We start from the raw sequence: 452,302 nt of genomic DNA on the forward strand, positions 1-452,302 counted from the left end.
CGAAGGCAGCGTGGTTAACACAGTGACAGGGTGAATCAGGCTTTCATAAAGAATGCCCAGCACGATGTAGATCACGACGATGGCGGCCACGATGAGTATCGTCTGCTGGGATTGCGTCTGCTGAGCCGCGCCCGCCGCGCCGCTGAAGGCGCCGCGCACGTTGTTGGGCATACCGATATCGGCCTGGTCCTCCAATATGGCCTGGCGGCCCTGCTCCAGCAATACACCATCAGCCAGATCGAATGAAATAGTGGCAGACAGCTCGCCGCCGTCATGCTGCACAGAGGTCGGCACAGCACGCTCCGAGAACTTGGCGAATGCAGACAGCGGCACCATGGTTGCCGCAGTAGACGCCAGCGGCTGGCCCGTGGAAGCATTGCGTTGTCCTGGATTGGCGGAGGTGGCGGAAGTGGAAGTCGAGCTGCTGGTACTGCTGCCGGCGGTGCCGGTACTCATGTTGGCAGTGATCGCCTGCGCCGTATTGGGAAGGGAGAACATGGTGTTCTGCGGCCCTGTCTGAAATACGCTGGGTGCGCTGCTGGCGGCAGGCGAGACTGCCAGCGTCACGGGCACCCGCACATCACGCAACACCACGGGCGAAGTGGCATATTGCGGCGCCCACTCCATGACCACCGAATATTGATTCAGATCCTGGTACATGGTAGCCACGGTGCGCTGGCCGAAGGCGTCGTAGAGCGCGGCGTTCACGCCCGTCTGCGACACGCCGAGTTGGGCGGCGTGATCCCGGTCTATGTCGACGAAGGTTTCGACGCCGTTGTCGGATTGGTCGTCGTCGATGTCCACCAGGCGCTGGTCCTGCTTCAGCCGGTCCGTGAGCTTGAGCGTCCAGGCGCGCAAATCGTTCGCGTTGTCGCCTTTCAAGGTGTATTGATAGGTGGAGTTGCTGCTGCGCCCCCCATGCGCAGCTCCTGCACAGGTGCCAGAAATATGCGCATGCCGCTCAGCTGCGTCAATTGTGGGCGCAAACGGTTGATGACCTGTCTGGTGGTCTCGCGGCCATCAGCACCACCACGCTTGCCGTTGGGTTTGAGCGCCGCCGCCATGAAACCGCCCCCCGAGCGCCCACCGCCGGCAAAAGCCACCACTGTCTCCACCGCCGGATCGCGCCGGATGATCTCCACAGCCTGGGCAAGCTTGTCGCCCATGGCGGCAGAAGAAATACTTTGATCAGCGCGCAGACCGCCCACCATCTGCCCATTGTCCTGCTCGGGGAAATAGCCTTTGGGAATGTGCAGGAACAGATAAACGTTCAACCCGACCACGGTCACCAGCACGAGCATGACCACCCAGGGCGCAGCCAGCGCCGCATCGAGCGTGCGGGCGTAGGTGCGAGTCACCCATGAATCGCTCACCGGTGCGGGTGCCCCGCCACCCAGCCAGCGCGGCAGACGTGCCCGCAGGCGCTGCGACCAACTCTGGCGCAGTGGAGCGCGCTCCCCTTTCCTGGAGCTCACGCGCAACAGCATCGCGCACATCATGGGCGTGGTGGTCAGCGAAATCAACAGCGAAATCATCACCGCCGCGGAAAGTGTGACGGCGAATTCCCTGAACAGCCTGCCGGGCTGGCCGCCCATGAACAGCAAAGGAATGAATACCGCGACCAGCGACAAGCTGATGGTCAGCACCGTGAAGCAGACTTCCCGGGCGCCTCGCAGCGCGGCCTCGCGGCGGGACATGCCTTCCTCCATGTGGCGCGAGGTGTTTTCCAGCACCACGATGGCATCGTCCACCACGAACCCCGTCGCCACCGTGAGCGCCATGAGCGTCAGGTTGTTGAGCGAGAAACCGCACAAATACATGATGCCGAAGGTTCCCAGCAGTGAAACGACAGTGGCCACGGCCGGAATCACCGCCGCACGCAGTGTGCGCAGGAAAACGCCCACTACCGCGACCACCAGCAGCACGGCGATGATGAGGGTGAACTCCACCTCCGCCACTGAAGCGCGGATGGAACCGGTACGATCGATCGCCACGTCGAGATTGATGTCCTGCGGCAGTTGCGCGCGCAGGATGGGCAGCAGGTCATCGATCGCATCGGCCGTCTTGATCAAATTGGCGCCTGGCTCCTGCGTGATATTGACCACGATCGCCGGCTCTCCGTTGAACAGACCCCGCGTGCGCGTGTTCTCCACGCTGTCCGTCACCTTGGCAATATCCGAAAGGCGGACCTGGTTGTTGCCGCGCGAAGCGATGATCAGATCGCGGTAGTCGGCCGCGCGCAAACCTGGTGGCGGAGTCAGCACCTGCAGTGCGCGGCTGTCGTCACCCTTGCCCACCTCGATCACGCCCTTGGGCCGGTTGGCATTGTTGGCCTGCAGCGCCGCCCGCACGTCTTCGGCGGAGATGCCCAGGTCCTGCATGGAAAACGGGTTCAGTTCAACCCGCACCGCGGGCAGCGAAGAACCGCCCAGTTCCACATCGCCCACGCCATCCACCTGCAGCAAGCGCTGGCTGATCACGTTCGAGACGGCATCGTAGATCTGCCCCGGCGAGCGCGTCTTGGAAGTCAGCGCCAGGATCATGAAAGGCTGCGCCGCCGGGTTGGCCTTCCGGTAGGTTGGGTTGGAGCGCAGATCGGCTGGCAGATCGATGCGGGCCGCATTGATGGCCGCTTGCACCTCACGCGCCGCGCTGTCGATATTCCGGTTCAGGTCGAACTGCAGCGTGACGCGGCTCGTTCCCGTCGAGCTCCTGGAGGTCATCTCGTTCACACCGGCGATCACCCCCAGCGTACGCTCAAGCGGTGTCGCTACCGAGCGCGCCATGTCGGCGGGTGAAGCCCCGGCCATGTTGGCGGTGACCGAAATCACGGGAAAATCCACCGAAGGCAGCCGCGCGACAGGCAGCAGGAAGAAAGCCGCGATGCCCGCCAGCGCCACCCCCAGCGTCAGCAGGACGGTGGCGATGGGCCGTTCGATGAAGGGGCGCGAAAGGTTCACGACCGTACCGCTCCCGACTCGGTCCCCGGTTGCGCGTCAGGCCCAATCTGAGCCTCGTTGTCCGGCGCACCGGCATGGCTCAGGCGCCCGCCCAATCTGTCGAACATGAGATAGATCACCGGGGTGGTGAACAGCGTCAGCAACTGGCTCAGCACCAGCCCGCCAAAGATGGCAATACCCAGAGGCCGGCGCAACTCCGCGCCGTCGCCGAAGCTGAACATGAGCGGCAGTGCCGCCGCCAGCGCGGCCAGGGTGGTCATCAGAATGGGCCTGAAGCGCAGAAGCGCGGCCTGGTGAATGGCTTCGCGCGGTGTCTTGCCCTCGCCACGCTCGGCCTCTATGGCGAAGTCGATCATCATGATCGCGTTCTTCTTCACGATGCCGATCAGCAGAATGAGGCCGATGATGCCCACCACGTCCAGCTCATGCCCGGTGATCCATAGTGCCAGCAAGGCGCCGACGCCGGCTGAAGGCAAGGTGGACAAAATGGTGAGCGGGTGGACATAGCTCTCATACAGCACGCCCAGCACGATGTACACGCATACCACCGCAGCCAAAATCAGCCAGAGCTGATTCGACAGCGAGCTTTGGTAGGCCCCCGAAGCGCCGGTGAAGCGCAGCTTGATGCCATCAGGAAGCCCCGCCTTGGCCGCGGTGTCCCGCACAGCCGCCACCGCTGTCCCCAACGATACCCCAGGCGCTGTATCAAAACCCACGGTGGCTGCAGGATACTGCGCCACCCGCACCACCTGCGAAGGCGCGCTCTGCTCGCGCACCGTGGCAAACGACGAGAGCGGCGTAGTCGCCCCGCTGCTGGTGCGCACGGGCAGGTTGGCCAGCGTGTGCAGCGAGGCCGCTTCGTCACGCTGCGCCTCCAGGATCACGCGATACTGGTTGGTATCGGTGAAGATGGTGGACACGATGCGCTGGCCGAAAGCGTTGTAGAGCGTGTTGTCAAGCGAGCTGGCGGTCACGCCCAGGCGCGCGGCGGTGTCGCGGTTGATCTCGACATAGGCCGAGAGGTTTTTCGCGCCCGCATCGGTGATCGGATGGCGCACCTCGGGCACCGATTGCAGCGCCTGCACCAGCCGTTGCGCCCATTCATTGACCTGCGCGGTATTCACGCCCTCCAGCGCGAAACGGTACTGGGTGGGACCCGATTCGCTGTCAACGGTCAAATCCTGCGTGGGCTGCAGATACAGAGTGATGCCTGGCGTGGCCTGCGCCACGCGCTGGCGCAGCCGCTGCATGATGGTGTCTTGACCGTCGCCCAGCACGCCTTGCGGGCGCAAGTTGACAATCATGCGGCCGGCACTCAGCATGGTGTTGTTGACCGCATCCACCCCCACTACCGAGCTGAGCGAGCTCACAGCGGGGTCTGCCAGAACGGCCTCGGCCGCAGCTTGCTGAAGGGCCGACATACGCTCGAAGGAAACCTCCGGCGCGGCCTGTACGCGCACCTGCAACTGGCCGGTGCTCTGCGTGGGAAACAAACCCTTGGGCATGCCCCAATACAAAAGCGCGGTGAGCGCCAGAGTGCCCAGCGCTACGAGCAGCGTAAGCAGCTGGTGCCCCAGCACCCAGACCAGACCCCGGTCGTAGCGGGACACTACCCAATCGAGCCCTTGCTGCACCGTGCGCGCCATGCGCCCATGCACCTCGTGCAGCGGACGCAGCCAGCGGGCGGACATCATCGGCACCAGCGTCAGCGACACGATGGCGGAGATCAAAATAGTGATAGCCAGCGTGACCGCGAACTCGCGGAACAGCCGGCCGATCACCTCTTGCATGAACAACAGAGGAATCAGCACCGCGATCAGCGACACCGTGAGCGAAATGATGGTGAAGCCGATTTCGCCCGCTCCTTCCATCGCGGCCTGGAATGGCTTCTTGCCCATTTCCATGTGGCGCGAGATGTTCTCGATCATCACGATGGCGTCGTCCACCACGAAGCCGGTGGCGATCGTGAGCGCCATCAGGCTCAGGTTGTTCAGACTGTAGCCCAGCAGGTACATCGCCCCCATGCTGCCCAGGAGCGAAATCGGCACCGCGATGGACGCGATCACCGTGGCGCGCAGGCTGTGCAGGAAGAAGAAGATCACCAGCACCACCATCACGACGGCCAGTATCAGCTCCATCTTCACGTGATCGACCGAGGCGCGAATGCCAGTCGTACGGTCGGTGAGCACCTGCACGCTCACCGTGCGCGGCATGCTCTCGCGCAAGGCCGGCAATGCTTTCTGAATGGCATCCACCGTGTTGATGACATTGGCCCCCGGCTGGCGCTGCACGTTCAAGATAATCGCGGGCACCAGCGGCGCGCCATCCTTTGCAGAGCCGCCGGCCATGGGCAGGGGATCGTCCTTGATGGCTGCCCAGGCGCCCAGACGGCTGTTTTCGGAGCCGTCGACCACCCGCGCGACATCCTTCAGGCGCACCGGGGCGCCATTGCGGTAGGCCAGGATCAGTTCGCGGTAATCCGCCGCCGTCATCAACTGGGAGTTGGCGTTGATGGTGTACGAACGCTGCGGCCCGTCGAAGCCCCCTTGGCGCTGTTGCTGTTGGCCACGCTGATCGCTGAGCTCACGCTGTCGAGCCCCATTCCCAGCGCTGCCAGCGCGTCCACATTGCCCTGCACCCGCACGGCCGGCCGCTGGCCACCCGCCAGCGTCACCAGACCGACACCGCTGATCTGGCTGATCTTCTGCGCCAGGCGGGTGTTGACCATGTTCTGCACTTCGGTCAGCGGCAGTTCGCTGGAGGAGATGGCCAAGGTCAGAATCGGCGCGTCAGCCGGATTCACTTTGGCATAGATGGGCGGCGCCGGTAAATCGGCGGGCAGCATGGAGGCACCGGCGTTGATGGCCGCCTGCACTTGCTGCTCAGCTGAATCCATGGATTGCGACAGCGCAAACTGCAGGGTGATGATCGAGACCCCGGCTGCGCTGGTACTGGCCATGCGGTCGAGCCCCGACATCTGACCGAACTGCCGCTCGAGCGGCGCGGTCACGGTCCGGCTCATCACATCGGGACTCCCCCGGGTAGAGCGTCTGCACCTGGATGGTGGGGTAATCCACCTGGGGCAACGCCGCCAGAGGCAGAAAACGCAACCCGACCAGCCCCGTCAACACGATGGCCAACATGAACAAGCCCGTGGCCACTGGGCGCAGGATGAAGAGACGGGACGCGTTCATGGGCCAGATCTTCCTGTTCCTTCTCCGTCATTCCCGCGCAGGCGGGAATCCAGCACAGCCTCTCCAACGCCCCCTGGATTCCCGCCTGCGCGGGAATGACGGGAGAAGCGATATACAGCTACCCAAACCTCCTGAGACAAGGAGAGGTTCAAAGCGCTAAGAGCCATGCACAGCATACGCATGCATCACCCCGCCTATTCCCGGCCCTGGGCCTGGGCACGCCGCCGCTCGCGCATTTTCTCCACATAGGCCCGCCTCTCTTCAGGCGGCATGGCCATCAGTTTCTTTTGCACATCGGGCGGCAGGCGGTCAAACCACGCCGGCCTGCTGGCGGCCGACGCAGGTACCGCCGCGCCCTCGGCCGCCGATGGTTGGCTGCCTGCCGGTTTCGGCGCGCTGGCGCTTGAAGCGGCCCCGGCCGCTGATTTTTCACTGGCCAGTTGCACCTTGCCGCCGTCCTTGACGGCATCGCCACCTTCGGTCACCACCAGTTCCCCGCCCTGTAGGCCGGAAGTGATCTGGATCTGGTCAGTCGTTGCCAGGCCGCGCTTCACGCTCTTCATATGCGCTACGCGATCACTGTCGACCACATACACATAATCACCCTTCGGCCCTGTGCGGACAGCGGTCACCGGTACAAGGATGCCGGACGCCGCTCCCAGCTGGAGCTGGATATTGACGAACTGCGCGGGATACAAGGTGCTGCCAGCATTGGCAAAGCGCGCCTTGGCCTTGACGGTGCCGGTGGTGGTGTCCACCACGTTGTCGAGCGTTGAAAAACTCCCCTGCTCCAGCCGCTTCGTGCGGCCACGGTCGAACGCGGCCACAGGCAAAGTGCCTTTTTGCTGCGCCGCGAGCACGTCGGGCACGCGGTCCTGCGGCACGGCGAACTGCACATCTATGGGCGCCATCTGCGTCAACGTGGCGATCGTGGTGCTGCCGGCCTGCATCATGTTGCCGGGATCTACCGCTCTCAACCCCACTCTTCCGGTAATGGGCGAGGTGACGCGGGCATAGGACACATTCAGCTTGGCCGCATCTTCGGAAGCCCGGTCACTCTGCACCGTACCCTCCAGTTGCTTGACCAGCGCAGCCTGGGTGTCAAGATCCTGGCGGGCAATGGAGTCTTGCTTCCACAAGGTCTGGTAGCGCTGCAAGGTCACGCGGGCGGCGGCCAGTTGGGCCTCGTCGCGGGCGCGCTGGCCTTGCGCCTGGGCAAGCGTTTGCTCGAACGGGCGCGGGTCGATGACCGCCAGGACTTCGCCCTTCTTGACTGTCTGCCCTTCGGTGAAGCGCACTTCGGTCAGTACGCCCGATACCTGTGGCTTCAAGGCCACCGTAACCACCGGCGTGACGGTGCCGAGCGCCTCGATATAAATGGGCAAATCGCCCTGCCTGGCCACGGCCGACCCCACGGTCACGGAAAACCCGCCACCGCCGGGCCCGCCCGCGAATCCGACCCGCCCGCCCGCCGGCATCTTGGAGCGCTGAACCAGCCACCATGCACCGCCAACCAGCAACGCGATCAACAGCAGGCCCACCACCCAGCTCAGCCAGCGGCGTTGCGGCCGGGACGGCACCTCAGGTGCGGCGGTGGGGGCATCGAACGGAGGTGTTGCGTGCATGATCTAAGGCTGAAATAACCATTTTTGGCATCCTGACCGCACGGCGAATCTCAAGGAATCATCCGCGCGGTAACAGAATTTCACTTAAATCGTAGCCGCAACCTGCAAACGCCCCAATATGGGGACTTGAAGATTTGTAAAGCCAGGTGAGCTTATGGCGCGTTACGGTCTCATTCCTGCCACACCACGGTGCCAGTCAGCCAAGTGGCGAGAACGATCAGCCCGAACACCAGCCGGTACCACGCGAACGGCACGAAACTATGGCTGGAGATATACCGCAGGAGCCAGCGCACACAGAACCAGGCGCTGACAAACGAAAACAGCAAGCCCACGGCAAACATCGGCAAATCAGCCGCCGACAGCAGCGCGCGCTCCTTGTAGAGCGAATACACGCCGGCGCCGATCAACGTGGGGATCGCCAGGAAGAATGAAAAATCGGTCGCGGCCTTGCGCGAAAGTCCCAGGAGCATGCCCCCGATGATGGTCGCCCCCGAGCGGCTGGTACCTGGAATCATGGCCAGGCATTGCACCAGGCCGACCTTGAGCGCATCCCACGCGGTCATCTCATCCACGCTGTGTATGCGGGCAGCGCTTTGCGGACGGCGCTCGGCCCAGAAAATGACGAGTGCCCCCAGAATGAAGGTGGTGGCCACCACCTGCGGGGTGAACAGGTGCGCCTTGATCATCTTGCCGAACAACAGGCCCAGCAGCACAGCGGGCAGGAACGCAATCAGCACATTGAGTGAAAAGCGCTGCGCATTCCGGCTGCTGGGCAGCGCCACCAGCGTTTCACGGATCTTCTGCCAATAGACGATGATGACCGCCAGAATGGCACCGGTCTGAATCGCAATTTCGAATACCTGGGCCTTGGTGCCCGTGAAATTGAGCAAACTGCCGGCCAGGATGAGATGGCCTGTGGATGAAATTGGCAGGAACTCGGTCAAGCCCTCCACGATGCCCATGATGGCGGACTTGAGCAGTAAAACGGTATCCACGTAAATCCTTTTCGTTGCGGCGGACTCAAATTCTACGGTGGGGGTCCGGGGTTAGGCGACGCTGAACAAGTCCCCGCGATGTGGCGCGCCCTGGATCGGGATGGGCTGCAAGGCGAAAAGCGTAGCGATATCAGGCGATATCGGGAGCATTTTCAACGCGGCAGACCGCCCGAGGCAGGGATGCGACGCGCGCGGGGACTTGTTCAGCGTTGCCTTACCCCGTATCCGACCTGTCCGGCCGCGTTGAATTTCACGCCTTCCAACTGCATTTCGCGCCGCCAGGCTGCATTTCGTCGCACCGCGCTGGCACTCGCGGGGCTCCATCGGCACAGTCACGCCATCGATCAACCCGAATCACGGAGAACATCATGCTGCTGACCACCCTGCTGATCCAACACCCTGAAGCCATTACCGACATCGTTCGCCAGACACCCGCATGGGTAGGCGGCCTGCTGGCCGGGCTGACCTGGCTGGGCCTTTCTTCCACCCGCTCCCGCGATGTCCACATCGGGCGTCTTGCGCTGATGCCCGTTGCCATGGGTGGGCTGGCCTTGTGGGGCGTGCAGTCGGCTTTTGCTTCCATGGGCCAGCTCATCGAACTGCTGGCCTTGTGGGCAATCTGCTACGCCGCGGTAGTGGCCGCCGGCTGGAACGCTCGCGCACCTGGCGGCACACATTACGAGCCTGCCACGCGCAGCTTCCATATGCCCGGCAGCTGGGTGCCGCTGCTGCTGATCGTGCTGGTGTTCCTGATGAAATACGGCGTGGGCGTGCAATTGGCCATGGAGCCCGCCCTGGCCCACCACACCGGCTTTGCCTTCGCCACCACCGCCGTGTATGGCGCGCTCTCAGGCCTGTTTGCCGTTCGCTCGCTGCGCGTGCTGCGCCTTGCCCGCCACCCTGGGGCCGCCCTGGCCACCTCCATCTGAACACCCAGAAACCTCAAGGAGATTGTCATGGCCCTGACCGATGCCTCAACCCACGCAGGCGAACTCAAGCTGCAGCGCCTGGCCCGCAAACGCGCCGGTGCAAAAATGGGCTGGTTCATTCACGCTACGGTATACGTCCTGGTCAACACCTGGCTCGCATTGATCGCAGCCTCGGGTGGGCGGCCATGGCATCTGTATCCCTTGGCCGGCTGGGGCGTGGGATTGGCCTTGCACGCCATTGCCGTCTGGTGGCTAGGGTCCGGTGCCACTCTGCGCGAAAACCTGGTGGAGCGCGAATTGCGCCGCCTGCGCGCAAAAAAATGACCCCCACGCTCCCCTGCTTCGCATGGTCCGCCGCCCCCCGAGGGGGCGCTTTTTGTCTCAGAACGTGTTTACGATCTCATCGCGAGGGCTGTTGTGTCCGAAAAGCTGTGGCTGCAAGGCGAAAACCGCAGGGGTACCTCGTGGTATCGCGTGGATTTTTGCGGCCGGCTTAGGCAACGCCGCAGACGCAGTTTTTTGGGCGCAACGGACCCGCGAGGAGATCGTAAACACGTTCTCAGGAGCGGCCCAGCGGCAAAAATCAACACCATCAAGGTAGGCCCAAAGTGGGAATATCTACGAGCACAATGCACCTCATGAGCACACCAGCCACTCCCATCGTCGTTCATCACCTGGAGCAGTCGCGCTCACAGCGCATTCTGTGGCTGCTGGAAGAACTTGGTCTGCCTTATGAAATCGTGCACTACCGCCGCGATCCGCAGACCATGCTGGCGCCCCCTGAACTCAGGAAGATCCACCCGCTCGGCAAATCACCCGTGGTGTGCGTCGATGGCCTGACGCTCGCCGAGTCCGGAGCCATCATCGAGACACTGGCCGAACGTTACGGCGCCGGCCGGTTGACCCCGCCCCCAGGCACTCCTGAAGCGCTGCGCTACCGCTACTGGCTCCATTACGCCGAAGGCTCCGCCATGCCACCGCTGCTGCTCAAGCTCGTGTTCGACCGCATCGCGCGGGCACCCATGCCTTTCTTTGCGCGGCCGATTGCCAAGGGCATCGTTGGTAAGGCCATGAGCAGCTTCATCCAGCCTCAGCTCACACTGCATCTGAAATTCATGGAAGGCGAACTGGCACAACGCGAGTGGTTTGCCGGGGCGGAATTCACCGCCGCCGATATCCAGCTCAGCTTCCCGCTCGAAGCCGCGCAAGCGCGCGCCGGCCTGGATGCCCGCTACCCTCGCCTGACAGACTGGCTGAAGCGCATCCACGCCAGGCCGGCCTACCAGAAAGCCGTACAGCAAGGCGGTCCGAGCGAACCTCTGAATTAGTTGGTACTCAGTTCATGAGATTGCGTATCGACTGGCTCAGCACCCTGCGCCACGGCGTGCAAGTCGTGGCCTTCTGCTGCATCGTCGCGGTACTCACCACGACCATCTGGCCCAACAGGCCGTATTGGATCCAGGTCGGCAGCTCTCTCTGTATTGGCTTGACTACCTGGGCGGTGATCGAGTTTGGCCGCTACTTTGTCGATGAACGCCACTGCCACCACTCCGCGAGCGGGGGGCATGGCTGGCCAGCAGGGTGGCGCGGGGTTGTCTTGTCGGCCATCGGCATTGCCTGCGGCTTTTTCTTCGGCAATGCGCTGGGGCACTATCTGTTCGGCGAGGGCGACAGCATGCGCAGCACGCAGGACGAGCAGATCGGACTGGTCCTGACCATTGTCGCGGGCGCCGCGGCCACTTTCTATTTTCACTTGCGCGGCAAGGCAGCCCATCTGATGGCTGAAAAGAACGCGGCTGAGCGCGATGCCAGCGAAGCGCAACTGAAGCTCCTTCAAAGCCAGCTGGAGCCGCACATGCTGTTCAATACCCTGGCCAACCTGCGCGCGCTGATCGGCATCGACCCTGCCGCAGCCCAGCAAATGGTGGACCGGATCAACGACTATCTGCGCGCCACGCTCAGCGCCTCGCGCGCCACGGCCCACCCGCTGGCAGCGGAATTTGACCGGCTGCGTGACTACCTGGAGCTGATGGCGATCCGCATGGGTTCACGGTTGAAATACTCACTCGAACTGCCTGACGAACTGCGCGCAGAGCCGATTCCCACCTTGCTGCTGCAACCGTTGGTCGAAAATGCCATCAAGCACGGGCTTGAGCCCAAAGTAGCTAGAGGTACCGTGACGGTGCGGGCGCTAGAGGGTGAGGAAAATCGGCTGGTGCTGGAAGTGATCGATACCGGAGTGGGGTATGCGCCGAGCGCCTCCAACCCCACCCAGCCAGGCGGCAATGGCTTCGGCCTTGCCCAGGTACGTGAACGCGTGGCCACTGCTTATGGCGGGCGCGGCACGGTCAGTGTTCAATCCGAGCCCGGTACCGGCACCACCGTGCGCATCAGTCTGCCCATCCACGAATGACCAGCCCTCCGACCGCCCTGATCGCCGAAGACGAACCCCTGCTGGCCGCCGCCCTTGCGGCCGAACTGGCAAAAGCATGGCCCGAACTGCGCATTGCCGCCACCGTCGGCGATGGCGAGAGCGCGGTCGAGCAGGCACTCCGGCTTCAACCTGACGTGCTGTTCTTCGATATCCGCATGCCCGGCCAGAGCGGGCTCGATGCCGCCGCGGAACTGGCCGATACCTGGGATACCGGTGCGCGGCCATTTCCCGCACTGGCCTTCGTCACGGCCTACGACCAGTATGCGGTGCAGGCCTTCGAAACACAGGCCGTGGACTATGTGCTCAAACCCGTGCAACCCGAGCGGCTGGCAAAGACGGTACAGAAACTGCGTGAGGCTTTGCACAGACGCCCTTCCGCTTCCTCTACGGCGGGCCCCATTGGAACTGGTGACGCGCTCGAAGCCACCGCGCATCAGCTGCGGCAGCTGCTGGCAGCGCTGCAACCCTCGCCCCAAGCAGCAGCCGCCCCTACCCGCTTGCGCCAACTGCAGGTCAGCAGCGCCGCGGGCAGCAGCGTCATCCGCATGGTGCCTCTGGCGGAGGTTTTATATCTGCAGGCTGCGGACAAGTACGTACGGGTGGTGACGGCAAACGGCGAGCACCTGCTGCGCACACCGCTGAAGGAATTGTTGCCGCTACTCGATGCCGAGGAGTTCTGGCAGATCCACCGAGGCACAGTAGTACGCGCCAGCGCCATCGAGGCCGTTCAACGGGACGAAAGCGGCAAATACATCATCTCCCTGCGCGGGCACGCCGACCACCTGCTGGTAAGCCGGCTATACAGTCACCTGTTCAAGGCAATGTAGATTCATTTCAGCGCCAACCATGGCGATGGTGGCGATGCCGGCCATGCCTGTAATACCTCGGCGGCTCGTAATACACCGGCGCTGGACGGTACACCACACCCGGTTGGTAATAGACCGGCGGGGCCACGTAGACCGGGCGCGGTGCCACATAAACTGGCGCGGGCTGCACGTACACCGGTTGCGGCGCGTAGTACGGACGGGCATTGCTGACCCCGACGGACACACCCGGCCCGCCAACCCCGACCGACCAGTAGACATCGCTGCGTGCCTGTGCCACTGAACTGGCACCCAAGGCTGCCGCACCGAGCAGCCCCAAAGCCAGAAAGCGCCTGAAAGACCGCCAAACACGTGATTGAATCTGATTCATAAGGGACTCCTCAATAAGCCGTGCGCCAGAAAATGCGGCCGATATGACCAGGACACCAGATGAGCGCAGGACGCGACTGCCCCTATTAAACGGGCCAAACCCGGATACAGACCACCGCTGCTCAGTGAAACCCGTGTCAAAAAGTAAACAGTCTTCCTAAGGAGCCGGATCAAGGGAGCTTAGAACGGCGAGTGACATGGCCAACACGCCGAGGCTGATGGTCGGCCGCGGTTCCGGTGCGAATGCGGGGGAATGATTGGGCGGCAACGGAGGGGTGCTGCCGTTGCGGGCCGCAGCCTCGCGCTCGGGCGCATAGGCGCCGAGACCGAAGAACATCGACGGCACGCCGGCGTCGACGAACTCCGAGAAGTCCTCCCCGGCCGTGGTCGGCGGCGAAATACGCACTTTGTCGCCCAGGGCGGCGCGCAACATTTTCGCGGCACGGGCTGTCACACCAACATCGTTAACCACGCCCTTCACGCCCTCGACAATCCGGATGTCCGGGACGGGTGCATCCGACATGGCCGCCGAGGCCTTTGCTACCCGTTCAACAGAGGCTAGCAGCTTCGCGCGCTCGCCTAGGTCACGGGTGTACAGGCTGCCCCGCACCAGCACGTTGTCGGGCACGATGTTGGGTGCGCTGCCGCCTTGGATGGAGCCGATGGTGAGCACGCCAAATTCCGCCGGATTCTTCTGCCGCGCGAGGACGCTCTGCAGGTCGGTCACGAAGCGCGCAGCGATGACCACGGGATCGATAGTCTTGTCAGGCATCGAGCCGTGGCCTCCACGACCGTGGAAGTCGATCTCCAATTGATCGGAGTTCGAGGTCCGGATACCAGGCGCGAAGGAGATCGCGTCATTGGAGAACGGCGCCACGTGCAACGCGAATGCGACGTCGGGCTTGGGGTACCGCGTGAACAGGCCGTCCTTCAGCATCGCCTTGGCGCCGCTCACGGTCTCCTCGGCCGGCTGTGCAACGAACATCAGGGTGCCGTGCCAACGATCCTTCATATCCACCAGCCGACGTGCCGTGCCGACCCATGCGGCCATATGGATGTCATGGCCGCAGCTATGCGCCACGAAGGTCTCGCGGCCATTCCACACGGCCTTGGTGCGGCTGGCGTAGTCGAGCCCGGTCTTCTCCTCCATCGGCAGTGCGTCCAGCTCGGTGCGCACCATCGCAACTGGTCCATGGCCGTTACGAAAGATAGCGACAACGCCAGTGCCCCCGACCTTCTCCATCACTTCAAAACCGATTCCGCGCATTGCTTCAGCGAGCTTCGCGGCGGTGCGCGTTTCCTGGAACGAGAGTTCGGGGTGAGCGTGGATATCCTTGTAGAGTGCGTCGAGCACCGGATAGTCGCGTTCGACGGCTGCGCGAATCGCGGCAGCGGTCCCGACAGCATCCGGGGCAGCGGCCGCCGACGACGACAGCAGGGCGGCTGCGATCGCTGCCAAGGCGGTAGGTTTGAGCATCATGGTCATATCAAATGAGAGTTGGGTAATAAAACTCATCGAGGGTTCTTAGCTACGGGGCAATTAGCACCTCTTCTGGGAAATGCGTAATTCGAAACTATTTACCCAACTAACAGGGTGCGCCAAATTATCTTCCTAGAAAGACAAATTACAACTCAGGCTTTCCCTAGTTCCATTGCTACCATGCTTCGCTGAGGCATCGCAGGAGATCGTCGAGGGGGTGCGGCTCGGTGCACTCGTGCTCTTCGGCCTCATGTGAAATACCTATCTGGAGCTATCGAGAAACAAAAAATTCATACGCATCCTGTTTCGCAGAATCTGCCTCGCCTCGCGTCCTAAAATCGGGTTATGTCTTCTCCCAAAGAACCGGCGAAATCGGCCAAAACGGCTGAAACCCCAAAGCCCAGCAACTTTCTTCGGCACGTGATCGAGGCCGATCTCGAAAACGGCGCCTACGCCAGCCGCCGCTGGGGCGGCAGCCCGGGTGATGGTCCCCACCATACGGGCGGCATTCCGGACCCCGCCAAGATCCGCACCCGCTTCCCCCCTGAGCCCAACGGCTACCTGCATATCGGCCATGCCAAGAGCATCTGGCTGAATTTCAGCCTGGCCGACCAATACGGTGGCGTATGCCACTTGCGCTTCGACGATACCAACCCTGAGAAGGAAGAACAGGAATATGTCGACAGCATCCGCGAAACCGTGGCCTGGCTCGGCTACAGCACCTTGCTGGCTGATCAGCCCCAGGCGCCCGGTACAGAGCAGCCGCACGAATACTTCGCGAGCAACTATTTCGATTTCATGTATCGGGCTGCCGAATACCTGGTCGAATCCGGGCATGCCTATGTAGATGAGCAAACCCCCGAGCAGATGCGCGCCGCGCGCGGCGACTTCGGCACGCCGGGGACCAACAGCCCCTTCCGGGACCGCACGCCGGCCGAAAACCTGAGCCTGCTGCGCGAGATGCGGGACGGCAAGCACGCCGATGGCGCCATGGTGCTGCGCGCCAAGATCGACATGGCTTCGCCCAACATCAACATGCGCGATCCCACGATTTACCGCATCCGCCGGGCCACGCACCACAACACCGGGGACAAGTGGTGCATCTATCCCATGTACACCTACGCGCACCCCATCGAGGATGCGCTGGAGCAGATCACCCACAGCGTCTGCACCCTGGAGTTCGAGGATCAGCGCCCCTTCTATGACTGGCTGCTGGAACGCTTGTGCGAAGGCGGCTTGCTCACGGCCCCCTCCCCTCACCAGTACGAATTCGGCCGGCTCAATGTGGAGCATGTCATCACCAGCAAGCGCAAGCTGCGCCAGCTAGTGGAAGAAAAACACGTTTCCGGCTGGGACGATCCGCGCATGCCTACGCTGGTTGGCATGCGCCGGCGCGGCTACACCGCGGAATCGATCAAGTTGTTCGCAGAGCGCAGCGGCGTCACCAAGACCGGCAACGCCTGGACCGACTATGCGGCCCTGGATGCAGCCCTGCGGGAAACGCTCGACCCTCACGCCACGCGTGCCATGGCCGTGCTGGAGCCCGTGAAGCTCGTCCTCGAAAACTGGGCCGAGGTGTTCGGCAGCGACACCCATCTGGAAGCCTGCGAAGCGCCTGCCCACCCCCATCACCCTGAAATGGGCCAGCGCCGCTTCACGCTCGGCAAGGAAGTGTGGATCGAACGCACGGATTACGAAGAAACGCCACCCAAGGGCTTCTTCAGGCTGTTCCCGGGCAACAAGGTGCGGCTGAAGTATGGCTATGTCATCGAGTGCACGGGGGCCACGAAAGACGCCGCCGGCAACCTCCAGGCCGTGCTCGCCAAGCTGGTCCCCGACACCAAGTCAGGCACACCCGGCGCCGACAGCGTCAAAGTCAAGGGCGTCATCACCTGGGTCGGCGTGGCGGATGGCAAGCCGGCTGAGGTTCGTTTGTACGACCGCCTGTTCTCCGAGGCGCAACCCGACGCAGGCGGTCGGGACTTCCTTTCCGTGCTGAACCCGAACAGCTTGAGCATCGCTCAGGCCATCGTGGAGCCTGGCCTGGCCAGCGCCGCCCCCGAAAGCCGCTTTCAATTCGAGCGCCATGGCTTCTTCGTGGCGGACCGGCATGATCATGCGCCCGGTCAGGACGGGAATGGCCGCCTCGTGTTCAACCGGATCACGGGGTTGAAGGATTCGTGGAGTAAGTAAGCGAGTAAGCACGACGGCGGCATGGAACCCCTCCTGGCCGCCTGTTACTCATCAGGACCGGGCTGCTTAAGCGTCCGTGTCCGCCTCGCGCTGTGTGCCTTACGTGCGATGCGGTTCCGTATTCCGTTGAAACCGTTAAAGACACGCACATGCCAACCCCACCCTCCAGCCGCAGCGCCAGCCCCGCCCGAGCCGCGGAACGGCCTACCGCCGAGCATACGATGCCCATGCCCAATGTCCCGCATGGCCAGGGGCGGCAAATACGGCATGGCAATGGCCAAACCGCAAGCACCTTGCGTGACGGCATGCATGACACCCAGCAAGAGATCGGCGGCGCTCATCAGGCCCCACGGCGGCCGGCCGCGCCCCCATTCTCGCGAGCCTGATACCGCTGGAAGCCGGCGAGCAGATGAACCATGAGGAAATCCCAGCCCGCAGGGTACCCTTGCCCCGGACCAGGGGGAGATCGAGAACGACTTCATCATCATGCGCGCCATGCAGAACCTGTTCCAGGCAACCCAGGCTCGCCTCGCCAATCTTGAGGGTCCCGAAGCATTTCCTGGCTTGCGCGAGCCGCAAGCGCGAGCGCTCACGGAATTGAAGGAACGCGTTTTCGGGTCAAACGATGGACGAGCTGCGTTTTCCATTCTCGAACGCGCCAGCAGGCGCTACAGCATCAATACCTCGCATGAATTGAATCGCCAGGGGATCATCCTATCCATTTCAGATCAGATCGATCTGTACCGGCATCAAACAAACCTGATGCATCTATTCCGCGCTGATTTCATGGCGGCGCAAGGGTCTCTCCCGCCGCAGACGCCAGCCTTTACCTGGAATGAGAACACCCTCATGGCGGATGATGATTGGCCATTCGCGGAAGCCGAGGAGTACTTGACCCTCCAGTTCACGCCGAATGAAACACACCTGGGACTGCGCAGCAGCGCGATTCAATTCTGGGGTGAGCTGTGGTCCGGCACCACCCAGGTGTTCGACGTCAAGATCGAATTGGATGCCTCCGCGAGCACACTGGATACGATCGCCGCCACTCTTGATGCAGTGGAAATTCCCGCCGATTTCGGGCTCATGCGATCGGTATTGGCCATGTTCACCGAAAGCGCTGATTTCGCAGGATTCGCCCAGGAAACGCTCGATTCCGAAGCAGCCACAAGGTCGTTCGAGATATTTGAACACGCCCATGCCCGCGCCCTCCAGAATGGCAATATCCACCCCTATGGATTGGATTTCCTCGATTTCGAGGTGTGTGCACTGGAGAAGTATCGCGATCAACTGGTACGATGGCTGCAGCAAAAGCTGGTAGCCAATGCCCAGTTGAAAGCGGCGCAGAAGGAACAGACCCGATCCATCGTACCAATGGATGGCGTGCCACAGGAAAAAGTCCACTCCAACCGCTCCGCGCCCACATACAACTGGGCTTTGCGGTTCGACGGCCAGGAAACCTCAACTACCGTGCCTCGGAACGCCATCCAATTCTGGGGCGAATTGCTCGTCTGGTACGGCAGCCCCGGCGAGGCTGTTCCCGCACGCGTATTGGACATCACGTCAGCTGAAGGCCCTGTCCGGCACTGACTCGCTTACAGTTTGCCGGCCGCCGCTGCTTCGGCCCCGGGGCTGGCATCTATCAGTTCATCGATCACCAGCGTCCGATAGTAATAAGCCAGCAACGCACCGGCGTCTTTCAACGCTTGCGTGAGGGCATCAATGTCAGCCCCCGCAACCTCGATCAGAACGCCGGCTTCGTTTTCACGTGCCAGCTCGACATAGCGCAGCATGAATTGATCCTCGCGCCCCACAGACGGCATACCGCCAACCTCTTCCGCACGCTGGCCGAAAGTTTGCCTGATATCTTCCGACCGCACCACGTCCACGGCTCCCACGTGCGCGATAGCGGCCACCTTGTGCGCGGCGTGATGCGCCGCCGACTCATCGGGGAACATCGAGAAAACATGCCCCTTGGGATAGTAGGCGCCACCTATGGTGAAATGGTTGCGCTCGACAACAAAGCTGTTCATGGCGGGTTGCCCCCTTTCCATTCATCTTGCAGATGGAAAGTCCATTCTTGTCCTTTCCACGAAGCCCTGTTGTAGGACAGCAGCGCGGCCTGCCCAAGAGATCATTCATGGGAACTTTTTTCTAGCCCCCACAGCCATGCTTTGACACAATTGTGAAATGTCAATACATGAAATAGGGTTGTGGTCAGGATTGGCCGGCGGGTTGCTCACTCTGGCCGCCCTGACCTTGAGCGACCTCATCTCCGATCATTGGAGCCTGGGGTCGCTGCGCAACGCGGTTTTCGTGTTGGCGGCTGGCGCGGCCGTAATGGTGGTTCTGGGCTTGCCGGAAGTTCTGTTCCCCGAATGGAATGGCCTCGGCCTGCGCATCATCAAGGCAAGCATTGGCCCGCTGGTAGCCGCCTTGACCTTGTTCTACCTGGCGCAATGGATAGGCGGCAGGCGCGAAGATATCGTCGTCTATCGCATCACGGCCTGGGGCGCACGCTTTCTGGTGCTGTCCGCCATCGTGCTGGCTTCGGCCACGATCATGGTATCGGCCACGGAATTCAGGGGCGTGCTGGCGGCCACGGCCATCGTGAACCTTCTGGCCGTACTGCTGGGTGCCAGCCTGGCCCTGCGGGCCTCCGCCTTGGGCGATCCGCTGGCGCGGTGGATGGCGCTCTCCTGCGGAGTACTGTTCTTCATGACCTTGGGCGTCTATCTGCGAGGCCTGCAGTTTCCACTGGGTATGGGCGCATGGATCCTGACCGCCATGCTGACCCTGGCCTATTTCGTTCTGACCTCGGTCCTGGTGCGGATACGCAACCGCGAAAACCGCCGCCTGACTCAACTGACGCGGCTCGATCCCACGATCGAACCCACCACCGGCCTGCCCAGCGGCGCCAGCCTGGTTTCCAAGGTAGAGCATGCCTTCTGGGTAGCTGGGCGCAAGCAGGGCCGCTGCACGGTGGTCTGCATCTACCTGCGCAACCTCTACGAGCTGGCCGATACCGTAGGGCATGGCGCGGACTACCAGATCCTTCAGGTCATGGCAGCCCGCATCCGGCGGACAGTCGGCTTCCGATGCGTAGTGGGTATCTACCACCCGCGCTGCTTCGTGGTGGTGTTCGACACAGACCACTACAGCCAGCGGTTGACCCCCATTCTTTCCCGGCTACGCGCCTTCCTTCCCCAAGCCATCCAGATCATGGGAAACGATGCCAAGGAGCACACCTTCAGGCCCGTCGTGGGCCTGGGGTTGATGGAGTCCGCAGCCAGCCATGCAAACGTTCTGGACATATTGCATGAGGCAGAGCGCCAATCACAGTATTCGAATCCAGCCCAATCCGAAGACAGTATCGACACCATTCAATAAGAGCGGGGATGGGAATGGGCCACCTCCCAACCCTTTCGCACCTAAGCCGGAGTACTGCATACTGCACCTATCGTCTCGTATGGCTTTGACAAAGGTGTGGCATGGATTACCTCCCCCAGCTCCTGACCCTTTCCGGCATCATCCTGCTGGCGTGCGCCAGCCCGGGGCCCGATTTCGTGGCCATCACCTCACAAGCGCTGAGCGACCGCCGCTCTGGCGTTTTCACGGGGTTGGGCATTACCTGCGCCGTGGCTATCTGGGCCTGTCTGGCGGTATTCGGCTTCGGGCTGCTTGTCCAGCAATTCGTATGGCTCTATGAAAGCATCCGCCTGGCGGGGGCGGCTTACCTGGTTTACCTTGGAGTTCGCATGCTGATCGGTGCCTTGCGGCACCAGGCCGATGCCCAAGACATCACCGAGGCGCCGCGCATGAGCATCGGCCAGTCCTGGCGCAGAGGATTCCTGGTAGGCATCACCAATCCCAAGACCGCGACCTTCTTCGCCACCCTCTTCGTCACACTGCTCCCCGTGGGCGCGCCTCTTTGGGTCTACGCGGCAGTGGTCGCGGTCGTGGTCTGTATCACGGCCCTGTGGATGTGCCTGCTGGCCTCGTGTTTTTCAATCAGCGCGGTACGCCGAGCCTATGCACGCATACGCCGCCCCATTGACGCCTTGATGGGTGCCGCCCTGGTCGGCCTGGGCGTCAGGATGGCTGCCAGCCGGTAATTTTCAGGCTGGCTCAGGCATATCGGCCGGCACCTGCAGATGCGAACGTGCCTGTTCCCAGACCTGCCGGGGCGGCAGGGGTTTCAGCTTGTGGTCGCTCCACACCTGGCGCCAAAGCCGCGCGCCGCGACGGCCATGATGCAACCCAAGCATGTGGCGGGCAATCGCTGACCACGGCGTGCCATCTTCGACCGCTTCCCGCTCCATGTAAGCCACCATTTCGGCCTCCACCTCGTCTGGCGAGAGCCCAGGGGTGTCATTTCTTCCCAGAAACCGGGTGTCCCAGTCGCTCATGATCCATGGATGATGGTAAGCCTCGCGCCCCAGCATCACGCCGTCGACGTGCCGCAGATGCTCTGCAATCTGTTCGTTGGTAGTCACACCGCCGTTGAGCACAATGGTGAAATCGGGAAAGTCGCGCTTGAGCCGGTACACCAGCTCATAGCGCAAAGGCGGAATCTCCCGGTTTTCCTTCGGGCTCAGCCCCTTCAGCCAGGCATTTCGCGCATGCACGATGAAAACCCGGCAGCCCGCTATGCCCACGGTACCCACGAAATCGCGCACAAAATCGTAGCTTTCCTCTCGGTCGATGCCAATGCGGTGTTTCACCGTGACAGGCACATCCACCGCGTCGACCATCGCCTTTACCCCATCGGCCACCAGTTGAGGCTCGGCCATCAGGCACGCACCGAACGCGCCGCGCTGCACCCGTTCGCTGGGGCAGCCACAATTGAGGTTGATCTCGTCGTACCCCCACCGCGCGCCAATCTTCGCGCACTCAGCCAATTCAGCCGCCTCGCTACCGCCTAACTGCAAGGCCACCGGGTGTTCGCATTCGTCCATGCGCAGGTGCCGCCGCTCGGCACCATGCAGCAGGCCCCCCGTGGTGACCATTTCGGTGTAAAGCAGGGTTTGACGGGTCAGCAGGCGGTGAAAGAAGCGGCAATGCTTATCAGTCCAGTCGAGCATCGGCGCGACAGACAAGCGCCAAGGACTAACCGGCGACGCGGTTGATTCGGCCAAATTCGGAAAAGTCGACATGGCTCGATTATCGTTCCAGGGGGAAAACAGCCCTGAACCGGTTCTTCGCCCTCGGTTAAAAAAGAAAAATTTCGCACCGATGTCACATACGGCTCGGCTCGCTCGTCATGTCACCGCAACCCATTTTGCAATCCATTCCCAAGGAGATTGAACCATGCCCCCCAAGCTCGACCCTTTTACAGCCGCCCCCGCCCAGATGAAAGCATGGAGGAGTGCTTCCATGGCCATTGCGGCCAGCATCGAGCCCAGTCTCGTGTCGCTGGTCGAAATCCGCTCATCGCAGATCAACAGTTGCGCGAACTGCCTTAACATGCATACCGTCTTCGCGAGAGAGCGCGGGGAAACCGAACAGCGGATCTATCTGCTCTCCGCCTGGCGCGAAGCCCCTTGCTACTCCGATCGCGAGCGCGCGGCGTTGGGATGGACAGAGGCGCTCACGCGGTTGTCGGAAAGCGCGGAGCTGGAGGTGGAGCGGAAAGCGCTGGCGGCCCACTTCACCGAAGAGGAACAAGTGAAGCTCACGCTCATGATCAACGTCATCAATGGCTGGAACCGCCTGGCGGTAGGTTTTGGTCTGTGGATCGACCCTGCAGCAGTAAGGGCCATGGCACAAACGCCGGCCCAATGACGCACTCAGTCCCCCCGTCAGAGCAGGCCGCCGCGAGCTTCCATCCGCTGCGGCCCATGCTGCTCCGTGTGGCCTATCGCATGTTGGGGTCGGTCGCGCACGCCGAAGATATCGTTCAAGATGCCTTCATCCGCTGGATGGAGGTCGACCCCAACGAAGTACGCGTACCTGAAGCCTTTTTGCGCCGCATGGTCATGCGGATGTGTCTGGATGAGCTCAAATCGGCGCGGCACCAGCGTGAAACCTACATCGGCCCCTGGCTCCCCGAACCCATGGTCGAAGAAGACGAGGAAGAAGACGTGGCGCTGCCACTGATGCTCGCGCTCGAGCGCCTGTCCCCGCTCGAACGCGCGGCATTTCTGCTGCACGACGTATTCGGACTGGAGTTCGAGGAAGTGGCGGCAACGATTCATCGCGAGCCAGCCGCGTGCCGGCAACTTGCAGCCCGGGCACGGGTCCACGTCCGGGAATCCCGGCCGCGCTTTCGCGTTGAAAAGCAGCGTGGATTGGAAATCGCACAGGCTTTTTTCGCGGCATCGCGCAGCGGTGATGCGAGTACGCTCGGCGCCATGCTGGCGAATGATGTCAGCCTGCACGCCGATGGTGGAGGCAAGCGCCCGGCGATCATGCAGCCGGTCTTCGGCTTCGAGCAGGTGATGAAAATCCATGCCGGCCTGGCTACTCTGTTCCGCAAGAGCAGTTCCACCTTCGTACGCGCATGCTACATCAACGGCCTGCCCGGATTCGTCACGCTCGAAGGCGACGGGCAGTTGCAGACCACGGCGCTCGAAATCGAGAATGACAAAATCGTGGCCATCTACGTGGTGCGCAACCCCGACAAGCTGCGGCACCTGCACTAAGGCATGCCGCTGCAGACATAAGCTTGGCAGCTCACCTGCCCAGGAGCTTCAGAAACGCCCTGGTATGAGGCACATCGCGAAGAAACGGGGGCACCGAAAGCACCAGCAGCAGAGCAGCCAGTGGTACGACGCAGATGAAGCCGATGAACTTGAAGCCGAGTGCGCCGGTAATGCCTCCGAGCACGAACATCCCCACGAGCCCTGCGGAAACCCGCATGCGCCGCCAGTTGTGCACGACGACCTGGTGTGGTGCCTGCCGGTGCCGGGCCCGGAAAATGATTTTGCCCAGTTCCATTCCCAGATCAGTGATGTTTCCGGTCATGTGCGTGGTTCGGATGCTGCCGCCCGACGTCTTCGAGCCAACGGCATTTTGCAGTCCCATGATGAACGAGAGCAGCAGAACCGTCAGCGGCACGGCAAAAGGCGTGCTCCAGGTCAACATGACCGTGCCCATCAGTCCGAAGGGAAACATGAGCAATGCTTCGAGCATCAGTGGCAGCGCGTAGACACAATAAAGCCGGTGCTGGCGGCTCCAATTCACCAGCATGGCGCATACAGCCGCCCCTGTGATGAAAGCCAAAATGGCTCCCAGCGCATTCAGCAGAAGCTTTCCGTTCTCGAGAACCAGCCCATCAGCCAACTGCGAAGCAAAGCCCGTCATATGCGAGGTATACATGTGCAGCATCAGGAATCCGCCCGCATTCACCGCCCCGGCGTTGAATGCCAGCAACAGCCCGAGAGCAATATTGGTTGAGTAGGTTCGATGCCGGCTGGTGAGATGGCGAATTCTGCGCATGGGGTTCTCCAGCCCTTATTGTGCTCCCGAGGATTCCTTCATCCTGAATGCGCAAATGGATATGCGCTTACAGCAAAAAACCCGCCGAAGCGGGTTCTTTACCGGATCTTCCGTGGTACGTCGTATACCGTACGCCGGTTATTCCATGTGCAGGCCGCCGTTGCACGAGAAATTGGCGCCGGTGGTGAAACCGGAGTCCTCGCTGGACAGCCACGCGACGATGGAACCGATTTCCTCGGGCATACCCAGGCGCTTGACCGGAATGGTGGCCACGATCTTTTCCAGCACGTCGGGCCGGATGGCTTTCACCATGTCGGTACCGATATAGCCCGGGCTCACGGTGTTCACAGTGACACCCTTGCTGGCCATTTCCTGTGCCAGAGCCATGGTGAAGCCGTGCATGCCGGCCTTGGCCGCCGAATAGTTGGTCTGGCCAGCCTGTCCCTTTTCACCGTTGACCGAGCTGATCTGGACGATACGGCCCCAGCCTCGCTCCACCATGTCAGGCACGACCTGCTTGGTCACGTTGAACATGGAGTTGAGGTTGGTGTCGATCACCGCGTCCCAGTCGTCACGGGTCATCTTCAGGAACATGCGGTCACGCGTAATACCCGCGTTGTTGACCAGCACGTCGATCGGGCCGTGCTCGGCCTTGGCCTTGGCAAAGGCCTCCGTGGTGGATTGCCAGTCACTCACGTTACCCACGCTGGCATAGAAGGTGAAGCCCTGAGCCTTCTGCTCATCAAGCCACTTCTGGAAATCGCGTGTTGGGCCGCAACCAGCGATGACCTTGAACCCTTCCTTGTGCAAGCGACGGCAAATCGAAGTACCGATACCACCCATGCCACCCGTCACATATGCAACTTTCTGACTCATCGTCTGTCCCCTTGGTTAATTCAATTCAGTTATAAAAAATCTTTCAGGAAATACGCCGATGGATAGATGGATATCGTCATTCCCAGATGGCCGTGCATCCTGCAGGCGAAGTGGTGGGAATGACGAACGGCGTAACTCCTGTTCAAATCATCTTTCGAGGGCGAGCGCAACGCCCATGCCGCCGCCGATGCACAAACCGGCCACGCCCTTCTTCGCCCCGCTGCGCTGCATCTCGTGCAACAGCGTGACCAGAATCCGGCAACCGCTGGCGCCGATCGGGTGGCCGATGGCGATGGCGCCGCCGTTCACGTTGACTTTTGCCGGATCAACCCCGAGCAGCTTGTTCACTGCGCAGGCCTGGGCCGCGAAGGCTTCATTGAGTTCAAACAGGTCGACATCGCTCACATTCCACCCTGCCCGCTTGAGCGCTTTCTGCGTCGCGCCGACAGGGCCCAGACCCATGGTGGCCGGATCAAGGCCGACAGTCGCGTAGCTGGCAATGCGCGCCAGAGGCGTCAAGCCCATGGCGGCGGCCTTCTTGGCTGTCATGACGACCACGGCGGCGGCGCCATCGTTGATGCCGCTGGCGTTGCCGGCTGTCACGGTGCCGGCCTTGTCGAAGGCGGGGCGCAAGCCTGCGAGGGCTTCCGCATTGGTCTTCGTATTGATGTACTCATCGGCAGCGAACACCACCGGATCACCCTTGCGCTGGGGGATGCTCACAGGCGTGATTTCATCCTTGAACTTGCCTGCGGCCTGCGCAGCGGCGGCCTTCTTCTGGCTGTTCAAGGCCAGTTCATCCTGCTGCTCGCGGGAGATGCCCTCCTGCTTGGCAACGTTCTCGGCCGTGATACCCATGTGATACTGGTTGTAGACGTCCCACAGGCCGTCAACGATCATGGAATCGATCATTTTCCAGTCGCCCATGCGCATGCCGTCGCGGCTGCCGAGCAGCACGTGCGGGCTGGCGCTCATGTTTTCCTGGCCGCCTGCCACCACGATCTCGCTGTCGCCCGTCGCAACGGCCTGATGCGCGAGCATCACGGCCTTCAAGCCCGAGCCGCATACCGCGTTGATGGTGAGCGCCGGCACCGCCTTCGAGATGCCCGCCTTGATCAGCGCCTGGCGAGCCGGGTTCTGGCCCGCACCGGCAGCCAGCACCTGCCCCATGATGACTTCGCCGACCTCGTCGAGACCGACCTTGGCGCGCTCCAGCGCGGCCTTGAGAACGATGCTGCCCAGCTCTGTCGCCGGCACTTTGGCCAGCGAGCCACCGAACTTGCCCACGCCCGTGCGTGTTGCTGAAACGATGACAATATCTTCCACTTTATCTCTCCTTTTCTTGAAATCAGTTGCGTTGAATTCTGGCGGGGTCAAGCTTTGACCTTCACGTAGCTGCCTGGTGCGGGTTCACTGGCCTTGTACTTGCCGGCTTTCCCGTAGCTCTTGGGCGCGGCGATCTGCTTGCCAGCATGGCCCTTGAGCCAGGCGGCCCAATCAGTCCACCAACTGCCCGGCACCTCCTGTGCGCCCGCGATCCATTCGTCGACGCTCCTGGGAAACTTGCCGTCGGCCCGAACCCAATGGCTGCGCTTCTTGGCCGCCGGGGGATTGATCACACCCGCGATGTGGCCCGAAGCCCCCATCATGAAACGCTTCTTGCCCGGCAGAACTTGCGTGGAGGCATAAGCCGCCCCAATGGGCACGATGTGGTCTTCGCGCGAGCCGTAGATGTAGACCGGAATATCGATCTTGCCCAGATCGATCTTTTCGCCCGCCACGGTGCATTTACCGGGCTTGATAAGGTTGTTCTCCAGATAGGTATTGCGCAGGTACCACGCGTAAAACGGCCCCGGCAGATTGGTCGAGTCGCTATTCCAATACAGCAAATCGAACGGCGGTGGGGTTTCACCTTTGAGGTAGTTGCCCACTACGTAGTTCCATACGAGATCGTTCGGGCGCAGGAAGCTGAAAGTGGACGCCAGGTCCTGCCCTTTCAGCAGGCCGCCGCTGCCCATCTGCATCTCGCGGAACCTGACCATCGCCTCATCGATGAAGACATCGAGGATGCCGGTGTCCGAGAAATCGACGAGCGTGGTCAGCAAGGTCGCCGAAGCCACAGGTTGTTCACCGCGCGCGGCCAGCACCGCCAGTGCAGTGGTCAGGATGGTACCGCCCACGCAGAAGCCCAGTGCGTTGATCTGCGGCGAGCCCGTGATGTCCTGCACCGTATGGATGGCCTTGATGGCCGCATCTTCGATGTAGTCGTCCCAGGTTTTCCCCGACAGCGTCTGATCGGGATTGCGCCAGCTCACCACGAAGGTGCGATGTCCTTGGCTGACGGCATAGCGGATGAGAGAGTTCTCCGGCTGCAGATCAAGGATGTAGAACTTGTTGATGCAAGGCGGCACCAGCAGGAAGGGACGCTCATGGATCTTGGCCGTCAGCGGTTTGTATTCGAGGAGTTGGAACAACTCATTCTCGAACACCACCGCGCCTTCGGTGGTGGCCACGTTGCGGCCAACCTCGAACAGGCTTTCGTCGGTCATCGAGACATGGCCTTGCTGCAGGTCGTGCAGCATGTTCTTCACGCCCTGCGCCAGGCTTTCGCCCTTGGTCTCGATGGCCTTCTGTTGCGCCTCGGCGTTGAAGGCCAGATAGTTGCTGGGAGCGGATGCGGCCATCCACTGTTCCACGGCGAAGCGAATACGGTTTTTGGTCTTGGCATCGCCCTCGGCGGCTTCTGCCATGGCCATGAGCGTGCGCGCATTGAGCAGGTACACCGCCGCATTGAACGATGCCAGCGGATTGTTGCTCCAGGCCTCCGCCTTGAAGCGCCGGTCTTTCAGCGGCAGGTTGGAGTGCAGCGCCTGGTTCCACAGCTGCGCGGCTTCTTCCAGGTAGCCAGCCTGCAGCTGCTGCAGCTTCTCGGGGGAGAATTTCAGCATCTGCGCCTCACTTTGGGGCGCCAGCGAGGCGAGGTTGCCGATGTCGATGTTCTGGAATGCCTGAAAGGCCTTGAGCCACCCGTCTGCAAAACCTTGCCCGAGAGACTCGGCCATGTTGGGAGGAAAGGCTCCGGACATCCCCGGCCACAGTGTGGCGGCGGGCTTCTGATTCATGGGGTCTTTCTCCTTGCTACGTTCCACTGGTTGCCGTCAAGAGTATGCGCATCACACGTGACGCGTGCCTGACAACAATGCCAATATACGCCCAGTTCGCGGCTCTACAAGGCGCCAGCCCCTCAGGGCATACCACTAGTGCACTAAATCAACAATTCACTAAAACTAGCTTGTTGATGGCTCTGGCTCTGGCTCTGGCTGTGGCTTGCTCACTCCTCGTCCGCCACGGTTGATTCGGTGTTTTGCGAATCGCCCGCATGGGCAGGGATGACTCGGCCATGCTCATCAGCCAGCCCCACCAGCAGCGCGCGCCCATCCGGCATTGCACGGAACTCGCCGAACCTGGCTTTTTCAAAGCGCGCGCCCTCGCCTTCGGCGAAGAAATAGGCGTCAGTCACCAACACCCATTGCCCCTTGAGCTGTTTCAGCGGCAGCAGGATTTCACCTGCTTCCACGGCTTCGCCGGGCTGCGCCAAACGCAGAAGCTCGGCTTCGTTGCGCTCATTCAAGCGCGCGACGGCCACGGCGCGCTTGGATAGTTGATACGCGCCTGATTTTTCCAGTTGGTCCTGCATGGGTTGCGGAATGGAAAAGCGCAACTGCATGTAATCGCCTTGCATCAACGAGCGCGGATCCACCGGCGCGAGCGGCACCAGGATGCGCTCACCCTTGGCAATCACGGTTTCCTTGCGCCAGATGTCCGCGTTCGCCGCACCCAGGGCGATCACGCCCCCCAGCAGCACCCAGGCTGCGCCATAACGCGCGCGGGTCAGCGCGGGCGCGGCAGCGGATGAACGGCGGGCGCGCAATACCAGCAAAACCAGAGCCATGGCCGCGCCCAGCAACGCCAAGCCCAGGCCCTTGGCCGCGAGCGGCCAAGCCACGTTGTAGTAGAAGCTGGACAGCAAGGCCAACACCACCAACGCGCATGCCGCCAGCAAGCGCCAGCGCGCGCTGGCCGCGGCCATGGCCGCCACCAAGGCCACCGTGCCCACCGCAGGGCTGAACCAGGCCGCCAACGCGAGCACCGCACAAGTCAGGTACAGCAGTGGCTGCCAACCCTCGCGAGCCGGCTCTGCGACTGACCAGCGCCGCATCAATACCCAGCCACTGCCCAGCACCAATGGCACGGCCACCCAGCGCGGCAAGGCCAATAACCAACCCGAGCCCCACCCCCGCACGCTTTCGGCGTCATGGAGGACTGCACCGAACAGGTGCATGGGCAAATACCACCAAGTGCCCACTGACAACGCGCACAGCAGCAGTCCTACCGCGAAGCCGTCGGCCAGCGCGGCGCAGCGCGCAGCGCCCGGTTGACCAAGCCAGCGAACCTCATGCCCGCACCACCATGCCCATGCCAGCGCCAACAGCGGCAGGGCCAAGGCAGAGAACGCCAACACCAACGCGTCGGGCATACCCGCCACATTCAAGCTCGTCATCAGCGTGGCAAGCAGCGCAAATGCCAGCACCACGCCCATCAGACGCACGACCCACAGCGCCGCCGTCATCCACGCGCTGACGATCAGGGCGGCGGAAACGAAAATGCAAGCAGCCCACATGGCCCGCTCGCTGCCGCCAGAGTCATCCATCCACCGCAGCAGCACCAAGGCCAAGCCCAGCCCCCATAGTTCCAATGCCATGCAGGTGGCAAAGATATGGCGTGTACCGCGCAGCCACCACACGGCCGCTGCCAGACCCAATGCCCCCGCGACATAGCCGGCAGGGGAGCGCAGCAATGCATCCCCCAATCCAAACCCCAGAAAAACCAGCAGCGGCACACTGCAGAGCAGCGCCCCCAGCAGTACCAACGCGGCCAGCAGCGGCGAGGGTTCGGTATCGCCCTCCGGGGTCCAGCCTTCAGGCCACCAGGCCTGGGCCTGCGCGCGATTCAACCAATGAGCATTCATGCCTGCGCCCCTTGATTCCAGGCATGCTGCTGACGCAGCAGCCATGTGGCGCTGCCTCCCAGGCAAGCCATTCCCAGCAGGCCGAGCAGCAGGAGCGCACCCACTTCATAGTCATCTTGAAACAGCACGCGTGTGGCCAGCGCCATGAACAGCACATTGGCCGCGAGCATCGCCAGCGCCAGGCTGGGCAAATCGCGCCATCGGCTGCGCAGGCTCATCCAGAGCACGCCCGCCACCAACACAGCCGCCACGGGCCACGCCACGGACAAGCTGTCCATCATGAATATGCCTGCCGAGCCCAGCCCGGCCCAAGCCGCCAGCGCCAGCCCTACCGCCAACCGGTGCGACCAACGGCCCAACCCACTGGCCAGGCGCAGCCACGGCAAACTGGCCACCAGCATAGGAACCAGCCCCAATGCGAGCCAAGCCAGCATCGTCAGCACCGCAACGCCGCCATGGTGTTCCTCGTAGCTGAACCATCCCAGCAGCCCGATCGGCCCGGTCCAAAGCGCCAACGCCAGCGCGGCAACGGCCACCCACGTGGTCCACAGCAGATCGCTGCGCGCCGTCAGTACCCACAGGAGGGACAGCCCGGCCCACGCAGCAAACAATTGCCATGCGTCCGCCCCCGTCTGGTAAGTCTGGCCGATGAAGGCCAGCAACCCGCCCAGCACCAGCGTGGCTCCGAGAAGCGCGGCGTTCCTGACCCGCGGAAGCAGGCAGGCGGCAGCCAGCAAAGCGATCAGTGCGCCCTCGATCAGCCCCAGCTTGGCGCTCCGCGACCAATCCTGCCAATTGGCGGCCATCCAGAAAATCAGCCCCGAGCCAAACAGCAGCGCGGCCACCGCCAGAAGCCCGCGCCGCAGCATGCGAGCCAACAAGTCTCCCTCCGGCGGTTCGGTCGCCCAGGTGTAAAGCGGTTGGCGCCAATGGGCGTCTGCCGGATCTTCAGCCGCGAGGCGTTCTGCCGCGCGATAGAGCTGTACGTCCATATCGTTCTTTCATGATGGCGGGTTATCCCGCGATGCACTGGACAATTACGTGGATAACTTTGGGCTAACGCTGTATGGCGTTTGCAAGTCTTTGATTTACAAGCCCGTCTATTGGATTGATTAAAATTTAGGCACCCATGGAGAACTCAGGAACTCTTCAATACATCCATCGTGCCGGGTTATCCCGCGATGCACTGGACAATCGTGTGGATAACTTTGGGCCAACACTGTATGGCGGTTGCAAGTCCTTGATTTACAAGCTCATCTATTACGTTGATTAAAATTTAGGCGTCGAGCATCTCGGTCATCACGGTGCCGGTGGATGGGCCAATTCATGTCCGAGCGGAAGCTACGCCGCGCCGGCCCTGCCCTTTTATATCCGCCAGATACATGCCGCCATACGGCCGGTCGTGCCCAGCGCAGGTTGATCGCGGCGATGTGAAAAGAATCGGTTTGGCTGCGCCACGGTACACCACCCGCTGGTGCCATCATTGCCGTACACCCGGTTCACGCCAACGGCTGCCAGCCGCCTGCGGGCCAATGCGGGCAGATCAGCCAGGTACTTACCGCCACCCAGCGCATCGAAGGAAGAAGCAGCGCCCGCATCGTTTTCCACGAAGGCTGCGCGCACTTCGGCGCCGACCTCGAAGGCGCGAGGGCCAATGCAAGGGCCCAGCCAGGCCATGACCTCCCCGGCCCCCTGTAGATAGGCGGAGGACGCCTGCGCGGGCGCGGCTGATGCCAAGGCTTGCAAGAAATGCACGGTGCGCTCCAGAACGCCCCCCGCCAAGCCGCGCCAGCCTGCATGCGCGGCACCGACCACCGTGCCTGCCGCGTTGGTGAACAGCACCGGCAGGCAATCCGCCACCATCATGGTGCAGGCCAAGCCGCGCTGCGCGCTGATGGCGCCGTCGGCCTCGGTACCATCCGGGGTCTTCGCATCGAGTTCGGCCACATCCGTGCCATGCACCTGCTTCAGGAACACCGGACGTGCCGCCAAAGCCTCCTGCAGCATGCCCCGGTTGGCCGCGACCGCAGCGGCGGAGTCGCCCACATGATCGCCCAGATTGAAACGATCCCAGGGTGCGGCTGATGCGCCCTGCCCGGCTACCGGGCCGTCGCGCGTAGTAAACATGGCGCGCACCCCCGAGGGGGTAGGCCAATCAGGGACGATCCAGCCTTGATCCGGGCGCATCAATGTGGAATGAGTGATTTCAGAGCGTGTTGCGAATTCAAGCCTCGGCATCAGGGCAGGCCGAGGGCTGTGCTTTCTGGAATGCTTCCAGCTTCATACAGGCTTCGAAAACTGCCATGGTGCGAGGCAATCCGCTGAGATCGCAATCGAAGCGCTGGGCATTGAAGATCTGCGGCACCAGGCAGCAATCGGCCATGGTGGGTGCTTCGCCATGGCAATAGGTCGAGTTGGGCGCGGCGGCCAGATGGCCCTCGAACGCTTCCAGGCCCACATGCACCCAGTGCTTGTACCAGCCATTCTTCGCGTCGTCGCTTACCTGCAGATCGCGTACCAGGTATTTGAGTACACGCAGATTGTTGAGCGGATGGATCTCGCACGCCACCACCTGCGACAACGCCCTCACTCGGGCGCGGCCCAGCGAATCGGCCGGCAGCAAGGGAGGTTCAGGGTGTGTTTCATCGAGGTATTCGATGATGGCCATGGACTGAGTGAGCCGCTGGCCTTGGTCTGTTTCCAGCAGCGGCACCAGTTGTTCCACGGTCAGTGCGGCAAACTCAGGCTTCTTCTGCTCACCCTTGGTCAGGTGAACGGGCATGTACTCGTAAGCCAAGCCTTTCAGATTGAGTGCGATACGCACACGAAACGAAGCTGATGAGCGGAAGTAGCTGTAGAGTTTCATAGCCCGAAGGATACAGTACCTATATGCCCTCACGCGTGTTCGCGGGAGCGGCACAGGCTCCTCATCGGGAACCTTGAGAAACCACTCAAACCAACCAGGAAAAAGCTGAAGCCATGATTCTTGAAATCGCCGACATCCGCATCACCGCCGGCAAGCAAGCCGAGTTCGACGCCGCTATTCAGACTGCCATTGCCACGGTCATCTCCCGCGCCAAGGGGTTTCAAGGCGCCACCGTCCGGCGCAGCATGGAGTCACCCGAGCGCTATGTGCTGCAGGTGCAATGGGCCACGCTGGAAGACCACACCAAGGGCTTTCGCGAATCGCCCTTGTTCGGCGAATGGCGCGGCATCATCGGGCCGTTCTTCGCCGCACCTCCTCATGTGGAGCACTTTGAGGCGATCTAAGCCCAAGCCGGATAGCTCTTAGAGCTTGAAGGCCTTGCGCGCCTTCGCGACTTCGGGCCTCACCACGCAATCCGCGGCGTGGTCGTTGACCATGCCCATGGCCTGCATGAAGGCATACATGGTCGTGGGGCCCACAAATTTCCAGCCGAGCTTCTTGAGGTCCTTGGAAAGCTGAATGGATTCCGCCGACGTGGACACCTGCTGCGGCTGGTCTGCAAGCTTCTTGGGTTCGTAGCGCCAGAAGAATCCCGCCAGCGAACCCTCCCGCTCCACCATTTCCTGCGCGCAGCGTGCATTGTTGATGACGGCTTCGATCTTGCCGCGATGGCGGATGATGCCGGCGTTCGCCAGCAGCTTCTGCACATCGCCTTCCTCGAATTGAGCGACCCTGTTGAAATCGAATCCATGGAAAGCCGCGCGGAAATTTTCCCTCTTGGCCAAAATGGTGCGCCAGCTCAAGCCTGATTGAAATCCTTCCAGGCACAGTTTTTCGAACAGGCGCTGATCGTTCTTGACCGGAAAGCCCCACTCGTTGTCATGGTAGGGGAAAAACTCGGCGACGGCCGCGCACCAACCGCAGCGTGGCCGGCCGTCAGGCCCGGGGACTGTTGTGCTCATGGATTGGACTTAGCTCCGGCTGGAATGGCGCGAGACTCTTCAGCGTTGAACCGGAGTGCCGATGGGTTGCTGCATCGGGGCGGCCGCCACGGCGCGCTCGGCCAGGAAGATTTCCACGCGGCGGTTCTGCGCGCGGCCGGCTTCAGTCGCGTTGCTGGCGATCGGCTCATGCGAGCCGCGGCCATCGGTACGTACCCGGCGCGTATCCACGCCGCGTGAGGACAGGTAATCCCGGACGCTGTTGGCACGCTGAACCGATAGTGGGTTGTTGATGGCATCGGAGCCAGTCGAATCGGTGTGACCGATGATCGTGACTTCCGTATTCGGCTGGCTGCTCAGGCCCTGGGCAAACTGATCCAGGATAGGGCGCAAGGCCGGCTGGATGTCCGCACGGCCCACGGCAAAGGAAATATCGTTGGGAATATTGAGCTTGAGCTGGTTGTCAGGCGTTTGAGAAACCTGAACGCCGGTGCCCGCGGTGGCACGTTCCATCTCGGCCTTTTTGTTCTCCATGTACCTGGACCAGGCATAGCCGCCCAGCGCACCCACACCGGCGCCGATGGCAGCGCCCTTGCCGTCGCCAAGCAGCCCCCCGGCCACGGCGCCGATACCTGCGCCAATGCCAGTGTTGCGCTGGGTTTCGCTCATGTTGGCACAGCCGGTCATCAGGATCGCGGCGGCGCTGACGGAAAGAATCAATGTGCGATGGGAAGAAATGGTGCGCTTCATGTCATGTTCCTTCTTTTGAAAATCTACAGAAATCTACGGGAGAGACCTGTTTGATTTGAAGTCAGTCAACCACCCCGGCTTTGTAGGACAGGAACTCAATCCCCGTCAAGACGCCGCCTCTCCGTCGTGATTGGAGACCAATTTGGCAAGCAAGCCCATCAATTGTTGCCGCTCGGCCACATCCAGCGGCGCCAGAATGCGCTCCTGGACCCGGACCACATCGGTTTTCATGATGACGGCGGCCTGCTCGCCCGCCGGCGTCAGCCACAGCTGCTTGCGCCGCCGGTCGGAATCAGCCTCCTGGCGGCGCAACCAGCCCTTTTTTCGAGCCGTGCGATCACCGAGCCGATAGTGGCCGCATCGAAAGCCACTCTCCCCGCCAGAGTGATCTGATCCACCCCGGGAGCGTCCATGAGCGTGTGGAGAATGGCAAACTGCACAGGCGTCACGCCGAACGCAGCCATCTCTTCCGAGAACGCCGCCACGGAAATCTGGTGTGCCCGCCGGATCAAATGGCCTGGCGCTTGCTCGAATGCGAAACTACCCTGCTCCATGAGGCTGAGTGTAAGGGGCGGTGGCGGCTACACTGCTGCCCACATGCAGCGAAACCTGATCAAGCATTGCCGCGAATGCGGTACCGCCGTGGCCTACCGCGTCCCCGACGACGGAGATACGCGCGAGCGCGCCATCTGCCCGACCTGCGGCACCATCCACTACACCAATCCGCTCCTGGTTGTGGGCACGGTTCCCTATCTGGGTGACCGGGTGCTGCTGTGCAAGCGGAACATCGAGCCCCGCCTGGGCAAATGGACCTTGCCGGCGGGCTTCATGGAAATGGGTGAAACCGTGGCTCAGGGTGCCGCCCGCGAAACGGCGGAGGAAGCCGGCGCCCAGATCGAAATGGGGCCGTTTTTCAGCACCATGAGCATCCCGCGCGTAGGACAGGTGCATGTCTTCTATCTGGCACGGCTGCTGAGCGAACATTTCGATCCGGGTTTCGAGACCATGGAAGCCCGGCTCTTCACCGAAGCGGAAGTGCCGTGGGACGAAATCTCCTTCACGACCGTGCGGGAAACCCTCAAGTGCTTTTTCGAAGACCTGCGGCGCGGCACCTGGGGCGTGCACGACATCGACATCCACTGGCCGCCGCAATAACCCGAATACGAGCACGCGTGCCTCCCCGCGCACATCCACCGCTGGCCCTCCTGCGCCCGGGCGAAACCTTTCCACCGCTTGAGCAGGCGTGGCCTGAACACTCGGCCGCGCCGGGCCTGCTCGCCGTGGGCGGTGCGCTCGACGTGCCCACCTTGCGCGCGGCCTATTCGTCCACCATCTTTCCGTGGTTCAGCGAAGGTGAACCCATCATGTGGTGGAGCCCGGATCCCCGCATGGTGCTCGCCACCCAGCGTTTCCGCCTGCACCGCTCGCTGCGCAAGACATTGCAGCGGTTCCGCATCAGCGGGCATTGCGAAATCCGCTTCGACACCACCTTCTCCCGCGTGATCGCAGCCTGTGCCGGTGCGCCGCGCGCCGGTCAATCGGGCACCTGGATCGGGCCTGAGATGGTGGCCGCCTATGAAGACCTGCACGCCGCTGGCCACGCCCACAGCGTGGAAACCTGGGTCGACGGGCGCCTGGTAGCCGGGCTTTATTGCGTGGCGATCGGGCAGTCGGTGTTCGGAGAGTCGATGTTCACCGAGGTCAGCGACGGCTCCAAGATCGCGCTGGCGGCGCTGGTGGCATTCTGCAGGCAGCACGGCATCCCCTTCATCGACTGCCAGCAGGTCACGCGCCACCTGGCCTCGCTGGGCGCCACGCCCCTGCCCCGCGCCGAATTTGCGGCACAGGTGCGGCAGCGGGTTCAGGAGCCCGCCCCGCACTGGCGCTTCGACCCCGTATACTGGGATACGTTATTGCCCCCCTTCCCAGCCGACCGGTGACGCACCTCAAGGATCTTCCGCTTCAAACGCTGCAGTTCTATGCCACGGCACCTTACCCGTGCAGCTACCTGCCCGGCCGCCAGGCACGCTCGCAGGTCGCCACTCCCAGCCATCTGATCAACAGCGACATCTATTCCGGGCTCGTCTTGAGCGGCTTCCGCCGCAGCGGGATGTTCACCTACCGCCCCTATTGCGACGGCTGCAGCGCCTGCACCCCCGTACGTATCAAGGTGGCCGATTTCATGCCCGACCGCAGCCAGCGCCGGGCCCGCGCGCGGCATACCGGCCTTCAGGTGCGGACACTCAAGCTCTGCTTCATGCCGGAGCACTACCAGCTCTACCTGCGTTACCAGACCGGCCGCCACACGGGCGGAGGCATGGATCATGACAGTGTCGACCAGTACACCCAATTCCTGCTTCAAAGCCAGGTCAATTCCAGGCTGGTGGAATTCCGCGAACCTTCCGAAGACGGCCTGACCCCGGGCGCCTTGCGGATGGTCTCGATCATCGACCTGCTGAACGACGGCATCTCGGCGGTCTACACTTTCTACGATCCGCAGCCGGCCAAGACCAGCTACGGCACCTACAGCATCCTCTGGCAGATCGATCAAGCGGCCATGCTGGGCTTACCCTATGTCTACCTTGGCTACTGGATCAAAGGCAGCCCCAAGATGGAATACAAGGCGCGCTTTCGTCCCTACGAGCAGCTGGAAGGCGACCACTGGATACTCCAGACCGGCGCCAATGCTGAAACAGCGACCCCCAACAACTAGTCACCATGCGCAAGTCCAACCCAGACGCCCACGTCACACCCACCATCCAGGTGATTGAGCGCATGTTTGCGCTGATCGACGTGCTGGCGTCCCGTGAGGAGGCCATGTCGCTCAAGCAGATCAGCGAACAGACCGGGCTTCACCCTTCCACCACGCATCGCATCCTCAACGATCTGGCTTCCGGCCGCTTCGTGGACCGCCCTGAAGCGGGCAGCTATCGCCTGGGCATGCGGTTGCTGGAGCTGGGCAACCTCGTGAAAGGCCGGCTCAACGTGCGTGACGCCGCTCTGGAGCCCATGCGCGAGTTGCACAAGCTGATTCAGCAACCGGTAAACCTGAGCGTCCGCCAGGGCGACGAAATCGTCTATATCGAGCGCACCTACAGCGAGCGATCAGGGATGCAGGTGGTGCGCGCCATCGGCGGGCGCGCGCCACTGCACCTCACCTCGGTCGGCAAGCTCTTCCTGGCAGCGGACGACCTTGCACGGGTGCGCGCCTACGCCACGCGTACAGGCCTGGCCGGGCACACGCGCAACAGCATCACCCAACTGCAGGTGCTGGAGCGTGAACTCATCAAGGCACGGCAACTGGGTGTGGCGTTCGACAACGAAGAACTGGAGACCGGTGTGCGCTGCATGGCCGCCGGCATCTATGACGATCAAGGCAAGCTGGTAGCGGGGTTATCCATCTCAGCCCCTGCCGACCGGCTCGATGACAATTGGCTGCCCAAGCTTCAGCTCACAGCCAATCACATTTCCTCGTCCCTGGGGAATCAGAACTCTGAGCAAAACCCATAAAAAAAGCCTCCCGTGGAAGGAGGCTGGAGGGTTCTGCGCAAAAGGGCAAGCGCAGAAAATGCTTTTTTGTTTGGATCTCGCCTTACTCGCCAGCGAGTTCTGACCCTGCCAGGGTGCTGGACGGATGCTGATGCTCCACCCAACGGCGCACGCGCTCGGCATCAGCCAGGCGGCTGAGTTTGCCTGAAGAATCCAGGAACACCATGATGAGTTTGCGGCCCGCCACGCGTGCCTGCATCACTAGGCACTGGCCAGCTTCGGAGATATAGCCTGTCTTTTGCAAGCCGATCTGCCAATCGGGGTTATGCACCAACCGGTTGGTATTGTTGTATTGAAGAACCCGGCTGCCGACCGCCACTTCATAGCCAGGAGAAGTGGAAAGCTGGCGCAGCAGAGGATCCTGGGAGGCCGTGGCCACGAGAATGGCCAGATCAGTGGCGCTGGAGCGGTTGGAACTGGAAAGCCCGGTAGGCTCGACATAGCGCGTATCTTTCATGCCGAGCATGACCGCACGTGCATTCATGAGCGAGACAAAACGCGTCAAACCGCCCGGGTAGCTGCGCCCGAGCGCATGGGCGGCCCGGTTCTCGCTCGACATGAGGGCCAGGTGCATCAATTCCCCGCGTGTGAGTGTGCTGCCCACGGCCAGGCGTGAACGGCTGCCCTTTTCCGTATCCACATCTTCCGCGGTGATGGTGATCATCTCGTCCAGCGGCAGATGGGCATCGGAAATGATGAGGCCAGTCATCAGCTTGGTGAGCGACGCGATGGGAAGAACGGCATGGTCATTCTTGCTCAGCAGCACTTCGCGCGTTTCCTGGTCGACCACCAGCGCCACGCTGGATTTCAGATCGAGCGGATCCGCGACATCATGCAAGCCGGCCATCTGGCCAAATGACAAACGTGCGGGCGCCGCGGGTTCAGCACGTGCATGCATGCTCAGACGCGACTGGCGGGACGCCACCGCACGGCTTGCCTTCTTGCTGCCCTTGCCTGCGGCAATGCGGGTCGTCGTCCGGCCGCCTTTCTTGTTGGCAGCTTGCTTGGTGGAGGTGGAAGACTTCCCGCTCTTCTTCTGCGCTGTATGAGTGGCCTTGGCGGGCGCCTTAGCGGACGTTTTGGCAGCACGCTTGGAAGCCGCCTGGCGCTCGGCGGCTTTTTTGGATGCGGCAACAGCTGGTGCGGACGGAGCGAGCCCAATCAGCCCACTCACCGCCGCGACCACCAGGACTCTAGAGAAGATTGACCCCAGATTGCGCAGCGCACCAGTCCGCATGATTATTTACTCGCCCAAAAAAACAACAGTGGGCTGAAGTGTATTCAAACGAGAAAAATCATGCAATATCAGGCAGTTATTTTATTTTGTTAACGCTTTTCCGATTAACTGTATAAAAACCTAGCCTTGTGCCGCCACTCGATCAGCTTTGCTGTGTAACTTGTTGAGTGCACTCAGATAAGCCTTGGCCGAAGCCACGACGATATCCGGATCAGCCCCCACGCCGTTGACCACCCGGCCAGAGTTCTGCAGGCGCACCGTGACCTCGCCTTGGCTCTCCGTAGAGCCGCTGATGGCGTTGACCGAATACAGAACCATTTCCGCGCCGCTTTGCACGTGGCGCTCGATGGCTTTCATGGAGGCATCGACCGGGCCGTTACCCTCCGAAGCGCTCTTGACCTCTTTCCCATCGACGGAGAAAACGATCTCGGCATGGGGCATTTCGCCGGTTTCGCTGTGCTGGGACAGAGAAATGAAACCGTATTGCTCCTTTTCAGCGGTCACGCTTTCGTCGCTCACCAGCGCGAGAATGTCCTCGTCGAAAATCTCGCTCTTGCGGTCGGCCAGCTCCTTGAACTTGGCAAATGCCGCCAGCACCTCTCCCTCGGACTCCAGCATGACGCCAAGCTCCTGCAGGCGCTGCTTGAAGGCATTGCGGCCGCTCAGCTTGCCCAGCACGATCTTGTTGGCGCTCCAGCCCACGTCTTCGGCGCGCATGATCTCGTAGGTGTCGCGCGCTTTCAGCACGCCATCCTGGTGGATGCCGCTGGCATGCGCGAAGGCATTGGCGCCCACAACGGCCTTGTTGGGCTGCACGACGAAACCGGTGGTCTGGCTCACCATGCGGCTGGCCGCGACGATGTGCGAGGGGTCGATGCCCAGATCCAGCCCGAAATAGTCCTTGCGCGTCTTGACGGCCATGACCACTTCTTCCAGCGAACAATTACCCGCCCGCTCGCCCAGACCGTTGATGGTGCATTCCACCTGGCGCGCGCCGCCGGCCTTCACGCCCGCCAGGGAGTTGGCCACGGCCATGCCCAGGTCGTTGTGGCAGTGCACGCTCCAGATGGCCTTGTCGCTGTTGGGCACGCGCTCGCGCAGGGTCTTGATGAAGTTTCCGTACAACTCGGGAATGGCGTAGCCCACGGTGTCGGGAATATTGATGGTGGTCGCGCCCTCCTTGATAACCGCCTCGACGATGCGGCAGAGGAAGTCCATGTCGCTGCGGTAGCCGTCTTCAGCGCTGAACTCGATATCGTCCAGGTGATTGCGCGCAAAACGCACCGACAGCTTGGCCTGCTCGAACACTTCGTCCGGCGTCATGCGGAGTTTTTTCTCCATGTGCAGCGGACTCGTGGCGATGAAGGTGTGGATGCGGCCCCTGGCCGCGCCCTTCAGCGCATCGGCCGCGCGGGAGATGTCGCGGTCGTTGGTGCGCGCCAGCGAGCACACGGTCGAATCCTTGATGGCCTGGGCAATGGCCTGCACGCACTCAAAATCGCCGTTGCTGCTGGCGGCGAAGCCGGCTTCGATCACATCCACCTTCAGGCGCTCCAGCTGGCGCGCGATGCGCAGCTTTTCATCTTTGGTCATGCTGGCGCCGGGAGATTGCTCGCCATCGCGCAAAGTGGTGTCGAAAATAATGAGTTTGTCGGTCATGTGGGTTTTCTCCTGCATGGAGTGTAGTGCCGCCGCATGGCGCGGCGGCACTACACCTGAACGGTCTTCAAGCCGTGGCAGCTTCGTATTGTGCCGCCGGCGCCAACGCGGCCCGCGTGACACCGTTGGCCAGGGCGGCCAAGGCGGCGGAAGTGATGTCATGGTGCATGGCCACGCCAAACAGGGTGCGGTCATCGTCCACGCGCAGCTCCACATAGGCCACGGCCTGGGCGTTGGCACCGCTGCTGATGGCGTGCTCGCGGTAGTCGAGCACGCGCACCCGGTGCCCCGTCGCCTGGCAGAAAGCCTGCGCGAGCGCGTCCACGGGGCCATTGCCCGCACCCGAGATGGCCTGCCCCTGCCAGGTGGCGGTGACCTGCACATCGTCCCCTTTGGTCTGGATGACCATGTCCTGCACGGGGTTCTCGCTCGGGCGGTAGGTACGCTCGAAAATCGAGTGGATGTCCTGCGCGGTCAGCTCCTTGCCCTCCACGTCCATCTCGCGCTGCACGATCTGGCTGAATTCGATCTGCAGGCGGCGGGGCAATTCGAGGCCATACTCATGCTCGAGCAGGTACGAGATACCGCCCTTGCCCGACTGGCTGTTGACGCGAATCACGGCCTCGTAGCTGCGGCCCAGATCTTTCGGATCGATGGGCAGGTAGGGAATGTTCCACACGTCATCCTCGCGGCGGGCGGCAAAGGCCTTCTTGATGGCGTCCTGGTGCGACCCGGAGAAAGAGGTGTAGACCAGATCGCCCGCATAGGGATGGCGCGGCGGCACCGGCAACTGATTGCAGTATTCGACTTCGGCGCGCACGGCGTCGATATCGGAAAAGTCGAGCCCGGGTGAAACGCCCTGGGTATAGAGGTTGAGCGCGACATTGACAACATCGAGGTTGCCCGTGCGCTCGCCATTGCCGAACAGGCAGCCTTCCACCCTCTGGGCGCCCGCCATGAGTGCCAATTCGGCCGACGCGGTGCCCGTGCCACGGTCATTGTGAGGGTGCACCGAAAGCACCACGCCCGGACGGCCGACGAAGCGGCGCGCCATCCATTCGATCTGATCGGCGAATATGTTGGGCGTGGCATTCTCCACCGTGGTGGGCAGGTTGAGAATGATGGAGCGGCCTTCACCCCAGGCGGCAATGGCGGTCTCGCAGGCCTGGGCCGAAACCTCGAGCTCCGCCAGACTGAAGGTCTCGGGGGAGTACTGCAGTGTCCACTCGGTCTCGGGGTGCGCATCGGCAAGGCGGCGCACCTGGCTGATGCTGCGCTCCACCAGTTCCATCACTTGCGGAACCGTCATGCCGAACACCACTTCGCGCCATGCAGGCGCCACGGCGTTGTACACGTGCACGATGGCGCGGGGCGCGCCGCGCAGCGATTCGATGGTGCGCTCGATCAACTCCTCACGCGCGGGGGTCATCACCTGGATAGTGACATCATCCGGAATGCGCTTTTCGTCGATCAGCTTGCGCAGAAAGTCGTATTCGATCTGCGAGGCAGCTGGAAAGCCCACCTCGATTTCCTTGAAACCAATGCGCAGGAGCATTTCATACATGCGCAGCTTGCGCTCGGCATCCATGGGTTCCACCAGCGCCTGATTGCCATCGCGCAGATCGGTCGACAGCCAGGTCGGCGCGCGCGTCAGCACGGCGTCGGGCCAGGTACGGTCTGTGAGCCGAATCGGAGCGAAAGGGCGATATTTGGAGGCGGGTTGCGACAACATGGGGAAAGTCCTTCTCGAAAAAACCAACCAACCAGCAACCCCAAAAGAAAACGGCCCGTTGCTGGTGCGAACGGGCCGTGAGATCTGGGAAAACGCTTTATCTGCGCGCGCTACCGCCTCCACCCGTTGGGTGTTAGTAGTAGTGCTAGGGATTTAGCGTTCATAAGGAAAATATAGCACACAAATACGGCAATGGTTTACTAGCAGGGATTACCCTTCCCTGCCCCAGCGCTTGCGGCACGTCTTATTGATGCAAGCCCCGCTCGTCGGGTTCGTCGGTCGAGGTGCTGACAATGCTCACCTGATGGCCGTTGATGCGGCGCCAAGCGTAGATGACGTAGCCCGACAGCGCATAGCCCACGAACAGCACGAAGAGCAGCGTGGCCGGTTCAATGCTGATGACGGCGATGACCAGCGCGATCACCACCAACACCACGAACGGCACGCTGCGCCTGCCGCCAAAATCCTTGAAGCTGTAGTACGGAATGTTCGTGACCATGGTGAGGCCCGCAAACAAGGCGATCCCGAACATGATCCACGCGAAGTCGGAGCGCTCTACCCTGACCCCGCCCAGCAAGGACATCAGCTCCCGGAAAATGGGTATTTCATGCTGCGCCGAGAGCATCGCGCTGGTCAGCCAGATGAAGCCGGCGACCAACGCGGCAGCGGCCGGCGAAGGCAAGCCCTGGAAGAAGCGCTTGTCGACCACCGATGTATTGACGTTGAAGCGCGCCAGCCGCAGCGCGGCGCAAGCGCAGTAGACGAAGGCCGCAATCCAGCCCCACCTGCCGAGGGGGCGAAGCGCCCATTCATAGGCGATCAGCGCGGGCGCGGCACCAAAGCTCACCATATCGGAGAGCGAATCCATCTGTTCGCCAAAAGCGCTCTGCGTGCCCGTCATGCGGGCCACGCGGCCATCCAGGCTATCGAGCACCATGGCCGCAAAAATACCCGTGGTGGCCAGGTCGAAGCGCCCGTTCATGGCCATCACGACGGCATAGAACCCGCCAAACAGCGCTGCCAGCGTGAACAGGTTGGGTAGCACATAAATACCCTTGCGCGGCTTGCGAGGCAGCCCCTCGCTGCGTGGCGCGGCACTGCCTGGGGGGAAATCGTCTTTTTCGGTCATTGAATCGGGTCTTGCGCCTCATGGGCATTGCAGCCAGTGTAATTCGGCTTGGACTACAGGCGAAAAATAGTCCCCACTGCAAACACCATCTACTGCCCTGCCGATCATGGCTCACCCGTGTATCAAAAGCGGTGCCTCAAATTGACGACGAGCTTTCGCGGCTCACCGAAGGTCGAGTAATCCCGCGACTCCAGAAACGCCCGATAGGTGCGGTCGAAGAGGTTGCTGACGGCTACGGTCAACTCTGTTTTGGGGTTGATCTGGTATTTGGCGTTCAAGCCGACAACCGCAAAGCCTCCCTGGCGAGCCGAATAGGAAAGCCCGGACACCCAGCTTTCCCCACTCAAGGAAGCCTTGCTGTACGCCGCGATATTGCCGCCAAGTGTCCACGATGTCCCTGGCAGCTTGTAGCTGGTAGCGATGCGCAAGCTGTGCTCTGGCAGGTAGCTCGCATATCTCTTGCCATTGTCGGCTCCCGAAGCGTACTTGGCGTTTACATAGGTGTAGCTCGCGGCCAGGTTCCAGCCCGTCTGGATCTCCCCGTAGGCGCTCAATTCCAGCCCCTGGCTGATCACCTTGTCCTGGGCCACATAGCAGGCGCCGCCAGCACAGGCCGTGGGGCCGGCGGATTCATCGAGCTTCGGCAGATTGCTCTGCACCAGGCGAAACACCGCCGCGGCCACGTTCAGGCGCTTGTCCAGCAACTCGCCCTTAACGCCCACTTCGTAGTTGGCGCCCAGCACAGGCTTCAGCGTGCTGCCATCGGAACTCTGGTTGCTTTGGGGCTTGAAGATATCGGAATAGCTGGCATAAACCGAGTAGTTCTTGTTGATGTCGTAGATCAGGCCCGCATAGGGGGAGATCACACTGCTTTCCTTTTGGGTGGTGGCACCTGAGACGGGATCCTTGTTTTCATAGTTGCTGACCCGTGCGCCAGCGATCAGCTTCAGGTCATCCGTCAGTTTGAAGCGGCCCACGCCATAGACACCCAATTGCCTGATTTTCGAGCCGCCCGAGTAGCCCGAACCTATCTCAGGATCAGGGAGACTTGCGGGATCAAAGCTGTAGGCGTTGAAGGGCGTAGAGGCGGTATAGCCAGATCCCTGGTATTCCAGGTCTTGGGTAAAGCCATTGAACCCGAATGCCAACTCATGCGTGCGCCCGCCAAAATGGACCGGGCCCGACACATACAGATCAAGCGCATGCGACAGCGTCTTTTTCTTGAACAGCTTCATCTGTTCAATGGTCATTCCTTCGCCGGTCGCGGGATCCAGATCCCCCCAGATGTAGCTGCCGTTGGGCTCGTCACCGTTGGTCCGGCCATAGCTATAAGCCGCCCTGAGCCGCCAGTCCGCCGCCAGCTTCTGCTCCAGCCCAAGGGTATAGAGCGTGTAGTCTTTCTTCACGCGGCTGTTCGCGTCATTGAAAAATGAGGAGCGGCTCAGCCCGGCATCGCTGCCGTCGGCAGCGAATGGAACGCCATAGTGGTTCCGCTCCTTGTCCTTCTGGTGTTGGATGCTGGCGCTCAGCGTGGTCGTTTCAGTCAAGTCCGCCTCCACGATGCCATAGGCGCCGCGCCGGTTCCTGTAGGCGTAGTCGACGAATGAACCGCTGTTCTCAGCCACGGCGACCAGTCTTCCCCGCAGGCGTCCGGATTGAATCAAAGGCCCCGACACATCCCCGACGACGCGGCGCTCACTCCAGGAGCCCGCCTGCACTTCAACCTGGGCTTGGAAAGACTCGGTGGGGCGTTTGCGCACCAAATTGACTGTTCCGCCCGGGCTGCCCGCGCCGCTCAACAGGCCAGACGCCCCCTGAAGCACCTCGATCCGGTCAAGAAAGGCATTGTCGATCTGCGGATTCTGGTCAGATTCGCTCAAGCCCGTCGGGTTGGGGATACCGTCATATTGCGACTGCAAATCGAACCCCCGGCTGTAGTAGCCGCCGCCATTCGCACCCCGATCCGCAACGAACACACCACTGATGGCCTGCAATGCGTCGTCCACCGATGTCATCGCAAAATCGTCCATCTGCTGGCGAGTCACGACGCTGACGGTCTGGGGCGTCTCTCTCGGCGAAAGATCCAGCTTGGTGGCCGTGTTCGTATAGCGGGCCCTGTAGGACCCGGTCCCCTCGGTGGTGGCGTCCTTCACGCTCGGCGCAAAGACATTCACGGTGGGCAACGTCCCTTCGGCCGAGGCTTTGCTTTCGGGCACGACCGGAATTTCCCGCAGAACGTAAGTGCCATTTTGCTGGCGGACCGCATTCAGCCCAGTCCCGGAAAGCAAGGCATTGATGGCCGCCTCGGCTGTATAGGTACCGTTCAAGCCGGGACTATGCCTGCGCTGCACCAATTCGGACGAGCCTGCCAGCAATACGCCAGAAGCGCCCGCGAACCGGGAGATCACCGTGCCCAGCGGCCCTGAGGGAATGTCGTAACGCTTGGGAGTCTCCGCCACGGATGGCGTGGCGCCAGTGGCTTGAGCATGGGCGGAGGCACTCCAGCCCGCCAAGGCCAGCACGCCTCCCGCCAGAGTCAGGTGAACCGCCAGCACCAGGGGAGCAGATCTCAGGCGGAATGTATCGTCCTCACAGTGGCGCCCACGCGGATGGCGGGGGACAGGATGGACACGGTGCGTCATGCTTGGTTTTCCTCGGCAAATGAGTTGGATGGCGAATACGAGCGCCCCTTCGCACTAGTCAAACTCGCTGCCTGGGAAGACGGCCGGTGGGCGTTGCACGTCCGGCGCCATGCCGGCCCACACGAAACTCCATCTGCCACGGCAAAAGCCGCTGAAGAATATGAGCCTGCGCGTGAAACCAGCCGTAGGTGGCTGATGAATCGACGATTGGGATACCTCTCTCCCTGGTTAATCGAACGAGACACCCAAAAGCGGAACTACGGCCCGCTGGAAACACTTTGACGCGGGCGGTCATCGCGCTCGATGGTGCTCCACCAAGGTAGAGGGCTCCTCACCTGAATGGGCAAAACCGCGACCAGCATGGCAAGCGCTCGGTCGGTATCGTCCAGAGGAAAACTTCCGTAAACCCCGAGGGCGGCCACGTCCGGCGCAACAGCCAGATGGCCGTACCGGTAACGCTCGAGTTCGGCCATGACCCGGCTAAGGGGCATGTCCTGCGCGATCAGAGTGCCCCGTGTCCAGGCTTCATTCGCCAGGTCGGCCCCGGCAGTCTCCTCGATGCTCTGCCGGTCGAATCGGGTTTGCTCACCGGCAACCACCACTTTGGTCAACTCTCGTCCGCAACGAACTTCGACAGCCCCCTCGTAGACGGAGACCGTGGTCCACCGGTCTTCCACGCGCACATTGAAGCGAGTCCCGAGCGCCCGCAAACGGCCGTGCCGGGTATCCACGACGAACGGCCGCGAGCCATCAGTGGCCGTGCTGATGAAAATCTCTCCTCTTACCAGATGCAGGCGCCTCAGGTCGGGGCGGAACTCCTGATTGAAGGCGCTGGCTGGCCCAAGCCAGACATGAGTGCCGTCATCCAGCGTGACTTCTCGTCTTTGTCCGATACCCGTGTGGTGATCGGCGCTCCAGGCCTCGGCGAGAATGGACAGATGGGGGTGGCGCCATGCCGCCCAGCCCAGCAGCCCGGTGCCCCCGAAGGCGGCCAAGCCAAATAGCACCTGTCGCCGCCGCGCCAACCGCCCCCGAGCAGTTTTCAGCACGTCGGCGGTTGTCTGCGGATCGGGGCTCGTCTGAATAGGGGCGAATCGCTGGCTGACACGCTCGACGTAAGACCACGCCCTGCGGTGATCTTCACTGCCGGCAAGCCAAGCCTCCCAACGGACCCGGTCGGCATCGGTGGCCTCGCCCGAGCGCAGCAAAGCGAACCATTCGGCGGCCTGCTTCTTGGCATGGAAGGAGACACTCCCCGGGTCCGGCAAGGGGGAGATCTCAACCTCAACCGCATCCATGGCCGGGCTTCGCCTCCCCTTGCTCTTCCGCGGCCATGCAAAGCAGCATGGCCTGAGCGACGTATTTGCGCACCATGCGCGTGGAGACGCCCAATTCAGCGGCGACTTCCTTATCCGTCATTTCGCAACCCACCGCCAGCACAAAAGCCCTGGCCGCCTTGTCGGACAAGCTGCCCAGCAGTTCATCGATCTCCCTCAACGCCTGCAGGACAACGGCCTGATGCTCCGACGACGGGGCAAAGGCTTCGGGGTGAGCGGCAAGCGCTTCCAGCCACGCCGCTTCGACCTGGCGGCGGCGCCATAAATCCACACACAGGCCGTTGGCCATGGTGCGCAGATAGGAGCGCGCCTCGGGCGGGCTGCCGAAGCGGCGCGGCGCAACCAGAAGGCGCACGAAGGCATCTTGGGCCAGATCAGCCGCATCCGCTGCATTGCCCAAGCGGCGGCGCAACCAACCCTGCAACCAATCGTGATGGTCGAAATAGAGAACCTCTACCGAGGCAGGGCACGAATAGTCAGAGGCGCTCACAATGGTGACCGGGCTACGCGATGATCTGCCCGCGCGCCCTTTGTTCGGGTTAGCAGTTTCTCAAATGAGAATCACTATCAATTATGAATCAAACCAACTCCGGACTTGGCACCGGTAAGGAATTTCCTGCCAAAGCGGGCAAACAGCCCATGCTCACCAACGTGGCCTCTACCGCGGCATCGAGCGGCGTATGTGGCTCACGGCCCAATACCTTGGCAAGCCGGCGGTTATCCAAGCGCACCGGTTGTTCCCACAGGTAACGCATCTCCAGTATTTCGCGCAGCGTGGGCACGAAGGGCGACACGAGGCGCGCGAGCCACCAGGGAAAGCGTTTGAGCGCGGGCTGCGGGCTCTGGCGGCGCATTACCACACGCTGAACCGCTCGGCCCAGCTCCATCCCATCCGGGTCCCAATGGCCCGCCATGTGAAACCGCGCGAAGGCCGGGAGGGCATGGCGACGTGCCAGCAACTGCACCACGGTTTGAGCGACGTCGGGCAGGTAGGCGAATTGATGAGCCACCCCCTTGCCTGGCAGTTGCATCGAAACGACCGGCCGCCCCGGCTTGATCATCCCCTGGGAAAACCAATTGCTGCTCGAGCGCGGGCCGAAAAAGTCACCCGCCCGCACGATGAGCACTCGCGCAGTGCCCTCCTCGGCAGCCGCCTCAAGACGGCGCTCCATTTCCACGCGGATCGCCCCCTTGCGCGTACGAGGGTGCTGCGGCGCGTCTTCCGCGATCAACGGAAAGGTTTCCGGCCCGTAGTTGTAGACATTGCCCGGCAGCACGATGGTGGCCCGCTGGGTTCGCGCGGCGGCGATGGTGTGATCCAGCATGGGAAGCACCAACTCGGACCAGCGCCGGTATCCCGGAGGATTGACCGCGTGCACGATGACGCCGCAGCCTGCGGCCGCAGCAGCGACATCCTGTGCCCGGAGAGCGTCGCCCCTCACCCAATGAATACCGCCCTCGTGCTGCTCGGGCACGCCCAATCCGCGCTTGAGCGCACGCACCCGCCACCCTGCCTGGCACATCTGGCGCGCCACCTCGCCGCCAATGCCGCCCGATGCGCCCAGCACCAAAGCCGTCTTTTCCGGTTCCATGATCTTTCTCCAGATGCCCATACAAAAATCCTGATGAGCTCGATTCTTGAGTGATTCCAGTCAAAAGAAAATTGCCTCACACCGAACATTTGATATACATTTTTGTATGACCAATACCATTGGATGGGAGCTCTACCGGTCCTTTCTGAGCGTGCTGCAGGAAGGGTCGCTGTCCGGAGCCGCGCGCGCGCTCGGTCTGACGCAGCCGACGGTCGGGCGTCATGTGTCAGCCTTGGAAACGGCGCTAGGCCAGCCGCTGTTCACGCGCTCGCAGACAGGCTTGCTGCCTACCGAAGCGGCTTTGGCCCTGCGCAGCCACGCGGAAGCCATGCACAACACAGCGGCTTCCATGGAACGGGTGGCGCGCGGATTTGGTACCGAGGTGCGTGGCTCGATCCGCATCTCGGCCAGCGAAGTCGTGGGCGCGGAGATTCTTCCGCCTCTCCTGGCCGCCCTGCGGCAAAGCCATCCACAGTTGGAGATAGAGCTGGTCCTGAGTGACCGCCTCGCCGATGTCGTGCAAAGGGAAGTGGATATTGCCGTGCGCATGACGGCACCTCAGCAGGACGTCTTGCTGGCCACCCGGGTACGCGACGTGGAGCTGGGCATGCACGCGCATCGGGACTATCTCGCACGGCATGGAACGCCCCCTCCATGGCGGCATTGGCACGGCATTCAATCATCGGCTTTGACATTGAAACGCCATTCCTGCGTACCTGGCGCAAGCTTTTGCCACTGTCGGCCCGGGAAAACTTTGCGTTCCGGTGCGACAGCAACCTGGGCCAATTGGCGCTGATCCGGTCAGGAGCGGGTATCGGCATCTGCCAGGTCGGGTGGGCTCAGGCTGATCCGCATCTGGTGCGCATACTGCACAAGGCCGTGGCCATCCAACTGCCCATGTGGGTCGTCATGCATGCCGATTTGCGCCACAACCACCGTTGCAAGGTGGTTTATGAAGCGCTGATCAAGGGATTGCGGCAGGCTTGATCAGCGGGTCTGCTTCCAGAGGGCGTACTCCAGCGGCATGCAGACAGCGCAGGGCCGATAGCCGGCCGCAATAGCCGTTGCTTCGTCGAGAAAGAAAACACGGTGCTTCACGTAACCGCCCCGGGCAATGGCCCGCAGCGCCGCGCGGCAATCGAGACGGCCATACAGCTTGCCGCCGCGATGGCCTCCCAAGGTACCGCGCACGGCACTGGAATAGGGTTGGCCATCCGTCCCGGTCAGCGTGAACACGTTCTCAACTCGCCTGATGGAAGGACAACTCCAAGCCGATGCGCTCCCCCGCTCGCACCCGGCTGACCGCGTGCTTCATGTTGACTCGGTAATAGCCTTTGGCGCCTTTGAATGGACGCTCCGCCGTCGCGATGACAGCGGCATCACCCAGCTGGAGCGGCAATACCGAGGGACGGGACTGCATGCGCGGGCGTTGCTCGGTCATCACGAACTCACCACCCTGGAAATCACTGCCCGGCTCGGACAGCAGCACGACGATCTGCATGGGGAAGACCTGCTCGCCAGCATTCCTCTGGTGCAACACCATATAGTCCTCCGCGCCCAATCGGCTCATATAGGACTGTGGCCGCGCCTGGCCCGCCTGCCGGTTGTGAAGAAGAAACTCCCCCAGTTCCGCGGGATAGCGGCCAGCAGTACCCGAAGTGGCATTCCAGCGATTGGCGATAACGGCCAGGTGGCGATACAACACAGAGCGCCAGTGGCCCAGCGGCTCCGGCAAATCAGCGCCCAAATACAGCAGTTGGCCGCACCCCAGGTCACATGCTGCCAGTGGAATACGGGCAGCGCCCGAGCCCGTAACCTGCCGGGCCAGGCTACGCGCCACTTCGGCGCTCAACAGACCGGGCAGCATGGCATAGCCCTCCGCATCCAACTGCCTGCCGATCTCCGCCCAATCCCAGTCGTTCGTGTTCACAGCAAGAGCCTCCATGCGGGGCATGCGCTACTCAGCGGATTCCCGGCGCAGCAACTCGCGCTTGCGATCCACCCCCCAACGATAGCCCGCCAGATCGCCATCGCGCCGCACCACACGGTGACAGGGAATCGCCACGGCAATGTGATTGAACGCACAGGCCCGGGCCACAGCCCTCACGGCCTTGGGCGAACCGATGCGCTCGGCGATGTCTGTATAGCTCACGGTCGTGCCGGGTGGAATCTCTCGCAGGGCCCGCCAGACACGCTCCTGGAACGCGGTGCCTCGCACGTCCAGCGGCAAATGAAAGCCGATCGAAGGCGCTTCAATGAACCCCACCACCTGAGCCACCAGACTTTCGAACTCACCGTCCCCGCCCAGGATCTCGGCCTTGGGAAACCGATCCTGAAGCTCTCGCACCAAGGCGTCGGGGTCATCGCCCAGCAAAATCGCGCAAATACCGCGCTGGCTTTGGGCCACCAGAATGGCCCCGAGAGAACACTGCCCGACCGCGAAGCGGATGACCGCGCCGCTCCCGCCTGCCCGGTAATCCCGCGCACGCATTCCCAGCAGTTGCTCGGAAGCCTCATAGAACCGGCTGTTCGAATTGAAGCCCGCGCCGTAGATCGCTTCCGTGATGGAGGCATTGGGCGCCCCCAGTTCCTCGCGCAGTTTTCGGGCACGGTAGGCAGAGCTGTAAGCCTTCGGAGTCAGGCCCGTTTCGGCCTTGAACAGCCGATGAAAGTGAAACGGACTCATGCCGACTTCGGCGGCCAGGTCGTTCAACGACGGAGGCGTTTCCGATGCCTCTATGAGCCGGCAAGCGCGTGCCACCAGGGCCGCGCGCTCGGCATCTTTCGCCTGCGCAGCCGCCCGATGGGTATTCCCGGTTTCTCGAGCAATGGTCGTGTTCATGTCAACAATCCTGTTTTCGTCAATCACAGGGCAAGAATAGGTTCGGCAGCTTGTGCCGAAACTCCGATTCTTGCGGAGAATCAAAATTCAGAACCCTGGCAGCATGGCGGTCCGCCCTTCTTCCTTTGCGGGTTTCATCGCTTTCTCATGCTCCAACAGCCAGCGCTTGCGATGCAAGCCCCAGGCATAGCCTTTGAGATCGCCGTTGCTGCCAATGACCCGGTGGCACGGCACGATGATGGCGACAGGATTGGCTCCGTTGGCCGCCCCGATATCAATGGCCGCGCGAGGATCGTCAAAACCCAGCTCCTTGGCCAGCTTGCCATAGGTGGTGGTGCTTCCCGCCGGAATACGGCGCAGCGCGCCCCAGACGCGGCGCTGCAGATCCGAGCCCGCCGTTTGCGTGGGCAACTCATTCAAAGCCTCGAGTTCCCCTGCGAAATAGCGCACCAGGGCGCCTACGATCCCGACCGGTGGCAGGATCTCGGCCAATACCACCTCGCCATAGTGCTCGCGCAAACCGCGATGCAGGTGCGCCTTGTGGTCCGCGAAATCGAGCGCGCGCACCACCTGCCGATCGTCCGTGACAAGCAGCATGGTGCCCAGCGGGGAATCCAGATGGCTCAGGAACATTTTCATGTGGCACTCCTTGTGGCCACGGCTGACAGCGTGTTTCTGTGTCATTTCAACCGTGTGATGCCCTGCTCACCCAGCAGGTAGGCTTCGCCGCTCTCCATGTGCAGCTCGATCTCTCCGCTTTCGCTCATCCGCCATTGCGCCGCACCCGCTTCCACTAGGCCTTGGCAAAACGCTTCGACCTCGCGGCGCGCGTCGGAAACCTCATCGGCCATGCGAGGGGAGAACATATTCATGCCGCATCGTGGAAGATCAAACCCACGGTATGACGCTGGCCGCTGCGAACACGGCTGACGCCATGCCGCAGGGCCACCTTGCGGATACCCCGCCACCCCATGGCCGGACGCTGATGGACCGCAAAAACCACCGCATCGCCTTGGCTCAACGCCACTACGTTGGCCTGCTGCCCATCACCTGAGCGTTCCGTCATGACAAACTCGCCACCGGTGAAATCCCGGCCGGGTGCCGACAACAGAATGGCGACCTGCAGCGGAAAGACCAGTTCACCATAGAGGTCCTGATGGAGGCAGTTGTAATCGCCCTCACCGTATTGGAGGATCAGGGGTGTTGGCCGTGTCTGTCCGGCCTGATGGCATTGGCGCAGGAAGATGCCCAGTGCACCGGGATATCGGGCGGCCACCCCCATTTGCTGATTCCAGCGATTGGCTATCGGCGCAAGCTGCGCATATAACTCGTAGCGCAACGCATCGAGCAATGATGGCAAGGGGTATGAAAAGTATTTGTATTCGCCCCGCCCGAATCCGTGCCGCTCCATGACGATTTTCGAGCGGTAACCCGTCTCCCCAGGATAGAGCGCCGCGAGCGCCCCGCATTGTGACCCGGTCAGAAGGCCAGGAAGCACCGCATGGCCATGCGCATCAAGCGAATGCCCCATGCTTTCCCAATCGTACGCTGAAGGCTTCATTCAGAGGATCTCCGTGGACTTGGATCAGGAGAGTAAACCTCTGGCTGCGCTTGGAAACTCCGATTCTTGCGGTGCCCCCAAGAAAAGCCTCCTGGCATTGCTGGAGTTCCATACACGCCGCGTGCCGAGCTGGAGCTCGGCGGTCCCGGGAGACACCCAGCAAAAAGGCCACGCATTGCGTGGCCTTTGGCATGAAGGCGGAGCGCCTCGAAGATCAGTTCTTCGACTTGTCCACCAGCTTGTTGGCCTTGATCCAGGGCATCATGGCGCGCAGTTTTTCGCCCACCACTTCGATCTGGTGCTCGCCGTTCAGGCGGCGGCGGCTTTGCAGCGTAGGAGCGCCAGCCAGGTTTTCAGCGATGAAGCTCTTCGCATATTCGCCGGTCTGGATGTCGCTCAGCACTTTCTTCATGGTGGCCTTGGTTTCTTCGGTCACGACACGGGGGCCGGTCACGTATTCACCATACTCGGCGTTGTTGCTGATCGAGTAGTTCATGTTGGCGATGCCGCCTTCATAGATCAGATCGACGATCAGCTTGAGCTCGTGCAGGCATTCGAAATAAGCCATTTCGGGCGCGTAGCCGGCTTCGACCAGCGTCTCGAAACCTGCCTTGATCAGCTCGACGGTACCGCCGCACAGCACGGCTTGTTCGCCGAACAGGTCGGTCTCGGTTTCTTCGCGGAAGTTGGTCTCGATGATGCCGGCCTTGCCACCGCCGTTGGCCATGGCGTAGCTCAGGGCCAGATCACGCGCCTTGCCGGTCTTGTCTTGGTGCACGGCCACCAAGTGGGGCACGCCGCCACCTTGGGTGTAGGTGTTGCGCACGGTGTGGCCGGGAGCCTTGGGAGCCACCATCCAGACGTCGAGGTCAGCGCGCGGCACCACTTGGCCGTAGTGCACGTTGAAGCCGTGAGCGAAGGCCAGGGAAGCGCCCTGCTTGATGTTCGGCTCCACGTCTTCGCGGTAGACCTTGGCGATCTGCTCATCGGGCAGCAGAATCATCACCACGTCAGCAGACTTGACCGCATCGGCCACTTCAGCGACCTTCAGGCCGGCTTTCTCGACCTTCGGCCAGCTGGCGCCGTTCTTGCGCAGGCCCACGACGACTTTCACGCCGCTGTCGTTCAGGTTTTGCGCGTGCGCATGGCCTTGCGAACCGTAGCCGATGATGGCAACCGTCTTGCCTTTGATCAGGCTCAGGTCACAGTCTTTGTCGTAAAACACTTTCATGGTTTTCTCCTAGGGAAACAGTCAAAAATCAACACCACCGCCTTGGCACCTTCTCATAGGGAACAAGAGCGGTGGCTTGACACGTATCTTGGCCGCCGAACACTGCGCGGCGCAGTTACTCTCACACTCTCAGCAAGCGCTCGCCCCGCCCGATACCGCTGGCACCGGTGCGCACGGTTTCCAGGATGGCGGACTTGTCGATGGCATTCAGGAAAGCATCGTTCTTGCCTTGGTCGCCGGTCAGCTCGATGGTGTAGCTCTTGTCGGTGACGTCAATGATGCGGCCGCGGAAAATATCGGCCATGCGCTTGATTTCCTCGCGCTCCTTGCCGACGGCACGTACCTTCACCATCATGTGCTCGCGCTCGATATAGGCGCCTTCAGTCAGATCAACCACCTTGACGACTTCGATCAGCCGGTTCAAGTGCTTGGTGATCTGCTCAATGATCTCCTCGGAGCCCCGCGTCTGGATGGTCATGCGCGAGAGGCTTTCATCTTCCGTCGGTGCGACGATCAATGATTCGATGTTGTAACCACGGGCCGAGAACAGCCCCACCACGCGGGACAGAGCGCCCGCTTCGTTCTCGAGCAATACGGAAATGATATGTTTCATGATGAAGATTCCTCTTCTCGCCGCCCTCCCCCGCGCACGGTAATGCGCGGGCTTGGCGGGCAATAGATTCGTCTGATGATTGTTCGGCGCCTGGCGGCGCTGAACGCTGGACTTTTACAGGTCTTCGGCTCCCAGCAGCATCTCGGTGATGCCCTTGCCTGCCTGCACCATCGGGAAGACGTTCTCGGTGGGGTCGGTACGGAAATCGATGAAAACCGTGCGGTCTTTCAGCTTGCGTGCTTCACGCAGCGCAGGCTCGACGTCTTTCGGGTCTTCCACCAGGATGCCGACGTGACCATAGGCCTCAGCCAGCTTCACGAAATTGGGCAATGCATCCATGTAGCTGTGGCTGTAGCGGCCGGAGTATTCGATCTCCTGCCACTGGCGCACCATGCCCAGATAACGGTTGTTCAGCGAAAGGACCTTGATCGGCGTGTTGTACTGCAGGCAGGTGGAAAGCTCCTGGATGCACATCTGCACCGAACCTTCGCCCGTCACGCAGAACACTTCGCTTTCGGGTTTCGCCAGCTTGATACCCATGGCGTAAGGAATGCCCACGCCCATGGTGCCCAAGCCGCCAGAATTGATCCAGCGGCGCGGCTCATTGAACTTGTAGTACTGGGCCGCCCACATCTGGTGCTGGCCCACATCGGAAGTGATGTAGGCGTCTGCATCCTTGGTCATTTCCCAGAGCGTTTCGATGACTTTCTGGGGTTTGATGACATCCAGGTTGCCTCGGTCGTACTTCATGCAGTCGCGCGCACGCCAGCCTTCGATCTGCTGCCACCAGGCGTCAAGCGCCGTCTGGTCGAGCTTGCCGTTGGTTTCCTTGATCATGCCGATGAGCTCGGTCAGGACGTCTTTCACGTCGCCGACGATCGGTACATCGACCTTCACGCGCTTGGAAATGCTCGAGGGATCGATGTCGATGTGGATGATCTTGCGCTCATTTTGGGCGAAGTGCTTGGGGTTACCGATCACGCGGTCGTCGAAACGGGCGCCCACGGCCAGCAAAACGTCGCAGTTCTGCATGGCATTGTTGGCTTCCCAGGTACCGTGCATACCCAGCATGCCGAGGAAACGGCGATCGGTGGCAGGAAACGCGCCCAGGCCCATCAGGGTGTTGGTGACCGGAACGTTCAACAGATCGATCAGGTGACGGAGTTCGCCGCAGGCATTGGACAGCAGCACGCCGCCACCGGTGTAGATGTACGGGCGCTTGGCCGACATCAATAGCTGCAGCGCCTTGCGGATCTGGCCTCCATGCCCCTTCTTGACGGGGTTGTAGGAGCGCATTTCCACCTTGTCGGGGTAACCCGTCCAGGCAGCCTTGTTGAAGGCGACGTCTTTCGGGACATCCACGACCACGGGGCCGGGGCGGCCTGAACGGGCGATGTGGAAGGCCTTTTTCATCACCTCGGCCATCTGCCGGGCATCCTTCACGAGGAAGTTGTGCTTGACGATGGGGCGCGTGATGCCCACGGTGTCGCATTCCTGGAAGGCATCCTGGCCGATGGCCGTGCTGGGAACCTGCCCGGTAATGACGACCAGGGGGATCGAATCCATGTAAGCGGTGGCGATGCCGGTGATGGCGTTCGTCACGCCCGGGCCGGAAGTGACCAGCGCCACGCCGACCTCGCCGGTGGCACGGGCAAAGCCGTCAGCCGCGTGCACAGCCGCCTGCTCATGGCGTACCAGCACGTGCTGGATGGTGTCTTGCTTGTAGAGTGCGTCGTAAATATGCAACGCCGCGCCGCCGGGGTAGCCCCAGATCTGCTTCACGCCTTCAAGCTGCAAAGCCTTGACGAGGATTTCAGCGCCACGGAGTTCGGGGGATTCGCTGCTGGACGAAGAAGAGAATGAAGCAGCAGCGGCCGATTTGAGTTCGGCTTTGGAGATTTCCATTTTGATGAACCTTTCGAGAATTTCTCTGACGAAAAACCTTGGGTGCCCCTTGCCAACCCTTGTGAGGCCGCGTCAGGACTTGAGGCCAGCGACCATGGGCGAAAGAACCATTCGCCGTGCCGAGACCCGTTTGCCTTTTTGATTGCAGCGCACATTATCGCACTGCAACATAAGCTTGGTGAACCCTTTTGAAAAAAATCTCCAAGCCTGGTGCCATAATCGCCCGCAACCAGCACGTAGAGAGACGAGCAAAAACGCGAGTGACGCTGACCAGGCGCTTCCTTGCGGCTCCAGCCCCACGCACTTTTTTCGACCGCCCCAACGCCTGTCGCGAACCGCCCCTTGGCCACCGAACAAGAACTCTCCGACTTTCTAAAGAGCGTCGAAAAACGGTCGTTCAAGCGAGCGCTCTACCATGTCCGCGACGAGGAGGCGGCGCTGGATATCGTGCAAGACAGCATGATGAAGCTGGCCGAGCACTACGGCGACAAGCCCGCCGCCGAGTTGCCCATGCTCTACCAGCGCATCCTCTCGAACAGCACGCTCGACTGGTTCAGGCGCCAGAAAACGCGCAACGCGGTGTTTTCCAACATCAGCGACTTCGAAGCACCGGGCGGCGACGACGATTTTGACCTCCTGGAAACCTTCGCGGGGGTGGCGGACTCCCAGCAAACGGAGAGTGCTGAAGACTCCACCCGGCGCGCCCAGGTTCTTCATGCGATAGAGTTACAAATTCAGGAACTGCCTGGCCGTCAACGTGAGGCTTTTCTGATGCGTTATTGGGAGGAAATGGATGTTGCCGAAACGGCGGCTGCCATGGGGTGCTCTGAAGGCAGTGTAAAAACACACTGTTCGCGTGCGGTCCAGGCGCTGGCGAAGGCACTCCGTGCCAAGGGAATCATGCCATGAACAGCCGCGATCTACAGCAAGCCGACATACTGCAGAACCGCTACGGTCTGCGCGTGGCTGCCCGCCTGTCGGCAGGCAGCGAACAACTGCCCCACGACATCAGCGAGCGCCTGCGCGCCACGCGCGAGCAAGCTGTTGCAAGACGTAAGCAACCCGTTGCGGTGGCACGCCTGCGCACGGCTCCGGCCGTCAACTACAACGGCAACACCGCCACACTAGGCTTCGGCGATGACGTGCTCGGTCTCTGGGGCCGCTTGGCGTCGGCGGCGTTGGTCGTTGCCATGGTGGCCGGGCTGATCACCATCGATCTCGTTCAGGAAGACGACCGGGCAACCGAAGTGGCAGAGGTGGATGCCGCCTTGCTCACAGATGATCTGCCACCGGCGGCCTATGCCGATCCCGGATTTCTCCAGTTCCTGAAAACGGCCGCGACCCAACGCGCGCCGAGTTCCGCAACCCAATAGAGCACATTGACGCTCTAGCACCCTAGCCCCGTTATTCAGTTGATGCGCCCCCAGTTGCTGCTCACCCTTCTGTCGGTCCTGCTGGTCTCTCTTGCCGTCGCGGGTGCCGTAGCGTATGCGCAACTACTGCCCGCCCCTCAGCAGCCACAGCCTGCGGCCGCTCAACCGGCGGCCCACATGGCGGGCGCGGTCAGTTGGAGCAGCCTGAATCAGGAGCAAAAGACAGCCTTGCGGCCTCTGGCGAACCTGTGGCCTACCCTTGGTGGCGAGCACCAACGCAAATGGATTGCACTGGCGCACAACTTCAATCGGATGTCTCCTGCAGAGCAGACCACCTTGCAGGGCCGCATGACCGAATGGGTCAAGCTGACACCTGCCCAGCGCACGCAGGCCCGGCTGAATTTCGGCGAAACGCGCAAACTGCCGATCGACGACAAGAAAGCCCGGTGGGAAGAGTACCAATCGCTCACACCCGAGCAGCGCCAGCGGCTGGCCGCTGACCGCCCCAAGCCGCCCAAAAGCACCGCTCCGGCGTTGCGCCCTGTACCGCCGGAAAAGATCCTTCGCCCTCAGCAGGCTTCCCAGCCCGGCACAGCCAAAGTTCCTTTGCCCGCGAACCGCAATACACTGCTGCCTCGCCCACCGGCTTCGGCACCTGCGTCCGCAGGGCGCTGACACCCCGCTGGTCTTGTAAAGCTGGCCTCGCGGCCGGACAGTGTCTGGTTTTGCTTCGATGACTTCTCCCGCTTCCGGCGCGCCATCCGCGCCGCTGATCGCGCCGTCGGTTCGGCGCCGCATGGCCTGCTGGCTCTATGAAGGCACCCTGATGTTCGGTGTTGTCTTTATTGCAGGCTATCTGTTCAGCGCCCTCACGCAAACCCGCCATGCGCTGCACAACCGGCATGAACTGCAGGCATTCATCTTCGTGGTCTCGGGCATTTACTTCGCGTGGTTTTGGTCCAAGGGGCAGACGCTGGCAATGAAAACCTGGCATATCCGGGTGGTGGACCGCATGGGCCGGCCAGTGCCCCAATGGCGGGCGCTGCTGCGCTATATCTTGAGCTGGGTGTGGTTTATCCCCCCGCTGTTGCTGATGGCTCCTTTCGGCCTCACGGGCGGCGAAATCTCCGTGCTGCTGATCGGATGGGTCCTGGTATGGGCCCTCTTGAGCCGTTTTCAGCGCGAAGGCCAGTTCTGGCACGATATCTGGGCAGGAACCCGGCTGATCGATGCGCGCCCCGCACCTTCTGCCTGAGCCTGGGCAAGCGAGCGCGAGCGGCCTTATCGCCAAGTTGCCATATGCCTGCGTGACAATCGCTGCATGAGCTTGCCGCCCACCTCCAACGACGCCATGCCCCCCGGGATCCGAGTCACCCCGTCAACCCTCAGAAGACGCGTACGGGCCTGTCCCGCATCTGGCACGCCACCGGTTACTCGATCGAAGGACTGCGCGCCGGCTGGCACGAAACGGCATTCAGGCAGGAAGCCGTGGCAGCCATGGTTCTGGTACCTGCGTCGTTCTGGCTTGGACGCAACTGGGCTGAAACGGCCCTTCTCGCCGGCTCCGTGCTGCTCGTCATGATCGTGGAGCTACTCAACACCGGCATCGAAACCGCTATCGACCGCATAGGGCCGGAATGGCATGACCTGTCCAAGCGAGCCAAGGATATGGGTAGCGCCGCCGTACTGCTGAGCCTGCTGCTGGCAGCCGGCATCTGGCTCGCAGCCTTGTACGTTAAAGTCTTTGCTTCATGAGAAATCCAATCCCTGTTTCCACGACCTCACTCAACGAACCCGCCTTCTCCCTTTGCGTCTATTGCGGCTCCCGCAACGGAGCCACCCCCGCTTACGCTGAACTGGCCCGGGAGGTTGGCCACTGGATTGGCGAACACCAAGGCCAACTGGTATACGGCGGCGGCCGGAGCGGCCTGATGGGCGTTGTCGCCGACGCTGCGCTGGAGGCTGGCGCGCGCGTGATTGGCGTGATCCCGCAGGCTCTGGTCGACCGGGAACATGCCCATCGCGGCTGCACCGAACTGCTGATCGTCGACACGATGCACGAGCGCAAGCGCCTCATGGCCGAGCACTCCAACGCTTTTCTGGCTTTGCCCGGGGGAATCGGCACGTTCGAGGAATTTTTCGAAACCTGGACCTGGCGCCAGCTCGGCTACCACAACAAGCCCCTGGGGCTGCTCAACCACGGCGGCTACTATGACAGCATGCTGGAATTCCTGCGCCACGGCGTCAACCAGGGCTTCATGGACGACAGCCAGATGCGCCTCATCGAAGTGAACGATCGCCCTGCCCCTTTGCTCGAAAAGTTGATCGAATCCGCCGGCCTGCCGACCGCCGTACGCCTAGATCAAATCTAAGAGCGTGTTCAAAGCCACAGAATCGACCACCGTCTCATTTCAAGGTTTGCATCTGAGACTGCATGGCCGCACAAGCCGCCAGCAGTTCCAAATCGCCATTCCGGCGTCCCACTAGCATCAGGCCGACGGGAAGCTGATCCGCACCAACCTTGATCGGTAGCGACATCGCGGGCAGATCGTAAAAATTGAATACGGAGGTATTGCGCAGCACAAGCATGTTGGCCTTGTTGAACGCCTCGGCGGCAGCAAGGCTGTCGATGCGAGGCGCCACCATGGCCACGGTGGGCAACAGCAGCATGTCGTAGTCAGCCATCCGCGTGTCGAGCGATTGCTGCAACCGCGCACGCGCGCGCTGAACACTGACATAGTGCGCCGCGGTGATGGTTTCGCCACGCTGAATGCGAGCCAGCACGAACGGATCAATGGCCTCCGGGTGTTTGGCCAACCTCTCCGCGTGTATGTAAGCGGCCTCAGCTGCGGCCAGCGTCCCTTCTTCCTGCAGCTTGAAAGGGGCGGCGCACCAATCGTCGAGTTGCAGATCGTCTACGCGATTGCCGGAACGCGAGAGCTCGGAGATCACTTGCTCGAAAGCGTCCTGAACGGCAGCTTCGGTCTGTGTGAACAACAATCCGCGCGGAATGCCGACGCGCAGCCCACGAGCCTCCCGTTTCGGCAGATCGACGAATGCCTTGCCGCTGAGAACAGCATCGGCTTGCGCGCAATCGATCACGCTGCGAGCCAGCGGGCCCACCGTATCGAGGCTGAACGACAGCGGGAACGCCCCTTCGCGTGGAACGCGGCTTTGCGTAGGCTTGAAACCCGTTATCCCATTCAACGCGGATGGAATGCGCACCGAGCCACCGGTATCTGAGCCAATCGAAATCTCCGACAGGCCACGGGCCACCGCCACCCCCGCCCCGGATGACGAACCGCCCGGAATTCGGGTGAGATCGCACGCATTGCCCGGAGTGCCATAGTGCGGATTGATGCCAATGCCCGAAAACGCGAACTCAGTCATGTTGGTCTTGCCGACGATGACTGCGCCGGCTTGCCGCAAACGCTGCACGATCACCGCATCCCGCTCGGCGGGAGCAGCGCTTCTGAGCACCGCGGAGCCCGCCGTGGTCGTTTCGCCAGCGACGTCGTAGAGATCCTTGACGGAGACAATGCGGCCATCCAATGGCCCCAAGGTAATGCCGCTTTTGGCACGCTCATCCGCTGCACGCGCAGCGGCCAAGGCACTCTGCTCGTACACCTGCGTAAAGATGCGGCGGCCTTCTTCGCCTGCCTCCTGGATGGAAGTGAGCGTCTGTTCGGCTCGCTGTACGGAGCTGGTCTGCATGGGTGGTAGTGCCTTGGTTGATCCAGTGCGGATCGTACACACAGCGCCGAAAAAATGTCTCTCCGCTCCTCAACGAAAAAACCGCGCCCTGAAAAATCAAGGCGCGGTTTTTTGTTGAACTGCCTGGGATCTCAATCCCAATAGAAGTCCTTGTGACGGGTTTCCCATTCACTCAGCTGCTTTTCGGCAACGTCCTTGGCAATGCCTTGCCTCTCCTGAATCTTGCCGACCAGTTGATCGCGCTTGCCGGCAATCACATCAAGATCGTCATCGGTCAACTTGCCCCATTGCTCCTTAATCTTGCCTTTGAATTGCAGCCAGTTGCCTTTGATGCGGTCTTCATTCATGAAAAGCTCCTTGTGTTGACGACGCTCTCGCCGCTCACGGATATCGCGAATCGAGGCGGAAGCGATGGGTTTACTGTAGAAAACCTCGCCAAAGAAGTCAGTCAGCCCATAGGAACACGAAGCGTCAGCCCAGGCCTACGCTGGCGTGACATATTTCACATTCAATGCTCCTCCGGCAGGAAAAGCTCTTGCAAATCACTCAGAAAATCAAACCCGCGCGCACTGGGACGCAACCAGACTCCATCGCGCTCCAGCCAGCCGGCTTGCTCGGCTTTCTGCACCGCCGCGGAAATACTGCTCGGAGGCAGGCCTGTCCGGTCGACGAAATCCTGCAGCGCGAAGCCATCCTTCAAGCGCAGCGCATTCAGCATGAACTCGAACGGCAGATCCTTGCGCGGCACTTCGTGCTCTTGCGCGATCGCATCCCCCGCCAATGCCTTGTTCATGTATAGCTCGGGCTCGCGGTGGCGAACCTGACGGATGATCCTGTGGGCAAAGCTCAGCTTGCCGTGCGCGCCCGCACCTATTCCCAGATAGTCGCCGAATTGCCAATAATTGAGGTTGTGCACGCAACGATGGCCAGCGCGCGCATAGGCCGAGACCTCATAGCGCTCCAGGCCCGTGGCTTCGGTCAATTCCGTGATGCGGTCAAGCATGGCCCAGGCGCTGTCTTCGTCCGGCACTTTGGGCGGAAACTTGGCGAACACGGTGTTCGGCTCGATCGTGAGGTGGTAGATGGACAGATGCGGCGGCGAGAACGCCAGCGCGGCGCGCACATCTTCTTCCAGCGCCTGAAGCGTTTGCCCAGGCAAGGCATACATCAGATCGAGGTTGAAGGTATCAAAGGCGCGTGCAGCCTCTTCTACCGCCGCGCGCGCTTGTTGGCCGTCATGCACGCGGCCCAGGGCCTTCAGATGGGCGTCCTCGAAGCTCTGCACCCCAATTGAAAGCCGCGTGATCCCCGCGCCGCGAAAGGCGCTGAAGCGCTCACGCTCAAATGTGCCTGGATTGGCTTCCAGCGTGATTTCACATAGCGGCGCCAACTGCAGACGGGCGCGTATGGCGGCGATCAGCCGGTCAATCGCCTCGGGTTCGAACAAGCTGGGTGTGCCGCCACCGATGAAGATGCTATGCACCTGACGCCCCCAGATCATCGGCAGACTGGCTTCGAGATCGCTGATCAGGGCATCCACATAGCGCGTTTGCTGGGCTTGCGCGTCTACGCCAGGGCGCCGCTCATGGGAGTTGAAGTCGCAGTATGGACATTTCTTCAGGCACCAGGGAAGATGCACGTAGAGCGAAAGCGGCGGCAATGCCGGCAGCTGCAGCGTGCCGGAGCGCATGTAATGAGTGATGTCTTTCACAGCCAGCGTTCACGCATCAAGGCCACCATGGCGCGGACCGCCTGGCCGCGGTGGCTGTGGGCATTCTTGACCTCGACCGGTAGCTCCGCGAAGGTCTTGCCAAAAGCGGGTATGAACATGACAGGATCGAAGCCGAAGCCATTGCTGCCCTTCGGCTCGCGGGCGATTTCGCCCACTGCTCTGCCAACGGCAATCAGGGGCTCCGGATCGTCTGCGCTGCGCAGCGCTACCAAGGTGCTAACCAGGGCCGCGCGGCGCTGGTCAATGTCCTTCATCTGCTCCAACAACGCGCGCACGTTGTTGGCATCGCCCTTCTCGTAGCCGAACTGGGTGGCATAGAACGCGGTGTCAACTCCCGGCAGGCCGCCGAAGGCATCGACACACAGCCCCGCATCATCAGCTAGCGCCGGCAGGCCGCTGGCTGCCGCGGCATGGCGCGCCTTGGTCAATGCGTTCTCGATGAAGGTGCGGTACGGCTCCTCAGCCTCGCCAATACCCAGCTCGGATTGGCGCACCAGCGTCATCTGCAAGGGCTCCAGCATGACCTGCAACTCGGCGAGCTTTCCCGGGTTGTTCGAAGCCAGCACGATTTTCATGACTGGGCGCTCGACAAGGCGCTTTTTGCATGCCAATGAGCTCGCCGATGCCCTTGTCGGCCAGGGAAAGCAGCGCGTCCATCTCGGCACGCGAAAAAGCGGCGCCTTCTGCCGTACCCTGCACTTCGACGAAGTGGTTGGAGCCGGTCATCACTACGTTCATGTCGGTGTCGCAGGCGGAGTCTTCGTTGTAATCCAGATCGAGCATGGGAACACCGCCCACAATACCGACGGATATCGCCGCCACGTGTTGCAGTATGGGCGACTCAGCCAGGGTGCCGCGCGCCAGCAGCAGGTTCACCGCATCTTGCGCGGCCACGAACGCACCGGTAATGCTGGCCGTGCGCGTGCCGCCATCGGCCTGAATGACATCGCAATCCAGGTGCAGGGTGCGTTCGCCCAATTTCTTCAGATCGAACACGGCCCGCAGGCTTCGGCCGACGAGACGCTGGATCTCCTGAGTGCGGCCGCTCTGCTTGCCGCGCGCGGCCTCCCGGTCGCCGCGCGTATGCGTGGCGCGCGGGAGCATGCCGTATTCGGCCGTCACCCAGCCTTCACCGCTGCCGCGCTTGTGCGGCGGCACTCTCTCCTCCACCGAGGCATTGCAGAGTACGCGGGTTTGGCCGAATTCGATCAACACCGAGCCTTCAGCATGCACGGTGTAGCCGCGAGTGATGCGCACGGCGCGCAATTGATCTGCCGCGCGGCCGGTGCGCTGCACCGGGTTGAAAGTGGAAGTGTTACTCATAAAAAATCAATGATGATCGTCATGCTGCCGCGCGAGAATGCGCGAGCTTTCAGGCCATTTTCTCAAAAGTAACCGCCTGCCCTCTCGCAGGCAGAAAAAGGGGCAAGGGACGCCAGGGACTTCTAACGCCTTCGCGTCGCCATGCGCTGAATGGCTTCATTGATCTCGGCAATGGAGCGCTCGATGGCATGATCGTCCATCTCGTCATCGAGCGGTAAATCCAGGGCTCCAGCCTGCACCGTGGAAGTGAACTCCTGCTCGCTCAGGGCTTCCGTCTGGGTAAATCCGCTGGGGCTCGCAGCCGCCTGAGGCATCGAACCTTCCCATTCGAGAGCCAGCGCGGTGACATTGTCCGAGCGCTCGCCCCCTTTCGGAGCGCCTTCTCGATCAGATCGGGGACGGCCTGCGCCACCTTTTGCTCGGAAAGTTGGGCAACGATGTTCTCATCATCCACGCTGCCCCACAGACCATCGGAGCAAAGCAAAACCTTGTCGCCATTTTTCAGCGGAAGCGGTCCGGCGATATCCACGATCGGGCGAGTCGTGGAACCCAGGCAGGTAAACAGCACATTGCGGTTGATGCCCTTCAGCGGCATACCCGCGCCGCTTTGCGCTTCCAGGTAGGAGTGATCGCGCGTACGTACAAGCAGTTTGCCTTGCCTGGCGACATACAGGCGGGAGTCGCCGCAATGCGCCCAGTGGATCTGTCCGTCCTGAATGAGGGCTGCCACCAGTGTGGTGCGAGGTGTATCAAGCATGCCGCGCGCACTGGCATGGCGAACGATCTGTTGGTGCGCCGCCATGACACCGTTGGAGAGAAACGCCGGCACATCGGGCAGATGCGGTTGGGCCTCCCGCTGGAAAAGCGCCGCCATGGTCTGCAGGGCGAGCTGGGCGGCCGTTTCCCCCTCCGGGTGGCCGCCCATGCCGTCTGCCAGCATGAACAGGCCGGCATCGCGGGTATAGCAATACCCCATGCGGTCTTCATTCTTTTCGCGGCCGCCGAGGCGGCTGAGCTGAAATACCGAGAATTTCATGGGAATATCTTTATTTTCATGGGCCCCGTATCCAGCATGGGGCCGATATCATTTCGCGCTAAACCGCGTAGCGCGCAGGATGTTCTTCTTGGCATCAGACACGACATTGTCGAACTGCAACCGTACTTTTTCACCTACCGAGAGCTTGGTGTAATGGCGCTCGCCCTCCCGGCTAAGCTCCTTCTGCAACGCGAACACCGATTGCGGACGCGACAGTGGATCGAGCGACATGCACCACTCCACCATTTCGATCAGATTGTCGGAATACACGCCCCGCATACGGGTGAGCGACAACCCCAGCCTATCCTTCTCCAGCCGCTGCGGCGCATCGTTGGGCGGATAGCCCTGCATGCACGAGTACATGCACGCGCCGATGGCATAGATATCCGTCCACGGGCCCATGGTCGAATCGCGCCGGTACATCTCTGGCGCAGCAAAGCCGGGGGTATACATCGGACGGGTAAAGTTGCCTTCCTTGTTCAGCACCTCTCGCGCGGCACCGAAATCAAGCATCACGGCCCGGTTGTCATCGGTAATGAAGATGTTCGCGGGCTTCAGATCCAGGTGCAGCATCTTGTGCTGATGCACGATGCGCAAGCCACGAAGGATCTCGTCGAACAAGGAGCGGATGGTGGACTCGCGAAACACCTTCTGCTTTTTCAGGTCTCGCGCGGTGACGATGAAATCCTGCAGGGTCGCGCCCTCCAGGTAGTTCATCACCATGTACACCGTTTCATTTTCGCGAAAGAAATTCAGTACGCTCACCACCGAGGCGTGTGAAATCTGCGCCAATGAGCGGCCTTCCTCGAAAAAACTCTTGAGGCCCAACCGGTACAAAGACAGCTTTTCCGGTGCCACCTGTGGCACCAATTCACCTGGAGCGCGGGTGGTCAGCGCCGCGGGAAGGTATTCCTTGATCGCGACCTGCTGCCCTTCCTTGTCGACGGCCAGGTAAACGACCCCGAAACCGCCCGCCGAGAGCTTGCGCACCACGCGATACCCGCCAATCACCGTATGGGGAGGCAGAGGGCTTGGCTTCGGCTTTGACATAATTTGCGGCTATTTCCCCAGAAAGTCTGGCCGGGGCACTCAGGAACATGTTCACGCGCTAACATGGTCACGATCCAAGATGGCCGCCGTGCCCTATACGCACGAGAAAGAATCGAATGTCAGTTTACAGTATGACCAGCTACGCCAGCGGTCAGCAGGCGGCACCCAAGGCAGCCGAAGACGGCTCCACCTCATCCAGAAGCGCCCAACCGCGGCTGGCGCTTGAACTGCGCTCGGTCAACAGCCGGTTCCTGGACCTTCAGTTCCGCCTGCCGGACGAGCTCCGGCAGCACGAACCGGCCCTGCGCGAGTTGCTGGGCAAGCGCCTCAAGCGCGGCAAAGTGGAATTACGCGCCTATATAGAAGGCCGCGACTCCTCCGGCCTCCAGGAGCCCTCCCCCCGCGCCTTGCAGCGCCTGTCCTCGCTGCAGGACCAGGTACAGAGCTGGCTGCCCGGCGCCCCAGCGCTTTCCGTGGCCGATGTTCTGCGTTGGGCCGGCGGATCCGAGGAATCAGCGGCCGCCAGCATTGCCGAAGCCGTCTTGCCGCTGGCCCAGAAGGTGCTGGACGATTTTGTAACAGCACGGGCGCGCGAAGGTGCCCGTCTGGCGCAGCTGCTGGATGTGCGGCTGGTGGAGCTGCGCCGCCTCGCCAAAGACGCCGAACCTCTGATTCCGAAAGCCATCGAAGCCCAGACACAGCGTTTTCTGACCCGCTGGAACGAAGCCCTCGCCGGTGTCGAGAATGCGCCGCCCGCGGCCGCCGCCCAGGAGCGCGCGCTGAGCGAAGCCACCGCCTTTGCCATCCGCATCGACGTATCGGAGGAATTGGGCCGGCTGGTTTCCCATCTCGATGAAATTACTGCCATCCTGAAAAAAGGCGGCGAAATCGGCAAACGCCTGGATTTTCTGATTCAGGAGCTCCACCGCGAGGCCAATACGCTGGGTTCGAAGTCGACGATGCTTGATTTGACGCGGATCTCGGTGGATATGAAGGTGTTGATCGAGCAGATGCGGGAGCAAGTGCAGAACATAGAGTGAGGTTTCAGGTCGGCACATGCCACCCGAAAACCCCTTGAAAATCAGTTGGTTAGCGTGGCGATTGATGTCATGAGGTAGCAAGCGGTTTCAGCGAAGCGCACGATTTCTGTGTGGTAAATCGTGTGGGAAATCCAGTCCTCCGCGATCTCGGGAGCAGCGCCCGAACATTTACCACACAGGTTCCTCGTGAATCGCTGTGGAGATCGCGCCATGACTGAGACTGAACGCGTCACCGACAAGACGCTGCGAGCCTGGCTCAACGCCGGAGCCGTCCACCGTGGTATCGGCGGTGGCCTCAACTTTGTTGCCACCGCCGCCGGTGCGCTGAAAGGCCAAGCTTCCTGGATCCTGCGCTACCGCTTTGGTGGCGTTGCCCGAGAGAAGGTGCTCGGTCGCTATCCGGACCTGTCGCTCAAGGACGCCCGCGAAGCGGCACGTCAGAACCGGGCTCGCATCCAGCAAGGCGTGGACGTTGCCGCCGAGAAGCGCGCCGAACGGCTCAAGGCGCAGGAGCAGACCACCGTGGCCGCCCTCGCGCAAGCCTGGTACGACCGCCACATCGCCAAGACCTACAAGCACCCCGAGGTCGTACTGCGCGTCCTCCGCCGTCACATCGAGCCGGTGATCGGCAAGCTGGGCGTGACGGAGGTCCGGCCACTGCACATCGACAAGGTGCTCACCCGCATCCTCGATGCAGGCGCGCCGACCGTGGCCAACGATGCGCTGCGCCACCTCTTCCGCATGTTCCACTTCGCCGTGAAGCGCCGGTGGATTGATGCCAACCCGGTCTCCGGCTTCGAGATCTCCGACGCGGGAGGCTTCGAGGTCTCAAGACAGCGCTGGCTGAACCGCGAGGAACTCGCTGCGTTCGCCAAGGCCATGCAGGACACGCCCAACTTCGGACGCCAGAACGAGTTGGCCGTGTGGCTGCTGCTCGCCCTGTGCGTGCGCAAGATGGAGTTGCTGTCGGCCCGGTGGACCGAGTTCGACCTGGAGCGTGGTGTCTGGGCGCTGCACCCGTCGCGCACGAAGATGAACCAGTCCATCGACATCTCGCTCGCGGCGCCGGTCCTGCGGTGGCTGCAGGAGGTCCAGGTGTTCTCCTGCAACAGCGAATACCTGTTCCCTGCGCGCCGGCTGATTCACATGAAAAGCGGCGTCCCGAGGCGGAACCGTTTCGGCCACATCAGCCCGGACACGCTCAACGTCGCTCTTCGCCGCCTGCCGCTCGACGACATCGAGCACTTCACCGTGCATGACATGCGTCGCACGGCCCGCACCCACATGGCCGCGCTGGGCGTGGACCGCTTCGTCGCCGAGCGGGCGCTGAACCACAAGGTGCGCGATGTCGAGGGCGTCTACAACCAGTACGACTACTTCGAGGAGCGCAAGGTGGCGTTGGAAAGATGGGCGAAGTGGCTGGCTGCGATAGAAGAAGCGCGCAACGGCGGTGCGCCGAGCACGCAAGCCAGCGAAGACGCCATGGCGGCACTGGCGAAGCAAGCCCAGGAACTGGACATGGGCTACGAGCGAAGCGGTCGCCGCTCGTGCGCAGATGACACGCACTCCCCATGAGGTGCCGCTGCTTCAGCCCGCTGCCCTGTAGGCTATGGCCACCGCTTGAATACTCCCCAGTTTGGCCGTTTGAAATTTCCCCAGTTTGATCGACGTTGAAGCGCTGGCGGGCCGAGGCCCGCCAGCGCTTCGCGCTCCACCCGAGGACCATGCGCGGATTGACGCGCGGAGGTCTGGGTGGTCAATCTGAAGGAATTGATGATGATTCTGGAGTTGCACAGGCAGGGCCTGTCGGTGTCGGCCATTGCCGAGCGCACTGGGCACGACCGCAAGACGGTGCGCAAGTACATCCGCCAGGGGCTGGTTGCGCCGAAATACAAGCCGCGCCAGCCACGGGCCACGGTGATCGAGCCCTTCGAGGCGTTCCTGCGCGAGCGGGTGGCGGCCTGGCCGGAACTCACCGGCGCACGGCTGCTGCGCGAGATCCGGGAGTTGGGCTATCGCGGCGGCAAGACCGTGCTCAACGATTTCCTGCGCGAGGTGCGCCCGCCGCCGGCGCCGACCTTCGAGCTTCGCTTCGAGACGCCGCCTGGCAGGCAAGCGCAGGTGGACTTCGCCGAGTTCAAGGTCCAGTTCACGGGCGAGCAAGATGTGCAGCGCAAGGTGTGGCTGTTCGCGATGGTGCTGGGCCACAGCCGCTACCTGTGGGCGCAATTCGTCCTGCACCAGGACCTGCCCACGGTGCTGCGCTGCCACATTGAGGCCTTCGAGCACTTCGGCGGCGTGCCTCGGGAGATCCTGTACGACCGCATGAAGACGGCCGTGCTGGGCGAACCCGACGAGGACAAGCCGATCGTGTACAACGCCAAGCTGTTGGCCTGCGGCGCGCACTACGGCTTCGTGCCGCGAGCTTGCCAGCCCTATCGGGCGCAGACCAAGGGCAAGATCGAGCGCCCATACCGTTACATCCGCGCCGACTTCTTCATGGCGCGCAGCTTCACCGACATCCAGGACATGAACCGCCAGCTGCGGCACTGGCTGGACACGGTGGCCAACGTGCGGTTGCATGGCACGACCGATCGGATCGTGGCCGAACACTTCGCTCAGGAGCGCTCCAGCCTGCAAACCTTGCCGGCTGGCCGGTTCGATGCCGTGCTGCGGGTACAGCGGCGCCTGAGCCATGAGGGCTGCGTGAGCGTCGGGGGCAACTACTACTCGGTGCCCGACGGCACGCGCGCCCGCGTTCTGGAGGTGGAGAGCACACCGCACCAGGTGCGCATCCACGAGAACGGCAAGCTCATCGCCGTGCATGCGCTGCTGCACGGGCGCAAGCAGCGCTCCGTGCTGCCCGGGCATCGACAGGTGGCCCGTGGCGTCCAGCATCGCGACAAGCCGGCCGTGCGGCTGCTGCCAGGCCACGCCGTGGCCACACGCTCGCTGGGCGTGTACGAGCAGATCGCCCGCCAGCTGGGAGGCCTGCGATGAACGCCAGCACCACCGATCGCATCCGTCGTCATCTGGTGGGCCTGAAAATGCCGCGCGCGCTGGAAGCCCTGCAGACTACGCTCTCGCGCATCGAGCAGGGTGAGGTCACGGCCCTGGAGGCCATCGAGGCCCTCCTGGGCGAGGAGTACAGCACCCGGGAGAGCCGGCGCATCAAGATGGCGCTGCAGACGGCCCGGCTGACCACCGTCAAGAGCCTGTCGGGCTACGACTTCAGCTTCCAGCCGAGCCTGGACCGCAACCGGGTGCTGGCCTTGGCCGAACTCGAGTTCGTCGAGCGGCGCCAGTGCGTGCACTTCCTGGGACCGCCTGGCACGGGCAAAAGCCACCTGGCGATCGCTCTGGGCTTCGAGGCCGTGAAGGCGGGCAAGAGCGTGTTCTTCGCCACGCTGGCCGAACTGGTGGACTCCATGCGCAAGGCCGAGCGCGAAGGCAAGCTGCGCGAGCGGGTGAAGTTCCTCAGCCGCTACAGCCTCCTGATCGTCGACGAGATCGGCTACCTGCCGGTGGGTTCGGGCGGCGGCAACCTGTTCTTCCAGTTGGTCAATGCCTGCTACGAGCGCTGCGCCATGATCATGACGGGCAACCGCGGCTTCGGGGAATGGGCCGAGATCTTCGGCGATGCGGTGGTCGCCACGGCGCTGCTGGATCGGCTGCTGCACCACGCGGTGGTCATCCCGATCGAAGGCAACTCGTACCGGCTGCGCGAGCACGCCGCGTTGATCCCCGAGCACATGCGCGGGCGCACGTTGCTGGGCGAGCCAGCGCCGATGCCACCCATCAAGCGGCGCCCAGGGCGCCCGCGAAAGGAGGAAACCGCCTCAACGACGGGCTGAGCACCCGAAACAGGGTGGGGAAATTTACTCCGGCCGAACTGGGGAAAACAAAGGCGGCGTTGACAGTAGGCAATCACTGTGCAACATGCCGCCTGGTGGAACAACCATATAAAGACCATAAAAATGACTCTTATGAAGGATTTTTTGATATAAGAGACAGAATAATGTCATTAAATCTAGCCCCGTCCAGCGAAATCCTCCAGGTACTGGGCCAACGCGTGCGTGCGCAGCGGTTGGCACAGGGGTTGCCCCAGCGCGAGCTGGCGCAGATGGCTGGCCTCTCGTTGGGCGCACTGCGCAAGCTGGAAAGCAGCGGCCAGTCTTCGCTGGAAACCCTGGTTCGCGCAGTGCAGGCGCTCGGGCTGGTCAATGAGCTGGAGGATCTGTTCGTGCTCAAGCGCCAGTCCATCGCTCAGATGGAAAAAGCCGAAGCGGCTACCCAAAGGCAGCGAGCCCGCCGCCGGAGCAGCACATGAAGAATGAGCCCCCACGCTCCGCCGCTACGCGGGTCGCTGCCCCCCAGGGGGCGCTTTTCATCTTGGGGCGGCCCGGCGATGAAAAGGCTTGCCGTCCACTACTGCGGCTGGGGCGAGGACTGGCCACTGGGCTTGCTCGCCGACGACGGCACCACGCTGCTGTTCGAATATGCGCCCGAGGCGCTGACGCAAGGGCTCGAACTGTCGCCGCTGCACCTCAAGCTGCGTGCCACCGCCTATGGCGGCTTTCCACCGCACCTGCTCCGCCTGCCAGGCCTGATCGCCGACAACCTGCCCGATGGCTGGGGCCTGCTGCTCATGGACCGGTTGTTCCGTCAGCAGGGTTTGCGCCATCCCGGGCCACTGGATCGCCTGGCCTTCATCGGGGATCGCGCCATGGGCGCCCTGCGCTTCGTGCCGGCTGCAGAGCCTGATGCCGAGGAGCCGGACTGGAACCTGTTGGCCTTGGCCAAAGAAAGCGAGCGCGTCCTGGCCGGTGAGGCAGGAACCGCCTTGCGCGAACTGGCGTTGACGGGAGGCTCCCCGCAAGGCGCACGGCCCAAGGCGCTGGTGCAGTACGACGCAGGGTCGGGCCACGTCAGCACGCGCGGCGACGCACCGGCCCCCTGGCTGGTGAAGTTCCCCGCCCAGGGCGAACACAAAGAGGTCTGCGCCATCGAGCAGATGTATGCCGAGCTGGCCCGCGATTGCGGACTGGAGGTGCCAGCCAGCGCATGGTTCGATCTGTCGTCCAAGCTGGCCGCCTTCGGCGTGGCGCGCTTCGATCGCGAACAGGGCTCGCGCGTGCCGGTGCACAGCCTGGCGGGCCTGCTGCAGGTGGACTTCCGCCTGCCCGGCAGCGCGGACTACACCGCCCTCCTGCGCGCCACACGCCTATTGACCTGCGACGAGCGCGAAGTGGAGAAGGCCTACGCCCGGGCCGTCTTCAACGTGCTGTTCCACAACCGCGACGACCATCCGAAGAACTTCGCCTGGCGCCTCGGACAGGATCGGCGCTGGCGGCTGGCCCCAGCCTTCGATCTGACCTTCAGCGAAGGCCCCATGGGCCATCACCACATGGACGTCTGCGGCGAAGGCCGTGCCGTGGAACGCAGCCATCTGCTGCGCCTGGCTTCGGAAGGTGGCGTGGCGACGAAGGCGGCTGAAGCCAGCATCGATCGGATGCTGGAGCAGGCGACGACCTTCTCTCAACGTGCGGCGGCGTATCCGATCCGCCGAGCGACGGTGCAACGGATGAAAGCATCGATCCATAACTGCCAAGAGAAACTCATGCGCGGTTGATGAAGGTCGACAGCAGCCCCGGACACAGAGTCGTCAATCACCTGCAGGTAACGCATCCTCGTCCGGCAACTCTGCTTGCTCGTCATGCTGGCGGCGATACAGGACGGCCCCGAGGTACGCCCCGGAGGCGCGAGTGCGATGGTGCCCTGCCAGGCGCGCTGTCGATTGCCTCGCCACGGCGTCCAGTTCCAACCCTGCCTCACCACCGCGCACGGGTGGCGCCACCCCGCCGGTCTGTTCGATGTAGTGCTCGATCAAAGCCTGGTGGCGTAGGCCATGTGCCGTCACCCCCAGTTTTTTGCTCGTAATGCCGAAGCGCGCCATCACGTAGTCGAAGCGCCGCAGGTTTTCCACGAGACCACGGCCTGGGTTACCCATGTGAGCGTCCGGCCCCTGCGCGACGCTTTGCGCGAACTGCAGCGCTTCGATGCGCTGCAGCGAATCCAGCGGCACGAAGCGCGGCCGGCCGCCCTTGGCACCCTGCTGGACCCAGACGTATTCGTCGGCCTGCCGCTGCTCGATGGGCAGGCCTGTTGCGGCGAACGCCACGACGCAGCAATGGGGCCTCAGCATCACCGCTTCCTTGCGCCGCAAACCCATCGTTCGAATGAGCCGCAGCGATGCGCCGACATAGGGGTCATAGCCACACACGCGCCCTATCACCGCGTCTATGTCGACCCCTGCGGCACTCCAGCTCTTGTCGTGCAGGGCGTGCTCATGGCGTTGGTACTCTGCGAGCGACAGACCGTAACGATCCGGTTTTAGGATGAACCCGGGCTTGCCCAGCCATAGCGCCAGTCCGCGCAGGAAGCTCAGGTAGGTCTGGATGGTGGCGGGCGCGAGTCGTTCACGCTGCCAGACAGTCACCATGGCCTGGATGTGCTTCTGCCCCAGGTTACGCGGATCTGGCAGCGTCTTGAACCCGGCCTTGAGGCGCAGGTTGCGAAAGAAGCGCCGCAGGAAGTCTGCGCGCTCCTGGCGCGTCTTGTGCGAGACGGTCTTGTTCAGTGCGGTGTGCTGGGCGTTGAACAGCTCGATCAACACCTCGAGCACACGCATCGGGTCGGCTTTGCCGGGGCGGTAGCGATCGAGCACCTGCTGGGGTGGCTCATATCGGGTGTGGCGCGCTGTGTCGATGCTGCCCTGGCGGCGACGATTGGAGTTCGGAGCAGAAAGGTTGGCCATGGCCATCTCCTGTGAAGAAGCCGCGCGCCGTCCCGGCGGCGTGCGGCGATTGAAAGAGGTGGAATCCATCAAGTCCATGGGCAGCGCGGATTCTGTCGCGCCATCCATGCGTGGTCAGGTCATTTCGGCGGGGCACCCGACCACGGCGGTGCCTTGCCTACCCAGGTACTCGCCGGCATCACGCCACTTGCGCGGCAGCCGGCTCGGTCGGTCTTAAAAATGAAACGGAGTGATCCAACCCGGCGGCGCATTTCTGCGTCTGCCGGGCGTTGTGATGCCGCCCTGCCTCGCAGGGCATGGACGACATCAGCGCGAAGGTCTGGCCTTCAGCGCGGTTGAATGGATCGGTTCTCGGAACGCAGCGTCATCCACCTGCAGGGGTCCGCCCCTCGACCGAAAGTCCAGGGCGGTGCCAGGTTCACGAGCGGGTGCACACGGGGAGCCCATGAGGGCAAGCACAACCGTGTGCTGCGCGAATGCGCGTGCTCGAAAGGATGACGGGCTCGGTGGCACGGCATCGGGTGCCGGTCAGCGAACAGTCAGGCGCATGGCACGTCCTCTGGGAACGTCCGGCGGCGAAGCGCCGGCCAGTCATGTGCAGCTCTACGTTGGAAACAACGCCGGGCATGGCCTCGGAGGACCATGCCGCGCCAGGCTCAGTGGCCAGGCGATAGGAAGGCGGGTAACGACCGCAACGCCTTTCGCTCCACGATGGAGCAGGCCAGGAGGCCTCGGGAAACTGCAGTTGACACCGGCGGCGAACGAACGTCAACGGTTGTTCGCCGCGTACCCGTGCAATGCCCGCGAAATGGCGGTCGTTTCGGGTGGCGCTTGCAACCGAAACGACGGGGGCAAATATCTTTCGAACGCGCATGCCACCGAGACGACATCAAGGCTTGACTCCCATTGATACGGCCTCTGGTTTCGACCGGTAGGAAACCATGTCATGCCAGCCATGTTCCGCCCAGCCCGCGAATCATCTGCAGTGCAACTGGAGTGTCACTGCAGATTCGCGCACGTCCCAGGAGCGGCAACACCCGTTCAATCCTGGGTCACGGGACATACGACGCAGTGTCACTGGAGTGACGGCACAAGGCTCTGGGGATGCCGGTTGACGATGTGCTCATCCATGGGAACTTGCGTTCATCACCACGAAAGGAGTTCGAGATGAGCAAGTTCTGGTACGTCACCGGCGAACTGACCGAGGTGCAGCGCTACATCAATGTCCCCATGCGCTCGTGCGAACAATACCCTGCCCGCGAACGGCGGGAGTTCTGGCTGACCCGGACGGATGGCGTCGACCAGAAGGTGAAGCTCGTGGTCCACAGTCGCTCGATGCCCGCGCGGCGCGGTCATGAGGTCTGCGTGCTACTGCTCGGCGAACTGGTCGTCGGTCTGGTGAACCTGAGCACTGGCCGGCGGATCAATTTCATCACCGCCGACCCGCCCCTGCTGCTGCGCCGCTGCGATGTGCTGGCAGCGGCCGGCATCTTCGTCTCAGGCGCCATCGTGGCTGCAAGCTGGGATGTGCGGAGCCTGCTGCTGACTGTTCCGCTCAGCTTGCTGTATGCGCCCTGTAGGGCGCTTGGCCGGTTGCTGTGGCGAGCCCGGCTGCGCGGGCACGTGGACCGCAGCCTGGACAAGGCGCTAGCTGCCGTATCCGCCGAGCCCCCGCGATTGTGGCGGGTGAAGTAACCAAAGTGGAGGGAATCCTACCGCCCCACCCTTGCAGCGATTTAACCGCTCTTTCGCCGCATAAATTGCGGCAATAGCATGATCACGTGACGAATCGGCACCCAATCTCCGCATACCGTCAACGCGGTCACGGCCCGTGAAATCGAGGGCAAATGCTCAATGTAGCCTCGGTTCAGTTGTCCACTGCTCGCCGGTTGGCTTGGACGTTGATGCCCTGACGCCAGCGCCCCACATCGCGAGAGGCAGTCGGAATGGTGCTCGGCGCGACCTCACGCAGTGGGGAGCACTTTGAACCAAATGGTGCGACAACGCGGCCGGCCCGATGCAGGTCGCCTCCAACCTGGCGAGCCGCCGCGACTTCCACGTCCAGACCGCCCGCAGCATCGCGACCCGCCGACAGCACGGGACGGCGCTTCTGTAGCCCAAGAAGCAGCTACTCTGGCCAGCAATATCATTATCATTTTGATGATGATATGGAATACGTATCGAATCCATATTCGATGTGTTACGATCCTAACGCACAAGCGAAGAAAACCATGACCGATAGCCAACTCATCAATCTCACGCAGGCGCAGCGCGACCGGCTCGCGTTTGTAGAACTACGCCTACGGTTTATGGGTGAGATCCGGCGACAAGACTTGGTAACGCGCTTTGGCATCCAGGCTGCGGCGGCCACACGAGATATCGCACAGTACAAGGAGCTGGCCCCAGGCAACATGGAGTACGACCCCAAAGCCAAGGTGTATGTCTGCGCCTCCTGGTTCAGGCCCTTGTTCGACTTTCCGATCAAGCGTGTGCTCAGGTGGCTATCTCAAGGGTACGGCGACGCCGAGCCTTCACACCTTCGGGGTGTCATTGCCTCCGAAGACACGGGGCTGCCGAGCCGTATTGATCTGGCATTGCTTTCCATCCTGACTCGCGCCATCCACCGGGGCGCAGCCGTCAAGATTTCCTACCGCGCCCTGTCCAGCGGCCTCACCACCCGCGAGATCGTGCCCTTCGCCTTGGCTGACAGCGGCTTGCGCTGGCACCTGCGGGCCTTCGACCGCCGCAGCGGCGAGTTCCGCGACTTCGTGCTGGGCCGCTTCGACGACGCCAGCATCTTGCCGGGCGAGGTCGCCGACCACGAAACCTCCGCTCAGGACATCCAGTGGAACCGCATTACCGAGCTGGAGCTTGTGCCGCATCCGGCCAATGTGCAGCACCCCGACACCATCGAAGCCGAGTACGGCATGGAAGGCGGCGTGCTCAAGGTGCGCACCCGTGCGGCAATGGCGGGCTACCTGCTGCGCCGCTGGAACGTGGACTGCACCGACGACCACAACCTAAAAGGTGGCGAACACCACCTGTGGCTGCGCAACCGGCAGGCGCTCTATGGCGTCACCAACCTCGTTCTCGCGCCGGGCTACGACGCAACCGGCAAGGAATGGTGATGAACATGGCGCTCTGCTTCAACCCCGCCTCCAAGCACTTTCACGACCGAAAGGAGTTCCATCATGGCTAAGACCCCGTCCAATCACGGCAAACAGTGGTCGCCTGCCGATGTTTCGCAGCTTAAGCAACTCGCTAAGCAGAACACGCCCACGCGCGTCATCGGCCTCAAGATAGGCCGCACGGAAGATGCCGTGCGCGCCAAGGCCAGCGAAGCCGACGTTTCGCTCAAGCCCACCAACCAGTCGCCCTACAACCGGCGTAAGCCCTGAGCGACAGCCGGAAGAAGACGAAGGGGCGCGCCGTGTTGAAGCTCGAACAGATCCAGAAGAACGCAGCCATCTCGGGCTTGGAGCCCGGGCAGGTGGTGCGCATCGTCACGACCGAGCCTGTCGGCGACAACGCCCTGACCGTTTACTACAAGACTGCCGACGGCACGCTGCGCGAGCGGATGCTGTTCCGCACCGACGAAGCGAACCTGTCGCTGGCCGAGTCGGGCCGCCCGTGGGCCTTCGATGCGCCGGGCGACGCCTTCAAGCTCGCCGCCGAGGCCTACCGCATCAATCTGGCCCACCTGTTCGATCCGATGATGGCCGTCCACACCTCGAACGTGGAGCCGTTGCCGCACCAGATCACGGCGGTCTATGAGTCCATGCTGCCGCGTCAGCCGCTGCGCTACGTGCTGGCCGACGACCCCGGCGCGGGCAAGACCATCATGGCCGGGCTGTTCATCCGCGAACTGTTGATGCGCGCCGACGCCAAGCGCGTGCTCATCGTCGCGCCCGGCTCGCTGGTCGAGCAGTGGCAGGACGAAATGTTCGAGAAGTTCGGCCTCTCGTTCACGCTGTTCTCGCGCGAGCAGGTCGAGCAGTCCCGCAGCGGCAATCCCTTCGACGACTTCGACCTGCTGGTCGCCCGCGTCGATCAACTGGCGCGATCCGAAGACCTGCAAGAAAAGCTCAGGCTCACCCAGTGGGATCTGGTCGTCGTCGATGAAGCCCACAAGCTTTCGGCCAACTACTTCGGCAACAAAGTCAACAAGACCAAGCGCTTCCTGCTTGGCGAAACGCTGGGAGCCATCACCCGCCACTTTCTGCTGATGACGGCCACGCCCCACAATGGCAAGGAGGAGGACTTCCAGCTCTTCATGTCGCTGCTGGATGCAGACCGCTTCTACGGCAAGTTCCGCGATGGCGCGCACAAGGTCGATGTGGCAGACCTGATGCGCCGCATGGTCAAGGAAGACATGCTGCGTTTCGACGGCACGCGCCTGTTTCCCGAACGGCGCGCCTACACCGTCAACTACAAGCTCTCCGATCCGGAAGCTGCCTTGTACGCAGCGGTCACGGACTACGTGAAGACCGAGTTCGCCCGCGCTGACCAACTGGCCGATGGCGGCCGCAAAGGCACCGTCGGTTTTGCCTTGACCGCGTTGCAACGGCGGCTCGCCTCCAGCCCCGAGGCCATCTACCAGTCGATCAAGCGGCGCCGTAACAAGCTCAAGCGCCGCGTCGAGGACGAAAAATTGCGCCAGCGTGGCCAGGCGCTGGCAGAGACATTGAATGGCAGCAACGGCCTGCCCGAGGACATCTGGGACTCCGCCGATGACCTTCCATCCGAGGACTATGAAGCGCTGGAAGAACGGTTGGTGGATCAGGCCACGGCCTCCCAAACCATCCCCGAACTCGAAGCCGAAATCATCATCCTCGAAGGGCTGGAAGAACAGGCTAGACAGGTCGTCCATTCCGGCCAAGACCGCAAGTGGGACGAACTCTCCCGCCTGCTGCAAGACACACCCGAAATGCACGACGACGCTGGGCGTCAGCGCAAGCTCATCATCTTCACCGAGCACCGTGACACGCTGAACTACCTTGCGGTCAAGATTCGCGGCCTCATCGGCAGCGAGGAAGCCGTGGTGATGATCCACGGCGGCGTCAAGCGCGAGGAACGGCGCAAGGTACAGGAGCTGTTCCGCAACGACCCGACGGCGCGCGTGCTCATCGCCACCGACGCGGCGGGCGAAGGCGTGAACCTGCAAAACGCCAACCTGATGGTCAACTACGACCTGCCGTGGAACCCCAACCGGCTGGAGCAACGCTTCGGCCGCATCCACCGCATCGGCCAGACCGAGGTCTGCCATCTCTGGAACATGGTTGCCGCCGAAACTCGCGAGGGCGACGTCTTCCAACGCCTGTTCGAGAAGCTCGAAGTGGAACGCGCGGCGCTGGGCGGGCGCGTGTTCGACATCCTCGGCGAGGTGTTCGAGGAAAAGAGCCTCAAGGACTTGCTGATCGAGGCCATCCGCTATGGGGCCGACCCCGAGGTGCGCGCCCGTCTGCTCAAGAAGATCGAAGGCGCGCTCGATACCGATCACCTCGAAAACATCATCAAGCGCAACGCCCTGTGCGAAGAGGTGATGGACGAGAAACGCCTGTTCGCCGTCAAGGAGGAAATGGAGAAGGCCGAAGCCCGCAAGCTCCAACCCTTCTTCATCCGCGCCTTCTTCAACCAAGCCTTCGCGGCCTTGGGCGGCGAATTGCGCCCCGAGAGCAAGGCCGCTTCGAGATCACCAACGTCCCCGCCATCATCCGCGAGCGCGACCGCCAGATCACGGGCCGGGATCGCCGCAATGCCGATCCGGTGCTGCGCCGCTACGAGCGCGTCTGCTTCGAGAAGCAGTACGTGCGCTTGACCGACCGTGTGGGCGCGCCGATGGCCAGCCTGTTGCATCCGGGCCATCCCTTGATGCAGTCGGTCACCGACATCGTGCTGGAGCAGCACCGCAACAAGTTGAAGCAAGGCGCGGTGCTGGTCGATGCTAGCGATTTAGGCGTCACGCCCAAGGTGATGTTCATCATCGACCACCGGGTCTTGGAAGGCCAAGACCCCAGCCGCGTCGCCTCGCGGCGCATGCAGTTCGTGGAGATCGATGCCGCAGGCACCACCATCAACGCGGGCTGGGCACCGCATCTGGACTTGGAGCCGCTCGCAGCTTCCGACATGCCGCTGATCCAAGACGTGCTGGCCTCGCCGTGGATCGCCAAGGATCTGGAGCACGCCGCGCTCGCCCACGCGGGCAGCCACCTCGTGCCCGAACACTTCGACGAAGTACGCTCGCGGCGCGAGAAGTCCGTGGACAAGACCTTGGCCGCCGTCCACGAACGGCTGGTCAAGGAGATCAACTTCTGGTCAGACCGCTACATCAAACTGCAAGACGACCTGGCCGCAGGCAAGGATGTTCGCCTGACGCTGGAGAACGTCCGCCGCACCATCGACGACCTCACGGCGCGCCGCGAGTCGCGCGAAAAGGAATTGCTGGCCATGCGCCATGTAGTCTCGGCCACGCCGGTCGTGCTCGGCGGCGCGCTCGTCATCCCGGCGGGGCTGCTGATGCAGCGCAAGGGCGTCCCCGCCGAACAAGGCGGCTGGTCGGCGGACGCTGCTGCCCGCGCCCGTGTCGAAAAGATGGCCACGCGCGCGGTCATGGAGGCCGAACGCGCCCTTGGTTACGACGTCATCGACGTGTCGGCGCAGAAGTGCGGCTGGGACGTGACCAGCCAGCCCAAGCCCGTGGATGGCCGCCTGACGACCTCACGCCACATCGAGGTGAAGGGCCGCGCCAAGGGCCAGTCCACGATCACCGTCACCCGCAACGAAATCCTCTACGGCCTGAACCAGGCGGACAAGTTCATCCTCGCCATCGTGTTGGTGGACGGGGACAAGCACGAAGGCCCGTTCTACGTGCGCCAGCCCTTCACGCAGGAGCCGGACTGGGCCACAACCAGCATCAACCTCGATCTGGGCCAGTTGCTGGCCAAGGCCGTCGTGCCGGAAGCATCACTGTGATGGCCGCCAACGCCCACAACGGAAAACGCCTCCACGAGGGAGGCGTTGGGCCGCAGATGCGATCTGCGGTGGGCCTGGAACCAACCCCACAAAGAGAAACGCCCCTTGCGGGGCGTCGGGCCGGAGATGCTATCTCCGGGGGGGTTAGTGCTGCGCATTGTATCAGCTTGGCGCCGCATGGCAAGCGGTTGGAGACACGCCCGTGACCCGCGTCGTTGCCTACATCGACGGCTTCAACCTCTACTTCGGGTTGAAGCAGGCCCGCTTCAAACGCTACTACTGGCTGGACGTGGCTGCGCTGGCGCGCACGCTGCTGAGGCCAGGCCAACAACTGGCGGCAACGCACTACTTCTCTGCCCGCATCCGCGACAACGGCCGCAACGCGGCAGACCAGAAGCGGCAGAACGCCTACTTGGAAGCACTGGCATTGCGAGGCGTGCAATGCCAGTTCGGCCACTACCTCGAAAAGATCCGCGAATGCCGGGCGTGCCATGCCATCTGGCCGGACTACGAGGAAAAGATGACCGACGTGAACATCGCCATCCAGTTGATGACGGACGCCTTCGACGAAGCTTTCGATGTGGCCCTAGTCATCTCAGGCGACAGCGACCTGACCACACCTATCCGCCGGGTGCGTGAACGCTTCCCCGCCAAGCGCGTCATCGTCGCATTCCCGCCGCACCGCCACTCCAAGTCGCTCAAGCAACACGCCAACGGCCACCTCGCCATCAGCGAGAACAAGCTGCGTGCCAGCCAGTTGCCTGATCAGATCGTCAAGCCCGACGGCTTTGTGCTCCAACGTCCGGCACACTGGAAATAGCCATGAAGCTCGAAAGCATCCACATCCGGGACTTCAAACGGTTTGCCGATCTGTCGATCACCGGACTGCCCGCCACGACCAAGCTGGTTTTACTAACCGGTCCGAATGGGAGTGGCAAGACATCGTTGTTTGAGGCGTTCAATTTTTGGATGAGCCATGCGAAGCAATCCGTAAGCTATGAGCCTGAATACCACGAACGCAGTCTGCCAGCGAAGCCAGGTAGCGACTGGAATGCCGTTCTGCAACGAATTCAACTCAAATTTCACGGAGATTCCGTTCGACTCCCACGAGCGCACAACAGAAAAGACTTCTACATCCGCTCGGCGTATCGCCACGAGGCCGAGTTCACGACCAATGGGCTTGGAAACGCGGACGACATCCTGAACGACTCTCGCCGTCCCCAGCGGCTGATTCAGCAGGAGCAGCGGGTATCCGAAAACTACCAGCGCATGGTTGCGGAAGCAGTTAGAGCGCTCTACTCCGATGATGTCGCGACACAACAGAAGAAGGTTGCTGAACTTGCCGATGAATTAATCGGCGAAGTGCGCGTCGCCATGACCAAGATTTTCGGTGACTTGGTCCTGGAAGGCCCTGGCAACCCGCTTACCAACGGCACTTTCCGGTTCAAGAAGGGAACCGTTTCCGGCTTTCATTACAAAAACCTGTCCGGTGGAGAAAAGGCGGCATTCGACCTTCTGCTGGATTTCATCGTCAAGCGCAAAGCGTTCGATGACACGGTGTATTGCATCGACGAGCCCGAACTCCACATGCACACGCGCTTGCAAGCCAAGCTGCTGGAAGTCATGTTCAGCCTGATCCCGGACAACTGTCAGCTCTGGCTTTCCACCCACTCTATCGGCATGGCGCGCAAGGCGGCGGAGCTTTACGCCGCGAATCTTGGACAGGTCGTGTTCATTGATTTCCACGATCACGACTTCGACCACACGGCGACGCTGACACCCATCCAGCCAGGTCGCCAGTTCTGGCGGCAGATATTCCACACGGCGCTCGACGATCTGGCGGAACTCGTCGTGCCGAAATATGTCGCCTTTTGTGAAGGCAAGCGTCTGGGTCAAGGCGGGCGCAAGCCTAGTTTTGATGTGGCGGTTTATCAGACCATTTTCGGCAACCAGTTTCCGTCCATCGAGTTCGTCCCACTCGGAGGGACGAATGAAGTGCAGAGCGATGGCGATACATTCAGTCTGCTGCTGAGCAAGCTCGCGCCCGGCATCAAGTGCTGGAAAGTCTTTGACCGGGACGACCGACATGGCGATGAAATCCAGCAACTTCAAACAGGCGGCATACAGGTGCTCCAGCGCCGAGACCTCGAAAGCTACTTGTGGGATAACGAAATTCTGAAAGCCTTATGCGATTTGCATGGGCAGCCAGAGAAGTTGTCGGAACTGCTTGCCGAAAAGCAGCAGGCGCTGACCGACGGCGCTCAACAAGGCAAACCTGCTGACGACATCAAGGCCGCATCTGGTCGCCTCTACAACAAATGTAAGCAAGCCCTGGGACTGACCCAATGCGGCAATGATGCGGAAGCCTTTGCTCGGCTCACGCTCGCGCCGCTGGTCAAGCCGGGAACCAGCGTCTATCAAGAATTGGCCGCCATCGTTGTGGAGCCAGTGGGGCAAAACACATGACAACCATCAAAACCCCGAAAAAACTCATCGAAGTCGCCCTACCTCTGGACGCGATTAACAAGGCCGCCGCGCGCGAAAAATCCATCCGCCACGGTCACCCCAGCACGCTGCATCTGTGGTGGGCGCGGCGTCCGCTGGCGGCGGCGCGGGCGGTCATCTTCGCGCAGATGGTCAACGACCCCGGCTACCAGCAGGGCGGCGGCTTCCGCTACGGCGTCAACAAGGAAAAGGCGCAGGCCGAACGCGAGCGGCTGTTCAAGATCATCGAAGACCTGGTGCAGTGGGAAAACACCAACAACGAGGAAGTGCTGGAGCGCGCCCGCGCCGAGATCCGGCGCTCGTGGCGCGAGGTCTGCGAACTGAACAAGGCGCACCCGCAGGCCGCCGAACTGTTCAACCCCGACAAGCTGCCCGCCTTCCACGACCCCTTCGCGGGCGGTGGCGCCTTGCCGCTGGAAGCGCAGCGTCTGGGTTTGGAAAGCTACGCCAGCGACCTCAACCCCGTGGCCGTCACCATCAACAAGGCCATGATCGAAATCCCGCCGCGCTTCGCGGGCCGCGCGCCGGTGGGGCCGCGCGTGCCGGGCGACAAGCAGGGTAAGTTGAGCGAGGACTGGTCGGGCGCGAAAGGGCTGGCCGAAGACGTGCGCCGCTACGGCGCATGGATGCGCGCCGAGGCCGAGAAGCGCATCGGCCATCTGTATCCGCAGGTGGAGATCACTGCCGAGATCGTGAAGGAGCGGCCCGAGCTGAAGCCCTTGCTGGGCCAGAAGCTCACCGTCATCGCCTGGCTGTGGGCTCGTACCGTGAAAAGCCCCAACCCGGCGTTCAGCCATGTGGACGTGCCGCTGGTTTCCACCTTCATCCTCAGTAGCAAGGCGGGCAAGGAAAGCTATGTGCAGTCCGTGGTCGAGGGCGACAAGTATCGCTTTACGGTGAAGGTGGGTGCGCCGCCGGAAGCGGCGAAGAACGGAACGAAGCTGACCCGCGGCGCGAACTTTCAATGTCTAGTATCAGATACACCGATTGAGTCTAAGCACATCTACGCCGAGGCCAACGCCGGGCGCATGAGTGCGAAGCTCATGGCCATCGTCGCCGAAGGTGCGCGTGGCCGCGTCTACCTTGCGCCGACCGCCGAACACGAAATCATTGCGCGTCAGGCACAGCCAAAATGGAAGCCGGAAGTGGCAATGCCGGAGAACCCGCGCTGGTTCTCACCACCGCTCTACGGCTTGACGAGATACGGCGACCTCTTCACCCCACGTCAACTGGTAGCGTTGACCACCTTCTCCGATCTGGTGGGCGAGGCGATCGTCAAGGTGGCGACCGACGCACTGGCTGTTGGCATGTCCGACGACGGCCGTGCCCTGGATGAAGGTGGTTCTGGTGTTACCGCCTATGCCGAGGCGGTGGGGGTGTATTTGGCGCTTGGGTTGAGTCGATTGGCCGATGCACAGAATGCTCTTTGTCAATGGGGCCCAAGTGCTGACCAGACCCAGCATCTGTTCCGGCGACAGGCAGTTCCAATGGTTTGGGACTACGCTGAATCGAGTGTTTTCTCAGGGGCAGCGGGCGACTTGGTCACAAGCCTCGGAAGCATGAGCCGAGTATTGGACAAGTTCAGCACCACGGTTCAAGGACATTCGCTGCACTCTGATGCGCAGAAGCAAGTCGTCTCGCTGAATAAGGTTTTATCCACAGACCCTCCTTACTACGACAACATCGGCTATGCCGACCTGTCCGACTTCTTTTATGTCTGGCTGCGCCGTTCGCTGCGGCATATTTATCCCCATCTGTTCGCCACAGTCGCAGTACCCAAGGCCGAAGAGCTGGTCGCCACGCCCTATCGCCACGGCGGCAAGGAAAAGGCCGAAGCCTTTTTTCTCTGTGGCATGACCGAAGCGCTGCACAACTTGGCGCAGCAGGCACATCCGGGCTTCCCCGTCACCATCTACTACGCCTTCAAGCAGTCCGAGACTAAAGACAATTCGGGCACATCCAACACCGGTTGGGAAACCTTTCTCGAAGCTGTGTTGAAGGCCGGTTTCGCACTGACCGGCACTTGGCCGATGCGGACAGAACGCGATGCCCGCTCCATCGGTCTAGGAACTAACGCGCTCGCTTCCAGCATCATCCTCGTCTGCCGTCAACGCCCCGCCGACGCGCCCACCGTCTCGCGCCGCGAATTCATCCGCGAACTCAACGCCGTACTGCCCGAAGCGCTGGATGAAATGACACGCGGCGGCGTCAATTCGCCCGTCGCGCCGGTGGACTTGTCGCAAGCCATCATCGGCCCCGGCATGGCCATCTTCAGCCAGTACGCCGCCGTGCTGGAAGCCGACGGCACGCCCATGAATGTGCGCACCGCGCTGCAACTCATCAACCGCTTCCTCGCCGAGGACGACTTCGACCACGACACACAGTTCTGCTTGCACTGGTTTGAACAGCAAGGCTGGGCCACCGGCAAATACGGCGACGCCGACGTGCTAGCACGCGCCAAGGGCACCAGCGTCGGCGGCCTGCAAGCCAGCGGCGTGGTGGCGTCGAGCAAGGGTGAATTGCGCCTGCTCAAGTGGGCCGAAATGTCACGCGACTGGTCGCCGGAATCCGATACCCGCCTACCCGTATGGGAGGCGCTGCACCAACTCATCCGCGCACTGAACCAGGACGGCGAGTCCGCCGCCGGTGCGCTGCTCGCCCGCATGCCCGCCCGCGCCGAACCCATCCGCGCACTGGCCTACCGCCTCTACACCCTGTGCGAACGCAAGGGCTGGGCCGAGGAGGCGCGCGCCTACAACGAACTCGTTACCGCGTGGAGCGCCATCGAACAGGCAGCCGGAGAAGTGGGCATGCTGGGCTCGCAAGGCAGCTTCGATCTGTGAATGGAGGGCTTGTCATGACCGCTGATACACCAAGCACCACCGAATCTCTATCAGCTTTTGCCAATGCGGCCACGCCTTCGGCAGAGCGCCGGGCCGCGTTGACCGCATTGATCACAGCAAAGGTGCTGCCCAAGCAGGCGGACGACCCCGCCGTGGCGGATGGTCGCGCGCATCTGCTGGCACAGGTCTTTGCATTGGATGCTGCGCCAGAGCATCGGCTGCTGTCTATCGCAGAGTGCATACGCCTTGGGCAAGTTGTCAAACGGTGGGCTCCAGAAATTGCCGAGCAGTTGCGCCCCGCGTTTGCGGAGGAACTGCCTTCAATGCAACTACTAAATGAAGCCGATGACCGTCTGAATCTGGCCCGAGCCTGCGCACTTATGTCTTCTGCCTGGTTGCCAGCCTATCTGGCAAGAGCGATTGCAGAGGAGGAGACGGGCGAGAAAGCGCGCGGAGAGGTGGTGGCCGCTCTGCTGGCGCGCTCCCCTGATCTCGCAACAGCGTTGCGGCAGCTCGCAAGCGCATTCCAAGCCTTACGGCCCAATACTGAAGAGCCGGGTGAAACGGTCGCGAAGCGGCTGGCTCGCACCTTGGTCGCTCTGCGCAGCGCCCTTCTCGAAGTAGAACTGGAAGCTGGCGACGAGCCGGGAAAGGCTTTGTACGAGATGCTGGCTTTGCCTTTGTCTGCTCTAGGCAAGCCGCAGAATGAAAAGGTGCAACTCGACTTGGTGCGCGAAGCGTTGCTGACGGTGCACGACATCGTTCGCACACGCATCTCGGTGGTCGCTGACCCCCAGATGTACAGCGTGGTTGCCTACTGCCGCAGATTGCTTGGCAGTACGTCATGGCCCAAAGACTTGGCCAGCCCGCTGGAGCGGTTGATTACGGATGTCTCAGAGGCGCTGATTTTGTTGGGTCGCCAAGGTCAATGCGACCAGACATTGCTGGGCCAGTTGAATGTTCTGTGCAGTCACCCAGAACGCGCCCGCGCATTGGCACGCGATCTAGCCAAGAAGCACCCCGAGCTGCCCGAAGACGTGCGGGACTGGTTGGAGCGAGGGCGCGTACGCGCCGCTCGCCAAGCCAGTGAGTCTGCTATTGAGGCCGCAGCCAGCAATGCCGATGAAAGTATTGGCCTGGCCTTGCAGGCTGCCCGGCGAGCTAGAGCCATGCGTGACAACTTGCACGATCCGCTGTTGGCCAATCTGGAAATTTACGAACCCACTATGGCACCCGCAGCACGGGATCTTTTGGACCGCGTGCAAACCTTGGCTGTACAGGTCGAACAGGCCGCAAGCCTGCGCGCACTGGATTTGTACGGGATTCCGGGTGAGGAAATCGAGATGTCGCCAAAGTTCTTCACCGCCGTGGGTGGTGCGCCCAAGCAGCGCATGCTGGTCAAACAACCCGCCATCGTGCGCAAGCGGCACGATGGCAGTGTGGGTGATGTGGTTGCCAAGGGAATTGTCGAGTAACTGAGAGGACGAAATGGACAAGAAAACCGCAGCCATTTTGCTGGCAAGCTTGCTGGAGCGCATTGAGCGCGATCACGCCATTGGCGCAGCTTCGTCACACGAGCGGCAGGCGCTACGGCTTGCCGTACAAGCGCTGGGTGGGGAGGATGTCCCCCCTGTATTACCACCACCTGCGCCCCACATCGTTGTCGTTCCGCCCGTAGAGCCGCCTCGCATTGACCTGGTGCTTTCGTCCATCCAGAGGAAGAGAAAACCGAACCGGATGCACTGATGTGCTTGGACTTCGGGACTGCCATGTCCAAAGCCTTTGCCTCGATCTTCCCTGACCAGCATTTGGATTTGGCGTTAGGAGTGGCAGTTGGTAGAGAGGGCTACGCTCTGCCATCTTCAATATTCATTGCTGATGACTGCAAAGTCTATTTCGGCTTCGAGGCCATTGAAATGAGCCAGGGGCTGGAGAGTTCTGGGAGGGAACGACTGGACTCCATCAAGGGTTGGATCAGTCTTCAACACGAAGGCTCTCTTGACGGAGATGCGAATATCTTGTCGAAAGCCATGAACCCTTCTGGCGTCAAGTTGACCCAGGGAGATCTGCTGCGCATCTATTTGGCTTACTTCACTGATGTCGCGGAGCATGCTTTAAAGGAGCACGTTACTGAGCCAAGGTATGTGAAGCGCCGGTACGCCCGTCCATGTTGGCCAGACAGCAAGGCGCAGTGGGGCAATAACTTGATGCGCCGGATGTTGGCAGAAGCCCAAGTGCTTGCCGACACGTTCAGTGGCTGTTGGTCAGGCGGGATCAATGTCGCAGAACTCAAAGCAGCCGTTGAACAAGTCAAGAAGCTCGAAAAACGACCGGACTACCTGATTGATGAAGGCGTCCCTGAGCCTGTGGCTGTTGCCGCAGGCGAAATTGCCGACAGCGAGAACTTGCGCGACGCATTCATGGTTGTGGATGTAGGTGCTGGTACAACAGATTTTGGCCTTTTCATCTCGACCAAGAGGTCGGAAGAGGATGAGCCTCGCGTCTTCCAGAACTCAAAATCCATTCAAGGCTTGATGCAGGCCGGTGACAAGGTTGATGGTTTGCTTCGTGGATTTATCGCACAGAAGGAATCTATCGATCCGAGTGACAACTCAGGCAAGCTCATCCTTGCCGACCTATCGAGAAGAATTCGGAGTCTTAAAGAGGTACTTTTCAAAACCGGAACCTTGGAATACACGCTGTCTGATGACACGGTCGGCAAGATCATGCTGGACGATTTTCTCGCTGATCCCAAAGTCATTCGGTTTGGTCAAGCCGTGGAGGATGGCTTCAAGAAAGCACTCGGCGCGGTCGATGAATCCTGGCTGCGCTGGCTGGCGATGGACGGTGTGCGCTTGCATGTGGTGTTGACAGGCGGTAGTTCTCCACTGCCGATGATGCAAGCCCTGGGCAAGGGCCTCATCGAAGTGAATGGGCATCGAATCGTGCGGCAATCCGTTGACCCTAGTCCTAGCTGGATGGATGACATGCCCGATGAATTGTTGACCGTCTACCCTCAGCTGGCCGTGGCCATTGGAGGTGCAGCCGAAACCATGCCCGAGACCAATGATGCACCGCTTGTATTTGGCGGTGGCGTGCGGGCCCCCAGCTATGTTGCTGGAAATATCCATGTTGGAGGGAAATAGCAGCATGACCATCAAACCTTGGCGCGAAATCGCGGAACCGCACTCCGATGTGCGGGAAGGTAAGTTCCAGCAGGCCGAATTCGCCGCTGACCTGTCGCGCGTGCATGCGGGCACGGCCAACGCGGAATACCAGAACCCGGCGCTGTTCTTCCAGCGCACCTTCATCACCGAAGGTATGCGGCTGTTGCTGGACTCTGTGGTCAAGCGCCTTGCGGGCCAGGGCGGCGACCCGGTGATCCAGCTTCAAACCGCGTTCGGTGGCGGCAAGACACACACCATGCTGGCGGTCTATCACCTCGCCAAGGGCGAAGCGCCCGCCAGCGACTTGCAGGGCGTGCCCGCCATCCTCGACGCGGCGGGCGTGACGGAACTGCCCAAGGCGCGCATCGCCGTGCTGGACGGCATCAAGTCCTCACCCAACCAGCCGGTGGTGAAGGATGGGCAGAGCATCCGCACGCTGTGGGGTGATTTGGCATGGCAACTAGGCAAGGCTGAGGGCTACGCGCTGGTGGCAGAGGCCGACGCCTCGGGCACGTCGCCAGGCAAGGACGTGCTGGCCGATCTGCTGGCCCGCTACGCGCCCTGCGTCATCCTGATCGACGAGCTGGTGGCCTATGTGCGCCAGTTCGAGGAAGGCAAGGCACTGACAGGCGGCACTTTCGATTCCAACCTCAGCTTCGTGCAGGCGCTGACGGAAGCCTTGAAGGCCGTGCCGACCGCCGTGCTGCTGGCCTCGCTGCCGGAATCGGCCAAGGAGGCGGGCAGCCAGCGCGGCGAGAAGGCGTTGGCTTCGCTTTCGCACTACTTCGGGCGCATTCAGGCGCTGTGGAAGCCAGTGGCCACCGAGGAGGCGTTCGAGATCGTGCGTCGGCGGCTCTTTTCTAACATCAACGACAAACTGGCGATGGAGTCGGTCTGCCGGTCGTTCGCGGACTACTACATCGAGAACCGCGACGACTTCCCGCAGGAGACGCAGGACAGCAAGTACCTGGAGCGGCTGACGCACGCCTACCCGATCCACCCCGAGGTGTTCGACCGCCTGTACGAGGACTGGTCAACGCTGGACAATTTCCAGCGCACGCGCGGCGTGCTGAAGTTGATGGCGAAGGTGATCCACCGCCTGCGGAAGGACGGCAACAACGACCCGCTGATCATGCCCGGCAGCTTTCCGCTGATGGATGCCGACACACTGAACGAGGTGCTCTACTACCTGCCGCAGGGCTGGACGCCGGTGATTGAGCGCGACGTGGATGGCGAGCGCTCGGAGACCTGGGAGATCGAGAACAAGGACACCCGCTTCGGCAGTGTGCAAGCCTGCCGACGCGCCGCGCGCGCCATCTTTCTAGGCAGCGCGCCCAGCACATCCAACCAGGGCGTGCGCGGTCTGGAACTGGAGCGCGTGATCTTGGGCGTGGCCCAGCCCGGCCAGCAGCCCAACCTGTTCAAGGACGCGCTGCGGCGCTTGGGCGACCGGCTGCACTACCTGAACGCCGCCAACAACCGCTTCTGGCTGGACACGCGCCCCAACCTGCGGCGCGAGATGGAAGAGCGCAAGCGCCGCTTTCAGGACAAGGAGGACGTGTTCCCCGCCATCCGTGAGCGCGTGCAGCGCAGCTTTGCCAGCGGGGTGTTCGGCGGCATCCACATCTTCACCGGCAGCGGCGACGTGCCCGACGACTGGGCGCTGCGGCTGGTGGTGCTGCCGCCGGATGCGGCCTTCAGCAAGAGCGGCCAGAGCCTTGCCATTGACCGCGCCACTGAGATTCTCAAGAAGCGCGGCGATCAGCCCCGCTTCAAGCAGAACCGCCTGATCTTCGTGGCGGCGGACTACGACAGCGTAAGCCGCCTGAAGGATCATGTCCGCTCGCACCTCGCGTGGCGCAGCATCGTCGGCGACTACAAGGACAACCGCATCGTCCTCGACAACCTGATGGCCAAGCAGGCGCAAGCCAGCCTGGATCAGGCCGAGGAAACGGCGCGGCGCATGATCCGCGAAACCTACAAATGGCTGGTCGCGCCGGTGCAGGAAGCCCGCCCCGGCAAGGGGCTGTCCGAAGTGAAGTGGGAGCACTTCGCGCTCAACCCCGGCGCGCAGAATTGGTCGCAGGAAATCGAACGCGTGCTCAAGGAGAACGAACTGCTCATCAGCGAATGGGCACCGATCCATCTGGCCAAGGTGCTGAAGGACTGGTTCTGGAAGGACGATGCCAAGGACACCAGCGCCCTCAATGTGTGGCAGCAGAGTTGCCAGCAGCTCTACCTGCCGCGCCTGAAGGACGACGCGGTGTTCCAGACCACGATGGGCGCGGGCGCGGACAGCCGCGAGTTCTTCGGCTTCGCGCAGGGCAAGGAGCCGGACGGCGACAAGGTGCGCTATGTGGGCTTCAGCTACGGTAAGCGCACGTCGCTCATCATGGACTCGTCGCTGTTGCTGATCGAACCGCTCGCCGCAGCCGCCTACATGGAGAGCCTGCGCGCGGCCGAGGAAGCATCCCGTGCCAGCGCCGCCAATGCAGGAGGCTCTGCGACGACGGTCTTGGTGACGGGTGACGGAAACATTCCGCCGCGCGTCGAGGACTTCGGCCAGAGCGGCACTTCGACCGGCAGCGGTGCACCGAGCGCCAAGAAGCAGTTCTACGCCAGCATCGACCTCGATCCGATTCAGGCCAAGCGGCAGTTTGCCGACGTGGTGGACGAGGTGGTGCAGCAGTTCACCCTGCGGCCCGGCGTGAAGGTGCGGATCGCCATTGAGATTCAGGCGGAATCGCCGACCGGCTTCGATGATGGCCTTCAGCGCACGGTGAAGGAGAACTGCAACGTGCTGAAGTTCAAGAGCGCGGAATTCGAGGCGGGCGAATGAGCGCGCCCAAGGTCTTCGTCAGCCACGCCAGCGAGGACAAGGATCGCTTCGTCGTAGAGTTCGCGCGGCGCTTGCGCGAGAACGGCGTCGATGCGTGGCTCGACCAGTGGGAGATGAAACCGGGCGACAGTCTGGTGGACAAGATCTTCGAGGAAGGGCTGAAAGAGGCGCGGGCTGTCATCGTCGTCCTGTCCAAGGTCAGCGTCCAGAAGCCTTGGGTTCGGGAGGAACTGAACACCTCGGTGGTCAACAGGATCAGTCGTGGAACGCGGCTGATCCCCGTCGTCATCGACGATTGCGAAGTGCCAGAAAGCCTGCGATCCACCCTCTGGCAGAAGATCGATGATCTCGCCGACTACGACCAGAGTTTGCAGCGCGTCCTGTCGGCGATCTTCGACGTGGACGACAAGCCGACCATCGGCCAGCCGCCAGCCCGGTTCTCTGGGCCTGCGCCCTTGATCTCTGGCCTGACGCGGGTTGATGACTTGGCCTTGCGCGTCATTGCGAGAGTGCAGATCGACGAGGACGCAGGTCTTGTGGATTGGGATCGGCTGCGCGCGGAAACGGCGCTCAAAGATGTGCCGCAGCAGGAACTGCTCGACTCGCTGGACATTCTCGAACAGCACTACTGCATCAAGATCGGGCGCGTTCTCGGCGCGCCGCTGTCGCATGTCGTTCTGACGGACTACGGCTTTCAGGAGTTCGCGCAGGCGTATGTCGATGGCTATCAGGATGTGGTTGGCCGGATTGCCGCGCTGCTGGTCAACGAGGATGTCCGCCAGAATGAAGAACTGGCAACGCGGGTCGGCAAGCCCCGCGCCTTCGTCGACTTCGTACTGAACCTGCTGGAAAGCAATAATCACATCAAGGTTTCCAAGTACATAGGCGGCCAGTCCCATGTGTGGGATGTCTCTGCATCGCTGCGTCGGGCGATTCAGCAGGCGCAATAAACCAATGCTTGAGAAGCGCAACGTGCTCAAGTTCAGGCGTGCGGAGCCATCAACCATGGGGACATCTGGTGTGGCCGCTTCAGTTTGCCCAGTTCCGTTGATGATCGCGGCTGATAGACTTTCTTCGATCAAGCGCACGTCGCACGCCTGCTCCAGTGGCATGCCGTCTCACCGCAGCCCAAGCATCTTGTGGGGTAAATCGTGGGGGAAACGCAGGCCTACAACCCCAATAGGCCATGAAAATCAACGACTTGGAGCGCATCTCACGCTTCAGGTGCAGAATATTGAGTAGGAATTCAGGCCGTTTCGCACCACCCCGAATTCACTTCCTAATTACTGCTTTTCAGCAATCCTACGCATATTCAAGCAGCCATATTCCAAAGTTGGCCGTCCGGGTCATGCGAGCCCATCTGGCCGATATCAGAAAAACGCTTCTGTCGCGCAGACTCCTAGCCAGCATCGCCCGATCGCTCAGCCAGGCCAACCGTCCTTGGGATCAGCCTTCTCGGTACCAAGCAACTCGTGATGCAAGTTCTTCGCCAAGGCTGACAGCGCGATGCTTCTCGCGGCCTGCTTGAGCGCCGGCAGATTGCGCTTGACCATCTCTCGCTCGGTCATGGCCGCGCGATTCCAGTTGATGTTGAGCGCGCCCAGTACCTGCCCATGGGCCAGCAACGGGACGGCGATCGCTTGCAACGAGTCGTCGCGCGCCTGCGCGTTGAAGCTGCCACCTCGATACGCTGGGTGCCTCACAGAATAGCCTTTGCGGCGGGCCTCCGCCACGCGCTGCTCCAAGTCGCCCAGCGCCGCCACCTTGGCGTTGTGGATGTCGCGGCCTCGGCGGGCCGCTTCGACGAGTTCTGCCCGGCGCGCCACCGGCAGTGCCGAGAGAAATGCGACGCCTGCGGCCGAACCCAGCAGCGTTACCTTCACTCGCCCGCGCGTGCGGCGCACGTAGAAGCGTGACTGGCGCAGGCTGGATTCGAGCACCGACATGAAGTCGTCGTCGCCCCGATGAACGATCAGGTCGGACGGCCACTCAACTTTCTGGCAGAGCTCGTCCAACGTGGCAGCAGCGACATCGGCCAGCCGCTCGACTGGCTGCATCGCGCTGGCCAGCTCGCGCAATTGCACGGTGTTGCGATAGCGCTGGTCCGTGGTGCTGCGGCGCACCGCTTTGGCGGCGATCAGCGTCTTCAGAATGCGTAGCAGCGTGGGCCCGGAGAGGTCTGTGTCGTGCTGCAGCTCGACCAGCGTAGCGCCGTCAGCATGGGCCTGCAGCGCGCGCAGCACTGCAAAGGCGCGTTCGATGGCTCGGATAGTCTTGACGCTCTCCATATTTCACCCAGTGTAATTCCCCTTGTTTTTTCTGGCCTCCTGTTTCCGTGCGGCCGACACTACGGGCCGACAAGGAGACAGCATGAAATTGATGCGAATGGCCGGATTGAACAGACGCGTTGCGCTGCGCGCGGGCATGATGGGTGCGGTGGCCCTTACGAGCTGGGGAGCGGCGGCCGTGGCCCGGGCTCAGACCGAAATTCAATCCGCGGTGCGCTTGAAACTCGCCACCATTACCACCGGCTTCGCAGTTGGCGGCTCGTCGGACGTCACGGCCCGCCTGCTGGCGGACTACCTGCGCGGCAAATACGCTGCAGCAGTAATCGTAGAGAGCAAAGTCGGTGCAGGCGGCCGCCTGGCCGTCGAGCACGTCAAGGGCGGCGCCACCGATGGCAGCAACCTCCTGGTGAGCCCAAGCGGCATGATGGTGCTCTTCCCGCACATCTACAAGAGCCTGCGCTACGACCCGCTGATGGATTTCGTGCCGATCACGTCGCTGGCGTCGTTCCCCTTCGTGCTGGCCATCAGCACCTTGGTACCGGCCAGCGTGCACACGCTGGCCGACTTCATCGCCTGGTGCAAAGCCAACCCGAAGCAGGCCTCGTTTGGCTCACCGGGTGCGGGCACCAGCGCCCACTTCTCGGGAATCATGCTCGGCCGGCGCGCTGGCATGGAGTACGCGCACGTCGCCTACCGCGGCATGGCGCCGTTGGTACAGGACCTGATGGGCGGCCAAATCGCCTCGGGGGTACTGACACCGGCTGATGCGCTCCCGCTTATGGCCTCAGGCAAACTGCGCTTGATCGCGACCAGCGGAACGTCCCGCTCCCGCTTCATGCCGGACGTGCCGACTTATACCGAACTCGGGTTCCCCGACATCGTGATCGAGGAGTCGTATTCGCTGTACGCGCCCGCGGGCATCCCACCCAACACGGTCGCCCAGCTCGCATCGCTGTCACACCAGATGCTGGCGCGACCAGAAACCCAGGAACGTTTCAGCCAGATGGGCCTGGAGGTCAAGCCGCTCGCACCCGCGCAGTTCCGCGCGACCCTGACGTCGTTGTACGAGCGCTGGGGCGGCATCGCGCGCGCCTCGGGCTTCACCCCGCAAGATTGACCCAAGGAGTTGAGATGGTGGTAGAGAAACAGGCGCTGGGATGGACTTCCCAGCGAGTTCGTGTCGTGGCCGAAGCAGACGTGGTGGTGATCGGTGCCGGGCCAGGTGGGTTCGCCGCAGCGCTCAAGGCACGTCGCGAAGGCTGTACGGTCATCCTGGTCGAGAAATTCGACATGCCGGGCGGCGTGCACACCTCAGGCCTGCAAGGCGCCGCAAACACTGGCGTGGGCGGTATTCACACTGAGTTGATGGAAAGGTTCGACCGCGAAGGCCACATCTATACAGCCGACGAGAAGGAATTGCCCGACTGGGCCGGCAACGCACTGTCGCACTACGACTACTACCTGACGCCGGGCACGCCGTTCAAGCGTGCGTCGTTCAATCCCGACGGTGCGGGCAACGTGATGGTGCGAATGCTCGAAGAGGCTGGCGTGCACGCGATCTATGGTGCGTCCTTCGTCGACGTGGAGATGGAGCAGCATGGGAGCGAGCGCCGCATCACGCATGCGATCATCGAGACGGTCGACGGCCGCAAAGCGATCCGCGGCAAGGTCTTCGTCGAGGGCACAGGCACGTCCGAGGTGGTTGCACGCGCTGGCGCCCCGTTCGTGCGCGGTGGCGGCCGCCAGCCCGAGACAGTGACCACGGACCCTGCGCAGCACCCCATTCCCGGAGGCTTGCTGTGGATCATGAGCGGCATCGACTTTGCCCAAACCGCGGCTTATCAAAAACGAGAGGATGATCCGACTCTCAGCAAGCTGATCAATCAGGCCCGCGCAGTTGGCGACATCCCGCCGATGCTGTACCGGCCGCGCCTTGCCACGCAAGGCGTTTACGGCGACCACTACATTGGCCATCCGACGGTCGACATGAGCCCCATCCAAGGCCCTGGCACCTTCATCATGTGGCAGAACGTGCCCTATGAATGGGCCCTCCACATGGACGACGACGCCGAGCACGCGTCGCGCGCCAAGAAGGAGCTGCGCGCATTGATCGACGCGGAGGCGCGCTTCCTCATCAAGTACGTGCCCGGCTTCCAGAAGGCTTTCATCTCGCACGTCGGCCGCTACGTCGGCGTGCGCGACGGCCGGCATCCGATTGGCGAGTACGTGTTCTCCATCGAAGATGCACGCGAACAGCGGCGATTCCCGGACGCGGTGACCCGGCCGATGACCAAGACCTTCTTCTGGGACGCGTATGCGAAGCACACCTTCGAGGTGCCCTACCGCTGCTTCTTGCCAAAGGAAGTCGACAACCTGCTTCTCACGGGTGCCTCTCTCTCGTTCACGTTCGAGACCATCTTCATGGTGATGCGCAACTTCCCGTGGTGCACCCAGACCGGTGAGATCGCGGGATTGGCCGCGGCGCGGGCTGTCCACCAAGGAATTCCACCGAAGCAGCTCGAGTGGAATGAGCCGCTGTTCTGAGAATCCGAGACGCAATTCTGAAGGAGACAAGATGCTGAAACGACGCCAGTTCTGCCGGGGCGCGGTCAAGGGCGCGATCGCCGCCGCAACGCTTGCCGGCCCCGCCTTCGTGCGAGCCCAGCAACTGCCACAGACTATCAAGATCATCGTGGTGGTGCCGCCCGGTGCCAGCATGGACAACGTCGCACGGCTGGTCGCCGAGCGGCTCAAGGATAGCCTGAAGCGCACGGTCATCGTGGACTACAAGCCCGGCGGCACAGGCCTCGTGGCATCCCAGTTCCTGAAAACCACCGAACCCGATGGCTCGTACGTGATGTTCGCGCCGATCGCGGTGACGGCGTTCTTCCCGTTCCTCTACAGCAAGCTGCCTTACGACGCGGACCGCGACTTGGTGCCGGTCTGCGATGGCGTGCGCATTCCCCATGCGCTGGCCGTCAGTGCGACATCGGGCGTGCAGAACCTACAGCAGTTCCTGGCGGCGGCCAAGGCCGATCCGCTGAAAGCCAGCATCGGCACGTCCAGCATGGGCAGCGTTGGCGCGCTGCTTATGCTGCGGCTGCGCCAGCTCACCGGCATCGACCTGCAGTTGGTCGCTTACAAGGGTGGCCAGCCCCTGCTGTCTGATCTGCTGGGCAACCAGGTGCCGGCGGGCGTTTCGGTCATCTCCGATTACCTCACCCAGCATCGCGCTGGGCGCGTACGTATCATCGCTGCGGGCAGCCCGCAGCGCACGGCGCTTGCCCCCGAGATCCCGACGTTGGTCGAGTCTGGCTTTCCGGACTTGCACGGTGCATCGTCGATCGGCTTCTTCGTGCGCAGCGGCACGCCAGGCGCCTTGGTATCGCGGCTGTCAACAGAGATCAACGCGCTGCTGCAACAGCCGGACACCCGAGCCAGACTCCTACAGATCGGCGCGGAGCCAACGGGCGGCACAGCCGAGGAGTTCCGAAAGCTGGCCCTCACCGAGCGCGCGCGCTGGGAACCTGTCGCGCGTGCCGGAAACATTCATATTGATTGAACACAAAAGTCACCACCGCGCCGTCGCCAGCCTGATCGCTCGTTGTCCGGCGAAACTTGGCTTGGACGGCATCGCAAGCGGAACAGCCTCGCCCTCCAATAGCCCCTCATTCGCGAACGCTCAAGATCAAGGCCTATCCATCAACGCAAACGCTGACCAAGCCGCCATGCCCAGCGCGAGCAGGGTCTTCCAGACTTCCCCATGCGTTCCCCTGTTCAACTGGGCTTCGACTTCGACTCACCCGTCCGTCCTTTCAGCGACGAGTCATGGACGCACTCAACGACTGAGCCCGATGAGGTTTATCGACCACATCGCGACAGAGCTCAAGGTTTGCCGCTTCGACATAATCATGTAAACATGCTCTAAGGGCGAACCAAAGCAGAACGCCCAAGGATCGCCAAGATGGCTACAACTGCACAGGAGAGCAGCAGTTGCCAAGGCATCGCTTTCTGTGGCGCTACCTGATCAATCTGCGCAGCCTCCCGTTGTTCGAACACAGGCAGATCGGCCAGGTCAATCGCGGTGGCACCTCGGTACGCCATGATCCTGGGCATGAAGAACCCCCGCCAGCGATCTTCGAACTGATCCACTGCCTCCATGTAACGTGCATGGCGCTGCGCGTCGATGCCGGCAAGACGGTCTGCGAGCAGCATGAGGGCGAGCGGCGGCGACAGCCAGGCGTCTTTTTCAGCATGCACCGATTGAGCCACCCTCGCCCTTTCGAATTCACGCATCAACGGACGCATGCGCCGCTCCAGCTCATCAAAGCGCGGCATGAAAGTCACGGGCCAAGTCGGCTGAGATGGCGCCATGCCCATGCCGGGCTGATCCCCAGGATGGCGGGCATACCATGCTCGCAAGAGTTCTGCTTCACGCTCTTCCGCGTCTTGCTGCACGGCGCGCAACTCCACAATGGCGGCCAAACGCGAAGGCATTGGTGTCTCGCGTTCTGCCTTCCACGCCAGCGCCGCCGGGACAGCGAAGGTCAGCGTTAACCACAGGCCGAGCGCCCCGATCAGCGCAGCCCCCGAGGAAATGGGCAACAAGGAAAGCGCTCCACCAGCAAGCACCCAGAAGGCGGTGAAAACACCCAGCGCAAACAACCACTGTGCGAACAGGACCCACGCCGCGCCGGCATCCAGAGCAAACGCACATGCCGAACACAGCGCCGCAACTCCGAAGACAACCGCCCAGCGCAATGCCAACGCCATCGCGAACACTCTGCCCAGGCCGACGTTGCACTGCGCGCATACAAGACGCCAGATTCCCTGCTCTCGATCTTCCTGCACCACGCCGGCGGTCAGGGCCAGAGCAGCCAGCGGCACGAGCAGAACGATGATGGCCGGAAAACCTGGCAACCCCGTCCGGGAAAGCCAGGGGTTGGTCAAAGGCCCCGTGACGCGGCCATCGGTGTAGCGGCTCTCCACAGTCCCGCGCACGGCCGTCGGCAATATCTGGTATTGCTGCAAGCCCAACACCAGCGCGCCCGTCGCGGGCAGGCGCGTGGGCGCCAGTTCACCCCGTCCCAATGCGTGCGCCACCAATGCAGCCTTGGCACCTTCGGCGCGGTTGGCGGCCGGGTGCTTGGCTGCGGCCGTCACGGCCTTTTCATACGAAACGCTCCATTGCGCCTGCAACGCAGTCACTTCCGCGCGGTAGCCGCGCACGCCGTGACCGGTCCAGATGGCGCTGGCAAGCAACAGCAGTCCCAATGCGAGCACAATCCAGCGGTAAACCGGGTGAGCAGCAAATCGCCGCCATTCGGCCCCCATGATTCGAGCGGCATTCATGGCTCCACCTTTCTGGCGGCCCAACCCACCGCCGCCGCAGCGGCCACAAGCCAGGCCAGCAGTATCAGCACATCGGGCGCCGCCTGGACCAGGGCGAACGAGGCCTTGGGGATCTGGTAGCGGAACGGGGCCACGGCCTGCCACTGGGCATCATCAGCGTACTTATCTTCCGCCGAGACAAGTCCGCTCCGGGCGCTCTTGTCCCATTCGTCGATCTGTACCGTGAAGTACTCCCGGTACGCTTCGGCCGCCTCCTCGTAGTGGCGCTGGTGCGCCAGATCCGTACCCGCCATGGCCGCTGACAAGCCGCGCATGGGCACCAGCGGGCTGAACAGCCCGGCGGCGCGCACGACATTCTGCTGGACGGCATACTCATCCCACAGTTTGCTGAAGTGCATGGCGTACACGCGAGTGGCATAAGCGTCGCGGAAAATACGGCGTGCCGCGTTGGCGCCAAGCGGCAGATCTTCCAGGCGTGCGACACCGTGTTCCTTGAGCAGTTGGTTCTCGAACGCAGAAAGCCGGCCGGCCGCATCCCCGTCACCTGGCAAACCTTGCTGAATGTCGCGCGCCACCGCCGCTGAAAACGCCTCGCCGCTGGGAACAGGCCGCCACGTCTGCGCAGCCGCTGCGCCGAGCCGCGGGGCGAGCCATGCGAAGACAATCCATGCACCGAGCAATACCAGCAGAGCGCCCCGGCTGGTGCGGGCCCTCGCGGACACGGCAATGGCCAGCGCCGCAAGGATCGCAAAATACGTGAACAGCCCCGCGCCATAAAGCGCGATCCGCACGACACCGTCGGCGCCCTCGTTCCAACCTCCCGCAGGCACCAGCAGCCAGGCCCCTGCCACCCCTGCCGGCAGTAGCAGGAACCCGATGACAAGCATCAGCGCCAGCCACTTCCCAAGCAGCAACGCGCCGGTTCGTACCCCCGCCGCATGCAGCATGCGCAAGGTGCCGGACTCGCGCTCCTGGGTCACTGCGTTGTGACCGAGTCCGATGATGAGCAGCGGCATGAGCACCAGCAGAACGAAAGCAGGCGCCGCTTCGCCCAAGCGGGCGGATGGCGGGTCATCCACGGCAGGCGCATTGCGCGCCAGATTGCGCTTATGCGGCTCCAGCCAGAGCGATTGGCCCACCTGTGCGTTGATACCGGGATCCACGGCGGCCAGCGCCAGCATGGGCTTGAACACATAGATCCCGAAGTGCGCTGCGCGGTGTGGATGCTTCACGCCCTGCTGATCCCATTGCGCTCGCGCCGTGGCCCCGACGGCATCTCGCTCAGCCTGGGCTTTCGCGGCGGCTGATGCCGAAGCGGCCATTACGCCCATGAAGACGCACAACAGCGAAAGGCCGAGCAACAGCAGGCGGCCATCGCGCCAGAATGCGTTCAGCTCCTTTTTCAGCACGAGTCCGATCATGTGGAGAACACCCCGGTATCCGTGAAGCGGTCTGCCGTGACACCGCGCGTATGCGCCAGGTAGATGCGCTCCAGCGCATCGTGGGCTACGCCGTGCGCGGCAAATTCTTCCACCAGACGGCCCTCGCGCAAAATGCCGATGCGGTCGGCGACCTGCTTGGCATTGAACAGATCGTGCGTGGCCATAAGCACGGCCATGCCCCTTTCCCTGGCCGCGCGCACCCGGGCCGCGAAGTCGTTCGCGGCCGAAGGGTCCAGCCCGGAGGTGGGCTCATCGAGCAGCATGGCCTTGGCATGCTTGGCGTGGGCGACCGCCAGCCCCACTTTCTGCCGCATGCCCTTGGAATAGCCCGACGCGCGGCGCGTATGCGCCGCTTGCTGCAGGCCCGCCTGAGACAGCAGTGCGCCAGCCTGGGCCGCATCGATTGAGATGCCCCCCAGGGTGCAGAAGTACCGCAGATTTTCAATGCCGCTGAGATAGGGATACAGCGCGACGTTCTCAGGCAAGTAAGCGAGTTTGCCGCGCGCGCCTTGGGGATCTTGTGACACCGCGATACCGTCAACCCGAAGTTCGCCTGAGGCTGGTTTCACGAAACCCAGAAAGGCGTTGAGCGTGGTGGTCTTGCCCGCGCCGTTGCCTCCGAGAAGCGCGTAAACCGTTCCGGCTGGCACTCTCAGATCAAGCGCATCAATGGTGCGCCGGCCAGCGCGCTCCACAACCAATTGGTGTGCATGCAGGATGGACATCGCCGTGCTCAGAAGAAATAACGGACCGTGGCACCGAAGGCGTAGCGCGGCACTGGCGAGAGCAGAAGGCCGCTGCTCGATCCATAGGCGATCTCGGTTCCAAAGCGGTGCGGCTGCAGCGTCGCGTAGAGCGAGAACTGCATCCTTTTCCAGTCATAAGTCGCCCGCACGTCATACCTCGTATAGACGAGCATGGTGCGCTCCTGTGTCTGCGGCGTGCCCACGTAGTAGGGAATGCCATTGATCAGATAGGCATCCGCATTGAGCGTCAGCTGCCCCTGGCCCAGACGGGCACGGTACTGCACGCCCGCCTTGAACTGGTTCTTGGGAACGGAAAGCTTCGCGCCGGCATTGGGTGCAGGGTTGTTCGCCTTGGCTTCCATGATGCGGCCGTAGCTGGCATAGACGCTGAGAGCTGCGCTGAACTGGTAGCGGGTTTCCAGCTCGAATCCCTTGCGCGTGGTTTCCCCGACGGATTTGTAGGAGCCGTCAGGCTGCACCACGATTTCATCCTCGTTGAGCGTGTAATACACCGCGCCCGAAGTGGTCCATCCCTCAACTGGTACGGCGGTAAAGCCCAGGTCGTAGGAACGTACCTTGGTGGGCGAGACCCGGCTGATCAGCCCGCCCACAGCCCCCAAGGGGCCAGTCGAGCCGCTGCCGCTGATCTGCTCTGCCGCCGGGGATCGAAAGCCCTGGGCCACATTGGCAAATAGATCCAGCTTGGGGGCCACTGACCATACCGCGCCGATCTTGGGTGTGAAAACACCCCCCTCGTAGCGAGTGGACGCCGCGGGCAACTTGCGGTTGCCGATGTCGTAGTCAAACCGGTCATAGCGCAAACCACCCAACAGCTTGAGCGAAGACACCGGGCGGTACTGCGCCTGCGCGAACAAGCCATACGCCAGCAGATCCAGTTCCTGGTTGTTGACATAGTTGTCCGTGGGTTCCCGGTTCAGGTAGATCTGCCGCAGCGCATCGCCCTTGTCACGCCGCAGTTCGGCGCCCACGATGAGCGACGCCTGCTCACCGAACACAAAATTCTGGGCCAGGCGGCCACCGAAGATTTTCCTGTCGTCATAACCCACGGTGTGCTGTGTCGCGCTGGCATTAATGCCCCGGGTGCGTTCGAGCTGCTCCGCATAGGCGGTCAAGTACCACCCTTCTTCTCCATTCGCCGGTGCCCGGTTGAACACCAGGGTATTGCGTTTGCCGCTGCCGAATCCGGGGTTGTTGAACTGCGTCGAGCGCGGATCCAAGCCGCGTTCCAGGTCCGCCAGGGCCAAATAGCCCGCCGCCGCGAAATCGGCCTCGTAATGCGACAGGCGCAGGCTGTACAGGCCGCCTCCGCGCTCGGCGGAGAGTTTCCAGAAAAGGTTGTTCCTTTCGGTACTCGATGCATACCGGTAGCCATCGTTACGGAAAACATCTCCGATCAGCAGGGATTCAAACCCTTCGAACTGATTCGACAGCACCAACGAAGCGCGGCGCAGTCCGTAGCGCTCCACCGAGAATCCGACGCTCGAGGGCGTGGACGCGCCTCCGCGTTTCGTGGTGATGCCGACCGCTCCCGCACGGTTCTGATCGCCGTACAGCGCAGAAATCGGCCCCTTGATCACGTCGATGTGGCCGATCATGTCGGGCGCAAGCCACTCCAGAAAGACAGGCCCGTGTCCAGCGCCGCTCTGGCTGGAAGGAATGTTCTGCGGCACGCCATCAACATAGACCGCCGTGTCGGCGCCATGGGTGCCCTGCGTGGCGAAACCCCGCATCCGAAAGCCGTTGCCTGTCTCGCCTTGATCGATGTTGTTGGCCAACACGCCTGGTACGCGCCGGAAAACATTGGAGATGTCGCGGCCGACATTGGTGCTATCCACGTCATCGCTGGTAATGGCCGTCACCGCCGAAGGCAGCGCCGCGGGTGCGTTGCTGATGCGATGGCGTGCCCCCACCTCTGGAGCCCCACCGCTCTCCCGGGATTCAGCCTTGATGGTCACAGTGGGCAAAGTCGCCTCTTCCGGCTCGGCCGCCTGGGCAACGGTAGCGCCTAGCGCAAGAGGCAGCAAGGTGATTTTTGCGAGGATTCGCGAGCTGCCTTGAGCAATCGGTTGATGGGGTTTCCTGAACATGAAGTCTTATTTATTGATAATGATTTTCCATTATCATATAAAACAAAAGAGGGCTGCGACAATAGACACCATGGAACGCTCCACCCGCCAACGCCACTCGATCCGCTCGGTCTTGGAAGCAGCCGGGCGGCCCTTGCTCCCCTCGGAAATCCTGGCCGAGGCGCAGCGCGATGTGCCTGCCTTGGGGTTGGCCACGGTTTACCGCAACATCAAACAACTGATCGACGCCGGCGAAATTCAGGCCGTTGAACTGCCGGGCGAACACCCGCGTTACGAGTTGGCGGGGCACCAACACCACCATCACTTTCAATGCAGGACATGCGACCGGGTCTTCGACGTCCACGCATGCCCAGGCGATATGCGCAAGTTGGCTCCGCACGGTTTCATCGTGGAAGACCATGAACTCACGCTATACGGCGTATGTGTGGACTGCCAGTCCCGCTCTCGCCAACAAGCGCCCTCTCCCAGCCCTAAGGCCCCCCAGTCATAAGCACGCCGGGCGCGTGCAGGTTTTTTACTTCGGGTTACCAAGGCCATCGATAGCCTGGAAATAATAGGGTTCAGTCGTGCCGCAACAGGCCTTCGAACCATGAGCCAACTTCCCACTCCTCTTGCCGTCTCCAGCATACCCGCCGCCTCAAATGCGGCTGCAGGTGCCACCTCCTCCCGTCTCACGCGTGAAAACCTCCTGTGGTGCACCATCGGCGCTCTGGTGGTCGCGCTGCTGGGCCTGGGCGCTCTGCTCGTGTGGGGCCACACGGCGCCCGCTAGCAGTGGCGCACCGCAAGGCTTGGCCAGTCCTACCATGGCTCCCGCCGTCAACCCGCCCGCCGGTGGCAGTCCGGCCACACGCGAAGGCTGGGCGGATGATGGCCCGATGACACGTCAGCGCCTGGCCGTGGTCAGCGCGCCAGCCGATGCAACAGCGCGTACCGCCGCCATACCTCGCAGCCCGGCGCCGACCCCAGTGCAAAACCATGCGCCAGCCGAAGCCAGTCCAGCTCCGGTGGTACGCGCCCCCGCCGCACCGGTATGCAGTCACTGCGGCACAGTGGAGTCAGTCACTCCGGTAAAGCACGCGGCGCCGTCTACTGGCGTGGGCATGGTAGCTGGTGGAGTGCTCGGCGGCGTACTTGGCAACCAGATCGGCGGCGGGAATGGCCGCACGCTGGCTACCGTGGCAGGTGCGGTAGGCGGTGGCTACGTGGGTAACCAGGTGGAAAAGAACGCGCGCGCCACCACGAGCTACCGCGTAGGCGTGCGCATGGAAGACGGCCGCCTGCGCACCGTGGACCGCGCCAGCCCTGTTGCCGTGGGCACGCCAGTCACACTGAACGGCAACTCATTGCGCGTCGCCGGTAACCATGCGCCCGAGCTGAACCGCCCTGTGCCGCGCGCTCCTTCCTATCCTGCGCCGCAAACCACCTACACTGGGGGCTAAGGTCTCCTTCACTCATCAAGCTTGGGGAGGTTCTCCCAGACGCTGCGCAGCCTATCGTTCTTCAGCAAGTGCCGCGAAGGCGGCATTCCGGCACGATATTGCCGTTGGCGTCGCGCCACTGCAACTCTCCGGCTTGGGGCGTTGCGGGCGAGGCTCCTGCCGGATACGTCTGCTGAGGCGTGCTGCCTGACGCCGCAGGATCGTGCAGAACAGTGGAAGTACCGACACCTGCCCCCACCCGCGCACCGCCCACCGGCACCGAGGCGCCAACACCGGCACTGCCCGTCACCTGGCCGCTCTGATTCACACCGACGCCCACGCCCACCGGGCCTACGCCAGCACCCACGCCCGCGCTCACACCGCCGCTGCCCACACCCACACCGACCGAAAACGGCCCCACCGGAATGCCGATCCCTACACCCGCCGAGGTAGCGCAACCCGCCAGCGCGACGCTGGCAGCCAAAACCAGAAAAAGTCGATACATGGAAGCCATTGTGCCTAGCTTGCAAATAAAAGGGAAAAGGGGTGCGGCCGATGAGGCCACCCCCTTTCACTGCTCAAGTTTCACGCTTAAGCTGCCGCCAGCTCGGCCACGGTTTGCGGCGCTACCTGGTAGCCGTCGAACTGCATCGTGTACTGCGCGCGGCCCGACGAGAGCGCGCGCAGCGTACCGATGTAGCCGAACATCTCCTTCAGCGGAACCAGCGCATCGACCACCGTGGCGGTTCCGCGCACTTCATGCCCGCGTACCTGGCCACGGCGGCGGTGCAGATCGCCGATCACGTCGCCGAGGTATTCGGTGGGCGTGATCACCTCCACAGCCATCACGGGCTCCAGCAGTTGCGGCCGGGCCTTCAGGAAGGCTTCGCGCAACGCATGCCCCGCAGCCAGCTCGAAGACCATGGCCGAGGAGTCGCGCTCATGGAAAGCGCCATCCTGCAGCACCGCACGGAAATCCACGGCAGGATATCCCGCCGCCGGACCCGCATCCGCCGCACGCCGAATGCCCGCTTCCACCGCGGGAATGAACTCGCGGGGGATCGCGCCACCGACGATGCGGCTTTCGAACTGCACGCCTGCACCGCGTTCCAAGGGCTCCAGACGCAGTGTGAGCTGCGCGAACTGCCCCGGGCCGCCGGTCTGCTTTTTGTGCAGATGCGTCAACTCCGCCACCGCGGCTATGGTTTCACGGTAGGCCACCTGGGGGCGGCCCACCACGACGTCCACGCCGTAGCGGTCATGCAGCTTGTGCACGGCAACCTCCAGTTGGAGCTCGCCCATACCGGACAGAATCGTCTGGCCTGATTCCTCGTCCTGGCGCAAGCGCAGGCTTGGATCTTCGCGCAGCATGCTCTGCAAGGCCTTGGACAGGCCCTGCTGATCAGCCTTGGTGCGCGGCTCCAGCGCCAGGTGAATCACAGGCTCAGGCACGGCAATGGCTTCCAGTTGCACTGGATGCTTGGGATCGCTCAGGGTATGGCCCGTGAGCGTATCCTTGAAGCCGACCACTGCCGCGATCTCGCCCGCCACCAATTCCTCACGCTCGATGCGCTTGTCGGCATGCATCTCGTAGAGGCGCGCCGCGCGCTCCATGCGCCCGGTACTGGTGTTGAGCACGCTGTCGCCACGGCGCAGCCGGCCCGCATACAGGCGCACGAAAACCATGCTGCCATGTTCATCAGCCACCACCTTGAACGCCAGGGCGGCAAGGGGCGCACGCGCAGTGGATTCATCCACACCCGCGGTGCCCTCTCGCTCGCCCGGCGCCGGCAGCCAGTCAACCACGGCGTCGAGCAGCGGCTCCACACCTCTGTTGCGGAAGGCAGACCCTGCAAGCACGGGTACGAAGGCACGCTTGCGCACGCCGGCACGAATGCAGCGCAGCAGCATGTCCACGGGCAGCTCTTCGCCGCGCAGCCAGGCTTCCAGGGCTGCGTCATCCTGTTCTACAACTGCTTCCAGCAAGCGCGCGTGGGCCGCCTGCGCTTCAGCCAATAGCTCGGCAGGAATGTCGGCTTCCCGCACCGGTTGGGAGGCATCGTCGCGATCCCATATGAGCGCGCGCATGCGGACCAGATCCACCACGCCGCGGAATTCGGCCTCGGCGCCAATAGGCAGATGCACGGGCAAGGCTTGCACACCCAGGCGCTCACGCATGCTGGCGATCACGCTCTCGAAGCGCGCACCCACGCGGTCGAGTTTGTTGACAAACGCGATGCGCGGCACTTCATGCCGGTCGGCAAGGCGCCAATTGGTCTCGGTCTGCGGCTCGACACCGGCCACGCCATCCAGCACCACCACGGCGCCATCAAGCACGCGCAGCGCACGGCCAACTTCGATGTTGAAGTCGATATGGCCGGGAGTGTCGATCAGGTTGATCTGCACATCACGCCAGTGCACGGTGGTCGCGGCGCTGTTGATGGTGATGCCGCGCCGGCGCTCTTCGGGGTCGAAATCCATATGGGCAGCGCCATCGTGCACTTCACCCATGCGATGGCTCTCACCTGTGTAGTAGAGGATTCGTTCGCTGGTCGTGGTCTTGCCAGCGTCTACGTGGGCAATGATGCCAATATTGCGGATACCGGGACGGCCCATGCCGGAGTGGCGGATACCGTTGGTGTTGGGGCGGTTCATGGTGACTCTTTCCGGACCTTTCAAAGGTCCACATATCGGGGAGGATGGAGCCGCCCCGGCATGGAATCACCAGGGCTGGCTCAGGGCGGGGCGAGTCGGCCGGAACACGGGCGCACGCGCACGTATCCCACGTTCCGGCGGTCGGAAATAGTGGCGATCAACTTGTCGTAAGTACGTGTGAACATGATTGGAACCCGGAAAAACAAAAACCCCGGAAGCCGCAGCCTGCCGGGGTTTCAGGGCCGGGAGGCAGTGCCTCCCGATTGCCATCGAAAGGACGCAGCTATACAGCGAACGTGATTTGGAGGGCGTTGAATTTGTACATGCTCCAATTGTCTTGCAATTGAGTACCCTCATCAGTAGAAGGGTCTGCCCTTTTGCGAGCCCGGTGGGAGGGCCTTTATTAACTCGCATCCAGCATGCTTCCCTGGGTTGTCTGACGCACAAGGTTGCGCAACCACCTGTGGGCCGTATCAGCATGCAGCCTCTCGTGCCAATACTGCTTGATCTGGATATTGGGTAAAGCGACGGGAACTGGCAGAAGCTTGATGGGTACCAGTCTGCGAAACAGCAAGCCCAAATCCTCGGGAACGGTGGCGACCAAGTCTGTTGCCGCGATCAGGAAGGGAAGCGCCGATAGGCGCGGAAGCCTCACCGCGATCTCCCGAGCCAATCCGCGCTTGGCCAAGACCTCATCCAGTCTTCCATACGTGGCCCCCCGGGTCCAGTACAACGCGTGACGCGCGTCCAGAAATTGCGTGAGGCTGAGTGTGTCGCCAATGTCCGGATGGTCTTGCCGCATCACGCAGACATACGGTCCCCCGCGCAGGTTCTGTTGTCGCGCCCAACCAGGTACGCCCACGAAATAGCCGATGGCCAGGTCGATGTACCCCGCGTCCAGCGCTTCCAGGACCTCGTCCTGCCGCAGATCGACGACGGTAAGCTGGGTCCCGGGCGCATCGTTCTGAAGATGCCGCGTCAACAGCGGAATCATCATCATCAGACCCACGTCATTCACATAGATGCGGAAGTGATTGCGTGCGGTCTGCGGCTTGAAGGGCATCGGCTCGTCCAACGCATTCACTGACTCAAGGACACGTGCCACTTTCGGAGCCATGTGCATGGCCCACGGAGTGGGGTGCATGCCCCGGGAAGTCCTTACGAAAAGCGGATTGCCGAAATGTTCACGCAGTTTGTTCAACGCGGCGCTCACCGCGGGCTGCGTCAGATCTAGCGCTTGCGCGGCTGCGGAAACGCTGCGGTGGCGATAGATCGCATCAAAGGTTTTCAGAAGATTCAGATTGAAGTCACCAATTGCCATGGGTTTCTTCCAGGTATTTATATAAATTTTATTGATTTTCTAAATATACATATTTGATATCTATTCAGGCAAAACATTCCTATACTTTTTCGAGGCTGAGTCATCGGTCCCACGAAAGCCTGTTTCACCATGCGGCGCGCGTGGTGGATCAGGCATCAAAAAAACGAGCAGGAGACAGGAAATGAGCTTCAAGCATGCCTCGCTCAAGGTCAGCATCGTCATGCTTCTGAGTTGTGCGATGCCCGCGCATTCCGAGGTCACAATCTTCGGACTGATCGACACTGCAGCAAGCACCGTCACCTCCAGCGGGCCCGGGAGCTCGCAGCGGCGAAACCAGTTCGACTCCGGAGTTGGATTAGGCTCCCGCCTGGGTATTCGTGCGACTGAAGACCTGGGGGGTGGCTTACGGGCCAATGTCTGGCTTGAACAAGGGCTCACAGCACAAACCGGTGCGCTTCAACAAGGCGGTCTGGCCTTCGGCCGCCAGTCCTACGTGGGGCTCGCGTCCAAGAACTGGAGCCTGAATATGGGCCGCCAGTATTCTCCTCTCAACCTCACCGTGGCTGCGGCAGATGCCTTTGGCCAGGGCTACTGGGGCAATTCCCAGGGAACAGGGGTAGGGCAGCACAGCGCCAGGTCAACTCCCGCCGACGGCGGTTTCCAGGCACCTGCGCGAGTCAACAACTCTGTACTCCTGACGGTCACGGAAGGCGGACTGTCAGCCCGCTTGATGCTGTCTTCAGGTGATGCGAAAGGCAATGCCGGCCGTTCGATCGGCGCAAGCCTGACCTACTCAGAGGGTCCGATATACGCAAGTGTGGCCTACCACAAGGAGCGTCAGTTCGCGGCAGATTTGCCGGAGGGCGCCTCCCCCGCCTGGCAGGACACCTGGGCAGTGGGTGGGATGTATGACTTTGGGCGGGCCAAGATCTATGCCGGCTACTACCGGTATACGCCTTCGACCGACAACGTGACCGCCACGCCCGCCACCACCCTGCGCTCCACGTCCGCCTGGGTGGGTACGCGCCTCCAGATCACCGACACCGGAACCTTGATCGGCCAAATCATGCAGAGCCGCTATAGCCACCCCGAAGGAGTACAGACCGGCCAGGCGCTGACCCTGGGCTTGGCCTACGAGCACCTGCTTAGCAAACGCACCGGACTCTATGCCGCGTGGGGGCGCGTGAACAACAACGCGACGAGCGCCAACTGGCTTTGGGCGAGTACGGTCACCGCCGTACCTGCGGCCCCAGGCACGAACGTCACGGCCTTGTCGTTTGGCATGTGGCACCGCTTTTGACATCACCACGGAAACCACTGAATGAAACCGAATCGCCCACTGAACCTTCTCGCGCTCAACGGAAGCCTGCGCAATGGATCGTTCAATGGCATGGTGTTTGCGTGCGTGAAAGCGCTGGCACCACCAGCGCTCACAATAAAAATCACCTCGTGCGCGGGAATCCCGCTCTACTGCGAAGATCTGGAGAAGACGTGCTGGCCCGATGCCGTTCTGACGTTGGCTCAACGCATCCGCGAGGCAGACGGCATCCTGATCGCCAGCCCGGAATACAACTTTTCCATCAGCGGCGTGCTGAAGAATACCCTCGATTGGTTGTCCAGACTTCCTCGGCAACCCTTCGCGAACAAGCCCGTGGCCGTGCTGTCGGCCACTCAAGGCGCATTTGGCGGTGCACGCCACCAGTATGAACTGCGCAAGATTCTGGGTGCCCTGGATGCCCGGACACTACCTCGCCCCGAGGTATTGATTGGCCACTGCCATACCAAGTTCGACGCAGACGGGCAACTGAGTGACGATCAGACCCGCTCAACACTCGAGGCCTGGCTAGCCGCCGTCTCGGATTGGGTCGCGTTGCTGTCGATCAACCAAGAGCAAAGATGCAAAGGAGACATCCCATGAAGTTCAGATCGCTTTGGCGCACAGCGCCTCTGTTCGCCAGCGCCTTGCTGCTTGGCGCCACAGCGTTGGCACAGCCGATCCGCATCGGCGTGATCACGGACCGCGTTGGAGCCGCCAAAGCCTATGCGGAGCCCGTATTGCAAGGCGTGCAGTTTGCGATTCAGGAGCTCAATGCCGGCGGAGGGGTGCTCAATCGGCCAATCGAGCTGCAGGTGGAGGACGATCAAGGCCGCCCCGATCTCTCGGCCAGCGCGGCACGCAAACTGGTGGACGCGGGGGCGGCCTTCATTCTTTCCATTTCCCTGACTTCGGCGACGCAGCAAGCCCAATCCGTGACCGTGCAAACCGGCACGCCTCATCTGACACCCAGCAACAGTGGCGACACGCTGACGACACAAATCGACAATCCCAATTTCTGGCAAACCGGGCCGTTGGCCTCCTCGCAAGTCGCCACCTTGCTGGCCTATGCGAAAAGCAAGGCCTTCAAGCGGGTGGCCCTGGTGGGCGACAACACGGGACTGGGCCAGTTGACCACGCAGTCCTTCAAGGCAGGCATACAGGCCCAGAAAATCGAAGTGGTCGCCGAGGAGGTCGTGCCCCGAGGCGCGAACAGCGCGGACGCCCAGATGCAGCGCATACGCGCCGCTCGTCCCGATGCGGTTTTTCTCACCGGCATTCTGGTGCCTGAAAACACGCTGCTCCTGCGGGCCTACCGGCTCCAGGGATTGAAGGCACCACTGCTTGGGAACTTCAACTTCTCCACGCCCCAGTACGCGAGCGTGGCGAAGGGGCTGCTCGACGGCGTGGCGTTCGTGGATGCCGTGGATCCCGGCAAACCTCAGGCAAAGCGCTTCTTCGAAGCCTATGCCAAGGCAACCGGATCCGCCCCACAGAACGTGAACGGCTATGGATATGACGGAATCATGCTCATCGCAGACGCCATTCGCCGGGCCGGCAGCACGGATAAGCAAAAGGTACGCGAGGCGATGCAGGCCGTGCGCGCGTTCGATGGCGTTCTCGGTGCGCAGGGATCGCACTACGGGTTCCAAGACGGCAAGCGCACGGGCTTCGACGTCAATGGCCTGGTGGTGCGCGCCTACGAAGGTGACCGGCCTGGGCGTGTGCTCCACGTGGGCACACGCTGAACAAGGCGGCGAACCATGCAGGATTTTCTGGAACTGATGGTCAGTGCGACCGCGAGCGGATGCATCTACGCCCTCGTCGCATTGGCCTACCTGCTTGTCGCCCGGCCGACAGGCATCATCAATTTCGCGGTAGGCGAATGGGCGGCGCTTGGCGCCTTCGCGGGGTATGTGGCGTTCTCGGTGCTGTCCCTGCCCTACGCGGTTGGCATGGCTCTCGTGCTTGCCGTCATGTTCTGCGCCGGTTGGCTGACCGAGAGGCTGCTGGTTCACCCGCTGATCCTGCGCCAGGCACCGCCTCTGGCTGCCGTGCTGGTGCTGCTGGGCCTGCTGGTTGTCATGCGGGAGCTGCTTTCGCTGGCCTTCGGCCCGGATCCCTACAGCGTCCCGCCTGGACTGGGCTTCGGCCGCTTTGAGCTGGGTCCTGTGGGTGGCTCGACGCAAAGCCTGTTCATCATCTGCACCACCCTGGCCGTCTTCGGCGCGGCATGGGTGTTCTTCGAGCGAAGCCTCACGGGGAAAAGCTTCTCCGCAGTCGCGCTCAATCGCCGGGCGGCGGCGCTGATGGGCATTCATCTGGCCCGGGTGACCTCCTTGTCCTTTGCGGGCGCCGCGATGGTGGCGGGGCTGGCCGGCCTGCTGGTGGCCCCGATGACTTCGGCCCATTACCTCATGGGCCTGCCGCTGGCCATCCAGGGCTTCACCGCGCTAGTGATCGGAGGTGCTCAGCGCGTGTCAGGCGCACTGTTCGGAGGCCTGGTGCTGGCGTTTGCCGAGCAGCTTACCGTGCGCTACGTTCCGGTTGCCGCCGGTCTGAGCCTGGGAGTGCCGCTCGTCGTGTTGATCATCTTCCTGCTGTTCAAGCCAGAAGGACTCACCGGCAAGCGCCAGGGGCATGCATGAAAGCACCGCAAATCCAGACGCCGGCGCTCGCCCATTCCACGCAGGCCAGGCCATTCCGCCCATCGAAGGCGTTGGCCTATCTGCTGGCCATCGTGCTCCTGGTGGCAGTCACGCTGCCACTGGGCACCTACCAGACCGACGTCTACCGAAAATTGCTTCTGTGGATCGCCATGGCACTGGGATTCAACTTCCTGTTCGGCATTGCGGGGCAATTGGCTTTCTCGCACTTCAGCTTCTATGGGCTTGGCGCTTATGCCGTGGTGATTCTCTGGACGCAAGCAGGCTGGCCGTTTCCCGTCGCGGTCGCGGGTGCGCTGATACTCTGCTGCACGGTGGCTCTGGCGGTGGCCATTCCAGCCACCCGCCTGCACGGCTTCTACCTGGCGCTGGCCACGCTGGCGCTGGCGCAGCTCGTGACCATGCTGCTCAACGAAGGAGGCACCCTCACCGGTGGTGCCAACGGCCTGGCCAACTACCCTGCCCCCAGCGTGTTGGGACTGAGGCTAGAAGGCCCCCTGTTGACCACGCTCCTGGTGACCGTGCTGGTGACCACCTTCGCCGTGCTGCGCCGCCTGGACCGCGGAGATTTCGGCCGCTCATGCCGGGCCGTACGCGATGACCCGGCGGCGGCCGCCGCCATGGGCATCGACGTCGTTCGCACCAAGGTCGCGGCTTTCGTGCTGACAGGCGTATTCGCTGCCCTGGCAGGAATGTGCTATGCCTTCGTGGACCGCAATGTGAATCCCGCAGCCTTCGACATCGAGTATGCATTCCAGTTGCTGTTCGCAGTGGTCATCGGTGGCGTGGGCCGGCAATGGGGAGCGATCGCAGGGGCCGTGCTGGTGTACCTGCTGCCGTTGATCCTGTCGCCCCTGATCGGTCACTACCACGCACTGGTCTTCGGTATGGCCGTGGTCCTGATCATGCTCCTGGAACCACGCGGGCTGGCAGGCATCTGGCAGCGCCTGCGTGCCGGGAGGACACGGTGATGAGTGCAATCAATAAGGGAGCAGAGTTGCTGCAGGTACGCGGTCTCGGACGGCGCTTCGGCGGCCTGCAGGCGGTCGATGATCTGGACCTCACGGTGCATGCTGGTGAAATCGTGGGTGTGATCGGGCCCAACGGGGCTGGCAAGTCCACCACGTTCAATCTGATCGCGGGCGCCCTCGGCCCCTCGTCCGGCACCCTGGCCTTCGCCGGAACGCGCATGAATGGCCTGCCGCCGCATCGCGTCGCGCGCCTGGGCATTGCGCGTACGTTTCAGCATAACCGGCCTTTTGCCGGCATGACCATGGCTGAAAACGTGATGGTGGGCATGCACCTTCGCATGAAGAACGCGTTGTGGCGGCAAGTCTTCCTGGTAGACGAAAGCGCCCGGGCAGAGGCAGAGGCCGCCTCGCATGCCGGCGAGTTGCTGGAATTCGTGGGACTCGGCGACGCGAAGAATGCCGATGTCTCCACGCTCTCCTTCGGACAGGGGCGCCTGCTGGAGATAGCGCGCTGCCTCGCCGCCCGCCCCCGCCTGGTGCTGCTCGACGAACCAGCCGCGGGCCTGACGCCGGCGGAATGCGACCGGCTGTGCGAAATCATTCGCGGCATTGCGGCCAAGGGCATTGCCGTGCTGCTGATCGAACACGACATGCGCCTGGTGATGTCGACGGTGGAACGCATCGTGGTGTTGAACTTCGGCAGAAAGATTGCTGAAGGCACCCCTGAGCAGATCCGCAGCGACGCGGCGGTGGCGGCTGCCTACCTTGGCGATCTGGGAGGGCTGACTCGTGCTTGAAGTTGACGATTTGCGTGGCGGCCATGGTGCGGTGCCCGTTCTGCACGGCGTGGGACTCCGCGTGGCGCGTGGTGAGACCGTCGCCTTGCTCGGCCCCAACGGGGCGGGCAAGTCCACGCTGATGGCGGCCTTGACCGGCACGCTTTCGTGGTGCGAAGGCCGTGCCGTATTCGACGGCAGGGAGCTGACGCGCATGCGCAGCCACCATATCGTGTCTCATGGGTTAGCGCTGGTGCCCGAAGGCAGGCACGTGTTCGCGCCCATGTCCGTACATGACAACCTGCTGCTCGGCAGCCTGCGGCTCAAGGGACGAAGCCAGGGTGCGCTGCAGGAGCGGCTAGAGTTCGTCTACGAACTGTTTCCAAGGTTGGCGGAGCGACGCATCCAGGCCGCGGGAACACTGTCCGGCGGCGAGCAGCAGATGGTCGCCATCGGGCGCGCGTTGATGTCCTCGCCACGCCTGCTCCTGCTCGATGAGCCGTTTCTGGGCCTGGCGCCCAAGGTGGTGGAACAGATCCTCACGGTGCTTCACACCTTGCGCCGGTCCGGGCTCACGATGCTGCTGGTGGAGCAAAAGCTCGACATCGCGCTAAGGCACAGCGAGCGCGCCTACGTGCTGGTGAAAGGCCGCATTGTCTGCGCCGCCGAATCGGCACGCCTGGCTGAAAGGCCCGACCTCTCTCAACTCTATCTGGCACCGGGCTAAGACAGAGACACTCCCCGACCCTCCAACTCGATTTCATCCACGAAAGGACATCATGCCAGTCTCTACCCCTCTCCGGGGTCTACATCACTTCGCGTACCGCTGCCGGGACGCGGAGGAGACCCGCCATTTCTACGAGGACATTCTGGGCCTGCCGCTGGTGCATATGGTGCGCGCGGAGCGTATACCGAGCACCGGCGAATACAGCCCTTACGTTCATATCTTCTTCGAAATGAGCGATGGCAGCTGCATCGCGTTTTTCGATCTCGGTGACGATACCACCCCCATCCCCTCGCCCAATACGCCACGCTGGGCGCAGCACCTGGCGCTGAAGGTCGACTCCGTGGCCGCAGTGGAACAGGCCAAGCGAGAGCTTGAGAAGGCCGGTATCGAGGTGCTCGGCCCGGTGGACCATGACGGATTCGTGAGTTCCATCTATTTCTTCGATCCGAACGGCGTGCGCCTGGAACTAACCACGGACACCGCAAGCGACGAAGACCAGCGGCGCTATCGCCTCGAAGCCCGGCCGGCCTGCGATGCCTGGACGCAGGAGAAGATCGCCCGCCGTGCAGGCCAGCCCGGGAGAGCCGCATGAGCGCCGCAGGCCAGACCAAAGCCTGGGAAGTACAGGCGGAGTGGGTGCATCTGAGCCTGGCCGAGACCAGTTCCTTCAAGGAAGTCTACGGCTTTGTGGGTACTCAGGGCACGGTCAACCTGGAAGGTATTCGCTTCCGTCCTGCGGGCCGTGACTCGGATACTTTGCTGGTCTTCATGCACCCTGCCTCCACGCTTCAGTTGCTGCCCGTGCCACGCGAGCTGGCTCGCCAGGGAGCGCATGTGCTGTGCTGCGGCAGCCGCTACCAGCGCAATGACAGCGCGCTGATCATGGAGAACGTGGCGGTGGATCTGGGTGCCTATATCCGCCATGCCAAGGAAGCCTGGAAATACCGGCATGTCGTGTTGATGGGCTGGTCGGGCGGAGGGTCGTTGGCCCTGTTCTACCAGTCCCAGGCGGAGCGCCCCACTCTGGAAAAGACGGCCGCCGGAGATCCGTGCAATATCAAGGCAGCCGGCTTGCTGCCCGCGGATGCCGTGGTTTTCCAGGCCGCCCACACCGGCCGGGCTCAGATGCTGGCCGAGTGGATCGACCCCTCCGTGCTCGACGAAAACGATCCGGACCGGAAAGACCCCTCACTGGACCTTTACGGGCCCGAGTGCAAGCCGCCTTATACCGCGGAGTTCATCACGCGGTACAGAGCAGCGCAGTGGGCGCGGCTGCGCCGGCGTACGGCCTGGGTGAAGGAGACCCTGGAGCGCTTCCGGCGCCAAGGCGGCAGGGAAGTGGAGCGGGGCTTCGTGACGCACCGGACCATGGCCGATCCACGCTTTCTCGACCCGGCCATCGACCCGAACGACCGCCCGATCGGGACTTGCTTCATGGGTGTGCCGGAAACCGTGAACAACGGGCCGGTCGGTATCGCGCGGTTTTCAACCTTGCGTTCCTGGTTGTCGCAATGGTCACCTGACGATACGCAAGCCAACGGCGAAGTGTCCGCCCAGTCACTGACGGTGCCATTCCTGGCCCTTGAACACAGCGCGGACGACGCGGTGCCCCAACCCCACGTTCGCCGGGTGTTCGACAACGTTCCCGCGAAAGACAAGACCATGGCAGTACTCCAGGGCGCGACGCACTACTTCGTCGGACAACCGGATCACCTGCGCCAGGCAGCGGGGATCACGCTGGACTGGCTGGGCGCGCGCGGCTTCGCGGATTGAGTGCTCCGCGCCGCATGGCGGCGCGCTCCTTGCATGAGGATTTTGGAATGATTCGATACAAGTTCCCCGATACGCTCCTGGCCGCCGCGCGGCACGGCTTATTGCTGGCGGCAGGCACGGCGCTTTGCTTGTCCGCGACGGCGCAGGAATACCCCTCGCGCCCCATCAAGATGCTTGTTCCCTATTCGGCGGGAGGCACCCTGGATATCGTAGCCCGGAATCTCGCGAAGCTGATGGAGCCGTCGCTGGGCCAACCGGTCGTGGTGGAGAACATACCCGGCGCCTCAGGTGTGATCGCGCACGCGCAATTGGCCCGCGCGTCCGCGGACGGCTACACGGTAGCGATATCCGGTCTCTCTCCTCTTGCGCTGGTGCCGCATCAGCACAAGAACCTGTCGTACAAACCGCTGAAAGACTTCAGCTACCTGGCCTGCTTCGGCGACACGCCCCTGGTGCTCGATGTCGGCAGCAGCTCACCTGCGCGGAGCTTGCAGCAACTGGTAGCCGACGCCAAGGCCAACCCGGGCAAGCTGAACTATGGATCGAGCGGCATCGGCAACTCGGCTTACCTTGCTGCGGCGATGTTCGCGCGCGAAGCCGGTATCGAACTGACACACGTCCCCTACAAGGGCAACGCGCCTGCCATGGCCGATCTGGTCAGCGGCCAGATCCAGATACTGTTCGACCCCCCGCAGACCACACTGCCGCAAGTGCAGGCAGGCAAGGTGCGCGCCTTGGCGGTGACAAGCCCCAGAAGATTCGCAGGTCTACCTGACGTACCCACCATCGCGGAATCGGGATGGCCATCGTTTCAGCTGTCGCTCTGGTATGCGCTGATTGCACCGGCCGGTATTCCGGCACCCGTCATCGAGAAGCTCAATCGCGCGATGAACCAGGCGGTAGCCGAGCCGGGGGTCAAACAACGCTTTGCCGCCCAAGGGTCCACTCTCCAGGAATCCACGCCGCAGGGCTGCGATGCGGAGATCCGAAAGGAATATGCGCATTGGGCCCGTACGTTCGAGCAGTTGGGCATCAAGCCGGAGTAAACCGGAGCTGGCATATCCATGACCGCAGGCATCAGCCCCGCACCAGGGCAGGACTTGGATGCAGCGCCACATACGCTGTTCGACAAGGTATGGAACGAACACGTCGTCCACGCCTATGCGGATGGCTCGTCGCTGCTCTACATCGACAGGCATCTGCTGCACGAGGCGACAAGCCCGCAGGCTTTTGCCGGCCTGCGAGCCGCGCGACGCAAGCCCTGGCGCACCGGGTCCAATCTGGCCGTGCCCGACCACAGCGTGCCTACCCAGGCCCGGGAAGCGCCGATCCGCGATCCGGTCGCGAGACTGCAGATAGAGACGCTGAGCAGCAACTGCCGCTCCTTCGCCATTCCGCTGTACGAGCTGCAGGACGCCCGGCAAGGCATCGTCCACGTGATCGGGCCCGAGCAAGGAGCCTCCCTGCCCGGCATGACCATCGTCTGCGGCGACAGCCATACCAGCACGCACGGAGCGCTGGCCGCGGTCGCCTTTGGCATAGGAACCTCCGAAGTGGAGCACGTGCTGGCAACCCAGACCCTGTGCGCCTACAAGCCGCGCAACATGCGCGTGCGCTTCGACGGTGCGCTGCCGAAGGGAGTGACGGCCAAGGACATGGCCTTGGCGCTCATCGAACACGTCGGCACGGCCGGCGCGACGGGCTATGCGATCGAGTACGCAGGATCGGCGGTCCAGGCGCTTTCGGTGGAAGGACGCATGACACTGTGCAACCTGGCCATCGAAGCGGGTGCGCGGTGCGGACTGGTCGAATTCGACGACATCACGCTCGCCTATCTGCGCGATCGGCCATGGGCACCCCACGGGGAACGGTGGGATGAAGCTGTTCGGCATTGGCGCCTGCTCCAATCGGACTCAGGTGCCCGGTTTGACGCTGAGCTGGTGATGGATGCCTGCAGCCTTGCGCCCATGGTGACCTGGGGGACCAGCCCTGACATGGCGCAGCCGGTTGATGGCCATGTACCCGACCCGGCACTTGTGCCGGACCTTGCCAAGCGTACGGCGATGACACGAGCTCTGCAGTACATGGCACTCGTGCCAGGTACGCCCATGCAGGAGATTCACCCGCAGGTGATCTTCATTGGATCCTGTACCAACAGCCGCATCGAGGATCTGCGTGCGGCTGCCCGTATGCTCGATGGCCGCCACATCGCTCCCTCCGTCCGCCGAGCCTTGGTCGTCCCCGGCTCCGGACTGGTCAAACAGCAGGCAGAGCATGAAGGCCTGGATCGGATTTTCCGAGCAGCGGGCTTCGAGTGGCGCGATGCAGGTTGCTCCATGTGCGTCGGAATGAACGACGACGTCCTTGCTCCAGGCGAGCGGTGTGCATCGACGTCCAACCGCAATTTCGAGGACAGGCAAGGCGTCGGCGGACGCACCCATCTCGTCAGCCCTGCGATGGCGGCAGCCGCGGCCGTGGCTGGCCATTTCGTCGACATCCGCGAACAGGCCTGACCGGGATATCTCCCCTCGCCTGGCGACTCCTCAACCATCAAGAAAGCTCTCATGCGCATTGTCGACATCCGTGACATCTCCGTCCCTCTGAAGGGCGACATCGCGAACGCCCTGGTGAACTTCTCGGAGCACAACGTTTCCCTGGTCGCAGTCACAACGGACGTGGTGCGCCATGGCCGCCCGGTCACCGGCCTCGCTTTCAACTCGATCGGCCGTTTCGCGCAGGCTGGCCTGCTCAGGGAGCGCTTCGTACCGCGCATCCTGCAGGCCGATCCGCAAAGCCTGCTTGACGCAAGCGGCCGTGCCTTCGATCCTGCCGCCGTCCATGCAACGGCCATGCGCAATGAAAAACCCGGAGGCCATGGTGACCGCGCCTCGGCGGTGGCAGCCCTCGAGCTGGCGATCTGGGACATCAATGCCAAGCTGCGCGAAGAGCCGGCCTACGCGACGATCGCTCGCCACATCGGCCACCCTCTTCCAACGGCACCCGTGCCAATCTATGCGGCAGGAGGCTATTACTACCCAGGCGACTCGCTCCAGCGTCTGCGCGACGAGATGAGGGGCTACCGTGATGCCGGCTTCAGGGATTTCAAGATCAAGATCGGTGGCGCCTCGCTCGAAGAAGACTTGAGGCGCATCGAAGCCGCGCTGGACATCGCGGATGAAGGAACACACCTGGCGGTCGACGTCAACGGACGCTTCGATCTCGCCACCGCGCTTCTCTATGGCCAAGCCATCGCTCCATTGGGGCTGCGTTGGTACGAGGAGGTAGGCGACCCTCTCGATTACGGTGCCAATGCGGAGTTGGCCAAGCACTATGCAGGCGCGATCGCGACGGGAGAGAACCTGTTTTCCAGTATCGATGTCCAGAATCTGCTTCGCTTTGCAGGCATGCGTCCTGGCAAGGACGTGTTTCAGATGGAAGCCGGCCTGAGCTATGGATTGACCGAATACCTGAAGACCATCGCGTTGATGGAATCGAACGGCTTCGGGAGATCGCAGATCCACCCCCATGGCGGCCACCTGATCAATCTCCACATCGTGACGGGACTGGGATTGGGCGGCTGCGAGGTCTACCCAGGCGTATTCCAGCCCTTCGGCGGCTACCCAGTGGCCTGCATGGCAGATGAAGCGCGTGCCTTTCCAACACAGGCGCCGGGCTTTGGCTTGGAAGAAAAGCCCGAGCTTGCGCCGTGGATCAACCAACTTCTAGCCCTCTGAGCGCAGGAGCCAGCCATGAAAATCGCGGTAGTGGGTGGTGGTGCGATGGGCTCCATTTACGCAGCTCTGTTGGCGCTGTCGAGCAATGACGTGGTGTTGGTCGATCGCGGCGAGGAACGGGTGCAGATGATCAACACTCGCGGTCTGCGGCTGGAAGGCCCTCTTGGTGACCGGCGCGCATCCGTACGAGCCTTCTTGTCGGCCCCCTGCGAAACCATGGATCTGGTCGTCCTTGCCGTCAAGGCCAATGATGTAGAAACTGCGGCACACGCCGCTTTGCCCATGTTGAGCGCTCAAACCATAGTGCTGGCCATCCAGAACGGGCTTGGCTCGGCCGATGCAGTCGCGTCCGCCGTGGGCGCGAATCATCTCGCGGTAGGTATCGCCAGTGGATTTGGTGCCTCCGTCCTGGCGCCGGGCCACGTACACCACAACGCCATGCAAGCCGTGCGTATGGGTGCGTATGGTTCATTGGCACCGCAGGCAATCGAGAAAGTGGCGAGAGTCTGGCGGGAGGCTGGGTTCGACGCGGAGGCAGTGTCCGATATTCAGACCATGCAATGGGAGAAACTGATCTGCAATGTGGCTTACAGCGCTCCGTGCGCGCTCACGGGTATGACTGTAGGACAGATCATGAAAGACCCCGACATGGCGCGGATCAGCCGTGCGGCAGCGACCGAGGCCTGGCGTGTTGCTCGCGCCCTGGGTGTGGGCATCAGTGTCCAGGATCCCGTCGCACATGCCTGGGCCTTTGGCGACAGAATGCCAACCGCGAAGCCTTCGGCCCTTCAGGATATGGAAGCTGGTCGGCGATCGGAGATTGACGTCATCAATGGGGCAGTTCCACGCTATGGCGCCCTCGCCGGCATCGACGCACCTGTGAACGAAACGCTGGCAAGACTCGTGAAGGCTCGGGAGAAATTGTTACAAAAAAAGGCCTTGGTATGAGGGCGTTTATGACCCATCGAGGGCTTGTGGCCCCTATGGAAGGCGAGAACGTCAACACGGATGCCATCTTGCCCAAGCAATTCATGAAGTCGATCGAGCGAACAGGCTTCGGAGAGCATTTATTCGATAGCCAGCGTTACCTCGACTATGGGAAGCCAGGCGTCGATTGCACCTTGCGACCGCTCAATCCTCGCTTCGTACTGAATCTGCCGCGCTACCATGGCGCCTCGGTCTTGCTGGCTCAGCGGAATTTCGGTTGCGGTTCCAGCCGCGAGCACGCTCCCTGGGCACTCGATCAGTTCGGCTTCCGTGTTCTGTTGGCACCGAGCTTCGGGGAAATTTTTGCGAACAACTGTTTCAGGAATGGTCTACTGCCCTTGGCGCTGGAGGAGAACATCGTCCACGATCTGTTCCAGGAAGTTCATGGCACTCCAGGCTATTGGATCGAAGTCGATCTGCTCGAACGACGACTGACGACATGTTCGGGACGAATCCTGCCTCTATCAGTTGACGCTGAGCGGCGTCAACGCCTGCTGCGAGGCTCTGATGAGATCGACGCGACGCTGGAACTTCGCGAAACCATCAAGCGGCACGAAGCTTGGCGTCGCCAGTACCGCCCCTGGTTATTTGAGAAGCACGCCGGATGATCTAAGCTGGAAGACCATCACCTCCTGATTGCCATCATCTGGGCCAGGGCGTTGCCCCCGATGCATTCCGTGTACGATCATCAAATCGTGCTGGTCCCGTCCAGTCTCGGTGATTCTGGCCGATACGCAGGCCGGTCATGGCGGTTTCAAGGAATATGTGTGCAATCTGCAAGTGATCAGTGGTTTGATGAAGCGTACTACCAGCGCTACTACTTCAACAAAAAAACCAGCGTAGTGGATCCGATGCATGTCGAACGGCTGGGCGCATTCGTTTGCTCGTACCTGCGCTATCTGCGAGTACCGGTCAAGCGCGTGCTGGATGTCGGCTGCGGGATCGGTCTATGGCAATCAACGGTAGCGCAACACTTTCCAGAGGCCAGCTACCACGGCGTGGAATACAGTGAGTACCTGTGCGAGCGCTACGGCTGGGAGCGCGGCTCGGTGGTGGACTACCGGGCCGATGAGCCGTTCGATCTGGTCATTTGCCAGGGTGTGTTGCCCTACCTGAATCCCGCCGACCTGAAGCAGGCCTTGCACAACCTGGGACGCCTTTGCCGCGGCGGCTTGTATGTCGAAGCCGTGGCACGCGAGGACTATGAACGCGACATCATCGACGACGAGTTGACGGATCCTCGCCTCCTGCGCCACCGCGCCGACCTCTACCGGCGCGGACTCCGCGCTTCCATGCGCGAGATGGGCGGCGGCGTATGGCTGAGCCGCTCGGCTGAAGTGCCGCTGTTTGCGCTGGAAAGCGTGGATGCGGAGTAAGGTATCAGAACTCCAGCGTGGCAGATAAGCCCGCCAGCCAGGTGCGGCCGGGAGCGGGCTCGAAGTAACGGCCGTTGCCTTCGTTCACGATCACGGAACCGGCATACTTGCGCGCGAACAGGTTGTCAACGCGTACAAAGCCATTGAGAGTCCATGGACCCAGGCGCGTGAAATAGCCGACCGTGGCCGCCATGACCGTGTAGCCCGATGCCGCATCGGTATTGGCATCGTTCACGAACACACGGCCTATGTAACGCATTTCAGCGCCGGCTCGCCAGCCTCTGGCGGGAGCCCAGTTCACCGCGGCCACGAGCGTGTTCCGCGCCAGCCCGGGAATATGGTTGCCTGCCGGAATCACCGCTGTGGGCACGGTGCACGGCGTGGCGGCGCAGGTAGCGAAAGCATCGCGGTAGCGCGCATTCAGCATCGTGTAGGCGAGTTGCACTTGCCAGTCATGCGGGAAACGCTTGTTCCAACCAAGCTCGAAACCCGTGCGCCTGGTAGCGCCCGCGTTCTGGTAGGTGGTGCGCCCGCCGCTATTGGTCTGCGTGACGATTTCGTTCTGCGTGTTGGTCTGGAATACAGCGATGGTCGCCTCACCCCAGATCGGGGAACGCGACTTCAACCCCACTTCCACGCTGGTGCTGCTAGAAGCGCCCAGCGCGAAGTTCAGGCCGGTGCCGCCTGCGGGCCGGTAAGCGAGCTCGTTGAGTGTGGGTGTTTCGAACCCGCGCCCGGCCGACGCGTACACGTGAAGGTCTGGCGTCAGCGCGTAAAGTGCCCCAAACACCGGCAGATAAGCGCTGTAGTCCACCTTGCCGCTGTCGTCCGGGTTGGTGCCGACAACATAGTTGTCGCGCGAGTCGAAGCGCACCTTGCTGTGGCGCAAGCCTGCATTGAGGCTCAACTTCGGCGTGAGCTGCCATGTCCCTTGCAGGTATTGGTCGGCGTTGGACACATCATTGCGCTCATTGCGCCGCTGCGCGCCCAGCTCGCCCAACACGGGATCGGCAGCGGAGCCGGTGTAGTTGAGAAAGCCCTGCCGATGTTCCTTCAAGCCATCGTAGGCCAACCCGGCCACGATCGTGAGCGGCGCATCCAGCAACTGCGTTTGATGCGTCAAGCGGAAATCGGCGCCCAGATAGTCGCGGTCCAGTGCGATGACACCCCCGGGGTGCAATGAGCTCCCTTGCGTCGCCACGGGAATGGACTGGAACTGTGTGGTGCTGCGGGTGCCCGCGTAGGTGGTCAGTGCGAAGGCATTGGCGCTGTCGATGCGCCGCTCGTAGGTCACGCCGGCTTGCGTTTGCTCGACGGTCTTGCGGGTATCGAAGTTGATGGCCGCGGGGTCTACGCCGCGTGGATTGGCCTCAAACTGCGCCCGGCTCAGGCCCAGCGGATCCTGCGCACGCGGCAATGACATGTGGCTGGCCACCAGTGTCAGTTTGCTGTCGTCATCAGGCCGCACGGTGAGCTTGGCGTTGGCCAGGCCCCGCTCCGTCGCGCTGTGCTCACGGTAACCATCGGTACGGAAGCGGCTGGCCTCCACCACATAGCCGATACCGTTGCGCTCCCCACTGGCGACTGCGCCAATACGGGACATGCCATCGCTACCCGCCGCCGCGTCGAAGCGCAGCCGCGGAGGCCCGGAGCCCTCTTCCGTGAAAATCTGGATCACACCGCCAGAGGAATTGCCGTAGAGCGCTGAAAATGGCCCCCGCAGCACCTCCATGTGCCCCACCGATCCGAGGCTGACATGGGATATCTGTCCCTGGCCGTCGGGCAGCGTAGCAGGAATGCCATCGACATACACGCGCACGCCACGTATACCGAAGGTGGAACGCGCGCCAAAGCCTCGCAACGAGAGCTGCACGTCCTGGGCATAGTTTTGCCGGTCACGCGCCTGCAACCCTGGCACGCCGGCCAAGCTCTCGGAGATATTGACCTGCGCACGGTTAGCGCGGATCTCGTCTCCCTCCAGTCGGTCGATGGAGGCAGGCACATCGAAGCCCGGCGCATCGATCCTGGTCGCGGTCACCACGACGGCATTGAGGGAATCCGGTGACGCGGCCCGCTCGGAATCCTCCTGGGCCACAGCGGCCGTGGACCACAGCAGGCCACATACAGCCGGTCCCCAACACCAGGCTCGAGGCAACAAAAAAAGCCCCCACGCTTCCCCGCTTCGCGTGGTCCGCTGCCCCAAAGGGGGTGTTTTTGTTTTGGGGCGGCCCGGCAACAAAAAATTTTGCATGATTCTTTCAACATGGCCCGCGCGCTGCGGGACGGTGCGGGTTCTCAGAACTTCAGGACGCACGGCCGAGCCCTTGCCGCTCGACGCTGCGCCGCTCGGCGGCATAGGCTTCGCGCAGCGCGGCCGCATAGGCTTCGGGCGGCAGGTAAGCGGGCTCCTGGTCGAACTTGGCCAGCTCCTGCAGATGCACTGGATCGAACAGCGCGGCCTTGAATGCGCTGTGCAGCGCTGCCAGGACTTGAGGGTTCATGCCGGCCGGCCCAACCAACCCATAGGGTGAGGTGGCCACGATGCCAAAGCCTAGTTCCTTGAGCGTCGGCACATCGGGCCAGCGCCGGGTGCGGGTGTCGCTGAAGGTCACCAGCAGGCGCAACTGGCCCGCATCCACATAGGGGGCGAAGCCGTTCGAGTTGACACCAACCATCAACTGGCCCGAAGCCAGTGCAACCATCTGCTCCGACGTACCCTTGTAAGGAACATGGATGTAGCGCAGGTTCCGGCGCCCGAACACCTCATCCATCACCACATGAGGCGTGGTGCCCAGCCCGTTGGTCGAGATGGTGAGCTCGCCCGGGTGCGCCGCCGCGAACTTGAGCAGATCATCGAAGGATTTGAAGGGACTGGCCGCCGGCACCAGCACGCCGAACGTGACCCCGGAAATCTGAATGATGGGCGTGGTATCGCGAATCGGATCCCAGTCCACCTTCTGCAGGTAGGGCACACGCAACACGGGGAAAGGCAGTTGCGCCAGCGTATAGCCGTCGGGCAAGGCATGCTGCAGCATCGGCATGGCCATGGTGCCGCCGGCGCCGGGCCGGTTGTAGATCACGATACGCTGCCCCAGGCGCTGGCCGGCCAGCTCAGCCAGCAGGCGCAGCGTGACATCGGTGGCACCGCCCGCTGGCCACGGCACGATCAGGGTAATGGGCTTCGAAGGAAAGTGCTCTTGAGCGTACCCCGCGCCCGGCGTGGATGCGGCGGCCAAAGTGGCCGCCAGCATCGTCCGGCGCGTCAGAAAACCACGACGCTCGTTCATGCGCCACCCCGTTTGGCCAGCGCGCCAAAGCCTCGCTGCGGATCGTACCCCCAGCAGGCCAAGCCGAAGCAGACGGCCAGCGTGCCCAGCACGATCCATGGCGAGATGCCCGGGTCTTTGCCGTAAAGAGCAAAACGAATCCACTCCACGGCATGCGTGAAAGGATTGAAGCGCGCCACCTGATAGACCCATTGCGCGCCGGACTCCTCCAGCTTCCACAAGGGATAAAGCGCGGTGGACATGAAGTACATCGGGAAGATCACGAAGTTCATGGTGCCCGCGAAGTTTTCGAGTTGCTTGATATGCACGCTGAGCAGCAAGCCAAGCGCACCCAGCATCAACGCCGCGGACACGGTCGCCACCAGCACGTGCAGGGTCTGGGGGCCAATCCAGGGCAAGCTGGTGCCGATCAATGCGGCGACGATCACGAATGCGAGAGCCTGCAGCAGCGACAGCACCGCAGTGGACATCAATTTACATGCGAGCACCCACCAGCGCGGCAGCGGCGCCGTCAGGAGCAGGCGCATCAGGCCCATCTCCCTGTCGTAGACCATGGCGAGCGACGACTGCATGCCGTTGAACAGCAGCACCATGCCCACGAGGCCGGGCACGATATAGACGTCGTAGGACACATAGGTGTCATAGGGCTCGACGATGGACACACCAAACACGCTGTGAAAGCCAGCCGCGAAAACGGCCAGCCACAACAGCGGGCGCACCAGCGCGGAAGCCAACCTGCCGTGCTGGCGCAGGAACTTGAACAGCTCGCGGGAAACGATAGCCCGGAGCGCTTGCAGCATGTGCCCGGCGCGGGACGAATGCAGTTGATCGGAACTCATGTTGATGTCAGCTCTTCGGCTTGCAGAGTTTCTCGCCCTCGTCGGCACCCAGGGTGTCGAGGACATTGCGCGGATGCAGCATGCCGTCCATGGGCATGGTGGCGATCACGCCTTGACCATCGGTCAGCAGCATGGGTTGCCTCAGTTGACGATCCCAGGGCCGGAACTGCATGCTCACGCCCTTGGAGCCATCGAGATCGAGGGCTGCAAAGGCCTTGGCCAGCGCGGCGGGGTCCACCTTCGGTTGCGCAATGGACGCCGCTGCCACGGCGGCTCCGCCCATCCAGGCGGCCCAGTCGCGATCCGTCATGGGCCTTTTGGCTTCCTGAAAGAAGCGGCGCGAAAGCTGAGGCGCGCCAAAACGCTCGAACTGGGATTGCCATGCCAGGGCAAACATGCCGCCGTCGCCGACGACCGGGCGGGCGCTGGCCGTGTTGTAGGGAAGCGAGCGCGCGAATTCACCGTCGCTATCGACCACCCATACGGCATCGTAGGACATGTTGCCGGTGAGCAAGGCCGTGTTGGCCAGCGCGCGCTCACGTGGGTCCGCGGAGAGTTTGAAGGGTTTGTTGGCCACCAGCTTCAAGCCGTACCGCTTGATCGCGGCTTGCGCCACCTGGCTGCGAAGGGCGTCGTCCGCGCTGGGCCCGGTCAGGAGCAGGATTTGGCTCCATTTCCGGCCCACAAGCGCCTGCGCCAGGGCGTCGGCCCGCATGCGTTCGCTTGGAATCACGTGATAGAGATTGGAGCGGCAATCACGCTCCCGCAGCGCATCCGCACTCGCGCCGATATTCAGCACGGGTACTTTGACGGCCTCGGCAACGCCTGGAACCCAAGCCGCGGGCAGATTGACCAACAGCACGGGCGCCCCCGCTTGAACGGCTTTCTGTGCGGCTTGCCGAGCCGCTTCCGGGCTGGATGCGCTCTCGGTTTTGAGACTGAGCGACATCTGCGCCGCGTCGAGTTCGAACTTGGCATCCTCGAAACCAAGCGCAACGCCGTCCGAAGCCGATCCGCCCGGATGCCCCAGGTAAGCGCGCTCGCGGCGTGTCCGCTCCAGATCCGGCTGGCCGGCCTGCTCGATCAGAGTGACTTTCCAGCTTGCCGAAAGGGCCGGCAACCCCAGCGACAGCAAGGCGCCCGCCAGGAAGGCAGCTCGAAGATTCGGGCTTTTCAGGCGCATGGCTCAGTCCAGTATCACCACGCTGTGCGGGACGCGGCCCACCGGAATGGTCTTGACGGCTTTGGCGCCAGCGACGTCCACCACCGTCACGTCGTCCGACAAACCATTGACCACCCACAGGCGGGACTCGTCCTTGGTAAGGGCAAGGTTCCAGGCACGCTTGCCCGCCAGCACGAGATTCGTCACCTCGCGCTTGGCCGTATCCACGAAGGCAACGTGGCTCGCCCGGCCCAAGGCCACGAAAGCACGCTTTCCGTCGCGCGACATGACCAACCCGACCGGCGTGATGTCGGTCGCGCGCGCACCCTTGATGCTGAAGTTGATCGTAGCGATGACTTTCTGGTCCTTGGTCGAGATCACGCTGATGCTGGCACCCAGCTCGTTGGTCACCCACAGCTCACTGCCATCGGGCGTCAGCACCAGGCGGCGGGGACGCTTGCCGACGGGAATGTTCTTGATGATCTTGCCGCTCGCCACGTCCACGACGTGAACCATGCTGGCGATCTCCGAGGTGACATAAACAGTCTTCCCGTCGGGCGAAGCACGGACACCTTCGGGCTCCTTGCCGACCTTGATCTCCGCACGGCGTTTGCCGCTGGCGACGTCGATCACCGACAACGCGGCGTCATCCTCATTGGAGACGTAGAGAGTCTTTCCGTCCGGCGACAGATCGAACATCTCTGGATCTTCGCCAAGAGGAATGCGGCCGACGGACTTGCGGCTCGCCACATCGATCACATCCGCGGCGTGCTCATCGCTGCAGGCGACCAGAACCTGCTTGCCGTCGGGCGTCAATTGCATGTGGCGTGGTCTCTTGCACGTGGGGATCACGCCCTGGACGGCGAGGCCTTTCAGATCAGCGATGGTGATCGCGTTGTCTTTTTCGCTCGAGATCCATGCAACCCCTTGTGCATTCACCGCGTTGGCGTGAGCCAGCGATGCGCACAGGAGCGCGGCGCAGAGATAGGAAAACTTGGTACGGCGCGCGGATTCTATTTTCATGATGTAGATGCCTTCTTGTCAGGAATTGGCCCAGCGGCCGTACTGGCGATAAAGCCTTGTTCCAGTGTGGAGTGCCCCAAGGCCAGCGTCACCTCTGCCGGGGTGCCGTCTGCGACCATCCGCCCGCCATGCAGCATGATGACCCGATCGGCGGTATCGGCCTCTTCGACCCAATGCGTGGCCCAGAGCACGCAAGTGCCGCGCTGCTGAACATCGCGGCGCACAGCGCCGAGGAGATCTTTGCGTGACTTGGGGTCCAGCCCGACGGTGGCCTCATCCATCAGCAGCAGGTTCGGCCGGTGCAGCAGAGCGCGCACCAACTCCACCTTGCGCCGGGTGCCGCCGGACAGCTCGCGTGTCGGACGGTCCAGATCAGCGGTCAGGCCGAGAGCTTCGCTGTCTGACGCGATGCGCTCCTTCGCGGTGGCGCGATTCAAGCCATGCAGATCGGCATGGAACTGCAGATTGCGCCGCACCGTCAAATCCAGATCAAGTGCTTGCTGCTGAAACACCACGCCGATGCTTGCCAGGGCCTTGGCTGGCGATGCCTGAAGGCTCACGGCATTGACCGTGATCGTGCCTTCATCGGGAACGAACAACCCCGTAAGCAATTGAAAGAGCGTGGACTTGCCGGCGCCGTTCGGCCCCAACAGGGCGCAAAACTGGCCCGCCCGCAAATCGAACGAAACACCGTTCAGCGCTTTCCGCGCTCCATATTGCTTGGAGATGCCATTAATCGAAAGTGTGACCACACCGATCCTTAACTGGTGTCCGCAGAGATGCGCGGCACCAGCGAATTACAGCAGATGAGAACATGGCTCTCATCAGCAAGTTTCGTACCAGTGCGACGCCTCTGAACCAGGAAACGCCAGCAATCGGAACGGCTATTGGGCGGCCTCAAACCCGCGAGCGGCAAAAGCTGCCTTGGCCCCTGCTCCGCTGAGATAGCCCAGCAGGCGTTTGGCTTCGATCTCGTTGGGAGCCCCCGAAATCAGCGCACCATCGTAACGCGTCCACTTCTGCAGATCCGCTGGCAGCGGGGCTGCCACCTGGGCATCCTTGGCACTCAAGATCAAAGGCGTTGGATAGAGGCCGACTTCAACGTCGCCAAACCCCACGGCGGACACCGGATTGCTGCCAGATCCCAACTGGAGCTTGGGCTTCACAACGGCCGTCAGCCCGAGTTTTTCAACCACTTCGCCAGCTTGCACACCTGCCGGATTCTCCTCGGGGTCGGCATACGAGAGCGACTTGGCACTCGTCAACACCTTCTTCAACGCGTCCGCGCTGGAGAGATCCGGGGCTTTCACGCCCTGGCGCATGGCCACGGCCAGCCCTGCACGGCCCAAGGGAGCGCGCGTGGCGGTTTGAGTCTGACCGCCCTTTTCCAGCCCGTCCATCTCTTCCTGGGAAGCAATGACCAGATCGGGGTGCTCCGCGCCGTGCACCTTGGCCTTCAATTGAGAACGGCCGGCATCGATGACCGCCACGGTTTCGCCTGTTTCGGATTTGTATTTGGCGATGGCATCCGCGAGGGCGTCCTTGACCGGACCCACGGTCACGACGGTCAACTCACCAGGACCCGCGTAGGCGCTGGGCGCCACCCATGCACACGCTGCAATGCACAGCGCAAGCGGGATCCGCTTGAGGCGCGAAGAAGTACGGAAATCACTCCACTCCATCCTTACTTTCCTTTCTCACCGGCCACGACATAGGCAAAGAGATTACCAATCTGCTCTTGCGACAGCACGCTCTTCCAGGGTGGCATGCTGTTCTTGCCGTTGCTGACGGAATTCATGAACCGCGAACGCTGGGCTGGGGGAAAGGTGCGCAGGTCGAAGAAGCCACCCCCAGGATCCACCATACGCTCGCCATGGCAAACCGCGCAGTTGTCCTTGAACAACTTCGCACCTGCGGCAATTTGCTCAGGCGTAAACGTGGGAGGCGCATCGTCATCGTCCGCCATGGCGCTCGCCGAGGCTACACAGATAGCCAGGGCGACGGCGCCGCGCAGATAACGCGATTGAAATCTGGAAGAGAACACTGCTGGAATCCTTTCGGAAAATCAAATGCGGCCGGCGCGCCAGGAACAGGCCGCGCCAGCCATGTCAAAAAAACTTACTCTTGCGGCAGAGCGAAAGTCCAGACGGAACCGCCGTTAGGCACATTCGCTGCAGCGGCCCCGACAAAACGGCGTCCGAGACCACCGAAACCCGACAGCACCGTCACATACTGACGGCCGTTGTGGCTCCAGGTAATCGGGCTGGCGTTGATACCGGAGCTGGTCTGGAACTGCCAGAGCTGCTTGCCATTGGATGAATCCAATGCAATGAGCTCACCCGTGTGGCGCCCCGTGAACAGCAAGCCGCTCTTGGTCACCAGCATGGAGCTCCAGTTGGCGTGATCGTTCAGCGGCACTTGCCACTTGGGCTTGCCAGTCATGGGATCGATGGCCGACATATAGCCATGAGGCTCGCCTGGCTCGAACTCGTGCTTGGTGTCCTGCACGCCCATCCACCGGTCACCAGGCTTGAACGGCTGAGTCAGCGGTTGCAGCTTGTAGGTGGTCTTCATGTGGATCGTGTTGGCATACAGCAATCCCGTGTTCGGGTCGAACGCGGCGTGTTGCCAGTTCTTGGCGCCAAGGATGTTCGGCCAGATCGTGTCGGTCTCGCCGGAGCGCAGTTTGGCGGCTACCGCGGACTCCACCGGGCGCCCTGTGGCGAGGTCCACTTTGCTGGCCCAGTTGACGCGGTCATAGGGATTGGCCGCCAGCAGCTTGCCGTCCGCGCGGTCCAGCACATAGGCGAAACCGTTGCGGTTCAGCTGCATCACAGTCTTGCGCGGCTTCCCGTCCACATTGATGTCACCCAGGATGAGCTCGGACACCGCGTCAAAGTCGAACATATCGTTCGGCGTGAACTGGTAGTGCCACACCAGCTCGCCTGTCTTCGGACGCACCGCGATCACCGAAGCTGTATACAAGCTGTCGCCGCCGCGATAGTTCGGGTTCCAGGGGCCTGCGTTGCCGGTGCCCCAGTAAACCAGATCCAGGTCGGGATCGTAGGAGCCAGTCACCCACGTGCTACCGCCACCGTTCTTGTAGGCATCGTTGACCTTCCAGGTGTCGCCACCTGCTTCGCCAGGAGCAGCCGTGGTGTAGCGGCGCCACAAAGCCTTGCCCGTGGCAGGATCGTAGCCGGCAATGAAGCCGCGAATGCCGAACTCAGCACCCGAAACACCCGTGATCACGACACCGTTGGCCACCACGGGCGCACCCGTGATCGAGTAGCCATCCTTCCAGTTGATGACCTTGGTCTTCCAGACTTCCTTACCCGTTTTCTGGTCGAGCGCCACGATATAGGCATCGAGCGTACCGCGGATCACGAGCCCGTTGTAAAGGGCAACGCCTTTGCTGGACACACCGCAGCACACCACGCGGGGCGTATCAGGGTCGAAGTCCACGGGAGTGCGCCAGATCTGCTTGCCCGTGACCGCATTGATCGCGACGGTCCATTTCGCGTCGGAAACATACATGACGCCGTTATAGACCAGCGGCTGCGCCTGTTCGCCATAGTCATTCTCAAGCGACAGGGCCCATGCGGGCGCCAGCTTCTTGACGTTGTCCTTGTTGATCGTGTCCAGTTTGGAGTAGCGCTGCTGGCCATACCCCATACCGTAGGTCAACACATTGTCAGGATTGGCGCCATCGCTCTTGAGATCCTCCGCGGTTTGCGCCTGCGCGCTCAGAACAGCGCCCAGGGCGAGTCCTGCAACCAATGTGCTCAAAACACTTCGCTTCATTAACGTCTCCGGTGGTGGATGTGCGAAGCGGCGAATGCCGCTCGCGAGGGAATACTGCTTGGTCTCTTTGTTTAAGAGCTTATGGGCGTTCTCAGGCCGCTGAATCGAGTTGATCTCGAATGGGCAGGCGTCGGATGCGCTTGCCCGTGGCGGCAAAAATCGCGTTGCAGAGCGCTGGTGCCACAGCGGGGAGGCCTGGCTCGCCTACACCGCCCTGCGCGACCGAGTAGTCGGACGGCGCCAGGTGCACACGGATTTCGCGCGGAGATTCGTTCTGTCTCAGAACTGCGTAGTCGTGGAAGTTGCTCTGCTGCGCAATGCCATTCTTGAAGGTGATCTCGCCATACTTGGCCAGTCCCAAGCCCATGATGACAGCGCCCTCCACCTGCGAGCGAATGCGTTCGGTATTGACCTGCGGGCCGCAGTCAATCGCGATGTCCACGCCCACGATGCGCAAGCCATCCTTTGGATCCACCTCCACCTCAATGGCTGTGGCCGAGTAGGTCACGAATGAATAGGCCACTGCAATCCCAAGGCCTCTGCCCTTCGGCAACTTGCGCCCCCACTTCGCGCCAGCCGCAGCCATTTCGACCACGCGGCGCATGCGACCGGTATCGATCGGATAACGGGTGGGATCCTCCCCGTAGTTCGATTGATCGGAGAAGGTCCGGGGATCGATGCGGCGAGCGGGCCCAATGAGCTCCAGCAGATAGTCCTTCGGATCACGCCCTGCCGCGGACGCAAGCTCTGCCACGAAGGATTGCACCGCGAACGCATGCGGGATGTTGTAGACGGAGCGGAACCAGCCAATGCGGGTATGCGCGATGGCCTCCGGCGTCTCGATGCTGATGTTGGGGATCTGGAACGGCACGTTGATCGCCGTCATGCCCATTTCATTGGCGCCCAGTGTTTTGGCCGCGGCATTGAATGTCGAGGCAATCGATGGCGCCGCCGAACGGTGCAGCCACGCAGTAGGCTTGCCGTTGGCATCCAAAGCAGCTTCCATGTGCTCCAGAGCCACTGCGTGGTAGTAGTCGTGCTGGATATCGTCGTCGCGGGTCCACTGCAACTTGACGGGTTTGCCATCCATGGCCTTGGACACCAGCGCGGCCTCTGCCACGAAATCGGGCTTCGATTTGCGGCCGAAACCACCACCCAGTAAGGTGACGTGGACCGTGACCTGATCGGACTTCAGCCCCAGCTTCGCAGCCACGAGATCGCGGGTACCTTGCGGTGCCTGAACAGGTGCCCAGACTTCGCACTTGCCGTCGACAATACGTGCCGTCGCGACCAGCGGCTCCATGGTCGCGTGCGCAAGGTGGGGCAGGTAATACTCGGCCTCGACCTTCCGCGCGGCCCCTTTCAAGGCCGCAGCGGCATCGCCTTCGCTTCTCACCGGCTTGGCAGGCTTGCGGGCAGATGCTTCCAGAGTGGCCTTGTAGGCTTCGGAATCGTAGCTACCGTTTGCCGTGCCTGCATTCCACTCGACCACCAGCGCCTCGCGCCCCTTGATGGCTGACCACGTATTCTTGGCGACCACCGCAATACCACCGAGGGGGTGGAAATTGGCAGGCAGCGCGGTAGTGGGAATTTCCACCACGCGAATCACGCCAGGAACCCGCAGCGTCTTGGATGCGTCGTAGGTCTTCAAGCTGCCGCCCACCACGGGAGGCCGGGCGACTACCGCATAGACCATGCCATCCAGGCGCGTGTCAATCCCGAACTTCGCACGGCCCCGGACGATATCCGCGCCGTCGATCAACGGCGCGTTGACCTTGCCGATGTAGCGGAAGTCCGAAGTGTTCTTCAGCTTGAGGCTCTCGCGTGGCGGAACAGGCAATGCAGCCGCCGCGACGGCCACTTCACCAAAGCCCAGCTTGCGGCCGCTCGGTGCGTGCACCAGCTCATGATTGCGCGCGTGAACCTCGCTCGCAGGCACATTCCAGCGCGCTGCCGCAGCGGCCTCCAGCATGGCTCTTGCGGCGGCGCCTACACGGCGAAGAGGCTCGGTGGAATGCCGGAGGCTGCGCGAGCCGTCGGTATTCTGGTTCCCGTAGCGGGCTTCGTCGCCAGGGGCCTGAACCACTTTCACGCGCTTGAGATCGGCCTCAAGCTCTTCGGCCACCACGATGGGGAAGCTGGTCCGGACGCCCTGCCCCATCTCGGAGCGGTGGCAGATCACGGAGACCACGCCATCGGCCGCGATGGACACAAATATGAGGGGGTTGTCCACCACGCCGCCAGGCATGCGGTCTCCACCGTACTTGGGTGGCGGCGGTGGCGCCGCAGCAGCCGTTTGAGCGAAAACTTCGCCGGACTGGCCTATCGCAAGCACCAGCCCAGTGGCGCCTGCGCTCTTGAGCCACTGGCGGCGGGAAAGCCCGGAATCCTGGGCGGAAGAGTCAGAAGACGATGGCAGTGGCGTGTCGAGGACGGAGCTCATGCTTTGCCTCCCCGTTGTGCCGCTACTTGTTTGATAGCCGCTCGTATGCGCGTATATGTTCCGCATCGGCAAATGTTCCCGCTCATCGCGCTGTCGATGTCGTCATCGGTCGGGTTGGGAACGCTTTTGAGCAAGGCCACGGCAGACATCACCTGTCCGCCCTGGCAGTAGCCGCATTGCGGTACGTTGGCACTCTCCCAGGCGGCTTGTACCGCGGCACCCAAGGCCTGGGTCTCGATGTGCTCGATGGTCGTCACGGCTTTGCCGGCAGCCTCGGAAACCGGCGTGACGCAAGAGCGTACGGCGCTGTCCCCCAGATGCACGGTACATGAGCCACATAGCCCGGCACCGCAGCCGAACTTGGTTCCCACCATGCCGAGTTCGTCGCGCAATGCCCATAACAAGGGCATTTCGGGCGGAACATCGACTTCGACTTTGCGGCCATTAACTTCCAGGCTCACCATGTCATCCTCGCTTTTCCATCGTTGGCTAAATTTTTTTGGCTAACTCATTTTATGCATGATTAGTAAATCTTGCTGAGCTGCCCGCGACATCATTGATCCCATTCGTAACGAAGTCCAACCATGATGGATCGCCCCGCTCCCGGCGCCAGAAAGCGCGCCGAACCCACGTCTTCTCCAGGCCTCACCGCTTGCCCCCCGGGAACAGATCCTCCGCCCCCGTGCCATAGCTCGCATACGCCTTGTTCATCACGTTGTTCACCCGCACATACGCCTTCCAGCGCTCGCTGAACTGCCACTGCGCCCTCAGGTTCACAACCCCGAAGCCCGCCACCTTGCCCAACTGCGGCCTCGTGCCGCTCTCATTGCCCGCCACCACCTGCGAGCCGAATGCCAGCCAGTCGCCTCCTATCCTCACCCCAGGCGCCGCTCTCCAGTCCACGCCCAGCTTGAATACGTGCCGGGGCAGGCCCGCCATGCGTGTGCCGGGACTGAAGGTGTTGGGTTTCTTCTCCGTGCTCAGCGGTCCGGGCAGCACGCCCTCGCTCTGGTAGGTAGCGTCCAGGAAGGTGTAGCCCGCCTGCCAGTTCCAATCTCCCCGCTTGAGCCTGGCGCTCAGCTCCAGCCCCTGCCGGCGTGTCTCGGGCACGTTGGTGAAGTACCCCGCCTGCGAGGTGCCTGCACGCACGAACACGATGTCGTCCCGGCTGACGGTGCGAAACAGCGCACCTGCGATCTGCAGGCCTTCGGCCGGTTGTACCCTCGCACCGATCTCCAGCGTGCGTGCCACCACTTGCTTCAGATAGGGGTCTGATTGCAAGCCCGCCGGCAGCGTGCAGGGCTCGCTCGGGTCGGCACAGCCCAGCTCCAGGGCGCTGGGCATGCGGGAGCCTTGCGAGAAGCTGGCGAAGATGGTGGCCTTGCGGCTCAGATCGTGCGAGATGCCGATGGCCGGGTTGAGTTTGCGGTAGCTGAAGCTCTCGCGCTCCAAGGGCGCAGGGTGGCCCAGTTCGTTGCTGACCCGGCTGGCGTTCCAGCGTGCGGACAGGCTCAGCCGGGTTTGCTCATTGATCCGGATGGTGTCGGCCAGGAAGAGCGCGAAGCGGCTGTTGCGTCCGCGTAGGGCTACTTCATGTTCGGCTTCGCTTCCTGGAATGGGCACGGCCACCCGCTCGGCGTTGAAGATCGCCTCTTGTGTGTATTGGTCGTAGCGCGTGCGGCTGTGGGCCATCTCCGCGCCCAGCGCCCATTGGTGGATACCGCTGCGGTGGCTCCATTGCACACTGGTGCCCACTTCCCATTGCCGCGCATCGCTGCGGTTGAAGACGGCGTTGTTCTTGACGTAGCCCGGGCCCGAGGGGTTCGAGCAGGCGCTGGCTTGAGGGTCGTCCTCGCACTCTTCGAGCCATTCGGACCAGTCTTCATTGACGTCGCCGTTGCTGCCTTGCCGGCGGCCGTCCCGGTGCCAGGCCACCACAGAGAGGTCGTCGTTGGGGGTGAGCGCGTGTGTGAGCTGGAAGTTCAGCAGGCCCGAGCGGTTGCGGGTGATGTCGCTGAAGGTGTAGCCGGCGCGCCGGTCGATGTCGTACAGGCTCTGGTTGAGCAGGCCGTTGCCTGTGAGGCGGCTGCGGCCGTAGGCGTAGCTTAAGGACCAGGAGGTGTCGCCCTGGTCCCGGCCCAGCTTGAGAAAGAGGTTACCCAGTCTTCCAGAAGACTTGTCTCGCCAGCCGTCTTCGTCAAAGACGGTGCCGGCGGCGTAGGCGTGCCAGCCGCCTTCCCAGCGCATGCCGTGGCCGAACTCCAGGCGTTTGCGGCCGGAGCTGCCGACAGACAGATCCAGTTCGGTACCGGGGTGGGTGCGGCCTGATTTGGTGGTCAGCACAAGGGCGCCGCCCAGGGTGTTGAGGCCGTACAGGGGGTTGGAGCCGGGCATGAGGGTCACACCGGCCAAGGCGGCCTCCGGCACCATGTCCCAGTCCATGACGTCGCCAAAGGGCTGGTTGATGCGCACACCGTCCAGGTACACCGACAGCCCCTGGGGGGAGCCCAGCATGGGTGACAGGCGCTGGCCCCGGTAGCTCAGATCGATCTGGTAGGGGCTGCCCTGGATGTCGGCGGCGGTCACGCCGGTGAACTGGCGGTTCAGAAAGTCCGCGAGGTTGGTGCTGCCTGAGCGTTCGATGGCCGCGTCGTCGGCTTGCTGTACGTGGCCGGGGTATTCCGACAAAGGCATCTCAAGACCAGGCAGCGGCGCTTGCTGCACCACGTCTACCTGCGGCAGACTGTGCACCCGGTCGTCGTCCGTCTGGCTTATCGCGCTCAGTGGAAAAAGCGGCACCAGTACAACCCCGGCTTGACCACAAACACGAAGAGCAACACGCCATCCCCGGCTCGTGGTGCGCACCGGGATCTCCTTTTTGTTTTTTCTCTGCATTCTTTTTTTAACTTCAAAAAATCAACAGAATCACCTCTTGAGAGGAAATCCCTGCACCTACCCCGGCAGCCTCCTCGCCGTGGAATAGGGTCATCCTTGAACCTGCGTTCGGTCAGGGCTCTGGATAATGCCACCAAAACAATACCCAACTACGCTCATCGCATTAAGCGTAATCGAACACACTTTTCCATGGCTCTTGACTATCTGGATTTTGATTACAGCGAAGACGAGCAAGGCACTGGCACATGGGATGCGATGGCCAGTGTGTATGCCGAACGCGTGCCCGCGCTGGCAGCCGACATAGAGCAAGTGCTCCTTTGGGCTACTCGGGAATTCACAGGCCGCCAAGGCGCGCTCGACGATGGCGGCGACTGGGACTATGAGCTGCAATCCCAGGACGATGAGGGGCGGCCACTGCCAGCGAATTTCGACGCGGGTACGGGCAAGCTGCTACTTGCCGCATCCGCGCGAGGACGCACGACGGTCAGTCTGACTTTGGCTGGCTCGGCGCAGTTTGGCGCTGCACTGGCGGCGTGGCTTTCGTGACCAGCCGCTCAGGGAAACTGTAGGCCACCATGCCACCCTGCCGGGCAAAGCCAATCAGCAGCATGTTGCTCTCCACGGCCAGGTCCACGGCCATGCCTGTTGGCGCTGATACGGCAGCCAATACCGGCACTCCGGCACGAGCGGTCTTCTGAACCATTTCGAAACTGGCGCGGCTGGTAATGGCGATGAAGTGGTCCTTGGAAAAAGCCCCCTGCCGCAAAGCCGCCCCAATGAGTTTGTCCAGCGCGTTGTGGCGGCCCACATCTTCGCGCACGAGTTCAATCGCGCCATTGGGCCCGCACAAGGCAGCAGCGTGTGTAGCACCAGTCAGTTGTTGCCTGGGCTGGAGTTCGCGCAGCGCGCTCATGGCACAGGAGATGGCCTCAGGATGAATGCTCGCTGCAGGCAAACTGCGGGGCGGCTGGCGCACCATGGACAAGGAATCCGTACCGCACAACCCGCAGCCTGTTCGCCCCGCCAGGGTACGCCGGCGTTCTTTCAGCCGCCATTCGCACGCGCTGGATACTTCCAGGTGGACTTCGATGCCCTCTTGCGTCTCCGTGATCTCGGTACCATGAAGCTCCGCCTGACTCAGCAGCAAACCTTCGGTCAAGGCAAAGCCAAGCGCAAAGTCCTCCAGGTCGGCAGGGGTAGCCATCATGACGGCATGGGAAATGCCATTGAAGACCAGCGCGACGGGAACCTCCTCGGCCAACCAATCCAGCGCGGTAGCCGATTGGCCGTTCCGGCGCGCAAAGACTTCGCCAGTGCGGACACCGGCCGGCAAGAAATGAGCGCTGTGAGACAAATTCATGCGGCGCCCTAGGCCATGTCAGCGGTTTCAACGGCCTCGGCCGGCCTCGCCTCTTCCGATTCTGCCGCCCTCACCTCCACATGAGGCGTCAGCAGAACCGGAATGGATTTGGACGTGGGCGTGCCAGCGGCGATGGCCGTGGCCGACAGCGGGACCAGCGGATTGGTCTCCGGGTAGTACGCAGCCAGGCAGCCGCGCGGAATGTCATACGCCACCAGCCGGAAACGGTCTGCGCGGCGCGGTTGCTCGTCGTCCCACACCGTGTGCAGATCAACCCAATCGCCATCTTTCAGACCAAGGGCCCGCACATCTTCGGCGTTGATGAAGACCACACGGCGCTGCCCGGTCACGCCGCGGTAGCGGTCGTTCATGCCGTAGATAGTCGTGTTGTATTGATCGTGCGAGCGTGTGCTTTGCAACGAGAAAACAATGGTGTCGCGGCGCTTGTCCTGCATGGCGCGCCGCGCGCGGTGCACGGGCGTGTTGCGTGGCACGGGATGGGAAAAGAACACGGCCTTGCCCGTGGGGGTACTCCATATGCGTTCACTGGCCTTGTTGCGCAACCGGAAGCCACCGGGCACGGCCACACGCGCGTTGAAATCCTTGAAATCATCAAAGACCGCTTCGATCTTGTCGCGAATGCGTGCGTAGTCTTCGATCATCCAGAGCCACGGGGTACGGCTGCGCGCCCCCAACGTGGCGGCGGCCAGGCGGGCGATGATGGCGGGCTCGGAAAGCAGATGCGCCGATGCGGGAGGATTGATGCCCATGGAAATGTGCACCATGCTCATGGAATCCTCCACCGTGACACCCTGCCGGCCAGTGGCCTGGATGTCGATTTCCGTGCGACCCAGGCAAGGCAGTATCAGCGCCTCGCGCCCGTGTATGACGTGGCTGCGGTTGAGCTTGGTGGCCACGTGCACGCTCAGCTCGCACTTGCGTAGCGCTTTCCAGGTTTCATAGGTATCTGGCGTCGCGGCCGCGAAATTGCCGCCGAGCGCGAAGAAGACCTTGCCCCGGCCCTCGCGCATGGCGTGAATGGCCTCCACGGTATCCACGCCATTTTCCCGGGGCGGCTCGAAGCCGAACACCTGCTGAAGCCTGTCCAGCAAAGCGGCGGGCGGCTTCTCCCAGATGCCCATGGTGCGGTCGCCTTGCACGTTGCTGTGGCCACGAACGGGGCACGCGCCTGCGCCGGGCCGGCCGATGTTCCCACGCATCAGGAGCAGGTTCAGCAGCATTTGTATGGTGGCCACCGAATGCTGATGCTGGGTGATACCCATGCCCCAGCAGATGATCGTGCTCTTGGCGTTGGCATAGACATCTGCGGCGGTATCGATCTGCTCGCGCGCCAGGCCTGATTCCTCGACGATGCCATCCCAGGATTCAGCGCGCAGATCGCCGGCCAGGGCTTCGAAGCCCTCGGTATGCTCGCCGATGAAGGCGAGATCGAGCAGGTTCTCTCCCGCATCGTAGCGCTCCAGCAGGCGCTTCATGATGCCTTTCACGGCCGCGAGATCACCGCCCCCGCGCAACTGGAAATAGTGGGAGCTGATGGGCGTGGAGCCCATGGTGGCCATTTCCAGCTTGCTCTGCGGATCCTGGAAGCGCTCCAGCCCGCGTTCCCGCAAGGGATTGAAGCTGACGATGCGGGCGCCCTGCCTGGATGCGGCACGCAACTCGCCCAGCATGCGCGGGTGGTTGGTGCCGGGGTTCTGCCCGAAGACGAAGATCGCGTCAGCGTGCTCGAAATCCTCCAGCGTGACCGTGCCCTTGCCTACGCCGATCTGCGACAGCATGCCACTGCCGCTGGGCTCGTGGCACATGTTGGAACAATCGGGAAAATTGTTGGTGCCGTATTCGCGCACGAACAACTGGTACAAGAACGCGGCTTCGTTGCTGGCGCGGCCCGAGGTGTAGAAGATAGCCTGGTTGGGATCCGGCAGCCGATTGAGATGGCTCGCCACGAGCGCGAACGCCTCATTCCACTCGATGGGGCGGTACTTGTCTGTTTTGTTGTCGTAGACAACGGGGTGTGTCAGGCGGCCCTGGTCTTCCAGCCAGAAATCGCTCTGCGAGGACAACTCGGACACCGTGTACTGCTCGAACAACTCCGGGCCTGCGCGCCGTGCGGTAGCCTCCGCTGCCACGGCCTTGACGCCGTTCTCGCAGAACTCGAATGTGGACGCGTGGTTGCGGTCAGGCCAGGCGCAGCCGGGGCAATCAAACCCGTCGGGCTGGTTGGCCGACAACAGGGTTCTGGCGCCCTTGATGGGAATATGGTGCTTGAGCAGCACGTTCTTCACGCTGTTCAGGGCGCCCCAGCCGCCAGCGGGGCCTGTGTAGAACTGGATTTTCTGTTCGCTCATCGGTGTTGCATCCTGCGGAAGACCTGCGCCTTTTCCGGGAGAAAATGGGCCTCCGCTTAAGCTTCTGCTCTCGTCTGCTTTCGAATCGATCGTCCCGGTATTCCGCGTTTTGCGCAATATGAAGAATGCGGTCCGATGCATAGGCAGCCCGCTTCATATACTTCCGCTTCACCTTTGCATGAAACAGGTTTCCATCCGCCCCGTCTGGACGATCCAGGATCTGGATGGAACAGCGCTGCCCGCACGGCTCATCGAGTTGCTGGTGCAGGTCTCCGAAACAGGCAGCCTGCTGCGCGCGGCGCGCGCCCTGGAAATCTCTTACCGGCGCGCCTGGGATCTGGTGCGCTTGGGCGAACAGCTGTTTCAGAAAGAGTTGCTGGTCATGGAACGCGGCAAGGGCTCCAAACTGACGGAGCTGGGTGCGCGCATCGTATGGGCCGACCGGCGCATTCATGCCCGGCTCCGGCCAGCTCTGGAAACGCTGTCCTCCGAGTTGGCGGAAGAATTGCGCGGCGCTTTGAGCGAAGCGCCCACCGCGCTGCGCATACAAGTCAGCCATGGCTTCGCGATCGAGCGGCTGATCGAGCGCCTGATTGAAAGTCTGGCGCAAGACGGGCTGAAGCTGGCTTTTTCCTATGCGAACAGTTCTACCGCCGCAGCCGCGCTGCGCGACGGCGATTGCGATATCGCGGGGCTGCATATTCCCCTGGGGCCGATGGAAGGCGCCGTGCTGGAACACTACAGGCCCTGGCTTCAAGGGCAAGGTTTCATGCTGGCCGATATCGCCACGCGGCGGCAGGGGCTGATGGTCCACCCCGGGAATCCGAGAGAGGTCTATGCGCTGGCCGATCTCGTCCGGCCAAATATCCGCTTCATCAATCGCCAGCCGGGTTCGGGCACGCGCCTGCTGCTGGAGGCCTTGCTGAAAGCCCAAGGCATTTCCTCCACGGACATCGTAGGTTTCGAGCAGGGGGAGTACACGCATGCCGCAGTCGCCGCGTACGTGGCCAGCGGCATGGCGGACGTGGGCTTCGGCCTGGAGCCGCCGGCGCGGCGCTTCAAGCTTGATTTTGTGCCCATTGCCACGGAGCGGTATTTCCTGCTGTACCGCCATGAGGTAAAGGACACCCCCGCATTGCAGATGGTGCTGGCCGCCCTGCGCGAGCCGGCTTTCCGTACAGAACTGGCGAGCTTGCCGGGGTATGACCCTTCGGCGTCGGGTACGGTCTCTCCACTGCAAGAGGTGTTTCCGGAGTTGTAAGACCGACCTTCACTGGGCACTGCTCCACGGGCTGCCGATCTGGAACAGGGGCTGCGCCAGACTGGCACAGTGGAACAAAAAACATGGACTCCGCTTAGCGCTCTGCCACGGCGCCTGGCTGGCATGGAGTTTGTATGTACGAGGGTAGCCGGCCGTTTTGGCATACCGGCTTCCGCCAATCAGGAGACCCTCATGGACATGTTTGAACTCAAGCGATTCAACCTCGACGTCAACTACCCGTACAAGCAGCGGTATGACAACTTCATCAACGGCAAGTGGGTAGCCCCTGTTGCCGGCCGCTATTTCGAGAACGTGTCCCCCATCACGGGCAAGCCATTTTGCAGCGTGGCCCGGTCCGATGCAGCCGATGTCAACCTGGCGCTCGACGCGGCCCATGCCGCACAGGACAAATGGGCAGCCACCTCCGCCACCGAGCGCGCCAACATCCTGCTCAAGATCGCCGATCGCATGGAGCAGAACCTGGAGCTGCTGGCCATTGCCGAAACCATCGACAACGGCAAGCCGGTGCGCGAAACCATGGCGGCCGATCTGCCGCTGGCCATCGACCATTTCCGCTACTTCGCCGGTTGCATCCGTGCGCAGGAAGGCGGCATTTCAGAGATCGACGCCAACACCGTGGCCTACCATTTCCATGAACCCATCGGTGTGGTCGGGCAGATCATTCCTTGGAATTTCCCGCTCCTGATGGCTTCGTGGAAGCTGCCCCCTGCACTGGCCGCTGGCTGCTGCGTGGTGCTGAAGCCAGCCGAACAGACCCCCGCCTCCATTATGGTGCTGATGGAGTTGATCGCTGATCTGCTGCCGCCTGGCGTGGTGAACGTGGTGAATGGTTTTGGCAAGGAAGCCGGCGAGGCGCTGGCGACCAGCAAGCGCATCACCAAGATCGCCTTCACCGGATCTTCCGCCGTGGGTCAGCGCATCCTACATGCCGCGGCCGACAGCATGATCCCCTCTACCGTGGAACTGGGTGGCAAGAGCCCCAACATCTTCTTCGCCGACGTGATGGACGCCGATGACGATTACCTCGACAAAGTCATGGAAGGCTTTTCGATGTTCGCGCTGAACCAGGGAGAGGTCTGCACCTGCCCGTCGCGCATTCTGATCCAGGAGTCGATCTACGACCGCTTCATCGAGCGTGCCGTCAAACGCGTGCAGTCCATGAAACAAGGGCACCCGCTGGACAAGAGCACCATGGTCGGCGCGCAGGTTTCGCAAGCGCAGCTGGAGCGCATTCTGGGCTACATTGATGTGGGCCGCCAGGAAGGCGCCGAGTGCCTGACCGGTGGCGAACGCCATCGCCCTGGCAGCGAAATCGACGATGGCTTCTTCATCAAGCCCACGCTGCTGTTCGGCCAGAACAACATGCGTGTGTTCCAGGAAGAGATCTTCGGCCCCGTGGCGTCGGTCACCACCTTCAAGACCACGGAGGACGCGATCCGCATCGCCAACGATACCGAGTATGGCCTTGGCGCTGGCGTATGGAGCCGCAACGGCACCACCGCCTATCAGATGGGGCGTGCCATCAAGGCCGGCCGCGTGTGGACCAACTGCTATCACCTCTACCCTGCGCATGCGGCCTTCGGTGGCTACAAGAAATCGGGCATCGGCCGTGAGAACCACAAATCGGCGCTGTCCAACTATCAGCAGACCAAGAACCTGCTGGTGAGCTACAGCCCCAAGGCGCTGGGCTTCTTCTGATCCTGGAAACAGAGACGGTGGCTGGTACCGACAGCATGAAGGCCTTCGGGGCCTGGCTGGAGGCCCAGCCATTTTTCTTTTGGGTTGGGCCAGCGCGGCAGATGATGGCGATGATTCCCGGATGGCCAGCCCATCCGGGAATGAAGGAACTCAGGGCGCCGTCAAGGTCAGTCCCTGCTGCTGAAATATCGCCAGCAGCTCGCCCTTGCTGCGCAGCGACTGCAGCGCAGTCTCCAGCGCCTCGCCCAGCTTGCGGTTCTCGGCCTTGATGGCCAAGCCTATAGGCCAGCCATCGGGAACGCCTCGCAGTTGCAGCGGCGTGAGCCGGATATCGCCGGGCTTGGGCTCTGCCTTCGACAGCACCGATTCAGCCTGGGCACGCGTGACATAGGCGGCCGCGGCCTTGCCTTCCAACACGGCCTTCACGGCCTCCGGGCCACTTGGATACAGGTGCACATCCGCGCGCAGCAAACCGCCGCCGTGGCCCATGAGCGCGCTGGCGGCCCCCGTGCCTCGTTCCACGGCCAGCGGCAAGCCCTTCAGGTCTTCAGCGGCCCGCACCTCGGGCACGCGGCGTACATCGTGAGCCAGCACCACCTGCTCACGCATGTAGGGCGCGAAGATCAGCGCCTGCCGGTTTTCCTGCATCAGGTATTTGTCCACCGGCACGTGCAGCATGACATCGGCAGGCCCGTAGCCCAGGTAGTGGCCGCGCCAGACCATGTTGCGCAGATCGTCGTTCATGTTCTCGTCGGCATCGAACGGCAGCAGCGCCAACTGCAGACCCATTTCACGCGCCAGCGCGGCAGCAATGGCCACATCCAGGCCCTGCATGCCGCCACCAGGCACGTTGCCGGAGAACGGCGCGTTGTCCTTATAGAGCGCCACCTTGAGCGTGCCGCGCGCGCGGACACGGTCAAGGTCGGCCAGTTCGGCCTGGGCATGCGCGGCCGGCCACAGCGGCAGCAGGCCGAACAGCACCTGCCGGCGTTTCAGTTGGAGCGTATGCCGGCTCATGGTTCGCGCCTGGTTTCAAGATAGGTCTTGATCGACCAAATGGCCTCCTGCGTGAGGGTGCCTTCGAAGGGAGGCATGTACACGCGCCCATCGCGGGTACGCCCCCGGCGGACTGTAGATATAAAGTATTCATCCATTTCCTTGTAGCAAGCCTCCTTGCGGGCCGTGTCGGCGTAGCCGGCGCATTCCCCGTCGAACTTGCGCAGATCAGGTGAGATGCCGCCCGAGATGGCTTCCAGGCCGTGGCAGCGCGCGCAGTTCTGGTTGTAGGCCGAAGTACCGATGCGCAGCGCCTCCTTGTTCGCGTCCCCTGTGCTGTAGGGGTTCGAATCCCGCCACTTGTCGCCGAGCTGCGGCAAGGTATGGGTATCTACAGCTTGCGGAACCACATCGCCGTGCGCCATCGCGGCCGATGCGCCCAAAGCCAGGGTAAGCGTGAGCAAGCCTCGCGCGGACCACGTGGACCAAAGCGAGAGGGGCTTTTTCTTCATGGGAAGGGGAGCTTGTTTCATTCAGATGTCTCCGGGTTGGCAGAAAAACGTGCCCTCAGCGCCAAGCAATATGCAGGCCACGGCCGGAGTTCTTCACCATTTCGCGCCCTTTTTGTCTCAAATTGAGGCAACTTGAGCCCGCTCAGCGCCTAACTGTCACGATATGGAGCACATGGGCGTCACCTAGTTACGACAGGACACTAATCCCGGGAAGCCCATCTTGCCGTTTAGCGCCGTCATGAGCAGAATCCGCAAGGAAAGGCCCAGGCCTCCTTGCGTCGTACAGGAGCCCTCCAACCTTGGAGTAAGTGGCAGCCCGCTGGAACACTTTTGTTTCAGCCCTAGGAGACAAGCGTTATGAGCACTGATTCTTTCGGCCGCCCTCCCGTGCGACAGGGAGAGGACGCGTCAGCGAACCAGATCGCGCTCGACCGCCATTACACCGAGGTTCTGGGAAAAGCACACCGGCGCTCCCAAACCTATGGCGTCGCCGTCCACGACCAGCCGGACTATTCCAGCCCGGCCCGGGGCCATCTGAGCGGCATGTTGGAAGAAAACCGCTTCCTCTACCAGCACGCCGCACCGATCATGGAAACGCTCTACGGCCAAATCGCCAACACCCACAGCATGGTGCTGCTGACCTCTGCCCAAGGCATGGTGCTGCATTCCCTGGGAGACAATGACTTTCTCGAAAAGGCCTCGCGCGTGGCACTCGTGCCGGGTATGGACTGGTCGGAAAAAACCAAGGGCACCAATGCCATCGGCACCGCGCTGAGCGAAGAAGAAGCGATCACGGTCCATGGCGACCAGCACTACATGAGCGCCAACCAGGCCCTGACCTGCTCGTGCGCACCTATCTTTGACCCCCATGGCCAGGTCATCGGCGCCCTGGATGTCACGGGCGACCACCGCAGCTACCACCAGCATACGATGGCGCTGGTGCGCATGTCCGCCCAGATGATCGAGAACCACATGTTCGCGGGCAGTTTTCCGAAGGCGGTCCGCCTGCATTTCCATGCGCGCTCGGAGTTCCTCGGCACCTTGGTGGAAGGCATCGCCGTCTTCACGCCCGAGGGGCGTTTCATCTCCGCCAACCGCAGCGCGCAATTCCAGTTGGGGCTCTCGTTCCATGCGCTGCAGGCGCATACCTTCACGTCCTTGTTCAACCTGCCCATCTCGGCCCTCTTCGAGTTGTTTGGCGGCCCCGCACCTACCCCACGGCAGTTGTGCATGCACAACGGCGTCACGGTGTGGTCCCGCGCGGAAATCAAGCCCGCCGGGCCTTGGTCAGCCCCCACGCTCGCGCCGGTACACGAGCCCCCTGCCCTGCAGGCCACGCCACGGACCGAGCCTGCAGCCATGCCGCGCAAGCCTCAGCTGTCGTCGCTGCAGTATCTGGACACCGGGGATCCTCAGGTGTCCATCATCATTCACAAGGTGCGCCGGGTCGTGGGCCGCGACATTCCAGTGATGATCCTGGGTGAAACCGGCACGGGCAAGGATCTGCTGGCCCAGGCCATGCACAACGATTCTCCTCGCGCGCGCCAGCCATTCGTTCCGGTCAACTGCGCTTCGATTCCGGAATCGCTGATCGAGGCCGAGTTGTTCGGCTATGAGGAAGGCGCTTTCACCGGGGCGCGCAAGAAAGGTGCTGTCGGCAAGATCGCACAGGCCGACGGCGGGACGCTGTTCCTCGATGAAATCGGCGATATGCCCAAACACCTTCAGGCGCGGCTGCTGCGCGTGCTGCAGGAGCGCAAGGTCAGCCCCTTGGGTGCAGGCAAAGAGGTGGATGTGGATGTGACCGTGATCAGCGCCACCCACAAGAACCTCAAGGACCTGATCGCGCGCGGCGAGTTCCGCGAAGATCTTTACTACCGGCTCAATGGCCTGGTCGTGCGCCTGCCTGCCCTGCGGGAACGCACGGATTTCGAACCGGTCGTGCAGAAAGTGCTGAAGTCGCTTGGAGACGATGGCCATCAGGCCCATGTTTCAGCCGAGGTGATGGACCTGCTCTCGAGCTACCACTGGCCCGGCAATCTCCGCCAGTTGCACAACCTGCTGCGTACGGCCGTGGTCATGGCGGGCGTCGAAGGCACCATCGACGTCCATGATCTGCCCGACGATTTTCTTGAAGAGTTGCGAGCCAATGCGAGCCAGCCAGCCTCGTCGCCCACCCCCTCCTTGGTTCCTGTGCAACCGCCATGCCCTCTACTGCGGTGACCGGCGAGATTCTGCTGGACAGCCCGCGCCTGCAAGACGTGGCACTCAGCACCATGGCCCAGATGCTGCGCCTTCACAACGGCAACATATCGGCAGCCGCAAAAGCCTTGGGCGTGTCCCGCAACACCATCTATCGCAAGAAGCATCTGCTTCCGCCCGGCCTCGTTAACTAGGGCGGCCGCCCACACGCTGGCGCAGGGCTTTTCGCATGGCGGACTCACCCGCCAGATGGCCGCAAGGCGGAAGATGCACAGACACCGTGCCACCGGCGGCACTCGCCATCTTGGCCCAGCCCAGGCTGTTGGCTGGCGGGCAAATCGCATCGAACCGGCCATGCACCCAATCCATCGGCACACCATGCTGCGCGATCCCGTGTACGGCCTTGTCGAGCCCGGCGGGCCGCACGAAGCCGTGGTGCAGCAGGTAGTGAGCCTGTATCCGGTACTTGACCCATGCCAGGCGATCAGCCTTTGATACACGAGGCTGAAGGATGTGGGCCTTCGCACGGCGCTGCTGCTTGCGCAAGCCGGACCATTCACGGCGCACGGCGGCGGCGTCCGCGCCTTGAGCATGCAACAGGCTGCGGCGCAACCCGGCGGAAGCATCACGCATCTCGCGTAAGGCCCATTCGCGCACGGCGTGCAGTGATGCAACACCCAGTGTTGCGCTTTGGAGCAACTGTGCCAAGTGTGCCAGCGCGGCGGGCAACGGCGTGCCCGCATGCACAGGCCACGTGGAGCCAGAGCTCCAGGCCTTGCCTTTGCGTGGCTGGGGCAGCAACAGCCCGCCAATCTCCCGCCGCGTGATGCGGAACGCGCCGCGCAGCACCATGCGTTGCACCCGCTCCGGATAGCGTTCGGCATACCGGAGCGCCACCACAGTGCCCCAGGAACCGGCCAGCAGCGACCAGCGCTGGACGCCCAAGTGCACCCGCAGCGCCTCCAGATCAGCCACCAGCGCCGCTGTGCAACTGCCCTGAAGAGCTCCCCTGGGGCGCGACGCGCCGGCTCCACGCTGGTCTGGGGCAATGACCCGCTGCCGCGCCAGATCGAAAGGTTGCAGCATGCCCGGCCGGCAACTGCCGCCCGGCCCGCCATGCAACAAAAGCCAGCATTCGCCTGAGCACTCACCCACTTCTCGCCAGGCCACGCGATGCAGGGTTCCGCGCGCCAGATAGCCCGGCGCGGGCCAGCCGGGTGCCGGTGAGATGGCATCAATATTGCTCTTCATGGTGGCGGCTGCAGTGAACTCGTGTCACCGTACCTGCAAACATGTTTCATGCCAATCCAACCTCCAAGGAGACCACCATGCAATGGACCACACCGGCTTTCACTGACCTGCGCTTCGGCTTCGAAATCACCATGTACATCGCCAACCGCTGATGACAGGACATTGACCGCCGCAAAGCGCCTGCGGCGCAGGCGCTTTGCCTTTCAGCTTTCATGACCATGCACCTGCGTATTCTCGGCTCTGCTGCTGGCGGGGGCTTTCCCCAGTGGAACTGCAATTGCCCGAACTGCGACGGCCTACGCCGCGGTAGCCTGCGCGCCCGAGCCCGCACGCAATCATCCATTGCAGTCAGTGCCAATGGCAATGACTGGCTGCTCATCAACGCTTCGCCAGACATTCTTCAGCAAATCAAGGCCACCCCGCCGCTGCAGCCCGCGCGCGCGATACGCGACACCGGCATTGCGGCCGTGCTGCTCATGGATGCCCAGATCGACCATGTGACCGGCCTGCTCATGCTGCGGGAAAACCGCGGCCCGTTGCCACTACTGGCCACGCGAGAGGTGCTCTCCGATATTGGCGAGGGTTTTCCGATCACGCGGATTCTTTCGCACTACTGCGGCGTACAGCCGCACCCCATTCCCCATGACGGCACCGCCTTCACCGCGCCGGGGCTGCCCGGCGTCGTGATCCAGGTGGTGTCGCTGTCATCCAAGCCACCGCCCTATTCGCCGTTTCGCGGCGCCCCTCGGCCCGGCGACAACATCGGCATTCTGCTGCGTAGCGAAACCTCAGGCGCGCGCGCTTTCTATGCGCCCGGCCTTGGCGAAGTCACTCCTGAGCTGCTGACGCTGATGGCCAGTTGCCAGGTAATTCTGGTGGATGGCACTTTCTGGCGCGCCGACGAGATGCAGCGCATGGGCCTTTCCAGCAAAAGCGCGGCCGACATGGGACACCTGCCGCAAAGCGGTCCCGGCGGCATGCTCGAGCACCTGATGCAACTGCCCGCCAGCACGCGCAAGCTGCTGATCCACATCAACAACACCAACCCCATTCTGGTGGAGGATTCGGCCGAGCGCGCACTGCTCAACGAATTGGGCATTGAGGTAGCGCACGACGGCCTGGACATCCGATTCTAGAAAGCCGCGCATGGACATCGCCACCACCCCGCCCCCTCATGCCAGCCTGCCCGCCTGGACACCCGCCGAGTTCGAAGCGCAGCTGCGCGAAAAAGGCCGCGCCTACCATATCCACCATCCTTTCAACGTCCGTATGAACGCCGGCGGCTGCACGCCCGACGAGCTTCGCTGCTGGGTGGCCAACCGCTTTTATTACCAGATCTGCATCCCGCGGAAAGATGCCGCCATCCTGGCCAACATGCCCGACCGTGCGCATCGGCGTCTGTGGGTGGAGCGCATTCTCGATCATGACGGCCTGGGCGATCATCAGGGCGCCAATGCCGGCGGCATCGAGGCGTGGACGCGCCTGGGCGAAGCCGTGGGCATCGCGCGGGATGACCTCTGGTCGCTGCGCCGGGTAGCGCCCGCCGTGCGCTTCGCCTGTGATGCCTACGTGAACTTTGCCACGCGCGCGCCTTGGCAGGAGGCCGTCTGCTCTTCGCTCACCGAGATGTTCGCGCCGCAGATCCACAAAGACCGGCTGGCCTCATGGCCCACGCACTACCCCTGGATCGATGCGGATGGCCTGGCCTACTTCCGCACCCGCATTCCGCTGGCCGGGCGCGATGTCGATCATGGACTTCGCGTCACGCTGGAGCACTTCACCACGCGCGCGGCCCAGCAGCGCGCGCTTGACATTCTGCAGTTCAAGCTGGACATCCTCTGGAGCATGCTTGACGCCATTGAGAAAGCAGCACACTCATGACCACAGCCGCTCATACCGACGATCTGCCCCGGCTCTCGCGCCGCCTGCGCATACAGTACGAGCCCGCTCAATCCCGCTGGGTCTTGTTGTACCCCGAGGGCATGGTGCAGCTCAACGACAGCGCCGCCGAGATTCTGCGCCGCTGCGACGGCCGCCACACCGTGCCTGATATCGTGGGTGAGTTGGAGGCCCTGTTCAGCACGCAGGGCATCAGGCCGGAGGTGCAGTCGCTGATCGACGAGGGCACCCGCCGTGGCTGGCTCGACTGAAGCGGCCTCCCCTGCCGCCACGGCCTCGCCCCCCTGTGGCTGCTGGCGGAGCTGACCTACCGCTGCCCGCTGCATTGCGTCTTCTGCTACAACCCCACGCGCTATGCGCAAACCGGCCAGGAGCTGAGCACGGCGGAGTGGGTAGACGTAATGCGGCAGGCACGCGTGCTGGGCGCGGCGCAGATCGGATTCTCAGGGGGCGAGCCGCTGCTGCGGGACGATCTGGAAGAACTCGTGCATGAAGCCCGCACCCTGGGCTTTTACACCAACCTGATCACTTCAGGTGTAGGCTTGACCGCGGACCGTGCCCGGCGGCTGAAGGATGCAGGTCTGGACCATGTTCAGCTCTCGTTCCAGGACAGCACACGCGAGCTCAATGATTTTCTGAGCCACACGCGCACCTTCGACCTCAAGAAGAAAGTCGCCCGCATCATCAAGGAGCACGACTGGCCCATGGTGATGAACTGCGTGCTGCACCGGCACAACCTGCCGCACGTGGACAAAATCATAGACATGGCGCTGGACCTGGGTGCCGAGTACCTGGAGTTGGCCAACACCCAGTATTACGGCTGGGCCTGGATCAACCGCGACCACCTCATGCCTACGCGTGAGCAGCTTGAACAGGCCGAGGCGGTGGTCAACCGCTACCGCCAGAAAATAGGCAACCGCTGCCGCATCTTGTTCGTGGTGCCCGACTACTTTGAAGAGCGCCCCAAGGCTTGCATGAATGGTTGGGGAGCGGTTTTCCTCAGCATCGCGCCGGACGGCCTGGCCATGCCCTGCCACAACGCGCGTGACCTGCCGGGGTTGCAACTGCCCGATGTCAGGCAACAGCCACTGGCCGACATCTGGCGCGCCAGCACAGCCTTCAACGCCCACCGGGGCGATGACTGGATGCAGGAGCCCTGCCGCAACTGCGATGAACGCCACAAGGATTTCGGCGGTTGCCGTTGCCAGGCCTTTCTGATCACGGGCCAGGCGACAGCGGCGGACCCCGTTTGCGGGAAATCGCCTCATCATGACAAAGTGGTGCAACTGGTGCGCAGCGCCCCCGAGCGGCGGCAGATCCCCATCGTTTTTCGCAGCGATGCGGCATCGAGGGCCATGCCGTGAAGCGCTTCCGGGCCGCCCTGCTCGGCTTGATGCTCCTGGGGCCTGCCTGGTGCCAGGCGCAGGAGAACGCCGCGCCACACCTGAGCCCGCAAGACATCGCCGTGCTGGCCGCCACTTGCTTTACCTGCCATGGCCCCAACGGGCAGCCGCCTGACGACACACCGGGCGGCATCCCTGGGCTGCGAGGGCGAAGCGCTGATTCGCTCTTGCAGCGCCTGCGCGCCTTCAAGGCCATCGGGCATGAAAAATCAAACGCCAATGCCACCATCATGCCGCTGCTGATGCAGGGCTATGACGACGCGCAGATCGAGGCATTGGCCCAGTGGTTTGCACGCCAGGAGAATCGTTGATGAGGCCGGACAGACGCGCGGTCCTGGGTACGGCTTTGTACGGCACGGCGGCCCTGGCCGCCCCCTCCATCGTGCGCGCCCAGGCCGCCTCGGCCCGCGTGGTGGTGGTAGGAGGCGGCTTTGGCGGAGGTACCGCGGCACGCTACCTGCGCCAGTTGGCACCGCAGCTGCAAGTCACCCTGGTCGAACCTGCCAAGCGCTTCTACACCTGTCCCTTCTCCAATCTGTATCTGGCCGGGTTGCGCTCCTGGGAGAGCATCGGCCACAACTACGATGGCCTGCGCGCCGCGGGCGTGGAAATTGTTCACGAACGTGCCGACGATGTAGACGCCGCCGCGCGCACCGTGCGCCTCGCCAACGGAAAAATGTTGCGCTGGGACCGCCTCGTACTTTCCCCCGGTATCGATCTGCGCTGGAACGCGCTGGAAGGCTATGGCGAAGCGGCCGCCGAACTCGCGCCCCATGCCTGGAAGGCCGGCCCTCAGACCCTGCTGCTGCGCCGGCAGATGGAGGCCATGCCCGATGGCGGCACCTTCCTCATGGCGGTCCCCGACAACCCGTTCCGCTGCCCGCCCGGCCCCTACGAACGCGCGGCCATGGTGGCCCACTACTTCAAACAGCACAAGCCGCGCAGCAAGATCATCCTGCTCGACGCCAAAGCCAACTTCTCCAAGAAAGCGCTGTTCCTGCAAGGCTGGAAAGCCTTGTACGGCGACATGATCGAGTGGGTAGGCGTGGCGCAAGACGGCCAGGTGGTGCGCGTGGATGCGCGCGCGCTGGAGGTTGAATCAGTCTTCGGCACGCGGCACAAGGCGGACGTGCTGAATGTCATCCCCCCGCAAAAGGCAGGCAGTATCGCCGAGCGCGCAGGCGTGACCGACAACAGTGGCTGGGCGCCCGTCAAAGGCGAGAATTTTGAATCGGAGCGCGTGGCCGGCATTCACGTACTGGGCGATGCGGCCTTCGCCGGCCCCATGCCCAAATCGGGCTTCGCGGCCAACAACCAGGGCAAGCTGGCGGCGGCCGCCATCGCGGCGGAGTTGTCCGGCCGTATGCGACCGATCGCGTCCTATGCCAACACCTGCTACAGCCTGATCGGCCCGGGTTATGGCATCTCCGTGGCCGGGGTGTACCACGCGCACGAAGGACGTCTGATCGATGTGCCGCACTCGGTGGGCATCAGCCCGCTGGATGCCGACGCAGCCTTCCGCGCCGCCGAAGCCCGCTACGGCGCGGCCTGGTATGCGGCGATCAGCGCCGATATCTGGGATCACTGAGATTTGGGACTCTCGTTTCGGGATGGCTCCATTGATGCATTACCCTGACTCGCTACCCGGCCGGACGTCCAACCCAAGCGCTTCAGCTATGGCCAGCGCCTGTACCGTCGTGATGATGGCACCAGTGAGCTGAACATGCTCGGGCTCAAGTGCGCTCAGATCACTGCCTCGCAGATCACAGCGCGAAAAATTAGCGCTATGCAGCCAGGCTCCTGATAAATCGACGTCTCGTAAAACGCCGCCCTCGCATCTTGCGCCCGTCAGGTCGACTTCACGCATCCGCGTTCCATGGAATTTGGCTTTGCGCAAATCAGCCCCGGTAAACCCGCGAAAGACCAATCGCCACCGTCAACCCTCATCACTTCGAACATACAGCCATCGAACATGGCGCCAACGAACTTGCAGTCAGTGAAGCTGGCATCGAAGAATTTGCATGCTACAAAAGTGCAGTTGAGGAAGGCGGCGTCGACGTGGACTGAGGAGTTGAAGCGGGCGCGCCTGAAGGTGCAATCAGTAAAAATTGACCCTTTGTTGGTGACCTCCGTCATGTCCAACTCGCTGAACAGAACAGCGGTATGGGTTTGATGGTTCAGATCCTCTCCGTACCAACTCTCCCCAACACGGGTGGAATGGGTTTCAGGTGCCGGAGCTCCATAAGCACGTTTAGCCATTGATTGATACTCCGTAACCGGTGGGAGAAGGCTCATAGCGTGGTGAGCATTGCACAATCTTAACGATCAAGAGGTGCGCCACTTCGAGGCAGCTACCGGTACCGGGCAAGCCCAGATGACAAGGTGGCATCATTACCCCACGCACATTGCTCTGATGGAGTCAAAAATGACCAGCGCTTCAGTGACCGTCCTCACCGCCCTTATCGTTTGGGCGCTCGCTCTTCTTGTGCTGATGGAGGTATTGCGAGTTCGCCTGGTGGTGACGAAGAGCATCGCATCCAACGAGTTCCAGCCAGACAACGCGAACCTCTCACCCTTCATGCAGCGCTTGGCTCGGGCCCAAGCCAACTGTGTCGAAGGTCTTCCCATCTTCGGCGGACTGCTCGTTGTGGCGCTTCTGACCCATCGAACGGGCGTTACCGATCCGCTCGCTCCTTGGTTGCTTGCCGCGCGGCTCGTTCAGTCGGTTGTCCATCTGTCGTCCTTATCGGTGGTCGCGGTCAACATACGGTTTTCCGCGTTCGTGGTGCAACTTGGCATCGCCGCGTATTGGTCTTGGGTACTGCTGGTGGGGTAGTCATCGCGCCAGAAACCGACATTGGCGGGTGCTCTGGTATTAGCTCAAATTGGCAACTCGCCTCGCCACGCGTCCTCGCGACTTCAGGCAGCTTTGTAGCGCTTACGCGCCGTATGCCACCATGAAGACCCGAACGGCCTCTCGCAGAAGAGCATTGTTTTCCCGGGCATCCGGCATCTCAAGCTTCAGCATTCCGCGGATGTGCCCGGAACCCAGGAACATCGACAGGAACAAGTCCGCTGCCTGAAGCGGGTTCCGCACCTTCAACGTGCCCGCAGAGTTGGCAAGACGCAGGTATGCAGCCAACTCGTCGGTCACACGCTCTGGGCCCTCCTTGTATAACGCACGGCAGACTTCCGGTTGCGCCCCCGCGACGCCATAGACAGCGCGCAATGCTCCCAGTGCGTCCCCGCGCGCCAGTGCGAGAAACCGGGCGCCGATCATCAGCAGCACCTTCTCCGGCTGATTTGGGTCCAGCGTCCCGGCGCCCGGGAAGCCAGCCACCACAGCTGCCGTCCTGTCACGCACGACCGCCTGGAACAGCCCTTCCTTGGAGCGGAAGTTGCTGTACACGGTCATCTTGGAGACGCCTGCGTCCGCGGCAATGTCATCCACGCTGGCACGCTCCAGACCATGCTCATTGAAGTGCTTTTGCGCCGCTTCCAGGATGCGCCGGCCCCGCTCGGGATCGCGTGGCCGCCCGCGCTGGGGCTTCGGAGCAGCAACCGGGAGACGGGTCATGGGCATATTTAGTGGACTTGACAGTTCATTATATCTGCAGCACATTACTGTACTTATTAGTCCATTAATTTATCAACTCACATGAAGCCCATCACCATGAATGACGTCATCATCATCGGCGGCAGCTTTGCCGGCCTCGCCGCTGCCCTGCAACTCGGCCGTGCCCGCCGCAAGGTCACTGTTCTCGATACCGGCCTGCCGCGCAATCGCTTCGCCGGACATTCGCATGGCCTGCTCGGCCATGACCACAAGCCGCCGCTGGACATCCTGGCCGAGGCGCGGCAGCAACTGGCGCGTTATCCCTCGATCAGGCTGGTAAATATCCGGGCCGACAGCGTCTCCGGCGTCATCGACGATTTCTCAGTCCTCACTGGCGATGGCGAAAGCCTTCGGGCGCGCCGCCTGATCCTGAGCTATGGCATCGCCGACCAGATGCCTCATGTTCCGGGCTTTGCCGAAAGCTGGGGCACGTCTATCGTGCCTTGCCCCTATTGCGACGGCTTTGAGGTCGCCGGCCAGCATTGGGGCCTCGTCTGGTCCGGTCCGCAGTCGCACAATCAGGTCAGACTGTTCCTTGATTGGACCGACAGGTTGACTGTCTTCGCCGATGGCCACGACATTGCGCCCGATATCCAGGCCGATCTGGCGCGCCGCAACATACCTGTCGCCCTTGGCCGGATCGTCGAGATCACCCATCAAAACGGCCGAATCGCTACCGTCAATCTCGGTACCCACCGCAATATCGCGGTCGACATCCTGTTCGCCCATCCGCGCAACAAGCCGTCCGCAAGCCTGCATGCATCACTGGGGCTCTCCACGGTCGATACTCCCAGCGGCATCGTCCTCAAAGTCGACGAGCGCCGCCAAACCAGCATGCCCGGCATCTACGCCGCCGGCGACCTCACGACGCCCTTCTTGCCCTCGGTCACCCAGGCATCATCGCAGGGGGCGATGGCGGGCATCTTCGCCCAGCAGTCGATGCTGGCTTGAGAGCATCGACTCCTTTATCAAATTGCCGCGGGCTATCGCGAGAAGGCAATCCGGCCGGGCGCTCGGCCTCACCATGGAGTGTTATGAGCATGCTTGAACTGAAGATTCCTCCCCCGGTAGTGACGCTGGTCCTGGCACTTCTTATGTGGCTGACGCCAGCCGTCGCGGGCCTCGTGCAGGTTCCCTACTCCGTCCGTTTGCTCTGCTCCATCGCTTTGGTGTGCATCGGTCAAAGCATTGGCACCGCAGGAATGGTTGCGTTTCGGCGCGCGAAGACTACCGTGAATCCGGTTAAGGCAAACATGGCGTCCTCGTTGGTTATTGGAGGCCTGTATCGTTATACGCGCAACCCCATGTATGTTGGACTCTTGCTTACTCTATCAACGTGGGCGTGCAGATTGCGTTGCTCGTCTTCGACGCGCGCTTCGTCCGTAGCGAGCCTGCAGATAGCGCTCAGCGGCACTCGTCTCGCAGACTGCTCTTGCCTTCAAAGGCAAAGGGGACAGCGCCGTAGGTTGGGTTGATGGGTGAGAGGGCTCAGGGAAGCTGGAGTTGTCGAAACTTCAGTATCGACCGGTAAGAAGTCTGGGCCAGCAACCAAAAATGGCGTCCCGCCCTGCTTCTGGCAGAAAAGACGCCATCGGATTGGCTTTCAGACCGCCTTCCAGAAAATATAGTCGGCTTGATACTGCACAACTTGTTTGCTACCCATATTGCTGGCTCCACAGGCTATATTTGGCGCGACACCCCCTTTGGTTGCTACGCGCTGGATGTAGGTCACCCCTTGCATGACCCCCGTGCCATTGGCCGGATTTGCTTTGACCAGTTGCAGCGGGATGTTGCCCGTCCCAGCGGGGGCAACAGCAACCTGTGTCGCTGTGAGTTTGGATCCGTCATTGTTCTCCCAAGTAGCCGGTGGGCCCCAGTATTTGCCAATGACCGCACCGCTTCGCGCCTGCAGCTTGGCATCAGGGCCTACAAATACCCATTCGTGCTCGGCAGCCGTGTCCTTCTTGGCTCGGCACTCATAGGTAATTTGACCGACACCAACGGCTTCCATGTCCACTTTGTGTCCAGCAGGCACCTGCACGGCAGCCGGAAGTTCAGCCTGCGAGTAGGTGGAGGGAATAGACATGGACGAGCAGGCAGTCAGGCCCAGCGCTGATAAGCAAATGGCGGCCAGAGGGTGAGTTGGTAGATGCTTCATGAGAATGTCCTCGAGCAAATTGGAGAAGAAGCGTACCGAGCAGATTTGCTCGGCACTCGGGTGCGAGTACGCGTTAGGCCCCAAAGGACAAGGCATTGCTAGGCAAAGTACGTCCCAAAGCCGATATCAGTGCGGTGTAGTGCATGGTTTCGTCGGCGGCCAAACGTCCCGCGACCTTGGCTAGATCACGACTCTCAAATGCGGGAATGACACCCAGGTAGGCATTCGCTGCCCCAAGTTCCAGCTTTGCAGCCAGGGCTAGTACATCGGCTTGGCTTTTGAGGGTTGCCGCCTTCAGCGACTCGGCATAGGTTTGCATCGTAGCTTCGGCCACTGGTTTGCCCCCCATTTTCTGAATGGTTGCGATCAAAGCGTCACGGTGGGCTTTGTGGTGACTTTGGAACAGCAAGGCCACCTCCATTACGGGCTTCTGCAAGAGGCCGCTACCCGCCCCCAATTGGTAGGCGTTGATGGCCTCATGTTCCAAACCCAGCGCCACATTGAGGATGGATACGTCCTTTGCCGGGTCGTTGCCCATACCCTGCGCCAAGGCCTCGTTACCGGCGAGCATGGCAACTGCCACGGCTGACAAAGTGCCGGTAGCGCCCAGAAATCCGCGACGCGAGGCCATGAGGGAAGAACGGCCTTCAAACAGATTGATACTCATGATGACTCCTAGTTGACTATGAGGCTGTGTCGACTATTTGCTGTGTTCGACCTTGGTAATACGCAGTTGTTGGGCCGATGGATTCAAGTTTTTGAAAATATTTCTTCGATAACCAGTCGTTTGGCCACATCCAGTTGCCGAAATGCTGCGTATACGTGAACAGGCAAGATCGGCATTACGCTTTGGCATTTATCCAACAGCACCGGATGGAGGAGATGCTTTTGGTCACAATGGCGGCATGAGCGCCACGACACCGGACGATGAACTGATGGAACTACTTGACCGCGTAGCAGCCCAAGAGCAGGCAGCTCTCAAGCTCTTGTACGACCAGACTGCTTCGCGGCTGTATGGGCTTGCTTTGCGCATCGTTGGCAACAAGGAGTGGGCCGAGGACGTACTACAGGACAGTTTTCTGGGTATCTGGCGCAATGCGAAAACTTACCGAGACTCGCTCAGCCCACCGCTGGCTTGGATGGGCATGCTGGTGCGCGGTCGAGCCTTAGACTTTCTGCGCCGGCGCAGAGCCGAGCGCCTGCATGTCAATGTCCCGATCGAGGACGTTGAAGAACTGCTGCAGGACAACGAAGCGCAAAGTCCAGTGCAATGGGTGGAGACCAGTGAACAAGCTGCCGCGCTACATCAGTGCTTACAGCAACTGGAGCAGCCCCAACGTCAGGTGGTGAGTTTGGCCTATCTGAAGGATCTAAGTCATAGTGAATTGGCCAGCAATCTGAAGTTGCCGCTGGGTACGGTCAAAACCTGGATGCGCCGCAGCCTAGAGCAACTGCGCAAATGCATGGCACGCCATGTTTGAGTGCCAGGAGCTCCCACCATGAATCTGACCCGAAACCCTGAACTACTTGACCGCCTGGCTGCGGCGTACTCGCTGGGTACCCTGCGCGGAGGAGCACGTCGGCGCTTTGAGCAATTGGCTCGTGAGTTCCCCCAGGTGCGGGCTGCTGCACTATTGTGGCAAGGCCGCTGGTCTGCCTTCTCCGAGGTGCAGAAGCCTGTGCCGCCCGATGAGGCAGTGTGGATTCGCATCGACAACCTGCTACAAGCTGAAAAAGACAACGCCAAATCAGCTCAGCAACGCCGTGCTCCGTCCAAGGCGCCAGCGCGTGCATTGGCATGGTGGCGTAGACTGGCCTTGGCAGGTAGCGTGGCCTCTGCGGCTGCCATCTCGGTGGGTCTGTGGTCCCATCAAAGCCTCAAGGAGGCCTCGCAGCAGCAACTGGCTTCGCTACAAACACAACTCCAGATAGCGCAGACCGGATTGCAGGAAGCGCCCCAAATTCAATATGTGGCGGTATTAGCCGATGGTAAGGCCGATGCGTCCATGCTGGTGACGTTTGACCCCCGGCATAGCCAGTTGGTTTTGCAGCGCGTGAGCGGCTTTAAGGAAGCAGACAACAAATCTCTGCAACTGTGGGCATTGCCTCAACAAGGCTCACCACGTTCCTTAGGCGTCATGGGAGATGGCAAGCTGGAGCAACTCACGGCGCAGGAAACCGATGTACAAGCGATTCCTCTTCTGGCTATCAGCCTTGAGCCCAAGGGTGGCGTTCCCAGCTCAACGGGTCCGACTGGTCCAGTGCTGTTTAAGGGGGCACTGATTCGCCGGGATCTTTGAATCAGGACTCCGCCAACTCTGCGGCGCTTCGGGCGATCCGCAACTGTGGCGCCGCGAGTACACCTACAGATGGAAATCGCCCGCGGCTTCGGGTTGGTAAAGCACTTTTTCAATCCCGATGCGGCAGGTCCGGCCCGGTATCCGCCAATCGATGGAATCGCCCTCTTTGCAGCCGAGGATCGCGGTGCCTACATCGGAGCAGATCGACAGCTTCCCGGCGCTGCCGTCCGCATCTTCCGGGTAGACCAGGGCTACTTCCATTTCTTGGTCGTCCAGATGCAGCACGGCTCTGGAGTTCATGGTGACGACGTTCCGTGCCACCTGGCGCGGATCGACTACGATGGCGCGCTCGATTTCATGCTCCAGATCGACAACCACCGGACCCTGCTCGAGCGCGATCAGGTTTCTGAGTCGTGCCTGGTCGATTTCAGTGATGTAGATATCAGGCGGGCCGTCGCCCATTGCACTTTCTCGCAAGAGCCGGAGGTAGCGCGCGGATGTCATGGAAAATGATTTCAGCGTGGGGGTTTCGGTTTCAAGCACGAAGCCGCAGCGCAGGAAGGCCTTGAGCGAGCGGGCGTTGTCTGCGTGGATCTTGGCGATGAGCTTTTCGGCCCGCATGTCGAAGAAGGCGAGCTTCATGCCTTCGCGGATGGCGCTGGCGCCGAGCTTTCGGCCCCAGTTGTCCCGGTCTCCGATGACCAGGACGATCTCGCAGTCGGCACCGTTCTTGACAAGGCGGACAAAGCCTACGGGCACGTCATGCCGGTCGTAGGCCATGAAGAAGCGGCCGCCTTGGTTGAAGAGATGGGTCAGGATCGGCAGTTGGACCCGGCCGATGACTTGCTCGATGAACCGGGAGACGTTGCGTGAATCGCTCAAATAGCGGACGACGTTCTCGTCTTCCAGCCAGTCCATCAAAGTCAGCGCGTTTGCCCGGGTGATCTCTGGGCATAGAGAAATGAAAGGCTTGCTCATCTTCACCACTTTTGGTTGCAAGAATGAAAGCCTTTCATGGCCGAGGCCATGACGGTTCTTTCGACAGGGCTTCTATTTTAGGACAACGTGTACGTTGGATGCTCCGATGCTTGGCGGTAACCCCACGGGGTGGTTCGGCTTTCTCTCAGTGGTCCCATTCGTAACGAAGTCCAACCATGATGGACCGCCCCGCTCCCGGCGCCAGAAAGCGTGCCGAACCCACGTCTTCTCCAGGCCTCACCGCTTGCCCCCCGGGAACAGATCCTCCGCCCCCGTGCCATAGCTCGCATACGCCTTGTTCATCACGTTGTTCACCCGCACATACGCCTTCCAGCGCTCGCTGAACTGCCACTGCGCCCTCAGGTTCACAACCCCGAAGCCCGCCACCTTGCCCAACTGCGGCCTCGTGCCGCTCTCATTGCCCGCCACCACCTGCGAGCCGAATGCCAGCCAGTCGCCTCCTATCCTCACCCCAGGCGCCGCTCTCCAGTCCACGCCCAGCTTGAATACGTGCCGGGGCAGGCCCGCCATGCGTGTGCCGGGACTGAAGGTGTTGGGTTTCTTCTCCGTGCTCAGCGGTCCGGGCAGCACGCCCTCGCTCTGGTAGGTAGCGTCCAGGAAGGTGTAGCCCGCCTGCCAGTTCCAATCTCCCCGCTTGAGCCTGGCGCTCAGCTCCAGCCCCTGCCGGCGTGTCTCGGGCACGTTGGTGAAGTACCCCGCCTGCGAGGTGCCTGCACGCACGAACACGATGTCGTCCCGGCTGACGGTGCGAAACAGCGCACCTGCGATCTGCAGGCCTTCGGCCGGTTGTACCCTCGCACCGATCTCCAGCGTGCGTGCCACCACTTGCTTCAGATAGGGGTCTGATTGCAAGCCCGCCGGCAGCGTGCAGGGCTCGCTCGGGTCGGCACAGCCCAGCTCCAGGGCGCTGGGCATGCGGGAGCCTTGCGAGAAGCTGGCGAAGATGGTGGCCTTGCGGCTCAGATCGTGCGAGATGCCGATGGCCGGGTTGAGTTTGCGGTAGCTGAAGCTCTCGCGCTCCAAGGGCGCAGGGTGGCCCAGTTCGTTGCTGACCCGGCTGGCGTTCCAGCGTGCGGACAGGCTCAGCCGGGTTTGCTCATTGATCCGGATGGTGTCGGCCAGGAAGAGCGCGAAGCGGCTGTTGCGTCCGCGTAGGGCTACTTCATGTTCGGCTTCGCTTCCTGGAATGGGCACGGCCACCCGCTCGGCGTTGAAGATCGCCTCTTGTGTGTATTGGTCGTAGCGCGTGCGGCTGTGGGCCATCTCCGCGCCCAGCGCCCATTGGTGGATACCGCTGCGGTGGCTCCATTGCACACTGGTGCCCACTTCCCATTGCCGCGCATCGCTGCGGTTGAAGACGGCGTTGTTCTTGACGTAGCCCGGGCCCGAGGGGTTCGAGCAGGCGCTGGCTTGAGGGTCGTCCTCGCACTCTTCGAGCCATTCGGACCAGTCTTCATTGACGTCGCCGTTGCTGCCTTGCCGGCGGCCGTCCCGGTGCCAGGCCACCACAGAGAGGTCGTCGTTGGGGGTGAGCGCGTGTGTGAGCTGGAAGTTCAGCAGGCCCGAGCGGTTGCGGGTGATGTCGCTGAAGGTGTAGCCGGCGCGCCGGTCGATGTCGTACAGGCTCTGGTTGAGCAGGCCGTTGCCTGTGAGGCGGCTGCGGCCGTAGGCGTAGCTTAAGGACCAGGAGGTGTCGCCCTGGTCCCGGCCCAGCTTGAGAAAGAGGTTACCCAGTCTTCCAGAAGACTTGTCTCGCCAGCCGTCTTCGTCAAAGACGGTGCCGGCGGCGTAGGCGTGCCAGCCGCCTTCCCAGCGCATGCCGTGGCCGAACTCCAGGCGTTTGCGGCCGGAGCTGCCGACGAGACAGATCCAGTTCGGTACCGGGGTGGGTGCGGCCTGATTTGGTGGTCAGCACGAGGGCGCCGCCCAGGGTGTTGAGGCCGTACAGGGGGTTGGAGCCGGGCATGAGGGTCACACCGGCCAAGGCGGCCTCCGGCACCATGTCCCAGTCCATGACGTCGCCAAAGGGTTGGTTGATGCGCACACCGTCCAGGTACACCGACAGCCCCTGGGGGGAGCCCAGCATGGGTGACAGGCGCTGGCCCCGGTAGCTCAGATCGATCTGGTAGGGGCTGCCCTGGATGTCGGCTGCGGTCACGCCAGTGAACTGGCGGTTCAGAAAGTCCGCGAGGTTGGTGCTGCCTGAGCGTTCGATGGCCGCGTCGTCGGCTTGCTGTACGTGGCCGGGGTATTCCGACAAAGGCATCTCAAGACCAGGCAACGGCGCTTGCTGCACCACGTCTACCTGCGGCAGACTGCGCACCCGGTCGTCGTCCGTCTGCGCGGCTACGGCCAGCGGCAGAATAGGCGCCAGCATGAGCCAGCTTCGGGGCCTGCGGTGCATGACCTGGGTCATGGCTTGGTGCTCAGTACCCAGGTGGCCAGCGTCTTGAGCTCATCGGCGCTCAAGCTGGAATGCGGCGGCATGGGAACGCGGCCCCATTTGCCCTTCGATCCATTCTGGATGGATTGGGCCAGAGAGGCTGCGGCGTCCTTGTCGCCAGCGTATTTTTCAGCGATGGAACTGAACGCGGGGCCGACTACTTTTTCCTTGGCGGAGTGGCAGCTGTAGCAGCCGCTGGCCTTGGCCAGTTCTGTGGCTGCGGCGAGATCGTTCGCCATGGCGGGGGACGCCGCGCAGGCCAGCAGAATGCTGAGAGCAAGAGTGAAACGCATGGCAATGGAGACCACGAGGGGTGGCCATGAATGAGAGTGGGAAACAAGGGAGAGAGCGCGTTCTCTCTCCCTTCGCGGCGCTACTGCAGCAGCACTACTTCAAGAGCTTGAAGGTCCAGACCGAACCGCCCTGCTCAAGGAAGTTGACCTTCTTGGCCACTTCCCCGCCCCACAGCGGCACGGCTCCGCCCCAACCGGACACGACGCTGACATACTGCTCGCCACCGTCTGTCCAGGTGACGGGTGGAGCCACCACGCCAGAGCCGGTCTGGAACTGCCACACGACCTTGCCGGTCTTGGCGTCGGCCGCTTTCAGGTAGCCCTCGGGCGTGCCCCAGAACACGAGATCGCCCACGCTGAGCACACCACCCCACAGCGGCGCGGTGTTCTTCACTTCCCAGGCTACGTTGCCGGTCTTGGGATCAATGGCGCGCAGCGAGCCGATATGGTCTTCAAACAGCGGCTTGATGGTGAAACCCGCGCCCAGGAACGCAGCGCCCTTCTTGTAGGTGATGGGTTCGTTCCAGATCTCCATGCCCCATTCGTTGGTTGGCACGTAGAACAGGCCCGTCTTGGGGCTGTAGGCCATGGGCATCTGGTTCTTGCCGCCCAGGAAGCCCGGCGCCGCGAACACCGCCTTGCCCTTGCCGCCCTCGCCTCCCGCGGCGGTGGGATCACCAGGGCGGTTTTCTGCGTTGTAGTTCGGGCGGCCGGTCTTCAGATCGATGCTGGAAGCCCAGTTCACCTTCTTCACGAAGGGGAAAGCGTTGAGCAGCTTGCCTGTGGCGGCGTCGTTCACGTAGAAGAAGCCGTTGCGGTCGGCTTTGGCCCCGACGCGCTTGCCGTCCATGTCGAAGGTGACGAACTCGTTGACACCGTCATAGTCCCAGCCGTCGTTGGGCGTGCTTTGATAGTGCCATTTGATCTGGCCGGTCTTGACATCGATCGCCACCGTGGAGGCCGAGTAGAGGTTGTCGCCTTTGCGGACGTGGCTGTTCCAGGGGCCGGGGTTGCCGGTACCGAAGTAAGCCAGGCCCGTCTTGGCGTCGTAGCTGCCGCCCAGCCAGGTGGCCGCGCCCCCGGTCTTCCAGGTTTCACCAGGCCAGGAGGCATTGGTAGTGCCGGTAATGCCGTTTTCCTTGCCGTCCTTGTAGCCCATGTGGCCTTCCACCACCGGGCGTGTCCAGATCAGCTTGCCGGTCTTGGGATCACGTGCATCCACACGCCCGACCACGCCGAACTCGCCGCCCGACACGCCGGTCAGCAGCAGGCCCTCGGCGATCAGCGGAGCGGCGGTATAGCTGTAGCCGGCGGAGTAGTCGTCGATCTTCTCGCGCCACACGACTTTGCCTGTTTCCTGATCGAGCGCCACCAGTTGCGCATCGAGCGTACCGAAGATCACGAGGTTGTCGTACAGCGCGGCGCCGCGGTTGACCACGTCGCAGCAAGGCATGATGCCTTCAGGCAGGCGGTGCTCATATTTCCAGAGCTTCTGGCCGGTCTTGCTGTCCAGCGCGAAGATACGGGAGTAGGAGGCCGTCACGAACATCTTGCCGTTGTGGATCAGGGGCTGGCTTTCCTGGCCGCGCTGCTTTTCCCCGCCAAACGACATGGACCATACGGGCACGAGGCGGCTGATGTTGTCCGCGGTGATCCCCGTCAGATCGGAGTGCCGCTGGCCTTCCGTGCCCATACCCCAGCTGAGCACGTCGCCAGGGGTCGAGGCGTCCTTGGCGATCATGTCGCTGGTAACGCCTTGAGCGCCCGCGTGGGCGGCGGCCAGAACGATCAGGCTCGCCAGAAAACGCGGGGCTACCCCGGGTTTGCCTGTCCTCCTTGGGGAGCGGGTTGGGAGCAGCCCAGCCCAGGGAGCACTCAGTCGCGTGCGTTTCATCATGTGTCTCCTGCTGACGTGTAGATATCAAGTGGATGCGCCGCACACCATGCGCGGCGGCCTGTGCCCCGCCCTCCGGGCTCGTGGGATACACGTCAGGGATAAGGCAACATCTATGCCAGCCTTGATCCTGCTCAAAGAACCGTTCCACGTGCACGAAGAGCCACGCATGTGCCGCTCTTGCCTGCTATCGCGCCTGTGACAGTGTTCAGAAATGAATCACCCCTTTGGCACAGTGGAGCAACGCGCGGGGCCTAGCGGTGCCCTAGCGCCTGCTGCTCATAGCGCGGGTACCACTGCGTCAGGCTGCGATGGAATTCGGCGGGCTGGGCGGCCCAGCCCTTGAAGCGCTCGGGCAGCGGCGTATTCAGCAGCTCACTCAAATCAACGCCCTTCTCCGCGCTCTCGCGCATGAGCGAAGTCAGCCACCGCAGCCAATCGCGCGTCTGGGCGATACCCGAGGTGCCTGTGTGCACCGGCCCGTGGCTGGGCACCACTTGCCGGAACAGGCCTTGCGCCTGCCACTGCTGCAGCTTGTCAAGGCTGGCCAGCCACGCCTCCGGATCGGCGTGCGGCGTGGTGGGCACGCGCTCCGCAAACACCAGCCCGCCCGCGAAGAGCACGCCCGTGCGCGTATCCATCAGCACCAAGTCATCCTGCGTATGGCCATTCAGGCGGCGCAACTCCAGCATGTGAGAACCCAGGCGAAGGGTTTGCGGTGACAGTGTTTCGCGCGCGGGCGTCGGCTCGGTGCCTTTCATCCAGTCGCCGCAGAGCCGGTAAAGATTGTCGGCGTAGGCGGCGCCTTCGGCACGCATGCCGTCGATGCTGCCCGCCAGGGCCTGTACGGGACGATCGGCCCAGGCCTGGTTGCCGAAAAAATAGTCGGGATGCAGATTCAGGTTGAGCACCTGCCGCACCGGCTCGGAAGTCACACGCTCGATAGCCCGGCGCTGCTGCTCTCCGTACAGGCGGGAAGGCCCGGTGTTGATCACCACCACCCCGTCGCCGGTCGCGATGAAGGCCGTGTTGATGATGTTGCAGCCATTGGCTCGCGAAAAATCCGCCACGGCGCCTTCAATGACCCAGGTGTGCTCCGCGATCTGGCGTGGATGCAAGTCATAGTTCAGCGAGGCCGGATCGGGCTGAGCCGCTGCGGCGGAGCCCATGGCGCAGGCCCCCATCAGTATCGAGAGGATGGCAGCCTTCATGCCCGCACTTCCGCTTCTATGCGATTGCCATTGTTGTCATGGCCCCTGAGGCGAAACTCGCGCGGCCCTTCGGCGGGCAGCTCCAGCGTGAGGAGCGGATTCTCCGACACGGGCTCATGCAAGGCCAGGCGCCACCATGCTTCACCTTTGGAATCGAGCAGCTCCAGTTGTTCGATGTAGAAGGCGGGAATGCCCGCCACCAGACCCGTGTCCATGGGGTGCATCACGCGCAGGCGCAACCGGCGGCTGCCCTCGATCACGTTGCCGAAAATGCGCGCCTGCACCTGGTTGAGCGTTTTGCTCCAGGAACCATCGGCGCGCGTGGCGCCAGGCACCGTGCAGCCGCCACCCGCCGCCTGCGCCCAGGTGCCTCCCACGTGCCAGCGGCCGTCCTGCGTTTGCACCATGGCCCGCACCGGAGATGCCTGCTCCAGCCGGATGCGGAAAGACAGCATGGGCAGCGCCTTCAGCGGCTCGAACGACAGCACCTCCCGAACCGGGTTGCGGTCTACTACGACCCAGATCCGCTTGACGCCGCCGGCGGTACCCGACAGGCGCCGCGCATCTATCTGCAAGGGCACGTTCATGGCATCGTCGGCAAAAGCGGGCGTGCGCACGATTACCGCCTCGGTAAATTCCATGGGCGCGTCAGCCAGATACTCCTTGCGCAGCGTCGGCCATTGCATGGAACCGAGCGGATCACCCCCCGTGTGATCGTCGGCCGCGCGCAGGGCGGCGGGCCCCATGCTTCCCAATAACCCCGTCAGCAGGACTTTCCGGCGTTGCACCATGCTCGCGCCTTTTCTTCCTGGTCGTTCCGGCAGCCCCATTGATGGTGTCTCCTGTCTTTTGCCTCCTTCGTTGCAAAAGCGATGCCAGGGCGGCCCAGGAACAGCATTTGCGGGCTTTCAGCTCAGTTCCTCAAAAGATCAGTCACTGTCCGGAGTGCGCCAAACTGTTCCAACACGGAACACCAAGCATGTGACATGCAGGGTTGGCCGCACGGGAGGGCCGCCTGCCCCGGGCGGCCCCTCTCCCAGGAAAATCAACGGTACTTGGCAAGCTCCAGCTTGCCCGATAGATGTGCTCGTCCATGATGGACGAAAACGGCCTTGGAGTTGATCAGCGCCCGGTCAGCGCGTTGATCACCACGGCCGAGATCACGCCCGTGGCGATGGCAACGAGTACGTAGTCAGACCCGTTCTGCACCCAGTGGTAGCCACGCGGCGGTTGGCGCAAGCCATGGCCGCGCCAATCGTTGACCACATACTGGGGCTGGCGATACTGCGGTGGCAGACGATCGCCACGGTTGAAGCGGCGATATTCCGGATAGACCACGACCTGCGGGCCACGCGGAGCCGGACGAACTTGCGGCCTGGGAGGATTGTGATGCCCCGGTCCTTGCATATGCTGGTCATGGCGTTCATGACCGCGCTGCGGGCCGTTCCGGTCGTGCCCGGGCCCTGGTTGTGCGAAGGCCGGCGCACTGACCATCAGCATGGACAGAAGACCAGCCATCAGGCTCTGAGTTTTGCGTTTCATGTTATTCCTTTCACTGTCAGGAAAATCATGATATCTGCGCAAAACGCAAGTAATTTGTAGGTGAACCGCGCCAGATCACAAAGAAAAGTAAATCTGAGGCAGCGGGTAACTAGTCGACTATGGAACGCTCTGCAACTTTGTCAGGCCAGGCAATGCGGCCAAGGCGTTTTGCGTGGTTGCTGCCATCAGCTCGCTCTCTGGAATGCCTCGGAGCTCCCCTATCACCGCCGCGATGCGTGGCAGCTCGCCCGGCTCATTCCGGCCTTGCGGTTTTCCGGCGGCGCGCTCTTCTGCCGTGGCGTAGAGCCAGTGCGGGGGAATGTCAGGGGCATCCGTTTCGAGCACCAGTGCTTCGATAGGCAAAGTCGCCGCCAGCTCGCGCAGGCGGGTGGCCCGCTCGTAGGTCACGGCGCCGCCAAAGCCGAGCTTGAAGCCCATGTCCACGAGAATCTGCGCTTGCTGGCGGCTGCCGTTGAAAGCGTGTGCGATGCCGCCCGGCACAGTGATGTCGCGCAGCCCCTTCAGGATGGCGTCCACCGAACGGCGCACATGCAGGATGACCGGCAATTGATGCCGGCGTGCCAGCTTGAGCTGCTCCCGGTAAAAAAGCTCTTGGCGCCCACGCAAGGGCTGCTCATTGAGCGCAGGTACGAAATAATCCAAACCAATCTCGCCCACGGCCACCAGGTGCGGGTCTTGCGCATGGGCTTCCAGCGCGGCGCCAAGTTGCGCCAGCGCATCTTCGGCGGCCCGTTCCACATAGAGCGGATGAATGCCCAGCGCGTAGGCATCGCCAAACTGGTGCGCCAAGCCGCGGGCCGCCCTGAAGGCCGGTACTTCCACTGCGGGAATGACGCATTTTCCGACCCGGTTCGCGGCCGCGCGAGCGCGCACGGCGGCAATGTCAGCCGTGAATTCTGGTGCGTCCAGATGACAATGTGTATCGATCCAACCGTGCATGCTCTTGTGAACCATGATACTGTGTTGGCTCAGCTCATAGTCATGGGACAGCCACGGTACAGCAGCATGCGAAAGACTGCGCTTTACAGCCGCTCAGCTCCGGGCAAGGCCACCCCGGCGGTCGCTCCTGAGCCTGCCGAGGCTCTGGCGGGCGTTGATGCCCTGCCGGAAGCCCCAACCGCATCCCGCCGCCAACGCCTGGCGAAAAGCCTCAGCCACCCGCGGAGCCTGTGGTTGGCCATCGGGGTGCTGTGCATCCTGCTGGCCCTGTCGTTCAGCCTGGGGCGCGGGCCCGCCACCCGAAAACTCACACAGGAAGACATCAACGCCGCGGTGATGCATACCCTGACCAACAAGGTGCTCCCCTCGCCTGCGGCCAGGGCGGCGGCGGCCGTGGCGCCTTCGGTGGTACGGGTGGAGGGCTTCGTCAGCGGTAAGAAAGGCAAGCCCGACATCGAACAAGGCGTTGGCACCGGGGTGGTGATCATCGAAGACGGCACTATCCTGACCAATCTGCACGTCGTGCAAGCGGCCGAAACCCTGAAAGTCACTTTCGCCGATGGCCTGGAAAGCCCTGCCACGGTCATCAACCTGCAGCCGGAGAATGATCTGGCCGTGCTGCGCGCGCAAAAGATTCCTGACGATCTGCAGCCCGCCACCATGCGCTCCACGGCTGATCTGCAGCCCGGCGATGAGGTTGCGGCGATAGGGTTTCCTTTCGCGATCGGGCCTTCGGTTTCGGCTGGCGTGGTGTCCGGCCTGGGCCGCGGCTTCCGCTCCCCGAAAAGCGGACAACAGTTGCGCAACCTGATCCAGTTCGATGCCGCCGCCAACCCCGGTAATTCCGGCGGTCCGCTGGTCACGATGGATGGCCAAGTGGTGGGGATTGTCACCGCCATTCTCAACCCGACCCCAGCGCGCACGTTCATCGGCATCGGCTTCGCGGTGCCGATCGAGAACGCCGCCGCCGCGGCGGGCCAACCGCCGTTTTAACGAAAGACATCCTTCATGCAAAGCGTGCCCAACCCTGCCTCCGTTCCGAATGCCGATACTGCTGAGCTGATGGAGCAGATCCTGTATGAGGTCAAGCGCGTCGTGGTCGGGCAGGATCGCTTTCTTGAGCGTGTGATGGTGGCGATGCTGGCCGGAGGGCATCTGCTGGTGGAGGGTGTGCCGGGGCTGGCCAAGACACTCACGGTGAAAACGCTGGCGCAAACCATGCGCGGGCAATTCAAGCGCATCCAGTTCACGCCTGATCTGGTGCCCGCTGATCTGATGGGCACCCGCATCTACAACCAGAAGACCGGCGATTTTTCTACCGCGCTCGGGCCGGTGTTCACCAACCTCCTGCTGGCTGACGAGATCAACCGGGCGCCCGCCAAGGTGCAGAGCGCCCTCCTGGAAGTGATGCAGGAAAGGCAGGTCACCATTGCCGGCGAGACCCATCTGGTGCCGGAGCCCTTTCTGGTCATGGCCACGCAGAACCCGATCGAAACCGAGGGCACCTATCCGCTTCCCGAGGCGCAGGTGGACCGCTTCATGATGAAGGTGCTGGTGGACTACCCGACGGATGAGGAAGAGTTCGTCATCGTGCAACGGGTGACCGGCCCGCGGGTGGAGCCGGCCTCCGTGGCCAGCACCGAGCAGTTGGCGGCCCTGCAGCGGGAATGCCGGCAGGTGTATGTCGATCCGTCTCTGGTGCAATATGCCGTGAAGCTGGTGGCGGCCACGCGCCGGCCAGCCAGCGTGGGGTTGAACGATCTGGCCCCCATGCTCACCTATGGCGCCAGCCCGCGTGCCACCATCAACCTGACTGAAGGTGCGAGAGCCTTGGCCATGCTGCGCGGACGCACCTACGCCCTGCCCGAGGACATGAGCGATCTGGTGCCCGATGTGCTCCGCCACCGGCTGGTGCTTTCCTACGAAGCGCTCTCGGAGGGCTTGGCGGCTGACGACATCATCATCCGCGTCATGGCGAAGGTGCCTCCACCGCCCAAGCCTCTGCAACATGAAAAACTGGTGGCGTAGAACCGAAAAACGGCCACCGCCGCACGCGGTGCCCAATCCGCCTCGCCCTCATACGGCGCAGGCGGCGAATGCGCCTTCGGCCAGCCCCAGTGCCGAGCACGTGCTGCGCCGCCTCGAATGGTCGGTAATCCGCCGGCTCGACGGCTTGCTGCAAGGCGACTATCGCACCCTGATGAGGGGCAGCGGCCTCGATCTGGCCGACCTGCGCGAATACCAGCACCATGACGATGTGCGTCATATCGATTGGAACGTGACGGCCCGCATGCCGACGCCGCACGTACGCGTGTTCACGGAAGACCGGGAAATGGCTGCCTGGTTTCTGCTGGATCTGAGCCCTTCGGTGGATTTCGGCTCCGGCTCGCAGCGCAAGCGCGATATTTCAGCTGAGTTCGTCGCCGTGCTGGCACGCTTGCTCACACGGCACGGCAACCGGGTGGGCGCGCTGCTGTACGGCACAGGGGTCGATGCCGTGATTCCGGCCCGCGCGGGGCGCAGCCATGTGCTGCACCTGCTCCATCGGCTCCTGGCCCGGGAAGAAGCAGCCGCTTTGCACAGCAAAAACCCGGCATCTGGCGCCACCCGGCTGGCCGATCTGCTGCGGGCGGGCGCCCACATGATCAAGCGGCGTTCCACCGTTTTTGTAGTGTCGGATTTCATTAGCGAGCCGGGGTGGGAAAAGCCCCTGGCGCAACTGGCCATGCGGCACGAGGTGGTGGCAGTCCGCCTGGTCGATCCGTTGGAGCTCGACCTGCCTGATCTGGGCCTGTTGACCATGCGCGACGCCGAAACCGGCGAACAGGTGCTGGTGGATACACACAACCCGGGCTTTCGCAAGCGCTTTGCGGCCATTGCCGCGCAGCGCGAGGCGGATTTGCGCGCCATGCTCGCGCGCGCCGGGGTCGATACCCTGGAGCTTTCCACGGACGGCCAGGTGGTGGATGCCGTGGTCCGCTTCGCCGAGATGCGCAAGCAACGTACGCGGCTCTCGTCCGGCGGGGGTTTTCCAAAGCATATTAGCCGTGCGGCCTGATCTGGCGCACAATGGGTCAGGCACCTACTTAGTTGGTTTATGAGTCTGTCTTGGTCCTCCCTCTGGCAATGGCCTGCGGGTATTCCGCAGCCCAACTTCCTGTGGCCGCAGTTTCTGTGGCTGCTGCTGGTGCTGCTCCTGCTGGCGCTGCTTTATGTGTGGCTGATGCGGCGCAAGAAAAAGCTCGCGGTGCGCTATGCGAGCCTCTCGATCGTCAAGGAAGCCATGGGCAAGGGCCTGGGCTGGCGGCGCCATGTGCCGCCTCTGTTGTTGCTGATTGCCCTCGCGCTCATGCTGTTGGCCAGCGCCCGGCCTGTGGCCGTGGTGTCATTGCCCTCCAATCAGCAGACCATCATCCTGGCGATGGATGTATCAGGCAGCATGCGCGCCACCGATGTCGAGCCCAACCGCTTGGTGGCCGCCCAAAACGCAGCCAAGACTTTCATCAGCCAATTGCCCCGCCATGTGAAGGTAGGCGTGGTGGCGTTCGCCGGTTCGGCGCAGGTCGCGCAGTTACCCACGGTGAACCGCGAAGACCTCGTGACGGCCATTGACCGCTTTCAGCTGCAGCGCGCCACCGCCACCGGCAATGCGATTGTCATCTCCCTGGCCACGCTGTTTCCTGATGCCGGCATAGAGTTGCAGCAGCTCAGCGTCGACCGCATGCGCGACATGGGCAGCCGCTCGCTCGACCAATCGCCGCCCAAGCACGACAACTTCGTGCCCGTCGCGCCTGGCTCCTACACTTCGGCCGCCATCATCATGTTGACGGACGGGCAGCGCACCACCGGGGTCGATCCGCTCGAAGCCGCCAAGATGGCTGCCGATCGGGGGGTGCGCGTGTACACGGTGGGCATTGGCACGGTGGATGGCGAAACCATCGGGTTCGAAGGGTGGTCAATGCGGGTGCGGCTGGATGAAGCCACCCTGAAAACCATCGCCCACCAGACCGCCGCCGAGTACTTTTATGCGGGTACGGCGGCGGACCTGCACAAAGTCTATGAAACGCTCAGCAGCCGCCTGACCATCGAGAAGAAGGAAACCGAGATTTCCGCTCTTTTCGCCCTGGCTGCGGCTGTGTTGGCGCTGCTGGCGGCGGGGCTGTCTGTGCTCTGGTTCAACAGGATTTTGTAAGGCGGGCGGTAAGCCTGTGCCTGTTCCGTAATGCCCGGATGGCTGTCGGGCATTATGATCAGGAGATTGGGGAAGGAACAGCCGGGTGGAAGTGGCTCTGTGAAAGCCCCCATCCCAACCTTCCCCCAGTGGGGGAAGGAGTAAGACAGCGGAGCGCAGCGAAGCCTGTTGATGCCAGGGCCGAGCGAAGCGATGGCTCGAGCCGCGGGTCCCCTCTGGCCGTGCCGAGGAGCGCAGAGCGAGGGGTGGGCAGGAGCACTGCAAGATGCTCCTGCTTCGTGCTCTGACTTGCTGCAGCTGTTTGAGCGTAGTGAACGAAGTGAACGCAGCGAGTTCTGCAGCACCACCCCCGGATGGCCGGCCCCTCGATCGAGCACCGCAGGTTGCCCGTAGCGTAGCGAAGGGACACGGCAAGTGGGGTCGCCTTTTCTTGGGTTACCTTCTTTTGGCGACGCAAAAGAAGGTGACTGCACTGCCGGGGGCAATCCCGGCCTCCGACCTTAAATCAAACAACAGAGGGACATTAGGAAGCAGAAGGCCGCTCAGATCAACCGACCGTGAAAGCCCTCACCGGATGGCCGGCCCCCCAGCCCTCTCCCAGAGGGAGAGGGAGCAAAACCCAGCGTAGGCATAAACGCCCCCCACGAGCGAACGAGCCCCTGTATGGCGAAGGCCTTGAAAGGCATGTGCCTTAAGCCAACTTGCCCCGCTCCAACCGGAGAGTTCTGCCGCATCTGGCCGCCAGCGCATCGTCGTGCGTCACCAGCACGAAGGCCGTGCCGTGTTCCCGGGCCAGCCTCAGCATCAACTCGAACACGCCATCGGCCGTTCCCCGGTCCAGGTTGCCCGTGGGCTCATCGGCCAGCACGCAGGCCGGCTGCGTGACCAGCGCCCGCGCGATTGCCACCCGCTGGCGCTCGCCGCCGGACAACTCCGACGGGCGATGATGGACGCGCTCGGTGAGCCCCACCTGAGCCAGTATGCGCCCAGCCACTTGCGCGGCTTGGGGGCGGGGCATGCGCCGGATCCATAGCGGCATGGCCACGTTTTCCAGCGCACTGAACTCGGGCAGCAAATGGTGAAACTGATAGACGAAGCCTAGATGCTGATTGCGCAGCGCGCCTTGCTCGGCCGGTGAAAGGCTGCTGAAATCCTTGCCCGCCAAACGCACGCTGCCGCTTGTGGGGGCGTCCAGGCCCCCCAGCAGGTGAAGCAATGTGCTTTTGCCAGAGCCTGATTGGCCGACAATGGCCATCGTCTCCCCGGCGTGCACGGTCAGGTCCAGGCCTTGCAGAACGGTCACATCGAGCGGGCCCTCGTGAAAGCGCTTGGAAACTCCGTTCGCCTCCAGCACGGCCTGGGCCTGCCGGACGGATGCATGTACAGCCATCTCACTCATAGCGCAAGGCCTCGGCAGGGTTGACCCGGCTGGCTCGCCAGCTCGGGTACAGGGTGGCAACGAAGGAAAGAATCAGGGAAATGACGGCGATGGGAACGATGTCGCCGCGTTGGGGATCACTGGGGACCTCGCTGATCAGGTAGACATCCTTCGGCAGGAAGCTGGCATGCAGAAGGTGCTCCAGCGCCGGCACGATGACATCGATATTGAAGGCAATCAGAAGCCCCAGAATCAGGCCTCCCAGAGTGCCGACGACCCCCACCATGGCGCCCTGCACCACGAATATGCCCATGATGCTCCTGGGGCTCGCGCCCAGAGTGCGCAAGATGGCGATATCGGCGCGCTTGTCCTGCACCGTCATGACCAGCGTGCTGACCAGGTTGAATGCGGCCACGGCCACGATCAGCGTGAGGATGATGAACATCATCCGCTTTTCAAGCTGCACGGCGGAAAACCAGGTGCGGTTCTGGCGTGTCCAGTCAAGCAGCAGCAGATCGCCGCTCACGGTACGGGCCAGTTGGTTGGTGACTTCAGGCGCCTCGTTCAGATCGCGCAGCTTCAGGCGGATGCCGGTCGGCCCTTCGAGGCGGAAGATGCGCTCGGCGTCGTCGATGTGCAGCATGGCCAGCGTCGAATCGTATTCATAATGGCCGGAATTGAAGGTGCCCACCACTTTCATTTGCTTCAGGCGGGGCACCACGCCTGCGGGCGTGACTTGGCCGCTGGGCGCGATCAGGGTCACCTGATCGCCCTCGCTCACGCCCAGGCTGCGCGCCAGGTCGCTCCCCAGCAGAATGCCGAATTCCCCTGGCACGAGCTTCTTGAGGGTGGTGTCCTTCAGTTGCGCCGCGATGTCGGTCACCTGCGGTTCCATGGCGGGATCGATGCCTCGGATCAGGGCGCCTCGCATGGTCTCGCCGCGGGCCAGCAGGCTTTGCGCCCCCACGAAGGGGGCCGCCCCGATCACCTCGGGGTTGGAGCGCACCTCCGAGAGCGTGCGCTGGGGGTCAGGCAAAGCCCCGCCATCAGGTGAAAACACCTCGACATGCGAGATCACGCTCAGCATACGGTTGGTCACTTCCATTCGAAAACCGTTCATCACGGACAGAACGATGATCAAGGCAGCGACACCGAGGGCAATGCCCAGCATGGAAGCCGCCGAGATGAAGGAAATGAAACCGTTGCGCCGGGAGGCCCGGCCGGCACGCGTGTAGCGCCAGCCAAGCAGCATTTCATAGGGCGCGCGTTGAAACATCAGCAGATTCTTTGAAAAACGCCTTCTTCCCTTGCGGGGAAAGGAGAAAGTTGACGAAATACCCCGGCGATCCCCGAACAGGAATGAGGTGGTCTTTTGTGTGACCCCTGTTGAAATGAGTCCACCGGAAGAAAGAGCCATTGTGGCATCCCGGACAATAGGGCCCTATGTCTTCTCCCGAGCCGTTGCGACACCTGATCATTCCTGGCGCCCTGCTGCCCCTGCCGGACGATCAGCCGCGCCCTGCGCTGCCGCCCCTGCCTCACCTGGATGCGCTGCTGCGCCGCATGAAGCCCGTCGGCGCCATCGTGTGCGACGACGAAACCCCGAGCGATCCGGCCGAGCTGGCCACGGCCCGCGCGCTGGGGCTGCCTTCGGAGCCTGGGCGCATTCCCTGGGCGGCGCTGGAAACCGGCACCATCGGCACGCCCTGCGCCTGGCTCATGCCGTGCCACTGGCAATTGGGCATGGACCATGTGCTGCTGACCGACCCTGTGCATCTTCAGTTGGGCGAAGACCAATCGCGCGCCCTCCTCTCCACCGCCGAGCCGCTGTTGCGGGAAGACGGCATCGCGACGCGCTATCTCATGCCCAATGCCTGGCTGGCGCAAGGCGAGGTGTTTCGCGCGCTTTCCACGTGGTCCATGACGCGCGCCACCGGCAGACGCCTGACGCCAGCCCTGCTGGCCAGCACGCCCGTGGAAAAAGATGCCGCCCTGCTGCGCCGGCTGCAAAGCGAATTGCAGATGCTGTTCTACACCCATCCGGTCAACGAGGCACGGGAAAGCGCCGGCCAGTTGCCGATCAATGCCCTCTGGATCAAAGGCGCGGGCGTATTGGACGAGCCGCATCCGCCCCGTGCCGATGTGCTGGTCGAGAGCCGCCTGGTGCTCGCCGAACAGGCGCAAACCGGCGCCACCCTCGAACAGGCCACAGCCGCCCACCATGAAGCGTGGAAGGCCCTGGATGCCGACACAGGAGCCCGGCTGCTGGCCGCGCTGCAGGCCGGCCAGGATGTGCGCCTGACCTTGTGCGGGCCACGCCAGGCGCTTGAGCTGGCACCAGCGCCGCAGAGCTGGGCAAGCCGGATCTCCTCTTTTTCAGCCCGCCGCCGCCGCTGGGCGAACTTTTGAAGCCGCTATGACGCCATGAAAATCGAAGTACGCGATATCCCCCCCGTGCCGCCTGGACACTGGAACAAGCTGGCGTGCACCCTCTGCTGGCACGCCTTTTCGCCGCCCGAGGCATTGCGAGCGCAGATGATCTGGATGCCAGTCTGGCGCGCCTGCTGCCGCCATCTGACCTGCGAGGCGCGCAGGAGGCCGCTGCGCTGCTGGCCGATGCCATCGCCGCGCAGCAAAGGCTTTGCATCGTGGCCGACTATGACTGCGATGGCGCCACCGCCTGCGCCGTGGGCATGCGCGGCCTGAAGCTGTTGGGTGCGGCGAACGTCGAGTATCTGGTGCCCGACAGGGTGATCGACGGCTACGGGCTTACCGCGCCCATCGCCGAACGCGTGGCCGCGCGCAAGGCCGACATGCTGATCACCGTGGATAACGGGATCGCCAGCATCGAAGGTGTAGCGGCCGCGCGCGCCGCGGGGTTGAAGGTGCTGGTGACCGACCACCACCTGCCGGGCGCGGAGCTTCCCGTCGCGGACGTGATCGTCAACCCCAATCAGCCGGGTTGTGCCTTCGAGAGCAAATCCATTGCTGGTGTGGGCGTGATGTTCTATGTGCTGCTGGCCCTGCGGGCGGAGTTGCGCGCGCGGGGGCGTTCGATGCGGCCAACCAGCCCAAGCTGGATACGCTTTTGCCCCTGGTGGCGCTGGGCACCGTGGCTGACGTGGTCCGGCTTGATGCCAACAACCGCCGCCTGGTGGCGCAGGGGCTGCGGCGCATCCGTGCGGGGCAGATGCCCGCCGGGCTGAACGCGCTGTTCTCCGTGGCTGGCCGCCAGGCCCTGAAGGCCACCACGTTCGATTTCGGTTTTGCCCTGGGGCCCCGCATCAACGCCGCCGGCAGGCTGGCCGACATGACGCTGGGAATCGAGCTGCTGCTGACCGACGATGCCGCGCGTGCCGCCGAGCTGGCCGCCACGCTGGACGGGATCAATCGCGAGCGCCGCGAGATCGAGGGCGGCATGCGCGAGCATGCCATGCAGGTGGCCGAGTCGCTGTTCGATTCCGAAGAGCAGGAACCACCCACGGCACTATGTGTGTTCGATCCGGATTTTCATGAAGGCGTGGTCGGTATCGTCGCCTCGCGGTTGAAGGACAAGCTGCACCGGCCTACTTTCGTTTTTGCGTCCAGCGGGGCGCCGGGGCGCGAGCATGAATTGAAGGGCTCGGGCAGATCGATTCCGGGCTTTCATTTGCGCGACGCGCTGGATCTGATCGCCAAGCGCCACCCTGGCGTGCTGCTCAAGTTCGGCGGCCACGCGATGGCTGCGGGCTGCACCATCACGGAGGAGTATTTCGATACCTTCGAACAGGCTTTGCAGCAGGTCGCCGCCGAATGGCTGGATGCGGCCACGCTCACCCGCCGGCTGGCCACCGATGGCCCGCTGGCGCCTGAATACCGGCGGCCGGATCTGATCGACACCTTGCACCATGAGGTGTGGGGCCAAGGCTTCGCGCCGCCCATTTTCAGCGAGGAAGTCGAGGTGCTGAGCCAGCGGCTGGTGGGCGAAAAGCATCTGGCACTGAAGCTGCGCCACCAGGGGCAGCCGGTGGATGGCATCTGGTTTGGCCACAGCGCCCCCCTGCCTTCGCGGGTGCTATTGGCCTTTCGGCTGGAAACCGACGAATGGCAAGGCGTGCGGCGCGTGCGCTTCCTGGTGGAAGGGGCGCAGGTCTGAGGGGCTCTGCTATTTATGGGGGGTTGCAGGGCACTGAGGGGGGAGAGTGGGAAATGGACAGCCGTTGAGAAAGTGGCGCGGTGAAAGCCCCCATCCCTGCCTTCCCCCAATGGGGGAAGGAGTAAAACAGCGGAGCGCAGCGAAGGGACACGTCCAGTGGGGTCGCCTTTCTTCTGCCTACTCTTCTTTGGCGACGCAAAGAAGAGTAGGTGCACTGCCGGGGGCAATCCCGGCCTCCGACTTCAATTCAAACAGCAGAAGGTAATTAGAAAGCACGGAGAACGAACAACCGCCGCTGACCCTCACCCCTGCCCTCTCCCGCAAGCGGGAGAGGGAGCCAAACCCCGCGTGGCAAAGACCTTGAAAGGCACGGCCCCACGCGCTAACTTTTTCCTGCTTTCTTCTCTTTCAGCTGCTGCAACACCAGCGGTGACACATAAGGCGCCACGTCGCCGCCCAGTTGGGAAATCTCGCGGATCAAGGTGCTGCTGACGGATTGCAGGGTCGCCTCGGGCGTCAGGAAAATGGTTTCGACATCGGGCGCCAGGTTGCGGTTCATGCCGGCAAGCTGGTATTCGTAGTCGAAATCGGTCACGCCGCGCACGCCGCGCACCATGACCTTGCCGCCACGCGCTACCACGAAATCACGCACCAGCCCCTCGAAAGGCTCCACGGTGACGTTGCCGATGCGGTCGGCGGCATCTTGGGCCAGGGCCAGCCGCTCGTCAAGGCTGAACAAGGTCTTCTTGTGGTGAGCTCTGGCCACCGCGATGATGACTTGGTCGAACAGCCCCGCCGCGCGGCGCACGATGTCTTCGTGGCCGAGCGTCATGGGATCGAAAGTACCGGGGTAAACGGCGATCACGCCACGGCTCATCGGGAATCTCCTCAGTTTCGCGGGCATTATGCCGGTGCGCGCTGCAGAAGGTGCGCGTGCACGGCGCCGGCCTTCAGATGGCGGTATGGAATCAGGCCGAGCGCGCGCACTTCGGCCTCGTCAGCCAGCGCGGGCGCCTCCAGATAAACCCACCCGCCAGACCGCACGGCGGGTGCGGCAGCGGCGAGCGCCTCGCTGAACAAGTTGGCGCCGAAGGGAGGATCGAGCAGCGCCAGATCGATGCTGCCCGCGGCCTGTGCCCGCAGCGCGGCAATCCCGTCGCCGCGCTGTACGCGCACCGCATCGGCCTTCAGACGATCTTTCAGGGCGCGAAGATTGGCCGCCAGGGCGGCATCCTGCTCGACCAGCAGCACATCAGCCGCCTCACGCGAAGCGGCTTCAAGGCCCAGCGCGCCCGTGCCGGAAAAGGCGTCCACACAGCGCCACCCCCTCAGATCCTGCCCGAGCCAGTTGAACAGGGTTTCGCGCACGCGATCAGGGGTTGGACGCAGGCCGGGCTTGTCGGCCACCGGCAGCCGGGTGCGACGCCATTGGCCGCCGATGATGCGCACGACATGCGGAGCGGCATCGGTGCGCCGGGTGGAGGGCTTGGTGGTTGTCATGGCGCCATTGTCGCCCGCCGCCCTTTCTGCGGGAAAACGCCAGGATCAGGCGGTCATGCATCCACGCGCCATCGCTTGGCCTGCTCGGACAAGCTGAACCCGAGCCCGGGCCTCTCGGGCAGCATCATCTGCCCGTCCTTGATTTCCAGGCGCTCGTTGAACGCCGGCTCCAGCCATTCGATGTGCTCGACCCAGGCCTCGTGCGGGTAAGCACACCCCATGTGGATATGGATCTCCATCACGAAATGAGGCGCCAGTTTCAGGCGGTTCAGGTCGGCACTGTTGGCGATCTTCAGAAACGGCGTGATGCCCCCCACGCGCGGCACGTCGGGCTGCAGGAAGGTGACGGAACGATGGTTGATCAGTTCGCAGCATTCGGCCACGCTGCTGAGCATCTCGCCCGTGGCGATCGGCGTATCAAGCCGTGCGCTCAATTCCGCGTGCCCGCGATAGTCGTAGGCATTGGTGGGTTCCTCCAGCCACACCAGTTGGTAAGGCTCCAGCATTCTTCCGGCCCGCAAGGCCGTGGTGAAATCCCATTGCTGATTGGCGTCCACCATCATCGGCACGCCATCGCCCACATGCTTGCGGACGGCCGCGACCCGCTCGATGTCCTTCTTCAGATCAGGCTGCCCCACTTTCAGCTTGATGCCGCCGAGGCCGCGCTCCAGGGAGCGCTCCACATTCGACAGCACCTCCGAGAGTGGCGCGGAAAGATATCCTCCCGAGGTGTTGTAGCAGGGAACGCTGTTTCTGTAGGCGCCCAACAGCTTTCCGATGGACACGTTGGCTGACTTGGCCTTCATGTCCCACAGGGCCACATCGAAAGCCGCGATGCTCTGCACGGATACGCCGGTCCTCGAGACGGAAGCCCCCAGCCAGGCCAGCTTTTCCCACAGGCGGCCGATGTCGTTCGGGTCCTCCCCGATGAGCGCTTCCGCCAGGTCTTTCGCGTGCGCCAGCAGGGCCGAGCCCCCGGCCCTGAGCGAATAGCTGAACCCGAAGCCTCTGGCGCCGTTCACCGTCTCGATGGTGGCCGTGAGCAGATCGACCGCGGCCAGCGGTTTCTGGCGGCCCGTAAGCACTTTGGCATCGCTCAGCGGCTTCGCAAGAGGTATGCGATAGAGTTCGACTTGAACGTTCTTGATGGGATCCATGGTGGCAAGCGCTTTTCTTGTCGATCTTGTTGTCTATCTTGTCTTCTTGTCTATTGGGGGCCGAGCTTCTCGATCAACGCTGCCAGGTCTTTCACCTCGGCATCGGTCAGATCCGACAAGGGCGGGCGCACCGGGCCGGCGCCATGGCCGACGATCCGCGCGCCGGCCTTGACGATGCTCACGGCATAGCCCGCGCCACGGTTGCGGATGTCCAAATAAGGCATGAAGAAGTCCTTGAGCAATTGGTGCTGCGTCTGGTGGTCATCGTCGCGCACCGCTTCATAGAACTTCATCGCGGTCTTGGGAATGAAATTGAAGACTGCGGAGGAATAGACCGGCGTGCCCAACGCCTTGTAGGCAGCGGCATAAACCTCGGCCGTGGGCAGCCCCCCCAGGTAACTGAAGCGGTCCCCCATTTTCTGGTAGACCGCCACCATCGCCTCGATGTCGCCCACGCCATCCTTGAAGCCCACGAGGTTGGGGCAGCGCTCGGCCAGCACCGCCAGCGTCTCGGGCTTGTACTTCGCCTGCGCGCGGTTGTAGACGATGACGCCGAACTTCACGCTCTTGCATATCGCCTCCACATGGGCGATCAGGCCCTCCTGGCCGGCTTCGGTCAGGTAGTGCGGCATCAGCAGAACGCCGTGCGCACCGGCTTTTTCAGCCGCCTGGGCATAGGCGATGGCTTGGCGGGTGGGACCACCGGCCCCCGCGATGATGGGCACGGTGCCTCGGCAGGTGTCCACGGCTGTGCGGATGATGTCCGGGTACTCATCCGGTGAGAGCGAAAAGAATTCGCCCGTTCCTCCGGCCGCAAACAAGGCAGAAGCCCCATAGGGCGCCAGCCACTCCAGGCGCCTGATATAGCCGGCACGATCGAAATCGCCGTTGGCGTCGAAATCCGTGACGGGAAAGGACAGCAAGCCAGAACTCATGAGGTGCTTGAGTTCCTGAGGCGAGAAGCTCATGGTGTGATCCTGTGAAAGAACGAGGGTGGGAATCCGGGTGATCGTGGATGACCGGCTTAACTTATCAGTCATCGTACAACTAAAGACAAGTATCTGGCAAGCCTTTCCTCACGGTTATCCTCAGATTACGCCGACTGCCCTGCTTGGCCGCCCTCGCGCTGGGCCTCTTCCCTGGCGACGCGCAAGCGCTCGCGGCTGTTGGTGAGGTGGATGCGCATGGCCGCGCGTGCGGAGTCGGGATCACGCCTGGCGATGGCAGACAGGATTTCCTCGTGCTCGCGGTTCACCCGGCTGAGGTACTCCCCCCGGTCCTGGCTGCGGATCGAGTGCAGGCGCGTGCGGGGGATGATGGTGGCGCCCAGGTGGGTCATGATGTCCGCGAAATACGGGTTGCCGGTGGCTTGGGCGATCAGCAGATGAAAACGGAAGTCCGGGGACACCGTATCTCCCGCTGTGCGCACGTTGCGCTCGAACTCATCCAGCGCCCCGCGCATGCCCAGCAACTGCTCTTCGGTACGGCGCAAGGCCGCCAGGCCGGCGGATTCCGTTTCCAGGCTGATGCGCAACTCCAACACCGCCAGCACGTCCGCCGTGGTCGCGATATCGGCGGCCTCCAGCCGGAACATGCCCGCCATGCCGCTGCCGCGCGGTTGCAGCACGAAGGTCCCAATACCGTGATGCGTCTCTACCAGGCCCGCGGCTTGCAGCCTCGAGAGCGCCTCCCGCACCACGGTACGGCTGACGCCATACGCCTGCATGATGGCCGACTCGGTGGGCAGCTTGTCGCCGGGCTGCAACTGCCCTTCCCGGATCTTTCCGCCAAGGTCTTCCGTCAGGCCCTCGGCCAGGTTGCGGCCGCGCCGCCGCGGCAGCGCCCCCCGTGTGGCGTCCGGTTCATGATGCAGAGACATCCCCGTTGACAGATTTGGCATGCGCTCATCATAATTGCTCGTCATGTTGTACGACAACAGATAACATACATCAAAAATCACGGCCCTTACCTTCCAGCAGACTCTCCACCGGCTCGCCCTACCCGTTCAACGATGATCACCTCCCACTCGATCCGCCATGTTCGCATCACGCCCATCGCCTTCCGCGATCCGCCATTGCTCAACGCCGCGGGTATTCATGAGCCCTGGGCGCTGCGCTCGATCATCGAGATCGAGACGGCCTCGGGCTGGATCGGGATCAATGAGAGCTATGGCGACCAGCCCATGCTGGAAGCGCTGGCCAAGGCGGCGCCGGCCTTGACGGGGCTTTCCCCGTGGGCGCTCAACGAAATGGAACGCCGCGTGGCGGCGCTGGTCGCGCCGCTGACGCAAACGGCCTCAGGGTTCCTGGGCCAGCATATTTCTCTCGCGCCGGGCACCCACGTGGCCAAGACAGTGGCCAAGGTCATCAGCGCCTTCGAGGTCGCCATGCTCGACCTGCAAGGCCAGCTCAATGGCGCGCCTATTGTCGATCTGCTGGGGGAGCGGTCCGTGAAAGCGTGCCTTTTTCCGCCTATCTTTTCTACAAATACGCCGAACATATCGACAAGCCCTACCCACCCGATCCCTGGGGCGAAACGCTGACGCCGGAACAGCTCGTCGCTCAGGCGCAGCGCATGATCGGGCAGTACGGCTTCCAGAGCATCAAGCTCAAGGCCGGAACCCTGCCCCCGGAAGAGGAAGCCGCGGGCGTTCGGGCGCTGGCACAAGCCTTTCCCGGCAAACCCCTGCGCATCGACCCCAATGGCAACTGGACGGTCGAAACCAGCCTGAAGATCGTGCAGCAACTGCGAGGCCTGCTCGAATACTACGAAGATCCGGCGCCCGGCCTGGAAGGCATGGCGGCCGTGGCACGCGAATGCGAAGTGCCGCTGGCCACCAACATGGTGGTCACGGATTTCGCCGAGTTCCGCCGCAATGCCGACATGGGCTGCCCTGTGAAAATCGTGCTGAGCGACCACCATTACTGGGGTGGCCTGCGCGCCACGCAGCGGCTTTCCACGCTCTGCCAGACATTCGATCTGGGTTTGTCGATGCACAGCAACTCCCACCTGGGTATCAGCCTGGTGGCCATGACGCACCTCTGCGCCAGCGTGCCGCAACTGACCTATGCCTGCGACACGCACTACCCCTGGCAAGACGATGAGGTCATCGAAGGCGGCCGGCTGCAATTCGACCAAGGCAGCCTGAAGGTACCCACGGCGCCCGGCCTGGGCGTGACACTGGACCATGAAGCGCTCGCCCGCCTGCACGACAACTATCAGCGCTGCGGCATCCGCTTTCGTGATGACCTGGCCCAGATGCGCAAGTACGACCCCAGCTTCACGGGGGCTCAGCCTCGTTTTTAAGTTTTTGAACAAGCCGCGACATCCATCCAAGAAGACGGCCCCAGCCATTCCACCGCAACACAGGAGACATTCATGCAACGCCGCACCCTGATTCACCGCTCCCTTGCCACCGGCACCCTGCTGCTGACCGGCACCCTGGCCTCTTTACCCGCCATGGCACAAGGCCAATGGCCGACGGGCAAGCCCATCACTTACCTGGTGCCTTTCGCGCCCGGCGGGAATACGGATACCCTGGCCCGGGTGATCGCGCAGCCCTTGGGCGCGGCCTTGGGCACGCCGGTCGTGATCGACAACAAGGGCGGCGCCGGCGGCAGCGTGGGCTCTGCCATCGCCGCGCGCGCACCGGCTGATGGCTACCTGATCCTGGGCGGCACGATCAGTTCGCATGCGATCAACGTGAGCCTGTATCCCAAGCTGGACTACGACCCGATCAAGTCCTTTGCACCGGTGGCCATGCTGGGCTCCGGCCCCTTGGTGCTGGTGGTGCCGTCCTCCAGCCCCTACAAGACGCTCAATGATGTGCTGGCCGCGAGCAAGGCCAAGCCGGGCGGTTTGTCGTCGGCCTCGGCCGGTACCGGGACCTCGCCGCACATGGCACTCGAATTCCTGGCCTATCAGTCTGGAGTGAAGTTCACGCACGTGCCCTACAAGGGCAGCGGCCCGGCCGTGCAGGACGTGGTCAGCGGACAAGTGGACATGATGTTCGACACCACGCTGATCGTGGGACCCCACATCCAGTCGGGCAAGCTGCGCCCGATCGCCGTGACGAGCGCCAAACGGCTGGAATCGCTGCCCGACGTGCCCACCGTGGCTGAATCAGGCCAGAAGGGTTTCGAGGTCGGCTCCTGGCAGGCCGTGTTCGCGCCCGCCCATACGCCCAAGCCTGTCGTGGACCGCCTGCACAGCGAGATCATGAAGATCATCGCCACGCCGGAAGTTCAGGCGCGCCTGAAAAGCTTCGGCATGCTGCCCTCCAGCATGAGCCCAGCGGAACTCGGCGAATTCCAGAAAGCGGAAGTCGCCAAATGGGCCCAGGTGGTCAAGTCGGCGGGCATCAAGGTGGATTGATCTTTCATGGAGACCCCCGCACCGCTGTATATCCGGATGCACGAGGCCGACAACGTGGCCATCGTGGCCAATGACGGGGGCTTGCCAGCCGGCACCGTGTTTCCCTGCGGGCTCACGCTGGCGGACAAGATACCGCAGGCGCACAAGGTGGCGCTTGCGGACATCTCCGCAGGGGCGCCGGTGATTCGCTACAACGTGGTCATCGGCTACGCGCTGAAGGATCTGCCTCGCGGCGGCTGGGTGCATGAGCGCCTGCTGCGCATGCCGGAGGCGCGCGCGCTGGAGGGCCTGCCCATCGCCACCGTGAAGCCGCCCGCGCTCCCGCCCTTGGAGGGCTATACCTTCGAAGGCTACCGCAACCCGGATGGCTCTGTCGGCACGCGCAACATCCTGGCGATCACGCAGACCGTTCAATGCGTGGCGGGCGTGACCGAATTCGCCGTGCGGCGCATCAAGGCTGAACTCCTGCCCCGCTACCCTCATGTGGACGACGTGGTGGCACTGGAACACAGCTATGGCTGCGGCGTGGCGATTGATGCCCCCGACGCCGTAGTGCCGATCCGCACGCTGCGCCATATCAGCTTGAACCCCAACTTCGGCGGCGAGGTGATGGTCGTCAGCCTGGGCTGCGAGAAGCTGCAGCCCGAGCGGCTGCTGCCGCCGGATGCCATCCCGCTGGTAGACGAGCGCGACGCCGTGCCTGCCCCTCTTGATGTGGTTTGCCTGCAGGACGACGCGCATGTCGGCTTCATGTCGATGGTCGAGTCGATCATGCGCCAGGCGAAGGGGCATTTGGCGCGCTTGGATGCCCGCCGCCGCGAGACCGTGCCTGCCAGCGAACTGGTGGTCGGCGTGCAGTGCGGCGGCAGCGACGCCTTCAGCGGCGTGACGGCCAACCCGGCCGTAGGCTTCTGCACCGATCTGCTCGTACGCGCCGGTGCCACAGTGATGTTCAGCGAAGTCACGGAAGTGCGCGACGGCATCGACCAACTCACCGCCCGCGCCGCCACGCCCGAGGTGGCGCAGGCCATGATCGATCAGATGGCCTGGTATGACGCGTACCTGAGCAAGGGGCGCGTGGACCGCAGCGCCAATACGACCCCGGGCAACAAGAAGGGCGGCCTCTCCAATATCGTCGAGAAAGCGATGGGCTCCATCGTCAAGAGCGGCTCATCGGCCATCACGGGCGTGCTGGCGCCAGGCGACAAGGTACGGAGCAAGGGCTTGATCTATGCAGCCACGCCGGCCAGTGACTTCATCTGCGGCACGCTGCAATTGGCCGCGGGAATGAATCTGCACGTGTTCACGACCGGCCGGGGCACGCCCTATGGGCTGGCCCAGGTGCCAGTCATCAAGGTCGCCACCCGCTCGGAGCTGGCGCGCCGCTGGCACGATCTGATGGACGTGGATGCCGGCACCATTGCCACGGGCCGGAAAACCATTGAGGAAGTGGGCTGGGAGCTGTTCCGGCTGATGCTCGATGTGGCCAGCGGCCGCCGGAAAACCTGGGCCGAGCAATGGAAACTGGCCAATGCGCTGGTGCTGTTCAACCCGGCGCCAGTGACTTGAGCACCTACTTGCATTCAGCGCTGCTGGTGGATTCTGGCTTTCGTCCTAACCTATCTCCCGCCCATCCGCCGTCAACATGCTCTGGGTGACATAGCTGCCGCGCGCGTCATAGGCCACCCGGAACCCGCCCAAATCCATCGCCTGGCGTTGCTGGAAGGCCGCCAGCACGCTGGCGCGGTCGATGGAGCCCTGAATGCCCGCCAGTACCTGCTGCGTGTAGCGCGCCGCCAGATAGCCCGCCAGGCTGAGAGAAGATGTGGGCTCGTCGAACAGGCGCGCCAGCGTGGCCCGGTAAGACATCACCACGGGCAACGATGACCGCGCCAACGGCACCACTTGCGCGGCGATGACCGGGATCCGCAACGAGGCGCCCATTTGCCGCAGGATCTGCAGGTTCACGTCGGCCAGCGCGATCACATAGCGCTGGCGAGCCTGATCGGCGAGGCCCTGGGTGAAACGGGCCAATTCGGGCGTACCGCCAAGAAACAGCATCACGGCCGGGGCCTGCGCGCTTACGCGCCGGCCGAGTTCACGGGGATCGCCAGTGCCTGTCAGCTCCACCAGCTTCAATTGCAATGTGGCAGCCACCCGGGAGACCCCCTCCTGGTACAGATCGCGATCGCGCGCCGAAGCGTACACCGCGCCGATCTCGCGCACGCCCACCAGTGACTGCGACTTCAGCGCATACACCAGTTGCGCCTGGCGGTTGGCAAAAATGGGAAAGGTGTGGTCGTCCCCTTGCTCGATATCCTGCAGCCAGGGCGCGGCGTGCGCCAGCGCGAGCTTCTCGGAAACCATGTACTGCCTCAGTTGGCGGGCCGCCGCCTCCGACACGGTGCCGCTCACGGCCACGATCGATGGGTTGTCGCGCAGCTCGGCGAGCGCGGTACGCCCATCGGCGGTGGTGGTGTTCACCTCCAGCTTGCGGTGCGCCACAGTGCGGCCACGCGCGCCGCCGCGGGCGCTCCAATCCTGCCAGGCGGCCAACGAGCCGATGAAAAAATCCTTGGCGACATCCTGCTGGCTAGGCGCTGTATCGACGATTTGCAGCACCGTGGGGGGATCGTTCCGTGCCTTCGAGGATTGGGCGAGCACGGCGGGAGCGGCCAAGAGGCTGGCGGCGCTGGCGGCCCCGCCACGCAGCAAGGAGCGGCGTGTGAAGGCCGGAGAAACGAACGTCATGGTAACAAAGCGTATCTCAAGACCATGACAAATTCATGAAACTTGGGACCGCCAAGCTCCAGCTTGACATTCGTACGCCTCAGACACGCTGCACTGCCAAGCTGGAGCTTGGCGGTCCCAGGAGGACGTTGGGCTCAGGAGCCGCCTACCACCACTGTCACCATTTTTTCTGGCTGGAGCTTGCGCGCGAAGGCGGCCTTGATATCGGCAGCGGTGACTTGACCCACGTTATGTACCCAAGTATCCAGGTAGTCGAGTGGCAGGCCGTTCCATGCGATGCTGGCCACGTTGGCGAGCAGCTTCGCGTTGGAATCGATGCGCAGCGCGAAGCCGCCTTGCAGGTAATCCTTGGCAGCCTTGAGTTCGGCTTCTGTCGGGCCGCGTGCGATGAAATCCGCCAGGACCTGGCGCGATACCTGCACGGCTTCGGCCGCCTGGTCCGGACGCGTCTGCAGGGTGATGGTGAAGGCACCTGCCTGCAAGCCCGGAGAAAAATAGCTGCCCACGGAATAGGACAGGCCGCGCTTTTCACGCACTTCCTCGGTCAGGCGCGACACAAAGCCGCCGCCGCCCAGGATGTAGTTGCCCACCAGCAGCGGAAAGTAGTCGGGATCATTGCGCTTGAAGCCCGGTTGGCCGATCAGCACGTGTGCCTGCGCGGATTGAAAGGGAATGAGCTCCTCTTTCGGCGCCGCGAGAGGGGCCACCTCGGGCAAGGCCGGCAATGGCTGGCAGGCCCCGCTCTCAGATTTGGGCAGGCGCGCCAGCAGTTGAGTCACCAGCGCGTCGGCCTGCTCGCGTGTCACGGCGCCGACGATACTCACCTTGGCCCGGCAGGGCTGCACCCCCTCGTCGTAGCGCGCGCGCATGTCGGCCAGCGAAATGGCGGCCAGCGACTCCGGCGTGGCCTGATAGCCATACGGGTGCGAGCCGAATACAGCTTTGCGATAGGCGTCGCCGGCAATGGTGCCGGGGCGTGTGCGAGACTCCTTGATGGAGGCCGTGATGCGTTCACGTTCCCGCTGCCAGACGGCCTCGGGCCAAGCCGGTTCCCCCAGCTCGCGAGCGGCCAGACGAACGGCTTTTTGAAGCAGATCGGGTTCTGTCAACGTCCGCAAGCGGAAGCTCATCTCGTCGCGCCCGGCGCTGCCGCCGAAGCTGGCGCCGAGATCAGCCCAGGCTTCGCCCAGTTGGTTTTCATCCAGCGCGGGCTCTCCGCCGGCCGCGCGTACGCCCTTGCCGGCCATCAGCGCGGTGACATCGGCCAGACCTGCCTGGGCAGCGGTATCGCGCCGGCTGCCGGCATCAAAATCGACTTCCACATCCAGCATGGGAATGGACGGGCTTTCCACCAGGAACACCTGCGCACCGCTGGCCTGCGTCCAATGCTGGATGGGAATGGCCGCGAACGCCGAAGCCGGGAAGCCGAGAGCCATGGCCAGCATGGCGCCGGCTGCTGTTTTCTTCATGATGTTCATAACTCAGTGCCTCGTGCCGGGGGCAGGCGTGCGCGGTTTCCAGTTCGGATCCCGGGGTTGAGGCAGCAAGGTGCCTACGGTCAATTGATCGTCGCCAAAGTAGCGCTGGGCAACTGATTTCACCTGGGCGGCTGTAATCCCGCGCAAACGCGTGATCAGACGCTCGTCGGCGTCCGGCGGAAACCCTTGGGCCCAGAGGCTGCCCAGCTCCTGTGCCTGGGCCATCACGGAATCGAGCTTGTAGACCTCGCTGGCAACCCATTGCGTCTTGACGCGCGCCAGCTCGGCCTCGCTGATGCCCTCGCGCGCGATGAGCGCCACCTGCTCGCGCAGCGCTTTTTCCACTTCGGCGGCGGTTTTTCCGGCCGCGGGCACGCCCGAGAGCGAGAACAGTTGCGGGCCGCGTCCCATCAGGCCGTTGCCGGCGCCAGCGCCATCGGCGACGCGGTCAGGTCCTTGGGTCAGCGCGCGCTCCAGCCGGGCGCCGCTGTAGCCATCCAGAACCGCCGACAGCACGGTCAGGGCTAGCGCATCGTCGTTGCCGGGCGTAGGCTCCAGGCCCTTCAGGCTCGGGACCTTGAACGAAAGCGACACCACGGCTTGCTCTGCCGGCGCCTTGACCTGAATGCGGCGCTCGCCCATCTGCGCCGGCTCCTCGCGCGGCTTGCGCACAGGCACGGCGCGGGCAGGAATACTCCCGTAATATTTACGCGCCAAGGCCAGCACCTTCTGCGGATCGACGTCGCCAGCCACCACCACGGCGGCATTGGCGGGCACATACCAGCGCTGGTAGAACGCGCGCGCATCGTCAGCCGTGAGCGAATCCAGATCACCCATCCAGCCGACCACCGGCCTGCGATAGGGCGACGCGATGAAGGTCACGGCCGTCTGCTGCTCCCGGAGCATCGAGCGCGGGTTGTCGTCGGTACGCATGCGGCGCTCTTCCTTGACGACCTCCAGTTCCTTGGCGAACTCCTCGTCGCTCCAGCGGTTGTGGGCGAAACGGTCGGCCTCCAGCGCCATCACGTCGGCCAGCCGGGCGGCGGGTACTTGCTGGTAATAGCCGGTGTAGTCGCTGGTGGTGAAAGCGTTCTCCCGCCCTCCCAGCGCCGCGACCTTGCGCGAAAACTCTCCCGGCTTGAGCTTTTTCGTGCCCTTGAACATCATGTGCTCAAGCACGTGGGCCACACCGGTGGTGCCGTCGACCTCATCCATCGAGCCTACCCGCACCCAGAGCATGTTCACCACGGTAGGCGCCCGGTGATCGGGCTTGACGATGACCGTGAGGCCATTGTCGAGTTTGAACTGGCTGACTTGGGTGGAAGGCGATGTGGACGCACGCGAAGGCTGAGACTGCGCAAAGCCGCTCGAGGACGCCCCGAGCAAGCCCCACAGCAATACGCCGCCCACGACACGGAAAGCGGTTGGTTTCATGATCGAGAAATGGGAAATAGGCAAATCAGACACAAGCTGTCTTTAGTGTGCAGCATTTCCTTGGGGTTCCCTTAAAAGTAGCTTAAGGGCCACCATGGGAGACAATCGGCCCTATGAGTGGAAAAACCGCCCCCCTGATACAGAACCCCGCCTGACTTCGCTCTCGCATGGCGGAGGCTGCGGCTGCAAGATCGCGCCCGGCGTGCTCTCCAGTATCTTGCGCGGCACGGGTGCCATGCCGATCCCGCCAGAATTGCTGGTGGGCATCGAGACCTCTGACGATGCCGCCGTCTACCGGCTGAACGACAAGCAGGCCCTGGTAGCCACGACCGACTTTTTCATGCCCATCGTGGATGATCCGTTCGATTTCGGGCGCATTGCCGCCGCGAACGCCTTGTCCGACGTTTATGCCATGGGCGGCACCCCGATCATGGCGCTGGCACTGGTAGGCATGCCGATCAACGTCCTTTCCACCCAGACCATCGGCCGCATCCTGGAAGGCGGCGCATCGGTGTGCCGCGAAGCCGGCATCCCAATCGCTGGCGGCCACACCATCGATTCGGTGGAACCGATCTATGGTCTGGTCGCGCTCGGGCTGGTGCACCCTGACCGGGTCAAGCGCAATGCCAGCGCGCAGGCGGGCGATGTCCTGGTGCTGGGCAAGCCGCTCGGCGTGGGCATCCTGTCGGCGGCATTGAAGAAAAATCAGCTCCCTCCCTCGGGTTACGAGCAGATGATCGCCAATACCACCCGGCTGAATCTGGCGGGCCCGGCTCTTGCCGAGGTGCCCGGTGTGCACGCGATGACCGACGTCACCGGCTTTGCCTTGGCCGGCCACGCGCTGGAGTTGGCCCGGGGCGCGGGCCTGACCGCCCAGATCGACTGGTCTGCCGTCCCCCTGCTCCCTGGCGTGCAGGATCTGGCCTCCCAGGGCATCGTGACCGGCGCGTCAGGCCGCAACTGGGCCTCTTACGGGCAAGAAATCACCTTGCCCGAGGGCTTTTCCGAAGCCAGCAAGGCCCTCCTGACCGATCCGCAGACCAGCGGCGGCCTGTTGGTGTCGTGCGCCGCTTCCAGCGCCGATGAGGTGCTGTCTCTATTCAAGCAACAAGGTTTCGCCCACGCGGCGGTCATCGGCAAGGTACTGCCAGCCGGTGAGCGCCCCCTGCTGGTGAAATAAGCCACTCTTTCTACCGTTCCCCAGGCGCCTGCCCCGAAAATCGAATGTTCAGCTTCTTCCGCAAGAAAAAACCAGCGCCCGAGCCCACTCCCATCGAGACGCCAGCGCAGGCCAGCCCGGCAGCCCCGGCCGAGCCCCCCGCGCCCGCGACTCCGCCCGCCGTAGCCGCACCCGCCCCGGTGCCGCCTGTGCCGTCTCCTGCCCCCGTGCCTCCCCCTGCGCCGGTGGCCGCAGCGTTGACGCCGCCCCCCGTACCCGTACCCGTACCCGTACCCGTACCTGCGCCTGTGCCCGTCCCGGCACCAGTGATCGCCGCGCCCACTCCGATAGCCCCTGCTGCCGCAGAACCGCCTGCGCCAACCCCTGAGCCCGTGGCCCGCGCCGGCTGGCTCGACCGCCTCAAAACGGGCCTGCGCAAGACCGGCAGCAGCATTACCACCGTCTTCACCGGCACCCGCATCGATGACGCCCTGTATGAAGACCTGGAAACCGCGCTGCTGCTTGCGGACACCGGCGTCGCCGCGACCGAATTCCTGCTGACCGACCTCAAGCGCCGGGTCAAGGACAGCCGCGCGACCGAGCCGGCACAGGTCAAGGCACTGCTGCAGGACGCGATCGCGGAAATGCTGGCGCCGCTTGAAAAAACGCTGGTCGTGGGCGAATACCGCCCCACGGTGATCATGGTGGCAGGCGTCAATGGCGCGGGCAAGACGACCTCGATCGGCAAGCTCACCAAGCATCTGGCCGACGCTGGCGCGTCCGTGCTGCTGGCGGCAGCCGACACTTTCCGCGCGGCAGCCCGTGAGCAGCTTTCGGTCTGGGCCGATCGCAACCGCGTGGAAATCATCAGCCAGCAGGGCGCCGACCCTTCGGCGGTCAGCTTCGATTCCGTGGCCGCCGGGCGGGCGCGCGGCATGGACGTGGTGCTGGTCGATACCGCCGGACGCCTGCCCACCCAGAAGCACCTGATGGAAGAACTCAGCAAGATCCGCCGCGTGGTCACCAAGGCCGACGTGACGGCGCCGCATGAAGTCTTGCTGGTTATCGACGGCAATACAGGGCAGAACGCCCTGGCTCAGGTCAAGGCCTTCGATGCCGCGGCGCAACTCACAGGCCTGATCGTGACCAAGCTCGACGGCACCGCCAAGGGCGGCGTACTGTGCGCCATCGCGCGGGAGTACCCGGCGCAGGGGCGCCCCATGCCTGTGTACTTCATTGGCGTGGGCGAAAAACTGGAGGATCTGCAGACTTTCAATGCGCGTGAATTCGCGCAAGCCCTACTGGCATGAAACGTCCCCCTCTGCTACGGATTGCAACGTCTGAACGGCAAACCGTTCACCTGGAGCCGATACACTGCACCCCATGACCGTGAACCCCTCCCGGAAACACTTGGTGCTGCTCGGCGCCGGGCGTGCCAATCTGCAGGTGCTCAAAGGCCTGGCCAGACAAACGACAGGCGACATCAGCATCACGCTGGTAGCGCCTCATCCGTATTACATCGAAAGCACCATGCTGCCCGGCTATATAGCCGGTGATTACACGCTCGAAGACGTCCGCATTCCGCTTGACTCCCTCGTGGAAGCCAGCGGCGCCACTTTCGTGCCCGCGCACGTCCATGCGCTCGACCCGGCGACGCGCCGCGTGCAACTCTCCAGCGGCGATGCCCTGCCCTACGATGTGCTCTCGATAGACGTCGAGCCAGCCATCGAGCGCGAGCATGCCGAGACCCTCATGCCTGGCTCGCGCCGCAATGCCTTGTTCGTGCGGCCGCTGGAGAATTTCGTCCAGCTGTGGCCTCAGCTGCAGGCGCTGTCGCATGAGCGCGCCCTTCAGGTGGCCGTGATCGGCAGCGGCGTGGCAGGAGCCGAGATGGCCATGGCGGTCGCGCATGCGCTCGCCAGCCCGCACGGCACCCGTGTGACCTTGATCGCCGGCCATGAGCCTCTGCTGGAAGACCACCCTCCCGGCATGCGGCGGCGGGTACTCAACCGTCTGAAACACCTCAATATCACCCTCCTGCAGGACCGGTGCGCCGGCATGGACGGCCGCGCCTTGCAACTGGAAAGCGGCGCCAGCCTGGTGTGCGATGCGCCGCTGCTCGCGGAGGGCAACGGTGCGCCTGCCTGGCTGCAACAAGCCGGCCTGCTGGACGATGAATCAGGCCATCTCTTGATCAACGAACGGCTGCAGAGCGAGCATCACCGCCAGGTGTTCGTCGTGCCCGAAGACGCGCCAGCCGAAATCGGCCCGGTGCTCGAAGCCAACTTGCGCACCGCCATGCAGGGCGGCTCTTTCAAGAAGGTACCGCTGGATGCCTCCCGCCTGCGCGCCATCAGCGGCGGAGACGGCCATGCCATCGTGGCCTGGGGCCCGTTGAGCCTGGAAGGCCGCGAGGTCTGGAACTGGAAAGACCGGCGCGACCGCCGGCAGCTCCTGTCGCTGTTCAAAATCTAGCCTCAGGACCAGGCGCGTTTTACGCCTCCAAAGCCGGGAAAACCCGCATTTCTCAGCGGTTTAGGTGAAATATACTGCCTACTAATACGCACTTTATTTCATGTTAACGCGTGAAGCGCACGGTGCGTAGAGGAGCTTGTTCGCGGGTTGGACCAGGTGGATCGCGTGACAGCGGGTCCTTGTCATGATTGCGGGCAAGTTCTTAGGGATAACTCATATGGTTACATCCCGATAGATCAACAACAATGCGAGCACCTTGCGCAAAAAACTTGACACCTAAAGGAGTTTCCGTGATGAACCCATCGTCTTCCCGCTCTCTCAGCCGCCGGCTCGTGCTTTCCCGTAGCGCCGCGGTGATCGGGGCCAGTTCCGCTGGCTTGTTGCTGCCGCAGATCGTGCGCGCGCAAAGCAACAAGGTCAGGGTCGGCTTCATGCTGCCCTATACCGGCACCTTTGCCCAGCTCGGCGTGGCGATCGAAAACGGCGTCCGCATGGCGATTGCCGAAAAAGGCGGCAAGCTGGGGGGCCGTGAGATCGAGTGGTTCAAGGTTGATGACGAATCCGAACCTTCCAAGGGCGTGGAAAACGCATCCAAGCTGGTTCAGCGCGACAAGGTGGACGTGCTGATCGGCACGGTGCACTCGGGCGTGCAGATGGGTATCCACAAGGTGGCGCGCGACAGCGGCGTGCTGAACATCATTCCGAACGCCGGCGTTCTCCCGGTCACCCGGGCCCTGTGCGCGCCCAACGTGTTCCGCACCAGCTTCACCAACAGCCAGCCCACCCTGGCGCTGGGCAAGCCCATGATGGACAAGGGCCTGAAGCGCGCGGTCTGGATCACCTGGAAATACGCCGCCGGCGACGATGCCTTCGAGGGCTTCAAGGAAAGCTACACCAAGGCGGGTGGCACCATCGTCAAGGAACTGGGCCTGCCGTTCCCGAACGTGGAGTTCCAGGCATTGCTGACCGAGATCGCCTCGCTCAAGCCCGATGCGGTAGCCTGTTTCTTCGCCGGTGCCGGTGCCGCGAAGTTCATGAAAGATTACGCTGCCGCCGGCCTGCAAGGCAAGATCCCTCTCTATGGCTCGGGCTTCCTGACCGAAGGCGTCCTGGAAGCTGCCGGCCCCGCGGCGGAAGGTGTCTACAGCACACTGCACTACGCAGACTCGCTCGACACACCGCGCAACAAGCAGTTCCGCACGGCCTACGCCAGTCAGTTCAAGATGCAGCCGGACGTCTATGCCGTGCAAGGTTATGACTCTGGCCAACTGCTGCTGCAAGGCATGGCCGCGGTCAAGGGCGACATGTCCAACAAGGCCGCCCTGTACAAGGCCATGGAAACCACCCCCATCGACAGCCCCCGCGGCAAGTGGACCATGAGCAAGGCGCACAACCCGGTGCAGGATATCTATCTGCGCGTGGTCGAAAAAGGTGACAACAAGGTGCTAGGTGTCGCGGCAAAAGCACTTGCCGACTCCGGCGCTGGCTGCAAACTAGCTTAACCCCCTGAGGCGCTTGCGCGCCTTCCCCCTTGAAAAGGGGGACGCAGCCAGCGGCCTGGCAAAGCCAGCTCCGCGGCTGCTCTGGCATGGCCTGCTCCGCGGCCGCTGGTTTTGAGGGCATTTGGCTCCGCTTCGCGCTCGCCTACCTTTTGCCGCCTCTCATTGAACGAACCCTCACTGTTCCGTGGACTTCGCCAACTTTCTCATTCAGTTGCTCAATAGCGTGCAGTACGGCTTGCTGCTGTTCATGCTCGCAGCGGGCCTCACGCTGATCTTCGGCATCATGGGGGTGGTCAACCTCGCCCATGGCAGTTTCTACATGCTGGGCGCCTACCTGGCCTACTCGCTTTCCGGCCTGTTCGGCAGCTTCACACTGGCCATCATCGGGGGGGCGATTCTCTCGGTGATCTTCGGGCTGCTGCTGGAGCGCATCCTCTTTCGCCATTTCTACCATCGCGACCACCTGGATCAGGTGCTGCTGACGTTCGGCCTGATCTATATCTTCGAGGAGGTACGCTCGCTGCTCTGGGGTGATGACGTGCACGGCGTCGTGATTCCGCAGCTCCTGAACGGCTCTCTCACACTCACCGAGAACCAGTCATACCCCGTCTACCGCCTGTTCATGATGGGCGTGTGCGTGCTGCTGGCCATCGGCCTGTATCTGCTCATCAACAAGACACGCCTGGGCATGAAGATCCGGGCGGGCGCCTTCAACCGCGACATGACCGAATCGCTTGGCATCAACATCAAGCTCATCCACGCGGTGGTGTTCGCCATCGGCGTCGCGCTGGCCACCGTGGCGGGCATGATCGCAGCGCCCATTTCAAGCGTCTACCCCAACATGGGCTCGCAAGTGCTCATCATGTGCTTCGTGGTGGTCGTGATCGGCGGCATCGGCTCCGTGAGAGGCGCGCTCATCGCGGCGCTGCTCGTGGGCCTGGTCGATACATTTGGCAAAGTCCTGCTGCCGCACGTGGCAGGCATGCTGGTTTACATGCTGATGGCAGCGGTGCTGCTGTGGAAGCCTGAAGGGCTGTTCAAGCAATGAGCACACCGCAATCCCACCTCGAAAAACTGCCGCGCGGCATTCAAGTCCTGCTGGCAGTGGGCTTCATCGCCCTCGCCGCCTTCCCTTTCGTGGGCAGCGACTTCTACCAGCAGATGGTCACGCGCATGATGATCCTGGCCATCTTCGCCATGAGCCTGGATCTGCTGCAGGGCGTGACGGGCCTGGTCTCGCTCGGCCACGCAGCCTACTTCGGCATTGCCGGCTACGCGCTTGCCTTCCTCACCCCCCAGGGCGAACCGGTGAGCCTGTGGTGGACTATGCCCGTGGCCATGCTGGCCTCGGGTGCCGCGGCGCTGGTGATCGGCTTCTTCGTGGTCCGCACCAAGGGCATCTACTTCATCATGGTCACCATGGCCTTTGCGCAGATGGTGTTCTATCTGTTCTTCGACAACAAGATCCTGGGCGGCTCCGACGGCATCTACATTAACTTCAAGCCTGATGCCGGCATCTTCGATCTCGAGAACAAGCAGGTCTTCTACTATTTCACGCTGTTCTGCCTGCTGGCGGTGTATTTTTTCCTGCGCCGTCTGCTGTGGAGCCCCTTCGGCCGCGCGCTGGCAGGCATCCGCGTGAATGAACACCGCATGCGCGCAGTGGGCTTCGGCAGCTTCAGCTACAAGCTCATGGCTTTCACGTTGGCTGGTGCCCTGGCGGGTCTGGCCGGGTATCTGTGGGGCGCGCAAACGGGCTTCGTCAACCCCGAACTGATGGGGTTTCACCAAAGTGCCCACGTGATCATGATGATCATCCTGGGTGGGATGGGTAACTTCGCAGGAGCCATTGTCGGCGCCTTCGCGTTCGAGTTCATGCTGGAATTGTTCAAGGATCTGCCCACCGTGGCCGGCGTCAATCTAGGCAAGCATTGGCAACTGTGGATGGGCCTGTTCATCGTGCTGGTCATCTGCTTCGCACCTCGCGGCCTGCTGGGCTTGCTGCAGAAGTTCATGCAACGCAAGGAGGCCGGCCATGAGTGAAGCGCTGCTCTCCGCGAAAAACCTGACGAAGAAATTCGGTGGCCTGGCTGCCGTGAACGACGTGTCCGTGGATCTGTGGCGCGACCGCATCCATGTGGTCATCGGCCCCAACGGTGCCGGCAAGTCGACGCTCACCAACCTGCTCTCCGGCGATCTGCCCCCTACTTCGGGCACCATCACGCTCGGCGGCCACGATGTGACACGCGCGGCGCCGGAGCGCATCTCCCGCCGCGGCTTGGGCCGCAGCTACCAGAAGACCAACATCTTCCAGCCCTTCACCGTGTGGGACAACGTGCGCCTGGCCGCTCAGTCCCGCGCCGCGCAGCAACCCTGGAACCCCATCCGCTGGCTGCAGAGCGCGGCCAGCGATGCCAAGGTCAATGAACGCGCCGAAGCCGCCCTGGAACTGGCCGGCCTTACCGAGCGGCGGTCAGCGATCGCCGGAGCCGCCAGCCACGGTGAGCAGCGCCAGTTGGAAATCGCCATGACGCTGGCGACCGACCCGCAGGTGCTGCTGCTCGATGAGCCCCTGGCGGGCATGGGGGTGGCCGAGGCGGAACGCATGGTCGAGTTGCTGCTGCGCATCAAACCCCGGCACGCCATGATGCTGGTGGAACACGATATTGACGCCATCTTCGCGTTGGCCGATCACCTGACGGTGATGGTCAACGGCACCGTGATCGCCAGCGGCTTGCCTGCCGACATCCGTGCCGACCGCGGAGTGCAAGCCGCTTACCTTGGGGAAGAGTAGTGCCCCCCTCAGTCGCTGGCGCGCCTTCCCCCCAGGGGGACGCCTCCGGCGGCCGGGCCAAGCCCGCTCCGCGGTGGTCTTGGTATGGCCTGCTCCGCGGCCTTCTGACAAGCGAGCCGCAAGAATATAAGGACTGAAATGGCAACCAACGCGAACGCCAATACGCCCGATGATCCCAATGATCCGCTGACGCCCCGCAAGACGTGGGAGCAGGCGGTTGCGCAGCCTGATGACGATGAGCTGATCCGTGCCATCGGCCTGCATAGCTACTATGGCGCCAGCCATATCCTGCGCGGGATTGATTTTCACGTGCGGCGCGGCGAAACCATCGGTTTGATGGGCCGCAACGGCATGGGCAAGAGCACGCTGCTCAAATCCATCATGGGCCTGGTCAAGCCTCGCGCCGGCGGCGTGCTGGTGATGGGCAAACCCATGACCGGGCGGCCGCCTTACGAAATCGCCAAGCTCGGGGTAGCCTATGTGCCCGAAGGCCGCGGCATCTTCGGTAACCTGAGCGTGGTGGAAAACCTGAAAATGGCCGCCCGCCCCGGCACCCGGGGTCAGCGCGACTGGACATACGACCGCGTGCTCGAAACTTTCCCTCGCCTGAAAGAGCGCCTGGGACATGGCGGCCAGCAACTCAGCGGCGGCGAACAGCAGATGCTCACCATCGGCCGGGCGCTCATGACCAACCCCGATGTGCTGATCCTGGATGAGGCGACCGAAGGCCTCGCCCCTCTGATCGCCCGGGAAATCTGGCGTATCTGCGATGTGATCCGCCAGAGCGGCATCAGCAGTGTGATCGTCGACAAGAATTGGAAGCACGTGACGCAAGTCACGGACCGCAACGTCATCCTGGTCAAGGGCCAGGTGGTGTTCGAAGGCACCTCCGCGCAACTCGTGGCCCAACCCGAACTGCTGACGCAGCACCTCGGCGTCTAGGTGCTCAGGCGGCGCTCGCGTTGCGCTGAACCGTTTTTAGATTGAAAATCGAATGCACCGCGCGTCCCCAGGATTCCCTGGGAGCTATTGCAGTGTTTGTATTCGCCATGGCCCTCGACAACCTCGACCGGCAACTTATCGCATTGCTGCGGCGCGATGCGCGCACGGCTATTGCGACGCTTGCCGCCAAGTTGGGCACTTCCCGGGGCACCATCACCAACCGCCTGCGCAAGCTGGAAGACGAAGGCATCGTCACCGGCTACACCATCACGCTCCGGCCAGATGCTGAACCTCAGCGCATCCGCGCCTGGATGGGCATCCGCGTTGAAGGCAACCAGGCGCGAAGCGTGATCGCCACGCTGATGGGCGAGCCCGGCGTCAGCGCTTTGCACGATACCAATGGCCGTTGGGACATGCTGGCAGAACTCAGTGCGGGATCGATGGCCGAGCTGTCTGACCTGCTCGAACGCATCCGCCTCGCCAAGGGCATTGCCCACTCAGAAACCAATATCTTGCTGGCCACCTACCGCTAGGGCCACGCTGAAACGACGCTAAAACCACGCTGGATAGCCGGAATGCCAATCCGCGCTGGCACTCTGGCAGCTCCACCATGCGGAATGCAGCATTGTGCGGTCTTGGAAATGACGTGCTCCATTGAGAAACTTCCTCTCACCAGACAGGAATTTTTCAACTCTCTGGAGTCTCTCATGCAAAACACCAACGCCCACTATCCGGCCATCACTTACCTCAGTGCACCCGAGATGATCCGCCTCGTGCGGCGCCTTGGTTTGCCCGCGTGCATCGCCGGTATCGCCGAACGGATCGAGCATGAGTTTCTCCGTTGGAACGAGTTCGACAAAAGCGCCCGCATCGCCTGCCATTCGCCCGTGGGCGTCATCGAGCTCATGCCCATCGCCGATGCGGAGCAGTACGCGTTCAAGTATGTCAACGGCCACCCCTCGAACTGGCAGTTCAAGCTTCCTACCGTCATGGCCTTCGGCGTGCTGGCCGATGTTCAAACCGGAGTGCCCCGCTTGTTGAGCGAGTTGACGCTGACCACAGCCATCCGCACGGCGGCGACGTCTGCAGTGGCTGCGCGTGCTCTGGCACGCAGGAACAGCCGCCGCATGGCCCTGATCGGCAACGGCGCGCAAAGCGAGTTCCAGGCGCTGGCCTTTCGCGACCTCGTAGGCATCCGTGAAGTCCAGCTCTACGACATCGACCGAGCCGCAAGCGAGAAGCTGGCCGCGAATCTGCGGGATCAAGGCTTGCTGGTGCGCCTGTCCGACAGCGTTGCCGACGCCGTCCGTGGAGCGGACATCGTCACGACCGTCACGGCGGACAAAACCAATGCCATCATCCTTACCCCCGAGATGGTGGAGCCAGGCATGCACATCAACGCCGTCGGCGGCGACTGCCCCGGCAAGACGGAACTGGCGCGTGGCGTAATCGAAGCCGCCAGTGTCTTCGTCGAATTCGAGCCGCAATCCCGTATAGAGGGCGAAATCCAGCAAATGCCCGCCGACTTCGAAGTGACCGAACTGTGGCGCGTGCTCGCAGGCGCCACACCCGGACGCAGAAGCGATGAGGAAGTCACCCTCTTCGACTCCGTCGGTTTTGCGCTGGAAGACTTCGCGGCGCTCGGCTTCATGCACGAACAGGCCCTTGCGCTGGGTATGGGAGAGCGTCTTGAGCTGCTGCCAGAGACCACGGATCCGAAGAATCTCTTCGGGTTGCTGAACGCCCCACAGGAAGTAAGCACAGCCTCTTCCTGAGCTCCTGGCCTCCAGAGCCTCTACACCGGCTCGCGGCCAAAACTCTGCAAGCCGGCCATGTCCAGCACGACCAATCCGCCCCACTCGACGCGGATCAGGTTCAGCTCTTCCAGGCGCTTCAGGGCCAGATTGGCCCGTTGACGAGACACGTTGGCCAGCAGCCCCACCTCTTCCTGGTTGATCTCCAGAAAATACGGTTGCTGCTGCTGATACAAGCGCGGATCAAAGAGGCCCGCCAGGCAATGGGCTACGCGCGCATCCGTGCCTTGCAGCCGCTCGCTCTTGAGCAAACCGACAAACTGCGCCAGGCGGCTGTTGAGCAAGTTCTGCAGATAGTGGTTGAAAGGGATGCTCGTTTCGCGCAACCATTCGAAAGTGCGCGCCGGCATCAGGGCGATGCTCGTCGGGCGCAAAGCGACCACGTCGTACCGGCGCACTTCGTTCTTGATCAACGAGCCTTCGCCGAACCAGGTGCCGGGGGGCGCGCCGACCAACGTGGAGATCCGGCCGTCGGCTGTGGTGACCGACATCTTGCCCAACCCGCCGATCACGCCGATCCAGTCCTGAACGGTCTGGCCGGACTGCACCACGAAACCGCCCGCCGGCACGTACCGTTCGTACATGCTGGCGATGACGCGGTCCAGGACCTGAGGCTCGAGCCCTTGCGCCCAGTCTGATCTCGCAACCAGATCTTCCAGGCCACGAAACGCGGCGGGAGGCGCCGGCCTCTCAGGGATAACCCCGTCAAAGTTCTGTCCCATTTGTCTTCGCGATGACTAATTCTCTATAAGACTGTTGATAACCTGCGCCAAGCATACAGGCTTAGGAGGCTGCGCAACGTGATTTCCCGTGTCCCTCTGCTCCAGGTTCAGGGCGTCACCCTCACCTTTGGAGGCGTCAAGGCGCTTTCGGATGTCAGCTTCGATGTCCAGCCGGGCTCCATCACGGCGGTGATCGGCCCCAATGGTGCCGGCAAAACATCCCTGTTCAATACCGTCTCCGGCTTCTACCGGCCCACGACCGGCCACATCCGTTTCAAAGGACAGGACATCACCAGTGTGCCGACACACCAGCGCGCCAGACTGGGCCTTGGCCGCAGCTTTCAGAACATCGCGCTGTTCCGGGGCATGACGGTCCTGGACAACATCAAGCTCGGGCGCCACTCCCACCTGAAGACCAACGTGCTCGAAGCCCTTTTCTATATGGGGCGGGCCCGCAGCGAAGAAGCGGAACTGCGGCGCGATATCGAAGAGCGGATCATCGATTTTCTGGAGATCGACCACATCCGCCATGCCTCCGTGGCATCTCTCCCGTATGGGCTTCAAAAGCGCGTGGAAATGGCCCGGGCATTGGCCATGCAGCCCGAGATCCTGCTGCTCGATGAACCCGTGGCGGGCATGAACCGCGAAGAAACCGAAGACATGGCCCGCTTCATTCTGGATGTCCGAGAGGAATGGGGCGTGACGGTGCTCATGGTCGAGCATGACATGGGCATGGTGATGGACCTCTCCGATCACGTCGTGGTGCTGAATTTCGGGCAGGTCATTGCCCAGGGCCTGCCTGCCCAGGTCCAGGCCGATCCGGAAGTCAACCGCGCCTACATGGGTTCGGGCGATGTCCATGAACTCCGGCGCAAGCTGCATACGGGCACCACCCAGGGAGTGGCGTGATGGACTGGGGGTATCTGTTCGAGGTGGCGCTCACAGGCATCGCGGGCGGCGGCTTGTATGCCCTTGCGGCGTTGGCCTTCGTGATCGTCTACAAGGCCACCAGAGTGGTGAACATCGCCATCGGCGAATTCCTGATGATGGGGGGCTACCTCTTCTTCACTTTCGCCTCGATGCTCGCACTACCGATCTGGGCTGCCATTCCGGCGGCCATGCTCGGCTGCGGCCTTCTGGGCGCCATCGTGGAAAGGACCATGATCCGCCCGCTGCTGGGGCGCCCGCCCATCTCGGCCTTCATGGTCACCGTGGGACTGGCCTCGGTGCTCGCGGGTATCGTGGAGGTGATCTGGACGGCGGATCAGCGCAGACTCCCCGACTTCATGCCCACGCAGCCGATCATGATCGGCGACGCCTTCCTGGCGCCCAAGGTGTTCTGGGGCGCGGTCACGGCGGTGGCCTTCATTGCCGTGGTGCTGCTGCTGTTCCGCTTCTGGCGGGGTGGCGTGGCGCTTCGGGCGACCGCGAGCGATCAGGCAGCGGCCTATGCGGTGGGCATCAACGTGCCGCGCGTGTTCTCTCTGGCCTGGGTGGTGGCGGCCATGATCGCGGCCGTCTCCGGGATCATCGTCGGCGCCATCGGCGGCATCTCCTCGACCATGGGTGTTTTCGGGTTGTCGGTCCTGGTGGTTGTCATCGTGGGCGGGCTGGACAGCGTTCTCGGCGCGCTCGTCGGGGGCCTGCTCATCGGGTTGGTGGAAGCGCTGGCGGGCGCCTATCTTGGCGGCGAATACAAGCTGCTCGCCACCTTCCTGGTACTTGTCGCGGTTCTGCTCGTGCAGCCTTACGGCCTGTTCGGCACGCGCGATATCGAAAGACTTTGACCGCCGGACGCGCCTCATGAGAATTGGAACCCTCAAGGAAACCTACATCGCCGATGCGGCGCTTTTCGATTCGCGCACGCAGAAGGTCTGGCTGGCGGTGGCTGCGGCCCTGCTGGTGCTCTTTCCCTTCGTGGCGAACGACTACTGGCTCTACCTGGCGTGCCTGGTCAGCATCAACGTGGCCAGCGCCACGGGCCTCAACCTGCTGACGGGCTACACCGGGCTGGTCAGCCTGGGCCAGGCGGCCTTCATGGGCCTGGGCGCCTATACGGTCGCCATCATGCAAACGCGCCTGGGAACGCCCTTTCTGCTCAACATCCTGGCCGGCGGGGTAGTGGCCATGGTCGGGGGCATCGTGGTGGGAATTCCATCGCTTCGGGTCAAGGGCCTGTACCTGGCCATCGTGACCATCGCGGCCTCGTTCATCGCCCATTTTCTGTTCGCGAACTTCAGCTTCACGGGAGGGACCGCCGGAATCAGCATTCCGCCGGCCACGTTCTTCGGCCTGCCGCTGGACACCTCTTTCCGGCTGTACTGGGTGATTGTGCCGGTCACGATTCTCATGCTGCTGGGCGGCGCCAACTTGCTGCGCACCCGCATCGGCCGCGCCTTCATCGCCATCCGGGACCGCGACATATCGGCCGAAGTCCTGGGCATCCCCCTGCTTCGCTACAAGCTGCTCTCGTTCGGCCTGTCCTCGTTCTACGCCGGGGTAGCGGGAGGCTTGTGGGCTTACTTCTTCCGCGTGGTGACGCCGGAGAGCTTTCCGCTCGTGATGTCCATTTTCTTCCTGGCGGCGGTCATCGTGGGCGGCATGGGCACCATTCTTGGCGGCATCCTGGGCGCGCTGTTCATGACCATGGTCCCCGAGCTGCTCAAGCTCGTGGTGGACTTGCTGCCGGGCGGACAGGAGATGACGGTCTACCTCTCCCCCATAAGGACGATCGTGTTCGGCCTGCTCATCGTCGGCTTTCTCGTGTTCGAGCCACATGGCCTCGCGGAAATATGGCGCCGCATCCGCCGCTTCTTTCATCTGTGGCCTTTCCGGAACTAGAGCCTGCTCATACCCACCCCGTTTTTCAACCAGAAGGAGACAATCGTGAATTCAGCTGCCCCTACCCTTCGCCGCCGAACCCTGGTGGCCGCCGCTGGCGCGAGCCTGGCCGCACCGCTGCTTGCCCACGCGCAAGCCAAGGACGACGACATCGTGATCGGCGGCTCCATCCCGATGACAGGCGTCTTCGCGTTCGCGGGCGTCGGCATCAACGCCGGCATGGCCGACTACGTGAAGATCATCAACGATGCGGGCGGCATCAAGGGCCGCAAGCTGCGCTATGTGCCGGAAGACACCGCCTACAAGGTGGATGTGTCCGTGGCGGCCTTCAAGAAGATCACGAGCCAGAACAAGGTCCATCTCTACTATGGCGATTCCACCGGGTTCGCCAAGACCATCAACCCGGAGCTCAACCGCACGGGCGACATCCTGATGGCGGGCGCCTCTTTCGCCACCGAGCTCAACGACCCGAAGAAATATCCCAACCAGTTCCTGGTGGGCCCCGACTACACGGAGATGTTCTCCATTCTCCTGAAACACATCGCCAAGGAAAAGCCCGGGGCCAAGGTCGCTTTCGTCTACTCGGATTCGGAGTTCGGCCGCGACCCCATCGAGGCCAGCGAAGCCGCCGCCAAGAAGCTCGGGCTCTCGGTGCCGATCAAGATCATGACGCCCGCCGGCAGCGTGGATGTGTCCACCGAAGTCATCAAACTGCGCCGCGCCGCGCCCGACTACACCATCTTCCATGGCTACATCCTGGCGCCCATTCCGGAATTCATCCAGCAGGGCAAGCAGCAAGGCATGACCAGCAAGTGGATGGGCACGTTCTGGACCATGGACAGCTCCACGGTCATGAAGATGGGCGAGGCTGCTGACGGCTTCATGGGCGTCATGCCCTTCCGCTACTACTACGACACGGAAAAAGCCCCCATGCTGGACAAGATCCGCGGCATGCGCCCGGAATACCAGAGCACCGCCTACATCCAGGGCTTTCTCACCACCATGCTCTTCGCGGAAGCCGCCAAGCGAACCCTGGACGCGGGCAAGGAGCTGAATGGCAAGAACCTGAAGGCCGCGCTCAACAGCATCCAGAATTTCGACACCGGCGGCCTTATCGGGGTGCCGATCACCATCAAGGGCAACTCGATTCCGGTGGGCCGCGTCTACAAGGCCGACATGAAGGCTCAGAAGATGGTGGCCGCCTCCGACTGGATCGCGCTGTAAGCATGGCTGTTGATTCGATGACCCACGGCGGCGCGGATGTCGTCCTCGAGGTGAACAACATCGAGGTCGTCTACAACAAGGTGGTGCAGGCACTTCGCGGCCTCTCGCTGGTAGTGCCCCGCGGGCGCATCGTGGCCCTTCTGGGCAGCAACGGCGCTGGCAAATCGACCACGCTGAAGGCGATTTCCGGTTTGCTGAAAATAGAGGATGCCGAACTCGAACAGGGCAGCATTCTCTTTGCCGGCAAGCCTGTCCGCCAGCAGGCGCCCCAGGAGCTCGTGCGCGCCGGCATGTCTCATGTCATGGAAGGCCGCCGGGTTTTCGAGGACCTGACCGTCCATGAGAACCTGATCGCATCGACCTACGCACTCGATGGGCGCGAAGGCGCCAAGCCGGACTTCGAGATGGTCTACAACTATTTTCCCCGGCTGTACGAGCGCCGCAAGGGACTAGCCGGGTACCTTTCGGGCGGAGAACAGCAGATGCTTGCCATTGGCAGAGCGCTGGTGGCTCAGCCCAAGCTGATCCTGTTCGACGAGCCTTCCCTCGGTTTGTCTCCCAAGCTGGTGGAAGACATCTTCACCATCATCGCCCGCATCAACGCCGAGGCGGGTACTTCCATGCTTCTGGTGGAACAGAACGCTACGGTAGCCCTGGCTGTGGCGCATCAGGGTTACATCATGGAAAACGGCAAGATCGTGATCGACGGAACCGCCGAGCATCTGGCCAGCGATCCGGACGTGCGCGAGTTCTATCTCGGCATGGAAGGCGATGGCGGCACGAAGAGCTTCAAGGAGCTCAAGCACTACAAGCGCCGCAAGCGCTGGCTTTCCTGAGGCATTCCTGATCTATGCAGCCCTCCTCCCCTCTTCCCGAACTGACGCTCCCGCAAATGCTGCGCGAGCAGGCGCGCAGCCGTGCGCACGAAGTGGCCATCCGCCAGAAGGATTTCGGTATCTGGAAGCCCTATTCATGGGCCCAGTATTACGACCGGGCCAGGCACTTCGGCCTGGGCCTCAAGCTACTCGGCCTGTCAGAGCATGGCCATGTGGGCGTGATCTCGGAAAACCGCATCGAGTGGGTCCTGGCCCAGATGGGCACCGGCGTGGTGGGTGGCGTGACGGTGGGGGTGTATCCCACCAGCCCCACCTCTGAAGTCTCCTACGTGGTCGGCCACGCCGACATCGAGATCGTGGTGTGCGAAGACCAGGAGCAGACAGACAAGATCCTGGAGGCGCTTCATGAGCTTCCGCGGCTTCGGAAGATCGTCATCATCGAAACCAAGGGCCTCAGGAACTACCCCGAAGAAACACGCGCCCTGATTTCCACCTTCGCCGAGGTCGAGGAGATGGGCGCCCGGCATGGGGACCATTCGTACGCCGAGAAGATCCTGGCCCGCCAGCAGCTCGACGACGTGGGCCTCATGATCTACACCTCGGGCTCCACAGGCAAACCCAAAGGGGCTCTGATTTCTTACCGCAACATGCGCGGCGTGGTCTTCGGCATCATCGAGCGGCTGCGGCTCTCGGGCCAGACATCACACCTGTCCTATCTCCCGCTGTGCCACGTGGCCGAGCAGATGTGCACGACCTTCGTGCCGACATACCTGGGCTCCCAAGTGAACTTTGGCGAATCCATCCGCACCGTGCAGGAGGACTTGCGCGAGGTGGCGCCTTCCATGTTCCTGGGCGTGCCGCGCATCTGGGAGAAGATGCATGCCGCCATCAGTATCAAGATCCAGGATGCAAGCCGCCTGCAGCAAGGCCTTTTCAACTGGGCCATGCGCACCTGCGAGAAGTTCACGGACAAGCCCCGAAGCGACTGGAGCGCCGCTGAAAAGCTCAAGTTCGCCATCAGCTACGCGCTGGTGCTGCGCTCACTGCAGAACTTCACCGGCCTGCGCAAGGCCCGTGTCGCGCTCACGGGCGCCGCCCCCATTCCGCCTGAAGTCGTGCGCTTTTTCCGTGTGATCGGCGTTCCTCTCCTGGAGGTGTACGGGCTGACGGAAACCACGGGCATGGTCACGGGACACCCGCCCGACAAGGTCGTGATCGGCACCGTGGGCACGCCCACGCATGGCGTCGACTGGAGAATCGCCGAATCAGGGGAGCTGCAGGTCAGAGGCGAGATGGTGTTCGTGGGGTACTACAAGAACCCCGAGGCCACCCTGCAGACCGTACAGGATGGGTGGCTGCAAACCGGTGACGTGGTGCGGGAGGAACAGGGCCAACTCAGGATCGTGGACCGCCTCAAGGACATCATGATCACGGCCGGCGGCAAGAACCTGACGCCATCGGAAATCGAGAACGCAATGAAGGCCAGCCCTTTCATCAAGGAATGCATTGTGGTGGCCGAGCGCAGAAAGTTCGTGGGCGCGCTGATTCAGATCGACTACGAGACAGTGGGCAAGTGGGCGGAGAGCCGGCGCATCCCTTATACCCACTTCCGCTCTCTCGTGGAAACGCCGGCGGTGCAGGCGCTCATCCAGCAGGAGGTGGATTCAGGCAACCGCAAGCTTGCGCAAGTGTCCCACGTACGCAAGTTTCATCTGCTCACCAAGGAGCTGGACCATGATGACGGCGAAGTCACCGCCACCATGAAGGTTCGCAGATCCAGTATCTACAAGACGTATGCCGAGGAAATTGAGGCTCTTTATGTGTGACTGGGATTATCCGGTCACCTGAGCGCGGCCATTGTTCAGCACCACCACGTCGCGCTCTTTCACGCGTACGCGGAGGGCGACCTCGCCGTCCGCGTGCCCATCGGCCACACGCCATCCTTCGAACACCAGCGTTTCGCCCGGGTAGACCGGCGAGGTCAGGCGCGCACGGATACCGCGCAGGCGCGTGGGCTCATGCCCGCAGAACAATTGCACCACCGCGCGCCCCGCGTTGCCCCAAGTGGCCAACCCGTGCAAGATGGGCTTGGGGAAACCCGCCTTGGCAGCCACTTCGGGATCGGCGTGCAGAGGATTCACATCTCCACTCAGCCTGTACACCAGCGCCGCCTCGGGCCGCGTGGGCAGCTCCAGCACGGCGTCCGGAGCCGATTCAGGCAACGACGGCAGCGCGGCAGCCGGCGCGTCGCCGCCCGTGCCGCCAGAAAAACCGCCATTGCCCCGCAGGAACAGCACTTGCTCGGCCGTGGCCAGCAAATCGCCGCTGGCGGCATCCTTGAGGAGTTTCTCGACGTGCATCACCGCGCCCTTGCCTTCGCCTTTGTCGACGATGCGGGTCACGCGGCTTTCGCCCAGCACGGTGCCGGCTACCGGCAGCGGCTGGTGGATCTTTACGCCTTGCTCGCCATGCACCAGCCGAAGAAAGTCGATTCCCAGCTCGGTCCGCTCGCGCATCCAGGCACCGGGTGAAGCCAGCACCGCCGCCATGGTAGGCAGTGCCACCAGTTCTTTTTCGTAGACATAGCGCAACTGCTGTTTATCCAGCGGGTCGCTGCCCACGCCCAAGCCCAAGGCATAGAGAATGGTGTCGCGGGCTGTGAACGTGTGGTGAACCTCGCCGGAGCGCCAGGCCTTGGTCTTGTCGTAGTCGAACATGGAGTGAGGAAAAGAAAATTAGGAGGAACGCGCCGGCCAGCGGAACTGGGCCGGCTCTCGCGCGGCGAAGCGGCGCACCGCTTCACGGGTATATGAACTGCTGCCTGCCACGGCTTGCGCCGAGGCTTCCATGTCGAGCATGGCTTCCAGATCGGTCTGCAAGGAAGCCTGCAGCGCCCGCTTGGACAGGCTCATGGCCACCGCCGAAGCACCCTCGAAGCTGTGCGCGATCTCCAGCGCGCGTGCCCGCAAGGCTTCAGGCGGATGCGCTTCAAGCGCCAGGTTCATGCTCAAAGCCTCTTGCGCGCCAAATTCACGCGCCGAATAGATGAGCTCCTTCGCGCGCTGCAAGCCCACCACGCGCGGCAGCGTATACCAGGCCCCCACGTCAGGCACCAGGCCGATACGGTGGAACACCATGGCCATGCGCACCCGTTCGCTCACCAGAACGATGTCGGCCCACAACGCCAGGCTCAAACCGGCTCCATAGGCCACGCCATCGATGGCAGCCACCACGGGCTTGTCCAACCCCGCCATGGCCCGGGCCAGATCGTGATAGCGCGACATGCCGGCCCGCCGCTGCTCGGGGCTTCTTTCACCCCCTGCCCCATGGCCTTGACATCGCCGCCCGCGCAGAAATCATCGCCCGCGCCTGTCAGCACCACGGCGCGAACGGTTTCATCATCCCGCAAGGTGCGCAGACGGGCCGTCAGCGCATCGGTGGTGACCGGGTCCAAGGCATTCTTGGCATAAAGCCGGTTCAGGGTCAAAACCGCCACACCCGCGTGGCGCTCCAGGACCACCAGTGGTTCTTCACTCATGCCGAGGTTCACAGGCTGATGTGGAAACCGCCGTTGACCCCGAGGTGCTGGCCGGTGATGTAGCTGGCCCCGTCGGACAGCAGGAAACACACGGCCTTGACGGCTTCTTCAGGTGTCGTCCAGCGCGCCATGGGGATCTGGGCCAGCATGCCGTCGCGGAATTTCTCGCCGCGCACCACTTCGGTCATGGGCGTTTCCACCACCCCAAAGCACACCGAGTTCGCGCGGATATTGTGGCGGCCCCATTCACGGGCAATGGTCATGGACATGGCCAGCAAACCGGCCTTGGCCGCCGCATAGTTGATCTGCCCGATCGACCCCTTGCGCCCCGCATCGGATGAAATATTGACGATGGCGCCGCCGCTTTTGTCGCCGCCCTTTACGCGCGCCAGCATGTGCTGGCCAACCGCGCGCGTCCAATAGAACGAGCCCGTGAGATGCACGTCGATCACATCCTGCCATTGCTGATCGGTCATCTTCTCGATCATCGCGGGGCGGATGATGCCCGCGTTGTTGACCAATCCATGCACAGCGCCGAACTTGGCCACCGCGTCAGCGACGGCGCTTTGCGCCAGGGCCGGATCCGCCACACTGCCCTGCACCGCCAGCACGCGCCCGGCAGGCAGCGCCGACGCCACTGCGCCCAGCGTTTCGCCATTGAGATCCACGGCCACGGCATTGCCGCCCAGGCCGATGACCGACTCCACCAGGGCCTTGCCAATACCTTGCCCCGCACCTGTCACGACGATGGTCCGGCCTTCGAGGGAAACGATGGGATTCATACCTAACTCCTTGCTTGATGGTTGAACCAATGATATTCTACGCCGCGTTTTCCCGTCAACTGCCGGAGCACACATGACCATCAAGGGCAAGGCCTGCATTGCAGGTGCTTATGAACATCCCACACGCAAGGCGCCAGACAAGACCGTGGCGCAATTGCACGCCGAATGCGCGCGCGGCGCGCTGCAAGACGCCGGCTTGACGCTGGCCGACGTAGACGGCTATTTCTGCGCGGGCGATGCGCCCGGCCTGGGCGCCAACAGCATGGCCGACTACCTGGGCCTGACGCAGCTGCGCCACATCGACAACACGGACACCGGTGGATCGGCCTACCTGATCCACGTGGCCCACGCCGCCCAGGCCATTGCCGCGGGCAAATGCGACGTGGCGCTCATCACCCTGGCCGGCCGGCCCCGTACGGAAGGCGGCAGCGGCGTGGGCGTGGGGCAGCGCCTCGTGACCGCCAGCACGCCCGATGTGCCCTGGGAAATGCCCTACGGCCCCGTCACGGTCAACATGTATGGCCTCGCCGCCGCGCGGCATATGCACGAATACGGCACCACGCCTGAACAGTTGGCCTGGATCAAGGTGGCCGCCGCCGCACACGCTCAGCACAACCCCCATGCCATGCTGCGCGACGCGGTCACGGTACAGGACGTGCTGGCCTCGCCCCTGATCGCCGACCCCCTGCACAAGCTCGATTGCTGCGTAGTCAGCGACGGCGGTGGCGCCCTGGTGGTGGTCCGCCCCGAGATCGCGCGAAAGCTAAAGCGCCCCGTGGTCAATGTGCTGGGAGGCGCTGAAACCATCAAGGGCCAGCTCGGCGGCCAGGTGGATCTGACCTGGTCCGGCGCGGCCATCACCGGCCCCGCGGCCTTCGCCGAGGCCGGCATCAAGCCCTCCGACATTCAATATGCCTCGATCTACGACAGCTTCACCATCACCGTGCTGATGCAGCTGGAAGACCTGGGCTTCTGCGCCAAGGGTGAAGGCGGCCGGTTCGTGGCCGACGGCAACCTGATCTCCGGCGTGGGCAAGCTGCCCTTCAACACCGATGGCGGCGGCCTGTGCAACAACCACCCGGCCAACCGGGGCGGCATCACCAAGGTGATCGAGGCCGTGCGCCAACTGCGCGGCGAAGCCCACCCCAAGGTGCAAGTTCCCAACTGCCACCTCGCCCTCGCCCAGGGCACCGGCGGCCTGCTCGGCTCGCGCCATGGCAGCGCCACTCTCATCATGGAAAGGGAATGACGCATGAGTACCCCCTACGTTGAACGCCCATTGGCCGCGCCTCTCACCGACGCCTCGACCGCCGCCTTCTGGGCAGCCGCCCGCGAGGGCCGCCTCACCACGCGGCGCTGTCAGTCGTGCGGTAAGCTGCACTGGTATCCCCGCCCTCTCTGCCCCTTCTGCCAGGGAGATACCGAATGGGAAACCCTCAGCGGCCGCGGAGAGATCTACAGCGTGAGTGTCACGCGCAAGGCCGGCCCCGTCCCGTATGCCATCGCTTACATCAAGTTGGATGAAGGCATCACGGTGCTGAGTAACATCGTCGATTGCGATCTCGATACGGTGCGCATCGGCCAGGCCGTGCAGGTGGTCTTCAAGCCCGCCGAGGACGGGCAGATGATCCCCATGTTCACTCCCGCCGGAGACTGCAAGGCATGAACACCCTGGCCTTCGAAGTGACCGACGGCGTGGGCTGGATCCGTCTGGCCCGGCCGGAGAAACACAACCCCTTCGACAACGAGTTGCGCACTGACCTCATGAGCGTGCTGGAGCAGGTCCGGCAGGATCCCGGCATCCGCGTGCTGGTGCTCGCGGGTACGCCAGGCGCCTTCTGCGCGGGCGGCAATCTGCATGTCTTGCACGAGCACCTGGATTCGGGTGCCCACTATTGGCAACGGCGCATCAAGAGCGGTCTGCGCTTCACTCAGGACATGCTGAATCTGGGACGTCCGGTCATTGCTGCAGTGGACGGCCCCGCCATGGGTGCCGGCTTCGCGCTGGCATTGTGCGCGGACATGGTGCTGGCTTCGCCCCGCGCGCGCTTCTCCATGGCCCATCTGCGCCTCGGCCTGGTACCAGACCTGGGGGCGCTATACCTGCTGCCGCGCGTGGTGGGCTTGCAGCGCGCCAAGGAACTGATGTTCTCCACCCGCGAAGTCGATGCCGAGGAAGCGCGCCAGTTGGGGTTGGTGATGGAGGTGCATGACAGCGAGCAGTTGGAAGAACGCGCGCGCCAGATCGCCCGGAGCTTGACCCAGGCCGCGCCCACCGCCCTGGCTCTGACCAAGGCCGCACTCAATGCGTCGCTCGATTCGGACCAGCAATCCATGTTCACCCTGGAAGCCAGCAGCCAGGCCGCGGCTTTCGCTTCGCCTGAGCCACGAGCCGCCATCGAGGCCTTGTTGGCCAAGCAAGCGCCGCCCTTCCGGGGATTTCCGAAAGTGAAACCATGAACGATCCGCGCACACTCCGGGGCAAGACCCTGTTCATCACCGGTGCCAGCCGGGGCATTGGCCTCGCCATCGCACTCCGGGCCGCGCGCGATGGCGCCAACGTCGTCATCGCCGCCAAATCGGCCGAACCCCATCCCAAGCTGCCGGGCACCATCCATACGGCAGCCGCCGCCATCGAGGCTGCAGGAGGGCAAGCACTGCCTCTTGCGGTGGACATCCGCCACGAAGACCAGGTGCAAGCCGCTGTCGATCAGGCAGTGGCCCGCTTCGGCGGGATCGACATCTGCGTGAACAACGCCAGCGCCATCAGCAAGACGGGCACGCTGGAAACCGATATGAAGCGGTTCGACCTGCTGCACGGCATCAACACGCGCGGCACTTACCTTGTCACCCGCGCCTGCCTGCCGCATCTGCTTCAAGCCGGCAACCCGCACGTACTGATGCTCTCACCTCCGCTGAACATGGAGGAACGCTGGTTCAAGCCCAATGTGGCCTACACCATCGCCAAGTTCGGCATGAGCATGTGCGTGCTCGGCATGGCGGGTGAATTCCACGGCCGGGTGGCCTTCAACGCCCTATGGCCTCGCACCTTCATCGGCACAGCCGCCGTACAGAACATTCTGGGCGGCGACACCACCATGAAGCGCACGCGCCGCCCCGACATCATGGGAGATGCCGCTCACGCCATTCTTACCCGCGACCGCTCTTTCAGCGGCCATTTCTGCATCGACGAGGAAGTACTGCGCACCCAAGGGATCACCGATCTCTCCGTGTACAGCGATTGCCCCGAAAGCGACCTCATCCCTGATTCCTTTATTTAATCTTCATCCATATAATGGTTGAACCACAAAACCAGAGACAAGCCATGAACCTCATTGCCCATCGCCGTACCCTTATCGCCCTGACCGCTGGCCTGCTGCTGGGCGCAACCGCCTATGCCGAAGACAAATTCCCCAGCAAACCCGTGCGCTTCGTCATTCCCACCGCGCCTGGCGGCAATCTGGATCTGCTCGCCCGCGTAGTGGCGGAAAAGCTCGGTCAGGCCTGGGGCCAGTCGGTCATCGTTGATCCACGCCCAGGCGCCAACACCATCCTGGCCACCACGACCGTGGCCCGCGCGCCCGCCGACGGATACACCGCCCTGTTCACGATCAGCGGTTTTGCTCAGAATCTGGTGCTCCAGCCCAACCCGCAATACAAAGCGGAAGACTTCGTGCCGGTTTCGATGGTGGCCTCATTTCCCATTGTGATGGCGGCCCGCGCCGACCTGCCGGCCAATGACCTGGCAGGGGTCGTCAAATTGGCCAAGGCATCGCCAGAGAAACTCTCGTTCGGCTCCTATGGCGTCGGATCGGGCGCCCACGTGATCGGCGAAGGCCTGAACAAAGCCGCCGGCATGCGGATCAAGCATGTGGCCTACAAGGGAGAGGCCGCGGCTTTCCCGGACCTGATCAACGGTAGCATCGACCTGGCCTACGGTTCAGTGGGCTTCTACGGCCGGCAACTGAGCGGAGGCAAGGTCAAGATCATCGCGATGGCCAACCCCAACCGCATCAAGTCCTATCCGAACGTTCCCACACTGGCGGAAGCCGGTTACCCCGAAGTGAATTTACCCGGCTGGGGCGGTGTTCTGCTGCCAGCGGGCACGCCAGCAGCCATCGTCGAGAAATTCTCCAAGGAAATCCAGCGCATCACCGCATTGCCCGATGTGCAGGCCAAAATCTTCGAAATGGGCTTCGAACCCGTTGGCAACAGCAGCGCAGAGTTCAGCAAGCAGATCACCACGGATATTCAGCAGTGGGGCAAGATCGTGCGCGAGAACGATATCAAGCTGCAGTAAGCCTAAGCCCAGGGGCCTCCCCCTGGGACCGCCAAGCTCCAGCTTGGCAGCAGCGCCCCCATCCAACGCCGCATGCCAAGCTGGAGCTTGGCGGTCCCAGCCGGCAGAACCGAAGCCTCAAATCTTGCGCCCGGCCTGCTGCCAGAAGACATCGCGCAAGCGCCGCTTGAAAATCTTGCCACTGTCTTCGCGCGGCAAGGTAGCGTGAAAATCAATGCGCTTGGGCACCTTGTACTTGGCCAGGCGGGTCTCCAGGAACGCCTGGATTTCCTGAACCGTCACTTGCGCGCCCGGCATCAGCTCCACCGCCGCAGCCAGCGATTCGCCGAAATCGTCGTCAGGGATGCCGAACACCGCGCAGTCCTGTACGCCAGGGCACTGCGTCAGCGCCATCTCGATTTCCGCGGGGTAGATGTTGGTACCCCCCGAGATCACCATGTCGGAGCGGCGGTCGCATAGATAGAGGCGGCCGTCCTTCAGGTACCCCACATCGCCCACGCTGATGAGCCCATCGCGTTCGACGTCGCGGCGCTTCTGCGGATTGTTCAGATAGGTGAAGTCGGCATAGGCCGGCACACGCATGTAGATCTCACCAGGCTCGCCCTCAGGGGCGGGTTCGCCGTTTTCGCCATAGAACGCAATGCGGGTACCCAGTGTCGGCACCCCCACCGAGCCCGGATGCGCCAGCCAATCCTCAGGTGTGGCCACAGTGGCCATGCCCACTTCGGTGCCACCGTAGGTTTCATACACGATAGGCCCCCACCACGCCATGAGGTCCTGCTTGATCTCCCTCGGACAGGGCGCTCCCGTGTGCGTGATCCACTTGAGCGAACTCAGGTCATAACGTTCGCGCACCTCGCGCGGCAGCTTGAGGATGCGCACGAACATGGTGGGCACCATCACGGCATTCGTGATCCGGTGCTTCTCGATCAGCGCCAGCGTTTCTTCGGCATCGAACTTGGATTGCATGACCAGCACCTCGGCCAGACCGAAGGCCTGCCGCCCGTAGGCGTTCGGCGAAGCATGATAGAGCGGACCGGTCACCAGAGCCCGCACGCCCTGGCTCAGGCCATACACCTGCTTGAGCATTTCCGCATAGGTGGCTGTCTGCTCCGGCGTGGCGGGCTCGCGCTGAACGGCCTTCGGATGGCCCGTGGTACCCGAGGTATAGATCATGGTGGCCCGGCTGCGCTTGGGCTCACCAGTCCAGGGTTCAAAACCGTCCAACCAATCGTTCCAGCAGGCATCCCCCGCCGCCACCTCGCTCTGCGCCTGCGAAATGCCATAACGTGTCTGGATTTCCGCGGGCGTCGGCACCACCAGCAGGCGCAGGTCCTTGGGCAAGCGGTCCCGCAGGGGCGCCAGCAGGTCGGCATGAGCCACGAGTATCTTGGGACGGGCATCCCCCAGGATATAGAGCACCTCTTCGATCTTGCCGTGCCAATTGAGCGGCACGGCATAGGCCCCCAGCATTGCCGTGGCCTGGAGCACCTCGAAAAAGGAGAAGTCATTGCGAAGCAGCAAGGCAACCGCATCGCCCTCGCCTATGCCCGCCTGGCTGAATCCGGTGGCCGCCCGGGCCGCCTTGCGAATGACGTCCGCGCGGTCGACACCGCGCTCGTCCAGATAGATCATGCACTCGCTCATGGAAATACTACTTTTGGCAAAGTTGAAGAAATGGGTGACAACGGATCAGGCAGCCGCCAAGAGGCCAGCCAGCCTGGCGGCATGGGCGCCGGCATCTCCCAGCAATTGATCCATGACGTGGATGCGCCGCAGATAGTGCCCCACAGCGTACTCCTCGGTCATGCCTATGCCGCCATGAATCTGGATGGCGCTCTGCGCCAACTGCCGCGCGTGCCGGGCTACCGACAGCTTGGCGCGGTGCACGTCGCGAGCCGCTTCCGCGGCATCCGGGTTGTCCATCGCCGCGGCCGCGGCCATGCTCATGCTCTTCGCCATCTCCAGGCTGACCAGCATCTCCGCGGCGCGGTGCCGCAATGCCTGGTTTTGCCCGATGGCCCGCCCGAACTGCTGGCGCGTATTGAGATAGTCCGCCGCCAGGCGATAGGCCGCCTGCATGGCGCCCACCATGTCAGCGCATAGGGCAGCTATGCCCACACCTTGGGCGCGTTCCACGGCTTGCGCTGCCCGGAGTCCATCCAGCACATCCCCCAGGGGCTCACCTGGCGCGCCCGTGAGCACGATCTCTCCCGCCATCTGATCGTCCACGAGACGGAACGGCCGCACATGCACACCCGGAGCGTCGGCTTCCACGAGAAACAGCCCGCACCCGTGGCGGTCCGCCGGCGCACCCTCGATACGCGCGGAAACCACATAAGCCCCGGCTTGCGGTGCGTTCAGAACGGGGGATTTCACACCGTCCAGCACCCAGGCCTGCCCCTCGCGGTGCGCCTTCGTCTCGACCCACCAGGCCGCATGGCGCCCCTCGGGTTCGCCGTGCGCCCAGGCCAGCACCCTGCGGCCCGCGGCGACGTCCGGCAGCAGGCGGTCGCATTGCGCAGGCGAAGCGGCTCCGGCCAGGGCCGTCGCCGCCAGCACGCCCGCCAGCACGGGCTCCAGCGACAGCGCCGCCCCCATTTCCTCCATGGCCGGCATGAGATCTTCCACCCGGCCGCCCATGCCGCCGTTCTCCTCCGCCATCAGCAGGCCCACGATACCCATTTCGGCCAAATGCGCCCAGGTTTTGGGATCATGCCCCGCCTCGCTTGCGGCATAAGCCCGGCGCTGCTCGAAGCTATAACGCGATCTGAGGCTGCGCGAAAGGCTGTCCTGCAGGGCGCGCTGTTCATCGGTCTGTTCAAAATTCACGGTCTTGCTCCATTAGGGCGTGTTCACACTAAATTCACCCCCGCGCCGGTGTCTGCCGGGGCGTAGTGCGAAGCGCGCCTTGCCGCCAAGGTAGCGATCCTTGGCAAGAGGCGCAACGCGGCAATACGGCCCGGCAGGCACCGGCCCGAAGGGTGAGGTTCTGGCGAACCGCACTCGGCGTTGCAACTCCTCGCCGGGTGTCCAACCCGGCTGTGGGTTGCGCCTTGATTGCGGCTCGCCAGAACTTCACGCGGGGGTGAATTTAGTGTGAACACGCCCTAGCCCACAATCGACTTGGCCAGAATGTCCTTCTGGACTTCGCTGGTGCCGCCATAGATGCTGGCCGCGCGCGAATAGAAGTAGCGCGGTGTCAGCGGCCCATGCGCCACGTCGTCGGCTGGCCTGCGCTCCAGTCCCGCTGGCCCGGCCAATCGCGCCAGCAGCGCGTTGACCTCCTGCTGCAGCTCCACGCCCTTGAGCTTCAGAATCGAGGCAAAGGCAGGTTGCGCCTGCTGCAACGAGGGCGTCAGCAAAAAGCGCCAGTTGGTGATTTCCAGCGCCCGGATCTCGGCGTCCAGGGACGCCAACTCCGCCTGCAGCTGAGGCGATTCGATCAAAGGAACGCCTGCCTCCCTGGTCCGCAAGGCCAGATCCCTCGCGTGTTCCAGCCTTTCGCGGCACAAACCCACGTTGGCGATACCCGTGCGCTCGTTGCCCAGGAGGAACTTGGCGCAATCCCATCCGCGATTTTCCTGCCCCACCAGATTGGCTGCTGGAACGCGCACGTCATCAAAAAACACCTCATTGAGATGATGCTCGCCGTCGATCGACACAATGGGACGGATCGTGATACCCGGCGATTTCAGGTCGATCAGCAGAAAGGAAATGCCCTCCTGTTTTCGCGCATCGGGATCGGTGCGCACAAGCGCGAACACCCAATCGGCCCAGTGGGCGGTGGTGGTCCAGATCTTCTGGCCATTGACCACATAGTGATCGCCTTCGCGGCGCGCCTTGGTCCTCAGCGAAGCCAGATCCGAGCCCGAGCCCGGTTCGGAGAACCCTTGGCAGAACCAGATGTCCAGGTTGGCCAGCTTGGGCAGAAAGTACTCGCACTGCTCGGGCGTGCCGAACTTCATGAGCACCGGCCCCAGCATGGTGATGTTGAATACCTGAGGCAACGGCGCGGGCGCCCTGTAGAGCTCATCCATGAGGATCAGGCGCTCGGCCTGACCCAGCTCGGCCCCGCCGTACCGGGCAGGCCAGTGGGGAGCGGCCCATCCGCGCTCATTGAGAATCCGCTGCCATGTGACGACGTCCTGCTTGCGGGGCGGATGCCCGGCCTTCAAGCGTTCGCGTATCTCTGCGGGCAGACGCTGCGCGATGAAAGACCGCACCTCGTCCCGGAACGCTTGCTGCGCGGGCACCAACTCCAGGTTCATGGCTTCTCCGGAAAAATCAATTTCATTAATATGGTTGAACCAATGATATATTAAAAGAATGATCCAGACAACCAACAAAGGCATCCCGAAAGAACGCCGCGGCTGCGCGCTGTATTACCATCTCCTCAGAGAGTAAAGAGGTTGATCCAATGCCCAAAAGTACCGTGGCCCGCAAGACCGTGACCACGCCCGCCCCGGCCGAAGGCCCCTCGTTCAAGCCCGTGCGCACCCGGCGGGTGTTCGAGGTGATCTGCGACCAGATACGGGACCGCATCAGCCGAGGCGAGCTTCGTCCTGGGGACAGGCTGCCCAGCGAAAAGGAACTGGCCGAGCAGTTCAACATCAGCCGCACGGCTGTCCACGAGGCCATGCGCAGCCTTGAGGTGACCGGGCTGGTGGAGGTGCGCACCGGTATCAATGGCGGTGCCTTCATTCACAGCGGCAACACCTCGGGTATCAAGCAGGTGGTGCAAGACATGGTCGCATTGGGCCAGGTCTCCATTGCCAATGTCACGGAAGCCCGTGTCGAATTGATGGCCACCGCCATCCGGCTGGCCTGCGAACGGGCCACCCCGGAAGATCTGGACGCCATCGAGGCGGACATCATCTATCACACGGAGCTCTTCGAGACCGGCGGCGGCTCCAGGAACTCCAAGTCGGTCATCCGCTTCTACGAGCTGATCGCGCTCGCCACGCACAACGCGATCATCGTGATGATGGTGGAAGCGCTCTCCGAGATCATCCGCGGCATGCTGGCGCAAGTGGGGCCCAATCCCCGCAAAGACATCATGAGCGTCCGCCGCAAGGTGCTTCTGCTCATGCGCGAACGCAATGCCCAGGCTGCGGCCGAAGCGATGACGAAACACCTGCTCCTGGTGAACGACTACCTCGAAAGCGAGAACGAGCGCGCCACGACCAAGCGCACACCCGCTCGCAAAACGGGTCCGCGTTCACCACTTTGACGATACCCCTACATGCCAACCCCCTCCAAAACCCAGATCAGCCTGGCTTCCGAGCCGCCTACCCCTCAGTTCCAGGCAGTGAGAACCGCCCGGGCGTTCGAGGAAATCGCCAACCAGATCCGTGCCGAGTTGGCAGACGGCCGCCTGAAAGTCGGCAGCCGCCTGCCCGCCGAACGCACACTGGCTCTGCAATTCGGTGTTTCGCGCAACACGCTGCGCGAAGCCCTGCGCTCACTGGAGCACGCAGGCTTGATTCGCCTGCAGAAAGGCGCCAGCGGCGGCGCCTTCATCAGCGAAGGCTCCGGAGACGCCATCTCCACCAGCCTGATGGACCTCTATCACGTCGGCACCATCACGCCCGATCAGTTGACCGAAGCGAGGATCTGGCTTGAGTCCGTGATCGTGCGTGAAGCCTGCCGCCGGGCAACCCCGGAAGATATCCAGGCACTGCAACAGAACGTCGACGATGCGGCAGAAGCGACCAAGCGAGGTGATTTCCAGCACCGGGCCAAGATCAACCTGGATTTTCACCGCAAGCTCGCGGCCATCACCCAGAACCCGATCATGGTCATCGTGATGGATGGCTTGCTGAACGTGCTGGCCAAGTTCATCCAGACGATCGGTGAATACGAGAACACCTTCGTTCCCCCCTCACGCAAGCGCTTTCTCAAGCATATGGCTGCGGGCGATGCCGATGCGGCAGTGGCCGAAATGGAAGCCAGCCTCAAACGCCTGCAGCGCAACTATTTGTCGCATGCGGGTGTTGCAGGGAATGGCAAAAGGGGACTTGATACTTCGCGGCTCCATGCGTTCCTCCTGGGACCGCCATGCTCCAGCTTGGCATGCAGCGCTTGCAGATACCCCGAATGCCAAGCTGGAGCTTGGCGGTCCCAGGGGAAATCATTCGAGAGAGGAGCCCCGCACATACCGCGCAATCCGGTAGCCCTCCACCATGGCAGGCCCCAACGTGGTCCCTGGCCCCGGGTAGTACCCCTGCATCACGGAGGCCGCGTCATTGCCGCAGGCATATAGCCCCTCCAAGCGCTCACCCGTCTCATCCAGAACGCAGCCGTGAACGTCAGTGACCAGCCCTGCACTGGAGGCCGCGTCACCAGGCCAGACGGCCATGGCGCAGAAAGGACCGTTCTCGACCGGCGCCAGGCAGGGATTGGGCGCGTGGTCAGGATCTCCATTGAAACGGTCGAATACCGACGAGCCCTTGCCAAATTCCGGATCCACGCCCGCCCGCGCGCCTTCGTTGTAGCTGGCCATGCTGGCTTCCAAAGCGCCGGTGGGCATCTGCAACTGGCGGGCCAGTTCGGTCAGCGTAGGCGCGACCGTCAAGTAGCGCCTGGCCGCCCACGGCTTCAGGTTGGTCGTCTGCGGCGCGATCGCGCCCAGGCCGTAGCGGCGGATGAACGCGGCCTCGCAGACCAGATACGCCGGCACCGCGCGCGCCGCTACCATGCCTTCCACGAAGTGATGGTAGGAAGAAGCCTCGTTGACGAAGCGCTGCCCCTGGCCATTCACGGCCACCAGCCCAGGCTTGGCCCGATCCAGGAACAGATGCGGAAACAAACCGGTGCTGCCATCGGATCTCGGCACCTGGGAAACAGGTTGCCAGAAAAAGTTACCGGTATGGCGCTCAATACCCGCTCCCACACCGCGCGCCGCCGCTACGCCTTCGCCTCGGACACTGGGCGGCGCGATGGGATACACCTTCAGGCCGCCGCCATCCAGCTCATGGCGTAGCATTTCATGGTGGCCTACCCCGCCTGTGGCCAGCACCACCCCATGGCGTGCCAGCAGCGCGTGGGTGCGGCCCTCGCATTCGAAACGCGCGCCCGTCACGCGGCCTTTTTCTCGTGTCAGCTCCTGCAAGCGCCAGTTGAAGCGGACATCGACCCCCGCCTGCAGCAGGCTGTAGAACAGCCGTGCCACCAAGGCATTGCCCATCACCAGCCGCGTGCCCCGCGAGTAGCGCAAGCGATCGGCCCCATACCGCAGCACCAGCCGGGCTGAATGGCTGAAATCGCGCCATGAGCGGTACCGGTTCAGCAAGGCCGTGATATCCGCCTTGCCGATCATCATGCCGCCGAGCACCATGAACTCGGGCAAGGGAGGCCTGACTCTCTCGAAGTCCCGCCGCAGCAGACGGCCGTCAAATGGCAGAGGCGAGACAGCTCTGCCGCTGACGGCGGCGCCCGGCAGATCAGGCAGGTAGTCAGGATGCTTGCCTGAACTCGCGAACGCCACGGCGCTACGGGCCTGCAGATAGCTCAAGGCCTCGTCGCCAGTGGCCAGGTAAGCAGCACGGCGCCCTCTGGGATCCAGTGGCCCGATCAGGGCGCCGAGGTATTCGCGTGCAGCCCCCACCGTATCGGCATGGCCGGCCGCTTGACCTTGCCGATTACCCGGAAGCCAGAGCGTTCCAGCGGAGGTGGCGGTGGTACCGCCCACCTGCCCGCTGGCTTCGCACAGCACGACGGAAAGTCCTTCGAGGGCGGCCACCAGGGCCGCCGTCATTCCACCAGCCCCTGCGCCCACGACGATGAGGTCGGGCGCCGTGGCTTCACCAACGCTCATTCCAGAATCCAATGCAGCAGAGAAAACGGCGGATCGGCCTCTGCATGGTGCTCATACACGCCCTTCACCTCCGCACCGATGTTCACGGTTTGCAGGGGATCGCCCAGCAAATTACCCACCATGCGCACCAGGCCGGCATGCGGCAACTCCACCAGCACCGCGAGATAGGGCCCATGCTCCTTCAGGCTGGCGTGCGCCGGGTGCCAAACACGCTCCCAGCTGTAGATGCGCCCCTTGGGCTCCACCTCGACCCAATCGGGATCGAACGCGTGACATTGATGGCAGATCCACTCCGGGCCGAACTGCCAGGTACCGCAATGGCGGCACCGCTGTACCCGCAAGCGCTCTTCGCGCAAACCTGCCCAGTAGGGCGCGGAAAGGCCGTCAGGCTCGGGTACTGGAATGGGAAGACCCGCGGGCAAGTAAGTTTGAGAATGCAGGGACTTAGTCACTGGTGTAACGGCGCTCACAGCACAGCCTCCGATCCAAGCATCAGGTTGCTGACAGGCGCCACCATGGGGCCGCCCACCACCAGCGCCACGTCATGGCGCGGCGCCTGGTTGACAGAGGTGCCGCGCACCTGGCGCACCGCCTCCAGTACCAGTTCAAAGCCATGCATATAGCATTCAGCCAAATTGCCTCCGCTGGTGTTCAAGGGTAGCCGCCCTCTGGGCGCGGTCAGGTTTTCCAGGGTGAGGAATTCGTTGGCCTCCTCAGGCTTGAAGAAACCATGTTCGGCCAGCGCCATGACCACACCACCGGTGAAGTTCTCATAGCTCTGCACCACCCCCACGTCCGCCGGAGTGACTTTCGCCATGTCGTACAGATCCTGCGCCACCGTCCCGAAGTTGGCCGAGGCATATTCAGGCGAGTTGTGCGGGTGGGCCGCGAACCGGTAGCCCGAGCCGGAGGCAGCCCCCAGCAGGTACACGGGCTTGTGGGGAAAATCGCGCGCACGCTCGGCATCCACCAGGATCAGCGCCGCCGCGCCATCGTTCTCCATGCAACAGTCGAACAGGTGGAAAGGCTCGGCGATCCAGCGGGAAGCGTCGTAGCGCGCCTCATCGAGCGGCCGGCCATGCATCACGGCGCGAGGGTTGGCCTGGGCATGCTGGTAGGAAGCCAGCGCGATCGCGCGCAGGGCTTCCTGGCGGACACCGTGCTCATGCATGTAACGCTGCGCGCGCATGGCAAAGCGTTGCGGTGGAGACAGCACACCGTATGGCATGAGGTATGACTTCTCTCCCGACACGGTATCGACCCCGGTCGTCCGGCCAAACCGCCCATGCTGGCCTTGCGCCAGCGAGCGGAACACCACTACGCAATCGGCTTGCCCGGTGGCGATGGCCGCCGCGCCGTTGGCGACCGCCGCGCAGCAGCCTCCTCCGCCGCCGCCCCACTGCATGGTGCTGGATCGCAATCGCGGCAGGCCTAGCGCGGCCGCCAGGCGCGTGGCTTCGCTCCGGTCGTCGCTATAGGAGGCAAATCCATCGATCTGGCGAGGATCCATGCCAGCGTCGGCGCAGGCGGACAGAATCGCCTTGAGCGCCAGCTTGAATTCGGCATCCGGCGACTGTCCGTGCCTGTAATACACGGTTTCTCCGACACCCACCACGGCCACCTGACCGCGCAATGTTCGGATATTTTTCATCGCCGGGCCGCTCCCAAGATGAAAAGCTCCCCCTGGGGGCAGCGGACCACACGAAGTGGGGAAGCGTGGGGGCCATTTTTCATATAGTGATACCCGCCTTCTTGATGACTTCACCCCAGTGCTTCATCTCTCCCGCAATGCGCTGCTCCATCTCCTGCGGTGTGCTGCTGTGCGGTTCGATACGGCGGTCGATGAAGATCTTGCGCACCTCCGGCCTCGCCACGGCCGCCACCACGGCCCCGTGCACTTTGGCAAGGATGTCGGCAGGCACCCCCTTGGGCGCCAGAAGGCCAAACCATGCCGTGGCGGCGAAACCCGGTACCTCCTCCGCGATGGCGGGCAGGCCAGGAACCACGTCAGTGGGCTTGGGTGTTGCAACGGCCAGGTAGCGCACCTTGCCCGATGCCAGCATGGAGGCGCCGTCCAGGCCTGTCACGAAAGCGGCCTGCAGTTGCCCGCCGGCGAATGCCGCCAACAAGGGAGCTCCTCCGCTGTACGGGATGTGCTTGAGCTTGAGGCCAGCCTGGTCGTTGAACTGCTCACCCGTCAGGTGCGAGAGCGATCCATTGCCAACCGAGCCGTAGTTGAGCTTGTCTCCCTCGCGTTTGGCATAAGCCAGGAACTCTTTGAGAGTGCGTGCCGGGCTGTCCGCCGGCACCGCCAGGATCATGGGCGTGAGCGCTACCGTGGAAATAGGCGCCAGATCATGCACAGGGTCATAGGGCACCTTGCGCAGCAGCGACACCACGGCGTTGGGGCCGGTATTGCCAAACGCCAGCGTGTAGCCATCGGGCGCGGCCTTGGCCACCACATCGGTTCCGATGGTTCCCCCCGCGCCCGCGCGGTTGTCGATCACCACCGGCTGGCCCAACAGCTCCTGCATCGGCTGTTGTATGGCCCGGGCCAGTTGATCAGTCGAGCCGCCAGCGGGGTACGGCACCACCACCCGGATCGGGCGTGAAGGATAGCCCTGTGCCCACGCCCGCACAGCGGGCAAAGCCAGCAAGGCAGCCGCGGCGGCCACCCGGCGGCGGTTCAAGTCAATGTTCGCCATGTTGTCTCCACTTGTATGAACTCTTGTGAACTCTTATGAACCTTTAGGGTTGATAGCCAAAACCTTCGCCGAGCTTGGCTTTCATGAACTCACCGCCATGCGCTTTCCAATCGGCTTGCGCGGGAACAGTGATGGAGATGGCCCGCCAGAGAAACTGCGCCGGGTCGGTCGCCGAAGCGGGCACACGGTCTTCTGCCGCCAGGCGCTTCAGAGCGTCCAGCAGCACGCGCCGCATGCGGACAATGCCGATATCGGTCGTTCCCAGATGCTCTTGGCTTCGGTCGTAGATCGGTGCGACACCCGACTGGCAGGCAGCGTCCTGCACCCACAGCCCAGGCAGGCCAGCGTTATGCTTCTTCGCGAGTTCCGCGCTGAACTGGTAGGCATTGCCTCGGTTGAAGACACTCCAGTAGTTGTGATAAGGCTCGCTGCAAGGACGCTGCTCGAACGAGTCCTGCGACGAGTGCCCTGTCTGCCGGCCCGCATGCCCCTCTTTGAACAGTTTGCGGGTTTTTTCATAGAACGGCTGATCCGGGTGATAGGAAAACATCAGGCACAAGGTGTGCTCGTCGTCGATCGGCACCCAGGCATGCCCGCTGAGTTCCGGGAATTGGCTTTGCGGCGGCACCAGGGTCCAGAACGGCATCAGGTACTGATTGACGCGGATGTAGTGGTTGCCTTCATCCATCCGCCTGCGGGAGGCGATGCTCACGCCTGCGTCGTGCACCGAACACTCGAAGGTAGGCGCCAGATCCTGGGCTTGCTTCCATTGGTTGATCACGCCTTTGCTGTCCGCCCGGCCGTGCAGGATGGCTGCGTGGGCGGAATCGATCTCCCCTTCCAGCGCCTGCAGCCAATTGCACTCCTGCACCCGCACCGACAGCGCCACCTGCTCTTCCGGCACCATGTTCCACTCCACGGAGGGAAGCTCAGGCGCGTTCTCGGGCTCTGGCCCCATATAGGTCCAGAGCACGCCATTGCGCTCACGCACGGGGTACGACTTGATGCGCATGTGGGCCACCATGGGTGAGTTGGCGGGCTCCGCCGGCATTTCCAGGCAGCGTCCTTCCACCGAGAACTTCCACCCATGGTAAATGCAGCGCACCCCGCCTTCTTCATTGCGGCCAAACACCAGGGGGGCGCCACGATGAGGGCATGCGTGGTCGACCAGCCCCACCTTTCCCTCGCTGTTCCGGAACGCCACCAGGTCTTCGCCCAACAGACGCACCCGGTATGGCTGCCCGTCGGCCGGCACATCGCGGGCCAGGAGAAAGGGAATCCAGTACAGCCGCATCAAGCGCCCCATCTCGGTGCCCGGCCCCACCCGCACCAAACGCTCGTTGTCTTCGCGGTTCAGCATTTCAATTATTTCCTTTTGGTTGTACCATTGACAAATCCTACCATTAGGCGAGCATCAAAGCAATGTGAATTGCCCGGCTTGCCGCATCTCCTCGCACTTCTCACCCATGACGCCCCTGTCCCTGCACATCCGCCAGATCCGCCTGGAGGCGAACGACACCCTTTCCTTCGATCTCGCGGCACCGGATGGCGCCGAGCTCCCCTCGTTCAGCGCCGGCTCCCATATCGACATCCAGATACCCGGCGGCCCGCGCCGCAGCTATTCGCTGACAGGTGCCTCCAACCGCCGGGACCGCTACCGGATCGCGGTGAAGCATGCCCAGGACAGCCGGGGCGGCTCACGCTGGCTGCACCAATCGGCGCGGGTGGGCATGGCCCTGGAGGTCCATGGGCCGCGTAACCAGTTCGAATTGGCCGAAGACGCTCCTTTCACCGTTCTGCTGGCTGGCGGCATCGGCATCACCCCGCTTCTGCCCATGGCAGCGCGATTGAACGAGCTGAAGCGCTCATGGGCGCTGCACTACACCACCCGGCGCAAACGGGATCTGGCGTTTGAGCGGGAGCTGCGGAGCCTGGAAACGCTGGGACACGGGAAAGTGCATCTCCATTGCACGGCCGAGGGCGACGCCCGCCTGGACCCGGTGGGCATTGCCAGGCAGGCTCCGCTCGACAGCCATGTGTACGTGTGCGGGCCTCAAAGCCTGATCGATGCCACGCTGGAAGCCTGCGCCTCACGGCCTTCGCAGCATGTCCACCATGAGCGCTTCAACGCCACGCAATCTCCGGCCACCAATGGCAGCTATGAGCTGGTTCTGGCGCGCAGCGGGCGGCGCCTGCCGGTGGCGGCGGGGCGCACTATGCTGTATACCCTGCTGGAAGCCGGTATCGACGTGCCTTTTTCATGCACACAGGGCATCTGCGGCAGTTGCCGCGTCGACGTGATCGGGGGATCGCCTGATCACCGCGATGAGTACTTGAGCGATGACGAGCGCGAGAGCGGGCGCTGCGTCATGGCCTGTTGCTCGGGCTCGCACAGCCCCGAGCTGACGTTGGATTTGTGAAAGCAGTTCGGCATAACTCTGGTCTCGTCATTCCCGCGCAGGCGGGAATGACGTCTAGAGAGTTCCCGAGCGAACTAGCGCAACTCCGTTACCGCCAACCCGACAGCACGTCACCCACAGTGACCGCCTGCTTGGGTGCCGCCCCCTGAATGCGTGCCGGTGTTCTCGAGAAACGGGGTGCAGGCGCGGTGTGCATCACGCCATCCAGCTCCTGGAAAGCGGCGCGTGCCTGCATATGCGGGTGGCGGGCAGCCTCGCTCAAGGTGAGCACAGGCGCAAAACAAGCGTCCGAGCCTTCGAGCAATTCACACCATTCGGCCCGGGTGCGCGTGCGGAAAATCCGCGCTAGCGTCTCCTCCATTTCCGGCCAGCGTGCGCGGTCGTTCTGGGCTTGGCGAAGCTCTTCGGGCACACCGAGCTTCTCGCACAGCAGCTCGAAGAACTTGGGCTCGATCGCCCCTACCGACACCTGACTGCCATCGGCCGTGTCGTAGGCGCGGTAGTATGGGGCCCCGCCATCAAGCATGTTGGCGCCCCGTGTCTCTTCATACGTGCCGCGCAGACGCTGCGTTTGAAACAACGTCATGAGCGACACCACGCCGTCGCAGATGGCCGCATCCACCACCTGCCCCTGCCCACTGCGCCGCGCTTCCAGCACCGCAGCCAGAATGCCCACCACCAGGTACAGGCTGCCGCCACCGTAATCTCCCACCAGGTTCAATGGAGGCACCGCGGTCCGGTCCTTCTCGCCGATGGCCGCCAACGCGCCCGAGATCGAGATGTAGTTGATATCGTGGCCCGCCGCCTGTGCCAGAGGGCCCTCCTGGCCCCATCCTGTCATGCGGCCGTAGACGAGCTTCGGATTGCGCCCCGCCACCGCATCCGGACCAAAGCCCAGACGCTCCATCACGCCAGGCCTGAAGCCCTCGACCAGGACATCGGCCTGCCCCAGAAGCTCCATTACCTGCGCCTTGTCTTCAGGATTCTTCAGATCCAGCAACACAGTCTTGCGCCCTCTCCCCACGATATCCAGTTGGTCGCCCAAGTTCGCCCCAGGCCGATCCACCCGAATGACCTCCGCGCCAAGGTCAGACAGCAGCATGCAGGCAAAGGGCCCCGGGCCGATGCCCGCGAACTCGATGACACGGACACCCGCCAGCGGGCCGGCGGCGGAAGAAGGCGAAGTACTCATGAAGACCTTTCAAAATGGATTCGGCGCATTCAATTTGCCAGCGCCTGGCATGCAACTATACAATCTTTGGATCAACCATTGATAAAAATGAACCATCAGGATCAAACCCCACCCACCTCCTGTGCACGGGAGCGCCTGCACACACGGTCGGTGGAATACAACGGCTACCGCCGCCAAGACGGCCTCTGGGACATCGAGGCCGAGCTGCGCGACTACCGCCACTACGACACTCAAACGCCGACGGGGCTGCTGCCGGCTCAAGCATCGGTGCATCACATGGCGATCACCCTGACACTGGACGATGACTTGACGGTGCAGGATGTCAGCGCCAGGATGATGAGCACGCCTTTCGGCTCGTGCCTTGAAGTCGAAACGAGCCTCAAGCCCATGGTGGGCGCCCGCATCGGATCCGGCTGGCGGCGTGCCATCACTGAGCGGATTGGCGGGATCCAAAGCTGCACGCACCTGCGTGAATTGCTGGCCAACCTGGCCACCGCTGCTCTGCAGACCATTCCGACCTGGCATGCCCAGCAAACGAAAAAGCAAGGACAGAGCCCCGGGGGCCGTCCTCACTATCTGGGCCAGTGCCATGCCTGGCGGCTGGACGGCCCGCTCGTCCAAAAGATCTACCCCAAATTCCATCAACCCTCTCAACAGGAAAACCCATGAGCCAGACCGAAGAACGCCAGCCCCGCGGCATGTACTTCGAGGATTTCGAGATCGGCAAAGCCATCATCACCTCCCGCCGTACCGTGACACTCACGGACATCGTGAACTTCGCCTGCCTTTCAGGCGACCACAACGCGCCCCACATCGACCACGAATTCTGCAAGACCCAGTCCTATGGCGAACCCATTGCGCACGGCCCGCTGGTTCTGGCGATCGTGGGAGGACTGCAGTGCCTGAGCGGCATCAATGACGGCACCATCATCGCCATGACCGGGCTGGACAACTGGCGCATGCATCTGCCGGTCAAGTCAGGGGACACGATCCATGCGGTGATCACGCCCACGGAGAAGAAGCTGACGAGCAGCGGCACCAAGGGCATCGTCACCTGCGAGCGCATCGTGAAGAACCAGCGCGGAGAAATGGTGCATTCGATGCTCATCTCCAACATGTACAAGTGCCGGAGCGCCCAGGCGTGAGCTCGGGCGAACATGGCACCGCCCCAATAGAGCGGCAAGTCTTCGGCAAGGTGCTGCTTGAGCGCGAGGGCGCGGTCTCCATCGTGACCTTGAACCGCCCGGAGCGCCGCAATGCCCTCGGCGAAGGCCTGCGCGAAGACCTGGTGGAAGCCATGGCGGCAGCGGACGCTGATAATGCCACCCGCGCCATCATCCTGACCGGTGCCGGCAATTGCTTCTGCGCGGGCGGTGATCTCAAATGGATATTGGCCGGTCTTGAGTCCGACGAAGGCCGGCCGCTGCAGGACAAGACCGATCCGCCGCGCGATGCGGCATTGCTGTCGGTCTATGAATCCCGCAAACCGGTCATCGCGGCGGTCAATGGCCCGGCCTTTGGCGCCGGCATGAACCTCGCGCTGGCTGCGGACATCCGGATTGCCTCCAGCACGGCGCGCTTTTGCCAATCGCACGTGTTGCGTGGCCTGATGCCCGACTACGCCGGCACTTATCTGTTGCCGCAGATCGTCGGCCATGCCAAGGCTTGCGAGCTGGTCTACACCGGCGCCATCGTGGACGCCCAGGAGGCGCTTCACCTGCGCATGGTCAACACCGTGGTCGATCCGGAGCAGGTCATGCCCTCGGCGCTCGCCATGGCAGCGGTCATTGCCCGCAACGCGCCCTTGCCCATCCGGCTGGCCAAGCGCGCCCTTCAGCGATACCACCAGGGCGGCATCCGTGAAGCGCTGGACCGGGAAACCGCGGCGCAGAACATCTGCTACGACACCCAGGACGGCCGAGAAGGCTTGCGAGCCTTTGTCGAGAAGCGCGACCCTGTGTTCCACGGCCGCTAGAGCGCTCTTGAGTAAAAACTGACCGTCAATAGCCGTCATTCCCGCGCAGGCGGGAATCCAGGGGGCCTTGGAAGGATGCACTGGATTCCCGCCTGCGCGGGAATGACGGTGGGGGTGGCTTCATCTCATAAATCAACAGTTCTCTAGATACAAAAAAACCGGCTGAGGCATCTACACGCCTCAGCCGGTTTTGCGTTACTTAGCCTTCAGCCTTCGCTTACAGATCCATCTGCTTGGCCAGGATGTTGCGCTGGATCTCGCTGGTGCCGCCGCCGATCGGGCCCACGCGTGAGTCGCGGAAGAACATCTGCATGTCGTACTCGTTCGAGTAGCCCGCCCCGCCCAGGATCTGCATGCCCATGTCGGCGCATTTGAAGTTGTTCTCCGTGGCCACGATCTTTGCGATGGACGCCTCGGTCACGGCGGGCTTGCCCGCGTCCAGCACGTCGGACAGGCGGTAGACCATCTGGCGGGCTGTTTCGGAGAGAATAAGCATATCGGCGAGCTTGTGCTGGATCACCTGGAAGCCGGAAATGGGCTGGCCGAACTGAATGCGTTCCTTGGCATAGTCGCGGGCGTATTCCGTGATCTTGAAGCAATGGCCGGCGGAAATGGCCGCCAGACCCAAGCGCTCCAGCGCCAGGCAGTTCATGATGTTTTTCCAGGCACGGCCTTCGCCGCCAAACAGGTTGGTGGCCGGTACGCGCACATTCTCGAAGAAAACCTCGTTGGCATGCGTGGTGCGGCGCCCGAGCATGGACAACGGGCGAACGGTCACGCCCGGCGCCTTGGCATCCACCAGCAACGTGCTGATGCCCTGGTGGCGGTTGCTGCTGTCCCTGTCAGTGCGGGTAATCACCACAAAGTAGTCAGCCACGTGGCCGCAGGTGATCCACACCTTGTTGCCGTTGAGCACATACTCGTCGCCCTGGCGCTCCGCAAAGGTCTTCACGCCCGCGACGTCTGAACCGGTACCTGGCTCGGACATGCACAGCGACAGCTTGGCCTTGCCCGCGATGATCTTGGGCATCAGCTCCTTCTTCAGTTCCGGCGTGCCGAACTTGGCGATGTGCATGCCGGCATAGATGCCCGAGGTGGTGATCGCCTGCGCGATACCGGTGTAGTAGTAGCCCAGGGTTTCCAGGAACACAGCGATGTCCCGGTAAGACCCGCCCATGCCCCCCAGCTCCTCGGGATAGAACAGGCCGATGTAGCCGGCATCGGCCAGGGCCTCATACGCCTCGTGCGGGAACTCGCGAGCTTCATCCATCTTGCGGATCTTTTCCCACGGCAGGTGCCTGCTCAGCAAATCAAGCACGCCTTCGCGCATCATGATTTGGTCTTCGGTCAGGCCAACGGTATTGAAGAGGGACATCAGGAATCTCCTTGTGTGAAATCAGTCAGTAAAGGGAAGGTTCAATCTGGAAGGCTCAATCTGGAAGGCTCGATCTGGAAAGTTCAAGCGATCGGTCTCGCCGCGAACAAAGGCCCGTCCCGATAGCTCAGCACCAGCATCTCCACGGCTTGGCCAATCGCGAACGGCGTGCCTTCGCGGTCCACCAGCCGGCATGCCAGGCGGATGCCGCTCTCGAGATCGACGATGCCGCAGGCATAGGGCGCTTCGGGAGCAAAGACGGTGGGAGCGGCATGGATGCGGGTCCACGAGTACAAGGTGCCTCGCGAGCTCAGATCAGTCCATGCCACTTCGGTAGACCAGCAATGCGGGCACACCGGTTTGGGCGGGAATGTCTGCTTGCCGCAGCTCTGGCAGCAGGTGCTCTGCCAGCGCCCTTCGCCCAGAGCAGACCAGAAGTCCTTGGTGAATCCTGAAATGCGGGGTGGATAGGCCCTCTCGGCCTCGATGGTCAGGGTGGGGAGCGTCATGCCTTGGCCTCCAGCACGTGAATGAGAGCGGCGTTGTAGTTGCCCAGTTCGCCCGTGGCCAACCCGAAACGGGCATTGCGCACTTGCCGCTCGCCAGCCCGGCCGCGCAGCTGTTCAGCCAGTTCCACGTAGTTGTAGAGCGAGGTCACGTAGGCCGGATGCCCCCGCGACGTGAGTCCGCCCGACGTGGAAACCGGTATCCGGCCGCCCAGTCGGGTTTCGCCTTCGGAGGCAGCGCGTGCACCCTGCCCCTTGGGCACCAATCCGATGGCCTCGCTCACCAGCACCTCCACGATCGTGCACGGCGCATACAGCTCGGCGACGTCGATATCGGCGGGACGGATACCGGCCTGCTCGTAGGCCGTCTGCGCGGCCTGCTGGGCGGATGTGAATGCGATCATGTCGTTGGGTATGTCGCTGATCTGATGCGTGCCGTCGTGGCAGAAGCCGCGTCCGCGGACCAGCACATAAGGGCGGCCCAATTCGCGCGCGACTTCTTCGCTCGCCAGCACAAGGCAAGCCGCGCCGTCACCGCGGGGCGGCACGTCATACAGGCCCAGCGGCTCCACGATGGGGCGCTGCCCGACCACATCCTGCAGGGTGATGGGCTTGCGGAACTGGGCGAGCGGGTTCAGGCTGGCATGGTGGCGGTTCTTGACCGCCACGGCCGCCAGTTGCTCCCGCGTGGCGCCGTGCTCATGCATGTAGCGCATGGCATCCATGGCATACCAGGCGATCGGCGTAAAACCCGCCGAGGTATGGAAATCCACATCCCCCGTGGTGCGCATGCTGCTCATCATGTGCTCGGCCGCCGAAACCGCGCTTTCCATGTTGATGCCGAGGGCCAGGGACACTTCAGCGCGGCCCAGCATGATATCGTTGCAGGCTTGGTCGAAGGCCAGCGCGGCCGTCATTCCGTTGCCCATCACCTCCATCACGTTGCCGCGGCATGACAGGCGCAACTGGCCCATGAGGAAGGTGTGAAAGTACTTCTGCCTCGTGTAGGGCCGCGGCAACGTGAACACCAAGCTCTGGATGTCCTGCTTGTCGACGCCCGCATCCCGCACGGCTTCGACCACGAGACGCGTCATGATCTCGTGTTCCAGGACCTGAAGCGCCTCCTCGTCCGCCGTCTGATGGCGGCCCACCGGAATGGCACTGGCTCCGATGATGGCAACAGCTTTCGTCATGCTTTCTCCTGCGCGCTCAAGCCTGGGTGCCGAAGGCGCCGGCCTGTCTGGCACTTGCCAGCTTTTCTTCGTTCCATCCGAGCACGTCCTTCAGGATCTCGTCGGTATCGGCCCCCACCGCTGGAGCAGCCTTGGCCGCGCGCGCTGGCGTGCGGTCGAGGCGCAGCGGCGTGGCGATGTTCGGCACCCACCCTTTGACCGGATGGGGAATGCGCTCCACCAGGTTCCGGGAACGCGCTTCGTCGGATGCCAATGCCTGAGCCAGCGTCCGGACAGGGCCGCTCGGAACCCCCGCCGACCGCAAGCGCGGCTGCCAATAGCTCCAAGGCTGTTTGCCAAAGGCGTCCTGCATCAGCTCGAACAGGAATTCCCTTTGATTCAGACGATTGGCGCGCTTGGACAGCACGGGGTCGTGGGCAATGTCCGGACGCTCCAGTACCTGCTCGAACAGGCGAACGAAAATGCCATCGTTGCCGCAGTTGATGTAGAACGGCAGATCCTGGCACTGGAAAACACCGGAAGGACAGGTATCGGGGCTGGTGTTGCCATTGCGCTGGGGTTCGTAGCCCGTGGTCAGGTGCTGCATGGCGCCGAAGCCCGTCATGAGGATCGCGGTATCGAACAGCGCCACCTCGACCCTTTGGCCCATGCCGTCCTTGGCGCGGGCCATCAAGGCCAGCAAGATGGCATTGGTCGCAGTCATGGCGGTGCTGATGTCCATGATGGCCGAGCCCGTGCGCACGCCCTGCCTGTCCGAGTATCCGTTCATGGAGATGAAGCCGCTTTCAGCCTGTGCGATGGGATCGAACCCCAGGCGGTCGGCATAGGGGCCCGTACGGCCGTAAGCCGAGACTGAGCAGTAGATCAGCTTGGGGTTGACCGCCTTGCATGTCTCGTAATCGAGGCCGAAGCGCTCCATGACCCCCGTGGAGAAGTTCTCCACCAGCACGTCGGCCTGCGCGATCAACTCCAGAGCCACCGCCAACCCCTCGGCCGATTTCATGTTCAAGCCGATGCTTCGCTTGTTGCGGTTGGTCCAGAGGTAGGGAGCACCTTGCGCCGGCAGCTCCGGATCCATCGGAGGGTAGTAGCGGAAGTCATCGCCCTTGACGGGGGCCTCCACCTTGATCACGTCGGCGCCGAAATCGGCCAGCGTCATCGTGGCCAGCGGGCCCGCGACGAAGTGCGTGAAATCGACCACGCGCACCCCCGAAAGCACACCCTCGCGAGTCTCCGACGAGGCCTTCTGCGGCGGCAGGGAATCAATTCTGTCTTGATCAAACACGGCGTCCTCGGCTCTCTCTAATAAATGTCAATGGTTCTACCATATATTACAGAAAAAACACCTCTTGGGTCAAGGCGCCTTGTGAGGCCTATCCGTTGAGATGCAGGAAAGTTGGAAAGGGGAGCTACTAGTTCAGTGGACTAGTCGTGCCAGCTCACCGCAGTTGCGGCGTCCGCGCGGCCGGTACGAAAACCGTTGGCGGGGTGCTCCAGGTCGGCATAACCCAGCGAAATGCCACACACCACCCGCCTGGTGGATGGCAGGCCGAAGAACGCCCTCACCCGCTCAGGCCGTTTCGCCAGGGCCGCCTGGGCGATACAGTTGACGCCCAGGCTTGTCGCGGCCAGCATGAAGTTGGCCACGTAGCCGCCGCAATCGATTGCCCCGTAGACGCCGAGCGCTTCATCGGTGGTGATCATCACCACGTGCGGCGCGCCAAACAGCCGCAGGTTCTCCCCCGCTTGCCGTGCGGAGGCTTCGCGGTCGCCTCTGGCGATTCCCACGCTGTCATACAAGGCCAACCCGCTCTCGCGCCGGCGCTGCTGGTAGACCCCCTCATAAGCGAGAGGCCAGGGAAAGTCCTGCGCGTCACCGCCCTCGTCGCCCGCCAAAGGAGGAGCTTGGAGAATCTGCCGGAAGCGCTCGGTGGCCTCGCCTCGTGTGATATGCACCTGCCATGGCTGGGTGTTGCACCAGGACGCAGTGCGCTGCGCCAGCGAGACAATCTGGTCCAGCGTGGCTTGCGGCACCGGATCAGGGCGGAAACGCCGGCAACTGAAGCGCTGCGAGAGCAAGCGCTCCAGCACGGGTGCATCATCGGCCATATCAGCGGGAAGGCTGGAAGAGTTCATGTCTGTTCATCTCGTATTGGCCATCGGCATGGAGGCCGCGCGGATAAGCTGCGTGTGCTGCGCGGTGATCAAATGCCCCGAGGCTTTCATGTAGGCAGGGAAATCAGGATGGGTATCACGCGCCTGGCAGCGGCGTTCGTAGTCCGCCAGATCCTGATAGGCCCACAGATGAACGAACTGGTTCTGCGGCCCCACGAAACTCGTCCAGAAGCCCAGCGGATGCCCCAGTGTGTCCATCAGCACCGGCATGGCCAGGCGATTGAACACATCCAGGAACTCCGGCATCTTCCTCAACGCGATCGTGTAGGTTCGATGGTCGATCAGCGGCCTGCCGGCAGGCGCCATGAAAGCGGGTTGCATCTCCATGGCGGTCATGCGGCTTGAGGCCCTGCCACGGTGTCAGCGATGTGATGAGCCGTCACGAAGGCAAACGTCATGTTCGGCCCGTGCGTGATGCCGGCACCCGGGTAGTTGCCACCCATGAGGCTGGCCCGGTCGTTGCCCACCGCGTACAACCCGGAGATGGGCGCACCGTCCTCACGCAACACTTCGCCCGCCACGCTGGTGCGAAGGCCGTCGAAAGTACCGAGGTCGCCCATGAGGACCTTGACCGCGTAGAACGGACCGGTTTCGACCGGCGCCACGCAGGGATTGGGCTTGTGTTCAGGATCGGCGAGATAGCGGTTGAAGCTCGTGCCGCCCCGCCCGAATGCGGGATCTTCGCCACGAACGGCATCCTTGTTGAACTCGCGCACAGTGGCTTGCAGTTGTTCAGGATCGATGCCTGCCGCGCGGGCCAGATCACCCAGCGTCTTGCCTTCGAGAAGGTAGCCGCTGCGTATGAAGCGCCCGATCGGCATGGGCGCGGGCTTGACATAGCCCAGCCCATACTTGGCCAGCGCGGCCTTGTCGCAGATCAGCCACATGGCCGTTTCTGAAAAGTCCGCGCATGCGCGGTGCAGCGCCGCCCCTACGTCATGGTAGGAATTCGACTCATTGGTGAAGCGCTTGCCGTTGGCCAGCACACCGATGATGCCCGGCTTGTAGCGATCCAGCAGATGAGGGAACACGCCGACTTCACCGTCGGGAAAATCAACCCGCGTCACCGGCATCCAGGCGGCAGGCTCGGTGAACCGTATATCCACCACGCCGCCGGCCGATTCAGCCATGTTGCAGCCGTCGCCGGTGTTGCTCTTGGGTGTGGGCGACAGGTGCGCGTGGCCCCGGCGCACATGAGGATAGGCTTTGGCGATGCGCTTGGCATCGTGCGGAAAGCCGCCGCATGCCAGGACAACCCCATGCCGCGCGGTGAACCGCTGCTCGCCATCAGGGCCGCCGGCCACCACACCCTCCACGTGGCCGCCGGCCTGCTGCAGTTGCCGCACGGCCATTCCGGTCATGATCGGAACACCCAGGTCCAATGCGGACTTCGCCAGCCGGGCCGCCAGCGCGTTGCCGCTGGTGACCTCCACCCCCTTGCGATAAAGCATCAACTCCTTCATGTGATTGAGCAGCCGCTTGGTCACGTAGGCGAACGAGGTCACCGACTTGGTCACCCGGAAGAAATGCTTCAGATCGGCATTCGAGGAGTTGAACATCATCCCCATGAAGGTGATGGTGCGCAGCGGACTCTTCAGCCGTGCCATGTCCTTGCCCAGGCCCCGGATATCGTAGGGTGCGGCGAGAATCGACCGCCCCACGTCCACACCGGCGGGTGCGGTGGGATGGTAGTCGGGGTACAACGTGGGCACGAACTTCATGGACGTCTCGCGCTCCAGGAATTCGACCATGCGGGGACCGTTTTCAATGAAGGCCGTGACGGCCGCCTCATCGTAGAAAGCGCCGCATTCAGATCGCAAGAAGGTACGCACCTTCTCAGCCGAATCGGCCGGATTCTGCGCCTTGCCGAAATGCGTCAACGGCACCCAGAGCACCCCACCCGAGAGCGCAGTGGTTCCGCCGAAGACAGGTTCTTTCTCCAGCACCAGCACATCCAGTCCGCGTTTGCGCGCGGTAATGGCACACGTCAAGCCGGCCGCGCCGGAGCCGACGACGATCAGGTCGAATTCGGATTTCATCGACATGCTGGTCTTCAGTCAGCCTTGATGTTGTATTTGGAGATCACTTCCCGCCACTGAGCTGCTTCGTTCTTCATGATCTGACCCAGTTCCGCAGGGGTGGATGTGCGCGGCAGCGCGCCCGTGGGCAGAAGGCGCGTTTTGAACGACTCGTCGCTCATGACCTTGACCATGGCCGCATTGATCTTCTGGACAACGCTGTCCGGCGTTGCGGCAGGTGCGAGCAAGCCGAACCAGACCTCGGAGACAAAACCAGGCACGACGCTGGCAATGGTGGGCACGCCCGGCACCACGGGCGACGGCGCTGCGGTGGCCACGCCCAGCATGGTGAGATTGCCCTGCTGGACTTGACCCAGCATCGAGGACGAAGGTGTGGTCATCAGCATCTGCACCTCTCCCGTGCTGGCAGCCATGGTCGTGGCGGCTTCGCCTTTGTAGGGCACGTGCTCGACCTTCAGCCCCGCCATCGAAGCGAACCGGGCAGACGCCAGGTGGCCATAGGACGCCGTCCCCGCAGAGGCATACATGATCCCTTGAGGCTCCGAGCGTACGTACTTCAGAAAATCGGTCAGATTCGCGGCCGGCACCTTCTTGCTGGTCACCAGCACCATCGGAACCGCCGTGACCTGCGTCACGGGTTTGAAATCCTTCAGGGCGTCATAGCCAGCCGTTTTATTGAGCAGCGGCGCGATCACCACCCCGTTGTTCGGATACAGCAGCGTGTGTCCGTCGGGTTTGGAACGGATCACCGCCTGCGCCGCGATGGCCCCTGAAGCGCCTGGCTTGTTGTCCACGATCACCGGCTGGCCCAATGCCTTGCCCAGCGCATCCTGGAACATGCGGACCTGCGCATCGCTGGTGCCTCCCGCGGGATAGGGAACCACGATGGTGATCGGCCGCGTAGGAAATGCGGCATCTCCCTGGGCATTCGCTGCCAGCGCCAAACCCGTGATCGCCAGGGCGGCAGCTATCTTGATCGTCTCTCTCATGTATGGGCCTCGATGATTTCAATGGTCCATCCATTATAAAGGTAGAATCGTTCATTGAAACGCAAGAGAGCGCATCATGGCCAGATGGAGCGAACAGGAAAGCGTGCGGGCACAGCACAGCCACCCCAGAGTTCAAGGGTCTGGCTGAGAGTCCTCGCCCTACAGCATGGAGCGCAATTCCGCCGCGGCTTCGCGCAGGCGCTCCACTACCCTGTCAGTCTGCTGTTGAGTGCCGCCCTGCGGAACAATCACGTTGAGTGCCGCTACGGTGCGGCCCTGTGCATTGCGCAGCGGCACGGCGATGGCATGCACGCCAAGTTCATGCTCCTCGCTGGCGATGCAATAGTCCTGCCTGGCCGTTTCCTCTATGAGCGCCTTGAAATCCGCAAGATCGGTGGTCGTATGCGGCGTCAGGCGCGGCAAGCTGCGCCCGGCCAGCCAGATATCCAGCTCATCGCTTGTCAGCGCGGCCAGCAGCACCCTGCCCGTCGAGGTGGCGTGCGCCGGCAACCGGGCGCCCAGGTGCATACCATAAGCCAGCAGACGGGTGGTCGGCGTAGGGCCGGCCCCGCGCGCGACGATGACGACTTCATCGCCGTCGAGCATCACGGCGGAATACACGTCCTGCGTTTCTGCCGCAAGCCGGTTGAGCGTGGGCTGGATCACGCGCGGAAGCCGTGCCGAAGCCAGGTAGGCGCCCGACAAGCGCAGCACACGAGGGCTCAGCCAGAAATAGCTGCCGTCCGTCTCCAGATAACCCAGGTGCGCCAATGTGAGCAAATGGCGCCGTGCCGCCGCGCGGGTCAGGCCCGCCCGTTCGGCGGTTTGCGTGGCATTGAGGCGCTGGCGCTCGGTATCGAAGCTTTCCAGCACGGCCAGCCCTTTGACGAGGCCATCAATGGTGTCTGCGCGGGTAATGCTCATGAGTTTCTTTTAGAACGTGTTCATGATCTCGTCGCGAGGGCCCTTGTGTTCGAAAAGCTGTGGCTGCAAGGCGCAACCCGCAGGGATACCTCGTGGTATCGCGAGGATTTGCAACGCGGCAGACGCAGTTTTTGCGGGCGCCGTGCAACGGGCGCAAGGGCCCCGTGAGGAGATTGTGAACACGTTCTTAGAGTTTTGCGCGATGATCGCACAAATCATTCGATCATCGCGCAATTGACGGAAGTCACGCTGGCGCAGCCCATGCATGAAATCTAAGCTCAGTGAATTGGCCCTAAGAGCGTGTTCAAAGGCCACACAAGTCGCTTAGATAAGGAGACCATCATGCGCACCCAAGTCGTCATCGTGGGCGCCGGCCCTTCCGGCCTGCTGCTTGGCCAACTGCTGCACAAGGCGGGCATCGATGCCGTGATCGTCGAGCGGGTTTCAGGCGAGTATGTGCTGGGCCGCATCCGCGCGGGTATTCTGGAGCAGGTCACCATCGATCTGATGGACGAAGCCGGCGTGGGCGCCCGCATGCACGAGGAAGGGCTGGTGCATGGCGGCATTGAAATGCTGTTCGGCGGCGAGCGCCATCGCGTGGACCTGAACAAGCTCACCGGCGGAAAGAACGTGATGGTCTATGGCCAGACGGAGATGACCCGGGATCTCATGGAAGCACGGGCGGCCGCAGGCCTGCCCACCATCTACGAGGCCAAGGACGTGCGCGTGCACGACTTCGACAGCGCCAAGCCTTACGTCACCTACGAGAAAGACGGGAAAACCGAGCGTATCGATTGCGACTTCATCGCCGGTTGCGACGGATTCCACGGGGTATGCCGCGCCAGCGCGCCACGGAATGCCATCAAGGAATACGAAAAGGTGTACCCCTTCGGCTGGCTGGGCCTTCTCTCGGACACGCCGCCCGTGAACCATGAGCTGATCTACGTGAACAGCCCCCGGGGCTTCGCCTTGTGCAGCCAGCGCAGCCACACGCGCAGCCGCTACTACCTGCAGGTCCCCCTGACCGACAAGGTCGAGGAATGGACAGACGATGCTTTCTGGCAGGAGCTGAAGCTGCGCCTGGACGACAAGGGCCGGCGTGATCTGGTGACCGGCCCCTCGATCGAGAAGAGCATTGCGCCGCTGCGCAGTTTCGTGACCGAGCCGCTGCGCTTTGGCCGCATGTTCCTGGCGGGCGATGCCGGCCACATCGTGCCGCCCACCGGCGCCAAGGGCCTGAACCTCGCCGCGACCGATGTGAAATATCTGTTCGACGCCATCACCGAGTACTACAAGGACAAGAGTGAAGCCGGTATCGACGATTACTCACGCAAATGCCTGGCCCGCATCTGGCGCGCCGAGCGCTTTTCCTGGTGGTTCACGCAATTGATGCACCGTTTCCCGCACGACGAAGCCATCACCTCCAAGTTCCAGAACGCCGAACTGGACTATCTGATGCATTCCGAAAGCGGCCAGAGGACGATTGCGGAAAACTATGTTGGCCTGCCGCTGGATTTCGGCACGGCCAAACCCTGAAATCCGCTGACCCCCGCCCCAAAGGGCGGCGATACTTGCGCGGTTGAGATAACAGGGGCGGAAGGATTCCGAAAGGCGCCAGCCACGGAGGTTGGTCCGTTCCTGGCTCCCTTTCCGCTTCCAAGTGACCGCCATGACGCCCTATTTGCAAACAGCGCGCAGCTACCTGCTCGGCCGCCAATTCGATACCTGTGAAAGCTGGCTCCTCGGCCTGCATGATGAGTACCGCCGCAACCCGGACAGCGAGGCCGAGGCGGCAGCCATGCGGGCCGGCGAAAGTGCGCTGCGCTCCATCGGTGAAGCCACCGCGCAATGGCTTCGGAAATCCCCCGACAGCTATGCCGCCTTGATGATGCGCGGCCACTACCTGTGGGCTTGCGGCAGACAAGCGCGCGGATCTACGTCGGCCAGTCAAGTCTCCCGGGGGCAATGGAGCAGGATGCATGAATGCTTCAGTGAAGCTTGCCACCTGTTCCATCGTGCGGCTCTGGGCGCGAAAAATCCCGGGCTTGCACTGTCCATGATCGGCCGGATGGTCTGGGTGGGAGGCGACTCGGTCACCGAAGGTTTAAGCTTTCCTGGGGGCGGGACTGGTATGCGTATGGCCTTTCGGCAGACCCAGCCTCCCATGCGCTGCGGGTGGCCCGGTTGCATGGGCTGCGCCCGGAATGGGGCGGCTCGGAAGAAGCCATGGCACGCTATCTGCCGGCGCCGGAACATGCGGCGTTGACACCGCTCGGACGGCAGCGGTTGGAGCGCATGTCGAAATCGGTGCTCGGGTTTTATCGCTTCATGTTCCAGGGCCAGCGGGAAGCGGGCCGGCGGCTGATCGATGAGGCGATCGCGCTGCTGCCGCAAGATGCCTTTGGCTACTACTGGCGGGTGTTGATCGACCGCTGCGAGGGCCGCTACCAGGACGCGATCGAATACAGCGGCAAAGCACTTCAGTTGGATCCGGACTATACGGACATTCTCTGGGAAGGCACGCAAGCGCGTTGGGCTCACGACAAGAAGGACCCGAAAATCCTGCCGCAACTGAAACGCCTGGTGGCGCTGGGGCATGAAGAGGCGTTCCTCTCCCTTGGCGATTATCTGGACACGGTGCTGGACGATGCCGGCGGAGCCTATGACGCCTGGAAAAAAGGCGCGGACGAGGGGCTGGCGCTTTGCGCGCTAAGGCTCGCCGAGGTAGCTTATGGTCAGGGGCGCGGCGTCAAGCAGGATGGCGACCAATCGGTCTTCTGGTATTTGCGCTCGTACCAGCTCGGCTGGCATGGGGCGGTGGCCAATGCCTACTGGCCGGTGATTCAGGGACGCGCACCAGGCTACAGCCTGCAGACACTGGCCCCGACGCTGATCGAGGCAGCGAACGTGCACGGCGAGCATTTCTCGCACGGCCGATTGGCCGACGCCATCGAAGACCAAGGCCTGCGCTACAACGAGTCGGGCCTGGTACGGCTGACGCAGACAGCGCTGGCTGATGACCCCGAGGGCATTCAGCTGTATCTGCATCACCTGACAACGGCGGCGGAACACGGACATGCCTATTCCCAAGTGAAGCTGGCACAGCTTCATCGCCAAGGGCAAATGGTGGAGCAGTCTTCCGAACAGGCTGAAGACTGGCTCCGGGCCGCCATCGACGGCGGCTCCGGTGCCGTCGCAGCCAACGGCAAGCGGCTACTGGCCGAAATGATCCAGACGGGCGAGACCGGGAACGGCGAGACGGCGCAGACGGAAGCAGTCGAGCTCTTCCAGGCCGCCTTGAACGAGGCCGGTGAGAGCGACGTGGCGGGCCAGTGGGCGCTGGTCGGGCTGGCGCGTGCCCATGACCGTGGCCTGGGCGTCAGGAAAGACCGCGAAGCCGCCCTCAAGTGGGCCGCGCGTGCCGAGAAGGCGGGTGTGAAGCTGCCCGATGACCTGAAGCATCTGTCTTTCGATAGCAACCATAGCGAATCCATGGGGCGTTCGCTGCTGCTGCACGTGATCTTTGGCCCGATCGCGCTGCTATGGGCCTTTCTGGTGGGTTTGTTCGGCAAGCGGTTCCTGGGCCGGATCATCAAGTGGGCCCTGCTGGGCGCTGTATCGCTGTTCCTGTTCTTTTTCGCGCTGGGCGCCTACCAGGCGTGGAAACATCCCGATGCGCGGGCCGCCCCGACGCCGGCCAGTACGCCGGCTGCGCCCAAGGACCCTGATGCCAAGCCGACCCTCCTGGAGAGGATCAAAAAGAACGCCGACAAGCGGAAAGCCGGAGAAACGGCACCCTGACCTCGCTGCCTGCGTGGCGTAAGCGCCGCATTCCTGGCTTTTTGTGGGCATCCCGTATGGCGTCATGCTTGATGCGGGGCCAAACTCGGGAGTTGACTGCCGGAGTTGGAATTCCATGAAGAAAAATACCCCTACCCTTGCCCTCGCTGCCCTGCTGGGCCTTGGCTTTACAACGGGCGCCTATGCCCAACCCACCGTGGAACTGACCGGGCTGGCCGATATGTACGCCGGCTCCATCCGCATGGCGGGCGATGCCAAGAGCCGGTCCGTCGTGGACAGCGGCGGCATGACCACCTCCTGGTGGGGCCTGAAAGGCAACGAAGACCTCGGTGGCGGCCTCAAGGTGGGCTTTGCCTTCACCTCTTTCATGCGCATGGGCAACGGCGCTCTGGGACGCTTCGACGGGGACACCCCGTTTTCGCGGGACGCCAACATTTGGGTAGGCGGCAACTTTGGCCGCTTGACCATCGGCCGCGCCATGGCCCCGAACTTCCTGCCCACCATTCTGTTCAACCCCTTCGGCGATTCCTTCGCTTTCTCGCCGCTGGTGCTGCACGCCAACGTGCCGCTCTTCAACGGCACCAACTGGGGAGCCACCACCCCGGCTGACACGGGATGGTCGAACCAGTTGACCTACACCACGCCGAGCGTCGGCGGGCTTCAAGCCAACCTGCACTACCAGTTCCGCGGCGATGCCGGTCCCAACAACAGGTACAACGCCGGCGCCAACGTTCTTTACTTCAATGGCCCGCTGGCGCTCACCGCGTTCTATGAGCGGGCACAGGTGAACAACCCGGTGGCCACTGTCTTCGCCGACGGCTCCACGCGCACCGACTGGATGCTTGGAGGCTCCTACGACTTCACCGCGGCCAAGGTGTTCCTGACCTACGGGCAGGCCAGGAACAACGTCACCGACGCCAGGAGCAAAACCACCTCCGTCGGCGCATCCGTGCCGCTCGGAACCGGCAAGCTGCTGGCCGCTTATGCCCATACGCAGGACAGCGGCCTCGACAAGACGCGCCGGACAGCCACGATCGGCTACGACTACCCTCTTTCCAAGCGCACCGATCTGTACGCCAACCTGATGAACGACCGCATCTCAGGCAGCAGCAGCGGCACGAGCTTTGGAGTGGGAATGCGGCACCAGTTCTAAAGTCAATAGCGCGAACAAGCTCTAGGAGCGTGGGGCAGACGCACCCTTGGCGCTTTCCATGCGCGCGATTTCCGCGCGCGCCTCATCCCCTTCAGGAATGGGCCTCCCCGAGTCGCGCCATTGCACGGCGGCCTTGAAACCTTCGGTCTGCGCATAGCGCCGGAACCACAGGCCTTCAGGGTTGTGCCGCGTGATGCCGTCGAATACCGTGGCAAGAGTCTGCCCCTGCTCCAGCCCCATATGGAGCATGACCTGGTTCACCACCAGCTTGTGCATGGCCAGATGGCTGCTCGGCACGCCCGCAATGCGTTCGGCCAGCCGCAGCGTAGCGGCTTCCAACTCGGCCTCGTCGACCGCGAAATTGGCCAGGCCCCATTCCGCCGCCTGGGCCCCTGAAATCACGTCGCCTGTGAACATCATCTGCTTGGCGCGCAGCGGCCCCAGCCGGTGCGTCCACATGGCCGTGGTGGGGCAACCCCACACACGGGTCGGCATGTAGCCGATGCGAGCGTTGCTGGCCATGACCAGCAGGTCGCAGCACAGAGCGATATCGCTGCCACCCGCGACGGCGGCACCATGCACCTTGGCGATCGTGGGCTTGCTGCAGCGCCAAAGGCTCATGAAATCCTCGGTGTTGCGCTTCATGAATGCGTAGTCCACCATCGGATCCCAGGGGTATTTCTCCTGTTGGCAGGGGTGCTCGATCTCCTGTTCAGCGGTCTCGGCCAGATCGTAGCCGCCGCAAAAACCTTTGCCAGCCCCTTCGACCACGATGACGTGGATCTCCGGGTTGTCCTGTGCCCATTCCACCGCCTGGCGTATTTCGCGCGGAGTCTGGTTGTTGATGGCATTGAGCCGTTCTGGCCGATTGAGCAAAAGACGAGCAATGCGGGGATTGCTGACGTCGGCCTCAATCTTGAGCGTGGTGTATTGCGGCACCTGTCCTCTCCTTCAATTAATGGCAAGTCACATGAAATTCACAGTCAGCGTTGACTATATTTTTAAATCAATTTACAGTCAACACTGACTGTCACTCAATTCAACAAAGACCGGCCAATGAACAAGGATGAGACTCCCGCCGAAGGAAGCCGTGTTCGCGAGCAGCAAAAGGCCGCCACGCGGGCGCGCATCATGTCCGCCGCCGTGGGATGCCTGATCGATCTCGGCGTCGCGCGCACCACCACCCTGGAAGTACAGCGCCGCGCGGAGATCAGCCGTGGCGCCCTGCTGCACCACTTTCCCACGCATACCGACTTGATGTGTGCCGCGATCGACACCATCGTGGCGCGCAACGAGCAAGCGGTAACTACCCGCCTCAAGCGCAAGAGCCCATCGGCAGATCCGGTGGAGCGGGTCATCCATGTCCTTGTGGACAGTTTGAAAGAGCCCACGTTTCTCGCCGAAATCGAGTTGTGGGTCGTCTCGCGTACGGACAGCGAACTGCGCACGGCCCTGGTGGCCGCCGAACGCAAGGCGTTGCGCGACAGAAAGCGCGTGCTGGACGAAATCTTCTCGCCACTGAAGGCAGCGCCCGCCTATGACGTGGTGGTCAACCTCAGTCTGGAATTCGTCCGGGGCCTGGCCATCTCCGGCATCTTGCGCAGCAACCCCGAGTCAACCACCGTCCTCGTGCAGCAATGGATCTGGGCTGTAAAGCAGTTGCTGCATCTGGACCCCTCCGTTCATGCTACCCGGAAAAAATGACCTCTACCGCAAAGACATTGACACAGTCGTATTGGCCTGCGGACGATTCGCGGCCTTTGCTCGAAAAGACCGAAGGCGATGCCTTGCGCGAAGCTGCGGCACTGGCCCCGGATCGGCTCGCCCTTGTGGAAAAGGCGCCTGCGGGCTGGGCCTCTCTGACGGGCGCGGACCGCACGGACAGACGCTGGACCTACGCCGGATTGCTCGATGACGCGCGCTCGTGCGCCCATTGGCTGCTGCAGCGCTTCAGCCCCGGTCAGCGCGTCTGTGTCTGGGCGCCCAACGTTCCCGAATGGGTGATCTTGCAGTACGGCGCCTCGCTGGCCGGTTTGGTGCTGGTCACGGCCAATCCAGCCCTGCGCACGGAGGAGCTCCGGTACGTGCTGCAGAAGTCCCGTGCCAGCGCCCTTTTCCACACGGACCAGTTCCGGGGCTCCGGCATGGCCGCCATGGCCGCGGACGCCGTATTGGACACCTCGGTGGCTCTGGTCTCCTTCACCGGCTGGCTGGAAAAGGTGCGTGGCGCTCCGGCCTATGGCGTGCTGCCTCAAGTCAACCCGCGCGGCCCGGCGCAGATTCAGTACACCTCCGGCACGACGGGCCACCCCAAGGGCGCACTGCTGCATCGCATGGGCCTGGTCACCAATGCAAGCTACGTCGCCGCGCGCGCCGGGCAGCACCAGGATGTCTACGTCTGCCCCATGCCGCTCTTTCACACGGCAGGCTCCGTCATGAGCGTACTGGGCTGCGTGACCACGCTCTCCACCCTCGTCCTGATCACCGCCTTCGATCCAGGCCTCGTGCTTCAAGCCATTGAGGACGAGCGCGGAACCCGGCTGGGTGCCGTGCCCACCATGCTGCTGGCCATGCTGGAGCAGTTGAAGACCAGAAAATACGGCGTATCGAGCCTCAAACTGGCCATGTCCGGTGGCGCGCCCGTGCCTGTGGCGTTGACCGAACGCCTGCATAAGGAGCTCGGCTGCGATCTGGTGACGGTCTTTGGACAGACGGAACTGAGCCCCATCGTGTGCCAGACATCGCCCAGCGATTCGGCCACGGACAAGGCCCACACTGCCGGCAAGCCGCTCTGGAACGTTGAGGTACGCATCGCCGGCCCCGACGGCACAGTACTGCCCATCGGTCAGGAAGGAGAGATTCAAGCGCGCGGCTACCAGAATATGCTTGAATATTTCGATGAACCCGACGCGACCCGCCAGGCCTTGCTCGAGGACGGCTGGCTGCGTACCGGCGATCTGGGCACCATGGATGAGCGCGGCTACTGCAAGATCACAGGCCGTCTCAAGGACATGATCATTCGCGGCGGCGAAAACATCTATCCGGCCCAGGTGGAAACCGTGCTCATGAAGCATGAAGCCGTGGCAGACGCAGCCGTCTTCGGCATACCCGACGACCGCTGGGGTGAGCAGGTGGCCGCAGCTGTTCGTTGGCGCACCGGCGCGGAACCTTGCTCGGCGGAAGAACTCCGGCAGCACTGCCGCCAGCATATCGCCCCGCACAAGGCCCCGGAACATTGGTTCATGTGTGATGCCTTCCCCCTGACCGGCTCAGGCAAGGTACAGAAATTCCGCCTCAAGGACTTGGCGCGCGACGGCGCCCTGCACAAGCTCTGAGAACGTGTTCTAAGAACGCCTGAGCAGACCGCGCAAATTTTGCACACATCTCAAGGGCGGCCGCTCCGCTAAGATCACTTTCCAAGCGTGGCCGCCGGCCGCGCGCTGATCTCACGGAGCCCTGCCCCATGCACCTGCGCCCCCATCAGAGAGAAGAGCTGGCCGACCTGGCCGTCGCCGCCATGCGTGAGCGCGGGCTGGAGCCGGAATTCTCGAACGCCGCACTGAGCCAGCTTGAATCCATCACCGGCTCGGGCAATGGAAGCACATCAGGCGTCGCCGATATGACCGGCTTGCTATGGTGCTCGATCGATAACGATGATTCGCGCGATCTCGATCAGCTTTCGGTCAGCGAGGTGTTGGCAGGCGGCGACGTCAAAATCCTCGTGGCCATTGCGGACGTGGACGCCCTGGTAGCCAAGAACACGCCGATAGACCAGCACGCCCACGCCAATACCACCTCGGTCTACACCTCAGCGCGTATTTTTCCGATGCTGCCGGAAAAACTCTCCACCAATCTCACCTCGCTCAATCCTGGCGAAGTGCGCAACGCTACAGTGACCGAAATGGTGTTCAAGCCCAACGGTACGATGGTGCGATCCAGCATTCAGCGGGCGCGTGTGCACAACAAGGCGAAACTGGCCTATGACGCTGTTTCCGCCTGGCTCGACGGCAAAGGCCCCTTGCCGGATGCGGCAGCCCGGGTTTCAGGCATGGAGCAACAGTTGCGTACACAGCACTCGGTGGCACAGCAGTTGCGGGCCATGCGGCGCGAGAAAGGTTCGCTGGAGTTCCAGACCTATCAACCCAAGGCTGTCTTCGAGGGTGAGCAAGTGGTGGACATCCGCCAGCAGGAGCAAAACCACGCCCGCCAATTGATTGAAGAGTTCATGGTGTCCACCAACGGCGTGGCGGCCCGCTACCTGGGCAGCAAGCACCGCTCATCTCTCCATCGCATAGTGCGCTCGCCCGAGCGCTGGGCGCGCATCGCCGAAGTCGCGGCCGAGTACGGCGAAACGCTGCCGCCTGAGCCTGATTCGTTGGCGCTGGAGAACTTTCTGGCCAAGCAGCGCCGGCGCGACCCCTTGCGATTCCCCGATTTGTCGCTGGTCATCGTCAAGCTGATGGGACGCGGGGAGTATGTGGTGGAAAGACCGGGTGGACCGAAGATCGGCCATTTTGGCCTGGCGGTGCGCGACTACTCTCACTCCACAGCCCCCAACCGGCGCTTCCCCGATCTCATCACCTTGCGTCTGATCAAGGCTGCGTTGTCCAGCGAGCCCGCGCCCTATTCCAACAATGAACTGGATCTCCTGGCGGCTCATTGCACCCAGCAGGAAGATGCAGCCAACAAGGTAGAGCGGCAACTGCGCAAGTCCGAAGCGGCCATGCTGCTCGAATCACGCATCGGCGGCCTATTCGATGGCGTCGTGACGGGTGCGTCCAAGGGCAATATCTGGGTGCGCATCTTCACGCCACCAGCGGAAGGTAAGCTGATCGTGGCGCGCGGTAAAGCCGTGAAGGTGGGCGACAAGGTGCGCGCCAAGTTGGTCTCCACCAACGTGGAGCGCGGGTTCATCGATTTCGAGATGCTGAACTAGGACCGCTGGTGGAGCAAGGGCAAAGTCCTTGTATGACGTGCGCGCTATGACTGTCTTTGAGTGTATTCCTTGCTCCGCAATGCCAGTGCCTGTATGCCGGAAAAATCGAACTGCTCCAACATTCTGTTGAGCAGCGCAACGAATGGCGCATGGGCGGCCTCTTGGCAATGGCATTCGATCCAGTTTTCAATGTCTGTGAGACGGCCATGCTGCGCCAGGTTGGCAAGTTCATTCAAGGCCAGCTCCTCCGGCAGGGCCTGGCCGGTCAAGACCGGATCCTGCGGCAGTTCGCCATAGCGTGCCTCGCGTTGAGGGACAACAGACCAATTCGAATCAGAGTCCCTGATCGCGGGAATGGACAGCGCGAAAGAGAAGGTCGAGCCCTCACCTAGGGTGCTGGATACGCGCAAGGTGCTGCCCATGGCCGAAAGAATCCGCTGGGCAATGAGCAAACCCAGTCCCGTGCTTCCGCTTGTGGCCTGTATCTGCTGCAAAGCGCCGAATATATCGACATCGAGAGGCAAATCAATCCCTATTCCCGTATCGCTGACGGCAAAGTGTAGAGCGCTCCCCTCTTCTTCAGACTCCAAAGAGACAGACAGGGTTACAACTCCATCGTGTGTAAATTTTGCAGCATTGGAGAGCAAATTCAGGAGCACCTGCTTCAGGCGATTACCGTCCAAGCTAATCAACTTGGGAACTCTTTCCGGAAGTTGGCGGCGGAAGCAATTTTTCTGCCCTGAACACAAGGTGATCGCATACTCTGAAACATCGTCCAGCAAGAAGAGAAAATCTGTTTCAGTGGGATTTATGGCAAGTGGCGTTAATTCCAATTTTGAATAAACTTGCAACTCATCGATCAGACCCAATTGATATTTAATGTTACGCTGAATTGATAGCAACGACTTTCGCTGTGCCTCGGTGGCATCATTAAGAAGCAGCTCCGCATATCCAGAGATAGTCATCAGAGGGGCACGCAGGTCATGACTGATATAGCCCAAGGTTTCTGTTTTCTGTTGATTTTTCTCCCTAGCGTCAAAAATCGATCTTTGCTGCAACAGATGAGTTCCATTAATCATCAAGCAGATAGCCGTCAATGGCATTACTGCAGAAAAAACAAAAATGTAGGCAATCTGAATAAAGGAAGAAGATTCTGCCGGACCTGTAGGTACCAGGCTTGGTATGAACAAGGTGACGCAGCGGATTAGGTAGACCAGGCACTCGATCGCTAGCGATGTCGAAAGTAGACGATTAATGAATGACTTATCACCATGTCGAATCACGGTGAAGAATTGAATGAAGATAAAGATGAATAGAAAAAAGTAAAGCACGTCAGCCTACGCTGATAATTTGGATCTCCCCACATGAACCAAAATACCAAAACCTCAGAAATTGCAAGGCACGATATTATCAAATACAACATCAAGGGCTGGCGATAAAATTTCCTGATGCCAAGCGTTTGTATAGCCACACCCAATATCAACAAATGATTCCCAATGGACGAATAAGAATAAATGGTTGGATAATTGTTAAACCATCCGGCATACAAACAAACTGCCACAATCGCGATAAAAAACCCCAACGTGTAAAGGCCAATTCTTTTTACACCAATCTGACGAATATGATTGGACAGAAGTAGAGGAATCAGCACAAGCGCTGAAACAAAGGCAGACGTCGCAAAGAACATGTTGTAGTTGATGGTCATTTTTTGCTCGTCGTCAAACCATTTTAGAATTCACACTCTTCTTTGGGCTCAAACAATGGGAGTTTCGATTAAACCCCTCGACTTGCCGGGACGAATGGAGCCCGCATCGAGAAGCTTATGCAAACCCACGCGACGCGCCAAAACCTGAGGTTTGGCTTCCGAAAATAGGAACTGGCGCTGGAATCAGAATCCCGCGCCGGGCTGCGCCAGATACTCCGACTCGGCCTGGGTACTGCTGCGGCCCAGAATGGCATTGCGGTGAGGGAAGCGGCCGAAGCGGCGGATCACATCGCGGTGCCGCTCGGCGTAATCGAGATACGAACGCAGGGTGTCCTGCATGCTGCCCTGAGCGCCGACTGACTCGGCATCTGCCAGCAGCGCCTGAAAGGCCTCGACACTCCGGTCCTGCCGCGCCAGATCTTCAGAATGCTCCAGGGGCAGGTAAGTGAAGGCCCGGGCCATGAGCGGCACGTGATGGTCCCAGCCTTGGGCCCTGCCATGTTCTGCCCAGCGCAGCGCCGCGGCATCGCCTGAAAAGCTCTCGGGCCGGCCCCGATAGACGTTGCGCGTGAACTGATCGAGCACGATCAGCAAGGCCAGCCAACCGAGCGGTTCTTTGGCCCAGCCGTCCAGGTCGCCCTTGCGCGCAGCCTCGATGGTGGCCCCGAAGCGTTCGCGCACCTCGGCATCGAATGCGTCCGATTTGGTGAACCATTGGCTCTGCACCTGCTGCGCCGCAATATCGGTGGGCGGGCAGGCGCCGAACCAGAAATTCAGCACCTCTTCAAACTTCACGGGCGAAGGAGTCATGGCCCTATTGTGGCACTGCAGCCAATCGGGACACTTGCCGGGGGCACTTGTGCTGTACCCGTGACACCGTTACTCTCCGATCCAAGGAGACTTTGACCATGCCCGTCACAGCGTCAGAATCCGTACAGGCCATTCGCAACCTCGCGTTGGTCGGTCCCGCCGCAACCGGCAAGACCACACTGGCCGAGGCGCTGCTGCACCAGACCGGCGCTATCGGAACCTGCGGCTGTGTCGAACGCGGCACGACAGTCAGTGATCACGATGCCCTGGAGATCAAGGCGCAACACTCGCTTCAGTCGTCCTTGATGCACATGGCGCTTGCGGATGTCCGCATCCACCTCATCGACACGCCGGGCGCTGTTGACTTCCTTGGGCAAAGCCTGGCAGCCCTGGAAGCCGTGGAAACCGCCGCCATCGTGATCAACGCGGCGACGGGCATCGAGCCCATGGCCCAGCACATGATGGAATATGCCGCCGAATGTCAGTTGGACCGCCTGATCATCGTCAACAAGATCGACACTCAGGATGCCGATCTGCCTGCGCTGCTGGCAGAGATCCAGCAGACCTTCGGCAAGGAATGCCTGCCCGTCAACCTGCCCGATGCGGGCGCCACGAAAGTCGTCGACTGCTTCTACAACCGCGAGGGGCACAGTGATTTCGGTACCGTGGCGGATGCGCACCGCACTCTGGTCGAGCAGGTCGTGGAAGTCGACAGCGATTTCGTGGACCGCTATCTGAACGATGGCGATGTGGATGCTTCCGAGCTGCACGCCCCCCTGGAACAGGCATTGCGCGAAGGGCATCTGATTCCCGTGTGCTTCGTGTCGGCGCGCAGCGGCGCAGGGATCGCCGAGCTGCTGGATGTCATCGTGAAGCTGCTGCCTGACCCGTCCGAAGGCAATCTCCCCGACTTCCTGAAGGGAGAGGGCCCGCAAGCGCGCCTGATGCACGCCCAGCCCGATCCGGCCGCCCATGTGCTGGCCCACGTGTTCAAGATCAGTATCGACCCCTATGTGGGCAAGCTGGCCTTTGTGCGCGTGCACCAAGGAACGATCGTGCCCAGCATGCAGCTCTACATTGGCGATGGACGCAAGCCATTCAAGGTGGGACATCTGTTCCTGCAGCAAGGCAAGAAGCACGTCGAGATCAACAGCGCGGGCCCAGGCACCATCTGTGCCATCGGCAAGATCGACGATCTTCACTTCGACGCTGTGCTGCATGACGCCGCAGAGGACGACCATATCCACCTCAAACCCCTGCCTTTCCCCGTGGCGGTGCATGGCATGGCCATCAGCCCCAAGCGCCGGGGCGACGAGCAAAGGATGTGGGAAATCATGGGCAAGCTGGTGTCGGAAGACCCTTGCCTGCGCATCGAGCACGCGCCCAGCACCAACGAGACCATCGTTTACGGCTTGGGAGAGCTTCATCTGCGCGCTCTGCTGGAACGGCTGCGCGAGTTGTACAAGTTCGACGTGGATACGCATCCCCCGCGCATTGCCTACCGGGAATCCATTACCGCTCCGGCGGCGGCCCAGTACCGCCACAAGAAGCAATCAGGCGGGGCCGGGCAATTCGGCGAAGTACATCTGCGGGTCGAGCCTCTGCCGCGAGGAGAAGGTTTCGAGTTCGTCGACCAGGTCAAGGGCGGCACCATCCCGGGCCAGTTCATTCCCGCGGTGGAAAAAGGTGTCCGCGAAGCCCTGGCCGATGGCGTCATCGCAGGTTTTCCCGTGCAGGACGTCCGTGTGATCGTGCACGATGGCAAGCACCATCCCGTCGACAGCAAGGAGATTGCTTTCATCACGGCCGGCAAGCGCGCCTTCCAGGCGGCCATCCGTGAAGCTCAGCCGGTGGTCCTGGAGCCCATCGCACGGGTTCACATTACCGCACCGGAAAGCGCCATGGGCGCCATCACGGGGGATCTATCGGCGAGGCGCGGCATGGTGAGCGGTACCGGCAGCAACAGGCTGGGCCAAATGACGGTCACTGGCCAAGCACCCATGGCGGAACTCGCTGATTATCAGAGCAGGCTGAATGCCATGACCTCGGGCCAGGGCCGCTACACGCTGGCTTTGGCGCACTACGAAATCGTTCCTCCCGCCATTCAGCAGCAACTGACCCGCGAGCACAAAGCGCCTGCCGAGGAATGAATCGCCTCCAGCCGTGTATTAAGGCAGCAACAACAAGCCGGATTCAAGTGGTGGGTTGAATATTAACCTCATTACAAGAGGTTAATATCAACTTAGAATGGTATCGATATATTAGCCTTCTTTAGCGCCAGCCTTCTGGTGTAAAGCTTTTGGCTCCAGTATATGCCGGCCATCAAAACCCATTCCACCACTGAAACCGAGGGAGCGACATCCGTGAAGGTAAAACCATCTTTCAAAACTGCTGGCGCCAGCGCCGCCCTGCTGGCACTGCTGGCTTTTGGCGCATCGGCACAGGCGCAAACTGGATTCACCGAAACGTTCGGTACATTGGCTCCTCCTACAGATCGGACGGACAACGACTACGTGGACTTTACCTATGCGAACACCGGCGCAGTGGTGGACGATCACTACGCCATCATGCGGCCGGAAGCCGTCGTCAGCTCCACCGGAAGCGCCTATTGGGTGGATTTGAGCAGCGACCACACGGGTGATCTCAACGGTGCCTTGATGGTGCTCAATGCAGGCACTTCTACCGGTGTCTTCTACGCGCGCGACTTCAATGTACAAGCGGGCCGGATGTACCGAGTGGAAGGTTGGCGCTATGTGGTTAACTCCAACCTTGCCGCCAACAACGGGCCGCTGGCCTGGAAGATGGCGATCAGCGGCGCTTCAGGCGTACCCACTGTGGACTCTGGGAACCTCAACAGCGTGAACAACAACCCGGCGAATCGTGCATGGGAAAGCAGCACTTTCGAGTTCACGGTGCCGCAGGATTGCGCAGCCAGGGGCCGCACCATCAACGCGCATCTGGATATTTCCAACCAGACGGCACAGACCAGCGGCAACGACCTGTACGTGGACGACATCTCGGTGACCGACATTGGCGCCGCGCCCAATACCTGCCCCCTCCACCTGCCTCGGTGCCCACCCTGGACGTTGCAGGCCTGGGCCTGCTGGGCTTGCTGAGCGCCGGACTGGGTGGCTTGGCCCTGCGCCGCCGCAAAAAAGCGGAATCGGCTGATCGCAGCTAAATTCATCGTATCTATCTTGCCTGGGCCAGCCTTGCGCTGGCCTTTTTCATTGCCAAGCCGAAATACTCAACTTTTTATTTGCAAAATATCTTATTTATTTGTTTTTATACAAATGTTGAGAATTTGGACCAGCAGCCCTGCGCCTGTTCTTGCACTCAAATGATTCGGCATTTTCGGCAGCGACTGTCTCGAAACTATCTATAAGGGTCTTTTAATTTGCAAAAAATCTTATTTATTTGCTTTTATGCATTTATTCAGGGTTTCGGGCAGCGACCCCGCGCCTATTCTTGCGCTCAAGTCATAGAGCAAAGACGAGGGCCGTTTTACCTCGGCTTGCGGGCAGGAGCCTTGCGCGAACCACCCTGCCCCGCTGGGCCTGCCGAGCGCGGAGGCAGGCCCGTATGCTGTGTTAGCACACGGCCAGGCACTGGCCGGCTGGTACGGAACCGCACGTCTTCGCGAGGTTCCTTGGCAGCGATATCCGCATCCCGGCGCCCCACCGGGCCGGCCGAGGATGAGCGGGAAGGCTGCTTGGCAGAGTCCGACGGCGTGCTGTTCTTGCGCCGGGCACTCTGGTAGCTGCCATCCGAGAGGGGTTGCCAGGATGGAATGAGGTGGTGCTTCCCGTTGCCGATGAGCTCGGCACGGCCCATGTCTTTCAATGCCTCGCGCAGCAGCGGCCAGTTGTTGGGATCGTGGTAGCGCAGGAAAGCCTTGTGCAGCCTGCGACGGCGCTCGCCCTTGGGCGTGTCCACCTTCTCGGCGCGCTCGTCGCGGTGCACGCCCTTCAGGGTATTCAGGCCCGTGTGGTACATGGCCGTGGCGGTGGCCATGGGCGACGGATAGAAGGCCTGCACCTGATCGGCCCGGAAACCATTTTTCTTCAGCCACAGCGCCAGGTTGAGCATGTCCTCGTCGGTGGTCCCGGGGTGCGCGGCGATGAAGTAAGGGATCAGGAACTGCTTCTTGCCTGCCTCTTCGCTGAACTGCTCGAAGAGTTGCTTGAACCGGTCATAGCTGCCGATGCCCGGCTTCATCATCTTCGAGAGCGGCCCCTCTTCAGTATGCTCAGGCGCGATCTTGAGGTAGCCGCCCACATGATGCTGCACCAGCTCTTTCACGTAGGCCGGCGACTTGACGGCCAGATCGTAACGAAGGCCGGAGCCGATCAGCACCTTCTTGATACCCGGCAGCGTGCGCACGTGCTTGTAGATGGATATCAGCGGATTATGGTTGGTCGTGAGGTTCTGGCAGATGCCGGGGTACACGCAGCTGGGTTTGCGGCAAGCCGCCTCGATCGCGGGTGAACTGCAGCCCAGGCGGTACATGTTGGCCGTGGGGCCGCCCAGATCACTCACCACGCCGGTGAAGCCCTGGACCTTGTCGCGCATCTCTTCCACTTCGCGCACGATCGAGTCCTCCGAGCGGGACTGGATGATGCGGCCTTCGTGCTCAGTGATGCTGCAGAAAGTGCACCCACCGAAGCAGCCGCGCATGATGTTCACGGAAAAGCGGATCATCTCCCAGGCCGGGATCTTGGTCTCGCCATCGTGGCGCCCTTGCGCGTCAGCATAGCGCGGGTGGGGGCTGCGCGCGTAGGGCAGATCGAACACGAGATCCATCTCCGCCGTGGTCAACGGGATGGGCGGGGGTTGATCCAGACATCGCGTGCCGTGGCGCCCTCCCCGTGCGCCTGGACCAGCGCGCGCGCGTTTCCGGGGTTGGTTTCCAGGTGCAGCACGCGGTTGGCGTGGGCGTAGAGCACGGGATCAGACTTGACCTGCTCGTAGCTGGGCAAGCGGATGACGGTGCGCTCGCGGGGCGGGCGGGCCACGGGGGCCGACACACGCCCGGCTTCCCGGATGAAGCGGATCGGCTGCACACCGCCTTTGATCGGGCCGTCTGTGGTGAGGCCGTCAGGGACGGGGCCGCCAGTGGCGCCTTTTTCGCTGGCTTCTGCCTCACACACCCCGCCGCGGGACGCAGCCTGCTCGCTGGTAGTCTGATAGGGGTTGAGGTGGGCTTCCACACGCCCCGGGCGGTCGACCTCGGTGGAATCGAGTTCGAACCAATCCTCGGGCGCCGAACGCGCCACGAAGGCGGTGCCGCGCACATCGGTGATCTCTTCCACCGGTTCGCGGCGTGCCAGCCGGTGCGCGACTTCGACCAGCGCGCGCTCGGCGTTGCCGTACAGCAGCAGATCGCATTTGCTGTCGACCACAATGGAGCGGCGGACTTTGTCGCTCCAGTAATCGTAATGGGCGATACGGCGCAGGCTGCCCTCGATGCCGCCGAGGACGATGGGGACGTCCTTGTAGGCCTCGCGGCAGCGCTGGCTGTAGACGATGGCGGCACGGTCAGGCCGCTTGCCGCCCACATCGCCGGGGGTGTAGGCGTCGTCACTGCGGATCTTGCGGTCAGCCGTGTAGCGGTTGATCATGGAATCCATATTCCCCGCCGTGACGCCCCAGAACAGATTGGGCTTGCCCAGCGCCTTGAAGGGCTCGCTGCTCTGCCAATCGGGCTGCGCGATGATGCCCACGCGAAAGCCCTGGGATTCCAGCACCCGGCCGATCACGGCCATGCCGAAGCTGGGATGATCGACGTACGCGTCGCCCGTGACCAGCACCACATCGCATGAATCCCAGCCGAGCGCATCCATTTCCGCCCGGCTTGTGGGCAGAAAAGGGGCGGCTCCAAAGCGCTTGGCCCAGTACGGTTTGTAGCTGGAAAGCGGCTTGGCGGCGCGCGGGAAGAAAGAAACGTCGACAGGGGCGTTCACGGCGGGCGGCAGCTTGGGAGAACCTTATAGTGTAAGGTTTTGGAGCCTTGGCTGCTTGCAATCATTCCAAAGCCCCTTATCTCGCCCTGCAGGAGCGGCTTCAGGCGCGAAAAAGGCGTTTCCTTTCAGATGCGCCCCTTTCGTGGCTGAAGCCGCTCCTGCGAATGCAAAGAAAACTCAGCGCTGCTCGATCAACTGGCCCCGGATTTCCCCGTCCGGGTAGCGGGCCGTGCTGAGATTGACATACCACTGGCCCATCAAGACATCAGCCTTCTGTGAGGGGGTCAGCATGGCGCTGCCCTCGTTAGGGCTGGTGACAGCACCCTTGCCCAGCGCCACACGGGGATTGGCGACTTCGCCGTCCATGGCCGGACCATAGAAATTCGCGGTGCGGACCGGACCGCTCATGCCGTCGAAGGTCAGTTTCCAACGGAACAGGCCGGTCGTGCGGTTGAGCACTGCCACCAACTGCCCCTGGGCAGCGCTATCGCTGCGCGGCACCACATTACGGCCATTCAATTGAGCTCTGAACGCGGCCAGTTCTGGTTCACGCTGCGGAGCTGGGGGAGGCGCCGTGGGCGCAGGCGGCGCGGGACGCCCGGTCGGTTGCGTGCCGCAAGCCGCCAGCAGGGCGGCCAGCATCAATCCAGAGGCCAGCCTGGACGCTTGGCGAGTCTTGCGCACGAAAGCAGAGGTGCGGGTAGAACAGGAAGGCTGAAGAGACATGACAGGCTGCGGGGACATACCCTGAACCATATCACCCCCACGATGCCTTCTACCATTGCAAATTGAAACAACCAATGAAGGCACTGCTGGCGTGGCCTTTGAAAGTTTTTACTTAAGTAGCAGCAGCGACAAATTTTTCACCGTCATTCCCGCGCAGGCGAATACGAGGGGACTTCCCACTTACCAGGAACGGCGTCGAAGCGCCAAGATTGAGGTGCGAACGTCAATCTAAAGAGTAAGGAGAAGTCCCATGAGTGAGATTACACGAGTTGGAGTGGATCTGGCCAAGAACTTGATTCAAGTGCATGCGGTGGATGCTCAGGCAGGTGTGTTGGTGCGCCGAGCGCTAGCGCGGCGAGGTTTCCTGCCCTGGTGCGCGAAGTTGCCTGCCGGTTGTTTGGTGGTGATGGAGGCGTGTACTGGAGCGCATCACTGGGCACGCCGGCTCAGCCAGCTTGGTTTGCAGGTGCGCCTGATCGCGCCTCATCTAGTGGCGCCATACCGTTTGCAGGGCAAGAAAGGCAAGAATGACGCCAATGATGCTGCGGCGGTGTGCGAGGCTGCCAGCCGCCCGCAAATGCACTTTGTGCCGATCAAGACGACCGAGCAGCAAGCGATCCTGGGTGTACACACCCTGCGTCAAGGCTGGGAGAAAGACAGAACTGCGTGCATCAACCGTATTCGTGCACTGCTGGCCGAGTTTGGTCTGGTGTGTCCTGAAGGGGTGGGCAAGCTCAAGGAGCAGCTGACCCAGCTCAACGAGGATGCCAGCAACGAGATGCCCGCGCTGGTGAGATTAAGCATTGAGCGACTGCAAATGCAGTGGCGCCAGCTTGATCAGGACATTGGCTGGTGCGAGCAGCGCATTGCACAACACATCAAGCAAGACAGTCGAGCTCAGCAGGCTCAGCAGCTACTGGGTATTGGGCCTATAGGCGCTTCGGCGCTCGTGGCCAGCGTGGCCGACTTCAGTCAGTTCAAAACGGCTGCGCAGTTTGCTGCCTGGCTGGGGTTGACACCCTCGCAGCACTCCAGCGGTGGCAAGAGCCGCCTTGGCGGCATTACCAAGCAGGGAGATACGTATTTGCGGATGCTGCTGGTGCAGGGCGCCAAATCGGCCATTCACTGCAGCAAGCCACGCCAGGAGCGAGTGTGGCTGTGGGCGCAGCAGTTGCGTGAGCGCATGGGCTGGCAAAAGGCGGCTGTCGCGCTGGCAGCCAAGAACGCCCGCATTCTATGGGCGATGTTCACGCGAGGCCAGCCATTTGTGGCCAATCATGTGAGCGTCAAACCGACGTAGAAGTAGATCGACACATGTTTCGTTTATCAAAAAAATGATGTTTCAACAGGACGGCACTTCGCAGATCAATTGAACAGGTTAGACCGGCAGCGGATAAGCTCGATGGATTCCAGGTGGCCTGTTCAGGCCACGAAAGGCGAATGGGAGCCTCCGCTGAGCGGCTCGTATCTGGGTCCGACACCAAGCTCTTCGTAGCTCGTCAACAAGACCGTCAGTAGGTAGGCCGTCTTTCTTCGTTCAGTTCAGTGTCCTTGCAGTCAGCTCCGTAATAAACAACTAAACCATCAGAACCATCAGAAATAACAACCATATTCGCTTGACAACGTGGGATGCCCCAGTAGGGAATCCAGCAACAGCGCCAACTGGAAGCACTGGATTCCCGCCTGCGCGGGAATGACGAATCCTCACTGGAATCAGTCATCAGTTGTCGCCGCGAAACCCTGAAGCATCGACCACGGCCTTCCACCGTGGCGTATCGGCGGCAATCATCCTGGCGACTTCGTCCCGGCTGGTGCCGGTGACGGAAAAACCGGCTTCGACCAGGGTTTTCTGGATCTCCGGATCCCGCACGGATGCGGCCACTTTCTCGCTGAGCAGCTTCATGACCGGCTCCGGGGTGCCCGTGGGGGCGAACACTGCGAACCAGGCCGAGAAATCCGCCTTGGGATAGCCTTGCTCCGCAAACGTGGCCACCTCAGGCAATAGAGGCGAGCGCTTGGGGGCCGTGGTGGCCAGGCCTTTGACTTTTCCGCCCTTGATCTGCGCCATGGCCAAGGGCGTGGACATCAGGATGCCGTCGATTTGACCGGCGATCGTGGCCGTAACGGCATCGCCTGTCTGCCGGTAGTGCACCGCCTCAAGCGGGAAGCTCCCCAATTGGCCGAGAATCACCGCTCCGAAATGGCCCGGGCTGCCGGCGCCAAACGTGCCGAAATCCACCTTGCCGCCCTTGCCCGCGGCCATTTTCATGAAGCCCGGCGCATCCTTGGCAGGCGAGCTGTTGGGTACGACCAGGACAAAATCGGTTTTGGCCACCTCCGACAGCGGCACCAGCTCTTTCGCGGGCTCATAGCCGATCTTCGAAAAAGCAAAGGGCGCTATCGAGATCGCGCTGACGTCTGCGAGCAGCAGGTTGTATCCGTCCTTGGGCCCCTTGGCGACATAGGCCGCCGCGATCTGCCCGCCCGCGCCGGAGCGGTTTTCAACCACCACCTGCTGCCCCAACTGGGCGGCCATGCCTTTGGCGAGGGTGCGCGCCAGGATGTCCGGCCCGGTGCCGGGCGCAAAACCCACTTGAAGCCGCACCGGATGGTCTGGGTACTTGGCCTGCGCATACGCACCGGCTGCGGCTGTCCCCAAGGCCACGGCGATGCCGGCATAAATCGCCAGGCGGCGAGGCTTGAAACTGAAAAACATGGTTTGCTCCTTGATGTGATGGTTTTTCGTCGATTAGTTTCAAAACGCGTTCACGTTCTCAGCGCCCGAGGAATCTCGGCGCGCGCTTTTCCATGAATGCAAGAGGCCCTTCCCTGGCGTCCTGACTGCTCATGACTTCTCTCTTGGCTGTATCCTCCAGCGCAAAGGCGCTGTGGAGCGGCAAGCCGCTGCCCTGAATGGCAGCCCGGCGCACGGCTTGCACCGCGACAGGACCGTTCCCGGCGATCTGCCCGGCCAGCTCAAGCGCTCTTGCGAGCACGCGGTCCTTGGGCAGCAGCTCAGTCACCAGCCCCCATTGAAGTGCTTGCTGCGCGCTGAAAGGACGGCCCGTGAGAAGCACCTGCATCGCGACTGCCGTCGGCACCTGGCGCGGAAGCCTGGCCATCGAACCGGCGAAAGGCAGCAACGCGCGCTGAACTTCCGGCAGGCCGAACTGAGCGTGATCGGCCGCGATCCGGATGTCGGTACCCAGCATCATTTCGAACCCGCCGGCCAGGCAGGTGCCATTGACAGCGCAAATGGTGGGTTTGACGATGTCGAAATCCCGGAGCGACGAGATCTCCATGGTCTCCACGTCTTCGAGCAGACGCCGGTCAAACTCGTCTTCTGGCGCGCGCGCGCCCGTCATCAACGGCAGCGTCAGCCCAAGATCGCCACCAGAACAGAAGGCGGCATCGCCCGTACCCGTGAGCACCACCGCCCTCACCTGCTGATCGGCTCTGACCGCGAGGAACGCATCCGCCAAGGCGCAAAGCATTCGTGGCGACAAGGCGTTTCTGGCTTCGGGCCGGTCGATGCGGATCAGCGCGACATGCTCGCCGTGGCGCTCCTGATGAATCGTGCCGCTCATACGGCAGCCTCCTGCCGGTCGCCGCGGCCGGCCAAGCGCCACCGCAGGGCGAACGGCGCCATCATCTCCTTCACACTGGCGGCCGCCACAGGATCGCCGCCACAATCAAAAACCACCTGAACGCCCTTCCCGTCAGCCTGGACACAGGCCGCCACTTTCTCGTGCAGCGCGCGTTGCGCGAGCCGGGCCTCGATGACTTGCCCGGCGGCCATTTCCCTCAGCCTCGGCTTGAAAAACTTGCCGATGGCCGTCATGGGCAGCGAATCCAGAATGAAGATCTGCTTGGGCACCGCCGGGCGCTCCGGCATGTGGGCCTCCGCGAACGCCAGCAGGCTCTGCGTATCCGCCTTCGCTCCAGGTTTCAGGGTGACGTAGGCGACGGGGAGCTCCCCCGCATACTCGTCCGGCGCCCCCACCGCCGCCGCCATGGCCACCTCGGGATGCTTGTGCAGGGTGTCCTCGATCATCAGCGGGTCGATGTTGTGGCTGCTGCGGATGATCATGTCCTTGGCACGGCCCGTGACGTACAGGCGCCCTTGCGCATCCAGATGGCCGACGTCCCCGCTGCTCAGCCATCCGCCTTTCAGGAACACGCCTTCATTCTTCGCCGGATCGGTATAGCCGGGGCTGACGTTGGGCCCCAGGATCTGCAGCTCACCGTCTTCTCCGTCAGGCAGCGGCTCTCCATTCGCATCCACCGCCCGGACTTTGACGAACGGTATCGGCAAGCCAACCGAGCCGGCCGTGCGCGGCATGGCGCAAGGCTCGATGGCAATGACTCCGCCGCACTCCGTCATCCCTAGAATATTCCGCACGGGAACAGCGAAACGCTGCTCGAACGCGTCAGCAAGGTCTGGCGGCAAAGGCGATCCGCCAGTCAGCAGGCTTCTGACGCGAGAGATATCGGCGCCACCCACAGACACCGCGAGCAGCGATGACATCACCGTGGGAACAGCCGCCAGCAGAGTCGCCCCCTCGCGCTCCGCAAAATCCCAGTAGCGCTGCACAAACCCGGTGTTCCGCATGCCGAGCAGCGTGGGCAGCACCACGGTGGCGCCCACCAGGAACATGGACAGGCCGTAAACGAACGAACCCGCCACGTGAAACAGCGGAAAGCCGTTGATGATCACGTCCCGCTCGGAAGCGCCATACATGCATGCGGCTCCTCCGGCCGCGCAAAGCTGGTTGCGGTGCTGGTGCTGGGCCAGCTTCGGGCTCCCGGTGGTGCCTCCGGTATGGAACAGAGCCGCCACATCGTCGATGGAAGGCGAGACGGCCAGCGGGGCATCGCTCTGCGCGGCAACTGCCGCATCGAAATCCGTGGCATCACCTGTTTCCGCCGTCGCCCCGATGACCAGCACATTCTTCAGCTGGGGGTAGCGCTGCCGGATGCCCGCCACGCGCGACCATACATCCAGCTCGGGGTGCGGCCCCAGGGCCACAAGGACGTTGACCTTCGCCGCCTGCAAGAGCTCCGCGATATGTTCTTCGCCGAGCAAATAGTTGATGGGGCAAGCGATGCCCACGGCCTCCGCGCCCCAGAGCGTGAAGTGCGCTTGCGGAATGGCCGGCAACAAGAAAGCCACCCGAGGCTGTTCATTACCGCACAGCGTTTGGAACAGCCGGGCGGCGCGGCGCACTTGAGCCGCGAATTGAGGATAGGTCCATTGCTCGGCCGGCTCGGCAAGATCGGCGCTTCTGATGTATTTCAGCGCGACACGCTGAGGGTGCCTTTCTGCCTGCGCTTGCAGCGCATGGGCCACGCTCCTGTAAGGCAGATACTCCTCGAATGGGCGGGACTCGATGTCTGTCACATCGCTCACGGACTGAATGGGGCGAATACTCAAGGGCGCTCCTGGAACCTGTCTGTCTAGGTCCAAAATTCTGGTCATCACCCCGGTACTCGTCTGTCCTCCCCGATGGGGACAAAGCCACCGATATCTAGGGAAAACCCTTTAATTGCCATCGCTTAGCATCGGTAAATTCAAACCGAATCACGCAGGGCACTTAACCAAGCCAGTGGCATGCAGTTCATTTCCGCCAGCCGACCCACACGCATCCGTTCATGGACCAACGCCCGCGCGCTGGAGTCCATGGCTGGGCTGATCGGTTGTATCGGCCACCCCAATTTCGCCGGCGATGCCCTCGCCCAGGTGAACCGCCTCCTGCCCGTGGCCTGGTGGTCGGTGTTCCAGCTGTACCCAGACGCACCGCCCTGCATGCCACTGACGGCCAGCTTCGAGTTTCCCGATGGAACCATGGACTCCTGGCAGGCCTACCGGAAATCCCTGTACCTGCGCGACCAGACCTTCCTGGAAGCCCGCGAACGGGCCAGCGGCGCCGAGCAGGTGCTCGTGCACTGGAATGCGCGCGAAATCCCCCGCGCCCACCGCGAGCGCATCTACAGCAAACATGCGCTGCGCGAGAGGCTGTCCCTGGTGTGTGAGGATGAAGGAGCCTGGCTGGCCGTCAATCTGTACCGGCGGGAAGAGCAGCCTTTTTTCTCGGATACGGATATCGACACCCTCAGCGGCGCCTGCGCGCTGATTCTGTCGAGCGTGCAGCGGCATCTGGCCTTGAACCCCGGCTCAGCGCCCACGGCAGCGGCGCTGAGCATGCTGACGCCGCGCGAACGCCAGGTGTGCGAACGCATGCTGAAGGGCTGGACGCACGAAGGCATCTCTTCAGATCTTCAGCTCTCTCCCGCCACGGTCAAAACGTACCGGGACAGGGCATTCGAGAAGCTGGGTATCCATCATCGCAACGAGTTGTTCGCTCTGCTGAGCGGGCATTTCGAGAAACGGTGAAAGCCGCGCCTACAACCGAGTGGGTTATCCCGGCAGCCTCAAGCTGCTTCAGCCCTGCTTACCAACCGTTCCAGGTAGGTATCGAACAGATCCTGTGAAGCCTGCTTGAACATGCGGATACGCCCTGTGTGGCTGAGCACCAGCAGCCCCACGGTATGCGCGAACAGGCCGGTAGTCTCCTCAAGCGCCTGCTGCTCGGACATGCCCAGATGGAGCAGGGTATCTTGCGTGGGCTGCAGCACACTGCGAAGGCGCGCGTTGAGTGCCTCGTTCAGCTCGGGGGTGAGGCCTCTGGGCTGCATGCCCTGGAACAGGTAGAAGCCCAGGTCCAGATCGCGAGGGTTCTCGCGGTAGAAGTCAAAGAAAGCCGTGGCGGAGGCCCGCACCCGATCAGGCCCCGGGCTATGCCCTCCCACTGCATCCAGAACACGGGTATTGAGGCGCTCCAGCGACTCCCCCAGCAGCGCTCCATAGAGCTCCTCCTTGCTGGCGAAATAGCTGTAGATAGCGCCCGGCGTATAGCCCGCGCGGTGCGCGATCTCACGGATGCTGGCCTTTTCCATCCCCAGCTCGAAAAAGGCCGACCGGGCAGCATCGAGGATCAGTTCCCGGCGCACGTCCGCCAAGGCCTGATGCCTGAGCTGGCGCGGGTCGCCCGTTGATTTGGCCGCCTTGCGGGCCGGGCGTTGGAGGGTGGCCGAAGTGGCTTTCATGGGGAAATTATAAACATTGACAAATTCATTGAACACTGTTCAAAATAAAACCTTACCGTTCAAGCAAAATGAGAAAGACGAGAAACCGCGATGAATGCATCTCATGAAGCCGTGCCGGCCAGCAGAGTCAATCTCATGTCGGGAGACGACTACCGGGAATCCCTTCGCCGCTACAAGCCCAAGGTGTTCGTCGACGGGCGCGAAGTGGCCAGCGTGGCTGACGAGCCTGCGTTTCGCCCAGGGGTCAATGCCCTGGCCTTCACCTATGACTATGCGCTTCGTCCCGAACTGGCGCCCATTGCCCTGGCCACGCAATCCAGCCGCCACCGCGTGATGAACCGCATGCTCCATGTGAATGAATCGGCCGGAGACCTTTTGAACAAGCTGGAGGCCGTGCGCGTGCTGTGCCAGGAGACCGGTTGCGCCCAGCGCTACCTCGCGCATGATGCGCTCAATGGCCTCCATCAGGCCGTGGCGCACATCGACGATGCGCGCGGCACCACCGAACACCGGGCGCGCTTCGCAGCCTATCTGGCGGATGTACAAGAGCGCGACCTGTCGCTCGGGGTGGCCATGACAGATGCCAAAGGCGACCGCAGCAGGAAGCCGCATCAGCAGGCCAACCCCGACACCTACGTGCACGTGGTCGAAAAAAACGGAAAAGGCATCGTGATCAGCGGCACCAAGGCCATCGTGACTGGTGCTCCCTACATGCACGAATTGCTCGTGATGCCCAGCCGGAACATGGGCCGCGAAGACGAAGCCTTCGCCGTATGCTGCGCGGTGCCGGTCGATGCACCGGGTATCACCATCGTCTCCAGACCGGCGGGCCGGCCCGGCGAAAAGCTGGAGCATGGCGACGCGCTGTTTTCACGCAAATACGGCCAATCCACTGCCGTGGTCATGTTCGACCGCGTCTTCGTGCCCTGGGAGCGGGTGTTCTACGCAGGCGAATGGGAACACAGCCATGTGCTGACCTACAGCTATGCCACCCATCACCGCCATAGCTGCATTGCTGCCCGGGCAGGCTTTGGCGATCTTCTCATTGGCGCGGGTGCGCTGATGTGCGAGGCGAACGGCCTGGATCCCGAGAAAAAAAGCAATCTCCGCGATCCGATGGTGGAACTGATCAAAATCACCGAGGGCTTCTACGCCTGCGGGGTGGCGGCCAGCGTTTATGCCACCAACGACGAGCACAGCGGCTCCTTCATGCCTGATCCGGTCTTCAGCAACATCGGCAAGCTGTTGCTGGCCACGCAGATCTATGACATGCATCGTCTGGCGCACGAAGTGTCCGGCGGTTTGATCGTGGCCCTCCCCGGCCCTGATGAAGACCACAACCCTGAGACGTCGGCGAAGCTTTCCGAGGTGTTGCAGGCCAACGCCAGCATTCCATACGACAAGCGGATCCAGACCGCCCGTTTCATTGAAGACCTGACGGCGTCCTACCAAGGCGGCTGGTATTCGTTGATCAGCATGCACGGCGGCGGTTCGCCAGCAGCCATGAAGCAGGAGATCTGGCGCAACTACCCTGTGGGATCGAAGGTCGAACTGGTGGAGCGCCTGCTGGAGCGCGGGCTCGTGGAAGACGAGAAGCGCTCGATCACCAAAAACCGGCAGCCAGGCCGCTGTTGCGACACCGGCTGTACCACGCCGGGACAGCCGGTCATGGTTCCGCTGCCTGTCAGGGTTGAGCGGGGCGTGCAGTAACCGTGGAAAGCGGGCGGGTTTGAAACCTGCCCCTACGCGATTTTCCGCGCCATCAGCGCACTACGCGCAGTTGCCCTCTCACTTCACCGGCGGGGAAGCTGCTGGTCATCACATTCACATACCAGCGGCCATCGACCAGATCCACGGCTTGCTGGGGCGAGAGCGTGGCACGGCCCTCATAACGGGGCCCGAATGGGCTCGGCCAAATCATGGTGGGAGGTGCGGCTTGGCCAGCATCGGCGGGGCCATGGAACTGCACGCCCGTGATGGTGCCCGACAAGCCCGTCCAGGAGGCCTTCCAGCGCAGCACCCGGGTGTTGGAGTCATACAGCGCATCGAGCCTGCCTGTGCCGGCACTGCGCGTGGCCGGGACTGCACTGGCTCCATCCAGCTGAGTGGAGAAGGTAACCAGGTGCGCATCGGGACGCTCGGCGGCACTGGCCGGAGGCGCCGGCTGGGAAGCGCTGTCGAGCGGCGGTAAGGTCTGCGATTGCGGCTGCGCGGGCACCACGGGTTGCGGCAGCACGCCGTCTGGCTGCGCGGCTGCTTGCGGCTGAGGGGCCGGCAACGGCTGCGGCACGCGGATGGGTGGCGGATCGTAGCGCCGGCTAAGATCGACCGAGGCGCAGGCGCTGACCAGACACGCGACGGCGAGCACCGCCAAGGCATGACGCGAAGGAGTCAACCTGGAAGCAGCAGTTGTCATAGGCATGGCGGGCTCCTTTGAATCAATGAATAACTTTAACTGCGAATCAAGACCGAAATTGTAGGCAAACACGGAAGCCGCTCCGAAGAAGGCATTCCAAAGCTCTCCTCCGTCATTCCCGCGCAGGCGGGAATCCAGTGCCACCTTTTCACCGCCCCCTGGATTCCCGCCTGCGCGGGAATGACGAGAGCAACCGCAAAGTCTTATGACACTCTTTGAAGACTTCCTCAGGGTTGAATGCCTGCTATCCTGCCTCCTCAATCCAAGGAGACCATGATGCCCGGTTTGCAAGACGTCCAGCATATTCTCGATCCGCTGTTTCCCGGCCTCATGGGCGTGCGTCTGCTCGAAGTCACGCCCGAGCGCGTGGTGGCCGAACTGACGGTACGGCCGGATCTATGCACGGCAGGCGGCATTCTCCACGGCGGTGCCCACATGGCCTTCGCCGATACGCTGGGCGCCGTAGGTACCGTGATGAACCTGGGCGCAGGGCAGACCACCACCACCACCGATTCGAGCACCAAGTTCATCGGGGGAGCCAAGGTGAATACCGTGGTCACCGGCGAAGCCGTGGCCCTGCACCGCGGCCGGACCACGCAGGTCTGGCAGACAAGTATCCGCAACGCCGACGGCAAACTGTGCTCGGTGGTCACGCAAACCCAGCTGGTAATGGGCGCCAAGGCCGGTTGACCCCAAGCGTAGGGTACGCACACCCTGCACTGCTTTTTAAAGCAATTCCGCCGTCTGGACCGTGACCACCACGGTCTGTTGCTGAGACTCGCGCTCACGATTGCGCAGCCACCAGACAGCCCCCTTCTTCACGGAGCATTCTGGCTCGGCCATGCGCAAAAGACGGGAGATGGTTTCGCCCAGCGTGGGCTGATGGCCCACGATCAGCACCGGAGCCTTGGCGCCAGGCCAACCAGCCAGTTGCAACAGCTGCTCAGGCGAAGCGCCTGGGCGCAGCTCCTCATGGACCTTGTACTTGCGCCCCAGCGCCCGCACGGTCTGCTCGGTACGGACAGCAGGGCTGCAGAGGATGCGCGCCCCCTCAGGCAGTTGGCGGTCAAGCCAGGCGGCCATGCGGGCAGCCTGTTTGTCGCCACGGCGCGTCAAGGGACGCTCAAGATCGCTCATGCCGCCATCAAGTTCAAGCGCTTCGGCGTGGCGCCACAGGATGAGGTCCATTATTTCGTGACTCCATGGCGCGCCGCATAGCGTGCCATCAATGCATCTTGCGCGCCTGGGCCCGGGGTGCCGCCTTCAGGCACTACGCGGCGGTAGCGCCCGCCCTCGCCCATTAGCCAGGCATCGCGTTCGTCGTGCAGGTAGGCGATCAGGCATTCATCGATGATGCGTTGGCGCAAGGCAGGATCGGTCACGGGCCAGGCTGTCTCGATCCGGCGCAGCATGTTCCGGTTCATCCAGTCGGCACTGGATAGCCAGAGCTCCTCCTTGTCGCCCACCAGAAAGTAGAACACCCGCGAGTGCTCCAGGAAGCGGCCGATGATGCTGCGCACGCGGATGTTCTTCGTAAGCTGTGCGGGCAGCATGCAGGCTCCGCGCACGATCAGGTCGATCTGCGCACCAGCGTCTCCCGCCAGCAGCAGCGCCTCGATCAGCGCCTGGTCGGTCAAGGCATTCATCTTGGCGACGATGCGCGCGGGCCGGCCACGCCGGGCGGCTTCAGCAGCCTCGCCAACCTTGGCGATCATGCGCCGGTGCAAGGTGAACGGCGCCAGCAGCATGCGCTGCATGCGCGGCAACCGGCTGTGGCTGGCCAGATGCACAAAAAGCTGATCCATATCGGCCGTGAGACGCGCATCAGCGGTGAGATAGCTCAGATCGGTATAGAGCGCCGCCGTGCGCGGGTTGTAGTTGCCGGTGGAAAGGTGCCCATAGCGCCGCAGGTTTCGCCCCTCGCGGCGGGTCACCAGGAGCATCTTGGCGTGGGTCTTGAGACCCACCACGCCATAGACCACCTGCGCGCCAGCGAGCTCCAGGTGCTCGGCCCAGTTGATGTTGGCCTCCTCATCGAAGCGCGCCTTCAGCTCAACCACGGCTATCACCTCCTTGCCGCGCCGCTGGGCCTCGACCAGCAAATCCAGCATGCGGCTGTCATTGCCGGTACGGTAGATGGTCTGCTTGATGGCCAGTACCGTGGGATCGTGTACGGCCTGGCGCAGAAAATCGATCACGCCATCGAAGCTCTCGAATGGCAGGTGAACCAGCTCGTCACCCTCACGCAAACGCTCGAATACCGACTGCTCATTTCCATGCAGTTGGACCGGATAGCTGGGCACATACGGAGGAAAGAGCAGCGTGGGTGAATCGACGAGCTGAATGAGCTGCTGCAGGCGCACAAGATTCACCGGCCCCTGGACCTTGAACAAGGCTTCCATGGGTAACTTGAATTGCCTGAGCAGGAACTGCGCCAGTTCATCCGAGCAAGCGGACGACACCTCAACCCGGACAGCTTCGCCGTAGTGCCGCTGGTGCAAGCCCTGGCGCAAGGCCGTGCGCAAGTTCTTCACCTCGTCTTCATCCACCCACAAGTCCGAATGCCGCGTGACTCGGAAGTGCGAGAAATCCCCGACCTCCCGGCCCGGGAACAGATCCGCCAGATGGGCGCGGATCACGCTGGAGAGCATGACAAAGAGCGTCTCGCCGCCCGATACCTTCTCGGGCATGCGCAGCACGCGCGGCAGCACCCGAGGCACTTTCACGATGGCGATATCGTTGCTGCGGCCAAAGGCATCCTTGCCCTTGAGCTGAACAATGAAGTTGAGCGACTTGTTGGCCACCTGCGGGAAGGGGTGCGCGGGATCAAGCGCCACCGGCACCAACAGCGGCTTGACCTCGCGCAGGAACAGCTCGCGCACCCAGCGCCGCTGGGCTTCGTTGCGGTCCAGGTGCGAAACGATCCGCATGCCTTCGGCAGCCAAGGCCGGCAGCAGTGAATCGTTGAAGATGCCGTACTGCCGCTCCACCAGCGCATGCGCCGCGTCGAGCACGGTGCGCATGTTGGTTTCCGCGTTCGGTGCCTCCCGCCAGGCCGTAATGTGGGACTCCGCCCTTACCTCGAAAAACTCATCGAGATTGGACGAGACGATGCACAAATAGCGCAAGCGCTCCAGCAAAGGCACATCAGCCCGCTCGGCCCAATGCATCACGCGGTGATTGAAATCCAGGATGCTCAGGTCACGATCCTGCAGCGGATATTTCTGCAGGATCGCCGGTAATTCAGGAGGAGTGGAAGGCATCGTTGCCGCAAACAGGTGCTGTGTTCTGATTTGTATCATGCAGCCGGATCAAAAGCTGCGGTTTCGGCACAGGCCAGGACGAAAAAGATCCCCGCGCTACTCCGCTTCGCATGGTCCGCTGCCCCCCAGCAGGGTGTTTTTTGTCCTGGGGCGGCTCGGCACCAGGAAACTCGCAAACAAACGCGTGGCATGGTCCCAGTCGAAACGCTGCGCATGCGCCCGCGCGGCTTCACGGGGAATCCCCAGGGCGTCCCGGATGGCCTGCCCCAGATCGGTGCTCATCACACCTCCGCAAGGATGTCCGGGAAGATCGGCCAGTACTTCACGCGGCCCATCCACTGGAAAGGCCGCCACCGGCGTGCCGGTCGCCATGGCCTCCAGCATCACCAGGCCAAACGTATCGGCGTGGCTGGGAAAGACGAATACATCGGCCGCCGCATACACGCGCGCCAGCTCCTCGCGCGGCAGCACGCCCAGCCAGCGTACCCCCGGATAGTGTTCGCGCAACCGCGCTTCGAGCGGCCCTACGCCGCAAACCACCTTGGTTCCCGGAAGATCGAGCTCCAGGAAAGCATCGATGTTCTTTTCATAGGACACCCGGCCCACGAACAGGTGCACTGGCCGCTCCACCCCGCCCAGCGGCGAATAGTCGCCAACTTGCGGGGAAAAGGCAAAGAGCTTGGTGTCGACTCCGTGCGTCCAATAGCGCAGGTTGGTGAAACCCCGCTCAGCCAGCATATCTGCCACGCCCTGGGTCGGCACCATGACGCCGGCAGAAGGCCGGTGAAAATGGCGAAACAGCGCATAGCCCCATGACAGCGGCAACTTCACCGCCGCATTCAGGATTTCAGGAAATTTGGTATGAAAGGCCGTGGTGAACGCCAGCCCGCGGCGCAGGCAATAGCGGCGCGCAGCCCACCCCAAAGGGCCCTCCGTGGCGATATGGATCGCGTCGGCCCGGGCCTGGTCCAGCATCTGCCCGAGGGCTCGTCCCGGCCGCACCGCGAGGTCGATCCCCGGGTAGCCAGGGCAAGGCCGTGTGCGGAAAAGACCCGGCTCAATCACCTGCACGGTATCGCCTCCGGCCTGCAGTTGGTTCACCAGTTCAACCAGTGTGGTCACCACGCCGTTGACCTGCGGCCGCCATGCATCGGTCACGAGAACCAGCTTCATGCATGCTCCGCTTCGGCTGGCACGGTTTCGCATGGCGCGGACACTGGCTGCCAGTAGATCAGCTCCAGGCGGCCATCGTGGTGCTCCACCAGCGCGCTGCGGCTTTCCACCCAATCGCCGTCATTGCAGTACAGCGTGCCGCCGATATCGCGTATTTCCGCATGGTGAATATGGCCGCAAACCACACCGTCCAGGCCAAGCCGGCGAGCCTCGCCGGCCACCGCCGCCTCGAAATCGCTGACGTAGTTGACCGCCTTCTTGACCTTGTGCTTGAGATAGCTGGAAAGCGACCAGTACGGCAGCCCCACCCGCGCACGAAGGCTATTGAGGTGCCGGTTCACCCGCAAGGTGAGCTCATAGGCATGATCCCCCACATAGGCGAGCCACTTGGCGCATTGGATCACGCCGTCGAAATAATCACCGTGCGTGATCCACAGTCTCTTGCCGTCGGCCGTCACGTGAACGGCATCCTCAAGCACCTCGATGCCGCCAAAATTCAGGCCGGTGAAAGCCCGCGCGAACTCATCGTGGTTGCCGGGCACGAAAACGACACGACATCCTTTGCGCGCCCTGCGCAGCAGCTTCTGCACCACATCGTTGTGCAACTGCGGCCAATACCAGCGCCGGCGCAGTTGCCAACCGTCGATGATGTCTCCGATCAGATAAAGGGACTGGCTGGTGTGCTCCTTGAGAAACTCCAGAAGCGGGCCGGCCTGGCAGCCTGGCGTACCCAGGTGCAGATCGGAAATAAAAATGGCGCGATAGCGCGCCTTTTCGGAGGAAGGGGCCCCTTGGGCCTCATCGGCCTGGCCGCCATCATCCCGTGCCCAGGCCGCCCAGCCGTCCACGGCGCCCCGCACCGGAAACGGCATGCCGCGAAACGAGGGACGCTCAAGAGGAACTCGGCCGAAAGGACTGTGAGCGGGCGCGGCCATGTTCACTCGGCCCCCAGGAAGTGTTTGCGATAGCGCGCCGGCAGGTCGGCGATGCGCATGAGCATCGGCAGATCCGCGGTATTGAAATCGGGATCCCAGGCGGGTGGCCCCAGTACCTTGGCACCCAGCCGCAGGTAGCCGCGAATCAGCGCCGGCGGCTCGATGTCCAGATCACTGTCGAGACGCTCGACTGGCAGCGGCAGGCGCGGGCGCACATGCCACTCGATGGGGGCCATATGTGTCGCGCTCACCTGCCGCCATATGCTCGCGGCGGCATCGCCACTGACCACGCCGCCATGCAGCATGGGAATGCTGGCGCAGCCGATCATGGTGTCGAGTTGGTTGCGCACCATGAACTCGGCCAGCGCCCCCCACAAAGCCATGATGACGCCGCCGTGGCGGTGATCGGCATGCACGCAGCTGCGGCCCAGCTCCACCATGCGCGGGCGAAGCGTGCGCAGGCGGGTCAGATCGAATTCGGTGTCGCTATAAGTGCTGCCCACACGCTTGGCCTGCACGGGCGTCAGCACCCGGTAGGTGCCGATCACTTCCTGCGAGGCTTCATCGCGCACGAGCAAGTGCTCGCAGAAATCGTCGAACAGATCGATATCATGGCCGGGCATCACCGTGGGCAGGCGCGCGCCCATCTCTCCGGCGAAAACTTCATAGCGAAGGCGTTGGGCCTGCCTTACTTCATCCTGGTGGCGCGCCCAGGCCACTTGAATCCCCTGGCCCGCTGCAGGCTGCCCCAAAACCGCCCCTTGGCGGCTTTGATGAAGAGACCCCCGTGGCAGTGCGGCCGGATGTGCCGTGGGCGACAACGCAAAGGTGGGCGTGGGCAGTTCTTTCATCTTTCAACTCCTTCCGGCATATTCACCATACTGAGAGCGGGTTATGTGCTATGGATAATGAATTGACTCTTTGACTTTTACATGTCTCTTTTATGAAAGATTGGTGACAAAGCACCCCTGACAGAATATGCAGCCATGACGGAAACGCTTCTTTTCATCCATCCACTGATTCACCACCCGGCCACACCCTGCGACGCGGTACGGGCACTGGTGGTGGAAGCATTTGCCGTCCCGCTGAATCAAGCCCCCGGCTTGCTTCTGCGCTACCGGTTGGCAGGCGACCTCTCCCGCCTGCGCCTTCCCGCCCCGTCAGAAGCGCCCCGCTTCACCGACGGCCTGTGGCAGCACACCTGCTTTGAGGCCTTCATCGCAGAGCCCGCCAAGGCCGCCTACCGCGAATTCAATTTTTCGCCCTCTGGCCACTGGGCCGTGTACGCTTTCAGCGGCGAACGCGTGCGCGATGCCTCGAACCCCGGTGTGCCATCACCGGCTATCACGTTGGCACAAACATCTGACAGCCTCACGCTCGAAGCACGGCTGCCAATGCCCGTCACCGCCGCGGACACTCCGCTGCCCGTAGGGTTGACCGCCGTGATCGAAACGCAAGACGGCAACCTGAGCTATTGGGCCTTGCACCATCCCGCCGAAAGGCCTGACTTCCATCGCAACGCCGGCTGGACCGCCGAACTTGCCTGACATCATCATGAAACTCGGAATCGAACGCCTGTTGAACGACCCCGCCTTGCGCGCACCGCTGGCCGGACGCCGCATTGCCTTGCTGGCGCACCCTGCTTCAGTCACGCGCGAGCTGACCCATTCGCTTGATGCGCTGGCTGCCCTACCGGACATCCGACTCACCGCCGCTTTCGGCCCGCAGCATGGCCTGCGCGGCGACAAGCAGGACAACATGGTCGAATCGCCTGATTTCGTCGACCCGCGGCACGGCATCCCCATCTTCAGCCTGTACGGCCAGGTACGCCGCCCGACCGATGCGATGATGAGCAGCTTCGACACGATCCTGGTCGATCTTCAGGATCTCGGCTGCCGTATCTACACCTTCATCACCACGCTGCGCTACGTGCTTGAGGCCGCCGCCACCCACGGCAAGGCCGTGTGGGTGCTCGATCGGCCCAACCCGGCAGGGCGCCCGGTGGAGGGGCTCAGCTTGCGCGATGGGTGGCAGAGCTTCGTGGGCGCCGGGCCGATGCCCATGCGCCACGGCATGACCATGGGCGAGCTGGGCCAGTGGTTCATCGATACGCTGGGGTTGCAGGTCGACTACCGCGTCATCGAAATGGAAGGCTGGCAACCAGAAGCCGCGCCAGGCTTCGGCTGGCCGCCTGAGCGCAGTTGGGTCAACCCCAGCCCCAACGCCGCCAATCTTTCCATGGCACGCGCCTACGCCGGCACCGTGATGCTGGAGGGCACCACGCTTTCCGAAGGCCGGGGCACCACCCGCCCGCTGGAGTTGTTCGGCGCCCCGGGTATCGATACGCGCCGCCTGCTGGCCGACATGCGCTCACTGGCCCCTGAATGGCTGCGCGGCTGCGTGCTGCGCGAATGCTGGTTCGAGCCGACGTTCCACAAGCACGTGGGGCAGCTCTGCGCGGGCGTGCAGATCCATGTGGAAGACCCCCTGCACTACGACCACGCCGCCTTCAAGCCATGGCGGCTGCAGGCCCTGGCCTTCAAGGCGCTGCGCAGGCAATCTCCAGACTATCCGCTGTGGCGTGATTTCGCCTACGAATATGAAACCGACCGCCTGGCCATAGACCTCATCAACGGCAGCGAATTGCTGCGTGAATGGGTGGACGACCCCGCGGCCACGCCTGCCGATCTCGAAGCGCTCGCCCAGGCCGACGAAGCGGCGTGGATGAAAACACGCGAGCCCTATCTCCTCTACTGAATCAGGACCACACCATGAGCAAGATCACGATCTACCACAACCCCAGGTGCAGCACTTCCCGTCATGCACTGGAGATGATCCGCGAACGAGGCGAAGAACCGCGGATCGTCGAATACCTGAAAAATCCCCCGAGCCGCGATGAACTCAAGGCGATCGCAAAGGCCACGGGCGAGCCCCTGCGTGCCCTGGTGCGCACCAAGCAGCCCGAGTACCTCGAACAGGGACTGGACAACCCGGCACTGACCGACGACCAGTTGATCGATGCCCTGCTCGCTACCCCGGTGCTCATCAACCGTCCCATCGTCGTCACGCCCCTGGGTGCGCGTCTCGGCCGCCCGGTCGAAAAGGTGCTGGAAGTCCTGCCGAACCGGGCATGAAATGCTTCCGGCCATGAGCGCTGCGACTCATGCCGGTGTCATGGCTTCAAGAAAATTGACGAACCTGGAAGCGGCATCGGTGATCTCGTCATGGGGCTTCAGTACCCCGATGGCCTCGAAGGGAATAGGCACCAGAACATCCAGCTCGCGGAGCTGGCCCGTACTCAGCAGCTGATAGACAGCCCTGTAAGGCAGCAGCGCCAGGATCTCCTGTGCCTGGAGCATCGACCAGAACACGGATGAAGAGCGGCTGCTCACCAGGCGGAGAGGCGGCGTGACTCCCGCGCTTGCCGTGAGCGCGTCGAAGGCTTTGCGAGGCGCGCTGGGTGCCGGACCCAGCATCCAGGTCTCTTCCCACAGATCCTGCAGGGCGATGTTTCTTCTTTTGACCAGCGGATGCCCGGGCCCGCAGGCCACGATCAGGCGGTCGCTCGCCAGCGCGGTGAACGACCACCCCGCGGGAATCACTTCAGGCTGGCGGCAAAGCGCCACATCCATGTCACCCGTACCGATGAGCGCGCCGATGTGCTCGATGTCCAGCTCCTGGATCTGGATGAGCATGTCGGGATGCGCGGCACTGAACCTGGGCAAGGCGTACGAAAGAACGCCGGATATGGCACTGGAAATCGCCGCCACCCGCACCACGGAACTCGCGGTGCTGGACATGGCCGAGGCTACGCTGGCCAACTCCTGCATGCCATCAAGCAGCTTTTGCGCGATGGGAATCAGATGCCGGCCGATCTGCGTCGGCCGGACCCCTCGCGCATGCCGCTGGAACAGCTCGCAATCAAGCAAGGATTCCAGATCGGCCAACACAGTGGTGGTCGTGGGTTGAGTCAAGCCGATGGCGGCGGCCGCCCTCTGAATACTCCCATATTCGGCCACCTTCACCAGTACCTGAAGGTGGCGCAGGCGCGCCTTGACCATGAGGCGTGAGGCGATGGTGCTGGCAGGAATTGACATATAGACAAATCAAATATCAAGGTCTTTTTTCCTATTTGAATTCTATATCTCCTCAAGCGAACAATGATGGAAAAGGAGACTGACATGAAACGTAGGAAAGCCGTTCTAGCCCTGTCCGGCGCTTTGCTCTCACCCTTGTGGGCATTCGCGCAATCGCCTTATCCCAGCAAACCTATACGCGTCGTCGTCGGCGTAACGCCAGGCGGCGCCGGCGATGTCTTGGGGCGCCTCTTTGCCCGGAGCTTGTCGGAGAACGGGCAAAACCTGTACGTCGACAACAAGCCCGGCGCGTCCGGAACATTGTCAGCCGATTTCGTCGCCAAGGCGGCCCCAGACGGCTACACCCTGCTGGTCGCCGCACCGACCACCATGGTGGTGGCCCCTCATCTCTTCAAGCAGCTCAGCTTCATTCCTTCGCGGGACCTCGAGCCCGTCGCCCTGATTGGCGGAGGCCCGCTGGTACTGGTGGCGCATTCCGGACTTCCCGTCAAATCCGTGGCGGATCTCGTCGCCTACATCAAGAAGGCGCCACCAGGCTCCGTTGCATTCGGATCAGGCGGCCGGGGAACAGCCTCGCATCTGACCGCCGAAGCCTGGGCCCGGATGATGGATGCAACCCTGCTCCACTCGCCTTATAAAGGCGACGGGCAGGCCGTCATCGACGTCATGGGCGGACAGGTGCAGCTCATGTTCACAGGGCTGAACCTCGTGGAGCCTCATGTCAAAAGCGGCCGCCTGCGCTTGCTGGCCGTGACCGGCAAGTCCCGCTTTACGACCCTGCCACAGGTGCCGACACTCGATGAATCCGGCTTCAAAGGGTTTGAATCCCTGGGATGGCTGGGCGTTTATGCGCCTGCAAAGACGCCAGCGCCCATCATCCAAAAGCTTGCGAGCGAATGGGAAATGGCGCGCAAGACCCCCACCGTCGCCAAGGTTCTCGACACCGCGGGCATGGGAGTCCTGTCGTTCAGCTCACCGGCCGAGTTCGCCAGATTCCAGCAATCGGAAGCCACCCGGTGGGCCGCCGTCATCAAGGCCGCCGGCATCGAACCCGAGTGACTTAAAGAGAAGTGTCCTACGCGATGAAAAAAACCAGAATCGAAGCGATCGAAACCTATCTGGTAGACCGCTGGTGCTTGCTGAAAATCCGCTGCGAAGACGGAACGGCTGGTATCGGTGAGGCCGGCGTGCACGCTTGGCCAGCCGCCACGGCGGCCGTCATCGGCTCGATGGCGAAATATCTGAAGGGCCAAGACCCTGCCAGGATCGAGCACCATACCCAATACTTGCATCGCAACTGGCACTTCATGAGCTCGCTGGTAGATGGCGCCCTCTCCGCCATCAACATCGCGCTTTGGGATATTCAGGGCAAGCGCCTGGACGTGCCGGTCTACGAGCTCATGGGCGGCATGACTCGGCACAGCGTCCGTTGCTACATCCATGTCAAAGGAGACACTGTGGAAGATCTCCTGGCCGACGCCGTCAAGCGGAAAAACGAAGGGTTCACCGCGATCCGCTTCTCGCCGTTTGCGCCGGATTTCCATCTGCGGCGCTCGTTCGAAGAATGGGTCGCGGAAGCCGAGCGGCGTGTGAGTGCTCTGCATGAAGTCATGCGCGGGCAAGTCGACCTCTGTATCGAACTTCACCGCCAGATGAACCCGGCGGAATCGATCGCGCTGGCACAACGCCTTCAGCGCTTTCACCCCTACTTCTATGAAGATCCGATGCTCCCCGACAGCCCCGCGCTGATGGGCGACGTGCGGGCGCGGTGCGGCATTCCCGTGGCCACCGGCGAAAGGTTCTCCACCATCTACCAATTCCAGGCTCTGCTGGCAGCCCATGGCTGTGACTATGTCCGCCCCGACGTATGCCTGACGCTGGGCCTGTCCGGCGCCAGGAAAGTGGCCGCCCTCGCGGAGGCGCACCATGTCAAAGTGATCCCCCACAACCCGCTCTCGCCGATCTCGACGGCAGCCTGTGTCCAGCTCGATGCCTGTATTCCCAACTTCGCGCTGCAAGAGTACACGGGCGAATCCGAATCACCCAAGCGTGACCTGGTCGTCCAACCGCTTACCCTGAAGGACGGCCACCTTCTTGTTCCCGAGTCGTCGGGAATCGGTATCGAACTCAATGAGCAGGCGTTGGCCGAGCTGAAAGCCAACCCGATGGTGCCGTCGGTGCCGATCGGCATCGACGGTTCGGTGCAGGATTACTAGGAATCCCTGGCGCCTGCCACGACAGATAATGGGGCCATGCCGCCCACCCCGCTCATTGCCGAGTCCTCAGAAGCGCTCAATGCGCCGCGCTCCCGCGCTGACCTTTTCTGGTCCTTCTCCTGGCTCGCATTGCAGGGCTTCGGCGGCGTGCTGGCCGTGGTCCAGCGGGAATTGGTCGAGAAAAAACGCTGGCTCTCCCGCGAACAATTCGTTGAGGACTGGGCGGTAGCCCAGATCATGCCCGGGCCGAATGTGGTCAATCTCGGGATGATGGTGGGCGACCGGCACTTCGGCCTCTCCGGCGCCTTGGCGGCGCTCACAGGCTTGCTCCTGTTTCCCACGGTGGTGGTCTTGACCCTGGCGGTGCTGTTCGCCACCGTGGCAGACCACGATTTGGGGCAGCGAGCCCTGCGCGGCATGGGCGCGGTGGCCGCGGGCCTTGTGGCGGCCACGGGCCTCAAGCTCGCGGGAGCGTTGAGCAAAAATCCCATGGGCGTGCCTGTATGCGCGTCGGTGGTAGCCGCGACATTCATTGCCTCGGCCCTGCTGCGGTGGCCGATGGGCTTGGTCCTGCTCGCCATCGGGGGAACCAGTTGCCTATGGGCCTGGCACTGCCTGCGTACGCCGGCATCCGTGTCCTTGCCAGCGCAACCGCCCGAGCCCCCCAGCCCTGCCGCGCTGACCGATGCCGACTCGGGCCAAACCCCACGACCATGACGATCACCCTCTCAGCCGCCGACTGGTGGGCGCTGTTCGTGCACTTCCTCTCGCTCTCCCTGATGGCGGTGGGCGGCGCCATCACCACCGCGCCCGACATGCACCGCTACCTGGTCAACACGCGCCATTGGCTGAACGAGGATCAGTTCACTTCCTCGATTTCGATCGCCCAGGCCGCACCGGGACCCAACGTGTTGTTCGTGGGCCTGATGGGCTGGAACGTCGGTATGAATGCCGGCGGCGGCCCGTCCACGGGTTGGCAGGCCTACGCCCTTGCCCTGCTGGGGCTGCTCGTCGCCATGGGTGGCATGTTGCTGCCCTCGGGCATCCTCACCTATGCCGCCACGCGCTGGGCGCACAAGAACCGCGAGTTGCGCGCCGTGCGCGCCTTCAAGACCGGCATGGCCCCACTCGTCATCGGGTTGCTGCTCACCACCGGATGGGTCCTGACCACCGCGCACGATCAGCCCGCGCGTGACTGGCGGCTTTGGGTACTGACCGCGGTGATTACCGTGATCGTCTGGCGCACGCGGGTGCACCTGCTTTGGCTTATTGGTATTGGCGCCGTGCTGGGAATGGCTGGCTTGATCTGAGAACGCGCTCACGTTCTAAATCCGAATCCTCTCAGGACGTTCTCAGAGCCCCAACTCAACCATGTGCAGCAGCCGCCGCCCCAACGCCTGAAGCATTTCCGGCGGCGCGACACGCAACGGGCCGTCAATAGTCAGCAAGGCCATGCCATGCACCGCTGACCACGCCAGGTATTCGGCGCCCGGCCTGCGCTCTTCTGGCAGCACGCCCGCTTCCATCATGGCGTCGAGCGCGGCACTCAGCAACTCGAAGGGATTCAGCCCCATGCTGCCGGTGCGCGCGGGGTCGCGCGGCACCTCCACATCATGTTCACCGGACGCGAAAGCCGTCCGGAAAAGGCCCGTTTCCGCCTGCGCGAAACCCAGATAGCCCCTGCCCACGGCGGCAAGCCTGGCATGAGCACGCTCGGCAGGGTCGGCGATGGCATCGGCCTTAACCCATTCGTGTTCCATGGCTTGCGCCAGTGCGCCCAGCGCCGCCGCGCGTACCGCCGCGAACAGTTCCTGACGGCTACCGAAGTGCCGGTAGGCCGCATTGGGAACCACGCCCGCGCGGCGCGTGGTCTCGCGCAGAACAATAGCCTCCGGGCCTCCCTCACGCGCCAGAGCGATGCCCGCCTCAAGCAGGGCCCGCCGGAGATCTCCATGGCGGTACGTGGTGCGCGGTGCGCTATCTGAAAAATCCTCGTTGCTCATAGGGATTTATGTGGACAGTGTCCATTTTAGGATGCAAGCTATGTGTACATTGTCCACAAATAAATCTCAGGAGCATCGCATGAGCAAAATATCCACTCGGATTCAACCGTGTTTATGGTTCGACGGCCAAGCGGAAGAAGCGGCAAAGTTCTACGTCAGTGTGTTTCCCGGATCGAAGCTCGGCGCCTTCTCGCGGTATGCCGAGGCCGGCAAGGATATCCATGGCAAGCAGCCCGGCAGCGTGATGACCGTGGCATTCGAACTCGACGGCCAGCCGTTTCTGGCGCTTAATGGCGGTCCGTATTTCAAGTTCAGTGAAGCGGTGTCGCTGATGGTGCTGTGCGACACCCAGGAAGAAATCGACCACTACTGGAACGCTCTGTCACAAGGCGGTGATCCGGCGGCGCAACAATGTGGCTGGCTGAAGGATCGGTACGGTCTTTCCTGGCAGATCACCCCCGCGATCTTCGCGGAGATGATCACCTCCAGCGACCGCCCGGCGATGGAGCGCTACATGGCCGCCTTGATGACAATGAAAAAGCTCGATATCGCCCAATTGCAAGCGGCCTTCGAGGGTCGTTGAGGGCATGCCGCGGCCATGACCACTGCCACCCCTTTCCTGATGTTCCAGGGCGACGCCCAAGCCGCCATCGATCTCTACACCGGCATCTTGCCCGGCACGCGCGTGCTGCATATGCAGCGGCACCCCGCACCTACGTCCAACGGCGGCACAGTGATGCTGGCTCGGGTGGATATCTGCGGAAGAGAGTTCCTCTTCAGCGATAGCCCCCCAGTGCATGCATTCACCTTCACCCCGTCCAACTCGATCTTCGTCGATTGCAACAGCCGAGAAGAACTGGAGCGCTTCTTCACCGCGCTGAGCCAGGATGGAAAAGTACTGATGCCTCTGGACAACTACGGCTTCAGTTCGCATTTCGGCTGGCTGAATGATCGCTTCGGCGTTTCCTGGCAGCTCAACCTCGCATAGCCATACTTTCGCGCCTCCTTATTTTTGATCTCACCAACACCAAGCTGGAGAACATCGTGCAATTCACGCCCTACCTCAATTTCGACGGCACCTGCGCCGAGGCCTTCGCCTTCTATGCCAAAGTGTTCGGCGGCACCATCGTGTACCAAGGTACCTTCGGCGAAATGCCTTCCCAACCTGACATGCCGCCATTGCCGGAATCGGCCAAGCAGCGCATCATGCACGTCCACCTGCAGGTCAAGGATCAATCGCTGATGGGCTCGGACTCCATGCCAGGTGCGGACGCCACCTGCGGGGGATATCAGCAGCCACAAGGCCTGTGGATCTCGATCCAGGCTGCCGACACGGCGGAAGGGCAGCGCTTCTTCGATGCCCTGGCGCCAGGCGGGCAGACCGTGATGCCGTTCGCCAAGACGTTCTGGTCACCCGGTTTCGGCATGGTCAAGGACCGCTTCGGCACGCCCTGGATGGTGAATGTAGCCACCCCCTGAGGCGCTGGCGCGCCTTCCCCCGGGGGCGCCGAGCCTGGAAGGGGGACGCCGCCAGCGGCCTGGCGGAGCCAGCTCCGCGGCTGCCTGTGCATGGCCTGCTCCGCGGCCTCACGACATTGATATGGAAGGAAAAAAGGTATGGAAATCACTATTGAAGCTACTGTGAAGGCGCCTATCGAGCGGGTGTGGGCGGCGTGGAATGATCCGCGTGCCATTGAGCAATGGAACGCGGCCTCGCCGGATTGGCACACGCCCCGGGCCAGCGTCGATCTGCGCGAAGGCGGCAAGTTCACGGCGCGCATGGAAGCGCGCGACGGCAGCATGGGCTTCGACTTCGAGGGCGTCTACACACGCATCGAGCCGAATCGCCTCATCGAATACACGATGGAGGATGGACGCAAGGTGCGCGTCGAGTTCGCGGCGGCCGGCAATGCCGTGACGGTGCGTGAAACTTTCGATGCCGAAACCACCTATACCCCCGAACAACAGCGAGAGGGTTGGCAATCCATTCTGGACAGCTTCACACGCCACGTCGAAGACCGCGGCTGAACTCACCGCTGGAATCACCCCCGAGAACTCTCACGGAGCTTCACATGAAACCCAATCCCGTCGTCTGGTTCGAGATCTACGTGCAGGACATGGACCGTGCGCGCAAGTTCTATGAAACCGTCTTCCAATGCAAGCTGGAGACGCTGGCTGCGCCTGAAGGGCCCGGTGCAGCCGACGGCACACGCATGCTGTCGTTCCCGATGGACATGAATGCGCCTGGCACGGGCGGCATGCTGGTCCAGATGAAGGGCGTGCCCTCCGGAGGCGGCGGCACCATGGTGTACTTCGCCTGCGACGACTGTGCCGTTGAACAGGGCCGCGCCGAGACCGCCGGCGGCAAAGTGCACCGCGCCAAGTTTTCCATTGGCCCTTATGGCTACTGCAGCCTCGTGGAAGACCCTGAAGGCAACATGATCGGCTTGCACTCGATGCAGTAACCATTCACACCCCATGAAATACCAAGCCAGCTGCCACTGCGGCCAGAATGCATTCACCTTCGAAGGCGAGGTCAGCGAAGTGCTGGCCTGCAACTGCTCCATGTGCCAACGCCGGGGCTCGCTGCTGTGGTTCACCCCGCGCGAAAACCTGGAGCTGCGCACGCCTGAAAGCAACAGCAGCACCTATACCTTCCATAAGCACGTCATCCAGCACCGCTTCTGCCCGCACTGCGGCATCCATCTCTATGGCTTGGGCACCGACCCGAAAGGCACGGCCATCGCAGCGGTCAACATGCGCTGCGTGGAGGGAATAGATCTCGACGCCATTCCGGTCAAGCGCTTTGACGGCCGCTCCACATAACGCCGGCCAGTCCGGCCAAGCCCAACTTGCATGCCGATCCGGAAACGCAAACACCCATGTCCCTGACCTTGTACTACCACCCCTTGGCGTCGTACTGCCACAAGGCGCTGGTCGCGCTCTATGAATTGGGTTCACCATTCGACAAGCGTCTGATCGACCTGAGCCAGCCCGCGGACCGAGACGAACTGCAGGCGGTCTGGCCCTTGCGTAAGTTTCCAGTTCTGCGCGATACAGGCCGCAACCAGATGGTGCCGGAAGCGAGCATCATCATCGAATACCTCGATCTGCATTACCCTGGTGCGGAAAAGCTTCTGCCTTCTTCGGCGGCTGACGCGCTGGCGGTGCGGCAATGGGACCGCGTGTTCGACCTGCATGTGCAAGGCCCCATGCAAGACATCGTGAACGACCGCCTTTTCGAGCGCCATGGCGACATGCAACCGGCCCGCGAAGCCCTGTCTGCGGCCTACGGCATCATCGATGCGCAACTGGCGAGCGGCACGGCGTGGATCTGTGGCGAGCAATTCTCTCTGGCCGATTGCGCGGCCGCCCCGGCCCTGTTCTATGCCAGCACCCTGCAGGCCTTCGGCCAGGAAGAGCACCATCTGCGCCGCTATTTCGATCGCCTGATGGACCGCCCTTCGGTCGCGCAAGTGCTGTCCGAAGCGAGGCCGTATTTCCACTTCTATCCGTTCCACGACCGCATTCCACAGCGGTTCCTTTCCGAGCGCACATGACTGTATCCAACGCCTCCGCCCAGAGTACGCGCCGCCGCTGGCTCACGCTGATCGTTCTATGCCTGGGCGTCCTGATGATCGTGCTGGACAGCACCATCGTCAACGTGGCGCTGCCCTCGATACGCGCGGACCTGGGTTTCAGTGAGACGTCGCTGGTCTGGGTGGTCAATGCTTACATGCTCACCTTCGGCGGCTGCCTGCTCCTGAGCGGGCGGCTCGGTGACCTGTACGGTCACCGCCGCATGTTCCTCGGGGGGCTGGCATTCTTCACGCTGTCCTCGCTGGCCTGCGGCCTCGCGGGCAGCCAGGTGATGCTGGTGGTGGCCCGCGCCATACAGGGCCTGGGCGGCGCCGTGGTGTCGGCGGTGTCCCTCTCCCTGATCATGAACCTGTTCACCGAACCCCGCGAGCGAGCCCGCGCCATGGGCGTCTACGGTTTCGTCTGCGCTGGCGGCGGCAGCCTCGGCGTGCTTCTGGGAGGCCTGCTGACCACAGTAGGCTGGCACTGGATCTTTCTAGTCAATCTGCCGATCGGCGTGGCGGTCTATGCGGCCAGCGCGGCCCTGCTGCCAGCCTCCTCGGAAACCAGTGGCAGCCAGCGGCTGGATGTGGCGGGCGCCATCACCGTCACGCTGTCGCTGATGCTGGCCGTCTATGGTGTGGTGGGCGGAAACGAAGCAGGCTGGAGTTCGGCGCGGACGCTCGGACTGCTGGGATCCGCGGCGCTGCTGATGGCACTGTTCCTGTTCATTGAGTCGCGCTCCGTGCACCCGCTGGTACCTTTGGGAATGTTCAGGTTGCGCAACATCAGCATCTCGAATGTCTGCGCCGTGCTGTGGTCGGCAGGCATGTTCGCCTGGTTCTTTATGTCCGCGCTGTATTTGCAGCAGATCCTGGGCTATACCCCCATGCAGGTAGGCTTGGCTTTTCTGCCGGCCAATCTGGTCATGGCACTGCTGTCGCTGGGCTTGTCGGCCAAGCTGGTGATGCGCTTCGGCATCCGGGGGCCGCTGGCCATCGGTTTGCTGCTGGCCGCGCTGGGCCTGATGCTGTTCGCTCGGGCTCCCATGGCGGCTGAATCCAGTGGCTTCTGGATCGATGTGCTGCCTGGCATGACGCTCCTGGGACTGGGCGCAGGCATCGCATTCAACCCCATGCTGATGGCCGCCATGCACGATGTCTCGCCCGGCGATGCAGGCTTGGCCTCTGGCTTGGTCAATACCTCGTTCATGCTCGGCGGTGCGCTGGGCTTGGCGGTGCTGGCCAGCTTGGCGGCAGCCCGTACCTCGGCACTGATGGTTGCGGGCGCCGGCGCCCTGGCTGCCCAGAACGGCGGCTACCAGTGGGCTTTTGCGGCGGGCGCATTGTTCGCCGTGATCGCGGCCGTGCTGGGCGCCACCCTGTTGCGCGCGGATCTGAAGGCAGGCAGCGAGGCACCGGCGGCGGTTCACCAGTGTCCTGAGTTGTAAGTTCGTTGATAAATAAATCTGCCGAAATCGACATCAGGCAAGCGGTGCGCCGATGCGACGCAAAACGCAGCGATACCGAGTGGTATCGCGAGGCTTTGCAACGCCGCATGGTGTTGATTCTCGGTAGATTTATTCAACGAATTTGCAATTCAGGACACTAGGGCGGGGTCCGGCGGAACCCCGTTGTCTTGGCGAGTTGCGCGGAGAGGATCTCCAGGAAAGCATCGATCCGGGCAGGCCGGAAACGGCCTGCCAATGTCACAGCCTCTATGGGCACGGGCTCCAGCTCCCAGCCAGGCAGAATCCTGCGCAGCTTGCCGGCGGCAATATCGGAGCCACAAAGCCACGGGGCCGCTGAACCGATACCCATGCCTAGCTGCACCGCACTGTAGCTCGCGAGCAAGCCATCAGTGGCCATGCTCGCATTCATGCGCACGCTTCGCCTTTCGCCGGTTCGCACTGACCGGAGCTCCAGTTGGCCGTAGACATGCGGAACCAAGCCAACGAGAGGCTGGCTTTCAAGGTCTTCGGGCACCCGCACCGGCGCGCCGCGATAGTCCTTGGAAGCGATCAGGATTCTGTGCATCCATCCAAGGCGGCGCACGTGGAGCGTCTGATCCCGGCAGCCACCGGCGCATATCCAGACATCCGCTCCTTCGCGAATCAGATCGACCTGGCCATCGGTGAGCTTCAGGTTCACCTGGACCTGTGGAAACCGTTGGCGGTATTCAGCGATCGCGTCCATGAGAAGCGTGTTGCCGTAACCGTGAGGACCCACGAGCGTGAGGACGCCTGTGGGCATGGACCCGGTAGCCTGCATCTCCTGCTCCCACTCCGACCAGGCATCAGCCCAGGCAATGGCCTTGCGCTGCAACTCGACGCCCTCCGGCGTGAGATGAAAACGATGGGTACTGCGCGCCGCCAGGCGAGCGCCCAACATGGCCTCCAGGTCTCGCAGACGCCTGCTCACGGTGGGTTGAGTGGTGCCAAGGGCCTTCGCCGCCGACGTCAGGTTGCCCTGCTGGGCGACCGCAAGGAACGTCAGGATCAGGTGCAGCCGATCCAATCGCTTGGTCATATGGGTTTGGTCATACGTTCTACGTATCAATGAAATCAACCTGAGCATACTACCCAATCCCCCGCATGACAGGAACATGTCGGTCAGCTGACATCAGAACGTGTTCACGTTCTCAGACCGGAGAGTTTGCCGGCCATCCACCCACGGAGGTATTCAATGAGCTTTTTCCGCAAGTCCCTTACCTTGGCGGTTTCCGCCTTGACTCTGGCCACGAGCGCGCTGGCGCAAGAGGCCAGGCCGCAGCAAGTGCGGCTGATCGTGGGTTATCCAGCTGGCGGCTCCGCGGATGCGGTTGCCCGGATGGTGGCGGAAGGGCTGAAGGACGAACTCAAGACCACCGTGATCGTCGAGAACAAGGCCGGCGCGGGTGGCCAGATCGCGGCTGACTTCGTTCGTGCCGCACCGGGAGACGGCACCACGGTGCTGGTGGCCAATTCCCACATGATGGTGATGCTCCCCCTTACCTCCAAGGCTGTCCGGTATGACCCGGTGGCCGATTTCAAACCCATCGGCCGCATGACCAGCTTCTATGAGGCCATTGCGGTGCCCTCCGCGGTTTCCGCCACCAACGTGCGCCAATGGACCGATCTCGCGCGCAGCGACGGCAGATACAGCAACTTCGGTGTCCCCGCCGCGGGCAGCGTCTCTCATTTCATTGGCTACAAGCTCGGCAGCGACGCGAAGGCCCCGCTTCAGGCGGTGCCCTACAAAGGCGCCGCACCGCTGGTGCAGGATCTGCTCGGCAACCAGATCACCGGCGGTATTCTGCCGATTCTGGACGTCGCACAGCATGCCCAGGCCGGCAAGCTCCGTGTGCTGGCCGTGAATGGCACACAGCGCGCGCAATTGCTGCCATCCGTTCCCACGCTCAAGGAACTTGGAGTGACAGGATTCGACTCCCTCGAATGGACAGCGCTTTTTGTTCCCAAGACAACGCCGGATGCGGTCACCCACCGCCTCAACGAAGCGCTCAACAAAGTGCTGGCCCAGAAAGGCGTCCAGGAGAAGTTGCTGAAGCTGGGCATGGAAGCCCATCCCAGCTCCCCTGCCGAGTTGGCAGCTCTGGTTGGCAGCGATCTGGCCACCTGGGGGCCCGTGGTCAAGGCGTCCGGTTTTTCAATCGACTGAACCAGGTTTCCACACCCACCTCATGAGAGCCATTGAGCTTGCGGGCCTCCATGCCTATAGCGACCAGATCAGTGTGGAGGCCGGAGAACGGATCGCGTTTCACGTCAGTGCCAGCATTCCTTATACGGTTTCACTGTGCCGCCTCGGCCCTGACACCACCGGGCCCTCGCAAGACGAGGTTCTGACCACCGAAACCTGCAACGAACCCGTGGTGCAACCCATTCACCCGGGCTCCTGCATTCATGTGAAAAATGGGATCCCCGCGGGAAAATACCCAGGGCTGACATTTGAGTGCTGGACCAAGATCTGGGGACTGGCTCGCTGGCAAACCATCTTTTCCCAGATGGATCAAGCGGGTACCGTGGACGACAGCATGGGCCAAGACACAGGCTGCGGCATGGGGCTGTTCGCCGATCCGGACGGTCATATCGTTCTCCGCTGGAGCGAAGGAATCCTGCGGTCACCCAAGCCGGTTCCGCTGTGCCAATGGATGCACGTGGCGGCCACATTCAATGACGGCCAGGTCGAGATCTGGCTGGACGGCATCTGCGCCGCCCGCTCGCGAGCAGGCTCCATGCTGGTTTTACCAGGCCATCCCTTGCGGCTGGGCGCATGCGGTGTCCAAGGCCGCTCGGATCTTTTTCTCGAAGGAGATCTGGCCATGCCCGCGCTGTACAGTGCGGCGCTTACCCCGGCCGCCATCATGGACCGCGTCAACAGGCGCGCCCTCGCCCCTCCCGATCATCCCGGCCTGATCTGCTACTGGCCCCTGAACGAATTACGGGGCTCGCATATCCAGGCCCATGGCGCGCCCGGGTATGACGGCGTATTGCGCAATCACGGCACCAGAGGCATCAATGGCCCGGCTTTCAATCCGGCAGAGGTTCCCCGATACCGGGACCATGCGCTCACGGGTGACGGCTTACATGCCGGTCCTGACCGAGCCGGCGTCCGGTTTGCCAGCGATGACCTGGTCGACTGCGGGTGGAGCGCCACGCATGAATTCACTGTGCCCGCCGCTGCGCGAAGCGGGCTGTATGTGGGCCGCTTCGAGTTCAACTGGAACGGTGCGCCGGTCCGGTACGACGTCACCTTCGTCGTGAAGCGCGCAAGGCAGCGCCCAGCCCCCAGGCTGCTGGTGCTGTGCGCCACCAATTCCTGGATGGCGTACTCAGCCTCCCCTTTTGCCGATACCCATGCGCAGCCAGCCACCTGGCCGAGGCGCTGCGCGGGCCTGCCCACCTCGAACCCGCTCGTGCCGACTCACTGCACCTACAACTACCACCGCGCGGGCCAACCGTCCTACTACGTGGGCGTGCGAATGCCCCGGCCCAATGCAGCTCCCTACGAGCTCTACGCCCCGGAAGACAGCGGCTTCGCGCAATGGGTCCGTCTGGAACGCCAGCTCCATGTCTGGCTGGATCGCCATGGATACGAATACGACCTGGTAGCCGACATCGATCTTCATCGAAATCCAGGGCTCCTGCAGGACTATCGCGCGGTGATCATCAATGGGCACAGCGAATACTGGTCCGGGCCCGCCTATCAAGGGATCGAGGACTATCTCGGCCGAGGCGGCCATGTCATCGTGCTTTCAGGCAACTCCATGTATTGGCGTGTCAGCTTCAATGAAGACTGCACCGTGATGGAGCAGCGAAAGACGCGCACGCCGCACGACGGCCAAAGCGATAGCGATGAAGAAGTAACCGCCCCTGCCGGCCCGCACGGCGAGCAATACCACAGCCAGGATGGCCAACGAGGGGGTTGTGGCGATATTCGGGAAAATCGTGCGCCGGCCTGATTGGCCTGGAAACAGCGGGTTGGGGTTTCGCACGGGCCGAAGATTTCGGTGTCTTCAAGGTGAGGGATGCGTCGCACCCCATCTTCCGTACGCCTTTAGACACAGGAATGAAAAACGGCGACACCTTCGGACATGGCCCGAACGGCGAGCTGCCGCGAGCGGTGGGGCACGAATGGGATGTCACCACCGCCACGCTGATGCGCATGACCCTGCATGTACCTCGTGATGCTGATCCGCCGGAGACACAGGAAGGCATTGAGATCATTGCTGAAGGCATTCGGGAGCTCCCCGGCCCGCTCGACGCCTACCTGGACTTCTTCGAACAACCCGTTGAATCGCTGAACGGGCTTTCATGCGAAATGATCGTCTGGAATCGGCCACGAGGCGGCAAAGTGTTCAATGCCGGTGCCGTGGGAACGAGCTGGGTGCTGCAGGCCGACGACAGGATGGGCAAGCTGCTCGCAAATGTGCTGGCCGCGTTCTCGATTCCCTATTCCACCTCAGGACCTTACCTCTCCACGCCATGAACCGGCAGGTTTCCGAGCCTTGTCCATCACACCGCCCAAATGGTGATTCGTCACTTCCAGAATCCTGAAGCTACGGCTTTCGTATTTTTGAGTTGTCCGGGAGTGCTGCCACCTCTACAGTAGCCTGCTGATCAAAAGAGGAAACGTGATGCAGTTGGTGAGTTATGCCGCGGATGGTGGAGTGAGCTGGGGCATCGTAGTGGATCAAGGCGGGAGCCTCCGGGTCATTGACGGCACAAGCGCCACACACGGACGTATCGGGAGCATTCGGCAGCTCCTGAAGCTTGGCGCACTCGGCTCGCTCCCCAGCCTGCTCTCACACAAAACGGCTCAGCCCCTTGAAGAGCTGCAACTCCTGCCGCCCATTCCCGATCCAGGCAAGATCCTTGCCGTGGGATTCAACTACGCAGAGCACGCGCAGGAAGCGAACTCCGCCGCTGCGGCAGCACCCGCGTTCTTTGCCCGCTTTACCGATAACCTTGTCGGCCACGGGCAGCCCATCGTGCGGCCAGTGGTGTCCGAGTGCCTCGATTTTGAAGGAGAGCTCGCCGTGATCATCGGCCGCGCCGGGCGTCATGTCAGCAAGGAAGATGCGATGGCAATGGTGGCTGGCTATGCCTGCTTCAACGACGGGAGTGTGCGGGATTTCCAGAAGGAGTCGATCACCGCCGGCAAGAACTTTCCGGCGACGGCGCCGTTCGGGCCCTGGCTGGTCACGGCGGACGCCGTGCCCCATCCGGGGCGCCTGGTATTGGAGACCCGCCTCAATGGTGTGCGGGTACAGCGCAGCGAGACCAGCCACATGGTGCACGACATCGCGAGCTTGATTGCCTACGCCTCGCGCTTCACCCCTTTGCGGCCAGGCGACGTATTGGCTACGGGTACCCCCGCTGGCGTTGGCTTACGCCGGTTCCCGCCCTTGTGGATGCGCGCCGGCGATGTAGTCGAGGTGGAGATCGAGGGCATCGGGCTCTTGCGCAACCCTGTGATAGACGAAGGCCCTGATCCTTCGTCCTCTGCGGCGCCAATCAGCTCCTGAGCACTTTGCTTTTCCTGAGGCAGTGAACGTTCCAACGCTCGCCTCGCACGCCCCACGCTGAGATCGTGGTGGACGATCCGATCCATGATGTGGCGCACGATGGCCTGTCGCTGATCGACATGCGCTACCAAGGTGAGCGGATAAGGTTCCGCAGGCAATTCCGCACTCACGTGCACCAGGGTGCCGGCTCGCAGATGGTCCGCGGCCAGGATGGTAGGCACCACGCCGATGCCTTCCGTGTGGATCATCAGTTCCATCAGCGCCGCCGTATTGGCACATGTGTTGACGTTGCGAAGCGCGGCCCCCAGGCGGCGGGCATCCTGAATGGCGCGGGGATAGAAATCTGATGGCCGCGAGACAAGCCACAAGGGAGCGCTGTCGAGCAACTCCCCGGTGGACAGGGGTTTGCCATCCCGGAACCGCGCCACGCGGCTGGACATCAGCCAGCGCTGCTCCACGGAACTCAGGGGAACGGTGTTCATCCGGCTGCGTGTCACGGCGCCGGCCACAATGGCCAGATCCAGGCGCCCTTCCTCCAGCTTGTGAAGCATGTTCATGCCCATGTCGACGTCAATGTCGTAATGGACATTGGGCATGTCGCTCTTGAGCAGCGCAAGCACTTTTGGAAACCAGATCAGCGTGGTCACGCCCACACCGATGCGCACGACCCCTTGCATGGCCGAAGCATGCGCCTGCAGCCGAACCAGATCATCGAGCTGATCGATCAATGGTGCCGCACGTTCGACGAACAGCCGCCCTTCCATGGTGAGTTCCATGCGCCGGCCCTGGCGCTGAAAGAAGCTGAAACCCATGCTCTGCTCCAGCTCCCGTACCCGGGCGGTGATCGCGGGTTGGGATGCGTTCAACCGCCGTGCAGCCGCTGCGAAAGAGCCCAGGCGGTTGATGGCGCAGACTGTTTCGAGATTGGTCAGGTTGAGTTTGCTCATCGCTCAATACTTCCATTTTTTTGAATTATATGGATCTAAAAATTAAGCTTGTTCTGATGTAAATGCTTATTTAGATTACAGACCCAGACGCGGGCAGCCGCCGCAGCGCCCCCAAGAAATCAGGAGACACGATGAAAAACCCGCTTAGACCCCATCGCCTTTTTCGCCTTGGAGGCCTCGGCAAACTCGTGGCCGCAAGCTCGTTCGCGTTGCTGATGGCGAGCCAGGCGAATGCAAAGACGATTGAACTGGTCGTACCCTACGCAGCCGGGGGCTTTACCGACGCACTCGCACGCCATGTCGCGGATGCGCTTTCCAAGCGTATCGGCGAACCCGTGGTGGTGGTCAACAAGACAGGTGCCGCTTCGGTGGTGGGCATTCGCTATGCCATCGAGCAAGGAGGCACGGACGGGCGCACGATTTTGCTGGGCAGCCTGGGCTATATCACCACGCAATTCCAGCGCCGGGGCGCGCCTTTCGACCCCAAGGCGCTCGCCCCGGTCGTGCTGTTGGGCGCGACGCCCAGCGTACTCTATGTACGCGCCAGCATCCCGGCAAAGAACTATCAGGAATTCGTGGAATGGGCCCGCAAGCAGCCCTCGGGAATCTCGTTCGGGACCTCCGGTGTCGCCTCAAGTCCGCATCTCAACGCGGAGGACCTGGCCGCGACTTCCGGCTTCCAGATACTGGCCGTGCCGTATGCGGGCAGCAGCGCCTCGATGCCCGCCATGGCCGGAGGCCATATCGACGCGGTGTTTGAATCTTCGGGCTCGCGCGCCCTGGTCGAGACGGGAAAAATCAAGGCGCTTCTGGTAGGCAGCGACAAACCGTTGGCCTCCTGGCCAGAAGTGCCCACTGCCGAAGCGGCTGGCGTGCCGGGCTTCCGCTCCGGCAGTTGGTTCGGCCTGTTCCTGCCCGCCCAGACACCTGCCAGCCTTCGGAAAAAACTCAATGCGGATATCAATGCCGTGCTGACCTCCGCTGAACTGGCAGAGCGCTTCCGTCAGATGGACTTCAATGCCGCTGGCGGAACACCAGAAGCTTTCTCGAAGTTTCTCGAAGCGGAGAAAGCCAAGTTGGGCCACCTGATCAGCACACGCCATATCCATGTCGACTGACTCCTCGCACAAAGAAATGAGCCACGTCGATCAACTCGGAGCGTACGCACAAGGGCTTTGCGCAGAAGCCTTGCCGGATGTCGTGTTGGAGCGCATGGCCTGTTGCTTGCTTTACAACCTTTGCCTCGGCCGAGCCGCGGCGGATCCAGCCCACCCAGTGCAACACGCCATCCGGGCCGTCTGTACAGCGAACGGAATGGCCACTCTCCTGGGTGGCGGCACGCGGAGCGCGCTCGACGCGGCGGCCGCGAATGCAGCGGCCATTACCCTTCGCGGACAGAACGACACGCACGCGGCCATGAACGGGCACCTCGGCTGCCTGGTCATTCCTGCCGTGCTGGCCCTCGCGCAGGAGCAAGGCGCGGACGCCAGCACTTTCGTGGCAGCGCTGGTGGCGGGCTATGAAGTGGCTCCGCGCATCGCAGAAGGCATGGCCGCGGCCGCGATGGAACGCGGGTGGCGAGGCACATCGTTGTTCGGCATCTTTGGCGTTGCAGCGGCCTGTGCCCGATTGCTGAAGTGCGATGCCGATCAAATTGCCAATGCCCTGTCGCTATCGGCCAATTTTGCGGGTGGCCTGGTGCGATGCTATGCGGAAGGCACATCGGAATGGGCCGTGCAGGTAGCGCATGCCGCGAGATCTGGACTGAATGCCGCGCTACTGGCCCACCACGGCATGAAGGCCGCATCGGAAATCCTGGAAGGCAAAGGCGGTTTCTATCGCGCCATAGGGGGTGCAACAAGACCGATCTCGCTGGAAGGCTGGCGCAGCGAAGAAGTGAGCTTCAAACCCTTCCCAGGCTGTGCCATCAACCAAGTGCCCACGGCAGTTCTTCTGGATCTTCTTCGTCAGGAAGGCTTGCGTGCCGAACAGGTGGAGGACATTGAATTGCATCTGCATCCTTCCCACGCGGCCTACCCTGGTGTGGAGCGCCATGGCCCTTTCGACTCTTCGGCGGCCGCCATCATGAGCGCGCCCTTCATGCTGCAGCTCGCCCTGGAGCATGGCGGCCTGCTTCAGACTGATTTTGCGAACCGCTACAGTGCCGACCCCGTACACGCTCGCAGCAAGCAGGTGCGCGTGCGCGCGGACGAAGCGTTGGCGCCTTTCGAGTGCCGGCTCGGGGTTCATCTTCTCGATGGAAGACGGTTCAGCGCCTCATCCACCGGTACGCAGACGCTGGTGATGGGTTGGGAGCAAACCGTGGCGCTGACCCGCGGTCTCGCTAACGAAAACCCAGAGGCCTTCAGCGAGACGGACCACGAGCGGCTGGTGCTCGCCGTGCGGCGGTGCGTGTCCCAGCGTGACGCGAAGGCACTGCCAGATCTGTTCGCAGCGCTCACCTAGCGGCCATTCCCCCTGCCGGCGCCCGATGCGGGCACCGCTTTCCTGACCCCATTCCGGAGACTTCACGCATGACGAACCCTCTTCAACGCCGCGACGTGCTGGCGCTATTGCTGGCCCTGGGCGCAGGATCGGCACACGCACAAAAATACCCGGCCACGCCCATCCGGCTGATCGTTCCGTTCGCCCCGGGTATGGTGACCGACAGCAGTTCCCGCATCATTGCGGAAGGCTTGGCACAAGAGCTCGGGCAGCCTGTCGTCGTGGACAACAAGCCGGGCGCCCAGGGTATTTTGGGTACGCGCCAGGTGGCAGCCAGCGCACCCGATGGCTACACCTTGCTCGTAGCCACCAATGGCACGCATGCTGCCAACAGCAGTCTGTTCCGCAACCTGCCCTATGACCCCATCAAAGACTTCGCGCCCATCGGTTTGATCGGTACAGCCGCGTGGGCGCTAGTGGTTCGGCAAAATGATCCCGCACGCTCGGTGACTGAATTGCTCGCTCATCTGCGCGCACCCGGAAAAAACTGGCACGCGCCCTACTTCTCCGCCGCATCACAAGTTTGCATCAGTTTGCTCAATGCCCTGGCGGGCACTTCGGTGCAAGCCATACCGTACAAGGCCAACGGGCAGGCTCTGACGGATCTGCTGGGTGGCCAGGTAGAGCTTGGCTTCATCGACATTGGCACGGCCCTGGCTCAGCAAAGCGCGGGCAAGCTCCGCATGCTGGCGCTCACGTCCAGCGCTCGCTCGCCATTGGCACCTGGAATCCCCACCTTGGCCGAAAGCCTACCGGGTTACGAGATCATCTCCTGGAGCGGAATCGTGTCGCCCCGAGGCATCCCACCTGAAGTGGCCAGCACGCTGAACGCGGCACTGCGACGGGTACTGGCACGCCCTGAAGTGCATAGGCGCTTTGCGACCCTCGCCTTCGAGCCCGCACCCGGCAGCGAGCAGGCCTTTCAGCAAAAATTACAGGCCGACCACACACGTTGGGCGCGGTTGGTCAAACAGGCAGGCATCGAGCCGGAATAAAGCGATATGAACCTGCGCAAACAGGGCGACAGCGCCCATGATTTTCTGATCGTCGGAGGAGGCACCGCGGGTGTCGTGCTGGCCCACCGGCTATCGGCCGATCCCCAACGCCGCGTGCTTCTGCTCGAAGCGGGGCATGACATCAAGCCCGGGCAAGAACCGCGCGATATTCGCAGCATCTTCCCGCTCTCTACCTTCAATGCCATCCACGCGTGGCCAGACACGCTGGTGCATTGGCGCAATGCGGCCCAGTCGCCGGCGGTCGGCATGCCACAAGGCCGAGGGCTGGGAGGTACCAGCAACATCATGGGCATGTGGGCGATGCGGGGCAGGCCAGAGGTCTACGATGCATGGGCCGCCAATGGCGCGCGAGGATGGGGATGGAGCGACGTACTGCCTTTTTTTCGCCGACTTGAAACGGATCATGACTTCATCAGTGAACTGCATGGAACCCAAGGCCCGGTCCCCATCCGGCGCCAACCGGTAGATGAGTGGTCGCCTCTCGCGCGCGAGTTTCGTAAAGCTGCCCGCCAGCAAGGGTTCGCCGACGTGGCCGACATGAATGGCGATTTTTCAGATGGCCATTGCACTCTCCCCGTGAGCCGCTATACCGACCGGCGCGGATCAGCCGGACTTTGCTACATGACCGCTGAAGTGCGTGCGCGGCCCAATCTCGACGTGATGGCCGATACACAGGTCGCAGGCCTGGTGTTCGACGACGCGCAGCCGTTACGCGCTGTGGGTGTGCGCGTGCGCGACGCGCAGGGAAACGAACGGATGCTGCGCTCGAAAGAAGTGCTCGTCTGTGCCGGTGCCTTGCGCTCGCCGGAACTGCTCATGCGAGCGGGCGTTGGCGATGGCCCCAGCTTGCAGGCTGCGGGCGTCGCCGTGCGCAAGCATCTGCCGGGTGTGGGCGCCAACCTGCAGAACCACCCCATGCTGTTCATGGTGTCCTTCCTGCGCCGCGCGGGCATCGAGCCTGATGGCATCCGCCCGGCGGGTTCCAGCTACCTGCGCTGGTCTTCCGGGCTGGGCGGGCTGCCCTCTGGCGATATGGGCATGTCGATCCGCAGTTGGCTGTCCTGGCATGCGCTCGGCCGCCGGATGGGCGCCGTGGCTCCGACTGTGTCGATGCCTTTTTCACGGGGCCGCGTCACCCTCACAAGCCACGGCAAAAGACTGGTGGAATTCAATTTTCTGCAAGACGAGCGAGACCTCACAAGGATGATGCAAGGATTCCGCCTCGCCGCGAAGTTGTATGGGTTCCTGGATGCGGTATCCGAAGCCCCGCAAGTGCTGCTGAACGTGAGCAACATCAGCCGCCTGATGCGATACAACGAGCCGACTCGCTTCAATGCCGTTCGTGCCCGCATGGGCGCCACGCTTCTCGATGTAGCCCCGGATCTAGGGAAACGATGGATCAGCCGCCTGGCCCGCATGGCTCCTGCACATGAAGTCGTCGCAGACGAGCAGCGCCTGGCGGATTTCGCGCTTGGCAGCGTGAGCGGCACCGGGCATGCGTGCGGGACGTGCCGGATGGGGTCCGAAGGAGACCCTCTCTCGGTGGTGGATGCCCAAGCGCGAGTTCTCGGCTGCCAGGGCTTGCGCGTCATCGATGCCTCCATCATGCCTTTGGTGCCGAGCGGCGGCACCCACATTCCTACCATCATGGTGGCGGAGAAAATCGCGAACGCGATCCTGCATGGGGAGTAGGTACCGGCGCGAAGCGGTGGGCACTCAGTCTGACGAAGGCTGCGTGAAAGTCAGGCGGTTCCCGAATGGATCGGCCACCGTCATATCCAGGCCCCAAGGCGCTTCCTCGATGCCCGGGCGGGCATGGGTATACTTTTTGGCAAGCAGGCCCTGCTGATAGCTTCGCAGATCGCCACAAGCCACGCGCACATGGCTGCCAGGAGTGGCGTCGCCGTGGTGGCCGGAAAGGTGCAGGATGCAATCGCCTTTGGAAACCTGCAGGTACAAAGGCAAGCCTGGCTCGAAGCGATGCTCCCAATCCACGGTGAAACCGAGGAAATCAACGTAGAACGCCCGCGCAAGCGCTTCGTCGAACATGCGCAGGATGGGAGTTGGTGGACCCATTTTCATGTTCAGACGCCTCTCTGCCGTCTGGCTTCGTACAAGCATACTCCGCTGGCCACGGACACATTCAGGCTTTCCACCGCCCCCATCATCGGAATGCTCACCAGTTGATCGCAGGTCTTGCGAGTGAGTTGGCGCATGCCAGGGCCTTCGGCTCCCAGCACCAAGGCGGTCGGGCCTGCCAAATCAATCTGGTAGAGCGTCTTGTCGGCATCGCCCGAAGTGCCGGTGACCCAGATATTGCGCTCTTTCAATTCACCCAGGGTACGGGCGAGGTTGGTCACCATGAAATAAGGCACCGTCTCCGCCGCGCCGCTGGCCACTTTCGCCACCGTGGCATTGATGCCTGCGGCATGATCCTTGGGCGCGATGACGGCATGCGCACCCGCGCCGTCAGCCACGCGCAGGCAGGCCCCCAGGTTGTGCGGATCGGTCACGCCATCAAGCACCAGCAGCAGAGGCGGATCAGACAAGGCATCGAGCAGGTCATCCAGTGAACGGGCCTGCTCCATGGGCTGCACGCGCGCGGCCACGCCTTGGTGGCCATGGCTACCTGCCAGTTTAGCCAGGCGCACGCCATCGGCCTCGATCACTCGCACGCCTGCCTCGGCGGCACGGGTAAGAAATTGCTTCATGCGCGCGTCACGCCGTGTGGGGTCGGCGTAAATTTCGATCACAGTGGCGGGAGCGGTCTTCAGGCGAACACCGACGGCATGGAAGCCGAAAAGCACTTTGGGGGTGGACATGGGGTGATTATCGACTCATGTCTCCTAGAGCCCGGCTATCGAGGATTGGTGGCTCAGGCCGCCAGCTCCACCGCGCTATCTTGCACAATCCGGCCGGCCTCCACCTTGAGCCGGCGGGAGCACAAATCTGCGATCGTCCTGTCATGTGTCACCAGCACCAGAGTGGTCCCCTGCTCCCGGTTGAGCTCAAACATCAGGTTCATGATGGTCTCGCCCGTGGCAAAGTCCAGGCTCCCTGTGGGTTCGTCCGCCAGCAGTACGGCAGGATGCATGACAAAGGCGCGCGCCAGGGCCACGCGCTGCTGCTCGCCGCCCGAAAGCACCTTGGGGTAGTGGCCAAGCCGCTCCGCCAGTCCCACGCGCGCCAGCATGTCGGTGGCAGCGCGGCGGGCGTCCTTGCGGGCAGCCAGCTCCAGGGGAAGCATGACGTTTTCAAGCGCGGTCAGGTTGCCCAGAAGCTGAAAGCTCTGGAAAACGAACCCCAGCTTGCGCGCCCGCAGCGCCGCACGGGCGTCCTCGCTGACCGCAAAGAGATCTTCGCCTTCGAGCCGCACCGTGCCCCGCGAAGGCGTATCCAAGCCGGCAATGATGGACAGCAGCGTGCTCTTACCCGAGCCCGAAGCGCCGACAATGGCCACGGTTTCGCCTTGGCGCAGGGTGAAATCAATATCACGCAAAATATCGAGCGTGCCCGTGGAGTCGGTGACCGACTTGAAAACGTGCTCCACGGCAATGATGGCGGGGCGGGAGGCGTCTGGCGTTACGCCGGGCGTTGAATCAGGCATTGAGGACTTTTGACTTTGTACCGACGACACTTTATCCGCTTCGCGCTGGCCAGCCTCCCGATCGGGGCTCTGGCGGCTGGCCAGCCGGCCAATTCTCCGGCAAAACAGCCTGCTCAACCCGTTGTGCTGGTGGTGGGCGATTCGCTCAGTGCCGAGTATGGACTGGCTCGGGGCACAGGCTGGGTGGCGCTGCTGGAGAAAAAGCTCCTGGCCGAAAAAATCCCGGCCAAGGTGGTGAACGCCAGCATCTCCGGAGACACCACCTCGGGCGGCCGCTCCCGCCTGCCCACCCTGCTGAAAACGCATCACCCCAGCGTGGTGGTGATCGAGCTGGGCAGCAACGACGCCCTGCGGGGGCTCCCCCTGGCGATGACCGAAGGCAACCTCGCCGCCATGGCGCAAGCCGCGCAGCAGGCAGGCGCCAAGGTGATGCTGGTGGGCATGCAAATGCCGCCCAACTACGGTGCCGACTACGGCAACCGCTTTTCCGCCTTGTTCGAGAAGGTGGCCAATGCCCATAAGGCGGCCTTGGCGCCCTTCATGCTGAAAGGCGTCGCCGACCAACCGGATGCGCTCAAGCTCTTCCAGGCCGATCGCATCCACCCCACGGCACAAGCCCATCCCACTATTCTGAATAACCTGTGGCCCGTTCTGAGGTCTCTGCTGAAGTGAGCGTTGTCTCTATTCCTGCCCCTGAGGCCTTGGCTCGCCTTTCCGAGTTCGACGCCGTCATCGACGCACGCAGCGAAGGGGAATTCGAGCTGGACCGCCTTCCCGGTGCCATCAACTGGCCCAGCCTGCGCAACGAAGAACGCGCGCGTGTGGGCACACTCTACAAGCAGGTCAATCCATTCGAGGCCCGCAAGCTCGGCGCCGCGCTGGTGTCGCGCAACATCGCCAACCACATCGAGCGCGAGGCCATGGACAAGCCCAAGGGATGGCGGCCCCTGGTGTATTGCTGGCGCGGTGGCCAGCGCAGCGGCGCCCTGTCGCTGGTGCTCGGCCAGATCGGCTTTCGCGTGCACCTGATCGAAGGCGGCTACAAGGCTTTTCGCGCCGCCATGCTGGCCGATCTGCCCGCGTGCGCCGAAAGGCTGCGCTACCAAGTGATCTGCGGCCCCACCGGCTCTGGCAAGACGCGCCTTCTGCACGCACTGTCCGAGGCGGGTGCGCAGGTGCTCGATCTCGAAGGACTGGCCAGCCACCGTGCCTCCGTCCTGGGCCTGATCCCGGGCAAGCCGCAACCCACGCAAAAGCGCTTCGAAATGCTCCTTTGGGAAACACTGTGCCGGTTCGATCCATCGCGGCCTGTGTATGTGGAAGCAGAAAGCAAGAAGGTAGGCAACGTCGCGCTTCCCGACGCGCTGATCCAGCCCATGCGCACAAGCCCTTGCCTGCGGGTAGATCTCCCGGAAGATGAGCGCGTAGCCCTGCTCCTGGAAGACTATCCCTTCTTCGTCAGTGACCCTGCTTTTTTCTGCCAGCGGCTGGACACGCTAATGACGCTGCGCGGCCGCGCGGTCATCGACGCCTGGAAAACCCAGGTAGCCACGGGGCAGACCGAGGCCGTGGTGCGTGAGTTACTGGAAAAGCACTACGACCCAGGTTACGCCACTTCCACGCAGCGTAATTTCCAGCAGTTTGGAGAAGCCTTGACCGTCTCTTTGCCCGACCGCTCAGCTGCCACGCTAGCGCATGCGGCAAAAACCATCATGGAACAAACTGGTGCGGCACTGCCGCCACCACGCTCGGTCGTGGCAGGTGGATCCGGTATTTGAGAATTTAAGAAACGGAGTTGCGTATGAGCATCAGAAATCTGGACGATCGTTACAGCCCCTGGGTTATCGGCTTCCACTGGCTGACGCTCGGGCTTTTGATCGTTATCTACGCCAGCATGGAACTGCGTGGACTCGCCCCCAAGGGAAGCGAGATGAGAGAAGCCTTCAAGTCATTTCATTTCCTGCTGGGCCTGTGCTTGCTTCTGGTGGTGGTGGTCCGCGTCGGCGTACGCTGGCAATCCGGCGCCGCGCCCGGCATTCAACCGCCGATGCCTGAGTGGCAAACCAGGCTGGCCAGCCTCTTCCACTATGCGCTCTATGCTTTTCTTATCGCCATGCCGATACTCGGATGGCTGGTACTAAGCGCGAAAGGCGAACCTATCATCCTCTTCGGCCTATCTGTGCCCAGCCTCATTGGTCCGGACAAGGCCCTTTCCCGGCAAATCAAGGAAGTGCACGAGACCTTGGCCACGGTGGGTTATTTCCTGATCGGACTGCACGCCGCAGCGGCTTTGCTTCATCACTATGTCGTTCATGACAACACGCTTGTACGCATGCTTCCAGGACGCCGCTCAAGTCAGAAACCCTAAGCACGCCCTGGAACTCAAATGGCTCAATTTCACCGTCACACTCACCCCGAACGCCATCGTACGGAGCACATAGGCTGGCTGCGAGCCGCGGTCCTGGGCGCCAATGACGGGATCATTTCCACCGCCAGCCTGATCGCGGGTGTAGCGGCGGCCCATGCCAGCCACGCCAACATCATGACCACGGCTGTAGCGGGTCTTGTAGCTGGAGCCATGTCCATGGCCGCCGGAGAGTACGTATCTGTCCATTCACAGGCAGATACCGAGAAGGCCGATCTGGCGCGAGAGCGTGAGGAACTGGCTACCAAGCCTGAAGCCGAACACCGGGAGTTGATGGCCATTTACATGCGCCGGGGCCTGGATCAACCGCTCGCGGACAAAGTCGCCACTCAATTGATGGCGCATGACGCGCTAAGCGCGCATGCACGCGACGAGCTGGGTATCTCGGAAACACTGAGCGCCCGCCCCTTGCAAGCCGCGATGGCTTCCGCCGCCAGCTTTGCGGTAGGCGCGGCCATGCCGTTGGGGGTGGTCCTGCTGGCCCCGAAGCAGGCCTTGCTTCCCTGGACCATCGCGACAGCCATTTTCTTCCTGGCTGTGCTGGGCGGCATTGCCGCGGCCATTGGTGGTACCCCTGTCATCAGAAGCATCGCGCGCGTGACTTTCTGGGGCACGTTTGCCATGGCGGCCACCGCAGGCATCGGCGCCTTATTTGGCGCCTCACCTTGATTTCGGGGCAATGCCCCCAGCTCTCAAGCCGCGCAGGCCTTGCTGCCCTTTGAAGGGCGGAATCCTTTCGCCTTGGCATCGGCCGCACTCATGTACGCACCTTGCTTGGTCTTGCCATAGTACTTGTCGCCCTGGCAATGGTAGACCTTGGTACTATTATTGACCCACACTTGGCCGGCCCCGCCGCCAGATGCCTGCGCCATCGGTGCAGCGGGTGCAGCAGGAGCAGCAGGAGCAGCAGGAGCAGCAGGAGCAGCAGGAGCAGCAGGAGCAGCAGGAGCAGCCGTCTTGGCAGGAGCCGCAGGCATGGCTGGAGCTGCAGGTGCGGCGGGCGCCGCTGCGGCCGCGGCTGCAACCGGGGCGGTCGTTGCGGCGGCGGCCTTTTTATTTACACCGCCGTGGCCGCTGCAAGCGCCACGCATGGTGGTGCCCTCAAATGCCGTGCCGTCTTTGCAAACCGCTTTCACAGTAGGCGCATTACCGGCAGCGGGCGCGGTGGCCGCGGCGGGAGCTTGTGCGAAAGCCGCACCGGCGAACAAGGTGCTCAAAGCCAGCAGGAGAGAAGACATCTTCATGTGATAACCCCAAGTGAAGCATGAACGTACATGCTTGATGCGAAAAACGTGGCCAAATCAAATTTGGTTGACTGGGCAACTCAATACGAAATGCATCGATTGCATCAAGTTGGCCCGTGCCGCCCTGCCGGCCGCGACTGCGCAGCGATATCTGTCAGCTGGCTGTTCTGAAGCTGTCTGATGGCTGTCTGAAGGCCGCTTGATGCCGTAGCATGTGAAGCTCTCATACCGCAAGCATCAAGCCCGCCATGCACCTCCCCTCGCCAGCAGATAGATCGGCGGACAGGCAGCCTGCCGGTCTATGGGCCGATCTGTTCGCCGGCCTTGCGGTAGCCGGGGTATTGTTGCCCGAGGCTGTAGCCTACGCAGCGATAGCGCAGGTGCCGACCACTCACGCTCTGCTGGCAGCGCTGGCGGGGTTGTGCGTATACCCGCTGCTGGGTTCAAGCCGCTTCGCCATTGTGGCCCCCACTTCATCAGCGGCGGCCGTGTTCGGCTCTACGGTTCTCAGCGGCGGGCCGCAGATGGGCCTGGCCCTGGTCGGACTGACCGGCGCGCTGTTCCTGCTGGCTGGGCTGCTGCGTGCCGAGTTCCTGGGCGCCTTCATCTCGCGGCCGGTGTTGCGCGGCTTCGCTTGGGCGCTGGCGGTCACCATCGTGCTCAAGCAGGTGCCACATGTGCTGGGCGTGCATGCACCAGCCGCGAACATCATTCCGCTTCTCGGCCAGCTCGCCGCTGAGGCCAGCCGCCTGCACCACCCAAGCCTGGTGTGGGGCACCGCTGCGTTCGCGCTCTGGCTGTTGCTGCATCACACGCCTCAACGCTGGATTTGGCTACCGCCCTCCCTGATCGTGCTGGCCTTGGGAGTCATCCTCTCCGCCGCGCTGAAGCCTGAAACACAAGGCATGCAACTGATAGGACAGATCGAATGGCAAGCACTCAGCTTGCAGCTTCCCAAGCTCTCCATTGAACACTGGCTCAACGCAGTTGAGATCGCACCGGCCCTGTTGTTGATTCTCTTTGCCGAATCCTGGGGTTCGGTACGCTCGCTCGCCCTGCAACAGGGCGATGAAGTGGACGCACGGCGCGAACTGCTGGCCCTGGGCGCGGCCAATGGCATCAGCGCTCTGCTGCAAGGCTTGCCGGTAGGAGCCGGATTCTCCGCAGCTGCGGCCAATCAGAGCGCGGGCGCGCGGAGCAAATGGGCCGGGGTCGCTGCCGCGCTGGCGCTCGCGCTGCTGCTGTGGCTGGCCCGGCCTGCACTGGCGCTCCTGCCGGTACCGGTGGTGGCTGCGGTCGTGATCGCCATCCTGCTCCACAACCTGTGGCCCCGCTCGGTGCTGGGGAGCCTGCGCCTGCGCAACGATACTTGGCTGGCCCTCGTAGCGGCGGCCGGCGTGCTCGGGTTCGGAGTATTGTTCGGCATGCTTCTGGCGGTCGGTCTTTCGATTGCCCTCGCGCTCAAGCGTTTTGCCGATCCAGTGGTAGTGGAGCTCGGCCGGCTCCCAGCTACACGCGATTTCGTCAATGTGGCCCGCCATGCCGGCGCTCAGACGCTGCCGGGCATTCTCATCATGCGGCCTGACGAGCCTCTTTTTTCGCCAACGCCGAGGCAGTGTTCAAGCGGGTGGCCGACCGCGTTCGGCAAGCGGGAGCCCATACCGCCATTCTCAGCCTGGAAATGAGTGACGACCTCGACAGCACAGCCCTGGAGGCCATTGGGGAATTGAGCAGGACGCTGAATGCGCAGAACTGCCAGTTGATGCTGGCACGGATCAAAGACCCAGCGCGCCTGGGCCTGGAACGCAGCGGGCTCAATAGCGACGGCCGCCCAGGCGCGCGCCTGTTCTGGAGCGTGGACGACGCGGTCAGCGCGGCCTAAGAACGTGTTTACGATCTTAGGCAAAAAGCCTCAATCGCCGTCGCCGCCGCTGCCCTCTCCGCCCTCGGCATCAGATGCAGCGTTGCCGGCGTCGTCGTGCGCCGGCTCATCGCCGCCGTCACCCGGCCCCGTTTTACGCTCCGCCTTGGCCTTGAGCTTCTCTTCTTTCTTGCGTTTCTTGGCCAGCTCGCGCTGGCGTTTTTCAAAACCGTAGTTGGGGGTTGCCAATGTGCACGTCCTTTTTGTGGAAGAGTCACTGTACCACCTCGGCCGCAGGTGCCTGCCACCGGACGGCGCCGCGGTAGGCATGCCAGCTGGCATGCCCCAGAAGCGGCCCGATGACCATCAGGCCCAGGCCCCAGGGAATAAAGGCCAATACGATCAATATCGTGATCAGCAGGCCCCACCACAGCATGGTGACCGGATTGGCCAACACCACGCGAATGCTCGTGATGGCCGCCGAGATGGCGTCGGTATCCCGATCGAGAATCATCGGGATCGACACCACGGCCGTGGAGTACACGAGCAGCGCGAAAAGCCCCCTACGGCCAAATACACCAGCACGAACTCAAGGTTGTCGGGATTGAAAATCGCCTGCAGCACGCCCGTCGTGGAAGGCATGCCCGTATTGAAGAAAACCGCGAACACCACTAGCGAGGCTCGGCCCCACAGAAGCTCCAGAACGATCAATACCAGCACCAGCATCGCCATGCTGCGCATATGGCTGTCCCAGCATGTGAGAGAGGCTCCCAGCTCCGGCCGGAGCCCCTGCTCCCGCCGGCGGCTGACCTCATACAGCCCCACGGCGAGAAACGGTCCCACCAGCAGGCAGCCCGAGGCCATCGACATCACGTACTCGGGCTTGCTGCGGAAAACCAGCATCAACAAGGCCGCCATGGCCCAGAAGCAGAACCCATAAAAGAAGCCGATGCCGGGCGCGGCAATGAAATCCCCCGCCCCTTTGGCCAGCCAACGCAGAGGATCCGCAAGCCCCAGCGGCACCATCAGTGCCTGGGGGACAGTGGAAGGCGGCGGCACGTAGGGGATATAGCCGTCCGCGGGCGAAACGGGCGGCGCATCAGCGTGCTGATCGGCCGGAACTGGAGCGTGGTCGGTCATGCCATGCAATCTCCTGAAACGTGTCCGCCGTCTCGGCGCGAGGTTACCAGCCCACGTTATACCGGCAGCGCGCTTGCCAGCGCTTGAGCCAGATCAGCTTGCAAGTCGGCGACCGCTTCGAGTCCTACGGAAAAACGAACCAGCGTGCCTCTTGCCAAGTGCGCCGGCCATGCGTCGCGCATCTGGTCAAGTTCATAAGGCATGACCAGGCTGATCGGCCCGCCCCAGCTGAAGCCCAATTTGAAGAGCTTCAGGCTGTCGCAGAAGGCATCAACCTGCGCCTGCGTGTAGCGCTCATGCACCATCACGCTGAACAGGCCCGCCGCAGCCCCGGCGCCCGCCTTGTCGGCTGTGCCGCACACCTGTTGCCAATGGGCATGGCCAGGTGCGCCAGCGAGCGCCGGATGCAGCACCTGCACGAGCTGAGGTTGCCTCTCGCACCAGTTCGCCAGCGCGCGGCCCGCCTGATCTTGGGCGCGATAGCGCAAAACGAGGCTGGGTAATGCACGCAGAATGGCCTCCGCATCGTTGACGCCGATACCCAGGCCAAGACGCATGTGGGTGTACTTGATCTTCAGGTGCAGCGCCTCGTCGCGCGTCGTCACGCTGCCCATCAGCACATCGCCGCCACCGCTTGGATATTTGGTCAAGGCATGGGCAGAAATATCCACTCCCAGCCCCTTCCCGTCCAGGTCAAAAGCATTGAAGGCCAGCCCCGCGCCCCAGGTGTTGTCCAGTGCACAGACGACCCCCGGGCTCTGGCCAAACGCACCTGCTCGATCAAATCGGGAAACTCCATCGTCACCGAGCCTGCGGCCTCCAGCCAGATAAGCTTGGTCTTCTCGCTGATGCGCGCCGCCAGATCAGCGGGGCTCAGCGGATCGTAGAACTGATGCGTAATGCCGAAAGCCCTCAACTCGCCTTCGGCGAGTGTCTTGTTCGGACCATAGGCGTTGTCGGGAATCAACACCTCATCGCCGGTCTTGAGCAAGGCCAGCGCCACATTGGCGATCGCCGCCAGGCCACTGGGCACCAGCACGCACTGCAGGCCGCCTTCCAGCGCGGCGATACGCTCTTGCAGCATGAACGTGGTCGGCGTGCCATGCAGGCCGTAGGTGTAGCCGCTCTTGTGCTTCCAGTCGCGCGCACGCATGGCGGCAACGTTCTGAAAAATCACGGTGGAGGCCTTGAATACGCCGGGTTGCGGCGCCACGAACCCCTCGGGAGGACGATAGGGGTGATGGATAAGATGAGTGTCAGGTGCGGTCATGATGCGCCATCGTAGCGCGAAGAGGCGCGCTACCCGCACAATCATCCAGATGCGCCCCTACGCACCCTATCGCGCGTAGGTAACCTAGGGCGCCAGCGCCCTGTCAGCATGCTTGAATGGCAGAAGATTCAGATCGAGCGCTGATGGCCCGGGAATATCCGTGTCGATGATGGCCGAGCAGCGCTCCAGGAAGGCCGCGCGGAAATGGTTCTTGGCTTTCACGCACAGCAGGCGCGAAGCGTCCAGATCAATGCCATGCAGCGCGAAAAATCCTGGATCATTGGCCGGCGCGACGGCGCTGGTCACGATCAACTGAATATTCGACCGCTCGGCCAACGATATCAGCACCGTGCGCCCACACTGGGTTTCCACACCTGTTTCCATCGGGCCGGTATTGCGAAACACACCGTCGGTGCAGCGCTCCACGCGCACGGCCACCTGCACGGGTGGCCCGAAATCAGCCGAGAGTTTCCCCCCAGGGTGACAGTGCGCACACCGCCCTGGCCGGCTTCGCTCAAGGTGTGGACCACCTCGGCATCGGCAAAACTCGCGAACAGGCAAGGCACGTTGGTCCCGGTTTGCAACAGCGCCGCCAACATGCCGGGGGTATCGCATGCACCCCCTGAAAGCGGGTTGTCGCCCGGGTCGGTCACCGCCACAAGACCGCCCTTGGCCGCCAATACCTCCAGCCCTTGGTGCAAACCTTCGGCCGCCCCAGGCAGGCGGACGGCAAAGCGTGGCGCAAGTGCACGCACCGCTTCTTCCAGTCGTTCCCCCGCCGCATTCGCGGCCTCAGCCTCGGGATCGGTATCGAGATCCGAAACGATCACCACGGAAGACCCCGTATCGGCCGTATCCGAATAAGGAAAGCCTCCAAAAACAAGCGCCTCGACCACGCCGGGACCGATCTGCGCTGCCGCCAACGCCTGCAACTCGCGCATGGGCCCCTCAGCGGTGCGCATGTTGAAGCTGGGCAGCATGGCGCCTGGCTTGGTCACCGAAACACGCGTGCGCCTGCCTTGCTCCACGATCGCCACAAGGCCATCCAGCACACGCTGCGCCGTCTGCGCCATGTCGATGTGCGGATAGGTCTTGTAACCGCTGGCCATATCGAGCAATGGCCCGATTCCCGGAGGCAGGTTGGCGTGCAAATCGAAGCTCGCGCCCAGAGGTATGCCGGGCAGCAATCGCCGCACCGCCTCCAGCAGGTCCAGTTCGGGAGTCTGGCGCGCATCGGTAATAGAGGCGCCGTGCAGGGAAAGGTACACCGCATCCCACGGGCCGCCTTGAGCCAGGCCCGCCATCACCTCGTTATAGAAGCGGCTGAATACGGCTTCTTCGATAGGACCGCCCGGCAACGCGGACGCGCAGCGCAATGCCACCACATCCCAATCAGCGCGGATGCGGGCGAAGCGCTCCACCGCCCCGAGTTCAGTCGCCGTATCCCGTGCGGCGACCAATGCATCGGCGCCAGCACGCCATTCACGCCGATCAAAGTCCTGCTGGGTACACGGCACCGGACAGAAAGCGTTGCCTTCATACCAGAAGCGCGCTACTGCCAGACGCTTTTTTTCAGGTTCATTGAAGCTCGATCTTGGCTGCGGTGGTCAAATCCCTGTACTTGCGCTGTTCCGCCTCCAGGTGACGGGCAAGGCTGTCCGGAGATCCTCCCACGGGCTGCGCGGACAACTCCGTCAAGCGCTTGCGCGTCTCGGGCTTGGCCAACCAATGCTCCACCGCCTTGTTCAATCGATCGACCACTGCGGGCGGCGTACCGGCAGGCGCCATCAGCACGAACCAGGATGTGAGTTCGAAGCCAGGCAAGGTCGCGGCCACAGGCGCCACGCCAGGAGCCGAAGGCACACCCTCCTTGGAGGTCACACCCAATGCCACCAGTTTTCCAGAGCGGATGAAGGACAAAGCTGTGGGCAGATTGTCCCCCGACAGTTGAATCTGCCCGCCCAGCAGATCATTGGTGGCCTGGCTGGCGCCCTTGTAGGGCACATGCGCAATATCCACCTGAGCGCGCTGCTTGAACATCTCCAGGATCAGGTGGCCGGAGCTGCCCACCCCAGGCGAGCCCCAGTTCAACTTGCCGGGATTCTCCTTGGCGGCCTTCACCACGTCAGCGACATTCTTGAAACCGCTTTGGGGATTGGTCAGCAAGACATTGGGCACCTGCACGACATAGGCCACAGGGGCAAAGTCCTTCTTCGGGTCATAGCCGATGTTCTTGTACACGTAGGCATTGATGGCCTGCGTGCCCGGGGTGCCCAGCAGCAGCGTGTAGCCGTCGGCCGGGGCACGGGCCACTTCGGCTGCCCCCAGGCTGCCGCCCGCACCCGCGCGGTTCACAGCCACCACCGGCTGGCCCAGCTCGGGTGCCACGCCTTCGGCCATCAACCGCCCCACCAGATCCGTCGTGCCGCCGGCAGCAAACGGAATCACCAGGCGGACCGGCTTGTCCGGCCATGTCTGGGAAACCGCGGTGCCTGGCGCTGCGGCGGCCAAGGCCATGGAATATGCGGCAAGCACAGCGCGAAATGGAAAGTGCATGGAACGGGCTTTCATCAAGTAAACGGAAGCAAAAATGGAACAAATGATTTATTTAATCATCAAATAGCACATATACTTTATTCATCGCTTTCCGAGCTGTCAAGCATTCGCCCCAAACCATACCGGCCCAGCCCTTCCGACAGGCGCCATCTCCTTCTCTCATGACCAACATCATTCATCGCAATCCCCGCGCAGCCCTGCCAGTGGCTGCCTCGGGCACAGGCTGCACCATCACCGACACCCAAGGCCGCCCCTACCTCGATGCTTCCGGCGGCGCCGCAGTTTCGTGCCTGGGGCACGGGCACCCCGAGGTACGGGCAGCCATTACCGCTCAGTTGGACAAGCTTGAATACGCCCACACCAGTTTTTTCACCACCGAGGCGGCGGAGACACTGGCCGCCATGCTGGCGTCACGCAGCCCGGCAGGCCTTGATCAGGCGTACTTTGTTTCCAGCGGATCGGAAGCCGTGGAAACCGCGCTCAAGATGGCCCGCCAATACCACGTGGACCGGGGTGAACCGCAACGCTTTCGCTTTCTTGCGCGCCGCCAGAGCTACCACGGCAACACCCTGGCAGCGCTCTCGATCGGCGGCAACATGGCGCGCCGCGCGCTCTACCAGCCGCTGCTCATGGAAAGCCACCATGTTTCACCCTGCTTCCCCTTCCGCTACCTGGAAGCAGGCGAAACCCATGAGCAGTACGGCGACCGCCTCGCTGCCGAGCTGGAGGAGGCCATCACCGGGCTGGGTGCTGGCACCGTGGCCGCCTTCGTCGCGGAAACCGTGGTGGGCGCCACTGCAGGAACCGTGGCGCCAGTGCCCGGCTACTTCCGCAAGATGCGCGAAGTCTGCGACCGGCATGGCGTGCTGCTGATCCTGGATGAAGTCATGTCAGGCGTGGGCCGCACAGGCTCTTACCATGCCTTCGAGCAGGAAGGCGTGGTACCCGACATCCTGACCCTGGCCAAAGGCCTGGGCAGCGGCTACCAACCCATCGGCGCCGTGCTGGCGCATCGCAAGGTGGTTGACGCGATGCACCAGGGCTCCGGGGCATTCCAGCATGGGCACACCTATGTCGGGCATCCGGTCGCCTGCGCGGCGGCGCTCGCCGTACAACACATCATCCAACGCGACGGCCTGGTGGAGCGCGTGGCGGCACTCGGCCCGCGATTCGAGCGCCTGCTGCATGGCGCGCTGAGCGAACACCCTCATGTCGGCGACATCCGGGGCCGCGGCCTGTTCTGGTCGGTCGAACTCGTCACGGATCGATCCGGCAACCGGCCGTTCGACCCGGCCCTGAAACTGAACACCCGCATCAAGGCCGCCGCCGAGCGCCACGGCCTGCTGTGTTACCCGGGCGGCGGCACGATCGACGGCACGCGCGGCGACCATGTACTGCTCGCCCCGCCCTACATCGCGACGGAAGCCGAACTGGAATCGATCGCGGGTTTGCTGCGGCTGGCCATAGACGACGCGGTGCACGAAGCCCGCCAAGCCTGATGCAGGACAATGCGGGCTCACAGACAGGAGCCCTCATGGACAAGCGCACGCTCGACCAGCGCATCGCGCAACAGTTCACCTCATTGACACCCAAGCTGCAGCTGGCAGCCCGCTACGTGCTGGATCATCCGCGCGACGTCGCCATGCAATCCATGCGCGCGCTGGCCGAGCAGGCGGGCGTGCAAGCGGGCGTGATGCTGCGGTTGGCCCGCGAACTGGGCTTTGACAACTATGAAGACTTCCGCACGGTCTATCGGGTTTGGGTAGGGCAAGGCGAAGACACCTTTTCCGCACGGGCCAGTGCCCTGCAGCAACGCGGAGCACAGAACGCCAATGCCCGCCTCGTCTCGGACATGCTCCAATCCGAAATGCAGAATCTGGCGCAGACGCTGGGGCCTGCGGCCGCGGAGCAACTCGCCGCCGCGCACAAGCTGCTGGCAAAGGCACGGCACATCTATGTGGTGGGCTTGCGCAGCCTGTTTCCCGCCGCCTACTACTTCAGCTACGCCTGCGGGCTGTTCCGCCACGACACGACCTTGCTGGCGGGTACGGGCGGCGTCTTTACCGATGCACTGCGCAAGGTGGGTGCCGGCGATGCCTTGGTGGTCTTCAGCGCGGCGCCTTACGCCCGGGATACGGTCGCGGCGGTGGAGTTCGCGCGCGAACGCGGCGCCAGCATAGTGGCCATCACAGACAGCACGGTGTCGCCCATCGCAAGCCCCGCGCATGCACTGGTGCTCTTCGCCAATGCTTCACCGTCGTTGTTTCCTTCCGTGGCACCGGCCCTGTCGGTCGCACAGACACTGGTGGCCATCATGGTCCAAAGCGGCGGACAGGCCAGCCTGGACGAGATCGCCAACAGCGAAGCGCAACTGCGCCGATTCGACGTCTATGCCGGAACCAACCGGAACTGAAACCTGAGCCGTCCGGTTATTCTTCGATCGAGATCTTTGCCTTGGTGGCCAGGGTGCGCCAGCGATTCTGATCGGCTTGCACGAAGTTCCTGAATTCGTCTCCGCTCATAGGGGCAGAATCAAACCCCTTAGCCTGCAGGCTTTTGATGAATTCAGGCTCCTTGATCACCTGGGCCATGGCGGCGCGCAGCGATTCAGTGGTGGCGGCGGGCATGCCGGCAGGGCCCGCAATGCCCCACCAGTTCTCGACGAGTAAATTGGGGTGCCCGATCTCCGGAGAAGCCGGGACCTGTGGCAGAACGTCGCTGCGGCGGCTGCTGAAAACCGCGAGCATCTTGACCTTCCCGTCTTGAATCATAGGCCGGATGGAACCGGGCGAGACAATGCAGGCATCGATGTGCCCGCCCTGCAGATCGTTCAGCACGGGTGACATGCCTTTGTAGGGGATGACATTGAGTTCAATGCCCAGTTCCGATTGCAGCATCATGGCGCCCATGTAATCGAGAGAACCAATGCCCGCGGTACCCAGGCGGATGCCATCTGGCCGGGCCTTGGCGGCTTTCACGAACTCTGCAAAATTGTTGGCCGGGAAACTCTTGCTCACCACCAGACCAAAGGGGCTGCTTGCAATGCGCACGAGAAAAGTGAAGTCGCGCTCTACCGAATAGCGAACCGTCTTGTTGATAGCTGGCAGGATGCCCATGCTGGCGGTGGCACACAGCAGCAGTGTCTGGCCATCCGCTGGTTTGGACTGGGCCACGAACTGGGTACCCAACATGGAACCCGCACCGGGTCTGTTCTCGACAATGAATGACCGGTTCAATTTTTTCCCGAGGGCATCCGCCATCAAGCGGCCCACAAGATCGTTCGAGGCACCGGCCGCGAAAGGCACGACGATGCGGGCAGCCTGCTGCGCCCATGCACGAAGAGGGGCCGTGGCGGCGAGCGTCAAAGCCGCTGCGCTTTTGATAGCGCCGCGCCGGGTGGAAAAAATGGTGTGCTTCATGTCTGACGGTCCTCCTCTAATGTGTGGAAAGCGGCTGCTGCAGAAAATCCAGAACGATGTGGTTGAACGCATCAGGACGTTCCCAGTTGATCGAATGGCCGGCATCGCCGATTTCCGCGAACTGGGCGTGCGGCAGGTGCCTGGCCCAGGTTTTCATGAGGGCAGGAGGTGCCAGCAAGTCACTTCCGCCCATCAACACCAAGGTTGGGCTGGCAATGGCGGAAATCTTGGCGAAAGTATTGGGTGTGCGAAGGGCTTGCTCCGGAGCACCTGCTTGGCGGGATGCGTGCTCCATGGCAACAAAGCGCTGAAAGCCCTCGGGATTTTCCGACCGGTAAGCCACGCCCACCTCAAGATACGGCCGCACTTCCGGACGGCCAGTCAAACCGGGAACAGCGATGCGGGCATAAAAATCCTGCATCTCCGGCTCGGTGAATTTCCCGTTGCTGCCGGCCACAACCAGTTTGATCAAACGTGAAGGCTGCCATGCCGCGTAGTCCAGCGCGGCAAAGCCGCCACCGGCGATGCCCAGAAGATGAAACTTCGCCAAGCCGAGCGCATGGACCAGCGACTCGAGGTCTTCGGCAATGCTTCCTGGTTGAGGACCTGTCGCTGGGTCTGCCATGCTTTTGCCCCAACCGCGGCGATCAAAGGCGATCACACGGTAACCAGCCCCGTGAAACGCCACAAACTGCGCATGCCAGGACTCGATGGTCGATGTATTGGCATGCAGCAGCACCAGCGGCGTACCGTCTCCGCCACTATCCATGACCCAAAGACGGGCTCCCGCCACGGGAACCTCTTTGACCGGAAAAATAGAAGGAGGAAGAAACAACGAGTTTGATGGAGCCATGTGTGTCATCGCCAGTGCTCCCGAAGTCTAGGGACGCGAGCCACATTGGCCTACTGCCGTCCAGTCAAAGCAGTTATGCAGGCCGTTTGAAGACGCCAAGGCAGGACCCGTGACGGAGTTCTGCCCGTTGGCGCACTGCGAACCGAAACGATTGACGGGCCTTGACTCGCAACCAACCAACTAGTAGGATGGCAATCCTGAAGCTAAAGCAAATCAAACCATCACCTCAACCTCATGTCTGTGGAACTCTCTCCCCGAGCCATCGAAATTGCCGAGCACGCCAGGCAGTTGCTCTCCACTGGCGGCTACAACGGCTTCAGCTATGCGGATCTGTCCGACCGCGTGCACATTGGCAAGGCCAGCATCCATCATCATTTCCCCAGCAAGGCTGATCTGGTGCTGACCGTCGTCATGCGCCACCGTGAGCAATCCTTGGAAGGGTTGGTTGAACTGCAGCGCCACCTCGGTGACGACCCGCTGGCGCAACTGACAGCCTATGCCGACTATTGGGCGCAGTGCATACGCGACGGCTCGTCGGCCATGTGCATCTGTGCCATGCTGGCGGCCGAATCACCCGCGATTCCGCCCGAAATAGCCTTGGAGGTGCGAAGCTATTTTCAAGACCTGACCGCGTGGATCGCCGCCGTGCTGGAAAAGGGAGCCGCCCAGGCGCAGTTCCGGTTGCAAAACAGTGCCCATGCCGAAGCCCAAGTGTTCATGTCCACCATACACGGCGGCATGCTGACGGCGCGTGCACTGGGCGATCCCGAATCCTTCAAGACCATCGCACATACCGCCCTCCATCGGCTGATCGCCTGAGGCGGATCCTTTTTTTAATCTCATAATCGACCAACTAGTCGGTTGTTTTTCAAAGAGCCCACTTATGCCACACCCCATCTCCCCCTTGGCGCTTTTCATACCGCGATCAGCTTGCTGCCATTGGCCGCAGGCCTCTACAGCTTTGCCCGCCATCGCGCCATCGACCCTGCCCGGCCGCCAGGGCGGGTGTACCTGGCCGGCTTGGTGCTGTCTGTGCTGACAGCGTTCGGCCTATCCAGCACTGGGGGCATCAATGCCGGTCACATCCTGGGCATCCTCGCGCTATTGGCGGTGGGTGGCGCGCTACTGGTTCCTCGCCTGTCTTTTTTCGGGCGGGCGCGCCCCTACCTGGCTCAGTTGGGCTTTTCGTTCAGCTTCTTTTTATTGCTGGTGCCAGGCATCAACGAGACGCTGACACGCCTGCCCGTCGCACACCCGCTGGCCGCGGGCCCGGACTCGCCTCTCGTGCGTGGCGCTCTGGCCACATGGGCAGGCATCTTTGTACTGGGAGCCTTGCTGCAGTGGTGGTGGATGCGTTCGCAACGCAACGCTTGAGCAGACAAACCGATTTGACGCCTACGCCCGATATACCCCGATATACCCCGATATGCCCGAATCGGGCGGAGTGGAACCTATTGCGCGAAAGAACCCGCCAGCCCCTCCGGCCACGTCAGGGCGATGCCATAACGCGCCTTGAGTGCCGCGCGGTCCACTTCGCTATCCACATCCAGCGTGTAGCGCGCATGATCGGCGGCCAAGGTAGCGACCTGAGCTGCATGGGCTTTTCGCCAATCCCGCAAACCTGCGGCCCCCGTCATTTTCATGATCTCGGCACGCACCCCGGAATCCAGCACCAGAGGATGCCCCGGCTGTCCATCATGGCTCGGAACCACCAGTTGAACACCAGCCCCCTGCCCTGCCAAGCCCTCAGAACGGCGTTGACATCCGCCGCCTCGATCAAGGGTTGATCAGCCAGTGCAACCAGCACCGCGCCGAGTTCCACCGGCAGCGCCCCCAACCCCACACGCAAGGAAGAGCCCGGCCCGTCATCCGGCCGTGGGTTCAACGCCCATCGCAACTCCAGCGCTTCTGCCAGTGAAGCTTGGAGCTCTCGCAGAAGCGGCTCGATGCGCGCCGCGTGATGCCCCAGCACCACCACGGCCTGGCGGATACCGGCCTGCGCCAAGGCGCGCAAATGCCGCTCGATGAGCGGAACACCATCGCGCAGAAGCAAGGCCTTGGGTTTGCCGCCCATGCGCCGCCCGGCGCCCGCGGCCATGATGACGGCACCAATATCGCCCGTTGTCATCCCGTAAAACAGGCTACCTGATCGCCGGGCAGATCGGCTTGCTCTGCCTGCGCGTTCTTCACGTGCGCCACATCCAGCTCAGGCGACAGCGGCACGCCATTTTTCACGGCCAGCACCTCGGACATGATGCTCACCGCGATCTCGGGCGGCGTCTTGCTGCCAATATAGATACCGATCGGGCCGCGCAGCCTCTGCAAACTCTCTTCGGTTTGATCGAAATGCTCGATCATGCGCTGGCGCCGCGCGGCATTGTTGCGGCGGCTGCCAATGGCTCCAATATAAAAAGCATCTGAGCTCAAAGCCTCAAGCAACGCGAGATCGTCCAGCTTGGGATCGTGCGTCAGCGCAATCACGCAGCTGCGCCGGTCGGGCTTGAAATCAACCACGGTATCGTCGGGCATGGTGCCGAGCACCCGCACCCCCGCCACACTCCAGGCGCCTCTGTATTCTTCGCGCGGATCGCACACGGTCACGGCAAAGCCGCAAAACAATGCCATCGTGGCCAGATATTCACCCAGTTGGCCCGCACCAATCAGCAACATGCGGTATTCAGGGCCGAAAGTATTCACAAGCCGCTGTTCATTCACGCTCAGTGCCGCGGGCGCCTGGGCTGGCTCGATCGAGACAGCGCCATCCGCCAGATTCACGCTCCGGTGCATCAAGCGCCCGGCTTCAAGCGCGCTCACCAATTCAGACAGCTTCGCCGCATCAGGATCGAACTCCAGCAGCAGTTCCAGCGTGCCTCCGCACGGCAAGCCAAACCGGTGGGCTTCATCGGCAGTGATACCGTATTTGACGAACTGCGGCGCTCCATTGGTGGAAGCCTTGAGCGCATCAGCAGCGGCCGCTTGCGTATAGCGAGCGATCAGATCGTCTTCGATGCAGCCGCCTGACACGGAACCAACCACGGCCCCTTTCTCGGCCAACCCCATGATCGACCCTATTGGCCGGGGAGAAGAACCCCAGGTGCGCACCACGGTCGCCATGAGCGCATGCTGTCCAGCCGCGCGCCAATCCCGCAAGGCACGCAAGACGGTAACGTCAAGATTTTCCATGACCGCCTCCTTTCAAAGCGTTTGTCGAAATTGCGGCTCAGCCAAAGTTGCGCATCACCCAGTAGCCCACGCCCAATACCACGACCCCACCGACCCAAACCCACCAAGGCACGGATTTCGAAGCGCCTTGAGTTGACGCCACTTCATTGCTGACCGGGGCGGCAGCAGCCTCCTCGGCAACTGGAGCCGGGTAACGCTTCTGCATCTCGCCGTCAAAGCGCTTGAAGAACTCTTCCGCCATCGACTTGGCAACGCCATCTATCAGCCTTTGCCCTACCTGCGCGATCTTGCCGCCCACCTGTGCGTTCACGGTATAGCCCAACTCGCAGCCAGCGTCTTGCGGCGTCAGGGTCACCTTCGCCGTTCCCTTGCCGAAGCCCGCCGCGCCCGCCTGCCCATCAAAAATGAGGGTGTAGCCCTTGGGCGCATCGATATCCGTCAATGCGATCTTGCCGTTGAACCGCGCCGCCACCGGCCCCACCTTGATGGCATTGGTGACGCCGTACTGGTTCTCGCCTGTGGATTCGATTTTTTCGCAGCCCGGAATGCAAGCTTTCAGCACCTCAGGATCATTGAGCGCATCCCAGGCTTGTTGCTGGGTCACGGCGAGTTGGCGGCTACCTTGCATGTCCATAGTGGTTTCCTGTGATGTGTTCTTGGTATTGGTGTGTCGTGTGCCTGATGACCATCAAGCGCTCCATGTATCAGTCTACCCAGTTTGGAATCCGCTGGCTGAAGCCTTCTTGCGAAGGGTCATCGGCTGTTCCAAGCTGACACATCCAAATTGACACACCTATACCGGCAGACGCGCCGGCTACGCCTGAAAAGAGGGGTGCCCCGCTCGAAAAACCCTCTTGCGGGAAAAAATTAAACAAACCAGCCGACCATGCTCATCAGCGCAAAAGTACAGGCTATAATCGATGGCTTGTCGGCGTGTAGCGCAGCCTGGTAGCGCACTTGCATGGGGTGCAAGGGGTCGCGAGTTCGAATCCCGCCACGCCGACCATTTATTCGCAAAGAAATCAACGGGTTACAGCAGAAATGCCGTAACCCGTTTTTCTTTGTCCGAAGGCGTTTTGGGCTGAGAGGCAAACCGGATTTGGCTCTTGTGCATTCTCAAGGCCTGTGGGATGCGCCTGGGGGGTGACCTCTGTAGCTTCAAAGTTTGTTGCGGCGCAGAGTGCTTACGCCCAGCGCGGCTGCAGTCATGGCAAGCAGCGCCAGCGCCCATTCACCCAGCGTGGGCACGGCGGCAATGCTGCCCAGCCCCGGTGGCGCAGCGGTGCAGTTGGCATGCCAGGGTGTCTCGCCCGTGGCCACGTCCCAGTCGTTGCTGACAGAGGGCGTGAGGTAGTTGGGGCAGAGCTGCGAGTCGTTGGTGAGCAGCGAATTGGGCGCTGCGGGCACGGGGCCGGTGAGTTGGTTGTCATTCACGTACAGGCGCTGCAACCCGGGGGCAGCGCTGGAATGGTGCCCGTGAGCTGGTTGTAGCCCAGGCCCAATTGTTCCAGCACTGGCGCGCCGGTCAACGACGGAATTGCACCCGTGAACTGGTTCTGGCGCAGCCCCACTACCCGCAGCGCGGGCACATTGTCGAACGGCGGAAGGCTGCCGCTGAATTGGTTGTTGAGTGCGTAGTACCACTGCAGGTGCTGCAGCCCGGCGGGCGTGGGCAGCACGCCCGTGAACTGGTTATCACCGAGGCTGAGGAACTCCAACTGCACCAGGCCCGCGATGGCGGGCGCAGGGCCTGCCAGTTGATTCGAGTGCAGGCTCAACGTCACCAGACCAGGCAGGGCAGACCAGTCAGGCACAGGTACGCCCACGGGGCTGACGAGGTGGTTGTTGGATAGATCCAGCCCGACGACGGTGGTGGTGCTCTGGTCGCAAGTCACGCCATACCAAGTGCACTCGGTGCCTGCCGGGCTTCCCCAATTGTCCTGATGCCACCAGTTGGCGCCGCCGGTGGCAGCGTAAAAGTCCAGCAGGTATTGCCGCTGCGATGCGGGAATGGCGGCTTGGGCGCTGCCTGCGACCAAGAGAGTAAGGATAGTGAGAAAGCGGCGAAAGAAAGAGACTGTCATGGCGGTTTTTCGATGAAATTGATAGTCTTTTGCGCTTGATGGAAGACCTTGGAGACCAAAAACTTCAAACCCGCTTGCGCCGCAAGGCCGTGAAACTCAGCGTGGCGGCCACCAGCGACAGCAGCACCAGCGCCTCTTCGCCCAGCGTGGGCACGGCGGTGTGCGATGGTGCAGGCGGTTGCGCGGCGCAGGGGCCGCTGTAGGGGGCCAGCAACCAGTTCGCCGGGTTCATCTGCACGCCGCTGGCTGCGTCGTCGAAAGCGTGAACTGCCGGGCCGTCGCGCAGCACATGGTTGCTGCCATTGGCGAACCAGTGCAGCGGCACCGGGTGCGTGAAGCCGCTACTGCTGAAATCCGCTCCCGCCGGACTACTACTAACCCCGCTGAATATGCTGGTCAGCGTGCCCGCGCCGTTGGTGGTGACGCTGCCAGTGGCCGCAGTGGGCGGCGACGCGAGCGGGCTCAGGTCTTGCGCGAATACGGCGTTGCCAGCGTCGTTCATACGCCAGATGGTGCAGCGCAGATCGGCTCCGACCCAGGTCTGATTCACCGCCGTGTTACCGCCGTTGTCGAACACGAAGGTGATGCTGAAGTGCTCGCCGTTGTTGATTTGCGCGAAACTGGAGTTGGCGATCGTGCCGGTGTAGGTGATGGCATAGGGCGAAGCGACGGCGGCGCTATAGGCGCATGCCAATGCAGTAGATGTCAGAAGTTGGCGGATGCTCATGGGAGTTCGGGGTAAGCGATGAATCTGTTATGGGCGGAGCGGCCTCCAGGGTCGCGTTTTGCTTCAATCGTGGTAGCTGCTCGCGTGTGGCTTGGAGCGCTGGAGGCCAAAAACACTTCAAACCTGCCTGCGCCGCAAGGCCGCGAAGCCCAGCGTGGCGGCGGCCAGCGACAGCAACGCCATCACCGCTTCACCCAGCGTGGGCACGGCGGTAGCGCCGCCCAGCCCCGGCGGCGCGATGGTGCAGTTGTCGTACCAGGGCGTTTCGCCCGTGGCCGCATCCCAGGCAGGGCTATTCGAGGGCGCGAGGTAGTTCGGGCAGAGGTGAGAATCGCCAGCGTCCAGCGAGTTGGGCGCAGCGGGCACGGGGCCGGTGAGTTGGTTGTTGCCAACCCTCAACCAGAGCAGCCCCGGCGGCAGGGCGGGAATGCCGCCGGTGAGCTGGTTGTTTTGTAGGGCCAGCATTTGTAGGCTGGGTACGCCGGTGAGTGTGGGAATGGAGCCGGTGAGCTGGTTATCGCGCGCCGTGAATCGGGTGAGCGCTGGCAAGCTGGAAAGCACTGGAATGCTGCCGCTGAACTGGTTCGCGTTGACGTTGTAGGCATCCAGGTGCTGCAGTCCGGCAGGAGCGGGCAGCCCACCTGTGAACTGGTTGACCGCGAGGTTGAGATCCTGCAACTGCGCCAGGCTTGCAATGGCAGGCGCGGGGCCCGTCAATTGATTGTTGCCCAGGGCGATCTGTTGCAGATCCGGGAGCGCCGCCCAGTCGGGCACGGACACACCCACGGGGTTACCCAAATGGTTGCTGCTCAAATGCAATTCGGTGATGGTGGTGGCGCCCACATCGCAAGTCACGCCGTACCAGTTGCACTCGGTGCCCGCGCCGCCGCCCCAGCCAGTGTTGTCGATCCAGTTGGGGCCGCCGGTGGCGGCGTACAAATCCAGCAGGTACTGCCGTTGTGATGCCGGAATGGCCGCCTGTGCGCTGCCTGCGGCCAGCAGGGCGAGGATGGTGAAAAGGCCCCAGATACGGCGAAGAGAGTGAAATGGGCGAAGAAATGTGCTTGTCATGGCACAGCCAATTCTGGGAAATCGGCCGTGCGGTGTCGTTGTCGGCAACGACGAATGACTGGTTCAAAACGACATCAAGAGCAAAGGCTCTGGGCGTTGCGTACGCAACGCGCAACACTCAACCTGCGCTGCGCACCTCGGTCGGCGTCATGCCGAAGCGCCGCTTGAAGGCCCGACTGAAGGCGGAGAAATCATCGAAACCGTTGTCCTGCACGATCTGCAGCACCAGGCGGTGCTGCTGAAGGGGATCGGCTAGCGCCGCGCGGACGCGATCCAACCGAGCGTCGCGCACGAAGTCGGAGAAGCAAGTGCCCTCGCGGGCGAACAACCTTTGCACTTGGCGCGGTGTGAGGTGGTGCCGGTGCGCGATCTGCGTCAGGCTCAGTTCATGCTGGTTGATTCGTGCGAGGATGTCGCGCCGAATCAGCGCCAGGCGCGGGACATGATGCGCATTACTTTCTGGCGGCTGCACACCGTGCCCGGCGGGCGTGAGCATGTGGGCCATCAGCTCCAGCAGGTGCGACTGGGCTATTTGCAGCAGCGGCGCGGACAAGGCAGGGTCATGGGGCATATCGGCGAGCAACTGCGCATAGCCCATGGCGAGAGCAGGTTCTAGCATGCTCCGGGGCAACAGGCGCAGGGGGGCTTCGTCCAGTCCGGGCACCCGCTGCGCCAGGGCAGCATGGGGCAGTTTGAGGGTAGCCGCCCGACCTCCTCTGGTATGGATGAATTGGTGCGCTCGCGCCTGTGAGTGCAGGACATAGCGACCCGCCGGTATCACCTCATCGCCGTGCTCGGTGCGCATGATGCAGCCCGCCTGGGTCGTGGTGAGGAAGAGGTCATCGGCCCCATCGCGCATCAGCGCCGGCGAGCGCCACAGGTGCGCGGGCGTATGCGTGCCGTGCGTATACACGGCCTCGCTGCCCAGAGGTATCACGGAAACTGTGAAGTCCAGCGGAAGGGCTCCCTCGCAAGCCCACAAATCCACGCGCATCAGTGTGCGGCCAAACAGCTCGCGAACCGCATCGGCCTTGTCCGGCCCGGTGTAGTCGCTTGATGACAAGCGAAAGCGCTCGGCGGTGATGGGTGCTTCGGGCATGACGGCTCCAATGGGGCGGGTCGCTTCAGTGTAGATGCCAGCCAGCGGTTGTCAGCAGGATAAAGGTTCCTATCATCGGCCAAGGGCGCCGCGACGTAAACCTCCAAGTCGCGGACCCGTTTCGAAATGGCGGACTGAGGTGGTATTCAAGCGGTGAACCGCAGGCTCGAAGCTCTTCAGCACACATCCCCAGTACGGCGTCTCCGACTGCTTAAAGGTGAGATTCATCTATTCCTTGTTGGAGTTTATTTGAATACCGATTAATCGCTTGTCAGCACGAGCAGATAACTCGAAACTCGGGCTATGAGTACATCAAGCAACAAGCCTGGCAGGCTTCGATCGCGCGCCTGGTTCGACAATCAGGACAATCCAGGAATGACAGCGCTCTATCTGGAGCGCTACATGAACTACGGGTTGACACTCGAGGAATTGCGCGACAGCGGCAAGCCCATCATCGGCATCGCGCAAACTGGCAACGATCTCTCACCCTGCAATCGGCACCACATCGAACTGGCCAGCCGCGTACGCGATGGCATCCGTGATGCTGGCGGTATTCCTTTCGAATTTCCGGTCCACCTGATCCAGGAAACCACACGCCGGCCCACAGCGGCGCTCGACCGCAATCTCACCTACCTCACCTTGGTCGAAGTGCTGCACGGCTATCCGATCGACGGCGTGGTGCTGACGACGGGATGCGACAAGACGACGCCCGCGATGCTGATGGGTGCCGTCACCATGGATCTGCCGGCTATCGTGTTGTCCGGGGGCCCCATGCTCAACGGGTATCACCAAGGGCAACTCGCGGGCTCAGGAACAGTCATCTGGCACGCGCGCAAGGAACTCGCCGCTGGAAAGATCGGCTACGAAGAATTCCTCGACATGGTGGCCAGCTCCGCCCCGTCCGCAGGACACTGCAACAGCATGGGCACCGCGCTCTCCATGAATTGCCTGGCGGAAGCCATGGGCATGTCGCTGGCCGGCAGCGCAGCGATCCCGGCCCCGTACCGGGAGCGCGCTCAGTCTGCGTACTACACGGGCAGACGTATTGTCGGCCTGGTTCATGAAGACCTTCGCCCCAGTCGCATCCTTACCCGAAAGAGCTTCGAAAACGCGATCGTCGTGACCACTGCACTCGGCGGTTCGAGCAACTGCCCCCCACATGTGACGGCGATTGCCCGGCACGCCGGACTGGACCTGAGCATCGAGGATTGGGACCGTCTGGGCTACGAGGTGCCGTTGCTCGTCAACTGCATGCCCGCCGGGGAGTTTCTTGCTGAAGAATTTCATCGCGCCGGCGGCCTGCCTGCTGTAGCAGGCGAGCTTTTGAAGGCTGGCCTGCTGCACGCTGATGCGGCCACAGTAGACGGCGGAACGATCGGAGAACGGTACGGCGCATGCGCCACCCGCGATGACAGGGTCATCCGGCCGGTCGGCCAGCCGCTGGCCAAGATCGCAGGTTTCGCGGTGATGTCCGGCAACCTGTTTGACTCCGCGCTTTTCAAGACTTCAGTGATCTCGCCTGAATTCCGGCGACGCTACCTGGAAGACCCACAGGATCCTGACGCATTCGAAGGGCGGGCAGTCGTGTTCGAAGGCCCGGAGGACTACCACGCCCGCATCAATGACCCTACGCTAGGAATCGACGCGGACTCGATTCTTTTTATTCGCGGCTGCGGGCCAGTGGGTTACCCCGGTGGTGCTGAAGTAGTAAACATGCTGCCGCCCGATTCGCTCGTGCGCGCTGGCATCGAACTCCTGCCCTGCGTGGGAGACGGCAGGCAATCAGGGACCTCTGCCAGCCCTTCGCTGCTGAACGCCTCACCGGAGGCTGCCGTCGGCGGCGGCCTGGCTTTGGTAGAAACAGGCGATGTGGTGCGCATCGACCTTGGCCGCCGCCGGGCAGACCTGCTGATCACAGATCAGGAACTCGCTCGCAGGAAAGCCGCCTGGTGTCCTCCCGCCCTGGAAAACCACACACCATGGCAAGAAATTCACCGCGCCACCGTCGGTCAGTTGCAGACGGGTGCCTGTCTCGATCTCGCGGTCAAGTACCAGCGCATCAGCACCACCTTTCCGATTCCCCGAGACAATCACTGACCTCCCGGAGACGTTTGGGGCTCAGTCCGGGATGACAGCGGTTGCGTCGATTTCAACCAGCCATTCCGGCCGGGCCAGTGCGGACACAACGATTCCAGTAGAGACCGGAAAGACACCCTTGAGCCACTTGCCGGTGACGCGATAGACGTCTTCGCGGTATCGAGGGTCGATGATGTAGACCGTTATTTTGCAGATATGCTCAAGCTTGCCCCCCGCTTCTTCGAGCAGCATTTGGATGTTCGCCATGGCTTGTTCGGCCTGACCGCGGGCGTCGCCAATGCATACGCTTTCGGATGTATCCAGGTTCTGGCCGATCTGCCCGCGAAGGAATACCGTGCGGCCTCTGGCCACCACGGCCTGGCAAAGATCGTTGTCCAGTTTCTGCTCAGGGTAAGTGACTTGGGTATTGAATTTGCGAATTCGGGTGTGCATAGGTGCTTTCTTGTTCTTGCAGGCTTAGTGCTGCAATATCTTGGATAGGAAAACCTGGGCTCTTTCAGAGGCATCGCCCTCAAAGAAACTCTTCGAGCTCGTGTTGTCCACGATGGCTCCGTTTTCCATGAAGATGACTCGGTCGGCGATGTTTCGCGCAAACCCCATTTCGTGGGTAACGACCATCATGGTCATCCCCTCGTTGGCAAGATTGCGCATCACGTCCAGCACATCGCTCACCATTTCCGGATCAAGCGCCGAGGTGGGTTCGTCAAACAGCATGAGAAAAGGATCCATGCAAAGCGAGCGCGCAATGGCCACGCGTTGCTGTTGCCCTCCGGACAGCTGCGAAGGATACTTGTGCTGATGGGCGCTCAGCCCCACTTTGCCCAGCAACTCCCTGGCCTTGGCTTCAGCGGCCGACTTGTCGCGCTTGAGGACAATTTCTTGCGCGATCGTGAGGTTCTGCATGATGGTCAGGTGAGGAAACAGCTCGAAGTGCTGAAATACCATGCCCACCGAAGCTCTCAAGCGCGAGAGATTCGCACCGCCAGCCGTGATGGACTGGCCTTTGATGCGGATGTCGCCTTGTTGAATGGCCTCCAAGCCATTGATGGTTTTGATCAGTGTGGACTTGCCTGACCCCGAAGGGCCGCACACCACCACGATCTCTTTTTCCTGCACTTGGCAGGAGCAGTTATTGAGCACCTGGTGGCTGCCATACCATTTGCTCACGCCATCAATTTCAACCATGTCTTTGCGCTTTACTTGTCAAAATAGCCAGCTCGAATGGCGCTTCCGATCAGATTGACAATCAATCTGCCGGCAGTAACGCAGGTGATCTTGTTGGCTGCATCCTTGGAAGGCTGGATCTCGACGATGTCCATGCCCACGACGCGTCCCTTTTTCACCAGGCCGTGGATAAGCTGGCGAGCTTGAACAAAGGTCACTCCACCGGGGGCAGGACCATCCACTGCAGGCATGACGGAGGGGTCCATTCCATCGGCGTCAATGGAGAGGTAATAGTTGCCGCCATCAGGGATGCGATCCAGAACGGCCTGCATGCCGATTTCATGCAGCTCGTAGGCCGTAATCATTTCCGAACCGTAGTCCTTGGCTGCCTGGAGTTCTTCGGGCCGGCCGCTGCCTTGGGCCCTCAGGCCGATCTGGAAAATGCGCCCCACGTGCTCCATTTCGGCCGCGCGGCGAATCGGGCTGGACAGGCCGTCCGTCACGCCGTTGACTTCATGGCGCCAGTCGAGATGCGCGTCAATGTGAATCAAGGTGACCGGACCGGTCTCGTCATAGGCCCTCAGAATGGGCGTCGTGATGCCGTGGTCGCCCCCCAGGACGATGGGCAACCCCTTGGTCTTCAGAATCTTGCGAACCAGTTCCTCGGCCTTGCGGTAGTGCTCGCCAGGCACGGCAAGGTTGGGCATGACATCGCCGCAATCCACGAATTTGATGTCCTTGCGGTTCTGCAACAGAGGCCCATCAATATCAAAGTCGTAGTGGTCCGGAGCGCGCACATAGCGGTCCGTCAGCTCGCGCAGCGCTTGCGGCGCCTTGCTCTGGTCGTTCCCGAATGAATGCGGGCCATAGGCAGCACCGAAGGGCATGCCCACGATGGCGATATCGGCATCCAGCGTATCGACGTCGGTGTGCAGCTTGGAGTACAACAAAGTCTGATGGTTGACTTTGGGCGGATTGGTAAGTGTTTTCATAGTGTGATTTCCTTGTATTCAGTGCCTGGATTTCCAGCGAAGGGCATAGCGATTCATCAGGTTGCCCGCAAAATCGAGGAACCAGCTGCTGATCCAGTAGATGAGCGCCGTGGTCCCAAGGATTTCCACGTAGGCAAAGCTGTTGGAGACTTCGACGTTGCTTTGATAGGTCAGCTCAGGAAGCGTGATCACCGAGAAAATGGCGGTGTCCTTGAACATCATGATGACCAGACTGGTGGTAGGCGGTATCAGGAAGCCAAGAAGCTGCGGCCAGATGATCTTCTGCTGTGTTTTCCAGTAGCCCATCCCCAGCGCCAGGGCAGCTTGCAACTGCCCCTTGGGCACACTGAGGATCGCCGCGCGCATCAACTCGCTGAAATACCCTGCCGTGTAGAAGACGGTGGTCAATATCGCGATGGAGAACGCATCGGTCGCGACTCCCAGCTTGGGGATTCCAAAATACGCCAGATAGACAATGATCAGAAAGGGTACGTTGCGTACACACTCGATGTAGGTCTTGGCAAGGCGGCTGACAAACCCATTGCCGACCAGCGTCATATAGGCCAGTGCAGTACCGACCAACAGACCCAGCGGTATGCCGATTCCGGCCACCTCCACGGTGATCTTCAGCCCACCAATCAAAGTGGGCAAGGCGGCTCGGATGACGTCGAAATCAATCATGGCGCCCCACCCTCGCCTTGACGCGGTGCTCGATGCGGCGAGAAATAGTCGACAGCGTGTAAAGCATCACAAAGTAAATGGCCGCGCTGACGGTGAAGACTTCCAGTGGGGCGTTGGTTTGCAGGTTCACGTTGCGTGCAAGGGTGGACAGCTCACTGACGGCGATGATCGAAAGCAACGACGACGCCTTGAACATGACCGTGAATTCATTGGTCAGCGGCGGCAAGGCACGCAGAAAGATCTGGGGCAAGATGATTCGCTGCCATGTCTGCCATCGGTTCATCCCAAGCGAGAAAGCAGCAGCGCGCTGCCCTACCGGGATGCTTGACAACACGCCGCGCAATACCTCGCTGATGTACGCCGAGGTGTTCATGGCCATCGCAATGATGCCGGCGGCAATCGGCGAAATAGAGATATCCAGCATGGCCGGAATCGCGTAATACACCACCAGCAGCTGTATCAGCAGGGGAATACCGCGCATCGCACTGACGTAGATGACGACCAGGTACCTGAAGGGGGCCCATGCGCTTGTTCTGGTGATGAGCAGAACGATGCCCAGCAGCACGCCCAGAACGCATGCTGCGGAGCTGATCAATACCGTCGTCAGAAGCGCTTGAGGCAATCCACTCAGAAAAGGATAGATGAACTTTTCCATTGATTGCCGAAACCGATTTACTTCAACGCACCTTCAGGCAGGTAGTTGGTGGTAGGCACATTCAAGGGGCCGCCGAACCATTTGGTTTGCAGCTTGGCCAACGTACCGTCCTTCGCGAACTCATCCAGGGACTGGTTGACGAAAGCGAGAATTTCCTTGTCCTTGGGATTGACCACCCAGGCCAGCAGCTTGGGCTCGCCGATGTTGCCAACGTCCTTGAGCTTGCCGGGGTTGGCCTTGATTTGCACGGCAGCGATATTGGAGGGAATGATGGCGGCAGTAATGGCCTTGTTTTCCAGTGCGCTCGCGACGTCGGGATAGGACGAGAAGAGCTTCATGTCGGTAAAGCCGGTTTTGCCCTGTGCCTTGAGTTTCCCGTTGAAGGCATCCGCAATGGGGATGGAAGAGGAGCCCAGCTGTGTGCCCATGATGGCTTTATCTAGGTCGTCGGGCGACTTGATGCTTTTGTCGTCGCTGCGCACCAGAATGGTGGAATTGACGATGCCGATGGGGCGGGTAAAGAGAAAGCGCTTGGCCCGCTCGGGGTTGATGCCCACGCTGGTGGCCACCATGTCGAACTTGCGCGTCATCAGGCCGGGAAGCAGCCCTTGAAAGGGCAGGTTCATCTGATTGAGCTTGACGCCCAGTTTGCCCGCCAGCAACTCCAACACGTCTCTGCCGTATCCGGTCACCTGGCCGTCTTTGACGTACTCATAGGGCTCATACGCGGCTTCGGTACCCACCGTCAACGAGCCACGTGCCTTGATGTCGGCAAGGCTGCCGCCTTCGGCATGGGCGTATGTCGCCGACAAGCTCGACACCGCGCACACCACGCCCACCAGAAAACCTTTGGCCTTGAGCATCATCGTGTATCCCTTTGGAAATATTGTTGAACTATGAAAGAGCACTCTACGCCGCATAAAAGATATTGAAAAACGATTTTTTTGATGACAAGGTTTTGAAAAATGAAACCTTTCTATACTAAAGGCCCCGGCACGATGCAAAGAGCGGCATGTATGAAAAATCAGTTCCTGGACGAGCGCAACCTGAAATCACTCAGGATTTTTTGCGCGGTGGCAGAGGCTGGCGGCTTTTCAGCCGCCGAGAAAACGCTTGCCATGTCCAAGGCATCGATTAGCAGGCACATCAACGATGTGGAGGCCGTGCTGGGAGTCAAGCTATGCGAGCGGGGGCCAAGCGGCTTCAAACTGACCCTTGCTGGCATCACCACGCTTCAGCAAGCCAGGAATGCGCTGAACTCATTGGCCAGGATCCGGGCCGAAGTGGACAACGTGCGGGGAGTGCTGTCAGGCAACATTCAAGTCGGCATCGTGGAACATATCTACAGCGAGGAGTTCGATCTCCCGAACATCCTGAGGGAGTTCGCTGAGCAGGCTCCGAACATGACGCCAAACATCCACGTCATGCCGTTTTCACAGCTGAATCTGGCACTGCGTGAGCGTCGTCTGGACGTGGCGATACGCGGCATGTATGGCGCAGACAATTACTTCAACTTCCACCCCTTTTTACGGAGCACCAAAGGTTGTATGTCCTCAAGGGCCGGGAGGAGGAGAAGGATTTGCCTTTGATTTATCGTGCCCACCCCTTCATCTACGACCTGATGAGCACCGGGAAGTACATACGCGGCCCGGTGGCCAGTGGACTCGAAGCGGTGGCCTGTCTGGTGGCGTCAGGCCAGTATGTGGGAGTGCTTCCCGAACACTACGCAAAAGAGATCAGCATGCTGCATCCGTTGGTGGAAGTGAAAAATTCACCCAATTACTCCAACAAGCTTTGCGCCATCGTCGAGAAATATCGTCCACCGTCAGCAGCGATCGACCTGTTTGTCGGGATTCTGAAAAAGTATTGTCGCTGAAGGCCGTTCACCCGTTAACTTTTGGCTAACGAGTCATCACCAGCATTTCCACGCTGCCAGTCTCGCCGTTCGCATAGGCTTGCAGTGCTTTGCCAATGACCGTTCCGGGTGCCACGGAGGCCGGCGCTCTCTTGGCATGACCTGGCAATGTCGCCGAGACGAGCAAGTCACCCGGTTTGATCGCACCTCCCTCCAAGGTCACTTTCACGGGAACTCGGCCCACGAGCGCAAGCGCGGGGATACCTGCGACATCCTCCACGCCCGCATTCATCAAAACGCCCGGCTTGGTCGTAATCACACCAGCAACAAGCGAGCTTTCCGCACCGCTGGAGAGGCGGTAATGCATGGCGTTCTCTGGGTCGATCTCCACCACATCGCCCGGTTGGGGGAGACGGCCTTTGGTATTGATCAGTTCAGCCACATCGGCACCGCCCGTTTGGGTTCCCCCATTGAAGAAACCCTTCCCGGTACTGTCAATGCGGGCCACGTTGCCCCCCTTGTAGAACACGGCAAGGTTTCCGTTGCCGTTGGATGCCACTTCCAGGGTGTTGCCGCCGTTGGCGGCATTCACGTTCTCGAAACGGCCCGCCACACCCGTGCCACCGGAGATCCCCACCTGGCCGATCACGCCAATGGCACCATTCGGGTCAGTGACAAAACCGCGGACACCGTAACCGCCTTCTCCGTCATGTCTGCCAACCACTGCGCCGATACCATGGCATTTGCCTATGTTCTGGCCGCAGACGGCCCCAGTTTGGCGCCCTACAACGGCTTCACCTGACGCACTATCTCCGATGACCGCGGCCGCGGAAATAGAAGTCACGATGCCCCAAAGCGAATTTCCACCTTGCGTTTGAACAAAAACACCTGGCCCCACACCGGCGTGGTTCACGTTGATCGCTCGGGCGCCACTTGTTCCTGGAAGCTGCACATCCACGCCCCCGCCTACTCCGCTTGTTGAAACCGTCATGACCGTATTGCTGTTTCCGGTATCGCTGATCGCGGCCCGCACAGTGCCACCAGAGCCGGATTGCGTAATATCGAAAAGGGTCGCGGCGTTGCTGACGGTAGCCGCATAGGGCACCGCAAACCCTACAGTCGGTGCGCAAGGGCCGAAGATTCCGGCCATGAAGTTAATGCACACCTGCGCGGTCTGCACAGGTAGGGTTTGCCAACCAGGAATCGAGACTTGGCCGCTTTCCTGCACGCGCCACCGCTCAGTCGAGCCAAGGCTGTCCTTGACCACCAACCCGCTTCCGGCCGAAGGTTGGACGACCACATCGGCCGCCTGCACCGCAGGGTATGCCAACAGAGCGGCGAACGCCAGGAGGGACAACTTGTGCGGCTTGGTATTGGCAGACATGAGGGGCTCCTTCTCGAACGGCTGGATGGGTTGGTAACGAGGCAATGGCAATGACCTGGATTCAGTCCCGAATATTTGCGGGCAAGTCGGAAGCAAGGGGCGCCCGTTTCGTGGAAGGGGCCGCAGCGTTTCGGGCTTGCACGGCCTTCTGCGCCCTGCTTTCAGTGGTAGGCAGATTCTGTTCAGATGCAAGCCTTGCGGGGCCGCCGGATGCCGAGCGCTCCTCCATGGAACCCGTCGCATCGAACCGCTTGCTCGCTAACAAGGGAGCAGGCGTGTCGGATGCCAATCGAAAGGCGCTTGCCTGCCCCCATGTACCTAGTGGCACGGCAATGCCGGCCACGGCAACGAGAATCCGGAATTTTTTCTGAGGATGAAGCATAGGGACCGCTCCGGTTTCGAATGCAATGCAAATGAGATACAAGCGAGATACAAGCGCGTTAGACAGCTGAATCAGTACCTACCCACGCGTGCTCTTGCACGCCTGTAGCCGCGAATGCCAAGCAGGCTCAAGAGGGCACTGACGGCGAATAGGGACCATGCAGACAATGAAGGTATGGGCTGGAACGGCAGGAGTCCATTCACGTCGTAGAAGAACCAACGGAATAGATTGCCTGAGGCCTTGGACTCATATTTAGAGGGCGAGCCTGGAGCAATCACGGACCCAACTGCCCTGTTGTCAGCCACATCCACGAACTGAATGACCTGCTGAGGTGTCGCAGACAGCATCGCCGGGGAGCCTGGCGTGGAACTTCGCACCTTCAACAGATTGCCTGCGGCGCCTTGCAAGGTCAGGGTCCCAGCGACCGTCGTGGTTTTTCCCGACTCGAACACGACCTGCTTGCCGGTGGTGCTGGTGATCGAAAGATCGTGAAACGTCGAGTCTCCGGAAATGCTGGATTGCGTTCGGGAACAGCCATCGACAATGGCAACCGTTCCGGAACCCGCGCTGAGCGTGCCGCTGTTGCTGAAATTTCCGGCAAGCGTGATCTGCGCTCCGCCTGCATTCAACGTGCCGGAGGCATCGATGGTGACATTGTCGAGGCCAGTCACTTGAGAGGCTGATGTGTTGGTGGTGCCATCGACAATGAGATCAGAGCATCCCATGTCAATAACCGCGTCTCCAAAATCGATCGTCGACCCGGCTCCGACATCCAGCCCTGCGTGAACCTCCACAGTTGCCAGAGTCAGCGAGCAAACACACACCATGGTCAATTTCGAAAAGACTCTCATGACGCCCTCTTGAACTGCAACTTGTGAAGATTGAATGAGCGCTATAGTTTTTATTCTCCAGGAGGGGAGCGTCAATTGACTGAATGGCCAATGGGGTAAACCCTAAAATGCATGCAGGCCTTCATTGGTTCAAAAAGCAGGAGAACCCTCATGCCTCATAAGGACAACACTCACCGGAACTGGTTCGATCAGGGGGCCAAGGCGTATTCACGCTTTCGCCCGGAATATCCGCCTGAGCTGGCGCGATTTCTTGCCTCCGTGTCGCCAAGCACCGCACTGGCGTTGGATGTCGGTTGCGGCAATGGCCAGTTGACCACTCAGTTGGCGGCACACTTTGACAAAGTGCTGGGGACAGACCCCAGCGCCGATCAGATCGCCAATGCCGCGGCGCATCCCCACGTGGAATATGCGAATGCCTCGGCAGAGGAGCTGTTTCCCGTGGCGGATCACAGTGCCGATCTCATCACGGCGGCGCAGGCTGCGCACTGGTTCGACCTTCCGCGCTTCTATGAAGAAGTTCGCCGCATCGGCGCACCGCACGCAGTATTGGCTTTGGTGAGCTATGGCGTGATGAAGATGGACGACGATCTTGATCCACGCTTCAGCCGCTTCTACTGGAATGAAATCGGCCCCTATTGGCCGGCAGAGCGCAAGCTCGTCGACTCCGGCTATGTGGACCTGCCGTTTCCATTTGAAGAACAGACACCGCCCTCCCTGGAGATCCGCAAGATGTGGAATCTGGAAGAGCTGCTGGGCTACATCTCCACATGGTCAGCCGTGCGGAGCGTGCGGGAAGCTGCGCGCGAGGAGATTCTTCAGGAGTTCGCGATCGACCTCGCGGCACTATGGGGAGATCCTTCCCGGAGCCGGCAGGTAAGCTGGCCAATCAATATGCGTTTGGGCACGTTATAGGCCACATTGAGTCTCTGCTAGCTGTTCGGGTGCGAGTGGCGGCGAAACATTTCGCCGGGCATTCACGGCAATGGCCTCTGCTGAGCGGATTACAGGCAGATCCACCATGCGGCCTTCGAAGCTGAACACTTCGCCGCTACGCCGGGCCGCCTCGTCGAGTACGCGGCGCGCCCACGCCACTTCGGCGTCGGAGTAGCCCAGCGCCTCATTCACACCAGCCACCTGGTCCGGATGGATGCATAGTTTGCCGCCAAAGCCAAAAGCGCGTGCACGCCGGGCATCGAGCGACAGCCGCTCGGCATTGCCGATGTCGGTCGTCACGCCGTCGATAGGTGCCGGCAAACCGGCACGGCGTGATACCGCTACCAGAGCGTTTCGCGCGAAAGCAAGTTCGGGCTCCTCGGGCGAAGCGCGCATCCCCAGATCGAGCTGAAAATCCAGATGGCCGAAGGTCAAGCGGACAACCTGTGGCACGCGCGCGATCGCGTCGAGCGCATCCAGACCAGCCAATGATTCGACCAAAGCCACGATGCCGGCCCGAGCGCCCAGGCTTTTCGCCACCGCATGCAACGCGCCCGCATCCTCAGATTTCGGCAGCATTACGGCAACCCCTTGCCCGCACCCATCACGCATCAGTGCCAGATCGTCCTCGTGCCAGGGCGTGCCTACTGCATTGACACGTACCATCGTACGCGCCAACTGTGTTGCGGTCAACTTCGGCAAGTACTGCGCCAGTTGCGCTCGCGCAGCGTTTTGCTGCTTTCGGCCACCGCGTCTTCAAGATCGACGATGATGCAGTCCGCCCCGGATTCGAGCGCCTTTGCAAAACGCTCAGGCCGAGTCGCAGGTACAAACAGCAAGCTGCGCGCATAACGCACGGCGGAAGCAGTGGTTGCCATCAGATCGTCCCCTGCGCTCGCAACGCAGCGATCTCGGTGTCCGACCGGCCCAGCTTGCGCAAAATAGATTCGCTATGCTCGCCCAGGGCGGGCACCGGATCCATGCGGGCATCGAAGGCACTCAAGGTGGCAGGCGGCAGCAACGCCTGAAGCTCTCCGGCTGGTGAGCCAATGGCGCGAAAGCGCTGGCGTGCGCGCAACTGCGGGTGCGCCCACAGGTCACCCACTTGATTGACGGCAGCATTGGCGATCTGCGCTTCGTCCAGACGGGCTATCACCTCCTGTGCCGAGAGACCGGCGAAGGTCCGCTCAATGACTGCCTTCAGTCCGGCACGGTTTTCCGTGCGGCGCACATTGGCATCGAAGCGAGGATCGGCAGCCAGTTCGGGGCAGCGCAACACGATATCGCAGAAGAGCTTCCACTCGCGCTCGTTCTGCAGGCCCAGCATGACCACCTTGCCATCGCCCGCCGTAAACGGGCCATAAGGGTAAATGGTGGCGTGCGCAGCGCCATTGCGCCCGGGCGGCTGCTGTTCCTCGTAAGCGTAGTACATGGGAAAACCCATCCATTCCGCCAGCGCTTCGAGCATGGAGATCTCGACGTGCGAGCCCTCTCCCGTGAGGCTTCTCTGCAACAGCGCGCTCAGGATACCCGTATAGGCATACATACCCGCGGCGATGTCAGCGATGGAAACACCGGCTTTGCAAGGCTCATCCTTCGTCCCCGTAATGGAGAGAAAGGCGGCTTCGCTTTGAATCAGCAGGTCGTAGGCTTTCTTGTCGCGATAAGGGCCGTCGGCACCATATCCGCTGATGTCACAGACGATGAGTTTGGGATGCAAGGCATGCAGCGCTTCGAAGGACAAGCCCATACGTGCCGCGGCACCCGGCGCCAGGTTTTGCACCAGCACATCGGCACCGGCAATGAGCTCGCTCAGCACCTGCTGCGCGGCTGGCTGCTTGAGGTCCAACCCCAGGCTTTCCTTGGAGCGGTTCGTCCAGACGAAATGCGAAGCCAGACCCCGTGTACGGTGATCGTAGGCACGCGCAAAGTCGCCCGCTCCGGGGCGTTCGATCTTGATGACGCGCGCGCCCAGGTCAGCCAATTGACGCGTGCAGAACGGCGCAGCGATCGCGTGCTCCAGCGCAATGACGGTCATTCCGTTCAAAGGACCTTTCCTGTCTTGCATGGTGTACCTTTGCTATCGATTTCTATTCGATCTCGGCATTGGCTTGCATAGCCAGTTGCCCTTGCGGTCCACTCGCCCAGAGACGGGCCTTGTTTCCGTCAAGCCGGCCATTGACGGCGAACGAAGCCGTGTCGAACAGGGGGCTGACGGCCTTGAATTCAAAGGTCTTGACGGTTTTTCCCGGGCAGGTACGGCGCAGTTCCTCCAGGAGCAGCGTGGCAATCAGCGGGCCATGCACCACAAGGCCTGGATAGCCCTCTTCCTGCATCACGTAGGACCGGTCGTAATGGATGCGGTGTCCGTTGAAAGTCAGCGCCGAGTAACGCATCAGCAACACCGGATCAGGGATGATAGTACGCGAGAACTGCCCATCAGCCGGGACGGCAGCGGGTTGAGGCGCGGGTGCGCCCGGAGCTGGCGGATCACGGTAGACGATGTCCTGCTCCTCCCGGATCGCCACACCTTGTCCATCGGAAACTTCATGCAGCACGGTCACGAACACCAGGGAGCCACTGCGGCCTGATTTCTCCTGCACGCTCTTGATACGTGAAATTCGCCGCACAGGCTCTCCCACCCTCAGAGGGCGCAGAAAGCCCAGCCGTCCTCCTGCCCACATGCGCCTGGGCAGTGTGACCGGCGGAAGAAAACCTCCACGCCGGGGGTGTCCGTCCGCGCCGATATTGGACTGGCGCTCGCCCGGCAGAAAGTACAGCCAGTGCCACAACGGCGGCAAGCATTGCGGCAGCTCAGACGGGTCGGCGGCATCCAGCATCGCCTGCATCAGACGGATTGGCGTTTGAACGATTTGATCCGTGCTCTCCTCCGTGCGGCCCACCCATGCGCCGTAAGAAGAAAGAGAAGGAGAGGTTTCAGAACTCATGTGCTTGGCACTCCGGGCTCAGAACGTGTTGGGGATTTCAATACGAACGAGGCAGCTCGAGCACGTGCTCAGCCACATGGCTCAGGATCATGTTGGTGGAGATCGGCGCAACCTGGTAGAGGCGTGTTTCGCGGAATTTGCGCTCTACGTCGTATTCGCAGGCAAAGCCAAAACCCCCGTGCGTCTGCAAGCAGGTGTTAGCGGCCTCCCAACTGGCCTTGGCGGCCAGGTACTTGGCCATGTTGGCCTCGACACCGGCATTCTGGCGCGCATCAAGCTTCTGGCAGGCGCGCCAGCGCATGAGGTTGGCGGCCTCCAGTTCGATGAACGCTTGGGCCAACGGAAACTGTATGCCTTGATTCTGGCCGATGGGCCGCCCGAAGACCTTGCGCTCATTGGCGTAGTCGCGCGCTTTTTCCAGGAACCAGTAGCCGTCACCGATGCATTCGGCAGCAATCAGCGTGCGCTCAGCATTCAGGCCTTCGAAAATGACCTTCAGGCCCTTGCCTTCGGTGCCCAGCAAAGCGTCCTCGGGCAGCTCCAGGTTGTCGAAGAAGAGCTCGTTCGTTTCGTGGTTGACCATGTTGAGAATAGGCTGCACGGTCAGGCCATTGCCGATGGCTTTGTCCAGCTCGACGATGAAGCATGAAAGGCCTTCGCTCTTCTTCTGCACCTGATCCAGTGGCGTGGTGCGCGCCAGCAGAATCAGAAGATCGCTGTGCTGCACGCGCGAGATCCACACCTTTTGTCCGTTGACAACCCAACGGCCATCTTTTTTCACGGCGGTAGTCTTGAGTTTGGTGGTATCGCTGCCGGTGGTGGGTTCGGTCACCCCCATGGACTGCACGCGCAGATCACCCGCCGCGATCCTGGGAAGGTACTTCTGCTTCTGCACCTCGGTTCCGCTGAACACGATGGTGTTCATCACATACATTTGGCCGTGGCAGGCGCCCGAATTACCGCCTGAGCGATTGATCTCTTCCATGATGACCGAAGCCTCCGCCATCGAAAGGCCGGGCCCTCCATACGCCTGGGGGATCAAGGCCGCCAGCCAACCCGCCTTGGTCAGCGCATTCACGAATTCCTCGGGGTAGCCGCGCTTTTCGTCAATCTTGCGATGGTATTCAGCAGGAAACTGGCTGCACAAGCCGCGCACCGCGTCGCGGATTTCCTGGTAGTGATCGGGGGCCGAGAGGCTGCTCATCGAATATCTCCGGGTATATGGAGTGTGGAGTAGATGTCCTTTTTCAATAATAATATTTGATTGATTACTAAAAAAATAGAATTTTTTGATTGATCGATCATCTTTCGGTATCGAAGGACAGGAAGTCTCATGGATCTGAAGCAGCTTCGTGCTTTCGTCACAGTGGCGGAAACCGGTAACGTGACTCGCGCCGCCAGTTTGCTGAATCTGGTGCAACCAGCCGTCTCGCGCCAGCTGCGCCTGCTTGAGGAAGACTTGGGCACCGAGCTGTTTGACCGCAGCCGCCATGGCATGCAGCTCACCTCTTCCGGCACGACCATGCTGGAATACGCGCGCCGCATCCTCAATGAGGTGGAGCGCGCCAAGGCCGAGATCCAGCCGACCGAAGGACCGGTGTCTGGGATCGTCAGCATCGGCCTGCTGGCGAGCACTTCAGACCTGTTAGCCACGCGGTTGGCCACTGAAGTTGCTCAGCGCTACCCGCACATCCGCCTTCGGTTGACCATTGGGTATGCAGGCCATCTGCAGCATTGGATTGAAGCCGGAGATATCGATGCTGCCCTGCTCTATGGCCGCAAGGAAACACCTTCGCTGCAGGTCAAGGCCTTGATCGAGGAAAGCCTGTGGGTGGTTGCCGCGCCGTCCGCCGGCCTTTCGCACAGACGCCCGCTCGCCCTGTCGCGCGTGGCACGCGAACCCTTTGTGTTGCCCGCCGCGCCCCAGGGGTTACGCGCCGCCATTGAACACGCCGCGGCCGAAGCCGATATCACGCTTCAGGTATTTGCCGAAACCAACGCGCTGAGCGTGCAGAAGGAGCTGGTCGTGCAAGGCCATGGTTGGACGATTCTGCCTGCCGTGGCCGTGACCAACGAGGTCGAACGGGGCCTGCTATGCGCGGCGCCGCTTGCACGCCCGGGCCTGAAACGCACCATCGTCCTGGCCGCGCCCAGCAGCCGGCAGGCTACCGCCCCCGTCCGTTGCGTAGTCGGTGTGCTGGTGGACTGCGTCAAGACCACCTTCCAGCAGGGGTGCTGGCCGGATGCCCGCTGGCTAAGTTAAGACGATGCCGGACAAGTGATTGGCATCCACAAGGGCATCCTTTTCCCGGGATCACTGGGGCTCGATGCCGAGCTTCGTGATGATCTGCCCCATCTGCTCGCCATCGCTCGCGAACCGTTTCTGAAACTCCTCTGGCGTCGTGGCACGCGGCGACATGCCCATCTGATGGAAGCGGTCCTTGATCTCGGGGGCCGTCATAGCCAGGCGCACGGCCGCACTGATCTTCTTGACGATCTCTGGAGGGGTTCCGCTCTTCATGCAGATTCCCGTCCAGGCCTCCGCCGTAAAAGGAATGCCCTGCTCCGCGAAAGTCGGCACGTTGGGAAGAGTCGGTGAGCGTTCATTGGTCGCAACACCCAACGCCTTGAGCTTCCCCGACGGCAGGTAGCTCGCGAACGACGCTTCCTGATCAAAGGTCAAGCTGATCTGCCCACCAAGCAGGTCGGTCAGCGTTTGCTGGCCGCTTTTATAGGGTACATGGCGCAATTGGATTTTTTCCTTGGCGTACCACATCTCAGCCGCCAGATGGCTCATGGTTCCGATCCCGGGAGATCCGTATGGAATCTCGCCCGGCTTCTTCCTGGCCAGCTCCACCAGTTGCTTGAGGTTGTCAGCTGGCAACTCCGGACGGGCCACTAGGAAATAGGGAACGGAGGCCAGTTGAGCGACAGGAAGAATATCCTTGGACGCATTGAACGAAAGGCCCTTGAACAACCGGTTCATGACGGTCAGGCTGCTGGTGCACGCCCACATGGTGTAGCCGTCGGCTGGAGCCGCCAGCAACTGCGCAGCAGCAACGCCACCGCTCGCGCCAGGCTTGTTGACGACAATAACCGCTTGCCCAAGCTGATCGGAGAGCTTGGTTCCGACCTGCCTGGCAATGATGTCGGTGACCCCTCCCGGACCGAACCCCACCAGGAATGTAATGGGGCCACGCTTGGGATAGTCGTCTGCCGCTCGGGCGGGCGCCGGCGCGACCCACTGCAAGGAAATGAGCGACGCGGCAACAATGCCGGAGAATTTCTTCAGGAACATGGCTTTCCTCCGCTGATATGGGCAAAGTGGGAAGTACGGCAGAGCAATGAAAACTACGCCTCAGTCGCGGCAGGCGATGCGACCACATTGCAGACGGCGACACGCTTGCTGGCGATGTAGTCCTTCTGCCAGTCGTGCGAGTGGCCGGGTTGATTGCGATGCAGTTCGATGGCGGCTTCGTCGCGCCATAGCTCGATGAGCATGATGCGCCCGTCCGGCTTTTGGGGCACGGCCAGTTCCATGCGCAGGCACCCTTCGTCATGGCGCATGCAATGCTCCGATTCTTCGCGCAATCGTTGCATCAAACCATCGAAGCGGCCCGGCAGGGCTTCGAACTCTATATAGACACCAATCGGCATGTTTTTCCTTTAAGTCAGGCGAGGAAATCGGGACAGGATCCGGGGGCCCAAGCCGGACTCCACAGCGCGCTCGATGGCCGCCGCAGCGCGAAGCAATGCCGCGTCATCGCCTCTCGATGCGACCACCGTGATGCCAAAGGGGCGTCCATCGGCATCAGCGCCAGCGGGTAGCGCCACGACAGGAGCCCCGGCCTTTCCGGTGATCTTGGCCGCGCAGGCCATCGGAACAAGCAATACATCGGCATGGTGTGCCGCCAGCGCGGCGTCGATTCCACCCGGGCCGCACAACGCGACATCCTGAGCGCGATCCCAGCGATACTGGCCCGAGTCAAGGCCGAAGGCCGATGCGGCCGCCATGAGCAGCGACTGGCCGAAGGGAATATGCTGCGGATGAGCATCGTTCCAGGCGATCAGTGCATCCAGCGAGGCGATACCGCAGGGCTCGTGGTGATCGGCAAGGAACACATTCAGTGCGGCCTTGAACTCCGTCCGGAATACACAGGAACGTACATCAAGGACCGCAGAAGCGCTCGGTATCTCGCACGGATCGACGATCTGAGCACCGCCAGACGCCAGCAGCGACAGAACCGTCTCGAAGCACGCCATGGAGCCCGCCACCTCGGGGCGATCGGCGATGGCTCGGCGTGGAACGCCGATCCGCAGCGAGGACAGTGGAATCTCGCCACCCAGCGCCCCGTAGCGAGCACCCAAGGTAGCACTGTCGCGGCAATCGGGGCCCGCCAGGCACTCCAGCGCAAGTGTGGCATCGGCCACGTTGCGCGTGATCGGTCCTGGACTGTCCTGGCTTGGTACCAAAGGCACCACGCCCGCCCGGCTGACCAAACCAACTGATGGTTTCACAGCCACCACCGACGAATGGCAGGCAGGCGATTGAAGCGAGTTCTGCGTCTCCGTGCCAATGGCCAGCGGCACAAGACTCGCAGCCACGGCGGCGACGGAACCTACGCTTGAGCCCAGGCCGCGCCCATAGGGTTCGCTTGTATGCGGATTCAGCACCATACCGCCGACACCGCTGAAGCCCGCGGGCATCGTGTCGGAGACGTAATCCGCGAGCTCAGTCATGTGGCACTTTCCGACCACAATGGCGCCGGCAGCGCGCAGTCTCGCCACCAGCGTGGCGTCGCGGCGGACCTTGAAATCCGCCAGCGCGGCGGCACCGGCACTGGCTCGCAAGCCATCGCCGGTCAGAATATTGTCCTTCAGCAGGATGGGAATGCCGCCCAGCGCGCCCAGCGGCTCGCCGCGTTCAATCCGGCGGTCGACCGCTGCCGCCTCGTCGAACGCTTGCGCCGACAATTCGCGAACGGCATTGATGCCACCGCTCGCCTGGCTGACAGCGGCAATGCGCAGCAGTGTCCATTGCATGAGTTCTCGTGCTGACAACTGCCTTGTCGACAGCAAACCCTGCAAATCCTGGATACCGCCCTGTTCCAAGACCTGATCAATGAGGTGTTCCATTGGCATCTCAGTGCTCCAGGACCCTGAATGTCATTGGTGACGCGCGTGGCCGAAAAACGGACGGCGACGAACAAGTCCTAAACGGCCGCCTGCAGCGCGATCTCGATCAGCATCGAATCCGGACCTACAAGCGGCGATCCAATGGTGGCACGTGAAGGCGCGCACCCAGGGGTCACCCAGGCTTCCCAGATCTCGTTCATGGCGTCAAAGTCGGCGCCGTTGCGCAACCAGATGTTGGCGTAAAGAATCTTCGATTTGTCCGTGCCGGCCAAAGCAAGAAGACGATCCACCTGCGCCAGCACCTGCCGCGTTTGCCCACGGATGTCTGCCGCCAGATCCTCGGCGGTCTGGCCACTCACGAAAGCTCTGCCCTCGTGCACCAAGACTTGGCTCAAACGCTTGCCGGATTCGTATCGCTTGATGGTCATGCTGTCCTCTCATTGAAAAATTTATACTTATATTAAATTTTTTCCAATGAAATACAACATAGAGCATTACCCTATTGAAATCACAAAAACCCACATGGATTCAGGCAACACCCCGCCAATAAGGCTATGACTAGCTCTTTATCTTGCCTGAAACGATTTCAAGACAGCCCAGGGCTGCCTATAAAATTATCTTGCTATTGAATATTCAATTCTTGAACACCCCCTTGACTGCCGTCCAACTGAAGATCTTGCATCGTCAGCCGTGCGGCCGCATCAAAAGCTGAGCGAGAGCTTCGAACGCAGGCAACGAGACGGGGTCATTCGCGGAGTTGCTCGCCACCGGGTGAGAGGCGTAGCGCGCGACCACCATTTCGGCCTTCGGGTCAACATAGATCCGCTGGCCATGCACGCCGCGGGCCATGAAGGCGCCATGGGCGTTGTGCGTCACCCACCACATGTCGCGGTAGCTCCAGCCTTTCAGCAATTCATAACCCGCCTTGGCAAAGGCGGCCTTGTCACCGCCGTGGCGAATGTCATCGACCACAGCCTTGGGCAAAATCTGCTGGCCGCGGAACCGGCCGTTGTTGCGCAGCAATTCGCCAAAACGGGCCAGATCGCGCAGACCCGTGTTCAGCCCGCCGCCAGCAAAGGGCGTGCCACTCGAGTCCACCGTGAGGTAAGCATCCTGCTCTGCCCCGATACGGCTCCAGATCCGCTCCGAGAGCAACTGCGCCACGCTACGGCCTGTCACGCGCGCGATGATCCAGCCAAGCGCATCGGAATTGATCGTCTTGTAGGCAAAAGCCTCCCCGTGCGCGCCCTCCGGTTGAACAGTCTGCAAATACTCGTAGTAGCTGCGCGGCCCGGTGTAGTCCTTGGGTTTAGGCAAGGGGCTGCCTGCTTGCGAGAAAGCCCAGACCTCGGCTTTGGGATCGGCATAGTCCTCGCTGTACTTCAGTCCCGTCGTCATGTCGAGCACTTGGCGCACGGTGGCGTTGCCAAAAGCCGATGCGGCCAGTTCGGGCACGTAGTCCGAAACCTTTTTACCTGCATCGATGCGGCCTTCGGCGACGAGCATGGCACCCAGCGTGCCCGTGACCGATTTGGTGACCGACATCGCCCCATGCTGGCCATCCGGCTTCAATACTCCGAAGTAGCGCTCATAGACGATGCGCCCGCGATGAAGCACCACGATGCCATCGGTATAGTTGGCAGCCAGCGAAGCCTCCCAGGTCATGGGCTCCTTGGCACCCAGGGGCACAAAACGCAACGCGTCGATATCCTGGCGCAATGATCGGGGTAGAGGTACTGGCGCGGCAAGCCCGCGCGAGACGTTGACCGTGGGCATGAGCTGCCGAAAGTTCGACACGCTCCAACGCATGGCCGGAAACTGAAAGTAGCTGCCGTCGTCAAAGCGCAGTTGGCGATCAGGCGGCGGTGGCGTGCCGACCATCCAGCCCAGCGTGGCCGGGTCGCTGTCCATGGCATCCAGTGGTGCCGTGCCAGAAGAAGCGCCGGTCTGCGCACTGGCAGCCGAGCAGGCCGCAACGATTGCCAAACCAGTGAGTAACGAAAAGCTGGGAATGGTGTGAGTGGTTCGCCTCGATAGTTTGAAAAAACTCATCATGCCGGCCCGAGCCAATCAGTATGTTTCGGGCCTATGGCGATTTACTTCTTCTCGCCGTCTCTCGCCATGGCGGCGTTCGTCTCGGGCGCGCTGCTCGGTCCGGCGAGGCGTTTCTTGCGAGCTGCCTGCCGCTCTGCCTTGGTAGCCTTGCCGCCTTTGCCCTGGGCGTCTTGTGCCATGGCGGTGTTGGTTTCGGGAGCTTTGCCAGGTCCGGCAAGGCGCTTCTTGCGGGCGGCCTGTCGTTCCGCTTTGGTTGCCTTGCCACCTTGGGCCTGATTGTCCCGAGCCATGTCCGCGTTGGTGCCGGCGGCCGCTGGGGCCTGGGCGAACGCAGCGCTACTCATGGCGGTAATTACCACAGCAGATAAAAAACCAGCAAGACGTTTCATGAGACAACACTCCTAAGTGTGTTTAAAGAACGGCTGTCAAGCAACCGCCTCCACATCGTAAGATGCCGCCAAATGGTTTGGAATCGCCCCTAGAAGGATTTTAATGCTACCAAATGCAACAAGCCATTCAAGGCCAGCCGGCGCAATGGGGCATGGACATTTCTGATGGTTCCTTGAGACCACCGACCATGGATACGCTGGTGAGAACCGCCACGCTCAACGGTTTCCTGAATGTTTGCAACCTGCATGGCATCCAATCCCATGCGCTTTTGCGGAAAGTCGGGCTGAATGCCAGCGCCCTGGTCGATCCGGAGCGCCACATTTCCGCGGAAACACTGTGCAAGCTGCTTGATCTGGCAAGCCAGGAGTCAGGTAGTCCGGCCTTCGGCATCCAGATGGCGCAGCAGCGCCAGACGCTCGACTTCGGCATCCTGGGAGTGCTCATGCGCCACCAGCCAAACTTGCGCGACATGTGGCTCTCCGCGATTCAATACCGCCAGTTGCTCAATGACGCCATGGCGATCTCGCTGGAGCAGTTGGGCGAATTGAGCCTCCTGAGGTTCGAACTACTGATCGACTCAAGGGTTCCACAAAGGCAAGCCTATGAGCTGCTCGCTGGCGTGATGATGCGCACCTGCCAGGCCATGCTGGGATCGGCCTGGTTTCCCAAGGAAGTGCGATTCATGCACGCCGCACCGCCAGAACAATACCTGCATAAAAAATTCTTTGGTTGCCCGGTGGCCTTCAGCAGCGAATTCAACGGCATGGTGATGCGCGCCGCCGATATGGCTGTGCCCAACCCTTCCGCCGACCCCGAACTGGTCAGGTACGCCGAGAGCATTGTCATGCCCATGCGCGCACGGGGCGAGAGTACACTTTTGCAGGAAGTGCGCAAGAACATCTACCTGCTGATGCCGCTGGAGCAGGCGTGTATCGGGCGCGTAGCCGAGCAAATGCACCTGAGCACGCGCACGCTGCAGCGCCAGCTGGATCACCACGGCACCAGTTTTTCTGAAGTGCTCGACACCGTGCGCAGGAATCTGGTGCTGCGCTACATGAATAACAGCCGCTACTCGATCGGGCAGGTGGCCTCGCTCACCGGCTATTCACGCCAGGCTTCATTCACCCGCTGGTTCCAGACGAATTTCGGCACCAGCCCCCGCCAGTGGCGGCAAAAGCAATCACCTGCTCTTTCCGGCGCGGCTTTGCCTCCAGCGGGAGAATGAACTCAGGCTGCTGAATCCCAGCAGGGCCGCGATGTCCGTGAGGCGACGGTCACCATATCCCATCAGGCGCTGTGCCTGCTCCGCGCGAACATCGCCGAGCAGTTCGATGAATGTGGTCCCATGCGCGGCAAGCCTGCGGTGCACGGTGCGCCGGTCAACCCCCAGGTGCATCGCCACCTGATCCGCCCGGCAGCGGCCAGTGGGAAGCAGCGCCGTCATGAGCTGCTCCACTTCTTCCCTGAACGTGAATCCTCTTGCAGGCAGCTCATCGTGCACGAGCTGCCGCACCTGCTGGCGCATGGCGGGGTCGGCAAAGCCCAGGGGAGCATCCATTTCGGATGTCGACAGCGCGATACCGTTGTAGTCCTGCGAAAAGAGCACACGGCCTCCGAGGATGCTGCGGTGCCAGGACAGATTGGCCGGCGCTGGATGCATGAAGCTCACGCTGCGCGGCTGCCAATCCTTGCCTTGCGCCAGGCATAGCGTGTGATAGAGCGCGCCCATCGCCAACTCCACCGACTGCCTGCCCGCACTGAGCGAAGGCAGGAACAGCTGCTCTATCACCGTAATACCGCCCGATTCATGAATCTTCGTGCTCAAACCTTCGTTGTGCAGATACAGGTAGCGGGTCAGGGTGTCCAGCACCTCCCGCAGCGTGGGTTCATCGCGGGCCAGCATGCCCACGATGCCGAACGAGGACAACCTGCGGGAAACCGACAGGCGCAACCCGAAGGCTTCTTCCCCCGAGGCCTCCCCCGAAAGCTCCAGCAGGCGCATCACGGAGGCCGCGGGAATCCGCAGCTCCGAACTGTCAAGGCAGGAACGCGGAAGCCCCACCGCAGCGAGCATTTCATGCGGCACCAAGCCCACGCTGATGGCGAGGTCGGCGTAATGAGTCAGGCTTGCGCTGCGCATCAGGGCGGTCATACAGGTTTTCCCTTGGTGTCCCAACAGGATAAATCAGTGTCCCAGAATGTCAAACAAGCTCACGCGGTACTGCCTACATTTTGCTGCCAGAGATACGTGGCGAACGCCATGCATCGCTCCTATCCTCTCGTTGCATAAAAGGTACCCCATGAACTTCCTCGACGGCCATCTGTTCCCCGAAAACCAGCAGCCGCTGATCATCACTGCCGCCCCCTACGCGCCCTCCTGGATGCCTGGCGACTTCCCCGGCGAGATTGCCGTGACCATGGAAGACCAGATCCAGCGCGCCGTGGACTGCTACAACGCCGGCGCTCAGGTGCTGCACCTGCACGTGCGCGAACTCGACGGCCGCGGCAGCAAGCGCCTGTCCAAGTTCAACGAACTGATCGCCGGCGTTCGCGCCCGTGTGCCCGAGATGATCATCCAGGTCGGCGGCTCCATCAGCTTCGCCCCCGAAACCGACGGCGCCGCCGCCAAATGGCTCAGCGACGACACCCGCCACATGCTCGCCGAGCTCGATCCCAAGCCCGATCAGGTCACCGTGACGATCAACACTTCGCAGATGAACGTGCTCGAGCAGTTCGATGCGCGCGACATCAAGGGCACTTCCATGGAAGATCCCGCCGTGTTCAACGCCTACAAGGAGATGACCGTGCCCGCCCAGCCAGGCTGGGCCGAAGAGCACATCCGCCGCCTGAGCGCTGCCGGCATTCAAAGCGCCTTCCAGTGCTACAACCTCAACAGCTTCGAATCGGTGGAGCGCCTGATGCGCCGCGGCATCTACAAGGGCCCCCTGGTGATGAACTGGGTGGCCATTGGCGGAGGCATGGATTCTCCCAGCGTCTACAGCCTGGCCAACTTCATGCGCGCGGTACCCGATGGCGCGGTGGTCACGGTGGAGAGCTCGGTGTTGAACGTGCTGCCGGTCAACGTGATGGGTATCGCCATGGGCCTGCATGTGCGCTGCGGCACGGAAGACAACCTGTGGAACCAGACGCGCACCGAGAAGATGGGCACGGCCAGGCAGATCGAGCAACTGGTGCGCATTTCCAGGGAAATGAGCCGCCCCGTCGCCACGCCCCAGCAAGCGCGTGAGATGTGCCAGATCGGTGTGTTCTACGACACCACCGAAGAAACCCTCGAAAAGAATGGCTTCGCTCCCAACCGCAACGGCGCCCAGCAAGGCTTTCTGCGCAAGGCCGCCTGAAAGAGCCTGCCAACACCTGCCGCCCGCCCCAAGCCGGAGAAGACAATGCCCCCCAGAATGACCCTCACACGCCGCGCATGCGTCACGGCGTTGCTCGCCGCCCTGCCCTGCACTTACGCTCTGGCGCAAGGCACCTGGCCCAACCGCGCCATTCGCATCGTCGTGCCGGCGCCGGCCGGCGGCGCCTCCGACATGATCGCGCGCACCGTCGCGGAAAGCATACGCCAGGACACCAAGCAGACCGTCATCGTGGACAACAAGCCTGGCGCAGGCGGCATCCTGGCAGTGGAAACCATGCTGGGCGCCTCGCGCGATGGTTATACCTTCGTGCTGTCGCCCAACTCGCTGGTCACTGAGAACCCCTACAGCTACAAATTCCGCTTTGATCCCTTCAAGGATCTGGCGCCCGTGGCTGAAGTGGCCAGCGTCCCCCTGGTGCTGATCGCGGATCCGCGTCTGCCGATCAAGAACATTTCCGAGCTGATTGCCTACGTGAAGGCGCATCCGGGGAAAACCTCCTATGCGTCCTACAGCCCTGGCACGATCTCTCACATCAAGGGCATGCAGTTCAACAAGGCCGCGGGCCTGGATATGGTTCATGTGGGCTACAAGGGGTCGCCGCCCGCACTTACCGATCTGATGGGCGGGCAGATACAGTTCATGTTCGACGGCATGGGCACGACGCTGCCCATGGCGCAGTCCGGCAAGGTGCGCCCGCTGGCCGTCACCTCCGCCAAACGATCGCCCTATCTGCCCGACGTTCCCACACTCGCTGAAGCTGGCTACGGCAACCTCAGCCAGATCATGGGCACTTCCGTCTGGTCGACACCCGATGTGCCACAGGGCATCCGCAACCGGATGCGTGAGGAACTGCTCAAGGCCGTCGCCTCGCCAAGCATGAAGAGCCAGCTCGCCGCGCTGGGAATGGACGTGGGCAGCACCACGCAAACCTCGGCCGAGCTGGAAACAGCGCTTCGGCAAGACAACGAACGTACAGGCAAGGCGCTGAACGCCATCAACTACAAACCTTGAGCAAGCCAGCATGAGCAACTCCAAGCACACTGAAACCCAGGATGCGGCAACGCCCATCAGCAATAGCCTGCGCGCCAGCGGCTACTGGAATCCGGAATGGGACAGCTTCACCGAACTGGACCCGGTATGGACCGAGAAATTCCTCGATATGGCCATGCATCCGATGACCAAGGGTTTGATCGAACCCAAGGTCTGGGAATTCATCTCGATCGCGGTCGATGCCTCGTGCACGCATATGTATGGCCCAGGCACGCGGCGGCATATCCGCCGCGCGCTGGAACTCGGTGCCACGAAGGAAGAGATCGCAGCCGTGTTGCAGGGCGTGAGCGTATTGGGGCTTCATGCGAACAGCATGGGAGCACCTATGCTGCTGGAAGAAGTCGCGCGCTTTGAAGCGCAGACGAAGGATTGACCCAATACAGGATCGCAAGAAGAGCTTCAGCCGCGATCAACACGCCGTCGCGACTGAAGAGCGTGTCAAAGAGCCCCGCCTCGTCATTCCCGCGCAGGCGGGAATGACGAGGGTCATGCTTGCACGCCTTGGAGCGGCGCTGCGCGCAGTTGTTTCTTGTCTACCTTGCCCACGCTGGTCTTGGGAATTTCGCCGACGAAGCGGATACGCTCCAACTCCGGCACCGCATAGGCACTCAAGCGTTTGGCCTGCACCAATGCAAGCAGATGCTTGCGCACCGCTGCAGCGCTGACACCCTCTTTCGCGACCACAAAGGCCAGGGGACGTTCCCCCCATTTGTCATCAGGCACGCCAATCACGGCGGCTTCCTGCACGCCCGCGACCTGAGTGATCAGTCCTTCCACTTCGATGGAGGACACCCACTCGCCGCCCGTCTTGATCACGTCCTTGAGGCGATCCACGATCTGTACCACGCCATCGGGGCGCATCACCGCGATGTCCTGGGTGTGCAGATATCCGCCACGCCATAGCTCTTCGGAAGCCTCGGGTTTCTTGAAATACAGAGGCGTGAGCGCAGGCGAACGCAACACGATTTCACCGCGTGTCACGCCATCGCGGGGCACATCCTGCATGTTTTCATCGACCACACGGAAATCCACCATCAGGGATGGCCGGCCCGTGGAACTGCGCAATGCCAGGTCTTCTTCCTTGGTGGCAGGCGCGCCACCCACGGGGGTGAGCGCCAACGACACGACAGGCCCGGTTTCCGACATACCGTAGCCCGCAAAAACATCCATTCCCTTGGCAAGGGCGGCTTCGCACAAGCCCGGCGGCAACGCGGATCCGCCAATGATGACTTTCCAGCCGGACAGGTCTTGCCCGGTCTTCTCGGCGCCGCTCACCAACATCTGCAAGATCGTAGGCACGCAGTGCGAGAACGTGACTTTCTCCGTCGCCCGCAGCTTCAGCAGCACTTCGGGTAAGTAGCGCCCCGGCAATACGGTGCGCAGCCCAAGCATGATCGTGATGTACGGAAAACCCCAGCCCAGGACGTGGAACATAGGCGTGATGGGCATATAGACGTCCGCTGTGGACAAGCGCTGAGATCCGCCCGGTGAGCACACGCTCAACGCCGTCGCCATGGCGTGCAGCACGATATGGCGATGGCTGTAGCACACGCCCTTGGGGTCGCCCGTGGTGCCCGTGGTGTAGAAGGTCACGGCCTTGGTGTTCTCGTCAAGCTCAGGGAACACATAGCTGCCACTGGCTTTTTCCACGAGCGATTCGTACTCGCCGGCAAACTCCAGGGCGCCCGCCGGCACCCTTCCATCGTCAGAGAGCACCACGATATGGCGCAGCAGCGGCAGTTGCGCACGGATCTGCTCAATGATGGGCAGAAAATCGGTATGCACCAACAGCACGCCGGTGTCTGCATCGGCCAGGGTGTAGAGAATCTGCGCCGGAGAGAGCCTGACGTTCACCGTGAACAGTGTGGCCCCCATCATCGGCACGCCGAAATAGGACTCCAGGTAGCGGTGGCTGTCCCAGTCCATGACGGCCACCGTGGTGCCGGGGCGCACCTCGAGATCAGTCAGCATGTTCGCCAGTTGCGCAATGCGCCGGTTGAAATCCCGGTACCGGTAGCGCATGCGGCCCTGGTAAGTGATCTCCTGATCGCCGTGCAGGCTCATCGAACTGAGCAGAAGCTGCTTGATGAGCAAGGGATAGGTGTAGGCCGATGGTGTTGGCTCCAGCAGGAGCCCCCGGAATTTGTCGTATCAGTCATTCAAGAAACTCGCGTGGATCCAGATTCGACTATACGAATCCGCCAAGTTTCAATTTCTCTTTTTACGCCAAATTTTTCTCAATTCACGACACCCCTGGAAAACACTGAGACCCTTGGGGCTCAGTGCAGCTTGACCAGCGCCGTGCTTCGCTTCACCAGAGCCCGGGCAATGGCCAGCCCCATGGTCCGGACGAAGCCCAGAATGGCCATGTGGTGCATGAGGTGAAGGCTCATATACAGCCAGCGGGCGAAGATGCCATCGATGAACAAGGAGCCCCCGGTCAACGAACCCATCAGGCTGCCGACGCTGGTTTGTGTGCCGATCGACACCAGGGAGCCATGGTCCTTGTACAGGTAGGGAGACTTCGCGGGCTCCCTCCCTTGGGTGATGCTGAGAATCGCCTTGTACACATAGTCTGCCTGCTGGTGCGCGGATTGGGCTCTTGGAGGAACAGGCTTTCCGTCCGGCTGTATGCACGAGGCGCAATCGCCAATGGCGTAGATGTGATCGTATCCCTTGACATTCAGCCTGTCCGTGACCTCCAGTTGTCCCAGCCTGTTGACCGGCAGCCCCAAGGTGGCAAGAAAGCCAGGCGCCTTGATCCCTGCGGCCCAGACGCAGACATTGAAGCTGTAGCGGTTGCCATCGGCATCCAACAGATGGTCTTTTTCTATCTGGCTGACACGGCAGCCTGTTTTCACCTCGACGTTTCTCTTGGCCAAGAGGTGTGTCGCGCCCTTGGAGACCCTCTCGGTCAAAGGAGCCAGAATGCGGTCTGAGCCTTCCAGCAAGGTGATCCTGATGTCTTCATCGGGCTTCAGATGGGTGAAGCCGTAGTTGGCGTAGATGCCGCTCGCTTCGCGCAACTCGGCCGCCAGCTCGACCCCCGTGGCGCCGCCGCCGATGATGACCACATCGATATTCCCTGGCTTTCCGCTTGCTTTCTCGTATTCCGCGCGAACCATCTGGTTCATCATGTCGACCCGGAAGCGATCCGCATCGCCGGTGGTATTGAGCGAAATGGTGTGCTCGGCCGCGCCTGGGGTGTTGTAGTAGTTGGAGGTGCTTCCCACGGCAATGCAGAGCCTGGAGAACTTGATCCTGCGTTCCGGGTAGACAATCCCGCCGCTCTCGCCATCTGGCGGCGACACGATGATTTCGTCGTTCGCGAGATCCAGTGCCGAGAACACGCCATAGACGAAAGTGAAGTTGTTCTCGTACGCGAGCATTGAATAGGACAACCCCTCCTGGTTGATATCCAATGTGCCTGCGGCCACCTCATGAAGCGTGGGCTTCCAGATGTGATTCAGGCTCCGCTCCACGAGCATCACCTTTTCACGGCCCAGTTTTCTTCCGAGCTTGCACGCCAACTCAAGACCGCCGGCACCGCCGCCGATGATGACCATATTTTCGCTGCCTGCCATTTGCTGTCCTCAAGGTGGTCAAAGCAATCCGTACTTATAGCAGCCGGGCAGGCCTCTTTTAGTTACCTTTGCGGCGAAGCAATTGGCTGATGGTCTGAGCGGTTTCAAGCAAGGGAGGCAAAAGCTGCTCCTGCATCGCACGCGCGTCTGTCCGGTTCGCCTGCCCGCTCAGGTTGAGGGCGGCGGTCACCTGCCCGCCGACGCCATACAACGGGGCCGCCACGGAAATGAGCCCTTCTTCCAGTTCCTGGTTGACCACGCACCAGCCCTGCTTGCGCACCTGCTGAATGCGCCTCAGCAGCGTGGCGGGATCAGTCACCGTGTGGCGCGTGAGTTCTGTACGCGGCGCGGCTTCCAGGCGGCGAACGATTTCACTGTCCTCCAGCCCCGACAGCAAGACTCTGCCCAGGGATGTACAAAAGGCCGGCAGGCGCGAACCGATGCCCAGGGAGATTTTCATGATCTTGTGCGTGGGCACGCGCATCACGTAGACGATCTCCGTGCCATCCAGGACTGCGATGGAACTCGATTCCTTCACGCGATCCACTAACGCCTCGACCTCCGGTTCTGCCAGGTTCCAGATCGGCATGGATGACAGATAGGCAAAGCCCAGATCGAGGATGCGCGGGGTCAGGCGGAACCACTTGCCGTCTGATTCCACATAGCCCAGCGTCTGCAATGTCAGCAAGATGCGCCGCGCGCCCGCACGCGTGAGACCTGCGCGTTGCGCCACTTCGCTCAGCGTTTGCCGCGGCGCTTCGGCGCTGAAGCTGCGCACCACCTGCAAGCCCCGTGCAAAGGATTGCACATAGGTGTCGCCCGGGCGGGGGGCTGCGGTATCGGCATGGGCATTCATGGTGAACTCTGAAAAAGAGAAAGAGGCAGGAGCACGTTGACGTGCCTTCTATAATATTCGTATTATGAACAAATGTTCTTTATACGAACATTTTTCCAATAATCTGTATTGAAACCAGGAGACCGCATGATCAACAAGATTGCCGATTCCATCGGCGCCGCCCTGGCGGGCACGCCCGACGGCGCCACGGTACTGATAGGAGGTTTCGGCACTTCGGGCATTCCCAGTGAGCTGATCGATGGGCTCATAGCCCAAGGCGCACGCGAGCTGACCGTGGTCAACAACAACGCGGGCAACGGGGACACCGGGTTGGCAGCGCTGCTCAAGGCAGGCCGCGTGCGCAAGATCATTTGCAGCTTTCCGCGCCAGGTAGACAGCCATGTGTTCGATGGCCTCTATCGCAGCGGCCAGGTGGAGCTCGAACTGGTGCCCCAAGGCAACCTGGCGGAACGCCTGCGGGCGGCCGGCGCTGGCATCGGCGGCTTCTTCACCCCTACGGGCTACGGCACGGAGCTCGCCAAAGGCAAGGAGACTCGCCTGATCAATGGCAAAGGCTATGTGCTGGAAGCCCCCATTCAAGGCGATGTGGCCTTGATCAAGGCCGAGCGCGGGGATCGCTGGGGCAACCTGACCTACCGCAAGGCCGCGCGCAACTTCGGCCCGGTGATGGCCATGGCGGCCCGCAAGACAGTGGCTACCGTGCACGAGATCGTGGAGCTGGGCGAGCTCGATCCGGAAACCGTCGTCACGCCGGGCATCTACGTCCAGCAAATCGTGCGCATCGCGCGCACCCAAACCCAAGCCGGCGGCTTCAAGGCAGCAGCATGAACTACACCCGACGCAGCAAAAACGAACTGGCCCAACGCGTAGCACGCGACATCCACGATGGCGCCTACGTGAACCTGGGTATCGGCATGCCCACGCAGGTTGCCAACCATCTCCCGCCTGGCGTGGAAGTGGTACTGCATAGCGAAAACGGTATTCTGGGCATGGGCCCTGCCCCGGCCGCGGGCGAAGAAGACTACGATCTGATCAACGCTGGCAAACAGCCGGTGACACTGCTCTCCGGCGGCAGCTACTTTCATCATGCGGACAGCTTCGGCATGATGCGTGGAGGCCATATCGACATCTGCGTGCTGGGCGCCTTCCAGGTTTCCGCCACCGGCGATCTGGCCAACTGGAGCACCGGCGAGCCCGATGCCATTCCTGCCGTGGGCGGCGCCATGGATCTGGCCGTAGGCGCGCGGCAGACCTGGGTCATGATGGATCTGCTCACCAAGCAGGGACAGAGCAAGGTGGTCGAGCGCTGCAGCTATCCGCTGACGGGCGTTGGCTGCGTCAAGCGCATCTATACCGATCTGGCCACGCTGGAATGCACACCGGATGGCCTGCGCCTGATCGATGCCGTGGAAGGTTTGAGTCCCGCCGCGCTGGAGCAGCTCATCGGCTTGCCTCTCAAGGCGTAAGGACTTGTTCCAAGAAATCAGTGCATGGAATATTTCAACTAATGAAAACTTGAGATTTAGTTGACTGCTGATGGCGCATTCACTTCTATCATTGCGCCCATCAAGCAATAGAGAAACATATCCATGCACGATAAAGCGCATAGGGAAAATGTTCAACTGGAGACACGCCACACGGCGCCCACGCTGACACGCCGCCTGGCGCTCGGATCAGCGGTTGCGGGCGCGTTGTCGGCGCTCGCAGGGGTGCCAGCCCACGCACAGTCTGCCAGCCTGGACTATCCAAACAAGCCCGTCACCGTCGTGGTCGGCTACACAGCGGGCGGAGCCCTGGATCAGTCGACCCGCTTGCTGGCACAGAACCTTTCGCAACGATGGAAGCAGCCTGTAGTCGTAGACAACCGGCCAGGAGCCAATGGCACCATCGCCGCGGCGTATGTAGCGTCCGCCAAACCCGACGGCTATACCCTGCTGGCCACCTCGACCAGCCACACGTTCAACAAGTTCGTTGTGAAGGGGCTTCGCTACGATCCGGAAACGTCGTTCGAACCCATTGCCCTTCTGGTCGATGTACCCAACGTGCTTGTGGTGAAAGCGAGCTCGCCTTACCGGAATGTGGGTGAGCTGTTGGCCGCCATGCGGTCGAGCCCCAAACCTCTGAGCTACGCATCCCAAGGCATCGGCGGAGTCCCCCATCTGGCGGGAGAGCTATTCAAGCTGCGCACCAACACCGAACTGCTGCATGTCCCCTACAAAGGCGCGGCACAGGGTATGACCGATTTGATCGGCGGCGTGGTGGATATGTCTTTCCCCTCCCCTGGCTCGGTCATGGCCCATGCCAAGCAAGGAACCCTTCGCGTTCTGGCAGTCGCGGCCACTCAGCGGCTACCCGATCTGAAAGAGGTTCCGACGTTTGCGGAAGCGGGCGTTCAGGATTTTCTTGTCAGCACATGGCACGGCACGTTTGCGCCGGCGGGCACCCCTCATGACATAGTGAACAAGATCAACGCGGACATCAACGCCACCATGGCGTCGGCAGAGTTCAAGCAGACACTCAAAAACCAGGGCAACTTTGTGGCCCAGCCGGTGACACCCAAGCAGTTTTCCGCCCGCCTGTCCAGGGAGCTCAAGGCCTTTGGAGACGTGGCCGCCAAGGTGGATCTGTCAGGCAGTTAGGGGCTGCGCGCACAGATTTTGAAGGGAGAAGCGGCTCCGCTTCTTCGTCCTGGGTGAGAAAAAAGCCTCGGTGCCCCGAGGCGCGTATGCTATCCGGAAATGCCGTGCAGCCCGATCTGCCGGCACCTTTGGATATCGTTCGCCATGCCATCATTTGCTCCCATTCGTTCGGTTGAGCGCGCCATAGACGTTCTGATGGCTCTGAACCGCTATCCGGTATGCTCGTTGGAGCTTCTCTATCAGCAGACGAGCATCCCCAAGCCGACCCTGGTGCGCCTGCTGGAGACCTTACAGCACAAGGGCCTTGTGACCCATGCGCCTCAGTATGGCGCCTACAGTCTGGCTTCGGGCGTCAAACAGCTTTCTGCCGGCTACCACGGAGAACCCCGCATCGTGGAAGCGGCTTCCGCCCTCGCCGATGCCCTTACGCGCCAGATCAAGTGGCCGCTCGCCCTGGCGGTGCTGGACTATGACGCAGTGGTCGTGCGCTACAGCACCATTCCGAATTCGCCACTGGCCCTGCTGCACTCCACCATCAATATGCGCCTTTCGCTCGTGGGCCGTGCCTTGGGCCGCGCCTATCTGGCGTTCTGTACCGGCGAGGAACGACGGGCCTTGCTCGACATTCTCAAACTATCGGCCAACGAGGAAGACACCATCGCTCATGACCGCAAGGCTGTCTTGGCTACGCTGCGCAAGATACGCCAGCAGGGTTATGCGTTGCGAGAACCTGGGATACGGCCGGTCTCGCGCACGCTGGCCGTTCCGGTGATGGAAGGAAGGCGCGTGGTTGCGAGCTTGGGGATGACCTGGATCGCTTCGGCGGTGAGTGACGAGCAGGCGGTCAAGCGGTATCTTGAGCCCCTGCAGGATCTCTCGCGTCTTATCGGGAAGCGATTGGCTGATCTGTGACCAGGCACGCGCGTGGACATTCATGCCCACGCTACAAGCCGAAGATCAATTCAGAGCGGCAGACACTCAGCCCGCAGGCTCAGGCGGCATGGGGTAATCATCGCCATTGCAGACCTGCCCCTTCCTGGAAAAATCCCAGCGTGGAGGTGCGAAGATGTCCAGCAACACGCCAGGTGCATCGATGTTGCGGCTGGTGTGAATGGCTTTGGGCGGAACCACCAGCAGCGAGGGGCTGCCCATCTGCTCGGCTTCGTCGGCGCGCCAGAGCGTCATGTCTGGGCCCCAGGGGTAGCGAAGGTGGTGCACGTAGGTGCCATTCAGTGCGAGCGAGCCCTGCTCGAAATCCGTATGGCTGTGCGGGCTGAGTTTGTGGACATCACGCGGCACCGGGCGCTTGAGCAGGGGGTTCACCATGAGCTTGCGGGTGCGGAACACGCGCAACTGGCTGCCCTCGCTGACATAGTCGGCCAACTTGTAGTGGCGCACCTTGTATCCGCCCACTGGCTCAGGCCAGGCGACCAGCGGCGCGGCTTCAGGATTGGGCGTCGCATAGGTCGCGTGGTTGTCGGCCAGTTCCAGCAGATCCGTCACATCGCTGGAGAAAATGCGCGCGACCAGACCGGTGCCTTCCACGTGCAGCGTGCTGGGCCCCGGAGGCACGATGGTCAGGCTGTCGGGACCGGCCTGCACGGTCTCCGCACCGGCTTGCACACGCAACGAGAGACCGGGCACATCAGGCGGCAGGACCAGCACATATTCGTCGATGTTGTCGCGCTGCAGGGTGTCTCCTGGCGAGACGCGGGAGACGACGACCACGAAGTTGGCGCCGCGGGTGATCCACCCGGGGCACGTGTCGCCCGGGATCGCGCGCGGCGCATATTCATGATGGCGCGCGTAAGTGGCGATTTGGGAAGGCAGTAAGGACATGGCAAGTTCCTCGTCAGGCGGCGTGCGCGATGGCCTGGGCGGCTTGGCGCAACAGGGTTTGATCAGATGAGACCACGAACCAATCGGCCCCCTGAGCAGCGAATTCGTCACGCTCGGCGTTGTTGGCCACATGCATGCCGGCGATTTTTCCGGCGCGCTGGGCGACGGCGAGCACGTGGCGCGTAGCCTCGGCCACCCGTTCGTCCCGGGAATTCTCCAGGCCCATCGAGAGCGCGAGATCAGCCCGGCCCACGAACAAGCCAGCGACACCAGGCACGGCGGCAATGGCCTCTGCCTCGTTGACGGCAGCCTCGGATTCGATCTGGCAGATGACCTGGGCTTCGTCGCCGATGCGAAGGGCTTCTTTCATGCCCAGGCTGCCGTAGCCGGCGAAACGCGGGGAGCCGGAGTAGCCACGCAGGCCACCCTTGTAGCGCGCCATGGAGACGACTTCACGCGCCTGTTGCGCGCTGTCCACGTGCGGCACCAGCAGGCCCGTGGCACCCAGATCCAGTGTCGAGAGCACCACCGCAGGGTTGATCTCGGGAATGCGGACGAAGGCTTGCAGCCGCGTGGTGCGCGCAGCCATGATCATGAGGTCGAGCGTGGCCCGGTCAAAAGGCGCGTGTTCCGCATCAATGCAGACGAAATCAAGCCTGGTGGTGCCGAGCACTTCGATGATATGGGGCGATGCGGTCTTGACGAAAGTGCCGAGTTTGAAATTGGCGGACATAGTCATTTCACTTGGGAGGTTTTTGCAGTTGGGGCCGGTGGTGCACCTCGCCCAGTTCCGCATACAGAGGGCCGCCCAGCCGGGCGATGGGGCGCATCTTCACGCTATCGACGTGGCGCCCGTCGTACACACTGGATGAGAGGTGGAACACCAGCACTTCGCCGATGTAGAGCGTGTTGAGTCCGCGCCCCAGCGTGATGGCTTGTTCGAGCCGGCATTCCATCTGGATCGGAGAAATGGCAACGCGCGGGGGAACGACGCGTTCACTGGGAATCAGATCGATGCCCAGGGCCTCGGCCTCGCTCTCTTCGGGAAGGTAGTCGGCGGCGCTGCCGTGCATGAGCTCCATGCCCTCGAACGTGGCCACGTTGACGACAAACTCGCCCGTTTCCATGATGTTGCGGGCCGTGTCCTTGAGCTGCCCCTCCCTGCTGCCGATGTTGACGGCCACCATGGGAGGGCTGTGAGCCACGTAGTTGTATGAACTGAAAGGCGCGGCATTGACCACGCCGTTCTTGCCGCGGGTCGTAATCCAAGCCACGGGCCGCGGCACCACCGCCCCCACCAGCAGCCGGTAAGCCGTGGCGGTGTCCATGGTGGTGGCGTCCAGGGTGGTGAAGCTGGAATCGGACATCAAACCGGGTCTCTGGCTTCTCAAGCGCTGCGGCCGCAGCCCCCTTGACGAACACGCGGCGGCCGGTGTCATGGAACACCGCACGCTTTTCCTCCTCGGTCAGGAGTGCCGTGGAGTCGATGGCGCGCTGCACCATGTCCTTGTAGGTACCGGAAGATGTGCCGATATCCGAGCCCCACATGATGCGGTCAGCTCCGTATAGATCGACCGCGCGGCGCAGCACCTTGTCAGCAGGGATGCCCATTTCACGGCAGATGTCGAGGTTGATAGAGGTCCACTTGAACGAGATGTTCCGGATGGGAGACAGCGTCTCGTAACGCTCGTCCAGGCCAAAGTGCTCGCCCTCGTCCATTTCGGGTTCGAGCAGGTGATCCAGCACGATGCGCACATTGGGGTACCGCTTCGACAGCTCGATGAGCGCAGGAATGGAGGGACCGCCGCCGCCAATCGCCAGCACCTCCAGGTCCATGACCAGCCCGTATTCATTGGCAACTTCCCAAGTCTTGAGCGCCATGGGCGAGTTGAGCCAGGGCATGCTGCCATCGGGCTGGCGGCCGCCGAACAGGCGCACGCCAGCCAAGCCGTGCTTTTCGATGTAGCTGCGCACCAGCGGCGCCGTACCTGGATCTTCGGCGTCGAGGATGACCACCGCGGAGAAAGTCTGCGGATGCTTGTCCGACGAATCGAGGATGTAGCTATTGTCGTAGCGGTAGATCATGCGCTTTTGCACCGCCACCGCGCCGTCGATGTTCTCCTCTTTCATCCAGACGAGCATGCGGGACACGTCAGGCACTTCGTTGATGGGATTGGGGCCATGGTGGCCGCCGGGTTTGCCGATCACGCCGGGCAGGCGCGGTGGCGCGTTGGCTGCGCGCTGCATGGGATTGCGCGGGTAGGCTGCCTGGTCGTCGGCCACCAGATGGGCGTGGGAGTCAAACATCAGCGGGCGGGAAGAAAGGCTCATGATCTGTCCTGAATTGAAAGGCCGTTAACCGAACAGCCGTAAAGAGTTAGTTGAGAGTGACGCCGGCAGTGGAGATCACTTTCTGCCATTTCTTGGAGTCTTCGTTCATCATCTTGCGAAGCAGATCCGGCGTACCGGTATTGGCGACCGCACCGTATTGCTGAAGCTGAGCGCGGCCGTGAACCGTGCCGAGAATATTGTTGACTTCCGTATTGAGCGTCTTGATGATTTCAGGCGGCAGGCCGGCGGGCCCGACGATCGCGAACCACACCGTCGCGACCATGTCGATCCCTTGCTCTTTCGCGGTGGGGATGTTGGGCAGCCCTGGGTAACGGGCAGCGGAAGTCACGGCCAGGCCGTTCAGCTTGCCTGCGCTCAGATTGGGAATGAAAGCCGTGATCGGAGCGGACAGTGCCTGGATGCTGCCGCCCAGCAGATCCGTCATGGCGGGGGTGTCGCCCCGGTAGGGCACCGTGGTGAACTTGGTTTCGCTGACCATGGAAAGCTGCTCCAGCGCCAGATGGCCAATGGTGCCGTTGCCGGGTTGCCCCATGGAGTAGTTTTGCGGGTTGGCCTTGACCAGTTTCAGGAATTCCTTGAGGTTTTTGGCCGGCACCTTGGTGTTGCCCGCGATCACCAGCGGGATTTCACACACCAGCGCAATGGGGGTAAGGTCCTTGTCGGCATCGAACGCCATGCTCTTGTAGAGGAACTTGTTGTTCACCAACGGACCCGAGGTCGACAGGCCGATCGTGTAGCCGTCAGGCGCGGCCTTGGCCACGGCGTCGGTACCGATGTTGCCGCCGGCGCCCGCCCGGTTGTCGACAATGAACTGCTGGCCGAGTTTCTGGGACAAGCCCTGGGCGATGAGGCGCGCCACGACATCGGTACTGCCTCCAGCGGGGAATGGAACAATGACTCGCACGGGCTTGTTCGGCCAGCCGCCTTGAGCCAGCGCCGACGTGCTGACGGCAAGGCCGGTGAGCAGCGCGGCAATGGCGAATTTGAAAGTTCTACGTTGCACAGGGTTCTCCTTGAATTTGCAAAAATGAGTGCTCAACTGCTCTGGCGTGCTTGCCGCAGGCGGTCGAGAATGCCCGGCAGGCGCGCCCGGGCCTGGATGCTCAAGTCGTCATAAGCACTGTTGCCGTTCGCATCGATGGACACAGTGGCGGGTCCAAGCCTTTCGACATCCAGCGTCAGCAGCCGGAATTGCGAGATGTATTCGTTCCAGTGCGAACTGCGCACGCCCCTCAATGCACGCGAGAGCAAGGGGCTTCCGCCGCCGAGGAACGACAGATACACGCAGCCGCATTCGCGCAGCGCAGCGACGCTGTTGCTGTCCAGGCCCCCCTTGCCGCCCACCAACCGCGGGCCGAGACCGCGCACGATCTCGGGCATCCATGCGTTGTATCGCGTGCTGGTGCTCGGATTAAGGTACAGAGGTACAGACACGCCCTCTTGCTCGCGCACGTAGGTGCTGAGGTGAAAGAAAGCTCCGCCATTGAGATTCACCGGCAATTCCGCACCGCTCCGCGCAGCTTCAGCCATGCGCTTATGGGTGGGAATGCCGATACTGACGGTGACAGATCCGGTGATGGTCACCATATCGCCCACACGTAACTCGCGCAGCTCGCGCGTCTGCGCTGGCGAAAGCGGAAGATGAAGTTCATGCAAACGGCTCATCGCGCGCTCACTCGTACAACATTTCCACGCGCCCGTCGCCGTGGATTCGGGCCGCTGTGCGTCGATTGATCCAGCAGTTGAAACACACAGCGACCGGCACGAACCCGTGGCTGGCGGAATAGTCGACGTTGACCGCCATCGCGCTGGTGTCGCCACCAGTACCCATGGCGCCAAACCCCATCTCATTGATGGCGTCCAGCAGGCGTTTCTCCATGCGCGCCAGTTGCGGATCTGGTTGCGGCTTGGCGTGCGGGCGCAATACAGCCTCCTTGGCAAGGCGTGTGGCTTGATCGAAGGTGCCCCCAATGCCCACGCCCACGACGATGGGCAGGCATGGTTGCGAGCCCGCGCGCAGTACCACGTCGAGCACGTACTTTTCGACGTCTTCCTCGGTGGGATAGACAAAAGCCTCCACCGCTTCCCAGCGGCCGGTTCCCATGGCCTTGGGCGCGCAGACGATGTCCATATAGTCTGCATCGTCGATCAGGTCGAAGCTGACGATGGGAATATCCTTGCCGGCGTAGCTGCGCTCATGCGTCAGGGGATGCGTGACCATCTTGAGGATGGGCGGGTTCATATTGGCGGCGAGCTCCGCGAAGCCTTCGGTAATGGCCTGGCGCACCGGTCCCGAGAACTGAACGCGTGTACCGATCTTGATACTGTAGGTGGGAATACCGACGTCGCTGCAGACGAGTTGCCCTTTGCCTGCGGCAGAGTCCGCGCTTTCCAGCATCATGGTGAACGTGCGGCGCGCGGTATCGTTGGTTTCGGTCTGCTCTGCCCGCGCCAGGACGGCGCGCGTATCGTCAGGAATTTTCTTGAGCGAACGCTCGTAAAGAGCAGCGGTGACAGCCTTGATGGTGGCGCTATCTATCGGCATGAAAGTGGTACGCGGGTGAACGGAATCGTGTTCTTGTCAGCCCGGATCATGCGTCTACAGCCCCGTCGCCACAAGGGGAGTTTTCTTACTTTTCAATGAGTGAAATTCTTGGCGGCGAGTATTTCCGTCAAATGGCCGCCTGGTGACGGCCCGCCTGAATCAGGGCTTCGCGAAAGAATTTCAGCCTGGGGTGAGCCCCGTCTGTCCGGTAGACGAGCGCGAGAGTACCTTCGGGCAGGCTTCTTCTGAGGTGCAAGCTGGCAATCGCCTCGGGCGCTTCCACCAGCCGCAGGCATTCCTGGGGTACAGCTGCGATGCCAAGGCCTGCCGCCACGAAACGCAGGTTGGTGATGGGGTTTGACGATTCAATCAGCGGCGTTGGCGTGACATAGCCGGTCTGAGCAAACGTGTCTTCCAAAAAGCGCCGGACCCGGGAGTCGCGCGGCGGAAGAATCCAGGGCTGCTCGGCAAGCGTGGCCCAGCTGATCTGGCGCTTGCCGACCAGAGGGTTCGATACGGCAGCCACGACCGCCACCCTGGTGGGATACAGGCGCTCGAACTTCAAGCCAGCCGCCCCGGACATGTCGCTCGCAAAGCTGGTGACCAGCGCGTCGAGCTTGCCGTCCAGCAAGGCACGCTGCAGGCTGGGCACGCCGGCTTCCGTCAGTTCCACCCGTATATCGCCAGACAACCCTCTCAGGGCCGCCAGAACCTGCGGCATCAAGGAGTGCGCCACGAACGGCGGAGCACCGACGCGCAACAACATCTGGGGCGGGTGCACGCTCAGCTCGCGCGAAACGCGGTCAAGTTCGCCCAGCAGCATCTCGGCGCCATGCATGGCCAGATCGCCGGAGCGCGTGGGCTTGAGGCCGCGGGCGCCGCGCTCGAAGAGTTGCTGGCCAAAGGCCTGCTCCACTTCGTGAAGCATCTTGCTGAGCGATGGCTGCGTGAGGTGCAACACCTCGGCCGCAGCGTGCAGGCTTCCGGCTTTTCGCAAGGCGGCAAGCAGTTGAAGGTGGCGGAAGCGAAGCCGCAGCACAAGACGCCGCAGGCGCTCTTCATCTTCAGCATCAGGCAGGTTGGAAACATCCATAGCAATCACCAATAGCTATCAGTAAATAGAAATTTATCAGTTCCAGGAATCGGATGAGACGGCTACAGTGAGCATAAACCTTACTTAGGAGACAACATGAACCGACGGAATTTCTGCATGGCGGCATCCGCGCTGGCATTGCCGATGGGCTTGGCACGATCTGCCTGGGCAGCGTCGCCCTACCCCAATCGCCCAGTACGCGTGATCGTTCCCTACGCCGCAGGTGGCGGCCCGGATGTGCTGATGCGCCAAATGGCGCCTGCCCTCGGCGAAGCCCTGGGTCAGCCCATCGTCGTGGAAAACAAGGTCGGTGCGGCCGGTGTCCTGGCAGCCCAGTTCGTGGCCTCCGCGCCAGCGGACGGCTATACGCTACTGATGGGCTCGAGTACCCACCTGATCCTGAAGTTGCTGCAGCCGTCGCTCAGCTTCGATCCGCTGAAGGATTTCGCGTTCGCGGGAAAGATGTCCACCTCGCCATCGATTCTTGTAGTGCCGAGCGACTCACCCTATAAAACGGCAGCGCAACTGGCCGCCGCCGCCAAGGCCGCTCCGGGCAAGTTCAACTATGGATCAGGCGGGGTCGGCACGGGCGCCCATCTGGCCGCGTCGACTTTCGGGGCACTCAATGGACTGCAGGTCGTGCACATTCCCCTCCGGGGATCAGTGGAAATCACGGCATCCTTGCTGCGCGGCGATACCCAGTTCGCATTTCCGACCGCTGGCACTGCCGTGCCTCAGGTCAAGGGCGGCAAGCTGCGCGCGCTGGCGGTGACCAGTTCCAAGAGGCTGGCCGAACTGCCGGATGTGCCGACCTGGAAAGAACTCGCCAACGACCCGTTGACCGTACAAGAGTCGTGGTCAGGCCTCTGGGCGCCGGCCAAGACTTCGCCGGAGATCATCAGCCGCATTCACGCCGCCATCAATACGGCCTTGAAGTCGCCTGACCTGCAAGCCAAGGCGCGGGAAGGCGGCAGCGAGGTGGAAACCAGCACCAGCCCGGCGGCATTTTCGACTTTTGTGCACGCGGAGAACGGCAAGTGGGCCGAAATCATCCGCAAAGGCAACGTGACTGGAGCTTGAGACACATGACAACAAAGCTGCCTCTGGACGGAATCCGCGTTCTCGATCTTTCCCACGTGATCGCGGGGCCGATGGCATCCTTTTACCTGGCGCAACTTGGCGCCGAGGTGATCAAGATCGAAACGCCCGCTGGAGGCGATGTGATGCGCGCCAGCAAGGCTGGTCCTGGAGAGGGAGATACGCCCACCGGTTTCGTCACGCTCAACGCAGGCAAGAAATCGCTGGCGATCGACATTCGGGAATCGGAAGGCCATGAAGCCGTGCGGGCACTGGCCGCCACGGCCGACGTGTTCATCGAGAACTTCCGCCCGGGTGTGGTTGCCAAGTACGGTCTCGACTACGAAGGCATCAAGGCCGTGAAGCCGGACATCATCTACTGCTCCATCTCAGGCTACGGGCAAAGCGGGGAGTGGTCAGGACGCGGGGCTTACGACCACGTGGTTCAAGCTCTCACCGGCATGATGATGATGTCGGGCGATTCTCCGGATGCGCCGCCGTTGAAGGTGGGCTTTCCGGTCATCGACGTGGCGGCGGGCCTGCTGGGAGCGCTGTCCATCGTCTCGGCCCTTCACCAGCGCTCCCGCGATGGTATCGGCGCGCGCATAGATGCCTCGATGGTCCAGGCCTCAATGACCTTGATGTACCCCAATGCGAGCGCCTTCCTGACGCAGCGCGTGGAACCCCAGCGCGTCGGCAACCGCGGCTACACCGGCAGCCCTACGGCGGATACCTACCGCTGCAACGATGGCTGGCTGTCCACCGCGGCCAACACGCCGTCCCAGTTCCGCCGCCTGGTGGCGGTGCTGGGTCTCGAGCATCTTTGCGACAATGGCGATGCCCTTGATCTGGAGGCCTTCAACGCACCAGGAGGCGGGTTCGTGGTGCCGCGCGATCTGCCCTATTTGCGCGAGCAGTTCAATACGGCTTTTGCCCAGCGCTCCGCCCGCGACATGGAGCAGCAGCTGAACGCGGTGGGAGTTCCCGCCGCACGGGTACGCAAGCTGGGAGAATTCCTCGATGAAGTGCAAGACGGCTCACAACTGCCTCTGCCCATCCGCAGCTACTCGCAGGGCGATCGCATGGTGCGCACGCCTGGTATTGGATTCAAGAATCTTGGAGAAGACCTGGCGCCGATGACTGGCGCGCCGTCGCTGGGGCAACACACGGAAGAACTGCTTCGGGAATTGCGCGAGAAAGCCTGAGATCGTAAGCACGTTCTGAGAGCGCGTTTACGATCCAGGAGCTCTACACAGACAGCAGATCCCGAATCTCTTTGAGTTCCCGCTCCACTTGGCGGATCTGCTCGGACACGCTCTCGTCTTCCGGAGCGTCGTCCTGATCCAGCGGACTCGCGGCTGACACATTGGAATCCAGCCCATCCAGGTCAGACAGCCTGGCTTCACCCGTCCTGGCTTGCTCGCGCTCGCTCTGTGCAATCTCCTGCAGCTTGTGGCGCGCGCCATTGATGGTGAACCCCTGGTCGTACAGCAGGCTGCGGATGCGCCGGATCATCAGCACCTCATGGTGCTGGTAATAGCGCCGGTTGCCACGCCGCTTCATGGGACGCAACTGCGTGAACTCCTGTTCCCAGTAACGCAGCACGTGCGGCTTGACGCCGCACAGCTCCGCCACTTCACCAATAGTGAAGTAACGCTTTGCCGGAATGGGAGGAAGCGGTTTCTCCATGTAGGAAACGAGTATGCAGGCTGCGCGGTGGAACCTGCAAGAGTAGCGCAAGTTTCGCCAGGTTGGCTATAGACCGATCCCGAAGATGTGACTTTGTGCAGGAGAGCGTGGCTCCCCGGCACACTCCGCGCTATTGCTCGGCGTCAGATTGCACTTGCTCCTTGAGCTTTTGGCTGGCATGGAAGGTAATGACGCGGCGGGCCTCGATGGGGATCAGCTCACCCGTGCGCGGATTGCGGCCAGGGCGCGGCGCCTTGACGCGAATCTGGAAATTGCCGAAGCCCGAGAGCTTGACTTCCTCTCCCGCAATCAAACGCTGGCTGATCAGATCGAAAAACGCGTCGATCATGTCCTTCGATTCGCGCTTGTTCAGGCCGATCTGCTCAAACAGCATTTCGGCAAGCTGGGCCTTCGTCAGGGCCGATATTTCCAGGCTCTCTACCGAAAGTTCCATGAGGTCCTCGCTCCTTTCTCTTATATCTTTTTCGAAACCGGTCAAGCTCTCAGCCGTGCGCCCAATTGGCTTTGCAATGCACTCATCACCGATTGCGTGACGGCTTCGATGCGTTCATCGGTCAGCGTGGCGTCGGTGCTGTTCAGAGTCAACCGCACAGCCAGGCTCTTCTCGCCCGCCTCCAGGCCAACGGCCGATCCCGCTTCGGGCTTGGGACGGTAGATATCGAACAGTACCGCATCGCGCAGCAGTCCGTCAGTAGGGGCATTCCAGATGGCCTGCATGAGCTGGGTGTGCGTCACGCTCTCGCGGACCACCACAGCCAGATCGCGCTCGGCTGGCTGCTGGCGCGACACGGCCTGGGCCTGCGGCAGCTCGCGGGCCAGCACGGCTTCCAGATCCAGCTCGAACAGAACGGGCGCCTGCTGCAGTTCCCAGCTCTGGCGCCAGCGCGGATGCAGCTCGCCCACGAAGCCGATGGGCTTGCCGTCGATCAGCACCGCAGCCGAGCGGCCTGGGTGCAGCGCCGGGTGAGAAGCAGGCTCGAAACTCGCCTGCCGGGGAGCCAGCAGCGCTTCGACATCGCCTTTCACGTCATAGAAATCGACTGGCACCTGCCGGCCTCCCCAGCCTTGGCGGCTCGCGGCGCCATAGGCCACCGCAGCCACGCGCAAGGGCTGGCGGATGCCTTGCACGGTGGTATCGGTGCTCTTGACCGAAGCATCGCGCATGAAAGCGCGGCCGATCTCGAACGCACGTACCCGGTCGGCACGGCGGTTGGTGTTGTGCTTGACCACCTGCAGCAGGGAGCCGATGAGGGATGAGCGCATGACGCTCATCTGGCTGGCGATGGGGTTGAGCAGACGGATCGGGTCCGTGTTGCCTGCCAGATCCCGTTCCCAGCTCTCTTCCACAAAGCTGAAATTGATGGTTTCAAGATAACCGAGCCCGGCCAGCGCGCGCCGCACAGCGAACGGACCGCGCCTGGATTCCGAGCGGACGCGAGGAACAATGGGTGCCAGCGGCGCGGTGGTCGGCAACTGCTGGTAGCCGATCAGGCGCGCGACTTCCTCGATCAGATCTTCTTCTATGCGCAGATCGAACCGGTAGGCCGGTGGCATGACGGTGACTGTGCCCTCGCCCTCCTTCAGCGGCAAGCCGAGGCGGCCAAGGGCTTGGGCGCACTGCGCCTGTGTGAGCGGCATGCCGATCACCTTGGCCGCGCGGGCCACGCGCAGCGTGACAGGCTCCGGCGCGGGCATGTTCGGCTGCTGATCGTCCACCGGGCCGCACACGGTGCCTGGTGTGCCGCAGATATCGATGATGAGCTGGCTGATGCGCTCGATATGGGCCGCCGTGAGCTCAGGATCGACGCCACGCTCGAAGCGGTGCCCGGCATCGGTACTGAAATTGAAGCGGCGGGAGCGGCCTGCCACGGCGTCGGGCCACCAGAATGCGGCTTCGACATAGACGTTTTGCGTATCGTCGGAAACGGCGGTGGCATCGCCGCCCATGATGCCCGCCAGCGATTCGACCTCGCGCTCGTCGGCGATGACGCCCACGGTTTCATCGAGCGTGACCGTGTTGCCGTTCAGCAGCTTGAGCTGTTCGCCGGCCTTGCCCCAGCGCACGTCGAGGCCGCCATGGATCTTGTCGAGATCGAAGATATGCGTGGGACGGCCATACTCGAACATCACGTAGTTGGAGATGTCGACCAGCGCGGTCACGCTGCGCTGGCCGCAGCGCGCGAGGCGATCGACCATCCACTGCGGCGTGGCGGCCTTGGTGTTGACGTTGCGGATGACGCGGCCCGAGAAGCGTCCGCACAGATCAGGGGCGCTGATCTTGATCGGCAGGACCTCGGCCGACCCCGCGGCCACCGGCGGATATTCGGGCGTGGTCAGCGGGGTGCCGGTGATGGCGGAGACCTCGCGGGCGATGCCATACACACTGAGGGCATGGCCCAGGTTGGGCGTGAGCTTGAGCGTGAACAGAGCCTCATCGAGGGCCAGCACCTGGCGGATGTCGGCGCCCACCGGGGTATCGGCCGGCAGTTCCAGAAGGCCGCCATGGTCTTCGGAAAGCTTCAGCTCCCGCGCCGAGCACAGCATGCCCTGGCTTTCCACCCCACGCAGCTTGCCCATCTTGATGACGAAAGGCTTGCCGTCGTCGCCCGGAGGCAGCTCGGCCCCCACCAGCGCGCAGGGCACCTTGATACCCACACGCGCATTCGGCGCGCCGCAAACGATGTTCAGCAAGGCGCCCTGCCCCGCATCGACCTGGCATACGCGCAGGCGATCGGCGTTCGGGTGCTGTTCGGCTTGTTTGATTTCGCCGACCACGATCTTGGAAAACGGCGGCGCGACGGCGCCGATTTCCTCGACTTCCAGCCCGGCCATGGTGAGGGCATCGGCCAATTGCTGGGTGGAAAGGGGCGGATTGCAGAATTCGCGCAACCAGGATTCAGGGAACTGCATAAAAACTCTCAGTAAAAGCCGATCGGATCATTTCCCGTCATTCCCGCGCAGGCGGGAATCCAGGGGTTTTCCGAGGGCGGGACTGGATCCCCGCCTGCGCGGGGATGACGGTCATTTTTGTCAGTATTGGTCTCAAAACAATCTAGCTGAACTGGCGCAGGAAGCGCACGTCGCCTTCGAAGAACAGGCGCAGATCGTTCACGCCGTACCGCAGCATGGCCAGCCGGTCGATGCCGGAGCCGAAGGCGAAGCCGATGAAGCGCTCGGGATCAAGGCCCATGTTGCGCACCACCTTGGGATGCACCTGGCCGGAGCCGGAGACTTCCAGCCATCTGCCGGCCAAGGGACCGCTCTGGAACTGGATATCGATCTCGGCGCTGGGCTCGGTGAATGGGAAATAGCTCGGCCGGAAACGCAGGATCAGATCGTCGGTTTCGAAGAACGCCTTGCAGAAATTGAGATACGTGACCTTCAGATCCTTGAAGCTCACGTTCTCGCCCAGCCACAGGCCTTCAACCTGATGAAACATGGGCGAATGGGTGGCGTCGTTGTCGACCCGGTAGGTGCGGCCCGGTGCGATGACGCGGATTTCGCTCATCTCGCCGCGCGCCAGGCGCTCCGCGTTCGCCCTGGCGTGCGCCGCCGCGTAGCGGATCTGCATGGGGCTGGTATGCGTGCGCAGGCAATAGGGCTGGCCGTCGGCATCGCTCATGTCGACGTAGAAAGTGTCCTGCATCGAACGCGCAGGGTGGTTCGGCGGGTTGTTGAGCGCGGTGAAGTTGAACCAGTCGCTCTCGATCTCGGGGCCGTCGGCGACGTCGAACCCCATGCTGCCGAAAATGGCTTCGATACGCTCCCATGCCAGCGAGATGGGATGCAGCCCCCCGGTGCCGCGCTGGCGGCCAGGCAAGGTGACATCCAACGCTTCCGCGCGCAGTTGGCGGTCGAGATCTGCATCCTGCATGGCCTGGCGCCGGGCATTCAGTGCGCCTTCCACCGCCTGTTTGGCCACGTTAATGGCGGCGCCGCGCGCTTTCTTCTCTTCCACGGGAAGCGCCCCCAGCCCCTTCATCAGTTCGGTGAGGCGGCCAGTCTTGCCCAGGTAAAGCGCCTTCGCGTTTTCCAGATCGGCGGGCGTGCCAGCCTCGCCAAAGGCCTTGCGTGCGCTTTCGACCAGCGTATCGAGTTCATTGGCGGCGGAAACGGGAGCATTCATGGCGAGCGGGATACAACGGTGAAATGAAAAAGGGATTGAAGCCGGTCTGGCCTCAACCCCTTGGGCAATCTGCGAACAGGTACAGGCTACTGGAACCTATTCGCAGAGAGGTCTTCAGGCAGCCAGCTTGGCCTTGGCCTGCTCCACGATGCCGGCAAAAGCCGCCTTGTCATGCACAGCGATGTCAGCGAGAACCTTGCGATCGATTTCGATGCCGGCCTTGCGGATACCGTTGGCAAACTGGCTGTAGGTCATGCCGCATTCACGCGCAGCGGCGTTGATACGGGCAATCCACAACTGACGGAACACGCGCTTCTTGGTACGGCGGTCACGGTAAGCGTATTGACCGGCCTTCATCACCGCCTGTTTGGCGACGCGATAGACGTTACCGCGGCGACCGCGGAAACCCTTTGCAAGGGCGAGGACTTTCTTATGGCGAGCGCGGGCTGTTACACCACGTTTGACGCGAGGCATGTATGTTCTCCTTGTTCGTCAGTTGATCAAAGGCCGGCGAACGGCAGCATCTGTGCCATGTGACCCATGTTGGTCTCATGCACATTCACCGCACCACGCAGGTGGCGTTTGTTCTTGGTGGTCTTCTTGGTCAGAATGTGACGCTTGAAGGCTTGACCGCGCTTGACGGTACCACCGGGACGAACGCGAAAACGTTTCTTCGCGCTGCTCTTGGTTTTCATTTTGGGCATTTGAATGCTCACTCTTCAATTGTGCTCGTGAGGCGTCTGCAAACTGCTTGCAGCCTTGTTGGCCCCGAGACACTTTTTATTGCCGGCCTTTCAGCCAGCTTGTCTGCCGGCGCGCTCCCCTTCAGCGAAGCGGAGCGCGCCGGCAAATTCTTTTCCGGCCTGCCCTCAACCCGGCAGACCCCGTTTTCAACTACACCTCAACAACCCATCAGTTCGCTGTGGGCGCTGCAGCGGGCTGCCCGGCCGGAGCAGCTGCTCCCGGCTTGGCCGCGGTGCCGCCGCCTGGCTTCTTGCGCGCCGGCGCCAGCATCATGATCATCTGGCGGCCTTCCAGCTTGGGGAACTGCTCCACCATGATCTGATCGGCCAGTTCATCACGGATGCGGTTGAGCAGGGCCATACCCAATTCCTGGTGGGTGATCTCGCGGCCGCGGAAGCGGAGCGTGACCTTGACCTTGTCGCCATCCGCCAGGAACCGGCGGATGTTGCGCATCTTGATGTTGTAGTCGCCGTCGTCAGTACCTGGGCGGAATTTGACTTCCTTGATTTCGATGACCGTCTGCTTGGCCTTGGCTTCAGCGGCTTTCTTCTGCTCGAGATACTTGAATTTGCCGTAATCCATCAGGCGGCAAACCGGCGGGTTGGCGTTGGCAACGACTTCGACCAGGTCGACATCGTATTCGCCAGCCAGGCGCAGGGCCTCCTGGATGGGCACTACGCCCAACGGTTCATTGTCCGGCCCATTGAGGCGAACCTCAGGGGCCATGATTTCTCGATTCAGACGATGCGCGCGCTCCTCCCGTTGGCGGCGGTCACGAAAATTGGTAGCTATGGCAAAAATCCTTAATACAAAATGCTACGTATACCGTAGCGATAGCCGCACATTACACGCGAGCCAGAGCTTGTTTCAACCAGAAAATCAGGCTTTGGAGGCGATGTCTCCGGCAATGCGCTGAGTGAACGCATCGAGGGACATCACGCCGAGGTCTACATTGCCCCGGGCGCGCACTGCGACGGCGCCGGCTTCCCGCTCCTTGTCTCCCACGACAAGGATATAGGGTAGCTTTTGCAACGAATGCTCGCGTATTTTATACGTGATCTTCTCGTTGCGCAGATCGGTCTGTACCCTAAACCCTTGATTGCGCAGCGTTTTAGCCACGGTTTCGACATAATCGGCCTGCGCGTCGGTGATATTGAGGACCGCTACCTGCACCGGCGCCAGCCATACTGGCAGTGCACCAGCGTGGTGCTCGATCAGCATGCCGATGAAGCGCTCCAGGCTGCCCACGATGGCCCGGTGCAGCATGATCGGGCGGTGGCGCGCGCCGTCTTCGCCCACATATTCGGCATCGAGGCGCTCGGGCATGTTGGGATCGACCTGCATGGTGCCGCACTGCCATTCACGGCCGAGAGCGTCCTTCAGGGTGTATTCGATCTTCGGGCCGTAGAAGGCGCCCTCGCCCGGGCTGATTTCGAACTCGCACCCGGAAGCGCGCAGGCCCGCTTTCAGCGCCTCTTCGGCCTGATCCCAGCTTTCCTCGGTACCGATGCGCTGATCGGGCCGTGTGGCGACCTTGTAGATGATTTCAGTGAAACCGAAATCCTTGTACACCTTCTGCAGCAGCGTGGTGTAGGCCGTGCATTCGGCCTGGATCTGCTCGGGCGTGCAGAAGATATGGCCGTCATCCTGCGTGAAGCCGCGCACGCGCATGATGCCGTGCAGGCCACCGCTGGGCTCGTTGCGGTGGCAGTTGCCGAACTCACCGTAGCGCAACGGAAGATCGCGGTAGCTTTTAACCCCCTGCTTGAAAATCAGGATATGGCCCGGGCAGTTCATCGGCTTGAGCGCGTAATCGCGCTTTTCCGACTCGGTGACGAACATGTTATCGCGGTATTTGTCCCAGTGGCCGGTTTTCTCCCACAGGGTCTTGTCCAGGATCTGCGGCCCTTTGACCTCCTGGTAGCCGTTGTCGTTGTAGACACGGCGCATGTACTGCTCCACCTGCTGCCAGAGTGTCCAGCCTTTGGGATGCCAGAACACAGTGCCGGGCGAATGCTCGTCGATATGGAAGAGATCGAGCTCCTTGCCGAGCTTGCGGTGATCGCGCTTTTCGGCTTCTTCCAGCATGCGCAGGTAGTTCTGCAGTTCATCCTTGGTCGCCCAGGCGGTGCCGTAGATGCGCTGCAGCATTTCATTGCGGTGATCGCCACGCCAGTAGGCGCCGGCCACTTTCATCAGCTTGAAGTGCTTGAGTTTGCCAGTGGAGGGCACGTGGGGGCCGCGGCACAGGTCTTCGAAAGCGCCTTCGCGGTACAACGATACATCCTCGTTGCTGGGGATGCTGGCAATGATCTCGGCCTTGTACTGCTCGCCGAGACCCTTGAAGTAAGCCACGGCTTCGTCGCGCGGCAGCACGCGGCGCACCACTGGCTCGTCCTTGGAAGCCAGTTCGGTCATCTTCTTCTCGATGGCCACCAGGTCCTCGGGCGTGAAGGGGCGCTTGTACGAGAAGTCGTAGAAGAATCCGTTGTCGATCACCGGGCCAATAGTGACCTGGGCCTCGGGGTAAAGCTCTTTCACCGCATAGGCCAACAGGTGGGCGGTGGAGTGGCGGATCACTTCCAGGCCGTCGGCATCCTTGGCCGTGACGATCGACAGGGGGCTGTCCTCCGTGATCTGGTAGCTCGTGTCAACCACCTTGCCGTCGATCTTGCCGGCCAGCGCCGCTTTGGCGAGGCCGGAACCGATCGAGGCGGCCACCTCAGCCACCGTCACCGGGCCGGGAAACTCGCGCTGGGAACCATCGGGAAGCGTAATGTGAATCATGTGGGTAATCCTTCAAAGAAAAAATCGCCCCCACGCTACCCCGCTTCGCGAGGTCCGCTGCCCCCAAGGGGGCGTCTTTTATCTTGGGGGCGGCCCGGCGATAAAAAAAGCGCGGAACAACGTCCGCGCTTTTTTCGAGGGGAAAGGATGAATCTCGTGCAGGCGCGAACGGCCAGCCCTAGCGGCTGGTAGAAATCTCCGTGGTAGTTCGCGGTGTCATAACCGACATGCCTTTCTCGCCCTTGTGCATTGCAGATTTCAGGATTCTACCGGGTCTGCGCCAATAGTGCGCCCCCGCGCCCGCCTTGAACGCGTGTGAAGCCGCAGTAAAGATCGAAAACCATGCGTCTTTGCCGTCAGCGCGGCGGTCTCTGAGCCGTTGTAAGAACACGCCGGAGCGAGCGCCCCGGCCTTGCCAAAGGAGTTTCGCGTGAAAAGCTTTTCCCATCACCTGAAAATTGCCGCCGTGCTGCTCTCGGCCGGCGCCGCGCTGACTGGCTGCGTGGTGGCACCCGCACCGGGCCCGGTGTACGGCGGCCCCGCCTACCCCTCGGACAATGTCTACGCCCCTGTCGCTCCGCCAGCGCCCTACACCGAAGTCATCCCCGTTGTGCCCTTCCCTGGTGCCATCTGGGTGGGGGGTACTGGAACTGGTCAGGTGGCCGCCACGTCTGGGTGCCAGGCCGCTATGAACGCCCGCGCGCCGGTTATCGGTACCAGCCGCGCCGTTGGGAGCCGTCTCGCCGTGGGGGCTGGGAGTTGCACGGGGGCGGCTGGATGCGCTGAAGTAAATCGGCGTGAGGGGGTACCCGTAAGAGGCCAGGATGGCCGGTCGCCTCCGAGGCTTCCCCCAGCAACCAATCCCTGAACTGCCGCGCGAAACGATCGTGCTCCAGCCGGGTCGGCAGAGGATTTGAAATAAAGAATGCCCCAAAACCTCCACACTTCGAACGCCAGGTCTGCCCCTCCGCCCAGGTGTCTCTGAGGGCCTGCATCATCGATTGCATGGCTATCTCTGAGAGTGCTCGTTGCGAACGCCGCTGTCAGCCGATCCGGCTTCGTCCTCGGTCGCGCTTTCAGCATCGCCGCCAAGGCATTCGAGGCAGGCGTCAAGCAGTTCATGCAGCGCGGCAACACGTTCGGTGCCCAGCCATCCGTTGAGCGCCACCTGTGCTTCTTTCCATGCGCGCTGCCCTTCGGCTCGCTTCGCTCGTCCAGCTTCGGTCGCTTCGACGAGGCGGCTGCGGGCATCGGTTCCAGCGCTGATCTTCAACCACCCATGCGCCACCATCGGCTGCATGTTGCGCGTCAATGTCGACGCATCCATATGCATGCGCTTGGCCAAGTCGCCAGGACGGACAGGCCCGAGGCCGATGACATGCGACAGCAGCGCGTACTGGGTGTTCTTCAGCCCCGTGCCACTGACGTGGCGGTCGTAATGGCGCGTCACCATGCGAGTGAGCTGGCGTAGCTTCAGGTTCGTACACCCTTGAGGCTTGGTAGCGGTCTGCATTCAATGATTGTATATACAATCATTGCAGATACAACTATATGAAAGAAAGAGGTATCCGATGGAGACCGATGAGGTTATTGCTCTTTGGGAAGCAGACGAAGCGCGTGTGAGAGCACGGTTGAGTGCACCCGACGCAGCACCCAAGGGGAAAGTTTTCGGCCGCTCGGGTATGGAGATATTCGAAGCGATCTTTGCCGGCGACCTGCCGCCTCCGCCGATTGGCGACACGCTCGACTTTGCGTTAATACATGTGGAGCCGGGGGTCGCCGTCTTCCAAGGCAGGCCACATCGCCGCCACTACAACCCCTTGGGCACCGTGCACGGCGGGTGGTTCGCCACCTTGCTCGACTCGGCCGTCGGGTGTGCCGTGCACTCGGCGTTGCCGGCCGGGAAAGGTTACACCACTTTGGAGTTGAAGGTGAACATGGTGCGTGCCCTGACCAGCCAAGTGCCCCTGGTGCGTGCCGAAGGCAAAACGATACACGTGGGTCGCCAAGTGGCGACAGCTGAAGGTCGCCTCGTCGGCCCCGATGGAAAGCTCTATGCGCATGCGACGACGACATGCCTGGTCTTCGACCATTCTGCGGGCGACTAGATGTGCTGCGCCCATGCTGAGTGCACATGAAAAAAGCCACGGCAAGCCGTGGCTTTTTTGCTGGTGCAGGTAGCGCTCGCCTACTGACAAGCGCCCCCCCAATCACCTCAGTGGAACTGCTCTTCCTCAGTGGAACCCGTCAGCGCCTTGACGCTGGAGGAGCCGCCCTGGATGACCGTGGTCACGTCGTCGAAGTAGCCTGCGCCCACTTCTTGCTGGTGGCTGACGAAGGTGTAGCCCTGCTCGCGTGCGGCGAACTCGGGTTCCTGGATCATTTCCACGTAGTGCTTCATGCCTTCGCCCTGCGCATAGGCATGGGCAAACTTGAAGGTGTTGTACCAGTTGCTGTGGATACCCGCCAGCGTGATGAACTGATACTTGTAGCCCAGCGCGGCCAGGTCTTCCTGGAAAGTCGCGATCTGGCTGTCGTTGAGGTTCTTCCTCCAGTTGAACGACGGCGAGCAGTTGTATGACAGCAGCTTGCCGGGGTTGGCAGCCAGCACGGCCTGGGCGAATTCGCGGGCAAAGCCGATGTCAGGCACGCCGGTTTCGCACCACACCAGGTCAGCGTAGGGCGCGTAGGCCACACCGCGGCTGATGGCCTGCTCCAGGCCGTTCTTGACGCGGTAGAAGCCTTCTTGCGTGCGCTCGCCGGTCAGGAAAGTCTTGTCATTGGCGTCGTGGTCGCTGGTGATCAGATTGGCGGCCTCGGCATCGGTACGTGCCAGGATGATGGTAGGAACGCCCATCACGTCGGCGGCGAAGCGCGCGGCGATCAGCTTTTCGCAGGCTTCCTGCGTGGGCACGAGCACCTTGCCACCCATGTGGCCGCATTTCTTCACAGCAGCCAGTTGGTCTTCGAAGTGCACGCCGGCCGCGCCAGCGGCAATCATGTTCTTCATCAGCTCGAACGCGTTGAGCACGCCGCCGAAACCGGCTTCAGCGTCAGCCACGATCGGCAGGAAGTAATCGATGAATTCCTTGCTGCCTGGCTCGACGCCACGGCCCCACTGGATTTCGTCGGCGCGCTTGAACGTGTTGTTGATGCGGCGCACCATGGTGGGCACCGAATCGTAGGCGTACAGCGACTGGTCGGGGTACATGGTTTCGCTGGTATTGCCGTCAGCGGCCACTTGCCAGCCCGACAGGTACACGGCCTCCAGGCCGGCCTTGGCTTGCTGCATGGCCTGGCCAGCGCTGATGGCGCCGAATGCGTTGACATAACCCTTCTTGGAGTCGCCGTTCACCAGGCGCCACAGCTTCTCGGCTCCGCGGCGGGCCAGCGTGTGCTCGATCGGCAGGCTACCGCGCAAACGCACCACGTCAGCGGCAGAATAGCCGCGCTTGACACCTTTCCAGCGTGGATTGGAGGCCCAATCTTTTTCCAGGGCGGCGATTTGCTGTTCACGGCTGAGTTGCTCGGTAACGTTTTGAGGCATGTGAAGCTCCAGTGGGTAGATCGAAAAATCCGGGCAGTCCGGCTGGCTTTGAGAATGTTGCCAGTACCGCGCCGTTGGATTAATCATAACTCTTGTATAAGACCTCAAACCATTCTTATGTCTTATACAAGAGAAATTTTTAATCTTTAAAAATCAATATCTTAGAAACATCATTTCTCAATATGAGATCATTTATCCCATATTGAGAAATATTGCGGCAGCGCAACAATTCAATTTTTCACAATACGATAACAAGAAGTCGTATCGCAAAATTGCAGCCCACCCCAGGAGCGGAAGGCGCGAAATAAGTGCGTGGCATGGAAATCCGTGCATGATCTTGACTGACAAGAACAACCCCCGGCTGACTCCGCAAGTGCCCTCCACTCCCAAACGTTCCGTGGCTTACGCCTGCCTGGCCCTCTCGATGATGCTGGTAGGCAGCTACGTGGCTCTATCCAAACCGTTGGCCGCGGTGTTCCCGGTGGTCCTTCTGGCATGGCTGCGCTTTGGCATCGGTGGCCTGGCCATGCTCCATTGGCTGAAAAAGCCTGTCGACGAGCCCCCCATGACGGCGCAGACCAAGCAGCTCTTGTTTCTTGAATCGTTTCTTGGCAACTTCCTCTTCACGCTGTGCATGATCTCGGGCGTGAAGCTGACCACGGCTGTTTCCGCCGGGGTGATCATGGCGGCGATTCCGGCAGCGGTGGCCCTGCTGTCCTGGGCTTTCCTGCGCGAGCGCGTGCCGCCGCGTGTATGGGCCGGCGTCGCCTGTGCGGTGATTGGCATTGGCCTGCTATCTTTCTCGAAGGCCGGGGATCCTGTCCGGGCGGGCGCGCAAGACAAAGCCTGGTTGGGTAACCTGCTGTTGCTGGCGGCGGTGTTCTGCGAGGCCAGCTATGCGGTGATCGGCAAGAAGCTGACCGGCAGCCTGGGGCCGCGGCGCATCACGGCCCTGATCAATCTCTGGGGCTTTGTGCTCACGCTGCCCTTTGGACTCTGGCTGGCCTTGAGCTTCGACTTCAGTGCGGTGCACGCGGGCACCTGGGTATTGCTCCTGTTCTATGCCCTCGCCGCATGCATGTGGACCGTGTGGCTATGGATGACCGGGTTGAAAAGCGTGCCAGCAGCCCAGGCTGGAGTTTTCACGGTGCTGCTGCCGATCAGCGCGGCGCTGGTTGGCGTGCTGGCATTGGGCGAGAAACTGACAGGGATGCAGATATTGGCGTTCTGTGTCGCACTGGCGGGAGTGACGCTGGCTACGCTGCCTTCCCGTGCGGCGCTGAGGCGGGTGGCGAACTAGCCCCGTGATGGGGCGTTTTCGTCTCAGTGCGGGCCAACAGCAAAAAAAACATCACCACAGAGGGAAAAAAGCAACATCCCAGAGGGAAAAAAGGCATCTTCCCCTTGGAAGGGTGCTACTTCTCCAGTAGCATGACGGTCAGCTTGCAAGGTGCGTGCACCGGGCCAGCAAAATGCCCCAAATTCCAAACAAAGAGGATCCAACCATGGCAACTGCAAAGAAAGCTCCCGCAAAGTCGGCCCCGGCCAAGAAAGCACCCGCCAAGGCGGCTGCTCCTGCAAAAAAAGCGGCTGCGCCTGCGAAGAAAGCCGCCGCTCCGGCCAAGCGCGCGCCTAACGCCGCCTTCATGAAGGCCATGACGCCCAGCGCCGCCCTGGCTGCGGTCATCGGCAGCAAGCCCGTGCCGCGCACTGAAGTGACCAAGAAAATCTGGGAATACATCAAGGCCAACAAGCTGCAAGACAGCGCGAACAAGCGCAACATCAACGCCGATGCCAAGCTGAAGCCCATCTTCGGCAAGGCTCAGGTCACGATGTTCGAAATGACCAAGCTGGTCAACGCTCACCTGTCCTGATCCCGACATGGCCTGGCCCGTCTCAGGGCCTGCAAGAAACCGGCTTTCACAGCCGGTTTTTTTCGTCATCCGATTCGCCCGGCCATGTATCGAGACAAAACCTCTAGGCTTTAATTCACCAAACAGTTAAATTAAGGCATGAGCACTACTCCTCAACCGCCCCCTGAGACGCGCGGCAGGGACGCCGATCGTTCACAAGCGACCATCCTGAAAGCCGCGCTAGACGAGTTCTCCACGCATGGCCTGGCGGGCGCGCGCATCGACCGCATTGCGGAGAGAGCCAACCTGAACAAGCGCCTCATCTACTACTACTTCAAGAACAAGGACGATCTGTTCCTGGCGGTGCTGGAGCAGGCCTATACGGATATCCGCACGGCCGAGCGCGAACTGCACCTGCTGGACATGCCGCCGATCCAGGCGATCCGCCGGTTGACCGAATTCAGTTGGCAGTATCACGTCGACCACCCTGAGTTCATGTCGCTTCTCAACAGCGAAAACCTGCAGCGCGGCCGCCACCTTACGGACTCCAGCCGGGTGAGGGAAACGAACTGGCCCCTGATCGACACGCTCGGCGACATACTTGAGCGCGGCCGGCGGGAAGGCGTCTTCCGCGGCGGCGTGGATGCCGTCCAACTCTATATCTCGATCGCCGGACTCGCCTACTTCTATCTTTCGAACAAGCACACGTTGTCGGCCATCTTCGGGCGCGACCTGATGACCCGCAAAGCCCATTCGGAACGGCTCTCGCACATCTGCGACGTGATCCTAGGGTATGTCCTGAGAGACTGAGCGCGCGATATCGTTGACGTTGCGCTCCGATTGCCGGATATTCACCTTTCGGTGAATTAAACAACGGAGACAGTCCATGCCCGCTTCCCGAAACCTGTTCCGCCGCACGCTCATCATCGCGGCCCTTTCAGCCATCGCCAGCCCTGCGTTCGCGCAGTGGAAGCCGACTCGGCCGATCAACCTGATCGTTCCATGGGCCGCAGGAGGCTCCACTGATCAGGTGACGCGCGTCACGGCAGCGGAGCTTGAGAAAGCGTTAGGACAGACCATCGTCATCGTCAACCAACCGGGCGCCTCCGGCGCCATCGGCACCAAGAGCGCGCTGGATGCCCCCAAGGATGGCTATACCTGGACGGCAGGAGCCGCGCAGGATCTGGGTGCCTACCAGGCCCTGGGTTCGGTCAATACCAGCATCAAGGACTGGCACCTGTTCCTGAATGTGGCCAATGTTCAGGTGATCGGCGTCAACCCCACCCGCCCCTGGAAGACAGCCAAAGAGCTGTTGGATGCCATGAAGGCCAAGCCCGGACAGATCAGCGTGGCGACGGCGGGCGTGACCTCGGCAGGCCATGCAGCCATGGATGAGATCGTCAAGGCCACCGGCGTGAAATACAAGGAGGTCTCCTATGACGGCGGGAACCCGGCGGTGGTCGCCGCAGTTGCGGGCGAAGCCGACCTCACGACCCAGTTGGCCGTAGAACAGGCAGACATGATCCGCGGCAAGCGCCTGCGCCCGTTGGCCACGGTGAGCGACAAGGCCATCGAGTTGGAGGGCTTTGGCACGATTCCCTCGCTGTCGAAGGACTTGCCTGGCTTCAATGCGCCAGCCAACTACTTCGGCATCTTCCTGCCCAAGGGCGTGCCTGATGAAGTAGTCAAGACTATCGAGAAAATCTGGGCAGAGCAGATGGTCAAGAGCGAGGCTCTGAAAAAGTATGCGACCTCACGCGGTGCCTTGTTCAACCCGCTGGCCGGACAAGCCGCGCAAACTGCCGTATGGCCGGCTGTTCAGGTCAACGCCTGGAACCTGCACAACAGCGGGAAAACCAAGGTGGCCCCCGACACCGTCGGGATTCCCAAGCCCTGATCTCCAAGCGTTTGGAAGAAGTATCCGATGGACAACCTGCCTCTCTCGGAAAAAAACCAGGAGACGAGCGCCGAGGAATCGCAGCGGCCGCCGCGCGCCGATCTTCGCGATGCCATCGGCTGGATTGCACTGGGGCTGGCGGTGCTCGTGGGCTCCATCACCATGGATCGCCTCGAGCATCAGAACATCAACCCCTACACAGTCCCAGGCCTGCTGCCCGGCCTTCTGGGGATCGCCATGGTGATTCTCGGCAGCGTGCTGGGCGTGCGCAGTTGGCGGCGTGGCGCGGCCATGCAACCCAGCCCCCGCTCTCCAGCCTGGACCGCGAACAACGCAAGCGCGTGGTGATCGCAACGGTCCTCTGCATTGGGTATGGCGTCGTGCTGGTGGGCCATGGACTGCCGTTCTGGCTGGCTTCCAGCATCTATGTGACCGCCTCCATTCTGGTGTTTCAGCGCATCAGCCCGAACCTGGCTGAACGCCGCCTGGACTTGAACTCGGTCACGAAAGCGCTGGTGATCGGCGTGCTCTCCTCGATCGTGACGTGGCTGATTTTCGAGGAAGTCTTTCTGGTTCGCCTGCCCTGACTCTCGGCTTGCTCCGAGCGGAACACCTTACTCCATGACGCTATGCAAGGATTGACTGACCTCGGCCAGGCTTACCTGAGCTTTCTCGACCCCATGACGCTGCTCTACGGCCTGGGCGGCGCCTTCGTGGGCATCGTCATGGGTATCTTGCCTGGGCTGTCGGCCACGCTGGCCATTGCGCTGCTGACCACGCTGACCATCAAGCTGGAAACGAACGATGCCATCCTGGTGCTGATCTGCTCCTATGTAGGGGCGTTGTACGGCGGATCGCGTACCGCGATCCTGCTGAACATTCCCGGCACAGCGGCCAACGCGGCGTCTTGCGCCGACGGGTATGCCCTGGCCAAGCAAGGCCAGGCCGGCAGAGCGATCGGCATCGCTACTTCCGGGGCGTTTGTCAGCACCCTGCTGGGGGTCATTTGCCTGGCCTTGTTCACCCCCCTGCTGGCCGAAGTGGCCTTGCAGTTCGGGGCATTCGAATTTTTCTGGCTGGCGCTGTTCGGCGTCACGATGTCGGGCAGCATTGTGGGAGGCGATCCGCTCAAGGGCTGGCTGATGGGCCTGCTCGGGTTGTTGCTGGCGCAGGTGGGGCAGGAAAGCCTTTACGCCTACGACCGCTTCACCTTCGGATGGGATGAGCTGGCCGGCGGCGTGGCGTTGATTCCCGCGCTGGTGGGCGCCTTCGGCCTGGCCGAGGTGCTCACCACGTTGAGCGACCCTGTCGAGCGCAAGCTCGTCGAGCTGAAAGACTCGGTGCTGCCCCGCTTCAGGGAAGTGCTTCAGTACCGGTGGACGGTTCTTCGCTCCGGCATCATTGGCGTCTTCACCGGCTTGCTTCCAGGCGTGGGCGAGGATGCTGGGGCGTGGATGTCGTATGCCGCAGCCAAGTCGGTCAGCAAGGAAAAAGAGAAGTTCGGCAAAGGCTCGATCGATGGCCTGATGGCGGCCGAAACCGGTGACATGTCCTCGATCCCGGGGCACATCATTCCGTGTCTGGCGTTGGGCATTCCAGGCTCGGCGCCCTCCGCCGTGCTGATGGCGGCAATGATCATCCATGGCGTGCAGCCGGGGCCAATGCTGATGATTTCGCACCCGCACTTCGTCTATCACGTGGTGGCCATGACCACGCTCGCCTCCTTCGCCATCCTGCTGTTCGGCCTGTTCGGTGTCCGGCCTTTGTTGCATGTGCTGCGGGTACGCCGCGGCATATTGATGCCGATCGTGTTCCTGCTCTGCACCGTGGGCGCGTTCGCGACGGCCTCACGGCTGTTCGACGTCTACGTGATGATCGCCATTGGCGTGGGGGCCTATTTCCTGCGCAGGCGCGGATATGAGATGGCTCCGCTGGTGCTGGGCCTTGTGCTGGGGCCTCTGCTCGACAAGAGCTTGCGGCGCGGGCTGGTGCTTTCCGATGGCAGCCTGGGGCCGTTCTTCACCCGCCCCATTGCCATGGCGTTCGCGGTGATGACCATCCTCACGATCCTGTTGTATGTGCCCCCGGTCAAGGCTGCGGTCGTGCGTGCGCTTCGGGGACTGAAGAACCTGCTGCCAGGCGCGGCGCAACGGCAGGGCCAGGACACGGGACGATGAAGATTTCCCTGTGCAACGAAGTCTTGCAACCGCTGCCGTTCGAGCAGCAATGCGCGCTGGCCGCGGCATTGGGCTACGACGGACTGGAGGTGGCGCCTTTCACGCTGGCGGAAGACCCCATGCGGATCACGGACGCCGAAGCAGCGTCCTACGCCCGGATTGCCGCCGATCATGGGCTTGAGATCACCGGCCTGCACTGGCTGCTGGTAGCGCCCGCCGGACTGTCGATCGTCAGCGATGACGCAACTCTGCGAGAGCGCACCGCGGCGGTCATGGAACGCCTGACCGAGTTGTGCGCCGCCATGGGCGGACGCTATCTGGTTCATGGCTCACCCAAGCAACGCAGCGTCCCTCCTGGTTCCACACCGGCCCAGGCCTGGGAGCGCGCAGCCAATTGCCTTGCTCGCGCTGCACGGCGCGCGCAAGCCTGCGGCGTTGTCTATTGCCTGGAGCCCCTCTCGCCCCGCGAAACGGATTTCATCAATACAGTGGAGCAGGCCGTGCAGATGATTGAAAGCGTCGGCTCGCCCGCCCTGCGCACCATGATCGATTGCAGTGCCGCCGGCCAGGCGGAGATCGAGCCGGTGGCGGCTCTCATCGGGCGCTGGATGCCCACAGGCCATATCGCGCATGTGCAGGTGAATGACCCCAACCGGCGGGGCCCTGGCCAAGGCGACATGGCTTTCACTCCCATCCTGAGCACGCTGCTGGCCATGCAGAAACAGGGCCACTATCCCGGCATCATCGCCGTGGAGCCGTTCGACTACCAGCCCGACGGGCCTGGATGCGCCGCGCGCGCCATCGGCTATCTGCGCGGCATCCTGGAGGGCCTGGGCGATGCGTGATGCACTGACGTTTTCGATCGCCGCCGTGGAGCTGTATGAACGGCCGGTGCACCTGCGGCTGCCGTTCCGCTTCGGCGTGGTCACCCTCACCCACTGCCCGCAGGCATTCGTGCGTGCTCAAGTGGTTTTACCCGACGGCCGCAGCGCCTGGGGAGGATCGGCCGAACTGATGGCGCCCAAGTGGTTCGACAAGAACCTTGCGCTGTCGAACGAAGACAACTTCGAGCAGTTGCGCCAATCCTTGCGGGCAGCTCAAGGCGCCTACACATCGGATCACGGCGCTGCCACGGCTTTCGGCCATTTCTCTGCCCATTACGGCAGCCTGATCACGCAAGGCGCTTCATCCGGCTTGAATCCGCTGGTGGCCTGCTATGGCCCCGCGATGGTCGATCGCGCGGTGCTCGATGCGCTTTGCCGCGTGGCGGGTGTCTCTTTCTATCAGGCCATGTGCGCCAACCTGGCGGGCATCGATGCCCGTCTGACGCCTGATCTGGCTGAGGTCGATATGGGCCGCGTTCTTTACAGCCTGACGCCAGCACCCCATATTGCCCTGCGGCACACCGTGGGGCTGGTGGACCCGATCACGGCCGCGGACGTTACCAAGCCTGTGAGCGACGGACTTCCGGAAACACTACAGGAGGTAGTGGCCGCCACGGGCTGCCGCTACTACAAGCTCAAGGTGTCAGGCAACACGGCTGCCGATATCGACCGCCTTTCGCGAATCGCTGCCGTCCTGCGCGATGTGCCAGATTGCCAGATCACGCTCGACGGCAACGAACAGTTCGCCGACGCTCATAGCGCCGCTGCATTCTGGAAGAGCGTGCAGGGCACGCCGGCCTTGCAGGTACTCGCCGCTCAAACGCTTTACATCGAGCAGCCTATCTCGCGCGCCACAGCCCTGCAGTCAGATGTCCGCCCCCTGGCGGCCATGCGCCCACTCTTGATCGATGAATCAGACGGCACGCTCGAAGCCTTCACGCAAGCGTTGGAGTTGGGCTACACGGGCGTTTCCAGCAAGCAGTGCAAAGGCATCTACCGCTCGATCCTGAACGCGGCCCGCTGCCGGGCACGCAACGAGAAGGCCGGCCAAGCCGTTTGCTTCATGTCTGCCGAGGATTTGACCACGCAGGCCGGCCTGGCGGTGCAGCAGGACCTGGCCCTGGTCAATCTGATCGGCCTCACCCATGTCGAGCGCAACGGGCATCACTATGTGGATGGATTCGCGGGACAAGGCGGTGCATCAGCCGAAGCAAAGGCCTTCCACGATGCCCATCCAGGCTTGTATGAGATGACGCCCGCAGGCAATGCGCGTCTGCGCATCCATGCCGGCAATCTCGATCTGCGATCGCTCGGCGCACCGGGCTTTGCCTCCGGCGCCCTGCCCGACTGGCACAACCTTCAGACCATGGCCGCTCCGGCGCCCTGATTTTCAGCCTACCAACCCCTCCTGTCGCATCATGGCAACTCAAAGACTCGGTCTCATCATGCACGGCGTCACCGGACGCATGGGCACCAACCAGCATCTGATCCGCTCGATCTGCGCGATCCGCGCCGAAGGCGGCGTGCTGCTTTCCAATGGCGACAGGGTCATGCCGGATCCGATCCTGATCGGCCGCAACGCGGAGAAAATAGAGGCACTCGCCCAACAGCATGGCATTGCGCGCTGGGGCACCGATCTGGATGCCGCGCTGGCCAACCCGGATGACACCGTGTTTTTCGACGCTGGCACGACGCAGATGCGGCCACAGTTGCTGGCCAAGGCCATCCGGGCCGGCAAGCATGTGTATTGCGAAAAGCCGATTGCCACCAACCTGAACGAGGCTGTGGAAATCGCCCGGCTGGCTGAGCAGGCCCGTAAGGAGCACGGCATCAAGAATGGCGCTGTTCAGGACAAGCTGTTCCTGCCAGGGCTGCGCAAGCTCGACATGCTGCGCCGTGCCGGCTTCTTCGGGCGCATGCTCACGCTCCGGCTGGAGTTCGGCTATTGGGTTTTCGAGGGAGATCTGCAACCTATCCAGCGCCCCTCATGGAACTACCGCGCCGAGGATGGCGGGGGCATGATTCTCGACATGATGTGCCACTGGCGCTATGTGCTGGACAACCTGATCGGCGAGGTGCAATCGGTATCTTGCCTTGGCGCCACCCACATCCCGCAGCGCTGGGACGAAAGCGACAAGCCCTACGAGTGCACCGCAGACGATGCGGCCTACGCGACGGTGCAGCTGAAAGGGCACAACGGCGAGCCGGTCATTGCACAGATCAACATGAGCTGGGTCACGCGTGTGCGGCGTGACGACCTGGTGACTTTCCATATCGATGGCACGCACGGCTCGGCGGTGGCTGGCCTGCAGGAATGCCGGGCGCAGTCGCGCGTGGCGACGCCCAGGCCGGTGTGGAACCCCGACATCAAGCAGAGCATGAGTTTCATCGATCAATGGCAGGACATTCCTGACTCAATGGTCTATGACAACGGGTTCAAGATTCAATGGGAGCACTTTATCCGCCACGTGGTGGAAGACGCGCCCTACAAGTGGACGCTGCCCGAAGGCGCCAAAGGCGTGCAGTTGGTCGAGGCCGCCTTGCAGAGCTGGAAAGAACGGCGCTGGGTGGATGTGCCCGCGCTCGAAATCCGAGCGGGTACCTGACGGGGGCTCTTGAGATGATCAGCCTGCCCCTGCCGTTCGAAGCCGGCGCTCTGCGCGACTATGCGTTACGTGGCACGCCGCCGGCTCAACCGCTGCCTGGCATCCGGTTCAACCGCATCGCCTATTCGGCTGCCCATGTGGTGGCCGACCCTCTGGCAGCCATCGACCCTTCGCTGCAATGCGCGGTCGATTGGGACGCGACGATGGCCTACCGGCGCTACCTGTGGTCATTGGGTCTGGGCGTGGCCGAAGCCATGGACACCGCGCAGCGGGGGATGGGGCTGGATTGGCCAACTTCGCTGGAGCTGATCCGCCGTTCGATCGAGGCGTCGCGCGACACACCGGGCGCCCTTCTGGCTTCGGGCTGCGGCACCGATCATCTGCCGCCCGAAAACGCCCGCAGCGTTGACGACGTGATTCGCGCCTACGAGGAGCAGATGGAGGCCATCGAGGCCTTGGGCGGCAAGCTCATCGTCATGGCCAGCCGGGCCCTCGCCCGCGTGGCCCAAAGCCCCGCCGATTATGAGCGTGTGTACGACCGCATCCTGAGCCAGGTGCGCGAACCCGTGGTGCTGCACTGGCTGGGCGACATGTTCGACCCAGCCTTGGCGGGCTATTGGGGCACCCAGGATACGAACGAAGCCATGAACACGGCACTCGGCATCATCGCCGCGCATGCCGGCAAGGTGGATGGCATCAAGATATCCCTGCTCGACAAGGACAAGGAAATCGCCATGCGCAGGCGTCTGGCGCCGGGTGTTCGCATGTACACGGGCGACGACTTCAACTACGCCCAATTGATTGCGGGAGATGGCTTCGGCACCGAGCCCACGCACGGCAAAAGCGATGCGCTGCTGGGCATTTTCGACGCCATCGCCCCCGCTGCGAGCAGCGCTCTGGGAGAACTGGCGCAGGGCCGCACTGAACGCTTTCACGCCATCCTTGGCCCCACGGTGGCGCTGTCGCGCCATATCTTCCAGGCCCCCACACGCTTTTACAAGACGGGTGTGGTTTTCATGGCTTGGCTCAACGGGCACCAGAAGCATTTCACCATGGTCGGCGGGCAGCAAAGTACGCGCTCCCTGCTGCATCTGGCGGAGCTGTTCCGCCTGGCCGATGCCGCCAATCTTCTGCAGCAACCAGAACTGGCGGCGCACCGGATGAAAACACTGATGGCCGTGCACGGGCTGGAATAGGGCTTGCCCATGCGCGATTTCTCTCACGACCATCACTGGCTTTCGATCAATACCGCCACGATCCGCAAGCAGCTTGACCGAGAAACGCCGCTGGACCGGATCATTGACCAATGCGCCCGCGCAGGCGTTCGCGCCATCAGCCCCTGGCGCGATCAGGTGGCGGCCGTAGGGATCGAAAAAATCGCCGCGCAGCTGCGTGCGCATGGCATCGGCTTATCGGGTTATTGCCGGGGCGGTTTCTATCCAGCGCCCGATGCGGCCGGCCTGCGCGAGGCGCTGGGTGACAACCGCCGCGCTATCGACGAAGCAGTGACACTCGGCGCCCCCTGCCTGGTACTGGTGGTGGGTGCCCTGCCAGGTGCGCTGGCGGGCAAAGCCGCCTACAAGGACATCGCGCGCGCGCGCGGAGAAGTGCGCGATGGCATCGCCGCCTCCCTTGAATATGCCCGATCGGTTGGCATGCCGCTGGCCATCGAGCCTTTGCACCCGATGCAGGCCGCCGACCGGGCGTGCATCAATACGTTGGAACAGGCGCTTGATCTGTGCGACGAGCTGGATCCAGCCCGCACAGGCATGCTGGGCGTCGCGCTGGATGTCTACCATGTGTGGTGGGATCCGAAGCTGCAGGGCCAGATTGCCCGGGCAGGCGAATGCCGCAACGCCGCCGAGCGCTCGCGCCTGCTGGCCTACCATGTCTGCGACTGGCTTACACCCACGCGCGATCTGCTGTCCGACCGGGGCATGATGGGTGACGGTGTGATCGAACTCAAGAAAATCCGCGGCTGGGTCGAAGCAGCCGGCTACCAAGGCTTTGCCGAAGTGGAGATTTTTTCAGAGCCGGACTGGTGGAAGCGCGAAGGCGAAGAGGTGCTGGAAACCTGTATCGCCCGTCATCGGGAAGTGGTTTGAGGAAACTCTCTCTGACGGTGCAGGGATCAAGCCGCCACCGGTGACACCGTCTTGCGGGCTCGCCGCACATTGAACGCGCTCGCAATCAGGATCCCCTGCGTCAGGGCCAGGCCCAACCACACGCCGCGGTATTGGCCGCGATCCATCAAGGCGCCGAAAATCAGCGGCATGACCGCCTGCCCGATGTCGAGGCCGGAGTACACCACGCCATAGACACGGCCTGTGGAATTGGGAGGTGTCGAGCGCTTGACCAGCATGTCGCGCGAAGGCCCCGCGCTACCGGTGGAAAAGCCCATGACACCGAAAAGCACCGGCACCAGCCACGCCGGAAAATCGCCAAATCCGATCAGCAGCGCCACACAGGCGGCCAAGCCGAACCCGATGCCTACGATGCGCTCGCAACGCGTGGGATCGGCGATCAGAAAACCCCCAAGCACCATGCCAGCGGCGGCACCCACCATGTAGATGGTCAGGCACATGGCCACCCAGGCAGCAGGCACCGCGTGCAGTTGACCAGCAGCCGTGGGCGCGAACGTCTGCACGGCGCTCAGGGCAGCCGCATAGAAAAAGAAGAAACCGAAGCACATCCAGACCGCCGGGATCGCCAGAAAATCGAAATGACCCTCGCCTTGAGAGGAGTCCTGCTGTTTGGCTGCCGGAAGCGCCGGCAGATACAAGCGGGCACGGTTGATCAGAAGCAAGGCCAGTACGGCCAGGATCAGGCACCCTGCAGCCATCAGCGCCACGCGCCATGAGTACGCGATGGCCAGCGGCACCAGCATGGCAGGCGCCAGAGCCCATCCCAGGCTGCCCGTGATGCCGTGCACGCTATAGGCGTGGCCAAGCCGTACCTGGCTGACCTTGCGATTGATCAGCGTGTAATCCACCGGGTGGAAAACGCCGTTGCCCACACCGGCCATCACCGAGAAAAACATCAGCATCCAATAGCTGGTGCTGGACGCAAAACCGAAGGCCGCGCCAGCCAACAATGCCAACCCCGCAAAGAGGATCGGGCGAGGACCGAAGCGGTCCACAAGGAAGCCCGAGGTGGTCTGCACCGCGCACGAGACGACGAAGAAGACGGTCATCAGGAACCCCAGCTCCGCATAGCTGACCCCGAACGCCGTCTTCAGCCACGGGAATAGCGGCGCCAACAGCAACTGGCTGTAGTGGCTGACCAGATGCGCCACGCCAATGAGGCCGATCACGGTGGCGTCGTCCTTCAAAGGCACTTGCGGGGATGCGGTAGCGGTGTCAACGGTGGATGTACTCATGGGCGCGATGCTACGCTTGCACAAGGATTTCTGCTATTCGATAAACTGCCATCAATTATCGAATTCAAGCCATGCCGCACGTGACTGCCAACGGAACGCCCTCCTTGCTGGAGGACTCCAGCGCGTTCGCGCCTACTGCCCAGCGCCCCGTTCGTGTACGCCCCCGCGCGCTGCCGGTAGATACCCATCTGGAGCGGCACCACCATCCCTGGGCACAACTGGCCTGCTGCGCTGAGGGCCTGATCGAGGTCGTGCTGGGCAGCGACCGGCGCACGAGCTTCATCGTGCCGCCTTCCCGTGCGGTGTTCATACCATCCAATATGCCGCATGCCGTGACGGTACTCAAGGCAGCCCAGATGCGCACGCTCTATCTGAACGCAGAAGCCCTTGCATCCGGCTGGTCCGTGCCTCGCGTGTTGGCCATGAGCAGGCTGCTTCATGAACTGACCCTGGCTCTTGACGACAGTGTTTCCGCTGTACGCGATACGCTGTTGACCCGGCTCATCCTCGACGAGCTGGATCGCGCCGACATTCAGGCCCTGGGGGTACCCTTGCCGCATGCCAACGATGGCGACAAGCGGCTGCGCGCCTTGTGCGAAGCCGTGATGCGCCACCCGGCCGAGCGCGCCACGCTGGCCGAATGGGCCCGCAGCGTGGGGGCCAGTGAACGCACGGCGGCGCGGCTCTTTCATGACGAGCTAGGCACCAGCTACCAGCAGTGGCGCCAGCAGGTAGTGCTGGCCCATGCCCTGCCCTTGCTGGCCAGCGGCACACCGGTAGGTCAAGTGGCGGCCCGGTGCGGCTACGCCAGCGAAAGCGCGTTCAGCGCCATGTTCAAGGGAACGCTCGGCCAATCACCGCGCGCCTTCTCTCGCCCGCTGACAAAGCGAAATGCTTGAAATTCAAGCGTCTGCAAAAGGTTTTCGCGTGCTGGGAACGTGCTCTTAGAGCAGTTTCCTGATCCATCCCATGACCCGCTGAAACCGTGGGCCATATGGAGGGTAAAGCATCTGCCCCCTGGCCCACTGTGATTGCAGGAGCACGCTCTTCTGGTGTGTAAAGCGCAGGAAGCCCGCTTCACCGTGATAGGCACCCAAGCCGCTGTCGCCAACGCCGCCAAACGGCAGGCGCTCGTGTGCCACGTGCAGCAAGGTATCGTTGACCGTCACGCCGCCGCTCACGGTGTTTCGCAGTACCTTGTCGCGCGCCGCGGTGTCTTTCCCGAACCAATACAGCGCCAGAGGGCGCGGGCCGGTGTTGATCCCGGCCAGTACTTGGTCAAGGCGGTCATAGAGCAGCACGGGAAGAACGGGGCCGAAGATCTCCTCCTGCATCAGCCGCATCCCCGGTTGCACATCGAAAACCAGCACCGGTGGCATCCGGCGGCCTGGTGCGGCGGTACGGTTCGGCGCTGGGCCCACCTCCTCCACTCGCGCACCTTGGGCCCGTGCATCGTCGAGCAAGGCGTGCAGGCGCGCCAGATGCCGGTCGCTTACGATGGCCGCATAGTCCGGATTGCCCTCGAATTGCGGGAACATGCGCGCCACCGCTGACCGGTAGGCTTGGGTGAACGCCGCTTCGCTGCCGCGGGGCAGCAGCAGGTAGTCGGGCGCGATGCAGGTCTGGCCCGCATTGAGCAGCTTGCCGTGGGCGATCTTCAGCACGGCCTCAGCCAGATCGGTGCAGGATGGATCAACGATACAGGGCGACTTACCGCCCAGCTCCAACGTCACAGGCGTGAGATTGCGGGCCGCCGCCTCGGCCACCTTCCGCCCCACGGCGGTAGAGCCCGTGAAGAAGAGATGATCAAATGGCAGCGCCGCGAACTCCGCGGCCACGTCGGCGCCCCCTTGCACCACGGAGAATTCGTCCCGAGTGAAGTATTTCGCCACCAACTCACCGAGCAAGGCGGAGGTATGAGGCGTGATTTCGCTGGGCTTGAGCATCACCCGGTTGCCTGCGGCAAGCGCGGCCGCAACCGGCCCGAGCGTCAGTTGCAAGGGGTAGTTCCATGGCCCGATGATGCCCACCACGCCCAGCGGTTGCCGCTCGATATGCGCCCGGGCGGGCTGCAGGTAGATGGGCGTGCGCACACGCTGCGGCTGGCTCCAGCGCACCAGGTTCCGCTTCAATTCGCCGATGGTGGCGCGCAATACGAACATATCGGCCACTTCGGTCAGCGCCGTGCCGCGGCCTCCAAAATCAGTGTTCACAGCTTCGGCCAACTGCCCGCCATGCTGGCTCACGATCTGCCCGATCAGATGCAGCCGCCGCCGGCGCTCATCAAGAGCTACAGCCGGTACGCTACGGCTGGCTCGAAACTGGCTGTCGAAGATGTCTCGCAAGGCGGCGGGTTGGGGCATGCCGTGCATGATAGCCCGTAGGTTGGCGCTGAGCGCCAACCTACCGTGCTCAGGTCGAAAACTTGAAGAGGCCCGGCTCCTTGATCGGATCGACCGAGACGTCGATATCCGATTTGGGCGGGAACTTGCCCTCCAGCAGGAGCCTGGAGAGCGGGTTCTCGATGCGCTGCTGGATCGCGCGCTTGAGCGGGCGTGCGCCAAACACCGGATCGAACCCGACCTTGGCCAGCTCCTCCACGGCCTGATCGGACACCTTCAGATGCAGATCCATCTTCGCCAGCCTTTCGGTCAGCGTACGCAACTGGATCCTGGCGATCGAGCCGATCTGCGACGCATCCAGGCCATGGAACACCACGATCTCGTCGATGCGGTTCAGGAACTCGGGGCGGAAGTGGTTCTTCAGTTCACCGAACACCGCATCCTTGACCTCATCGTAGGGCTTGCCGGCCATGCTCTGGATCATGGGTGAACCGATGTTGCTGGTCATGATGAGCACAGTGTTCTTGAAATCCACCGTGCGGCCCTGGCCGTCGGTCAGGCGGCCATCGTCCAGCACCTGCAGCAGCACGTTGAACACGTCCGGATGCGCCTTTTCGATTTCGTCGAACAGCACCACGCTGTAGGGCTTGCGGCGCACAGCTTCGGTCAGGTAGCCGCCTTCGTCGTAGCCCACATAGCCGGGAGGCGCACCAATCAAGCGCGCCACGCTGTGCTTTTCCATGAACTCGCTCATGTCGATGCGGATCATGTGCTCCTCGCTATCGAAGAGGAACCCCGCCAAAGCCTTGGTCAATTCGGTCTTGCCCACGCCCGTCGGGCCGAGGAACAGGAAGCTGCCCAGCGGCCGGTTGGGATCACCCAGGCCTGAACGTGAGCGGCGAATGGCGTTGGCCACCGCGTTGATGGCTTCGTCCTGCCCCACCACGCGTTCGTGCAAAGCGCCTTCCATGTGCAGCAGCTTCTCCCGCTCGCCTTCCATCATCTTGCTCACGGGAATCCCCGTGGCACGGCTGACCACTTCGGCGATCTCTTCGGCACCGACCTGGGTACGCAGAAGCTGCGGCGCGGTTTTTTCACGCTTGCCTTCGCTGGCCTGCGCTTCCTTGAGCTGTTTTTCCAGGGTTGGCAGCTTGCCGTATTGCAGCTCCGCCACCTGGTTGAAATCGCCCTTGCGGGTAGCTTCCTGGATCTGGAACTTGATCTGGTCGATGTCCTTGCGCAGCTGTTCGCTGCCTTGGGCGCTGGCCTTTTCGGTCTTCCAGATTTCCTCCAGATCGGCGTATTCCTTTTCCAGCTTGCCAAGGTCTTCCTCGATCAAGGCCAGGCGCTTTTGCGAGGCTTCGTCCTTTTCCTTCTTCACGGCCTCGCGCTCGATCTTGAGCTGGATCATGCGGCGATCGAGCTTGTCCATCACCTCGGGCTTGGAATCGATCTCGATCTTGATCTTGGCGGCCGCCTCATCGATCAAATCGATGGCCTTGTCGGGCAGGAAACGGTCGGTGATGTAGCGCGCGCTCAACTCCGCCGCGGCCACGATGGCGGGGTCGGTGATGTCCACGCCGTGGTGGATTTCATATTTTTCCTGCAGGCCGCGCAGAATGGCAATAGTGTCTTCCACGCTCGGCTCGCCCACCAGCACTTTCTGGAAGCGCCGCTCCAGGGCAGCGTCTTTTTCGATGTACTTGCGGTATTCGTCCAGCGTGGTGGCACCGATGCAATGCAGTTCACCACGCGCCAGCGCGGGCTTGAGCATGTTGCCGGCGTCGATGGCGCCCTCGGCCTTGCCTGCTCCCACCATGGTGTGGAGCTCGTCGATGAAAAGGATGATGCGCCCTTCTTCGGCCGCCACCTCTTTCAATACGGATTTCAGGCGCTCCTCGAATTCGCCGCGGTACTTGGCACCCGCCAGCAGCCCGGCCATGTCGAGCGAGAGCACTTTCTTTTCCTTCAGCGTGTCGGGCACCTCGCCAGCGACAATGCGCTGCGCCAGCCCTTCCACGATGGCTGTCTTGCCCACGCCCGGCTCACCGATCAGCACGGGGTTGTTCTTGCTGCGGCGTTGCAACACCTGGATCGTGCGGCGGATTTCGTCGTCGCGGCCGATCACAGGGTCCAGCTTGCCTATGCGGGCACGCTCGGTCAGATCGAGCGTGTATTTCTTCAATGCTTCGCGCTGGGACTCGCCTTCCGCCGAATCCATGGTCTGGCCGCCGCGCACGGCATCGATCGCGGATTCCAGGCTCTTGCGGCTCAGCCCGCTTTCCTTGGCAATGCGGCCCGCTTCGCCCTTGGCATCGGCCAGGGCGAGCAGGAACAGCTCCGCCGCAATAAACTGATCGCCACGCTTGATGGCTTCCTTTTCCGTGGCCTGAAGCAGCTTGTTCAGGTCCGGCCCGACGGTCACCTGGTCATGCCCCTCCACGCTGGGAAGGCGCTTGATGGCCGCCTCAGCCTCCTGCGAGAGCTTGGCGACGTTGACGCCAGCGCGCTGCAGCAGCGCCTTGGGACCTTCTTCCTGCCGCAGCATGGCTGCCAGCAGGTGCACGGGTTCAATATAGGCGTTGTCGTTACCCAGGGCCAGTGACTGTGCGTCGCCCAGGGCTTCCTGAAATTTAGTGGTGAGTTTGTCCAATCGCATGAATAGCCTCCAATTGATGGTTCAGTTGAGGGTTTATCCACAGGCTTTCAAGGGATGAAATCTCACCGAACCGCTCGACTTGCGAAATGTCAGGAATACGCCTTGGCGCCGCAGGGCCCATGGCGTTTGCGGAATTCGGCCGGAGTTTCTGGCTGGCGCCGGGAAAAAAGCCCCATGGCGCCCTTGCGTGCCTGTGCTTCCTCGCGCCAGTATTTGCCCTGCCGGCCCCGAAATGACTCGGACCAGGCCCAGCCCTGGGTGGCCAGTGCGCTGGCGATGTCGACATCATCGGCCATCCGGCGGACCGTGGCAATGCCGCGGCCATAGCGGTCATAAGCCCTCACAGTGATCCGGACGAGTTGGTCCTGCGCGAGTTCACGCATGGCCGCACGTGCCTCAGGCCCATGGGTCTGGCAAATTTCGGGGGCATCAATGCCGTCCAGACGCAATTTTCGGCGCTTACCGCCGTCCTCGGACCGCACCCAAATCGAGTCACCGTCGACCACATACGTGACTTCGGCAATCCAGGATTGGCCGGTTTTCGGCCGAGCGCCGTCCTGGGCGCCAGCAGTCAGCGCCATGGCGCTACCCAGCACCCACACAGCCCAACGCCGCGCCACGCGGCCGGTGCCGCCTTCCATCCTCATGCCCGTGTTTTCAGGAATTGGAGGCCTTGATGCCCCAGCGGGCCAGTGCAGCATCGTCGGAGGATCGCGCATCCACCCAGCGGCTTCCCTCGGGCGTTTCCTCCTTCTTCCAGAAGGGCGCCTGGGTTTTCAGATAGTCCATCAGGAATTCGCAAGCCTGAAAGCTCTCGCCCCGGTGGGCGGAAGTCACGGCCACCAGCACGATCTGGTCTTGCGGCGCCAGCGGGCCCACACGATGGATGATGCGCACACCGAACAGGTCAAACCGGGCCAGGGCCTGATCCACCATGGCCTCGATGGCCTTCTCCGTCATGCCCGGGTAGTGCTCCAGTTCCAAGGAGCCGACCGCTTGCCCGTCATTGCGGTCACGCACGGTTCCCACGAAAGCACAGACCGCGCCGACCCGGGCGTCACCCTGGCGCAGGGCAGCGACCTCCTCCGTCAGGTCGAAGTCTTCAGTCTGGATGGAAACGCGCGCGATGGACATGGCGAGATTGTGCACCGTTCGGACAGACGGGTAGGCAAGCTTGCGAACGAACGTTCATCTTCGCACCGCCGGTCAGCCAGGAAAGCGGCACCAACCCCCTCTTGCACTTGATCGCGCAGCGGTGTTGCCGCGCGTCAACCACCTGTGACTGGCGGAAAGAAGGCCAATTCTGCCCCGTCCAGCAGCTCGGCCGATTCGCTGCTCATCAGCTGATTCAGCGCCACGCGCACCGCCCTCCCGCGTGCCAAGGCTTCGGCATGGGCGCCTCCACGGGCGATGAGTTCATCACGCAACTCAGCCACTGTGGCCGCCGAGGTCTGCAACGACTCGCCGCTGCCCAAGGCCTCTCGGATGCTGGCGAAATAGCGGATCGTGATCGTCTTCATGCCAGCAGCTCCGCCAGAGGAATGAACCGTACCATGTCCCCTTCCGCAATGGTGGCTCCGGCCGGATGGTCGATCAAACCGTCAGCCCAATGAGCCGAGGTGAGCACTCCAGAGCTTTGGTTGGGGAATAGATCGAGCCCCCCATGGGCATTGCGCCGCGCGCGCAGGAATTCCCGCCGCTTGTCGGGCTTGGCAAGCGCGAAATCAGCGCGCATCGGCACCGAGGGCACCGTGAGCTGGGTGGCGCCTTGCAGTTTGAGCAGGAATGGCCGCACCAGCAGAAGGAAAGTGACAAAACTCGACACGGGATTGCCAGGCAAACCTACGAAGTGCGTTTGCCCTGAACCGCCGCGGCGGATGTGTCCGTAGGCGAACGGCTTGCCCGGTTTCATGCCGATTTGCCACAAATCGAGCGTACCGAGCTGCTCCACCGCTGGCTTGATGTGGTCTTCCTCGCCCACGGAAACGCCGCCGCTGGTCAGGATCAGATCATGCTGCTCGGCGGCGCTTTTCAGCGCATCGAGCGTGGCTTCGAGCCGGTCAGGGACGATGCCCAGGTCGCTCACCTCGCAGCCCAGCCGCCGCAGCAATGCGCACAGGAAGAAACGGTTGCTGTTGTAGATGGCGTCCGGCTTCATCTGCTCCGGCGGCACCTGGCCTGGCATCACCAGTTCGTCGCCGGTGGAAAACAGCGCCACGCGCGGGCGGGCGCTCACGGTGAGCTTGTCCATGCCGATACCAGCCGCCAGTCCGATGCTGGCCGCTTTGAGACGCTCGCCCTGCTGCAGTATGACGGCCCCTCGCCGGACATCTTCACCCGCTCTGCGCACCCACTGGCCTTGCACAGGGACTGCGTTGATGCGCACTTGCGCGCCCTCCCCCAGCACCTCGGTGTCTTCCTGCATGACCACGGCATCAGCCCCCGCCGGCATGGGGGCGCCCGTGAAGATGCGCGCCGCGCTGGCTGGTGCGAGCGACTCGCCCGCGTGCCCGGCCGCGATGCGCTGCGTGACCGGCAATACGGTACCAGGGCCCGCCACATCGGCGGCACGGACGGCATAGCCATCCATGGAAGAGTTGTCGTGGGGAGGCACCTGCAGGCCGGAGACGATGCTCTCGGCCAATACGCGATCCGCGGCGTCAAAGGTACTGACACGCTCGTGGCGGGCCAGCGGAAGTGCATGCGCAAGCAACCGCTCCATGGCCTCATCGAGCGGCATCAGTGGTGAGCGGCGGTTGGTGGAAGCAGGCATCGATCAGGCAAAAATCAGATGAAAAGACCAAGCATCGGCATCGGATAGGCCTCAGAACGTATTCACGATCTCGGAGCAGCCAATATCAGGTGCTGCCGACATCGAGAGCGGACAGGTGCCGGTTGGCGTCATATTCGAACCGGTGCCCATTGTCCAGTAGCCAGTCTGCCACGGCATCGGCATCGTTCAAATCCAGCACGGGCCGCAGGGTGGCCTCGGGTAGCGCGGCAGGCGAATCGGTAGCAATGGCGACGATGAACTGATCGTCCGCGTAACGTGCCGGCTTGCCTGCCGCCTGGCGCCAAACTTCGATTTTCAGCAGGTCGCTGCTCTTGAAGCCCTCTACGAACACCCAATCCACGCCGTCATACAGTTCAGCCAGCAGGTGGTGTACGGAGAGTTGTGCCTCCTGTTCAAACTCGCGCATGAGCGCCAGCCTCCGGTTGGAGGCCACCACCACCTCGAACGCGCCGGCCTCACGGTGGCGAAAGGTATCCTTTCCGGCGTGGTCGATATCAAACTTGTGGTGCGCATGCTTGGCCACCGACACGCGAAGGCCACGCTGCTTGAACGCCGGAATCAGGCGCTCGATCAGATCCGTCTTGCCAGAGCCGGAATAGCCGGCGAAGCAAACTACATTCATAAGCGGCCTCGCCGGATCGGCCGCATCAGCCGCAATGGGCGGCGATGAGGCTTTGAACAGCGCCAGCGTCAGCGGACATCACCTGCACGCGGCGCGGCAATGCTTCAATACCTTCGAATTTGGCGGGCCGGTCGGGCTCCCGGCCCAAGGCTTCCACGATGGTCGCGGCGAACTTGATCGGCAGCGCGGTCTCCAGCACGATCATCGGCACGCCAGGCTGCACATATTCGCTGGCCACCTTCACGCCGTCCGCGGTGTGGGTGTCGATCATCAAGCCGTGCTCTTTGAACACCCGCCGAATCGTGGCCAGGCGATCGGCGTGCGTGCTCTTGCCACTCACGAAGCCGTAACGGCTGGCAGCCTGCTTGAAGGCTTCGTCGCCGCTCAGGTCGAAACTGCCGGCCTTCGCCAGGGATTCGCCGAAAAGCGCCTTGACGCGGGCCCCATCTCGCCCAAGCAGATCGAACACGAAACGCTCGAAGTTGCTGGCCTTGCTGATGTCCATCGACGGGCTGGAGGTTTCATGCGTATCTGCCGCGGCCCGCACGCGATAGACGCCGGTGCGGAAGAATTCGTCGAGCACGTCGTTTTCGTTCGTGGCCACCACCAGTTGCCGGATGGGCAGACCCATCATGCGCGCCACGTGGCCGGCGCAGACGTTACCGAAATTGCCGCTCGGCACGGTAAAGCTGACCGTCTCCGCATTGGAGGCCGTGGCCTGGAAATAGCCCGCAAAGTAGTAGACGACCTGCGCCAGAAGCCTGGCCCAGTTGATCGAGTTCACGGTGCCGATGTTGTACTGGCGCTTGAACGCCAGATCATTACTGACGGCCTTGACGATGTCCTGGCAGTCATCGAACACACCTTCGATGGCAATATTGTGGATGTTCTCGTCCTGCAGGGAGAACATCTGCGCCTGTTGAAAAGCGCTCATGCGGCCGTGCGGGCTGAGCATGAACACGCGAATGCCTTTTTTGCCCCGCATGGCGTACTCGGCCGCGCTGCCCGTGTCGCCGCTCGTGGCGCCAAGAATGTTCAGTTGCTGGCCGCGCCGCGCCAATTCGTACTCAAACAGGTTGCCCAGCAGCTGCATGGCCATGTCCTTGAAGGCCAGTGTGGGACCATTGGACAGTGCCTCAAGATAAAAACCGTCCTGCAGCTGCTTCAGCGGCACGATGACCTTGTTCCCGAAAACCTCGGGCGTATAGGTCTTGGCACAGATGGCCTTCAGGTCATCCGCCGGAATGTCGTCGATGTACAGCGACAGGATCTCGAACGCCAGGGCGGCATAGCCTTGCTCGTCATGCACGCGGCGCCAGACCGCCAGCGTGGCGGCATCAATCTGCGGGTACCCCTCAGGCAGGTACAGGCCGCCGTCAGGCGCCAGGCCTTCCAGCAGGATGTCGCAGAACTTGCGGGGAGTGGCATCGCCACGAGTAGAAAGGTAGTTCATTCGAAAGATGGAGAACGCATCTCAATTATCTGCGCCGCGCGCCCGCAACGCATGAAGCACCAACCCTGGAAGGCCGCGGAGCAGGCCATATCAGAGCACCCGCAGAGCTGGCTTTGCCAGGCTGCTGGGTGCGTCCCCTCGGGGGAAGGCGCGAAAGCGACTCAGGGGGGCATGCAAGCCTTCAGGCCAACTCTTCCTTGCGGATGCGTACGATGGGCTGCAGCACGGGCGGCAGCGACTGCAGCTGCGCCAGCGCCACGTTCATCGTGCCTTCGCTGGTATCGTGCGTGAGGATAATGAGGTCGGTCTGGTCGGGCGTGGCCTCGCCAGCGCCGGCATCCGTACCGGCGACGTCATCGGCTTCACGCTGCAGCACGGCATTGATGCTGATGCCGGCGTCGGCCAGGATCCGCGTCACGGTGGACAGCACGCCGGCTTCGTCCTTCACGCGCAGGCGCAGGTAGTAGCTGGTGATCACCTTGTCCATCGGTAGCACGCTCACGTCGCGCAGCGCGCCCGGCTGGAACGCCAGGTGCGGCACCCGGTGCTGCGGGTCGCTGGTAGCCAGGCGGGTCACGTCCACCAGATCGGCGATCACCGCGCTGGCGGTGGGCTCACTGCCGGCGCCCTTGCCGTAGTACAGCGTGGTGCCCACGGCATCGCCATTGACCACCACGGCATTCATGGCGCCTTCCACATTGGCAAGCAGGCGGCGCGCCGGCACCAGCGTGGGATGCACGCGCAACTCCACCCCTTCACCTTCGCGCCGCTTGGTAATGCCCAGCAGCTTGATGCGGTAGCCGAGCTGCTCGGCGTAGCGGATATCCGTGGAAGAAAGCTTGGTGATGCCCTCGACATAGGCTTTGTCGAATTGCACCGGAATACCGAAGGCGATGGCGCTCATGATGGTCGCCTTGTGCGCCGCATCCACCCCCTCGATATCGAAGGTGGGGTCGGCTTCGGCGTAACCCAGCGCCTGAGCCTCCTTGAGCACGGTATCGAAATCCAGCCCTTTATCGCGCATTTCGCTCAGGATGAAGTTCGTGGTGCCGTTGATGATGCCGGCGATCCATTGGATACGGTTGGCCGTCAGGCCTTCACGCAGCGCCTTGATGATAGGGATGCCCCCTGCCACGGCGGCCTCGAAAGCCACCATGACACCCTTTTTCTGCGCCGCTTCGAAGATCTCCGTGCCATGCACCGCAAGCAGCGCCTTGTTGGCGGTCACCACGTGCTTGCCGGCGGCAATGGCTTCCATCACGAGCGTCTTGGCAATCCCATAGCCGCCGATGAGCTCGATGACGATCTCGATCTCGGGATTGGCGATCACGGCACGGGCATCAGCCACCACCTGCACCTCAGGGCCCACGATCTCCTGGGCGCGCTCGGTGTTGAGATCGGCCACCATGGCCACGGCAATGCCGCGGCCGGCGCGGCGCCGGATTTCTTCCTGATTGCGTTTCAACACATTGAACGTGCCGCTTCCAACGGTGCCAATGCCCAGCAGACCTACTTTGATGGGATTCATGAGATGAAAAAATCCAAACTTGCAAACAATCCGAACTTGCGAAACGTACGAAACATGCGGCCGCTCTGACGAATCAGGCGCGCGCAGCCCCTTTTTCGAAGCAATATCAACCACTGGCGCGGTATGCGCGCGGCGCGCGCGGTACTGCTCCAGGAACTTCGCCAGCCGCCCGATGGCCACACGCAGATCTTCCTCATGCGGAAGGAACACGATGCGGAAGTGCTGCTGATCGGTGTAATTGAAACCCGAGCCCTGCACCAGCATCACACGCGTGGCGCGGAGCACCTCCATGAAGAACTGGCGGTCATCCTCGATCGGATACATCTTGGGATCAAGGCGGGGAAACATGTACAGCGCGGCCTGCGGCTTGACGCAGGTCACGCCTGGAATGGCGGTGATGAGCTCGTACGCCAGGTCACGCTGGCGGCGAAGGCGCCCGCCCTCGCATACCAGGTCGTTGATGCTCTGGTAGCCTCCCAGCGCGGTCTGAATGGCCCACTGCCCCGGCACGTTGGAGCCGAGCTTGAGGTTGGCCAGCATGTTCAGGCCTTCGATGTAGTCGCGCGCGGCCGATTTGTCGCCCGAGACCACCATCCAGCCGGCACGGTAGCCGCACGACCGGTACGCCTTGGACAGCGAATTGAAGGTGAGCGTGAGCACATCCGTGGACAACGAAGCCATCGCGGTGTGCTTCACACCGTCATACAGCACCTTGTCATAGACCTCATCCACCAGCAGCACAAGCCCGTGCTCGCGCGCTATCTGCACGACACCTAGCAGCAACTCGTCGCTGTAGAGCGCCCCGGTGGGGTTGTTGGGATTGATGATCACGATGCCGCGCGTGCGTGGCGTGATCTTGGCGCGCATGTCGGAGAGGTCCGGCATCCAGCCGTTGTCTTCACGGCATTCATAATGCACCGGCACACCGCCAGAAAGGCTGGTAGCAGCCGTCCACAGCGGGTAATCGGGCGAAGGCACCAGCAGCTCATCGCCCTCGTTGAGCAACGCGTTGGTAGCCATCTGGATCAGCTCGCTGGCGCCGTTGCCCAGGTAGATGTCTTCCAGCGTCACGCCCGCAATGCCCTGCTGCTGCGTATAGTGCATCACGGCCTTGCGCGCCGCGAAAATACCCTTGCTGTCGGAGTAGCCTGCCGAATCAGGCAGGTTGCGCGCCATGTCCTGCACGACTTCTTCAGGCGGATCGAAGCCGAACGGCGCCATGTTGCCGATGTTCAGCTTGATGATCTTCTGACCTTCGTCCTCCATCTGGCGCGCGGCGTCCACGATGGGGCCGCGTACGTCATAGAGCACATTGGCCAGTTTGGCCGATTTCTTGATGGCCTTCATGGTGAAGTCCTCCAGTAACAGCGTTCTTGCTTGGGGAAACCTACAATTTGAACACAGTTCATCCCATCCAAGGTTTTCCAGCGCACATGAAATTCCAGCCCGACCTTACTGGCGCAGCCACCATCAGCGGTTACGGCCCTGGCTGGGTAGCCATCGGCAGCGAGCGCATCACACACAGCCTGATCCTGCACGCCAGCGGCGCACAAGCGAACTGGGACTGCGACAGCTTCGAGAACCTGAGCGCGGCGCATTTCGCCCGCCTGATTCAAACCACTCCCGTGCCGGAGCTGGTCATTTTCGGCAGCGGCGAGCGCCTGCGCTTCCCGCGCCCGCAGTGGCTGCGGCCGCTGATCGAGGCGCACATCGGAGTGGAAACCATGGATACGCCCGCCGCATGCCGCACCTACAACATCCTCGCCGGCGAGGGGCGGCGAGTGGTGGTTGCACTCCTTCAGGAGTCGGGTAAACCGGGCGCCGGGCTCACATCCGGAGCGCAAATAGAGTAAAATTCGGGGTTGCTGACTGTTGCGGCGCCCGACACGATTGATTTAACCCGATTGGTTGAATGAGCCCACAGCCAAGGCTGAGGCTTTCAGGCAAAGGCTTTCACGAGAAGCCTTACTGCTTTCACGAACGTGCGGGTTGCAACGCCGGGGTTAAAAGATTCCGGGCGTGCCGCGTCCACAAAAACCTGTCACGAGAGAGATTGAAGTTCATATGGCGATCGTTGTCAACAAACCCCTGCCCGAATTTGAAGCGATCGCCACTGGCGATATCAAGGTTACCAATACCTCCCACCTGGGAGAGGCGCTGATCCTGTACTTCTACCCCAAGGACAACACGCCTGGCTGCACCACCGAAGCGATGCAGTTTCGCGACAAGTACAAGGATTTCGTCAAGGCCGGCGCCGTGGTTTTCGGTGTTTCGCGTGACAACATGAAATCGCACGAGGATTTCAAGGCCAAGCTTGAGCTGCCTTTCGAACTGATCGCCGATACCGAAGAAAAAATGTGCCACATGTTTGGCGTGGTCAAGAACAAGATCATGTACGGCAAGAAGGTCAAGGGCATCGAGCGCAGCACGTTCCTGATCAGCCCGGAAGGCATTCTGGTGCAGGAATGGCGCGGCCTGAAAGTACCGGGCCACGTGGAAGACGTGCTGAAAGCCGTCAAAGTCATGAAAAAAGCCGCGTAAAACGGACCGGGGAGTACTTTCGAGCCGCTTTCGCCTGCTTGTGCCTGTGAATTGTCGCGAAGGCATGTGCATAATGGGCTGAATGCCATCGCACACGGAAATGCTCTCCATCACTCAAGCCGCCTTGGCTTCAAGGCGGCTTTTTCGTTTGTACTACGCCTGAAGCACCCTCATGCCCCTGCCTCCTCCGCCCGCCAAGCGCGGCGCCCAGCTGTCTTCCGAGGTGATTGACCTGTCCGCGCGGCGTACCAAAACCCGCCCAGCCACCAACGCGCCCACTTCTGCCGCCGAAGCCTCCCGCCCCGTGGCACGCCTGCTCACCGAGCAGCCTGCCGCGGCCTCTGTCGCTCCCATCGCGGCGCCTGTCGTCGTGGTGGAACAACCTGCCGCCCGCGCCCCGGCCCGCCAGAAGCCGGCGGCAGCCCCTCGCACAGCGGCATCCCCCGCCCCGGCCAAGAAAGCGGCTGCCAAGCCCGCAGCGCCCGTCTCGGCCAAACGCAAGACCATGCCTGGCCCGGCACGGCTGTTCGTGCTCGACACCAATGTGCTGCTGCACGACCCGATGGCGCTCTTCCGCTTCGAAGAGCACGACATCTTCCTGCCGATGATCGTGCTGGAAGAACTCGACAGCCATAAGAAGGGCATGACCGAGGTCGCCCGCAACGGCCGCCAGACCAGCCGGCTGCTCGATGCCCTGGCGGGCGTCAAAGGCGCCGACATGGCCGCCGGGCTCAAGCTGGACTCCACCGGCTACCGCGAAGCCGGCGGCAAACTGTATTTTGAAACCACACCGCTCGATGCCACCATGCCGGCCGCGCTGCCGCAAGGCAAGGCCGACAACCAGATCCTGGGCGTGGTGGCCGCGCTGGAGAAAAAGCACACGCCGCGAGAGGTCGTCCTGGTGTCGAAAGACATCAACATGCGGGTCAAGGCGCGTGCGCTGGGGCTTTCCGCAGAAGACTACGAGAACGACAAGACGCTGGAAGACGGCGACCTGCTCTACTCGGGCTCCCTGCAGTTGCCTCCTGACTTCTGGACACGCCAAAGCAAGACCGTGGAAAGCTGGCAATCCGGCAGCCACACGTACTACCGCATCAGCGGCCCGATCGTGCCCAGCCTGATGATCAATCAGTTCGTGTACTTCGAGGCGCCGGGCGAGCCCAGCCTCTACGCACGCGTGGCCGAGATCCGCGACAAGACGGCCGTGCTCAAGACGCTGCGGGATTTTGCCCATCTGAAGAACGCCGTGTGGGGTGTCACCAGCCGCAACCGCGAGCAGAATTTTGCCCTCAACCTGCTCATGGATCCGGAGATCGACTTCGTCACCCTGGCTGGCACAGCCGGTACCGGCAAGACGCTGCTGGCCCTGGCCTCCGGCCTGACGCAGGTGCTGGACGACCGCCGCTATACCGAGATCATCATGACCCGCGCCACGGTGAGCGTAGGCGAAGACATCGGATTCTTGCCTGGCACCGAAGAGGAAAAGATGGGCCCCTGGATGGGCGCACTGGACGACAACCTCGAATTCCTGGCCAAGGGAGATACCGGCGGTGCCGGCGAATGGGGGCGCGCCGCCACCAATGAACTGATCCGCAGCCGGATCAAGATCAAGAGCATGAACTTCATGCGCGGGCGCACCTTCATGAACAAGTGGATCATCATCGATGAGGCACAGAACCTGACGCCCAAGCAGATGAAGACCTTGATCACCCGGGCCGGGCCCGGCACCAAGATCATCTGCATGGGCAACCTGGCGCAGATCGATACCCCCTACCTCACCGAAGGCTCATCGGGGCTAACTTACGCCGTTGACCGCTTCAAGGGCTGGCCCCATGGCGGGCACATCACGCTGGCGCGTGGTGAACGTTCTCGCCTGGCGGACTTTGCCAGCGAGATCCTTTGATTTTCGCTCACTCCACAAAAAAACCGGCAGCACTGCCGGTTTTTTTATGCATCAATCAAGCCGCCACCGTTGGCGCTGAGCTCTGCCGCATGGTGCGCACAATCGCCGTCAGGGCCACGCCATAGGCCGGCACGAACAGCAGCAGGCTCACGGCCAGCTTGATCACGTAGTCGACCACCGCAATCTCCACCCAATGGGCGGCCATGAAGGGGTCAGCGCTGCGCCAGAACGCAATGGAGAAGAAGGCCGCCGTGTCCAGGGCCTGGCCGAACACCGATGCGGCCGCAGGCGCCAGCCACCATGCGCGGCTCTGCTGGCGGATACGGTCAAACACCTGAATGTCAAGCAGTTGCCCCAGCACGTAGGCCGCGAAGCTGGCCAACGCGATCCGGAAAACAAAAGCGTTGAAATCGCCCAGGGCGGCAAAGCCATTGAAGCGGCCGTCGTGAAACAGCACGCCCACGGCATACGAAGCCACCAGCGCCGGCAGCATCGCCCGGGTGATGACGCGCCGCGCTGATGACTTGCCAATGAGCCGCACCGTCAGATCCGTGGCCAGGAAGATGAACGGAAAACTGAACGCGCCCCAGGTGCTGTGAAAGCCCAGCAAGCTGATCGGCAGTTGCACCAGGTAATTGCTGGCGATGACGATGGCGATATGGAATGCCACCAGAAGGGAAAGATAAAACGGCACGCGGGAAGACGCCGCCTGAGTAGACAACATGACAGTCCTTTTTGATGAATGGGGGCGAGGGAACCCATCTCGGCACGATTGCCAGCTGCTAATTGTAGTTTGTAGCGGGCTAAGAACATGTTCAAGGGGGTCTTTGCCAGCCCGTCAAGTCCGTCAAGTCCGTCAAGTCCGTCAAGTCCGTCAAGTCAGGCTTTCACACTTCTTTATACGGAATCAGCATATATCAACAACAAAGAATTGGTTTGTTTTTGCATAAGCCGCCGGTACATTCAAGCTCAGACCCACGTTTCGCGGATTTTATCCGGGCAAATAATGTACCAATACACCGAATTCGATCGCCAGTTCGTCACCTTGCGCGCGCAGCAGTTCCGCGACCAGCTCGAGCGCTGGCAGCGCGGTGAATTGAGCGACGAGCAGTTTCTGCCGTTGCGTCTGCAGAACGGTTGGTACGTGCAGCGTTACGCCCCCATGGCCCGCATTGCCGTGCCCTACGGTGAAGTCAGCAGCAAGCAGCTTCGTACCTTGGCCCATATCGCACGCGAGTATGACCGGCCCGAGCCAGCCCTGCTCGCCCAGGCGCAGGCCACGCAGGACGAGCTGCAGGCCGCTCAGCCCGGCCTGACCCTCGCCGCCGCGCCGCTCAAGTACGGCTACGGTCACTTCACCACGCGTACCAACGTCCAGTTCAACTGGATCCCGCTCTCGAAAGCCGCCGATGTGATGGAGCTGCTGGCCAGCGTGCATATGCATGGCATCCAGACCAGCGGCAACACCATCCGCAACATTACCTGCGAAGCCCTGGAAGGCATCGCGCCCGACGAAATCGTGGACACCCGCCCCTTCGCGGAGATCATGCGCCAGTGGAGTACGTTTCACCCCGAGTTTGCTTTCCTGCCGCGCAAATTCAAGATCGCCTTCAACGGCGCCGAAGAAGACCGGGCCGCGACGGGCTGGTACGACATCGGCCTGCAGGCCCTGCGCAACGATGCCGGCGAGGTTGGATTCACGGTCAAGGTGGGCGGCGGCATGGGCCGCACGCCGGTCATTGGCAGCGTGGTACGCGAATTCCTGCCTTGGGCGCAACTGCTGAACTTCGTCGAAGCCGTGGTGCGGGTCTACAACCGCTATGGCCGCCGGGACAACAAGTGGAAAGCTCGCATCAAGATCCTGGTGAAAGCAGAAGGCCAGAAATTCATCGATGAGGTGGAAGCCGAATTCCGCGACATCGTGGAAAAAGACGGCGCGCCCCACACCATCACCCAGGCTGAGCTGGACCGCGTGGCCGCCTGCTTCGTGGTGCCCGAGCTCCGGGCGGCGAACCAGCCGAGCCAGACCGATGTGAACGCCAAGGCTTACCAGCGCTGGCTGGCGCAGAACGTGCAGGCACACCGCCTGCCGGAGTTGCGTGTGGCCACCCTCTCCTTCAAACGCCCTGGTGCTGCCCCTGGCGATGCCGATGCCGACGTACTGGATGCCGTGGCTGAACTCGCCGATGTGTTCAGCGCTGGCGAGGCGCGCATCACGCACAAGCAGAACCTGATCCTGCCCTGGGTGCATGCCAGCGACCTGCCTGCCCTGTATGAGCGTGCCAAGGCACTGGGGTTGGTTCAGCCCAATATCGGTCTCATCAGCGACATGATCGCTTGCCCTGGCGGTGATTTCTGCTCTCTCGCCAATGCCCGTTCTCTGCCTATCGCTGCCGCGCTGACAGAGCTGTACCAGGACATCGACGAAGTCACCGATCTGGGACCGATCGATCTGCACATGAGCGGCTGCATCAACAGCTGCGGCCACCACCATAGCGGGCACATCGGCATCCTGGGCGTCGACAAGGACGGCAAGGAGTGGTATCAGATCACGCTGGGCGGCTCGGATGGCTCTGCCCTCTCAGGCCCTGCGCATGCGGGCAAGGTGGTCGGTCCGTCGTTCTCGGCCGCTGAAGTGCCGGGCGTCATCGAAGCCGTTCTGGACACCTACCGCGTGCTGCGCACGAGCGCTGCCGAACATTTCATCGACACGCTGCGCCGCGTGGGGCACGACCCCTTCAAGCAAGCTGCCAACGCGGCCCGCCACACACAGCACCGCGCCGCCCGCACCAACGAAGAAGCCCTCGCGTAAACAACGCCAAGGACTCGCGAAGCCCACAGGAAAACGCCATGAAACTGATTGCCGCCACAGAATCCACTCTCACCCCCGACACCCTGGAGATCGCCAACGATGCCGATCTCGCGGCGCTGGCGGCGGAAGGCGCATTCGAGGATGTCCAGCGCATCGACCTGAATTTCCCGAAGTTCACCGACGGCCGCGCTTTCAGCCAGGCGGTTCTGCTGCGCAGGCGCTTCGGCTTTGCGGGCGATATCCGCGCCACGGGTGATGTGCTGATCGACCAGTTGGTGCAAATGGCCCGCAGCGGGTTCACCAGTGCGGTGCTGGCCCCCGGCGTTGACGCCGGCGCCGCCGACCGGCAATTCAGGCGCTACGCCGGCTTCTACCAGGGTGACGTGCAGCAGCCCCTGCCGCATTTCGCCAGGCTGGAGACAGCATGAGCGCCGTCAGCGCCTTGCCGGACGTGGCGGGATTAGCGGCGGCTGCCGCCCCGGCCATCGATCTGTACGCCCGCCCTTCCCGCGATTTCGATGCCAAGCTGCATGAAACCGTGGTCACGCTGCTCAAGGCGGCGGCCACCGGCCCCGTGGCCCAAGCGAGCAGCCTGGGCGCGGAAGACATGGTCATCACCCACCTTATCAACACGCACGCGCTGCCCATCGGCATTTTCGTGCTCGACACCGGCGCGCTGCACGCGGAAACGCTGGCGTTGATCGATCAATTGAAAACGCAGCAGACCGGGTATCCGCACGCGCCGCTCACGGTCTACCACCCGGTGCAGGAATCGGTGGTGCAGTTCGTGGCGCGCGAAGGCAAGGAAGCCATGTACAAAAGCATCGAGCTGCGCAAATCCTGCTGCCACATCCGCAAGATGGAGCCACTGGCCCGCGCACTGGCCGGCAAGAACGCCTGGGTGACAGGCCTGCGGCGCGAGCAGTCAGGCGCCCGCGCCGAAGTGGACCTTGTGGACCGCTCCGAGGAAGAAAGCAAGAACCTGCTCAAGTACAACCCCTTGGCGAACTGGACCTGGGGCGACGTATGGCACTACATCTCCAAGAATGAGGTGCCCTACAACCCGCTGCACGATCAGTTCTACCCCAGCATTGGCTGCGCCCCTTGCACACGCGCCATTACCGTGGGCGAGGACTTCCGGGCCGGCCGCTGGTGGTGGGAAGACGAGGCCGCCAAGGAATGCGGCTTGCACGTAAAAGCATCCTCCGCTCTGCCTTTGAGCGCGGAAAAGAACAACAGCCAACCCGAACAGGCCCACGCATGAACGCTCGCACCGATCCCCAGCTTCTGCAGCCCACGCATCAGCTGAGCAACGCCCATCTGGACGCGCTGGAAGAAGAGACCATCTTCATCCTGCGTGAGGTCGCTGCAGCCTTCGAGCGCCCTGCTCTGCTGTTCTCGGGCGGCAAGGATTCGCTGGTCCTGCTCAAGTGCGCGGAGAAGGCTTTCGGCGCGGGCAGGATTCCATACCCCTTGCTGATGATCGATACCGGCCACAATTTTCCGGAAGTCACCGATTTCCGGGACCAGCGCGCCGCGGAACTGCAAGCCGAGTTGATCGTGCGCAGCGTGGAAGACAGCATGGCCCGCGGCACGGTGCGCCTTGCGCACGCGGACGAGAGCCGCAACGCGCACCAGTCGGTCACCTTGCTGGAGGCGATCGATGAGTTCCGCTTCGATGCGCTCATTGGCGGCGCCCGGCGCGACGAAGAAAAAGCGCGCGCCAAGGAGCGCATTTTCAGCCACCGCGACAGCTTCGGCCAGTGGCAGCCCAAGGCGCAGCGGCCCGAACTCTGGACACTGTTCAACTCCCGCCTGGCCAGCGGTGAGCACTTCCGGGTGTTCCCGATCAGCAACTGGACTGAGCTTGATGTGTGGCAATACATCGAGCGTGAGCGCATCGGCCTGCCCAGCCTCTACTACGCTCATGAGCGCCAGGTGGTCGAGCGCCGCGGCCTGCTGGTACCGGTGACACCGCTCACGCCGACCAGGGAGGGCGAAACCCCTCAAACGCGCACCGTGCGCTTCCGTACCGTGGGCGACATCACCTGCACTTGCCCTGTCCCCAGCCAGGCCGCTACGCCGGGCGAGATCGTCATCGAGACCCTGGCGGCCGATGTGAGCGAGCGCGGAGCCACCCGGATGGACGACAAGACCTCCGATGCCTCCATGGAAAAGCGCAAAAAAGACGGGTATTTTTGATCACCCCTGAGCCGCCTTCGGCGTCTTCCCCTCAAGGGGACGCGCCAGTGGCTTGGCAAAGCCGGCGCCGTGGCGCCCTTGAACGGCGGCGGGGCTTGCGCCCCAGCCTTTATGTGTAGGTGAAGCAATGACTATTGAATCGACGATTTCCCCCAGCCTCTCCGCGGCAACCAGCTCCCAGGACACCCAGGCCGCCTTGCGCTTCATCACCTGCGGCAGCGTGGACGATGGCAAGAGCACCTTGATCGGCCGGCTGCTGGTGGACAGCAAATCGGTGCTGCAAGACCACCTGGCGGGTGTCACGCGGCAAGGCGAAGCGGATCTGGCGCTGCTCACCGACGGCCTTTCCGCCGAGCGGGAGCAAGGCATCACCATTGATGTGGCTTACCGCTATTTCAGCACCGAATCGCGCAAGTTCATCATTGGCGATGCGCCGGGGCACGAGCAATACACGCGCAACATGGTGACCGCTGCCTCGCAGGCGGATGCGGCCGTGGTGCTGGTCGACGCGACCAAGCTGGACTGGGAAAACGCGGACCTCGCCCTGCTGCCGCAAACCCGCCGCCATACGCTCTTGTTGCAGTTGCTGCGCGTGCCCTCAGTGGTGTTCGCCATCAATAAACTCGATGCGGTGGCCAATCCGCCGCTCGCCTTCGCGCACATCCGCGACGCACTGCAAGCCTTCGCACGCGATGCCGGCATCCAGGCTACCGCGGTTCTCCCGATTTCCGCGCTCAAGGGCTGGAATGTCGTGGAAGAAAACCGGCAGCAAGCAGGCTGGTGCGGCTACGAAGGCCCATCACTGCTGCAGATTCTGGAGAGCCTGCCCGTCACCCCCCGCGAAACCGGCTTGCCGCTGGCTTTCCCGGTCCAGTGGGTGGAGAAGTTCTCGTCTTCCAGCGATACCTCGCAGGGCCGCCGCGTGTTCTGGGGCCGGGTCGCCACCGGCCAAGTCGCCCCCGGCACGCGGGTGGCCTTGCTGCCCGGCGGCCAGACGGCGGTAGTGGCACAGGTGCTCGATCATGCGCGCCGTCCGGGGGCGGTGGCTGCAGGCCACAGCGCGGGTGTCATTCTCGATCGCGAGCTCGATGTCTCCCGCGGCGACTGGATCGCGGCTGCACCAGAAGCTTCGTCCGATGATTTTGAGGAAACGCCGCGTTCCGCATGGCCCACCTCGCGCGAACTGAACGCCACGGTCGCCTGGCTGGACGACGAGCCCCTGGTGGCCGGCCGTGTGTACTGGGCGCTGCATGGCCATCGCTGGATCAAGGCCAAGGTCAAACGCGTGGTGGAGCGTCTGAACATCCAGACACTGGCACGGGAAGAAGCGGTGCAGCTGGAGCCCAATGCCATTGGCCATGTGGAATTGGCACTGCAGGAATCCATTCCGGCCACACCGTTCGCGCAAAGCCGCGCGCTGGGTTCTCTGATCCTGGTCGATACGGCCAGTCACAAGACAGCGGGCGCGGTACTGGTGCGATAGATATCCGGGGAAGCCTCAGGCCGCGGACAAACCCGCGGCATTTGGCGACGCGCGCCAGCCTTTCCATTCCAGTTCCGCGAACACGAATACGGCCAGCGCCTGCACCACCAGGTAAGCCTTGCCCAGTCCCGTGATGGGCGTCACGCCCCCAAAGGCCAGAGCCAAACAAGCCAGGCCCCAGGCCGTGTTGCCGACCACGATGAACGGCAGCAGCCACGACCACACACGTGCAGCGCGCGCCATAGCAATCAACAATGCCACATAGCCCACCAGAAAGACAGCACTGCCTACCAGCAGCGGTGTACCCAGGCCGAGCCATTGGCCCAGGGCAGCAGTGCCGAGCAGTTGAAGGGCCGCTGCAGCGGTGCACGTGATGGCATCCAGCAGAAGCACGCGGCGCAGAAATGGAGTGGGATGGATCGACAGCATGGCGGTTCTCCTTGCAATGCCCCGGCCGAATGGCGCCAGAGCGGGTGGAACGGGCCGCATGAAAATTGAGCCCGCGTGCCGCCAGATTAGGCCCCGGAGCGCGCAGCGTCGATTACCTCCCAGGTCATGGACGCAGAGCCCGCAGCGCGCGCTCAGTCGGTTCGTCAGCCGGATAGAAGAGCTCCACGCACAGCTCATCCAGCGTCACATCGCGTGGCGTGCCGAAGCTGGTGAGCGTGGTGAACAAAGAAAGCCGGCCAAGGGGCAAATCCAGCACGCAGGGCACCAACAACACCGGCCGCCCGCTCTCCGGACGGCTGGCGTCCAGCGCGGCGCGTACGCCCGGATAGGCCAGGACTTCACGCTCCAGTTCGACCAGGGCCATATCCCCGCTGGCTTCGATCGACCGGCGCAGGTTGTGCAGCAGATGCGCCGCCCACTCGTCGAAGTTGACCGTAAAGCGCGCCAGGCCCTCGGGATGCAGGCTGGCACGGTAGACGTTCAGCGTGGGTGCGCTCAGTTCAGGCGCGATCAATCCCGCCAGAGAACGCGCGGCCTCATTGACCAGCACCGCATTCCAGTACCGGTCCAGCACCAGGCCCGGGTACGGTTCGTGGGCGGCCAGCAAGCGCTGCAAGTGCTCGCGCACCGGGTTCATATCGGCCGTTTCCAGCGGACGCTCGGGATAGTGCGGCGCGTACCCTGTGGTCAGCAGCAGCGTATTGCGCTCCCGCAGCGGCACGGAGAGGCGCTCGGCCAGGGCCAGCAGTACCTGCGGGCTGGGGCGCGACCGGCCGGTTTCGATGAAACTCAGGTGGCGCGGCGAGATACCGGCGTCCAGCGCCAGCTCCATCTGGCTCAGGCGGCGGCGCTGGCGCCAGTCGCGCAGCAACGGGCCAACCGCATGGGCCGCCGGATTGGAGGCAGCCGTGCCATGTAGCGGCGAGGGGTGCATGAAAATCTCCTTGCTGCGGCGGTACACCGCACATCCACGTAACCATACCCGTTTTACCAGCACGGCCTACCGGCGCGAAACGAGCCATGGGCGGCTAAAATTACACTGTTTACCGAAAGCTGCCGCCTCCGCAAAGCGCCCTCGGGCAAGACCTTACCAATTTTGATCTCTGCTATAAAAAAATGACCCACGTCGTTACCGAAGCCTGCATCCAATGCAAATACACCGATTGCGTGGACGTGTGCCCGGTCGATTGCTTCAAGGAAGGGGCCAACTTCCTCACCATCGATCCCGATGAATGCATCGACTGCGCCGTCTGCATCCCTGAGTGCCCAGTCAATGCCATCTACGCCGAGGAAGACGTGCCCAAGGATCAGCAGCATATGATCAAGATCAATGCCGAACTGGCCGTTTCGCCCAACTACAAAACCATCACCAAGCGCAAGGAGCCTCTGCCCACTGCTGAAGAGTGGAAAGACCGTACCGACAAGCTCCCAGAGCTCAAGCGCTGAAATCGCATTGGTCCGTCCGGACTGTATTTAAACGTCCCCAGCGGCTCCTGTTCCCGGCGCCCTGTTGACAATAATTTCGACAAAGAACGAGCTGGCGCAGCTTTGATCTGCGCCAGCTTTTTTGTCGCTGCCCCCAAGGACAAAAGAACACCCTCGAAGAGCGAAGGACCAAGCGCGGCAGGACCACGCACAGCGGGGAAGCGCGGGGTCCCGGGACGCCCCTACCCTTTCGGCGACCAGACCGCCGGCACCCCCATCTCCTGCAACACCTCGCGGGTGTGCTCGCCCACCAATGGTGCCGGGCGCCGTTTGGCCGGCATTTCTCCCACTGCTCGGAAGGGGGTGCGCGTTAACGTGACATCACCGGCTGCGGGGTGATAGACCTGCTCGGTAAAGTCGGCATCCGCGAAAACCGGAGATGCAACCACCTCCGAATAGTCGTTGATTGGCGCACAGATGATGTCGACCTCCTCGAAGCGCTCCAGCCAGTCGCTTCGTGTACGTCGCACCATGCGCTCCTCCAGCAGTGCGACCAATTCCTTGCGGTGCGCGATCCGTCCAGACATGTCCAGGAAGCGGGGATCGGACAGCAGTTCGCAGAGTTCGAGCACATGGCATAGCGCCTCCCAGCGGGAGGGATGGTAGGCGGCCAACATGATCCAGCCATCCGCACAGCGTACCGCCTCGTTGGGTGCGGCATAGGGCGCGGCGCTTCCGATGGGCAAGGGCACTATTCTCTCCGCAAAATAGCTGGCGAAACTTGACTCCTGCAATGCAATGGCCGACGCGAACATGCCTACATCGATCCATTGCCCAACGCCTCCTCGCGCGCGGCGCGCCAACGCCCCAAGAACCCCGATGGCAGCCGTGTAGCCAGTCACCATATCGACGACCGGAACCTGCACCTTGCTGGGTGGCGCGCCGGGCAGTCCCGTGATACTCATCAGCCCGGAGATAGCTTGCAGCGCACCGTCCACACCGGGCTTATGTTTCCACGCGCTCTGCTGCCCGTAAGCGGAAATTGAGCAATAGATCACGGCAGGATGGCGCTGCCGGACATCCTCGTAGCTCAATCCAAGGCGCTGCATGACCCCAGGACGGAAGCTTTCCACCACAACATCCGCGCTGGAAGCCAGTTGAAGGGCCGCTTCGCGCTGCGCCGAATCTTTCAGATCAAGCGCCACACTGCGCTTATTCCCGTTGAGTGCCAGGAAAGCGAGGCTCTGCCCCGCGACAAAGGGCGAAAGAGCTCGGCCCAACTCCCCCTCAGGAGCTTCGACCTTGATGACATCCGCCCCGAGATCGGCAAGTATGTGCGTGCATACCGGTCCCGCCGCAATCTGGGTGAAGTCGACAATACGCACATCCGAGAGAGAATCGCCCAGCATTCCAATGACTCCTTTGCTTATGCCACGCGGCCGATGGCAGGTTGTTACTGAGCGACCGCAGCGCGGGCTAAGGTAACGTCCTGCTCCGGCATTCCGCCTGATGCGCCCAAGCCACCGATCAAAGCACCCGCCTCGTCAAACAACGGTACTCCGCCGCCTACCAGCAGCAATCCACCATGATGGATGTGATCGAAATGTAAGGCTGGCTTTCCGATTTCCAGTGGTGCGTTCAAGGCCTCGGTGGGAGTTTGAAACATCACTGAGGTGCGTGCTTTCGCGATAGCAAGCTCATTCGATGCCAGCCAGGCGCCATCCATCCGCGCAAAAGCAATTAGGTTGGCACCTTTGTCAAGGACTGCAAAGACGGCCTTCATACCCGCAGCTTCCGCGGCCGCACAGCCTTTCGCCACCAGGCGTTGCGCGTGTTCAAGCGTGAGCTCAGACATTCTGAGTCCACTCCATTTCTTGCCACTGCTTGGCAACAGCAATCGTGCCCATAGGACGCATGGTCCGATAGAGATGCTCCTCAGCCGGAATGATCTCAACCATCGCATCTATCATGTCCTTCGGATCGGACTGATCCGCCAAAGCGCTGCCGAAGTCTGGTATGGGAACGACGGCTCGCTCGGCTTGGTACCACTGAACATGGCTTTCTGCGCCTGTATCGTTGAAGCCGGTGCCGAAGAGCCCGGGATTCACGGTGGCAACCTTGACGCCGTAGGGTTCCAATTCGGCCTTCATGGCTCCCGCAATGCCCTCAATGGCGTGCTTCGTCGCGCAATACACGCCCACGAACGGAATGACAAGAATCCCGCCCATCGACGAGGTCCACACCACCTTGCCGGACTTGCGCGCCGCCATTTTTGGCACGATACCCTGCACCAGCTGCATATGGCCGAAGACATTGATCTCGAACGATTCACGCACTCGCTCCATCGGGATGTCGACGACCGATCCACTCTCCATGATGCCTGCATTCAACACCAGCACATCGGGGTCGCAGCCCGCCGCGTGCGCAATATCGATGCTATCCAGGAGGTTGAGCTTGATGACTTCAAGCTTGATACCAGCGCTGGCGGCGTCCGCGCGCAGGCTCCTCACCTGAGGCCAGGTTTCGGCGGTCGCAACGACTTCATGGCCGCGACGGGCGAGCTCGATCGCTGCACCGCGGCCAAAGCCTGAGCTGGCACCAGTGATCAGAATTTTCTTGGACATAAGTTTCCTTTTTTTCCGTACTGCCGGTCGTGGATACGCCCCCATCCAAGGGGAATCTGCGAGGCCGGGTTCAGCACTCCGCATCCATCAGTGTAGGCACCCGGTCTCTCGCGAACAAGGCATCTTTCACGGCAATAATTTGTAGAAAAACTAAATCATCACAATCTTCGAAGGCAGGAGGACCAGATGCCTCCGTATCTCTGCCGTCTGTGAACGCCACAAGGATCCGGCTGCTACCGCGGCTCAAGCGTTTCCGCAATGGCTGCCTGTATGGCATCGCGATGCGGATCGAGCTGGCGGTCGTGATTGGCGTTGTAGTTGTGCAGCGCCAATGTGAGCAGCTTGGACGCGTCAGCCGCGCGAATGCCGCAGTCGTGTAGGTCCGTGTGCCAGCCTTGCTTCTGGAAATCGCATGCCACGCGGGCTGCGACGAACTCGGCCAGCCCGGCGCTGGAGCTGCCCTCCGGCAACGCCATCCCGAGGGCTTCCCCCAGTGCGCGCGTCACTTCTGGAACGCAGGCACCAAGCGCCCGGATCATGGCAGGTGCGAAGGCGGCGTACCCACGCGGCTGCGTGACTCCGTCGTAATGGTTGAAGACAGCCACGGCACAAGCGTAAGCAGCACGCGCCAGCAAATGGCAAGCCCATGGACGACCGCCGTCTTCCTCATCCCGGTTTTGCAATAGGCCAGCCGCGCATAGATCTATCAGCGCAGCGGCGCCACCTTCCACGCCCAATCTGGGATACGACTGCCGAGCAAGATACCAGGCATGACGCCGGCTGGCCTGAGCCATCGGATTGGCATTCTCGACAGCCCCCATGCACATGAGGCCCCACCAATAGATCTCGAAACTGGTGGAACGAGCCAGTGACAATGGCGCTGTCGCCAGCGCTCCGGAATCCCAGAAAACAGCCTGCGGCCGCGTCTTGGGGTCAAAGAATTCGAGATGATGCGCCTCGCCCCGATAACGCACCGCAGACCCGCCCCGGTTTTGCGCTGAAGAGGGCGAGGTCAGGACATTGAAGATAGGCATCTTCGGCGCTTCCAGGCGCTGGCTCACGGCTGGCCCATTCTCTCGGTGAATGGTTGCCATCTCGGCCAAGGAACGATTCTCCCCGAGCAACATGGCCACTACTCTTGTACCCTTGATGACACTGCCCGCTCCCACGGCGATCAATGCATCTGCCTTGAGCTCACGTGCCTTGACGGCGGCCTCTCCAATGGTCTCTGCCGGTGCCCCTTCCGAAATGCCGGAGAAAAGACCTGCGACCCGGCCTCCGCTCAGGCTCTCGATCCGCTGAGTCAAATCAGTGCGCTCATGGACGCTGCGCCCACACAGTATCAGCGCACGCGATGCGCCAGCCCGCCGCAACTCCTGATGCAACTCGGCCAGCGCGTTGTCTCCTGCATGAACCCTCAATGGGTAATTGCGCGTATGGAAATTGTGAGTAAGGGATTGGTCTCGGTGCATATCGAAGCAAGGAGCAGTTGAAATCAGCAGCCAAGCGTAGGCACAGGCGGGCTTGACCACAATGCAGATTTAGTTGCGCTTTCGTTGAGTACACCTATAACTTCGGCCACCACTTGCGGCGTAGCGAAAGGCAGCAGCATGGTGCTAATGAATTCCATGCTTGAAACCCTAGGGCGTGTTAATTAACACGTCCTGGTCTTGGTAAGCAGCCCAAAACCGAGCTAACCTATCGCGTTCCGTATAAGGTCTCAGGCTTGGCACAACTTCCTGCAGAGCTTGACGCCGTTTTTTGCGAGACCGCATGCCTCTCCTCCCAAACGCCACTCCACCGCTTGAAACCGATGTAGCCATCATCGGTGCAGGCCCCGTGGGGCTTTTCGCAGTATTCGAACTCGGGCTGCTCGGGCTCTCGGCTCAGGTCATCGATGCCCTGCCTCGCATAGGTGGCCAGCCGGTGGAGTTGTATGCCGACAAGCCTATCTACGACATTCCCGGCGTCCAGGTGTGTACCGGGCAGGAACTAGCTGACCGGCTGGCGCAGCAGATCACCCCCTTCCATGCGCCTCTGCATCTGGGTCATCGCGTGGACGCGCTCGTGCGGCAGGAAGACGGCCGCTTCCTGCTGACCACCCGCCAAGGAATGCGTCTGCTGGCCAAAGCCGTTTTCATCGCCGCCGGCGTGGGGGCTTTCGAGCCGAAACGGCTCAAGATCGAAGGGCTCGACGCCCTGGAAAACCACCACCTTTTCTATGCTGCGCCCAGCATGGAGCAGATGGCAAAGTGGGTTGGCCAGCACCTGGTCATCATCGGCGGCGAAGATTTGGCACTTGAGCAAGCCATCCGCATCGCCACCGCAAGCAGCCCCAAGCCCTCCAGTGTCACCCTGCTGCACCGGCGGGACGGCTTCCAGGCCGAGCCTGCCACCGTGGAGCGCTTCCGCGCGCTGTGTGCCGAGGGGCGGCTGAAGTTCGCCATTGGCCAGGCCCAGGGCTTCGATGCGCCCGCCAGCCGGCTGACCGCCCTGCACGTGCTGGGCTCGGACGGCCAGGTTGGCCCCCTGCCAGCCGATGCGCTGCTGGTGCTGCAGGGCTTCAGCCCCAAGCTCGGCCCCATTGCCGACTGGCATCTGGCCATGGAGCGCAAGCAACTGGTGGTAGACACCGAGAAGTTCCAGACCAGCGAGCCCGGCGTCTTTGCCATGGGCGATGTCAACACCTACCCAGGCAAGCGCAAGCTCATCCTCAGCGGCTTCCATGAAGCCACGCTTGCCGCCTTCGCCATTGCCGAACAGCTTGCCGGCACACCAGTGCCGCTGCAATACACCACCTCTTCCACCCTCCTGCACAAGCGCCTGGGCCTCGCTCCATGAACACCTTGACCGCACCCACGAACGAAGCCCTGGCGCCCGTCGCCCTTCAGAGCCGGGCCTTTGGCTGGCGTGACCACGCTTCGCTCTGGTTCAGCCTGGGCGTGGGCCTGCTCGTGATGCAGGTGGGGGCCTACCTCATGCCCGCGCTGGGCACCAAGGAGGCTGTCATCGCCATCGTGTTCGGCTCGGTGCTGGGCGCCGGGCTGCTAGGCTGGGTCGCCAAGCTCGGCTGCGACAGCGGGCTGTCGAGTGCGGGCCTCATGCATGCCGTCTACGGCCGCCGCTTCGCGAGCTTGCCCATCGTGCTCAACATCGTGCAGTTGCTGGGTTGGGGGGCGTTCGAGCTCGTGGTCATGCGCGACTCCACCGTGGCGCTGGCCAAGCAGTCCGGGTTGATCGATCCTGCCAGCGCATCCACGTACGCGCCAGTGATCGCCACCCTGCTCTGGGGCGCCGTCGTGATCGCGCTTATCAGCGGCAGCATGGTGAAGCTGGTGCGCCAACTCATTTCGCGCATCGCCCTGCCGCTGGTGATCCTGTCGCTGCTCTGGCTGTCCTGGCAGTTTCTTTCGCTGGCCCACACTCAAGGACTCTCGGCGCTCTGGAACCGCCAGGGAGAAGGCGGCATGGGCGTGCTGCCCGCGCTTGACCTGGTCATCGCCATGCCGATTTCCTGGTTACCGTTGGTGGCCGACTACGCCCGGCACGGCCGCGGGGGCAATGCCGCGCTGCGCGGCACTTGGCTGGGGTACGCGGTGGCCAACATGTGGTGCTATGCCCTCGGGGTCCTGGTGGCGCTGGTGCTGCCCAGCGAAAACCTGGTGGCCGCCCTGCTGCTGGCGCAAGGCGGCCTGATCGCCTTGTCGCTCATTCTCATCGACGAGGTGGACAACGCCTACGGAGACGCCTACTCCGGCTCCGTATCCGCCCACAGTCTGATCCCAGCCTGGAGCGTGCGCCGCTGGGGCCTGGTTATCGCCGCGGCCTGCACCGCTTTTGCCCTGGTGTTGCCCATGCACAGCCTGGAGCCCTTCCTGATGCTCCTCAGCTCCGTGTTCGTGCCCCTGTTCGGCGTCATTCTGGGCCGTCTGGCCTTCGGTGCCAATGCGCAGCGCCTGCTGGACCATGCCGGCAGTGTGCACTGGCCTGCCACGCTGATCTGGCTGGCAGGCATTGCCTGTTATCACCTGCTGCCCAAGGCGGCTCCGGCAGCGGGCTCAGCCTTGCCCACGCTGGCGCTTTGCTTCGCGCTCTCGATGCTGACGCGGCCCCGGTCGAACGGCTCACTGGACCGCTGATAATCACTACACGGAATCGTTCAATCCACAACAAGAGGGGTCATTTCATGCAGATCAAAGACAAAGTTTTCATCGTCACCGGCGGCGCATCCGGCCTGGGCGAAGGCACGGCACGCATGCTGGCGGCCGAAGGCGCCAAGGTGGTCATCGCCGATATGCAGGCCGAGAAAGGCGACGCCGTAGCCAAGGAGATTGGCGGCGCTTTCGTGAAGTGCGATGTGAGCAGCGAAGCCGACGGCCAGGCCGTGGTGGACAAGGCCACGTCGATGGGCAAGCTGATGGGCTTGGTGAACTGCGCGGGTATCGCGCCGGCTGAAAAAACGGTGGGCAAGAACGGCCCGCACAAGCTCGATGTCTTTGCCAAGACCGTCATGGTCAACCTGGTGGGCTCCTTCAACATGATTCGCCTGGCGGCCGACGCCATGGCCAAGAATGAACCCGAGAGCACCGGGGAACGCGGCGTGATGATCAGCACGGCAAGCGTGGCCGCCTACGACGGGCAGATCGGCCAAGCCGCCTATTCGGCCAGCAAGGGCGGCGTGGTAGGCATGACGCTGCCGATCGCACGCGATCTGGCGCGCAACGGCATCCGCAACATGACCATCGCCCCTGGTATTTTCGGCACGCCCATGCTGTTCGGCATGCCCAAGGAGGTGCAGGACGCGCTGGCGGCTGGCGTACCCTTCCCTAGCCGCCTGGGCACACCCGCGGACTACGCCAAGCTGGCCAAGCACATCATCGAGAACGACATGCTCAACGGTGAAGTGATCCGCCTGGACGGCGCCATCCGCCTGGCACCGAAATAAGCCGCCCCACGCTCCTGGCGGGCTAAGCCCGCTTGGCGAACCAGTTCCACGCGGCGCCTACCGCCATCAGTACGCAGGTGCCGAGAAATACCGCGCGCATGCCGACGTGCCCGCCAACGAAGCCCCCCAGCAGCGGCCCGGCGACCTGGCCGACATACTGGGCTGAAGTCGAGTAGCCGAGCATGTTGCCGGCGACCCGCTCGGGTACGTTATGGCGGATCACGCTCGCGATGCATGGCAACAGGCCGCCGAGCGACAGCCCCATCAGGAAGCGCAGGCCCACCAACTGCCAGCCCTCGGTCACGAAGGCCTGCGGAATCAGCAGCACCGCCGACACCGCCAGGCAGCCGACGATCACATTCCAGTGCCCCACCCGGTCGGCAAGCCGGCCCAACCATGAGGCCGAGAGGATACTGCCCAGCGCGGCTGCCGACATCACGACGCCAGCGGTCATGGTCACGCGGGCCGGATCTTCGACCAGGGTGGCGACGTAGACGGTGATGATCGGCTCGATCGACATATTGGCCAGCATCAGCAGCATGCCTGTCAGGAGCATCGCGGTCAGCGGCCCTTTGTCGGGCACCGCGGCCCAGCCGCCCGAAGCGGCGGCTGCACGGGACTGCGACGGCTGGCGATCTTCCCGAATCAACAAGGCGGTGGCAAGAAAAGCGACGAAGATGACGCCACCAGCCGCGAAAAAGGTCGCGCGAATCCCGATCAGCGGTGGCAGCGCTCCGCCCACCAGCGGGCCAACGAGGTTGCCAGCCATGATCGCCGACGACAGCGTACCCAAAGCCCAGCCCGAGCGCGCCTTGGGCGTTTGCGTGGCCACAAGCACCATCGAGCCCGAGGCGTAACCACCCAGCAACCCAGCCAGCAAACGCAAGCCCACCAGTTGCCAGACGTCGCCCACCACGCCGATCAGCGCCATGGCCACCGACATGCCGAGGCTGGCGCGGATCAGCATCAGTTTCCGCCCATAGAGGTCGGCCAGCCGCCCCCACAACGGCGCGACCAGCGCAGCCGTGAGAAAAGTCGCGCCGTAGGCCGCACCGGACCACTGCACGATGGCCGCGTGCTCCTTCACGCCGAGTTGCTCGACGTACAGCGGCAAAAAGGGCAGGAGCAGCGTCATCGCCACAATGGTGGTGAAGGAGCCGAACATGCACACGAATAGATTGCGCCGCCAGTGCTCGGAATGAGTGGCCGGCGCGGGGATTGAAGGTGGCGAGAAAGGCGGTGCGTCCGTGTTGGAAGTCCTGAATGTCATGGCATTGATTGTCCCGCCGGAACGGCCAGTCCACGCCAACCGTTCAAGGCGCCCCCCATCGCCACCGGGCAAGACAACGATCGGATAAACGTTGCCAGGCAGACTTCCAGAATACTGGTGATAATCACAGACATGTCATCCAGCCCAGATACCCTCGCCTTCCTGCTGGATCAGCTCGGAGGCCTGCCCGCCCTGCGCACGCGGCGCATGTTCGGGGAATACTGCGTGTATGTCGATGACAAGCCTGCCGCTTTCCTGTGCGACGATCTGTTGTACGTCAAACCCACTGAGGCCGGCCAGGCGCTGATGAACCCGCCTGTGTGGGGACGCTTCTACGAAAAGGCCAAACCCTATCTGCTGGTCACACCCGACCGCTGGGACGACCGCGAATGGCTGCGCTCACTGCTTTTGGCCACGGCCGATGCACTGCCCAGGCCCAAGCCCAAAGCCCCACCTAAGGCCAAACCCAAATCAAAAGCCGCCAAACCCAAGCCCAAGCCATAGGCCTGGATCCGGCGGGTTGCCTCAGCCGCGTCAGCCGGCGGCGTTGCCTGAAGTGAACACACCGCCGTACTGGCGGCGCAGCTCGTTCTTCTGCACCTTGCCCGTGCCGCCCACGGGCAAGGATTCGATGAAGACCACATCCTCGGGCACCCACCACTTGGCCACCTTGCCGGCCAGGAAATCGAGAATCTCCTGCTTCTCCAGCGATTGCCCCGGCTTGCGCACCACCAAAAGCAGCGGGCGCTCGTCCCACTTCGGGTGCTTGATACCGATGACAGCGGCCGAGGCCACGGCGGGGTGCGCAATCGCGGCGTTTTCAAGGTCAATGGAGCTGATCCACTCGCCGCCGCTCTTGATCACGTCCTTGGTACGGTCGCGGATGGTCATCAGGCCGTTGGGCTCGATAGTGGCGATATCGCCCGTGGGAAACCAGCCGTTCACCAGCGCGCTTTGGTCGGATTTGTAATAGCGCTCCACGATCCACTGGCCGCGCACCATCAGCTCACCCTGTGACACGCCATCGCGCGGGAGTGTGGCGCCGTTTTCATCCACCACCTTGATCTGGACGCCTGGCACCGTCTTGCCTTGGCGCGCCGCGAGCGCATAGCGCTCTTCGTCCGGACGGGTCCAGTCTTCAGCGGACAGGTTGGTCAGCGTGGCAATGGCGGTGGTTTCCGTCATGCCCCAGCCGTGGCGCACATCCACGCCGTAGAACTGGTTGAACTTGGTGATGAGCGCCAGCGGCATGGCCGAGCCGCCCACACAGGTACGCCGCATGGTGGAAAACTTCAGGCCGCCCTGCTCCATGTGCTGCAGCAGGCCCATCCAGATGGTGGGAACGCCGGCACTGACCGTGACCTTCTCGCTTTCCATGATGTCGTACAGGCTTGCCCCGTCGAGCTTGGGGCCCGGCAGCACCAGCCGGGCGCCGGACATCATGGCGGAATAGGGAATGCACCACGCATTGATGTGGAACATCGGTACCACCGGCAAAATGCTTTCGCGCGTAGACAGCCCCAGCACATCGGGCATGCACGACACCACGGCGTTGAGCACGATGGTCCGGTGCGAGTAAAGCACGCCCTTGGGATTGCCCGTGGTCCCCGAGGTGTAGCAGAGCACGGCGCCGGCCTTCTCATCGAACTCGGGCCACTCGAAATGCTCGGGCTGGCCAGCGATCAGTGTCTCGTAGGCGTGTAGGCCCGGCACGCCAGCCAGCTCGGGCATATGCGCCTGATCGGCCAGGCAGACCCAGGCTTTGACTTGCGGGCATTTCGGTGCAATGGCCTGCACCAGCGGCGCGAACGTGCTGTCGAAAAGCACGACGCGGTCTTCCGCGTGATTGAGGATGTAGATCAGTTGTTCCGGATGCAGCCGAGGGTTGCAGGTGTGCATCACCATACCGCTACCCGACACCGCGAAGTAGGCCTCCAAGTGGCGGTGGTTGTTCCATGCGATCGACGCCACGGCCTGGCCCTGCTCCACCCCGAGCCCGCGCAATGCATGGGCCAGCTGCGCCACACGCCCGGCAGTCTGGGCATATGTCTGCCGCACCATGGGGCCGTGGGTCTCGCGGGAAACGATTTCCTGCGTGGCGTGCTGCGCGGCACCGTGCTCCAGGATGCCCGATATCAGCAACGGGCGGTCCATCATCAAACCTGGTTGGATCATAAAGCGTGGATTCGTGTTGAGGAAGGTTCAGGGAAAGGAGATCGGCCAGTATGTACCAACTGTCCGGCACATAGTCACCATGCCCTGTTTTTTCATCTTCCGCAACACCCTGCACGATCCATCACGATCTTCCCGGGCATCTGCCCAAGAAAGTCAACCCTGGGAAATATCCCGGTCCTTCGTCTCCGGCAGCATACGCCACAGAACAAGGCCGCAGAGCGCGGAAACGGCGGACAGGTACCACGCCGGGATATTCGGATCGCCGGTGTATTGAATCAGCGCGGCCGCGATGAAGGGCCCCGGGCCGGCCAGAATCGCCAAGGCCACGTTGTGCCCGACCGCGGCGCCTGATGACCGGATGGAGGCGGGAAATACTTCCACCAGAAGCACCACATCCATGACGGCGGTAATCGCCACCAGAGCAGCCAGCACGATCAGCGCCACCAGAATGGCGATGTAATTCCCTGAATTCATGAGCAGGAAGATCGGATAGGCCAGCACCGTCAGACCGACCGCTGACCCCAGAAGCAAGGAGCGGCGGCCAATGCGGTCGCTGAGCTTGCCCACCATCTTGTGGAAAACGGCATAGAACACCAGCGAAATGCTGCACAGCCACAGAGAAGCCGCTTTGCTCAACCCGACGGTCTGTGTCAGATGGTTGTTGGCGTAGGTAATGAAGTAGTAAAGCGACACGCCGAACAGCGCGGAGAACGCAAACGTGATGACGAATGCGCGGATCTTTTCCGAGCGCGGCACGGCATCGATTTCATTGTTGGCACGCCGGCGCTCGACCTCTTCATACACAGGCGTATCACCCAGCCGGCGGCGAATGTACATGGCCACCCCGGTCATGAAGATCGACGCCACGAATGGTAGCCGCCATCCCCAGCTGGCCACATCGGCGTCCGACAAGCTCGCCGAAATGACGGCCGCCACCAGAGTGCCGCACAGGAAGGCCAGGCCGGCCGTGCCCGTGATCACCGCGGCAGCCTGGGCACGCCCGTTCTTCGGTGCGCTTTCGACGATATAGATGCCGGCGCTGGACCACTCTCCACCGACCATCATGCCCTGAATGAAGCGAAGCAGCACCAGCAGGGCTGGGGCCGCGACGCCCAGCGTGGCATAGCCGGGCAGCAAGCCGATCAGGGTGGTGGCCAGTCCCATCCCGAACACGGTGATGATCAGCACGGCACGCCGCCCCAGGCGGTCACCCAGAGGCCCCAGCACAACAGCCCCCAGGGGCCGTGACACGAACCCGACGGCAAAGACCGCCAACGAGGACAACAACGAAACCCCCGGCGCTGACGAGGGGAAGAAGGTCGCGCCGATCAGGGCCGCAAAATACCCGTAGATCGCGAAATCGAACCACTCCATGAAGTTACCGATACCGACGGCGAGCGAGCGCCTGCGCATATCGTCCTGCCCAATGCCGCGCTCCGCGTGCCCCGATGCCGCTTTGATGGCCGCCATGTTTTTCATTTACCTTCCCACTCTTCTCAATTGAATCAATCGGCCTTGAAAACGACCGGCTGCATTGGTGACGTATTGACGGTGACCTTGAACAAATCCGGGCGGGAGTAGTGCCCGCAGACATCGAAATCCAGGTTGCTGGCGCGGCCCACGCCGGTATCGATATCCGCGTAGATGATGGTTTCAGCATCGAATACGGGGCCAGCCAGGACCTTGCCCAGCGGATCCACGATCATGCTGCCGCCTCGCATGATGTAGTCCTCGTCCTTGGCATCCATTCCAAAGTCATCGCGGTAGGAAGCGGGGTATTCGCCCAGCTTGATAGCCTGGCACGCGCTCAGCACATGCACCCGCCCTTCCACTGCGATATGGATCACGGTGGACGCCCAGGTGGGGCGGTCGTCCGCCGTCGGCGTGCAATATATTTCGGTGCCTTGCGCGTACATGGCCTGCCGGAAAGCGGGCATATAGTTTTCCCAGCAAATCACGGAGCCAATGCGCCCCAGCGGGGAATCCACGGGGGCAATGGTCGATCCATCGCCAAAACCCCAGATGATCCGCTCCTGCCCCGTGGGCATCAGCTTGCGGTGGTAGCCTGCCACGCCGGATTCGGGCGACAGCGTGACACTGGTGCAATAAAGCGTGCGGCCTACTCTCTCGATCAGGCCCATCACCACGTGAACGCCCGTGTCGGCAGACACCTCCTGAAGCAGTGCCAGCTCAGGGCCGTCCAGCGTGACTGCCCCGTCCATATAGCGCTTGAAATGGGCTCGCCCGATGTCCGATCTGCGCCCCACCAGGGTGCCGAACGAAGATCCCTTGGGATATCCCCCCAGAAAAGCCTCTGGGAATACAGCGAGCGAGGCGCCTTCCGCGGCGGCGGCGCGAATCAATCCTGCTGCTTTTTCGGCGCTCTTCTGGGGCTCGAACGGAATGGATGATGCTTGAATGACAGCGGCCTTGAACACGAATTCATACTCCTGATGTAACGGCTGCGCAGAGCGCCGGGTGTCCTCCAATTTTTACGAGGTGTATCTGTCCTGTCCATGTGAACATGCAGAACATGGCGTTCCAATAAACTGCACACACCCTCTCCACCGTTCCACGCACCATGCAGATCGCCACCCACCGCTACTTCCTCGCGGTCGCCGAGACCGGATCTATCCGGCGTGCGGCCGAGCAGGCGCATATCAGTCCGTCTGCCATCAGCCGCCAGATTCAGCTTCTCGAACACGCTTTCCAAGCGCCGCTGTTCGAGCGGAACCAAACCGGCATGACGCTTACGGAAGAAGGCCGCATCGTGGCCGAGCAGATGCGCAACAGCCAGCGCGACATGGACCTTGCGCGCGCGCGCATCGATGAGTTGCATGGATTGATGCGCGGCGGCGTGAGCTTCGCCTCGATCGAGGGGGTCATGGCGGCATGGCTGCTACCCGGTATTGCCGAATTTCGCGCCATGCATCCGGGTATCACGTTCGATGCCCGCGTCACGGGGTCCGAGCAGGTGCTGCGCATGGTCCGCGAGGATATGGTCGACTTCGGCGTGGCCCTGGCACCGGAAGAACACACCTCCGATGTGCAGGTCGTGCGCAGCTTCGAAACTCGCTATGTCGTCGCGGTGGCGCCGGGCCATGCGCTGGCCAAGCATAGGCGTGTCAGCTTGAAAGCACTGCTCACACAGCCGCTGGCTTTGCTCGACTCGCGCTTCGAGACAAGGCATTGGCTGAATCAGGCGGCGATGCGTCAGCATTTGCCACTGAAGGCGGTCATCAACCTGGATCACATCGAGAGTATCAAGCGAGTGGTGCGTGACGGCGATGTCGCGACTGTGCTGCCTGACTATGCGGTGACTGGTGAAGCGGCAGTTGGTGATCTGGTGATGATCGAATTGACGGGCACTTCGGTGGCGAGGACTGCCACTGTGCTGTGCTCCCGGAAAGGCCGTGTGCAGACGCGCGCTGCGCAGGCGGTTATTGATTTGCTTGCGGGTTCTGCGCCGGCTTAAGGGCGTGTTCGGATTTTTCTGCTCCGCCCAGACGCTCCTAGTTCACCCCTCCCGCAAACTGTGACGCCAAGCCTCAGGAGATTTCCCAAAGTTCGAAGTAAACCATCGCGTAAACGTACTGTGGCTTCCATACCCCAGCAAAGCCGCAATCTGCCCAATGCTGTATCGCGTGTCGCTCACATAACGCCGCGCAAGGTTCTGCCGCGCCTCTTCAAGCAAATCGGTAAAACTCAATCCTTCCGCATCCAGCTCACGCTGCAAAGTCCGCACACTGCGTCCCAACCCCTGCGCCACACTTTTGCAGGTAGCGCCCCCCGATGGAAGCATGGCATGGATAGCCTTGCGGACCTGCTCTCCCGTAGTGGCCGAGCGCCCCTTCGGCGCTGACTCCACGACAGTTCTTGCATAGCGCACCAACGTGGGATCAGCCAGGGAGGGCGGCTCGTTCAAATCGGCTGCGCGGCAGACAATGCCGGAAAAATCGGCGCCAAAATCGACACGGCAACGAAACATCCGCTTGTGAGGGCCGGCATCGAGCGGCGCAGAATGGCTGAAGCAAACGCTCTGCGGGCGCCACCGGTCTCCAAGCACCGCCTCGCAGGTGCGGAACAACACACCGATCGCCAATTCCATGCTCTGGCGCCTGGGCACATTGGAGAGGAAATCCTCCCGAAGAATCACGTACTCGCCCGCCTCCTCCAACTGCAAAACCAGCGCCTCATTCAGCGAATGGATGTGCTCGATCAGCGTGAGCAGCACATGGCGCAAGGTGGGCTGGTGCATCAATAGAAAACTGACGGCACCAAAATTGGAGAGCTGACGGGTTTGCGCCATCCGCAACCCGAAGGATTCGCAGCCCGTGGCGCGCACCGCCTCTTCAAGCAAGGCAGCAACCAAAGAGGAATCGAGCATTTGGTCTTGCTCGCTGACCATCGAAGGACGCAATCCAACCCGGCGCATGCAGCTGTCAGGGTCCCCGCCAAGCCCCTTCATCACCTCGGAAAAGTGTGTCAGCGCCGCTGCGCGTACCAAAGTGACCATCGTGACCCCCTCTTGGCTTTGGTCAATATTCTGTCATCAAATGCACAGCGCGTGGCACGAATTGCAAAGCGCGGTTTCGAGCGCTTTTCTACATTCTCGATGGCGATAGATAGAAAAAAGCAGATGCAACTGCCCCAACCCACAGGAGACAAGACATGCGCATCGAACCCCTGACTTGCGCCATAGGCGCCGAACTCTCGGATGTGAGCCTGGCCGATGCCGCTCGCGACGAAGCGCTCTTCGCCGAGATCAGGCAAGCTCTGCTGAAATACAAGGTACTCTTCCTGCGCGATCAAAAAATCACGCGTGCCGAACACGTGGCGTTCGCGCGCCGCTTCGGCAACCTGGAAGACCACCCCGTGGTGGGCAGCGATCCCGAGCATCCGGGCCTGGTGCAGATCTACAAATCACCCGATCATCCGAATGATCGCTACGAAAACTCCTGGCACAGCGATGCCTCCTGGCGGGAGGCGCCACCGCTCGGCTGCGTGTTGCGGTGCGTGGAATGCCCCCTGTGGGCGGCGACACCATGTGGGCCAACATGGCACTGGCGTATGAAAACCTGCCCCAGCAGATCAAGGACCTGATCGCGCCGCTGCGGGCCCGCCACAGCATCGAATGCACATTCGGAGCGGCCATGCCGATCGAGCAGCGGTTGGCGCTCAAAGAGCGGTTTCCCGATGCGGAGCACCCCGTGGTGCGCACCCACCCTGAAACGGGCGAGAAGGTGCTGTATGTCAACGGCTTCACCACGCATTTCACCAACTACCACACGCCGGCCAATGTGCGTGTGGGGCAGGATTTCACACAGGGCTCCTCCAGCCTGTTGCAGTACCTGATCAGCCAGGCCGCGATCCCCGAATACCAGGTGCGCTGGCGCTGGCAGCCCAATAGCGTGGCCATCTGGGACAACCGTGCCACCCAGCACTACGCCGTCATGGATTACCCGCCCTGCCACCGCAAGATGGAGCGCGCCGGAATCATGGGCGACCGCACGTTCTAAATAGTTTCAGTTCCCCCACAGCTCTGAGAAAAGCAGAGCCCATTCCCTGAGAAGAAAGTTTCCGCAGGTAAGCGGAGCATTACTGGAGACCCTAGATGAAAAAGAAAACGGCCCTTCTGGTCACGCTTGCCATGTCCGGCGCCGCCTATGCCCAATCCTCCGTGACGCTGTACGGCGCCGTGGACGCGGGTATTGGCAGGATCAACACCGGCGCACCCAACGGCAACGACACACGCGGGACAGGGCTTGTCAGCAGCAGCCTGATGAACAACGTCGGTTCACATATCGGCTTGCGCGGCATCGAGGACATAGGCGGGGGCAACAAGATCGGTTTCACCCTGGAGACCGGCATTGACCTGAACGAAGGCAACTCCATCGGCGCAGGCGCGGGCATGTGGGGCCGCAGCGCCAGGATGTGGGCGGAAGGCGGTTGGGGTACGCTGCAACTCGGGCGCAGCCTCAATGCGTCTTTCTGGGGCCTGGCCAACTGGGAATTGACCGGCGCCGCTGTCTACTCGGTCGTGGGCTCAACGTACAACTGGGTAGGCAATGGCCCGCGTACCAGTGGCCTCATCACCTACAAGACGCCCAACCTGAATGGCTTCAGCGGCGACCTGGGCTACACCTTCGCGGCTGACAACGTCATCAACAACGAAGCCCGCTCCAAGTGGGACATGCACGTGAAGTATGTCGGCGGCCCGGTGGTCGTCGCCTTCTCGGCCAACCGCGTGCAGGATGCCAAGACCAGCTACGCGCTGGGAGGCCGCTACAGCATCGGCAACTTCACCCTGGCCGCCTCTCTGCAATACGCCGCCAAGGAACAGGCCCGCCGGCGCGGCGCCACGCTGGGCGGCAAGTACGCCGCAGGCTTGGTGTCCGTGGTGCTGGACGTGACACGTGACTTCAAGAACGAATGGGGCTCGCAGAAATACACCAACGTGCTGCTGGAAGGCAAGTACGCCCTCTCCAAACGCAGCTTCCTCTACGCCGCCTATCTCCGCATGGACGGCCTGAACAATTACAGCGTGGGCATGCGCCACAACTTCTGACCTTATTGCATTCACAAGGAAACGCATCATGAACTTCCTCGACGGCCATCTGTTCCCCGAAAACCAGCAGCCGCTGATCATCACCGCAGCCCCCTACGCGCCCTCCTGGATGCCTGGCGACTTCCCCGGCGAGATCGCCGTGACCATGGAAGACCAGATCCAGCGCGCCGTGGACTGCTACAACGCCGGCGCTCAGGTGCTGCACCTGCACGTGCGCGAACTCGACGGCCGCGGCAGCAAGCGCCTGTCCAAGTTCAACGAACTGATCGCCGGCGTTCGCGCCCGTGTGCCCGAGATGATCATCCAGGTCGGCGGCTCCATCAGCTTCGCCCCCGAAACCGACGGCGCCGCCGCCAAATGGCTCAGCGACGACACCCGTCACATGCTCGCCGAGCTCGATCCCAAACCCGATCAGGTCACCGTGACGATCAACACTTCGCAGATGAACGTGCTCGAGCAGTTCGATGCGCGCGACATCAAGGGCACTTCCATGGAAGATCCCGCCGTGTTCAACGCCTACAAGGAGATGACCGTGCCCGCCCAGCCAGGCTGGGCCGAAGAGCACATCCGCCGCCTGAGCGCCGCCGGCATTCAAAGCGCCTTCCAGTGCTACAACCTCAACAGCTTCGAATCGGTGGAGCGCCTGATGCGCCGCGGCATCTACAAGGGCCCCCTCGTGATGAACTGGGTGGCCATTGGCGGGGGCATGGATTCTCCCAGCGTCTACAGCCTGGCCAACTTCATGCGCGCGGTGCCCGATGGCGCGGTGGTCACGGTGGAGAGCTCGGTGTTGAACGTGCTGCCGGTCAACGTGATGGGCATCGCCATGGGCTTGCATGTACGCTGCGGCACGGAAGACAACCTGTGGAACCAGACGCGCACCGAGAAGATGGGCACGGCCAGGCAGATCGAGCAACTGGTGCGCATTTCCAGGGAAATGAGCCGCCCCGTCGCCACGCCCCAGCAAGCGCGTGAGATGTGCCAGATCGGTGTGTTCTACGACACCACCGAAGAAACCCTCGAAAAGAATGGCTTCGCTCCCAACCGCAACGGCGCCCAGCAAGGCTTCCTGCGCAAGGTGGCTTGAAAAGCAGAAACGAGCAGGCTCACATGACAGATCTGAACAAGAAAATCGCCGTCGTCACCGGAGCCGCCGGTGGCCTGGGGCAAGCCATTTCACGCAGGCTCGCCACCGCCGGCGCGACCGTCGTTCTGGCCGACATCTGCGAGCCTGCCCGCCTGGAAAGCCTGGCGCAGGAAATCGCCAAGAGCGGATGCAAGGCCTTCGCGCGCCGGACTGATGTGTCTTCCAGCGCCGACGTGGATGCCCTCTTCGCTGAGGTGAAAGCCCGTTTCGGAACCGTGCACATCCTCGTGAACAATGCGGCCATTGTCCCCGCCCAGCCCGAGGATGAAGCGCGCCGCGCCAAGCACTATGGGTACATCACGACGCCCGTGCCTCGCGACACACTCAAGTTCACAAGCCAGATGAGCGACGAAGATTGGCGGCGCTTCTGGGCCGTGAACGTGGACGGCGTGTTCTATGGCACCCGGGCGGCACTCCGCCTGATGGAGCCGCAGCGCTCCGGCCGGATCGTGAACGTGGCCTCGGTCGCCGGGTATTCACCGATCAGCGCGCACTCGCCCCACTACAGCGCCACGAAGGGCGCCGTAATCGCATTCTCCAAGGCCGTGGCGGCCGAAGTGGCGGGCGCGAACATCTTCGTCAACGTGCTGGCGCCAGGGGGCATCATGACACCGGATTTCAAGCGCTACCTGGATCAGGTGGGCGAGGAAAAAGCCCGGCAGCTGTGGCAGGTCGTGCCACTGGGCCGGTTGGGGACGCCGGAAGAGTACGCGGAGACCGTGCTGCATCTCGTCGGCGCCGATCACTACCTGGTAGGCCAGGTCATCAGCCCGAACGGCGGATCCATCATTTAAACGAATCCCGCTCTTCGATCGTTTCCACTCACCTCAGCCATTGCCATGAAAAATCCTATTTCCACAGCTTCGCTGGCAGTTGCCGCTGCCCTCTTCTCCTTCGCGACCACCAGCTTCGCCTTCACGGACAAGCCGGTCAAACTCGTGGTGCCTGCACCGGCCGGGGGCACGATCGATGCGTTTGCCCGGACCTTCAGCGATCAGTTGTCGCAAGAAATCAAACAGCCGGTCGTGGTGGAAAACAAGCCCGGAGCCGGTGGAGCCATTGCGGCCAAGTACGTGCTCTCGCAGCCCACGGACGGCACGACACTGCTGGTCACGGTCACCAACATCCTGACCGAAGTACCGCACGTGCTCAACGTCGGATACGACCCGCTGAAGGACATCAAACCGGTGGCGCAGATGGCCCGCTCGGTCATGGTCTTCATTGCTTCGCCGAAGTTTCCTGCCAACGATGCCAAGGAAGCCATCGCGTACGTGAAAAGCCATCCAGGAAAATTGTCGTTCGCCTCGTACAGCCAGGGCACGGCCTCCCAGTACGCGGGCGTCATTCTGAACAAGAAAGCCGGGCTGGACATGACGCATGTGCCGTTCCCTGGTTCGGCACCTGCCTTGACGCAGATCATGGGCGACCAGATTCCACTCATGTTCGATGGCTCGGTGACATCCAAGCCCCTGGTAGCAGCGAACAAAGTCAAGCTGCTCGCCATCGCGTACAAAAGCCGATTGCCTGAATACCCCAACGTGCCAACCATGGCAGAAATCGGATATCCAGACATCGACTTCAGCAATTGGTCTGGTGTCTTTGCTTCCGCCAAGACCCCTCCTGCGCTGATGGACAAGATCCATGCGGTTCTGGCCAAGGTCAACGAATCGCCTGCCGTGCATCAACGCTACACGGGCACCGGATTTGAACTCATCAAGGAAAAGCGCTCGCGTGCACAACTCGAAACCGATTTGCAAGCGGAGTTCGAGCGCAATGCCGAGATCGTGAAAACCTACGGCATCAAGTTGAACTGAAACAGATCCCATCAAAGATGGCATACGCGCATACAGCGCATGTTTAAAAGCAGGAGTGTGAACGATGGCCAAGGCAATACGCTTTTATGAAACGGGTGGCCCCGAGGTCCTGAAGTACGAAAACGTCGAGGTCGGAGATCCCGGGCCGGGACAAGCCCGCGTGCGCCATAGCTACATCGCGCTCAACTTCATCGACACCTACTTCCGCACAGGACGTTACCCGCTGGCCCTGCCCAACGGATTGGGCTCGGATGCGGTAGGCGTGGTGGAGGCCGTGGGCCCCGGTGTGGAAGACATCAAGCCGGGTGATCGCGTGGGCTATCTGATCGGCCCGCAAGGCGCCTATTCGGATGTGCGCGTGATGCCGGCGGAGGTTCTCATTCCGCTGCCGGACGGCATCTCGGATAAATCCGCGGCCACGCTGATGATGAAGGGCATGACGGCGCAATACCTGTTCCGCCAGGTGTTTCCCCTGAAAGGCGGCGAGACGATCCTCTATCACGCCGCCGCAGGCGGGGTCGGCTTGATCGCCTGCCAGTGGGCTCGAGCCCTGGGCGTGACGATGATCGGCACTGTGAGCACGGATGAGAAGGCGGCGCTGGCCAAGGCCAACGGCTGCGCGCACACCATCGTGACCTCGCGCGAAAACATCGTCCAGCGCGTGAAGGAAATCACCAATGGCAAAGGGGTCCCCGTGGTCTTTGACTCAGTGGGAAAAGACACCCTGATGGATTCCCTCGATTGCCTGCAGCCGCGCGGCAGCCTCGTCAGCAACGGAACGTCTTCCGGCTCGGTGGTGGTGGATTCCCAATTGCTCGCGGCAAAAGGGTCCCTCTGGATGACGCGGCCCGCGATGATGCACTACATCCAGCCGCGCGCCCATATGCTGGAAATGGCGAAGGAGCTGTTCGGCCACGTGGTGGCCGGACGCATTGTCAGCGAGCCTCAGCAAGTTTTTTCGCTAGCCGACGCCGGACAGGCCCAGACCGCGCTCGAATCGCGCAAAACCGTGGGGTCCACAGTTCTGGTGCCCTGATCTGCCTCTTCGGACTTGGCGGCGGGCACGGCTCCAGTTTCCGTGCCCGTCTTTTTGCGTCTGATGGCCTTTTCCCATGGCGCTCCGCACTTCTCGCCATACCGTCGCCACTAGTCGGTGCAGCAAAGAACCTGCGGCGAGATCGCCAATGCGCTCTTACACTGATTCGGCGTTAACCATCAACGCCCCCGCCCGCAGCCCCAGGCGCTTGGGGGACGTGTACTCCTGGCGATACTGCTCGAATGGCATGCTGTCCGCAGCTTCGATGCGCTTGCGCGCTTCCACGGATTCGGCCGCCAGCCGGCTGAAACGCGCTTGCAGATCAGCGTCGAACGGCAGCGTCAGCAGCTCGGCGCGCGTCTGCGTGGAACGCTCGCCCACGAAGCTCTTGAAGCTACCGCCAAACTCCTCTTGCATGCTGCGCAGCACGCGCGCCGAAGGCAGGGTTTCCGGCGCATGCAGCGCCGCCGTGGCGGCATTCAGCGCAGTGCGGTAGGCATTGCCGCCATGCGCGGTGTCGAGCGCTTCGGCGATAGGACCGAACTGCGCCAGCAATTCGGCGCCCCACTCCTGCAGCAGAACCTCGCGGCCACCGCGCTCGAGCATGAGGCCCGGCTCACGTCCGCGTGCCGCCGTGCGGTGCTGGTTGCGGCCCAGCGCAGCGATCTCCTCCGGCGTATCAGGCGGACTATCGGAAAGCAGCGAATGCAGCAGGAACATATCGAGAAAGCGCGCCGTCTCGGCCTTGATGCCGATCGGCACGAAAGGATCGAGGTCCATCAAGCGCACTTCGACATACTCCACGCCCCGTTCGCGCAGGGCATGCAAGGGCCGTTCGCCAGGGAAAATCACCCGTTTGGGGCGGATGGTGCCGTAGAACTCGTTCTCGATCTGCAGCAGCGTGGTGGCAAGCTGGTTGTAGTCGCCCCCGGGATTGCGTATGCCCACCGCCTCATAGGGCGGATAAGGCCTGGTCAGCGCGTCTTCCAATGAGGCGCCGTAACCGTCGAGATTGTTGTAGCTCACCGCCAGGGAAGCCTGCGCGTCGCTCTGATAGCCCAGCCGTCCCATGCGCAGCGACGTGGCATGCGGAAGGTACATGGTGTCCGATCCCAGCGGCTGCAATTCATGCGGCCGACCCTCGACGAAACACGAACAGACCGCCGGCGACGCGCCAAACAACACCAGCAGCAGGAAGGCATGGCGGCGGAAGTTGCGGATCAGGGCGAAATACTCATCGCTCGTCACACCCGGCAGCGACCAGTTGTAGTGAATGCCCGAAATGGTCTGCATGCGGCGCCCATAGCGGTGGCCAAGGCCCATGCGGTACACACTCTTGGCCCTCGCCACATTGGAACTGCCGTAGAACCCGAGCGGGATCATTTCATCGGGAGGGAGCGCGCAGGGCATGCTCGACACCCACAGCATCTCGTCGCCGGCGGCTGCGAGCGCGCGGTAGGTTTCCTGGTGGATCTGCGTCAACTCCGCGAGGCAGCTTTCCACGCTGCCATGCACGCCGGTGACCAGTTCCATCTGCGATTCGCTGAAATCCGTGGTGATATTCGGGTGCGTCAAGGGCGCGCCCAGGGCTTCGGGATGGGGTGTGAGCGCCAGCCGGCCATCCGGCTGCACGCGCAGGCTCTCCTTCTCAATGCCGCGGCTGATGCTCCGCAGCTGGGCCACGGGAAGGTCAGCCAGCCGGCTCTTCAGCTTGTTCATAACGTGTCTCGTTCTCTCTGACAGGGAGGCGAAGGTATCACAGGCAGCGAAATCCCGCGCGCGCAAGGACTCCCGCGGTTTTTTCGCATTCTGCTAGGCGAAAGAGAAAGACACCAGATCCGCCCCTTCTCCCCGCCTCCGGGAGAAGGGGAATTAGGGCGTGTCATCAATTAAAACCCCCACGCGCTGGCTCGCCCTGGGGATGGATACGCGAAAGCAGGCGCAGGCCGTAGTGATCTACGGTCAAGCCTGCAGACAAAGTAGACGCCGCAGGGCGAGCCAGCCCGTAGGGTTGCCAAGCCAGCGGGCGCCATGCGTTGTTGTGGCTCGCTTGTGTACACCAGTACACGGCGCTCTCCACGCCTAGCCTGGCGCCCCCTGGCTTGGCAACGCGTGGGGGTTTAAATTGATGACACGCCCTAGAGGTGATCAGCCCCGTGCGGCCATGGCCAGGGTCATCTCATTGGTACCCTGGTCGGCGCCGCTGGCGGGCACCATGTCCCCTTCACGGCGGGTCACCTCGGCCAGATGGGCCAGCAGACGCTCGGGGGTGTCGGCGGTCAGGCCCAGGTGCTTGCCATGTGTCATGGTGACATAAGCGGCCTCGTAGGTGCCCGCCCCCGCGCACAGCGTGGTGCGGGTGGGCGCATCCTGGCAAGCCAGGACCAGCATGGCCGGTACCACGGCTTCCGGGCGCAACGCCGCAAGCACTTCGGCGGGAAAAAGACCTTCCGTCATGCGGGTGGCGGCAGTCGGCGCCAGGCAGTTGACGCGGATATCGTGCTTGGCCCCTTCCAAGCTCAGCGTCTGCATGAGGCCCACCAGGGCCAGCTTGGCGGCGCCGTAGTTGCTCTGGCCGAAATTGCCGTACAGGCCGGTGGACGAGGTGGTCATCACGATGCGCCCGTACTTCTGGGCCACCATGTGCGGCCATACTGCTTTGGTGGTATGCACGGCACCCATCAGGTGCACGTCCAGTACCAGCCGGAAATCGGCCACATCCATCTTGGCGAAGGTCTTGTCACGCAGAATGCCGGCGTTGTTGATCAACACATCCACACGGCCCCAGGTATCCATGGTTTGCTGCACCATGGCCTGCACGGCGGCGAAATCCGTCACCGAGGCGCTGTTGGCCATGGCTTCACCGCCTGCGGCCTTGATTTCGTCGACCACTTTCTGTGCCGCCGTGGCGGAACCACCGCTGCCGTCCACCGCGCCGCCCAGATCGTTCACCACCACCTTGGCACCACGCGCGGCAAGCCCCAGCGCGTGCAGGCGCCCCAATCCGCCGCCAGCACCAGTGACAATGGCCACGCGGCCGGAATAGTCGAGGGGGTTGCTCATGTATTCACTCCTTGTTTTTTGAACTAACGTACAAATTACTCAAACACGCGACTTTACATCCCTCCAGAAGGAATGGCTGCCACGTCTTACTCCGGCGGGCAGGATGGCTGTCATCTCTGTGATATGGATGCATATGAAGTCACACTACACTAGTTTGCGAGGAGAACAGATGATGGAACTGAATTCAAATGTGATCGATACCCCCCGCGCGATGCGGCCAGCGTGGTCATGATCCGCGACGGCGCCGAGGGGCTGGAAGTCCTGCTGGTGCGCCGCCATACCGACTCGAGCGTCCTGGGCGGTGCGTGCGTCTTTCCGGGTGGCAAGGTGGATGCTCCAGACAGCAGCGCGGAACTGCTGGCACGGCTGGACAGACCCCCTGCCGATCTGCACGCGCGGGTCGGTGAACCAGCGCTCACACATGAGCAGGCCGCGGGTCTTTATGTGGCCGCGGCGCGCGAGGCTTTCGAGGAGGCTGGCGTGCTCTATCAGCAAGTGGGCAACGCGGAAGTGGCCACGGTGGATGCCGCCGCCCGCGCCAGCCTGCAGGCAGGCGAGACCTTCGGCGCCCTGCTCGCACGCTTGGGACTGACACTCGATACGGATGCGCTCATTCCGTGGTCGCGCTGGATCACCCCCCGCAGGCCCTCAGTCATGAACAAGCGCTTCGATACCCGCTTTTTCCTGGCAGCCGCGCCGCAAAATCAAACCGCCAGGCACGATGACTTCGAGACCACCGAAACACTTTGGCTGACGCCTCGCGCCGCGCTGGGTGACTATGAGTCCGGCCGCATCGACCTGGCGCCGCCGCAAATTGTCGGCATAGGGCATCTGGCTCGCTATGCAAGTGTGGCTGAAGCGCGATCGGATGCGCTCACACGCCGGCCCCCCTGATTGAACCTGAGTCATTCGAGGAGAACGGCACGCGCGTGCTCTGCTACCCTGGCGACGAGCGGCATTCGGTCCGTGAACGCGCCCTGCCCGGCCCTACCCGGCTGATCTGGAAAGACAAGCGCTTTCAGCCGCCAGGAGGCTTCAGCGCCTTTCATCGGTGAACGAATCTCCAACGGAGATCATCCTCGGATCCGCTTGACCATCGACACGGCGCCAACCACGATGGCGCCGGCGACCATGCCAATGGCCGCATTGACCAGCATTCCCGCGAGAGTGCCGCCGACCCCTCCGATGCCCGCCGCCCAGGTTTCTGCCCAATGCGCGATCGCCGGTACGCCATGTACCAGAATGCCGCCCCCGACAAGGAACATCGCGGCCGTGCCGGCGATCGAGAGAAATTTCATCAGCCAGGGAGCCAGCACGAGGATGCCGCGGCCGATCGATCGAGCCAGGCCGTTTGCTCTTTGGCTCAGATAGAGTCCGAGATCGTCGAGCTTGACGATACTGGCCACCAAGCCATACACGCCCACGGTCATCAGGAGCGCGATGCCTACCATGACCATGACCTGTGTCCAGAAAGGCTGCCCCGCCACGGTGCCGAGGGTGATGGCAATGATCTCTGCCGAGAGAATGAAATCGGTGCGTATGGCGCCTTTGATCTTGTCGCGCTCCAGGGCCACCAGGTCGATATTCGGATCGGCCGCGGCGGCTGCCAGTTCGGCCTCGTGCGCATCGGCTTCGTCTGCCTTGTGTAGTAACTTGTGGGCGATCTTCTCGAACCCCTCGTAGCAAAGAAATGCGCCGCCCACCATCAGCAAGGGAGTCACCGCCCAAGGCGCGAAGGCACTGATGGCCAGTGCGGCAGGCACCAGGATCGCCTTGTTCACAAGCGAGCCCTTGGCCACGGCCCAGACCACCGGCACCTCACGGCTGGCACTCAGGCCGGTGACCTGCTGCGCATTCAGGGCCAGATCATCGCCCAGCACACCCGCGGTTTTCTGCGCGGAAACCTTGGTCAATACCGCCACATCATCCGACATGGCAACGGCCTTGCGGGCCGATACCTTGGTCATGACGGCGATGTCGTCAAGCAGCGTGGCAATATCGTCGAGCAAGGCGAGCAAACTGGAGGCCATAGTGTGGAACTTTCATGAAACCCCGGAAGGGATGAAAAGGCTTTGCCGTGGGATTCTAGAATCATGGCGAAGAAAAACGAAAGTACGTCCAAGCACTGCCGCACGCGCCTATGCCCACCAACGAACAGCTCATCCGCAGCGCCAGCCTGAATGGCTATGTGACGCTGGTACGTGAGCTGGGGCACGATCCCCAGGCCCTGCTACGGGGCGTGGGGCTTTCAGCCCGCCTGCTGGACAACCCCGAGACACTCATACCCAGCCACGCAGTACGCGAACTGCTGGAACGCACCGCACGCGCCACGGGAGCGGAAGACTTCGCACTGCGGTTGGCCGCGCGGCGCACTTTCTCGAACCTCGGCCCGATCAGCCTGGTGCTGAAGGAAGAGCCCACCCCCGGCAAGCGCTGGACACGCTGTGCCGCTACCTCAAGCTGCTGAGCGCCGCCCTGGTGACCCGCGTGGAAGACGCCGGCTCGACAGTGCTGGTTCGGGAGGAGTTGCTGCCAATTCCCGGTGTGCCGACACGGCAGTCCATGGAGTTGGCGGTGGCGGTGAAATTCCGCATCCTGCGCGAGTTGATCGGGCCGCAATGGCGGCCTCTGCAGGTGTGCTTTACGCACCGCGCACCGGCCGACGCATCGGCCCATCACACTTTCTTCGGCCGCTTGCCGGCGTTCAACCAGAGTTTCAACGGTATGGTCTGCGCGCTGGCCGATATGCAACTGCCGCGCACGCCAGACAACCCGGGCGCTGCACGCTTCGCACGTGACTACCTGGACGCGGCGCTCCACCGCCACCACGAAGGCACTCACGCCACCTGCCGCGAACTCATCACCGCCCTGCTGCCTGGCGGCCGCTGCACGGCTCAGCAAATCGCCCACCATCTGGGCATGGACCGCCGCACACTGCACCGCCGCCTCGTCACCAACGGGCATACTTTCTCAGCCCTGCTGGATGAAGTGCGCGCCGAACTCGTGCTGCGCCACTTGCAGGAAAGCGATCTCCCGCTGGGTGAAGTGGCAGGGCTGCTAGGGTTTTCCGGGCCCAGCAGTTTCAGCCACTGGTTCCGCGCCAACTTCGGCACCAGCGTCTCAGGCTGGCGCCGGCAACGCGCCGGCCAACCCGTCCATCAGATCAATCCGGAATGAGCACCAGCTTGCCCATGTGCCGACTGCGCACGATGTAGTCGTACGCCTCGCCGATCGCGGGCAGAGGGAAAGTACGCTCCACCGGGAGCCGCAGCTTGCCAGCGCGAAAGAATGGCAACAGATCGCGTGCGCAGGCCTGTATGCAATCCAGGCGCTCCTGCTCGCTGCGCGTGCGGAAGGTCGCCCCCATCAGCTTCAGGCGGTTCAGCCACAGCAGGTTGATGTCAAGCCGCGCGTACTGGGCACCGCCCAGGCGGGCCAGATTGACCAGCCGGCCCTTGACGGCCAAGCTTTTCACATGGTCTTCAAAAACGGTGCCGCCAAGGGTATCGATGATGACGTCCACCCCCTGGCCACCGGTAGCTACCATGATCGCCTCGACCTGATCCTGGCTGGTGGCGTTGATGCCCACGTCCATGCCGAATTCGGCCAGGCGTTCCAGCTTCTCTGCGGCTCGCGAAGCCGCGATCACGGGCGACGCGCCAAGCGCCGAGGCGACCATGATGGCGGCCATGCCCACGCCGCCTGATGCCCCGTTGATGAAAACAGACTCACCTGCCTTCAACCCGCCATTGCTGACCAGCGCGTCGTGGGCCGTGATGAACACGTTAGGAAAAGCCGCGGCGTCGGTCCAGGACACATCGTCAGGCACGGGCATCAGCGCCAGCGGCGCGGCCACTACATATTGCGCATGGCAAGCCCGGCCGTGGCCCATCACGCGGTCACCCACGCGCCAGCCCTGCACCTGCTCGCCTACCCGCTCGACTTCGCCCGCGAACTCGACTCCGGCGGTCACGGGCTGGCCGGCGCGGTGTTCGCGCATGTGCTTGATCTCGCCGTAGTTGATGCCAGAGGCGCGCACACGTACACGCACTTCACCAGGGCCTGGCTCCGGAACGGGGATATCTTGTATCTCCAGTTGGCCACCCTCGGCTGTGGGCAACACGCGTACTGCTTGCATCTTCATGACGTGCGCCTCAGTGTGTCTTGCGCAGGAAGCCTTGCGTGCCGCCATTGCGGTTCGGTGCAAAGCCGTTCTGGGCCAGCGTTTCCTCAACGGTGTCATAGAACACGCCGATCCTGCTGATCTGACGCGCTTCTTTTGCCGTGGCGATGGGACGGCCGAACTCACGTGAAATCCGCACGAGCTGCTCGATCTGCGAGACGGTGCTAGCCTTGGCGCTGCGGTCTTGGTTCCACAGGCAATCTTCCGTGCCGCAACGCACATGCAAGCCCATGGCAATGCCCATCATGTTGACCGGCAGCACGTTGCGCACGTTGCTCTCTACCGTGACCACGGCGCCATCGGGAATGCCGCGCATGAAATTGCCCAGGCTGTAGACGTTGGGCGTGTCCATGCCGCCGCCGATCGCCACCCAGTTCATCACCAGCGGCCCCTTGTAGAAGCCGCGGCGCATCAGGCGCTCGACCGATTCGAAGCTGTTGGTGTTGTAGCACTGGAAGGCGCTCTGGATGCCCTTGGCCGTCAGGCGGCGGATGTGCTCTTCCACCCACTCCGGCTGCGCAGGCACCGTCATTTCCTTGTAGGCACGAAACAGCACCGGGTTCTCGCGTGAAGTGCCCACGAAGTCGGCATCTTCCGCATGATCGGTCACATTCATCTGCGATGTGTTGACGGTGACCGTGACCTGATCGGGCACGGGCTCCAGATCAGCCAGCATGTGGCGCGTATCGTCAGAGAGCCACTTGGCGGCCTGGCCGTCATTCTCCGGCGCGAACGAGATGGATCCTCCCACCTGGATGATCATCTCGGGCACCGCCTTGCGCACACCAGCGATCAGTTCGTTGAACTTGGACAGGCGCTTGGAGCCTTTGCCATCGAGCTCGCGCACATGCAGGTGCAGCACGGTGGCGCCCGCGTTGTAGCAATCCACAGCCTTCTGGATCTGCGCCTCCATCGTGACCGGAATGTCTTCCGGGAAATCGGAAGGCAGCCAACCCGGCGCATAGGGGGCGGCGGTGATGATGAGCGGTTGCTGGTTCTCGGGGAAGAGGTGGCCGTCTAGGAAGTTCATGCGTATCTCCGGTTTTCAGGGCGTGGTCGGGCTAGAAGGGGATGTCGCCCACGATGCCGGCACGCTCCATCTTGCGAGGCGCGGGGTAGTAATCGTTGCAGGCGTAGTGCTGGGTGCTGCGGTTGTCCCAGA

Annotated in this window: 423 protein-coding genes, 1 tRNA gene and 19 pseudogenes (2 of these 443 running past the window's edge); 216 read left to right on the top strand and 227 right to left on the bottom strand. The window is 62.4% G+C overall.

Annotation, left to right across the window (positions count from 1 at the left end):
- From WJU18_RS18350 to WJU18_RS18365, 4 genes and pseudogenes are all read right to left on the bottom strand, one after another.
- Positions 1–2,960, bottom strand: a pseudogene (locus WJU18_RS18350) (efflux RND transporter permease subunit); it reaches 426 nt to the left of the window's first position.
- Positions 2,957–6,154 (bottom strand): annotated as a pseudogene (locus tag WJU18_RS18355) (efflux RND transporter permease subunit). The pseudogenes WJU18_RS18350 and WJU18_RS18355 overlap by 4 nt, the downstream one beginning before the upstream one ends.
- 194 nt (positions 6,155–6,348) lie before the next feature.
- Positions 6,349–7,779: an efflux RND transporter periplasmic adaptor subunit gene (locus tag WJU18_RS18360; protein ID WP_423454572.1), complete on the bottom strand. Its 1,431-nt coding sequence runs from the start codon at positions 7,777–7,779 to the stop codon at positions 6,349–6,351.
- Between the two features lie 170 nt (positions 7,780–7,949).
- Entirely contained in the window at positions 7,950–8,774 is an 825-nt protein-coding gene (locus WJU18_RS18365; protein WP_423454574.1) for an undecaprenyl-diphosphate phosphatase, read from the bottom strand.
- 368 nt (positions 8,775–9,142) lie between these two features.
- On the opposite strand from WJU18_RS18365, the gene WJU18_RS18370 reads away from it, so the two are divergent.
- From WJU18_RS18370 to WJU18_RS18390, 5 genes are all read left to right on the top strand, one after another.
- The gene (locus WJU18_RS18370; RefSeq protein WP_423454575.1) at positions 9,143–9,703 is read left to right on the top strand and encodes a DUF6622 family protein; all 561 of its coding nucleotides are present in this window, start codon (positions 9,143–9,145) and stop codon (positions 9,701–9,703) included.
- A 27-nt stretch (positions 9,704–9,730) separates the two neighbouring features.
- Positions 9,731–10,027, top strand: a complete 297-nt coding sequence (locus WJU18_RS18375) for a 2TM domain-containing protein (protein ID WP_423454577.1) — start codon at positions 9,731–9,733, stop codon at positions 10,025–10,027.
- Positions 10,028–10,341: 314 nt separating this feature from the next.
- Positions 10,342–11,031 carry a glutathione S-transferase gene (locus WJU18_RS18380; RefSeq protein ID WP_423454578.1) on the top strand — a complete coding sequence of 230 codons (690 nt, stop codon included), beginning with the start codon at positions 10,342–10,344 and terminating at the stop codon, positions 11,029–11,031.
- A gap of 14 nt (positions 11,032–11,045) precedes the next feature.
- Positions 11,046–12,116, top strand: coding sequence for a sensor histidine kinase (locus WJU18_RS18385; protein ID WP_423454579.1), 1,071 nt, complete (start codon positions 11,046–11,048; stop codon positions 12,114–12,116).
- Positions 12,113–12,964 (top strand): LytR/AlgR family response regulator transcription factor, encoded by an 852-nt coding sequence (locus WJU18_RS18390; RefSeq protein WP_423454581.1) that lies wholly within the window; start codon positions 12,113–12,115, stop codon positions 12,962–12,964. Before WJU18_RS18385 ends, WJU18_RS18390 begins: the two co-directional genes overlap by 4 nt.
- A 7-nt stretch (positions 12,965–12,971) precedes the next feature.
- On the opposite strand, the gene WJU18_RS18395 is transcribed toward WJU18_RS18390, so the two are convergent.
- Together WJU18_RS18395 and WJU18_RS18400 are read right to left on the bottom strand one after the other, a co-directional pair.
- The gene (locus WJU18_RS18395) at positions 12,972–13,331 is read right to left on the bottom strand and encodes a hypothetical protein (protein ID WP_423454582.1); all 360 of its coding nucleotides are present in this window, start codon (positions 13,329–13,331) and stop codon (positions 12,972–12,974) included.
- A gap of 156 nt (positions 13,332–13,487) precedes the next feature.
- A complete protein-coding gene (locus WJU18_RS18400; RefSeq protein WP_423461035.1) occupies positions 13,488–14,810 on the bottom strand; it encodes an amidohydrolase in 1,323 nt (440 codons plus the stop codon).
- A 345-nt stretch (positions 14,811–15,155) separates the two neighbouring features.
- On the opposite strand from WJU18_RS18400, the gene WJU18_RS18405 reads away from it, so the two are divergent.
- The 3 genes from WJU18_RS18405 to WJU18_RS18415 all read left to right on the top strand — a co-directional run bounded on the left by WJU18_RS18405 (position 15,156) and on the right by WJU18_RS18415 (position 18,590).
- Positions 15,156–17,003 (top strand): glutamine--tRNA ligase/YqeY domain fusion protein, encoded by a 1,848-nt coding sequence (locus WJU18_RS18405; RefSeq protein ID WP_423454584.1) that lies wholly within the window; start codon positions 15,156–15,158, stop codon positions 17,001–17,003.
- A gap of 149 nt (positions 17,004–17,152) precedes the next feature.
- Complete coding sequence (locus WJU18_RS18410; RefSeq protein ID WP_423454586.1) at positions 17,153–17,389, top strand: hypothetical protein; 237 nt, start codon at positions 17,153–17,155, stop codon at positions 17,387–17,389.
- 100 nt (positions 17,390–17,489) lie between these two features.
- Positions 17,490–18,590, top strand: a complete 1,101-nt coding sequence (locus WJU18_RS18415) for a hypothetical protein (RefSeq protein WP_423454588.1) — start codon at positions 17,490–17,492, stop codon at positions 18,588–18,590.
- 5 nt (positions 18,591–18,595) lie between these two features.
- Here the strand turns inward: WJU18_RS18415 and WJU18_RS18420 are convergent, their stop codons facing one another.
- Positions 18,596–19,033 carry a hypothetical protein gene (locus tag WJU18_RS18420; protein ID WP_423454590.1) on the bottom strand — a complete coding sequence of 146 codons (438 nt, stop codon included), beginning with the start codon at positions 19,031–19,033 and terminating at the stop codon, positions 18,596–18,598.
- 157 nt (positions 19,034–19,190) lie between these two features.
- On the opposite strand from WJU18_RS18420, the gene WJU18_RS18425 reads away from it, so the two are divergent.
- A complete protein-coding gene (locus WJU18_RS18425; protein ID WP_423454592.1) occupies positions 19,191–20,390 on the top strand; it encodes a diguanylate cyclase domain-containing protein in 1,200 nt (399 codons plus the stop codon).
- A 101-nt stretch (positions 20,391–20,491) separates the two neighbouring features.
- Complete coding sequence (locus WJU18_RS18430) at positions 20,492–21,115, top strand: LysE family translocator (protein ID WP_423454594.1); 624 nt, start codon at positions 20,492–20,494, stop codon at positions 21,113–21,115.
- A gap of 3 nt (positions 21,116–21,118) precedes the next feature.
- On the opposite strand, the gene dusA is transcribed toward WJU18_RS18430, so the two are convergent.
- A complete protein-coding gene (gene dusA / locus WJU18_RS18435; protein ID WP_423454595.1) occupies positions 21,119–22,156 on the bottom strand; it encodes a tRNA dihydrouridine(20/20a) synthase DusA in 1,038 nt (345 codons plus the stop codon).
- A 154-nt stretch (positions 22,157–22,310) separates the two neighbouring features.
- On the opposite strand from dusA, the gene WJU18_RS18440 reads away from it, so the two are divergent.
- Positions 22,311–22,784, top strand: coding sequence for a carboxymuconolactone decarboxylase family protein (locus WJU18_RS18440; RefSeq protein WP_423454597.1), 474 nt, complete (start codon positions 22,311–22,313; stop codon positions 22,782–22,784).
- Positions 22,781–23,644 carry a sigma-70 family RNA polymerase sigma factor gene (locus tag WJU18_RS18445; RefSeq protein WP_423454598.1) on the top strand — a complete coding sequence of 288 codons (864 nt, stop codon included), beginning with the start codon at positions 22,781–22,783 and terminating at the stop codon, positions 23,642–23,644. The genes WJU18_RS18440 and WJU18_RS18445 overlap by 4 nt, the downstream gene beginning before the upstream one ends.
- Before the next feature lie 31 nt (positions 23,645–23,675).
- Here the strand turns inward: WJU18_RS18445 and WJU18_RS18450 are convergent, their stop codons facing one another.
- The 8 genes from WJU18_RS18450 to maiA all read right to left on the bottom strand — a co-directional run bounded on the left by WJU18_RS18450 (position 23,676) and on the right by maiA (position 33,211).
- Complete coding sequence (locus WJU18_RS18450) at positions 23,676–24,440, bottom strand: YoaK family protein (RefSeq protein ID WP_423454599.1); 765 nt, start codon at positions 24,438–24,440, stop codon at positions 23,676–23,678.
- Positions 24,441–24,578: 138 nt separating this feature from the next.
- Complete coding sequence (gene phbB, locus WJU18_RS18455) at positions 24,579–25,316, bottom strand: acetoacetyl-CoA reductase (protein ID WP_423454601.1); 738 nt, start codon at positions 25,314–25,316, stop codon at positions 24,579–24,581.
- 147 nt (positions 25,317–25,463) lie between these two features.
- The gene (locus WJU18_RS18460) at positions 25,464–26,642 is read right to left on the bottom strand and encodes an acetyl-CoA C-acetyltransferase (RefSeq protein ID WP_423454602.1); all 1,179 of its coding nucleotides are present in this window, start codon (positions 26,640–26,642) and stop codon (positions 25,464–25,466) included.
- 47 nt (positions 26,643–26,689) lie between these two features.
- A complete protein-coding gene (locus WJU18_RS18465; protein ID WP_423461036.1) occupies positions 26,690–28,378 on the bottom strand; it encodes a PHA/PHB synthase family protein in 1,689 nt (562 codons plus the stop codon).
- A 269-nt stretch (positions 28,379–28,647) separates the two neighbouring features.
- Positions 28,648–30,345, bottom strand: coding sequence for a GDYXXLXY domain-containing protein (locus WJU18_RS18470; RefSeq protein WP_423454603.1), 1,698 nt, complete (start codon positions 30,343–30,345; stop codon positions 28,648–28,650).
- Positions 30,342–31,337 (bottom strand): DUF2157 domain-containing protein, encoded by a 996-nt coding sequence (locus tag WJU18_RS18475; RefSeq protein WP_423454604.1) that lies wholly within the window; start codon positions 31,335–31,337, stop codon positions 30,342–30,344. The genes WJU18_RS18470 and WJU18_RS18475 overlap by 4 nt, the downstream gene beginning before the upstream one ends.
- Positions 31,338–31,710: 373 nt before the next feature.
- Positions 31,711–32,532: a peptidoglycan editing factor PgeF gene (pgeF, locus tag WJU18_RS18480; RefSeq protein ID WP_423454606.1), complete on the bottom strand. Its 822-nt coding sequence runs from the start codon at positions 32,530–32,532 to the stop codon at positions 31,711–31,713.
- Between the two features lie 37 nt (positions 32,533–32,569).
- Positions 32,570–33,211 carry a maleylacetoacetate isomerase gene (gene maiA, locus WJU18_RS18485; protein WP_423454607.1) on the bottom strand — a complete coding sequence of 214 codons (642 nt, stop codon included), beginning with the start codon at positions 33,209–33,211 and terminating at the stop codon, positions 32,570–32,572.
- Positions 33,212–33,324: 113 nt separating this feature from the next.
- Here maiA and WJU18_RS18490 point away from each other — a divergent pair, with 113 nt between their 5' ends.
- A complete protein-coding gene (locus tag WJU18_RS18490; RefSeq protein ID WP_423454608.1) occupies positions 33,325–33,615 on the top strand; it encodes an antibiotic biosynthesis monooxygenase family protein in 291 nt (96 codons plus the stop codon).
- An 18-nt stretch (positions 33,616–33,633) separates the two neighbouring features.
- On the opposite strand, the gene WJU18_RS18495 is transcribed toward WJU18_RS18490, so the two are convergent.
- The 4 genes from WJU18_RS18495 to WJU18_RS18510 all read right to left on the bottom strand — a co-directional run bounded on the left by WJU18_RS18495 (position 33,634) and on the right by WJU18_RS18510 (position 35,516).
- Positions 33,634–34,233, bottom strand: a complete 600-nt coding sequence (locus tag WJU18_RS18495; protein WP_423454609.1) for a DNA-3-methyladenine glycosylase I — start codon at positions 34,231–34,233, stop codon at positions 33,634–33,636.
- A gap of 39 nt (positions 34,234–34,272) precedes the next feature.
- Positions 34,273–34,962, bottom strand: a complete 690-nt coding sequence (locus WJU18_RS18500; RefSeq protein WP_423454611.1) for an OmpA family protein — start codon at positions 34,960–34,962, stop codon at positions 34,273–34,275.
- Positions 34,963–35,067: 105 nt separating this feature from the next.
- Entirely contained in the window at positions 35,068–35,274 is a 207-nt protein-coding gene (locus WJU18_RS18505) for a hypothetical protein (protein WP_423461142.1), read from the bottom strand.
- Positions 35,223–35,516, bottom strand: a complete 294-nt coding sequence (locus tag WJU18_RS18510; RefSeq protein ID WP_423454613.1) for a MarR family winged helix-turn-helix transcriptional regulator — start codon at positions 35,514–35,516, stop codon at positions 35,223–35,225. Before WJU18_RS18510 ends, WJU18_RS18505 begins: the two co-directional genes overlap by 52 nt.
- 43 nt (positions 35,517–35,559) lie before the next feature.
- On the opposite strand from WJU18_RS18510, the gene WJU18_RS18515 reads away from it, so the two are divergent.
- The 4 genes from WJU18_RS18515 to WJU18_RS18530 are packed head-to-tail and all read left to right on the top strand — an operon-like array spanning position 35,560 to position 38,472.
- Positions 35,560–36,117, top strand: coding sequence for an NUDIX hydrolase (locus tag WJU18_RS18515; RefSeq protein ID WP_423454615.1), 558 nt, complete (start codon positions 35,560–35,562; stop codon positions 36,115–36,117).
- A gap of 17 nt (positions 36,118–36,134) precedes the next feature.
- The gene (gene aat, locus WJU18_RS18520; RefSeq protein ID WP_423454617.1) at positions 36,135–36,902 is read left to right on the top strand and encodes a leucyl/phenylalanyl-tRNA--protein transferase; all 768 of its coding nucleotides are present in this window, start codon (positions 36,135–36,137) and stop codon (positions 36,900–36,902) included.
- A complete protein-coding gene (locus WJU18_RS18525) occupies positions 36,899–37,675 on the top strand; it encodes an arginyltransferase (protein WP_423454618.1) in 777 nt (258 codons plus the stop codon). Before aat ends, WJU18_RS18525 begins: the two co-directional genes overlap by 4 nt.
- 5 nt (positions 37,676–37,680) lie before the next feature.
- The gene (locus WJU18_RS18530; protein ID WP_423454619.1) at positions 37,681–38,472 is read left to right on the top strand and encodes an IclR family transcriptional regulator; all 792 of its coding nucleotides are present in this window, start codon (positions 37,681–37,683) and stop codon (positions 38,470–38,472) included.
- A gap of 82 nt (positions 38,473–38,554) precedes the next feature.
- Here WJU18_RS18530 and WJU18_RS18535 read toward each other — a convergent pair whose 3' ends face one another.
- The 8 genes from WJU18_RS18535 to WJU18_RS18570 all read right to left on the bottom strand — a co-directional run bounded on the left by WJU18_RS18535 (position 38,555) and on the right by WJU18_RS18570 (position 49,839).
- The gene (locus WJU18_RS18535) at positions 38,555–39,748 is read right to left on the bottom strand and encodes a serine hydrolase (RefSeq protein ID WP_423454621.1); all 1,194 of its coding nucleotides are present in this window, start codon (positions 39,746–39,748) and stop codon (positions 38,555–38,557) included.
- Positions 39,749–39,868: 120 nt separating this feature from the next.
- On the bottom strand, positions 39,869–41,407 hold the full coding sequence (locus WJU18_RS18540; protein ID WP_423454623.1) for a 2-isopropylmalate synthase: 1,539 nt from the start codon (positions 41,405–41,407) through the stop codon (positions 39,869–39,871).
- A gap of 67 nt (positions 41,408–41,474) precedes the next feature.
- A complete protein-coding gene (gene leuA / locus WJU18_RS18545; RefSeq protein WP_423454625.1) occupies positions 41,475–43,139 on the bottom strand; it encodes a 2-isopropylmalate synthase in 1,665 nt (554 codons plus the stop codon).
- 244 nt (positions 43,140–43,383) lie between these two features.
- Positions 43,384–44,268, bottom strand: a complete 885-nt coding sequence (gene pssA, locus WJU18_RS18550) for a CDP-diacylglycerol--serine O-phosphatidyltransferase (RefSeq protein WP_423454627.1) — start codon at positions 44,266–44,268, stop codon at positions 43,384–43,386.
- A 122-nt stretch (positions 44,269–44,390) separates the two neighbouring features.
- Positions 44,391–46,910 (bottom strand): TonB-dependent siderophore receptor, encoded by a 2,520-nt coding sequence (locus WJU18_RS18555; protein ID WP_423454628.1) that lies wholly within the window; start codon positions 46,908–46,910, stop codon positions 44,391–44,393.
- 257 nt (positions 46,911–47,167) lie between these two features.
- Positions 47,168–48,208 carry a FecR domain-containing protein gene (locus WJU18_RS18560; protein ID WP_423454629.1) on the bottom strand — a complete coding sequence of 347 codons (1,041 nt, stop codon included), beginning with the start codon at positions 48,206–48,208 and terminating at the stop codon, positions 47,168–47,170.
- A complete protein-coding gene (locus WJU18_RS18565; protein WP_423454631.1) occupies positions 48,195–48,737 on the bottom strand; it encodes a sigma-70 family RNA polymerase sigma factor in 543 nt (180 codons plus the stop codon). Before WJU18_RS18565 ends, WJU18_RS18560 begins: the two co-directional genes overlap by 14 nt.
- Before the next feature lie 88 nt (positions 48,738–48,825).
- A complete protein-coding gene (locus tag WJU18_RS18570; RefSeq protein WP_423454632.1) occupies positions 48,826–49,839 on the bottom strand; it encodes an NAD-dependent epimerase/dehydratase family protein in 1,014 nt (337 codons plus the stop codon).
- 106 nt (positions 49,840–49,945) lie between these two features.
- On the opposite strand from WJU18_RS18570, the pseudogene WJU18_RS18575 reads away from it, so the two are divergent.
- Positions 49,946–50,826 (top strand): annotated as a pseudogene (locus WJU18_RS18575) (LysR family transcriptional regulator).
- On the opposite strand, the gene WJU18_RS18580 reads toward WJU18_RS18575, so the two are convergent.
- From WJU18_RS18580 to WJU18_RS18620, 9 genes are all read right to left on the bottom strand, one after another.
- On the bottom strand, positions 50,827–51,075 hold the full coding sequence (locus tag WJU18_RS18580; RefSeq protein ID WP_423454634.1) for an Ada metal-binding domain-containing protein: 249 nt from the start codon (positions 51,073–51,075) through the stop codon (positions 50,827–50,829).
- A 4-nt stretch (positions 51,076–51,079) separates the two neighbouring features.
- Positions 51,080–51,784 carry a 2OG-Fe(II) oxygenase gene (locus WJU18_RS18585; protein ID WP_423461037.1) on the bottom strand — a complete coding sequence of 235 codons (705 nt, stop codon included), beginning with the start codon at positions 51,782–51,784 and terminating at the stop codon, positions 51,080–51,082.
- 12 nt (positions 51,785–51,796) lie between these two features.
- Positions 51,797–52,681 carry a bifunctional DNA-binding transcriptional regulator/O6-methylguanine-DNA methyltransferase Ada gene (gene ada / locus WJU18_RS18590; RefSeq protein ID WP_423454635.1) on the bottom strand — a complete coding sequence of 295 codons (885 nt, stop codon included), beginning with the start codon at positions 52,679–52,681 and terminating at the stop codon, positions 51,797–51,799.
- Positions 52,682–52,768: 87 nt separating this feature from the next.
- Positions 52,769–53,320 (bottom strand): methylated-DNA--[protein]-cysteine S-methyltransferase, encoded by a 552-nt coding sequence (locus tag WJU18_RS18595; RefSeq protein WP_423454637.1) that lies wholly within the window; start codon positions 53,318–53,320, stop codon positions 52,769–52,771.
- A gap of 41 nt (positions 53,321–53,361) precedes the next feature.
- A complete protein-coding gene (locus WJU18_RS18600) occupies positions 53,362–53,553 on the bottom strand; it encodes a hypothetical protein (RefSeq protein ID WP_423454638.1) in 192 nt (63 codons plus the stop codon).
- The gene (locus WJU18_RS18605; RefSeq protein ID WP_423454639.1) at positions 53,550–54,242 is read right to left on the bottom strand and encodes a 2OG-Fe(II) oxygenase; all 693 of its coding nucleotides are present in this window, start codon (positions 54,240–54,242) and stop codon (positions 53,550–53,552) included. The genes WJU18_RS18600 and WJU18_RS18605 overlap by 4 nt, the downstream gene beginning before the upstream one ends.
- 214 nt (positions 54,243–54,456) lie before the next feature.
- Positions 54,457–55,473, bottom strand: a complete 1,017-nt coding sequence (gene ilvC / locus WJU18_RS18610; RefSeq protein ID WP_423454640.1) for a ketol-acid reductoisomerase — start codon at positions 55,471–55,473, stop codon at positions 54,457–54,459.
- A 121-nt stretch (positions 55,474–55,594) separates the two neighbouring features.
- Positions 55,595–56,086 (bottom strand): acetolactate synthase small subunit, encoded by a 492-nt coding sequence (gene ilvN / locus WJU18_RS18615; protein WP_423454642.1) that lies wholly within the window; start codon positions 56,084–56,086, stop codon positions 55,595–55,597.
- Between the two features lie 114 nt (positions 56,087–56,200).
- A complete protein-coding gene (locus tag WJU18_RS18620) occupies positions 56,201–57,991 on the bottom strand; it encodes an acetolactate synthase 3 catalytic subunit (protein ID WP_423454644.1) in 1,791 nt (596 codons plus the stop codon).
- 342 nt (positions 57,992–58,333) lie between these two features.
- Here WJU18_RS18620 and WJU18_RS18625 point away from each other — a divergent pair, with 342 nt between their 5' ends.
- From WJU18_RS18625 to WJU18_RS18650, 6 genes are all read left to right on the top strand, one after another.
- Positions 58,334–58,900: an RNA polymerase sigma factor gene (locus tag WJU18_RS18625; RefSeq protein WP_423454646.1), complete on the top strand. Its 567-nt coding sequence runs from the start codon at positions 58,334–58,336 to the stop codon at positions 58,898–58,900.
- The gene (locus WJU18_RS18630; protein WP_423454648.1) at positions 58,897–59,364 is read left to right on the top strand and encodes a DUF3619 family protein; all 468 of its coding nucleotides are present in this window, start codon (positions 58,897–58,899) and stop codon (positions 59,362–59,364) included. Before WJU18_RS18625 ends, WJU18_RS18630 begins: the two co-directional genes overlap by 4 nt.
- A 54-nt stretch (positions 59,365–59,418) precedes the next feature.
- Positions 59,419–60,039, top strand: coding sequence for a DUF3106 domain-containing protein (locus tag WJU18_RS18635; protein ID WP_423454650.1), 621 nt, complete (start codon positions 59,419–59,421; stop codon positions 60,037–60,039).
- Positions 60,040–60,097: 58 nt separating this feature from the next.
- Complete coding sequence (locus tag WJU18_RS18640; RefSeq protein ID WP_423454652.1) at positions 60,098–60,619, top strand: RDD family protein; 522 nt, start codon at positions 60,098–60,100, stop codon at positions 60,617–60,619.
- A gap of 62 nt (positions 60,620–60,681) precedes the next feature.
- Positions 60,682–61,119: a diacylglycerol kinase gene (locus WJU18_RS18645; protein WP_423461038.1), complete on the top strand. Its 438-nt coding sequence runs from the start codon at positions 60,682–60,684 to the stop codon at positions 61,117–61,119.
- Positions 61,116–61,736 (top strand): TIGR00730 family Rossman fold protein, encoded by a 621-nt coding sequence (locus WJU18_RS18650; RefSeq protein ID WP_423454653.1) that lies wholly within the window; start codon positions 61,116–61,118, stop codon positions 61,734–61,736. Before WJU18_RS18645 ends, WJU18_RS18650 begins: the two co-directional genes overlap by 4 nt.
- A 34-nt stretch (positions 61,737–61,770) precedes the next feature.
- Here WJU18_RS18650 and WJU18_RS18655 read toward each other — a convergent pair whose 3' ends face one another.
- The 7 genes and pseudogenes from WJU18_RS18655 to WJU18_RS18685 form a co-directional block, all read right to left on the bottom strand.
- Positions 61,771–63,078, bottom strand: coding sequence for an amidase (locus WJU18_RS18655; RefSeq protein ID WP_423454655.1), 1,308 nt, complete (start codon positions 63,076–63,078; stop codon positions 61,771–61,773).
- Positions 63,079–63,209: 131 nt separating this feature from the next.
- Complete coding sequence (locus tag WJU18_RS18660; RefSeq protein ID WP_423454656.1) at positions 63,210–63,425, bottom strand: CsbD family protein; 216 nt, start codon at positions 63,423–63,425, stop codon at positions 63,210–63,212.
- Between the two features lie 161 nt (positions 63,426–63,586).
- Entirely contained in the window at positions 63,587–64,768 is a 1,182-nt protein-coding gene (gene hemW / locus WJU18_RS18665) for a radical SAM family heme chaperone HemW (RefSeq protein WP_423461039.1), read from the bottom strand.
- 17 nt (positions 64,769–64,785) lie between these two features.
- The gene (gene rdgB, locus WJU18_RS18670; protein ID WP_423454658.1) at positions 64,786–65,385 is read right to left on the bottom strand and encodes an RdgB/HAM1 family non-canonical purine NTP pyrophosphatase; all 600 of its coding nucleotides are present in this window, start codon (positions 65,383–65,385) and stop codon (positions 64,786–64,788) included.
- Entirely contained in the window at positions 65,270–66,133 is an 864-nt protein-coding gene (gene rph / locus WJU18_RS18675) for a ribonuclease PH (protein ID WP_423454660.1), read from the bottom strand. Before rph ends, rdgB begins: the two co-directional genes overlap by 116 nt.
- A gap of 122 nt (positions 66,134–66,255) precedes the next feature.
- Positions 66,256–67,169: pseudogene (locus WJU18_RS18680) on the bottom strand (PP2C family protein-serine/threonine phosphatase).
- A 48-nt stretch (positions 67,170–67,217) separates the two neighbouring features.
- Positions 67,218–68,219, bottom strand: a complete 1,002-nt coding sequence (locus WJU18_RS18685) for a serine/threonine protein kinase (protein WP_423454661.1) — start codon at positions 68,217–68,219, stop codon at positions 67,218–67,220.
- A 116-nt stretch (positions 68,220–68,335) separates the two neighbouring features.
- On the opposite strand from WJU18_RS18685, the gene WJU18_RS18690 reads away from it, so the two are divergent.
- From WJU18_RS18690 to WJU18_RS18715, 6 genes are all read left to right on the top strand, one after another.
- Complete coding sequence (locus tag WJU18_RS18690) at positions 68,336–69,259, top strand: YicC/YloC family endoribonuclease (RefSeq protein WP_423454662.1); 924 nt, start codon at positions 68,336–68,338, stop codon at positions 69,257–69,259.
- Between the two features lie 210 nt (positions 69,260–69,469).
- Positions 69,470–70,834, top strand: coding sequence for a tyrosine-type recombinase/integrase (locus WJU18_RS18695; protein WP_423454664.1), 1,365 nt, complete (start codon positions 69,470–69,472; stop codon positions 70,832–70,834).
- Between the two features lie 177 nt (positions 70,835–71,011).
- Positions 71,012–72,259: an IS21 family transposase gene (istA, locus tag WJU18_RS18700; RefSeq protein ID WP_423454665.1), complete on the top strand. Its 1,248-nt coding sequence runs from the start codon at positions 71,012–71,014 to the stop codon at positions 72,257–72,259.
- Positions 72,256–73,113: an IS21-like element helper ATPase IstB gene (istB, locus tag WJU18_RS18705; protein ID WP_423454666.1), complete on the top strand. Its 858-nt coding sequence runs from the start codon at positions 72,256–72,258 to the stop codon at positions 73,111–73,113. The genes istA and istB overlap by 4 nt, the downstream gene beginning before the upstream one ends.
- A 164-nt stretch (positions 73,114–73,277) precedes the next feature.
- Positions 73,278–73,589: a helix-turn-helix domain-containing protein gene (locus tag WJU18_RS18710; RefSeq protein WP_094434908.1), complete on the top strand. Its 312-nt coding sequence runs from the start codon at positions 73,278–73,280 to the stop codon at positions 73,587–73,589.
- A 78-nt stretch (positions 73,590–73,667) separates the two neighbouring features.
- Positions 73,668–74,891 (top strand): type II toxin-antitoxin system HipA family toxin, encoded by a 1,224-nt coding sequence (locus WJU18_RS18715; RefSeq protein WP_423454667.1) that lies wholly within the window; start codon positions 73,668–73,670, stop codon positions 74,889–74,891.
- 33 nt (positions 74,892–74,924) lie between these two features.
- Here the strand turns inward: WJU18_RS18715 and WJU18_RS18720 are convergent, their stop codons facing one another.
- The gene (locus WJU18_RS18720) at positions 74,925–76,076 is read right to left on the bottom strand and encodes an integrase domain-containing protein (protein ID WP_423454669.1); all 1,152 of its coding nucleotides are present in this window, start codon (positions 76,074–76,076) and stop codon (positions 74,925–74,927) included.
- 1,167 nt (positions 76,077–77,243) lie between these two features.
- On the opposite strand from WJU18_RS18720, the gene WJU18_RS18725 reads away from it, so the two are divergent.
- Positions 77,244–77,771: a hypothetical protein gene (locus tag WJU18_RS18725; protein ID WP_423454671.1), complete on the top strand. Its 528-nt coding sequence runs from the start codon at positions 77,244–77,246 to the stop codon at positions 77,769–77,771.
- Positions 77,772–77,943: 172 nt separating this feature from the next.
- On the opposite strand, the gene WJU18_RS18730 is transcribed toward WJU18_RS18725, so the two are convergent.
- Positions 77,944–78,174, bottom strand: a complete 231-nt coding sequence (locus WJU18_RS18730; protein ID WP_423454672.1) for a hypothetical protein — start codon at positions 78,172–78,174, stop codon at positions 77,944–77,946.
- A 133-nt stretch (positions 78,175–78,307) separates the two neighbouring features.
- Here WJU18_RS18730 and WJU18_RS18735 point away from each other — a divergent pair, with 133 nt between their 5' ends.
- From WJU18_RS18735 to WJU18_RS18790, 12 genes are all read left to right on the top strand, one after another.
- Positions 78,308–79,204 (top strand): WYL domain-containing protein, encoded by an 897-nt coding sequence (locus tag WJU18_RS18735; RefSeq protein ID WP_423454674.1) that lies wholly within the window; start codon positions 78,308–78,310, stop codon positions 79,202–79,204.
- A gap of 63 nt (positions 79,205–79,267) precedes the next feature.
- Positions 79,268–79,474, top strand: coding sequence for a hypothetical protein (locus WJU18_RS18740; RefSeq protein WP_423454676.1), 207 nt, complete (start codon positions 79,268–79,270; stop codon positions 79,472–79,474).
- Between the two features lie 32 nt (positions 79,475–79,506).
- Positions 79,507–81,894 (top strand): DEAD/DEAH box helicase, encoded by a 2,388-nt coding sequence (locus WJU18_RS18745; RefSeq protein WP_423454678.1) that lies wholly within the window; start codon positions 79,507–79,509, stop codon positions 81,892–81,894.
- Positions 81,843–83,048 (top strand): DUF3883 domain-containing protein, encoded by a 1,206-nt coding sequence (locus tag WJU18_RS18750; protein WP_423454680.1) that lies wholly within the window; start codon positions 81,843–81,845, stop codon positions 83,046–83,048. Before WJU18_RS18745 ends, WJU18_RS18750 begins: the two co-directional genes overlap by 52 nt.
- Before the next feature lie 202 nt (positions 83,049–83,250).
- Positions 83,251–83,868: an NYN domain-containing protein gene (locus tag WJU18_RS18755; RefSeq protein ID WP_423454681.1), complete on the top strand. Its 618-nt coding sequence runs from the start codon at positions 83,251–83,253 to the stop codon at positions 83,866–83,868.
- A gap of 2 nt (positions 83,869–83,870) precedes the next feature.
- Positions 83,871–85,514, top strand: coding sequence for an ATP-dependent nuclease (locus WJU18_RS18760; RefSeq protein WP_423454684.1), 1,644 nt, complete (start codon positions 83,871–83,873; stop codon positions 85,512–85,514).
- A complete protein-coding gene (locus tag WJU18_RS18765) occupies positions 85,511–88,396 on the top strand; it encodes a DUF1156 domain-containing protein (protein ID WP_423454686.1) in 2,886 nt (961 codons plus the stop codon). The genes WJU18_RS18760 and WJU18_RS18765 overlap by 4 nt, the downstream gene beginning before the upstream one ends.
- Before the next feature lie 14 nt (positions 88,397–88,410).
- Positions 88,411–89,871: a hypothetical protein gene (locus WJU18_RS18770; protein WP_423454687.1), complete on the top strand. Its 1,461-nt coding sequence runs from the start codon at positions 88,411–88,413 to the stop codon at positions 89,869–89,871.
- A 13-nt stretch (positions 89,872–89,884) separates the two neighbouring features.
- Entirely contained in the window at positions 89,885–90,142 is a 258-nt protein-coding gene (locus WJU18_RS18775; protein ID WP_423454689.1) for a hypothetical protein, read from the top strand.
- A 23-nt stretch (positions 90,143–90,165) separates the two neighbouring features.
- Positions 90,166–91,542, top strand: coding sequence for a hypothetical protein (locus tag WJU18_RS18780; RefSeq protein WP_423454691.1), 1,377 nt, complete (start codon positions 90,166–90,168; stop codon positions 91,540–91,542).
- Positions 91,543–91,546: 4 nt separating this feature from the next.
- A complete protein-coding gene (locus tag WJU18_RS18785; protein WP_423454693.1) occupies positions 91,547–94,402 on the top strand; it encodes an ATP-binding protein in 2,856 nt (951 codons plus the stop codon).
- On the top strand, positions 94,399–95,352 hold the full coding sequence (locus WJU18_RS18790) for a toll/interleukin-1 receptor domain-containing protein (protein ID WP_423454694.1): 954 nt from the start codon (positions 94,399–94,401) through the stop codon (positions 95,350–95,352). Before WJU18_RS18785 ends, WJU18_RS18790 begins: the two co-directional genes overlap by 4 nt.
- 471 nt (positions 95,353–95,823) lie before the next feature.
- On the opposite strand, the gene WJU18_RS18795 is transcribed toward WJU18_RS18790, so the two are convergent.
- Positions 95,824–96,690: a helix-turn-helix domain-containing protein gene (locus WJU18_RS18795; RefSeq protein ID WP_423454696.1), complete on the bottom strand. Its 867-nt coding sequence runs from the start codon at positions 96,688–96,690 to the stop codon at positions 95,824–95,826.
- A gap of 82 nt (positions 96,691–96,772) precedes the next feature.
- On the opposite strand from WJU18_RS18795, the gene WJU18_RS18800 reads away from it, so the two are divergent.
- Genes WJU18_RS18800 through WJU18_RS18810 form a run of 3 tightly spaced genes read left to right on the top strand, consistent with a single transcriptional unit; the run spans position 96,773 to position 100,252 of the window.
- Positions 96,773–97,807 (top strand): tripartite tricarboxylate transporter substrate-binding protein, encoded by a 1,035-nt coding sequence (locus WJU18_RS18800; RefSeq protein WP_423454698.1) that lies wholly within the window; start codon positions 96,773–96,775, stop codon positions 97,805–97,807.
- Positions 97,808–97,821: 14 nt separating this feature from the next.
- The gene (locus WJU18_RS18805; protein WP_423454699.1) at positions 97,822–99,234 is read left to right on the top strand and encodes an FAD-dependent oxidoreductase; all 1,413 of its coding nucleotides are present in this window, start codon (positions 97,822–97,824) and stop codon (positions 99,232–99,234) included.
- Positions 99,235–99,265: 31 nt separating this feature from the next.
- Complete coding sequence (locus WJU18_RS18810) at positions 99,266–100,252, top strand: Bug family tripartite tricarboxylate transporter substrate binding protein (protein WP_423454701.1); 987 nt, start codon at positions 99,266–99,268, stop codon at positions 100,250–100,252.
- 362 nt (positions 100,253–100,614) lie between these two features.
- On the opposite strand, the gene WJU18_RS18815 is transcribed toward WJU18_RS18810, so the two are convergent.
- The 4 genes from WJU18_RS18815 to WJU18_RS18830 are packed head-to-tail and all read right to left on the bottom strand — an operon-like array spanning position 100,615 to position 106,338.
- The gene (locus WJU18_RS18815) at positions 100,615–102,042 is read right to left on the bottom strand and encodes a DUF3526 domain-containing protein (RefSeq protein WP_423454703.1); all 1,428 of its coding nucleotides are present in this window, start codon (positions 102,040–102,042) and stop codon (positions 100,615–100,617) included.
- Positions 102,039–103,463, bottom strand: a complete 1,425-nt coding sequence (locus WJU18_RS18820; protein ID WP_423454705.1) for a DUF3526 domain-containing protein — start codon at positions 103,461–103,463, stop codon at positions 102,039–102,041. Before WJU18_RS18820 ends, WJU18_RS18815 begins: the two co-directional genes overlap by 4 nt.
- Positions 103,460–104,209 (bottom strand): ABC transporter ATP-binding protein, encoded by a 750-nt coding sequence (locus tag WJU18_RS18825; RefSeq protein ID WP_423454707.1) that lies wholly within the window; start codon positions 104,207–104,209, stop codon positions 103,460–103,462. The genes WJU18_RS18820 and WJU18_RS18825 overlap by 4 nt, the downstream gene beginning before the upstream one ends.
- An 8-nt stretch (positions 104,210–104,217) precedes the next feature.
- On the bottom strand, positions 104,218–106,338 hold the full coding sequence (locus WJU18_RS18830; RefSeq protein ID WP_423454709.1) for a TonB-dependent receptor: 2,121 nt from the start codon (positions 106,336–106,338) through the stop codon (positions 104,218–104,220).
- A 70-nt stretch (positions 106,339–106,408) separates the two neighbouring features.
- Here WJU18_RS18830 and WJU18_RS18835 point away from each other — a divergent pair, with 70 nt between their 5' ends.
- Positions 106,409–106,828: a Fur family transcriptional regulator gene (locus tag WJU18_RS18835; RefSeq protein ID WP_423454711.1), complete on the top strand. Its 420-nt coding sequence runs from the start codon at positions 106,409–106,411 to the stop codon at positions 106,826–106,828.
- A 99-nt stretch (positions 106,829–106,927) separates the two neighbouring features.
- Entirely contained in the window at positions 106,928–107,779 is an 852-nt protein-coding gene (locus WJU18_RS18840) for a glycine zipper 2TM domain-containing protein (protein ID WP_423454713.1), read from the top strand.
- Between the two features lie 61 nt (positions 107,780–107,840).
- Here WJU18_RS18840 and WJU18_RS18845 read toward each other — a convergent pair whose 3' ends face one another.
- From WJU18_RS18845 to WJU18_RS18855, 3 genes are all read right to left on the bottom strand, one after another.
- Positions 107,841–108,263, bottom strand: a complete 423-nt coding sequence (locus WJU18_RS18845) for a hypothetical protein (RefSeq protein WP_423454715.1) — start codon at positions 108,261–108,263, stop codon at positions 107,841–107,843.
- 86 nt (positions 108,264–108,349) lie between these two features.
- Entirely contained in the window at positions 108,350–110,413 is a 2,064-nt protein-coding gene (fusA, locus tag WJU18_RS18850) for an elongation factor G (protein ID WP_423454717.1), read from the bottom strand.
- A 403-nt stretch (positions 110,414–110,816) separates the two neighbouring features.
- Positions 110,817–111,734: a LysR family transcriptional regulator gene (locus WJU18_RS18855; protein ID WP_423454719.1), complete on the bottom strand. Its 918-nt coding sequence runs from the start codon at positions 111,732–111,734 to the stop codon at positions 110,817–110,819.
- 181 nt (positions 111,735–111,915) lie between these two features.
- Here WJU18_RS18855 and WJU18_RS18860 point away from each other — a divergent pair, with 181 nt between their 5' ends.
- The 15 genes from WJU18_RS18860 to WJU18_RS18930 all read left to right on the top strand — a co-directional run bounded on the left by WJU18_RS18860 (position 111,916) and on the right by WJU18_RS18930 (position 126,059).
- Positions 111,916–113,034, top strand: a complete 1,119-nt coding sequence (locus tag WJU18_RS18860) for a porin (protein ID WP_423454721.1) — start codon at positions 111,916–111,918, stop codon at positions 113,032–113,034.
- Between the two features lie 21 nt (positions 113,035–113,055).
- On the top strand, positions 113,056–113,652 hold the full coding sequence (locus tag WJU18_RS18865; RefSeq protein WP_423454723.1) for an NADPH-dependent FMN reductase: 597 nt from the start codon (positions 113,056–113,058) through the stop codon (positions 113,650–113,652).
- The gene (locus WJU18_RS18870) at positions 113,649–114,797 is read left to right on the top strand and encodes an ABC transporter substrate-binding protein (RefSeq protein ID WP_423454725.1); all 1,149 of its coding nucleotides are present in this window, start codon (positions 113,649–113,651) and stop codon (positions 114,795–114,797) included. The genes WJU18_RS18865 and WJU18_RS18870 overlap by 4 nt, the downstream gene beginning before the upstream one ends.
- 15 nt (positions 114,798–114,812) lie before the next feature.
- On the top strand, positions 114,813–115,697 hold the full coding sequence (locus WJU18_RS18875) for a branched-chain amino acid ABC transporter permease (RefSeq protein ID WP_423454726.1): 885 nt from the start codon (positions 114,813–114,815) through the stop codon (positions 115,695–115,697).
- On the top strand, positions 115,694–116,686 hold the full coding sequence (locus tag WJU18_RS18880; RefSeq protein WP_423454728.1) for a branched-chain amino acid ABC transporter permease: 993 nt from the start codon (positions 115,694–115,696) through the stop codon (positions 116,684–116,686). Before WJU18_RS18875 ends, WJU18_RS18880 begins: the two co-directional genes overlap by 4 nt.
- The gene (locus tag WJU18_RS18885; protein ID WP_423454730.1) at positions 116,686–117,483 is read left to right on the top strand and encodes an ABC transporter ATP-binding protein; all 798 of its coding nucleotides are present in this window, start codon (positions 116,686–116,688) and stop codon (positions 117,481–117,483) included. The genes WJU18_RS18880 and WJU18_RS18885 overlap by 1 nt, the downstream gene beginning before the upstream one ends.
- The gene (locus tag WJU18_RS18890) at positions 117,476–118,189 is read left to right on the top strand and encodes an ABC transporter ATP-binding protein (RefSeq protein WP_423454732.1); all 714 of its coding nucleotides are present in this window, start codon (positions 117,476–117,478) and stop codon (positions 118,187–118,189) included. The genes WJU18_RS18885 and WJU18_RS18890 overlap by 8 nt, the downstream gene beginning before the upstream one ends.
- 52 nt (positions 118,190–118,241) lie before the next feature.
- The gene (locus WJU18_RS18895; RefSeq protein WP_423454733.1) at positions 118,242–118,781 is read left to right on the top strand and encodes a VOC family protein; all 540 of its coding nucleotides are present in this window, start codon (positions 118,242–118,244) and stop codon (positions 118,779–118,781) included.
- Complete coding sequence (locus WJU18_RS18900; RefSeq protein WP_423454735.1) at positions 118,778–119,962, top strand: alpha/beta hydrolase; 1,185 nt, start codon at positions 118,778–118,780, stop codon at positions 119,960–119,962. Before WJU18_RS18895 ends, WJU18_RS18900 begins: the two co-directional genes overlap by 4 nt.
- Positions 119,963–120,009: 47 nt before the next feature.
- Entirely contained in the window at positions 120,010–121,008 is a 999-nt protein-coding gene (locus WJU18_RS18905) for a Bug family tripartite tricarboxylate transporter substrate binding protein (RefSeq protein WP_423454736.1), read from the top strand.
- An 18-nt stretch (positions 121,009–121,026) separates the two neighbouring features.
- A complete protein-coding gene (leuC, locus tag WJU18_RS18910; protein WP_423454738.1) occupies positions 121,027–122,475 on the top strand; it encodes a 3-isopropylmalate dehydratase large subunit in 1,449 nt (482 codons plus the stop codon).
- A gap of 51 nt (positions 122,476–122,526) precedes the next feature.
- On the top strand, positions 122,527–123,696 hold the full coding sequence (locus WJU18_RS18915) for a mandelate racemase/muconate lactonizing enzyme family protein (protein WP_423454739.1): 1,170 nt from the start codon (positions 122,527–122,529) through the stop codon (positions 123,694–123,696).
- A gap of 15 nt (positions 123,697–123,711) precedes the next feature.
- Positions 123,712–124,644: a ketopantoate reductase family protein gene (locus tag WJU18_RS18920; RefSeq protein WP_423454741.1), complete on the top strand. Its 933-nt coding sequence runs from the start codon at positions 123,712–123,714 to the stop codon at positions 124,642–124,644.
- A complete protein-coding gene (leuD, locus tag WJU18_RS18925) occupies positions 124,641–125,291 on the top strand; it encodes a 3-isopropylmalate dehydratase small subunit (protein WP_423454743.1) in 651 nt (216 codons plus the stop codon). Before WJU18_RS18920 ends, leuD begins: the two co-directional genes overlap by 4 nt.
- Positions 125,292–125,450: 159 nt before the next feature.
- Entirely contained in the window at positions 125,451–126,059 is a 609-nt protein-coding gene (locus WJU18_RS18930; RefSeq protein WP_423454745.1) for a class I SAM-dependent methyltransferase, read from the top strand.
- Between the two features lie 4 nt (positions 126,060–126,063).
- On the opposite strand, the gene WJU18_RS18935 is transcribed toward WJU18_RS18930, so the two are convergent.
- The 12 genes from WJU18_RS18935 to WJU18_RS18990 form a co-directional block, all read right to left on the bottom strand.
- Positions 126,064–128,214, bottom strand: a complete 2,151-nt coding sequence (locus tag WJU18_RS18935; RefSeq protein ID WP_423461040.1) for a TonB-dependent receptor family protein — start codon at positions 128,212–128,214, stop codon at positions 126,064–126,066.
- 148 nt (positions 128,215–128,362) lie between these two features.
- The gene (locus tag WJU18_RS18940; protein ID WP_423454747.1) at positions 128,363–129,346 is read right to left on the bottom strand and encodes a tripartite tricarboxylate transporter substrate binding protein; all 984 of its coding nucleotides are present in this window, start codon (positions 129,344–129,346) and stop codon (positions 128,363–128,365) included.
- A complete protein-coding gene (locus WJU18_RS18945; protein ID WP_423454749.1) occupies positions 129,343–130,185 on the bottom strand; it encodes an ABC transporter permease in 843 nt (280 codons plus the stop codon). The genes WJU18_RS18940 and WJU18_RS18945 overlap by 4 nt, the downstream gene beginning before the upstream one ends.
- Positions 130,186–130,192: 7 nt before the next feature.
- Entirely contained in the window at positions 130,193–131,368 is a 1,176-nt protein-coding gene (locus WJU18_RS18950; RefSeq protein WP_423454751.1) for an ABC transporter substrate-binding protein, read from the bottom strand.
- 3 nt (positions 131,369–131,371) lie between these two features.
- Positions 131,372–132,370 (bottom strand): PQQ-dependent catabolism-associated beta-propeller protein, encoded by a 999-nt coding sequence (locus WJU18_RS18955; RefSeq protein WP_423454753.1) that lies wholly within the window; start codon positions 132,368–132,370, stop codon positions 131,372–131,374.
- Positions 132,367–133,122 (bottom strand): ABC transporter ATP-binding protein, encoded by a 756-nt coding sequence (locus tag WJU18_RS18960; RefSeq protein ID WP_423454755.1) that lies wholly within the window; start codon positions 133,120–133,122, stop codon positions 132,367–132,369. Before WJU18_RS18960 ends, WJU18_RS18955 begins: the two co-directional genes overlap by 4 nt.
- 132 nt (positions 133,123–133,254) lie before the next feature.
- The gene (gene modA, locus WJU18_RS18965; protein ID WP_423454757.1) at positions 133,255–134,052 is read right to left on the bottom strand and encodes a molybdate ABC transporter substrate-binding protein; all 798 of its coding nucleotides are present in this window, start codon (positions 134,050–134,052) and stop codon (positions 133,255–133,257) included.
- A 2-nt stretch (positions 134,053–134,054) separates the two neighbouring features.
- Positions 134,055–134,414: a c-type cytochrome gene (locus WJU18_RS18970; protein ID WP_423454759.1), complete on the bottom strand. Its 360-nt coding sequence runs from the start codon at positions 134,412–134,414 to the stop codon at positions 134,055–134,057.
- A gap of 74 nt (positions 134,415–134,488) precedes the next feature.
- A complete protein-coding gene (locus WJU18_RS18975; protein ID WP_423454761.1) occupies positions 134,489–136,174 on the bottom strand; it encodes a PQQ-dependent dehydrogenase, methanol/ethanol family in 1,686 nt (561 codons plus the stop codon).
- A 91-nt stretch (positions 136,175–136,265) separates the two neighbouring features.
- A complete protein-coding gene (locus tag WJU18_RS18980; protein WP_423454763.1) occupies positions 136,266–138,617 on the bottom strand; it encodes a molybdopterin cofactor-binding domain-containing protein in 2,352 nt (783 codons plus the stop codon).
- A complete protein-coding gene (locus tag WJU18_RS18985) occupies positions 138,614–139,081 on the bottom strand; it encodes a (2Fe-2S)-binding protein (RefSeq protein ID WP_423454765.1) in 468 nt (155 codons plus the stop codon). Before WJU18_RS18985 ends, WJU18_RS18980 begins: the two co-directional genes overlap by 4 nt.
- Before the next feature lie 181 nt (positions 139,082–139,262).
- The gene (locus WJU18_RS18990; RefSeq protein ID WP_423454767.1) at positions 139,263–141,416 is read right to left on the bottom strand and encodes a TonB-dependent receptor; all 2,154 of its coding nucleotides are present in this window, start codon (positions 141,414–141,416) and stop codon (positions 139,263–139,265) included.
- A gap of 285 nt (positions 141,417–141,701) precedes the next feature.
- On the opposite strand from WJU18_RS18990, the gene WJU18_RS18995 reads away from it, so the two are divergent.
- Entirely contained in the window at positions 141,702–142,058 is a 357-nt protein-coding gene (locus WJU18_RS18995) for a hypothetical protein (protein WP_423454769.1), read from the top strand.
- On the opposite strand, the gene fdhD is transcribed toward WJU18_RS18995, so the two are convergent.
- Together fdhD and WJU18_RS19005 are read right to left on the bottom strand one after the other, a co-directional pair.
- Positions 141,997–142,872 carry a formate dehydrogenase accessory sulfurtransferase FdhD gene (fdhD, locus tag WJU18_RS19000; protein WP_423454771.1) on the bottom strand — a complete coding sequence of 292 codons (876 nt, stop codon included), beginning with the start codon at positions 142,870–142,872 and terminating at the stop codon, positions 141,997–141,999. The two genes, WJU18_RS18995 and fdhD, sit on opposite strands and share 62 nt — an antisense overlap.
- Before the next feature lie 8 nt (positions 142,873–142,880).
- Positions 142,881–145,241, bottom strand: coding sequence for an FdhF/YdeP family oxidoreductase (locus tag WJU18_RS19005; protein WP_423454773.1), 2,361 nt, complete (start codon positions 145,239–145,241; stop codon positions 142,881–142,883).
- 178 nt (positions 145,242–145,419) lie between these two features.
- On the opposite strand from WJU18_RS19005, the gene WJU18_RS19010 reads away from it, so the two are divergent.
- Both WJU18_RS19010 and WJU18_RS19015 read left to right on the top strand, forming a co-directional pair.
- Positions 145,420–146,502 carry a substrate-binding domain-containing protein gene (locus WJU18_RS19010; RefSeq protein WP_423454775.1) on the top strand — a complete coding sequence of 361 codons (1,083 nt, stop codon included), beginning with the start codon at positions 145,420–145,422 and terminating at the stop codon, positions 146,500–146,502.
- Positions 146,503–146,694: 192 nt separating this feature from the next.
- Positions 146,695–148,221 (top strand): aldehyde dehydrogenase family protein, encoded by a 1,527-nt coding sequence (locus WJU18_RS19015; protein WP_423454777.1) that lies wholly within the window; start codon positions 146,695–146,697, stop codon positions 148,219–148,221.
- Between the two features lie 150 nt (positions 148,222–148,371).
- On the opposite strand, the gene WJU18_RS19020 is transcribed toward WJU18_RS19015, so the two are convergent.
- Complete coding sequence (locus tag WJU18_RS19020) at positions 148,372–149,238, bottom strand: substrate-binding periplasmic protein (protein WP_423454779.1); 867 nt, start codon at positions 149,236–149,238, stop codon at positions 148,372–148,374.
- A complete protein-coding gene (gene pedF / locus WJU18_RS19025) occupies positions 149,235–149,642 on the bottom strand; it encodes a cytochrome c-550 PedF (RefSeq protein WP_423461041.1) in 408 nt (135 codons plus the stop codon). Before pedF ends, WJU18_RS19020 begins: the two co-directional genes overlap by 4 nt.
- A gap of 444 nt (positions 149,643–150,086) precedes the next feature.
- Here pedF and WJU18_RS19030 point away from each other — a divergent pair.
- A pseudogene (locus tag WJU18_RS19030) lies at positions 150,087–152,125 on the top strand (sigma-54-dependent Fis family transcriptional regulator).
- Here WJU18_RS19030 and WJU18_RS19035 read toward each other — a convergent pair.
- Positions 152,118–153,182, bottom strand: a complete 1,065-nt coding sequence (locus tag WJU18_RS19035) for an alpha/beta fold hydrolase (RefSeq protein WP_423454781.1) — start codon at positions 153,180–153,182, stop codon at positions 152,118–152,120. The pseudogene WJU18_RS19030 and the gene WJU18_RS19035 sit on opposite strands and share 8 nt — an antisense overlap.
- Before the next feature lie 77 nt (positions 153,183–153,259).
- Between WJU18_RS19035 and pqqA the strand changes: the two genes are divergently transcribed.
- The 7 genes and pseudogenes from pqqA to WJU18_RS19070 all read left to right on the top strand — a co-directional run bounded on the left by pqqA (position 153,260) and on the right by WJU18_RS19070 (position 158,072).
- Positions 153,260–153,334, top strand: a complete 75-nt coding sequence (gene pqqA, locus WJU18_RS19040) for a pyrroloquinoline quinone precursor peptide PqqA (protein ID WP_068167214.1) — start codon at positions 153,260–153,262, stop codon at positions 153,332–153,334.
- Positions 153,335–153,400: 66 nt separating this feature from the next.
- Complete coding sequence (gene pqqB / locus WJU18_RS19045) at positions 153,401–154,318, top strand: pyrroloquinoline quinone biosynthesis protein PqqB (protein WP_423461042.1); 918 nt, start codon at positions 153,401–153,403, stop codon at positions 154,316–154,318.
- A gap of 10 nt (positions 154,319–154,328) precedes the next feature.
- Positions 154,329–155,063: a pyrroloquinoline-quinone synthase PqqC gene (pqqC, locus tag WJU18_RS19050; RefSeq protein ID WP_423454782.1), complete on the top strand. Its 735-nt coding sequence runs from the start codon at positions 154,329–154,331 to the stop codon at positions 155,061–155,063.
- Positions 155,060–155,332: a pyrroloquinoline quinone biosynthesis peptide chaperone PqqD gene (gene pqqD, locus WJU18_RS19055; RefSeq protein ID WP_423454784.1), complete on the top strand. Its 273-nt coding sequence runs from the start codon at positions 155,060–155,062 to the stop codon at positions 155,330–155,332. Before pqqC ends, pqqD begins: the two co-directional genes overlap by 4 nt.
- A pseudogene (gene pqqE / locus WJU18_RS19060) lies at positions 155,316–156,445 on the top strand (pyrroloquinoline quinone biosynthesis protein PqqE). Before pqqD ends, pqqE begins: the two are co-directional and overlap by 17 nt.
- Complete coding sequence (locus WJU18_RS19065; protein WP_423454786.1) at positions 156,442–156,795, top strand: c-type cytochrome; 354 nt, start codon at positions 156,442–156,444, stop codon at positions 156,793–156,795. The pseudogene pqqE and the gene WJU18_RS19065 overlap by 4 nt, the downstream one beginning before the upstream one ends.
- A complete protein-coding gene (locus WJU18_RS19070) occupies positions 156,795–158,072 on the top strand; it encodes an FCSD flavin-binding domain-containing protein (protein WP_423454787.1) in 1,278 nt (425 codons plus the stop codon). Before WJU18_RS19065 ends, WJU18_RS19070 begins: the two co-directional genes overlap by 1 nt.
- A gap of 39 nt (positions 158,073–158,111) precedes the next feature.
- On the opposite strand, the gene WJU18_RS19075 is transcribed toward WJU18_RS19070, so the two are convergent.
- Both WJU18_RS19075 and WJU18_RS19080 read right to left on the bottom strand, forming a co-directional pair.
- Positions 158,112–158,411 (bottom strand): pentapeptide repeat-containing protein, encoded by a 300-nt coding sequence (locus tag WJU18_RS19075; protein ID WP_423454788.1) that lies wholly within the window; start codon positions 158,409–158,411, stop codon positions 158,112–158,114.
- The gene (locus WJU18_RS19080) at positions 158,333–158,743 is read right to left on the bottom strand and encodes a pentapeptide repeat-containing protein (protein WP_423454790.1); all 411 of its coding nucleotides are present in this window, start codon (positions 158,741–158,743) and stop codon (positions 158,333–158,335) included. The genes WJU18_RS19075 and WJU18_RS19080 overlap by 79 nt, the downstream gene beginning before the upstream one ends.
- A 166-nt stretch (positions 158,744–158,909) precedes the next feature.
- On the opposite strand from WJU18_RS19080, the gene WJU18_RS19085 reads away from it, so the two are divergent.
- Positions 158,910–159,320, top strand: coding sequence for an MAPEG family protein (locus WJU18_RS19085; protein ID WP_423454792.1), 411 nt, complete (start codon positions 158,910–158,912; stop codon positions 159,318–159,320).
- A 102-nt stretch (positions 159,321–159,422) separates the two neighbouring features.
- On the opposite strand, the gene WJU18_RS19090 is transcribed toward WJU18_RS19085, so the two are convergent.
- Positions 159,423–160,061: a TetR/AcrR family transcriptional regulator gene (locus tag WJU18_RS19090; RefSeq protein WP_423454794.1), complete on the bottom strand. Its 639-nt coding sequence runs from the start codon at positions 160,059–160,061 to the stop codon at positions 159,423–159,425.
- Between the two features lie 96 nt (positions 160,062–160,157).
- Between WJU18_RS19090 and WJU18_RS19095 the strand changes: the two genes are divergently transcribed.
- Both WJU18_RS19095 and WJU18_RS19100 read left to right on the top strand, forming a co-directional pair.
- Entirely contained in the window at positions 160,158–161,051 is an 894-nt protein-coding gene (locus tag WJU18_RS19095; protein ID WP_423461043.1) for an NAD(P)/FAD-dependent oxidoreductase, read from the top strand.
- A gap of 143 nt (positions 161,052–161,194) precedes the next feature.
- On the top strand, positions 161,195–161,575 hold the full coding sequence (locus WJU18_RS19100; RefSeq protein WP_423461044.1) for a methyltransferase family protein: 381 nt from the start codon (positions 161,195–161,197) through the stop codon (positions 161,573–161,575).
- Between the two features lie 128 nt (positions 161,576–161,703).
- On the opposite strand, the gene WJU18_RS19105 is transcribed toward WJU18_RS19100, so the two are convergent.
- The gene (locus tag WJU18_RS19105; protein ID WP_423454796.1) at positions 161,704–162,258 is read right to left on the bottom strand and encodes a DUF3455 domain-containing protein; all 555 of its coding nucleotides are present in this window, start codon (positions 162,256–162,258) and stop codon (positions 161,704–161,706) included.
- 73 nt (positions 162,259–162,331) lie between these two features.
- On the bottom strand, positions 162,332–162,925 hold the full coding sequence (locus WJU18_RS19110; RefSeq protein ID WP_423454798.1) for a ferritin-like domain-containing protein: 594 nt from the start codon (positions 162,923–162,925) through the stop codon (positions 162,332–162,334).
- A 238-nt stretch (positions 162,926–163,163) separates the two neighbouring features.
- Between WJU18_RS19110 and WJU18_RS19115 the strand changes: the two genes are divergently transcribed.
- Entirely contained in the window at positions 163,164–163,739 is a 576-nt protein-coding gene (locus WJU18_RS19115) for an RNA polymerase sigma factor (RefSeq protein ID WP_423461045.1), read from the top strand.
- 18 nt (positions 163,740–163,757) lie between these two features.
- Entirely contained in the window at positions 163,758–164,558 is an 801-nt protein-coding gene (locus tag WJU18_RS19120) for an anti-sigma factor (protein WP_423454800.1), read from the top strand.
- A gap of 63 nt (positions 164,559–164,621) precedes the next feature.
- Here WJU18_RS19120 and WJU18_RS19125 read toward each other — a convergent pair whose 3' ends face one another.
- The 9 genes from WJU18_RS19125 to WJU18_RS19165 all read right to left on the bottom strand — a co-directional run bounded on the left by WJU18_RS19125 (position 164,622) and on the right by WJU18_RS19165 (position 173,900).
- Complete coding sequence (locus WJU18_RS19125; RefSeq protein ID WP_423454801.1) at positions 164,622–165,536, bottom strand: GNAT family N-acetyltransferase; 915 nt, start codon at positions 165,534–165,536, stop codon at positions 164,622–164,624.
- Positions 165,537–165,773: 237 nt separating this feature from the next.
- Entirely contained in the window at positions 165,774–167,375 is a 1,602-nt protein-coding gene (locus WJU18_RS19130) for a TonB-dependent receptor (RefSeq protein WP_423454803.1), read from the bottom strand.
- Positions 167,326–167,973, bottom strand: coding sequence for a TonB-dependent receptor plug domain-containing protein (locus tag WJU18_RS19135; RefSeq protein WP_423454805.1), 648 nt, complete (start codon positions 167,971–167,973; stop codon positions 167,326–167,328). The genes WJU18_RS19130 and WJU18_RS19135 overlap by 50 nt, the downstream gene beginning before the upstream one ends.
- Entirely contained in the window at positions 167,970–168,293 is a 324-nt protein-coding gene (locus tag WJU18_RS19140; protein WP_423454807.1) for a c-type cytochrome, read from the bottom strand. Before WJU18_RS19140 ends, WJU18_RS19135 begins: the two co-directional genes overlap by 4 nt.
- Positions 168,294–168,387: 94 nt before the next feature.
- Positions 168,388–170,190 (bottom strand): PQQ-dependent methanol/ethanol family dehydrogenase, encoded by a 1,803-nt coding sequence (locus WJU18_RS19145; protein WP_423454809.1) that lies wholly within the window; start codon positions 170,188–170,190, stop codon positions 168,388–168,390.
- A gap of 251 nt (positions 170,191–170,441) precedes the next feature.
- Positions 170,442–171,398: a quinoprotein relay system zinc metallohydrolase 1 gene (locus WJU18_RS19150; RefSeq protein WP_423454811.1), complete on the bottom strand. Its 957-nt coding sequence runs from the start codon at positions 171,396–171,398 to the stop codon at positions 170,442–170,444.
- Positions 171,395–172,189, bottom strand: coding sequence for a quinoprotein dehydrogenase-associated SoxYZ-like carrier (locus tag WJU18_RS19155; protein ID WP_423454813.1), 795 nt, complete (start codon positions 172,187–172,189; stop codon positions 171,395–171,397). The genes WJU18_RS19150 and WJU18_RS19155 overlap by 4 nt, the downstream gene beginning before the upstream one ends.
- A 331-nt stretch (positions 172,190–172,520) precedes the next feature.
- A complete protein-coding gene (locus tag WJU18_RS19160; protein ID WP_423454815.1) occupies positions 172,521–172,940 on the bottom strand; it encodes an RcnB family protein in 420 nt (139 codons plus the stop codon).
- A 117-nt stretch (positions 172,941–173,057) separates the two neighbouring features.
- A complete protein-coding gene (locus WJU18_RS19165; protein WP_423461046.1) occupies positions 173,058–173,900 on the bottom strand; it encodes a TatD family hydrolase in 843 nt (280 codons plus the stop codon).
- A 66-nt stretch (positions 173,901–173,966) separates the two neighbouring features.
- Between WJU18_RS19165 and WJU18_RS19170 the strand changes: the two genes are divergently transcribed.
- Genes WJU18_RS19170 through WJU18_RS19185 form a run of 4 tightly spaced genes read left to right on the top strand, consistent with a single transcriptional unit; the run spans position 173,967 to position 178,092 of the window.
- Positions 173,967–174,893, top strand: a complete 927-nt coding sequence (locus WJU18_RS19170) for a S1C family serine protease (protein WP_423454817.1) — start codon at positions 173,967–173,969, stop codon at positions 174,891–174,893.
- 15 nt (positions 174,894–174,908) lie between these two features.
- Complete coding sequence (locus tag WJU18_RS19175; RefSeq protein ID WP_423454819.1) at positions 174,909–175,928, top strand: AAA family ATPase; 1,020 nt, start codon at positions 174,909–174,911, stop codon at positions 175,926–175,928.
- Positions 175,909–176,958, top strand: a complete 1,050-nt coding sequence (locus WJU18_RS19180) for a DUF58 domain-containing protein (RefSeq protein ID WP_423454821.1) — start codon at positions 175,909–175,911, stop codon at positions 176,956–176,958. The genes WJU18_RS19175 and WJU18_RS19180 overlap by 20 nt, the downstream gene beginning before the upstream one ends.
- A gap of 39 nt (positions 176,959–176,997) precedes the next feature.
- A complete protein-coding gene (locus WJU18_RS19185) occupies positions 176,998–178,092 on the top strand; it encodes a VWA domain-containing protein (protein ID WP_423454822.1) in 1,095 nt (364 codons plus the stop codon).
- 691 nt (positions 178,093–178,783) lie between these two features.
- Here WJU18_RS19185 and lolD read toward each other — a convergent pair.
- Together lolD and WJU18_RS19195 are read right to left on the bottom strand one after the other, a co-directional pair.
- Positions 178,784–179,491 carry a lipoprotein-releasing ABC transporter ATP-binding protein LolD gene (gene lolD / locus WJU18_RS19190; RefSeq protein ID WP_423454824.1) on the bottom strand — a complete coding sequence of 236 codons (708 nt, stop codon included), beginning with the start codon at positions 179,489–179,491 and terminating at the stop codon, positions 178,784–178,786.
- Complete coding sequence (locus WJU18_RS19195) at positions 179,484–180,746, bottom strand: lipoprotein-releasing ABC transporter permease subunit (protein WP_423454826.1); 1,263 nt, start codon at positions 180,744–180,746, stop codon at positions 179,484–179,486. The genes lolD and WJU18_RS19195 overlap by 8 nt, the downstream gene beginning before the upstream one ends.
- Before the next feature lie 167 nt (positions 180,747–180,913).
- Here WJU18_RS19195 and WJU18_RS19200 point away from each other — a divergent pair, with 167 nt between their 5' ends.
- A complete protein-coding gene (locus WJU18_RS19200) occupies positions 180,914–181,879 on the top strand; it encodes a phosphoglycerate mutase (protein ID WP_423454828.1) in 966 nt (321 codons plus the stop codon).
- Positions 181,880–181,894: 15 nt separating this feature from the next.
- A pseudogene (recJ, locus tag WJU18_RS19205) lies at positions 181,895–183,605 on the top strand (single-stranded-DNA-specific exonuclease RecJ).
- 382 nt (positions 183,606–183,987) lie between these two features.
- Here recJ and coaD read toward each other — a convergent pair.
- The 5 genes from coaD to WJU18_RS19230 form a co-directional block, all read right to left on the bottom strand.
- Complete coding sequence (gene coaD, locus WJU18_RS19210) at positions 183,988–184,482, bottom strand: pantetheine-phosphate adenylyltransferase (RefSeq protein WP_423454830.1); 495 nt, start codon at positions 184,480–184,482, stop codon at positions 183,988–183,990.
- A 26-nt stretch (positions 184,483–184,508) separates the two neighbouring features.
- The gene (gene rsmD / locus WJU18_RS19215; protein ID WP_423454832.1) at positions 184,509–185,105 is read right to left on the bottom strand and encodes a 16S rRNA (guanine(966)-N(2))-methyltransferase RsmD; all 597 of its coding nucleotides are present in this window, start codon (positions 185,103–185,105) and stop codon (positions 184,509–184,511) included.
- Between the two features lie 53 nt (positions 185,106–185,158).
- Positions 185,159–186,262 (bottom strand): L-talarate/galactarate dehydratase, encoded by a 1,104-nt coding sequence (locus tag WJU18_RS19220; protein ID WP_423454834.1) that lies wholly within the window; start codon positions 186,260–186,262, stop codon positions 185,159–185,161.
- A 50-nt stretch (positions 186,263–186,312) separates the two neighbouring features.
- Positions 186,313–187,230, bottom strand: coding sequence for a 5-dehydro-4-deoxyglucarate dehydratase (kdgD, locus tag WJU18_RS19225; RefSeq protein WP_423454836.1), 918 nt, complete (start codon positions 187,228–187,230; stop codon positions 186,313–186,315).
- 125 nt (positions 187,231–187,355) lie between these two features.
- Positions 187,356–188,141 carry a FadR/GntR family transcriptional regulator gene (locus WJU18_RS19230; RefSeq protein WP_423461047.1) on the bottom strand — a complete coding sequence of 262 codons (786 nt, stop codon included), beginning with the start codon at positions 188,139–188,141 and terminating at the stop codon, positions 187,356–187,358.
- 132 nt (positions 188,142–188,273) lie between these two features.
- Here WJU18_RS19230 and WJU18_RS19235 point away from each other — a divergent pair.
- From WJU18_RS19235 to garD, 3 genes and pseudogenes are all read left to right on the top strand, one after another.
- Positions 188,274–189,568, top strand: a pseudogene (locus tag WJU18_RS19235) (glucarate dehydratase family protein).
- A 72-nt stretch (positions 189,569–189,640) separates the two neighbouring features.
- Positions 189,641–190,636, top strand: a complete 996-nt coding sequence (locus WJU18_RS19240) for a Bug family tripartite tricarboxylate transporter substrate binding protein (protein ID WP_423454837.1) — start codon at positions 189,641–189,643, stop codon at positions 190,634–190,636.
- 6 nt (positions 190,637–190,642) lie between these two features.
- The gene (gene garD / locus WJU18_RS19245) at positions 190,643–192,205 is read left to right on the top strand and encodes a galactarate dehydratase (RefSeq protein WP_423454839.1); all 1,563 of its coding nucleotides are present in this window, start codon (positions 190,643–190,645) and stop codon (positions 192,203–192,205) included.
- Between the two features lie 45 nt (positions 192,206–192,250).
- Here the strand turns inward: garD and WJU18_RS19250 are convergent, their stop codons facing one another.
- The 3 genes from WJU18_RS19250 to WJU18_RS19260 form a co-directional block, all read right to left on the bottom strand.
- Positions 192,251–193,387 carry an ABC transporter substrate-binding protein gene (locus WJU18_RS19250; RefSeq protein ID WP_423454841.1) on the bottom strand — a complete coding sequence of 379 codons (1,137 nt, stop codon included), beginning with the start codon at positions 193,385–193,387 and terminating at the stop codon, positions 192,251–192,253.
- Between the two features lie 134 nt (positions 193,388–193,521).
- On the bottom strand, positions 193,522–194,865 hold the full coding sequence (locus WJU18_RS19255; protein WP_423454843.1) for a M16 family metallopeptidase: 1,344 nt from the start codon (positions 194,863–194,865) through the stop codon (positions 193,522–193,524).
- 3 nt (positions 194,866–194,868) lie between these two features.
- Complete coding sequence (locus WJU18_RS19260) at positions 194,869–196,299, bottom strand: M16 family metallopeptidase (protein WP_423454845.1); 1,431 nt, start codon at positions 196,297–196,299, stop codon at positions 194,869–194,871.
- 94 nt (positions 196,300–196,393) lie between these two features.
- Between WJU18_RS19260 and selD the strand changes: the two genes are divergently transcribed.
- From selD to WJU18_RS19310, 10 genes are all read left to right on the top strand, one after another.
- Positions 196,394–197,479, top strand: a complete 1,086-nt coding sequence (gene selD / locus WJU18_RS19265; protein WP_423454847.1) for a selenide, water dikinase SelD — start codon at positions 196,394–196,396, stop codon at positions 197,477–197,479.
- A 44-nt stretch (positions 197,480–197,523) separates the two neighbouring features.
- Complete coding sequence (ftsY, locus tag WJU18_RS19270; protein WP_423454849.1) at positions 197,524–198,768, top strand: signal recognition particle-docking protein FtsY; 1,245 nt, start codon at positions 197,524–197,526, stop codon at positions 198,766–198,768.
- Positions 198,769–198,841: 73 nt separating this feature from the next.
- Positions 198,842–199,933 carry an NAD(P)/FAD-dependent oxidoreductase gene (locus tag WJU18_RS19275; RefSeq protein ID WP_423454851.1) on the top strand — a complete coding sequence of 364 codons (1,092 nt, stop codon included), beginning with the start codon at positions 198,842–198,844 and terminating at the stop codon, positions 199,931–199,933.
- 293 nt (positions 199,934–200,226) lie between these two features.
- A complete protein-coding gene (locus WJU18_RS19280; protein ID WP_423454853.1) occupies positions 200,227–201,435 on the top strand; it encodes an ABC transporter substrate-binding protein in 1,209 nt (402 codons plus the stop codon).
- 184 nt (positions 201,436–201,619) lie between these two features.
- Positions 201,620–202,483 (top strand): branched-chain amino acid ABC transporter permease, encoded by an 864-nt coding sequence (locus WJU18_RS19285; RefSeq protein WP_423454855.1) that lies wholly within the window; start codon positions 201,620–201,622, stop codon positions 202,481–202,483.
- Positions 202,480–203,478 (top strand): branched-chain amino acid ABC transporter permease, encoded by a 999-nt coding sequence (locus tag WJU18_RS19290; protein ID WP_423454856.1) that lies wholly within the window; start codon positions 202,480–202,482, stop codon positions 203,476–203,478. Before WJU18_RS19285 ends, WJU18_RS19290 begins: the two co-directional genes overlap by 4 nt.
- Entirely contained in the window at positions 203,471–204,229 is a 759-nt protein-coding gene (locus WJU18_RS19295; protein WP_423454858.1) for an ABC transporter ATP-binding protein, read from the top strand. Before WJU18_RS19290 ends, WJU18_RS19295 begins: the two co-directional genes overlap by 8 nt.
- Before the next feature lie 138 nt (positions 204,230–204,367).
- Entirely contained in the window at positions 204,368–205,171 is an 804-nt protein-coding gene (locus WJU18_RS19300; protein WP_423454860.1) for an ABC transporter ATP-binding protein, read from the top strand.
- 107 nt (positions 205,172–205,278) lie between these two features.
- Positions 205,279–205,704, top strand: a complete 426-nt coding sequence (locus tag WJU18_RS19305; RefSeq protein ID WP_423454862.1) for an Lrp/AsnC family transcriptional regulator — start codon at positions 205,279–205,281, stop codon at positions 205,702–205,704.
- Between the two features lie 174 nt (positions 205,705–205,878).
- A complete protein-coding gene (locus tag WJU18_RS19310) occupies positions 205,879–206,946 on the top strand; it encodes an ornithine cyclodeaminase (protein WP_423454864.1) in 1,068 nt (355 codons plus the stop codon).
- Positions 206,947–206,966: 20 nt separating this feature from the next.
- Here the strand turns inward: WJU18_RS19310 and WJU18_RS19315 are convergent, their stop codons facing one another.
- Positions 206,967–207,707: a Crp/Fnr family transcriptional regulator gene (locus tag WJU18_RS19315; protein WP_423454866.1), complete on the bottom strand. Its 741-nt coding sequence runs from the start codon at positions 207,705–207,707 to the stop codon at positions 206,967–206,969.
- A 78-nt stretch (positions 207,708–207,785) separates the two neighbouring features.
- Between WJU18_RS19315 and WJU18_RS19320 the strand changes: the two genes are divergently transcribed.
- Genes WJU18_RS19320 through WJU18_RS19345 form a run of 6 tightly spaced genes read left to right on the top strand, consistent with a single transcriptional unit; the run spans position 207,786 to position 214,434 of the window.
- Positions 207,786–208,616, top strand: coding sequence for an ABC transporter ATP-binding protein (locus WJU18_RS19320; protein ID WP_423454868.1), 831 nt, complete (start codon positions 207,786–207,788; stop codon positions 208,614–208,616).
- The gene (locus tag WJU18_RS19325; protein ID WP_423454870.1) at positions 208,616–209,494 is read left to right on the top strand and encodes a branched-chain amino acid ABC transporter permease; all 879 of its coding nucleotides are present in this window, start codon (positions 208,616–208,618) and stop codon (positions 209,492–209,494) included. The genes WJU18_RS19320 and WJU18_RS19325 overlap by 1 nt, the downstream gene beginning before the upstream one ends.
- Before the next feature lie 16 nt (positions 209,495–209,510).
- The gene (locus WJU18_RS19330) at positions 209,511–210,548 is read left to right on the top strand and encodes a branched-chain amino acid ABC transporter permease (protein WP_423454872.1); all 1,038 of its coding nucleotides are present in this window, start codon (positions 209,511–209,513) and stop codon (positions 210,546–210,548) included.
- Positions 210,549–210,593: 45 nt separating this feature from the next.
- On the top strand, positions 210,594–211,772 hold the full coding sequence (locus WJU18_RS19335; protein ID WP_423454873.1) for an ABC transporter substrate-binding protein: 1,179 nt from the start codon (positions 210,594–210,596) through the stop codon (positions 211,770–211,772).
- A gap of 17 nt (positions 211,773–211,789) precedes the next feature.
- Positions 211,790–212,608, top strand: a complete 819-nt coding sequence (locus WJU18_RS19340; RefSeq protein ID WP_423461048.1) for an ABC transporter ATP-binding protein — start codon at positions 211,790–211,792, stop codon at positions 212,606–212,608.
- Positions 212,609–212,622: 14 nt separating this feature from the next.
- Positions 212,623–214,434 (top strand): AMP-dependent synthetase/ligase, encoded by a 1,812-nt coding sequence (locus tag WJU18_RS19345; RefSeq protein ID WP_423454875.1) that lies wholly within the window; start codon positions 212,623–212,625, stop codon positions 214,432–214,434.
- A gap of 6 nt (positions 214,435–214,440) precedes the next feature.
- Here the strand turns inward: WJU18_RS19345 and WJU18_RS19350 are convergent, their stop codons facing one another.
- Genes WJU18_RS19350 through WJU18_RS19365 form a run of 4 tightly spaced genes read right to left on the bottom strand, consistent with a single transcriptional unit; the run spans position 214,441 to position 216,928 of the window.
- Complete coding sequence (locus WJU18_RS19350) at positions 214,441–215,325, bottom strand: MaoC/PaaZ C-terminal domain-containing protein (protein ID WP_423454877.1); 885 nt, start codon at positions 215,323–215,325, stop codon at positions 214,441–214,443.
- Between the two features lie 18 nt (positions 215,326–215,343).
- Positions 215,344–215,892 carry an enoyl-CoA hydratase/isomerase family protein gene (locus tag WJU18_RS19355; RefSeq protein WP_423454879.1) on the bottom strand — a complete coding sequence of 183 codons (549 nt, stop codon included), beginning with the start codon at positions 215,890–215,892 and terminating at the stop codon, positions 215,344–215,346.
- Positions 215,799–216,146 carry an enoyl-CoA hydratase/isomerase family protein gene (locus WJU18_RS19360; RefSeq protein WP_423454881.1) on the bottom strand — a complete coding sequence of 116 codons (348 nt, stop codon included), beginning with the start codon at positions 216,144–216,146 and terminating at the stop codon, positions 215,799–215,801. The genes WJU18_RS19355 and WJU18_RS19360 overlap by 94 nt, the downstream gene beginning before the upstream one ends.
- Positions 216,147–216,154: 8 nt before the next feature.
- Positions 216,155–216,928, bottom strand: coding sequence for an SDR family NAD(P)-dependent oxidoreductase (locus WJU18_RS19365; RefSeq protein WP_423454883.1), 774 nt, complete (start codon positions 216,926–216,928; stop codon positions 216,155–216,157).
- Positions 216,929–217,001: 73 nt separating this feature from the next.
- Between WJU18_RS19365 and WJU18_RS19370 the strand changes: the two genes are divergently transcribed.
- Genes WJU18_RS19370 through WJU18_RS19390 form a run of 5 tightly spaced genes read left to right on the top strand, consistent with a single transcriptional unit; the run spans position 217,002 to position 221,228 of the window.
- The gene (locus WJU18_RS19370; RefSeq protein WP_423454884.1) at positions 217,002–218,177 is read left to right on the top strand and encodes a thiolase domain-containing protein; all 1,176 of its coding nucleotides are present in this window, start codon (positions 217,002–217,004) and stop codon (positions 218,175–218,177) included.
- A gap of 3 nt (positions 218,178–218,180) precedes the next feature.
- Positions 218,181–218,594: a Zn-ribbon domain-containing OB-fold protein gene (locus WJU18_RS19375; RefSeq protein ID WP_423454886.1), complete on the top strand. Its 414-nt coding sequence runs from the start codon at positions 218,181–218,183 to the stop codon at positions 218,592–218,594.
- Positions 218,591–219,388 carry an enoyl-CoA hydratase/isomerase family protein gene (locus tag WJU18_RS19380; RefSeq protein WP_423454888.1) on the top strand — a complete coding sequence of 266 codons (798 nt, stop codon included), beginning with the start codon at positions 218,591–218,593 and terminating at the stop codon, positions 219,386–219,388. Before WJU18_RS19375 ends, WJU18_RS19380 begins: the two co-directional genes overlap by 4 nt.
- On the top strand, positions 219,385–220,209 hold the full coding sequence (locus WJU18_RS19385; RefSeq protein ID WP_423454889.1) for an SDR family oxidoreductase: 825 nt from the start codon (positions 219,385–219,387) through the stop codon (positions 220,207–220,209). Before WJU18_RS19380 ends, WJU18_RS19385 begins: the two co-directional genes overlap by 4 nt.
- Positions 220,210–220,253: 44 nt before the next feature.
- Positions 220,254–221,228 (top strand): Bug family tripartite tricarboxylate transporter substrate binding protein, encoded by a 975-nt coding sequence (locus WJU18_RS19390; RefSeq protein WP_423454891.1) that lies wholly within the window; start codon positions 220,254–220,256, stop codon positions 221,226–221,228.
- 117 nt (positions 221,229–221,345) lie between these two features.
- Here the strand turns inward: WJU18_RS19390 and WJU18_RS19395 are convergent, their stop codons facing one another.
- From WJU18_RS19395 to WJU18_RS19405, 3 genes are all read right to left on the bottom strand, one after another.
- The gene (locus WJU18_RS19395; RefSeq protein ID WP_423454893.1) at positions 221,346–222,875 is read right to left on the bottom strand and encodes an acyl-CoA synthetase; all 1,530 of its coding nucleotides are present in this window, start codon (positions 222,873–222,875) and stop codon (positions 221,346–221,348) included.
- A gap of 45 nt (positions 222,876–222,920) precedes the next feature.
- The gene (locus WJU18_RS19400; RefSeq protein WP_423454895.1) at positions 222,921–224,060 is read right to left on the bottom strand and encodes an acyl-CoA dehydrogenase family protein; all 1,140 of its coding nucleotides are present in this window, start codon (positions 224,058–224,060) and stop codon (positions 222,921–222,923) included.
- Between the two features lie 278 nt (positions 224,061–224,338).
- Positions 224,339–225,499 carry an acyl-CoA dehydrogenase family protein gene (locus WJU18_RS19405; RefSeq protein WP_423454897.1) on the bottom strand — a complete coding sequence of 387 codons (1,161 nt, stop codon included), beginning with the start codon at positions 225,497–225,499 and terminating at the stop codon, positions 224,339–224,341.
- 149 nt (positions 225,500–225,648) lie between these two features.
- Here WJU18_RS19405 and WJU18_RS19410 point away from each other — a divergent pair, with 149 nt between their 5' ends.
- Both WJU18_RS19410 and WJU18_RS19415 read left to right on the top strand, forming a co-directional pair.
- Positions 225,649–226,461, top strand: a complete 813-nt coding sequence (locus WJU18_RS19410) for a FadR/GntR family transcriptional regulator (RefSeq protein ID WP_423454899.1) — start codon at positions 225,649–225,651, stop codon at positions 226,459–226,461.
- Positions 226,462–226,473: 12 nt separating this feature from the next.
- Positions 226,474–227,175 (top strand): annotated as a pseudogene (locus tag WJU18_RS19415) (FadR/GntR family transcriptional regulator); the annotation flags it as partial.
- 186 nt (positions 227,176–227,361) lie between these two features.
- Here the strand turns inward: WJU18_RS19415 and WJU18_RS19420 are convergent.
- The 5 genes from WJU18_RS19420 to WJU18_RS19440 form a co-directional block, all read right to left on the bottom strand.
- Positions 227,362–229,047 carry an FAD-dependent oxidoreductase gene (locus WJU18_RS19420; protein WP_423454900.1) on the bottom strand — a complete coding sequence of 562 codons (1,686 nt, stop codon included), beginning with the start codon at positions 229,045–229,047 and terminating at the stop codon, positions 227,362–227,364.
- Entirely contained in the window at positions 229,044–229,469 is a 426-nt protein-coding gene (locus WJU18_RS19425; RefSeq protein WP_423454902.1) for a Zn-ribbon domain-containing OB-fold protein, read from the bottom strand. Before WJU18_RS19425 ends, WJU18_RS19420 begins: the two co-directional genes overlap by 4 nt.
- A gap of 44 nt (positions 229,470–229,513) precedes the next feature.
- Positions 229,514–230,698: a thiolase C-terminal domain-containing protein gene (locus WJU18_RS19430; protein ID WP_423454904.1), complete on the bottom strand. Its 1,185-nt coding sequence runs from the start codon at positions 230,696–230,698 to the stop codon at positions 229,514–229,516.
- Positions 230,699–230,777: 79 nt separating this feature from the next.
- A complete protein-coding gene (locus WJU18_RS19435) occupies positions 230,778–231,752 on the bottom strand; it encodes a Bug family tripartite tricarboxylate transporter substrate binding protein (RefSeq protein ID WP_423454905.1) in 975 nt (324 codons plus the stop codon).
- Positions 231,753–231,795: 43 nt separating this feature from the next.
- Positions 231,796–233,112: a Rieske 2Fe-2S domain-containing protein gene (locus WJU18_RS19440; RefSeq protein WP_423454906.1), complete on the bottom strand. Its 1,317-nt coding sequence runs from the start codon at positions 233,110–233,112 to the stop codon at positions 231,796–231,798.
- A gap of 106 nt (positions 233,113–233,218) precedes the next feature.
- Here WJU18_RS19440 and WJU18_RS19445 point away from each other — a divergent pair, with 106 nt between their 5' ends.
- The gene (locus WJU18_RS19445) at positions 233,219–234,172 is read left to right on the top strand and encodes a PDR/VanB family oxidoreductase (protein WP_423454908.1); all 954 of its coding nucleotides are present in this window, start codon (positions 233,219–233,221) and stop codon (positions 234,170–234,172) included.
- An 88-nt stretch (positions 234,173–234,260) separates the two neighbouring features.
- Here the strand turns inward: WJU18_RS19445 and WJU18_RS19450 are convergent, their stop codons facing one another.
- Positions 234,261–235,364: a CaiB/BaiF CoA transferase family protein gene (locus tag WJU18_RS19450; RefSeq protein ID WP_423454910.1), complete on the bottom strand. Its 1,104-nt coding sequence runs from the start codon at positions 235,362–235,364 to the stop codon at positions 234,261–234,263.
- A gap of 87 nt (positions 235,365–235,451) precedes the next feature.
- On the opposite strand from WJU18_RS19450, the gene WJU18_RS19455 reads away from it, so the two are divergent.
- From WJU18_RS19455 to WJU18_RS19465, 3 genes are read left to right on the top strand one after another with little or no spacing between them, the layout of a single operon-like run.
- Positions 235,452–236,033, top strand: coding sequence for a DUF2889 domain-containing protein (locus WJU18_RS19455; RefSeq protein ID WP_423454912.1), 582 nt, complete (start codon positions 235,452–235,454; stop codon positions 236,031–236,033).
- On the top strand, positions 236,030–236,509 hold the full coding sequence (locus WJU18_RS19460; RefSeq protein ID WP_423454914.1) for a MaoC/PaaZ C-terminal domain-containing protein: 480 nt from the start codon (positions 236,030–236,032) through the stop codon (positions 236,507–236,509). The genes WJU18_RS19455 and WJU18_RS19460 overlap by 4 nt, the downstream gene beginning before the upstream one ends.
- Positions 236,506–237,339 (top strand): enoyl-CoA hydratase/isomerase family protein, encoded by an 834-nt coding sequence (locus WJU18_RS19465; RefSeq protein WP_423454916.1) that lies wholly within the window; start codon positions 236,506–236,508, stop codon positions 237,337–237,339. The genes WJU18_RS19460 and WJU18_RS19465 overlap by 4 nt, the downstream gene beginning before the upstream one ends.
- Positions 237,340–237,556: 217 nt before the next feature.
- On the opposite strand, the gene WJU18_RS19470 is transcribed toward WJU18_RS19465, so the two are convergent.
- The 9 genes from WJU18_RS19470 to WJU18_RS19510 all read right to left on the bottom strand — a co-directional run bounded on the left by WJU18_RS19470 (position 237,557) and on the right by WJU18_RS19510 (position 246,540).
- The gene (locus WJU18_RS19470; protein WP_423454918.1) at positions 237,557–238,714 is read right to left on the bottom strand and encodes an acyl-CoA dehydrogenase family protein; all 1,158 of its coding nucleotides are present in this window, start codon (positions 238,712–238,714) and stop codon (positions 237,557–237,559) included.
- An 83-nt stretch (positions 238,715–238,797) separates the two neighbouring features.
- Positions 238,798–239,223 (bottom strand): Zn-ribbon domain-containing OB-fold protein, encoded by a 426-nt coding sequence (locus WJU18_RS19475; protein ID WP_423454920.1) that lies wholly within the window; start codon positions 239,221–239,223, stop codon positions 238,798–238,800.
- Positions 239,220–240,413, bottom strand: a complete 1,194-nt coding sequence (locus WJU18_RS19480; protein WP_423454922.1) for a thiolase family protein — start codon at positions 240,411–240,413, stop codon at positions 239,220–239,222. Before WJU18_RS19480 ends, WJU18_RS19475 begins: the two co-directional genes overlap by 4 nt.
- A gap of 16 nt (positions 240,414–240,429) precedes the next feature.
- Entirely contained in the window at positions 240,430–241,698 is a 1,269-nt protein-coding gene (locus tag WJU18_RS19485; protein ID WP_423454923.1) for a CaiB/BaiF CoA transferase family protein, read from the bottom strand.
- Between the two features lie 140 nt (positions 241,699–241,838).
- Entirely contained in the window at positions 241,839–242,549 is a 711-nt protein-coding gene (locus WJU18_RS19490) for a nitroreductase (RefSeq protein WP_423454924.1), read from the bottom strand.
- A 6-nt stretch (positions 242,550–242,555) separates the two neighbouring features.
- Positions 242,556–242,915 (bottom strand): NIPSNAP family protein, encoded by a 360-nt coding sequence (locus tag WJU18_RS19495; protein ID WP_423454925.1) that lies wholly within the window; start codon positions 242,913–242,915, stop codon positions 242,556–242,558.
- A gap of 5 nt (positions 242,916–242,920) precedes the next feature.
- Complete coding sequence (locus tag WJU18_RS19500) at positions 242,921–244,633, bottom strand: FAD-dependent oxidoreductase (RefSeq protein ID WP_423454926.1); 1,713 nt, start codon at positions 244,631–244,633, stop codon at positions 242,921–242,923.
- An 8-nt stretch (positions 244,634–244,641) separates the two neighbouring features.
- Positions 244,642–245,616, bottom strand: a complete 975-nt coding sequence (locus WJU18_RS19505; RefSeq protein ID WP_423454928.1) for a Bug family tripartite tricarboxylate transporter substrate binding protein — start codon at positions 245,614–245,616, stop codon at positions 244,642–244,644.
- A 159-nt stretch (positions 245,617–245,775) separates the two neighbouring features.
- On the bottom strand, positions 245,776–246,540 hold the full coding sequence (locus WJU18_RS19510) for an IclR family transcriptional regulator domain-containing protein (protein ID WP_423454929.1): 765 nt from the start codon (positions 246,538–246,540) through the stop codon (positions 245,776–245,778).
- 342 nt (positions 246,541–246,882) lie between these two features.
- Between WJU18_RS19510 and pobA the strand changes: the two genes are divergently transcribed.
- The 4 genes from pobA (at position 246,883) to WJU18_RS19530 (ending at position 251,494) form a co-directional block, all read left to right on the top strand.
- On the top strand, positions 246,883–248,076 hold the full coding sequence (gene pobA / locus WJU18_RS19515) for a 4-hydroxybenzoate 3-monooxygenase (RefSeq protein ID WP_423454931.1): 1,194 nt from the start codon (positions 246,883–246,885) through the stop codon (positions 248,074–248,076).
- A 133-nt stretch (positions 248,077–248,209) separates the two neighbouring features.
- The gene (locus WJU18_RS19520) at positions 248,210–248,806 is read left to right on the top strand and encodes a hypothetical protein (protein ID WP_423454933.1); all 597 of its coding nucleotides are present in this window, start codon (positions 248,210–248,212) and stop codon (positions 248,804–248,806) included.
- Positions 248,767–250,341: a hypothetical protein gene (locus WJU18_RS19525; RefSeq protein ID WP_423454934.1), complete on the top strand. Its 1,575-nt coding sequence runs from the start codon at positions 248,767–248,769 to the stop codon at positions 250,339–250,341. The genes WJU18_RS19520 and WJU18_RS19525 overlap by 40 nt, the downstream gene beginning before the upstream one ends.
- 115 nt (positions 250,342–250,456) lie before the next feature.
- Positions 250,457–251,494: a porin gene (locus WJU18_RS19530; RefSeq protein ID WP_423454936.1), complete on the top strand. Its 1,038-nt coding sequence runs from the start codon at positions 250,457–250,459 to the stop codon at positions 251,492–251,494.
- Positions 251,495–251,515: 21 nt separating this feature from the next.
- Here the strand turns inward: WJU18_RS19530 and WJU18_RS19535 are convergent, their stop codons facing one another.
- Positions 251,516–252,433: a crotonase/enoyl-CoA hydratase family protein gene (locus WJU18_RS19535; RefSeq protein ID WP_423454938.1), complete on the bottom strand. Its 918-nt coding sequence runs from the start codon at positions 252,431–252,433 to the stop codon at positions 251,516–251,518.
- A gap of 117 nt (positions 252,434–252,550) precedes the next feature.
- Here WJU18_RS19535 and WJU18_RS19540 point away from each other — a divergent pair, with 117 nt between their 5' ends.
- The 3 genes from WJU18_RS19540 (at position 252,551) to WJU18_RS19550 (ending at position 256,430) form a co-directional block, all read left to right on the top strand.
- Positions 252,551–253,198 carry a TetR/AcrR family transcriptional regulator gene (locus WJU18_RS19540; protein ID WP_423454939.1) on the top strand — a complete coding sequence of 216 codons (648 nt, stop codon included), beginning with the start codon at positions 252,551–252,553 and terminating at the stop codon, positions 253,196–253,198.
- Positions 253,195–254,829: an AMP-binding protein gene (locus tag WJU18_RS19545; protein WP_423454941.1), complete on the top strand. Its 1,635-nt coding sequence runs from the start codon at positions 253,195–253,197 to the stop codon at positions 254,827–254,829. Before WJU18_RS19540 ends, WJU18_RS19545 begins: the two co-directional genes overlap by 4 nt.
- 128 nt (positions 254,830–254,957) lie before the next feature.
- Positions 254,958–256,430, top strand: coding sequence for an RNB domain-containing ribonuclease (locus WJU18_RS19550; RefSeq protein ID WP_423454942.1), 1,473 nt, complete (start codon positions 254,958–254,960; stop codon positions 256,428–256,430).
- Between the two features lie 44 nt (positions 256,431–256,474).
- On the opposite strand, the gene WJU18_RS19555 is transcribed toward WJU18_RS19550, so the two are convergent.
- From WJU18_RS19555 to WJU18_RS19565, 3 genes are all read right to left on the bottom strand, one after another.
- Positions 256,475–257,761, bottom strand: coding sequence for a sensor histidine kinase (locus tag WJU18_RS19555; RefSeq protein ID WP_423454944.1), 1,287 nt, complete (start codon positions 257,759–257,761; stop codon positions 256,475–256,477).
- Complete coding sequence (locus tag WJU18_RS19560) at positions 257,710–258,135, bottom strand: hypothetical protein (RefSeq protein WP_423454946.1); 426 nt, start codon at positions 258,133–258,135, stop codon at positions 257,710–257,712. Before WJU18_RS19560 ends, WJU18_RS19555 begins: the two co-directional genes overlap by 52 nt.
- A 183-nt stretch (positions 258,136–258,318) precedes the next feature.
- A complete protein-coding gene (locus WJU18_RS19565) occupies positions 258,319–258,945 on the bottom strand; it encodes a DUF924 family protein (protein ID WP_423454948.1) in 627 nt (208 codons plus the stop codon).
- A 98-nt stretch (positions 258,946–259,043) separates the two neighbouring features.
- Here WJU18_RS19565 and fusA (WJU18_RS19570) point away from each other — a divergent pair, with 98 nt between their 5' ends.
- From fusA (WJU18_RS19570) to WJU18_RS19580, 3 genes are all read left to right on the top strand, one after another.
- Entirely contained in the window at positions 259,044–261,095 is a 2,052-nt protein-coding gene (gene fusA / locus WJU18_RS19570; protein ID WP_423454949.1) for an elongation factor G, read from the top strand.
- Positions 261,096–261,257: 162 nt separating this feature from the next.
- Entirely contained in the window at positions 261,258–262,061 is an 804-nt protein-coding gene (locus WJU18_RS19575; RefSeq protein WP_423454951.1) for a hypothetical protein, read from the top strand.
- Positions 262,016–262,126, top strand: a complete 111-nt coding sequence (locus WJU18_RS19580; RefSeq protein WP_423454953.1) for an LPXTG cell wall anchor domain-containing protein — start codon at positions 262,016–262,018, stop codon at positions 262,124–262,126. The genes WJU18_RS19575 and WJU18_RS19580 overlap by 46 nt, the downstream gene beginning before the upstream one ends.
- A gap of 323 nt (positions 262,127–262,449) precedes the next feature.
- Here WJU18_RS19580 and WJU18_RS19585 read toward each other — a convergent pair.
- Both WJU18_RS19585 and WJU18_RS19590 read right to left on the bottom strand, forming a co-directional pair.
- Positions 262,450–264,908: pseudogene (locus WJU18_RS19585) on the bottom strand (YgiQ family radical SAM protein).
- A 177-nt stretch (positions 264,909–265,085) separates the two neighbouring features.
- A complete protein-coding gene (locus tag WJU18_RS19590; protein WP_423454955.1) occupies positions 265,086–265,634 on the bottom strand; it encodes a CHRD domain-containing protein in 549 nt (182 codons plus the stop codon).
- Positions 265,635–265,884: 250 nt separating this feature from the next.
- Between WJU18_RS19590 and WJU18_RS19595 the strand changes: the two genes are divergently transcribed.
- Entirely contained in the window at positions 265,885–266,934 is a 1,050-nt protein-coding gene (locus WJU18_RS19595; RefSeq protein WP_423454084.1) for an IS110 family transposase, read from the top strand.
- A 420-nt stretch (positions 266,935–267,354) separates the two neighbouring features.
- On the opposite strand, the gene WJU18_RS19600 is transcribed toward WJU18_RS19595, so the two are convergent.
- Genes WJU18_RS19600 through WJU18_RS19610 form a run of 3 tightly spaced genes read right to left on the bottom strand, consistent with a single transcriptional unit; the run spans position 267,355 to position 271,068 of the window.
- Complete coding sequence (locus WJU18_RS19600; protein WP_423454956.1) at positions 267,355–268,350, bottom strand: Bug family tripartite tricarboxylate transporter substrate binding protein; 996 nt, start codon at positions 268,348–268,350, stop codon at positions 267,355–267,357.
- Positions 268,351–268,408: 58 nt separating this feature from the next.
- Positions 268,409–269,221, bottom strand: coding sequence for an enoyl-CoA hydratase/isomerase family protein (locus tag WJU18_RS19605; protein ID WP_423454958.1), 813 nt, complete (start codon positions 269,219–269,221; stop codon positions 268,409–268,411).
- On the bottom strand, positions 269,218–271,068 hold the full coding sequence (locus WJU18_RS19610; RefSeq protein ID WP_423454959.1) for an AMP-binding protein: 1,851 nt from the start codon (positions 271,066–271,068) through the stop codon (positions 269,218–269,220). Before WJU18_RS19610 ends, WJU18_RS19605 begins: the two co-directional genes overlap by 4 nt.
- A gap of 177 nt (positions 271,069–271,245) precedes the next feature.
- Between WJU18_RS19610 and WJU18_RS19615 the strand changes: the two genes are divergently transcribed.
- Positions 271,246–272,028, top strand: coding sequence for a helix-turn-helix transcriptional regulator (locus tag WJU18_RS19615; protein WP_423454961.1), 783 nt, complete (start codon positions 271,246–271,248; stop codon positions 272,026–272,028).
- A gap of 38 nt (positions 272,029–272,066) precedes the next feature.
- Here the strand turns inward: WJU18_RS19615 and WJU18_RS19620 are convergent, their stop codons facing one another.
- Positions 272,067–272,741: a TetR/AcrR family transcriptional regulator gene (locus tag WJU18_RS19620; RefSeq protein WP_423454963.1), complete on the bottom strand. Its 675-nt coding sequence runs from the start codon at positions 272,739–272,741 to the stop codon at positions 272,067–272,069.
- Positions 272,742–272,831: 90 nt separating this feature from the next.
- Between WJU18_RS19620 and WJU18_RS19625 the strand changes: the two genes are divergently transcribed.
- Entirely contained in the window at positions 272,832–274,451 is a 1,620-nt protein-coding gene (locus tag WJU18_RS19625; RefSeq protein ID WP_423454965.1) for a 4-hydroxyphenylacetate 3-hydroxylase family protein, read from the top strand.
- Positions 274,452–274,503: 52 nt separating this feature from the next.
- On the opposite strand, the gene WJU18_RS19630 is transcribed toward WJU18_RS19625, so the two are convergent.
- A complete protein-coding gene (locus tag WJU18_RS19630; RefSeq protein ID WP_423454967.1) occupies positions 274,504–275,163 on the bottom strand; it encodes a CHRD domain-containing protein in 660 nt (219 codons plus the stop codon).
- A 267-nt stretch (positions 275,164–275,430) separates the two neighbouring features.
- Here WJU18_RS19630 and WJU18_RS19635 point away from each other — a divergent pair, with 267 nt between their 5' ends.
- Entirely contained in the window at positions 275,431–275,847 is a 417-nt protein-coding gene (locus WJU18_RS19635; RefSeq protein ID WP_423454969.1) for a PaaI family thioesterase, read from the top strand.
- 36 nt (positions 275,848–275,883) lie between these two features.
- Here WJU18_RS19635 and WJU18_RS19640 read toward each other — a convergent pair whose 3' ends face one another.
- The 5 genes from WJU18_RS19640 to WJU18_RS19660 form a co-directional block, all read right to left on the bottom strand.
- On the bottom strand, positions 275,884–276,345 hold the full coding sequence (locus WJU18_RS19640) for a SixA phosphatase family protein (protein WP_423454971.1): 462 nt from the start codon (positions 276,343–276,345) through the stop codon (positions 275,884–275,886).
- A complete protein-coding gene (gene ppk1 / locus WJU18_RS19645; RefSeq protein ID WP_423454972.1) occupies positions 276,345–278,420 on the bottom strand; it encodes a polyphosphate kinase 1 in 2,076 nt (691 codons plus the stop codon). The genes WJU18_RS19640 and ppk1 overlap by 1 nt, the downstream gene beginning before the upstream one ends.
- Positions 278,421–278,516: 96 nt before the next feature.
- Positions 278,517–279,593: a glycosyltransferase family 4 protein gene (locus WJU18_RS19650; protein ID WP_423454974.1), complete on the bottom strand. Its 1,077-nt coding sequence runs from the start codon at positions 279,591–279,593 to the stop codon at positions 278,517–278,519.
- Positions 279,590–280,465 carry a UDP-2,3-diacylglucosamine diphosphatase gene (locus tag WJU18_RS19655; RefSeq protein ID WP_423461049.1) on the bottom strand — a complete coding sequence of 292 codons (876 nt, stop codon included), beginning with the start codon at positions 280,463–280,465 and terminating at the stop codon, positions 279,590–279,592. Before WJU18_RS19655 ends, WJU18_RS19650 begins: the two co-directional genes overlap by 4 nt.
- Positions 280,466–280,530: 65 nt before the next feature.
- Positions 280,531–281,379, bottom strand: a complete 849-nt coding sequence (locus tag WJU18_RS19660) for a GNAT family N-acetyltransferase (protein ID WP_423454976.1) — start codon at positions 281,377–281,379, stop codon at positions 280,531–280,533.
- A 135-nt stretch (positions 281,380–281,514) separates the two neighbouring features.
- On the opposite strand from WJU18_RS19660, the gene WJU18_RS19665 reads away from it, so the two are divergent.
- Genes WJU18_RS19665 through arsC form a run of 3 tightly spaced genes read left to right on the top strand, consistent with a single transcriptional unit; the run spans position 281,515 to position 283,662 of the window.
- Entirely contained in the window at positions 281,515–282,075 is a 561-nt protein-coding gene (locus tag WJU18_RS19665) for a DOMON-like domain-containing protein (RefSeq protein WP_423454978.1), read from the top strand.
- Between the two features lie 7 nt (positions 282,076–282,082).
- Positions 282,083–283,285, top strand: coding sequence for an exo-beta-N-acetylmuramidase NamZ family protein (locus tag WJU18_RS19670; protein ID WP_423454980.1), 1,203 nt, complete (start codon positions 282,083–282,085; stop codon positions 283,283–283,285).
- 14 nt (positions 283,286–283,299) lie between these two features.
- Positions 283,300–283,662, top strand: coding sequence for an arsenate reductase (glutaredoxin) (gene arsC, locus WJU18_RS19675; RefSeq protein ID WP_423454982.1), 363 nt, complete (start codon positions 283,300–283,302; stop codon positions 283,660–283,662).
- A gap of 27 nt (positions 283,663–283,689) precedes the next feature.
- Here the strand turns inward: arsC and WJU18_RS19680 are convergent, their stop codons facing one another.
- Positions 283,690–284,625: a LysR family transcriptional regulator gene (locus WJU18_RS19680; protein ID WP_423454984.1), complete on the bottom strand. Its 936-nt coding sequence runs from the start codon at positions 284,623–284,625 to the stop codon at positions 283,690–283,692.
- 84 nt (positions 284,626–284,709) lie between these two features.
- On the opposite strand from WJU18_RS19680, the gene WJU18_RS19685 reads away from it, so the two are divergent.
- From WJU18_RS19685 to WJU18_RS19700, 4 genes are read left to right on the top strand one after another with little or no spacing between them, the layout of a single operon-like run.
- A complete protein-coding gene (locus WJU18_RS19685; RefSeq protein ID WP_423454986.1) occupies positions 284,710–285,684 on the top strand; it encodes a Bug family tripartite tricarboxylate transporter substrate binding protein in 975 nt (324 codons plus the stop codon).
- A gap of 23 nt (positions 285,685–285,707) precedes the next feature.
- Positions 285,708–286,841: a mandelate racemase/muconate lactonizing enzyme family protein gene (locus tag WJU18_RS19690; RefSeq protein ID WP_423454987.1), complete on the top strand. Its 1,134-nt coding sequence runs from the start codon at positions 285,708–285,710 to the stop codon at positions 286,839–286,841.
- A gap of 36 nt (positions 286,842–286,877) precedes the next feature.
- Positions 286,878–287,558 carry a chromate transporter gene (locus WJU18_RS19695; protein WP_423454989.1) on the top strand — a complete coding sequence of 227 codons (681 nt, stop codon included), beginning with the start codon at positions 286,878–286,880 and terminating at the stop codon, positions 287,556–287,558.
- A complete protein-coding gene (locus WJU18_RS19700) occupies positions 287,555–288,151 on the top strand; it encodes a chromate transporter (protein WP_423454990.1) in 597 nt (198 codons plus the stop codon). Before WJU18_RS19695 ends, WJU18_RS19700 begins: the two co-directional genes overlap by 4 nt.
- A gap of 42 nt (positions 288,152–288,193) precedes the next feature.
- Here the strand turns inward: WJU18_RS19700 and WJU18_RS19705 are convergent, their stop codons facing one another.
- On the bottom strand, positions 288,194–288,844 hold the full coding sequence (locus WJU18_RS19705) for a TetR/AcrR family transcriptional regulator (protein WP_423454992.1): 651 nt from the start codon (positions 288,842–288,844) through the stop codon (positions 288,194–288,196).
- Between the two features lie 79 nt (positions 288,845–288,923).
- Between WJU18_RS19705 and WJU18_RS19710 the strand changes: the two genes are divergently transcribed.
- The 8 genes from WJU18_RS19710 to WJU18_RS19745 all read left to right on the top strand — a co-directional run bounded on the left by WJU18_RS19710 (position 288,924) and on the right by WJU18_RS19745 (position 293,873).
- Positions 288,924–289,427, top strand: coding sequence for a VOC family protein (locus WJU18_RS19710; RefSeq protein ID WP_423454994.1), 504 nt, complete (start codon positions 288,924–288,926; stop codon positions 289,425–289,427).
- Between the two features lie 15 nt (positions 289,428–289,442).
- Positions 289,443–289,832 carry a VOC family protein gene (locus WJU18_RS19715; protein ID WP_423454996.1) on the top strand — a complete coding sequence of 130 codons (390 nt, stop codon included), beginning with the start codon at positions 289,443–289,445 and terminating at the stop codon, positions 289,830–289,832.
- A gap of 56 nt (positions 289,833–289,888) precedes the next feature.
- Positions 289,889–290,323 (top strand): VOC family protein, encoded by a 435-nt coding sequence (locus tag WJU18_RS19720; protein ID WP_423454998.1) that lies wholly within the window; start codon positions 289,889–289,891, stop codon positions 290,321–290,323.
- Between the two features lie 138 nt (positions 290,324–290,461).
- Positions 290,462–290,872, top strand: coding sequence for an SRPBCC family protein (locus WJU18_RS19725; protein ID WP_423455000.1), 411 nt, complete (start codon positions 290,462–290,464; stop codon positions 290,870–290,872).
- Positions 290,873–290,916: 44 nt separating this feature from the next.
- Positions 290,917–291,309, top strand: a complete 393-nt coding sequence (locus WJU18_RS19730; RefSeq protein WP_423455002.1) for a VOC family protein — start codon at positions 290,917–290,919, stop codon at positions 291,307–291,309.
- 13 nt (positions 291,310–291,322) lie between these two features.
- The gene (locus WJU18_RS19735; RefSeq protein WP_423455004.1) at positions 291,323–291,670 is read left to right on the top strand and encodes a GFA family protein; all 348 of its coding nucleotides are present in this window, start codon (positions 291,323–291,325) and stop codon (positions 291,668–291,670) included.
- Between the two features lie 56 nt (positions 291,671–291,726).
- The gene (locus WJU18_RS19740) at positions 291,727–292,404 is read left to right on the top strand and encodes a glutathione S-transferase family protein (protein ID WP_423455005.1); all 678 of its coding nucleotides are present in this window, start codon (positions 291,727–291,729) and stop codon (positions 292,402–292,404) included.
- Entirely contained in the window at positions 292,401–293,873 is a 1,473-nt protein-coding gene (locus tag WJU18_RS19745; RefSeq protein WP_423455007.1) for a DHA2 family efflux MFS transporter permease subunit, read from the top strand. Before WJU18_RS19740 ends, WJU18_RS19745 begins: the two co-directional genes overlap by 4 nt.
- Before the next feature lie 157 nt (positions 293,874–294,030).
- On the opposite strand, the gene WJU18_RS19750 is transcribed toward WJU18_RS19745, so the two are convergent.
- Positions 294,031–294,951 carry a LysR family transcriptional regulator gene (locus WJU18_RS19750; protein ID WP_423455009.1) on the bottom strand — a complete coding sequence of 307 codons (921 nt, stop codon included), beginning with the start codon at positions 294,949–294,951 and terminating at the stop codon, positions 294,031–294,033.
- Positions 294,952–295,107: 156 nt separating this feature from the next.
- On the opposite strand from WJU18_RS19750, the gene WJU18_RS19755 reads away from it, so the two are divergent.
- The 4 genes from WJU18_RS19755 to WJU18_RS19770 all read left to right on the top strand — a co-directional run bounded on the left by WJU18_RS19755 (position 295,108) and on the right by WJU18_RS19770 (position 299,446).
- On the top strand, positions 295,108–296,079 hold the full coding sequence (locus WJU18_RS19755) for a tripartite tricarboxylate transporter substrate-binding protein (protein ID WP_423455010.1): 972 nt from the start codon (positions 295,108–295,110) through the stop codon (positions 296,077–296,079).
- A gap of 22 nt (positions 296,080–296,101) precedes the next feature.
- On the top strand, positions 296,102–297,880 hold the full coding sequence (locus WJU18_RS19760; RefSeq protein WP_423455012.1) for a N,N-dimethylformamidase beta subunit family domain-containing protein: 1,779 nt from the start codon (positions 296,102–296,104) through the stop codon (positions 297,878–297,880).
- A gap of 107 nt (positions 297,881–297,987) precedes the next feature.
- Positions 297,988–298,407: a hypothetical protein gene (locus WJU18_RS19765; protein ID WP_423455013.1), complete on the top strand. Its 420-nt coding sequence runs from the start codon at positions 297,988–297,990 to the stop codon at positions 298,405–298,407.
- Positions 298,408–298,555: 148 nt separating this feature from the next.
- Positions 298,556–299,446, top strand: coding sequence for a fumarylacetoacetate hydrolase family protein (locus WJU18_RS19770; RefSeq protein ID WP_423455015.1), 891 nt, complete (start codon positions 298,556–298,558; stop codon positions 299,444–299,446).
- 83 nt (positions 299,447–299,529) lie between these two features.
- Here the strand turns inward: WJU18_RS19770 and WJU18_RS19775 are convergent.
- A pseudogene (locus WJU18_RS19775) lies at positions 299,530–300,393 on the bottom strand (LysR family transcriptional regulator); the annotation flags it as partial.
- Between the two features lie 131 nt (positions 300,394–300,524).
- Here WJU18_RS19775 and WJU18_RS19780 point away from each other — a divergent pair.
- The 4 genes from WJU18_RS19780 to WJU18_RS19795 all read left to right on the top strand — a co-directional run bounded on the left by WJU18_RS19780 (position 300,525) and on the right by WJU18_RS19795 (position 305,606).
- A complete protein-coding gene (locus WJU18_RS19780) occupies positions 300,525–301,511 on the top strand; it encodes a Bug family tripartite tricarboxylate transporter substrate binding protein (protein WP_423455017.1) in 987 nt (328 codons plus the stop codon).
- A gap of 16 nt (positions 301,512–301,527) precedes the next feature.
- The gene (locus WJU18_RS19785) at positions 301,528–302,859 is read left to right on the top strand and encodes an MmgE/PrpD family protein (protein WP_423455019.1); all 1,332 of its coding nucleotides are present in this window, start codon (positions 301,528–301,530) and stop codon (positions 302,857–302,859) included.
- A 68-nt stretch (positions 302,860–302,927) separates the two neighbouring features.
- On the top strand, positions 302,928–303,893 hold the full coding sequence (locus WJU18_RS19790; RefSeq protein ID WP_423455021.1) for a Bug family tripartite tricarboxylate transporter substrate binding protein: 966 nt from the start codon (positions 302,928–302,930) through the stop codon (positions 303,891–303,893).
- A 6-nt stretch (positions 303,894–303,899) separates the two neighbouring features.
- Positions 303,900–305,606, top strand: a complete 1,707-nt coding sequence (locus WJU18_RS19795; RefSeq protein WP_423455022.1) for a GMC family oxidoreductase — start codon at positions 303,900–303,902, stop codon at positions 305,604–305,606.
- Between the two features lie 24 nt (positions 305,607–305,630).
- On the opposite strand, the gene WJU18_RS19800 is transcribed toward WJU18_RS19795, so the two are convergent.
- From WJU18_RS19800 to WJU18_RS19810, 3 genes are read right to left on the bottom strand one after another with little or no spacing between them, the layout of a single operon-like run.
- Positions 305,631–305,996, bottom strand: a complete 366-nt coding sequence (locus WJU18_RS19800) for a glyoxalase superfamily protein (RefSeq protein WP_423455024.1) — start codon at positions 305,994–305,996, stop codon at positions 305,631–305,633.
- Between the two features lie 2 nt (positions 305,997–305,998).
- Positions 305,999–306,736 (bottom strand): 23S rRNA (guanosine(2251)-2'-O)-methyltransferase RlmB, encoded by a 738-nt coding sequence (gene rlmB, locus WJU18_RS19805; protein WP_423455026.1) that lies wholly within the window; start codon positions 306,734–306,736, stop codon positions 305,999–306,001.
- A 53-nt stretch (positions 306,737–306,789) separates the two neighbouring features.
- The gene (locus tag WJU18_RS19810) at positions 306,790–307,521 is read right to left on the bottom strand and encodes an ABC transporter ATP-binding protein (RefSeq protein WP_423455028.1); all 732 of its coding nucleotides are present in this window, start codon (positions 307,519–307,521) and stop codon (positions 306,790–306,792) included.
- Positions 307,522–307,536: 15 nt separating this feature from the next.
- Here WJU18_RS19810 and WJU18_RS19815 point away from each other — a divergent pair, with 15 nt between their 5' ends.
- From WJU18_RS19815 to WJU18_RS19830, 4 genes are read left to right on the top strand one after another with little or no spacing between them, the layout of a single operon-like run.
- Positions 307,537–308,193 carry an arylesterase gene (locus WJU18_RS19815; protein WP_423455029.1) on the top strand — a complete coding sequence of 219 codons (657 nt, stop codon included), beginning with the start codon at positions 307,537–307,539 and terminating at the stop codon, positions 308,191–308,193.
- On the top strand, positions 308,190–309,299 hold the full coding sequence (mnmH, locus tag WJU18_RS19820; protein ID WP_423455031.1) for a tRNA 2-selenouridine(34) synthase MnmH: 1,110 nt from the start codon (positions 308,190–308,192) through the stop codon (positions 309,297–309,299). Before WJU18_RS19815 ends, mnmH begins: the two co-directional genes overlap by 4 nt.
- A 23-nt stretch (positions 309,300–309,322) precedes the next feature.
- A complete protein-coding gene (locus WJU18_RS19825) occupies positions 309,323–309,889 on the top strand; it encodes a cytochrome b (RefSeq protein ID WP_423461050.1) in 567 nt (188 codons plus the stop codon).
- 18 nt (positions 309,890–309,907) lie between these two features.
- Positions 309,908–310,615, top strand: a complete 708-nt coding sequence (locus WJU18_RS19830; RefSeq protein WP_423455033.1) for a VIT1/CCC1 transporter family protein — start codon at positions 309,908–309,910, stop codon at positions 310,613–310,615.
- Between the two features lie 23 nt (positions 310,616–310,638).
- On the opposite strand, the gene WJU18_RS19835 is transcribed toward WJU18_RS19830, so the two are convergent.
- Entirely contained in the window at positions 310,639–311,190 is a 552-nt protein-coding gene (locus tag WJU18_RS19835) for a signal peptide protein (RefSeq protein WP_423455034.1), read from the bottom strand.
- A gap of 248 nt (positions 311,191–311,438) precedes the next feature.
- Between WJU18_RS19835 and WJU18_RS19840 the strand changes: the two genes are divergently transcribed.
- Together WJU18_RS19840 and WJU18_RS19845 are read left to right on the top strand one after the other, a co-directional pair.
- Positions 311,439–312,875 (top strand): SulP family inorganic anion transporter, encoded by a 1,437-nt coding sequence (locus tag WJU18_RS19840; RefSeq protein ID WP_423455036.1) that lies wholly within the window; start codon positions 311,439–311,441, stop codon positions 312,873–312,875.
- Complete coding sequence (locus tag WJU18_RS19845; protein WP_423455038.1) at positions 312,818–313,072, top strand: STAS domain-containing protein; 255 nt, start codon at positions 312,818–312,820, stop codon at positions 313,070–313,072. The genes WJU18_RS19840 and WJU18_RS19845 overlap by 58 nt, the downstream gene beginning before the upstream one ends.
- Positions 313,073–313,102: 30 nt before the next feature.
- On the opposite strand, the gene WJU18_RS19850 is transcribed toward WJU18_RS19845, so the two are convergent.
- From WJU18_RS19850 to WJU18_RS19870, 5 genes and pseudogenes are all read right to left on the bottom strand, one after another.
- The gene (locus WJU18_RS19850; protein WP_423455040.1) at positions 313,103–313,300 is read right to left on the bottom strand and encodes a hypothetical protein; all 198 of its coding nucleotides are present in this window, start codon (positions 313,298–313,300) and stop codon (positions 313,103–313,105) included.
- A 25-nt stretch (positions 313,301–313,325) separates the two neighbouring features.
- Positions 313,326–314,077: pseudogene (locus WJU18_RS19855) on the bottom strand (DUF2189 domain-containing protein).
- 170 nt (positions 314,078–314,247) lie between these two features.
- A pseudogene (locus tag WJU18_RS19860) lies at positions 314,248–315,461 on the bottom strand (PLP-dependent transferase).
- An 84-nt stretch (positions 315,462–315,545) separates the two neighbouring features.
- A pseudogene (locus tag WJU18_RS19865) lies at positions 315,546–316,978 on the bottom strand (M81 family metallopeptidase).
- Between the two features lie 61 nt (positions 316,979–317,039).
- Complete coding sequence (locus WJU18_RS19870) at positions 317,040–318,017, bottom strand: Bug family tripartite tricarboxylate transporter substrate binding protein (RefSeq protein WP_423455041.1); 978 nt, start codon at positions 318,015–318,017, stop codon at positions 317,040–317,042.
- A gap of 161 nt (positions 318,018–318,178) precedes the next feature.
- On the opposite strand from WJU18_RS19870, the gene WJU18_RS19875 reads away from it, so the two are divergent.
- Together WJU18_RS19875 and WJU18_RS19880 are read left to right on the top strand one after the other, a co-directional pair.
- Positions 318,179–319,516, top strand: coding sequence for an aspartate aminotransferase family protein (locus WJU18_RS19875; protein WP_423455042.1), 1,338 nt, complete (start codon positions 318,179–318,181; stop codon positions 319,514–319,516).
- A gap of 35 nt (positions 319,517–319,551) precedes the next feature.
- Positions 319,552–320,430, top strand: coding sequence for a MurR/RpiR family transcriptional regulator (locus tag WJU18_RS19880; RefSeq protein ID WP_423455044.1), 879 nt, complete (start codon positions 319,552–319,554; stop codon positions 320,428–320,430).
- Positions 320,431–320,446: 16 nt separating this feature from the next.
- Here the strand turns inward: WJU18_RS19880 and WJU18_RS19885 are convergent, their stop codons facing one another.
- On the bottom strand, positions 320,447–321,436 hold the full coding sequence (locus WJU18_RS19885) for a Bug family tripartite tricarboxylate transporter substrate binding protein (protein ID WP_423455047.1): 990 nt from the start codon (positions 321,434–321,436) through the stop codon (positions 320,447–320,449).
- Between the two features lie 16 nt (positions 321,437–321,452).
- On the bottom strand, positions 321,453–322,205 hold the full coding sequence (locus WJU18_RS19890) for an alpha/beta fold hydrolase (protein ID WP_423455049.1): 753 nt from the start codon (positions 322,203–322,205) through the stop codon (positions 321,453–321,455).
- A 318-nt stretch (positions 322,206–322,523) separates the two neighbouring features.
- Here WJU18_RS19890 and WJU18_RS19895 point away from each other — a divergent pair, with 318 nt between their 5' ends.
- Positions 322,524–323,108: a TetR/AcrR family transcriptional regulator gene (locus WJU18_RS19895; RefSeq protein ID WP_423455051.1), complete on the top strand. Its 585-nt coding sequence runs from the start codon at positions 322,524–322,526 to the stop codon at positions 323,106–323,108.
- A gap of 111 nt (positions 323,109–323,219) precedes the next feature.
- On the top strand, positions 323,220–323,663 hold the full coding sequence (locus WJU18_RS19900; RefSeq protein ID WP_423455053.1) for a hypothetical protein: 444 nt from the start codon (positions 323,220–323,222) through the stop codon (positions 323,661–323,663).
- A 77-nt stretch (positions 323,664–323,740) separates the two neighbouring features.
- On the opposite strand, the gene WJU18_RS19905 is transcribed toward WJU18_RS19900, so the two are convergent.
- Genes WJU18_RS19905 through WJU18_RS19920 form a run of 4 tightly spaced genes read right to left on the bottom strand, consistent with a single transcriptional unit; the run spans position 323,741 to position 326,106 of the window.
- Complete coding sequence (locus WJU18_RS19905) at positions 323,741–323,947, bottom strand: hypothetical protein (RefSeq protein WP_423455055.1); 207 nt, start codon at positions 323,945–323,947, stop codon at positions 323,741–323,743.
- Positions 323,929–324,417 carry a nucleotidyltransferase family protein gene (locus WJU18_RS19910; RefSeq protein ID WP_423455056.1) on the bottom strand — a complete coding sequence of 163 codons (489 nt, stop codon included), beginning with the start codon at positions 324,415–324,417 and terminating at the stop codon, positions 323,929–323,931. Before WJU18_RS19910 ends, WJU18_RS19905 begins: the two co-directional genes overlap by 19 nt.
- Positions 324,414–325,472 (bottom strand): XdhC family protein, encoded by a 1,059-nt coding sequence (locus WJU18_RS19915; protein ID WP_423455058.1) that lies wholly within the window; start codon positions 325,470–325,472, stop codon positions 324,414–324,416. The genes WJU18_RS19910 and WJU18_RS19915 overlap by 4 nt, the downstream gene beginning before the upstream one ends.
- 37 nt (positions 325,473–325,509) lie before the next feature.
- On the bottom strand, positions 325,510–326,106 hold the full coding sequence (locus WJU18_RS19920; RefSeq protein WP_423455059.1) for a CoxG family protein: 597 nt from the start codon (positions 326,104–326,106) through the stop codon (positions 325,510–325,512).
- A gap of 295 nt (positions 326,107–326,401) precedes the next feature.
- On the opposite strand from WJU18_RS19920, the gene WJU18_RS19925 reads away from it, so the two are divergent.
- Positions 326,402–326,478: transfer RNA gene (locus WJU18_RS19925), tRNA-Pro, on the top strand.
- A 152-nt stretch (positions 326,479–326,630) separates the two neighbouring features.
- Here the strand turns inward: WJU18_RS19925 and WJU18_RS19930 are convergent.
- The 5 genes from WJU18_RS19930 to WJU18_RS19950 all read right to left on the bottom strand — a co-directional run bounded on the left by WJU18_RS19930 (position 326,631) and on the right by WJU18_RS19950 (position 330,453).
- On the bottom strand, positions 326,631–326,906 hold the full coding sequence (locus WJU18_RS19930) for an IPTL-CTERM sorting domain-containing protein (RefSeq protein WP_423455061.1): 276 nt from the start codon (positions 326,904–326,906) through the stop codon (positions 326,631–326,633).
- Positions 326,903–327,556 (bottom strand): hypothetical protein, encoded by a 654-nt coding sequence (locus tag WJU18_RS19935; RefSeq protein WP_423455062.1) that lies wholly within the window; start codon positions 327,554–327,556, stop codon positions 326,903–326,905. The genes WJU18_RS19930 and WJU18_RS19935 overlap by 4 nt, the downstream gene beginning before the upstream one ends.
- A 64-nt stretch (positions 327,557–327,620) precedes the next feature.
- Complete coding sequence (locus tag WJU18_RS19940; protein WP_423455064.1) at positions 327,621–328,283, bottom strand: hypothetical protein; 663 nt, start codon at positions 328,281–328,283, stop codon at positions 327,621–327,623.
- Positions 328,284–328,400: 117 nt separating this feature from the next.
- Entirely contained in the window at positions 328,401–329,354 is a 954-nt protein-coding gene (locus tag WJU18_RS19945) for a hypothetical protein (protein ID WP_423455066.1), read from the bottom strand.
- A 118-nt stretch (positions 329,355–329,472) separates the two neighbouring features.
- Positions 329,473–330,453 (bottom strand): AraC family transcriptional regulator, encoded by a 981-nt coding sequence (locus tag WJU18_RS19950; RefSeq protein ID WP_423455068.1) that lies wholly within the window; start codon positions 330,451–330,453, stop codon positions 329,473–329,475.
- 303 nt (positions 330,454–330,756) lie between these two features.
- Here WJU18_RS19950 and WJU18_RS19955 point away from each other — a divergent pair, with 303 nt between their 5' ends.
- Positions 330,757–332,550, top strand: a complete 1,794-nt coding sequence (locus WJU18_RS19955) for an IlvD/Edd family dehydratase (RefSeq protein ID WP_423455070.1) — start codon at positions 330,757–330,759, stop codon at positions 332,548–332,550.
- Positions 332,551–332,571: 21 nt separating this feature from the next.
- Here the strand turns inward: WJU18_RS19955 and WJU18_RS19960 are convergent, their stop codons facing one another.
- Genes WJU18_RS19960 through WJU18_RS19985 form a run of 6 tightly spaced genes read right to left on the bottom strand, consistent with a single transcriptional unit; the run spans position 332,572 to position 336,908 of the window.
- Positions 332,572–332,982: a RidA family protein gene (locus WJU18_RS19960; RefSeq protein WP_423455072.1), complete on the bottom strand. Its 411-nt coding sequence runs from the start codon at positions 332,980–332,982 to the stop codon at positions 332,572–332,574.
- Positions 332,983–333,006: 24 nt separating this feature from the next.
- Entirely contained in the window at positions 333,007–333,735 is a 729-nt protein-coding gene (locus WJU18_RS19965; RefSeq protein WP_423455074.1) for an amino acid ABC transporter ATP-binding protein, read from the bottom strand.
- Positions 333,736–333,746: 11 nt separating this feature from the next.
- Entirely contained in the window at positions 333,747–334,706 is a 960-nt protein-coding gene (locus tag WJU18_RS19970) for an agmatinase (protein ID WP_423455076.1), read from the bottom strand.
- Between the two features lie 18 nt (positions 334,707–334,724).
- Positions 334,725–335,387, bottom strand: a complete 663-nt coding sequence (locus WJU18_RS19975; RefSeq protein ID WP_423455078.1) for an amino acid ABC transporter permease — start codon at positions 335,385–335,387, stop codon at positions 334,725–334,727.
- Positions 335,380–336,042 (bottom strand): amino acid ABC transporter permease, encoded by a 663-nt coding sequence (locus WJU18_RS19980; protein WP_423455080.1) that lies wholly within the window; start codon positions 336,040–336,042, stop codon positions 335,380–335,382. Before WJU18_RS19980 ends, WJU18_RS19975 begins: the two co-directional genes overlap by 8 nt.
- A 17-nt stretch (positions 336,043–336,059) precedes the next feature.
- On the bottom strand, positions 336,060–336,908 hold the full coding sequence (locus tag WJU18_RS19985) for a transporter substrate-binding domain-containing protein (RefSeq protein ID WP_423455082.1): 849 nt from the start codon (positions 336,906–336,908) through the stop codon (positions 336,060–336,062).
- Positions 336,909–337,007: 99 nt separating this feature from the next.
- Between WJU18_RS19985 and WJU18_RS19990 the strand changes: the two genes are divergently transcribed.
- Complete coding sequence (locus tag WJU18_RS19990) at positions 337,008–337,631, top strand: LysR family transcriptional regulator (RefSeq protein ID WP_423455084.1); 624 nt, start codon at positions 337,008–337,010, stop codon at positions 337,629–337,631.
- Positions 337,622–337,918: a hypothetical protein gene (locus tag WJU18_RS19995; protein ID WP_423455085.1), complete on the top strand. Its 297-nt coding sequence runs from the start codon at positions 337,622–337,624 to the stop codon at positions 337,916–337,918. Before WJU18_RS19990 ends, WJU18_RS19995 begins: the two co-directional genes overlap by 10 nt.
- 25 nt (positions 337,919–337,943) lie before the next feature.
- On the opposite strand, the gene WJU18_RS20000 is transcribed toward WJU18_RS19995, so the two are convergent.
- Complete coding sequence (locus WJU18_RS20000; protein WP_423455087.1) at positions 337,944–339,281, bottom strand: hypothetical protein; 1,338 nt, start codon at positions 339,279–339,281, stop codon at positions 337,944–337,946.
- Between the two features lie 453 nt (positions 339,282–339,734).
- Positions 339,735–340,514, bottom strand: coding sequence for a hypothetical protein (locus tag WJU18_RS20005; RefSeq protein ID WP_423455088.1), 780 nt, complete (start codon positions 340,512–340,514; stop codon positions 339,735–339,737).
- A 150-nt stretch (positions 340,515–340,664) separates the two neighbouring features.
- Between WJU18_RS20005 and WJU18_RS20010 the strand changes: the two genes are divergently transcribed.
- Positions 340,665–341,426, top strand: a complete 762-nt coding sequence (locus tag WJU18_RS20010) for a class I SAM-dependent methyltransferase (protein WP_423455090.1) — start codon at positions 340,665–340,667, stop codon at positions 341,424–341,426.
- On the opposite strand, the pseudogene WJU18_RS20015 reads toward WJU18_RS20010, so the two are convergent.
- The 4 genes and pseudogenes from WJU18_RS20015 to WJU18_RS20030 all read right to left on the bottom strand — a co-directional run bounded on the left by WJU18_RS20015 (position 341,421) and on the right by WJU18_RS20030 (position 345,599).
- Positions 341,421–342,325 (bottom strand): annotated as a pseudogene (locus WJU18_RS20015) (HpcH/HpaI aldolase/citrate lyase family protein). The gene WJU18_RS20010 and the pseudogene WJU18_RS20015 overlap by 6 nt on opposite strands.
- A complete protein-coding gene (locus WJU18_RS20020; RefSeq protein WP_423455092.1) occupies positions 342,325–343,515 on the bottom strand; it encodes a CaiB/BaiF CoA transferase family protein in 1,191 nt (396 codons plus the stop codon). Before WJU18_RS20020 ends, WJU18_RS20015 begins: the two are co-directional and overlap by 1 nt.
- Positions 343,516–343,537: 22 nt before the next feature.
- Positions 343,538–344,395 carry an FAS1-like dehydratase domain-containing protein gene (locus WJU18_RS20025; RefSeq protein WP_423455094.1) on the bottom strand — a complete coding sequence of 286 codons (858 nt, stop codon included), beginning with the start codon at positions 344,393–344,395 and terminating at the stop codon, positions 343,538–343,540.
- A 37-nt stretch (positions 344,396–344,432) separates the two neighbouring features.
- The gene (locus tag WJU18_RS20030) at positions 344,433–345,599 is read right to left on the bottom strand and encodes an acyl-CoA dehydrogenase family protein (protein WP_423455096.1); all 1,167 of its coding nucleotides are present in this window, start codon (positions 345,597–345,599) and stop codon (positions 344,433–344,435) included.
- A gap of 129 nt (positions 345,600–345,728) precedes the next feature.
- On the opposite strand from WJU18_RS20030, the gene WJU18_RS20035 reads away from it, so the two are divergent.
- The gene (locus WJU18_RS20035) at positions 345,729–346,658 is read left to right on the top strand and encodes a LysR family transcriptional regulator (RefSeq protein ID WP_423455098.1); all 930 of its coding nucleotides are present in this window, start codon (positions 345,729–345,731) and stop codon (positions 346,656–346,658) included.
- A 51-nt stretch (positions 346,659–346,709) separates the two neighbouring features.
- Here the strand turns inward: WJU18_RS20035 and WJU18_RS20040 are convergent, their stop codons facing one another.
- The 6 genes from WJU18_RS20040 to WJU18_RS20065 form a co-directional block, all read right to left on the bottom strand.
- Positions 346,710–347,693 carry a Bug family tripartite tricarboxylate transporter substrate binding protein gene (locus WJU18_RS20040; RefSeq protein WP_423455099.1) on the bottom strand — a complete coding sequence of 328 codons (984 nt, stop codon included), beginning with the start codon at positions 347,691–347,693 and terminating at the stop codon, positions 346,710–346,712.
- 53 nt (positions 347,694–347,746) lie between these two features.
- Positions 347,747–348,052 carry a putative quinol monooxygenase gene (locus WJU18_RS20045; protein ID WP_423455100.1) on the bottom strand — a complete coding sequence of 102 codons (306 nt, stop codon included), beginning with the start codon at positions 348,050–348,052 and terminating at the stop codon, positions 347,747–347,749.
- A gap of 9 nt (positions 348,053–348,061) precedes the next feature.
- Positions 348,062–349,531 (bottom strand): amidase family protein, encoded by a 1,470-nt coding sequence (locus WJU18_RS20050; RefSeq protein ID WP_423455102.1) that lies wholly within the window; start codon positions 349,529–349,531, stop codon positions 348,062–348,064.
- 77 nt (positions 349,532–349,608) lie between these two features.
- Positions 349,609–349,959: a RidA family protein gene (locus tag WJU18_RS20055; RefSeq protein WP_423455103.1), complete on the bottom strand. Its 351-nt coding sequence runs from the start codon at positions 349,957–349,959 to the stop codon at positions 349,609–349,611.
- Positions 349,960–350,215: 256 nt separating this feature from the next.
- Positions 350,216–351,442, bottom strand: a complete 1,227-nt coding sequence (locus WJU18_RS20060) for a serine hydrolase domain-containing protein (protein ID WP_423461051.1) — start codon at positions 351,440–351,442, stop codon at positions 350,216–350,218.
- Positions 351,443–351,627: 185 nt separating this feature from the next.
- The gene (locus WJU18_RS20065; protein WP_423455105.1) at positions 351,628–351,975 is read right to left on the bottom strand and encodes a hypothetical protein; all 348 of its coding nucleotides are present in this window, start codon (positions 351,973–351,975) and stop codon (positions 351,628–351,630) included.
- 113 nt (positions 351,976–352,088) lie between these two features.
- On the opposite strand from WJU18_RS20065, the gene WJU18_RS20070 reads away from it, so the two are divergent.
- Positions 352,089–353,201, top strand: a complete 1,113-nt coding sequence (locus WJU18_RS20070; RefSeq protein WP_423455107.1) for an AraC family transcriptional regulator — start codon at positions 352,089–352,091, stop codon at positions 353,199–353,201.
- On the opposite strand, the gene WJU18_RS20075 is transcribed toward WJU18_RS20070, so the two are convergent.
- Positions 353,157–354,128 carry an AraC family transcriptional regulator ligand-binding domain-containing protein gene (locus WJU18_RS20075; protein WP_423455109.1) on the bottom strand — a complete coding sequence of 324 codons (972 nt, stop codon included), beginning with the start codon at positions 354,126–354,128 and terminating at the stop codon, positions 353,157–353,159. The two genes, WJU18_RS20070 and WJU18_RS20075, sit on opposite strands and share 45 nt — an antisense overlap.
- Positions 354,129–354,276: 148 nt before the next feature.
- On the opposite strand from WJU18_RS20075, the gene WJU18_RS20080 reads away from it, so the two are divergent.
- From WJU18_RS20080 to WJU18_RS20090, 3 genes are read left to right on the top strand one after another with little or no spacing between them, the layout of a single operon-like run.
- Positions 354,277–355,335, top strand: a complete 1,059-nt coding sequence (locus tag WJU18_RS20080) for a 3-keto-5-aminohexanoate cleavage protein (protein ID WP_423455111.1) — start codon at positions 354,277–354,279, stop codon at positions 355,333–355,335.
- Positions 355,336–355,392: 57 nt separating this feature from the next.
- Positions 355,393–356,367, top strand: a complete 975-nt coding sequence (locus WJU18_RS20085; protein WP_423455112.1) for a Bug family tripartite tricarboxylate transporter substrate binding protein — start codon at positions 355,393–355,395, stop codon at positions 356,365–356,367.
- 10 nt (positions 356,368–356,377) lie between these two features.
- Positions 356,378–356,779 (top strand): carboxymuconolactone decarboxylase family protein, encoded by a 402-nt coding sequence (locus WJU18_RS20090; protein ID WP_423455113.1) that lies wholly within the window; start codon positions 356,378–356,380, stop codon positions 356,777–356,779.
- A gap of 113 nt (positions 356,780–356,892) precedes the next feature.
- On the opposite strand, the gene WJU18_RS20095 is transcribed toward WJU18_RS20090, so the two are convergent.
- From WJU18_RS20095 to WJU18_RS20105, 3 genes are all read right to left on the bottom strand, one after another.
- Positions 356,893–358,536: a fatty acid--CoA ligase gene (locus WJU18_RS20095; RefSeq protein ID WP_423461052.1), complete on the bottom strand. Its 1,644-nt coding sequence runs from the start codon at positions 358,534–358,536 to the stop codon at positions 356,893–356,895.
- Between the two features lie 149 nt (positions 358,537–358,685).
- Complete coding sequence (locus WJU18_RS20100) at positions 358,686–359,990, bottom strand: NAD(P)/FAD-dependent oxidoreductase (RefSeq protein WP_423455114.1); 1,305 nt, start codon at positions 359,988–359,990, stop codon at positions 358,686–358,688.
- A 58-nt stretch (positions 359,991–360,048) separates the two neighbouring features.
- Positions 360,049–360,846, bottom strand: a complete 798-nt coding sequence (locus WJU18_RS20105) for an IclR family transcriptional regulator domain-containing protein (protein ID WP_423455115.1) — start codon at positions 360,844–360,846, stop codon at positions 360,049–360,051.
- Positions 360,847–360,972: 126 nt separating this feature from the next.
- Here WJU18_RS20105 and WJU18_RS20110 point away from each other — a divergent pair, with 126 nt between their 5' ends.
- The 4 genes from WJU18_RS20110 (at position 360,973) to WJU18_RS20125 (ending at position 364,397) form a co-directional block, all read left to right on the top strand.
- Positions 360,973–361,674 (top strand): 3-oxoacid CoA-transferase subunit A, encoded by a 702-nt coding sequence (locus WJU18_RS20110; protein ID WP_423455117.1) that lies wholly within the window; start codon positions 360,973–360,975, stop codon positions 361,672–361,674.
- Complete coding sequence (locus WJU18_RS20115; protein ID WP_423455118.1) at positions 361,671–362,312, top strand: 3-oxoacid CoA-transferase subunit B; 642 nt, start codon at positions 361,671–361,673, stop codon at positions 362,310–362,312. Before WJU18_RS20110 ends, WJU18_RS20115 begins: the two co-directional genes overlap by 4 nt.
- A 123-nt stretch (positions 362,313–362,435) precedes the next feature.
- Positions 362,436–363,485: a Bug family tripartite tricarboxylate transporter substrate binding protein gene (locus WJU18_RS20120; RefSeq protein ID WP_423455120.1), complete on the top strand. Its 1,050-nt coding sequence runs from the start codon at positions 362,436–362,438 to the stop codon at positions 363,483–363,485.
- A 144-nt stretch (positions 363,486–363,629) separates the two neighbouring features.
- The gene (locus tag WJU18_RS20125; RefSeq protein WP_423455122.1) at positions 363,630–364,397 is read left to right on the top strand and encodes a DNA-binding transcriptional regulator; all 768 of its coding nucleotides are present in this window, start codon (positions 363,630–363,632) and stop codon (positions 364,395–364,397) included.
- Positions 364,398–364,463: 66 nt separating this feature from the next.
- On the opposite strand, the gene WJU18_RS20130 is transcribed toward WJU18_RS20125, so the two are convergent.
- From WJU18_RS20130 to WJU18_RS20165, 8 genes and pseudogenes are all read right to left on the bottom strand, one after another.
- Positions 364,464–365,324 carry a hypothetical protein gene (locus WJU18_RS20130; RefSeq protein WP_423455123.1) on the bottom strand — a complete coding sequence of 287 codons (861 nt, stop codon included), beginning with the start codon at positions 365,322–365,324 and terminating at the stop codon, positions 364,464–364,466.
- Between the two features lie 13 nt (positions 365,325–365,337).
- Positions 365,338–366,057 (bottom strand): HpcH/HpaI aldolase family protein, encoded by a 720-nt coding sequence (locus tag WJU18_RS20135; protein WP_423455124.1) that lies wholly within the window; start codon positions 366,055–366,057, stop codon positions 365,338–365,340.
- Positions 366,058–366,064: 7 nt separating this feature from the next.
- Complete coding sequence (locus WJU18_RS20140) at positions 366,065–366,763, bottom strand: flavin reductase family protein (protein WP_423461053.1); 699 nt, start codon at positions 366,761–366,763, stop codon at positions 366,065–366,067.
- Positions 366,753–367,655, bottom strand: a pseudogene (locus WJU18_RS20145) (amidohydrolase family protein); the annotation flags it as partial. The gene WJU18_RS20140 and the pseudogene WJU18_RS20145, both read right to left, overlap by 11 nt.
- 46 nt (positions 367,656–367,701) lie before the next feature.
- Positions 367,702–368,679: a Bug family tripartite tricarboxylate transporter substrate binding protein gene (locus WJU18_RS20150; RefSeq protein WP_423455125.1), complete on the bottom strand. Its 978-nt coding sequence runs from the start codon at positions 368,677–368,679 to the stop codon at positions 367,702–367,704.
- 32 nt (positions 368,680–368,711) lie between these two features.
- Positions 368,712–369,341 carry a fumarate hydratase C-terminal domain-containing protein gene (locus WJU18_RS20155; protein ID WP_423455127.1) on the bottom strand — a complete coding sequence of 210 codons (630 nt, stop codon included), beginning with the start codon at positions 369,339–369,341 and terminating at the stop codon, positions 368,712–368,714.
- Between the two features lie 7 nt (positions 369,342–369,348).
- Positions 369,349–370,221: a fumarate hydratase gene (locus tag WJU18_RS20160; protein WP_423455128.1), complete on the bottom strand. Its 873-nt coding sequence runs from the start codon at positions 370,219–370,221 to the stop codon at positions 369,349–369,351.
- A 127-nt stretch (positions 370,222–370,348) separates the two neighbouring features.
- Positions 370,349–371,314 (bottom strand): LysR family transcriptional regulator, encoded by a 966-nt coding sequence (locus WJU18_RS20165; RefSeq protein ID WP_423455130.1) that lies wholly within the window; start codon positions 371,312–371,314, stop codon positions 370,349–370,351.
- A 96-nt stretch (positions 371,315–371,410) separates the two neighbouring features.
- Between WJU18_RS20165 and WJU18_RS20170 the strand changes: the two genes are divergently transcribed.
- The gene (locus tag WJU18_RS20170; RefSeq protein WP_423455132.1) at positions 371,411–372,394 is read left to right on the top strand and encodes a Bug family tripartite tricarboxylate transporter substrate binding protein; all 984 of its coding nucleotides are present in this window, start codon (positions 371,411–371,413) and stop codon (positions 372,392–372,394) included.
- Positions 372,395–372,399: 5 nt separating this feature from the next.
- Positions 372,400–373,596 (top strand): CaiB/BaiF CoA transferase family protein, encoded by a 1,197-nt coding sequence (locus tag WJU18_RS20175; RefSeq protein ID WP_423455133.1) that lies wholly within the window; start codon positions 372,400–372,402, stop codon positions 373,594–373,596.
- A 43-nt stretch (positions 373,597–373,639) separates the two neighbouring features.
- Here the strand turns inward: WJU18_RS20175 and WJU18_RS20180 are convergent, their stop codons facing one another.
- The 8 genes from WJU18_RS20180 to thrS form a co-directional block, all read right to left on the bottom strand.
- Complete coding sequence (locus WJU18_RS20180) at positions 373,640–374,080, bottom strand: MerR family transcriptional regulator (RefSeq protein WP_423455135.1); 441 nt, start codon at positions 374,078–374,080, stop codon at positions 373,640–373,642.
- A gap of 130 nt (positions 374,081–374,210) precedes the next feature.
- A complete protein-coding gene (locus tag WJU18_RS20185; protein ID WP_423455136.1) occupies positions 374,211–374,534 on the bottom strand; it encodes an integration host factor subunit alpha in 324 nt (107 codons plus the stop codon).
- A gap of 41 nt (positions 374,535–374,575) precedes the next feature.
- On the bottom strand, positions 374,576–377,011 hold the full coding sequence (gene pheT, locus WJU18_RS20190; protein ID WP_423455138.1) for a phenylalanine--tRNA ligase subunit beta: 2,436 nt from the start codon (positions 377,009–377,011) through the stop codon (positions 374,576–374,578).
- Positions 377,012–377,153: 142 nt separating this feature from the next.
- Positions 377,154–378,227 (bottom strand): phenylalanine--tRNA ligase subunit alpha, encoded by a 1,074-nt coding sequence (gene pheS / locus WJU18_RS20195; protein WP_423455140.1) that lies wholly within the window; start codon positions 378,225–378,227, stop codon positions 377,154–377,156.
- Between the two features lie 114 nt (positions 378,228–378,341).
- The gene (gene rplT, locus WJU18_RS20200; RefSeq protein ID WP_354442904.1) at positions 378,342–378,701 is read right to left on the bottom strand and encodes a 50S ribosomal protein L20; all 360 of its coding nucleotides are present in this window, start codon (positions 378,699–378,701) and stop codon (positions 378,342–378,344) included.
- A gap of 26 nt (positions 378,702–378,727) precedes the next feature.
- Positions 378,728–378,931 carry a 50S ribosomal protein L35 gene (gene rpmI, locus WJU18_RS20205; protein WP_009517525.1) on the bottom strand — a complete coding sequence of 68 codons (204 nt, stop codon included), beginning with the start codon at positions 378,929–378,931 and terminating at the stop codon, positions 378,728–378,730.
- Positions 378,932–379,139: 208 nt separating this feature from the next.
- Positions 379,140–379,772, bottom strand: a complete 633-nt coding sequence (gene infC / locus WJU18_RS20210; RefSeq protein ID WP_423461054.1) for a translation initiation factor IF-3 — start codon at positions 379,770–379,772, stop codon at positions 379,140–379,142.
- Between the two features lie 78 nt (positions 379,773–379,850).
- Entirely contained in the window at positions 379,851–381,758 is a 1,908-nt protein-coding gene (gene thrS / locus WJU18_RS20215; protein WP_423455141.1) for a threonine--tRNA ligase, read from the bottom strand.
- Positions 381,759–382,188: 430 nt separating this feature from the next.
- On the opposite strand from thrS, the gene WJU18_RS20220 reads away from it, so the two are divergent.
- On the top strand, positions 382,189–382,626 hold the full coding sequence (locus WJU18_RS20220) for a hypothetical protein (protein ID WP_423455142.1): 438 nt from the start codon (positions 382,189–382,191) through the stop codon (positions 382,624–382,626).
- 141 nt (positions 382,627–382,767) lie between these two features.
- Here the strand turns inward: WJU18_RS20220 and WJU18_RS20225 are convergent, their stop codons facing one another.
- The gene (locus WJU18_RS20225; RefSeq protein ID WP_423455144.1) at positions 382,768–383,271 is read right to left on the bottom strand and encodes a MarR family winged helix-turn-helix transcriptional regulator; all 504 of its coding nucleotides are present in this window, start codon (positions 383,269–383,271) and stop codon (positions 382,768–382,770) included.
- A 58-nt stretch (positions 383,272–383,329) separates the two neighbouring features.
- Between WJU18_RS20225 and WJU18_RS20230 the strand changes: the two genes are divergently transcribed.
- Positions 383,330–383,866 carry a PaaI family thioesterase gene (locus WJU18_RS20230; protein WP_423455146.1) on the top strand — a complete coding sequence of 179 codons (537 nt, stop codon included), beginning with the start codon at positions 383,330–383,332 and terminating at the stop codon, positions 383,864–383,866.
- A 107-nt stretch (positions 383,867–383,973) separates the two neighbouring features.
- Here the strand turns inward: WJU18_RS20230 and aceA are convergent, their stop codons facing one another.
- On the bottom strand, positions 383,974–385,305 hold the full coding sequence (gene aceA, locus WJU18_RS20235; protein WP_423455147.1) for an isocitrate lyase: 1,332 nt from the start codon (positions 385,303–385,305) through the stop codon (positions 383,974–383,976).
- A 331-nt stretch (positions 385,306–385,636) separates the two neighbouring features.
- Between aceA and WJU18_RS20240 the strand changes: the two genes are divergently transcribed.
- From WJU18_RS20240 to WJU18_RS20295, 12 genes are all read left to right on the top strand, one after another.
- On the top strand, positions 385,637–386,605 hold the full coding sequence (locus WJU18_RS20240) for a DMT family transporter (RefSeq protein ID WP_423455149.1): 969 nt from the start codon (positions 385,637–385,639) through the stop codon (positions 386,603–386,605).
- Positions 386,606–386,810: 205 nt separating this feature from the next.
- The gene (locus WJU18_RS20245; protein ID WP_423455151.1) at positions 386,811–387,179 is read left to right on the top strand and encodes an SWIB/MDM2 domain-containing protein; all 369 of its coding nucleotides are present in this window, start codon (positions 386,811–386,813) and stop codon (positions 387,177–387,179) included.
- Positions 387,180–387,317: 138 nt separating this feature from the next.
- Positions 387,318–387,968 (top strand): TetR family transcriptional regulator, encoded by a 651-nt coding sequence (locus tag WJU18_RS20250; protein ID WP_423455153.1) that lies wholly within the window; start codon positions 387,318–387,320, stop codon positions 387,966–387,968.
- Between the two features lie 76 nt (positions 387,969–388,044).
- A complete protein-coding gene (locus tag WJU18_RS20255; protein WP_423455155.1) occupies positions 388,045–389,055 on the top strand; it encodes a Bug family tripartite tricarboxylate transporter substrate binding protein in 1,011 nt (336 codons plus the stop codon).
- Between the two features lie 27 nt (positions 389,056–389,082).
- Positions 389,083–389,403: a hypothetical protein gene (locus WJU18_RS20260; protein WP_423455157.1), complete on the top strand. Its 321-nt coding sequence runs from the start codon at positions 389,083–389,085 to the stop codon at positions 389,401–389,403.
- Positions 389,400–389,642, top strand: a complete 243-nt coding sequence (locus tag WJU18_RS20265) for a hypothetical protein (protein ID WP_423455159.1) — start codon at positions 389,400–389,402, stop codon at positions 389,640–389,642. Before WJU18_RS20260 ends, WJU18_RS20265 begins: the two co-directional genes overlap by 4 nt.
- Positions 389,643–389,684: 42 nt before the next feature.
- Positions 389,685–391,232 (top strand): tripartite tricarboxylate transporter permease, encoded by a 1,548-nt coding sequence (locus tag WJU18_RS20270; RefSeq protein ID WP_423455160.1) that lies wholly within the window; start codon positions 389,685–389,687, stop codon positions 391,230–391,232.
- A complete protein-coding gene (locus tag WJU18_RS20275) occupies positions 391,229–392,077 on the top strand; it encodes a sugar phosphate isomerase/epimerase family protein (RefSeq protein ID WP_423455161.1) in 849 nt (282 codons plus the stop codon). The genes WJU18_RS20270 and WJU18_RS20275 overlap by 4 nt, the downstream gene beginning before the upstream one ends.
- Positions 392,070–393,503, top strand: a complete 1,434-nt coding sequence (locus tag WJU18_RS20280; RefSeq protein WP_423455163.1) for an enolase C-terminal domain-like protein — start codon at positions 392,070–392,072, stop codon at positions 393,501–393,503. The genes WJU18_RS20275 and WJU18_RS20280 overlap by 8 nt, the downstream gene beginning before the upstream one ends.
- A 31-nt stretch (positions 393,504–393,534) precedes the next feature.
- Positions 393,535–394,722: a Gfo/Idh/MocA family protein gene (locus tag WJU18_RS20285; RefSeq protein WP_423455164.1), complete on the top strand. Its 1,188-nt coding sequence runs from the start codon at positions 393,535–393,537 to the stop codon at positions 394,720–394,722.
- A 14-nt stretch (positions 394,723–394,736) separates the two neighbouring features.
- The gene (locus WJU18_RS20290) at positions 394,737–395,918 is read left to right on the top strand and encodes a dihydrodipicolinate synthase family protein (RefSeq protein ID WP_423455166.1); all 1,182 of its coding nucleotides are present in this window, start codon (positions 394,737–394,739) and stop codon (positions 395,916–395,918) included.
- Positions 395,919–395,927: 9 nt separating this feature from the next.
- Positions 395,928–396,827: a sugar phosphate isomerase/epimerase family protein gene (locus tag WJU18_RS20295; protein WP_423455167.1), complete on the top strand. Its 900-nt coding sequence runs from the start codon at positions 395,928–395,930 to the stop codon at positions 396,825–396,827.
- A gap of 26 nt (positions 396,828–396,853) precedes the next feature.
- Here WJU18_RS20295 and WJU18_RS20300 read toward each other — a convergent pair whose 3' ends face one another.
- Positions 396,854–398,101, bottom strand: a complete 1,248-nt coding sequence (locus WJU18_RS20300; RefSeq protein ID WP_423455169.1) for an MFS transporter — start codon at positions 398,099–398,101, stop codon at positions 396,854–396,856.
- Positions 398,102–398,172: 71 nt separating this feature from the next.
- On the opposite strand from WJU18_RS20300, the gene WJU18_RS20305 reads away from it, so the two are divergent.
- The gene (locus WJU18_RS20305) at positions 398,173–399,000 is read left to right on the top strand and encodes an AraC family transcriptional regulator (protein ID WP_423455171.1); all 828 of its coding nucleotides are present in this window, start codon (positions 398,173–398,175) and stop codon (positions 398,998–399,000) included.
- A gap of 45 nt (positions 399,001–399,045) precedes the next feature.
- Here the strand turns inward: WJU18_RS20305 and WJU18_RS20310 are convergent, their stop codons facing one another.
- The 10 genes and pseudogenes from WJU18_RS20310 to WJU18_RS20355 all read right to left on the bottom strand — a co-directional run.
- A complete protein-coding gene (locus tag WJU18_RS20310) occupies positions 399,046–400,473 on the bottom strand; it encodes a coniferyl aldehyde dehydrogenase (RefSeq protein ID WP_423455172.1) in 1,428 nt (475 codons plus the stop codon).
- Positions 400,474–400,513: 40 nt separating this feature from the next.
- Positions 400,514–403,102 (bottom strand): ATP-dependent chaperone ClpB, encoded by a 2,589-nt coding sequence (clpB, locus tag WJU18_RS20315; protein ID WP_423455174.1) that lies wholly within the window; start codon positions 403,100–403,102, stop codon positions 400,514–400,516.
- An 89-nt stretch (positions 403,103–403,191) separates the two neighbouring features.
- The gene (locus tag WJU18_RS20320) at positions 403,192–403,749 is read right to left on the bottom strand and encodes a thermonuclease family protein (RefSeq protein WP_423455176.1); all 558 of its coding nucleotides are present in this window, start codon (positions 403,747–403,749) and stop codon (positions 403,192–403,194) included.
- 10 nt (positions 403,750–403,759) lie between these two features.
- A complete protein-coding gene (gene moaE, locus WJU18_RS20325; RefSeq protein ID WP_423455177.1) occupies positions 403,760–404,236 on the bottom strand; it encodes a molybdopterin synthase catalytic subunit MoaE in 477 nt (158 codons plus the stop codon).
- A 134-nt stretch (positions 404,237–404,370) separates the two neighbouring features.
- Positions 404,371–404,622 (bottom strand): molybdopterin converting factor subunit 1, encoded by a 252-nt coding sequence (moaD, locus tag WJU18_RS20330; RefSeq protein WP_423455179.1) that lies wholly within the window; start codon positions 404,620–404,622, stop codon positions 404,371–404,373.
- Positions 404,619–405,875: a gephyrin-like molybdotransferase Glp gene (gene glp, locus WJU18_RS20335; RefSeq protein ID WP_423455180.1), complete on the bottom strand. Its 1,257-nt coding sequence runs from the start codon at positions 405,873–405,875 to the stop codon at positions 404,619–404,621. Before glp ends, moaD begins: the two co-directional genes overlap by 4 nt.
- 85 nt (positions 405,876–405,960) lie before the next feature.
- The gene (gene mobB / locus WJU18_RS20340) at positions 405,961–406,518 is read right to left on the bottom strand and encodes a molybdopterin-guanine dinucleotide biosynthesis protein B (RefSeq protein WP_423455182.1); all 558 of its coding nucleotides are present in this window, start codon (positions 406,516–406,518) and stop codon (positions 405,961–405,963) included.
- A 25-nt stretch (positions 406,519–406,543) separates the two neighbouring features.
- Positions 406,544–407,971, bottom strand: coding sequence for a threonine synthase (gene thrC / locus WJU18_RS20345; RefSeq protein ID WP_423455184.1), 1,428 nt, complete (start codon positions 407,969–407,971; stop codon positions 406,544–406,546).
- Between the two features lie 181 nt (positions 407,972–408,152).
- The gene (locus WJU18_RS20350; protein WP_423461055.1) at positions 408,153–409,499 is read right to left on the bottom strand and encodes a homoserine dehydrogenase; all 1,347 of its coding nucleotides are present in this window, start codon (positions 409,497–409,499) and stop codon (positions 408,153–408,155) included.
- A gap of 117 nt (positions 409,500–409,616) precedes the next feature.
- A pseudogene (locus tag WJU18_RS20355) lies at positions 409,617–410,846 on the bottom strand (pyridoxal phosphate-dependent aminotransferase); the annotation flags it as partial.
- Between the two features lie 86 nt (positions 410,847–410,932).
- Here WJU18_RS20355 and WJU18_RS20360 point away from each other — a divergent pair.
- The 3 genes from WJU18_RS20360 (at position 410,933) to WJU18_RS20370 (ending at position 413,943) form a co-directional block, all read left to right on the top strand.
- Entirely contained in the window at positions 410,933–411,352 is a 420-nt protein-coding gene (locus tag WJU18_RS20360) for an Mth938-like domain-containing protein (protein ID WP_423455186.1), read from the top strand.
- A gap of 211 nt (positions 411,353–411,563) precedes the next feature.
- A complete protein-coding gene (locus WJU18_RS20365; protein ID WP_423455187.1) occupies positions 411,564–412,040 on the top strand; it encodes a peroxiredoxin in 477 nt (158 codons plus the stop codon).
- 172 nt (positions 412,041–412,212) lie between these two features.
- Entirely contained in the window at positions 412,213–413,943 is a 1,731-nt protein-coding gene (locus tag WJU18_RS20370) for a PhoH family protein (RefSeq protein ID WP_423455189.1), read from the top strand.
- 55 nt (positions 413,944–413,998) lie between these two features.
- On the opposite strand, the gene WJU18_RS20375 is transcribed toward WJU18_RS20370, so the two are convergent.
- Positions 413,999–414,667 carry a 7-cyano-7-deazaguanine/7-aminomethyl-7-deazaguanine transporter gene (locus WJU18_RS20375; RefSeq protein ID WP_423455191.1) on the bottom strand — a complete coding sequence of 223 codons (669 nt, stop codon included), beginning with the start codon at positions 414,665–414,667 and terminating at the stop codon, positions 413,999–414,001.
- A gap of 282 nt (positions 414,668–414,949) precedes the next feature.
- Between WJU18_RS20375 and WJU18_RS20380 the strand changes: the two genes are divergently transcribed.
- The 5 genes from WJU18_RS20380 (at position 414,950) to WJU18_RS20400 (ending at position 420,440) form a co-directional block, all read left to right on the top strand.
- Positions 414,950–416,755 (top strand): nitrite/sulfite reductase, encoded by a 1,806-nt coding sequence (locus tag WJU18_RS20380; RefSeq protein WP_423455193.1) that lies wholly within the window; start codon positions 414,950–414,952, stop codon positions 416,753–416,755.
- Between the two features lie 38 nt (positions 416,756–416,793).
- A complete protein-coding gene (locus tag WJU18_RS20385; protein WP_423455194.1) occupies positions 416,794–417,183 on the top strand; it encodes a DUF934 domain-containing protein in 390 nt (129 codons plus the stop codon).
- Positions 417,180–418,019 (top strand): phosphoadenylyl-sulfate reductase, encoded by an 840-nt coding sequence (locus WJU18_RS20390; protein WP_423455195.1) that lies wholly within the window; start codon positions 417,180–417,182, stop codon positions 418,017–418,019. Before WJU18_RS20385 ends, WJU18_RS20390 begins: the two co-directional genes overlap by 4 nt.
- On the top strand, positions 418,016–418,957 hold the full coding sequence (gene cysD / locus WJU18_RS20395; RefSeq protein ID WP_423455197.1) for a sulfate adenylyltransferase subunit CysD: 942 nt from the start codon (positions 418,016–418,018) through the stop codon (positions 418,955–418,957). The genes WJU18_RS20390 and cysD overlap by 4 nt, the downstream gene beginning before the upstream one ends.
- A 127-nt stretch (positions 418,958–419,084) precedes the next feature.
- A complete protein-coding gene (locus WJU18_RS20400) occupies positions 419,085–420,440 on the top strand; it encodes a sulfate adenylyltransferase subunit 1 (protein ID WP_423455198.1) in 1,356 nt (451 codons plus the stop codon).
- Positions 420,441–420,455: 15 nt separating this feature from the next.
- Here WJU18_RS20400 and WJU18_RS20405 read toward each other — a convergent pair whose 3' ends face one another.
- Positions 420,456–420,869, bottom strand: coding sequence for a hypothetical protein (locus WJU18_RS20405; RefSeq protein WP_423455200.1), 414 nt, complete (start codon positions 420,867–420,869; stop codon positions 420,456–420,458).
- 124 nt (positions 420,870–420,993) lie between these two features.
- Positions 420,994–421,824: a helix-turn-helix domain-containing protein gene (locus tag WJU18_RS20410; RefSeq protein WP_423455202.1), complete on the bottom strand. Its 831-nt coding sequence runs from the start codon at positions 421,822–421,824 to the stop codon at positions 420,994–420,996.
- A 182-nt stretch (positions 421,825–422,006) separates the two neighbouring features.
- On the opposite strand from WJU18_RS20410, the gene fdxA reads away from it, so the two are divergent.
- Entirely contained in the window at positions 422,007–422,336 is a 330-nt protein-coding gene (gene fdxA / locus WJU18_RS20415) for a ferredoxin FdxA (protein WP_423455204.1), read from the top strand.
- 221 nt (positions 422,337–422,557) lie between these two features.
- Here the strand turns inward: fdxA and WJU18_RS20420 are convergent, their stop codons facing one another.
- The 4 genes from WJU18_RS20420 to WJU18_RS20435 form a co-directional block, all read right to left on the bottom strand.
- A complete protein-coding gene (locus tag WJU18_RS20420) occupies positions 422,558–423,724 on the bottom strand; it encodes a CaiB/BaiF CoA transferase family protein (RefSeq protein ID WP_423455206.1) in 1,167 nt (388 codons plus the stop codon).
- A gap of 44 nt (positions 423,725–423,768) precedes the next feature.
- Complete coding sequence (locus WJU18_RS20425) at positions 423,769–424,170, bottom strand: GlcG/HbpS family heme-binding protein (RefSeq protein WP_423455207.1); 402 nt, start codon at positions 424,168–424,170, stop codon at positions 423,769–423,771.
- Positions 424,163–424,939 carry an SDR family oxidoreductase gene (locus WJU18_RS20430; RefSeq protein ID WP_423455209.1) on the bottom strand — a complete coding sequence of 259 codons (777 nt, stop codon included), beginning with the start codon at positions 424,937–424,939 and terminating at the stop codon, positions 424,163–424,165. Before WJU18_RS20430 ends, WJU18_RS20425 begins: the two co-directional genes overlap by 8 nt.
- Before the next feature lie 233 nt (positions 424,940–425,172).
- A complete protein-coding gene (locus tag WJU18_RS20435; RefSeq protein WP_423455210.1) occupies positions 425,173–426,360 on the bottom strand; it encodes an iron-containing alcohol dehydrogenase in 1,188 nt (395 codons plus the stop codon).
- 352 nt (positions 426,361–426,712) lie between these two features.
- Here WJU18_RS20435 and WJU18_RS20440 point away from each other — a divergent pair, with 352 nt between their 5' ends.
- From WJU18_RS20440 to WJU18_RS20450, 3 genes are read left to right on the top strand one after another with little or no spacing between them, the layout of a single operon-like run.
- The gene (locus tag WJU18_RS20440) at positions 426,713–427,780 is read left to right on the top strand and encodes an NAD(P)/FAD-dependent oxidoreductase (RefSeq protein ID WP_423455211.1); all 1,068 of its coding nucleotides are present in this window, start codon (positions 426,713–426,715) and stop codon (positions 427,778–427,780) included.
- Positions 427,777–429,078 (top strand): purine-cytosine permease family protein, encoded by a 1,302-nt coding sequence (locus WJU18_RS20445; RefSeq protein WP_423455212.1) that lies wholly within the window; start codon positions 427,777–427,779, stop codon positions 429,076–429,078. The genes WJU18_RS20440 and WJU18_RS20445 overlap by 4 nt, the downstream gene beginning before the upstream one ends.
- Positions 429,079–429,125: 47 nt before the next feature.
- Positions 429,126–429,884: a 3-hydroxyacyl-CoA dehydrogenase gene (locus tag WJU18_RS20450; protein WP_423455213.1), complete on the top strand. Its 759-nt coding sequence runs from the start codon at positions 429,126–429,128 to the stop codon at positions 429,882–429,884.
- A gap of 22 nt (positions 429,885–429,906) precedes the next feature.
- Here WJU18_RS20450 and WJU18_RS20455 read toward each other — a convergent pair whose 3' ends face one another.
- Entirely contained in the window at positions 429,907–431,049 is a 1,143-nt protein-coding gene (locus tag WJU18_RS20455) for an MFS transporter (RefSeq protein WP_423461056.1), read from the bottom strand.
- Positions 431,050–431,286: 237 nt separating this feature from the next.
- Here WJU18_RS20455 and WJU18_RS20460 point away from each other — a divergent pair, with 237 nt between their 5' ends.
- Positions 431,287–431,658 (top strand): TfoX/Sxy family protein, encoded by a 372-nt coding sequence (locus tag WJU18_RS20460; protein WP_423455214.1) that lies wholly within the window; start codon positions 431,287–431,289, stop codon positions 431,656–431,658.
- A gap of 30 nt (positions 431,659–431,688) precedes the next feature.
- On the opposite strand, the gene WJU18_RS20465 is transcribed toward WJU18_RS20460, so the two are convergent.
- From WJU18_RS20465 to WJU18_RS20475, 3 genes are all read right to left on the bottom strand, one after another.
- Complete coding sequence (locus WJU18_RS20465; RefSeq protein ID WP_423455216.1) at positions 431,689–433,329, bottom strand: long-chain-fatty-acid--CoA ligase; 1,641 nt, start codon at positions 433,327–433,329, stop codon at positions 431,689–431,691.
- Between the two features lie 153 nt (positions 433,330–433,482).
- Positions 433,483–434,799, bottom strand: a complete 1,317-nt coding sequence (locus tag WJU18_RS20470) for an MFS transporter (protein ID WP_423455217.1) — start codon at positions 434,797–434,799, stop codon at positions 433,483–433,485.
- Positions 434,800–434,834: 35 nt separating this feature from the next.
- Positions 434,835–435,767: a carbon-nitrogen hydrolase family protein gene (locus WJU18_RS20475; RefSeq protein WP_423455218.1), complete on the bottom strand. Its 933-nt coding sequence runs from the start codon at positions 435,765–435,767 to the stop codon at positions 434,835–434,837.
- A 143-nt stretch (positions 435,768–435,910) separates the two neighbouring features.
- Here WJU18_RS20475 and WJU18_RS20480 point away from each other — a divergent pair, with 143 nt between their 5' ends.
- Positions 435,911–436,804, top strand: coding sequence for a LysR family transcriptional regulator (locus tag WJU18_RS20480; protein WP_423455219.1), 894 nt, complete (start codon positions 435,911–435,913; stop codon positions 436,802–436,804).
- A gap of 42 nt (positions 436,805–436,846) precedes the next feature.
- On the opposite strand, the gene WJU18_RS20485 is transcribed toward WJU18_RS20480, so the two are convergent.
- Positions 436,847–437,845 carry an AraC family transcriptional regulator gene (locus tag WJU18_RS20485; RefSeq protein WP_423455220.1) on the bottom strand — a complete coding sequence of 333 codons (999 nt, stop codon included), beginning with the start codon at positions 437,843–437,845 and terminating at the stop codon, positions 436,847–436,849.
- Between the two features lie 155 nt (positions 437,846–438,000).
- On the opposite strand from WJU18_RS20485, the pseudogene WJU18_RS20490 reads away from it, so the two are divergent.
- From WJU18_RS20490 to WJU18_RS20515, 6 genes and pseudogenes are all read left to right on the top strand, one after another.
- A pseudogene (locus WJU18_RS20490) lies at positions 438,001–438,848 on the top strand (TauD/TfdA dioxygenase family protein).
- A gap of 95 nt (positions 438,849–438,943) precedes the next feature.
- A complete protein-coding gene (locus tag WJU18_RS20495; RefSeq protein WP_423455222.1) occupies positions 438,944–439,897 on the top strand; it encodes a porin in 954 nt (317 codons plus the stop codon).
- Positions 439,898–439,925: 28 nt separating this feature from the next.
- Positions 439,926–440,984: a 3-keto-5-aminohexanoate cleavage protein gene (locus WJU18_RS20500; protein ID WP_423455224.1), complete on the top strand. Its 1,059-nt coding sequence runs from the start codon at positions 439,926–439,928 to the stop codon at positions 440,982–440,984.
- A gap of 23 nt (positions 440,985–441,007) precedes the next feature.
- Positions 441,008–441,838: an SDR family NAD(P)-dependent oxidoreductase gene (locus tag WJU18_RS20505; RefSeq protein ID WP_423455225.1), complete on the top strand. Its 831-nt coding sequence runs from the start codon at positions 441,008–441,010 to the stop codon at positions 441,836–441,838.
- Positions 441,839–441,883: 45 nt separating this feature from the next.
- Positions 441,884–442,858: a Bug family tripartite tricarboxylate transporter substrate binding protein gene (locus WJU18_RS20510; protein WP_423455227.1), complete on the top strand. Its 975-nt coding sequence runs from the start codon at positions 441,884–441,886 to the stop codon at positions 442,856–442,858.
- Positions 442,859–442,922: 64 nt separating this feature from the next.
- A complete protein-coding gene (locus WJU18_RS20515) occupies positions 442,923–443,894 on the top strand; it encodes a quinone oxidoreductase family protein (RefSeq protein ID WP_423455230.1) in 972 nt (323 codons plus the stop codon).
- Positions 443,895–444,050: 156 nt separating this feature from the next.
- On the opposite strand, the gene gshA is transcribed toward WJU18_RS20515, so the two are convergent.
- Positions 444,051–445,613 (bottom strand): glutamate--cysteine ligase, encoded by a 1,563-nt coding sequence (gshA, locus tag WJU18_RS20520; protein WP_423455232.1) that lies wholly within the window; start codon positions 445,611–445,613, stop codon positions 444,051–444,053.
- A gap of 429 nt (positions 445,614–446,042) precedes the next feature.
- Positions 446,043–446,957: an SDR family NAD(P)-dependent oxidoreductase gene (locus WJU18_RS20525; RefSeq protein WP_423455234.1), complete on the bottom strand. Its 915-nt coding sequence runs from the start codon at positions 446,955–446,957 to the stop codon at positions 446,043–446,045.
- Positions 446,958–447,185: 228 nt separating this feature from the next.
- On the opposite strand from WJU18_RS20525, the gene WJU18_RS20530 reads away from it, so the two are divergent.
- On the top strand, positions 447,186–447,851 hold the full coding sequence (locus WJU18_RS20530) for an NUDIX hydrolase (RefSeq protein ID WP_423455236.1): 666 nt from the start codon (positions 447,186–447,188) through the stop codon (positions 447,849–447,851).
- A 35-nt stretch (positions 447,852–447,886) separates the two neighbouring features.
- Positions 447,887–448,012: a hypothetical protein gene (locus WJU18_RS20535; RefSeq protein WP_423455237.1), complete on the top strand. Its 126-nt coding sequence runs from the start codon at positions 447,887–447,889 to the stop codon at positions 448,010–448,012.
- Positions 448,013–448,030: 18 nt separating this feature from the next.
- Here WJU18_RS20535 and WJU18_RS20540 read toward each other — a convergent pair whose 3' ends face one another.
- Entirely contained in the window at positions 448,031–448,987 is a 957-nt protein-coding gene (locus tag WJU18_RS20540; RefSeq protein WP_423455238.1) for a DUF808 domain-containing protein, read from the bottom strand.
- A gap of 110 nt (positions 448,988–449,097) precedes the next feature.
- Between WJU18_RS20540 and WJU18_RS20545 the strand changes: the two are divergent.
- Positions 449,098–450,134, top strand: a pseudogene (locus WJU18_RS20545) (AraC family transcriptional regulator).
- Here WJU18_RS20545 and WJU18_RS20550 read toward each other — a convergent pair.
- The 3 genes in view from WJU18_RS20550 to WJU18_RS20560 are tightly spaced (at most 31 nt apart) and all read right to left on the bottom strand, a layout consistent with a single transcriptional unit that may run on beyond the window.
- Positions 450,121–451,095, bottom strand: a complete 975-nt coding sequence (locus tag WJU18_RS20550) for a quinone oxidoreductase family protein (RefSeq protein ID WP_423461057.1) — start codon at positions 451,093–451,095, stop codon at positions 450,121–450,123. The pseudogene WJU18_RS20545 and the gene WJU18_RS20550 sit on opposite strands and share 14 nt — an antisense overlap.
- A gap of 16 nt (positions 451,096–451,111) precedes the next feature.
- A complete protein-coding gene (locus WJU18_RS20555) occupies positions 451,112–452,170 on the bottom strand; it encodes a 3-keto-5-aminohexanoate cleavage protein (RefSeq protein WP_423455239.1) in 1,059 nt (352 codons plus the stop codon).
- A gap of 31 nt (positions 452,171–452,201) precedes the next feature.
- On the bottom strand, positions 452,202–452,302 hold the 3' portion of the coding sequence (locus WJU18_RS20560) for a TauD/TfdA dioxygenase family protein (RefSeq protein WP_423455241.1). Its footprint extends 745 nt past the window's final position; the window shows 101 of its 846 coding nt (coding positions 746–846); the start codon falls outside the window, past its right edge; the stop codon is at positions 452,202–452,204.

Source organism: Ottowia sp. VDI28 (assembly GCF_049532675.1).
Taxonomy (GTDB): Bacteria; Pseudomonadota; Gammaproteobacteria; order Burkholderiales; family Burkholderiaceae_C; genus Ottowia.

Excerpts from the sequence above, each read along its gene's own strand:
- WJU18_RS19760 (WP_423455012.1), top strand. The coding sequence starts at position 296,102 with ATGAGAGCCATTGAGCTTGCGGGCCTCCATGCCTATAGCGACCAGATC.
- WJU18_RS20500 (WP_423455224.1), top strand. The coding sequence starts at position 439,926 with ATGAACTTCCTCGACGGCCATCTGTTCCCCGAAAACCAGCAGCCGCTG.
- WJU18_RS20000 (WP_423455087.1), bottom strand. The coding sequence starts at position 339,281 with ATGTCTGCCAATACCAAGCCGCACAAGTTGTCCCTCCTGGCGTTCGCC.
- WJU18_RS20120 (WP_423455120.1), top strand. The coding sequence starts at position 362,436 with ATGCACGATAAAGCGCATAGGGAAAATGTTCAACTGGAGACACGCCAC.
- WJU18_RS18490 (WP_423454608.1), top strand. The coding sequence starts at position 33,325 with ATGATTCTTGAAATCGCCGACATCCGCATCACCGCCGGCAAGCAAGCC.
- rsmD (WP_423454832.1), bottom strand. The coding sequence starts at position 185,105 with ATGACAACCACCAAGCCCTCCACCCGGCGCACCGATGCCGCTCCGCAT.
- WJU18_RS19110 (WP_423454798.1), bottom strand. The coding sequence starts at position 162,925 with ATGAGTATCAATCTGTTTGAAGGCCGTTCTTCCCTCATGGCCTCGCGT.
- WJU18_RS19280 (WP_423454853.1), top strand. The coding sequence starts at position 200,227 with ATGAACCCATCGTCTTCCCGCTCTCTCAGCCGCCGGCTCGTGCTTTCC.
- WJU18_RS19945 (WP_423455066.1), bottom strand. The coding sequence starts at position 329,354 with ATGACAAGCACATTTCTTCGCCCATTTCACTCTCTTCGCCGTATCTGG.
- WJU18_RS18560 (WP_423454629.1), bottom strand. The coding sequence starts at position 48,208 with ATGGATGCGGTTGAGGTTGAGATCTCCCCCTTGCCGGACCCGGGGAGT.
- WJU18_RS20030 (WP_423455096.1), bottom strand. The coding sequence starts at position 345,599 with ATGAGCAGCCTCTCGGCCCCCGATCACTACCAGGAAATCCGCGACGCG.
- thrC (WP_423455184.1), bottom strand. The coding sequence starts at position 407,971 with ATGAACTACCTTTCTACTCGTGGCGATGCCACTCCCCGCAAGTTCTGC.
- WJU18_RS19255 (WP_423454843.1), bottom strand. The coding sequence starts at position 194,865 with ATGAACATCATGAAGAAAACAGCAGCCGGCGCCATGCTGGCCATGGCT.
- WJU18_RS19885 (WP_423455047.1), bottom strand. The coding sequence starts at position 321,436 with ATGAAGCACACCATTTTTTCCACCCGGCGCGGCGCTATCAAAAGCGCA.
- WJU18_RS19100 (WP_423461044.1), top strand. The coding sequence starts at position 161,195 with ATGTGGCTGACGCCAGCCGTCGCGGGCCTCGTGCAGGTTCCCTACTCC.
- WJU18_RS18995 (WP_423454769.1), top strand. The coding sequence starts at position 141,702 with ATGGCTCTTGACTATCTGGATTTTGATTACAGCGAAGACGAGCAAGGC.
- WJU18_RS19870 (WP_423455041.1), bottom strand. The coding sequence starts at position 318,017 with ATGCACTTTCCATTTCGCGCTGTGCTTGCCGCATATTCCATGGCCTTG.
- pheS (WP_423455140.1), bottom strand. The coding sequence starts at position 378,227 with ATGAATGCTCCCGTTTCCGCCGCCAATGAACTCGATACGCTGGTCGAA.
- WJU18_RS19470 (WP_423454918.1), bottom strand. The coding sequence starts at position 238,714 with ATGTCCCTCTTCAATACCGTTGGCCTGACCGAAGACCAAATCATGATG.
- WJU18_RS18620 (WP_423454644.1), bottom strand. The coding sequence starts at position 57,991 with ATGGAAATCTCCAAAGCCGAACTCAAATCGGCCGCTGCTGCTTCATTC.
- WJU18_RS19330 (WP_423454872.1), top strand. The coding sequence starts at position 209,511 with ATGAGAATTGGAACCCTCAAGGAAACCTACATCGCCGATGCGGCGCTT.
- WJU18_RS19745 (WP_423455007.1), top strand. The coding sequence starts at position 292,401 with ATGACTGTATCCAACGCCTCCGCCCAGAGTACGCGCCGCCGCTGGCTC.
- WJU18_RS20275 (WP_423455161.1), top strand. The coding sequence starts at position 391,229 with ATGAAGATTTCCCTGTGCAACGAAGTCTTGCAACCGCTGCCGTTCGAG.
- WJU18_RS18650 (WP_423454653.1), top strand. The coding sequence starts at position 61,116 with ATGAGAAATCCAATCCCTGTTTCCACGACCTCACTCAACGAACCCGCC.
- WJU18_RS18720 (WP_423454669.1), bottom strand. The coding sequence starts at position 76,076 with ATGGCCAACCTTTCTGCTCCGAACTCCAATCGTCGCCGCCAGGGCAGC.
- WJU18_RS18920 (WP_423454741.1), top strand. The coding sequence starts at position 123,712 with ATGAAAATCGCGGTAGTGGGTGGTGGTGCGATGGGCTCCATTTACGCA.
- leuC (WP_423454738.1), top strand. The coding sequence starts at position 121,027 with ATGACCGCAGGCATCAGCCCCGCACCAGGGCAGGACTTGGATGCAGCG.
- WJU18_RS19660 (WP_423454976.1), bottom strand. The coding sequence starts at position 281,379 with ATGAAAGAACTGCCCACGCCCACCTTTGCGTTGTCGCCCACGGCACAT.
- WJU18_RS18440 (WP_423454597.1), top strand. The coding sequence starts at position 22,311 with ATGCCCCCCAAGCTCGACCCTTTTACAGCCGCCCCCGCCCAGATGAAA.
- WJU18_RS20060 (WP_423461051.1), bottom strand. The coding sequence starts at position 351,442 with ATGGACAGCGACCCGGCCACGCTGGGCTGGATGGTCGGCACGCCACCG.
- WJU18_RS19145 (WP_423454809.1), bottom strand. The coding sequence starts at position 170,190 with ATGATGAAACGCACGCGACTGAGTGCTCCCTGGGCTGGGCTGCTCCCA.
- WJU18_RS19980 (WP_423455080.1), bottom strand. The coding sequence starts at position 336,042 with ATGGAAAAGTTCATCTATCCTTTTCTGAGTGGATTGCCTCAAGCGCTT.
- WJU18_RS19590 (WP_423454955.1), bottom strand. The coding sequence starts at position 265,634 with ATGTCTCTTCAGCCTTCCTGTTCTACCCGCACCTCTGCTTTCGTGCGC.
- WJU18_RS19155 (WP_423454813.1), bottom strand. The coding sequence starts at position 172,189 with ATGGTGCAACGCCGGAAAGTCCTGCTGACGGGGTTATTGGGAAGCATG.
- WJU18_RS19910 (WP_423455056.1), bottom strand. The coding sequence starts at position 324,417 with ATGACAACGGGCGATATTGGTGCCGTCATCATGGCCGCGGGCGCCGGG.
- WJU18_RS19130 (WP_423454803.1), bottom strand. The coding sequence starts at position 167,375 with ATGCGCTGGGAAGGCGGCTGGCACGCCTACGCCGCCGGCACCGTCTTT.
- WJU18_RS20175 (WP_423455133.1), top strand. The coding sequence starts at position 372,400 with ATGACAACAAAGCTGCCTCTGGACGGAATCCGCGTTCTCGATCTTTCC.
- WJU18_RS20495 (WP_423455222.1), top strand. The coding sequence starts at position 438,944 with ATGAAAAAGAAAACGGCCCTTCTGGTCACGCTTGCCATGTCCGGCGCC.
- WJU18_RS19630 (WP_423454967.1), bottom strand. The coding sequence starts at position 275,163 with ATGCCTATGACAACTGCTGCTTCCAGGTTGACTCCTTCGCGTCATGCC.
- WJU18_RS19655 (WP_423461049.1), bottom strand. The coding sequence starts at position 280,465 with ATGCCGTTTCCGGTGCGGGGCGCCGTGGACGGCTGGGCGGCCTGGGCA.
- WJU18_RS19290 (WP_423454856.1), top strand. The coding sequence starts at position 202,480 with ATGAGCACACCGCAATCCCACCTCGAAAAACTGCCGCGCGGCATTCAA.
- WJU18_RS20445 (WP_423455212.1), top strand. The coding sequence starts at position 427,777 with ATGAACACCTTGACCGCACCCACGAACGAAGCCCTGGCGCCCGTCGCC.
- WJU18_RS18880 (WP_423454728.1), top strand. The coding sequence starts at position 115,694 with ATGAAAGCACCGCAAATCCAGACGCCGGCGCTCGCCCATTCCACGCAG.
- WJU18_RS19575 (WP_423454951.1), top strand. The coding sequence starts at position 261,258 with ATGCCGGCCATCAAAACCCATTCCACCACTGAAACCGAGGGAGCGACA.
- WJU18_RS20025 (WP_423455094.1), bottom strand. The coding sequence starts at position 344,395 with ATGAGTTCTGAAACCTCTCCTTCTCTTTCTTCTTACGGCGCATGGGTG.
- WJU18_RS20290 (WP_423455166.1), top strand. The coding sequence starts at position 394,737 with ATGATCAGCCTGCCCCTGCCGTTCGAAGCCGGCGCTCTGCGCGACTAT.
- WJU18_RS19840 (WP_423455036.1), top strand. The coding sequence starts at position 311,439 with ATGCACCTCCCCTCGCCAGCAGATAGATCGGCGGACAGGCAGCCTGCC.
- WJU18_RS19140 (WP_423454807.1), bottom strand. The coding sequence starts at position 168,293 with ATGCGTTTCACTCTTGCTCTCAGCATTCTGCTGGCCTGCGCGGCGTCC.
- WJU18_RS20460 (WP_423455214.1), top strand. The coding sequence starts at position 431,287 with ATGTCATCCAGCCCAGATACCCTCGCCTTCCTGCTGGATCAGCTCGGA.
- WJU18_RS19070 (WP_423454787.1), top strand. The coding sequence starts at position 156,795 with ATGAGGCCGGACAGACGCGCGGTCCTGGGTACGGCTTTGTACGGCACG.
- WJU18_RS19935 (WP_423455062.1), bottom strand. The coding sequence starts at position 327,556 with ATGACAGTCTCTTTCTTTCGCCGCTTTCTCACTATCCTTACTCTCTTG.
- WJU18_RS20530 (WP_423455236.1), top strand. The coding sequence starts at position 447,186 with ATGATCCGCGACGGCGCCGAGGGGCTGGAAGTCCTGCTGGTGCGCCGC.
- WJU18_RS20350 (WP_423461055.1), bottom strand. The coding sequence starts at position 409,499 with ATGAATCCCATCAAAGTAGGTCTGCTGGGCATTGGCACCGTTGGAAGC.
- rplT (WP_354442904.1), bottom strand. The coding sequence starts at position 378,701 with ATGCCTCGCGTCAAACGTGGTGTAACAGCCCGCGCTCGCCATAAGAAA.
- WJU18_RS19380 (WP_423454888.1), top strand. The coding sequence starts at position 218,591 with ATGAACACCCTGGCCTTCGAAGTGACCGACGGCGTGGGCTGGATCCGT.
- WJU18_RS19340 (WP_423461048.1), top strand. The coding sequence starts at position 211,790 with ATGACCCACGGCGGCGCGGATGTCGTCCTCGAGGTGAACAACATCGAG.
- WJU18_RS19490 (WP_423454924.1), bottom strand. The coding sequence starts at position 242,549 with ATGAACTCTTCCAGCCTTCCCGCTGATATGGCCGATGATGCACCCGTG.
- ilvC (WP_423454640.1), bottom strand. The coding sequence starts at position 55,473 with ATGAAAGTGTTTTACGACAAAGACTGTGACCTGAGCCTGATCAAAGGC.
- WJU18_RS19345 (WP_423454875.1), top strand. The coding sequence starts at position 212,623 with ATGCAGCCCTCCTCCCCTCTTCCCGAACTGACGCTCCCGCAAATGCTG.
- WJU18_RS19725 (WP_423455000.1), top strand. The coding sequence starts at position 290,462 with ATGGAAATCACTATTGAAGCTACTGTGAAGGCGCCTATCGAGCGGGTG.
- WJU18_RS19895 (WP_423455051.1), top strand. The coding sequence starts at position 322,524 with ATGTCTGTGGAACTCTCTCCCCGAGCCATCGAAATTGCCGAGCACGCC.
- WJU18_RS18685 (WP_423454661.1), bottom strand. The coding sequence starts at position 68,219 with ATGTCAAAGCCGAAGCCAAGCCCTCTGCCTCCCCATACGGTGATTGGC.
- WJU18_RS19460 (WP_423454914.1), top strand. The coding sequence starts at position 236,030 with ATGAGCCAGACCGAAGAACGCCAGCCCCGCGGCATGTACTTCGAGGAT.
- WJU18_RS18380 (WP_423454578.1), top strand. The coding sequence starts at position 10,342 with ATGAGCACACCAGCCACTCCCATCGTCGTTCATCACCTGGAGCAGTCG.
- WJU18_RS19300 (WP_423454860.1), top strand. The coding sequence starts at position 204,368 with ATGGCAACCAACGCGAACGCCAATACGCCCGATGATCCCAATGATCCG.
- WJU18_RS18790 (WP_423454694.1), top strand. The coding sequence starts at position 94,399 with ATGAGCGCGCCCAAGGTCTTCGTCAGCCACGCCAGCGAGGACAAGGAT.
- WJU18_RS20485 (WP_423455220.1), bottom strand. The coding sequence starts at position 437,845 with ATGGTCACTTTGGTACGCGCAGCGGCGCTGACACACTTTTCCGAGGTG.
- WJU18_RS19505 (WP_423454928.1), bottom strand. The coding sequence starts at position 245,616 with ATGAGAGAGACGATCAAGATAGCTGCCGCCCTGGCGATCACGGGTTTG.
- WJU18_RS18605 (WP_423454639.1), bottom strand. The coding sequence starts at position 54,242 with ATGAAGCCTTCAGCGTACGATTGGGAAAGCATGGGGCATTCGCTTGAT.
- WJU18_RS19315 (WP_423454866.1), bottom strand. The coding sequence starts at position 207,707 with ATGGGACAGAACTTTGACGGGGTTATCCCTGAGAGGCCGGCGCCTCCC.
- leuA (WP_423454625.1), bottom strand. The coding sequence starts at position 43,139 with ATGTTGTCGCAACCCGCCTCCAAATATCGCCCTTTCGCTCCGATTCGG.
- WJU18_RS18785 (WP_423454693.1), top strand. The coding sequence starts at position 91,547 with ATGACCATCAAACCTTGGCGCGAAATCGCGGAACCGCACTCCGATGTG.
- WJU18_RS20555 (WP_423455239.1), bottom strand. The coding sequence starts at position 452,170 with ATGAACTTCCTAGACGGCCACCTCTTCCCCGAGAACCAGCAACCGCTC.
- fdhD (WP_423454771.1), bottom strand. The coding sequence starts at position 142,872 with ATGAATTTGTCTCACAGCGCTCATTTCTTGCCGGCCGGTGTCCGCACT.
- WJU18_RS18630 (WP_423454648.1), top strand. The coding sequence starts at position 58,897 with ATGAACAGCCGCGATCTACAGCAAGCCGACATACTGCAGAACCGCTAC.
- WJU18_RS20070 (WP_423455107.1), top strand. The coding sequence starts at position 352,089 with ATGCAACAAGCCATTCAAGGCCAGCCGGCGCAATGGGGCATGGACATT.
- WJU18_RS19115 (WP_423461045.1), top strand. The coding sequence starts at position 163,164 with ATGAGCGCCACGACACCGGACGATGAACTGATGGAACTACTTGACCGC.
- WJU18_RS19430 (WP_423454904.1), bottom strand. The coding sequence starts at position 230,698 with ATGAAAAATATCCGAACATTGCGCGGTCAGGTGGCCGTGGTGGGTGTC.
- WJU18_RS19880 (WP_423455044.1), top strand. The coding sequence starts at position 319,552 with ATGGACAAGCGCACGCTCGACCAGCGCATCGCGCAACAGTTCACCTCA.
- WJU18_RS18530 (WP_423454619.1), top strand. The coding sequence starts at position 37,681 with ATGCGCAAGTCCAACCCAGACGCCCACGTCACACCCACCATCCAGGTG.
- WJU18_RS19875 (WP_423455042.1), top strand. The coding sequence starts at position 318,179 with ATGACCAACATCATTCATCGCAATCCCCGCGCAGCCCTGCCAGTGGCT.
- WJU18_RS19650 (WP_423454974.1), bottom strand. The coding sequence starts at position 279,593 with ATGAAGCTGGTTCTCGTGACCGATGCATGGCGGCCGCAGGTCAACGGC.
- WJU18_RS18510 (WP_423454613.1), bottom strand. The coding sequence starts at position 35,516 with ATGGAGCAGGGTAGTTTCGCATTCGAGCAAGCGCCAGGCCATTTGATC.
- WJU18_RS19185 (WP_423454822.1), top strand. The coding sequence starts at position 176,998 with ATGAGTCTGTCTTGGTCCTCCCTCTGGCAATGGCCTGCGGGTATTCCG.
- pqqB (WP_423461042.1), top strand. The coding sequence starts at position 153,401 with ATGCACCTGCGTATTCTCGGCTCTGCTGCTGGCGGGGGCTTTCCCCAG.
- WJU18_RS20505 (WP_423455225.1), top strand. The coding sequence starts at position 441,008 with ATGACAGATCTGAACAAGAAAATCGCCGTCGTCACCGGAGCCGCCGGT.
- WJU18_RS18815 (WP_423454703.1), bottom strand. The coding sequence starts at position 102,042 with ATGAATGCCGCTCGAATCATGGGGGCCGAATGGCGGCGATTTGCTGCT.
- WJU18_RS19520 (WP_423454933.1), top strand. The coding sequence starts at position 248,210 with ATGACGCCCTATTTGCAAACAGCGCGCAGCTACCTGCTCGGCCGCCAA.
- WJU18_RS19605 (WP_423454958.1), bottom strand. The coding sequence starts at position 269,221 with ATGAGCGGCACGATTCATCAGGAGCGCCACGGCGAGCATGTCGCGCTG.
- WJU18_RS19990 (WP_423455084.1), top strand. The coding sequence starts at position 337,008 with ATGAAACCTTTCTATACTAAAGGCCCCGGCACGATGCAAAGAGCGGCA.
- WJU18_RS20090 (WP_423455113.1), top strand. The coding sequence starts at position 356,378 with ATGAGCAACTCCAAGCACACTGAAACCCAGGATGCGGCAACGCCCATC.
- WJU18_RS20110 (WP_423455117.1), top strand. The coding sequence starts at position 360,973 with ATGATCAACAAGATTGCCGATTCCATCGGCGCCGCCCTGGCGGGCACG.
- ilvN (WP_423454642.1), bottom strand. The coding sequence starts at position 56,086 with ATGAAACATATCATTTCCGTATTGCTCGAGAACGAAGCGGGCGCTCTG.
- WJU18_RS19200 (WP_423454828.1), top strand. The coding sequence starts at position 180,914 with ATGTCTTCTCCCGAGCCGTTGCGACACCTGATCATTCCTGGCGCCCTG.
- WJU18_RS18405 (WP_423454584.1), top strand. The coding sequence starts at position 15,156 with ATGTCTTCTCCCAAAGAACCGGCGAAATCGGCCAAAACGGCTGAAACC.
- WJU18_RS19165 (WP_423461046.1), bottom strand. The coding sequence starts at position 173,900 with ATGCACGGTTGGATCGATACACATTGTCATCTGGACGCACCAGAATTC.
- WJU18_RS20245 (WP_423455151.1), top strand. The coding sequence starts at position 386,811 with ATGGCAACTGCAAAGAAAGCTCCCGCAAAGTCGGCCCCGGCCAAGAAA.
- WJU18_RS20430 (WP_423455209.1), bottom strand. The coding sequence starts at position 424,939 with ATGTCCAAGAAAATTCTGATCACTGGTGCCAGCTCAGGCTTTGGCCGC.
- WJU18_RS19735 (WP_423455004.1), top strand. The coding sequence starts at position 291,323 with ATGAAATACCAAGCCAGCTGCCACTGCGGCCAGAATGCATTCACCTTC.
- WJU18_RS18955 (WP_423454753.1), bottom strand. The coding sequence starts at position 132,370 with ATGAAAATAGAATCCGCGCGCCGTACCAAGTTTTCCTATCTCTGCGCC.
- WJU18_RS19565 (WP_423454948.1), bottom strand. The coding sequence starts at position 258,945 with ATGACTCCTTCGCCCGTGAAGTTTGAAGAGGTGCTGAATTTCTGGTTC.
- WJU18_RS19780 (WP_423455017.1), top strand. The coding sequence starts at position 300,525 with ATGAAAAACCCGCTTAGACCCCATCGCCTTTTTCGCCTTGGAGGCCTC.
- WJU18_RS19010 (WP_423454775.1), top strand. The coding sequence starts at position 145,420 with ATGAAACAGGTTTCCATCCGCCCCGTCTGGACGATCCAGGATCTGGAT.
- WJU18_RS19560 (WP_423454946.1), bottom strand. The coding sequence starts at position 258,135 with ATGACCATCAACTACAACATGTTCTTTGCGACGTCTGCCTTTGTTTCA.
- WJU18_RS18725 (WP_423454671.1), top strand. The coding sequence starts at position 77,244 with ATGAGCAAGTTCTGGTACGTCACCGGCGAACTGACCGAGGTGCAGCGC.
- WJU18_RS18535 (WP_423454621.1), bottom strand. The coding sequence starts at position 39,748 with ATGCGGACTGGTGCGCTGCGCAATCTGGGGTCAATCTTCTCTAGAGTC.
- fusA (WP_423454717.1), bottom strand. The coding sequence starts at position 110,413 with ATGAACCGCCCCAACACCAACGGTATCCGCCACTCCGGCATGGGCCGT.
- WJU18_RS18735 (WP_423454674.1), top strand. The coding sequence starts at position 78,308 with ATGACCGATAGCCAACTCATCAATCTCACGCAGGCGCAGCGCGACCGG.
- WJU18_RS20400 (WP_423455198.1), top strand. The coding sequence starts at position 419,085 with ATGACTATTGAATCGACGATTTCCCCCAGCCTCTCCGCGGCAACCAGC.
- WJU18_RS19790 (WP_423455021.1), top strand. The coding sequence starts at position 302,928 with ATGACGAACCCTCTTCAACGCCGCGACGTGCTGGCGCTATTGCTGGCC.
- ada (WP_423454635.1), bottom strand. The coding sequence starts at position 52,681 with ATGAACACGACCATTGCTCGAGAAACCGGGAATACCCATCGGGCGGCT.
- WJU18_RS18595 (WP_423454637.1), bottom strand. The coding sequence starts at position 53,320 with ATGAAAATGTTCCTGAGCCATCTGGATTCCCCGCTGGGCACCATGCTG.
- WJU18_RS20365 (WP_423455187.1), top strand. The coding sequence starts at position 411,564 with ATGGCGATCGTTGTCAACAAACCCCTGCCCGAATTTGAAGCGATCGCC.
- WJU18_RS18385 (WP_423454579.1), top strand. The coding sequence starts at position 11,046 with ATGAGATTGCGTATCGACTGGCTCAGCACCCTGCGCCACGGCGTGCAA.
- WJU18_RS18835 (WP_423454711.1), top strand. The coding sequence starts at position 106,409 with ATGGAACGCTCCACCCGCCAACGCCACTCGATCCGCTCGGTCTTGGAA.
- rpmI (WP_009517525.1), bottom strand. The coding sequence starts at position 378,931 with ATGCCCAAAATGAAAACCAAGAGCAGCGCGAAGAAACGTTTTCGCGTT.
- WJU18_RS19410 (WP_423454899.1), top strand. The coding sequence starts at position 225,649 with ATGCCCAAAAGTACCGTGGCCCGCAAGACCGTGACCACGCCCGCCCCG.
- WJU18_RS20405 (WP_423455200.1), bottom strand. The coding sequence starts at position 420,869 with ATGCTGTCGATCCATCCCACTCCATTTCTGCGCCGCGTGCTTCTGCTG.
- WJU18_RS19985 (WP_423455082.1), bottom strand. The coding sequence starts at position 336,908 with ATGATGCTCAAGGCCAAAGGTTTTCTGGTGGGCGTGGTGTGCGCGGTG.
- WJU18_RS20180 (WP_423455135.1), bottom strand. The coding sequence starts at position 374,080 with ATGGAGAAACCGCTTCCTCCCATTCCGGCAAAGCGTTACTTCACTATT.
- WJU18_RS20480 (WP_423455219.1), top strand. The coding sequence starts at position 435,911 with ATGCAGATCGCCACCCACCGCTACTTCCTCGCGGTCGCCGAGACCGGA.
- WJU18_RS20115 (WP_423455118.1), top strand. The coding sequence starts at position 361,671 with ATGAACTACACCCGACGCAGCAAAAACGAACTGGCCCAACGCGTAGCA.
- mobB (WP_423455182.1), bottom strand. The coding sequence starts at position 406,518 with ATGAATGTAGTTTGCTTCGCCGGCTATTCCGGCTCTGGCAAGACGGAT.
- WJU18_RS18865 (WP_423454723.1), top strand. The coding sequence starts at position 113,056 with ATGAAACCGAATCGCCCACTGAACCTTCTCGCGCTCAACGGAAGCCTG.
- WJU18_RS18840 (WP_423454713.1), top strand. The coding sequence starts at position 106,928 with ATGAGCCAACTTCCCACTCCTCTTGCCGTCTCCAGCATACCCGCCGCC.
- WJU18_RS18425 (WP_423454592.1), top strand. The coding sequence starts at position 19,191 with ATGTCAATACATGAAATAGGGTTGTGGTCAGGATTGGCCGGCGGGTTG.
- WJU18_RS19230 (WP_423461047.1), bottom strand. The coding sequence starts at position 188,141 with ATGTCTCTGCATCATGAACCGGACGCCACACGGGGGGCGCTGCCGCGG.
- WJU18_RS20045 (WP_423455100.1), bottom strand. The coding sequence starts at position 348,052 with ATGCCGATTGGTGTCTATATAGAGTTCGAAGCCCTGCCGGGCCGCTTC.
- WJU18_RS20420 (WP_423455206.1), bottom strand. The coding sequence starts at position 423,724 with ATGCTGGGCGATTCTCTCTCGGATGTGCGTATTGTCGACTTCACCCAG.
- WJU18_RS18660 (WP_423454656.1), bottom strand. The coding sequence starts at position 63,425 with ATGAATGAAGACCGCATCAAAGGCAACTGGCTGCAATTCAAAGGCAAG.
- aceA (WP_423455147.1), bottom strand. The coding sequence starts at position 385,305 with ATGCCTCAAAACGTTACCGAGCAACTCAGCCGTGAACAGCAAATCGCC.
- WJU18_RS19445 (WP_423454908.1), top strand. The coding sequence starts at position 233,219 with ATGACGCCCCTGTCCCTGCACATCCGCCAGATCCGCCTGGAGGCGAAC.
- WJU18_RS18830 (WP_423454709.1), bottom strand. The coding sequence starts at position 106,338 with ATGTTCAGGAAACCCCATCAACCGATTGCTCAAGGCAGCTCGCGAATC.
- WJU18_RS19970 (WP_423455076.1), bottom strand. The coding sequence starts at position 334,706 with ATGAAAACACTTACCAATCCGCCCAAAGTCAACCATCAGACTTTGTTG.
- WJU18_RS19740 (WP_423455005.1), top strand. The coding sequence starts at position 291,727 with ATGTCCCTGACCTTGTACTACCACCCCTTGGCGTCGTACTGCCACAAG.
- WJU18_RS18975 (WP_423454761.1), bottom strand. The coding sequence starts at position 136,174 with ATGAAGCGAAGTGTTTTGAGCACATTGGTTGCAGGACTCGCCCTGGGC.
- pqqC (WP_423454782.1), top strand. The coding sequence starts at position 154,329 with ATGGACATCGCCACCACCCCGCCCCCTCATGCCAGCCTGCCCGCCTGG.
- WJU18_RS19360 (WP_423454881.1), bottom strand. The coding sequence starts at position 216,146 with ATGAGTGAAGAACCACTGGTGGTCCTGGAGCGCCACGCGGGTGTGGCG.
- WJU18_RS19390 (WP_423454891.1), top strand. The coding sequence starts at position 220,254 with ATGAACCTCATTGCCCATCGCCGTACCCTTATCGCCCTGACCGCTGGC.
- WJU18_RS20005 (WP_423455088.1), bottom strand. The coding sequence starts at position 340,514 with ATGAGAGTCTTTTCGAAATTGACCATGGTGTGTGTTTGCTCGCTGACT.
- WJU18_RS18870 (WP_423454725.1), top strand. The coding sequence starts at position 113,649 with ATGAAGTTCAGATCGCTTTGGCGCACAGCGCCTCTGTTCGCCAGCGCC.
- WJU18_RS18445 (WP_423454598.1), top strand. The coding sequence starts at position 22,781 with ATGACGCACTCAGTCCCCCCGTCAGAGCAGGCCGCCGCGAGCTTCCAT.
- pqqD (WP_423454784.1), top strand. The coding sequence starts at position 155,060 with ATGACCACAGCCGCTCATACCGACGATCTGCCCCGGCTCTCGCGCCGC.
- WJU18_RS20425 (WP_423455207.1), bottom strand. The coding sequence starts at position 424,170 with ATGTCTGAGCTCACGCTTGAACACGCGCAACGCCTGGTGGCGAAAGGC.
- gshA (WP_423455232.1), bottom strand. The coding sequence starts at position 445,613 with ATGAACAAGCTGAAGAGCCGGCTGGCTGACCTTCCCGTGGCCCAGCTG.
- WJU18_RS19525 (WP_423454934.1), top strand. The coding sequence starts at position 248,767 with ATGGCACGCTATCTGCCGGCGCCGGAACATGCGGCGTTGACACCGCTC.
- WJU18_RS20375 (WP_423455191.1), bottom strand. The coding sequence starts at position 414,667 with ATGTTGTCTACTCAGGCGGCGTCTTCCCGCGTGCCGTTTTATCTTTCC.
- WJU18_RS20470 (WP_423455217.1), bottom strand. The coding sequence starts at position 434,799 with ATGGCGGCCATCAAAGCGGCATCGGGGCACGCGGAGCGCGGCATTGGG.
- WJU18_RS19800 (WP_423455024.1), bottom strand. The coding sequence starts at position 305,996 with ATGAAAATGGGTCCACCAACTCCCATCCTGCGCATGTTCGACGAAGCG.
- WJU18_RS20525 (WP_423455234.1), bottom strand. The coding sequence starts at position 446,957 with ATGAGCAACCCCCTCGACTATTCCGGCCGCGTGGCCATTGTCACTGGT.
- WJU18_RS18945 (WP_423454749.1), bottom strand. The coding sequence starts at position 130,185 with ATGAGTTCCGATCAACTGCATTCGTCCCGCGCCGGGCACATGCTGCAA.
- WJU18_RS20385 (WP_423455194.1), top strand. The coding sequence starts at position 416,794 with ATGAAACTGATTGCCGCCACAGAATCCACTCTCACCCCCGACACCCTG.
- WJU18_RS19015 (WP_423454777.1), top strand. The coding sequence starts at position 146,695 with ATGGACATGTTTGAACTCAAGCGATTCAACCTCGACGTCAACTACCCG.
- glp (WP_423455180.1), bottom strand. The coding sequence starts at position 405,875 with ATGCCTGCTTCCACCAACCGCCGCTCACCACTGATGCCGCTCGATGAG.
- WJU18_RS18885 (WP_423454730.1), top strand. The coding sequence starts at position 116,686 with ATGAGTGCAATCAATAAGGGAGCAGAGTTGCTGCAGGTACGCGGTCTC.
- WJU18_RS18985 (WP_423454765.1), bottom strand. The coding sequence starts at position 139,081 with ATGGTGAGCCTGGAAGTTAATGGCCGCAAAGTCGAAGTCGATGTTCCG.
- WJU18_RS20510 (WP_423455227.1), top strand. The coding sequence starts at position 441,884 with ATGAAAAATCCTATTTCCACAGCTTCGCTGGCAGTTGCCGCTGCCCTC.
- WJU18_RS18690 (WP_423454662.1), top strand. The coding sequence starts at position 68,336 with ATGTCAGTTTACAGTATGACCAGCTACGCCAGCGGTCAGCAGGCGGCA.
- WJU18_RS18640 (WP_423454652.1), top strand. The coding sequence starts at position 60,098 with ATGACTTCTCCCGCTTCCGGCGCGCCATCCGCGCCGCTGATCGCGCCG.
- WJU18_RS18600 (WP_423454638.1), bottom strand. The coding sequence starts at position 53,553 with ATGAATATGTTCTCCCCTCGCATGGCCGATGAGGTTTCCGACGCGCGC.
- WJU18_RS18950 (WP_423454751.1), bottom strand. The coding sequence starts at position 131,368 with ATGCGCCTGAAAAGCCCGAATCTTCGAGCTGCCTTCCTGGCGGGCGCC.
- WJU18_RS20320 (WP_423455176.1), bottom strand. The coding sequence starts at position 403,749 with ATGAGGATGGAAGGCGGCACCGGCCGCGTGGCGCGGCGTTGGGCTGTG.
- WJU18_RS19750 (WP_423455009.1), bottom strand. The coding sequence starts at position 294,951 with ATGACCAAGCGATTGGATCGGCTGCACCTGATCCTGACGTTCCTTGCG.
- WJU18_RS20360 (WP_423455186.1), top strand. The coding sequence starts at position 410,933 with ATGAAATTCCAGCCCGACCTTACTGGCGCAGCCACCATCAGCGGTTAC.
- WJU18_RS18915 (WP_423454739.1), top strand. The coding sequence starts at position 122,527 with ATGCGCATTGTCGACATCCGTGACATCTCCGTCCCTCTGAAGGGCGAC.
- WJU18_RS18655 (WP_423454655.1), bottom strand. The coding sequence starts at position 63,078 with ATGCAGACCAGCTCCGTACAGCGAGCCGAACAGACGCTCACTTCCATC.
- WJU18_RS19960 (WP_423455072.1), bottom strand. The coding sequence starts at position 332,982 with ATGCACACCCGAATTCGCAAATTCAATACCCAAGTCACTTACCCTGAG.
- WJU18_RS19715 (WP_423454996.1), top strand. The coding sequence starts at position 289,443 with ATGACCACTGCCACCCCTTTCCTGATGTTCCAGGGCGACGCCCAAGCC.
- WJU18_RS19825 (WP_423461050.1), top strand. The coding sequence starts at position 309,323 with ATGAGCATCAGAAATCTGGACGATCGTTACAGCCCCTGGGTTATCGGC.
- WJU18_RS19220 (WP_423454834.1), bottom strand. The coding sequence starts at position 186,262 with ATGGATCCCATCAAGAACGTTCAAGTCGAACTCTATCGCATACCTCTT.
- WJU18_RS19695 (WP_423454989.1), top strand. The coding sequence starts at position 286,878 with ATGCCGCCCACCCCGCTCATTGCCGAGTCCTCAGAAGCGCTCAATGCG.
- WJU18_RS19240 (WP_423454837.1), top strand. The coding sequence starts at position 189,641 with ATGCAACGCCGCACCCTGATTCACCGCTCCCTTGCCACCGGCACCCTG.
- WJU18_RS18795 (WP_423454696.1), bottom strand. The coding sequence starts at position 96,690 with ATGGAGAGCGTCAAGACTATCCGAGCCATCGAACGCGCCTTTGCAGTG.
- WJU18_RS18760 (WP_423454684.1), top strand. The coding sequence starts at position 83,871 with ATGAAGCTCGAAAGCATCCACATCCGGGACTTCAAACGGTTTGCCGAT.
- WJU18_RS19365 (WP_423454883.1), bottom strand. The coding sequence starts at position 216,928 with ATGAATCCCATCGTTTCCCTCGAAGGCCGGACCATCGTCGTGACAGGT.
- WJU18_RS20410 (WP_423455202.1), bottom strand. The coding sequence starts at position 421,824 with ATGCACCCCTCGCCGCTACATGGCACGGCTGCCTCCAATCCGGCGGCC.
- WJU18_RS20450 (WP_423455213.1), top strand. The coding sequence starts at position 429,126 with ATGCAGATCAAAGACAAAGTTTTCATCGTCACCGGCGGCGCATCCGGC.
- WJU18_RS20135 (WP_423455124.1), bottom strand. The coding sequence starts at position 366,057 with ATGTCCGCCAATTTCAAACTCGGCACTTTCGTCAAGACCGCATCGCCC.
- WJU18_RS18800 (WP_423454698.1), top strand. The coding sequence starts at position 96,773 with ATGAAATTGATGCGAATGGCCGGATTGAACAGACGCGTTGCGCTGCGC.
- WJU18_RS20255 (WP_423455155.1), top strand. The coding sequence starts at position 388,045 with ATGCCCGCTTCCCGAAACCTGTTCCGCCGCACGCTCATCATCGCGGCC.
- pheT (WP_423455138.1), bottom strand. The coding sequence starts at position 377,011 with ATGCAGTTCCCTGAATCCTGGTTGCGCGAATTCTGCAATCCGCCCCTT.
- WJU18_RS19625 (WP_423454965.1), top strand. The coding sequence starts at position 272,832 with ATGAATGCATCTCATGAAGCCGTGCCGGCCAGCAGAGTCAATCTCATG.
- WJU18_RS19615 (WP_423454961.1), top strand. The coding sequence starts at position 271,246 with ATGCAGTTCATTTCCGCCAGCCGACCCACACGCATCCGTTCATGGACC.
- WJU18_RS19545 (WP_423454941.1), top strand. The coding sequence starts at position 253,195 with ATGACCTCTACCGCAAAGACATTGACACAGTCGTATTGGCCTGCGGAC.
- lolD (WP_423454824.1), bottom strand. The coding sequence starts at position 179,491 with ATGAGTGAGATGGCTGTACATGCATCCGTCCGGCAGGCCCAGGCCGTG.
- phbB (WP_423454601.1), bottom strand. The coding sequence starts at position 25,316 with ATGAGTCAGAAAGTTGCATATGTGACGGGTGGCATGGGTGGTATCGGT.
- maiA (WP_423454607.1), bottom strand. The coding sequence starts at position 33,211 with ATGAAACTCTACAGCTACTTCCGCTCATCAGCTTCGTTTCGTGTGCGT.
- WJU18_RS20130 (WP_423455123.1), bottom strand. The coding sequence starts at position 365,324 with ATGTCCTTACTGCCTTCCCAAATCGCCACTTACGCGCGCCATCATGAA.
- WJU18_RS19595 (WP_423454084.1), top strand. The coding sequence starts at position 265,885 with ATGAGTGAGATTACACGAGTTGGAGTGGATCTGGCCAAGAACTTGATT.
- WJU18_RS18555 (WP_423454628.1), bottom strand. The coding sequence starts at position 46,910 with ATGACGCACCGTGTCCATCCTGTCCCCCGCCATCCGCGTGGGCGCCAC.
- WJU18_RS19395 (WP_423454893.1), bottom strand. The coding sequence starts at position 222,875 with ATGAGCGAGTGCATGATCTATCTGGACGAGCGCGGTGTCGACCGCGCG.
- WJU18_RS19080 (WP_423454790.1), bottom strand. The coding sequence starts at position 158,743 with ATGGCTAAACGTGCTTATGGAGCTCCGGCACCTGAAACCCATTCCACC.
- WJU18_RS18585 (WP_423461037.1), bottom strand. The coding sequence starts at position 51,784 with ATGGAGGCTCTTGCTGTGAACACGAACGACTGGGATTGGGCGGAGATC.
- WJU18_RS20155 (WP_423455127.1), bottom strand. The coding sequence starts at position 369,341 with ATGAGCCGTTTGCATGAACTTCATCTTCCGCTTTCGCCAGCGCAGACG.
- WJU18_RS20035 (WP_423455098.1), top strand. The coding sequence starts at position 345,729 with ATGGATCTGAAGCAGCTTCGTGCTTTCGTCACAGTGGCGGAAACCGGT.
- WJU18_RS19085 (WP_423454792.1), top strand. The coding sequence starts at position 158,910 with ATGACCAGCGCTTCAGTGACCGTCCTCACCGCCCTTATCGTTTGGGCG.
- WJU18_RS19635 (WP_423454969.1), top strand. The coding sequence starts at position 275,431 with ATGATGCCCGGTTTGCAAGACGTCCAGCATATTCTCGATCCGCTGTTT.
- WJU18_RS19620 (WP_423454963.1), bottom strand. The coding sequence starts at position 272,741 with ATGAAAGCCACTTCGGCCACCCTCCAACGCCCGGCCCGCAAGGCGGCC.
- WJU18_RS20465 (WP_423455216.1), bottom strand. The coding sequence starts at position 433,329 with ATGATCCAACCAGGTTTGATGATGGACCGCCCGTTGCTGATATCGGGC.
- WJU18_RS18375 (WP_423454577.1), top strand. The coding sequence starts at position 9,731 with ATGGCCCTGACCGATGCCTCAACCCACGCAGGCGAACTCAAGCTGCAG.
- WJU18_RS20055 (WP_423455103.1), bottom strand. The coding sequence starts at position 349,959 with ATGACCATCAAGCGATACGAATCCGGCAAGCGTTTGAGCCAAGTCTTG.
- WJU18_RS20280 (WP_423455163.1), top strand. The coding sequence starts at position 392,070 with ATGCGTGATGCACTGACGTTTTCGATCGCCGCCGTGGAGCTGTATGAA.
- WJU18_RS20230 (WP_423455146.1), top strand. The coding sequence starts at position 383,330 with ATGGAGACCGATGAGGTTATTGCTCTTTGGGAAGCAGACGAAGCGCGT.
- WJU18_RS18515 (WP_423454615.1), top strand. The coding sequence starts at position 35,560 with ATGCAGCGAAACCTGATCAAGCATTGCCGCGAATGCGGTACCGCCGTG.
- WJU18_RS18820 (WP_423454705.1), bottom strand. The coding sequence starts at position 103,463 with ATGATCGGACTCGTGCTGAAAAAGGAGCTGAACGCATTCTGGCGCGAT.
- WJU18_RS19785 (WP_423455019.1), top strand. The coding sequence starts at position 301,528 with ATGAGCCACGTCGATCAACTCGGAGCGTACGCACAAGGGCTTTGCGCA.
- WJU18_RS20080 (WP_423455111.1), top strand. The coding sequence starts at position 354,277 with ATGAACTTCCTCGACGGCCATCTGTTCCCCGAAAACCAGCAGCCGCTG.
- WJU18_RS19480 (WP_423454922.1), bottom strand. The coding sequence starts at position 240,413 with ATGACGAAAGCTGTTGCCATCATCGGAGCCAGTGCCATTCCGGTGGGC.
- WJU18_RS19920 (WP_423455059.1), bottom strand. The coding sequence starts at position 326,106 with ATGGACATGCAAGGTAGCCGCCAACTCGCCGTGACCCAGCAACAAGCC.
- WJU18_RS20040 (WP_423455099.1), bottom strand. The coding sequence starts at position 347,693 with ATGTTCCTGAAGAAATTCTCCGGCATTGTTGCCGCGTCGCTCATTTCC.
- WJU18_RS19965 (WP_423455074.1), bottom strand. The coding sequence starts at position 333,735 with ATGGTTGAAATTGATGGCGTGAGCAAATGGTATGGCAGCCACCAGGTG.
- WJU18_RS20515 (WP_423455230.1), top strand. The coding sequence starts at position 442,923 with ATGGCCAAGGCAATACGCTTTTATGAAACGGGTGGCCCCGAGGTCCTG.
- WJU18_RS19890 (WP_423455049.1), bottom strand. The coding sequence starts at position 322,205 with ATGGATAGTGGCGGAGACGGTACGCCGCTGGTGCTGCTGCATGCCAAT.
- dusA (WP_423454595.1), bottom strand. The coding sequence starts at position 22,156 with ATGTCGACTTTTCCGAATTTGGCCGAATCAACCGCGTCGCCGGTTAGT.
- pobA (WP_423454931.1), top strand. The coding sequence starts at position 246,883 with ATGCGCACCCAAGTCGTCATCGTGGGCGCCGGCCCTTCCGGCCTGCTG.
- WJU18_RS19260 (WP_423454845.1), bottom strand. The coding sequence starts at position 196,299 with ATGAAACCAACCGCTTTCCGTGTCGTGGGCGGCGTATTGCTGTGGGGC.
- WJU18_RS20260 (WP_423455157.1), top strand. The coding sequence starts at position 389,083 with ATGGACAACCTGCCTCTCTCGGAAAAAAACCAGGAGACGAGCGCCGAG.
- WJU18_RS20050 (WP_423455102.1), bottom strand. The coding sequence starts at position 349,531 with ATGGAACACCTCATTGATCAGGTCTTGGAACAGGGCGGTATCCAGGAT.
- WJU18_RS18390 (WP_423454581.1), top strand. The coding sequence starts at position 12,113 with ATGACCAGCCCTCCGACCGCCCTGATCGCCGAAGACGAACCCCTGCTG.
- WJU18_RS19835 (WP_423455034.1), bottom strand. The coding sequence starts at position 311,190 with ATGAAGATGTCTTCTCTCCTGCTGGCTTTGAGCACCTTGTTCGCCGGT.
- WJU18_RS20390 (WP_423455195.1), top strand. The coding sequence starts at position 417,180 with ATGAGCGCCGTCAGCGCCTTGCCGGACGTGGCGGGATTAGCGGCGGCT.
- WJU18_RS20225 (WP_423455144.1), bottom strand. The coding sequence starts at position 383,271 with ATGCAGACCGCTACCAAGCCTCAAGGGTGTACGAACCTGAAGCTACGC.
- WJU18_RS19005 (WP_423454773.1), bottom strand. The coding sequence starts at position 145,241 with ATGAGCGAACAGAAAATCCAGTTCTACACAGGCCCCGCTGGCGGCTGG.
- WJU18_RS20140 (WP_423461053.1), bottom strand. The coding sequence starts at position 366,763 with ATGACACCGGCCGCCGCGTGTTCGTCAAGGGGGCTGCGGCCGCAGCGC.
- WJU18_RS19940 (WP_423455064.1), bottom strand. The coding sequence starts at position 328,283 with ATGAGCATCCGCCAACTTCTGACATCTACTGCATTGGCATGCGCCTAT.
- WJU18_RS19135 (WP_423454805.1), bottom strand. The coding sequence starts at position 167,973 with ATGACCCAGGTCATGCACCGCAGGCCCCGAAGCTGGCTCATGCTGGCG.
- selD (WP_423454847.1), top strand. The coding sequence starts at position 196,394 with ATGGGAGACAATCGGCCCTATGAGTGGAAAAACCGCCCCCCTGATACA.
- WJU18_RS19530 (WP_423454936.1), top strand. The coding sequence starts at position 250,457 with ATGAAGAAAAATACCCCTACCCTTGCCCTCGCTGCCCTGCTGGGCCTT.
- WJU18_RS19495 (WP_423454925.1), bottom strand. The coding sequence starts at position 242,915 with ATGGAGATGCAACCCGCTTTCATGGCGCCTGCCGGCAGGCCGCTGATC.
- WJU18_RS19640 (WP_423454971.1), bottom strand. The coding sequence starts at position 276,345 with ATGGACCTCATCCTGTGGCGCCACGCCGAAGCGCTTGAACTTGATGGC.
- ppk1 (WP_423454972.1), bottom strand. The coding sequence starts at position 278,420 with ATGCCTTCCACTCCTCCTGAATTACCGGCGATCCTGCAGAAATATCCG.
- WJU18_RS18710 (WP_094434908.1), top strand. The coding sequence starts at position 73,278 with ATGTCATTAAATCTAGCCCCGTCCAGCGAAATCCTCCAGGTACTGGGC.
- WJU18_RS20310 (WP_423455172.1), bottom strand. The coding sequence starts at position 400,473 with ATGCACGGCATGCCCCAACCCGCCGCCTTGCGAGACATCTTCGACAGC.
- WJU18_RS18740 (WP_423454676.1), top strand. The coding sequence starts at position 79,268 with ATGGCTAAGACCCCGTCCAATCACGGCAAACAGTGGTCGCCTGCCGAT.
- WJU18_RS18770 (WP_423454687.1), top strand. The coding sequence starts at position 88,411 with ATGACCGCTGATACACCAAGCACCACCGAATCTCTATCAGCTTTTGCC.
- WJU18_RS19095 (WP_423461043.1), top strand. The coding sequence starts at position 160,158 with ATGAATGACGTCATCATCATCGGCGGCAGCTTTGCCGGCCTCGCCGCT.
- hemW (WP_423461039.1), bottom strand. The coding sequence starts at position 64,768 with ATGCGCTCCGGCACGCTGCAGCTGCCGGCATTGCCGCCGCTTTCGCTC.
- WJU18_RS20085 (WP_423455112.1), top strand. The coding sequence starts at position 355,393 with ATGACCCTCACACGCCGCGCATGCGTCACGGCGTTGCTCGCCGCCCTG.
- WJU18_RS19730 (WP_423455002.1), top strand. The coding sequence starts at position 290,917 with ATGAAACCCAATCCCGTCGTCTGGTTCGAGATCTACGTGCAGGACATG.
- WJU18_RS19770 (WP_423455015.1), top strand. The coding sequence starts at position 298,556 with ATGCAGTTGGTGAGTTATGCCGCGGATGGTGGAGTGAGCTGGGGCATC.
- thrS (WP_423455141.1), bottom strand. The coding sequence starts at position 381,758 with ATGATTCACATTACGCTTCCCGATGGTTCCCAGCGCGAGTTTCCCGGC.
- WJU18_RS19435 (WP_423454905.1), bottom strand. The coding sequence starts at position 231,752 with ATGGCGAACATTGACTTGAACCGCCGCCGGGTGGCCGCCGCGGCTGCC.
- WJU18_RS19550 (WP_423454942.1), top strand. The coding sequence starts at position 254,958 with ATGCACCTGCGCCCCCATCAGAGAGAAGAGCTGGCCGACCTGGCCGTC.
- WJU18_RS19160 (WP_423454815.1), bottom strand. The coding sequence starts at position 172,940 with ATGAAACGCAAAACTCAGAGCCTGATGGCTGGTCTTCTGTCCATGCTG.
- WJU18_RS18980 (WP_423454763.1), bottom strand. The coding sequence starts at position 138,617 with ATGAGCTCCGTCCTCGACACGCCACTGCCATCGTCTTCTGACTCTTCC.
- WJU18_RS18895 (WP_423454733.1), top strand. The coding sequence starts at position 118,242 with ATGCCAGTCTCTACCCCTCTCCGGGGTCTACATCACTTCGCGTACCGC.
- WJU18_RS18470 (WP_423454603.1), bottom strand. The coding sequence starts at position 30,345 with ATGAATGCTCATTGGTTGAATCGCGCGCAGGCCCAGGCCTGGTGGCCT.
- WJU18_RS18855 (WP_423454719.1), bottom strand. The coding sequence starts at position 111,734 with ATGGCAATTGGTGACTTCAATCTGAATCTTCTGAAAACCTTTGATGCG.
- fdxA (WP_423455204.1), top strand. The coding sequence starts at position 422,007 with ATGACCCACGTCGTTACCGAAGCCTGCATCCAATGCAAATACACCGAT.
- WJU18_RS19700 (WP_423454990.1), top strand. The coding sequence starts at position 287,555 with ATGACGATCACCCTCTCAGCCGCCGACTGGTGGGCGCTGTTCGTGCAC.
- WJU18_RS19175 (WP_423454819.1), top strand. The coding sequence starts at position 174,909 with ATGCAAAGCGTGCCCAACCCTGCCTCCGTTCCGAATGCCGATACTGCT.
- pgeF (WP_423454606.1), bottom strand. The coding sequence starts at position 32,532 with ATGCGCCCGGATCAAGGCTGGATCGTCCCTGATTGGCCTACCCCCTCG.
- WJU18_RS19705 (WP_423454992.1), bottom strand. The coding sequence starts at position 288,844 with ATGAGCAACGAGGATTTTTCAGATAGCGCACCGCGCACCACGTACCGC.
- WJU18_RS19665 (WP_423454978.1), top strand. The coding sequence starts at position 281,515 with ATGACGGAAACGCTTCTTTTCATCCATCCACTGATTCACCACCCGGCC.
- WJU18_RS19385 (WP_423454889.1), top strand. The coding sequence starts at position 219,385 with ATGAACGATCCGCGCACACTCCGGGGCAAGACCCTGTTCATCACCGGT.
- WJU18_RS19405 (WP_423454897.1), bottom strand. The coding sequence starts at position 225,499 with ATGAACCTGGAGTTGGTGCCCGCGCAGCAAGCGTTCCGGGACGAGGTG.
- WJU18_RS19685 (WP_423454986.1), top strand. The coding sequence starts at position 284,710 with ATGAAACGTAGGAAAGCCGTTCTAGCCCTGTCCGGCGCTTTGCTCTCA.
- WJU18_RS19765 (WP_423455013.1), top strand. The coding sequence starts at position 297,988 with ATGAAAAACGGCGACACCTTCGGACATGGCCCGAACGGCGAGCTGCCG.
- WJU18_RS20380 (WP_423455193.1), top strand. The coding sequence starts at position 414,950 with ATGTACCAATACACCGAATTCGATCGCCAGTTCGTCACCTTGCGCGCG.
- WJU18_RS19325 (WP_423454870.1), top strand. The coding sequence starts at position 208,616 with ATGGACTGGGGGTATCTGTTCGAGGTGGCGCTCACAGGCATCGCGGGC.
- WJU18_RS19180 (WP_423454821.1), top strand. The coding sequence starts at position 175,909 with ATGAAAAACTGGTGGCGTAGAACCGAAAAACGGCCACCGCCGCACGCG.
- WJU18_RS20455 (WP_423461056.1), bottom strand. The coding sequence starts at position 431,049 with ATGTTCGGCTCCTTCACCACCATTGTGGCGATGACGCTGCTCCTGCCC.
- clpB (WP_423455174.1), bottom strand. The coding sequence starts at position 403,102 with ATGCGATTGGACAAACTCACCACTAAATTTCAGGAAGCCCTGGGCGAC.
- WJU18_RS18715 (WP_423454667.1), top strand. The coding sequence starts at position 73,668 with ATGAAAAGGCTTGCCGTCCACTACTGCGGCTGGGGCGAGGACTGGCCA.
- WJU18_RS18400 (WP_423461035.1), bottom strand. The coding sequence starts at position 14,810 with ATGATGCTCAAACCTACCGCCTTGGCAGCGATCGCAGCCGCCCTGCTG.
- WJU18_RS20305 (WP_423455171.1), top strand. The coding sequence starts at position 398,173 with ATGCCGCACGTGACTGCCAACGGAACGCCCTCCTTGCTGGAGGACTCC.
- WJU18_RS20170 (WP_423455132.1), top strand. The coding sequence starts at position 371,411 with ATGAACCGACGGAATTTCTGCATGGCGGCATCCGCGCTGGCATTGCCG.
- WJU18_RS20300 (WP_423455169.1), bottom strand. The coding sequence starts at position 398,101 with ATGAGTACATCCACCGTTGACACCGCTACCGCATCCCCGCAAGTGCCT.
- WJU18_RS19440 (WP_423454906.1), bottom strand. The coding sequence starts at position 233,112 with ATGCTGAACCGCGAAGACAACGAGCGTTTGGTGCGGGTGGGGCCGGGC.
- WJU18_RS19090 (WP_423454794.1), bottom strand. The coding sequence starts at position 160,061 with ATGACCCGTCTCCCGGTTGCTGCTCCGAAGCCCCAGCGCGGGCGGCCA.
- WJU18_RS19955 (WP_423455070.1), top strand. The coding sequence starts at position 330,757 with ATGAGTACATCAAGCAACAAGCCTGGCAGGCTTCGATCGCGCGCCTGG.
- WJU18_RS18940 (WP_423454747.1), bottom strand. The coding sequence starts at position 129,346 with ATGAACGAGCGTCGTGGTTTTCTGACGCGCCGGACGATGCTGGCGGCC.
- istB (WP_423454666.1), top strand. The coding sequence starts at position 72,256 with ATGAACGCCAGCACCACCGATCGCATCCGTCGTCATCTGGTGGGCCTG.
- WJU18_RS18900 (WP_423454735.1), top strand. The coding sequence starts at position 118,778 with ATGAGCGCCGCAGGCCAGACCAAAGCCTGGGAAGTACAGGCGGAGTGG.
- WJU18_RS19755 (WP_423455010.1), top strand. The coding sequence starts at position 295,108 with ATGAGCTTTTTCCGCAAGTCCCTTACCTTGGCGGTTTCCGCCTTGACT.
- WJU18_RS19035 (WP_423454781.1), bottom strand. The coding sequence starts at position 153,182 with ATGAAGAGCAATATTGATGCCATCTCACCGGCACCCGGCTGGCCCGCG.
- WJU18_RS18500 (WP_423454611.1), bottom strand. The coding sequence starts at position 34,962 with ATGAAGCGCACCATTTCTTCCCATCGCACATTGATTCTTTCCGTCAGC.
- WJU18_RS19105 (WP_423454796.1), bottom strand. The coding sequence starts at position 162,258 with ATGAAGCATCTACCAACTCACCCTCTGGCCGCCATTTGCTTATCAGCG.
- pssA (WP_423454627.1), bottom strand. The coding sequence starts at position 44,268 with ATGACCGAAAAAGACGATTTCCCCCCAGGCAGTGCCGCGCCACGCAGC.
- WJU18_RS20285 (WP_423455164.1), top strand. The coding sequence starts at position 393,535 with ATGGCAACTCAAAGACTCGGTCTCATCATGCACGGCGTCACCGGACGC.
- WJU18_RS18360 (WP_423454572.1), bottom strand. The coding sequence starts at position 7,779 with ATGCACGCAACACCTCCGTTCGATGCCCCCACCGCCGCACCTGAGGTG.
- WJU18_RS20065 (WP_423455105.1), bottom strand. The coding sequence starts at position 351,975 with ATGAAACGTCTTGCTGGTTTTTTATCTGCTGTGGTAATTACCGCCATG.
- WJU18_RS18695 (WP_423454664.1), top strand. The coding sequence starts at position 69,470 with ATGACTGAGACTGAACGCGTCACCGACAAGACGCTGCGAGCCTGGCTC.
- WJU18_RS20550 (WP_423461057.1), bottom strand. The coding sequence starts at position 451,095 with ATGCAAGCAGTACGCGTGTTGCCCACAGCCGAGGGTGGCCAACTGGAG.
- WJU18_RS20125 (WP_423455122.1), top strand. The coding sequence starts at position 363,630 with ATGCCATCATTTGCTCCCATTCGTTCGGTTGAGCGCGCCATAGACGTT.
- WJU18_RS18465 (WP_423461036.1), bottom strand. The coding sequence starts at position 28,378 with ATGGCCGAGTCTCTCGGGCAAGGTTTTGCAGACGGGTGGCTCAAGGCC.
- WJU18_RS19795 (WP_423455022.1), top strand. The coding sequence starts at position 303,900 with ATGAACCTGCGCAAACAGGGCGACAGCGCCCATGATTTTCTGATCGTC.
- WJU18_RS19950 (WP_423455068.1), bottom strand. The coding sequence starts at position 330,453 with ATGCCCGAAGCACCCATCACCGCCGAGCGCTTTCGCTTGTCATCAAGC.
- WJU18_RS19150 (WP_423454811.1), bottom strand. The coding sequence starts at position 171,398 with ATGAAGGCTGCCATCCTCTCGATACTGATGGGGGCCTGCGCCATGGGC.
- WJU18_RS19195 (WP_423454826.1), bottom strand. The coding sequence starts at position 180,746 with ATGTTTCAACGCGCGCCCTATGAAATGCTGCTTGGCTGGCGCTACACG.
- WJU18_RS19600 (WP_423454956.1), bottom strand. The coding sequence starts at position 268,350 with ATGTTTTTCAGTTTCAAGCCTCGCCGCCTGGCGATTTATGCCGGCATC.
- WJU18_RS19680 (WP_423454984.1), bottom strand. The coding sequence starts at position 284,625 with ATGTCAATTCCTGCCAGCACCATCGCCTCACGCCTCATGGTCAAGGCG.
- WJU18_RS19670 (WP_423454980.1), top strand. The coding sequence starts at position 282,083 with ATGAAACTCGGAATCGAACGCCTGTTGAACGACCCCGCCTTGCGCGCA.
- kdgD (WP_423454836.1), bottom strand. The coding sequence starts at position 187,230 with ATGAGCTTCTCGCCTCAGGAACTCAAGCACCTCATGAGTTCTGGCTTG.
- WJU18_RS19370 (WP_423454884.1), top strand. The coding sequence starts at position 217,002 with ATGACCATCAAGGGCAAGGCCTGCATTGCAGGTGCTTATGAACATCCC.
- WJU18_RS19450 (WP_423454910.1), bottom strand. The coding sequence starts at position 235,364 with ATGAGTACTTCGCCTTCTTCCGCCGCCGGCCCGCTGGCGGGTGTCCGT.
- WJU18_RS18430 (WP_423454594.1), top strand. The coding sequence starts at position 20,492 with ATGGATTACCTCCCCCAGCTCCTGACCCTTTCCGGCATCATCCTGCTG.
- WJU18_RS18395 (WP_423454582.1), bottom strand. The coding sequence starts at position 13,331 with ATGAATCAGATTCAATCACGTGTTTGGCGGTCTTTCAGGCGCTTTCTG.
- moaD (WP_423455179.1), bottom strand. The coding sequence starts at position 404,622 with ATGAAGACGATCACGATCCGCTATTTCGCCAGCATCCGAGAGGCCTTG.
- WJU18_RS19455 (WP_423454912.1), top strand. The coding sequence starts at position 235,452 with ATGAACCATCAGGATCAAACCCCACCCACCTCCTGTGCACGGGAGCGC.
- garD (WP_423454839.1), top strand. The coding sequence starts at position 190,643 with ATGGAGACCCCCGCACCGCTGTATATCCGGATGCACGAGGCCGACAAC.
- WJU18_RS19420 (WP_423454900.1), bottom strand. The coding sequence starts at position 229,047 with ATGAGCGTTGGTGAAGCCACGGCGCCCGACCTCATCGTCGTGGGCGCA.
- WJU18_RS19690 (WP_423454987.1), top strand. The coding sequence starts at position 285,708 with ATGAAAAAAACCAGAATCGAAGCGATCGAAACCTATCTGGTAGACCGC.
- fusA (WP_423454949.1), top strand. The coding sequence starts at position 259,044 with ATGCCCGTCACAGCGTCAGAATCCGTACAGGCCATTCGCAACCTCGCG.
- WJU18_RS19125 (WP_423454801.1), bottom strand. The coding sequence starts at position 165,536 with ATGAGCAAGCCTTTCATTTCTCTATGCCCAGAGATCACCCGGGCAAAC.
- WJU18_RS19975 (WP_423455078.1), bottom strand. The coding sequence starts at position 335,387 with ATGATTGATTTCGACGTCATCCGAGCCGCCTTGCCCACTTTGATTGGT.
- rph (WP_423454660.1), bottom strand. The coding sequence starts at position 66,133 with ATGAGTAACACTTCCACTTTCAACCCGGTGCAGCGCACCGGCCGCGCG.
- WJU18_RS19830 (WP_423455033.1), top strand. The coding sequence starts at position 309,908 with ATGGCTCAATTTCACCGTCACACTCACCCCGAACGCCATCGTACGGAG.
- WJU18_RS20370 (WP_423455189.1), top strand. The coding sequence starts at position 412,213 with ATGCCCCTGCCTCCTCCGCCCGCCAAGCGCGGCGCCCAGCTGTCTTCC.
- WJU18_RS20075 (WP_423455109.1), bottom strand. The coding sequence starts at position 354,128 with ATGACCGCCCTGATGCGCAGCGCAAGCCTGACTCATTACGCCGACCTC.
- WJU18_RS18370 (WP_423454575.1), top strand. The coding sequence starts at position 9,143 with ATGCTGCTGACCACCCTGCTGATCCAACACCCTGAAGCCATTACCGAC.
- WJU18_RS19305 (WP_423454862.1), top strand. The coding sequence starts at position 205,279 with ATGGCCCTCGACAACCTCGACCGGCAACTTATCGCATTGCTGCGGCGC.
- WJU18_RS20240 (WP_423455149.1), top strand. The coding sequence starts at position 385,637 with ATGATCTTGACTGACAAGAACAACCCCCGGCTGACTCCGCAAGTGCCC.
- WJU18_RS19510 (WP_423454929.1), bottom strand. The coding sequence starts at position 246,540 with ATGAGCATTACCCGCGCAGACACCATTGATGGCCTCGTCAAAGGGCTG.
- WJU18_RS18780 (WP_423454691.1), top strand. The coding sequence starts at position 90,166 with ATGTCCAAAGCCTTTGCCTCGATCTTCCCTGACCAGCATTTGGATTTG.
- WJU18_RS19540 (WP_423454939.1), top strand. The coding sequence starts at position 252,551 with ATGAACAAGGATGAGACTCCCGCCGAAGGAAGCCGTGTTCGCGAGCAG.
- WJU18_RS19475 (WP_423454920.1), bottom strand. The coding sequence starts at position 239,223 with ATGACGCTCCCCACCCTGACCATCGAGGCCGAGAGGGCCTATCCACCC.
- WJU18_RS19120 (WP_423454800.1), top strand. The coding sequence starts at position 163,758 with ATGAATCTGACCCGAAACCCTGAACTACTTGACCGCCTGGCTGCGGCG.
- WJU18_RS18420 (WP_423454590.1), bottom strand. The coding sequence starts at position 19,033 with ATGAACAGCTTTGTTGTCGAGCGCAACCATTTCACCATAGGTGGCGCC.
- rdgB (WP_423454658.1), bottom strand. The coding sequence starts at position 65,385 with ATGAAAATCGTGCTGGCTTCGAACAACCCGGGAAAGCTCGCCGAGTTG.
- WJU18_RS19500 (WP_423454926.1), bottom strand. The coding sequence starts at position 244,633 with ATGTCGATGAAATCCGAATTCGACCTGATCGTCGTCGGCTCCGGCGCG.
- WJU18_RS19020 (WP_423454779.1), bottom strand. The coding sequence starts at position 149,238 with ATGAGCCGGCATACGCTCCAACTGAAACGCCGGCAGGTGCTGTTCGGC.
- WJU18_RS18860 (WP_423454721.1), top strand. The coding sequence starts at position 111,916 with ATGAGCTTCAAGCATGCCTCGCTCAAGGTCAGCATCGTCATGCTTCTG.
- WJU18_RS18775 (WP_423454689.1), top strand. The coding sequence starts at position 89,885 with ATGGACAAGAAAACCGCAGCCATTTTGCTGGCAAGCTTGCTGGAGCGC.
- WJU18_RS20100 (WP_423455114.1), bottom strand. The coding sequence starts at position 359,990 with ATGGCAGGCAGCGAAAATATGGTCATCATCGGCGGCGGTGCCGGCGGT.
- WJU18_RS20165 (WP_423455130.1), bottom strand. The coding sequence starts at position 371,314 with ATGGATGTTTCCAACCTGCCTGATGCTGAAGATGAAGAGCGCCTGCGG.
- WJU18_RS20295 (WP_423455167.1), top strand. The coding sequence starts at position 395,928 with ATGCGCGATTTCTCTCACGACCATCACTGGCTTTCGATCAATACCGCC.
- WJU18_RS18450 (WP_423454599.1), bottom strand. The coding sequence starts at position 24,440 with ATGCGCAGAATTCGCCATCTCACCAGCCGGCATCGAACCTACTCAACC.
- WJU18_RS18495 (WP_423454609.1), bottom strand. The coding sequence starts at position 34,233 with ATGAGCACAACAGTCCCCGGGCCTGACGGCCGGCCACGCTGCGGTTGG.
- WJU18_RS18845 (WP_423454715.1), bottom strand. The coding sequence starts at position 108,263 with ATGTATCGACTTTTTCTGGTTTTGGCTGCCAGCGTCGCGCTGGCGGGT.
- WJU18_RS20160 (WP_423455128.1), bottom strand. The coding sequence starts at position 370,221 with ATGCCGATAGATAGCGCCACCATCAAGGCTGTCACCGCTGCTCTTTAC.
- modA (WP_423454757.1), bottom strand. The coding sequence starts at position 134,052 with ATGGAGTGGAGTGATTTCCGTACTTCTTCGCGCCTCAAGCGGATCCCG.
- WJU18_RS18765 (WP_423454686.1), top strand. The coding sequence starts at position 85,511 with ATGACAACCATCAAAACCCCGAAAAAACTCATCGAAGTCGCCCTACCT.
- moaE (WP_423455177.1), bottom strand. The coding sequence starts at position 404,236 with ATGTCCATCGCGCGCGTTTCCATCCAGACTGAAGACTTCGACCTGACG.
- ftsY (WP_423454849.1), top strand. The coding sequence starts at position 197,524 with ATGTTCAGCTTCTTCCGCAAGAAAAAACCAGCGCCCGAGCCCACTCCC.
- WJU18_RS19170 (WP_423454817.1), top strand. The coding sequence starts at position 173,967 with ATGCGAAAGACTGCGCTTTACAGCCGCTCAGCTCCGGGCAAGGCCACC.
- arsC (WP_423454982.1), top strand. The coding sequence starts at position 283,300 with ATGAGCAAGATCACGATCTACCACAACCCCAGGTGCAGCACTTCCCGT.
- cysD (WP_423455197.1), top strand. The coding sequence starts at position 418,016 with ATGAACGCTCGCACCGATCCCCAGCTTCTGCAGCCCACGCATCAGCTG.
- WJU18_RS19250 (WP_423454841.1), bottom strand. The coding sequence starts at position 193,387 with ATGACGTTCGTTTCTCCGGCCTTCACACGCCGCTCCTTGCTGCGTGGC.
- WJU18_RS20270 (WP_423455160.1), top strand. The coding sequence starts at position 389,685 with ATGCAAGGATTGACTGACCTCGGCCAGGCTTACCTGAGCTTTCTCGAC.
- WJU18_RS20440 (WP_423455211.1), top strand. The coding sequence starts at position 426,713 with ATGCCTCTCCTCCCAAACGCCACTCCACCGCTTGAAACCGATGTAGCC.
- WJU18_RS20105 (WP_423455115.1), bottom strand. The coding sequence starts at position 360,846 with ATGAATGCCCATGCCGATACCGCAGCCCCCCGCCCGGGCGACACCTAT.
- WJU18_RS20250 (WP_423455153.1), top strand. The coding sequence starts at position 387,318 with ATGAGCACTACTCCTCAACCGCCCCCTGAGACGCGCGGCAGGGACGCC.
- rlmB (WP_423455026.1), bottom strand. The coding sequence starts at position 306,736 with ATGTCCACCCCCAAAGTGCTTTTCGGCTTCCATGCCGTCGGTGTTCGC.
- WJU18_RS18810 (WP_423454701.1), top strand. The coding sequence starts at position 99,266 with ATGCTGAAACGACGCCAGTTCTGCCGGGGCGCGGTCAAGGGCGCGATC.
- WJU18_RS18825 (WP_423454707.1), bottom strand. The coding sequence starts at position 104,209 with ATGTCCATCCTGCATGCACACCAATTGGTTGTGGAGCGCGCTGGCCGG.
- WJU18_RS18905 (WP_423454736.1), top strand. The coding sequence starts at position 120,010 with ATGATTCGATACAAGTTCCCCGATACGCTCCTGGCCGCCGCGCGGCAC.
- WJU18_RS20185 (WP_423455136.1), bottom strand. The coding sequence starts at position 374,534 with ATGGAACTTTCGGTAGAGAGCCTGGAAATATCGGCCCTGACGAAGGCC.
- WJU18_RS18805 (WP_423454699.1), top strand. The coding sequence starts at position 97,822 with ATGGTGGTAGAGAAACAGGCGCTGGGATGGACTTCCCAGCGAGTTCGT.
- WJU18_RS19310 (WP_423454864.1), top strand. The coding sequence starts at position 205,879 with ATGCAAAACACCAACGCCCACTATCCGGCCATCACTTACCTCAGTGCA.
- WJU18_RS19810 (WP_423455028.1), bottom strand. The coding sequence starts at position 307,521 with ATGCCTGATTCAACGCCCGGCGTAACGCCAGACGCCTCCCGCCCCGCC.
- WJU18_RS19350 (WP_423454877.1), bottom strand. The coding sequence starts at position 215,325 with ATGTTCGACTACGACAAGACCAAGGCCTGGCGCTCCGGCGAGGTTCAC.
- WJU18_RS19710 (WP_423454994.1), top strand. The coding sequence starts at position 288,924 with ATGAGCAAAATATCCACTCGGATTCAACCGTGTTTATGGTTCGACGGC.
- coaD (WP_423454830.1), bottom strand. The coding sequence starts at position 184,482 with ATGAGCCGTGGCGTGATCGCCGTTTACCCCGGTACTTTCGATCCCATG.
- WJU18_RS19915 (WP_423455058.1), bottom strand. The coding sequence starts at position 325,472 with ATGGAAAATCTTGACGTTACCGTCTTGCGTGCCTTGCGGGATTGGCGC.
- WJU18_RS20010 (WP_423455090.1), top strand. The coding sequence starts at position 340,665 with ATGCCTCATAAGGACAACACTCACCGGAACTGGTTCGATCAGGGGGCC.
- WJU18_RS19375 (WP_423454886.1), top strand. The coding sequence starts at position 218,181 with ATGAGTACCCCCTACGTTGAACGCCCATTGGCCGCGCCTCTCACCGAC.
- WJU18_RS19295 (WP_423454858.1), top strand. The coding sequence starts at position 203,471 with ATGAGTGAAGCGCTGCTCTCCGCGAAAAACCTGACGAAGAAATTCGGT.
- WJU18_RS20020 (WP_423455092.1), bottom strand. The coding sequence starts at position 343,515 with ATGCAAGACAGGAAAGGTCCTTTGAACGGAATGACCGTCATTGCGCTG.
- leuD (WP_423454743.1), top strand. The coding sequence starts at position 124,641 with ATGAGGGCGTTTATGACCCATCGAGGGCTTGTGGCCCCTATGGAAGGC.
- WJU18_RS18875 (WP_423454726.1), top strand. The coding sequence starts at position 114,813 with ATGCAGGATTTTCTGGAACTGATGGTCAGTGCGACCGCGAGCGGATGC.
- WJU18_RS18415 (WP_423454588.1), top strand. The coding sequence starts at position 17,490 with ATGCGCGCCATGCAGAACCTGTTCCAGGCAACCCAGGCTCGCCTCGCC.
- WJU18_RS18410 (WP_423454586.1), top strand. The coding sequence starts at position 17,153 with ATGCCAACCCCACCCTCCAGCCGCAGCGCCAGCCCCGCCCGAGCCGCG.
- WJU18_RS18475 (WP_423454604.1), bottom strand. The coding sequence starts at position 31,337 with ATGGACGTACAGCTCTATCGCGCGGCAGAACGCCTCGCGGCTGAAGAT.
- WJU18_RS18570 (WP_423454632.1), bottom strand. The coding sequence starts at position 49,839 with ATGGAACCGGAAAAGACGGCTTTGGTGCTGGGCGCATCGGGCGGCATT.
- WJU18_RS18540 (WP_423454623.1), bottom strand. The coding sequence starts at position 41,407 with ATGACCGACAAACTCATTATTTTCGACACCACTTTGCGCGATGGCGAG.
- WJU18_RS20540 (WP_423455238.1), bottom strand. The coding sequence starts at position 448,987 with ATGGCCTCCAGTTTGCTCGCCTTGCTCGACGATATTGCCACGCTGCTT.
- pedF (WP_423461041.1), bottom strand. The coding sequence starts at position 149,642 with ATGGCGCACGGCGATGTGGTTCCGCAAGCTGTAGATACCCATACCTTG.
- WJU18_RS19355 (WP_423454879.1), bottom strand. The coding sequence starts at position 215,892 with ATGTCGCGCTATCACGATCTGGCCCGGGCCATGGCGGGGTTGGACAAG.
- WJU18_RS19275 (WP_423454851.1), top strand. The coding sequence starts at position 198,842 with ATGACCGTGAACCCCTCCCGGAAACACTTGGTGCTGCTCGGCGCCGGG.